Raw genomic sequence first — 358,463 nt, forward strand, 5'->3', positions numbered from 1 at the left:
CAGCCAGGAGAAAATCAGCGTGCCGATCAGACTGAACAATTTGACGCTGACGTCATGCCCTTCGCCCTCGGTGAAGCCGATCAGCGATTTGCCCCAGACGCGCAGGCCAAGTTCGATGAAGGCCAGCCACACCAGCAGATGCGCTAGGGTGTAGAAGAAGCTTTTCAGGCGTTCCGAGTAGAGCGCATGGCGTTTCGGCCCGCGCTGCGGTTTCAGTGAATGCCGGCGCACGAGGCCGTTGATCACCATGCACATGACCAGCAGCACGGTGCAGATCAGTGACTGGCGCAAGGCGGTGCTGGTGTCGCCGGCGGAGACGAAGGTGGCGAACAGCGAGATGCCGACCAGTACCAGCGCCGGCACATACCAGAAGGTGCCGAGGATTTCGATGGTGTCGCTCAGCGCCCGGCGGGTCAGGCGCCGTGACAACGGCTGGTTGCGAATCAGGTGCGCGATCGGCCGACGGAAACGCAGGATGAACAGGCCGGTGAACAGCGCCGCGAGCACATTGGTAATGGTCGCGGTGGTGTGCGCCAGGTGCACGCCGAGGCTGTCCACCAGGCGCGGGTCGTTCAGCGCTTCACCAAACGCGGCGAAGCTGCCGATCAGCCACAGCGGGCGGAAGGCCTGATGGCGCAGGATGTACAGCGCCCGGTGCCGGTGCGGGCCGTCGAGCAGCGAAAACGCGATGACGCAGATCGCCGAGAAACAGGTGCCGACCACCAGGGCATAGGCCAGCACCATCGCCAGGCTTTTGCCCAGTGACGATGGCAGCGCGTAGCTCATGTAGACGGTGATGACCAGTGCAATCAGCCACGGCCCGAGCTTGCGCAGGGCAAAGCGCAGCATGTCGAGAGCCCTGGGGTGCTGGGGCAGTTCTTCGGTCAGGCCGAAGCGCATGCGCACCCGATGGCCGAGCCAGATCAGCGCAGCGGCGAGCAAACTCCAGACCATCAGGATCACGGCGAAGGCGAAGATGATCGGCAGCCATTCACTGGCCGGCAACATCAGGTTGTCGAGTTCGTCCTTGGCCAGGTCGAACTCGTTACCCCAGCGAGTCAGTGGGCTGTCGGCACCGGTGAACTGTTTTTCGAAACTGGCCAGGGTGCCGCCGATCAGGCCCAGCACGCCTTCTTCGGGGCTGGCCTGGGCTTTTTTGGTGGCGTCGCGCAGCTTCTTCAGATCGGTCAGCAGTTGCGCGCGTTGCTTGTCGTTTTCCAGCGACTTGATGACTTCGTCGAGGGATTGGCCGAGGGGTTCCTGCGCTTCGGGCTGGGCTTTGCTGGTGTTGAGCAGACCGGGCAGGCCGACCGCATGGGCGGGCGCCAGCGGCAGCAGCGTCATCAGGCAAACGAGGAACAGGCAGGGCAAAGCAAAAAGACGAGCAAACACTAGGCGGTCAACCTCGCAAGGGGCGGATTCGCTGGAGTGTACGAGCCCGACATTATCAATGCGAGCCGGGCGCGGATTTATTCGTTGAGTTTGGCGAGGATCTTGTAGACCACGGTGGCGAGGATCGTCAGCATGCCGACCCACATGGCAAAGACGCCGGCATTCTTGTCGCGGAAGTTGAAGCCGATGGCCAGCAAGATCATCCCGGTGAGGATGGGCACCAGCATGGCGTGGAATGAAGACATCGAGATCATGGTGACTGCCTTGTCGAAAGGAATGATTCAAGTCTAGGTCGGTTTTCGCTGCACCGGGCTGATGTGTATCAGAATAGAGCCGGTTTTGCGCTGATCGTGTGGCGAGGGAGCAAGCTCCCTCGCCACACAGCAGGGGCTTACGGCAAGTCGCGGGAGGCGTAGAACGCGCTCAGGACTTTGACCAGGTGCGCCAGGTCATGGCTGCCGCACAGTTCGCGGATCGAGTGCATGGCGAAGGTCGGCAGGCCGATGTCGACCGTGCGCACGCCCAGGTGGCTGGCGGTGATCGGGCCGATGGTCGAGCCGCAGCCCATGTCGCTGCGCACGACGAAGCTCTGCACCGGGACTTCTTCGGCCATGCACAGGTGGCGGAAGAAACCGGCGGTTTCGCTGTTGGTGGCGTAGCGCTGGTTACTGTTGACCTTGATCACCGGACCGGCGTTGAGTTTCGGGCCGTGATTGGCGTCATGCTTTTCCGAGTAGTTCGGGTGCACGCCGTGGGCATTGTCCGCCGACACCAGCAGGGATTTCTGGATGGTGCGGACGAATTCGTCACCTTCCGGCAGCAGACGGCGCAGGGTCTGCTCGAGCATCGGGCCGTCGGCGCCACAGGCCGAGCAGGAACCGACTTCTTCGTGATCGTTGCACACCAGCACGCAGGTTTCTTCGGTGTCGGCGGTCAGCAGGGCCTGCAGGCCGGCGTAACAGGACAGCAGGTTATCCAGACGGGCACCGGCGATGAAGTCACCGTTCAGGCCGATCACCGCGGCACTTTGCGTGTCGTAGAAGCTCAGCTCGTAATCGAGCACCACGTCGGCGTTGAGGCCGTGTTCGCGGGCCAGTTGATCGGTCAGCACGGCGCGGAAATCCACACGCTCGTCACCGGCGAACTGCGCGAGGATCGGCGGCAGTTCGGTCTGTGCGTTGATCGCCCAGCCCTGGTTGGCTTCACGGTTGAGGTGAATGGCCAGATTGGGAATGATCGCGATCGGTGCCTTGAAGTCGATCAACTGGCTCTCGACCTTGCCGTCACGGCGGAAGGTCACACGGCCGGCCAGCGACAGGTCGCGGTCGAACCATGGTGCCAGCAGTGCGCCGCCGTAGACTTCGACGCCCAGTTGCCAGAAGCCCTGACGTTGCAGTTCCGGTTGCGGCTTGACCCGCAGGCACGGGCTGTCGGTGTGGGCGCCGACCAGACGGATACCGTCATACAGTGGCGAGTTGCGGCCCATTTTGATCGCGACGATCGAGGAATCGTTACGGGTGACGTAATAGCGGCCGTTGGCCTCGGTGTTCCACGGCTCACGCTCGTCGAGGCGCACGTAACCGGCGGCCTCCAGACGCTGAACAAGGCTGGCGGTGGCGTGGAACGGGGTAGGGGAGGCCTTGAGGAAGTCGATCAGGCCTTGGTTCAACTCTTCGCGCATAAGAAGCTCCAGACAGCAATGGGCGGGAGTTTAACGCATCGGCCAGGGAATTGAATCTGCACCGGATCCTTGTAGGAGTGAGCAGGCTCACTCCTACAAGGGGGCTGCGGTGTTGGTCAGAACGGCGCCGGGCACTCGAAGCGCAGGCGTTCGCCGGTTTGCGGATGGGTGAAGCTGAGCATGCTCGCGTGCAGGCACAGCCGTGGCCATGCCGCCAGCGCCTGCTCGTGGGCGTAGAGGCCATCACCGAGCAACGGGTGCCCGATCGACAGCATGTGCACGCGCAATTGATGCGAACGCCCTGTGATCGGCGTCAGCTCGACGCGACACCAGTCGCCGCAACGTTCCAAAACGCGCCAGAAGGTCAGCGCGTGTTTGCCGAACTCATGATCGACCACATGACGCGGCTTGGTCGGTGGGTCGTAGCGCAATGGCAGGTCGATGCTGCCGCTGTCGAGTTCCGGTTGACCCCAGGCCAGGGCGGTGTAGGCCTTTTCGGTTTCACGGTCGTGAAACTGCCGCGACAGTTCGCGATGCGTGTCGGCGTCACGCGCCAGCAGAATGATGCCGGAAGTTTCCCAGTCCAGACGATGGACGATGCGCGCTTCCGGGTAGCCGTTTTCCTGCAGGCGGGTAATCAGGCAGTCCTTGTTGTCGTCGGCGCGGCCGGGCACCGAGAGCAGCAACGTCGGTTTGTCGACCACCAGTACGGCGGCGTCCTGATGGATGATGCGGATGTTGGACAGCGGCATTAAAACAGCCTCGTAACAAATGCCAACGGCGGTTCAGGGCCATTCCCGCATGGGAATGGCCCTGAACCGCCGTCGTTCCTGCCGGATCGACTCAGCGATCAGGCAGGGTGATGTTGAGTTCCAGAATCGAGCAACTGCCCTGGCTTTCCAGTGCAACATGTACGTCGTCGTTGCCGATGTTGACGTACTTGCGGATCACGTCGACCAGTTCCTTCTGCAAGGCTGGCAAGTAATCCGGCGTGCTGCGCTGGCCGCGCTCATGCGCCACGATGATCTGTAGACGCTCTTTCGCTACCGAGGCGGTACTTGGCTTTTTGTTGGCACGAAAGAAGTCAAAAAGGTTCATTACCTACCTCCAAACAGGCGCTCGAAGAATCCCTTCTTCTCGACATCGAGGAACCGGTGTGCTTTGTCTTTGCCCAGCAGGCGGTCGACGGTATCGCTATAAGCCTGGCCAGCATCGCTCTGGTCGTCGAGGATCACCGGTACGCCCTGGTTGGATGCCTTGAGCACCGCTTGGGATTCCGGGATCACGCCGAGCAGGGTTACCGAGAGGATTTCCTTGACGTCTTCAACGCCCAGCATCTCGCCTTTTTCAACACGCTCCGGGTGGTAGCGGGTGATCAGCAGGTGTTCCTTGATCGGGTCTTCGCCACGTTCGGCGCGGCGCGATTTGCTCGCCAGCAGGCCGAGCATGCGGTCCGAGTCACGTACCGAGGACACTTCCGGGTTGGTCACGACGATCGCTTCGTCAGCGAAGTACATGGCCAGGTGTGCGCCTTTCTCGATGCCCGCCGGGGAGTCGCAGACGACGAACTCGAATTGCTCCTTGAGCTCCATCAGGACTTTTTCCACGCCTTCGACGGTCAGCGCGTCTTTGTCGCGGGTCTGGCTGGCGGCCAGCACGTAAAGATTTTCCAGACGCTTGTCTTTGATCAGCGCCTGTTGCAGGTTGGCTTCGCCGTTGACCACGTTGACGAAGTCATACACCACGCGGCGTTCGCAACCCATGATCAGGTCAAGGTTACGCAGGCCCACGTCGAAGTCGACGATCACTGTTTTGTGGCCGCGCAGAGCGAGGCCGGTACCGATAGCGGCGCTGGTGGTGGTCTTACCCACACCACCCTTGCCGGATGTAACCACGAGAATCTTGGCCAAGGTGTTTCACCCCTAAGGAAGAAGGACTTTTTAGCCCCTGAAAAACATCTCTTGAAAACTACTGCAGTCGGACAGCCTTGGCTGGAATTCGGCTTTTGGCCTTTTTCCTACTTCGTTTGAGCCGTTTTCGCTACGTTTTAGAGATGCTTGGAAAATGCGGCAGTATCCGTTAAAGCCGAATGATGTTCAACACGTCGCCCGACAGGCTGACCTGTACGCCCGAGCCCCACATCGGATCACGACGCAAATCCTCGGAAACCTTGTAATGGCCTGCGATGGAGATCAGTTCAGCGCTCAATTGCTGACAGAAAATCCGTGCCTTGGTATCGCCCTTGACGCCGGCCAGCGCACGGCCACGCATCGGGCCGTATACATGGATGTTGCCATCGGCGAGAAGTTCCGCCCCCGGACTGACCGACGACACCACCACCAGATCGCCACCCTGGGCGTATATCTGTTGGCCACCACGTACTGGCGTGGTGATGACGCGGGTCGGTTTGATCGTCGGCTCAGGCGGTTTTTCCGGCTTCTTTTTGACTTCCGCTTCCGGGGTTTCCAGCGGCCGTTCACGGGCACCGGACGGCGGCAGTACGGGGATGTCGATGGCGATGGCCGCAGCAATGTCTTCGATACGGCTGGCGCGGATCGCCAGGGTGCGCAGGCCGTGCTGACGGCAAACGCGCATCAGCCCCGGCAGATCGACCGCGCCTTCGCTCGGCGGCAGTTTGTCCAGTGCCAGAACCAGCGGCGCGTTGCTGAAGAAATTCGGCGCCTGGGCGACTTTGGCGGCCAATTGCCGATCGAGGCTTTCGAGGTCGTTACGGGCCAGTTCCAGCACAGTAATGGCCAGCATGCTGCCCTTGAGCTGGAATACGGGATCTTGGTCTAACGGTTCGGTTTGGCTCATGTCGGCATACAACGGCTTGTCACTAAAAGTGCCGAGACTTATAACGAGAACGCCCGCAGGCCGCAAGCCGGGTCGAACGATGTAGAATGCGCGGCCACTGTATTTACGGAAGCTTTAATGGATCGCCCGCGTTTTCGAAAAACATTTCTTTCTCCACGCTTCTGGCCGCTCTGGTGCGGTCTGGGGCTTTTGTGGCTGATCGTGCAGCTGCCTTATCCGGTGTTGCTGACCATCGGTCGAGTTTTGGGCGCCTTGATGTATCGCGTGGCCGGCGACCGGCGGCGCATCGCCAAGCGCAACCTTGAGCTGTGCTTCCCGGAAAAATCCGCCGCCGAGCGCAAACGCCTGCTCAAGGAAAACTTCGCGTCCACCGGCATCGCTTTTTTTGAAATGGCGATGAGCTGGTGGTGGTCGCGCGAGCGCCTGGCCAAGCTGGCCCACGTTGAAGGCCTTGAGCATTTGCAAAAGGCCCAGCGCGAAGGCAAAGGCGTGATCCTGATGGCGGCGCACTTCACCACGCTGGAGATCGGCGCGGCGCTGCTCGGCCAGCAACACACCATCGACGGCATGTACCGCGAACACAAGAATCCATTGTTCGACTTCGTTCAGCGTCGTGGTCGCGAGCGGCACAATCTCGATTCGCTGGCCGTGGAGCGCGACGATGTGCGTGGCATGCTCAAGCTGCTGCGCTCGGGACGGGCAATCTGGTACGCACCGGATCAGGACTACGGCGCCAAGCAAAGCATCTTCGTGCCGCTGTTCGGCATTCAGGCGGCGACCGTTACTGCGACGACGAAATTTGCCCGTCTGGGCAAGGCGCTGGTCGTGCCGTTCACTCAGGAACGTCTGGCCGATGGCAGCGGTTACCGCTTGGTGATTCATCCGCCGCTGGAAGACTTTCCCGGCGAGACCGAAGAAGCCGATTGCATCCGCATCAACCAGTGGGTGGAAAGTGCCCTGCGAGCCTGTCCCGAGCAATACCTGTGGGCACATCGCCGCTTCAAGAGCCGCCCGCCCGGCGAGCCGAAGCTGTACGCCAAACGCGGTTGATTGCCCCCATCCCTTCAAGCACCCCGGAGTGTTGCGATGAGCCCAGCTGAACCGGTTACAGGTTTGATTCTTTCCGGCGGCGGGGCTCGGGCGGCGTATCAGGTGGGCGTGCTGGCAGCGATTGCCGAGTTGCTGCCGTCGGGCGCGGACAATCCGTTTCCGGTGATCGTCGGCACCTCGGCCGGGGCGATCAACGCCGTCAGTCTGGCCAGCGGTGCCACTGACTTTCGCGCCGCCATCGAACGCCTCACTTTGTTCTGGCAAGGCTTTCGCAGTCATCGTGTGCTGCGCAGTGACTGGCCTGGCGTCATTCATCAGGCCAGTCGTTTTGTCAGCCACAGCCTGCTCGGCCTCGGTCGACAATTGCCGGTGGCGCTGCTCAACAGTTCGCCCTTGCGCGATTTACTCGAAGAAAAACTGCACATGCCCGGCATCGCCGAATCCATCGTGCGCAAGCAATTGCATGCGGTGGCGGTGACGGCGTTCGGCTACGAGTCGGGGCAAGCCGTGACGTTCTATCAGGGCGGCGGCAAGATCGACGCCTGGCTGCGGCATCGGCGTATTGGCGTGCCGACCCAACTGACGGTGGAGCATCTGCTTGCCAGTTCGGCGATTCCGTTGTTGTTCGCGCCGGTCAAACTCGGCGATGAATATTTTGGTGATGGCGCGGTGCGCCAGTCCGCGCCGATCAGCCCGGCACTGCATCTGGGCGCGAGCCGGGTGCTGGTGGTGGGCGTCAGTGGCAACCCGCGCGGTTTCGATCCGCAGCAGCCGCTGGAGCGCGCCTACACCGGGCAACAGCCGACGCTGGCACAGATCGGCGGGCACATGCTCAACAGCACGTTTATTGACAGTCTGGAGAGCGATATCGAACTGCTGCAGCGTCTCAACCAGTTCAGCCATTTGATGCCCGAAGGCACGCCGACCCGTACGCTGGGCGTGGCGCCGGTGGAGGTGCTGGTGATTTCGCCGAGTCAGCCGATTGATGAGATCGCGGCGCGGCATCGCCAGGAATTGCCGGCGGCGTTGCGCCTGTTCTTGCGCGGACCGGGGGCGACCAAGACCAGTGGGGCAGGGGTGTTGAGTTATCTGCTGTTCGAGGCGGGGTATTGCAGCGAGCTGATTGACTTGGGACGGCGCGATGCGCTGGCCAAGCGCGAGGAGCTGTGCCGGTTTCTGGGGATCACCGAGGCGGTGGTTCCGGCCTGAAACCTGTGCTGAAGCCATTCGCGAGCAAGCTCGCTCCCACAGGAAATGTGTCGTTCACAAAATCCCTGTGGGAGCGAGCTTGCTCGCGAAGGCGTCCTTGCGGACGCCGTTGGATCAGAAGTGGAACTTCACCAGGAAGCTCGTGGTGCTCTGATTGGTTTTGAACGCACCGGTGTCGTCGATGCCGTACTTGTCTTTCCAGTAGTCGTATTCAACACCGACATACAACTGCTTCTCGCCAAAACTCAACGCTTTGCCCAGGTCGTATTTGACCTGTGGGTTGAAGTGCAGGTTGGCGTGGTAATCGCCTTTGGAGTTGGAGTCGTTGTCGGTGACCCAGTCCATGAAGCCGTCGATCAGGATGTCCGACTTGCCGACCGGGATGGTGTAGGACCAGACCGGTGTGATCTGCCAGACGTTGTCACCGGCGCGAGCACCTTGAGTGTGACGCTGGTAGAAGTTCAACTGGAAGTAGTCGAAGCCCGGAATCGCCAGGTCAAAGCCTGGACCGATCAGGTACGACTCGGTGTCGCCTTCGCCGAACTCGTAAGTCATCGCCACCAGGACGTCTTTGATCGGGCCGAACTCGATCTTCTGGTCGAGCACTTTGCCCAGCGAGATGCGCGGGCTGAACTCACCGTAGTAGGTGTTCGGACCGTTACTGAAGTCCTTGCCACCGTTGTAGAAGATCTTGTCGAGGAAGAAGAAGTTATCCCCGTACTTCCACGCATCGGCGTGCTCGAAGGTGACGGTCTGCTGGATGCGCGGGTTGACCTGGAAGTCCTTGCCATACAGGTAGGTCAGGCTGTTGTTCTGCCACTGCAGCAGGCCGTCGGCCATGGCCTGGCCGCCGGCCAACATCGATCCCGCGAGCATCAGGCTGGTGCACATACGTTTCATTCGGTTGCTCCCAAAGTAGTTTCTACGTTTATTTTTTTTAAGATCGGCGCTCTGGTGTGGCACCTTTTTTCATTGCTGTAAAAGTCATCCGACCGGTCAGCTTTGATGCTGTTAGCAAGAGCTGAGCCAAGGCGTTCGAAAAGCAAAAAAACGCCCGATCGGCTGCTGAAAAACAGTCGATTGAGCGTGTTTTCGGGATGCCTCGGTACTGACCGGGGCCGGGATAAGTTGGCCCGCTGGTCAGGAATTAAATCCGGGCTTTTTTTTAGACCGAATTCAAGAGGCCGCGGAGAATACTGACTCCTCGGCCAGCTCTCAAGTGCCCCGCAACAGAGCACCGACGACAGGTATGGGGCACGGTTGCGGGCCATCTTAAAAGTGCACCTTCACCAGCAGGCTGGCGGTGTTCTGGTTGGTGTCGAAGTTGTGGCTGCTTTCAATGCCGTATTTATTCTTCCAATAGCTGTATTCGGTACCGACATACAGCTGCTTCTGACTCCAGCCCAAGGCCTTGCCCAGGTCGTACTTGATCTGCGGATTGATGTGCAGGTTGGCGTGGTAGGTGCCGCGCGAGTTCTCGTCGTTGTCGACCACCCAGTCCAGATAGCCGTCGATCAGCACATCGGAATTGCCCAGGGGAAAGCTGTAGGACCAGCCGGGGGTGATCTGCCAGACGCCGTCGCCGGGGCGCGGGCCTTCGGTCTGGCGGCGGAAGATGTTCAGGGTTACGTAGTTGAAGCCCGGCACCTTGAGGTCGAAACCGGGGCCGATCAGGTAGGCCTCGCTCTCGCCTTCGCCGTACTCGTAGGTCATCGCCAGCAGCACGTCCTTGATCGGGCCGAATTCGAGCTTGCGGTCGAAGATCTTGCCGAACGAGAAGCGTGGGGTGAATTCGCCGTAGAAGGTATGCGGGCCTTTGTTGCGGTCTTCCTGGCCGTTGTAGAAGATTTTGTCGACGAACAGGAAGTTGTCGCCGTACTTCCACTTGTCAGCGTGTTCGAACGTCACCGTCTGCTGGATCGACGGGTTGATCGCGAAGTTCTTGCCATACAGATAGCTCAGGCTGTTGGTCTGCCACAGCAGTAAATCGCCGGCCATGGCCTGACTCGCGGCCAGCAGGCCGCCACTCAACAGAACGTTGGTTTGCGTGCGAATCATCTGGTGCTCCCTCTTGTTTTTATTGTTTGAGGCGCAGAGCGGTTGCTTGCCCCCTGTGGGAGCGAGCTCGCTCGCGAAGAGGGCGTGTCAGTCGCCATCACTGTTGAATGACGCACCGCTTTCGCGAGCAAGCTCGCTCCCACAGGGTTATTTCGTTAGTGCTGGTGCGCGTGGCAGTCGTTGATCGCCGCGCGCTCTTTGCCGCCAAGGATGTTGAACAGCAGGTTCAGCGTCAGCGCGCTGAGCGTGGCCATGGCGATGCCGCTGTGGGTGATCGGGCTCATCCACATTGGCAGGTGGGCGAAGAACTCCGGACGCACCACCGGGATCAGGCCCATGCCGATGCTCACCGCCACCAGCAGTTGGTTGCGACGGTCGCCGATGTCGGCTTCCTGAAGGATCTTGATGCCGGTTGCGGCAACCATGCCGAACATTGCGATCGCCGCGCCGCCCAACACCGCCGGCGGAATCGACGCGACGAGGAACGCGGCTTTCGGCAGCAGGCTCAACACGATCAACAGGCCGCCGGCAACGATGGTTACCGAGCGGCAGCGCACGCCGGTCATCTGCACCAGGCCGATGTTCTGCGCGAACGAGGAGTGGGTGAAGGTGTTGAAGAAACCGGCGACGAATGAGGCGCCGGCATCGCACAGCAGGCCGCGACGCAGCATCCGTGGGCAGACTTCCTGGTCGGTGATCTTGCCCAGCGCCAGAAACATCCCGGTGGACTCGACGAAGATGATCACCACCACCAGGCACATCGACAGAATCGGCGCGAGTTCGAATTTCGGCATGCCGAAATGCAGCGGGGTGACGAACTGAACCCATGGCGCGTTGGCCATGCCGCTCAGATCGACCATGCCGAGTGCGCCGCACAGCACGTAGCCGATGCACATGCCGATCAGCACGGAAATGTTGACCCAGAAACCGCGCATGAAACGGTGGATCAGCAGAATGGTCGCCAGCACCAGTGCGGCGATGGCCAGGTAAATCGGTGAACCGAATTGCGCAGCGGCGGCACCGCCTCCGGCCCAGTTCACGGCCACGGGGAACAGCGACAAACCGATCGAGGTGATGACCGTGCCGGTCACCAGCGGCGGGAAGAAGCGCACGACCTTGGACATGAAAGGCGCAATGAGCATGCCGAAGAAACCGGCGGCGATCGTTGCACCGAAGATGCCTTGCAGGCCGATACCGGGCATGCCGGCCATGGCGACCATGCTGCCGACGGCGGCAAAACTGGCGCCCATCATCACCGGCATGCGAATGCCCATCGGGCCGATACCCAAGGACTGCACGATGGTGGCGACACCGGCGACCAGCAGGTCGGCGTTGATCAGGAAGGCAATTTCTTCACGACTCAGGCCAGCGGCCTGTCCAATGATCAGCGGCACCGCGATGGCACCACCGTACATCAGCAGAACATGTTGCAAACCGACCAGGATCAGTTGCAAAAGGGGCAAACGCTGAATGGCGGGTGCGTCGGGGATGCGCGCTTTGGACAGCTCGGACATGCAACACCTCGGATCTTTTTATTCTTGTGATTGAACAGCTGCCGGGTTGCTCACAGCTGTTTCTTTGCATCAGGTCAACCGCGTTGCGGCCAATCGCTGGCAAGCCAGCTCCCACACAGGCAGTGCAAAACCCTGTGGGAGCTGGCTTGCCAGCGATCCTTTTACTGCTTAGTTGGTCTGCGCTCCCTGGGCGATCCATGCACCAATCAGGTCACGTTCCTGCTGGGTCATCTGAGTGATGTTGCCCAGTGGCATGATCTGCGTGGTGATGGCTTGCGCCTGGATGCGTGCCGCGTTCTGGCGAATTTGCTCAGGGGTGTCGAGCATCACACCCGCCGGAGCTGCGCTGAACAACGGGCTGGTTGGTTTGGCCGAATGGCAAACCGTGCAACGCTCTTGAATCACGTTGTGCACTTTGTCGAAGCCAGGCCCTGCGTTGGAGGCTTGCGCCGGTGCTGCTGCAGGTTCGGCAGGGGCTGCCGGTGCCGCTTCAGCCGGTTTCAAACCACCGCCCAGTGCCGTTTCCGGCAGTGGTTGGTACTCGATTTTGGCAGGCGCCTTGGCCACTTCCGGCGCGGTCGACATTGGCATCGGGCCGGTGACGTACGCCAGACTGATCATGCCCACCGCTGCCACAGGCAAGGTCCAGGCAAACTTGTGGCTGTCATGACGGGTGTTGAAGTAGTGACGCACCAACACCGCCAACACCGCGATCCCGGCCAGGATCAACCAGTTGTACTGGCTGCCGTAAGTGCTCGGGAAGTGGTTGCTGATCATGATGAACAGCACCGGCAGGGTGAAGTAGTTGTTGTGACGCGAACGCAACAGGCCCTTGGCTGGCAGCGCCGGATCCGGCGTGCGGTTCTCGGCAATCGCGGCAACCAGTGCACGTTGCGCCGGCATGATGATGCGGAACACGTTACCGACCATGATGGTGCCGATGATCGCGCCGACGTGCAGGTACGCACCACGACCGCTGAACACTTTGCTGAAGCCATACGCTGCGCCGATGATCAGCACGAACAGAATGAAGCCGAGCAGAGCAGGGCGTTTGCCCAGGGCCGAGTCGCACAGGAAGGAGTAGATGAACCAGCCGAGGAACAGCGAGCCGATACCGATGGCCACGCCTTCAGGGCCGCTCAGTGTGCTGCCCGGAGCCAGCAGGTAGAGCGTCGGGTTGGAGTAGAACACCACGCACAGCAGCGCGATCCCCGACATCCAGGTGAAGTAGGCTTCCCATTTGAACCAGTGCAGGTTCTCCGGCATCGACGGTGGGGCCAGTTTGTATTTTTCCAGGTGATAGATACCGCCACCGTGGATCGCCCACAGGTCACCGGCCAGACCGGTTTTCGGGTTGACGCGGTTGAGGTTGTTCTCCAGCCAGACGAAGTAGAACGACGCGCCGATCCAGGCCACGCCAGTGATCATGTGAACCCAGCGCACGCTCAGGTTCAGCCATTCCAACAGATGTGCTTCCACAGTCTTTACCTCTCGCCTGTCACCCTTGTTGTCGGGTGATCAGACCTTCTCTTATTGGTGGGGGGCGAGGATCAAACGCTCATCCTCTTTGAAAAAATGCTCATCGCAGTTGTTGCCTGTGCCACTGCGATCAACCACCAGGAAGTCATCCCGCTTTTCGATCGTCAGCACCGGGTGGTGCCAGACGCCGCGATGGTAATTAATGCCCTGCCTGCCGTTGGTGACGAAGGCGCGGACCAAGCCTGATACAGGTTCATCGCCAACTGGCGCGACCACGATCAGAAAGGGGTTGCCGAGCAGCGGAATGAAAGCCTGGCTGCCCAGCGGATGGCGTTCCAGCATGCAAACGGTCAGCGGCATGTCCTGCGCGTCGGCGCGGAAAATGCTGATGATCGCGTTGTCCTCAGGCGTAGCGGTTTCGACCGTCGCCAGTTTATGGAAGCGCATGGTCGAACCGTTGTTGATCATGAAGTGATCGCTGCCGTCGGTTTCGATCACGTCACCGAAAGGGGCGAAGGCTTCTTTGGTCAGCGGTTCAATCGTCAGTGTGCGCATGCTGTTCTTCTTATCCGAATTCTGTGTTGTTAGAACTATCGCCATCGCGGGCAAGCCCGCTCCCACAGTGGACTGTGGCGTTCACAAAACCTGTGGGAGCTGGCTTGCCAGCGATTGGGTTCAACCTTATTTAGCGACCTTGCCGAGAACGCGCAGGCGACTCACACCACCATCCGGGAACACGTTCAGGCGGATGTGGGTGATCGGACCCAGTGCCTTGATCTGTTCGACGAAGGTGTGTTCGGCGTGCATTTCCAGCTTCTGGCTCGGCAGCAGTTCACGCCAGAACAGCGACTGGGTTTCGATCTGGCTGTCAGTACCGCCTTTCACGAACGCGCCCTGGATCGAGCAGGTGTCCGGGTAGTTGCCCTTGAAGTGCAGGGTGTCGACGATGATTTTTTCGATCTCGCCCGGGTGGCCCAGTGCGACGATCACCCAGTCATTGCCCGGGGTACGACGACGTGCGGTTTCCCAGCCGTCGCCCATGTTGATGCCACGGCCCGGGTTGAGGATGTTGCTCATGCGGCCGAAGTGTTCGTCGGAGCAGGCGAGGGCGCGGCCACCGTTCAGGGCTGCAGCCAGGTCGACTTGCTCGTTGTCGCCAACCGCCGACCAGTCGCGGAACGGAATGCCATACACGCGCAGACGGGCTACACCGCCATCCGGGTAGATATTGAAGCGCAGGTGGCTGAAGGCTTTGTCGTTGCTGATTTCGTGGTAGTGGTGGCTGTTGCCTTGCAGCTCGACGGCCGACAGCACTTCAGTCCACTGGGTGTTTTCGTCAGGCTCGCCCGACGCCAGGAAGCACGCTTCCAGAGAGGCCGATGGCGGGAAGTTGCCGGTGAAGAATGAAGTGTCGATGTCCACGCCCTTGATCGAACCCGGTACGCCCAGACGGATCACCGCGCTGTCGTAGCCTTCAAAGCGCTTGCGGCGCGATTCCCAGCCGTCCATCCACTTGCCGTTGTCGTCGAACACCCCCTCCTTCCATACGGCCGGGGTCGGCTGAAACAGACGATTGGCGTCTGCGAACCAGTCATCGGTGACCGAGATGATTTTGGTGCCCAGACGGGCATCGGCCAGGTTGACGAACTTCTCGAAAGGTACGGCGTAAGCTTTCATTCTTCTTGTCTGCCTTTAAATAAGTGGCTGGGGATGCTTGCAAGACCCTGGGTACTCTCCGCGTTTGATGTACTCGGGTCAGGCTCGCTATAGGGTCAGTAAACGGAACAGGGCAATCTTGTTGATCTCCGCCAGCGCGCATTTGAACTCGGTGTCGACCGAGTTGTGAATGCGCGTTTCGAACGCCGCGAGGATCTGATGCCGGTTGCTGCCTTTTACCGCCATGATGAAGGGAAACTTGAACTTGGCCTTGTAGGCGTCGTTCAGCTCGGTGAAGCGCTGGAACTCTTCGGCCGTGCATTGGTGAATCCCCGCGCCAGACTGTTCTTCAGTACTGGCCGCGGTAAGCTGGCCCTGGACGGCAGCTTTGCCGGCCAGGTCCGGGTGAGCGTTGATCAGCGCAAGCTGGCTGGCGTGATCGGCGCTCAACAGGATGTCGCTCATGCGCTGGTGCAGGGTTTCGATCTCGTCGATCGAAGCGTCCGCGCCCAGGTCGTAGGCCTTCTCGGCCACCCATGGCGAATGTTCGTAGATGTCGGCGAAGGCGTTGACGAAGGCGTCGCGGCTCAGGCTCGACGGTTGCAGGGTTTGAAAGCGGCTCATTTGGCGGCCCCTTGGTACGGGTGGGTTGCGTGCCAGTGGCGTGCGATGTCGACGCGACGGCTGAACCACACCTGTTCATGACTTTTGGCGTATTCGATGAAGCGCTTGAGCGACGCCAGACGCGCCGGACGGCCGATCAGGCGGCAGTGCAGACCGATCGAAAGCATCTTCGGCGCTTCGGCGCCCTCGGCGTAGAGCACGTCGAATGCGTCTTTGAGGTATTCGAAGAAATCGTCGCCCTTGTTGAAACCCTGCACCTGGGTGAAGCGCATGTCGTTGGTGTCGAGGGTGTACGGGATTACCAGGTGCGGTTTGCCGGTCGGGTTGTTCGGTTCCCAGTAAGGCAGGTCGTCGTCGTAGGTGTCGCAGTCGTAGAGGAAACCGCCTTCTTCCATCACCAGGCGACGGGTGTTCGGGCCGGTGCGGCCGGTGTACCAGCCCAGTGGACGCTCGCCGGTGAGTTCGGTGAGGATACGGATTGCTTCGAGCATGTGCTCGCGTTCCTGCGCCTCGTCCATGTACTGGTAGTCGATCCAGCGGTAGCCGTGGCTGCAGATCTCGTGACCGGCTTCGACCATCGCACGGATCACGTCCGGGTGACGCTGGGCGGCCATGGCCACGGCGAAGATGGTCAGCGGAATGTCGAATTCCTTGAACAGTTTGAGGATCCGCCAGACACCGGCGCGGCTGCCATACTCGTAAAGCGATTCCATGCTCATGTTGCGCGCGCCCTGCAGCGGCTGGGCGGCAACCATCTCGGAGAGGAACGCTTCGGATTCTTTGTCGCCGTGCAGGATGTTGCGCTCGCCGCCTTCTTCGTAATTGAGCACGAACGACAGGGCGATGCGGGCATTGCCCGGCCAGTGGGGGTGAGGAGGGTTACTGCCGTAACCGATCAGGTCGCGTGGGTAGTCAGCGCTCACTGCAGTCTTCCTTCTTGTTCGTTGACAGAGGGTGTGGCGGCCTGGCGGTGAGTAAGCAGGCTGGCGTCACAGCGATGGGCTGATTGTATACAACTTTATTCTCAATTTGTAAGCCTGAATTTTCGCATTTTTCACCGACTGTCATCTTTTGCTGTTAAGGGCGTGAGCCTGCAAGAAACCTGCCTGATCAGTCAGCTAATGGATCGCAGGTTCAATAGACAGGCGCTTAAGCAGCCAATAAGAGGTAAACGCCCGAATGGCGGGGGTGAAGTAAAAAATGTCGTTTTTATTGTGTACAATTTTTATTAAAAGTGTCTTAATCAATCGCTCGCCGCAGCGTTTCGTGCTCCGAATCGGTGCGGTCTCCTTTTCAACTGACTTCGGGAGGCGCGAAGTCTGACTGCTTCCACGCAGGCAGGCGCGCAGAATCAATGGGACGTTTGACAACACACGTTTTGGACGCTGCACACGGTTGCCCGGGCAGTTCGATCAAGGTCGAGCTGTACCGCGTTGAAGGTTCGCATCTGGAATTGGTCGCCAGTGCGATTACCAACAGCGATGGCCGGGTCGATGCGCCGCTGCTGCAAGGCGATGACTACCGCACCGGGGTCTATCAGGTGCAGTTCCACGCCGGTGATTACTACCGCGCCCGTGGCGTGCAGTTGCCGGAGCCGGCGTTTCTGGACGTGGTGGTGCTGCGTTTCGGCATTTCTGCCGAACAGGATCACTACCACGTGCCATTGCTGATTTCGCCATACAGCTATTCCACATACCGGGGCAGCTGACCCCCAAGCAGCTGCCCCCACCGGGAAGCGACTGCGCATATAGCTTCTTTGGTCTTTCGCCCGCTCACACTGCGGGCTTTTTTTCGTCTGCATGAGTGGCCTGTGCGGCTCGCCAGGCCGCTGGTTCCAGCCTGGCAGCACGGTTATTGCTGACGGAAAATAAAAAGACGCGATTGACCATGCGGCTCCCGTTCCAGGTCGCCCATCAGGAAGATAACGTTGTTTTCGGCGAGCGCCTTGTTCAGCAGTGTCTTGTCGGCGGGATCATGTTTATTCGTCAAGGCTCGGGTGCGCAGCCAGGTCCTGCTGGCGAACTCCAGGTAATGGCTCTGCATCAAGGTCGGGAACAGCATGATGAATACCTGATCGACGCCTTGACGCTGAATTATCAGCGCATCCCGTTGCGCCGGTGCCGCCCGGAATGAAGGGGAGACGTGGTAGCCCTGATGCCTCAGCACCTGCTCGAACAGCGCCCGCAGTTCGCTTATGTGATACGAGTCACCGATGGTGCGCCATTGCGGGGGAATGCGCTGGAGATCGAAGTCGATCCGCTGAAGCCCCTCGCCGGAGACGGAGGGTTTGGGGATGTAGCGCTCGCCGGTTCTGGCAAGCGCGGGCAGTAACATCAACGGATCGACCAGATCCGGGCGGCTGGCCTTTTGCTCGGACAGGTTTGTCGACCTCTGCGCCCAATGCCGGAAGGTTTCAGACAGATCGTTAAGCCCGTAACCATTGAGCGCTTCGGCGTGATTGGCTCGATTGAACATGGCATGGGCGATCCTGCTGGCCGAGTGGTCGCCGATATAGGGAAACGTATCGCTGACGTATCGGGCCAGGGTTTGTCTGAATGGCAGGCCGTCGTCGACGCGCCAGGTGTCGATCGGACCGTCTGCCCCGGGGCCTTTGTGTTTCACTGCGCTCCGAGGTTGCAGGTGTGGTGTGTTGCCCAGTGTCTGTTCGAAGGCGTTGAAATCGCTGGCGGAAAATTGCGGATGCTTGATAAACACCCGTGCGTCACTGCGGTGGCCGTTCTGGTCGACAATCGCATAGTGGCTGCCGTCGATTTCGATGGAATCGCCCAATTGCGGTTTTGTGGCATGTCCCCACGAATGCCAGTCAGCGTTGGCAAGGGGCGTAGACGCAAGGTGGATATCGTCTGTTTCACCCCGTCGCTGGCGTTTGCCCGTGCCTGACTGACGTTCATCCGGGACACTGCTGAGGCGACGGGTTGTTGTCGACGAGGGCTCTTGGCGGCCTGCAACACCTTGCGGTTTGCGTCGCCAAAGCGTCGTCCCGGGGACTGGCTCCACGAGGAATCCGGAAGGTGTCAGCTCGCTGGCGAAGGTCTGCTGGAAGTGTCCTTCACTGTTCCTGGCGACCATGACCGTTCCTTCCGCCATATCGACATAGGTTTTCTTGCGTTTGTCGTAGCGCACGCCGGCCAGTGTGTCGTGCGCACTGGTCAGCTGCGCGCTCAACTGGGGAGCGAGGAACACCGGGGGATGTGCCTGGGCGGAGTCAGGGATAGACGCGATCCAGGTTGCAGTGACGGGCTGGTGCGAGTACCAGTCCGCTTCCAGGCGCCAGCGTGGCTGCCCCTCGATCTTTCGCAACAGCGGCGCCGACACGCCCGGCGCAGAGGGCCAGGGGATCTCGACATCGCCATTGGCCTTCAATTCAGCCCGGTAATAAACGCCGTCTTCCAGGCGAGCATAGCGTTGCCCCAGCGGGTCTGAGTAGAGCCCGTCAACGGTTGCAGAAGGTCGCAACCGGTCAGCCTGCTCCGCCGGCAAGGAAATGGCTCTGAGGTTGCTTTCCAGCATGGCAGCGATCGGGTCAGGCGTTGTGCTGACAGTGACCGAAGACGAAGGCGCGATATGACTCGCCGACGCACTGGAAGAGGGCCCCGGCAGTGGATCGCGACCCGGCATCATCGCGTCGGAGCCTGCGGCGTTCAGATGACGGCTCGAGGAGGGGTCGAGCGCCGTCCGCTGCAGCGGGGGCGCATCGTGCGGGCGCACACCGGTAATGGATTTTGGTGGTTTGGCCATTCATTCTTTCTCTGATCATGTGCAGTTGTAAAAAGCGCGGTAACCCTGTGTGGCTTGCGCAATGTTGATGTTCGGCAGAAAGGCGAGGTGCCGTGCGGTATATGTGTCTTGCGCGGAATTCAAATGATGCGAGGGGTTACGCAGGTTCCGGGACCTCGCCGGCGTACCGGCGAGGTGGACGCGTTATGCCGCGGGCACATTGATGGGGGGCACGGGCCTGGCGGGCAGTTGATGGCTGCAGCGGTGGGTGATTTTTAACTGTGAGTATTCGATGGGGGCGGAGTCGAGCAACCAGCCCTGCAAGGGGAAGCTGTAGGTCAGCGTTCCGGCGCTGTTATCGAGCGGCGCGATGTTTCTGACCCTGAGTTGTTTGTCGGCTACTGCGCTTAACCCTTCGGGCAAGGGCACTGCCGAATCCGGGACTGCAAAGAATCTTGCATCGAGCCCCTCTACATACACCCTGTCGAAGGAAAGGTCGATCGTGTGAACGAGGCCATTGGCTGATATGACCCGCACCTGATCAATCAGGTCATCGCTTTCATATTCCGGCAGATGAACCGTACACGTGCCTATCCGCAGCTGATTGTCTTGCAGGGTTATCCGGGCATTTCCCAGGGCAGTTGCATCGAACTCCCAGGTGGAAGCGAAGGGGAGCCTGACAGGAGCGCTGGCCAGGGCGCCCGGGGTTTTGATTTTGAGGGTGGTATCGGCGGCAAGGTGGACAAGGTAGGTAGAACCTTGTCCCACCAGATGCTCCATGGCCGTTTGTTCAGGGTAAGAGGTGAGTTTGGCGCAAGCGTCTCTTGCGCCGAGGTGATGGGCTTCGTTGGCGGGCAATTCAAAGGTAAACCGCGCCGATCGCCACTCCAGCGGCAACGACATGGGCGTAGTCCAGTGCGTGTGGGCATGCACCTTATAGTGCGCATTGATCGGTGCCGCGTCGGTTTCCGGGGTGAGTTGGGGGTTGAGGGCGACACCGTCGTTGAAAATCAGCACGTATCTGGCCTGGTTGCGAATGGCCATGGTGCGCAGAATCTTGATGACATTCATGGGGTCCTGACCACCACGAGCATGGGAGAACCTCTTCAAGGTCAGTGTGTTCTGACCGAAGTGGTAGGTCAGGTCGCACCCGACAATCACGTCAGGAACCTCTTTTTCCGAGAGTGTTGCAAGGAAGTTCGCTTCGGCTTTGGTCAATTCGCTGCTGGAGTAGTCCAGATAGAGTTTTGTCACCGCATTGGCGCGCTCTACCGAATAGAAAGCAATGTGTTGCTGCACTCTGGGGAGGTAATAGCGTGCGTCGTTCTGGTGTTGAATGATGCATTCGGCGTCATAGAGAATAATCGGCCGCTCGGGTTGGCCCGGTTTGGTAATGACCATTTCGATTTCGACGAACGTGTCGTCGCTGGCGGTCTCCGGCAGCTCAGGGGTCAGATGGTAGCCATCTCGGGTGATGAAGATCAGTTTGTTGTTCTTCAAGCGCCACTGCTTATCGACTTTCCGGTAGACGTCGTGAATGAAGACCACGCTTTTGGCCTGATCATGAAAATCGAAGCCAGAAGTGATCACCAGCGTACTGCGTTTGATGAACCAGCTTTTGATCAGGTCCATTCGCCAGTTAAGGACGATGAAACTTTCCTCCTCCCCGTCTTCCGTGATGCACACGCGAGCCGCCTCATGGGCGATGAAATACTCATCCGTGCCAGCGCCGCCGTTTGCTGCGACCTCTTTGTGCAACAGATGGATCTGATCGTTTCCGGCACCTGCGTTGATCGAATCCTTGCCGCGGGCCTTGATGATGTTGCGTTGGTCGGAGCCGATGACGTGGCTTGCGCCGAACGGCACGGTATCCACGTTTTCGATACTGTCCAGGCGACTGTGCAAAACGCGTTTTCTGCGGCCTGGGTCAGCGGGGTCCGGGTTCATCGTGTGCAATGTCCCCGCCGATAAATGGACGCTGTAGCCGGCTTCGCCTCTGGCCCGTATCGGGTGAGCGCCGCCCAGTGACAACGTGTCTTCACCTGCACCGCCCTTCAGTATCGAAGGTGCGGTTATCGCGCTGGTGTCCTTGAGCTGATTGGCGGCGCCCTCGAAGACAAAGCGGTCATCCTTTTCACCGCCTGTGAGGTCTTTGACACCCGCCTTGTAATGGAAGGCGTTCGACTTCTTTTCGACGCCCTGTATCGAATCCCGGCCGTCACCGATGAACCACAGGACACCCTTGTGCTGTCCCGCCGTACCCAGTTCGGCGCCGGGCGTCTTGTCGGTGACGCCTGCGCGAGCGTCGAGGGTGTCGTCTCCGTCCTTGATCTGTGGAACGTTGACGGTTTCCCAGGCGTCCTGTTTGGTCCACCAGTTACGCGTCCACACCCGGGTCGGTTTCAGTTCCACGTCCCAGGCACCGTTGACGATGGCTTCGGTACTGTCCTTGAGTTCGCCATCGAGCAGTCTTCTGGCCGTGGCCTTCAGTTGCCTGGCGTGTTCGACCCGCGCTTTGGCAAGGGTGTAGCGATCCTGGACCTCTGCGTCGGGACTCATGAAGCAGAAGGTGAACCAGCCGGTACGCCAACGCTCCTCGTCGCTGAGTTCGATGTAGTCATCAATGTCATCCACCAGCCGCACCGCCCCATAAATCTGCGAGCCGACCGCCAGCATCAGGCCGGCGGCGAGGCCCACGGGACCGGCAAACGAAAAACCGGCCATCGCCGCAGCACCGAGGATCACGGTCATGGCAGCGCTGGTGATGCTCAATCCGGCTTCCACATAGTGATCCATGGCCGCTTTCCCGGTCGCGTTGCTGGCCGAATTGAACGCCCTGACCGCCATGTAGATATCGAACGGCAGGGTCAGCGCGCCGCCGATCAGACCACCGGAGCGGCTCAGCCGGAGGGCGAATCGGGTTCTGGCGAAGTCGCGGTAACCGGCTTGTCCGGCCTTCATCATTTGCGTCGCGATCTGGGTGATGGTGATGTCGGCGGCGATGGAGCCAGCCTCTGAAAGCAGACCGGCCGTGTTGATTGCGATCTCGGCGCGATCATTGAGTTTTATCGCCGAGACCAACCCGCGCAGCCCCATGAAAATGCCGAACGACTGAACGCCGACACTGGAACCCAGGGCGCCAAAGGTCTTGGCCCGCGCCACCCAGCGTGGCGTGTGCCGGGGTAAGCGGGCGTGGCTGAGGTCCAGTTTTTGTGCGCAATCCAGAAGTTTTGCGAGCTTGCGGTAATGGCCCTCCCGATCGAGACGGGTGGCGCGGCCTTCCCTGATCATGGGCGGTGCACTGAGCGGACGCTGGCTGGCGATCTCGAACAGCAGGGTCGACAGTCGGTCACTGTTCAGCGCCGTGGCGGACTTTATCTGCGCTTCGATTTTGGCTGGACTGAATTGCAACGCGTTGATGAAGGCGCGTCCGGGAATTCGAAAGAGGGTGTTTCTGCCATTCAGTGGCAGCCCGTCAATCGTCGCACCCAGGGCGTGAAGATACGCGCGCGTGACTGAGGCGGAGCCGATGTGCAGCGGACCGAATAAATCGTCGACCACATGCAATTGCCTGATGCGGTTTTTGTTCTTTGTACCTGCCTGCGACTGGGGGGCACGGTTCAGGTCGAGGGTCGAAGCTGTGCGTGCGTTGGCGTGAAAGCCCATGTCGGTGACGACCACAGCGTCAACTTGTATCGAGGCATCCTGGATAAGAGCGGCCATTGTGAACATCCTTGTTCTGGCAAATGGGTGTGAATGAAGCGAGGTTATGGTGGCGGGATTTTCGAGCTGATGTACATCGGCGGGTTGTTGCGATGTATTGCGCACGTGGCGGCGACCGGGGTGTTTCAAGTGCCCGGATGGAGGGTGGTCGCAGAAACAAAAAAGCCATCCCGTCGGTCGGGATGGCTTGTCTGGATATCAAACGGTCAGTGGCTGCTGAGCAAAGAGGCTGTGCCGGCACCGCCGAACAGTCCGGCGCTGATCCGGTTGAACCAGCTTTGTCCTTTGCCGCTGCGCAGGTAACGCGCGGCGCCATGGGCACCCAGGCCGTACGCCAGTTTGCAAAGCAGATCCAGCAGGGTCCAAGTGGCGATCATGATCAGCAACTGGGGCAGGAACGGTTGCTCGGCACTGAGGAACTGCGGCAGGAAGGCGGCGAAGAACAGGATGTCTTTCGGGTTGCTTGCGCCGAGCACGAATGCGCGCCCGAACAATGCGCGAAACCGCGGCACAGGCGCCGCTTGTGGCACTTCGGCGCCGACCGAGGGCTGGCGCGATTGCTGCCAGCTCTGCCAGGCGAGATAGAACAGGTACAGGGCGCCAACGATTTTCAGCGCACTGAACAGCTGTTCCGACGCCAGCAGCAGGGCGCCGAGGCCCAATGCCGAAGCGCTGAGCAGGCAGATCGACGCGGTGACCCCGCCGAGAAAGGCCGGGTAAGAACGGCGCAAACCGAAATTCAGACTGTTGCTGATCATCAGCAATGACAGGGGTCCCGGAATCAGGATCACCACCAGCGCAGCGCCGCTGAACAGCAGCCAGGTTTCCAGACTCATCACTTTGCTCCTTTTTTGTTGTACTCAAGAATGTGCAAAAGCCCCACCCGGTGGGGTGAGGCTGATTTGAAGCGTGAACCGCGTGACGCTTACAAGAAAATGAACTTGGCGATGAAGATCGCGCAGAGCACCCACAGGCTGACGGAAATCTCCTTGTACTTGCCGGTACCGGCCTTCAACGCCACGTAGGTGATGAAACCCAGCGCGATGCCGTCGGCGACCGAGAAGGTCAGCGGCATCATGATCGCGGTGACGATCGCCGGGATGGCATCGGTGGCTTCGTCCCACTCGATGTGGGCCATGCCACCCATCATCAGCATCGCAACGTAGATCAAGGCGCCGGCGGTGGCGTAAGCGGGAATCATGCCGGCCAGCGGTGCGAAAAACATTGCCGCTATAAATAGCACACCTACGGTGACGGCGGTAAGACCAGTCCGACCACCAGCGGCTACACCGGCGGCACTTTCCACATAGCTTGTGACCGGAGGTACGCCGACCACGGCGCCGAAGACGCTGGAGGCACTGTCGGCTTTCATGGCGCGGGAGAGGTTTTCGATACGCCCGTCAGCGTTGACCAGATTGGCGCGCTGGGCGACGCCCATCAGAGTGCCGGCGGTGTCGAACATGTGCACAAAGAGGAAGGCCAGGACCACGCTGATCATGCTGACGTTGAACACACCTGCGATGTTCATCGCCATGAAGGTCGGCGCCAGGCTCGGCGGAGCCGACATGATGCCCGAGTAGTGCACGATGCCCAGGCCCCAGCCGGCCAGGGTCACGGTGATGATGCTGATGAGGATTGCGCCGAAGACCTTGTGATAGCTGAGGATCGCGATCATCAGGAAGCAGATCGCCGCCAGCAGCGGGCCGGGTTCACGCAGGGAGCCGAGCTTGATCAGAGTGGCCGGGCTATCGACGACGATGCCTGCGGTTTTCAGGCCGATCAGCCCGAGGAACAGACCGACACCGGCACCCATCGCAAAGCGCAGGCTGACTGGAATGCTGTTGAGCAGCCACTCGCGAATGCGCGAGAAGGTCAGGATCATGAACAGCACGCCGGAGACGAACACCGCACCCAGCGCAGTTTCCCAGTTGTAGCCCATGGTGCCGACCACGGTGTAGGTGAAGAACGCATTGAGGCCCATGCCCGGGGCCAGACCCACCGGCCAGTTGGCGTACAGGCCCATCAGCAGGCAGCCCAACGCGGCGGCGATGCAGGTGGCGACGAACGAGGCACCGTGATCGATCCCGGCATCGGCCATGATGTTCGGGTTGACGAAGATGATGTAAGCCATGGTGATGAAGGTTGTCAGACCGGCAATCAGTTCGGTCTTCACCGTGGTGCCGTGCAAGCTGAGTTTGAAGATGCGCTCCAGCACGCCGGTGCGTAAGGGCGGTGAGAGTTCCAACGTCGATGCTTCGGATTTGCGGCTTTCCACAGCGAGTACTCCTCAAGAGTTTTATTGTTATTTCCAGGGCCGGACCCATGAGGGGTGGCAGCGGCCCTTTGAGGCATACGCGAATTTGTTGACCATGCGGTCAGGAACTCGCACGCTGTGGATTATGCTTTTGTGTACAAATAAAGCAAATATTGTTTTTGGTTTTGTTTACGAAAGATCAGGCGATAGGGATATATCGCCCTCAAGTGCCCCATCGCTGGCAAGCCAGCTCCCAGAGGATTTGCGGGTTTCTCCCTATCTGCGGACGCCGTTGTCTTTGTGGGAGCTGGCTTGCCAGCGATGAGGCCGGTTCAGTCAATCAAGATGTGACTGAGTGTTCCCAAGGGCCATATTCACCGCCAACCATCCATTCACCGCCGCCTCCCCAGCCTCGGCAAACACCCGCTCGAGCAGTTTCACCTGTTCACGCCGCAACGCCTGCTCGAACCTGGCGCCTTCAGCGGTCAACGCCAGCAGACGTTTCCGCTTGTCGGTCTCGGACGCCACGCTGTCCACCAAATGCATTTCCTGCAACTGACGCAACGGCATGTTCAGCGCCTGTTTACTCACTCCAAGCAATCCCAGTAATTCCTTCACACTGAGATTCGGGTAGCGCGCGATGAAAAACACGATGCGCTGATGCACCCGCGACAGGCCGCGACGCTCGAGCATTTCATCGGCCTTGGCGGTGAAGGCCTGATAGCCGAAGAAAAACGCTTCCATCGCTTGTTGCTGGCTAGCGGGATTTTTAAGGTCAAGCATATTGACGTACTCGCTCAAGCTGTCGTAGTTTCAGTCAACTAGTTTGACTCATTTTTTCTCTGCCTCGCTACCGGTGACCACCATGGCTTTTTCCGAACGTGTCTCGCGCCTTAAAAGTTCTCTGATCCGCGAAATCCTCGCCGCTGCCCAGCGTCCGGAAATGATGTCGTTCGCCGGTGGCCTCCCGGCTGAAGCCATGCTGCCGAAGGTCGAATGGGATGACATGCCGCTGTCGCTCGGCCAATACGGCATGAGCGAAGGCGAGCCGGCGTTGCGCGAGGCGTTGGCGGCAGAGGCGAGGGCGCTCGGCCTGGCGTGTGAGGCGAGTCAGGTGCTGGTGGTCAGCGGTTCCCAGCAAACCCTGGATCTGGCCGCCAAGCTCTACATCGACAAAGGCACCGAAATTTTGCTGGAAGCGCCGACTTACCTGGCGGCGTTGCAGATCTTCCAGTTGTTCGGCGCCGATTGCCTGACCGTGGCGCAAGAATCCGATGGCCCGAATCTCGTGCAGTTGCGCAGTCGCCTTGAACAGCATCAGCCCGCATTCATCTATCTGATTCCGACCTTCCAGAACCCGTCCGCCGTGCGCTACAGCGAAGCCAAACGCGCCGCCGTCGCGGCATTGCTCGATGAGTTCGGCGTGACCCTGATTGAAGACGAACCCTATCGTGAGCTGACCTTCGATGGCGGCAGCGCCAAACCGATTGCCGGACGTTTGCAAAAAGCCAGCTGGATCTACACCGGGACCGTGTCGAAAACCCTGCTGCCGGGGTTGCGCGTGGGTTACCTGATCGCCAGCCCGGACCTGTTCCCGCACCTGCTGAAACTCAAACAATCGGCGGATCTGCACACCAATCGCATCGGTCAATGGCAGGCGCTGCAGTGGATTGGCAGTGAGAAATATCAGCAGCACTTGAGTGAGTTGCGCGGCTTCTATCGGCAGCGCCGCGATGCTTTTCAGTCAGCGCTGGAAACGCATTTTTCCGACCTGGCGGACTGGAACATGCCGCAGGGCGGGTTGTTTTTCTGGCTGACGCTCAAGCAACCGCTGGATACGCGCACCTTGCTCAACGAGGCGCTGGCCAACGACGTGGCGTTCATGCCGGGCGAACCGTTCTTTCCCGATCCCGATAAAAATCTTGGGCATCTGCGGCTGAATTTCAGCCACATCGATCCGGCGCGGCTGGATGAAGGACTGAAGCGGTTGGCGGCGGTGGTGCGGCAGGCGCAGATAGACAAAGCGGCGTGAAAAACAAATAAACCGGCTTGAGGGCCGGTTTATTGTTGTCTGGACTTTATGGTGACGGGTCGGGCCTCTTCGCGAGCAGCCCCGGCACAAATCCATCAGACTGCAGCGAAACGCTTGTCCAGATAATCAATGATCACTTTGGATTCATACATCCAGGTGGTCTGCCCATTCTCTTCAATGCGCAGGCACGGCACCTTGATCTTGCCGCCTTGGTCCAGCAGCGTCTGGCGATCCTGTGCGTTGTTCTTCGCATCCTTCAGCGCCACCGGTACATTCAGGCGACGCAGGGTGCGGCGGGTCTTCACGCAGAACGGGCAGGCGTGGAACTGATACAGGGTCAGGCCTTTTGCAGCAACGTTGACCTGGGCCTGAGTTTCGGCCGGGCGCTGTTTCTTGCCTGGGCGGGTGATGAAGTCGATGAAGATGATCAGTTGGCCAAGGCCGACACGAAGCGCTTTTACGAACACGTTGAAAGCCTCACGGTGTAAATGGAGAAAGGCGCGCAGCTTACCCGATTTTTCACGGACGAAAAAAACCGGCGATCAACGCCGGTTTTTTTGTGTCGCCGATTACTTGATCAGGCTGAGGAACTCGCTGCGGGTCGCCGCGTTTTCACGGAACTCGCCGAGCATCACCGAAGTGATCATCGACGAATTCTGCTTCTCGACACCGCGCATCATCATGCACATGTGCTTGGCCTCGATCACCACGGCAACGCCCAGCGCGCCGGTGACTTGCATCACCGCATCGGCGATCTGGCGGCTGAGGTTTTCCTGGATCTGCAGGCGGCGGGCGTACATGTCGACGATTCGCGCGACCTTCGACAGGCCCAGCACTTTGCCGCTCGGGATGTACGCGACGTGGGCCTTGCCGATGAACGGCAGCAGGTGGTGTTCGCACAACGAGTACAGCTCGATGTCCTTGACCAGCACCATTTCGCTGTTGTCGGAGCTGAACAGGGCACCGTTGGTGACCTCTTCGAGCGTCTGTTCATAACCGCGGCAGAGGTACTGCATGGCTTTGGCGGCACGCTTTGGCGTGTCGAGCAGGCCCTCGCGGGACACGTCCTCGCCCAGTTGGCCGAGAATCGCGGTGTAATTCTGTTCCAGGGACATGAAACTACCTGTGGGGATTTTCGCAAAGGGCAAGGGTACGGTGGCGGACACAACCCTGCAAGTTCGGTGTGACGGGATTATTCGTCGCGGCCTTCCATCATGGTGCGTTTGAGCATCACATATACCGCGCCGGCACCGCCATGTCTGGCCTGACACGAGCAGAAACCCAGGACCTGCGCGTGCTGACGCAACCAGGTATTGACGTGGCTTTTGATCATCGGTCGCTTGCCGTCCAGCCGCACAGCCTTGCCGTGGGTGACGCGCACGCAGCGGATTTCGAATTTTGTCGCTTCTGCCAGAAACGCCCAGAGGGTTTCCCGGGCCTTTTCCACGTTCATGCCGTGCAGGTCGAGGCTGCCTTCGAACGGGATCTGGCCGATCTTGAGCTTGCGCATCTGGCTTTCCTGCACCCCGTCGCGGGCCCACATCAACTCGTCTTCAGGACCGACGTCGATCACGAACTGATCGGACAGGCCATCCACGGTAGTGGTGTCGGTGCGCACGGTGGCGGACTGGCGCAGCTTGGCGATCTGGGCGCGGTCAGCCTTGGGTTTGCCGGTGTCGGCGCGGTCGTGCTTGATCGGCTTGACGCCTTGGATCGCACTTTTGAACAGGGAAAAATCGTCGTCTTGCATGTCAGCCTCCGCGAAGGGCGGCCAGTTTACCCAAGTCGAAACAAAACGGCCCGGCAAAAAGCCAGGCCATTGATCAGTCGTGTTTTTTCATCAGGTGCGGGGACATGTTCAGTTCCCGCGATTGCCGGGCGCGACGCCGGCAACGACGCCACAGCGCCACGCCGAAATACAGGAACAACAAACCGACCGCCAGAATGATCGCCGAACCCATCGGCGTGGCATTCAAGTCGCCGAGCGCCGGTGGGCGCCCCAGCAGGCTGGCGACACCGGCCATCGCCAGCAGCACACCGAACGTCGCCAGAATGGCGGCGATCGCTGCGCCAAATCGAAAACGCCAGTTGCTTTGGCCTTTGGGCCGCAAGCGGCGTGCGTCAAATCCATCGGATAACTTCATTCCGACCTTCCTCAATGGGTATCGGCCCTTCGACCGGGAGTTGACCGGGTTGTTCCTGAGGCTAAGGCAATTGAAGCAAATGCGAGGCTTTTGTGGATGAGCGGCGCCGTGAGCCGCTCATCAGCGCAGATCAGATCAGGTCTTGAGTCAGCGCGAGGGTGGCGAAGTTATCAGCCATGATCGCCATTTCCGCTTCCTGTACCACGGCGGCGCTGAGCACGCGGCCCTTGAACGGCAGGTCACGGGTGGCGCAGGCGTCTTCGACCAGCGTGCAGCGGAAGCCCAGGTTCTTCGCCGCACGTACGGTGGTGCTGACGCTGGAGTGGCTCATGAAACCGCAGACGATCAGGTCCAGCGAGCCGAGGTTCTGCAAGCGGTCGAGCAGTTCGGTGCCGTGGAAGGCGCTCGGCAACAGTTTGCCGATGATGGTTTCGTCACCCTGTGGCTCAAGGCCGGGGATGAATTCGCCGCGCTCGCCTTGCGGGTCGAACAGGCCACCGACGGTGCCGAGATGACGCACGTGCACGATCGGCCGACCGGCTGCACGGGCCGCAGCGACCAGTTGTTTGATGTTCGCGACGGCCGCGTCCATGCCGCTCAGGGCCAGCGGGCCGCTGAGATACTCTTTCTGGGCATCAATGATGACCACGGTGGCATGGCTCAATGTGGCCGCTGCGTAACCGCGGCCGCTGAGTTGAAACATCGTTTTTGGAACGGACATTCTGGGGCTCCTTGGGGTGGGGCTTTTGCGACATTGTCCTCTGGCTGAGCGGTTCTGTGAATCGCTACCATCGTAGGCGCCGTCGTTACTGGCCTGCAGCGTTGTCAAGTTACACGTTCTGTTCAATAGCTGATGTAAAAATCAGAAAACTCCTACCGTCGCCCACCTGTGTTTCCTGCGTCGTCGTGGCGCGTTTTGGCTGCTAGAATCGCCAGTCGTTTTTTCTGGAGTTCTGCCCCGTGATCACTTCCCGACTTCGTACCCTGCGCGACCACATCCGTTGGGCCGTCAGCCGCTTCCATGGGGAGGATCTGTTTTTTGGCCATGGCACCGACAATGCCTGGGATGAAGCCCGGCAGCTTGTGCTGGGAGCTTTGCACCTGCCATGGGAAATCGCCGACAGCTACCTCGACTGCGCCCTGGAAGACGACGAACTGGTCAACCTGCAACGCCTGCTCAAGCGCCGTATCGAGGAGCGCATCCCGACGGCTTACCTGCTCGGTGAGGCGTGGTTCTGCGGCATGTCGTTCATCGTTGACGAGCGCGTGTTGATCCCGCGTTCGCCGATTGGCGAGCTGATCGAAAACCGTTTTGCGCCGTGGATCGGCAACGAACCTGCGCGGATTCTCGACTTGTGCACCGGCTCCGGCTGCATCGGCATTGCTTGCGCCTACGAGTTCCAGAACGCGGAAGTGGTACTGGCGGATCTGTCGTTCGAAGCGCTGGAAGTGGCCAATCAGAACATCGAGCGTCACGGCGTCGACGAGCGCGTGTACACCGTGCAGGGCGATGGTTTTGACGGTCTGCCGGGGCAGCGCTTCGACTTGATCGTGTCTAACCCGCCGTACGTTGACGCGGAAGATTTCGCTGACATGCCGGACGAATATCAGCACGAACCGGAGCTGGGCCTGGCCTGCGGTGACGACGGTCTGAACCTGGTGCGACGGATGCTCGCGCAGGCGGCGGATCACTTGACCGAGAAGGGCTTGCTGATCGTTGAGGTGGGCAACAGCCAGGTGCACGTTGAAGCGCTGTATCCGGAAGTCGACTTCGCCTGGCTCGAATTCGAGCGTGGCGGGCATGGCGTGTTCATGCTGACGGCGGAGCAGTGCCGCGACCATCAAGCGCTGTTCGCCTCCCGCGTTTAAGCCTTAAAAGCATCGCGGGCAAGCCCACTCCCACAGGTTTTTGTGTGTACCGCCATATTCGGGTACGACGCAAAACCTGTGGGAGCGTGGCTTGCCCGCGATGGGGACGCCTCTGTCTCGACCTGTTACCGATGTGTAGCAATCCAGATCAACAATCCCGCCTGAAACACCGCAAACGCCACCAGGCAAGTAATGGTGAAGCGCAGACCAGCGTCTTCACGCTTGAACTTGCTGACTTTCTCTTCCTGCTTCTTCAGCTTCACTTCCTGCTCGGCGAGGTTCTGCTCGGCCTGTTGCAACATCGCCGCCGCTTCAAGAATCTCGACGATCTGCAGCTTTTCGCTGTTCCAGTCACCGAGCAAATCGCCAACCTGCGCGTCCTTGATGCTGCCTTTCAAATGCTGGGCATCGGCGTACACCACATCGAAACCGTGCACGCGCAGGAAGTGATCGCGACGCAGGCGGGTGTCTTCGTTCAGCGCGTCCTTATTGTTCAGGTCCATGCCGTCAACGGTGTAGGTGGGCCAGCGTTTTTTCGCCCAATTGATGCCTTGCGCGGCCATGAAACGGCCGATGCCGCGGTTCAACGGCTCGATCTGCAAGCCGCTGTCCGGGCCGAAGCTCACGCGCTTGGTGGTGTGATTGACCCACACGTCGAGGTGGTTTTGTTCTTTGCGCACACGCTGGCTTGGCAGTTTGATTGCCATGCGCATCAGGCTGTGTTCTTTGCTGTTGCGCTCGGCGTAACCGAATTCGACAAAGCGCAACGGCCGGCCGCCGGTGTGCCGGTCAGTCTGCAGCGGGGCCAGGCGGAGCATCTTGTGGTGCTCGACGCTGACGTCCGCCCATGGCAGCTCGACCGCTGGCGGTGTGTCTTTTTCAGCGGTGGTGTCGGGTGAAGTCGGGGTATCAGTCATAACGGCGAGATCCTGTCCAAGCGCTGCTTGTCGCCAGCCAGTACGCTGGCGACAAAGGCTTATCGGCCGTTTTTAGCAGGACTAGAGGGCAAAAAGCCCTTAACGGGTGCGAAGTCCGTCAATAAATTCGATCAGTTTGCCGCCCAGCTCCGCCGCCAGTGGCAAATTCGGATCCTTGTAGGAGGCCAATTGCCGCTTCATATCCGCCGGGACGATGCGCATCACGTGGTTCATGCCGTCGATCACCGCCAGCTCGGCGTCGGGTTTGGCGACTTTCAACGCCAGGGCATCGCCCACGCCGACCTGCATGTCGTTGCTGCCCTGAACGATCAGTGCCGGCATCTTCAGTTGCGCAAAAGCCTTCGCCGGGTCCTGCCGGAACAGCGAAATCAGGTACGGCTGCACGCTTGGCCGAAAAATCGGCTGCAGCGGCGCCGGCACGTTGGCATCCGTGTGGCCGGCCTTGAGGCTGTCGAGCAGTTCATTGCTGCGCAGCATCAGCGGAGGCGGCAGGCTGCGGGCCAACTGCTCGCGGATCACCTGATTGACCGGCCGGGCGCTGCCGGACAGGGAAATCAGCGCAGCCGCGTCGGCGCGCGGGGCGGCGAGGGTGGCGATGAGGGCGCCTTCACTGTGACCGAGCAGAATCAGCGGACCGAAACGCGGATCGCTTTTCAGCTTCTGGCTCCAGGCCACGGCATCGTTGACGTAGGCCTCAACCGACAGATTGCGTTCATCCGGCGTGGCCGCCAGGCTGGCGGCCACGCCGCGCTTGTCGTAACGCACGCTGGCAATGTTGTGTTTGGCCAGCACCCACGCCAGTCGCTTGAGACTGTCATTGCGTCCGCCATCGGAGTTGTTTCCGTCACGATCCGTAGGACCCGAGCCAGAAATAATCAGGACAACCGGCACTGGCGTGTCGGACTTTGGCAGCAGCAGCGAACCGAAAAGCTCGCCTGTGCCGGTATCCAAAGTTACCGGGCGCTGTAGGACCGTCGCGTGGGCAAAGCCCGTAATCAGGGTAAGACTCAAGATCAAAACTCGCAGCATCATCACGCCATCATTCGCCAAGGTGCCGGTTGGACTCGCCAGCACCGCTAAGGTTCGAGGATGAACTACTCGGTTAGCCTGCGTATACTGGCGCGCATCACGAATTTGGGTTTGATTTCACGGAGCGTCCTGCATGTCCGGCAATACCTACGGCAAGTTGTTCACTGTCACCACCGCGGGCGAAAGCCATGGTCCGGCGTTGGTCGCCATTGTCGACGGCTGCCCGCCGGGCCTGGAGATTTCGCTGGAAGACCTGCAGCGCGACCTCGATCGTCGCAAGCCGGGCACCAGCCGCCACACCACCCAGCGTCAGGAAGCCGACGAAGTCGAAATCCTCTCCGGCGTGTTCGAAGGGCGCACCACCGGTTGCTCGATCGGCCTGCTGATCCGTAACACCGACCAGAAGTCCAAGGACTACTCGGCAATCAAGGATCTGTTCCGCCCGGCTCACGCTGACTACACCTACCACCACAAGTACGGCGAACGCGACTACCGTGGCGGCGGTCGCAGCTCGGCGCGCGAAACCGCGATGCGCGTGGCAGCGGGTGCGATTGCGAAGAAGTTTCTGGCCACCCAGGGCATCGTCATTCGCGGCTACATGAGCCAGCTCGGCCCGATCGAAATCCCGTTCAAGACCTGGGATTCGGTGGAAGAGAATGCGTTCTTCTGCCCGGATCCGGACAAGGTGCCAGAGCTGGAAGCCTACATGGACCAGTTGCGCCGTGATCAGGACTCGGTGGGGGCGAAGATCACCGTGGTCGCCGAAGGCGTGATGCCGGGCCTCGGCGAGCCGATTTTCGACCGTCTCGACGCCGAACTGGCCCACGCGCTGATGAGCATCAACGCGGTCAAGGGCGTGGAAATCGGCGCCGGTTTCGCCTGTGTCGCCCAGCGCGGCACCGAGCACCGCGATGAGCTGACCCCGGAAGGTTTCCTCAGCAATAACGCTGGCGGCATCCTCGGCGGCATCTCCTCGGGTCAGCCGATCGTCGCGCATCTGGCGTTGAAGCCGACCTCGAGCATCACCACGCCGGGCCGTTCGATCGACATCCACGGCAACCCGGTGGACGTGATCACCAAGGGCCGTCACGACCCGTGCGTCGGTATCCGCGCCACGCCGATTGCCGAAGCCATGATGGCCATCGTGCTGATGGACCACTTGCTGCGCCATCGTGGGCAGAACGCCGATGTGCGCGTGAGCACCCCGGTGCTGGGTCAGCTTTGATGGGTGATCTCAAAGCCGCTGCGGCATAACCGGCGTGGCGGCGCTCCCGTACTGGCGGCTGTCCAGTTTCTATCTGTTCTATTTCGCCTTGCTCGGTTCGACAGCGCCGTTCCTGGCGCTGTACTTCGATCATCTCGGTTTCAGCGCTGCACGTATCGGCGAACTGGTCGCCATCCCGATGCTGATGCGCTGCGTGGCGCCGAACATCTGGGGCTGGCTCGGCGATTACACCGGCAAACGCCTGGCCATCGTGCGCTTCGGCGCGGTGTGCACGCTGTTGACGTTTTCGCTGATCTTCGTCAGCAAGACCTACGCCTGGCTGGCGATGGTCATGGCGCTGCATGCGTTCTTCTGGCACGCGGTGTTGCCACAATTCGAAGTCATCACCCTCGCGCACTTGCAGGGGCAGACGTCTCGCTACAGCCAGATTCGTCTGTGGGGTTCAATCGGTTTCATCATCACCGTGGTCGCGCTGGGGCGCTTGTTCGAGTGGCTGAGCCTCGACATCTACCCGGCGGCGCTGGTGCTGATCATGGCCGGCATCGTCCTCAGCAGCCTGTGGGTGCCTAACGCGCAACCGCCGCAAGGCAATCGCCCGAGCGGGGAGGGCTTCCTCAAGCAACTGCGCAATCCTGGCGTGCTGGCGTTCTACGGCTGCGTCGCGCTGATGCAGTTGAGCCATGGGCCTTATTACACCTTTCTGACCCTGCACCTTGAACGGCTCGGTTACAGCCGTGGCGTGATCGGCATGCTCTGGGCCGTGGGCGTGGTCGCCGAAGTGCTGATGTTCATGTTCATGAGCCGGATTCTCGCGCGGTTTTCCCTGCGCCGGGTGCTGCTGGCGAGTTTTCTGCTGGCGGCGCTGCGCTGGTTGCTGCTGGGTTCGTTCGCCGAATTCCTCTGGGTGCTGTTGTTCGCGCAGGTGTTGCACGCGGCGACCTTCGGCAGCTTTCATGCGGCTGCCATCGCGTTCGTGCAACGTAGCTTCGGTGCGCGCCAGCAAGGGCAGGGCCAGGCGCTGTATGCAGCGCTGGCCGGCACCGGCGGTGCAATGGGAGCGTTGTATTCCGGCTACAGCTGGAACGTCCTCGGCGCGACATTAACCTTTAGTATCGCCAGCCTCGCGGCGCTCGCTGCTGCCGTTATCATTGCCATACGAATGCAAGAGGACAGGCCATGAGCCTTACGCGTGAACAACTCGCCCGGCAAATCGTCGATGCCGGGCGTTTTCTTTATGGTCGCGGCTGGTCGCCAGCCACCAGCAGCAATTATTCGACGCGTCTGTCGCCGAGCGAAGCCTTGCTGACCGTATCCGGCAAGCACAAGGGCCAGTTGGGTCTGGACGACGTGCTGGCCACCGATCTGTCCGGCAACAGTCTGGAACCGGGCAAACAGCCGTCCGCTGAAACCTTGCTGCACACCCAGCTCTATAGCTGGCGCGCGGAGATCGGCGCCGTATTACACACCCACTCGGTGAACGCCACCGTGCTGTCGCGCCTGACGCCGCAAGACTTCATCGAGTTCGAAGACTACGAACTGCAAAAAGCCTTGAGCGGCATTTCGACCCACGAATCCCGGGTGCGCGTGCCGATTTTCGACAACGATCAGGACATTGCGCGCCTCGCCGCCAAGGTGCAGCCTTGGCTCGACGCCCATCCCGATTGCGTCGGTTACCTGATTCGCGGCCACGGCCTCTACACCTGGGGCGCGCAGATGAGCGACGCGCTGCGGCAGATCGAGGCCTTTGAATTCCTGTTTGAATGCGAGTTGAAAACCCGCAGCGTCATGAACCGCCAAGGCTGACTTCACCAGAAGCAGCCCTTCGCCTGATGAAATGCACTGCCCGACCGGTCTGCAAGAACCGGACGGCAAGGCCGATACCGAGGAATTGCCCATGAGCAGCCTGTCCGTCTATCACGTTTCCAGCCCTGACCTTCCGAACAAGGTGCTGACCCATTTCGAAGACATCGCCTCGACGCTCGCCGAGCAGGGCGTGCGTTTCGACCGCTGGCAAGCGGCGGCGAAAATCCAGCCGGGGGCGACCGAGGAAGAAGTGATCAGCGCCTATCGGGAGCAGATCGACAAACTGATGACCGAGCGCGGTTACATCACCGTCGACGTGATCAGCCTCACCAGCGATCACCCGCAAAAAGCCGAACTGCGCGCCAGATTCCTTGAAGAACATCGCCACGGCGAAGACGAAGTGCGCTTTTTCGTCGCTGGCCGTGGACTGTTTACGTTGCACATCGACGATTACGTCTACGCCGTCCTGTGCGAAAAGAACGATCTGATCTCGGTGCCGGCGGGTACCCGACATTGGTTCGACATGGGCGAGCACCCGCATTTCGTGGCGATTCGCCTGTTCAACAACCCGGAAGGCTGGGTAGCGAATTTCACTGGTGAAGACATCGCCGGGCGCTTCCCGCGCCTGGAGGATTGAACCGATGTCGATCAAAGCCATTCTTACCGACATCGAAGGCACCACCAGTGCGGTGAGTTTTGTGTTCGACGTGCTGTTTCCGTACGCGGCCCGGCACCTGCCGGACTTTGTGCGGCAGAACGCCGGGCGTGCCGATGTCGCCGAGCAGATCGCCGCCGTGCGCCGTGACAGCAACGAGCCACAGGCCGATGTTGAACGGGTGATTGAAATTCTCTTGAGCTGGATCGCCGAAGACCGCAAGGCCACGCCACTCAAAGCGTTGCAGGGCATGGTCTGGGCGCAGGGTTATCAGGCCGGGCAGTTGAAGGGCCACGTTTACCCGGATGCCGTTGAAGCACTTCAACGATGGCACGCGGCGGGCTATCAACTGTTCGTGTATTCGTCCGGCTCGGTCCAGGCGCAGAAACTGATTTTCGGCTGCTCGGAGGCGGGCGACCTCACGCCGCTGTTCAGTGGCTACTTCGACACCACCTCGGGGCCCAAGCGCGAGGCGCAGTCCTACACGAATATTCAACAGGCGATTGGCGTTGAACCGGGGGAGATTCTGTTCCTGTCCGACATCGTCCAGGAGCTCGACGCTGCTCAAGCGGCCGGTTTGCAGACCTGCGGCCTGGCCCGCGAGGGAGGGGAGCTGGAAGGACACGTCTCAGTCGACAGCTTCACCGGCATCGAACCGGAAGCCTTCTGAGCACGCAGCGCTCCCACAGGTTTTTTGCATGGCACAAAAACAAAAACAGGCCGGCAGTGAAAGCTGCCCGGCCTGTTTTGTTTAATGCGTTTGAATGTTTACAGCGAGTGATACGTCGGCAGGGCGAAACGCTGCTGGCTCTGCAGCATGGCAATTTGCGGCAGTTCGCTGGCCTGTTCCGCCAGATCGCGGCGAATGGCACTGATGGCCCACGACAGTTGGTCGGCGTTATGCATTTGCTGATAGGTGAGTGCGCGTTTGAACACTTTGCCGTCGTTGCTGCGCAGGGTCAGCAGAATCCCGCCATCGGGACGTGGCGCGGTGGCGACTTCGAAGTTGGAGAACAGCGAGGAAAATTTTTCTTGGATCAGGCTCATGTCTTTCAGCTCCGTATGCACTTGAATGGCAAGCATGCAGAGGAGGTTGCAGTGATTGTGCCAGTATTTATAAAAATAAAATCCTTTATAAATCCGTAACTTATAAAGAATAAATTTTCCTGGCGTCGTGCAATCTGCATGAATGGCCATCGTGCATCCTGCATTTTGCGGGATCTTGCACGATCCAATGGAACCAATCGGGTGTACCAGGATCACGGCCGTCTCTTTCGCGGTTGCGGATACAAAACATTGCAAAAACCGCGTGTACAGCCCGAGAAGCGCTGACGTATTTTCAGCCTCGACCCTCGTTCGAATGCGGCGGTCAGAGCAAGCGATTGCCCGACAATAAAAACACCGGCCAGCGCCAAAGGCCGAACGGGGAGCTTCCATGCGTCACGCGCCAAGCGACACGATTACCTGGAGCATGATGCTCCGCAAACTGCCAATGATCGCCAAGGCCATCCCGCGGGTGGTCAAGGGCATGAAGGCGGCCAACGTCACGGACCCGACCCAAAGCTGTGGCCTGGGCTGGACATTCGAACAAGCGACCCTGCGCAATCCCGAAGGCCCGGCGTTAATGCAGGGCGACGTGCTGCTGACCTACACCCAGGTCAACCAGTGGGCCAACCGCATCGCCGATTATCTGAGCGGGCAGGGCATTGGCAAGGGCGACGTGGTGGCGGTGTTCATCGACAACCGCCCGGAATTGCTGGTGACCATTCTTGCCCTGGCCAAGGTCGGTGCCGTCAGCGCGTTGCTCAATACCTCGCAAACCCGTGACACGCTGATTCATAGCGTGAATCTGGTGACGCCGGTGGCGATTGTCGTCGGCGAGGAGTTGCTGCCGGCGTTCGCCGCCATACGCGCACAGGTATCAATCGCCGCGCAACGCACCTGGTTTGTCGCGGATCAGGACACCTACAGCCATCCGGGTATTGCGCCCGAAGGGTACGTCAATCTGATCAGCGCCAGTGCTGACGCCTCCAGCGTCAATCCGCCGAGCAGCCAGCAAGTGTTCTACGACGACCCGTGTTTCTATATCTACACCTCCGGCACCACCGGTTTGCCCAAGGCCGGAGTGTTCAAACACGGGCGCTGGATGCGCAGTTCGGCCAGTTTCGGCATGATCGCGCTCAACATGCAGCCCGACGACGTGGTGTATTGCACACTGCCGCTGTACCACGCCACCGGCCTCTGCGTGTGCTGGGGCTCGGCAATCAATGGCGCTTCGGGCTTCGCGATCCGGCGCAAATTCAGCGCCAGCCAGTTCTGGAACGATGTGCGCCGATATCGGGCTACCACCCTTGGCTACGTCGGCGAGTTGTGCCGTTATCTGGTCGATCAACCGCCCAGCGACGATGACAGTCGCCACGACGTGCGCAAGATGATCGGCAACGGCTTGCGCCCCGGGGCGTGGGCCGAGTTCAAGACACGTTTCGCCGTTGAGCATATCTGCGAGCTGTACGCCGCGAGCGATGGCAATATCGGCTTCACCAACATCCTCAACTTCGACAACACCATCGGCTTCTCGCTGATGGCCTGGGAGTTGGTAGCCTACGATCATGACAGCGGCGAGCCGCTGCGCAGCGACGACGGTTTCATGCGCAAGGTCGGCAAGGGCGAGCAGGGCCTGCTGTTGGCGCGCATCGACGAAAAAGCGCCACTGGATGGCTACACCGATCCGCAGAAGACCGCCAGGGTTGTGCTGCACGATGTCTTCAGCAAGGGCGATCGTTTTTTCAACACCGGCGATCTGTTGCGCAATATCGGTTTCGGTCATGCACAGTTTGTCGATCGTCTGGGCGACACCTATCGCTGGAAAGGTGAAAACGTCTCGACCACCGAAGTGGAAAACCTGCTGCTGCAACATCCGCACATTTCCGAGGCCGTGGCCTATGGCGTGGAAATCCGCAACACCAACGGACGCGCCGGCATGGCTGCGATTACCCCGGCAGAATCCCTCGCCACCCTGGATTTCGCCGAGTTGCTGACGTTTGCCCGCCAGCGCATGCCGGCCTACGCGGTACCGTTGTTCCTGCGGGTGAAGGTGAAAATGGAAACCACCGGCACGTTCAAGTACCAGAAAACCCGCCTGAAAAATGAAGGCTTCGATCCCGGCCAGACGGGCGATGATCCGGTTTTTGCCTGGCTGCCCGGCACCGATACCTATGTGCAGGTCACCGATGAAGTGTTGGCTGGAATTCATCAGGGCAAATACCGCTATTGATTCTGGCTATAGGTAATCTTGAGAAAAAGGGGGTGACAGGCTTCGTCACGCTCGGGAAACTGTCGCCTTTCTGATTGACCGAAAGTGGAGTTGCCCATGTCTGACCAAAGCCGCCAGATGACCCCAGAAGAAGCTGCCGAATTTACCGAGCAGGTTTTCAACAAGGCGCGCGAAGGTGACGCGCTGATGCTTGATCGACTGATCAGCGCGGGTTTGCCGGTGAACCTGAAAAACAGCAAGGGCGATACCTTGCTGATGCTGGCCAGTTACTACGGCCATATCGAGGCGGTGCAGGTGCTGCTGAAACACAAGGCCGATCCGGAACTGCGCAATGGCAACGGCCAGAGCCCGATTGCCGGTGCGGCGTTCAAGGGCGATCTGGCGGTGGTCAAGGCGTTGGTCGAGGCGGGTGCCGAGATTGAAGGTTCGTCCTTTGATGGCCGGACTGCGCTGATGATGGCCGCGATGTTCAACCGTGTTGAAATCGTTGATTACCTGATCGGCAAAGGCGCCGATCCGAAAGCCAAGGATGCCAATGGCATCACCGCCCTGGATGCCGCCCGGACCATGGGCGCGGTCGACACCACGGCGCAGCTGGAAAAACTGCTGGCCTGAGGACAGTCGAAACTCTGTGGCGAGGGCGCTTGCTCCCGCTCCAGTGCGCAGCGCTGGCAAACAGGGTGAGCCCATTGTTTTTTCGGCTGCTCTGCACCCCAGCGAGAGCAAGCTCCTTCGCCACAGGTGTCGGGTGCGCTAAAGAATGCGCTATCCTTCGCGCCCTCAAATTTCTCCTTCCACAGGATCCGCCCCCATGAAAGCCGCGCTCGTCGAACTCATCAGCAAAATCAGCTCCGGCTGCATGGGCGAGGACGAGATCCTTAACGTCGCCGACGAAGCCGCTCAGGCCTACGCCGATGCCGACGCTTTTCTGGCCGCCAACCCGGACATCAACTACGACGACACTTTCCCGATTCCACTAGGCGAGTGGGTAGTGGTCGGCAGCCTGCCGGAGACCGTGCTGTTCCAGGCCGACACCTATGTCGACCTGTTCGCGCAGATTGTCGCGTCGTTCGGCCCGGGCGTGGACTTCAACCTCAAGCCCAAGCAACTGGCCAAGACCGAAGCGTTGACCGCACTCAATCGCATCCAGGTGCAGATGAGCAGCCTGAACAAGGAGAACGGCGGGTACACGCTGATGAACTTCAGCCAGTTGCTCGACGACGAGCTGCAAGTGGTGCTGGTCTACGGCAACGACGTGCCTCGGGTGCTGGAGTTGTGTGCCGAGGTCGGCATTGCTGCCGCGCCGTCACTGGAAGCCTTGAAAGTCGCCATTCACGTCTGAACGCAATAAAAGGGAACCCTGCGCGCGACCGTCTATCCTAAAAGTGCATGCCACTATTCTGGAGCGACACCATGGGTTCCACGTTCAACGGTCTGATCGGCCTGATCATTCTTGCCCTCGACATCTGGGCCATCATCAACGTGCTGAAAAGCGGCGCCGAGACCGGGATGAAAATCCTCTGGGTCCTGCTGATCATCCTCCTGCCGGTGCTGGGCCTGATCATCTGGGCCATTGCCGGGCCGCGAGGCAACGTGCGGATCTAGCCACAACGTTGAAATCACCCCATAACCTGTGGGAGCTGGCTGGCCAGCGATAGCATCGCAGCGGGGTCACGCAGAGACCGTGTTGACTGCATCGCTGGCAAGCCTGCTCCCACAAGGTTATGCAGATTGCCGATCAGCCGAGGTTCGACCTGTCATCTTTGGCAACGTAAAATGCGCGCCTTTCCCGGGCAATCGTCAGCATGATGGGCGCCTGCGCATTCCTCGGAGCACCTGACCATGACCGTCACCAAGACCAGCGAGTACCTGGAAACCCTCTATGAAGGTTATGGCCAGCGTTTTCGCATGGAAAAACTCCTGCACGAAGTGCGCACCGAACATCAGCACCTGGTGATTTTCCAGAACCCGCGCATGGGCCGGGTGATGGCGCTGGACGGCGTGATCCAGACCACCGAAGCCGATGAATTCATCTACCATGAAATGCTCACCCACGTGCCGATCCTCGCCCACGGCACCGCCAGGCGCGTGCTGATCATCGGCGGCGGCGACGGCGGCATGTTGCGCGAAGTGACCCGACATGCCAGCGTCGAGCACATCACCATGGTCGAGATCGACGGCACCGTGGTCGACATGTGCAAAACGTTCCTGCCGGACCACTCCAAAGGCGCTTACGACGATCCACGGCTGAACCTGGTGATCGACGACGGTATGCGTTTCGTCGCCACCACCACGGAAAAATTCGACGTGATCATCTCGGACTCCACCGACCCGATTGGTCCGGGCGAAGTGCTGTTCTCGGAGAATTTCTACCAGGCCTGCCACCGTTGCCTGAATGAGGGCGGCATCCTGGTGACCCAGAACGGCACGCCGTTCATGCAGATCGACGAAGTGAAAACCACCGCCGGTCGCCTGCGCAGCCTGTTTCCGGACTGGCATTTCTATCAGGCCGCCGTGCCGACCTACATCGGCGGTTCAATGACCTTCGCCTGGGGTTCGACCAACCCGGCCTACCGCAAGTTGAGCCGTGAAACCCTGCAACAGCGTTTTATTGGCAGCGGCATCGTCACTCGTTACTACAACCCGGAAATCCACATCGGCGCGTTCGCCTTGCCGCAGTACGTGCTGCAGGCGATCAACAAGCCAAGCAACGACTGACTGAGTGAAGGGATTGTCTGTGGCGAGGGGATAAATCCCCTCGGCCCAAAAGTTTTCCAACCCCCAACGTGATGTTTTTTTCATGTTCGGCAGATGTATTCCTTTTGAACGATCAATCTCGCGAAAAGTCGAGATAGAAGTAAGCCCATTTACGGGTTTGATCGAGGAGGCACCGATGCAAAAGTGGAAAGTCACTTTCGTGGACGATCATGGTGAAATTGTCGATGAGGTGTTCGAGCAGGCGGAATGCCCCAGTGATGACGAGGCCGCTCGAATGGTCAAGGCGCGGTTGCTTCCTGTCGCCGCCGAACTGGATCTGAACGATCTGGAAGGGCGTACCGCCGATGCCGGTGTCAAAAGCCTGAAAAGCCAGAACAGCATCGAAATCCGTAGCATCACGCCAATCTGAAATTCTTCTTGTCACCTGAAGCACCAGGCCTTGGCAGCGGCTCTATCTTGGGGCTACTCTGCAAGCGAGATCAGCGAACGGATCGCTAAGGTCTGGTCTTGTCAGCTACATGCTTGTTTCCCGCGTGCAACCACGTTGCCGCAGTACTTTGGCCAGAGGCCCGGGGCGGGAATACGGAAAGTCTATCCATCTATCTGAGGGGGACGATTCATGAGCACAGCCTATCAAGAAGACATCAGCAGCAATGTTCTGCGCCGCATGAAAGAAGGCGGGTTCGATTTTTCCCGTTTTCATCCCATCGAGTTCTACGCCATTTTCCCGGACGAGGAGCGGGCGCGCAGGGCGGCAGGCAAGTTTCGCGGTGAATCCATCAATGCTCAGGTCAGTGCGCGCGACGATGGCGCCTGGTCGCTGGAATTGAGCAAAGTGATGTATGCAACGTATGACGACATTGGCGATTTCGAGCAGGGTTTCTCTGCCGTGGTCGAGCCGCTGGGCGGCATCATCGAAGGCTGGGGCGTCAAGCAGGAGGTGCGCAACCGCTATCGTCTGAACTGATCTCCGGTTACAGGTATCGGGCAACGGCTGACCTTCGGGTCGGCCGTTGTCGTTTCCAACGATCAAAAGATCGCAGCCTTCGGCAGCTCCTGCAACAGTCACCCGCAGGAACGGCCAAAGGCTGCGATCTTTTGCTTTTACTTTCAAAACATTTCAAGCGGGCAAAAAAAAGCCACCGCAGAGGGTGGCTGAAAGGGAAGACCGATAAGCCGGGGAAACCGGTCAGGGTTAAGGCCTGCGGGACTGCGGTCACAGTCCGGATTGGTTGGGCTGAACATTTCACCAGGGAAATTGTGCAGCGGATGCGCGGATTATCCGCAGCCGGCACCGGGCAGTGAAATCAACTCTGACTATGCTGGTGATAGGCGCTGCAATGCGTCGCAATGAAGCGGGGGCAATCAGGTTGGGGCATTTGCCGCACAGGAATGGTGCGGTGCCTGCGGCGTCATTATCCAACCGATTGAAATCAAAGCGTTTATGCCGATGGCACGGGCCTTGCGAAGGCCTGTAGGTCCGGGTGACAAGGAGTACGGCATGATCCGCACCTATTTTGATGAAATGTACGATGCCGGCGGCCTGGTTCGCCCGCATTACCGGGAGTTCGCGCGCTGGCTGGCCGACACGCCTGACGAGTTGCTGGCACAACGGCGACGCGAGGCTGACTTGCTGTTCCACCGTGCCGGGATCACCTTCACGCTCTACGGGGACGAGCAGGGCACCGAGCGCCTGATTCCTTTCGACACGATTCCGCGCAGCATTCCCGCCAGCGAATGGCGGATTGTCGAGCGCGGGTGTATCCAGCGAGTCAAGGCGCTGAACATGTTTCTCGCCGACCTTTATCATGAGCAGCGCATCATCAAGGCCGGGATCATTCCCGCCGAACAAGTGCTGGCCAACGAGCAATACCAATTGGCGATGCAAGGGCTGGATCTGCACCGCGATATCTATTCGCACATTTCCGGCGTCGATCTGGTGCGCGATGGCGACGGCACTTACTACGTGCTCGAAGACAACCTGCGGACCCCGAGCGGCGTGAGCTACATGCTCGAAGACCGCAAGATGATGATGCGTCTGTTCCCCGAGCTGTTCGCCGCCCAGCGCATCGCGCCCATCGACCACTATCCGAATCTGTTGCTCGACACCCTGAAAAGCTCCAGCCCCATCGACGACCCGAGCGTGGTGGTGCTGACGCCGGGGCGCTTCAACAGTGCGTTCTTCGAGCATGCGTTTCTGGCGCGGGAGATGGGCGTCGAGCTGGTGGAGGGCGCGGATCTGTTCGTGCGCGACGACAAAGTCTTCATGCGCACCACCGACGGGCCAAAACCGGTGGACGTGATCTACCGTCGCCTCGACGACGCGTTCCTCGATCCGCTGGCGTTCAACCCCGACTCGATGCTCGGTGTACCGGGACTGCTGTCGTCCTATCGCTCCGGCAATGTCGTGCTGGCCAACGCCATCGGTACCGGGGTGGCGGACGATAAATCGGTGTATCCGTTCGTCACTGACATGATCCGTTTTTATCTCGACGAAGAACCGATCCTGAAGAACGTGCCGACCTGGCAATGCCGCAACCCGTCCGAACTGTCCCACGTACTGGCCAATCTGCCGGAGCTGGTGGTCAAGGAAACCCAGGGCTCCGGCGGATACGGAATGCTCGTCGGGCCGGCGGCAACGACCGCGGAAATCGACGCGTTCCGCGAGCGGATCAAGGCCAAGCCGCACGCCTACATCGCACAACCGACGCTGTCGCTGTCGACCTGTCCGACCTTTGTCGAAAACGGCATTGCGCCGCGCCATATCGACCTGCGGCCATTTGTCTTGTCCGGTCGCGAAACCCGGGTTGTGCCCGGCGGTTTGACCCGTGTTGCCCTGCGCGAAGGCTCCCTGGTGGTGAATTCCTCCCAGGGCGGCGGAACCAAGGACACCTGGGTGGTCGAGGATTGAAGGAAGCTTGCCATGTTAAGTAGAACTGCCTCGGATCTGTATTGGATGTCGCGTTACCTGGAGCGGGCGGAAAACCTCGCGCGGATGCTCGACGTCAGTTACTCGTTGTCGCTGATGCCGCAGGACGGTCGCGGCGATGGTCTGCACGAATTGGCCATGCCGCTGTTGATCACCGGCACCCTCGACGATTACCTGGAGCGTCACGGCGAACTGCACGCCGAACGCCTGTTGCACTTTTTCGCCCTCGATGCGGCCAACCCGGCGAGTATCTACAGTTGCCTCGGCGCAGCGCGGGCCAGTGCCCATGCGGTGCGTGGGCGCATCACCGCCGACATGTGGGAAAACATCAACGCCACCTGGCTGGAAATTCGCGGGATCGCCGAACAAGGCCTGAGCCGCTATGGCATGAGCCGTTTCTGCGAGTGGATCAAGGAGCGTTCGCACCTGTTCCGTGGTGCGTCCTACGGCACGATCATGCGTAACGATGCGTTTCGCTTTATTCGTCTGGGCACGTTTATCGAGCGCGCCGACAACACGCTGCGTCTGCTCGATGCGCGTTATGAAATGGCCGGGGATCAGGCCGAAGCGGTCAGCGACGGCACCGCCCACGCGTATTACCAGTGGAGTGCATTGCTGCGGGCCTTGTCGTCGTTCGAGGCCTACACCGAAATCTACCGCGATGCCCCCGGCGCCCGGCATGTCGCCGAGTTGCTGCTGCTGCGCGCCGATGTGCCGCGTTCGCTGCGTGCGTGCACCGAGGAGATCGACCAGATCCTCGCGCAATTGCCCGGCGCCAATGGTCGACCGGCGCAACGGCTGGCGGCGGAAATGGACGCACGTCTGCGCTACACCGGCATCAACGAAATTCTCGAGGAAGGCCTGCACGCGTGGCTGACCGAATTCATCCCGCTGGTGCGCCAGTTGGGCAACGCCATTCACAGTTCCTACCTGGAGGCTGCATGAGACTTTCCATTAGCCACGAGACCACCTATCACTACGAAGATCAGGTGCGGGCGAGCATCCAGTACCTGCGGCTGACCCCCCACGACAGCGAGCGCCAGCATGTACTCAGTTGGCAGCTCGACCTGCCGCGTCCGGTGCGTGCGCAACTCGATCCGTTCGGCAACATCCTGCACGTGCTGACCATGGACGAGCCGCATGAAGCGATCATCATCGGCGCGCGAGGGCAGGTCGATATCGACGAATTGCGCGAGGCTGAACATGAGAGTCAGTCGGCGCTGCCGTTCCTGCGTTTTACCCGGTTGACCGAGGCGGACGAGGCGCTGCGTGCGTTTGCGGCGAAAACCTGCAAGCAGCGGCGTGATCGCACGGCGCTGATTGATCTGATGCACGGTTTGAATCAACACATGACTTACACGCCGGGCTCCACCGAAGTCGACACGCGGGCTGCGGATGCGTTTGCCGGACGTGCCGGCGTGTGTCAGGACCATACCCACGCGTTTCTGGCCTGCGCGCGCAGTCTCGGGGTGCCGTCACGTTATGTGTCGGGTTATCTGTACAGCGAGGATTGCGAGCATCTGGCCAGCCATGCCTGGGCAGAAGCCTGGCTGGATGACGCCTGGTACAGCTTTGACGTGACCAATGAACTGGCGCGCCCTGAGCGTCATCTGAAACTGGCGGTAGGCCTCGATTACCTGGACGCCTGCCCGGTACGCGGGATGCGTCGGGGCGGGGGTTGTGAACAGATGCATGCGAAGGTGTTCGTGTCGCCCACCCCGGCGCCGGTTATCTCCGTGCAACAGCAATAACTGCAATACCGCTATCGCTGGCAAGCCAGCTCTCACAGGATTACCGCGGCTTCAGAGTCGGCGGATAACCTGTGGGGCTTGCCAGCGAAGCGGTCAGTGATAACACCCCATTGCTTATGGCTTAACCTTGCGCCCGGCCATGTGTTGCAAATAGCCGATCAGCAACTGCAGATCCTTCTCCGGCAACACATCTGCCGAAAACCCCGGCATCTTCGCCTGCGGCCATTGGCGCAAACTCTGCGGATCGCGGATATACCGCTTGAGGAAATCCGCGCCGAAGTACTCCGTCGGGTTATACGGAATATTCAGATCCGGCCCGAACTGCGCATCCCCCGCACCGTTCAGGCGGTGACAGGCCAGACAGTTTTTCTGAAACAGGGCGAACCCCTGATTCACCGGGTCATCTGCTTTCAGCTTGGCATCGGGCAACAGCGCCGGAAAGCGCTCCGCCACCGGAGCCATGCGCTTGATGCTCGCCACTTCGAACGGCCACTGCTCCGGGCTGATATGACCGGCCTGCGGATCCGTCCATACCAGATAAAACGGTCCAGCACTGTGCTTGCCCGCCGACAGCGGCGGCCATGGCTGCGCCGGGTCTTCAATGGCCAGCCAGGCCCGTGCACCTTTGCTATTGAGCAACGGCGCGGCCGCCAGCTCGGCGGCAAACCCGTCCAGCGCTACCGCTTGCAGATGATCGTCAGGTTTGATGCCGGTCAGCAGCGCGGCCACGGGCACGGCGCGATAGGTCATGTCCTTTTTGTAGGACACATCGTTTTTGATCGTCAGGGTTTGCACTAGAGGATGCTTGAGCAGCTCCTCGGTCTGCCAGGTGCGGGTATGGGCGCCCAGTTGCAGATCCAACTGAGCGGCAGACAAGGGCAGGCTCAGCAGCAAGGCCCCGAACGCAATGAGATTCTTCAAATGATCGCCGTCCATGTCGTGGAAGTGCACAAAGGTTGGCACAGCCATGCTGGCCCGGGTAGCGGGCCACGCACATTTTTAATGGGCGATGACGGGCGCCGGTCGCTTGATTCAGCCAATGACCTTGGTCAGGTTCGGCAAAATCAGCAACAGCGTCGTGGCGAAAAGAATGAGCCCTGCTTGACGAACTTTTGGTTGTTTGAACATGGCTTGACCGCCTTTATTGTTATTTCCTGATGTTTGCCTGCATATCCATGACGGCAAACGCTGCACTTCCTGTTGAAGAACGTCGGCCTCGGCAAAACCCGACGACCATGACGTACATGTTCTACCTTAGGGCCCGCGTCACGCTTGGCTTAGATCCATTTCATATGAACTTGCTGCTGAATGTGCTTAAAAAGGCATGAGGCGTTTTGCCAGCTTCTTTGCCGCCCGCTGGCTAGACAACTCGCGCACCTGAACCGGTTCACCCGTTGCTCAATGACCGTCCGTCTGAGCGTGTGCGTCAACGCCATTGAGCACTGTGGTCATTGAATCCATGAGCGTCCGGGCCAAGAGTGGAGGCACGAGCAATCACTCACCGCACAGGTTCGAGGACGTCATGACCCAGGCTTTGATATTCGATGCGCTGCGCACGCCGCGTGGCAAAGGCAAACCCGATGGCGCTTTGCACAGCGTCAAACCGGTGAATCTGCTGGCCGGTCTGTTGACCGCACTGCAGCAGCGCACGTCGCTCGACACCAGCCAGGTCGATGACGTGGTCATCGGTTGCGTCACGCCGATTGGCGATCAGGGCTCGGACATCGCCAAGACGGCGGTGCAAGTGGCCGATTGGGATGTCAGCGTGGCGGGTGTGCAGATCAACCGCTTCTGCGCCTCGGGACTGGAAGCGGTGAACCTCGGCGCGATGAAAGTGCGCTCGGGGTTCGAAGACCTGGTGGTGGTCGGTGGCGTCGAGTCGATGTCGCGCGTGCCAATGGGCAGTGACGGCGGCGCCTGGGCGCTGGACCCGCAGACCAATCTGCACAGCCACTTCACCCCGCAGGGCGTCGGTGCGGACCTGATCGCCACCCTTGAAGGTTTCAGCCGTCACGATGTCGACGCCTATGCGCTGCATTCGCAACAGAAAGCCGCACGGGCCCGGGCCGATGGTTCGTTCAACAAGTCGTTGGTGCCGGTGCAGGACCAGAACGGCATCATCCTGCTCGATCACGATGAATTCATTCGTGCCGAATCGACCCTTGAAGGGCTGGGCAAACTCAAGCCCAGTTTCGAAATGATCGGCCAGATGGGCTTCGACGCGACGGCACTGCGGGTGTACAGCCATGTCGAGCGGATCAACCATGTTCATACGCCAGGCAACAGTTCCGGAATCGTCGACGGCGCGGCGCTGATGTTGCTTGGCTCCGAGGCCAAGGGCAGGGCGCTGGGCCTGCAACCGCGGGCGCGGATTGTCGCCACGGCCGTCACCAGCACCGATCCGACCATCATGCTCACCGGGCCCGCACCGGCCACGCGCAAGGCATTGGCCAAGGCTGGGCTGCGTGTTGAAGACATCGACCTGTTCGAGGTCAACGAAGCGTTTGCCTCGGTGGTGCTCAAGTTCATCAAGGACATGGCCGTCGATCCGGCCAAGGTCAACGTCAACGGCGGCTCCATCGCCATGGGGCATCCGCTGGGCGCCACCGGTTGCGCGATCCTCGGCACGTTGCTCGATGAACTGGAAGCGCGGCATCTGCGCTATGGCCTGGCGACGCTGTGCGTCGGCGGCGGCATGGGCATTGCCACCATCCTCGAACGCCTCTGAGCCCCGAATTCAAGGAACCTTGTTATGAGCGAAGCCATTCGTTACGAAAAAGCTCAGGACGGCATCGTTGTCCTGACCATCGACATGCCGGGCCAGAGCGCCAACACCATGAACGCTGTGTACCGCGAAGCCATGGCCGCGTGCGTTGCGCGACTGGTCGCGGACAAAGACCAGCTCGCTGGCGTCATCATCACGTCGGGGAAGAAAACCTTCTTTGCCGGCGGCGACCTCAATGAGCTGATCAAGGTCGGCAAGCCCGAAGCCAAAGCCTTCTACGACATGGTGCTGACCCTCAAGGGGCAGTTGCGCACACTGGAAACCCTGGGCAAACCGGTGGTTGCGGCCATCAACGGGGCGGCGCTGGGCGGCGGCTGGGAAATCTGCCTGGCCTGTCATCACCGGGTGGCACTTGACGACGCTTCGGTACAACTCGGCTTGCCGGAAGTGACCCTGGGTCTGTTGCCGGGCGGCGGCGGAGTTGTGCGCATGGTGCGCATGCTCGGTATCGAGAAGGCGCTGCCGTATCTGCTCGAGGGCAAGAAAGTGCGTCCGCAACAGGCGTTGCAGGCCGGTCTGATCGACGAACTGGCCGCCGATCACGATGAACTGCTGGCCAAGGCGCGCGCCTGGATCGTCGCCCATCCGACAGCGGTGCAACGTTGGGACGTGAAGGGGTATCAGATTCCCGGTGGCACACCGTCGAACCCGAAAGTTGCGCAGATGCTGGCCATTGCGCCGTCGATCCTGCGCACGAAAACCCAGGGCACGCTGCCGGCACCGGAGAAGATTCTGTGTGCGGCGGTGGAGGGCGCTCAGGTGGATTTCGACACCGCGCACCTGATCGAAACCCGCTATTTCACCGAGCTGACTACCGGCCAGATTTCGAAAAACCTGATCGGTACCTTCTGGTTCCAGCTCAACGAGATCAATGCCGGTGGCTCACGGCCGCAGGGTTACGCACCGTATAAGACGCAAAAAGTCGGCGTGCTGGGCGCTGGCATGATGGGCGCGGGGATCGCGTTCGTCAGCGCCTCGGCCGGCATTGAAGTGGTGCTCAAGGACATCAACCTTGCAGCGGCCGAGAAAGGCAAGGCTCACTCGGCGGCCTTACTGGACAAGAAAGTTGCCCGTGGCCAGATGACGACTGAGCAGCGCGAAGCGGTGCTGTCACGGATCAGCATCAGTGAAAGCGATGCCGATCTGGCCGGCTGCGACTTGATCATCGAAGCGGTTTTCGAGGACCGAGAACTGAAAGCCAAAGTCTCGGCAGCGGCACAGCAAGTGGTCGGTAGCGCGGCGGTGATTGCCTCCAACACTTCGACCTTGCCGATCACCGGGCTGGCGCAGGCAGTGCCGGATCAAAGCAAGTTCATCGGCCTGCATTTCTTCAGCCCGGTGGAAAAAATGCCGTTGGTGGAAATCATCAAAGGCGCACAGACCAGTGATGAAACCCTGGCACGCGGCTTCGATTTCGTCCTGCAAATCAAGAAAACCCCGATTGTGGTCAACGACAGTCGCGGCTTCTTTACCTCGCGGGTATTCGGCACTTTTACCAACGAAGGCATCGCTATGCTCGGCGAGGGCGTGAGCGCGCCGATGATCGAGACCGAGGCGCGCAAGGCCGGGATGCCGGTCGGGCCTCTGGCGATCTCTGATGAAGTTTCCCTCAGCCTGATGAGCCATATCCGCCAGCAGACGGCCAAGGACCTACAGGCAGAAGGGAAACCACTGATTGAGCACCCGGCGTTCGCCGTGATTGACTTGCTGCTCAACGAATACAAGCGTCCGGGCAAAGCCGCAGGCGGTGGTTTTTACGATTACCCGGCCGGTGCTCAGAAACATCTGTGGCCGGAATTGAAGACGCGCTTCGAGAAGGCTGATGGCCAGATTTCACCGAAGGATGTACGTGATCGTCTGCTGTTTGTGCAAGCCATCGAAACCGTGCGCTGCGTGGAGGAAGGCGTGCTGACCTCGACGGCGGATGCCAACGTCGGCTCGATCTTCGGCATTGGTTTCGCCGCGTGGACGGGGGGTGCGCTGCAGTTCATCAACCAATACGGCGTGCAGGATTTCGTCGCTCGTGCGCAGTACCTGGCCGAGCAATATGGCGAGCGTTTTGCCCCACCGGCGTTGCTGCTGGAAAAGGCTGCGAAAGGCGAGCTGTTTTAAGTGATCGGGTGAACGCCGAGGGGCTTGCCTTGCCGGGGTGTTTCAGGGCAGGCTCTGGGTGTTCATTATTCCCATCATGTGTCAGGTATTTTTTATGTCGCTACGCATCTGCATTCTGGAAACCGACATCCTGCGTCCGGAACTGGTCGATCAATATCAGGGTTACGGGCAGATGTTTCAGCGTCTGTTCTCGCAGCAACCGATAGCCGCCGAGTTCACGGTCTACAACGTGATGCAGGGCGAATACCCAAGCGACGACCTGACGTTCGATGCGTACCTGATCACCGGCAGCAAGGCCGACTCGTTCGGTACCGATCCGTGGATCCAGACCCTCAAGCAATACCTGCTGACCCGTTACGAGCGTGGCGACAAACTGCTCGGCGTGTGCTTCGGTCATCAACTGCTGGCGCTGCTGCTCGGTGGCAAGAGCGAGCGCGCTACTCAGGGCTGGGGCGTTGGCACCCACAACTACAAACTGGCGGCCAAGGCGCCGTGGATGAACCCGGTACGGGAGGAACTGACGTTGTTGATCAGCCACCAGGATCAGGTCACTGCGCTGCCGGAAAACGCCACGGTGATCGCTTCCAGCGATTTCTGCCCGTTTGCCGCCTATCACATCAATGATCAGGTGCTGTGCTTCCAGGGGCATCCGGAATTCATACACGATTACTCGCGGGCGCTGCTGGAGCTGCGTCAGGAGGCGCTGGGTTCGCAGATTTACAGCAAAGGCGTGGCCAGTCTGGAGCAGGAACACCACGGCACCACGGTTGCGGAATGGATGATGCGCTTTGTGGCGCACAAGCCAGAAGCTGCCTGAACAGCTTCGTGAGCAGGCTCGCTCCCACTTGGATCTTCGTATCGACAAGGATCAATGTGAGAGCGAGCCTGCTCGCGAATTGTCCGGACAACGCGGTCCCTGCTACAGCCACCCGGAACGTTTGAAACTCGCCCACAAACCCACACACCCCACTGCGATAAACCCCAGCACGCCGAAATAGCCGTAATGCCAGCTCAACTCCGGCATGTTCTGGAAATTCATCCCGTAAATCCCCGCCACCGCCGTCGGAAACGCCAGAATCGCCGCCCACGCGGCAAACTTGCGTTGCACCACGCTCTGTCGTGAGGCCTCCAGCAGAACGCCAATCTCGATGGTCTGACTGGCAATGTCCGCCAGTGTGGTCAGGTCTTCCATCTGCCGTGTGACATGGATCTGCACATCGCGAAAATACGGGCGCATGTTCTTGTCGATGAACGGAAAACTCAGCTTCTGCAGCTCTTCGCCGATTTCCACCATCGGCGCTGCGTAGCGGCGCAAGCGCAACACGTCACGCCGCAGGCCATGCAGTTTTTGAATGTCATGCTCGTTCAGCGCACTGCACAGAACATTGCGCTCCAGCTCATCAATCTCGGCGTGGATCGCTTCGCCCACCGGTTGATAGTTTTCGATCACGAAATCGAGCAGCGCGTACAGGACGAAATCTTCCCCGTGCTCCAGCAACAGCGGACGCGCCTCACAACGCTGACGGACATGGGCGTAGGACGCCGAGTGGCCGTTGCGTGCGGTAATGATGTAGCCCTTGCCGGCGAAGATATGCGTCTCGATGAACTGCAGGACGCCATGTTCACGGACAGGCGAGTAGGTGACGATAAACAGAGCGTCGCCAAAGGTTTCCAGCTTCGGCCGGCTGTGTTTTTCCAGGGCATCTTCGATCGCCAGTTCGTGCAGGTTGAACTGACGTTGCAGGTTGGACAGTTCCTGTGCGTTCGGCTCTTCGAGGCCGATCCAGACAAAATGGCCAGTCTTGGCGGCCCAGGCAGCGCCTTCATCGAGCGTAATATTGGAGACTTTTTTACCCGCGCTGTAGACCGCAGCAGCAACAACTCGACCCATGATGGTGGTTCACTTCTTCTTGGCAGGTGACGGGGAATACAAGGCTTCAGCTTAGCCGTGTCGTTGCTTGAGAGTCAGTGAAATCTGCACAGTTCACCGGCAAAAGAAAACCCGCACGGGGCGGGTTTCTTTTTCACGCAGCCTGGAGCTGGCGATCCATCGAGTCGATGCACTCGCGCATCTGCTCGCGACACTGGTTGATCAGCATGGGCATGTCGTCCATGGTCAATCCGGCTGTAGGAATTGCCGGCAGCGAGCGTATGAGAACTTTCCCGCTTTGCCAGCGGTTCAGGCGCATGTGCTTGATGTAACTGCTGACGCACACCGGAACAATCGGCACGCCCGCGGCAATTGCCATCTGGAACGCGCCTTTCTTGAACGGCAGCAACTCTTCGCCCAGATTGCGCGTGCCTTCCGGGAACACCCAGATCGACGTGTCTTCATTCTGCAGCGTGTGGGTGGTGGTGAGCATCGACTGGCGCGCCTTGTGGGCGTTGCCACGGTCGATCAACACATTGCCGGCCAGCCAGAACAACTGGCCGAACAGTGGTACCCATTTCAGGCTCTTCTTGCCAATGCACACCGTACGGCGTGGCACGACATTACCGAACACGAACAGGTCGTAGTTGGATTGATGGTTGGCAATGATCACGCAGCTGTCCGGCTTGTTCATCAGGGCGCTGACGTCGGATTTGACGCGCAGGCGCAAAATGCACATCGCCGGCAAAGCGTAAAGGCGCGCACACAACCGGCTGTTGTCCGGGTTGAAGGGGCGGCACAACCCGAGGATCACTCCGAGCACGCCAGCCAGAATAAAGTGCAGGCCCATCAATAACATACGAAACACGAACAGCATTTTCAGGCCCCACCGGGACAAAAGGTGGCGCAGTGTACGGATGTGCACTGTTTTCGGCAATTGTCGCTATAGAGTCCGGAGATAGCCGATGTTTAAGCGCATGTTTCCGAATGGCTTGTCAGACGCGTCCTAGAGCTACCACGGCGTTTTCAACCGCGTGCGCAAGAAAAAGCCCGACACGGCGGTCGGGCTTTGCATTGGTTGCTGCGGGCCAGGGATCAGCCCAGATGTTCCTGGTCCAGGATGATTGCGTTATCCAGCGTTTCCAGCAGCGCTTTGCGTACTTTCAGCTTGGTGTTCTTGTGCGCAGTCATGTTGATCTTCTTCAACTGACGCGCAGCGGCCAGAGCGGCACCTTGCAGCTCCTCGGCAGCGACGACTTTGTCGAGGAAACCGGCATCCACCGCGCTCTTCGGATCGAACATCTCACCGTTGATCACCGAGCGGTGGAAGGCCGAACGCCGCAGGCGATCTCGGGCCAGTTCGATACCGGCATGGTGCATGGTCATGCCGATCTGCACTTCGTTCAGGCCAATGCTGAACGGGCCGTCGACACCGATGCGGTAGTCAGCGGACAACAGAATGAACGCACCCTTGGCTACCGCGTGCCCCGGGCAAGCGACAATCACCGGGAACGGGTGAGAGAGCAGACGACGGGCCAGGGTCGAACCGGCGGTCACCAGTGACACGGCTTCTTTCGGGCCGGCGGTCATCACTTTCAAATCATAGCCGCCGGACAGAATCCCTGGCTGGCCGGTAATGATCACAATGGCACGATCAGTCACTGCCTGATCCAGCGCCGCGTTGAACGCCGCAATCACGTCCGGGGAAATGGCATTGACCTTGCCGTTGTTCAAGGTCAGGGTCGCGATACCGTCTTCGAGGTGGTAGGAAATCAACTCACTCATGACGCTATTCCTTGTAAGAAAGATGCGCAGACGTTACCCACCACCGCAGGCCAGGTAAAGCGCCGTGACTGACCCGCCAGTCACCGTTTGCAAGGGAATCCGGTATAGCGCGCCGTTCTGCTTCTATATAGAAGGGCAGCGCTTACCGAAGATTGGCCGGTTTGCCATGGCCCGTCGGCGTGGCGAACGACGTTATCTCTTAACCGCATGAAAATTCTGAAAAAAAATTTGCCATCGGCAAAGCTTTCGACTACATTAGCGCGCCTCGACAGACAGAACATGTTTGAAGAGATACGGTGAAGTGTCCGAGTGGCTTAAGGAGCACGCCTGGAAAGTGTGTATACAGGAAACTGTATCGAGAGTTCGAATCTCTCCTTCACCGCCAAATTCGATTCTCAAGAAACCCCGATCTCGAAAGAGGTCGGGGTTTTTTGTTTTCCGCACCTGAATAGCCCTGGGCTTCTGTATAAGTATCCGCGAGACCGCAGGTCGTCGCTCTACTCCCTATCGGCGCACGAATGGCTCTGCGTTACGCGCTGCATCGAAGGGGCGAGATTGACTGAGGTAGAAAGTAGTGGAACCACTATTTGCGGTCGTCGCGACGACAGGGTATTTGCTGTTGGTCGAGGTGCACTCTCGAAAGGTTATCCCGCTTGAGAATGAGCGCACTGAATACTACGGCGTTTCGTGGTTTCCCGGCAGCAAGGATTTTGTCTTGTCCCATTCAGGGCTGGATAACGTAAAACTGAAGGACATTCAGACTTACGCGACCTCTGAAGTAGGCTTCCTCTCTCACGGCTCTTTCCAGTCCGAAACGTTCCTGTCGGAACCGCACCAGGTGCTCTGTGCATCTGATGGTCGGGTGGTTTGCACCAACACCGGGCGCAACGCGATCACGGTGGTCGATCTGGCAAAACCTGGGCACTACCAGGAAAAACGTTTGAGCAACGTGCGCTGGGATCGTTTGTCGCTGGAAGAAATCACCGGCGATCATCTCAATTCCGTATTCGAAAAAGACGGGCACTTATATGTCATCGCCCACGGTCACCACAACGGTTCGCTGTTGGCAGTTCTGACCTATCCGGGGCTGGAGCTGGTCAGTCTGACGCCGATCAAACGGCGTACGGGCCTGCACAACGTGTGGGTGTCGGACGAAGGGCAGAAAATTGCCTGCCACAGCAACATTGGTGCACTGATCGACCTGGATACCAACGATGTCATCTGGGAATCCGGCAGTCCTATCTACACGCGAGGCCTGGCGGTGTCGTCCGATGTCATGCTGGTGGGGGAAAGCCAGATGACCGGACGGGATCTGCGTCGCAGTTCCATGAGCGGGTTGTGGGTTCTGGAGCGCAATACTTATAAGCCGCTGGACTACATTTGTCTCGGCCCTTACGGCGCAGTCAATGAAGTCCGGTTGTTGAACGTCAAGGACTTTGCGCACCACGGCCATACCTTTCCTTTCGTCTCGGAGTTGTACGAAAGGAGCCTGTTCAATCGCAAATCGGAAGAACGCTTAACCGCCTTCCAGCGTTCGCAGAGGATTCAACAGGAGTGGGCGGGAGTAGAACTCGTCTACGGCGTGCCGAAGTTGCTGGAGGACGGCGGTAAAGAAGCCATTCTCGGCAATCTTTGCCTGATCAAGCAAATAGATGACTCGGCACAGGAACAGCGCACTTTGGCGTTCAACTACTCGCTGGATACGCCTTCCACGGATTCCCACGTGGCGGTGGTGACCTATCAAGGCAATGGTGGCGACACCGACATGAGTGCCCTGTTGATTCAGCCGATCAATGATATCGAGGCCGGGTTGGTCCTGTGGACAAACGACGGAGCGCGCTGGATGCCGGAGCCGGACGTGGGCCTTTCGGGGCTTCCTTATAGCGGCGACATACGCGTGGTCGCGAGCGCAGCGGGTCTGGAGTTTTATCTGAACAATAAATTGCTCATCAACGTAGAGGCGAGCAGATTGCCGCATCTTGGCGGTTCGTTGGGAGTTCGCTGGATTGGCTCTACTATTACCCGGTCTGTTGAATAATCAATCGGCTTGATGGCTGGTTGATTGGCAATCCACGTGTGGCCGGTTGGTCTATGGCCACTCAGGCTGAAGTGTATGGGCTCAGACTCTACCCGAGATGAGGTGTAGGTATGGCAACAGAAAAAATCAATCCCCGGGAAAATATCGTGCTGCACCCGACTCAGGTTGCACAAGTCGACCGAGAGCGTGTTGTTGCTCAGAAACCCTTCACTATCTGGTTTACCGGGCTGAGCGGTTCCGGTAAGTCGACGCTGGCATTTTCCATTGAAAAGTTGCTGATCGAGGGTGGAAAGCCTGCATACGTTCTGGACGGTGACAATGTGCGTCACGGACTTTGCAAGGATCTGGGGTTCAGCGCAGAAGATCGTTCGGAAAATATTCGTCGAATCGCCGAAGTGGCGCGGTTAATGAATGAGGCTGGCGTCACGGTGATGGTGGCATGCATCTCTCCGATGCGTGAGTGTCGCGAGAAGGCCAGAACAATCATCGGTGATGAACGTTTTCTGGAAGTTTATTTGAGTACGCCGCTGGATGTTTGTGAGCGTCTCGATCCGAAAGGGCTTTACCGAAAGGCCAGAGCAGGGCTGATTCCTGATTTCACGGGCGTGTCTGCGCCTTATGAAGTGCCTGAGGCTCCTGCACTGGTTCTGGATGCAAGTGAGCGCTCCATTGCAGACTGCGTTGAGGCAATCGTCGCCGAAGCCAGGAATTGTGCGCAATAACGAAGTCATTTTTCAGTTGTTTGAAGTGGCGATCTGCAAGGCTGAGCACAGGCTCGCTTTTGTTGATCGCGATTTTTTTTCTACACACTCCACAGGCATTGGTCAGATGATTACCACTACAACCCATTCAATCGAGGGGCGCCAGATAACCGCCTATCTGGATATTGTCAGCGCCGAATCGGTGCAGGGCGTCAATGTGATCCGGGACATGTTTGCCGGCATGCGCGACTTTTTCGGTGGTCGCTCTCAGACATTGGAGCGGGCATTGAAGGAGGCGCGCATTCAGGCGACCGAAGAGATCAAGGAGCGAGCCCGTGCGTTGCAGGCGGATGCGGTGGTCGGGCTGGATTTCGAGATCAGTATGCCGGCCGGCAAGGGCGGCATGGTTGTGGTGTTTGCGACCGGGACGGCGGTGAAGCTGCGCTGACACTGATCTGAAGTTTGTGCCTGGTAGATTTCGTCATGGCCATTCATGTCCCGCAGCCACTGATCATCAGAGCTGAAAGCGGTAGTGCACGGGTTCTCCTGGACATGTTCGCGAATCTTTCGCAGTGAGGCGGGAGTGCCTGAATAGCTCAACTGCAACTGCGAGCGCCCCTCCATTTTTTTGAATTTTTGCGGGCCATTCGTCGGGCATCAGTCAATCTGAATCACAAGTCCGGTAATGACCGGCTAGTCTCAAAATTCTTGGAGGTCGATATTTTTTCAGGCAAAAGGGTTTTTGCCGATGTCGACACATTACGAAGGGGCGAAGGTATGACTGATCCGTATATCGAAGACGATGGCGCTGAATTCCCGTTCAACAACTGTGTGCGATGCGGCCAGACGGAATATCAGTCGGGATTCGGCGAAGACCCGGTGCAGACTGGCAAGATCAAGGCGACGGCACCTAAGGGGCTGAAGGCGAAATTTTTACCCCGGGTTGCGAACCGCGCCCGAAAATAGTCCGACCGCGAACAACCCCGTCATGAACGGGGTTTTTGCGTTTTATGTATGTCCAGGGAAACGTCCTACAGATGGTTGAAGTGTTTGAAGGCTTTTCACAAACTTTTCACGCCGCTCAAAGTAGGGTGAAGCCATCCGTTAGAAAGCAAGTCTCCAGCCCGTCTCCCCAGCGGGCTTTTTTTTGCCTGCGATAAAACCTTTTCCAGAATCGCTGTCCAATCGGCGCCAAGTGCGCGCGGCTGCCGGATTTCGTCTGGACTTTTGCGTTCATCCGGCATTAAATCCTGGCCCTTTTTTGTCATCCCGATTTGTGAGGTTTGTCATGCGTTTAACTCTGCCTGCTCTGGTTCTGGGGCTTCTGGTTGCTCAAGGTGCAGTGGCCGGCGAAGGCACTGCTGCGCTCGGCGGCGGTCTGGGTGGTGCGCTGGGTAATGTCGTCGGCCAGAAAATGGGCGGCAGCACCGGCGCAGCAATTGGTGCCGGTGTCGCAGGCGCGGCGGGCAGTGCGATGGCCGCTGGCAAGGGCAGCCGGACCAAAGCTGCCATCGGCGGCGGTGTCGGTGCGGCCGGTGGTTCGGTGATCGGCAACAGCCTGGGCGGCAGAAATGGCGCGACCATTGGTGCCGGTCTCGGTGGTGCTGCCGGCGGTGCCGTGGGCGCCAACCTGGCCAAAGGTCACAAGCGTCACTGAGAGTGAACGCTTGTCAGAAAAAGCCCGACTCAATGTCGGGCTTTTTCGTGGCTGAACGTTTTCCCGGGAAATGTCTCCAATTGACATAAGCCCTGTGGGTATACCGTCCCGGTTCGGGAACTGTGAGGTTCAAATGCGTTTGTCATTATCTGCACTGTTTTTCGGATTAGTGATCGCTCAAGGCGCAATGGCCGCCGGAGATGGCAGCGCTGCCGTCGGTGGCGGACTGGGCGGTGTGCTTGGTAACGTGGTCGGTGGCCAGCTCGGCGGCAGCACCGGTGCAGCGGTCGGCGCAGGTGTCGGTGGCGCGGCGGGCAGCGCGGTCGGAGCGAATAAACACAATCGCACCGAAGCTGCCATTGGTGGTGGCCTCGGCGCAGCGGGCGGCTCAGTGCTGGGTAACAGCCTGGGCGGCTCCACCGGTTCTGCCATCGGTGCAGGTTTGGGCGGCGCGGCCGGTGGTGCAGTGGGCAACAACATGGGTGATGACGGCGGAAAAGCCCACTCTGGTGGTGGCCACAAGCACAATAAGTACAAACATAAAAACCGACATCATTGATCGAATATCGAAAACCAACCCGGCCCGGCGCCGGGTTTTTCGTTTCTGGCGGTCGGATGCTGGAACGATTGGCTGTAGGGCTTTTCGAAGGTAATACACTCACCAGACGCAGAGGTTTGCCATGACTCCCGAAACTGAAGGCAAGGAAGAGAAGGGCCCGAGCGGGTTGCCGTTTATCAATGATCCAGGGAACGAGGATCCAGGGTCGTTGATGGACGATGCAAGGGTGCCGTTGAATGATTCCGATGATGCTTTGGATGAGGAGTATGAAGAGGAAGAGGATGAGCAGTGATTGCTTGGCCGTTGGGTCGAATGTGATTCTGAATTTGAATCTTCAGGGCCTGAGGTTCTATCAGGCCCTCTGCGAAATTTAGTTAGCTATTTAACAGCGCGGGACATCAATCCTGTCCGCGCTGATTTTACTGAAGTGCCCATTCAGGTGGGGTATTCGTAATGGATATCCTGATCGGTAAAATCGACAAACGATTGGAATAAGTCTCCATCCAAGTAGCCACAAACATCGCTAGAAAATCCACCATCCTGCATCTCGATCTGCTGGTTTTCGCATTCGGTAGCTGCCACGCACTCTTCATCAGGCAACAGCAATTCGAACTCCACTTCACAAGATTTTCCAACCTCGATTTTCGAAGGGCTGAAGCTTGAGAAGTACCTGACTCTTATGCCCTCAACAATTAGCGAAATAGCGTCCTCTAAAAATTGGTCTATTTCGACGAATAACGCGTTGTATGCCTTGCTCATGAGGACGCTAGTGATGCTAGCCACGAGCGGTAGAAATCCTTTTGCTCCTCTATATCATTTGTAAGGTCTCTGTCTTCGTAATCAAAAATCCGAACAATATCCTCATCCTCTGCAGGTTTTCCTTGTTGCATTTCATAGGCAACGAGTCCGCAAGACATTTGTGAACTCATGCTGGATGGATGAACATTGAGTTTGGAGCCTTTGCATAAAAACTGTATCTCCGGAAACTCCGCCCTCAACGCGCCAAAGCAGCCGTATAAGTCATATGAGGTGTAGCGCCTTGTCAGGCCGTTTTTTCTAGTAAAGGCCAGTGCTTTATTCTTCCGGTCGCATTCAATGATCGCGGTTTCCAATCCTTGGGCCGTTAGTATCTGGATGTTGATTGGATTCATCATTTTTTCCTGTTCGGGTTGAGCACCGAATAGCCTTTATAGCTGCCATCTTCATGGACAGGTGTAGCTCCCACGATATCTTGGCTTTTGACGCCTCCTGGGATTGCAATTTCCACCTCTCGCCGATGAGGTGACAAAGCTCCAAGCTCTTTGTTCACGTCAATTCCCTTGACGTTTTTTAGAACATAGATATACCCATCTGCAATTCCATATCCTGTCGCAAATTTCGTTGCCTGTTGTTCCGAAATTGAGGTGCTAATGTACCAACTCGGAGGGATTTTATTATCTAGCGCATGGAGAAACAGGTCTTTACTGTCGCCCCACGGCTCAAATCCAGTTTCGAAAATCTCCCAAGGCTCTCGGTCATCACCCCTAAACAGATATTGGTTTTCCTGTTTAGGTGCGGGCGTCGCGGGCTCTTTCGTATCAACACCAGGGTTGCTCAATGGGGCATCGAGATTGGAAGGAGTACGACAGTTTTTTGCTCCGGGACAATCACTCAACCCCAACGGATCCACCCACCCCGTCGGATTCGGCACGTACTGGTACTGATTCAACCCTCCGGCCAGCTTCACCGGATCGGGCGTCAGGTACCGCCCCAGCCGCGGGTCGTAATACCGGTGCCGGTTGTAATGCAGCCCGCTCTCCGCATCGAAATACTGCCCCTGAAACCGCAGCGGCTGGTCCAGGTAGTCCTCGCCGGCCAGGGTGATCGCCGCGACTTTGCCGTAGGCGTCGTATTGCGCTGACCAGACGATTTCGCCGCTGTAGTCGGTCAGTTCCTGCGGCGTGCCGAGGTGGTCGAGCTGGTAGTAAAACGGGCAGGCCTTTTTCGGGCCTTTGCCGTCGAGCAGCGCCAGCGGGCGGAAGGTGCCCGGTTCGTAGACGTAGCTACGGTGCTGGGTTTTGCTGCTTTCGGCGACGAGGTGGTCGCCTTGCCAGAAGTACTCGGTGCTGACGCCGTCAACGGTTTTGCGGATGCGTCGGCCGAAGGCGTCGTAGCGATAACTGGCGGTTTTGCCGTCGGGGCGGGTCAGGCCGATCAGGCGGTGCTGGCTGTCGTAGCGGTATTCGGTGACCAATTGCTGGTCGCGGCCACGGCGTTCGCGGATCAGGTTGCCGAAGGCGTCGTAGTCGTAATGGCGGTCGCCCTGCATCAGCAGGCGGTTGCCCCTGATTTGTATCGGGCCGGGGCGGTCCTGCATCAGCAGGTTGCCGGCCGGGTCGTGGGCGAAGGTTTCCGGCAGTTCGTCGCGCGAGTGGCGCACGCGGATCAGCCGGTCGAGGGCGTCGTAACCGTAGGTACGCTGGCCGTGGCGGCTGTCGGCAATGTGCTCGAGGTTGCCGTTGGCGCTGTAGGCATAATCGCGGCGGTACAGCGAAGCGTGCTGATGGCCTACAGCGTGGGCGAGTAAACGGCCCTGGTCGTCGTAGGCATATTCGCTGAGCAGCAGGCCTTGCTGACGTTGTTGTTCGCGACCGGACTGGTAGACGTGGCGGGTCAGCGATGCGCCGTTGAGGTCGATGGCGGTGAGCGCGCCGCCCTTGGCATAGTGATAGTCGAGCTTGCTGTTGTCCGGCAGGCGCTGGCGCTTGAGCTGACCGCAGGCGTCGTAGGCGTAACGCAGGGTGCCCCAGCCCTGATGCTCGGTGATCAGCCGATCCTGCAGGTCGTATTCAAAGGCCAGCGGATGTTTTTGCCCGTCATCGACGCCCACCAGACGCCCGAGGCGGTCGTAGCGGTATTCGACCTTGACCCCGTCGGGCAAGGTCTTGATCAGCAGGCGCCCGGCGGTATCGCGCTCGTAAGCGGTGACCAGCGTTGAGCCGTCATCGCCGAACTCGGTCTTTTCCAGCAGATGCCCGTTGAGGTCATAGGCATACGCCGTACGGCGGCCGTCGAAGCCGGTTTCCTGTCGGATCAATCCGGTGGACGTGTAGTCCAGGCGGTATGTTTCGCCGGACTCGTTCTCGATCTCGGTGAGCAACAACTGCGCATGGTCGTAGCGGTACTGCACCCGCGTGCCGTCGGGGTTGATCTTGCGCGAGACCAGGTGCAGGTCATCGTCATACTCGTAGCGGGTGATGCGCCCGAGTTCGTCACGCTCGGCGGTGACCTGACCGTAGGCGCCGTAGCTGTAGGCGCGGGTGGCACCGGTAGGCGCCGTCGTCTGAACCAGCCGGCCCAGCGCATCCCACTGCTGACGCGTAACAGCGCCATGTTCGTCGCACGTGGTGGTCCGTCGCCCCAGCGCATCGTAGGAAAAGCGCCGCACGCCACCGTCGGGCAAGGTCTCTTCAACGAGCTGGCCGAGGTCGTTCCAGACCCGTACATGGCGGCTGCTGTCCGGGTAACGGATCGACAGCAACCGCCCACGGGCGTCGTAGTGGTAATGGGTGACATGGCCGTCAGGATCGACCGCCTCGGTGACATCGCCCTGGGCATTGCGCCGCCAGGTCCACACCGCCTCGCCCCGTGCACGGCTGTGCAGGAAACCGTTACGGTATTCGTAGGACGTCGGCTCATCGTCCGGCGCAAGCAGCGCCACCAGCCGTCCGGCCTCGTCGTAGCGGTATTCGGTGATCGCGCCTAACGCATCTTGCTCGGCGACCAAGCGCCCCGAGGAGTCATAGGCCTTTAGCTGTTCGCCACCGTTGGCCTCGACCTTGCGCACCAGGCGTGCGCGGTCATCGTGGACGTAGGTTTCCTCGGTGCCATCGACGTAATGCACCGCCACGCTGCCGTCGTCGTTCCAGACATAACGCGTGTCCACCTGCGAAAACGACGCCCAGTGGCGCACGCAGCGGGCCGCCTTGCCGGACCGCTCCCACTCCCAGAAGAAACTGGCGCCACCGGTCAATTGCCGTTGCAGGATGACGTGTTGATCGTCGTAGTCGTAACGCTCGCTGTCGCCGGCGGCGTTGGTTGCCTCGATCAGTCGCTGTTGGCCGTCGTAGCGGTAACTGACCAGGGGCTGTTCGGTGTGCCAGTCACCTTCGCGAAAAATCTGGTACTCGACACCGATCAGATGCGCACGCTCATAGCGCAACAGCAGCGACCGTCCCGCGCCGTTGTCCAGTCGCTGAACCCTGTCAGACCGATCCCGTAAAACACGTAACCGGTTGTCGTACGAATCGCTGACCGCCGTCAGCCGCCCCGCCCGAAAGTGATAAAACCGCGCCGTTTCCCCCGCCAGCGCAAGAATCAGCTCCTCCGGCTCATCCCCCAGAAAAATCGCCGCCCGCGACAGGCTGTTGTGAATCGCCGGCCGTTCAACGCTGGGCAACGGAAAGCGTGTGCGGCGGTTTTCGTGATCGACCCAGACCACCACATCGCCATCAAACTCCAGCCGATGCGCCAGCGAATGACTCCAGCCAAACCCCAGGCCGAGGTCGATCTCGACTGCGCTGGTGCGATACAGACGGGTAAAAGTGAAGGGCAACAGCCCGTCGAGCGTGCCATCGGTCAGGGTCAGCAGTTCTTCGCCGGTGACCATCGACACCGGACAACCATTGGTACAGGTGCGCGACACGCAATCGGCGCTGTCGCCGTTGGGGTTTTTCGCTTGAGCGGGGGCGTCATCATGTGGTTCATGGCGTTCCATCCGGCTCATGCCACGGGACTTGTCTCGCGCAAGCGGCGCCGGATTGGGCACCGACAAGACCAGCGAATCAGCCTGGCGGATGTTCAGCGGAATCGACGCCGTCGGTTTCAACGGCACATCACGCACATTGACCACCAACGGTTTCAGCACGCCTGTATGCGAGTTCAAGTCCCTGGTGGCGGTCAGCTCAGCCAGGCGCAACGCAGAAGCCGCCAGCCATTCCCGCGTCCGCGGCGATTTGATCTTCGCCAGCACTTTGTTGCTCAAGCGCAGCGACACACCGACGCCGCCGGACACGCGCACCAACAGAAAACTGATCAGCAGTTCGACCCGCACCTCCGCCACCACCTCGGCGAGGTGCTGCGGCGGCAACATCTTCAGCCAACTGGTGAACGCGGCCAGATGGATGAACAGCAGCGGTTCGTCGCTGAGGAGCAGCAGGCCGTTGGCAATGGCTTCGCTGGAGGCTTGCAGCAGCGCGTCCAGTTCAGCATCGGTCAGGTACTCCAGCAGCTTTTGGCTATTGGCCTGCAGATCGGCGAGGAGGGCGAAGACTTGTTTGATGTCATCCCATACCCGCTGCAGAGCATTTTCGAATCCACGCCAGTCCGCCTGTTGCAACTGGCCATAACGCTCAGCGAACCCGGCGCTGGAAAACTCCGCCCACAGTGGCTGGAAGCCTGCCCATTCCGAGCGTAACCAGCCTTCCAGCTCGTCGAGAATGCCTTCATAAGAGGCATACAGTGCGCGGACATGGGCGGTAGAAACATCGGGAAAGAAGGTGATGCGATAACGCTGGCCCCGGTCGCAGTCGCTCACCTCCAGAATGCCGCTCGGGCCGATGGTATGGCGCAGCGGTTCGCCGAAGCTCAGCACCCCGTCGACTTCGGCAATCACCGGTTCGAGCATCACCGGGGTATCGCCGATCGGGACAAAGCGTGCGGCTTCGAACATATGCACCAGGGTCAGCGGGCCTGCGGCGGGGCACATGACCACGGATGAACTGATGGGCTCTCGACGGTTGATCGGTGCACTCAGACGTACATCGTTGCCGACCGTGAACACCTGCTCGATATCCAGCACCGATCCGGTCCAGAACTGCTCGGCCCAGGCCTCGTAGTGGTTGAGGCAGAGGCGAAACTCGCGAATCAGGTTTTCAAAATCCGGACGGTCCGGATTCAGGGCGGCAACCACCAGCAGGCCGATGCTGTTGTTCAGGGCCAGAAGCCGATCGGTTTGGAACATTCGCAGGCACTCGCGCACGTGAAAGAGGTGCGCGGACTTTGCGGGGGATCAGAAGGGAAAGAAGTCGGGCAAGTAGGCAATATCTGTAGGACGTTTCGTCAAATTAATGCGAGTTGTTCATCGCCGCAGAGAGCGTTGCCCGTTGCTCAATGTCGGTTGTGCTCGTTATGCTGCTGAACCCTTTAATCAGATCCGAGCAGCGGCATGCCCTTTGCCGCCCGGGATGTCTTTGATAACGGATCCGATGATGAATGCACCGCTGAAGACGTTCGGCCCGATCAAGGCCGTGATTTTCGATATGGACGGTTTGCTGCTGGACACCGAGGGCATTTACACCGAGGTCACCTCGTTGATTGCCGAACGCTACGGGCGAACCTTCGACTGGAGCGTTAAACAGAACATCATTGGTCGCGGTGCCAACGATCTGGCGAACTACGTGGTGCAGGCGCTGGATCTGCCGATCTCCGCCGAAGAGTTTCTGCTGATCCGCGAGCCACTGATGCGCGAGCGTTTTCCCAAGGCCCAGGCCATGCCGGGCGCGCAAGAGCTGATTCGTCACCTCAAGGCGCACAACATTCCGATTGCCGTGGGCACCAGTTCCTCGCGTCAGTCGTTCGGCCAGAAAACCACGCTGCACCGTGACTGGTTCGCGCTGTTCGACTTCATTGTGACAGCGGACGATCCGGAAGTCGGTGCGGCCAAACCGGCACCGGATATTTTCCTCACGGCGGCCCGTCGCCTGGGTGTCGCGCCGGAAGATTGTCTGGTGTTTGAAGATTCACCGTTCGGCGTGACCGCCGCCAAAGCGGCGGGCATGACTGCCATCGCCATTCCCGATGCCGCCATGGCCGATGAGAAATACGCCCACGCCGACGGGATTCTCCGGTCGTTGAAAGCGTTCACGCCGAGTGCCTGTGGCTTGCCGGCGCTGGATTGGGCCTGATCAGGCAGTGAACAAAAACGCCGCCCCTCTGTTGTAGGAGGGGCGGCGTTTTTTTACCGGCGACTCAGAAGGATCAGGCGCCGAAACCACCGTCGATCGTCAGGCTGGCACCGGTGATGTAGCCGGCTTCGGGCCCTGCCAGATAAGCGACGAAACTGGCGATTTCTTCGGCTTTACCGTAGCGACCGACAGCCATCAACGGAATCAGGCTTTCGGCAAAGTCACCGTGCGCCGGGTTCATGTCCGTGTCGACCGGGCCGGGCTGCACGTTGTTGACGGTGATGCCGCGAGGACCAAGATCACGTGCCAGGCCTTTGGTCAGACCGACCAGCGCCGATTTGCTCATGGCATACACACCGCCACCGGCGAAGGGCATGCGGTCAGCGTTGGTGCTGCCGATGTTGATGATGCGTGCGCCTTCACCCATATGTTTCGCGGCTTCCTGGGAGGCGATGAAGACACTGCGAATATTGATTGCCACGGTCTGGTCGAAATCTTCCAGTTTGAAATCTTCCAGGGGGGCTACGGCCAGTACGCCGGCGTTGTTGACCAGGATGTCGAGGCGACCAAACGCTTCGACAGTGGCGTTGACGGCATGCCGGATGGCGGCGGCGTCGGCGCTGTCAGCCTTGATCGCCAAGGCTTTGCCGCCAGTGGTGGTGATGCTGTTCTGCAGTTCTTCGGCTTTTGCGGTGGAGCTGACGTAGGTGAATGCGACTGCAGCGCCTTCGGCGGCCAGACGTTTGACGATGGCAGCGCCGATGCCACGGGAACCGCCTTGAATCAGAGCGACTTTGCCGCTGAGGAGTTGAGTGGTCATGTTCGATCTCCAGAAAGTTGAAGGCGGAATGCCTTGGTGTTGGAGCCGAGTATCGGCCTCGCATCGACAACCGTGTAGACCCTGATTGCTATAGTCTGTGTAAACCAGAAGTTTATAGTGGCGATCATGGAAACCTTCAGCAGTATCGAATGCTTCGTGCGCAGCGCCGAAGTCGGCAGTTTTGCCGAGGCCGCGCGGCGCTTGAGCCTTACCCCCGCAGCCGTCGGCAAGAGTGTCGCGAAGCTTGAGGGGCGGCTCGGTGTACGGCTGTTCCAGCGTAGTACACGCAGCCTGACGCTGACCGAGGCCGGTCAGCTGTTTTTGAGCCAGGTCAGTGGCAGTCTGACGACGATTCAGAATGCGGTGGCCAATCTGTCGAGTGTGGAGGGACTGCCGGCGGGGACGTTGAAAGTCAGCATGGGCACGGTATTCGGGCGCTTGTACATCGTGCCGTTGTTGCAAGAGTTTTTGCGTCGGTTTCCGGCGATCAACCCTGACTGGCATTTTGATAATCGTCAGGTCGATTTGATCGGGCAGGGGTTCGATGCGGCGATTGGCGGAGGATTTGAATTGCCCCAAGGCGTCGTCGCACGCAAATTGGCACCCGCGCATCGCGTGTTGGTGGCGTCTGCGGACTATCTGCAAAAGCACGAGGCGATCGTCGAAGCGGATGACCTGCAACGTCACGATGGGATCCTGATTCGTTCGCCGCAAACCGGCCGGGTGCGCTCCTGGCAGTTGATCAGTAGCGGCAGTCAGCTCTGCCAGCCCTTGACCCTCAAAACGCGAATGACCATGAGTGACTCCGAAGCCGCCTGCGCCACGGCAGCACAAGGGCTGGGGATCGCGCTGGTCAGCATGCCGTTTGCCGTGGGTTACCTCGAGGCGGGCACGTTGCAGCGCGTGCTGCCGGACTGGTACATCGATGACGGCAACATTTCGATCTACTACGCCGAACATAAATTGTTACCGGGCAAGACTCGGGCGTTTGTCGATTTTGTGATTGAGCAGTTTGCGGAGCGGGGGTTGGCTCGGCGGTTCAGTGCTTTCTGAGTTTGGCTTTTGATCGAGTTGCGGCCATCGCGGGCAAGCCACGCTCCCACAGGTACTTTGTCGTTCACATAATGGTGAAACAACGCGAACCCTGTGGGCGCGTGGCTTGCCTGCGATGAACGATAACGCGGTCTAGCGAGCAATCCGCCCCGGCCAGCCCACAATGTTTTTCGGCCTCGGCGTCGCGTAAGTCCGCACCTTGGACGTCGACAACCGCAGCCGCACCAGCGATTCGGCGATGGTCACCGCCGCCGTCACGCCATCGACCACCGGCACCCCGGTGCGGCGACGAATCTGCTCATCCAGCCCGGCCATCCCGCCGCAGCCCAGGCAAATCACTTCGGCCTTGTCTTGCGTCACCGCCAGCTCGGCCTGATGCACGATGGCTTCCAGTGCGCGGTGCGGCTCATGTTCCAGTTCCAGCACCGCCAGACCGCTGGCCCGCACCGATGCGCAGCGGTCCCACAGGCCGGACAACTTCAGCCGGTCTTCGATCAGCGGCACCGTGCGATCCAGGGTGGTCACCACTGAATAGGCGTGGCCGAGAAACATCGCCGTACTCGCTGCCGCATCGGTGATGTCCACCACCGGCACGTTAAGCAATTCCTGCAAGCCTTCACGGCCATGCTCGCCGTAGCCGGCCTGAATCACCGCGTCGAAGGGTTGATCGTAAGACATCACCCGATCCATCACGGCGATGGCAGCCAGGTAACTTTCGAAGTTGCCTTCCACCGAGTCGGCGCCGAAGAACGGTGTCAGGCCGATGATTTCCGTACCGGGTGACGCGACAGCCTGAGCCGAGCGGGCGATGGCCTGGGTGATCGATTCGGTGGTGTTGACGTTGACCACGAGAATGCGCATGGGAAGTCCTTATAGCGGGCAGTTCTGCGGCCCGAAAACCGGGCCGCGAGGAAGTTAATGGCTGACGTTGTCGACGGCAATGGCTTCGCCGCTGACGTCGGCGTAGTGCGGCTGACGCTGGGCGATGATCAGGTAGAGCATCGCGGCAATGCCGGCGCCCACCAGCCAGGAGAACGGCGAGATGCTGTGGAAACCCGGCACCAGCGCCAGGACGATGGCGATCAGCGCCGCAGGAATGAACGCCGCCACGGCACGGATATTCACCCCGCGGCTGTAGTAATAAGCGCCGTTGGGATCTTCGCTGTACAACTGCGGGACGTTGATCCGGCCTCTGCGGATCAGCCAGTAGTCGACCATGATCACTCCGTACAGCGGACCGAGCAGGGCGCCGAGGCCGGAGAGGAAATACACGATCACCAACGGGCTGTTGTAGAGGTTCCACGGCAGGATCAACACGGCGATGGTCGCGCTGATCAGCCCGGCGCGGCGGAAGGTCAGGTACTTTGGCGCCAGATTGCTCAGGACAAACGCCGGGGCGACGAAGTTGGCCATGATGTTCACCGCGACGGTGACAATCAGAAACGCCAGGCAGCCGAGCACCAGAAAGAATGTGTTGGGAATCGACGCAATGATTTCAGTCGGGCTCTCGATCACCCGTCCGTTGATCTGGAACTGCGCGCCACACAGCAGCACGGTGATCGCCGCGAACACCAGAATATTCACCGGCAAGCCCCAGAAATTGCCGACCTTGATGGTCTTGCGGCACGGCGAGGATCGGGCGAAATCGCAGAAGTTGAGAATCAGCGTGCCGTAGATCGCCAGCCACAACGCGCCGCCGGCAAAGATGTTGCGCCACATTTCGCCACCGGTCAGTGGTTCACGGATCGACCAGGCGATGGTTGCATTGGCCTGGGTATACATCCACGCGGCGAGGGCGGCGACGGTCAGCAGAATCACCGGCCCGGCGAAGGCTTCGTAGCGACGAACCATTTCCATGCCGTAGGCGAGGATCGCCAGTTGCACGAACCAGATCGCTACGAAACATACCCAACCCAGGGACGACAATCCGAGGATCGAGTTGTGGTCGTACTCGGCGAAGCCTGGGTGAATCGCCGTCAACAGCACGCGAAACACCACCGACGCCAGGTACGTCTGGATTCCGAACCAGGCGATGGCGATCACCGCCCGGATCAGCGCCGGAATCTGTGCGCCGTGGATGCCGAAACTGATCCGGCTGATCACCGGAAACGGCACCCCGGTTTTCTGTCCCATGTAGCCGGACAGGTTCATGAAGAAGTACACCAGCGCCGCACCGATCCCCAGCGACAGCAGAATCTGCCAGCCCCCCAGGCCCAGCGCATACAGTCCGATGGCGAACGAGTAGTTGGCGATGTTGTGCACATCGTTGGTCCACAGGGCGAAGATGCTGTATTTGCCCCAGCGCCGACCTTCGGCCCGGGTCGGTGCCAGATCGCTGTTGTGCAGGCGGGGACTCAGTTGTAACGGTTCGGTCAGGCCATCGTCGGGCAATGGCTGATCGAGTGCAGAGGCGGGCAGATTCAGCGCGATGTTGTTGGAGAGACTTGTACGCATTCCGGCAGGCTCCTGATGGACGGGGCCGCGATGACTGTGCATGAGCCCGGGGCTCGACAAATCTTCGTCGCGGCCAGCAAACATCACTGGTTACGGGGCATCTGCAGCCTGTACGGGATAGGGCGCTTCAGGCTTGCGGATCGAAAGTGTGGGGTCATGTTTTGCAGTTTTGTATACAAAACATGTATGCACTAAAGCCAGATCTGTGCCAGTTAGCGATCTATGCGTAGCAGTGCTCATTTCGAAAAGTTATCGACAAGCGCTAAGTGTTTGAAAATAAGTGGTTAAAAATTGACCGACTGAACAGGTATTTATTTTTGGCGGGGGATTTCGCCAGCGTGTGACGAGAAAGGATTTTCAGGCGGGATGTAACTTTTCAGGGCGTGGAAACAAAAAAGTGCACACATAAATGGCACCGACGGTGACATTTGTGTGTACACATTCTTGATGTTTCCGCACAGCACTGTAGGAGTGAGCCTGCTCGCGATAGCGGTGTGTCAGCCGAGAAATGCCTGGACTGACACACCGCTATCGCGAGCAGGCTCGCTCCTACAGGGGGAGATCATTTAGGCAGGAATTTAAGCCTTGCTGATGATATTCCCCGCATGCAAACCGCATTCTTTCTGCGTCGCTTCTTCCCACCACCAGCGGCCTTCGCGTTCGTGCTGGTTCGGCAGCACAGGACGGGTGCAGGGTTCGCAGCCGATGCTGATGAAGCCGCGTTCATGCAGGCTGTTATAAGGCAGCTCAAGCATGCGGATGTAGCCCCAGATCTCTTCGCTGGTCATCTGTGCCAGCGGGTTGAACTTGTACAGGGTGCGTTCTGGCGTAGAGAACGCGGTGTCGATTTCCAGCACCGCCACGGCGCTGCGGGTGCCCGGGCTCTGGTCGCGGCGCTGGCCGGTGGCCCAGGCTTTGACGCCGGACAATTTACGGCGCAGCGGCTCGATCTTGCGAATGCCGCAGCATTCGCCATGGCCGTCCTTGTAGAAACTGAACAGGCCTTTTTCCTTCACGAACGGTTCCAGTTTCGTGTAGTCCGGCGACACCAGTTCGATGTCGATCTTGTAGTGCTCGCGCACCTGATCAATGAACCGGTAGGTTTCCGGGTGCAGGCGGCCGGTGTCGAGACTGAACACCTTGACGTTCTTGTTGAGCTTCCAGGCCATGTCCACCAGCACCACATCCTCGGCGCCGCTGAAAGATATCCACAGCTCGTCGCCGAACTCGGCAAACGCGAGTTTCAGGATGTCCTGCGCGGATTTGTTGGCATAGGTCGTGGCGAGTTCCACGACGTCGAACGTTGGGCTCATCAGGGCGGCTTCCTACAGGTCGGTGGCGCTGGGCGCTCTATATGGCGGCGATGTTAACAAAAAGCGGCGGGGTACGGGGTGGTCGCTGCGTTGCGCCGTGGCGGGGGAGTCGCTAGAGTTCGGGCTCGCTCGACTCAATAATCAATACAAACGGGAGTGTCTTGTGGAAATTGCTTGCCTGGATCTTGAAGGGGTACTGGTACCGGAAATCTGGATCGCCTTTGCCGAAAAAACCGGAATCGACTCCCTCAAGGCCACCACCCGGGACATTCCCGATTACGACGTGCTGATGAAACAGCGTCTGCGCATCCTCGACGAGCACGGTCTGAAGCTTTCGGATATTCAGGAAGTGATCGCCACGCTCAAGCCGCTGGACGGCGCGGTGGAGTTCGTCGACTGGCTGCGCGAGCGCTTTCAGGTGGTGATTCTCTCGGACACCTTCTACGAATTCTCCCAGCCGCTGATGCGACAACTGGGCTTCCCGACCTTGCTTTGCCATCGTCTGATCACTGACGACAGCGGGCGGGTGACCAGCTATCAACTGCGTCAGAAAGATCCCAAGCGTCAGTCGGTGCTATCGTTCAAAAGCCTGTACTACCGGGTGATTGCGGCGGGGGATTCATATAACGATACGAGCATGCTGGGTGAGGCGGACGCCGGGATTCTGTTCCACGCGCCGGACAACGTGATCCGGGAGTTCCCGCAGTTTCCGGCGGTGCATACGTTTGCCGAGTTGAAGCAGGAATTCCTCAAAGCTTCCAACCGAGAGTTGAGTTTGTAGTCGTCTGAAAAGACGCCATCGCGAGCAGGCTCACTCCTACAAGGGAACGCATTCCAAATGCAGGAGTGAGCCTGCTCGCGATAGCTTTTAGAGGTTTTGCAGGGTTTCCAGGAGGATCTTCACTTTGGTAATCGACTCCTGATACTCCGCCTGCCAGTCCGAATCAGCCACGATCCCGCCGCCGCCCCAGCAACACACCTGCCCATCCTTGACCAGCAGACTGCGAATGGCGATGGAGCTGTCCATCTCGCCACGCACGTCCAGATACAGCAGCGACCCGCAATACAATCCACGCTGGGTCGGTTCCAGTTCGTCGATGATCTGCATTGCACGAATCTTTGGTGCGCCGGTGATCGAGCCGCCGGGAAAGCTGCCGGCGATCAGGTCCAGAGCGTCGCGATCCTGCGCCAGTTCACCGGTCACGCTGCTGACCAGGTGATGCACGTTGGGATAGCTTTCCAGGCTGAACAGCTCCGGTACCCGCACCGAGCCGATGCGGCAGGTGCGGCCGAGGTCGTTGCGTAGCAGGTCGACGATCATCAGGTTCTCGGCGCGATCCTTGGGGCTGGCCAGCAGTTCGGCGGCATTGGCCGCGTCTTCGGCGGGCGTCAGACCACGGGGGCGGGTGCCTTTGATCGGGCGGGTTTCGACCTGGCGCTGGCTGACTTTGACGAAACGCTCCGGCGACAGGCTCAGCACCGCGCCGCCGTCGGGCAGGCTCTGGAAGCCGGAAAACGGCGTCGGGCAGGCTTCACGCAAAGCGCAATAAGCCAGCCACGGATCGCCCTGACAGGTTGCGCGGAAACGCTGGGCGAAGTTGACCTGGTAGCAGTCGCCGGCCTGGATGTATTGATGAATGCGCTCCAGCGCCTGGCGATAGTCATCGGCCGACAGGTCGGCGGTCATCGGCGTGTTCAGCTTGAACGGCGTCAGCGTGGCGGCGGCCGATTGACTGAACAGGCTGATCAGGCGTTGCCGCTCACTGTCGGCCAACGACGGGTGAAAAACCAGTTGGCTGGTGGCCGTCTGGTGATCGCTGATCAGCGCCCAGTCGTACAGTCCGAAGCGTGCGTCGGGCAGTTGCAGATCATCCCGGGCCTGGTTCGGCAGCTGTTCCAGGTGCCGGCCGAAGTCGTAACTCAGATAGCCGATCAGGCCGCCAGCGAACGGCAGCTCATATTCCGCCGGCAGCTGCGCCTGGCCCAGACAAGTCAGATTGTCCCGCAGGCGTTGCAGGAAAACGCTGCCGCTTTCGTCGGGCAACACCGCCAGTTGTGCCAGTGGCCAGGCGCTGAGCAGGTCATAGCGACCACGGTCGGCACTCGGCCGGCCGCTGTCGAGCAACACGGCGCCGGGGGCATGACGGATGGCCGCGAAATAGTCGGCGGGATTGGCGCGGTAAGGCAGCGGGTGTACGGAACAGGTCAACATGGGCGGGGCAGATCGGCCATCGAGGCGGGGTAGGGATTGTAGTCCTCTCCGCTGTCAGATCAAAATCAAAAGCCTACCCCCTCACCCCAGCCCTCTCCCCCAAGGGGGCGAGGGGGAAGGGAGCAGATCTTCATGCTTTTCAAAGCCTGAGTTCGACTCAAGACTTTCAGGTCGGCGTATTTCCAGCATCCACCTCGGTCAGTCCCCTCTCCCTTTGGGCGGCGAGGGGGAAGGGAGCAGATCTTCATGCTTTTCAAAGCCTGAGTTCGACTCAAGACTTTCAGGTCGGCGTATTTCCAGCATTCACCTCGGTCAGTCCCCTCTCCCTCAGTGCGGCGAGGGGGAAGGGAGCAGATCTTCATGCTTTTCAAAGCTTGAGTTCGACTCAAGACTTTCAGGTCGGCGTATTTCCAGCATCCACTTCGGTCAGTCCCCTCTCCCTTTGGGCAGCGAGGGGGAAGGGAGCAGATCTTCGTGCTTTTCAAAGCCTGAGTTCGACTCAAGACTTTCAGGTCGGCGTATTTCCAGCATCTACTTCGGTCAGTCCCCTCTCCCTTTGGGTGGCGAGGGGGAAGGGAGCAGATCTTCATGCTTTTCAAAGCCTGAGTTCGACTCAAGACTGTCAGGTCGGCGTATTTCCAGCATCCACCTCGGTCAGTCCCCTCTCCCTTTGGGCGGCGAGGGGGAAGGGAGCAGATCTTCATGCTTTTCAAAGCCTGAGTTCGACTCACAACTTTCAGGTCGGCGTATTTCCAGCATCCACTTCGGTCAGTCCCCTCTCCCTTTGGGAGAGGGCTAGGGTGAGGGGCTTTTCAGCCTTCCACAGCAGGAATATGCCCAAACATTTCCTGGGTAAACGCCACTCGTTCCTCAACCGACTCCGTCACCCCACGCGCCTTCAGCGCTTCCAGGTGCGCCTCGACCGCGTGCGTACGCTGGGTCAGCCCGCAATCGTTGGCGATCTGGATATTCAGTCCCGGCCGCGCGTTCAGCTCCAGAATCAGCGGGCCTTTCTCCTGGTCCAGCACCATGTCCACACCGATGTAACCCAGCCCGCACAACTCGTAGCAGCCGGCGGCGAGTTTCATGAAACCGTCCCAGTAGGGCAGTTGCACGCCATCCACCGCGTTGGTGGTGTCGGGGTGTTTGTTGATGATGTTGTTCAGCCAGGTGCCGCGCAGGGTCAGGCCGGTGGCCAGATCGACACCGACGCCGATGGCGCCCTGGTGCAGGTTGGCCTTGCCGCCGGACTGGCGGGTCGGCAAGCGCAGCATGGCCATCACCGGGTAGCCCATCAGCACGATGATGCGGATGTCCGGCACGCCTTCGTAACTGATGCTTTTGAAGATCTGATCCGGGGTCACTCGGTATTCGATCAGTGCACGGTCGCGGTGACCGCCCAGCGAATACAGACCGGTGAGAATGCTCGAGATGTGGTGCTCGAGTTCTTCGTGGGCGAGGATCTTGCCCGAGACCGTGCGATAGCGGCCCTCGAAGCGGTCGGCGATGACGATGATGCCGTCACCGCCGGCACCCTGGGCCGGCTTGATCACGAAGTCGTTGTGCCCGCCGATGATCGCGTCGAGCTTGTCGATTTCCTTCTCCGTGGAAATCACGCCATACAGCTCCGGCACATGAATGCCGGCTGCGATGGCGCGCTCCTTGGTGATGATCTTGTCATCGACGATCGGGTACAGGCTGCGCTTGTTGTACTTGAGCACGTAGTCGGCGTTACGCCGATTGATGCCCATGATGCCCCGCGCCTCCAGAGCCTTCCAGGTCTTCCAGAAACCGAACATCAGTGATCAGCCTTGTTGACGAATGCCTTGAAACGCACCAGTTCGGTCAGGCGGTAGCCGCGATAGCGACCCATCGCCAGCATGAAACCGACCATGATCAGCAGGATCGCCGGGAAGGTGAACACGAAGTACACCAGCTCCGGCACGGTCATGATCAGGTGTGCCAGCGAGGCGGCAAACAACGTACCGATCGCCACTTTCATCGCATGGCTGGCGCCACGTTCTTCCCAGGTGATCGACAGGCGTTCGATGGTCATGGTCAGAATCACCATCGGGAACAACGCAACAGACAAGCCGCGCTCCAGGCCGAGCTTGTGACTGAACAGGCTGATGGCCGCGATCAACACCACGACAAAGGTCAGCACCACCGACAGGCGCGGGAGCATTTGCAGCTTCAAGTGTTCCAGATACGAACGTAACGACAGGCCCAGCGCGGTGATCACGGTAAACAGCAGAATGCCGAAGCCCAGCTGCGTTTCGCGGAAGGCCAGGGCAATCAGCACCGGGGTGAACGTGCCGAGGGTCTGCAGGCCGATCAGGTTGCGCAGGATCAGGATCACCAGCACGCCGATCGGGATCATCACCATGATCATGAACGTCTGCTGGGTCTGCAGCGGCAAGCCGTACAGCGAGTATTCGAGGAAGTTGGCGTCGGTGTTTTCGTCCGTCAGCTTGGCCAGACGAATCGCGTTCATCTCGCTGTTGTTCAGGCTGAAGGTCACGTTGGCTTTCTTGCCGCCGTCAACGGTGATCAGGTTCTCGTCACCGGTCCACCACAGCAGACGGTCGGTCGGCAGGCCTTGCTCGCCGGTTTCCGGGTTGAAGTACAGCCAGTCGTTGCCGTTGAAGCTGCGCAGCCACAGTTCCGGGGTTTGCGGTTGATCGGCAACGAGGCGGATGGTGTGGACTTTTTCCACCGGCACGTGGGCGATGGACAGCAGCAACTCGACGATCTTCGCCTTGTGTGGCGTCGACGGGTCGCCGGCCAGCAGCAGTTTGACGTTGTCGTCGTTGACGTTGTTGACCCGCTTGATCGCCTCGCCAATAAAGGTTTCGACGTCGGCCGAGTGCTGGCGGATCGGTGCGAGCAGGGCTTCGGCGGCGATTTTTTCCGGGCCTTCGATGGCGATGCTGTCGCGGAAGGTCGGGCCTTTGATCTTGGATTTTTCGGCGGTGTAACGCTTGGTCAGCACCAGACGGTAATAAAGGGTCTGGTTGCCCTTGGCCCGGCGCGCCGACCAGGTGACCTTGCGGTTGCCGTCGACGCGGTTCACGGCGACGCCATAGTTATTGGAGATGAAGCTTTCGTTGAGGCTGACGTAGTCGCGGCTCAGGGGCGGCACGAACATCTGGATCTTCACCGGATCCTTGGTGCTGGCGACGAACTCGACCTTGGCGTCGATGTTCCACAAGTCGTCGGTGGCGTCTTCGGTCACCGGAATCCCGAGCACGAAAATCTGATAGGCCGTAACCGAAACGCCCAGCAACACCAGAATGGTGATCAGGATTTTCAGGTGGAAGGTTAGAGAACGCATGGAAATTACTCGGCGGTATGAGCGGCGATGGTGCAGGCGGGTTTGCCGGCAGCGTATTTAAGACTGGGATCGACCAGCGCATCGAAGCGTTTCAGCGCCTCGGAGCCAATCAAAAGCGGATATTGGAACGCACTACGGTCGGTCAGGTTCACTTCGATGCTGCGCAAAGCCGAACCCATGCAGATGTCCAGCTCGATGACCGGGCGGGCAGTGTACTTTTTGCCTTCTTCCGGGTCGTAGTCGCCGGCGCGGCGCTTGATCTTGCTGACCCGCGCCAGCGGCCGTTCGATCGGGTGCGAATGCGCGGCGTCGATCGCCAGATAAAAGCGTACCCACGACTCGCCGTTGCGTTTGAAGCGTTTGATGTCGCGGGCGCTCAGTGATGCGGTTTTCGCACCGGTGTCGAGTTTGGCCGCGACTTCCAGATTGATGCCATCGAGCGACGCGTATTCGTTAAGGCCGTACACGGTTTTTTCCCCCGCTGCGGCGAGGCCGGGCAGGCAAAACAGAGCAAAAAAGGTGGGGAAGGGCTTGAGTCTCATAAATCCTGGTGCGCAGCGTTCCGTTCTCGGTTCAAGGGCTTGGCAGCAGGCTTTCCTGCCTGCGCCAGCACCTTCGTGTGCCTATCAGCTTTTTATGACAAGCCGTACAAATGGCCAGCAAATGCGGGCGGCATTCTAGCACGGTGGTTTTATGGCGCCAGCGCCTGCGGCGGTCTATAACCCTGGGGTTCCTGCTCCCACAGGTGATTGGCTGATCACAAGGACCATTGGCTGTGGTTATTAGACGATTGTCGACAATGTGTATTTATCCTTTGACGGATGCGGGTGAATTGGCTAGTTTTTGCCGCATTGGATTTAAAGGTGTCGACAATCATGCTGGATCAACTCGATCCCCCGGTCATCAGCGGCGACGATTCCGAGACGCTCTCGGAAAACGTCTTCCGACGCATCCAGGCGGCCATCGTCAAGGGTGAGATCGCCCCGGGCAGCAAGATCTCCGAGCCGGAGCTGGCGCGCACCTACGGCATCAGCCGCGGGCCGCTGCGTGAGGCCATTCATCGGCTCGAAGGCCAGCGCCTGCTGGTGCGGGTACCGCACGTCGGCGCACGAGTGGTGTCGCTCAGCCACGCCGAACTGCTCGAACTCTATGAAATACGCGAGTCCCTCGAAGGCATGGCCTGCCGTCTGGCGGCCGAACGCATGAGCGTCGAAGACATCGACGAACTGCGCCGGGTGCTGGAAACCCATGAGCGCGATGCGGCGTTTCAGGCCGGCGTCGGCTACTACCAGCAGGAAGGCGATTTCGACTTCCATTACCGGATCATCCAAGGCAGCGGCAATCGCACCCTGACCCAGATGCTCTGCGGCGAGTTGTACCAACTGGTGCGCATGTACCGCATCCAGTTTTCCACCACGCCGAACCGCCCGCGTCAGGCCTTTGCCGAACACCACCGGATTCTCGATGCCATCGCCGACCGTGACGGCGAGCTCGCGGAATTGTTGATGCGCCGCCACATCGGCGCCTCGAAACGCAACATCGCCCGTCATTACCAGGACGGCGCCGACAATAAGACAGCCACTGAACGAGGTGAGTCATGAGTTCCAAGCAGAACACTCCAGGCCAGCGTTTCCGCGATGCGGTCGCCAGCGAGCATCCCTTGCAAGTGGTCGGCGCGATCAACGCCAACCACGCGCTGCTGGCCAAGCGTGCCGGCTTCAAAGCGATCTACCTGTCCGGTGGCGGCGTCGCTGCAGGTTCGCTCGGTGTGCCGGACCTGGGCATCACCGGCCTGGATGACGTGCTGACCGACGTGCGTCGTATCACCGATGTCTGCGACCTGCCGCTGCTGGTGGATGTGGATACCGGTTTCGGTTCGTCGGCGTTCAACGTGGCGCGCACCGTCAAGTCGATGATCAAGTTCGGCGCGGCGGCGATTCACATCGAAGACCAGGTCGGTGCCAAGCGCTGCGGCCACCGTCCGAACAAGGAAATCGTCAGCCAGCAGGAAATGGTCGATCGCATCAAGGCCGCCGTCGATGCCCGTACCGACGACAGCTTCGTGATCATGGCACGTACCGATGCGCTCGCGGTGGAAGGCCTGGAATCGGCTCTGGATCGCGCCGCTGCGTGCATCGAGGCGGGCGCCGACATGATCTTCCCGGAAGCCATCACCGAACTGGAGATGTACAAACTGTTCGCCAGCCGCGTGAAGGCACCGATCCTCGCCAACATCACCGAGTTCGGCGCGACGCCGCTGTACACCACCGAGCAGCTTGCGGGAGCGGATGTGTCGCTGGTGCTGTACCCGCTGTCGGCGTTCCGCGCGATGAACAAGGCGGCGGAAAACGTCTACACCGCGATCCGCCGCGACGGCACGCAGCAGAATGTCATCGACACCATGCAGACTCGCATGGAGCTTTACGACCGCATCGACTACCACACCTTCGAGCAGAAGCTCGATGCGTTGTTTGCACAAAAGAAAGGCTGACCAACACCCCTGTGGGAGCGAGCCTGCTCGCGATGGGCGTTAACGATAACGCGGTGTTCCTGATGTGCCGAGGTGTTCCAGCCACCTTCGCGAGCAGGCTCGCTCCTACAAGTTTCCCTACAAATTCAAGAAGATTGGAGACAGCAATGGCCGAAGCAAAAGTACTCAGTGGCGCCGGGCTCCGTGGCCAGGTGGCCGGGCAAACCGCACTGTCCACCGTGGGCCAGGCCGGTGCCGGGCTGACCTATCGCGGCTACGACGTGCGTGAACTGGCGGCAGACGCGCAGTTCGAAGAAGTGGCTTACCTGCTGCTGTACGGAGAGCTGCCGACCCAGGCACAACTCGACGCCTACCAGCAAAAGCTGAGCAAGCTGCGCGACCTGCCGCAAGCACTGAAAGAGGTGCTCGAACGCATTCCCGCCGACGCCCACCCGATGGACGTGATGCGCACCGGTTGCTCGTTCCTCGGCAATATCGAGCCGGAGAAAGACTTCTCCGAACAGCGCGACAAGACCGACCGCCTGCTGGCCGCGTTCCCGGCGATCATGTGCTACTGGTATCGCTTCAGCCACGACGGCAAGCGCATCAACTGCGTCAGCGACGAGCCGACCATCGGCGGCCACTTCCTGCACCTGCTGCACGACAAGAAGCCAAGTGAACTCCACGTCAAAGTGATGAACGTGTCGCTGATTCTTTACGCCGAACATGAATTCAACGCCTCGACCTTTACCGCGCGCGTTTGCGCGTCGACCCTGTCTGACCTGTATTCCTGCGTCACGGCTGCCATCGGTTCGCTGCGCGGCCCGCTGCACGGCGGCGCCAACGAAGCGGCGATGGAGATGATCGAACGCTTCTCGTCGCCGGAAGAGGCGATCAAGGGCACCCTCGGCATGCTTGAGCGCAAGGACAAGATCATGGGCTTCGGCCACGCGATCTATAAGGACAGCGATCCGCGCAACGAGGTGATCAAGGGCTGGTCGAAAAAACTCGCTGACGAAGTCGGTGACAAGGTGTTGTTCCCGGTCTCCGAAGCCATCGACAAGACCATGTGGGAGCAGAAGAAACTGTTCCCCAACGCCGACTTCTACCATGCCTCGGCGTACCACTTCATGGGCATCCCGACCAAGCTGTTCACGCCGATCTTCGTCTGCTCGCGCCTGACCGGCTGGGCCGCCCACGTGTTCGAACAGCGCGCCAACAACCGCATCATCCGTCCGAGCGCCGAGTACATCGGCGTAGAACAGCGCAAGTTCGTGCCAATCGAACGTCGCTGAATGGTGAGGGCCGATCACTAATCTCGATGTTCACCGAAGACCCTGTGGGAGCTGGCTTGCCAGCGATGACCGAGTCACATCCAACATTGATGTCGACTGACCCACCGCTATCGCTGGCAAGCCAGCTCCCACAGGGTTCAGTGTGAATTTCAAGGTCAGTGTCCGGCCCCACCTCTTGAAACCACCGTGACCCGAGTCCTGACCCGATGAACACAGCATTCCGCAAGAACCTGCCCGGCAGTTCCCTGGATTACTTCGACGTCCGTGCGGCGGTCGAGGCGATTCAGCCCGGCAGCTACGACACCCTGCCGTACACCTCCCGCGTGTTGGCGGAAAACCTCGTGCGTCGCTGCGATCCGGCCACGCTCACCGATTCCCTCAAACAACTGATCGAGCGTAAACGCGACCTCGACTTCCCGTGGTTCCCGGCGCGCGTGGTGTGCCACGACATTCTTGGCCAGACCGCACTGGTCGACCTCGCCGGCCTGCGTGACGCGATCGCCTTGCAGGGCGGTGACCCGGCGCAGGTCAACCCGGTGGTGCCGACGCAACTGATCGTCGACCACTCGCTGGCAGTGGAAGCGGGCGGTTTCGACAAGCAGGCGTTCGAGAAGAACCGCGCCATCGAAGACCGGCGCAACGAAGACCGTTTCCACTTCATCAACTGGACCAAAAAGGCCTTCAAGAACGTTGATGTGATCCCGCCAGGCAACGGCATCATGCACCAGATCAACCTGGAGAAAATGTCCCCGGTGATTCAGGTGCGCGATGGCGTGGCGTTCCCTGACACCTGCGTCGGCACCGACAGCCACACCCCGCACGTCGATGCGCTGGGCGTGATCGCCATCGGCGTCGGCGGCCTCGAAGCCGAAAGCGTGATGCTCGGCCGCGCCTCGTGGATGCGCCTGCCGGAAAGCGTCGGCGTCGAACTGACCGGCAAGCTGCAACCGGGCATCACCGCCACCGACATGGTGCTGGCGCTGACCGAATACCTGCGCAAACAGAAAGTCGTCGGCGCATGGCTGGAGTTCTTCGGCGAAGGTGCGTCGGCGCTGACCCTCGGCGACCGCGCGACCATCTCCAACATGGCCCCGGAATACGGCGCCACTGCGGCGATGTTCTACATCGACCAGCAGACCATCGACTACCTGAAACTCACCGGTCGCGAAGATCAGCAAGTGCAACTGGTCGAGCAGTACGCCAAGCTCAACGGCCTGTGGGCCGACAGCCTGAAAGGCGCGCAATACGAGCGCGGCCTGACGTTCGACCTGTCGTCGGTGGTGCGCAACATGGCCGGCCCGAGCAACCCGCACGCCCGCGTCGCGGTGGCGGATCTGGCGGCCAAAGGCATCTCCGGGCAGTGGGATGACGTGCCGGGGCAAATGCCTGACGGCGCAGTGATCATCGCCGCCATCACCAGTTGCACCAACACCAGCAACCCGCGCAACGTGATTGCCGCCGGCCTGCTGGCGCGCAATGCCAACAAACTCGGCCTGACCCGCAAGCCGTGGGTCAAATCCTCGCTGGCGCCGGGCTCGAAAACCGTCGCGCTGTACCTCGATGAAGCGGGGCTGACCACGGAGCTGGAACAGCTCGGTTTCGGTGTCGTCGCGTTCGCCTGCACCACCTGCAACGGCATGTCCGGCGCACTCGATCCGGTGATTCAGCAAGAGATCATCGACCGCGATCTTTACGCGACTGCAGTGCTCTCCGGTAATCGTAACTTCGACGGCCGCATTCACCCGTACGCCAAGCAGGCGTTCCTCGCTTCGCCGCCGCTGGTGGTCGCTTACGCCATTGCCGGCACCATCCGTTTCGACATCGAGAAGGACGTGCTGGGCGTGGTCGACGGCAAGGAAATCCGCCTGAAAGACATCTGGCCGAGCGACGAAGAAATCGACGCGGTGGTGAAGTCGTCGGTGAAGCCGGAGCAGTTCCGTCAGGTCTACATTCCGATGTTCGCCGTTCACGAAGACACTGGCCCGAAAGTCACACCGCTGTACGACTGGCGCGAGATGAGCACCTACATCCGCCGTCCGCCGTACTGGGAAGGCGCGCTGGCCGGGGCCCGTCCGCTCAAGGGCATGCGCCCGCTGGCGGTGCTGCCGGACAACATCACCACCGATCACCTGTCGCCCTCCAACGCGATCATGCTCGACAGCGCCGCTGGCGAATACCTGGCGAAAATGGGCCTGCCGGAAGAGGACTTCAACTCCTACGCCACGCACCGGGGTGACCACCTGACTGCGCAACGCGCGACCTTTGCCAACCCGAAACTGTTCAATGAAATGGTCGTGGAAAACGGCAAGGTCAAACAGGGTTCCCTGGCGCGAGTGGAGCCGGAAGGCAAAGTGATGCGCATGTGGGAAGCCATCGAAACCTATATGGAGCGCAAGCAGCCGCTGATCATCATTGCCGGTGCCGATTACGGTCAGGGTTCGTCCCGCGACTGGGCGGCCAAGGGCGTGCGTCTGGCAGGCGTCGAAGCGATCGTCGCCGAAGGTTTCGAGCGCATCCACCGCACCAACCTGGTGGGCATGGGGGTGTTGCCGCTGGAGTTCAAATCCGGCACCGACCGCCACACCCTGGCCATCGACGGCAGCGAAACCTACGACGTGATCGGCGCCCGCACGCCACGCGCCGACCTGACGCTGGTGATCCATCGCAACAACGGCGAGCGTGTCGAAGTGCCGGTGACCTGTCGCCTCGATACCGCTGAAGAAGTGTCGATCTATGAGGCCGGCGGCGTGTTGCAGCGCTTCGCCCAGGACTTCCTCGAAGAGTCGGCGGCTGCCGTTTAAACCAGTTAAGCGACCAAGGGATGATTTGTCCCTTGGTTCTTTGAGGAGCAACCATGGCTCACGCACCACAGATCAAAATCCCCGCCACCTACATGCGCGGCGGTACCAGCAAAGGCGTGTTTTTCAGCCTCAAGGATCTGCCTGAAGCCGCGCAGATTCCCGGCCCGGCCCGCGACGCCTTGCTGCTGCGTGTGATCGGCAGTCCCGACCCGTACGACAAGCAGATCGACGGCATGGGCGGTGCCACCTCGAGCACCAGCAAAACCGTGATCCTGTCGAAAAGCATCAAGGCCGATCACGACGTCGATTACCTGTTCGGTCAGGTGTCCATCGACAAGCCGTTCGTGGACTGGAGCGGCAACTGCGGCAACCTCTCGGCGGCGGTCGGTTCGTTCGCCATCAGCCATGGTCTGGTCGATGCCAGCCGCATTCCGTACAACGGCGTGGCGGTGGTGCGCGTGTGGCAGGCCAACATCGGCAAGACCATCATCGCTCACGTGCCGATCACCAACGGTGAGGTGCAGGAAACCGGTGATTTCGAACTCGACGGCGTGACTTTTCCGGCGGCCGAAGTGCAGGTTGAATTCATGGACCCGGCGGCGGAAGAAGAGGGCGGCGGCGGTTCGATGTTCCCCACCGGCAACCTGGTCGATCAGCTTGAGGTGCCGGGCGTTGGCACGTTCCAGGCGACTATGATCAACGCCGGGATCCCGACGATTTTCGTCAACGCCGAAGACATCGGCTACACCGGTACCGAGCTGCAAAGCGCGATCAACAGCGATCCGAAAGCGCTGCAGATGTTCGAAACCATCCGCGCCTACGGTGCGCTGCGCATGGGCCTGATTTCCAGTCTGGATGAGGCAGCCAAGCGGCAGCACACGCCGAAAGTCGCGTTCGTCGCCAAGCCTGCGGATTACGTTGCGTCCAGTGGCAAGGCGATTGCGGCCGCTGATGTGGATTTGCTGGTGCGTGCGCTGTCGATGGGCAAGTTGCACCACGCGATGATGGGCACGGCGGCGGTGGCGATCGGCACGGCGGCGGCGATTTCCGGGACACTGGTGAATCTCGCAGCGGGTGGCGTTGAACGCAACGCCGTGCGTTTCGGTCATCCGTCCGGGACTCTGCGCGTCGGCGCCGAGGCCAGTCTGGAAAACGGTGAGTGGGTGGTGAAGAAAGCCATCATGAGCCGCAGTGCGCGGGTGCTGATGGAAGGCTACGTGCGCATCCCCGGCGACTCTTTCTGAGCCAACACCGAACCAAACTGCAGGAGTGAGCCTGCTCGCGATAGTGGACTGACATTCAACGTCAACGTTGCCTGACACACCGCCATCGCGAGCAGGCTCACTCCTGCAGTGGATTGCATTTCAACCATAAGAAAACAGTTAGCCCTGAACCGAGGTCCCATCAACGAACACTGCCAGAGTGAATCGAACATGAGCGCCAACGTCGACCTGAACAACCGCCCCGACTACGACCGTGTCCTGCAGGACATCGCCGATTACGTCCTCACCTTCAACATCGAATCTGCCGAAGCCCTCGCCACCGCCCGCAACTGCCTGATGGATACCCTGGGCTGTGGCCTGCTGGCGCTGCGTTTTCCCGAATGCACCAAACACCTTGGCCCGCTCGTCGAAGGCACCGTCGTGCCGTTCGGCGCGCGCGTGCCCGGTACGTCGTATCGCCTCGATCCGGTAAAAGCCGCGTGGGACATCGGCTGCATCGTGCGCTGGCTCGATTACAACGACACCTGGCTCGCGGCCGAATGGGGGCATCCGTCGGACAACCTCGGCGGGATTCTCGCGGTGGCCGATCATCTGTCGCAAAAGCGCATTGCCAATGGTGAGGCACCGCTGACAATGCGTGACGTGCTCGAAGCGATGATCATGGCCCATGAGATTCAAGGCGTGATCGCCCTGGAAAACGCCTTCAACCGCGTCGGACTCGACCACGTTCTGCTGGTGAAAGTCGCTTCGACCGCCGTCACCGCGAAACTGATGGGTGCCAATCGCGAGCAATTGTTGTCGGCGTTGTCCCATGCCTTCGCCGATGGCCAGGCGCTGCGCACCTATCGCCACGCGCCAAATGCCGGTTCGCGCAAATCCTGGGCGGCAGGGGATGCAACCAGTCGTGGCGTTCGTCTGGCCGACATCGCCCTGAGAGGTGAGATGGGCATTCCCGGGGTGTTGACGGCCAAACAGTGGGGCTTCTATGACGTGTCGTTCAGCCACACCAATAACGATCTGGCGCTCAAGCCTGAGAACAGGCGCGCCTTCATTTTCTCGCGACCCTACGGCAGCTATGTCATGGAAAACGTGCTGTTCAAGATCAGCTTCCCCGCCGAGTTCCACGCGCAAACGGCCTGCGAAGCGGCGGTGGCATTGCATCCGTTGGTGCGCAACCGCTTGCATGACATCGACCGCATCGTCATCACCACCCACGAGTCGGCGATTCGCATCATTTCCAAGGTCGGGCCGCTGGCCAACGCCGCCGACCGCGATCACTGCCTCCAGTACATGACCGCCGTGCCACTGGCATTCGGCAATCTGGTGGCCGAGCATTACGAGGACGACTTCCACGCCGCGCACCCGATCATCGACGTGCTGCGCGAGAAGATGGTCATCGTCGAAGACCCGCGTTTCACCCGCGAGTATCTGGAGCCCGACAAGCGCTCGATTGCCAACGCGGTACAGGTGTTTTTCAAGGACGGTTCCAGCACCGAGAACGTGGTGGTCGAATATCCGATCGGCCACCGTCGCCGTCGTGCCGAAGGCATTCCGTTACTGGAAGACAAGTTCAAGGCCAACCTGGCAACGCGCTTCACCGGTCAGCGCAGCCACCAGATCTTCGCCCTGTGCAAGGATCAGCCAATGCTCGAAGCCACCCCGGTCAATCGCTTTGTCGATCTGTTTGTGCTTTAGGTGCAGCACCAGAGGTGCCGAGGGCTAAAGGCTGCCCTCGACATCTTCCAGGCTGAACGTTTCGGTGTGGTCGTCGTAGGAGAAAATCTCCGCATAACGACCCCAGGCGATCACCACTTTCAGGGTTTTCTCGACGAAAGCTTCGGTCAGCGAATCTTTCCAGATGTTACAAGGACGTAAAGACTGTGTCGGTTTTGAGTGAAGAAATTCTCATCCAGAGGATGCCGCGTCATCGGCGGCAAAACGCAGGATCACCCGGCGGTTGTGTTGGCTTTTCTTCTCGATTTTTTCGCAATACACCCGGCCGATTTCGCGGGTATTGAGCACGTGTGTGCCGCCACACGGCTGAACGTCAATGCCCGCCACTTCAATCACCCGCAGATCGCCCTGGATCGCCGCTGGCCGGGTGGTCTTGCTGCCGATCCTTTCCAGCAGCGCAGGATATTCCGCAGCCGGCAGGCTCAGGACGTTGACCGCGCAGGCCTGTTCGATCAGCGCGTTGAGATCGTGGGTGATGCGGTCCTTGTCGAGGGTCATGTCCGGCAGGTCGAAATCCAGCCGGCCCTTGTCGGCGCTGATGCTGCAACCGGTGACCGGTGCATTGATCAGCGCGCCCAGCAGATGCAGGCAAGTGTGCATTTTCATGTGCTGGTAACGCCGCTGCCAGTCGAGGCTGGCGTTGAGCAGGGTGCCGACGCCAAGGTGCGGCGGACATTGCGCCACCTGATGCCAGATGATCGACGGCAGCGCCGGGTCGCGCAGGGTGCCCGTGACATCAATCCGGGTACCGTCCGCGAGGCTGAAGTGGCCGCTGTCTCCCGGCTGCCCGCCACCGCTGGGATAGAACAGCGTATGTTCGAGCACCACAGCCTGATCGACCACAGCGATCACCCGCGCGCTGAAATCGCGCCGATAAGGTTCTGCGTTAAACAGGCTCAGGGTTTCCAGGGTGTGGACCGACATTTGAACCTCCGATGTTCAATGATTGGGGGCGGATCAGCGTTTAAGCGGCAGCTTGGTGATCGCGAAACCGGCGAGCAGGATTGCCGAGTACAGCATCAGGTCCCGGGAGATCGGCGTGCCTTCGTACCAGGCGCCGATGAGCAGGGCGAACACCGGGAAGATGATGAACACGAACGACAGCAGCACCGGGCTCAGGCGTTTGAGCAGGATGAAATACACGATAAAGCCGCCTACCGACGCCACCATTCCGAGGTAGAGCAGGGCGCCCCAGGAGCGTGCGCTGATGTCCTTGAAGACCGGTGTTTCCAGGTTTAATCCGACAATCAATAACATCACTCCGGCGATGCCGATCGGCAGGGTGTTGTAGGTGATCACGCTGATTGCGCTGCCGTGTTGCTTGGTCATCACGTAGCACAGCGCATGCAGGATCGCCGCGCACAGAATCGCCAGCACGCCGAGCCATTCCGCTTGATCCAGATGCAGGCCCTGGCTACGAATGATCATGTACAGGCTGGCGAAACCGATGGCGATACCAAGCATTTGTGTCGGGAGGATTTTCTCGCGCAGAAACAGCGAGGAAAACACCAGGATAAACACCGGCATGCAGCTGAACAGCAGCGCGGTCAGGCCCGACGAAACATGCAACTCGCCGTAGTTGAGCAAGTAGTACGGCAGGCTGAAATACGACAGCGTGACAAACAGGAAAAACCAGCGGCTTTGCCGTGGGAACAGCAGCGGCTCCTTGCGCCACACGGCAAAGCTCAGGAACAGCGGAAAGGCAATCAGAAAACGCAGGCCAGCAGCCGTCAGCGGCGGCACACTTTCCACGGCAATCTTGATCCCCAGCCAGGTGGTACCCCAGCTCAGGCAGACGATCAGAAACAGCGTGCAGGTGAACAATCCGGCGAGCCAGGGTTTGCTCGCATTCAATGGCGTGCTGATGACAGTCGACATGCATTGTGCTCCGCAGCAGAGGAATTGACCTCGTGGGTGAAAAGGGCTATCCCTGATTGCACCTGTTTTCAGCACGCTATTCGGGGTGACAATGACTGTCAAAATAAGTATTGCCACGGTGTCAATCCTGCGTGACGGTCTCGCCAATGGCGTCGGCGTGAAGTACAAGCGGCTGGCGGATGCGGTGGAACGCGCCCTAGCCGAAGGCGTGATCGCCGCCGGCGCGAAATTGCCGCCGCACAGGCTGTTGGCAGACAGCCTGGGTGTGACCATCGGCACCATCAGTCGCGCTTATGGCGAGCTGGAGCGGGTTGGGCGGGTGGTGGCGCGTGTCGGCGATGGCACTTACGTGCGTGAGCGCGGCCTGGAGCGTTTGCGGGACAAGGGGTTTCGCAATGTCAGCGAAGAGCCGCGGGCCTGCTTCGACATGAGTCGGAATCAGCCAATTCCCGGGCAGGAAAGCGCGTTCATGAGTCTGACGCTGCAGGCGTTGGCCAACGATTCGCACAGCTTGCAGCAGTTGACCGGGTACACCGCCGAAAGCGGCTTGCCCCGACATCGGCAGGCGGGGGCTTACTGGCTGAGTCATGGGGCATTTCAGGCGGATGCCAACCAGGTGCTGTGCGTCAACGGTGGTCAGCACGGACTGCTGTGCGCTTTGATGGGCTTGCTCAAGGCCGGTGACACCGTGGTCACCGAGCATCTTTCCTACCCGGGGTTGATCAGCGTCGCACGCCAACTCGGGATCAAACTGATCGGCGTCGCCATGGATGCTGAAGGCTTGTTGCCGTCAGCGCTGGAGGACGTCTGCCGACAGCATCGGGTGTCGGCATTGTATTGCACGCCTACCATCCAGAATCCTACGGCGGCGGTGATGTCGGTGCCACGGCGCGAAGCCATTGCCGAAATCTGCCGGCAACACAATCTGCTGATTTTCGAGGACGAGGCGCATGCGCTGCTGGATCGCCAGCGACCGTTGCCCCTGAGTGCGTTTGCCGCAGAACGCTCGGTGCTGATCGGGAGCCTGAGCAAAGTAGTTTCGGCCGGGCTGCGTGTCGGTTACCTGCACGCGCCGCACGCGTTGCTCGGGCGATTGAATTCAGCCATTCGCGGGACGTGCTGGATGGCCAATCCGTTGGCAATGGAAGTGGCCTGCCGCTGGATCGAAAGCGGTATTGCCACCCAACTGCTCAACGAACAAATCAGTGAAATCGGCCGGCGCAAGGCGTTGGTCAGCCCCGCACTGACCGACCTGGTGTACCGGACTCACGTCCACAGCCCGCATTTCTGGATCGAAGTGCCAGAGGCATGGCGCGCGTCGCAGATTGCGGCGGAACTGAAGGAGAACAGTTATTTGGTGTCCACCGCCGAGGCGTTTGCGGTCGGGCATGCCGCAGTGCCGCAGTTTATTCGGGCGAGTGTGTGCAATTCGGTGGGGGATGATCGGTTGTTGCTCGGCGGGTTCGAGGCCCTGGCCAGGGCATTGACCGAGACCGTGTAATCGTTCATCGCGGGCAAGCCCGCTCCCACAGGGTTTTGGGCGCCTGCAGGTTTTGTATTCACAACAAAGCCCTGTGGGAGCGTGGCTTGCCCGCGATGGCGTCTTGTCAGACACGGCAAAACTACTTGAAGCGCCGCTCCACACCTTTCTCCACCAGAATCTTCGCCGAAATCTCTTCCACCGAAAAATGCGTGGAGTTGATGTGCGGAATGTTCTCGCGGCGGAACAGGTTTTCCACTTCGCGCACTTCGAATTCGCACTGGGCGTAGCTCGAATAGCGGCTGTTGGGCTTGCGCTCGTTGCGGATTGCGGTGAGGCGATCCGGGTCGATGGTCAGGCCGAACAGCTTGTGCTGGTGGGCGCGCAGCGCGGACGGCAGGGTCAGGCGCTCCATGTCGTCTTCGGTCAGCGGATAGTTGGCGGCGCGGATGCCGAATTGCATCGCCATGTACAGACACGTCGGCGTCTTACCACAACGCGACACGCCCACTAGTATCAGGTCGGCCTTGTCGTAATAGTGGGTACGCGCGCCGTCGTCATTGTCGAGGGCGAAGTTCACCGCCTCGATGCGCTCCATGTAATTGGAGTTGTGCCCGATCGAATGGGACTTGCCGACGGTGTAGGACGAGTGCTCGGTCAGTTCCTGTTCGAGTGGGGCGAGGAAGGTCGAGAAAATGTCGATCATGAAACCATTGGAGGTCGCGAGAATCTCACGAATGTCCTGATTGACGATGGTGTCGAAGATAATCGGCCGAAAGCCGTCGGTTTCAGCGGCTTTGTTGATTTGTTGTACCATGGCCCGCGCTTTGTCCGCGTTGTCGATATACGGCCGCGTGAGCTTGGTGAAGGTAATGTTTTCGAACTGCGCCAGAAGGCTTTGACCCAGGGTTTCGGCGGTAATGCCGGTGCCATCGGAGATAAAGAAAGCAGATCGTTTCATTTGCACCTTAGGCCTTAAGCTAGTCATCAATCTTGGATATGATAGGCGCGATTTGTCGGCCGCCATTGGCCCGCATTCTCACTTATTTTCCAGGTCCAGGCCATACAACCGGCCAACGCTCCCCCGAGCTGCCGGTTTCTGAGCTTTTCCAACACAGTTAGTGGAGAGATCACCTTGGTAGAGTACGTAGTTTCCCTCGATAAGCTCGGCAAACACGATGTTGAGCATGTGGGGGGCAAGAACGCATCCCTGGGCGAGATGATCAGCAACCTGGCGGGTGCCGGTGTGTCGGTCCCCGGCGGCTTTGCCACCACCGCGCAGGCCTATCGCGACTTTCTCGAACTGAGCGGCCTCAACGATCAGATCCACAAGGCTCTCGACGCCCTGGACGTCGACGATGTCAATGCGCTGGCCAAGACCGGCGCGCAGATCCGCCAATGGATCATGGACGCCGAATTCCCTGAAAAACTGAACACCGAGATCCGCACCGCGTTCGCCGCGCTGTCGGCCGGTAACCCTGACGTGGCCGTGGCCGTGCGTTCTTCCGCCACCGCCGAAGACTTGCCGGATGCCTCGTTTGCCGGTCAGCAGGAAACCTTCCTGAACATCCGTGGCGTGGAAAACGTTATCCGCGCTGCCAAAGAGGTGTTCGCTTCGCTGTTCAACGACCGTGCGATTTCCTACCGCGTGCACCAGGGCTTCGACCACAAACTGGTCGCCCTGTCGGCTGGCGTGCAGCGCATGGTGCGTTCGGAAACCGGCACTGCCGGCGTGATGTTCACCCTCGATACCGAATCCGGTTTCCGTGATGTGGTGTTCATCACCGGCGCCTACGGCCTGGGCGAAACCGTTGTACAAGGCGCGGTGAACCCGGACGAATTCTACGTGCACAAGGGCACGCTGGAGGCCGGTCGTCCGGCGATCCTGCGGCGCAACCTGGGCAGCAAGGCGATCAAGATGATCTACGGCGACGAGGCCAAGGCCGGTCGTTCGGTCAAGACCGTCGATGTCGACAAGGCCGAGCGCGCGCGTTTCTGCCTGACCGACGCTGAAGTCAGCGAGCTGGCCAAGCAAGCGATGATCATCGAGAAGCACTATGGCTGCCCGATGGACATCGAGTGGGCCAAGGACGGTGACGACGGCAAGCTGTACATCGTGCAGGCCCGTCCGGAAACCGTGAAGAGCCGCACCCAGGCCAACGTCATGGAACGTTACCTGTTGAAAGAAACCGGCACCGTGCTGGTCGAAGGTCGTGCCATCGGCCAGCGCATCGGCGCCGGCAAAGTGCGCATCATCAAGGACGTGTCCGAGATGGACAAAGTCCAGCCGGGCGACGTCCTCGTGTCCGACATGACCGACCCGGACTGGGAACCGGTGATGAAACGCGCCAGCGCCATCGTCACCAACCGCGGCGGTCGTACCTGCCACGCAGCGATCATCGCTCGCGAGCTGGGCATTCCGGCAGTGGTCGGTTGCGGTAACGCCACCCAACTGCTGAAGGATGGCCAGGGCGTGACCGTGTCCTGCGCCGAAGGCGACACCGGGTACATCTTCGAAGGCGAACTGGGCTTCGACATCAAGAAAAACTCGGTTGACGCCATGCCGGAGCTGCCGTTCAAGATCATGATGAACGTCGGCAACCCGGACCGCGCCTTCGACTTCGCGCAGCTGCCGAACGCCGGTGTCGGCCTGGCCCGCCTGGAATTCATCATCAACCGCATGATCGGCGTCCACCCGAAAGCGCTGTTGAACTACGACGGTCTGCCACAAGAGATCAAGGACAGCGTCGACAAACGCATCGCCGGTTACGATGATCCGGTCGGTTTCTACGTCGAGAAACTGGTAGAAGGCATCAGCACCCTCGCGGCCGCTTTTGCGCCGAAGAAAGTCATCGTGCGCCTGTCGGACTTCAAGTCCAACGAATACGCCAACCTGATCGGCGGCAAGCTCTACGAGCCGGAAGAAGAAAACCCGATGCTGGGCTTCCGTGGCGCTTCGCGTTACATCAGCGAATCGTTCCGTGACTGCTTCGAACTCGAATGCCGCGCGCTGAAGCGTGTACGCAACGAGATGGGCCTGACCAACGTCGAAATCATGGTGCCGTTCGTCCGTACCCTCGGCGAAGCGAGCCAGGTTGTCGATCTGCTGGCCGAAAACGGCTTGAAGCGCGGCGACAACGGTCTGCGCGTGATCATGATGTGCGAATTGCCCTCCAACGCGATCCTTGCTGAGGAATTCCTCGAATTCTTCGACGGTTTCTCGATCGGTTCCAACGACCTGACTCAGCTGACACTGGGCCTGGACCGCGACTCCGGTATCATCGCGCACCTGTTCGACGAGCGTAATCCGGCGGTCAAGAAGCTGTTGGCCAATGCGATTGCTGCGTGCAACAAGGCCGGCAAATACATCGGTATCTGCGGTCAGGGCCCGTCCGACCACCCTGATCTGGCCAAGTGGCTGATGGAGCAGGGCATCGAAAGCGTGTCGCTGAACCCGGACACCGTGCTGGAAACCTGGTTCTTCCTGGCGGAAGGTCAGGCGCAGGCCTGATCAGTATGTGAACGGCCCGCTCCCTTAGGGGGGCGGAGCCTTGAAATTCAAGTAGGGCGGGCTCCTGTAGATGCCGCCCTTTTTTGTGCAAGAGCATTATGCAAAGCAGCAGCAACCTATTTCCCGTCGCCCTGATCAGCGCCGAACGTCGCGGTGATCTGAGCGAAGACGTGTATCGCTTGAAACCCGGCAACAGCCCGGACTGGTCCGTGGAAATCGCCGTGACCCGCTTAGGCATGGCCGATGAACCGGCGTCCCGTGGCGTGCCGGTGATCTTGCTGCACGGCAGTTTCTCCAACCGGCGTTTCTGGTTTTCCCCCAAGGGCCTGGGATTGGGCGCGTACCTCACGCGTCTGGGCTACGACGTGTGGATCCCGGAGATGCGCGGCCACGGCCTGTCGCAGCGCAATGAGGATTACCGCCGCAATCGTGTGGCTGACTACGCCCGTTACGATCTGCCGGCGATTGCCGCGTTCGTGCGCGAGCAGAGCGGGCAGGTGCCGCACTGGATCGGCCATTCGCTTGGCGGCATCACCCTGGCGGCGGCGCTCGGCGGCGAATACCTTGGCGAGCCGGCCGTGGCCTCGGCGGCGTTTTTCGGTACCCAGGTCAGCCGCACCTACTGGCCGCTGAAGATCCCGCCAGTGGAGTGGAGCGGGCGCTTCATTCTCAAGCGTTTCGCGCAATTGTCCGGCTCGCGTCTCAAGCGTGGTCCGGAAGACGAGCCGATCGGTCTGGCGCTGGAAAGCATGCGCTGGTACGGCCTGTTCGGCCGTTTTGGCGACAAGGACAAGGATTGGTGGGCCGGTCTCGCCGAGGTTCAGGTACCGGTGCTGGCGGTGACGGCAGCGGGAGATCATCAGGACCCGGCGTGGGCCTGTCGCAAGCTGTTCGAGCAAATCGGTTCCGAGCACAAACAGTTCGTCAACCTGGGGCGTGAGCAGGGCTTTAGCGACAACTTCGGGCATGTCGAGATGCTGGTCAGCAAAGCGGCGCAGGCCGAAGTCTGGCCACTGGTTGCGCGCTGGCTGCAGGATCAGCACGCGCCACTGCTGGGCGAGAAACCGGATCTGGCCGCGGCGGTTTGAGCCGCAGGCGCTGAAAAGGCCATTTCGTTCGAATCGGCTTGCGGCTAAGATATGACGCATTGTGCAATTTTGGTCATATTTAGTGGCTGTTTAGCTATTACGTTTCAGCAATTGTTCAGGTTCGTTCAGCGACCATTGCATGAACTAAGGTAAACAGCGACCGCCGGGACTCGTTTCAACAGAGTGCGACATCCTTGATCGTCTTCCTTGTTACAGGAGTTTTTCGATGAACCATTACCTCACGCCTGACCTGTGCGACGCCTATCCGGAACTGGTGCAGGTGCTGGAACCGATGTTCAGCAATTTCGGCGGCCGTGATTCCTTCGGCGGCGAAATCGTGACCATCAAATGCTTCGAAGACAACTCGCTGGTCAAAGAACAAGCCGAACACCAGGGCAATGGCAAGGTGCTGGTGGTCGATGGCGGCGGTTCGCTGCGTTGCGCGCTGCTGGGCGACATGATTGCCGAAAAAGCTGCGAAAAACGGCTGGGAAGGGCTGGTGATCTACGGCTGCATCCGTGACGTTGACGTGATCGCGCAGACCGATCTGGGCGTTCAGGCCCTGGCCAGCCATCCAAAGAAGACTGAAAAACGCGGCATCGGCGACCTCAACGTCCCGGTGACCTTCGCGGGCGTGACGTTTCACCCCGGCCAGTACATTTATGCGGACAACAACGGCGTGATCGTCTCGCCGAGTCCGCTGAAGATGCCTGAATAAACTGCGGTACGACCAAGGGATGCGGATGTTCGAGGAAGAAAACGCGCAATGGGGGCTGGTGCATGCCCTGGTGCTGGACGGTAAAGGCGGTGCGCGTTCGATAGCCCGGACCGAGCTCGACGATTTGCAGCTGCAGGCGCATGAAAGCCTGTGGCTGCACTGGGATCGCAGCCATCCGCAAACCCAGACCTGGCTGCGTCGGTCCAGTGGACTCAACGAGTTCACCTGCGACCTGCTGCTGGAAGAGAACACCCGTCCGCGCCTGTTGCCGTTGCCCGATTCCGAGCTGCTGCTGTTTCTGCGCGGGGTCAACCTCAATCCGGGGGCTGAACCTGAAGACATGGTTTCGGTGCGGATTTTTGCTAGCGCCCAGCGAGTGATCTCCCTGCGTCTGCGTCCATTGCGTGCCACCGATGAGTTGCTGGCTCAACTGGCGGACGGCAAAGGCCCGAAAACTTCCTCCGAACTCATTCTTTATCTGGCGCAGTTCCTCACCAACAAGGTGCAGGATCTGGTCACTTGCCTCTCGGAAATCGCCGATGAGGAAGAAGAAAAAATGGATGCCGACGAACGGTATACTCCCGAACATGGCGCCATTTTGCACATCCGTCGTCGGGCGGCCGGACTAAAGCGTTTTCTTGCACCGCAGCGGGATATTTTCGGACAACTCACGCGGATAAAACTGCCGTGGTTTGTCGATGACGATGCCGATTACTGGAACGAACTCAACAACAGCCTGACCCGCTATCTCGAAGAGCTCGAATTGACCCGAGAGCGCGTGGGGCTTGTGCTGGAGGCCGAAGACCGGCGTTTGAGCGAGCGCATGAATCGCACCATGTACCGCTTCGGGATCATCACCTGCATCTTTTTGCCGATGAGTTTCATCACCGGTCTGCTGGGCATAAACGTCGGCGGTATCCCGTTCTCCAGCAGCCCTTATGGTTTCCTGATTGCCTGTCTGACGGTACTCGCCCTGGCCTGCGGTCAGTGGTGGTTATTCCGTCGTTTGCGCTGGGTATGAAGATGGCGCATGTGACCCGACCAAATCTGCCCGCGTCTTTCACAGACATCACGAGAGGTGCGTATGCACGATCCGTTTGAACAGTCTTTGCGTGACATGCTCAACGCTTCGCCGTCCAGCCGCGACGACGATGCGTGCCTGGGCCGCGTACTCAAAACCGCCAACCGCCAGGTTGGCGCCGGTGATCTGTTCAGCCTGCTGGGCCGTTGGCTGCCCGCGCTGATGATCGCCCTGAATAACGGATCGGCCCACGTCTCGCCGGTTTCCCGTCTTCGTAAACCTGCTGACCGCACTGCTGATAAGGCTGATTGAATATGGAACTTGATCTCTGGACTCAGAGCCTCGTCACTGCAATGACTGCGTTGTGGACCAAAGTCGCCAACTTCATTCCGAATCTGTTCGGCGCCCTGGTGGTGCTGCTGTTGGGTTTCGTGGTGGCGAAGCTGCTCGATACCTTGCTGTCCAAATTGCTCGCCAAACTGGGCCTTGATCGCCTGATGGGCGGCACCGGACTGACCAAGTTGATGTCGCGGGCGGGTTTGCAGGTACCGATTTCGACCTTGATCGGCAAAATCGTCTATTGGTTCGTTCTGCTGATTTTTCTGGTTTCTGCGGCAGAGTCTCTTGGGCTTGAGCGAGTTTCAGCTACGCTCGACATGCTGGCGTTGTATTTGCCGAAAGTTTTCGGCGCTGGCCTGGTGCTGCTGGTGGGTGTCTTGCTCGCTCAGCTGGCCAACGGGCTGGTGCGCGGGGCGGCAGAAGGCGTAGGGCTGGACTACGCTTCGGGTTTGGGTCGAATTGCCCAAGGGTTGGTGATCATCATCAGCATCTCGGTCGCAATCAGCCAGCTCGAGGTCAAGACCGACCTGCTGAACCATGTGATCGTCATCGTTTTGATTACCGTTGGTCTGGCGGTTGCGCTGGCAATGGGGCTAGGCAGCCGGGAAATTGCCGGTCAGATTCTTGCGGGAATCTATGTGCGTGAGTTGTATCAGGTTGGGCAACAAGTGCGTGTTGGTGAGGTCGAAGGCCAGATCGAGGAGATCGGCACGGTTAAAACCACATTGTTGACCGATGAGGGTGAGCTAGTCTCACTCTCCAATCGGATCCTGCTGGAACAGCATGTGAGTAGCCGCTAACCCGGCAAACCCTGCTAATGTATGCCGCCGCAAAATGCCCTGAGAGGGTAGCGGCGGACATTGACCTGACTGTCGGCACGACTTGTTTTGAATAAAGCCCAAACGCTATCCACGCGCTATGACCCCCGTGAGCTCTCTGATGAGGAGTTGGTCGCGCGCTCGCATACCGAGCTGTTTCACGTTACGCGCGCCTATGAAGAGCTGATGCGGCGTTACCAGCGAACATTATTTAACGTTTGTGCGAGATATCTTGGGAACGATCGCGACGCAGACGATGTCTGTCAGGAAGTCATGTTGAAGGTGCTGTACGGCCTGAAGAACTTCGAGGGGAAATCGAAGTTCAAAACGTGGCTCTACAGCATCACGTACAACGAATGTATTACGCAGTATCGGAAGGAACGGCGAAAGCGTCGCTTGATGGACGCATTGAGTCTTGACCCCCTCGAGGAAGCGTCCGAAGAAAAGGCGCCGAAACCCGAGGAGAAGGGCGGGCTTGATCGCTGGCTGGTGTATGTGAACCCGATTGACCGCGAAATTCTGGTGCTTCGATTTGTCGCAGAGCTGGAATTTCAGGAGATCGCAGACATCATGCACATGGGTTTGAGTGCGACAAAAATGCGTTACAAACGTGCTCTAGATAAATTGCGTGAGAAATTTGCAGGCATTGCTGAAACTTAGTTCAGCGCAAATATCTCTTACGTGTAGGCAAGTTCTGATAGACTTGCCGCCGAGTTGTCCCCCGGTTTGCGGGACTGCTTCACAATCACCAGATGGGGATTTAACGGATGAAACTGAAAAACACCTTGGGCTTGGCCATTGGTTCTCTGATTGCCGCCACTTCGTTCGGCGCTCTGGCACAAGGCCAAGGCGCAGTTGAAATCGAAGGCTTCGCAAAGAAAGAACAATTCGACAGCGCTCGTAACTTCAAGAACAACGGCAACCTGTTCGGCGGCTCGATCGGTTACTTCCTGACCGACGACGTTGAACTGCGTCTGGGCTACGACGAAGTGCACAACGTACGTGCCGATGATGGCAAGAACGTAAAAGGCGCTAACACCGCTCTGGACGCTCTGTACCACTTCAACAACCCAGGCGACATGCTGCGTCCATACGTCTCGGCCGGTTTCTCCGACCAGAGCATCGACCAGAACGGTTCGAACGGTCGTAACCGTTCTACCTTCGCTAACGTTGGTGGCGGTGCCAAGCTGTACTTCACTGACAACTTCTACGCTCGTGCCGGCGTTGAAGCTCAGTACAACATCGACCAGGGCGACACCGAGTGGGCTCCTAGCGTTGGTATCGGTGTGAACTTCGGTGGCGGCTCCAAGCCTGCTGCTGCTCCAGTTCCAGCACCAGCTGAAGTCTGCTCCGACAGCGACAACGATGGCGTTTGCGACAACGTTGACAAGTGCCCGGACACCCCAGCCAACGTAACTGTTGACGCTGATGGCTGCCCAGCAGTTGCTGAAGTTGTTCGTGTAGAGCTGGACGTGAAATTCGACTTCGACAAGTCCGTCGTCAAGCCAAACAGCTACGCTGACATCAAGAACCTGGCTGACTTCATGAAGCAGTACCCAGCCACTCACACCACTGTTGAAGGTCACACTGACTCCGTCGGTCCTGACGCTTACAACCAGAAACTGTCTGAGCGTCGTGCAAACGCCGTTAAGCAAGTTCTGACCAACCAGTACGGTGTTGAATCGTCCCGCGTTCAGTCGATCGGCTACGGCGAAACCCGCCCAGTTGCTGACAACAAAACTGAAGCTGGCCGTGCTGTAAACCGTCGCGTAGAAGCGCAGGTTGAAGCTCAAGCTAAGTAATTAGCTGCCGCTCCGAGAAAAGCCCGGCTCAGGCCGGGCTTTTCTTTGCCTGCGATTTGGGCTTACGAGACGCACGCGGTCCCTGTGCAGGTGCTGCCGCAGGCTGCGATCTTTTGATCTTCAACAACAGCCGCCACTGCGCCGATCACCAGAATGGCAGGGCTCTTGAGTTCAAACCTGCACGCATCGCCACTCATTGACGTCAGATTGCTCCGGCATTCGCGCTGCGCTGGCAACGACGCATTCTCGATCATCGCCACCGGCGTATCCGCCGCCATCCCGCCCGCCAACAGTTGATCGCGAATCTCGCCCAGCTTGGCCACGCCCATATAAATCACCAGCGTCGTGCCGCCCTGCGCCAGTGCCTGCCAGTTCAACTGGCTGTCGTCCTGCGTGTGTGCAGTCACCAGTGTCACCCCACGCGCCACGCCGCGTAACGTCAGCGGAATATCACATTGCGTCGCCCCGGCCAGCCCGGCGGTGATGCCATTGACCAATTCCACTTCAACACCACGCTCACGCAGCCACTGTGCCTCTTCACCACCACGTCCGAAAATGCACGGATCGCCGCCCTTGAGCCGTACCACGCACTTGCCCTGGCGGGCATAGCGCAGCATCAGTCGATGGATAAAGGCCTGCGGTGTCGATCGGCATCCACCCCGTTTGCCCACCGCAATGATGCGCGCGGCAGGGCAGTGTTCCAGCACCGCGCCGTTGACCAGATCATCGATCAGCACCACATCGGCTTCGCGCAAGGCGCGTACCGCTTTGAGGGTCAGCAGTTCCGGATCACCCGGCCCTGCACCCACCAGCCAGACTTTCGCATTCATGGTGTGTTCCTCATCAGATGACGGCTGGCTGCAGGTTGGCAGCCAGCAAGCGTTTTATTTCCGGGACACACGAGCCGCATTGCGTGCCGCAGCCCAGCTGGCTCTTCAGACCCTGCAGATCCAAGCCCCGGCGAATGCCGGCGCAGACCGCGTTGAGGCTGACGTTTTTGCAGTTGCACAGGGTTTTATCCACAGCCATTTGCGCCCCGGCACTGCCCGGCGGCGCGCTCATGGGCGCCAGCAGCCAGCGCCGCAGTTGTTCATCCGCACGGCCTTCCAGCCACAACCCTTGCAGCCAATGCTGGGCGAGGGTTTCGCCGGCGAGGCGAATCGCCGTGATCCGGCCGTTTTCAATGCGCACACGCTTGCCAATGGCACGGCGTGGATCGTCGTAGGCCAACACCGGGCCGTCGCTGAGCGAAAGGCATCGGTCGATTTCACCGAGCAATGGCGCATCCGGTGCCTCGTGGCTGGCTGCGCGTATCAGCAATGCTGATCGTTCACGTCCGACAAGGCTGAGACTGACGTAGGAAAACGCCTCGCAGAGAGGGCGTAGGGCCTCGATATGCCGTTGAACATCGCCCTCGATCAGGGCGAACAGTTGCCACGGCAAGTCCACTTTCTCCAGGCGCACGCCACTGTGTTTGAGCTCCGGTTGCTTCGACAACGGGTCGAACGCCGGTTGGGTCAGATTGTTCACACCGCCCTTGAGAAAACGATCGCCCCAATGCATGGGTAAAAACGCCTGTCCCGGACGCACGCTGTCGTCGCTGCCGACAGCAACGATCACGGCGCCCCGACGGCTTTTCAGGTTGACCAGATCGCCAGGCTGCAAGCGATGCCGACGCAATTCATCCGGATGCAGGCTTAACTGCGCCTCGCTGACATGCCCAAACAATTGAGCAGCCGTACCGGTACGGCTCATACCGTGCCACTGATCACGCAGGCGCCCGGTGATTAATGTCAACGGGAAGCGCGCATCACGCTGCTCTTTGGCAGCTCGATAAGGCTCGGCCATGAACTGAGCGCGCCCGTTGGCCGTAGGAAAAATGCCGTCTGCGTACAAGCGCGCCGTCCCTTTTCGGGCGCCGATGGGGAAGGGCCATTGCTGCGGCCCGATCTCATCAATCAAGGCGTGACTGATTCCGGACAAGTCCAGATCCCGACCGCGCGTCAGCAGTTTGTATTCATCGAATAACTGCGCGGATTGATCGAAGGCAAACAGGCTTGGCGCCTCGGGGCGCATGCGTTTCTCCAGCCGTTGTGCAAAGTCCACCGTGATCGACCAATCCGCTCGCGCTTCACCGGGTGGGAGAATGGCTTTGCGCACGTGGGAAATACGACGCTCGGAATTGGTCACCGAACCTTCCTTCTCGCCCCAACTGGCAGCGGGCAAGAGCAGGTCGGCGAACGCAGCGGTTTCGGTGGTGCGGAAGGCTTCTTGCAGTACGACAAACGGGCAGGCTTGCAGCGCTGCCCGCACCGCGCTCTGATCCGGCAGCGATTGCGCCGGGTTCGTGCAGGCAATCCACAGCGCCTTGATCTTGCCATTGCGCACCTGCTCGAACAGTTCGATGGCGCTGAGCCCGGGGGTTTCCGGAAGCCGCTCTACACCCCAGTAGTGCGCCACGTCGGCGCGGTGTTGCGGGTTGGCGACCTCTCGATGGCCGGGCAACAGGTTCGCCAGGCTGCCGGTTTCCCGCCCGCCCATGGCATTCGGCTGACCGGTAAGGGAGAACGGTCCTGCTCCCGGACGGCCAATTTGCCCGGTGGCCAGATGCAGATTGATCAATGCGCTGTTTTTCGCGCTGCCGGCCGTGGACTGGTTCAAGCCCATGCACCACAAGGACAGAAAACTCGCTGACGTGCCCACCCATTCAGCACATTGCTGCAATTGCTCGAGGCTGATCCCGCACAATTGCGCAACCATTTGCGGGGTGTAATCGCGCACCAGGTTCTTCAACTCGGCAAGGCCTTCGGTGTGCGCCTTGATGAAGTCGCGATCGATCCAGTCTTCCCACAACAGCAGATGCAAAATCCCATGAAACAAAGCGACATCGGTGCCCGGCAAAATGGCCAGATGCAGATCCGCCAAGTCGCAGGTGTCGGTGCGGCGGGGATCTATGACGATGACCTTCATCTGTGGGCGGCGGGATTTTGCCTCTTCAAGCCGACGAAAAAGTACCGGATGTGCGTAGGCCATGTTACTGCCGACGATCATCACGCAATCACTGAGTTCCAGATCCTCGTAGCTGCACGGTGGCGCGTCGGCACCGAGGCTGCGCTTGTAGCCAACCACTGCCGAAGACATGCACAGCCGTGAATTGCTGTCGATGTTGTTGGTGCCGACCAGCGCCCGGGCGAGCTTGTTGAAGGCGTAGTAGTCCTCGGTCAGCAACTGGCCGGAAATATAGAACGCCACGCTGTCCGGGCCGTGTTCGGCGATGGTCTCGGCGAATACGTTGGCGGCGTGTTCCAGTGCGGTGTCCCAATCGGTGCGGCTGCGCGCCAGACCCTTGCCCAGGCGCAGTTCCGGGTACAGCGCGCGCGCCGCGAGGTCGCCAGTCAGATGCAGGGTCGAGCCTTTGCTGCACAGTTTGCCGAAGTTGGCCGGATGCGCCGGATCGCCGCTGACGCCGAGGATACGCTCGCCGTCATGTTCGATCAGCACGCCGCAGCCGACCCCGCAATAGCAGCAGGTCGAGGCGGTCGTCTGGCGGTTCATCAGACGGCATCCCGCAGCGCCAGTTGCACCCGGCCGTTCTCGACCCGGGCCGGATGATGGTGCGCGCAGCCGATGTCCGGGGCCTGGGCTTCGCCGGTTTGCAGGTCGATCTGCCAGTTGTGCAACGGACAGGCCACGCGCTTACCGTAGATCAAACCCTGCGACAACGGGCCGCCCTTGTGTGGGCAGCGGTCATCAAGAGCGAAAACCTCATCGTCGCTTGTCCGAAAAATCGCGATGTCGCCTTTGGGGCCAGCAATGATCCGCGAACCGAGCGCATTGATTTCATCTAGGGCACAGATATCGAGCCAGTTCATGCCGGTACCTCCAGGTTTTTCACGGGAATCACGTCGAATTCTTTCTTCAGTTGCGGCTGCGCCAGACGCTCTTTCCACGGGTCCTGTTCGAACGACAGGGAGAATTGCAGGCGTTCGTTGAGGGCTTTGCGGCGCTCCGGGTCTTCAAGCACCGCTTGCTTGATGTGCTCCATGCCGACCCGTTGCAGGTAGTGCACGGTGCGTTCGAGGTAAAAGGCTTCTTCGCGATAGAGCTGCAGGAAGGCGCCGTTGTATTCACGGACTTCTTCGGCGGTCTTGAGCTTGACGAAGAACTCGGCGACTTCGGTCTTGATCCCGCCGTTGCCGCCGATGTACATCTCCCAGCCGGAGTCGACGCCGATGATGCCGACGTCCTTGATCCCCGCTTCCGAGCAGTTGCGTGGGCAACCGGAGACGGCCAGCTTCACTTTGTGCGGTGACCACATGTTGAACAGGTCGTGTTCCAGTTCGATGCCCAACTGGGTCGAATTCTGCGTGCCGAAGCGGCAGAACTCGCTGCCGACGCAGGTTTTAACGGTGCGGATGGATTTGCCGTAGGCGTGGCCGGAGGGCATGTCGAGGTCCTTCCAGACGCCGGGCAAGTCCTGCTTCTTGATCCCCAGCAGGTCGATGCGCTGGCCGCCGGTGACCTTGACCATGGGCACGTTGTACTTGTCGGCTACGTCGGCGATCCGCCGCAGTTCCGAAGGGTTGGTCACGCCGCCCCACATCCGCGGAACCACCGAGTAGGTGCCGTCCTTCTGAATGTTGGCGTGGGCGCGTTCGTTGATCAGGCGCGATTGCGGATCGTCCTTGGCTTCGCCGGGCCAGGTGGAAATCAGGTAGTAGTTCAGCGCCGGCCGGCAGGTTGCACAGCCATTGGGTGTACGCCAGTTGAGGTAACTCATGACGCCCGCGATGGTCAGCAGATGCTGCTCGCGAATGGCCTGGCGAATCTGCCCGTGATTGAGGTCGCTGCAGCCGCAGATGGCTTTTTCGCTTTTTGGTTTGACGTCCGCCGCGCCGCCGACGGTGTTGATCAGGATCTGCTCGACCAGCCCGGTGCAGGAACCACAGGAACTGGCAGCTTTGGTATGTTTTTTCACCTCGTCGACGCTGAACAGGCCGTGTTCCTGGATCGCCTTGACGATGGTGCCTTTGCACACGCCGTTGCAGCCGCAGACTTCGGCGGTGTCGGCCATGCTCATGGCTTTGTCCTGGCCTTGATGTCCTACATCGCCTAACGCATTTTCCCCAAACATCAGATGATCGCGGATCTCGCCGATGGCGTGATTCTCACGAATCTGCCGGAAATACCAACCGCCATCCGCCGTATCGCCGTACAGACAGGCGCCGACCAGTACGTCATCCTTGATCACCAGTTTTTTGTACACGCCGCCAATCGGATCGGAGAGGGTGATGGTTTCCGTGCCTTCACCGCCCATGAAGTCGCCGGCGGAGAACAGGTCGATGCCGGTGACTTTCAATTTGGTCGAGGTTACCGAGCCCTGATAACGGGCGAATCCCAATTGTGCGAGGTGGTTGGCGCAGACCTTGGCTTGTTCAAACAGCGGTGCTACCAGGCCATAGGCGATGCCGCGATGGCTGGCACACTCGCCGATGGCATAAATACGCGGGTCGTAGGTTTGCAGGGTGTCGTTGACCAGAATCCCGCGGTTGCACGGGATGCCGGCTTTTTCCGCCAGTTCGGTATTGGGGCGAATGCCGGCGGCCATTACCACCAGATCGGCCGGGATGATGTCGCCGTTCTTGAATTGCACCGAGCCGACGCGGCCGTTGCCGGCGTCATGCAGTGCCTGGGTTTGCTCGCTCAGGCGAAAGTGCAGGCCGCGTGACTCAAGGGCGCTTTGCAGGAGTTGGCCGCTGGTCTTGTCCAGTTGCCGCTCCAGCAGCCATTCACCAAGGTGCACCACGGTGACGTGCATGCCGCGCAGCATCAGGCCGTTGGCGGCTTCGAGGCCGAGCAGGCCACCGCCGATGACCACCGCGTGCTTGTGGGTTTTCGCGGTGTCGATCATTGCCTGGGTGTCGGCGATGTCGCGGTAGCCGATCACCCCGTGCAGAGTGTTACCGGGGATCGGCAGGATGAACGGCGTCGAGCCGGTGGCGATCAACAGACGATCGTATTCAGCTTCGGTGCCGTCCTCGGCGATTACCCGACGTTTGACCCGGTCGATCTCCACCACTTTGCGGTTGAGCAGCAGCTTGATGTTGTTTTCCAGGTACCAGTCCAGATCGTTGAGGACGATCTCTTCGAAAGTCTGCTCACCGGCCAGCACTGGCGAGAGCAGGATGCGGTTGTAGTTGGTGTGCGGTTCGGCGCCGAAGACGGTGATGTCATAGAGCTCGTCGCTCAGTTTGAGCAGTTCTTCCAGGGTGCGGACGCCGGCCATGCCATTGCCGATCATCACCAGTTTGAGTTTTTTCATCAGGGTCTCCGGGGAGCGGCGGCTGGCCTCTTGTGGGCAGTCAGGCCTTGCTCGAGAAATTTTGCGCAAACAAAAAAAGGCGTCCCGCTAGTTGCCTAGCGAGGACGCCTTTGTCCTGGTCCCGTTCTCTCGGGAAGCCCGGCCTTCGTCGTTGAAGGCTGGGCTTTATGTGTGTGCTGAATGGGGTAATGCAGTGGTTGTGCCAAGTGGGGACGGTGGCGGGTTTATTGGGGGTGACGGATTTTGAGGATGGTTTTTTTGCACTGATTCGAAGCGGGTTGCTCGTTCGTGGGGCATTCAGGCAGTTGAATTTGTGGTGATTGGGCGGGCGCCTTCGCGAGCAAGCTCGCTCCCACAGGGGGCTGTGGTGTTCACAAATCCCCTGTGGGAGCGAGCTTGCTCGCGAATGGCGCGATGCGGTTCAACTGTGAAACAACAAAACTAGCAGCACCAGATTCCCAAGCAAAGCCACCAATGCCATCGTCCGCCAGACCTTCAGCGGCTCCCGCTCCAATAACGGTCGAGGACGCACGCTCAAACTCCGCCGCTCGCCCTGTTCCAACACCAGCAACCACTCTTCAGCCGTTTCAAAACGCTGCTGCGGATCAGCCGCCACCCCGCGCTCCAGACTCTGCGCCAACCATTCCGGCAGATCCGGCCGATAACGACTGGCGCTTACCGGCACGCCAAAGCGCGGCCGCTGAAACGCCTCAATCTCGCCATAGGGAAAATGCCCGGTGAGCAGGAAATACAGGGTCACGCCGACCGCATACAAATCCTGCTGCACACTCGGCGGATCACCGCAAAACGCTTCCGGGGCGATGTAACTTGGGGTTCCGGGCAGCGTTGACGGCGCGTCTTCGGACAAGCCCGGGCAATACGCCAAACCAAAATCCAGCAGACGTAACTCACCGTCGTCACCCCAATGCAGGTTTTCCGGTTTGATGTCCCGGTGCACAATCTGCCGTCGATGCAAAAGCCCCACCGTGCGCAGCAGGCGCTCGGCAATATCCTGCCACTGCGCCAGCGGCAATGGGCCGTACTGCTGAAACAGCTGCGCCAGCGTCGTCCCGGAATATTCCCGCATCACGTAGTACAAATGCTGACGCTGCTGGCAGGCATGGACTTCAGGAAAGTGCCGGCCGGCCACACGTTTCAGGAACCACTCCTCGGACAGCAGCGCTTGCCCGGCGTGAGGATCATCGGCGCTGCGCGACGGCAGGGTTTTCAGCAACCACGTCTGGCCTTGTCCATCGACAACCCGATACAGCAGCGATTGCTGACTCTGAGCGACAATCCCCTGAACCTGCCAGCCTTCGAAGGATTGGCCAGGTTTCAGCGGCGGCGGCAGGGGCCATTGCTGCAGATGAATCAGCGCATCGCCGATATTCGCTTCACCCAGCGCATCGACGCGCACCAGCAATGCACTGGCATTGTCCTGGCTCCCCGCCAGATGCGCGGCATTGACCAGTGTTTGCGCGGCGCTGCGCAGATCCGGCTGATCACGCAGAATCGCTGCAATCGCGGTATCGCCCAGCGTTGACCAGACACCGTCACTGAGCAGCACAAAGCTTTCACCGTCACGCAGCTCTCCGTCGAGAAAATCCAGCACCAGATGCTGATCCAGCCCCAGCGCGCGCTTGAGCACGTGCTGCATACCCGGCTGATCCCAGACGTGATCTTCAGAGATTCGCTGCAAACTATCGCCGTGCCAGCGATACACCCGGCAATCTCCAACGTGGGCGAGGGTAAAACGCCGACCACGCATGACCACAGCACTGACGGTGGTGAGCAAGGGTTGGCCACCGCCATTGGCCTGCAGCCAACGATTTTGCGCGAGCAGCAGGCGATCCAGCGCTTGTGCCACGCTCCAGGTTTCCGGTGTGGCGTAGTAGTCGAGCGCCAGCGCCTGCAAGGTCGAACGCGCAGCCAGTCCGCCATCGGCACACTGGCTGACGCCATCAGCGATAGCGAACAGATAACCCTTGCTCGCCGCCAGCGCCGGAGCGGGCGTGACCAGACGCAAAGCGTCCTGATTCTCCGCACGCGGCCCGGTGGCGCTGGCTTCGGCAAAACTCAGTTGCAGGGCCATCGACGCCTCAGACCCGCGCCGCCGTCACGGCTGCCGAACCCCAGGTGGTTCTCCAGCGACGCTTGACCCCGTGCAGGCCAAACCACGCCAGTACGCCGAGGCTGGCGAACAACCACAGGGCCAGTTGATAGCTGCCGGTGCTCTGTTTGATCGCGCCCATGCCGGCGGCCAAGGCAAATCCGCCGATACCGCCGGCCATGCCGATCAACCCGGTCATCACGCCGATCTCCAGATGAAAACGCTGCGGCACCAGTTGGAACACTGCGCCGTTGCCTGCCCCTAAACCGAGCATGGTGCAGACGAAAAGTGCCAGCGCGGCGTAGGAACTTGGCAGGTTAAACCCGACGGCAGCGATGCAGACGGCAGCGACGGTGTACATCGCCAGCAAGGTGCGGATGCCGCCGAAGCGATCCGCCAGCGCGCCACCCAGCGGCCGCATCAAACTGCCACCGAATACGCAGGCCGCGGTGTAGTAACCCGCCGTGACCGGGCTCAGGCCGTATTGGTCGTTGAAGTAGCCGGGCAGGGCGCTGGCCAGGCCGATGAAACCGCCGAAGGTGACGCTGTAGAAAAACATGAACCACCAGCTATCGCGGTCGCCCAAGGCTTTGAAGTAGTCAGCCATGGCTTTGGCTTTCGGCCGCTCAGGGGCGTTCTTCGCCAGCCAGGCGAACAGCACCAGTGTCAGTATCAGCGGGATCAAGGCGAAACCGAACACATTGCTCCAGCCAAACGAAGCCGCCAGCACCGGTGCAATCAGCGCGGCGAACACGGTGCCAGAGTTGCCTGCACCGGCAATTCCCATGGCTTTGCCCTGATGCTGCGGCGGATACCACTGCGACGCCAATGGCAGGGCCACAGCGAACGACGCACCGGCCATGCCGAGGAACAGACCCAGCAGCAGAGCCTGTTCGTAACTGTGGATACCGAGTTTCCACGCACCGAACAGTGCGCAGATCACGATGACCTGGCCGATCAGACCGGCAGTTTTCGGTGACAGACGATCAGCCAGCATGCCCATCGCAAAGCGCAGCACCGCCCCGGCCAGAATCGGCGTCGCCACCACAAGACCGCGTTGTTGCGTGGTCAGGTGCAGGTCGGCGGCGATTTGCACCGCCAGCGGGCCGAGCAGGTACCAGACCATGAAACTCAGGTCGAAATACAGGAAGGCCGCGAACAGGGTCGGGGTATGGCCGGATTTCCAGAAGCTTGAATTCATCGCGCACCTCAGCTGAAAAGAGTCTCGATAGGAGTCACAGCAGGTGGGGCGCCACCACGGCCGCACCACCGGCCCCGGGCTGTGGGGCCAAAACGCAAAAAACGCCGCTACCTGTTTCGCCATGAGGGGCAAACGGGTGAGCGACGTCTTTGTCGTGGGTGGGGCAACCGCCGTTGGTTACCTGTGCGTTTTACTTAGCGAGATTTGTGCCAACAGGTGAAAGATCAAAAGCCCCTCACCCTAGCCCTCTCCCTCCGGGAGAGGGCTAGGGTGAGGGGCTTTTCAAGCAGCCAGAGCTTATCAGCCAAGCAACTCACTCATGGCAATGATCTGCTCCGCCACCTGAATCAGCTTCTGCTGCCGGCTCATGGCCTGGCGGCGCATCAGGGTGTAGGCCTCTTCCTCATTGCAATCCTTCATCTTCATCAGCAACCCCTTGGCCAGCTCGATGCGCTTGCGCTCGGCCAGTTGCTGGTCGCGCGCCTGCAGTTGCGCACGCAAGGCCTGATCGCTTTCGAAGCGCGCCATGGCCACATCCAGAATCGGCTGCAAGCGTTGTGCGTGAATGCCTTCGACGATGTAGGCGCTGACCCCGGACCTGATCGCCTGACGCATCACCCCCGGATCATGTTCATCGGTAAACATCACGATCGGCCTGGGCTGGTCGCGGCTGACCAGCACCACTTGTTCCATGACATCGCGGCCGGGTGACTCGGTATCGATCAGGATTACGTCCGGGCGCACCGTTTCGACGCGGGCCGGCAGGTCGATGGTCAGACCGGATTCGTCGATCACTTCGAAACCGGCTTCAGTCAGCGCGGCTTTCAGGCGCCCGACTTTTTTCGCCGTGTCGTTGATCAGCAGAATGCGCAACATGTTGGCGGTCTCCTGTCAGCGGCGGGCGAGTAGGGGAGCGTCATCGCTCAGGGCGTGCAGCTTGAAGCTGCGGGCGAAACCGGCCGGATCGCTGCCGTCCCAGACCTTGCCGTCGAGCAACTGGCTGCTGCGCATGTCGGTGCCCCACGCGGCGACGCCGACAGCGGTGGCGGCGTCGCGGTAGATATCCAGTTGCTGAACCTGGCGGGCGACGGCAAGGTAATCCGGGTCTTCGCGCAGCAGGCCCCAGCGGCGGAACTGGGTCATGAACCACATACCGTCCGACAGATACGGCAGATTCACCTCGCCGTTGCCGTGAAAACGCAGCGCGTGCGGATCCTGCCAGCGATTGCCGAGGCCATCGGCGTAATCACCGAGAAAACGCGGTTCGATGCACGAAAGCGGAGCGTCCAGATATTCCGGCGCGCTGAGCAATTGTGCGGTGCTGCGGCGGTTTTCCGGACTTTCTTCGATAAAGCGGCTGGCTTCCAGGACCGCCATCACCAGCGCCCGCGCGGTATTCGGGTACTGCTCGACAAATTCACGGGTGCAGCCAAGGACTTTTTCCGGGTGATCGGGCCAGATGCTCTGGCTGGTCGCCATCGTGAAACCGAGATCCTGCTGCACCGCGCTGGCTGCCCACGGTTCGCCGACGCAAAATCCGTCGATGCGCCCGGCCTGCAAGTGCGCAACCATTTGCGGCGGCGGCACCACCACACTGTCGACATCCTGCAACGGGTGAATGCCCTGGCTCGCCAGCCAATAGTAGAGCCACATGGCATGGGTGCCGGTGGGAAACGTCTGGGCGAAGGTCAGTTTTGCGCGGCTTTGGTGCACGTGGCGATCCAGCGCTTCAGGACTGATCACGCCGAGGTTTTGCAGACCGTGGGAAAGGTTGAGGCTCTGACCGTTCTGGTTCAGGCCCATCAACACCGCCATGTCCGTCGAAGCGACGCCGCCGATGCCCAGATGGACGGCGTAGATCAGGCCGTAAAGGCTATGGGCGGCGTCGAGTTCACCGCTGACCAGTTTGTCGCGCAGATTGGCCCACGACGTCTGGCGTTTGAGGTTGAGGATCAGGCCATAAGGCTGGGCGAAGCCCTGAGTGGCAGCGACGACGACCGAGGCGCAATCGCTCAGGGCCATGAAACCGAGGTCGATCGCGCTTTTTTCCGGGGCATCACTGCCATTGACCCAGGCCAGCGGCCCGACGGACGAATCATTCATAAAAAGCCACCTTGAAAAAAAACGCCGTCCCGGGCTTTTGCACAGGCAAAAACCGAGGACGACGCCATTGTCCTGAGCCGCACGCCGTCGTTGGCTTGCAGGCTGATACCGGGGAAAGGTGCAAGGCATATGCCACTCGTGGCGATTTGCGCGTGCGCCTCGCGCGCCGGGGTGTTGCCCGGCTATAATCGCCGCCTCTTTTCGCCGCCCGAGTCATCGCCGCCCATGTACACCCTGGCCCGTCAGCTGTTGTTCAAACTTTCCCCGGAAACCTCTCACGATCTGTCGCTGGATCTGATCGGCGCGGGTGGGCGTCTGGGGCTCAACGGCATGCTGTGCAAGAAGCCGGCGCACGTGCCGGTGACGGTCATGGGCCTGGACTTCCCGAACCCGGTGGGTCTGGCGGCCGGTCTGGACAAGAACGGCGCGGCCATCGACGGCTTTGCGCAACTGGGCTTCGGGTTTGTCGAAATCGGCACCGTGACCCCGCGTCCGCAGCCGGGCAATCCGAAACCGCGAATCTTCCGCCTGCCGGAAGCCGAGGCGATCATCAACCGTATGGGCTTCAACAACCTCGGTGTGGATAACCTGCTGGCGCGGGTCGCTGCAGCCAAATACAAGGGCGTGCTGGGGATCAACATCGGCAAGAACTTCGACACCCCGGTCGAGCGCGCGGTGGACGATTACCTGATCTGCCTGGACAAGGTGTATGCCCATGCCAGTTATGTCACGGTCAACGTCAGCTCGCCGAACACCCCGGGCCTGCGCAGCCTGCAGTTCGGTGATTCGCTCAAGCAGTTGCTGGCGGATCTGGCGACGCGTCGCGCCGAGCTGGCCCTGCGCCACGGCAAGCATGTGCCGCTGGCGATCAAGATTGCTCCGGACATGACCGATGAAGAGACCGCGCAAGTGGCTCAGGCGCTGATCGAGACCGGTATGGACGCGGTGATCGCCACCAACACCACCCTGAGCCGCGTCGGCGTCGAAGGCATGGAGCACGGTGACGAGGCGGGCGGTCTGTCTGGCGCCCCGGTGCGTGACAAGAGCACCCACACCGTGAAGGTGCTGGCGGCGGAACTGGGTGGCCGGTTGCCGATCATCGCGGCCGGCGGCATTACTGAAGGCAAGCATGCGGCCGAGAAGATTACGGCGGGTGCGAGCCTGGTGCAGATTTATTCGGGCTTCATCTATAAAGGCCCGGCGCTGATCCGCGAATCGGTCGACGCCATCGCCGCCCTGCGCTGATCCAATTGTGGGAGCGAGCTTGCTCGCTCCCACAGGTGTGTGCAGCACAAATAATGTGACAGGCATAAAAAAGGGCTCCTCGAAGGAGCCCCTGGGCCGTAGCCCGCCGTCCGGGAAGGACGTGCATGGTAAGTCGCTAGAAATTCAGATTGTCGTGTTGCAGTCAGTGCCCTGTGTCAGCCAACGGCGTGAAGTTCGTTGAGTCTGTGGATTCCCGCAGTGCCGGTCATACCGTCCCAGTTGTCGCCGCGTCCTTCTCGCCAGCCGTTGATCCAGGCTTGGCGTACCGACGGTAGAGTAAATGGGCAAAGCTCACGGGATTTGCCACCAACGCCATATTGATATCCGCGCAAAAATGCTCTTTCCAACGGATCACGCTTAAGTCTTCTCATAGGGTGTTTCCCTCACTTGTTGACTGTTTGTGTCGCGTTGACCTCAACCGAGGTCTGGCAGAAAACTCTGCCGGGGTGCGGCTCGCTGCCGGCGTGGCGAGCCAAGGTGTTGACGCCGTTGCGACGTCAACCTGTGGTCAGTTCTAACCAATGAGTCACACCGAGGGAATGATCGTTTTGTCATAAGGACGTAACGAAAATAGTGCTACAGCCATAAGTAACGACGGGTTTCATGAACGTTTTTTCAGCAAACCCCGGTATGATCGGCTCCGCGGCGGATGGTGGGGTTAATCCTTTAGTGAGAATGACCCACGTTTGCGCTAGGTTAATAAGCGACGAAGGGTCGCTTTAAGACTTTTTGTTTCATCAACTTTTTTATCTGTCCCGGCATCTAAGCTCCTTTAACCCGAGCAGCGGGGATGGAACGGCACACCATCGTGCCACGCGGGCGCTCTTTTAGAAAAGCGCCTGATTGAAAACCGGATCGGCAATGCGTTGCCGATTCACTAGCCAAAGGCTCTGGAAATACCATGTCCGACCGTTTCGAACTCTTCCTCACTTGCCCTAAAGGCCTTGAAGGCCTGCTCATCGAGGAAGCCGTCGGGCTTGGCCTTGAAGAAGCGCGCGAGCACACTTCCGCCGTGCGTGGCATGGCGAGCATGGAAACCGCTTATCGCCTGTGCCTTTGGTCGCGTCTGGCCAACCGCGTGTTGCTGGTGCTCAAGCGTTTCCCGATGAAGGACGCCGAAGACCTGTATCACGGCGTGCTCGACATCGACTGGCAGGATCACATGCTGGCCGACGGCACCCTGGCTGTCGAATTCAGCGGCCACGGCTCGGGTATCGACAACACCCACTTCGGTGCCCTCAAAGTCAAAGACGCCATCGTCGACAAACTGCGCACCCCGCAGGGCGATCGCCCGAGCATCGACAAGCTCAACCCGGACTTGCGCATTCACCTGCGTCTGGATCGCGGCGAAGCGATCCTCTCCCTCGACCTCTCCGGCCACAGCCTGCACCAGCGCGGTTACCGCTTGCAGCAGGGCGCGGCGCCGCTGAAGGAAAACCTCGCCGCGGCGATTCTGATCCGTTCCGGCTGGCCACGCATTGCGGCCGAAGGCGGCGCGCTGGCTGACCCGATGTGCGGTGTCGGTACGTTCCTGGTCGAGGCCGGCATGATCGCCGCCGACATGGCGCCGAACCTGCGCCGCGAGCAGTGGGGCTTCACCGCTTGGCTGGGTCACGTCCCGGCGCTGTGGAAAAAGCTCCATGAAGAAGCCGTCGAGCGTGCCGCTGCCGGTCTGGCCAAGCCACCGCTGTGGATTCGCGGCTACGAAGCCGACCCGCGTCTGATTCAGCCGGGCCGCAACAACGTTGAGCGCGCCGGTCTGAGCGAGTGGATCAAGATCTACCAGGGCGAAGTCGCGACCTTTGAGCCGCGTCCGGACCAGAACCAGAAAGGTCTGGTGATCTGCAACCCGCCGTACGGCGAGCGTCTGGGTGACGAAGCCAGTCTGTTGTACCTCTACCAGAACCTCGGCGAGCGCCTGCGTCAGGCCTGCCTGAACTGGGAAGCCGCGGTGTTCACCGGCGCGCCGGACCTGGGCAAGCGCATGGGCATCCGCAGCCACAAACAGTATTCGTTCTGGAACGGCGCGCTGCCGTGCAAGCTGCTGCTGATCAAGGTGCTGCCGGATCAGTTCGTCACTGGCGAGCGTCGTACCCCGGAGCAGCGTCAGGCCGAGCGCGAACAAGCGGCTTACGACCAGACCCCGGACGAGCCGCAAGAGCGCAAGTTCAACAAGAACGGCAACCCGATCAAACCGACGCCCGCTCCGGCCCCGGTGATCGAGCAGCCGCGCTTGAGTGAGGGCGGGCAGATGTTTGCCAACCGCCTGCAAAAGAATCTCAAGGCGATGAGCAAGTGGGTCAAGCGCGAAGGCATCGACTGCTACCGCGTCTATGATGCCGACATGCCGGAATACGCCATGGCCATCGACCTGTATCACGACTGGGTGCACGTGCAGGAATACGCCGCGCCGAAGTCGATCGACCCGGAAAAAGCCTCGGCGCGCATGTTCGACGCCCTGGCAGCGATCCCGCAGGCGCTGAATGTCGACAAGAGCCGCGTGGTGGTCAAACGCCGCGAGCGCCAGAGTGGCACCAAGCAGTACGAGCGTCAGGCGGCGCAGGGCAAGTTCAATGAGGTGAGCGAAGGCGGTGTGAAGTTGCTGGTCAATCTCACTGACTACCTCGACACCGGCCTGTTCCTCGACCACCGGCCGATGCGCATGCGCATTCAGAAAGAGGCCGCCGGCAAACGCTTCCTCAATCTGTTCTGCTACACCGCGACCGCCAGTGTGCATGCGGCCAAGGGCGGCGCACGCAGCACCACCAGCGTCGACCTGTCGAAAACCTACCTCGACTGGGCGCGCCGCAACCTGTCGCTGAACGGTTTCTCTGACAAGAACCGTCTGGAGCAGGGCGATGTGATGGCGTGGCTGGAAAGCAGCCGCGACGAGTACGACCTGATCTTCATTGATCCGCCGACCTTCTCCAACTCCAAGCGCATGGAAGGCATCTTCGACGTGCAGCGTGATCAGGTGCAGTTGATCGACCTGGCGATGGCGCGTCTGGCAACCGGGGGCGTGCTGTATTTCTCCAACAACTTCCGCAAGTTCCAGTTGGAGGAAAACCTGACCGAGCGCTATGCGGTCGAGGAAATCAGCGCCCAAACCATTGATCCGGATTTCGCCCGCAACACCAAGATCCACCGCGCCTGGAAAATCACGGCTCGTTGACACTTGCCAAAGTTGGATCCACAGAGCCTTGATTTTTAAAGGCTCTTGGATCCGTTCAGTGCTAGCCAAATTAATGGCTAATAGCTATAACTCAACTCATGGCCAATGGGGTTTCCCCGGAACACTGGCGTAGTGAGTTGCCTTTATGTCGTTGCACCCCGTGCGCCCAAAGATCCTGGGTTTTATCAGCGAAGACGTCTCGGCCTGGCTGGTCGCGCTGCTGGTATTGCTCGCCGGCGGGATTCTCACGGGGCTGCTCGCCTGGGCCACCCTCAACCAGTTCCATCAGCAATTGCGTCAGCGTTTTCAACTGCTGGCCAATGAACGTTACAGCCGCATCGAAGAGCGCTTTCAGGATCAGGAGCAACGCCTGGATGGCCTGCGCCGTTTCTTCGCCAACTCCGAGTCGGTGTCCCGCGCCGAATTCGACGGTTATACCCGCCCTCTGTTGCTGCGCACCCAGGCCTATTCGTTTGCCCTGCGGGTCAGCGGTGCCGAGCGCGCCGCGTTCGAGCAGCGCGTGCGTGACGAAGGCCTGAGCACGTTTACCATCCGCGAACTTAATGCCCAGGGCGAGTTGCAACTGGCTGCGATCCGCGACGAATACGTGCCGGTGCTGTACAGCCAGACCCAGAGCCGTCTCGGCTCGCCGTTGGGCTACGATTTGCTGGCCCAGCCGCTGCGCCGCGACACCTTGCAGCGCGCGGACAAGCTCGCCAGTCTGGCGGTGTCGCAACCGATGCATCTGGTCAGCATCGAGCCGTCTTACGCCCGCGGCGTGCTGCTGGTGGCGCCGGTGAGCCGCGAGGGCCAGCCGCGACCGTTCGGCTACGCGATGGCCGTGATCAGCATGCGCCAGTTGCTGGCCGACGGCTTGCCGGATGCGTCTCATGACTACCTGTCGGTGCGCATCCTCGATCTGTCAGTCACTGATCAGCATGAGGTGCTGTTCGAATCGACCAACGAGCCGGCGGCCAGCGATTTGTCGGCCACCCGTTTGCTGCGCATGGCCGATCATGATTACCAGGTGGACATCCTGCCGAGCGAAGCCTTTATGCAGGCCAACCATTCGTCGGTCGGCAGCGTGGTGATTCTCGGTGGTTTGCTCAGCCTGCTGCTCAGCGCCTTGCTGTATGTGCTGGTCAGCCAGCGCCAGCGTGCCTTGCGCATGGTCCAGTTGCGCACCCAGGAATTGCACGAGCGCGAACAGGAGTTGCGCGGCACCCACGGCCAGTTGCGCGGGGTGTTGAACGCCGCGACCCAGGTGGCAATCATCGCCACCGACCTGCGCGGGGTGATCAACACCTTCAATCCCGGCGCCGAGCAGATGCTCGGTTACAGCAGTGCCGATGTCGTCGGCCACATGACTCTGGAAAACCTGCACTTGCCGCGCGAGTTGAGTGCGCGGGCGGCGGAATTGAGCGCGCGTTATGGCAAAAGCATTCCTACCTGCCATGCGATGTTGGTCGAGGGCGGTGAAGTCGGTGGCCACGAAGCACGCGAATGGACGCTGGTGCGCAGCGATGGCAGTCATCTACCGGTGAACATGCTCGCCACCCCGGTACTGGATGAGCAGGGCTTGTGGGTCGGCCATCTGGCGATTTGCATCGACATCACCGAGCGCAAGCGTGTGCACGAAGTGCTGGCGGCGCGGGACGTGTTGCTGAAGAAACTCAGCGCCCACGTGCCCGGCGGCATTTATCAATTCAAGATGGAATTCGACGGGCGTTTCAGCGTGATCTACGCCAGCGACGGCATCCGTGAGATCTACGAGCTGGAACCCGACGTGTTGCTGTTCAATGCCGAGGCAATCTTCACGCGTATTCATCCGCAGGACGTCACCCGCGTACGCACCTCGATTCGTGCCTCGGCGGACAGCCTCAGCCCGTGGCGCGAGGAGTATCGCGTGCAATTACCCGAGCGCGGCCTGCGTTGGGTGCGCGGCGAGGCGACCCCGGAGGAACTGCCGGGCGGCGGCGTGTTGTGGCACGGCTACATCTCGGATATCTCCGACCTGAAGCGGGTGGAGGAAGAATTGCGTGCGCTGTCGGTAACCGACTCGCTGACCGGGATTCACAACCGGCGCTATTTCCAGGAGCGCCTGACCACTGAAATGGCTCGCGTCGAACGGGGCGGCGGTGAGTTGTCGGTGATCATGCTCGACATCGACCATTTCAAGCGCATCAACGATCAGTATGGCCACGCCATGGGCGACCGGGTGTTACAAGCGGTGTGCGAGCGCATTGGTCATCGCCTGCGGCGTACCGATGTGTTTTGCCGCTTGGGCGGCGAAGAGTTCATGGTGCTCTGTCCGGACATCGACGGTGAGCATGCGTACATGCTGGCGGTGGAGTTGTGGCAAGGCTTGCGCAGTGCGCCGGTGGATGTGGTCGGGGTGGTGACGGCGAGTTTCGGCATCGCCAGCTGGCGGCCGGGGGAGGGCGCGGATGCGTTGCTGCTGCGCGCGGATTCGGGGGTGTATATGGCAAAGCAGCGCGGGCGCGATCGCGTCGAGCAGATGAGTTAGGCCGCGACGCAGTTCCCCTGTGGGAGCGAGCTTGCTCGCGAAGGCGGCGTGTCAGTCGCCAAAAATACTGACTGAACTGACGCCTTCGCGAGCAAGCTCGCTCCCACAAAATCTAAAGATCGCAGCCTGCTTTGGGCGGCTTAGAGGGCCGAAGCGGTCTGCGGCAGTTTCGGTTGCTTGTACAGATCCAGCAGCACCTGATCCAGCACCGACGATGCGCCAAACGGCGCCTTGTCGTTGAGGATCGCCACCACCGCCCAGGTATTGCCATTGACGTCGCGGCTGAAGCCGGCAATTGCACGCACGGTGTTCAGGGTGCCGGTCTTGACGTGGGCTTCGCCGCGCATCGCTGTGGTTTTCAGGCGTTTGCGCATGGTGCCATCGGTGCCGGCGATCGGCATCGAGCTGATGTACTCGGCGGCATACGGGCTGTGCCACGCCGCTTGCAGCATGTTCGCCATCTCGCGGGCGCTGACGCGTTCGGCACGGGACAGGCCGGAACCGTTCTCCATCACCAGATGCGGCGCGGTAATGCCTTTCTTCGCCAGCCACTGACGTACTACGCGCTGCGCGGCTTTGGCGTCATCACCGTCGGCATCGTTGCGAAAGCGCTGACCGAGGCTCAGGAACAGTTGCTGGGCCATGGTGTTGTTACTGTACTTGTTGATGTCGCGGATGATTTCCGCCAGATCCGGCGAGTACGCACGAGCCAGCAGTTTGGCGTTGCCTGGCGTCGCGCCGAGACGATCCTTGCCTTGAATGCTGCCGCCCAGTTCTTTCCAGATCGCGCGCACGGCGCCGGCGGTGTAAGTCGCGTGGTCGAGCAGCGACAGGTAGGTCTGTGAGTTGCAGCCTTCGCCCAACTGGCCGGCCACGGTCACGTTGACGCTGCCATCGGCCTGCGTCACCGGGTTGTAGCGCACGCCGCCGGTGCATTGCTTGGAGGGCAGGGCCTTGACGGTGTTTTCGATATGGATGCTGGCAATCGGCGGTTCCACCGAAATCAGTACCCGACCACCGTCATTGCGCGCGACGAAGCGCAGGGCCTTGAGGTTGACCAGCAGCGAGTCGGGCTTGACCAGAAACGGTTTGTTCTCGTCGTTGCCGTCGTCGTTGAACTCGGGCAGTTGTGGCTGGATGAAGAAGCTGCGGTCGAGGATCAGATCGCCGGTGATCTGGGTCACGCCGTTGGCGCGCAGGTCGCGCATCAGCAGCCAGAGTTTTTCCATGTTCAGTTTCGGATCGCCGCCACCCTTGAGGTAGAGGTTGCCGTTGAGGATGCCGCCGCTGAGGTTGCCGTCGGTGTAGAACTCGGTTTTCCACTGATGGTTGGGGCCGAGCATTTCCAGCGCCGCGTAGGTGGTGACCAGTTTCATGGTCGAGGCCGGGTTGACCGACACGTCGGCGTTGTACACGGTCGGGTTGCCTGGGCCGTCGAGCGGGATCATCACCAGCGACAGCGCGCTTGGCTGCAATTTACTGGCCTTGAGGGCTTTTTCGACGTTGGGGGTGAGGGCGGTATTAAGGGTGGCGGCGGAAACAGGCAGGGCCAGCGGCAGAAGAAGGCCGGCGAGAAACAGTGGACGCAACGATTTGATCATATGAAATAAAACCCTGCAGAAGAGGGGAAAAATAACGAGGACATGGATGAAAAAGCCCTCAGTGGTCATGAAAGTGTCGGCATTATGCCCCAAGGTTCTACAGCTTGTGCCTTGTCCGGGCCGGCCAATACGTTATTTTTTTACAGGCGGTCGGCTTCAGGGGCCAGAGAGTCGGGCAATCGACGCCTTAAACTGGTAAAGTGCCGGCCGTTAATACTTAAGAGGATTGTTCCAATGGCGACTAACCGTTCCCAGCGTCTGCGCAAAAAACTGTGCGTTGATGAATTTCAAGAGCTGGGTTTCGAACTGAACCTGGACTTCAAAGAAGACTTGTCCGAAGAAGCCATTGACGCTTTCCTCGAAGCCTTCATCAAAGAAGCCATGGAAGCCAATGGTCTGGGTTACGTTGGTGGCGACGACTTCGGTCTGGTATGCCTGCAGAAGCGTGGCTCGGTGAACGAAGAGCAGCGTGCTGCTGTTGAAACCTGGTTGAAAGGCCGTAGCGAACTGACTGGTATGACTGTCAGCTCGCTGCTGGACGTCTGGTATCCGGAAAAGCCGATCAACCCGGCTAAGTGATACTGAAAAAAACGGCGACCTTCGGGTCGCCGTTTTTTTTCGTCTGGTGTTTGGGGGTTCGGCTTTGGTTTGGTGGTGAATCTACCCCTCACCCCAGCCCTCTCCCCCTGGAGAGGGAGCCGGTTTATGGGCTTTTCAACATTTGAGTTCAACTCGGTATCCCACGTCGGCGTATGTCTTCCAAGCACCTTGGTCAGTCCCCTCTCCCTCTGGGAGAGGGCTAGGCGGGCGGCGTTCCGATGAGGGGCTTTTGACCTTAAGCTTTACGCCAATTCAAAATCACCAACGTCAACACCCCCGCGACAATTCCCCAGAACGCCGAACCAATGGAAAACAGTGTCAGCCCCGACGCCGTGACCATAAAGGTAATCAACGCCGCTTCACGCTCCTTCACCTCGGTCATGGCAATGCTCAAACCGTTGATGATCGAGCCAAACAGCGCCAGCGCGGCGATCGACAGCACCAGTTCTTTCGGCAGCGCGGCAAACAGCGCCGCCAATGTGGCGCCAAACACCCCGGCAATCCCGTAGAAAATCCCGCACCACACCGCCGCGGTGTAGCGCTTGTTGCGATCCTCATGGGCGTGCGGCCCGGTGCAGATCGCGGCGCTGATCGCCGCGAGGTTGATCCCGTGGGAGCCGAATGGCGCCAGCAGCAGCGAGGCGATGCCGGTGCTGGTGATCAGTGGCGAGGCCGGCACGTTGTAGCCGTCGGCGCGCAGCACGGCGATGCCGGGCATGTTCTGCGAGGTCATCGCCACCACGAACAGCGGAATGCCAATGCTGATGGTCGCCGCCAGCGAGAAGTGCGGCGTGGTCCACACCGGTGTCGCCACCTCCAGATGAAAAGCGCTGAAGTCCAGCAGCCCCATGAACCCGGACAGCGCTGTACCGATCAGCAGGGCGGCGAGCACGGCGTAACGCGGCGACAGGCGTTTGACCAGCAGGTAAGTGAAGAACATCCCCAGCACCAGAGCGGTGCGGTGTTGCGCGGCGACGAAGATTTCGCTGCCGATCTTGAACAGAATCCCTGCCAGCAACGCCGCCGCCAGCGAAGCCGGAATCTTTTTCACCAGGCGTTCGAAGCTGCCGGTCAGCCCGCAAATCGTCACCAGCACCGCGCAGGTGATGTAGGCGCCGATGGCCTCGCCATACGTGACGCCGCCCAGGCTGGTGATCAGCAGGGCCGCGCCCGGGGTCGACCAGGCGATGGTGATCGGCGTGCGATAACGCAGCGACAGGCCGATGGAGCACACCGCCATGCCGATCGAGATCGCCCAGATCCACGACGAGATTTGCCCGCTGCTCAGGCCGGCCGCTTGCCCGGCCTGAAACATCAGCACCAGTGAACTGGTGTAACCGGTCATCATCGCGATAAAACCGGCGACGATGGCCGAGGGCGAAGTGTCGGCCAGAGGGCGCAGCCGGGTGTAGGTGGCGTCGTTCATGACGGCGGTGTTCCTTATACAGATGAAGATGTCCCCTTTGACGCAATCCCTACAGGGAATTGTGTGCTGAAGGCGGATTCTGCGATCAAGCCTAAACTCAATCGTAACGGATCGTTGCAATACAGCCGAGGTCACAAACGGCCATACAGTCGTGTTGCCACCATCCATTGTGTACAATCGCGCTGTTTTTTACGCGATACTTGCCAGCGACCTACTGTGCCGTATTACAGTCACGGTCTATTCGCCGCAGTTCTCCCGACTCGAGTGCCCATGAACGAACAGTTGCAACCCCTCAAGAAACAACCGCGAGCAGGCAAAGCCGGCCGCAGCGGAACCCAGGACGATATTGTCTACGCGCATATCTTCGAGGCCATCCTCGAACAGCGTCTGGCGCCCGGCACCAAGTTGAGTGAAGAAGCGCTGGGGGAAATCTTCGGGGTCAGCCGCACGATCATTCGCCGTGCGCTGTCGCGTCTGGCCCATGAAGGAGTGGTGCTGTTGCGGCCGAACCGTGGCGCTGTGGTCGCCAGCCCGAGCGTTGAAGAAGCGCGTCAGGTGTTCATGGCTCGCCGTCTGGTCGAACGCGCGATCACTGAACTGGCGGTGCAGCACGCCACCGCCGAGCAGATCGCCGAGTTGCGGCAGATGGTCAACGACGAGCGCGACAGCTTCTCCCGTGGTGATCGCGGCGCCGGTATCCGGCTGTCGGGCGAGTTCCACCTGAAACTGGCCGAAGCGGCGAAGAACGCACCGCTGGTCAGCTTCCAGCGCAGCCTGGTGTCGCAGACCTCGCTGATCATTGCCCAGTATGAAAGCGGCAACCGTTCGCACTGCTCCTATGACGAGCACACCCAGTTGATCGACGCCATCGAGGCGCGCAACGGTGAGCTGGCGGTGGACCTGATGATGCATCACATGGATCACATCGACAGCAAGCTCAACCTCGATGAGGAAGGCGCGTCGGATGATCTGCATGCGGTGTTCTCGCATTTGTTGCAGACCAAGAAACCGGGGCGTCCGGCGGCCAAGCTCTAAGTCGGACCGAGTTGGCCCAATCGCTGGCAAGCCAGCTCCCACAGGATGTGTGGTGTAGCGCAAATCGGGTGAACACCTCAAAAACTGTGGGAGCTGGCTTGCCAGCGAAGGCGATCTGACAAGCAATAAAAATCCCCCGGGGTGAACACCTCCGGGGGATTTTTTATGCCTTGGAAAAACTCAGCGCTGATGCACCAGCGCACCCGCCGCATAAGTTTGCTGCACGGTCCGGTCATCCCCCAGTGTCATCAACACAAACAACGTTTCGGCAATGTTGTTGGCCTGCTTCAAGCGGTAGCTCAGCAGCGGCGTGGCGTTGTAATCCAGCACCAGGAAGTCGGCGTCAGAACCCGGTTGCAGGTTGCCGATCTTGTCTTCCAGGCGCAGTGCCCGCGCACCGCCAAGCGTTGCGAGGTACAGCGACTTGAACGGACTCAGGCGCGCGCCCTGCAACTGCATGACTTTGTAGGCTTCGTTCAGCGTTTGCAGCAGCGAGAAACTGGTGCCGCCGCCGACGTCGGTACCCAGGCCGACATTCAGTTTGTGTTTCTCGGCCATCGGCAAGTTGAACAGGCCGCTGCCGAGGAACAAGTTCGAAGTCGGGCAGAACGAGATTGCCGAGCCGGTTTGCGCCAAGCGTGCGCATTCGTCATCGCACAGGTGCACGCCATGGGCGAACACCGAGCGCTCGCCGAGCAACTGGTAGTGGTCGTAGACGTCGAGGTAACCCTTGCGCTCCGGGAACAGTTCCTTGACCCACTCGATTTCCTTGAGGTTCTCGCTGATGTGGGTCTGCATGTACAGATCCGGGTATTCGGTCAGCAGTTGCCCGGCGAGGGTCAGTTGTTCCGGGGTGCTGGTCGGGGCGAAGCGCGGGGTGACGGCATAGTGCAGACGGCCCTTGCCGTGCCAGCGCTCGATCAGCGCCTTGCTCTCGACGTAGCTGGATTCGGCGGTGTCGGTCAGGTAGTCCGGGGCGTTGCGGTCCATCATCACCTTGCCGGCGATCATCCGCAGGTCGAGCTTCTCGGCGGCTTCGAAGAAAGAGTTCACCGATTGCGGGTGCACGCTGCCGAATACCAATGCGGTGGTGGTGCCGTTGCGCAGCAGTTCCTTAATGAAGATGTCCGCGACTTCATCGGCGTGGTTTTTGTCACCAAACTGGCTTTCGCAGGGGAAGGTGTAGGTGTTCAGCCAGTCGAGCAGTTGCTCGCCGTAGGCGCCGACCATGCCGGTTTGCGGTAGGTGGATGTGGGTGTCGATGAAGCCTGGGGTGATCAGCGCATCCTGATAATGCGTGATCTCGATGTCCGCTGGCAGAGTCGGCAGCAGTTCGCTGGCGTGGCCGAGGGCGCTGATCTTGCCACCATCGACCACCAGCAGGCCGTCCTCGAAATATTCGTAGGAGGCTTCGATCCCGACGTCGGCAGGGTCGGCGATGCTGTGCAGGATGGCGGCGCGGTAGGCTTTGCGAGTCAGAGGCATGAGGGTTCTCTAATCAATTTGAGGCTTTGAGTTTGGCGGCCTGACTGCGGCGCGAAACCGGTAGCAGTCTGGCAATCGGTTCGGCGCTGGCGCTGTGCTGGCCGAAACTGGCGTTATAGGTGGCGATGATTTCGCCGGCGATGGAGATGGCGATTTCCACAGGCAGTTTGCCTTTGACTTCGCCGATGCCCATCGGGCAGCGCATGCGTTGCACGACGCCGGGGTCGAAACCGCGATCACGCAAGCGATGTTCGAACTTGGCCCGTTTGGTCTTCGAGCCGATCAGGCCGAACCAGGTGAAGTCATTGCGCTTGAGGATCGCGGCGGTGAGTTCCAGATCCAGTTGATGGTTGTGGGTCATGACGATGCAATAGCTGCCGGCGGGCAGGTCGTCGATTTCATCCACAGGCTCTTCAGCGACGATTTTACGGACACCGTGGGGAATCTGTTGGGGAAATTCCTCTTCCCGCGAATCGATCCAGCGTACCCGGCAGGGCAGGCTCGCGAGCAAAGGCACGAGGGCGCGACCGACGTGGCCGGCGCCGAACACCGCGATCTGCGCCTGCACCTGGCCCATCGGTTCGAACAGCAGCACCGTGGCGCCGCCGCAGCACTGGCCGAGGCTGGCACCGAGGCTGAAGCGCTCCAGATGCGTGTCCTGCTTGCAGCTGGCGAGCATCTCGCGGGCGATCTGCATGGCTTTGTATTCCAGATGCCCGCCACCGATGGTGTCGAAGGTCTGTTTCGCGCTGACGACCATTTTCGAGCCGGCGTTGCGCGGGGTCGAGCCGAGTTCTTCGATGATCGTCACCAGAACGCAGGGTTCGCCCTGATTCTGCAGGTCGGCGAGGGCGTCGATCCAGTTGTACATGTTCACCTCGACATCTTTGTTGTCTGTTCGGGCCTCTTCGCGAGCAAACTCGCTCCCACAGGAGAATGCATTCCAAATGTGGGAGCGAGCTTGCTCGCGAAGACCGCACCTCGGTTTAGAGCGGAGCCAACTCGGTTTCAGCGTCGACCGCTTTCACGGCCTTCAACTGGCGCATCTGCTCACACCCCCACAACACCCGCTCCGGAGTCGCCGGCGCATCAATCTTCGGCTGATGCTGGTAAGCACCCAGGCTCGCCACCGCATCCTTGATCGCACACCATGCGGCGATCCCGAGCATAAATGGCGGCTCGCCGACAGCCTTGGAATGGAACACCGTGTCTTCCGGGTTCTTGCGGTTTTCCACCAGCTTCACCCGCAGGTCGAGCGGCATGTCCGCCACGGCCGGGATCTTGTAGCTGGCCGGGCCGTTGGTCATCAGCTTGCCCTTGTTGTTCCAGACCAGCTCTTCCATGGTCAGCCAGCCCATGCCCTGCACGAAGCCCCCTTCGACCTGGCCGATGTCGATGGACGGGTTCAGCGAGGCGCCGACGTCGTGGAGGATGTCGGTGCGCAGCATCTTGTACTCGCCGGTCAGGGTGTCGACGATCACCTCGCAACATGCGGCGCCAAAGGCGAAGTAGTAGAACGGCCGGCCACGGGCCTGGCTGCGGTCGTAATAGATTTTCGGGGTCTTGTAGAAGCCGGTGCTCGACAGCGACACCTGATTGAAATACGCCTGCTGGATCAGCGCTTCGAAGGTCAGGATGTGATCACGCACGCGCACATGGCCGTTATGGAATTCCACATCTTCTTCGCTGACCTTGTAGTGCCGCGCAGCGAATTCGATCAGACGTTTCTTGATGGTCTCGGCGGCGTTCTGCGCGGCCTTGCCGTTGAGGTCAGCACCGCTGGAGGCGGCCGTCGGCGAGGTGTTTGGCACCTTGTCGGTGTTGGTCGCGGTGATCTGTACACGGTCGATTTCGACCTGGAACACTTCGGCCACCACCTGTGCGACTTTGGTGTTCAGGCCCTGGCCCATTTCCGTGCCGCCGTGGTTCAGGTGGATGCTGCCGTCGGTGTAAATGTGGATCAGTGCGCCGGCCTGGTTCAAGAAGCTGGCGGTGAAGGAAATACCGAATTTCACCGGGGTCAGCGCCAGGCCTTTTTTCAGGATCGGGCTGTTGGCGTTGTAGCGCCGGATCGCTTCGCGACGCTCGTGGTACTGGCTGCTCTCTTCCAGTTCGGCGGTCATCTCCTCGAGCATGTTGTGCTCGACGGTCTGGTAGTAGTGGGTGACGTTGCGCTCGGTCTTGCCGTAGTAGTTGGCCTTGCGCACCGCCAGCGGATCGAGGTGGAGGTGACGGGCAATCGCGTCCATTACTTCCTCGATGGCGACCATGCCTTGCGGGCCACCGAAACCACGGTAAGCGGTGTTCGACGCGGTGTTGGTCTTGCAGCGGTGACCATTGATCGTCGCGTCACCGAGGTAGTACGAGTTGTCCGAGTGGAACATCGCCCGGTCGACGATCGACGCGGACAAGTCCGGCGAGCAACCGCAGTTGCCGGCCAGGTCCATGTTGATCCCGTGCAGGCGCCCGGTGCTGTCGAAGCCGACGTCGTATTCGACGTAGAACGGGTGACGCTTGCCGGTCATCAGCATGTCTTCGACCCGCGGCAGGCGCATCTTCGTTGGCTGGCCGGTGAGGTGTGCAACCACGGCGCACAGGCACGCCGGGCTGGCAGCCTGGGTTTCCTTGCCACCGAAACCACCGCCCATGCGGCGCATGTCGACGACGATTTTATTCATCGACACGTCGAGCACTTCGGCGACCAGTTTTTGTACTTCGGTCGGGTTCTGTGTCGAGCAGTAGACGATCATGCCGCCGTCTTCGGTCGGCATCACCGAGGAGATCTGCGTCTCCAGGTAGAAGTGTTCCTGACCGCCAATGTGCAGCGTGCCCTGGATGCGGTGTTCAGCGGTCGCCAGCGCAGAGACCGAATCGCCGCGCTGATGGGTGTGGCTGTCGAGCACGAAGTGGCGTTTGCGCAAGGCTTCGACCACGTCGAGCACCGGTTCCAGATCTTCGTATTCGATGATCGCTGCCATCGCGGCCTTGCGGGCGGTTTCCAGATCCTTGGCGGCGACGGCGAGCACCGGTTGGCCGACGAACTGCACGTCGTCGATGGCCAGCAACGGATCGCCCGGCAGCAGCGGGCCGATGTCTTTCAGGCCCGGCACGTCTTCATGAGTGATCGCAATGCGCACGCCTTCGAAGGCGTAGCACGGCTTGGTGTCGATGCTGATGATTTTCGCGTGGGCGCGGTCCGACAGGCGTGCGTACAGGTGCAGCTGGTTGGGGAATTCCAGACGATCATCAATGTACTGCGCTTCACCGGACACGTGCTTGGCGGCGCTGTCGTGCTTGACGCTGCGGCCGACGCCGGTGGTCAGGTCCTTGGCGAACAGGTCAGCCAATTCAGCTTGAGTCTTCTCTACGGCGTGATGGTTAGACATAAGCGGTCACCCGAGTCTCGATGTGCGGTGTTTGCAGTTCGATGAAGTATTTGCGCAGCAGGTTCTGCGCGCTGAGCAGGCGATATTCCTTGCTGGCGCGGAAGTCCGAGAGCGGTGTGAAGTCGTCGGCCAATGCCGCGCAGGCGCGTTCGATCACGGCGTTGTTGAACGGCTGGCCGAGCAACACGGCTTCGCAGTGGGCGGCGCGTTTCGGGATCGCGGCCATGCCGCCGAAGGCCATGCGGGCGTCGCTGATCACGCCGTTTTCCACGCGCAGGTTGAAGGCGGCGCAGACGGCAGAAATGTCGTCGTCCAGACGTTTGGAGACCTTGTACGCGCGGAAACGCTGCTCGGCCGTGGCACGCGGGACGATGATTTTCTCGATGAACTCGCTTTCCTGACGCGCGGTGACTTTGTAGTCGATGAAGTAATCTTCCAGGTTCAAGGTGCGGCGGGTTTCGCCTTTGCACAGCACGACCTGCGCGCCGAGGGCAATCAGCAGCGGTGGCGAGTCACCGATCGGCGAGGCGTTGCCGATGTTGCCGCCGAGGGTGCCCTGGTTGCGGATCTGCAGGGAGGCGAAGCGGTGCAGCAGTTCACCGAAGTCCGGGTATTCGGCGTTCAGCGCTTCGTAGCAGTCGGAGAGGGCGGTGGCGGCGCCGATTTCGATACGGTCAGCGAAGGTTTCGATGCGCTTCATTTGCGCGACGTTGCCAACGTAGATCATCACTGGAAGGGTGCGGTGGAACTGGGTGACTTCCAGCGCCAGGTCGGTGCCACCGGCCAGCAGTCGCGCTTGTGGATAAGCGTCGTAAAGGTCGGCCAGATCAGCGACGGTCAGCGGCACCAGGCAGCGCTTGTCGCCGCTGTTGAGTTCGCCGATATCGGTCGGGGCGATGGCTTTGAGGCGGGCGATGGTCTCGGCTTCACGGGCGTCGAACTGGTCCGGTTGCTTGCCGCAGCACGACTGCTCGGCGGCGGCCAGAATCGGCCGGTAGCCGGTGCACCGGCAGAGGTTGCCGGCCAGCGCTTCGTGAGCCTTGGCCTGATCCGGTGCATCGCTGTTCTTTTGCAGGGCAAACAGCGACATGACGAAACCGGGGGTACAGAAACCGCACTGCGAGCCGTGGCACTCGACCATGGCTTTCTGCACGCTGTGCAGTTCGCCTTTGTGCTTGAGGTCTTCGACGCTGATCAGTTGTTTGCCGTGCAGCGACGAAACGAACGTCAGGCACGAGTTGAGGCTGCGATAGCGAATGTGTTCGCGGCCGTCGTCATCCGTTTGCAACTCGCCGACCACCACGGTGCAGGCGCCGCAGTCACCGCTGGCGCAACCTTCTTTGGTGCCGGATTTGCCCACATGTTCGCGCAGGTAATTGAGCACGGTCAGATTCGGGTCCAGGGCGTGCTCGCTACGGAGTTCCTGGTTAAGTAAAAACTGGATCACGGAAGGCCTCGCAGACTCATTATTGTTGTTAACCGACGTGAACCGAATTTAGCAGGTCTGACTTTTCGGTCAATGATTTTCTGACTTAAAGGTCAGGAAAATGCATTTCGTCGATCGACAACGTGTCTATTCAGTATTGACCCTCATTGGATCCCCTGCTTTTTTGCGGGATTCGTGCCAAAAACCGCTGAGTGGGCACTCCGCCATGAGCCTGCATTTGCGCTACACTGCGCCGCTTGTGCAGATCGAAAGAGTTTGAAGGACAACCATGACGTTCAAGGCGCCGGACAGCCTCGCCGAGCAAATCGCTCACCACCTCGCCGAACGCATCATTCGTGGCGAAATGAAGCCGGGAGAGCGCATCCAGGAACAGAAGGTCACGCTGGCCCTCAATGTCAGCCGCGGCTCGGTCCGCGAAGCCTTGCTGATCCTCGAGCGTCGCCACCTGATCGCGATCCTGCCGCGACGTGGCGCCCATGTAACCGAACTCACGCCGCACAAGGTGCAGAGCCTTTGCACGCTGATGAGCGAGCTGTACATCCTGCTCGGCAACTCGGTTGCCAATGGCTGGCAAGTCCAGTCGGACATGGCGCCGTTCGTGCAGATCCAGCAGCGCCTGACCGCCAGCTACGAGCGTCAGGACATCCGCACGTTTGTCGACGACAGCTTCGCGGTGATGCGCGCCGCTTATCCGTTCGCCAACAACCCATACCTGCAAGAGACGGTCGAGAACCTGCAGCCGGCCATGAGCCGTGCCTATTTCCTCGCCCTCGAACAACGCAAGGCGGAAATGAGCGAGTTCCTCGAACTGTTCGAACGCCTGCTGGCCGCCGTGCTTGCCCGTGATTTGCCGCAGATCCGCATCGTGCTGACGGCTTACGCCCGGCGCAGCTGCGATCTGGTGGTGTCTGCCCTGACGGTCGCCTAAGCGTGCGGCTCAAGTGCATCAAACTGGCGGGATTCAAATCCTTCGTCGACCCGACCACGGTGAACTTCCCCAGTAACATGGCGGCGGTCGTCGGGCCGAACGGTTGCGGCAAGTCGAACATCATCGACGCCGTGCGTTGGGTGATGGGCGAAAGTTCGGCGAAGAACCTCCGTGGCGAGTCGATGACCGACGTCATCTTCAACGGCTCGACCAGCCGCAAACCAGTGAGCCAGGCGAGCATCGAACTGGTGTTCGACAACTCCGACGGCACACTGCTGGGCGAGTACGCGGCTTACGCGGAGATTTCCATCCGCCGTAAAGTCACCCGCGACAGCCAGACTACTTATTACCTCAACGGCACCAAATGCCGTCGTCGCGACATCACCGATATTTTCCTCGGCACCGGCCTCGGCCCGCGCAGCTATTCGATCATCGAACAAGGCATGATCTCCAAGCTGATCGAATCCAAGCCCGAAGACCTGCGCAACTTTATCGAAGAAGCGGCGGGCATCTCCAAGTACAAGGAGCGCCGCCGCGAGACCGAAAACCGTATCCGCCGCACCCACGAAAACCTCGCTCGCCTGACTGACCTGCGCGAAGAACTCGAGCGTCAGCTCGAACGCTTGCACCGTCAGGCCGAAGCGGCGAAGAAGTATCAGGAATTCAAGGCCGAGGAGCGTCAGCTCAAGGCGCAACTGTCGGCCCTGCGCTGGCAGGATCTGAACGATCAGGTCGGCCAGCGCGAGTCGATCATCGGCACCCAGGAAATCAGTTTCGAGGCGCTGGTCGCCGAGCAGCGCAATGCCGATGCCGCCATTGAACGCCTGCGCGACGGTCACCACGACCTGTCCGAGCGCTTCAATCTGGTGCAGGGGCGCTTTTATTCGGTCGGCGGCGACATTGCCCGGGTCGAGCAGAGTATCCAGCACGGTCAGCAACGCCTGCGCCAGTTGCAGGACGATCTGAAAGAAGCCGAGCGGGCGCGGCTGGAAACCGAATCGCACCTGGGGCACGACCGCACGTTGCTGCTGACTCTCGGCGAAGAGCTGGACATGCTGACCCCGGAACAGGAAGTCACCAGCGCTGCCGCCGAAGAAGCCGCTGCTGCGCTGGAGGATTCCGAGAGTGTCATGCATGGCTGGCAGGAGCAGTGGGACGCTTTCAACCTGACCGCCGCTGAACCGCGACGTCAGGCCGAAGTGCAGCAGTCGCGCATCCAGCAGCTGGAAACCAGCATGGAGCGCCTGGCCGATCGGCAGAAGCGTCTGGGTGAGGAGCGCGCGTTGCTCTCGGCCGATCCCGAAGACGCGGCGATCATGGCGCTCAACGAGCAACTCGCCGAGTCCGAAGCGACGCTTGAAGATCTGCAGACCAGCGAAGAAGCGCAGGTCGAAAAACTTGAGCAACTGCGTCAGGAGTTGCAGCAGGCACTGACCGCGCAGCAACAGGCGCAGGGCGATCTGCAACGCCTCAACGGCCGGCTGGCTTCGTTGGAAGCCTTGCAGCAAGCTGCGCTCGATCCGGGCACCGGCACCGCCGAATGGTTGAAGGAACATAATCTCGCTGAGCGCCCACGTCTGGCCGAAGGCCTGAAGGTCGAGGCGGGTTGGGAGCTGGCGGTGGAAACCGTGCTCGGCGCCGATCTGCAAGCGGTGCTGGTCGACGATTTCAGCGGTTTCGATCTGTCCGGGTTCAGCCAGGGCGATCTGCGCCTGCTCAGTCCGGGCAACGATGGCGTGCGCGTGGCGGGCAGCCTGCTGGACAAAGTCGAAGCGCAGATTGATCTGTCGCCGTGGCTGGGCCAGGTCAAACCGGTCGACAGCCTGGAGCAGGCATTGGCACTGCGCGGACAATTGAGCGCCGGCCAGAGCCTGATCAGTCGCGATGGCTATTGGGTCGGTCGGCATTTTCTGCGCGTGCGCCGGGCCAGCGAAGCGGAAAGCGGCATGCTCGCCCGTGGCCAGGAAATCGAGGCTTTGCATCTCGAGCGCGAAGAGCGCGAAGCCACGGTCGAAGCCATGGAAACCCGTTTGCAAACCCTGCGCGCGCAACAGCGTCAGCAGGAAAACGGCCGCGAACATTTGCGTCGCTTGCTGCAAGACGAAGCACGCCAGCAAGGCGAATTGAAAGCGCAGTTGTCCGCGGGTAAAGCCAAGGCCGAACAACTGACCTTGCGCCGCACCCGTCTCGATGAGGAACTGATCGAGCTCGGCGAACAACGCGAACTCGAGCACGAGCAGATCGGCGAAGCGCGCATGCAATTGCAGGAAGCGCTGGACGCCATGGCGCTGGACACTGAACAGCGCGAATTGCTGCTGGCCCAGCGCGACAGTCTGCGCGAACGCCTCGACCGCGTGCGTCAGGAAGCGCGGCAGCACAAGGATCACGCCCATCAGTTGGCCGTGCGTCTCGGCTCGTTGCGCGCGCAGCATGACTCCACGCGTCAGGCGTTGGAGCGTCTGGAAATGCAGGCCGAGCGCCTGACGGAAAAGCGCGAACAGTTGAGTCTGAACCTGGAGGAGGGCGAGGCACCGCTGGAAGAGCTGCGCCTGAAACTCGAGGAGTTGCTCGACAAGCGCATGACCGTCGACGAAGAACTCAAGACCGCGCAAATCGCCCTCGAAGACGCCGACCGCGAACTGCGCGATGCGGAAAAACGCCGGACCCAGGCCGAGCAGCAATCGCAACTGATCCGCGGCCAGCTCGAACAGCAGCGCATGGAATGGCAAGCCCTGACCGTGCGCCGCAAGGCCTTGCAAGATCAACTGCTCGAAGACGGCTACGATCTCAACGGCGTACTCGCGACATTGACGGCGCAAGCCAGTGAACGTGAAGCCGAAGAAGAACTCGAACGGATCAACGCGCGGATTCAACGCCTGGGCGCGATCAACCTCGCGGCCATCGACGAGTACACGCAACAATCCGAGCGTAAACGTTATCTGGATGCTCAGGACGCCGATCTGGTCGAGGCCCTGGAGACCCTGGAGAACGTGATTCGCAAGATCGACAAGGAAACCCGTAACCGTTTCAAAGATACCTTTGATCAGATCAATGGCGGTTTACAGGCGCTTTTCCCAAAAGTTTTCGGTGGCGGGCGCGCGTATTTGGAACTGACGGGCGAAGATCTACTCGATACAGGGGTAACGATCATGGCGCAGCCGCCAGGGAAGAAGAACAGCACCATCCATTTGCTCTCTGGCGGGGAAAAGGCCCTGACCGCACTGGCACTGGTGTTTGCCATCTTCAAATTGAATCCGGCGCCGTTCTGCATGCTCGATGAGGTTGACGCGCCACTGGATGACGCTAACGTTGGACGCTACGCACGCTTGGTCAAAGAGATGTCGCAGACCGTGCAGTTCATCTACATCACCCACAACAAGATCGCCATGGAAATGGCTGAGCAGTTGATGGGCGTGACGATGCATGAGCCGGGTTGTTCGCGACTGGTAGCCGTGGATGTCGAGGAGGCGATGGCGATGGTGGACGCCTGAGCCAGCGTGGTGTCGGAAAGGTAATTGAGGGTTGTAGGACTTTTTTACCGGGGGTCGACTTGCTGGCCAATCGACATATTCGCGCAAGCCAATGAGACAGACGGTGTAAAGTTGTCTTTGGTCGTGCTAGTTTAATGTCAATTTTTCGTATACGTGGGCAAAACGCCTGTCAGAACATAGAGTTGGCGCCACGTTTTAAAGCGGTTTGCACAATGTAAACCCCTTATTTTTCAGCATTTTTTATAGAGGCACGGGATTACATGGAAATCGGTCTGCGCGAGTGGCTGATCGTCATCGGCATCATTGTGATAGCCGGTATTCTTTTCGATGGCTGGCGCCGTATGCGCGGCGGCAAGGGAAAACTGAAATTCCGTCTTGACCGAAGTCTGTCCAACCTGCCGGACGAGGACACCAGCGCTGAGCTGTTGGGCCCGGCCCGCGTGCTGGACACACATAAAGAACCGCAACTGGACGAGCATGATCTGCCGTCGGTGAGCATGCCGGCCCGCGAACCTCGCGAGCCTCGCGAATCCGGCTCCAAGCGTGGCAAGCGCGGCAGCAACGGTCCGGCCCAGGGCGACCTGAACCTCGACCTCGATCTGGACGGTGGCCCGAGCTTCAGCAGCCGTGACGACGATTTCGTCGAAGACACCAAACCTGCGCCGGCCGTGGTCGACAAGGACCAGCCGCAAGCCGAAGAAGTCCTGGTGATCAGCGTGATCTGCCGCGACGCCGCCGGCTTCAAAGGCCCGGCGTTGTTGCAGAACATTCTGGAAAGCGGTCTGCGTTTTGGCGAGATGGATATTTTCCACCGTCACGAAAGCATGGCCGGCAACGGTGAAGTGCTGTTCTCCATGGCCAACGCGGTCAAACCGGGGATCTTCGATCTGGACGATATCGACCATTTCAGCACCCCGGCGGTGAGCTTCTTCCTCGGCCTGCCAGGCCCGCGTCATCCGAAGCAAGCCTTCGACGTGATGGTGGCGGCAGCCCGCAAGCTGTCCCAGGAACTGAACGGCGAACTGAAAGATGACCAGCGCAGTGTTCTGACCGCACAAACGATTGAGCACTACCGTCAGCGCATCGTTGAATTCGAACGTCGCGCCCTGACCCAGAAGCGTTGATTGAAAAGATTGCCTCGGCACAAGAGGCAGTCGGCAATATAGATTGAGCAGCCTCGGCTGCTCTTTTGCTTTATGAGAGAACACCCATGACCGCCGCCAAAACCCGCATTCTAGAGCTGCGCGCTGAACTCGATCAGCACAACTACCGTTACCACGTCCTCGACGAGCCGAGCATTCCGGACGCCGAGTACGACCGGTTGTTCCACGAGCTCAAGGCACTGGAAGCGGCCCACCCGGAACTGATCACCAGCGACTCGCCGACCCAGCGCGTCGGCAGCGTGGCACTGACCGCGTTCACTCAGGTGCGTCACGAAGTACCGATGCTCAGCCTCGGCAACGCCTTCGAAGAAACCGACATGCGCGAATTCGATCGCCGGGTGACCGAAGGTCTGGATCTGCCGGCGGGCGATCTGTTCGGTGGTGGCGCGGCGGTGGAGTACAGCTGCGAACCGAAGCTCGATGGTCTGGCGGTCAGCCTGCTGTATCAGGACGGCGTGCTGGTGCGCGGCGCCACACGCGGCGATGGCACCACTGGCGAAGACATCAGCGTCAACGTGCGCACCGTGCGCAACATTCCGCTGAAGCTGCACGGCGAAGGCTGGCCGGCGACCCTGGAAGTGCGCGGTGAAGTGTTCATGTCCAAGGCCGGTTTCGAGCGCCTCAACGCCTCGCAACTGGAAGTCGGTGGCAAGACCTTCGCCAACCCGCGCAACGCCGCTGCCGGCAGTCTGCGTCAGCTGGATTCGAAGATCACCGCCAACCGGCCGCTGGAATTCTGCTGCTACGGCATCGGTCAGGTCTCCCACGATATTTCCGACACCCACATCGGCAACCTCAAGCAGTTGCAGCAGTGGGGTCTGCCGATCAGCCATGAGCTGAAACTGGCCAAGGGCATTGGCGAGTGTCTGGACTATTACCGCGACATCGGCGAACGACGCAATTCACTGGCCTATGAAATCGACGGCGTGGTGTTCAAGGTCAACAGCATTGCCGATCAGCGCGAGCTGGGCTTCCGCGCCCGCGAACCGCGCTGGGCGATCGCGCATAAATTCCCGGCGATGGAAGAGCTCACCGAGCTGCTCGACGTGGAATTCCAGGTCGGCCGCACCGGCGCCGTTACGCCGGTCGCGCGCCTGAAACCGGTCAAGGTTGCAGGTGTCACCGTGGCCAACGCGACGTTGCACAACATGGATGAAGTCGCGCGCCTGGGGCTGATGATCGGCGACACGGTGATCATCCGCCGCGCCGGTGACGTGATTCCGCAAGTGGTGCAGGTGGTCACCGAGCGCCGTCCGGAAAATGCGCGGCCGGTAGCGATCCCGCAGACGTGCCCGGTGTGCGGGTCGCATGTTGAGCGTACGCAACTGATCAAGCGCAGCAAGGGCAAGGAAACGGTCAGCGAAGGCGCGGTGTATCGCTGCGTCGGTCGCCTGGCCTGCGGTGCGCAATTGAAGCAGGCGATCATTCACTTCGTCTCGCGTCGAGCGATGGATATCGAAGGCCTTGGCGACAAGAGCGTCGAGCAACTGGTCGATGAAGGTCTGGTCAGTTCACCGGCGGATCTGTATGCGCTGAAGTTCGACGACATCGTCGATCTGGAAGGCTTCGCCGAAGTGTCCAGCAACAAACTGCTGGCGGCGATTGATGACAGCAAGCAGCCGGGGCTGGCGCGGTTTATCTACGCGCTGGGCATTCCCGACGTCGGCGAAGAGACGGCCAAAGTGCTGGCGCGCTCGCTGGGTTCGCTGGAACGCGTGCAGCAGGCGTTGCCGCAAGTGCTGACCTATCTGCCGGACGTGGGGCTGGAGGTGGCGCACGAGATTCACAGCTTTTTTGAAGATGCGCATAACCAGCAGGTCATCAGCGAGTTGCTCGGTCATGGTTTGCAGATTCAGGATCAGGGTGAGCTGGGCGCCGAGTTTGCGGCCAGCACCACCCTGGGTGGTTTCCTCGACAAACTGCACATCCCTTCGGTCGGCCCCGGCGGTGCGCAGAAACTGGCGGACAAGTTTGGTTCGCTGGAAGCCGTGATGAATGCGGACTGGCTGGACATGCGTCAGGCGCTGCCGGAAAAACAGGCCAACGCGGTGCGTGAGTTCTTTGCATCGGCAGAGCATCGGCAGATCGCCGAGTCCGCCGAGAAACAGCTGCGTGATTTCGGCATGCACTGGCAGAGCGAGAAGAAAGTCGTCGAAGGTCTGCCATTGTCCGGCGAGACCTGGGTGTTGACCGGCAAGGTCGAGCTGATGAGCCGCGATGTCGCCAAGGAGCATCTGGAAAGCCTTGGCGCGAAAGTCGCCGGTTCGGTGTCGGCAAAAACTCACTGCGTGGTCGCCGGCCCGGGGGCCGGTTCCAAGCTGACCAAAGCCAATGAGCTGGGCGTGAAAGTGATGGACGAAGAAGCGTTTATCGCCTTCCTCAAAACCCACGGTATCTCCGCCTGAGTCATTGGGTGAACCCAAAACCTGTGGTATCAGCCAATAGCTGTGGAGTATTCGGAACGATGTTGTCTCGGCAATGATCTAGTCTTGGCAAGCCCCAGGGAGAGATCGCCATGTACCGCTTTTTCGAGCAGCTCAGTTCGCGCATCGTCGCGCCGTTCACGGGTGAATCCTCACGCAACAGTAAAGTCTGGCCGTGCCGCTGCGGCCAGTCGCTGTTCTTTCGCAACAGCCAGTGCCTGGCCTGCAACGCGTTGCTTGGCTATCAGCCCGAAGAAAGCCGCCTGACCTCGCTGCAGCCTGGGCTGCTGGCCGACACGTGGACCCTCGACGTCGCTCCTGAGGCCGGGCTTTTCCGCCGCTGCGCCAACCTTGACACGCCCGCCGCGTGTAACTGGCTGCTGCCGGCCAACGATCACGACCGCCTGTGCGTCGCCTGCAGCCTCAATCGCACCATCCCCGACCTGTCCGTCCCGGACAACCCTGAGCGCTGGCGCAAGGTCGAAATCGCCAAGCGTCGTCTGGTCGCGCAACTGATTACGCTCGGTTTGCAGGTCATCCCGAAAACCGTTGACGAAGAAACCGGGCTGGCCTTCGACTTCATCGGCGTCGACCTTGAAGGCAACGCGCCGATGACCGGTCACGCCAACGGCCTGATCACCCTCGACATCAAGGAAGCCGACGACGCCCACCGCGAACAGGTGCGGGCGGCGATGCATGAACCCTATCGCACGCTGCTCGGGCATTTCCGTCATGAGGTCGGGCATTACTACTGGGATCGCCTGATCGCCAATGGCCCGTGGCTCGGATCGTTTCGTGATCTGTTCGGCGACGAACGCGCCAGTTATGCCGAGGCCCTGGATCGCCATTACCAGCAAGGCGCGCCGCTGGACTGGCCGCAGCGCTACGTCAGCGCCTACGCCACCATGCACCCGTGGGAAGACTGGGCGGAAACCTGGGCGCACTACCTGCACATGATGGACGCGGTGGACACCGCGCTGGGCTTCGGCATGAGTGCGCGGGAAATGGACTTCGACTACCAGCCGTTTCCGCCCGGCACCCTGTACGACCCGGAGCACCCCGGCGGTGCGGCATTCCTGTCGTTCGTCAATGCCTGGATCGAGCTGGCAGGGATGCTCAATGAACTGTCACGGAGCATGGGGCAGCCGGATTTCTACCCGTTCGTGCTGCCGGCGCCGGCGATTGCCAAGCTGCATTTCATTCATCTGGTGATCCAGCAGGCGGGCGGTCGTGCAGACGAAGTCCTGACCCTGTAGGCGCTGGCGCCGGCTGCGATCTTTCGCTGTCACTGCATGTCCTTGAACCCGTTCATATTTTTAATCTGCAACCAACGGTTGTAACTTCGCTTCAGATAGGTACAATGGCGCGGCTCGCCGACAGGCAAGCGTCGTTATGGTGACCCCATCGGTCCCCCCGCAACGATTACCCGTGAACCTGGTCAGATCCGGAAGGAAGCAGCCACAGCGGGAACATTGTGTGCCGGGGTGTGGCTGGTGGGGTTACCACCTTAACGAACAATCGAACGCTTCAAACAGAACTGCATGGGTTTCGCCCACTGCGGTTTTTTTATGCCTGTCGATCTTCCGCTTCATTCTTTGCTGTTGCCAGGAGGCTTTTCATGTCATTTCCAAAACTCTTCCTCTGCCTGTTGGCATCCACGTTGCTCGCAGCCTGCGCCACGCCGCTGACGCCTGAGCAACAAGAGGCTCAGGATGCGGAAACCGCAGCGGCCCGCGACTACTTTTCGCGCAAGGTCGAACTCACCGATGATGGCGGCGATTCAGCGGGTTACACCACGCTGGAATTGAAGAACTCCATTGAGGGTTACGTTCTTGCCTACTACGGCGCGGATAAGATGACCCCGCTCTACACCGAAGAAGTCACCAAGTGTGTAGGCAAGATGGGCGCATTTCCTTCGCTCGATTGCGAGCTCTACAACGGTGTTCATCGTTGGGCGGGGTTTTCCTACACCGTGGCGCCTGAAGATACGGTCGTAAAGGATCCTCGACTGATTCCGATGCAAAGCCGGATCAATGTCAAAAAAGGCGATCTGATCGTGATGACGCGCCACTCGCCACAACACTGGCGATTTGCCGGGCGCTTCTTGCAACCGTAAGGATTCAGCAAAACGTGCTGTTTGGGCCCGAAAAAACCACCTGTTCAGGTGGTTTTTTATTGTGTCTTTGTTGCACGAGCTGTCGAGCAGGCCGCCAGCTATCGAACAGGCCCACGATGGCCGTGTGTGCTCAGGCCCCTGGTTCTGCACGACCGGTATACAACCGGATAATCTCATCAATCTCCCCCGACATCTTCATCCGCAGCAATGTGCGCAAGATCCGCTGCACCGGTACTTTCGGGTCATTGCGCACATAGCACCCGACCTTCTGCTCTTGTAGCACCGCCACGCCTTGCAGCTGCTGTTCAGGTATCAACCGCTGATTGAACCAGTCCAGCGTCCACTGGTTGCTCACCGCATAGCGATAACGCCCGGCCAGCAGCTTCTCCAGCACCTGTTCCTGATTGCGCGCATCTTCGCGCTGCAGTTGATCGGCATCGAACAGTGGTTGCAGGGTAGGGTAGGTGTAGCCGAGCACGGTGCCGATCGACTGGCGCGGCAGGGTGGTCGGGTCGACACGGGTCAATGGTGCCTTGCGGCTGACCAGCAGATCACGCTGAAACAGCAGCGGAATGCTCCAGATGTAATCGCCGGACTGATTCGGCAGCCACGACTGCGCGGCATAGCAGCGCACGTCGATCGCGCCTTGTTCCATGGCCGTCTGCACCCGGGCGCGGGGCAGGACATGGAATTGCGCCGGCACGCCGACCTGAGTGGCGAGGCTGAGCATGAGATCGTACAGAATGCCCTGGGTCGGGCGGCCGTGTTCCAATTGCACCATCGGCATGGCCCAGCTGTCGGGCATGGCGAAGCGCAGCGGGGGCTCCGCTGCGGACGTGCTCAGGCTGATTCCCAACAAAGCCGCCAAGGCCCAACGCATAAACGCTCCGGTAATTCCCCATCCCGAGCCGATAAAAGCCTCTGCTCATGCAGCTTAGCCATATTAGACGAGCACACCGGATGCAATTTTGCCCTTGCTCCGCTAGCATTAGCCGCTTCAGCTTCCTTCGTTGCGACGGTTTTCGATGAGTTATCAGGTTCTTGCACGTAAATGGCGTCCGCGCTCGTTCCGCGAAATGGTCGGCCAGACCCATGTGCTCAAGGCTCTGATCAATGCCTTGGACAGCCAGCGGCTGCACCACGCCTACCTGTTCACCGGGACGCGGGGGGTGGGTAAAACCACAATTGCGCGGATCATTGCCAAATGCCTGAACTGTGAGACAGGTATCACTTCCAGCCCCTGCGGTGAGTGCTCGGTGTGCCGGGAAATCGACGAGGGCCGTTTCGTCGACCTGATCGAGATCGACGCCGCGAGCCGCACCAAGGTCGAAGACACCCGCGAACTGCTCGACAACGTGCAGTACGCGCCGAGCCGCGGGCGCTTCAAGGTCTACCTGATCGACGAAGTGCACATGCTCTCCAGCCATTCCTTCAATGCGCTGCTGAAAACCCTCGAAGAGCCGCCGCCGTACGTCAAGTTCATCCTGGCGACCACGGACCCGCAGAAACTTCCGGCAACGATTTTGTCGCGATGCCTGCAGTTCTCCCTGAAAAACATGACACCGGAGCGCGTGGTCGAGCATTTGACCCACGTTCTGACCGCCGAGAACGTGCCGTTCGAAGACGATGCCCTGTGGTTGCTCGGTCGCGCTGCTGACGGTTCGATGCGGGACGCCATGAGCCTGACCGATCAGGCCATCGCTTTCGGTGAGGGCAAGGTCCTGGCCACCGACGTGCGGGCGATGCTCGGCACGCTGGACCATGGTCAGGTCTACGACGTCCTGCATTCTTTGATCGAAGGCGACGCCAAGGCGCTGCTCGAGGCCGTGCGGCACCTGGCCGAGCAAGGCCCGGACTGGAACGGCGTACTCTCGGAAATTCTCAACGTGCTGCACCGCGTCGCCATCGCCCAGGCGCTGCCGGAAGGTGTCGATAACGGTCATGGCGACCGCGATCGCGTATTGGCGCTGGCCCAGGCATTGCCTGCCGAAGACGTGCAGTTCTATTACCAGATGGGCCTGATCGGCCGCCGCGATTTGCCGCTGGCGCCGGACCCGCGTGGCGGTTTCGAGATGGTGCTGCTGCGGATGCTGGCCTTCCGGCCGGCGGACACGGCGGACGCCCCGAGGCAACCGCTAAAGCCAGTGGGGATCAGCCAGGCCACAGTTGATTCCGCAAACTCAGTGGCTGCCGCGCCCAAGCCTGCGCCGGTAGTCGCTGCGGCTGTTGCGCCGGCTCCGACGCCCGTGGTGGCCCCGGCACCGGTTCCGGAACCAGCACCGGTTGCGCCCGTCGTGGTTGCCGAGCCAGAACCTGAGCCGATCATCGCCGCAGCGGTGGTCGACCTGCCGTGGAACGACCCGGTTGAAGCCGAGCCAGAGCCCGTGCAGCACCCCGCCGTCGAACCGGTACTGGAAACCGCTGCCGAGCAGCCCGAGTTGCCGCCGATGCCGCTGCCGACTCCGGACAGCGTGGTCCCGGATGCGCCGGAATGGGCCGCTGCGCCGATTCCCGAGCCGTCGGTTGCCGACGTCGATGCCGCCACCCCGGGCATGGACCTGGACGACGAGCCGCCGCTGGACGAGGATTACATCGAGCCGGACATGGATTCGGCCTACAGTTACCTCGACGAACTGGCCAGCGAACACGCTGCTGAGCCAGCGCCGGAACCCGAGCCGGAACCTGCGGCAGCGCCGGCCACCGGTCTTGCACTGCAATGGCTGGAGCTGTTCCCGCAATTGCCGATCTCCGGCATGACCGGCAGCATCGCCGCCAACTGCACGCTGATCGCCGTCGATGGCGATCACTGGCTGATGCACCTGGACCCGGCGCACAGTGCACTGTTCAATGCCACGCAACAGCGGCGCCTGAACGATGCGTTGAACCAGTTTCACGGTCGTACGCTGAGCCTGACCATCGAGCTGATCAAGCCCGAGCAGGAAACCCCGGCCCAGGCTGCGTCGCGTCGCCGGGCCAACCGTCAGCGCGAGGCGGAGGAGTCGATCCACGGTGATCCGTTCATCCAGCAGATGGTCCAACAGTTCGGCGCGGTGGTGCGACACGATACTATTGAACCTGTCGACGCTTTGGTCCCCCAAGGCTAATAACTGAAGGCGTCCGGCCGTACAGGGCGGACGCTGTTTTGATCCAAGTACTTTTGAGGTGATTCCCATGATGAAAGGTGGCATGGCCGGCCTGATGAAGCAGGCGCAGCAGATGCAGGAAAAAATGGCCAAGATGCAGGAAGAACTGGCCAACGCCGAAGTCACCGGTAAAGCCGGTGGCGATATGGTCACCGTGGTGATGACCGGTCGTCACGACGTGAAAAGCGTGAGCATCGACCCAAGCCTGGTCGAAGGCCTGAGCGAAGACGACAAGGAGATGCTGGAAGCCGTGGTTGCTGCCGCCGTCAACGACGCCGTGCGCAAGATTGAAGCCAACAGCCAGGAAAAAATGGGCAGCATGACCGCTGGCATGAACCTGCCAGCCGGTATGAAACTGCCATTCTGATTCGCCATACGGCGGCAGATGAGCTACACAAAATGCCAGGCATTGCGCTTGGCATTTTTGTTTCTGGCGCTTCCTGGAGTGCGCGTCTTGTGATCTCCCTCGCCCCAGGTTCACAGTAGAAACATCGAACCTGCTATTGCCACAACGGTCTGCTCCCTATACCCCGGAATTCATCATTCACAGGAGACGCTGACATGTCCGACCCTCTTACCCTCAATCAACGTTTTGTCCTTGCCTCTCGTCCTGTGGGCGCGCCGACCCCGGAAAACTTCCGCCTGGAGCGCGAAGCGTTGCCCGACCTCGAAGATGGCCAGATCCTGCTGAAAACCCTGTACCTGTCGCTTGACCCCTATATGCGCGGACGCATGAGCGACGCCCCGTCCTACGCCGCTCCGGTACAAATCGGCGAAGTCATGACCGGTGGCGCTGTCAGCCGTGTCGAGGACTCGCGTCATCCGAAATTCCACAAGGGCGATCTGGTGGTCGGCGCCACAGGCTGGCAAAGCCACAGCATCAGTGACGGACGCAACATCATCCCGATCCCTGCCGGGCTGCCGAGCCCGTCGATGGCCCTCGGTGTGCTCGGCATGCCGGGCATGACCGCGTACATGGGGCTGATGGACATCGGTCAGCCGAAAGAGGGGGAAACCCTGGTGGTGGCCGCCGCCTCCGGCGCCGTGGGCTCGGTGGTCGGCCAGGTGGCGAAGATCAAAGGCCTGCGTGCGGTCGGTGTGGCCGGTGGGGCCGAGAAGTGCAAATACGTGGTCGAGGAACTGGGTTTCGACGCCTGCATCGATCACAAGGCGCCGGACTTTGCCGAACAGCTGGCGAAGGCGTGCCCGCAAGGCATCGACATCTATTACGAAAACGTCGGCGGTCATGTCTTCGATGCGGTGGTGCCGCTGCTCAATCCCAAGGCGCGCATTCCGTTGTGCGGGCTGATTGCCGGTTACAACGCTGCCGAAGCGCCGCAAGGCCCGGACCGCCTGCCGCTGCTGCAACGCACGTTGCTGACCAAGCGTGTGCGCATTCAGGGCTTTATCGTGTTCGATGACTACGGTGATCGTCAGCCGGAATTCATCAGTCACATGGTGCCGTGGGTGCGCGACGGCAAGGTGAAGTTCCGCGAGGACGTGGTCGAGGGCCTGGAGCAGGCGCCCGAGGCGTTTATCGGTCTGCTGGAAGGGCGCAACTTCGGCAAACTGGTGGTGAAGGTCGCCACAGACTGAGTATTTGACGCTGGCCAGAGGCGCGGGTATAAACCGCGTCTCGTTGTTTTGTCGGACTTTTTACCCATGAGCTTCAGCCCTTTGATTCGCCAACTGATCGACGCCCTGCGAATTTTGCCGGGTGTGGGTCAGAAAACCGCCCAGCGCATGGCGTTGCAGTTGCTCGAGCGTGATCGCAGCGGCGGTACGCGCCTGGCCCAGTCCCTGAGCCAGGCCATGGAAGGGGTCGGTCATTGCCGCCAGTGCCGCACGTTGACCGAAGACGATCTGTGCCCGCAATGCGCCGATACCCGCCGCGATGACACCTTGCTGTGTGTGGTCGAAGGGCCGATGGATGTCTACGCGGTCGAACAGACCGGGTTCCGTGGACGCTACTTCGTGCTCAAGGGGCATCTGTCGCCGCTCGATGGCCTTGGGCCTGAGGCCATCGGCATTCCGCAATTGATGACGCGAATTGAAGAGGCGGGCACGTTTACCGAGGTCATCCTCGCCACCAACCCGACGGTGGAAGGTGAGGCCACGGCGCATTACATCGCGCAGCTTCTCGCCAACAAAGGCCTGATCGCTTCGCGCATTGCTCACGGCGTGCCGTTGGGTGGTGAGCTCGAGTTGGTCGATGGCGGGACGCTGGCGCATTCGTTTGCCGGGCGTAAGCCGATTTCCCTCTGATATTTGTATGGCCTGATCTGGCCTCATCGCAGGCGGACCAGCTCCCACAGTGATTTGTGTTGATCACCAAACAGGGTGAACAACTCCGGACCTGTGGGCGCTGGCTTGCCAGCAATGACCCCCCCCCCGGTTTCCCTGGCTTGCACAATCTTGTTGAAAACCAAGCAAGCGCTCGGTTAAGTTCGGCGAACCCTCTAGTGGAGTTTGCCCATGCCTGCCTTCCACGAATACTTCGACCCCAGCCACCAAATGGTTCGCGACAGCGTCAGACGTTTTGTCGAACGCGAGATCCTGCCGGATATTGATGCGTGGGAAGAAGCCGAAAGCTTCCCTCGTGAGTTGTACCTGAAGGCCGGGGCGGCGGGGATTCTCGGCATCGGTTATCCCGAAGCGCTGGGTGGCAGCCACGAAGGCGATCTGTTCGCCAAGGTCGCCGCCAGTGAGGAGTTGATGCGCTCTGGCTCTGGCGGCCTGGTGGCGGGGCTGGGTTCGCTGGATATCGGCTTGCCGCCGATCGTCAAATGGGCGCGGCCTGAAGTCCGTGATCGCGTGGTGCCACAGGTGCTCAGCGGCGAGAAAATCAGCGCCCTGGCCATCACCGAGCCCGGCGGCGGCTCCGACGTCGCCAACCTGCAAACCCGTGCTGTGCGTGACGGCGAGTTCTACCGCGTCAGCGGCTGCAAGACGTTCATTACCAGCGGCGTGCGCGCCGATTTCTACACCGTGGCGGTGCGCACCGGCGCGCCGGGTTTCGGCGGTATCAGCCTGTTGCTGATCGAGAAGGGCACGCCCGGTTTCACCGTTGGCCGCCAACTGAAGAAAATGGGCTGGTGGGCGTCGGACACGGCTGAACTGTTTTTCGACGATTGTCGCGTGCCGCTGGCAAACCTGATCGGCGCCGAGAACATGGGCTTCGCCTGCATCATGGGCAACTTCCAGAGCGAGCGCCTGGCGTTGGCCCTGATGGCCAACATGACCTCACAGCTGGCGCTGGAAGAGGCCCTGAAGTGGGCGCGCGAGCGTGAGGCGTTTGGTAAACCGATCGGCAAGTTTCAAGTGATCAAGCATCGCCTCGCCGAAATGGCCACGGCGCTGGAGGTCTCGCGGGAGTTCACCTATCGGCAGGCGGCGAAGATGGCGGCGGGGCAGAGTGTGATCAAGGAGATTTCCATGGCGAAAAACTTTGCCACGGACACGTCGGACCGGATCACTACCGAGGCGGTGCAGATTCTTGGCGGGTTGGGTTATATGCGCGAGAGTCTCGTGGAGCGGCTGTATCGGGATAACCGCATCTTGTCGATTGGCGGCGGGACGCGGGAGGTGATGAACGAAATCATCAGCAAGCAGATGGGGCTTTGAATTGTTGGTGAAGCCGCTGGCGCCATCGCTGGCAAGCCAGCTCCCACAGGGTTTTGGGGCGTACACAATATTTGTGAACGACTGAAATCACTGTGGGCGCTGGCTTGCCAGCAATGGCGTCAGTGGGGGCGCCGCTTACTTGTCAGTCAGGGCAAACTGCGTCAGGCAGAACGTCGGGATGCCCATGTCCTCAAGTCGCTGCGACCCCCCAAGCTCCGGCAAATCAATGATCGCCGCCGCCTCATGCACCCGCGCCCCCATCCGGCGAATCAGGTTGGCCGCCGCAATCAGCGTGCCGCCGGTGGCGATCAGGTCATCGAACATCACCACCGAATCACCTTCGCACAGGCTGTCGGCATGCACTTCGAGGAACGCTTCGCCGTACTCCGTCGCATAACCTTCGGCCAACACGTCCGCCGGCAGCTTGCCTTGCTTGCGGAACAGCACCAGCGGCTTGTTCAACTGATAGGCCAGTACCGAACCGATCAGAAAACCACGGGCGTCCATCGCGCCGATGTGGGTGAAGTCGGCTTCGACATAGCGGTGGGCGAAGCTGTCCATCACCAGGCGCAGGGCCGTTGGCGACTGGAACAGCGGGGTGATGTCGCGAAAGATCACGCCCGGTTTCGGGAAGTCGATCACGGGGCGGATCAAGGATTTGATGTCGAAGGAGTCGAAGACCATCGTCGAGGTGTCCTGGCAGGGCTGCAAACGGCGCAGTATACCCGCGGCTGAAACGGTTCGCTCGGCCGCGGGTCGCGATCAGCCTTCGAGCGAGCCGCCGGCCAGGGCGCAGAGCTGGATCGGGTCGAGGATATGAATCTCTTTGCCTTCGGCAGCAATCAGTTCGTTCTGCTGGAAGCGCGTGAACACCCGCGAGACGGTTTCCACGGCCAGCCCCAGGTAGTTGCCGATTTCATTGCGCGACATGCTCAAGCGGAACTGATTGGCCGAGAAGCCGCGGGCGCGGAAGCGTGCCGACAGATTGACCAGGAACGTCGCGATGCGCTCATCGGCGGTTTTTTTCGACAGCAGCAACATCATTTGCTGATCGTCGCGGATTTCCCGGCTCATCACGCGCATCAACTGGCGGCGCAACTGCGGCAGTTGCAGGGCCAGTTCATCGAGGCGTTCGAAAGGAATTTCGCAGACGGAGGTGGTTTCCAGCGCCTGGGCGGACACCGGGTGCTTCTCGGTGTCCATGCCGGACAGGCCAACCAGCTCGCTCGGCAGGTGGAAGCCGGTCAGCTGTTCTTCGCCGGTGTCGCTCAGGCTGAAGGTCTTCAAGGCGCCGGAGCGTACTGCATAAACGGAATCGAACGTGTCGCCCTGGCGGAACAGGAACTCGCCTTTTTTCAACGGGCGACCGCGTTTAACAATTTCGTCCAGCGCATCCATGTCTTCCAGATTCAGAGAAAGTGGCAGGCAAAGAGGGGCCAGGCTGCAATCCTTGCAATGGGCCTGGTTGTGAGCGCGCAGTTTTACTGGCTCAGACATTTCTTTAATCCTTGTGGGAAAACACACATAAGCCGTAAGGGTAACTCACGGGAGGACATTCAGGCCAGTCTGAGGCGACTTTGTCCTGCGGCCATAAAGCCGCAGCACCTGCAGCCGATAATCAGGTATCAACGCGCATACAAGGAACCCGTCGATGGCCGCCATTGGCACGCTTAACCCCGGTAGCAGTGGCGTAGCGTCGTTGCTGGACACCTCGCGAGTCGCGACCGGCGACGAACAGGAGGCTGGCACCTCGCTATTGACAACCCCGACCTTGGTCGAAGGCATCAAAGTGTCGCTGTCCGGTGCCGCCATCGAAAAGTCCGCCGGCGCCGGCGGCGATAACCGCGACATCGAAGAGAGCGGCCTGCCGGAGAACATTCAGCAATTGCTGAAGATGATCCGCCAGTTGCAACAACAGATCGCCGAAAAAAATGCGCGGATCAAAGCGGTCATGGCCGACAAGACCCTGTCCACCGAAGTGAAACTCGCCAAACTCGCCGCACTCAAAGGCGCCATCGCGGCACTGAACAACGGTTTGATCACCGCCAACCTGTCCCTGTCCAAGGTCATGAACCAGTCGAACCTGACCCCGGAGCAGACCATGAAAACCGCCGCGCTGCTGATGAAAAACTAAATCACCCGCGAGAAGCGCTGACGGTTCTGGTGTTCCAGGTAGGCGTCGAAGACCATGCACACCGAGCGCACCAACAGGCGTCCGGCTGGCAGTACGTCGATCCGTTCACGTTGCAGGCTGATCAGGCCATCGTCGGCCATGCCTTGCAGTTGTGGCCACAGCGCGCCGAAATAGCCCTGGAAATCAATGTTGAATGGCTGCTCGATATCGGCGAATACCAGGCTGAAGTTGCAGATCAGCTGCTGAATCACTGCGCGGCGCAGACGGTCATCGGCGTTGCACACCAAGCCTCGGCTGGTCGCCAGTTGCGCGGCGGCGAGGGTGTTCTGGTAGTGGCTGAGATCGCTGCTGTTCTGGCAGTACAGGTCGCCAATCTGACTGATCGCGGAAACCCCTAGCCCGATCAGGTCGCAGTGACCGTGGGTGGTGTAGCCCTGGAAGTTGCGTTGCAGGGTTTCTTCTTCCTGGGCAATCGCCAGTTCATCGTCGGGCAGGGCAAAGTGATCCATGCCGATGTAGCGGTAACCGGCGGCGGTCAGTTGTTCGATGGTGCGCTGCAGCATTTCCAGTTTCTGCGCCGGGCTCGGCAGCTCGTTGCCGTTGATGCGCCGCTGCGGCATGAAGCGTTCCGGCAGGTGCGCATAGTTGAACACCGAGAGCCGGTCCGGTTGCAGGCTGATGACTTCCTCGACCGTGCGGGCGAAATTCTCCGGGGTCTGCTTCGGCAAGCCATAAATCAGGTCGATGTTGATCGAGCGAAACTGCAGGGTGCGCGCCGCGTCGATCACTGCACGGGTTTCTTCAAGGCTTTGCAGGCGATTGACCGCGCGCTGCACCGCCGGGTCGAGGTCTTGCAGGCCGATGCTGACCCGGTTGAACCCCAGTTCGCGCAGCAGGCCCATGGTCGACCAGTCGGCTTCGCGCGGGTCGATTTCGATGCCGTAATCGCCCGAGTCGTCGTCCAGCAGATTGAAGTGCTTGCGCAGGTGCGCCATCAACTGCCGCAGTTCGTCGTGGCTGAGAAAGGTCGGCGTGCCGCCACCAAAGTGCAGTTGCTCGACCTTTTGTGCCGGGTCGAGGTGGCAGGCGATCAACTGGATTTCCTGCTCCAGACGTTGAAGGTATGGCAGCGCACGGCCGCGATCCTTGGTGATGACCTTGTTGCAGGCGCAGTAGTAGCAAATGTTCGCGCAGAACGGCACGTGCACATACAGCGACAACGGGCGCAGGGCCTTGCGGCTGTCGCGCAGGGCATGGAACAGATCGAACGTGCCGACCTGACTGTGAAATTGCACGGCCGTCGGATACGAGGTGTAGCGCGGCCCCGCCAGGTCGTAGCGGCGGATCAGATCAGTGTCCCAACGAATGGCGTCGAGCATGCGGGCATTCCCCCGGATAGGCTGGCAGTGTGGCGAGTCTATCGAGGTGCGGCGAGAGGGCTCTTGATTTGCATCAACGGGTGCGAGGAGTGACCGCTTTTGTGGTGAGGGCGCTTGCTCCCTCGCCACAGGTCAGTGGCCCATGAGCCAATGCTGATGCGGCCCCGGCAAGGTCCAGATACCGAAGACAATCACCAGCAAACCGCCGGCCATGCGCACGCTGCGCTTGCGCAGCAGTGCGGTCACCCGTTCCGCCGCCAGCCCCGTGGCGAGCAACACCGGCCAGGTCCCCAGCCCGAACGCCAGCATCAACAGCGCACTGTCGAGCGCATTGCCCTGACTCGCCGACCACAGCAACGTGCTGTAAACCAGCCCGCAGGGCAGCCAGCCCCACAAGGCGCCGAGCAATAGTGCACGAGGCAGGCTCGACACCGGCAACAAGCGGTTGGCCACCGGTTGAATGTAGCGCCACAACCCACGGCCGAGGCTTTCGATACGGGTGAGGCCGCTCCACCATCCCGCCAGATACAAGCCCATCGCGATCAGCAGCAGCCCGGCCAGCACCCGCATAAACAACGCGGCAGGACTATTGGCCACGGCCCAGCCGGCCAGCCCGATAAGCAACCCGGCCGTTGCGTAACTGAGGATTCGTCCAAGGTTGTATGCCAGCAGCAAGCGAAAACGCCGGCTGCGCTGTTCCTTGGGAATCGCCAGCGTCAGCGCGCCCATCAAACCGCCGCACATCCCCAGGCAATGGCCGCCGCCGAGCAGGCCGAGGATCAGTGCCGACACCAGCAGGGGCGCCAGTTCAAGCATGAGGTGGCGCCTTGTCGTCCGGTTTGTGCGCGTTGGCTTCGTCCACCGCCGCGGTGTGGTTCGGGTCCTGATCGTCGAACAGGATGCTGTGCGCCGGACCGTCGAGGTCGTCGTACTGGCCGCTGTCCACCGCCCAGAAGAAGATGTACACGGCGATGGCCACGATCAGCAGGGCGGCCGGGATCATCACGTAAAGAGCTGGCATCGGTACTCCAGGTCCGCGCGGCTCAGGCCGGCAACGGACGGGTTTGCGCCGTGAGGCGGGTGGCCGGCGCACTCGGCAGGCGAGTCAGGCGCAGGGCATTGAGCACCACGGTCAACGAACTGATCGACATACCGACCGCCGCCCACACCGGAGTGATCCAGCCGAGGGCGGCGAACGGCAACATGAGGCCATTGTACAGCGCGGCCCACAGCAGGTTCTCGATGATGACCCGACGGGTCCGGCGCGCCAGTGTGAAGGCCTGCACCAGGGCGTCGAGACGATTGGACAGAAGCACCGCGTCGGCACTGGTTTTCGCCAGATCGGTGGCCGAGCCCATGGCCACGCTGATGTCGGCGGCGGCGAGGACCGGCACGTCATTGACGCCATCCCCCAGCATCAGCACCTTGCGCCCCTCCTTGTGCAACCGTTGCAGCACCTGCAGCTTGTCGTTCGGGCGCAGGCCACCGCGTGCCTCGTCGATGCCCAGTTCGGCGGCGACGCTGGCGACCATCGGCGAGCTGTCGCCGGACAGCAGCAGCGTGCGCCAGCCGCGGGCCTTGCATGCAGCGAGCAGGGCCGGCGCGTCATCACGCAGGCGGTCGTCGAGAACGAACCAGGCCAGTGGCCCCTGAACATCGCCGAGCAGCAGCCATTGCCCCGGTTCGCTCGGCATGGCTGGCAGCGCGGCGCCGCTGAGGGCGCAGACAAATTCAGCCTGACCGATGCGCAGACGCTGTGCGCCGACCAGGCCTTCGAGGCCGAGTCCCGGTGCGCTGTGCACCTCTTCAGCGGCCAGCGGGGCGCGGCCGAACGCGCGGGCAATCGGGTGCTCGGAACGGTTTTCCAGGGCCGCGGCGAGGCTCAGGCAGTGATCGCTGTCCAGCGCTGCCAGTGGCCGGATCGAACGCAGCACCAGGCGGCCTTCGGTCAACGTACCGGTCTTGTCGAAAATCACCGTGTCGATCTGATTGAGGCCTTCCAGCACATGCCCGCGTGTCAGCAGCAGGCCGAGTTTGTGCAGGGTGCCGGTAGCGGCGGTGAGGGCGGTTGGCGTCGCCAGCGACAGCGCGCACGGGCACGTGGCGACCAGCATGGCCAGGACAATCCAGAAGGCCCGCGATGCATCCAGTTGCCACCACAACAGACCGATGGCTGCCGCCGCAAGCAGCGACAACAGCAGGAACCATTGCGCGGCGCGGTCGGCGATTTCCGCGAGTCGTGGTTTCTCGGCCTGGGCGCGATCCAGCAGGCGGACGATGGCCGACAGCCGCGTGTCCTGACCCAGCGCCAGTACCTCGACGGTCAGTGCGCCCTCGACATTCAGGGTGCCGGCGGTGACCGCATCGCCCAAGGTGCGCGGTTGCGGCAGGTATTCGCCGGTCAGCAGCGATTCGTCGATGCTCGACTGGCCGTCGAGGATTTTGCCGTCGGCCGGCAGGATCGCACCGGGCTGCACCAGCACCCGGTCGCCCAGGCGCAACTCGCTGAGCAGAATGCGTTCGCTCTGGCCGTTATCGTCGAGGCGCAGGCACGAGGCCGGCAGCAGATTGACCAGTTGTGCCGTTGCCACCGCGGTGCGTTCGCGGGCGCGGCGTTCCAGGTAACGCCCGGCGAGCAGGAACAGTGCGAACATTCCGACCGCATCGAAATACAGTTCGCCGACCCCGGTGATCGAGGTCCAGATCCCGGCGATGTAGGCGCTGCCGATGGCCAGCGACACCGAGACATCCATGGTCAGGTGACGGGTGCGCAGATCGCGCATCGCGCCTTTGAAGAACGGCGCGCAGCTGTAGAACACGATCGGCGTGGTGAGGAACAGCGCGACCCAGCGCAGGATCGTGTGCAGCTCGGGGCTGAGGTCGATGTTGAATTCCGGCCACGTCGCCATGGTCGCCATCATCGCCTGGAACCACAGCAGGCCGGCGACCCCGAGCTGACGCAGGGCCAGACGGTTTTCGCTGGCCAGTTGTTCACTGGCGCGGTCGGCTTGATACGGGTGAGCGGCGTAACCGATGTGCCGCAGTTCGGCGAGGATCTGGCTCAGCGGCAATTGCGCGTCGGCCCAGCGTACATGCAGGCGATGGTTGGACAGATTCAGCCGTGCCTCGGCCACCGCCGACAGGGTGCGCAGGTGTTTCTCGATCAGCCAGCCGCAGGCGGCGCAACTGATGCCTTCCATCAACAGGGTGGTTTCGGCCAGCTCGCCTTCATGGCGAACGAACGGCTTTTGCACGTCGGTGCGGTCGTACAGCGCCAGTTCATCGGTCAGTTGCACCGGCAGCGCTTCGGGGTTGGCCGAGGCTTCGCTGCGGTGCTGGTAATAACTTTCGAGGCCGCCGGCAACGATGGCTTCGGCCACCGCCTGGCAGCCCGGGCAGCAGAACTCGCGGGACTCCCCGAGCACGACAGCGGTGAAGCGGCTGCCGGACGGGACGGGCAGGGCGCAGTGGTAGCAGGGGAGTGGGATGGTCATGGCATCGTCGAGGGGTCAAACCCTTGCATTGGAGTTGTCCGCTTGCCCTCACCCCAGCCCTCTCCCGGGGGGAGAGGGAGCCGATCGGTGTGAACCGGAAGAACGGATTCAGTCGCCGACATCGTTACTGGCATCCGCAAAGCGTGCAAGCGCTCGAGATCAGTCCCCTCTCCCTCGGGGAGAAGACGCCGGTCGGTGCGAGCCGGAAGAACGGATTCAGTCGCCGACATCGTTACTGGCATCCGCAAAGCGTGCAAGCGCTCGAGATCAATTCCCTCTGCCTCGGGGAGAAGGCGCCGATCGGTGTGAACCGGAAGAACGGATTCAGTCGCCGACATCGTTACTGGCATACGCAAAGCGTGCAAGCGCTCGAGATCAGTCCCCTCTCCCTCGGGGAGAGGGTTAGGGTGAGGGGCTTCTGAGGTTGATTCATTTCTTCAGGTCTTCGGCGCCTTGCAAGGGTTCGTCGCCGAGCAACAGCTCCTTGTCATGGCTGACCAGCTCTTCTTCGAACATGCGCCACACGTGATCATCCTGACTGCCGAGCAACTCGACAAACCGCCGGCCTTCAACCTTGTCACCCAACTGGCCGATGTAACGCCCGGTCTCAGTTTCACTGCGGGTCAGGACGATCTTGCGATCCTTCTCCGGCTGGGTCGGCGAAATCAGGTTCAATTCCAGCGTCTTCGGTTGACTGTCACCGCTGAGGCGCAGATCAACTTCGCCGGTGACGTCATCCAGATGCACGGCAGCACGCATCTTCAGGTTCTGCGCCAACAGTTCACGGTCCAGCGAGCGGTTGATGCCTTTGCCGGCCTCGTAATAGTTGTCGTTGACCAGGTTGTCCGGGTTGTTTACCGCGATGGTCACCATGGACAGGGTCAACGTCACCGAACAGGCCAGAATCCCGATGATGATCCATGGCCAAAGGTGCTTGTACCAGGGACTTGCGGCGTTTGCGGCGGGCATGTTCAGTTCTCTCAACGGATTTGTGGGCCGATGAATCGGCTCTTGGCTTCAACGTGGACGCTGTCGTCATCGGCGTCCTTGAGGATGAATTTCACCTCGTTGGTGCTCGATGGCAATTGTTCCGGTGCGCTCGACAGTTCGACCGGCATGCTGAAAATCTCCCCGGCCGGCACCTTGATCTCGCGTCGGCCCTGCAGGCGCAGATCCGGCAGGCCGGCGGCTTCCAGCACGTAGGTATGGTCGCGCTGATCCTTGTTCATGATCTTCAGGCTGTAGACGTTCTCGATCCGGCCTTCGGCGTTTTCGCGGTACAGCACGCGGTCTTTGCTGACGTCGAAACCGACCAGCGAACGCATGAAGAACGCAGTGACCAACAGGCTGATCATCGCCAGCAGCACCACCGCGTAGCCGATCAGGCGTGGCCGCAGTTTATGGGTTTTCTGGCCAGACAGGTTGTGTTCGGTGGTGTAGCTGATCAGCCCGCGTGGATAGTCCATCTTGTCCATGATCGCGTCGCAGGCGTCGATGCACGCGGCGCAGCCGATGCATTCGATCTGCAGGCCGTCACGGATGTCGATACCGGTCGGGCAGACTTGAACGCACATCGTGCAGTCGATGCAGTCGCCCAGGCCCTGGGCCTTGTAGTCGACGCCTTTCTTGCGCGGCCCACGGCTTTCGCCGCGACGCGGATCGTAGGACACGATCAGGGTGTCCTTGTCGAACATCACGCTCTGGAAGCGTGCATACGGGCACATGTAGATGCACACCTGTTCGCGCAGCCAGCCGGCGTTGCCGTAAGTGGCGAGGGTGAAGAAGCCGACCCAGAAGTACGACCAGCCATCGGCCTGACCGGTGAAGAACTCGAACACCAGCTCGCGGATCGGCGAGAAATAGCCGACGAAGGTCATGCCGGTGACAAAACCGATCAACAACCACAGCGCGTGTTTGGCGAATTTACGCGCGAATTTGTTGGCGCTCATCGGCGCCTTGTCGAGCTTGATGCGCTGGTTGCGGTCGCCTTCGGTGACCTTCTCGCACCACATGAAAATCCACGTCCACACGCTTTGCGGGCAGGTGTAGCCGCACCACACACGACCGGCATACACGGTGATGAAGAACAGCCCGAATGCGGCAATGATCAACAGGCCGGAAAGCAGAATGAAGTCCTGAGGCCAGAATGTGGCGCCGAAGATGAAGAACTTGCGCTCGGGCAAATTCCACCACACCGCCTGATGGCCACCCCAACTCAGCCAGACCGTGCCGAAGTACAGCAGGAACAGTGCAGCACCGCCCATCATCCGCAGATTGCGGAACAGGCCGGTGAAGGCGCGGGTGTAGATTTTTTCTCGTGAGGCGTAAAGATCGACGCTGTTGTTCGCGTTCTTGCTCGGTGGCGTGACGTCGTGTACCGGAATCTGGTTACTCATCATTGCATCCCACGGCAGTGGAAAAATGCCTCGGTCGATACGTGCCAACCAAGGTCAAAAGGGGGTAAAGCAGTGGCGCAATGATACGCCTGTCGCTCTGGCTCAAGGGTGCGACCTTTGGTCGCGTTGGGTAAAAAACCTGAATGGTGTAGCGAATGCAACAAAGCATGATGCAGGTCAATTGACTTGTTGAGTATGGTCGGTTTTGGCCCGACGGCTAATGCTATTGATGATCAACGCTGACATCACCGTTTTTGGTCATGGCGGGAAACCTCGCCTATTCAAAGAACATTGGCGAAGTTCATTGGGTTCAACTCAACAACGATCCGACATAGACCACCCGGATTGCTCATCCACTGAACCCGACGACGTTTCCAAACCTACCTGATCGCGTGTGTTACCGAGGACCGTAAGCGACTGCAGGCCTATCTGGTGAAGAACAGCCAATGGCGCAATCGAACGCTGATCGACACCATCGCGTTGAGCCTTTGCCAAACGCCCATGAAAAAGCCCCGCCAGTGATCTGGTGGGGCTTTGCATGATCAGTTTTTGGCAGCGGCCCATGGGTTGATCAGATGAACGCCGCTGGGTTGAAAATCGGCAACGTTGCGGGTGACCAGCGTTAGCCCATGTACAAGCGCGGTGGCGGCGATCAAGGCGTCGCACTCATTGCTGCGATCAGGCACATGCAACTGTGCGCATCGGGTGGCGACGGCGGTATCGACTGACAGGATTCTTCCCGAGAATGCGGGTTTGACGTGACGCTCAAGCCAGTTACGCAGCATCCCTCCTTGTGCCGGGTCGCGGCGCTCGATACGCAGGATGCCGGTTTCCAGTTCCAGCACCGTGATTGCCGATAAATACAGGCTGGCCGGGGCGACGCTGTTTGCCCATCTCACCACCTGTTTGTCGGCCTGGGGTTTTCGCAGCTCTGAAACTACGTTGGTATCGAGTAGAAACATCAAGACAGGTCCACGCTGCGAGGAGTGATGACGACGCGCTCGGATTCGAACTCGATTTCAGGCGCATTCGGCATGACCAGCAAATCGACGATGCTGGTCTGGCTGCCGGTCAGTTTCTGATACTCCTCGATGCTCAGCAGTACATGGGCAGGCCTGCCACGATCGGTAATGATGACCGGACCCTGATGCGTGGCTTTTTTGGCAGCACTGGTGTCCTGGTTGAATTCGCGGCTGGAAATAGTCGTGATGGCCATCATGTTCGGCCTCCGGTGATTCTGGTGTAGAAACGTTACTACTTTGGAGTTTGTACAGCAATCGAAAAGGTGGATTGCGCACGATCGGTTGTTCACTGTCATAACGGCACCGGCGAAAGCGCCTCTTCCAGAGGGCAGGGCGCTGGATGTTGGACGAATATTCGCTGTGTTTTGCTGCCGTTGTCAGGGCAACCTGCCACCGCCGAGACCGTCCAGGCCACGACCGTTAGCTGGCCTGCCAGCGGTGCTGGGACCGGGTGAGCGTGCGGGCGCCACAGGCGTTTTCACCGGCGTTTCTTCCTGATCAGGATGGGGCTGCAAACGTTTTGGTACTGTGCTTTCGTCATTTTTTGACATGTAGGCTTCATCCTTGAAGGTTGACCCGATGTGGCTCATCGGCATGGCAAAAACCTACAGGGCAGCGCTGCTCAGGTCTATTGAGCAAATGTCTCAAGGCATGAATGCCAGTATGAAAAAAGGCCCCGCCAATCAACTTGGCGGGGCCTTTTTTGCTTCAAGCGTTTGCCTTACTCGGCGTTCGCTTCGGGTGCTTTTTCGCCGTGGGACAGGCTGTAAACATACGCCGCCAGCAGGTGAACCTTGTCGTTGCCTTGCAGTTGTTCCTGCGCAGGCATCTGGCCCTGACGGCCGTAACGGATGGTCTGCTGCAGTTGTGCGAAGCTCGAACCGTAGATGAACGCGCCCGGATGGGTCAGGTCAGGCGCGCCCATGGCGGGGGTGCCTTTGCCGGCCGGACCGTGGCAGGCCACGCAGTTGGCGGCGAACAGTTTGCCGCCGTTGGCCGGGTCAGCCTTGGTGCCTTCCGGCAGTTTGCGGCCATCCAGGTTGGTCACGACGAATGCTGCTACGTCGGCAACACCTTGCTCACCGATGACTTCAGCCCAGGCCGGCATCACCGCGTGACGACCGCCCATGATGGTGGTTTTGATGGTTTCCGGCTCACCGCCCCAGCGCCAGTCGGCGTCGGTCAGGTTCGGGAAACCGTAAGCGCCCTTGGCGTCGGAACCGTGGCACACCGAGCAGTTGGAGGCGAACAGACGGCCACCCATCTTCAGTGCCTGTGGATCCTTGGCCACTTCTTCGATCGGCATCGCCGCGAACTTGGCGAAGATCGGACCGAACTTGGCGTCCGAGCGGGCCATTTCCTTTTCCCACTCGTGCACGCCGGTCCAGCCGGTCTGGCCGTTGGCGAACGCGGTCTGCTTGTCGTTATCGAGGTAGTTGTAGCCCGGCAGCAGGCCTTTCCAGTTGCCCAGGCCCGGGTACAACACCAGGTAACCCAGGGCAAAGACGATGGTGCCGACAAACAGCATGAACCACCATTTCGGCAGCGGGTTGTCGTACTCCTCGATCCCGTCGAAGGAGTGCCCGACGGTCTCGTCCGTCTGTTCGCTGCGCTGGCCCTTGCGGGTCGACAGCAGCAGCCAGGTCAGGGAAAAGATCGTACCGAGACTGAGGACTGTGACGTACAGACTCCAGAATGTAGTCATTCTTTGTTACTCCTAGAAGCTTGCTCGACGTGCTTGATGGCTTCGGGATCATCCGCAAAAGGCAGCAAGGTCGCGTCTTCAAACTCCGACTTGCGCTTGGGGCTGAATACCCACAAGGCCAGACCGATAAAGGCCACCATCACGACAACGGTGCCGAGGCCACGAATCATCCCGATATCCATCGAATTCACCGTTTGCTTTTGATGATGGTGCCCAGGCCTTGAAGGTAGGCCACCAGCGCGTCCATTTCGGTTTTGCCCTTCACGGCATCCTGTGCACCGGCGATGTCTTCGTCGGTGTAAGGGACGCCGAGGGTGCGCAAAACCTCCATTTTCTTGGCGGTTTCCTTGCCGTCGAGCTTGTTTTCCACGAGGAACGGGTAAGCCGGCATTTTCGACTCAGGGACGACGTTGCGCGGGTTGTACAAGTGCGCACGTTGCCAGTCATCGGAGTAACGACCGCCGACACGGGCCAGGTCCGGGCCAGTACGTTTGGAACCCCACAGGAACGGGTGATCCCACACGCTTTCACCGGCCACCGAGTAGTGGCCATAGCGTTCGGTTTCGGCGCGGAACGGCCGGATCATCTGCGAGTGGCAGCCGACACAACCGTTGGCGATGTAGACATCGCGGCCTTCCAGTTCCAGCGCCGAGCGCGGCTTCATGCCTTCGACCGGCTTGTTGGTGACGTCCTGGAAAAACAGCGGAACGATTTGGGTCAGGCCGCCAACGCTGACGGCGATGACCATGAAGAAGGCCAGCAGGCCAATATTCTTCTCGACAGCTTCATGCTTCATCAGTGAGCTCCAACGACAGCGATCTGGGCAGCGGCTTCGGCTTCAGCCGGGTTCGAGGCGCGCACGGTGCGCCAGACGTTGTAAGCCATCAGGAACATGCCGCTGGCGAAGAACGCACCGCCCAGGGCACGGACGATGTAGCCAGGGTGGCTGGCCTGCAGCGCCTCAACGAACGAGTAGGTGAGGGTGCCGTCGTCGTTGATCGCACGCCACATCAGGCCCTGAGTGATGCCGTTGACCCACATCGAAGCGATGTACAGCACGGTACCGATGGTCGCGAGCCAGAAGTGCGCGTTGATCAGACCGACACTGTGCATCTGCGCACGGCCGAACAGTTTCGGAATCATGTGGTAGATCGCGCCGATCGAGATCATCGCTACCCAACCGAGGGCGCCGGCGTGTACGTGGCCGATGGTCCAGTCGGTGTAGTGCGAGAGCGAGTTGACGGTCTTGATCGCCATCATCGGCCCTTCGAAGGTCGACATGCCGTAGAACGCCAGCGACACCACGAGGAAACGCAGGATCGGGTCGGTGCGCAGCTTATGCCAGGCGCCCGACAGGGTCATCATGCCGTTGATCATGCCGCCCCAGCTTGGCGCCAGGAGGATGATCGACATCGCCATGCCCAGCGATTGTGCCCAATCCGGCAGTGCGGTGTAGTGCAGGTGGTGCGGGCCGGCCCAGATGTACAGGGTGATCAGTGCCCAGAAGTGCACGATCGACAGACGATAGGAGTAGATCGGACGTTCGGCCTGTTTCGGCACGAAGTAGTACATCATCCCGAGGAAGCCGGTGGTCAGGAAGAAACCCACCGCGTTGTGGCCGTACCACCACTGGATCATCGCGTCGGTCGCGCCCGAATAGGCGGAGTAGGACTTGAAGAAGCTGACCGGCAAGGACGCGTGGTTGACGATGTGCAGCATCGCGGTCACGACGATGAACGCGCCGTAGAACCAGTTACCGACGTAGATGTGCTTGGTCTTGCGCTTGGTGATGGTGCCGAAGAACACCAGCCCGTAGGTGACCCAGACAATCGCCAGCAGAATGGCGAGCGGCCATTCCAGTTCCGCGTATTCCTTGGTGGTGGTGTAACCCAGCGGCAAGGTAATGATCGCGCCGACGATCACCGCTTGCCAGCCCCAGAAGGTGAAGGCCGCGAGGCTGTCGGAAATCAGTCGCGTCTGGCAGGTTCGCTGCACGACATAGTAGGAAGTGGCAAACAGTGCACAACCACCGAAGGCGAAAATCACCAGGTTTGTGTGCAACGGGCGCAGGCGTCCAAAGCTCGTCCACGGCAGACCGAAGTTCAACTCCGGCCAGACCAGTTGCGAGGCGATGAAGACACCGAGCCCCATGCCAAGGATCCCCCAGACCACCGTCATGATGGCGAACTGGCGGACTACCTTATAGTTATAAGCAGTCGGACTGATTGCTGTGCTCATTCTAAGGTTCCACGGTTTAGGTGTTTTATTAGGATTAAAATCGGCCGCAAGTATGCAGAGAGCAGGGGGTCATTGCAACGCGCCATGACCTGGGTCAATGCTTTCCAACGCTGATTCTGCGGCCTTTCCATACGCCGCGTAAGGACAAAATTGGCCTTGGACAAAATGTCGCAGCGGACGAAAAAAAGTGAGGGGTTCAGGTCAGTTGTAACGGGGTGTGTTCGAACGCAGTGATCGGGTGACGGACGGTCATCGACGCGACAGCCGGTATCTACCGGGCTTTGCGCCCTGTCAGTCAGGCGATTTGTCGAACACATCGCTCAGGGTCGACCTGGAACCGGCACGGGCCAGTCCGCATCGAGCAAGCGTAGACCCGATTCGGGGGATTCGAAAGGCGAGGGTGTTAAGGGGTGCGACAATGCGTCGCAAAGGGGCTGGATGCTGCCGCACCGAGAACGATGCGGCAGAGGTGTGCGCAATGTTTACTGTTTCTTGTCTTCAGTAATCAGTTTTTCTGTATTCAATCCGTGCGACAGGCTGTACACATAAGCAGCCAGAAGTTGCACTTTATCGTTGCCCAGCAACTCGTTCTGCGCCGGCATGTGACCCTGGCGGCCATGGCGAATGGTCTGCTCGAGTTGGGTCAGGCTGGTGCCATAGATAAACCCGGCCGGGTGCGTCAGATTCGGCGCACCCATGGCTTCAGTGCCTTGGCCGGTTGCCCCATGACAGGCTACGCAAGTGGTGCTGAACGCCTGCTGTCCGGCTTGCAGATCAGCTTTGCTGTCCGCCGGCAATGGCAGGCCGGCCAGTTCGTGGCGCACGTAAGCGGCGACGTTCTTCACCCCCGCCTCACCGAGCACTTCGCCCCAGGCCGGCATTGCCGCCATCCGCCCACCCATGATGGTGGTCTTGATGGTCTCGGCACTGCCGCCCCAGCGCCAGTCGCTGTCGGCCAGGTTAGGGAAACCGAACGCGCCCTTGGCATCGGAGCCGTGGCACACCGAGCAGTTGGAGGCGAACAAGCGGCCACCCATTTTCAGCGCCTGCGGGTCCTTCGCCACTTCTTCCACCGGCATCGCGGCAAACTTGGCGAAGATTGGCCCGAATTTGGCGTCGGCCTTGTTCATTTCCTTTTCCCACTCGTGGACGCCGGTCCAGCCGTCCTCGTAGCCGGGCAGGATGCCTTTCCAGTTGCCCAGGCCCGGATACAGGATCAGATAGCCCACGGAAAACACCAGCGTGCCGGCGAACAGCATGAACCACCACTGCGGCAGCGGGTTGTCGTACTCCTCGATGCCGTCGAAGCTGTGGCCCATGGTCTGGTCGACGCTGCCCTTGGTCTCGCCCCGGCGAGTGCCGATCAGCAGCCACGTCAGGCCGATCAGGCTGCCGATGGTCAGTACGCAGATCCACGTACTCCAGAAGGTGGTCATGGCCGGGTACTCCTTGTTTCAGATGCGGGGGTAGTGTCGGGTTGCGGCTCGTCGGCGAACGGCAGCAGACGCGCTTCGGCGAATTCCGGGGTGCGTTTGCGGTTGAACACCCACAACGTCAGGCCGACGAAGGCGACGAACACCACAACCGTACCGAGGCCGCGAATCAGGCCTGCACTCATTTCAATGACCATGGCTCACCTCTTGCTCTTGATCGCAGTGCCGAGCACTTGCAGGTAAGAAACGAGCGCGTCCATTTCGGTCTTGCCCTTGAGGCTGGCGACCGCGCCGCTGATGTCGTCGTCGGTGTACGGCACGCCGAGGGTACGCATGGTCTTGAGCTTGGTTTCGGTGTGGCTGCTGTCGACCGCCTGCGTGACCAGCCACGGATAGGCCGGCATTTTCGATTCCGGTACGACGTTGCGCGGGTTGTACAAGTGCGCGCGGTGCCAGTCATCCGAGTAGCGCGCGCCGACCCGGGCCAGATCCGGCCCGGTGCGCTTCGAACCCCACAGGAACGGGTGATCCCATACGCTTTCGCCCGCAACCGAGTAGTGCCCGTAGCGCTCGGTCTCGGCGCGGAACGGACGGATCATCTGCGAGTGGCAACCGACGCAGCCTTCGCGGATGTAGATGTCGCGGCCTTCCAGTTGCAGCGCGGTGTAGGGCTTCATGCCTTCCACCGGTTTGTTGGTGACGTCCTGGAAGAACAGCGGGACGATCTGCGTCAGGCCGCCGATGCTCACGGCAAACACCATGAGCAGCATTAACAGGCCGACGTTCTTTTCAATCGTTTCGTGTTTCATGGCGGACTCCTCAGGCCATCTGCGCGGCAGCAACGACGTCAGCAGGCTGCGAGGCCCGCACGGTGCGCCAGGTGTTGTAAGCCATCAGGAACATGCCGCTGAGGAAGATCGCGCCGCCCACCAGTCGCACGATGAAGCCTGGGTGGCTGGCCACCAGGGTTTCGACGAAGGAGTAGGTCAGCGTGCCGTCCTCGTTGACTGCGCGCCACATCAGGCCCTGGGCGATGCCGTTGACCCACATCGAGGCGATGTAGAGCACGGTGCCGATGGTCGCCAGCCAGAAGTGCGCGTTGATCAGGCCGATGCTGTGCATCTGCTCTTTGCCGAAGACTTTCGGGATCATGTGGTACAGCGCGCCGATGGAAATCATCGCCACCCAGCCGAGAGCGCCGGCGTGCACGTGGCCGATGGTCCAGTCGGTGTAGTGGGAGAGGGCGTTGACGGTCTTGATCGCCATCATCGGGCCTTCGAAGGTCGACATGCCGTAGAACGCCAGCGACACCACGAGGAAGCGCAGGATCGGGTCGCTGCGCAACTTATGCCAGGCGCCCGAGAGGGTCATCATGCCGTTGATCATGCCGCCCCAGCTCGGTGCCAGCAGAATCAGCGACATCACCATGCCCAGCGACTGCGCCCAGTCCGGCAGCGCGGTGTAGTGCAAGTGGTGCGGGCCGGCCCAGATGTACAGGGTGATCAGCGCCCAGAAGTGCACGATCGACAGGCGATACGAATACACCGGACGTTCGGCCTGTTTCGGCACGAAGTAGTACATCATCCCGAGGAAACCGGCGGTGAGGAAAAAGCCCACGGCGTTGTGGCCGTACCACCATTGCACCATCGCGTCGGTTGCACCGGCGTACACCGAGTAGGACTTGGTGAAACTCACCGGCAACTCAAGGTTGTTGACGATGTGCAGGATTGCCACGGTGATGATGAACGCGCCGAAGAACCAGTTGCCCACATAAATGTGTTTGGTCTTGCGCTGCATGATCGTGCCGAAGAACACGATGGCGTAGGCGACCCAGACGATGGTGATCAGGATGTCGATCGGCCATTCCAGCTCGGCGTATTCCTTGGAACTGGTGTAACCCAGTGGCAGGCTGATCGCGGCCAGAAGGATCACCAGTTGCCAGCCCCAGAAGCAGAATGCGGCGATTTTCGGCGCAAACAATTGGGTCTGGCAGGTGCGTTGCACCGAGTAGAACGAACTGGCGAACAGCGCACAGCCACCGAACGCGAAGATCACCGCGTTGGTGTGCAGCGGGCGCAGACGGCCGAAACTGGTCCAGGGCAAATTGAAGTTGAGTTCAGGCCAGACCAATTGGGCCGCGAGAAAAACCCCGAGGCCCATGCCGACGATGCCCCACACCACCGTCATAATGGCGAATTGGCGGACCACCTTGTAGTTGTAGGCGGTACTGATAGAAGTGTTCATGGTTCCCCATCCACGGTTCAGCCGAAGTGAGCGCGCGCGAGAACGCCGCGAATCCTTCGTCTGGAGTTATAGGCAGACTAAAAGCGAGGCAAGCATGGACAAACAGCACAAGGCCAGTATTGACGGGGATCAATGGGCGCAGTGTGTGCGTGATCATGGATGGTTGTGGGATGCCGCCACGGGTAAGGCTTCGGCGACGTTGATCCTGGCGCATGGAGCGGGGGCGCCGATGGACAGTGACTGGATGAACGATATGGCTGGGCGCCTTGCCGGGCTTGGGGTGAATGTGTTGCGGTTTGAGTTTCCGTATATGGCGCAGCGGCGGGTGGATGGGGTTAAGCGCCCGCCGAATCCTGCTGCGAAACTGCAGGAATGTTGGCGTGAGGTGTATGCCGAGGTGCGGCGTCATGTCGCTGGGGTTTTGGCCATTGGCGGGAAGTCGATGGGCGGGAGGATGGCGAGTCTGCTGGCTGATGAGTTGGGGGCTGATGGGTTGGTGTGTTTGGGCTATCCGTTTTATGCGGTGGGGAAGCCGGAGAAGCCTCGGGTTGAGCATTTGGCTTCTTTGCAGACTCGGACTTTGATTGTGCAGGGGGAGCGGGATGCGCTGGGCAATCGTGAGGCTGTCGAGGCGTATGCGTTATCGCCGAGTATCAAGGTGTTTTGGCTGGTGGCCGGGGATCATGATTTGAAGCCGTTGAAGGTTTCCGGGTTTACGCATGAGCAGCATTTGGCTAGCGCTGCGCAGCAGGTGGCCGAGTTTCTCAAGGGTTAACCGAGATTCTGAACCAGATGAAGATCGGCTCCCTTTCCCCCTCGCCCCCTTGGGGGATAGATCTTGGACGCGCCGCAGTTTTTGTTTTGGGTACATATCCATTGCTGCGGTAACGGCCACTTAGGGTTCCGCCCTTACGGCGGGTCACTTTTTCCAGACGCCGAAAAAGTAACCAAAAAGGCTTGCTCCTACGTGCGGCCCGCTCGCTGGGGCTCGGGGTTCCTTCGCTCCGGGATTGATCCGGGCGCAGCGCCTCCGGTTTGCTGCGCTGCACCTCCTCTCGCTGTGTTTGGCTTCGCCAAACGGTCGCTGCGCTCCCACGCCCGGATCAATCCCTCCACTCAGCCTTCCGACGTCGCCCGTGGGTCAAGATCAAGAGCTGCAGCCGAGCTAACGCTCATCCTGTTGAGTGGTGAAGAGCACGGGTATTCGGCTTTGGATTTGTGGTGGATTTACCCCTCACCCCAGCCCTCTCCCGAGGGAGAGGGAGCCGATTTGTGGGCTTTTCAAAATCTGTGTTCGACTCGGTATTTCACGTCGGCGTAGCTCTCCCAAACACCTCGATCAGTCCCCTCTCCATCCGGGAGAGGGTTAGGGTGAGGGGCTTTTGATCTGTTTCAGAATCTGAGTTCAACGCGGTATCGCACGTCGGCGTACCTTGCCCAAACACCTCGGTCAGTCCCCTCTCCCTCGGGGAGAGGGTTAGGGTGAGGGGCTTTTGATCTGTTTCAGAATCTGAGTTCAACGCGGTATCGCACGTCGGCGTATCTTGCCCAAACACCTCGGTCAGTCCCCTCTCCCTCAGGGAGAGGGTTAGGGTGAGGGGCTTTTGATCTGTTTCAGAATCTGAGTTCAACTCGGTATTTCACGTCGGCGTATCTTGCCCAAACACCTCGATCAGTCCCCTCTCCCTCGGGGAGAGGGTTAGGGTGAGGGGCGATTCTGCTGACACGATAAAGAACTGGAAGCGATTACTGTCCAGCATTTCCTGTGCGTAAACATGATTGCGCAAGCACGTTTAAATCACACAGCACGTTACGCCATCGAGCCTACAACACCTTGCGCCGTTACCTACGCGTACGCCAGAATCCGCCGGCTTACGCGGCTATGGGGCGGGCGGTATCGTTTCCCTGTCACTGAAAATCAGTGATCGGGTTTGGTAGCCCGCTTCGGTACCGCCGTATGGCGCCACCTTATTCAGCCTCTTTTTGCGGCTGCGTTTTTATGGTGGACATGCGTGGGGCTCATTCGTGAGCGCCGGGTTTCCGTATCGACCGGTCTACCAACCCGCGCATGGCCGCCACCCATCGTTTGGTAGCGAGGGTGATGGCTTTTATTAATTTCGATACGAGACTCCATCCATGTTCAAAATCACACCAAACCCACCACCCACAGACCCAATCCCCCACGACCCCGCGCTCAGCTCGCAAAAGGTCAAAGAAGCAACCGACCGCGCCCTCGACTACTACCTCAAACCTGAAGACCTGGCGGCCCCGCCAAGCTCGCCCAAGTTTCGCCCCGTCTATCTCGTCGATCCCACGCTGGATGACGAAACCCTGCTGGTCGAGGCGAGCGAGTCGCTTTCTTACGCCCACGCCATGGCCGGCAATATCGCCAACTCAATCGGCGGCCCGGAACGCAAGCCGCTGCTGGCGCTGCAACAGGTGATCATGCTCAATGAGCTGTTGGTCAATCGACTGCTGGATAAGCTGAAGTTGCCTCAGTAATTTCGCCGGCTGTTATGGCCTCATCGCGAGCAGGCTCACTCCCACAAGGGATTGTCGTCGGACACAAATCTGTGATCCCACTACGTTCCAAAGTGGGAGCAAGCCCTGCTCGCGAAGGTGGTCTGCCAAGCACTATCAATTCAGACACGCAATAAAAAACCGGAAGCTTTCGCTACCCGGTTTTGCAGGATCAAAGGATCGCAGCCTGCAACGGTCCTTACAGATCATCGGCATGGACGGTGCGCAGGTAGCGATCTTTCGCTTGTTGCCGGTCTCGATCAGCTCTTTGAGTCACAAATCATCCAGATCGGGAAAGATAATCCTGCCTAATGCCCAGGGTTCAACGATTTCACAATGCACGGTGCGCAAAAATGACCCCCACTCGCTTCGGTTATGGGCATCCGGGCCGGTGATTGTCAGTAGCAAGTACTCATCCCGAAAAGCGTCATAGGCATAAATCAGCCAAAAGTCATTGTCAGCATCATTAACCAATGCTGTCCGGTAATACTGGCGATTGATTTTTGCCCATCGAGCCTGCAGTGACTGTGTACTGGCAAGGTGGATGTGGTGCATGTCGCTCAGATCGAGTCGTTCATCCCGCCCGAAAATGGCAGGTAATTCATCGCAAATTTTGTAGTTGTAGAAGTGTGCAGCAAAGTTCTGCCAGTTCTTGATTCGTTCAAAAAGTGCAGAAATTTTGATGGCTGGCATCCAGGCCTACTTTGTAATAGGTAGCCTGCCAGTGATCACAAATTTATCGAACACTTTCTGCCCATCACGCGCGGCTTGCCGAACATCAAGGAATGTCAGTTCTTCACGAACTTCCTTTTTGCTGGGTTTGTCGGTTTTTCGGGTGGTGGCCATCGGAGCCTCCGAAGGATGTGTATTCATGCTGACCAGCTTATGTGAATAAGTTTTGACCGGCAAACAATAGAACCTGGCCCCAACGAGCACCAGTCGGCGCATTCTGGGCGAGTTGTAGGCAGTGTCTGCATTGCTTGAGTGAGATCTTCGCCGGCAGAGAAGGCCTCTTCGCGAGCAGGCTCGCTCCCACAGGAGATTGTCGTCGGACACAAAACTGTGGTCCCAAGCAGTTCCAATGTGGGAGCGAGCTTGCTCGCGAAAGCGGTCTGCCAAGCACCATCACTTTCAGACAAGCAACAAAAAACCCGGAAGCTCTCGCCCTCCGGGTTTTTTGTTATCGCCAGTTCAATCAGCGGTTAAACCGCTCCACCAACGAGTACTGCGTATTCGCCGTCTTCGTCAGCTCTTCACTCAGCAACGCCGAGTTATGTGCCTGCTCGGAAGTCTGATCCGCCAGTTCCGAAATATTGCTGATGTTGCGGCTGATCTCTTCAGCCACCGCACTTTGCTCTTCGGTCGCGGCAGCAATCTGCGTGGTCATGTCGGTGATGTTGGCCACCGCTTCACTGATCCCGACCAGTGCCTGATCCGCCTCCAGTACCCGCGCCACACCTTCTTCGGCCTGACGATGCCCGGCTTCCATGGTTTGCACGGCGCTTGAAGCGGTCTGCTGCAACTTGGCGATCAGGGCATGAATCTGCCCGGTCGATTCGCTGGTGCGTTGCGCCAGTTGGCGAACTTCGTCAGCCACTACCGCGAAACCACGGCCCATCTCGCCGGCACGGGCCGCTTCGATGGCAGCGTTGAGGGCGAGCAGGTTGGTCTGGTCGGCGATGCCTTTGATCACATCAACCACGCCGCCGATTTCGTCGCTGTCCTTGGCCAGTTGGGTCACGGTCAGGCCGGTTTCGCCGACGACCACCGACAAACGCTGAATGGCTTCGCGAGTCTCGCCGGCAATGTCACGACCGCGACCGGTCAGGCGATTGGCTTCCTGAGTCGCGTCAGCAGTGCGCTGCACGTGGCTCGCTACTTCCTGAGTGGTCGCGGCCATCTGGTTGACGGCGGTGGCGACCTGTTCGGTTTCCACGCGCTGGCGTTCCAGGCCGCTGGAGCTGTTGTGCGCCAGGGCGTCGGACTGTTTGGCCTGATCGGTCAGGTGTTCGGCGGTGTCCTGCAGACGGGTCAGGCAGGTTTTCAGGCGCGCTTCCTGGCTGAGGATCGACATTTCCAGACGCGCCTGGGCGCCACGGCTGTCGGTGTACATCTGTGCGATCAGCGGGTCGGAAGTGGTCTGCTCGGCCAGGCGCAGCAGGCGCTTGAGCCCGCGTTGCTGCCATTGCAGGCCCATCAGGCCCAGCGGCACCGACAAACCGGCCGCCAGGGCGAAGCCCCAGTGCGAGTTGAGGGTCGCGCCGATCACGAAGCTCAGTTGGCTGACCAGAATGAACGGCAGCCAGTCTTGCAGCACCGGCAGCCATTTATCGCTGGAAGGGATCGCCGACTTGCCCTGGTTGATGCGTTGGTAGAGCGCTTCGGCACGGCGGATCTGTTCGGCGGTGGGTTTGATCCGCACCGACTCGTAACCGATCACCTGACTGCCATCGAACACCGGTGTCACGTAGGCGTTCACCCAGTAATGGTCACCGGATTTGCAGCGATTCTTGACAATGCCCATCCATGGCAAGCCTTGTTTCAGTGTGCCCCACATGTGCGAAAACACCGCCGCCGGGACGTCGGGGTGACGGACCAGGTTGTGCGGCGCACGGATCAGTTCTTCACGCGAAAACCCGCTGATCTCGACGAAAGCGTCGTTGCAGTAGGTGATCACGCCCTTGGCGTCGGTTGTGGAGATCAACCGCTGCTGAGCCGGGAAAGTCCGTTCGCGTTGTGTAATGGGCTGGTTGTTACGCATGGTTTTTCAATCCGCAAGGCTTTGAAAGGTTGTCGGCGATGTCAGGAAATTATTGAAGTTTTTTTTCAGTAATAAGTACGGCGTCGCAAAACGGGCCTTGCTTCAACTCGCCAGCATCGGATAGGTGAATAGCGCAAAGTGCAGCAGGTTCAGCCCGAAGTGCGTGGCGATCGCCGCACCCAGCCCGCCAAAACGGTAGGCCAGACCATAGCCGACACCGGCCAGACCCGCCAGCAACACCCAGGTCCAGCCGGCACCGGCGTGCACCAGGCCGAACAGCAGCGAGGCCAGCAACAGGGCGAGGTTGTCGCCGTAGGGCAGGTGCTGGAAGCGCCGGCTGAGCCCGCCCTGTATATAGCCGCGAAACAGCGCTTCTTCGACCAGTGTCACCAGCAGCAGGTTGTTCAACACCCACAGCCACGCCGGGTCCGGCCACTTTGGCGCCCAAGTGATGACGCCAAGCAACAGTGCGCCGCCGAGGGCGAGGATGGCGCTCAGGGTCAGGGCGAGGAGGGTGGCGTATACGGTCAGGCGCAACGACCGCCGCGCGACAATCCACGGACAGACCAGCAGCAACCAGAAACCAATCAGCGGTTTGTCCAGATTCAGGTACATCGCGAACGGCACGGCGTTGTCGGTGAAGCGCTGCGGGTCGATGGCGCGACCATTGTAGAAACCCGGTAACCAGTGCAGGGCCAGCGACAGGGCGAGGACGATAAACAGACCATGACCGAGAAACCGTGCAACCGGTACCTGTTGCTGGCGCACGGCAAATCCGGCAAATAACAGAAGGCCGATGCTGATCAGCGCCAGCCAGCCGAGCTGTCCGTAGCTCAGCGCCCACCCGTAACCGAGGCTGAGAAGTGCCAGATAGAGCCATGGCAACGCCTTCATGGAAAGTCCCTGTGCAGAATGTGTGGAAGGGCTTTCTACACGGGTGGGGGCGTGGGGACAAGTGAAGGTGTGGCGGTAAAGCGGGACAGCTCCGATACCGTTGGCCCAACATAAATCCCAATGTGGGAGCGAGCTTGCTCGCGAAAGCGGTGTGACAGGCAATAGTTGTTTCGACTGATGCACCGCTTTCGCGAGCAAGCTCGCTCCCACAGGGGATTAGTATTCCAGCAAGGGATTTGTGTAGGGATTGGGATCTAGCGCAAGTTGAGTTTCGCCGCTGCACGCTCGGTGATTTCCGTGCGCAACTTCAGCGATGGCGCGGCACGCAGGCGAGCTTCATCGACAATCGCCCCCGGCGCGGTGTCCGGGCTACCGGCATTAAACGGCGGCGCCGGCGCATATTCCAGCTGCAACTGCACCAATTGCGCCGTGTCTGCATCGAACAGTTCAGCCGCCAGCACCAGGGCGAAATCAATCCCCGCCGTGATCCCGCCGCCGGTAAACAGATTGCCGTCACGCACCACCCGATCCTTCACCGCAATCGCGCCCAGTGTCGGCAGCAGATCGTGATACGCCCAATGCGTGGTCGCACGTTTGCCTTGCAGCAGGCCCGCCGCGCCGAGCACCAGCGAACCGGTGCACACCGATGTCACGTACTTCGCCTGCGCAGCCTGACGCTTGATGAAGGCCAGCGTTACCTCATCCTCCATCAGCGCCCCGACGCCACCACCGCCTGGCACGCAGATCACATCCAGATCCGGGCAATCCTCGAACGTAGTGGTCGGTTTCAGCAGCAGACCGGTGCTGGCGGTAACCGGCATCAAATCCTTCCAGATCAGATGCACGTGCACGCCCGGCAACGAGGCGAGCACGTCGTACGGCCCGGTCAGGTCAAGTTGCTGAACTTGCGGGAACAACAGAAAACCGATCTGCAACGTCATTGTTCTTGCTCCATGAAAAGGGGTGGACGGCTTCACTGTAGGCGCGTAGGTTCTGGCGTATACGCCAATAACCCCACGAATTACGCCAAATGCCCAAAGCCATTCACGTACTCGCGTTTGCCAACATGCAGATCCTCGACGTCACCGGGCCGTTGCAGGTGTTCGCCTCGGCCAACGACATTGCGCGTCAGCGCGGTTTGCCCTTGCCCTATGCGCCGTCGGTTATTGCCAGTGAGGGCGGGGCGGTGATGTCCTCGGCGGGGCTGGCGGTGCTGGCCGAACCTTTGCCGCAGCAGGCCAGCGATACCTTGATCATCGCCGGTGGCTGGGGCATTTACCCGGCGGCTGAGGACGCGTTGTTGGTGGATTGGGTGCGCGAACACGCGGCCAAATGCCGGCGCGTCGCCTCGGTGTGCACCGGCGCGTTTCTGTTGGCGGCCAGTGGCTGGCTCGACGGGCGCCGCGTCGTGACGCACTGGACCCGTTGCGAACAATTGGCGCAGCAGCACCCGAAGCTGCAGGTCGAAGCCAATCCGATCTTCATCAACGACGGCCCGGTCTGGACCTCGGCGGGCGTCACCGCCGGCATTGATCTGGCCCTGGCAATGGTCGAGGAAGATCTGGGCCGCGACATCGCCCTGGACGTGGCGCGGCACCTGGTGGTGTTCCTCAAACGCCCGGGCGGGCAATCGCAATTCAGCGTAACCCTGTCGCTGCAAAATCAGGGCAATCGCTTTGATGAACTGCACGCGTGGATCGCCGAACACCTCACCTGCGACCTCGGCATCCCGACCCTGGCCGAACAGGCCGGGATGAGCGAGCGCAGTTTCGTCCGCCACTACCGCGCCGACACCGGCCAGACCCCGGCACGGGCGATTGAATTGATTCGTGTCGAAACCGCCCGGCGCTTGCTCAGTGACACCGGTTTGCCGGTCAAACGCATCGCGGCCAACTGCGGGTTTGGCAGTGAAGAAACGTTGCGGCGCAGTTTTTTGCGGGCAATTGGCGTGACGCCGCAGGCTTATCGGGAGCGGTTTTCGGTCAGTGATTCCCGAGAACAGTCCGTCGGAAACGTCCATGAATAGCGATCAGAGTCTGAACGTCAACCGGGATCTTTTGAATCGTCCGTCTTCGCTTTCGCGTTCTGCCCAATCAGGTTTTTGAGCTCCTGCATATCTTCAACAACGGCAATGCCCCACGCCGCCGTTTCTGCCTTGACGATTTCATGGGCCGTGTCGACAAATTTTTGCAGAAACGCCTCGGCTTCTTTCAGTTGTTCCGGGGCCAGAGTGTTTTCAGGATGATTAGCGAGCCACATCGACCACTGGACCTGGAAGTTGGTCAACAGGTGTTTCAGTTCCAAACGTGCGATCACGTACCTGATATGACCCCGTGTATAACCGAAAGAGCGATCAGCCAACATAGCCGCACCTGCAACGGCCAGAGCGGGATATCCCCAACCCACCAGACCTTTGAAGTATTCATTGATTCCGCCTAATAGCGGTGCAAGCACCCCGATCGTGCCAAATCCGATCGCGATCCAGCGTGTTTTTTTTGCCCTTGAGGTATGTCTCGTGCTTAGCGTTGAGTAGAAGTCAATGTTGCTTTGCATCAGCGTGCTGACTTCTTCAACAATGCGTATGAGGGACTGTTTGTCGTGCCGGTTTGAGTTAATCGATTTCAGCGCATCGAGAAAAACTTTGAATGACTCCGGTTTCGGTGGGGTTTTAGCGAACATGGGTATTTCGGCTCCTTTGCGTCCTTGTTGAAGTGGCGCTTGGTGTTGTTCAGTGAGCATCGAGCATAGGAGGAAAATTATCCCCATAACGATTCATGTTTCTGATGGAACTGTTCCAGGCCCAGCAGGCGAATGCGCTCCAGCCATTGTTCTGCTTGCGTGCGGGACACTTCGTGTGTCAGTGCAGCCTCTCTTAGAAGCGCAAATTCAGTACGTAGTGTGGTGGGCATGATGCCGGGGTCGTCTGTATTGATGCAGAACTTGATCGGCCCACGTCGCAAACCGAACAGGTTATTTTTCGCGCCTTTGGCCAAGGTGTTTTCATCTGGCGGGTACCATCGAAAAACGGGATGCTCGCTGTGACATTTCAGGCGTGCGATGTAAACGTTGGAAGTCGGGTTGGCTTCAATGACCAGCCCCAGACGGTCATATCGGTCGAGCAGCCAGTCCTGAAGTGCGTGCATGAACAAAACTTCGTTGGACGTTTCGGTGACGGTAATCAGGTTCAAATCCCCTTCTGTCCGATAGTGACTGTCGGATTCATGATCCGACTGGCGAATTCGAACCTTGCAGAGATGCTTTTTTTCATGACTCTCAAGCGGCGATGCATAGTTGTTCAAACCGGCTCGTCGAATTGAAAGACCCCGCCAGCGTTGTAGATAGAGTTGCGCGGCGGGAGAGGGTGTTTTTTTTGTGTCTTGTCCGAAATCACGGCGGTCAGGAACGGCAATTTTGAGTTTCGCGTCCTCAAAATAGGCAATGTTGTTGTACTTAACGTAGTGATTGCAGTTGCGTCGTAACCGCCATGCGTCGAAAAGCTGTTCGATCGTCGGCAAAGTTGATTCTTGCTGTAACCAGGAAATGTTCGGAATGAGCCGGCGCAGAGTACGTTCCAGTTTGGGAACGATCTGTGCCGCCAGATCAAGGTGTGGGCTCATTTCGCAGGCGTGATGCCAGGCCCAGACCAGGTTGTCGACATGCTCATCAAGCGGTAGAACGGCTTCACCATGTCGATCCAGCCACATTTTGGGTTCTATACCAAGCGCCAGGGCATGTCCGAGCCTATCACCCGAACGCATTTCACAAAATTCGACGGTTTCATCGATGTGGCGCATCCCCGATAGTGGATGGGCATAATCTTCGCCAGCGTGAATGCTCAGATGCAGTCCCGTTGCGGGAGCCGCCAGAAAAGGTTTGGATTGCAGGCCTTGGCGCAACCATCTGATCGCGGGGGCAAATACTTCGGTCTTCACCGCATTTTCATCTCCCGCCACATCTAGACCTCGTATCCAGCGGGCTGGTTGTAGCCGTCCGGGCCACAGCGACGACGTATTGATCAGTTCTTCACGTTCCCAAGAAGCATTGCTGGCGAGTTTACTTTGCAGCTTGTTGGCTTCCTGCCAGACGTTTGAAGGGTTATCTCGACTGAGTTCATCACGAATGAGGTGAATGCAGAAGTGCCAGCGCTCAAACGCATTGCGCATTGCCAGTTGTTTTGCCAAGGGTACTTGCCGGAGTTTTGGTGCCGACTCAAGGCCAATGGCGGTGCTCAGATGGCCCAACCACTGGACGACGGCTTGAGGTGAGAACTGATGATGGACAACCTTGATCTCCGCCACGTCACCTTCACCGTGAAAGATACGCCGCGCGGCATCGGTGTACTGCTGATTCCAGCCCAGATTGCGGCGCGCCTGATTGTTGTAGACGTCTACAAAACGGGTCAGGCCCTGGCCGTCCATCAACAGTTGTCGGCGCATGTGAGTCAGCGAATTGAGTAGATAAAACAGGGCCATGCGCAGTTCGCTGGTGCAGGCAGGATCTTGATACCGCGTCCAGCACCAGATCACAAACCACAACCATGCCTTGCCGGTATCGCCTTTGATCAGGGCCCGGGCAATTTTCTGTCGTTGCCAATGCGGATGCAGAACATCGGCTGGTTCCATCTGTTTTTCAGCGAGCCATTTCCAATTGATGCTGATGGGCGGCTCGATTTTCCAGCGGCTGCCGAGACTCTTGGTGCAGATTTCACGAACCTGATTTGAATCAAGTGGCTCAGTACCAACTTCCATCAACAGTCTTTGTGTCAATCGTTGCAGGGATGGAAGTATTTTCAGTGCGGGTTCGTTCGCCAGCTCTTTCAACGGCGCGGTCAAACCCGACATCAACACCAGGCCGTCATAGTGGACTCCGCCCAAGTGCACATGGTTTTCCGCAAACGCTTTGCCTGTCTGCGCACGTGGGCTGAAAAACGGCTGTTGAGCCTCCACAATCCGCGACAGGTCATTGCATCCAAGCCTCGGCTGTTGTCGCAGACGCCTGGCAATCCGCCAACCGGCCAGCAACGCCGGATCAAGCCGCGCAGCACATCGCACATAAGCCTGCACACGGTCATCGCGATACTGAATGACGTCACCGTTTTCCAGAAACAGTTGATCGAACAGGCCGTCGAGCATGTCGAGCCTTCCTCCCTGTGACTCAAGGAAGATGTTGCGAGGCCACAGAGTCTCGAGTGCCAGATCCATGTCGTTGATACGAAACCGGCGGGGGTAATCCGCATCAAGATCGAGACGCAGATTACGCAGACAGGTTGCGTGAAACGAGTCGTGTAGGGTCGGATCACCTAGGTCTGGTGCAACCAGGAGCCGCGACCGCAAGGTCTCCGCCAAGGATGTACTGGAGAAGCACGTGGCGCTGGCGAGCTCGAAGAGTGATTGGTCGAGCATCAGGCAGGACCAGACCCGGAAGTTGCGGCTTTTAAGTGCTCCACATACTGTTCATGCATGTATCTAAGATGGCGCTGTGGCGTTCCCGGCTCTACGTGTTTGATTCCATTTATGACATTGCTGAACTCAACTTTCAATGAGTCATCACATTTATCACTTACAGAGGTTAAAAACTTTAGCATTGTGTGGGAGGGAAGGTTTTTTATCGTGCCTATTTTTAAAGCTATGCCTTGCTCCCGGGCGGTTGCGTTGATTATTTTATTAAGTTTTGTTGAGTCTGTTATGTGTTTTTTTAATTTTTCTGGTTCTGTTAATGATTCCATGGCTGTTTCAAAGAAGCCGGATAGGGGGTGTGTTTTATTTATTGAGATTTTTCGTTCGTTTTCCTTCTTGTTTGTAGAGTTGTTTTGTGTTTTATGGTTGTTTGTCAATAGTTCCCGCAATAGGGTGCGGAGAGGGTGGGATTCCAGTGCAAAAGTGTAGGATCCAGTTTTAAAGTCGTGATGCTGCGCTCTATCATTGATTTTTTGCAGAAACGGAAGAATATTTTGTCGATAATGTGGATGTTGTTCGAAGTTGGTGCTGGAGCTTGACATGTTAACGTAGGAAATTATCCTTGGTAGGCCAAATACTTCACCTTTTTCGAAGCTCCCGAATGCAGACCAAACGGAGTTAAACATTCGCATTCCCGAATCAATGATTTCGAATAGCGAGGGGTTGTTCGGCTTTTTATTTGTCGAAAATATACTTATTTGGTTGAACGATTTATTAAGAACGTTATGGATCAACCAGCTATGCGGGGCTTGGATGTTGTTATTCTGGCGCCAGTTATTTATTTCACTTGCGAGATTGGCTATGGCTTCGTTCGTTTCGTGGTCGCCTTTGAGTGAATCTTCCGTACTGACATCTTCCCTAGATTCATCCTCGTTCGCGTCGAAGGCTTCAGAGAGATTGAGTGTGTTGGTATGTGCCAGCGCCGATATCGAGTGAAAAGGCGGACGGTTTATGATCTCCGTGATTTCGGTCTCCGAAATGTCCCGTACAAGGCTAGCGATAATCAGTTCAAAAATTCGCCCGTGAAATACGAGGTTCGCCCGCTGGTTAGGCGAAAAAAAACTCCAGTGCACAAGCAGTTGCCGTGCCAGTTCTGCCTTGCCCTGAAGATCTTCGGGAACGTGGGGATTGAATGACCAACTGGAAGAAGGCTTGACATGAATTCTTTGGCCTTTTTCTGGAACCGGAAAGTACAAGATGGTCGACTTTGGGATTCGCTCTATCCAAGCTTGAGGAACAATCGGGGAAAATATTTCGGTCCAGACTTTGTTTATGCTGGAAATATTGTCAAAGTATTCATATTTTTTATTGTTTTGCTCCAGTGGCTGGAACATGTCATGTGCTAATACAGATGTTTTTTTACTGTCATTGCTTTCAGCGTGCCATTTTTCGTTGGTGAAAGCGGTGAAGTAAACGGCCCCACCTTTGCGATGATACTGAAAATAATCAGAAATGACTTTCTGCCACTGTTGAATGTAAGGGCGAAGTTCCTTTTTCAGATTCTCAGGGATGTCCGCTGTACTGGCTCCTAATGAACGATAGGCTCGCTCCTTCCCGGTGCGACCATCCCGTCGATGACGTTCGACGGTGACCGCCTTATTGAGATTTTCTTCAAAGTCCTGTACAGCCATCGCAACACCCAGTGGCATGAACAACAGGCGTTTAAGCATGGTGGGAAGAGTTTGAGGCGAGCAACTATTGAAATCTAGGTCAAGGTGATCCTTGAGCTTTGGAATCAGATGCTTGCAACCATTGATGAATTGAGTCATTTCTCTGACGGTCTGTAGCGGGGTTTCAAGGCGACTATTTTCCTCTCCGTTGACTCGTTCGTTAAGTAATGCGTCAAGCCAGTATTGGAGCATGCCGAGCGGAAAGATTTTTACGCCATTATCGGTCAGGATGATTTTTTGATTCTGCAGGTAGCTTGTTAGCGCCGGAAGTTTTACCCGTCTCGGTAGCGGAAGAACTTTACGTTGATATTCTTCCGCAAGATCCTTGGCCCTTGTTTGCGCTTCTTTTTCGATAGCCGCTTTGGGATGTGTCAGTCGTCCATGAAATTCACGCCAGATAACTTCGTCATACAGACTCAGGTCACCACTGATCAGGGGTACGACAAAAGGAGAGGTCAAGTATTTGCGAACAACCTCAATGTTTTCAAAGGCCAACTGCAGCGAAGTATCAACGTCATCAATAGGTAGAACAACCAGCTTTTTTCCAGTCAGTGACAAAGTTTTTTTCAGCAGAAGGTGAACATTTTCTGCGAGAGACTGGTTGCCCATGAACGCACGAAGTTTATCCAGACCATATTGCTCTTTCTGTTTCTGGATACCTTCCAGTGCCGCTCCCAGCTTATGCAACTGCTCATAAAACGCTTCAGCTTCCTTTTCATGGTTTTGCAGGGCGCCACGAACGGCCTTGTCTCTCATTAACGCAGCAACAATCACGTTGAGCAGGAGGTCATCACCGTTTTCCAGGAGTGTCGGATCCAAGGGTTTGAGGATCAACAGATCCTTATTACCTTCGAGGTAAGTCTTGAGATTGACTAAAACCGAGCTTTTCCCGGTGCCTCGACCACCGTCAATCAGAATCGCCTCATGGCTGCGATAGTCGTCAAGGTCGTCTGACGGACTGTCCAAAGAGGGAGTTTTGCCAAGACTGTTTTGTAAGTGCTCTACGATTTTTTTGTAGACGTCTTGCGCCAACAGGTTTTTTGGTTCCGGTTGATGTGCCTGTTCGCCTTGGTCGATTGGCAATTCGATTTCGATGCCGGGATTCTCGCCCATGTAAACCGTTCCTTGTCATGCGCATAGCGCCTGCCCGACGGGGGGGAGGCGAAGATTTGATTGAATGGATCCAAAGAGAGTAGCCATGTGCTACTGCAATTGCCAGTCAATCTCTTGCGTGGCTATGCGTTATCAAGGGGCGTTTATTTACGTTGCAACAGATCCAGCAATGCCTTGAGTGTTTCATCCGGCGCCTCTTCCGGAATGTTATGCCCAACGCCGGCCAGCACCCGCCGCTCGTAAAACCCGGTGAAGTGGTGGGCATCTTCATCCTCCGCCGGCGCCGGACCTACGCCATCATCAGCACCGCACAGTGAAATCGTCGGAACACTGATCGCCGGTCGTTTCTCCAGCGCCAGCTCCATCCCTTCCAGCGCCGGATCACCCGGCGCATACATGAAGCGATGACGATAAGAGTGAATCACCACCTCGACGAAATCCGGGTTGTCGAACGCCGGTGCACTCAACGGATAACGCTCGGCGTTCCGCGCCCAGGTCGGCGACCACAACTGCCACAGCAATTCGCACAGCGCCCGACGATTCTGCGTCAGCCCTTCAACGCCACGGGGCGTGTGGAAGTAATACTGATACCAATAGCGATGCTCGCTCTGCGGATCCAGCGGCTGGACCGAATTCGGAATGTTTTGTAGGTTGTAGCCGTCGCCAGTCACCAAACCGCGCACCCGCTCAGGAAACAGCGCCGCCACAATGCACGCCGCCCGACCACCCCAGTCATAACCGCACAACGTCGCTTGCTCGATACCCAACGCATCCATCAGATCCAGCAGATCCTGCGCCAGCGCCGCTTGCTGGCCGGAACGCAACGTGTCCGGGCTGTTGAAACGGGTCGGGCCGTAACCGCGCAGGTACTGGACGATCACCCGGTATCCCTCGGCAGCAAGGGCTGGGGCGATTTCGTCGTAGCCGCGGGGTGAATAGGGGAAGCCGTGGAGCAGGATGACCGGTGTGCCTGTGTCCGGGCCATGGTATTCGTAGGCAATGGTCAGACTTGGAGTTCTGCTGAAAAGAATCGCATCATCGGTCATCTCATGCTCCTGTTATCCGAACAGCACCTTCTGCCAGTGATCTTCGCTGATGATCGCAATCGGCACGCCGTTGTCTCTCAGTTCTACGGCTTTTTTGATCTTGGTGCCATAAGTGCTATGAAGCCACTGATCATTGCCAATACTACCGACCACCAGATAGTGAGTTTTTTTACTGACGGAGCCGCCAATCAGTCCACCACGTTCGATAATCTTCGATTCACATTCCTTTCGTGGTCCGTAGGCCATGACGCCGGTAAAGAGGAATACCCGATCAACCAGACATAATTCCGGGGCCGGGTGGTCGAGAGGAAGACTGGTAGACGCTGTATGGGTTTGTGCGATGCCGACCGGTAAACCGGTGAACTGATGGAGCATTTCCAGCAATTCCACAGATTCATCGGCGTCTAGAACACCGTCGTTGAGCATGTCGGCGAGTCGCTTGTATAGGATGTTTACGACCGGATCTTCCAAGTGCACCAAATGGGTTTCGATCCATGTCTTGAGAAACTCGGCTTCTTGCTGGTTGATCTTCCCGTCGGCGGCAAGTCCTGCGGCAATACCCACCAGTGCGTCGGCTGAACGCCGGTCGATCCTGGCCTGATGAAAGAAAGCGCTGTTTTGAAACTCCTGATGCAGATCGACCATTGCTGCTTCTCCTTAAACCTCGGCCTCTGCGAGCTGATTGAAATACTTCGCCCGATCCGGAGTAAACGTCACCCGCATCTTCGTCCGCGAGCAGGTCAGCGAACGCTCTTCACCCAGATCAATATCCAGATCCTCGCCACGTAATCCTTGCCACTGCGCGAGGTATTTGAGCGAGCCGAATTTTTCGTTTTTCTTCAGGCTGCGACTGACGCCACCTTTCCAGCCGAGCACCGGCAGTTCGCCGGCAAGGCATTTTTGCGCGAGGTCGGGGAAGCGGGTGGCGCGCTGGCGGCCGATCTCCCAGCATTTGATCAGGCCTTGGTCGGCGGCTTCCCAGAGTTGGGTGCGGGTCAGGCCGCTGCGCAGGGGCGTGCCGATGGTGCGGTGGACGTGCTGGGTCATTCTGGTTCCTTGAATTCGGGTTTTATTGGACAGCTCCGCTGTGCCCGTTGCGGTGGATGGTAGGGGTGGATGTAACAGCTGGCAACAGGGTATTTCAGGGTGTAAGTGCAGGTTACGGGGGAGGGATTTACCTGGGTGTTGTTTAGACAAAGTCGGAAAAAACTACACAAACTGTGGTGAGCGGATTTATCCCCGATCGGCTGCGCAGCAGTCGCAAAGCCATGCAATGCGGTACTGCTGAAGAAACGAGCGGGCAAAGAGCCGGGCCGCCTCGCAGCCCGTCGGGGGATAAATCCCCTCACCAGAGGGGATCTGATTCTGTTTATTTCTGTGTAGGGGTTAGCCCGGCGAAGCGCTGAAGTTCGGCATATTTCCTACAGAGACTGACGAAATTACGGCTGCCAAACACTCTTTTCCCCACTCAAACGCCGATCAAGAAAACTCGCCGCACTGATCAGTGCCAGATGCGTCAGCGCCTGAGGGGTGTTGCCCAGATGCCGGCCCTTGCTGTCGAACTCTTCGGCGTACAGCCCCAGCGGGTTTGCATAGCGCAGCAGTTGTTCGAACTCCAGATGGGCCTTTTCCACCTGGCCGGCGCGGGCTAGGCATTCGACGTACCAGAACGAACACGCGGCAAACGCGCCTTCGGTGCCGGTCAAACCGTCGATGTTGGCATCGTCGTTGCGATAGCGATAAACCATGCCGTCGCGCACCAAGGTCTTTTCGATTGCCTCAAGGGTCGACAGCCACCGCGGGTCCTTGGCGCTGACAAAGCGCACCAGCGGCATCAGCAGCATCGAACCGTCCAGCGCCGTTCCGCCCTTGTACTGGACGAAATGCCCGCGCTCCTCATTCCAGAAGTTGCCCCAGATATCGGCGTAGATCGCCTGCCGGGTCTGATCCCATTGCACAAACGGCGCCGGCAACGAGCGTTTCGAAGCCAGACGAATGGCCCGATCCAGCGCCACCCAACACATCAGCCGCGAATGCAGAAAGTGATGTTGTTCACCGCGCATTTCCCAAATGCCTACATCAGCGGTCTGCCATGTCTCACACACTTGATCGACCACTTCGCGCACGTGGTTCCAGCCTTCGTGGGAAATGGCGTCGCCATACTTGTTGACCAGATACACCGCGTCCATCAATTCGCCAAAGATATCCAGCTGAATCTGCTCATACGCACCATTGCCGATACGCACCGGTTGCGCGCCACCGTGGCCGGACAGGTGAGTGAGTTCGGTTTCGGGCAGTTCCTGACGACCGTCAATGGCATACAGAATGTTGAGTTTGGTTGGCTGGCCGCAGCAATCGCTGACCCGCCCACGCAGCCAGCCCATGTAGGCATTGGCTTCGTCGACAAAGCCCAGGCGCATAAAGGCATAAACGGTAAACGACGCGTCGCGTATCCACGTGTAGCGGTAATCCCAGTTGCGTTCGCCGCCGGGGGTTTCCGGCAGACCGAAGGTCGCCGCCGCCAGAATTGCGCCGTGCTGGCGCGATGTCAGCAGCTTCAGCGCGAGGGCTGAACGGTTGACCATCTCCCGCCAGCGGCCGCGATAGTTGGACTGGCCGATCCAGCCGCGCCAGAAGCTCAAGGTGCGCTCCATGCACAATTGCGCGGCACCTTGTTCAAAGCGCGGATCGTCGGCGCCACCGAGGAGGAACTCGGCGTGCTCGTTGTGCTTCAAGGTAAAGGAGGCCAGCGCCGCATCGTTCTCGATGTGCAGCGCTTGATCCGAGGTCAGCCGCATCGACGGTTGCCCCTCGGCGCTGAACACCACGGCTTGCCGGTCCATCTGTGCGCGGGTCTTGGCGCGGGCGTAGTCGTGGCGCACGGCACAACGCACATGGAAGGTCGCCTCGCCGCTGACCACCCGCACCCGGCGCATCAACAGCGGCAGGTCGTCCTGGTTGTCGGCCACCGGCAGCAGGTCGGTGACCTCAACCACCGCCCGTTCACTGAGCCAGCGGGTTTGCAGCACGTTGGTGTCTGGCAGGTAAATCTGTTCGCGTCGGGCGTCGGGCAAGTCCGGCGCCAACTGGAAAATCCCGGCGTCAGGGCTGTCGAGCAGCGAACAGAAAATCGACGGGCTGTCGAACTCCGGCCAGCAGAAAAAATCCACGCTGCCCTTGTCGTTGACCAGTGCTGCGGTGCGCATGTCGCCGATGATGCCGTGGGCGTCGATCGGGCTTTGTCGTTCCAGGTGATGCTCAGCCATTGCCGCGAAACTCCGGATAGAGGCTCATGCCGCCGTCGATGAACAGGGTAGTGCCGACGATGTAGTCGGAGGCGTCGCAGGCAAGGAATACCACCGCGTTGGCGACATCTTCGACATCGCCGATGCGGCCGTAGGGAATCAGTTTGAGCAACGCCTGCGCCGCGTCGCCCTCGGTGGCCTCCGCGTTGATCGCCGTGCGAATCGCCCCCGGCGCGATGCCGTTGATGCGAATGCGCTGATGGCTGACTTCCTGGGCGAGGGTCTGCATCAACTGGTCGACGCCACCCTTGGACGCCGCATAGTTGACGTGCCCGGCCCACGGAATGCGCTGGTGCACCGAACTCACGTGAATGATCTTGCCGGCGGCGCGGGACACGCCCTGGCGAATGCCCTGGCGATTGAAGATTCGCAACGCGGCACGGGCGCAGAGAAACTGGCCGGTGAGGTTGACGCCGATCACCGCGTTCCAGTCATCCAGGGTCATGTCCACGGCGGCGGCGTCTTTTTGCATACCCGAGTTGGCCACCAGAATATCCAGCGAGCCAAAGGCGTCGAGGGTCTGGGCGAACAGCCGTTCGACCTCGTCTTCCTTCGACACATCGGCGCCAATCGCGATGGCCTGGCCACCGTCGGCGACGATCTGCCGGGCGAGGGCTTCGGCGGGCTCGGCCTGGCGGTTGTAGTTGATGACCACCGCAGCCCCGGCGGCGGCCAGGGCCTTGGCGGCGGCGTGGCCGATGCCGGAACTGGCGCCGGTGACGAGGGCTACCTGACCGGCGAGAGAAATATGCATAGGGGAGGGGCCTGGGTTGAGGGCTTAATTAGCTGACCGGTGGTAAGCGACGAGAGTTCACTCGACGCAAGGTGCTGCGTCGAATGGGCTGACCTCTTCGCGAGCAGGCTCGCTCCTGCAAGGGGGCTGCCACGCACACAAATCCCCTGTGCGAGCCTGCTCGCGAAGGGCGGACTAATTCGCGCGACGCCTCATCCGTTCTCTTTTACAGATAACCCATTGAGGTAAACGCGGTGACAAAGCTGACACTGCTGTGCCTGCCCTATTCGGGCGCCAGCGCCATGGTCTACAGCCGCTGGCGGCGCCAACTGCCGTCGTGGCTGCACTTGCAACCGGTAGAACTGCCCGGGCGCGGTGCCCGTTTCGACGAACCCCTGCAAATCGACATGCGCGCCCTGGCGCGCCAGCTGGCCCGCGAGCAAAAGCCCGGTCTGCACACGCCTTATGCGCTGTTCGGGCACAGCCTCGGCGCGCTGCTGGCCTGCGAGATGGCCCACGCCTTTCGCGAACTCGGCGCACCGGAGCCGGTGGCGCTGTTCGCTTCCGGCACCGCCGCGCCGACGATGCGCAGCGACTACGACCGTGGGTTCGCCGAAGCGCGCAGCGACGAAGAGCTGATCGAGCAGTTACGCACCTTTCAGGGCACCAGCGAAGAAGTGCTGGCCAATAAAGAGCTGATGAGTCTGACGCTGCCCGTGCTGCGTGCCGATTTCATGATGTGCGGACGCTTCACGCCGGCGCAGCGGCCTTCGCTCAATTGCCCGGTGCACGTGCTGGGCGGCAAGGAAGATCGCGCGACCACCGAGCAACTGATTGGCTGGAGCAAGGAAACCCAGGGCAGTTTTTCCGTGGACATGATGACCGGCGGGCATTTCTTCATTCATGAACACGAAGCCCGGGTCATCCGCACGATCAAGACGCATCTGGAAGTCCATCACCGGCGTCATGCCCAAGCGACGGCCCCGGCGCTGTAACGCACGGCGCCCTTATCGAGTGATTACAGGAGGCCAGTCATGGCTGTTGCTGTGGAATTTTCCGTTCGGCCGCTGCTGCCGCAACGGGGACGCCTGCCATTGTTGGTGGAGGCGAGCGACGCGCAAACCGACCTGTTGGCGGTGTTCGACGAATTGAAAGCATTGGTGGATGAGCATCTGCTGCGCGATGGCGGGGTGCTGTTTCGTGGATTTCGCCTGAACGGTGCCGAACAGTTTCGCCAGTTCGCCGCCAGTTTTGGCCATCCGTTGTTGAACTACGAGTTCGGTTCGACGCCGCGCACCAACGTTACTCAAGGGGTGTACACCTCGACGGAGTACCCGGCGCACCAGAGCATCCCGTTGCACAACGAGCAGGCGTATTCCCGCGACTGGCCGATGAAGATCTGGTTCTACAGCATGATCGCGGCGAAATCCGGTGGCGAAACGCCGATTGCCGATAGCCGTGAAGTCTATCGGCGCATACCGGCGGCGATCCGTGAGCGCTTCGTCAGCAAAGGCCTGATGTATGTGCGCAATTTCGGCAATGGCCTGGATGTAGCCTGGGAAGATGTGTTCAACACCGAAGATCGCGAGGTCGTCGAGGCTTACTGCAAGGCTCACGGCATTGTTTGCGAATGGAAGGATGACGGGGAGTTGCGCACCCGTCAGACCTGTCAGGCGGTGGCGGTGCATCCGGTGACCGGCGACAACGTCTGGTTCAATCAGGCGCACCTGTTCCACATTTCCAACCTGCAAGCGGAAGTGCGCGAAAGCCTGCTGGACATCGTCGACGAAGAGGACTTGCCGCGTAACGTCTATTACGGCGACGGCTCGGCCATCGAAGACGAGGTGCTGGCGCAGATCCGCGCGGTGCTCGACGAATGCGCGATCAGTTTTCCGTGGCAGGAAGGCGATGTGCTGATGCTCGACAACATGCTCTCGGCGCATGCGCGCTCGCCCTTCGTCGGGCCGCGCAAAGTCATCGTGGCGATGGCCGAGGGGCATTCACAGGGCCCGCTCTGAGCCAATCGAGTGATTGCCGATAAAGCTGCCGAAGCCGGTCCTGGACCGGCTTCGGCATTTTTGTCTGGGCGGTGGGGCGCCGGGCAGCCGCTGCGCTAAATCATCGCGTTGGTCATTCGTTCTTGTTGATACGACCGGGCCTCCTGGTCACGCCGCCGATCAGCAAGGACCCCATGCATGAATGCCGCAGACGCACAGAAACTCGCCCGCCGCTTTATCGAACTGCCCCAGGACAAACGCCGTTTGTTTCTCGCCGGCATGGCCCGCGAAGGCATCGACTTTGCGCAGCTTCCCATGACCCACTGTGACGGCATTGCCGAGCGTGACGGCCTGTCCTACGCCCAGCAGCGGATGTGGTTTCTCTGGCAACTGGACCCGCACAGTGCCGCCTACAACCTGCCGATGGCCGTGCGCCTGACGGGCGAGTTGCAAGCGCAGGCGCTGGAGCAGGCCTTCAGTCTGTTGGCGGCGCGGCATGAATGTCTGCGCACCACGTTCGGTCAGGAAGGTGAGCGTGCTTTTCAGCGAGTCGCCGAGCCCGAGGCGCTGACACTGAGCCTTACCGATTTGACTGCGGTGCCTGCAAACCAGCGCTGGACGCTGGCGCACCAACACATGATGGCCGAAGCCACCCAGGCGTTCGATCTGGAACACGGCCCGCTGCTGAGCCTGCGCCTGCTGCGTCTGGCCGAGCAGGAACACGTGTTGCTGTTGACCTTGCATCACATCATTGCCGATGGCTGGTCGATGAACATTCTTATCGACGAGTTCATGCGCACCTACGACGCGCTGGTGGCGGGGCGCGAACCGTCGCTGCCGGCACTGACCGTGCACTACCGCGATTACGCCCTGTGGCAGCGCAGCTGGCTGGAGGCGGGTGAGCGTGAGCGGCAACTGGAGTACTGGCGCGGGCAACTGGGCGACGAACATCCGGTGCTGGAATTGCCCACTGACCGTGCTTATCCGGCGCAATCGAGTCATCAGGGGGCGCGCCTGGAAACGGTGATCGATGCCGCGCTGCGCCAGGAATTGAAAAGCCTTGCCCAGCGTCAGGGCGTGACCCTGTTCGTGGTGTTGCTGGCCGCGTTCAAGACCTTGTTGCATCGCTACAGCGGCCAGACCGACATTCGCGTCGGCGGCCTGATTGCCAACCGTACCCGCAGTGAAACCGAAGGGCTGATCGGCTTCTTCGTCAACACGCAGATCCTGCGCAGCGAAGTCACCGCGCAAACCCGTTTCGCCGAGCTGTTGCAAAGCCTGCGTGAAGCCGCCCTTGGTGCCCAGGTCCATCAGGAGTTGCCGTTCGACGCCTTGATCGAAGCCCTGCAACCGGCGCGCAGCCAAAGCCATAACCCCCTGTTCCAGGTGATGTTCAACCACCAGCCGCTGGTGACCGACTTGCAGCACGTGCAGCTGGAGTCGGGTTTGCAGGTCGGCTATCTGACTGAAGAACAACTGGCCGGCAGCGGTCGGCAACATGCCGCCACCAGCGACCTGATGCTCGACACCCGCGAGGAGGGCGAGCAGCTGTTCGCCGCCTTCACCTACGCCACCGATATTTTCGATGCCGCGACCATCGCCGCGATGGCCGGACACTGGCGCAATATTCTGCTGTCCGTCTGCCGCGACCCGCAGCAATTGATCGGCGACGTCGCGCTGCTGGCGCAGGTCGAGCGCGCACAGCTGATTCAGGCCACGGCGAGCGAACCCGCTTTCGCCAGCGTGCAGACCCTGTTCGAGGCGCAAGTGGCGCGCACGCCGCAGGCAGTGGCGGTACGCCTCGCCACGGCGCCGTCACCGTCACTCACCTACAGCGAACTCAATGCGCGCAGCAATCGCCTGGCGCATCAGTTGCGTGCGCGTGGTGTCGGGCCAGACGTGCTGGTCGGCGTAGCGTTGGGGCGTTCGCTGGAACTGGCGGTGGCCTTGCTGGCCGTGCTCAAGGCCGGCGGCGCCTATGTGCCGCTGGACCCGCAAACCCCGGCCGAACGTCTGCGCCATGTGCTGGATGACAGCGGCCTGAAACTGCTGCTGAGCGATCACGAAAACCTCGCCAGCCTGCCGGATCTGGGTGGCGTCGATTGCCTGTGCCTGGAGCAACTGGACGACAGTGACCACGCCGACAATCTGTCGGTGACCGTTGAGGCGCAGCACCTCGCCTATGTGATCTACACCTCCGGCTCCACCGGGCGACCGAAAGGTGTTGCGGTCAGTCACGGTGCGTTGAGCGAGTTCATCGCTCGCGCCATCGACTACAGCGACTTGCGCGAAGGCGACCGCGTCCTGCAATTCGCCACCAGCAGCTTCGATGGTTTCGTCGAGCAGTTCTTCCCGCCGCTGTGTCATGGCGCCGCTGTGGTGTTGCGTGATGCGCCGTTGTGGGACAGCGCGACGTTGCGTCAGGTGATTGTCGATCACGGCATCACTCTGGCCGACCTGCCGGCCGCCTACTGGTACTGGCTGGTGCAGGAATACGCGGCGCAGCCGCCGGCCGGTTTCGGCGCACTGCGGCAGATTCACGTCGGTGGCGAAGCGATGGCGGTGGACGGTTTGCGCCTGTGGCAACGGGCCGGTTTGGGCCATGTGCGCTTGCTCAATACCTACGGACCGACCGAAGCCACAGTCGTCTCGACTATTCATGACTGCACGGCGCTGACGTCGGATGCCGTGTCGTGGCGCGGCATTCCGATCGGCCACGGTCTGGAGGCCCGTCGGCTGTACGTGCTCGATGATGACTTGAACCTGTTGCCGCAAGGCGCGGTGGGTGAGTTGTACATCGGTGGCCCGGGCCTGGCCCGTGGTTATCACCGTCAGCCGATGCTCAGTGCCGAGCGCTTTATCGCAGACCCGTTTGCTGATGGCCAGCGCCTGTATCGCACCGGTGACCGCGCCCGACTGCGCGCTGACGGTGCGCTGGAGTATGTCGGCCGGGTCGACCATCAAGTGAAGATCCGTGGCTTCCGCATCGAGCTGGGCGAAATCGAATCACGCCTGCAACAGTGCGCGGGCGTTCGTGAAGCCGTGGTGCTGGCGGTGCCGCTCAGCGGCGGTCAGCAACTAGTGGCCTACGTGGTTGGCGAGCAGGCCGTGCTGGCGGGCGCCGCCAGCCAATCGGCATTCCGTCAGCAGATCCGCACCGCGCTGCAAAGCCACCTGCCGGATTACATGGTGCCGGGGCACTTGCTGCTGTTGCCGAACCTGCCACTGACGCCGAGCGGCAAGCTCGACCGCAAAGCCTTGCCGGCGCCGGATGCCAGCCAGTTGCAGGGCGACTATCGCGCGCCACAAACGGAGACCGAGCAGTGTCTGGCGCGGATCTGGGCCGAGGTCCTGCAGGTGCCGCGGGTCGGTCTGGATGATCACTTTTTTGAACTCGGTGGCCATTCGCTGCTGGCCGCGCAAGTGATTGCGCGCATCAAGACTCAATTGGGCGTGGTGTTACCGCTGCGCAGCCTGTTCGAAAAACCGTTACTGACCGATCTGGCGGCGCTGCTGGCACAACAGGCCGGCGGCGCAACGGACGACGACTGGTCCGACATGGATCAGTTCATGAATGCTTTGGAAGGAGAGGAAGTATGAGCGGCACCATGGCGGAACGCATCGCGAAAAGGTTCGTCGGTTTGCCGCTGGAACAGCGTCGACAGTTTCTGGCCAGACTGCGTGAGGAAGGCAAGGACTTCAGCCTGTTGCCGCTGCCGGTCAGCCGGCACGAGGTCACGCCGATTCCGTTGTCGTTCGCCCAGCAACGCCTGCTGTTTCTCTGGCAGCTCGAACCGCAGAGCGCCGCGTACAACATGGCCGCCGGCCTGCGTCTGAACGGGCGCCTGGACGAAGCGGCGCTGCAACGTTCCTTCGATCATCTGGTCATGCGCCATGAAGTGTTGCGCACGGTGTTCCATACCGAAGGCGATCAACCGTATCAGGTGATTCTCGATCAGCAACCCATTGCGCTGGAGCGCATCGACCTCACCGGTTTGCCGGTGTCGGAGCGCGAGGCGGCCCTGGCGCAACAGGTACAAACCGTCACGGCGCGGCCGTTCGATTTGCGCCACGGGCCGTTGCTGCGCGCCAGCCTGTTTGCAGTAGCCGATGAACAATTCGTGCTGGTGGTGAGCATGCACCACATCGTCTCCGACGGCTGGTCGATGGACGTGATGGTCAAGGAGTTCGTCCAGTGCTATCAGGCCTTCAGTCTGGCGCGCGAGCCACAATTGCCGGCCCTGCCGCTGCAATACGCCGACTATGCGATCTGGCAGCGACGCTGGCTGGAAGCCGGCGAGGGCGAGCGGCAACTCGAGTACTGGCGCCAGCAACTCGGTGAAGAACAGCCGCTGCTGGAAGTGGCGCCGGACTACGCCCGGCCCCTGACGCAAAGTTTTGCAGGGCAGACCCTGAGTTTCGATTTCGGCGCGCAGTTGTCCCTGCAACTCAACGCCTTTGCCCGCAGCCAGGGCATCAGTCTGTTCATGCTGGTGCTGGCGGGGTTCTCGCTGTTCCTCTCGCGCCACGCGGGGCAGCGCGACATCCGTGTTGGCGTGCCGAATGCCAACCGTGGCCGCGCCGAAGTCGAAGGGCTGATCGGTTTCTTCGTCAACACCCAGGTGCTGCGTTGCGAAGTGGATGAGCGCGGCAGCTTCGCCGACTTGCTGGCGCGGGTGCGCGAAGCGGCGTTCGGTGCCCAGGCGCATCAGGAGTTGCCGTTCGAGCAACTGGTGGACGAACTGGTCGCCGAGCGCACCCTCGGTCACAACCCGCTGTTCCAGGCCAAGTTCAACCAGAACGTCGGCATGCAGAAGCAACGCTCGATGACGCTACCGGGGCTGAGCGTGGCGGAATACCCGCTGGACAAGGACGGCACCCACTTCGATCTGGCGCTGGACATCACCGATGACGGCACCTTGATTCACGGGCAGATGACCTATGCCAGCGACCTCTATCGTCCAGAGACTGTCGCCGGTTTTGTGCCGGCCTTGCTCGGCCTGTTCAGTGAGTTGCTGAAAGCACCGCAAGCGCCGTTGCACAGTGTTGCCCCGTTGGCGCCAGCGGTGCTTGCTGCACCCGGCGAACCGGCGCAGTCGGTGTTGCACCTGTGGGATCGACAAGTCGCGCAGCAGCCCGAGACACTGGCTGCGCGTGACTTGCATCAGAGCATGAGTTTTCAGGCGCTGGATCAGGCGGCCAATCGTCTGGCCCATCATCTGCTGGCGCAGGGGCTGAACATCGGCGAGCCGGTGGCGGTGCTGATGGAGCGTTCGCTGGACTGGCTGACTTGCGTGCTGGCGATCTTCAAGGCCGGCGCGGTGTACATGCCGCTTGACGTCAAGGCGCCGAACGCACGGCTGCAGCAGATGCTTGGCAGTGCCGGGGCGCGGCTGCTGCTGTGCGCTGAAGGGGATGCGCGGGTGTCCGCGCTGGCGGTGGATGGATGTCAGGGGCTCGCTTATGCACCCACGCAATGGCAGGCGATGGCGGACGTCAGCCCGGCCGTGAGCCTGTTCGCGCAGTCACCGGCCTATGTGATTCACACCTCCGGTTCCACCGGGCAACCCAAGGGTGTGCTGGTCAGCCACGGGGCGCTGGGCAGTTACGTGCGTGGTGTGCTGGAACGCCTGGCACCGACGCCGGACAGCAGCATGGCGCTGGTCTCGACCATCGCCGCCGACCTGGGCTTTACCGTGCTGTTCGGCGCGTTGTGTTCCGGGCGCCTGTTGCACGTGTTGCCGGAAGAACTGGGTTTCGACCCGGACCGGTTTGCCGAGTACATGGCCACTCACCGCGTGGGCATGCTGAAAATCGTCCCGGGGCATCTGGCCGCACTGTTACAAGCTGCCCGGGCCGCCGATGTGTTGCCGCAGCACGCGTTGATCGTCGGCGGCGAAGCCTGCTCGCCAGCTCTGGTGGAACGCGTGCGTCAGCTCAAACCGGGCTGCCGCGTGATCAACCACTACGGGCCGAGTGAAACCACGGTCGGTGTGTTGACCCACGAAGTTGGCGAACTGGCGGCCGATGCGCGCTGTGTTCCGGTCGGCACTGCGCTGACGGGCGCGCAGGTTTACGTGCTCGACGATGTGCTCAACAGCGTCGCTGATCAGGTGGCCGGCGAGTTGTACATCGGTGGTGACAGCGTGGCGCTGGGCTATCTGAACCAGCCCGGATTGACCGCCGAACGCTTCCTGCCCGATCCGTTCGGCGCGCCGGGTTCGCGGGTATACCGCAGCGGCGACCGCGTGCGGCATAATCGTCAACAGGCCATGGAATTCATCGGCCGCGCCGACGATCAGGTCAAGGTGCGCGGTTATCGCGTGGAACCGGCGGAAGTCGCGCGGGTGCTGCTCGGCCTCGACGGCGTCAGTGAGGCTGCGGTGTTGGCGTTGGCTCTGGATGATGACCCGGCGCGGCTGCAACTGGTGGCGTGGTGTGTGCCGGTGGCGGGTGTGAGCCTGCAGGCGCAGGGGCTGCGCGAGCAATTGCAGGCGTGCCTGCCGGAGTACATGGTGCCGGCGCAGATTGTGCTGCTGGCGCAACTGCCGCTGACCGCCAACGGCAAACTCGACAAGCGCGCCTTGCCGGTGCCGGGGCTGGTCACGCAGCAGTTCGTCGCGCCGGTGGGTGAGGTCGAGGAGAAGCTGGCGGCGATCTGGGCCGAGGTGCTCAAGCTGGAGCGCGTGGGCAGCAGCGATAACTTCTTCGAACTGGGCGGTGATTCGATCCTCAGTCTGCAAATCATTGCCCGGGCCAAACGCCAGGGTATCAAGCTGAGCCCCAAGCAGCTGTTCGAAAAACAGACCATTGGCCAATTGGCCGCGGTGGCCAGACTGATTGAAGCGAAACCCGCTACGACTGCGGCGCCGGCAGCGCGCGGGCCATTGCCGTTGTTGCCGATTCAGGCGCGGTTCTTCGAGATGGAGATTGCCCGGCGTCAGCACTGGAACCAGTCGGTGATGTTGCAGCCGACCACGCCGCTCGACGCCACGCATCTGCGCGCAGCACTGGCGGCACTGGTCGAACAGCACGATGCGTTGGCGCTGAATTTCCAGCTGTCGGGCGATACCTGGCAGGCATTACCGCAGAGCCAGCGCGATCCTGAATTGCTGTGGGTGCGCGAGCTGGACAGTCTGGCGTCGTTGCCGACACTCGCCGATGAAGCCCAGCGCAGCCTGGATCTGCAACTGGGGCGCTTGCTGCGCGCGGTCCTGGTGAACCTGCCGAACGCTGAACAACGTCTGTTGCTGGTCATCCATCACCTGGTGGTGGATGGCGTGTCGTGGCGCATTCTGCTGGAAGATCTGCAGCACGCTTACGCCGCGTTGGCGGCGGGCACGCCGCTGGTCTTGCCGGGTAAAAGCAGCTCGCTGCACAGCTGGGCCGAGCATCTGCACCGTTACGGGCAGAGCGAGGCGTTGGCCGCTGAAGGTGCCTGGTGGCGCCAGACCCTGGAGGCGGGCGACGCAACGCTGCCGCGAGATTTCCCGCAAGAGCACCAGACGCGTGCGCAAGCGGCCCGGGCCAGCTCGCGCCTGAGTCAGGCACTGACCCACAAGCTGCTGAAAGTGGCGCCGGCGGCGTATCGCACGCAGATCAACGACCTGCTGCTGACCGCACTGGCGCGGGTATTGTGCGACTGGAGCGAGCAGCCTTCGGTATTGGTGCAGCTTGAAGGACACGGTCGCGAAGACCTGTTCGACGATGTTGATCTGAGCCGCACGGTCGGCTGGTTCAGCAGCCTGTTCCCGGTGCGCCTGACACCTGAGGCGACGCCAGGTGCGTCCCTGTGCGCAATCAAGGAACAACTGCGTGCGGTGCCGGGCAAAGGCATCGGATTTGGCGTGCTGCGTTACCTGAGCCGTTGCGCCGAGTTGCAGGCATTGCCTCAGCCGCGTGTGACCTTCAACTATCTTGGCCAGTTCGACGGCGCGTTCAACCCCGAAGAAGGCGCATTGTTCGTGCCGAGTGGTGAAAGCACCGGCGCCAATCAGGACGCGGCGGCACCGTTGGGTAACTGGCTGAGCGTTGATGGTCAGGTCTACGGCGGTGAGCTGGAATTGACCTGGACCTTCGGCACCGGCATGTATCGCGCAGAAACCATTGAGGCGCTGGCCGAGGCCTATCGTCGCGAGCTGGAACGTTTGATCGAACATTGCTGCAACAGTGGCGAGGCCGCTGTCACGCCGTCGGACTTCAGCCTGGCAACGCTGACTCAGGCACAACTGTCGGCACTGCCGATCCCCGCCCGCGACATCGTCGATCTGTATCCGTTGTCGCCGATGCAGCAGGGCATTCTGTTCCACAGCGTCAACGATCCGGACAGTCCGGCGTACACCAACCAATTGCGCGTCGATGTGCAGCATCTCGACGCCGAGCGCTTCCGTCAGGCCTGGCAGCACACCGTTGATGCCCACGAAATCCTGCGTACGGCTTTTGTCTGGCCACAGGATGCCGCCGCTGCGGTGCAAGTGGTGCGTCAAACTGCGCAGATGCCATGGAGCACACAGGACTGGCGCGGTCGTGCTGACCTTGGCACAGCGCTGGATCAACTGGCCGGCGACGACCTCGCCAGCGGGCTCGACCTGACCCGGGCGCCGCTGTTGCGGGTGACGCTGGTGCGCACGGACGAGGCCACGCATCACCTGATCTACACCTGCCATCACATCCTCATGGACGGCTGGAGCACTTCGCAGTTGTTCGGCGAAGTGTTGCAACGCTACGCCGGTATGACCCCGGCCGTGTCACAGGGACGCTATCGCGATTACATCGAATGGCTCGGCCAGCGCGATCAGCAGGCCAGTCGCGAATTCTGGACGGCAGCACTGGCCGATCTCGACGAGCCGACACGTCTGGCCAGTGCCGTGGCGGGCGGGCAAGCGCTTGCCGCAGGTTATGCCGATCACGAGCACGTCTTCAGCGAGGCGTTGACGGCGGACCTCAACCGTTTCGCCCGCGAGCAGAAAGTCACCCTCAACACCCTGGTGCAAGCGGCGTGGCTGGTGCTGTTGCAGCGTTACACCGGGCAGGACAACGTCGCCTTCGGCGCCACGGTGGCCGGACGGCCGACCGACTTGCCGGGCGTCGAACAACAGATCGGTCTGTTCATCAACACCTTGCCGGTGGTGGCGGCGCCGTCCGCAGAGATCGTCGTCAGCCAGTGGCTGCAACAGGTGCAGGGCCTCAATCTGGCGCTGCGCGAGCATGAGCACACCCCGCTTTACGACATTCAGCGTTGGGCCGGTGCGGGTAACGGGGCGCTGTTCGACAGCATCCTGGTGTTCGAAAACTACCCGATGGCCGAAGCCCTGCAACAGGGCCCGGCTACCGGTTTGACGTTCTCGGCGATCCGTCGTCAGGAACAGACCAACTACCCGTTGACGCTGGTGGCGGTCACCGGGCGTGAGCTGAGCCTGGGCATCAGTTACGACCGGGCCGGTTTCGCTGCGACGACGATCAACGCGTTGAGCGCGCAACTGGAAAGCCTGCTGACGCAGTTCCTCGCCGATGCCACCCAGCCGCTGGGTGCATTGCAACTGCTGGCAGCGCCGCAACGCGAAGCAGCGATCGAGTGGGGCAAGGCCACCGCCACGGCGCCAGATGCGCGCACGGTGCTGGAACACATTGCTGCGCAGGTGCAGCGCCAGCCACACGCGCAGGCTGTGGTGTTTGCCGAGCAACACATCGACTACCAGAGTCTCGATGCCCGGGCCAATCGACTGGCGCACAAGCTGCAAGCGTTGGGCGTGGGACCGGAAGTACGCGTGGGCGTGTGCATGCGTCGTACACCGGACATGCTCGTCGGCTTGCTGGCAATCCTCAAGGCCGGTGGCGCTTATGTACCACTCGACCCGGATTACCCGCAGGAGCGTTTGCTGCACATGCTCGACGACAGCCGTGCCGCCGTGCTGCTTACCGAGCCGGCCGCACTGGCGCTGCTGCCTGAAACCTTGAGCGCGCAGGTGCTGTTGGTGGAAGAGGGCGCACTGGATGCGCTCCCGGCTACCGCACCGCTGGCGAATGTCACCGCGCAGAATCTGGCGTACGTCATCTACACCTCCGGCTCCACCGGCAAACCGAAAGGCGTGGCCATTACCCACGGCAACCTGTCGGCGTTGATTCAGTGGTCGGCCGGGGTCTATCGCGAAGAGCAGCTGCGTGGCGTGCTGGCGTCGACGTCGATCTGCTTTGACCTGTCGGTCTGGGAAATCTTCGTCACCCTGGCCTGCGGGGGTTGCCTGGTGCTGGCGGACAACGCGCTGGCGCTGGCCGAGCTGCCGGCGCGCGAACAGGTCACTCTGATCAATACCGTGCCGTCGGCGATTGCCGCGCTGCAACGGGCCGGGCAGATTCCGCGGTCGGTGGCGACCATCAATCTGGCGGGCGAACCGCTCAAGCAAAGTCTGGTGGACAGTTTGTACGCGAGCACGTCGGTGCAACAGGTCTATGACCTCTACGGGCCTTCGGAAGACACCACCTATTCGACCTTCACCCTGCGCACGCCGCACGGGCAGGCGAACATCGGCCGGCCGCTGCAAAACACCGTGGCCTATCTGCTCGACACTCAGCTGCAAGTACTGCCGGAAGGTGTGCCGGCCGAGCTGTACCTGGGCGGTGCCGGGGTGACCCGTGGCTACCTGATGCGCGCCGCGCTGACCGCCGAACGCTTTGTGCCGAACCCGTATGCCAGCAACGGCGAACGGCTGTACCGCACCGGCGATCTGGTGCGCCAGGGCAGTGACGACAACATCGAGTACATCGGCCGCGCCGACCATCAGGTGAAAATTCGCGGCTTCCGTATCGAACTCAGCGAAATCGAAGCGCGCTTGCTGGAGCAGAACGAAGTCCGTGAAGCCGTGGTGCTCGCCCAGGACGGTGCCGCCGGTAAACACCTGCATGCCTACGTCGTCGCGGCGCAGCTGGTGGCCGGGCAACCGGCCTTGGCCGAACGCCTGCGCAGCGCACTCGCCGCGTGCTTGCCGGCGCACATGGTGCCGGGGCACTTGCACCTGATCGACGCCATCCCGCTGACCCCCAACGGCAAGCTCGATCGCAAGGCGCTGATGGCGCTGGGTGACAGCCCGACACAGCAGCACTATCAGGCGCCGCAGACCGATCTGCAGTGGGACGTGGCGGCGGTCTGGCAGGAGGTGCTGGAGGTCGAGCGCGTGGGCCTCGCGGACAACTTCTTCCAGCTCGGCGGGCACTCGTTGCTGGCCACACTGGTGGTCACCCGGATCAAGGAACGTCTGGGCGACAAGGTGCCGCTCAAGGAACTGTTCGAAACCGACACCCTCAAGGCGTTCTGTGCGCGGATCGAGGCCTTGCGCGTCGAAATGTCGCCCGTTCAGGATGAATTGGCTAAATCCCTGGAGGCCCTCAAACGTCTATCCCTCGATGATCTGGAAAAACTGATTTCTTGAGAGGGAAAAACGCGTGCAAGAGTTAATCGAGTCGGTAGGACAACTTTCGGCTAAGCAAAGAAAGGCTCTGGCGGTTCTGCTCAAGCAGAAAGGCGTCAACCTCTTTGACATTGCCCCGGTTTTCAAGCGCACGGCTGAAGAGCCGTTGCTGCTGTCCTACGCTCAGCAGCGCCAGTGGTTCCTCTGGCAGTGGGCGCCGCACAGCGCCGCCTACAACATTCCGACGGCCCTGCGTTTGCAGGGCCCGCTGGATGTCAGCGCGCTGGAGCGCAGCGTCCAGGCGCTGATCGAACGACACGAAACCTTGCGCACGGTGTTCACTCAGGAAACCGGGCAACCGTTGCAAGTGGTCCTGCCGGCAGGACCCTTTGCACTGGAGATCCATCAGCCGGGCGCTGAGCTGGCCAACGACCCGGATGCCTCGATCCAGGCGTTCGTGCAGACCCAGAGCCAGCAAACCTTCGACCTGGAGCACGGCCCGCTGTTGCGCGCAGCCTTGCTGCAAGTCACCCCGAATGAGCATGTGCTGGTACTGACCCTGCACCACATCGTCTCCGATGGCTGGTCGCTGCAAGTGATGATCGAGGAACTGGTGCAGCTCTATGCCGGTTTCAACCTCGGTCACGACGCCGGCCTGCCGGCCTTGCCGATTCAATATGCCGACTACGCCCTGTGGCAACGGCAGTGGATGGAAGCCGGTGAGCAGGCGCGGCAACTGGCCTACTGGCAAGACAAGCTCGGCGGCGAGCAACCGGTGCTGGAACTGCCGATGGATCGTCCGCGCTCGATCGAGCAAAGCTTTGCCGGCGCCAGCCACAACCTGATTCTCGACCCGGCGCTGAGCAACGCGCTCAAAGCCTTCGCCCGACAAGAGAACGTCACCCTGTTCGTGGTCTTGCTGGCTTCGTTCCAGGCCTTGTTGCACCGTTACAGCGGCCAGGCCGACATCCGGGTCGGCGTGCCGAATGCCAACCGAGGCCGGGTCGAGATCGAGCGGCTGATCGGCTTCTTCGTCAACACTCAGGTGCTCAAGGCCGACATTGACGGGCAGATGCCCTTTGTCGAATTGCTGCGTCAGGTCAAACAGACCGCGCAGGAAGCGCAGGCCCATCAGGACTTGCCGTTCGAGCAATTGGTCGAAGCGCTGGAGCCGGGCCGCAGCCTCAGTCACAGCCCGTTGTTCCAGGTGATGTTCAACCACCAGGCCGAACGCCGCGCGAGCGTCGAAACCCGCCTCAACGGCTTGAACATCGAGCCGCTGGAATGGCAGAGCCAGACCGCGCAGTTCGACCTGACCCTGAACACCACCGAACAGGCGCACGGCATCGAAGCGGTGCTCAAGTACGCCCCCGATCTGTTCGACGCGGCGACCATCGAGCTTCTGGCGCAACACTGGACAGCGCTGTTGCAGGCCATTGTCGTCGAACCGAACCAGCGCATTGGCCAGCTACCGATGCTCGATGCCGGCCAGCAGCAACAGTTGCTCGCGCAGTGGAACCCGGTGCGGGTCGAGCAAACGCCCGACCAGTGCATCCATCAAGCCATCGAAGCGCAGGCCGAGCGTCATCCTGACGCGATCGCCGTGACCTTCGCCGGGCAATGCCTGACCTACGCCGAACTCAATCGCCGTGCCAACCAGTGGGCGCATGCGTTGCTCGCCCGTGGCGTAGGCCCGGACGTGCGCGTGGGGGTCGCCGTCGAGCGTTCGCTGGACATGATCGTGGCCATCCTCGCGGTGTTGAAGGCCGGTGGCGCGTATGTGCCGCTCGACCCGGGCTATCCCGACGACCGTCTGACCTACATGATCGAAGACAGCGGCATTGAGTTGCTGCTGACCCAGGGTCACCTGCTGGCGCAATTACCGGTGCCGGCGGGCCTGGCGTGCCTCGATCTGCATCAAGCGCCAGTCCCTGGCAACGACGTCAACCCGCGGTGCCTGACCACGCCGGACAATCTGGCCTACGTGATTTACACCTCCGGCTCCACCGGCAAACCGAAGGGCGCGTTGCTGCCGCACAGCAACGTCATGCGCTTGTTCAGCGCCACCGAACAGTGGTTCGATTTTGGTCCGCAGGACAGCTGGACGCTGTTCCATTCCTACGCCTTCGACTTCTCGGTGTGGGAGATTTTCGGTGCGCTGCTTTACGGCGGCAAACTGGTGGTGGTGCCCCACGATGTCAGCCGTTCCCCGGAGGATTTCTACACCCTGCTGTGCGATGAAAACGTCACCGTGCTGAACCAGACACCGTCGGCGTTCAAGCCATTGATGCAGGTGGCCAGCGAGTCGCCGCGCAACAACGCCTTGCGCTACGTGGTGTTCGGCGGCGAGGCCCTGGAAGTGCAGAGCCTGCGCCCGTGGTTCGAACGCTTCGGCGACCGCGCGCCAACGCTGATCAACATGTACGGCATCACCGAAACCACCGTGCACGTGACCTACCGGCCGTTGTCGCTGGCCGACTTGCAGCAGAACCACAGCAGCCCCATCGGCGAGCCGATTGTCGACCTGTCGTGGTACTTGCTCGACAACGCGCTGAACCTGGTGCCGCAAGGCTGCATCGGTGAGTTGTACATCGCCGGTGCCGGTCTGGCCCGGGGTTACCTGAATCAGGCCGGCATGACCGCGACGCGATTCGTTCCCGATCCATTCAATCCGCAGGCGGGCGAGCGTCTCTATCGCACGGGCGACCTGGCGCGTCTGCGCGGTGACGGTGTGATCGAATACATCGGCCGTATCGACCATCAAGTGAAAATCCGTGGCTTCCGTATCGAACTGGGGGAAATCGAAGCGCAACTGCTCCAACACCCCGACGTGCGCGAAGCGGTGGTGCTCGCGGTCGATGGCCTCAGCGGCCAGCAACTGGCGACCTGGATCGTCGCCAACGAAGTGCTGGACGCTGAAGGCCAGGCTGCGCTGCGCGATTCGATCAAGGCGCATCTGCGTGAAGCCCTGCCGGATTACATGGTGCCGGTCAGTTGGGCGTTCCTTGAGCGCCTGCCGCTGACCGCTAACGGCAAGCTGGATCGCAAGCAACTGCCGCAGCCAGACGTTGCTCAGGTGCAGGAAGCCTACGCGGCACCACGCAACGAACTGGAACAGCGTCTGGCCGAGATCTGGCAAGACGTGTTGAAGGTCGAGCGGGTTGGTCTCAACGACAACTTCTTCGAGCTCGGTGGTGATTCGATCATTTCCATTCAGGTGGTCAGCCGCGCCCGTCAGGCGGGTATTCGCTTCACCCCCAAAGACATCTTCCAGCACCAGACCGTGCAGCGTCTGGCCACCGTCGCGCAACAGAGCGACGCGGTGCAGATGCAGCAGGGCGATGTGCTCGGTGAGGCGCTGCTGACACCGATCCAGCATTACTTTTTCAACAGTGACATCCCGGCGCGGCATCACTGGAACCAGTCGATCCTGCTGACCCCGGCCCACGCGCTGCAAGCGGCAGCGCTGGAGCAGGCGTTGCAGCATCTGCAGCGGCACCATGACGCTTTGCGTCTGCGTTATCGCCAGACAGACAATGGCTGGCAGCAAACGCATGCGCCGGCGGAACAGGCGCACGCCTTGCTGCGCACCTTTGTGCTGGACGACAGTGCGGCATTGCCGGCGCTGTGCCTGGACTTGCAACGCAGCCTCGATCTGCACGACGGCCCGCTGATGCGCGCAGCGCTGGTCGAGTTGCCGGACGCCAGTCAGCGCCTGCTGCTGGTGATCCATCACCTGGTGGTCGATGGCGTGTCGTGGCGGATCCTGCTGGAAGATCTGCAAAGTGCCTATCAACAGCTGAGCCGCGGGCAAGCCGTGAGCCTGCCGGCCAAGACCAGTGCGTTCAAGGCGTGGGGCCAGCGTCTGCAGGAGCATGCCCGCAGTGGCGAGCTGGAAAGCGAGCTGGATTACTGGCGTGGCCAGTTGCGCGACGTGTCGGTCGAACTGCCGCTGGATAATCCGCAGGGCCAGTTGAGCAACCGGTTCGAGCGCAGCGTCGATACGCGTCTGGACGCCGAACGTACCCGTCAGCTGTTGCAGCAGGCGCCGGCGGTCTATCGCACCCAGGTCAACGATCTGCTGCTCACGGCGCTGGCCCGGGTGTTGTGTCAGTGGACGAACACTGACAGCGCGCTGGTCCAGCTCGAAGGTCACGGTCGTGAAGACCTGTTCGACGACGTTGACCTCAGCCGCACGGTCGGCTGGTTCACCAGCATGTTCCCGGTACGTCTGATGCCCGGCGCCAGTCTCGAAGCGTCGATCAAAGGCATCAAGGAGCAACTGCGCGCGATCCCGAACAAAGGCCTCGGCTACGGCTTGCTGCGGCATCTGGGCAGCGCCGAGGCGCAAGCTGCACTGAGCGATCTGGCGCAACCGAAGGTGACGTTCAACTACCTCGGTCAGTTCGACAACAACTTCGACGCCGACGCCCTGTGGGTGCCGGCCACTGAAGACAAGGGCGCCGGCCAGGACGAAAACGCGCCGATGGCCAACTGGCTGACCATCGACGGCCGGGTCTATCAGGGCCAGTTGAGTCTGACCTGGACCTACAGCGGCGATGTTTTCGAAGAGGCGACCATCAATGCCTTGGCCCGCGCCTATGAAGTGGCGCTGGGCGAGTTGATCGACCATTGCCTGAGCCATCCGAGCGGTGCCTTGACGCCGTCCGATGTGCCGTTGGCCGGATTGTCCCAGGCGCACCTGGACAGCTTGCCGATCGCCGCCCAGCGCATCGAGGACATCTATCCGCTGGCGCCGATGCAGCAGGGCATTCTGTTCCACAGCCTGTACGACGCCGATGCCAGCGCCTATGTCTATCAAATGCTGCTGGACATCGACGGCCTCGACGTGGCGCGCTTCCAGCAGGCGTGGCAACGCGTGGTAGATCGTCATGAAGTGCTGCGCGCCGGGTTCATCTGGGGCCGCGATGGCCTTGATGCGCCGCTGCAAGTGATCAATCGCCAGTTGACCCTGGAAATGCCGGAAGTCGATGTGCGCGGGGTGGCGGATCTGCCCGCCGTGCTCGAAGCGCGGGCGCAGGCCGACCGCGAACGCGGCTTCGATCTGCAGAATCCGCCGCTGTTGCGCCTGTGCCTGTTGCGCACGGCGGATGATCGCCATCGGCTGATTTTTACCTGCCACCACATTCTCATGGATGGCTGGAGCAACTCGCGGATGTTCGGCGAGGTGTTGCAGGATTACGCCGGCCACCCGGTGCCGGGCGCGCAGGGCCGTTACCGCGACTTCCTGGTCTGGCTGCAAGGTCAGGACAAAGCCGCCGCCCAGGATTTCTGGCGCGGACAACTGGCCGCTTTGCACGAGCCGACGCGACTGGCTTCGGCCTGCCACGGGGCGACGGTGCCGGGCCCCGGCAAACAGATGCATCGCCTGCATTTCGATGCAGCGTTCACCCAGCGCCTGAATGCGTTCTCCCGTCAGCAACAAGTGACCCTGAACAGTCTGGTGCAAGCTGCGTGGCTGCTGGTGTTGCAGCGTTACACCGGGCAGGCCACGGTGGCCTTCGGCGCGACCGTGTCGGGGCGGCCGGTGGATTTGCCAGGCATCGAGCAGCAATTGGGGCTGTTCATCAACACCTTGCCGGTGATCGCCAGCCCGCAGGCGACGGTCAGCGTCGGCGACTGGGTGCGCAGCGTGCAGGACAAGAACCTGCTGCTGCGGGACTACGAGCAGACCCCGTTGCAAGACATTCAGCGTCTGGCCGAACTGAGCGGCGAAGCACTGTTCGACACCTTGCTGGTGTTCGAGAACTATCCGGTGTCCGAAGCACTGGAAGCCAATCCGGGCGGGCTGCGTTTCGCCGGTCTGGAACACCGCGAGCAAACCAACTACGGCCTGACCCTGATTGCCGGGGCCAGTGACGTGTTGAATCTGGACTTCAACTACCTCACCGAACACTTCGCCGAGCGCAGCGTGCTGGGCCTGGCCGCGCATCTGCAGGAAGTGCTGCGCCAGTTCCTTGAGGCGCCGCAGCGGTGCCTGGGTGAGATTGGCCTGTTGCCGCTGGCCGAGCGTCAGACCCTGGCGCAGTGGAACGACCACCACGCGGCCTATCCGGCTGAACGCCTGATTGCGCAGAGCTTCGAAGCGCGGGTCGCGGCGCATCCGCAAGCGCAGGCCCTGAGTCATGCTGGCGTCGCCCTGAGCTATGCCGAACTCAACCGACGGGCCAACCAGTTGGCCCGTCATCTGCTGGCGCTTGGGGGCGGCCCGGAAATCCGCGTGGGCGTGGCGATGCCGCGTTCGGCGGAACTGGTGATCGCGTTGATGGCGGTGCTCAAGGCTGGTGGCACCTATGTGCCGCTGGATCCGGACTACCCGGCCGACCGCGTGGCCTACATGCTCGACGACAGTCAGGCAAAAGTCTTGCTGACGCAGCAGTCGCTGCTGGCGCAATTGCCGCAGACCGATGCCGAAGTGGTGCTGGTCGAGGCGGGCGGACAGGCGTTTGCCGCGCAGCCTGCGGACAATCTGCCGGCGCAGGGCGATTCGGCGAATCTGGCCTACGTGATCTACACCTCCGGCTCCACCGGCAAACCGAAAGGCGTGGCCATTGCCCATCGCAACGTGCAGGCGCTGATTCACTGGTCCGCCGAGGTCTACAGCGAAGACGATCTGCAAGGCGTGCTGGCCTCGACGTCGGTGTGCTTCGACCTGTCGGTGTGGGAGATTTTCGTCACCCTCGCGCGCGGCGGTTCGCTCGTCATGGCGCGCAACGCCCTGGAGCTGCCGGACTTGCCGGAGCGCGATCAGGTGCGCCTGATCAACACCGTGCCGTCGGCCATCGCTGCGCTGCAACGCATCGGGCAGATTCCCCAAGGCGTGCGCATCATCAACCTCGCTGGCGAGCCGTTGAAGCAGAGCCTGGTCGATACCCTCTACCGTGAAACCTCGGTGGCTCACGTCTACGACCTGTACGGGCCATCGGAAGACACCACCTATTCGACCTGGACCCGCCGTGAACCCGGTGGTCAGGCGAATATCGGCCGGCCGCTGGTCAACACCACGGCGTATATGCTCGACGGCCAGTTGCAGGAGGCGCCGATTGGTGTGGCGGCCGAGCTGTATCTGGCCGGGGATGGCATCACCCGTGGCTACCTGTTCCGTCCGGGCCTGACCGCCGAACGCTTCGTGCCCAACCCGCTGTCGAACACCGGCGAACGCATGTACCGCACCGGCGACCTGACCCGCTTCGGCGATGACGGCCGCATCGAATACGTCGGGCGTATCGACCATCAGGTCAAGGTGCGCGGTTTCCGCATCGAGCTGGGTGAAATCGAAGCGCGTCTGCTGGCGCAGGACAGCGTGCGCGAAGGCGTGGTGCTGGCGGTGGATGGCCAGAGCGGTCAGCAACTGGTGGCGTATGTGGTGCCGAACGACAGCAGCCTGAGCCTTGAGGAGCAGGACGCGCTGAGCGCAACGCTACAGACTGCGCTGAAGACGCAACTGCCGGATTACATGGTGCCGGCGCAGTGGCTGTTTCTCGAACAGTTGCCGCTGACCCCCAACGGCAAACTCGATCGCAAGGCCCTGCCGGCACCGGATGCCAGTCAGTCGCAGCGTGACTACGTGGCGCCGTCGACGCCGCTGGAGCAACAACTGGCCGAGGTCTGGCAGGACATTCTGAAGATTGAGCGCGTCGGCGTGACCGACAACTTCTTCGCCCTGGGCGGCGACTCGATCATCTCGATTCAACTGGTCAGCCGTGCGCGTCAGCAGGGGATCCGTTTCACCCCCAAAGACCTGTTCCAGCAGCAGACCGTGCAGAAACTCGCCGCTGTGGTTACGCTCGATTCGTCGACCGACGAGGCGCCGGCGGATTATCCGCTGGCTCAACTGGATCAGGCGCAACTCGATGCGCTGCCGGTGCCGGCGGACATGATCGAAGACGTTTACCCGCTGTCGCCGATGCAGGAAGGCATGCTCTTCCACACGCTGTCGGATAACGGCAGCAGCCTTTACGTGCAACAGGTCAGCCTGCCGATCACGGGCCTGGACGTGGAGCGCTTCCGCCAGGCGTGGGAGTTCGTCATCGTCCGTCAGGCGATTCTGCGCACCAGTTTCCATTGGCAGGATGGCCTGAGCAAACCGTTGCAGGTGGTGCATCGCCATGCGCCGTTGCAGATGCAGGTGCTCGACTGGCGTGAGCGCGAAACCAGTGAAGAACTGATTGCCGAGTTTGCCAGCGCTGACCGTGCGCTCGGTTTCAATCTGGCCGACGCCCGTTTGCAACGTGTGACCCTGTTGCGCCTGAGCGACGATCAGTACCAGATGATCTGGACCAGCCACCACATTCTGATGGACGGCTGGAGCAGTTCGCGGCTGTTCGGCGAAGTCCTGCAGTATTACGCCAAGGGCGAAATCATCGGCGAGAACGGTCGTTACCGCGACTTCATCGCCTGGCTGCAGGCGCAGGATCAGGACGCTCAGGAGCTGTTCTGGAAGGCGCGTCTGGCGGAGGTCAACGAGCCGACGGCGCTTAGCCAGGCGATGCATCCGCGCCACAGCGCCGATGTCGCCGGTCACGATGCGATCTACTCCAACTGGGACAAAACGCAAACCGCGGATCTGTTGCAGTTCTGCCGCGACCTGCGCATCACCCCCAACACCTTGATTCAAGGTGCATGGTTGCTGCTGTTGCAGCGTTACACCGGACAGCAGACGGTGACCTTTGGCGCCACGGTGTCGGGCCGTCCGGAAGGTCTGGCGAATGTCGGCAACATGCTCGGTCTGTTCATCAACACCTTGCCGATCATTCAAACGCCGCGTGCCGATCAGCGCCTGGCCGACTGGCTCGGCGAAGTGCAGGCCTACAACCTCGACATTCGTGATTATTCCCAGGCGCCACTGGCCGATGTGCAGCGCTGGTCCAACCTCGGTGGGCAGGCGCTGTTCGACAGCATCGTGGTGTTCGAAAACTTCCCGATCGACGATCGCTTGCAGGAAGAAAACGACACCGACCTGACCTTCGGCAAATCCATCGGCCACGGCGTGACCAACGTGCCGATGGACCTGGCGGTGATGCTCGGTGACGAGTTGTCGATCGAATACCTGTACCTGCGCAGCCACTTCAGCGCCGAGGCGGTGGTCGGTATTCGCCAGACCATGGAAAACACCCTCGCCGCGATGCTGGCGGCGCCGTACGAACGCCTCGGCAATCTGCAGCGTCTGAGCAGCGAACAATGGCAAGCCGCGCAGGCCTGGAGCGCCGAACCGGTGCACAGTCATCAAGCGGCGCTGTTGCCGGAACTGATCAGCCGCCACGCGCAACAACAGCCACAGGCTATTGCTCTGCAATGTGCGGGGATGAGCCTGAGCTACGCCGAACTCGAACTGCGTGCCAACCGTCTGGCGCATTGCCTGATCGAACACGGCGCGGGGCCGGAGGTGGTGATCGGCGTGGCCTTGCCGCGGTCGTTGGAGATGGTCGTGAGCTTCCTCGCCGTGCTCAAGAGCGGTGCCGCCTACGTGCCGCTGGACATTGAGTATCCGCCGGAGCGTCTGGCGTACATGATCGAAGATTCGGGCATGGCGCTGTTGCTGACCCAAAGCAGCCTGCGTGCCACGTTGCCGGCGCCCCAAGGCCTGCTGCGCCTGGAAGTCGATCACCTCGACGAAAGCCGCTATGCCGACTATGCCCCTGACTGCCGCGTTCACGAGCAAAGCCTGGCGTATCTGGTCTACACCTCCGGTTCGACCGGGCGACCAAAAGGCGTCGCGGTGACGCAAGGTCCGCTGAGCATGCACTGTCAGGCGATTGCCGAGCTGTACGAAATGGACGCCCGCAGTTGCGAGCTGCACTTTATGTCGTTCGCCTTCGACGGTGCCCATGAACGCTGGCTGAGCACCCTGTACAGCGGCGGTCGTCTGGTGATTCGCGACGGTTGCCTGTGGACGCCAGAGCAGACTTATCAGGCGCTGCACGAGTACGGCATCACCATTGCCTGCTTCCCGCCGGCCTACCTCAAACAACTGGCCGAATACGCGGCGGCCAGCGGCATCGCGCCGCCACCGGTGCGCATCTATTGCTTCGGCGGTGACGCGGTGCCGGATCAGACCTTTGAACAGGTCAAGGCAGCGCTGCGTCCCGAGTACTTCACCAACGGCTATGGCCCGACCGAAACCGTGGTCACGCCAATGCTCTGGAAAGTCCCGGTCAGCCAGCACTGCGAAGCGGCCTATGCGCCGATCGGCCGAGCCGTGGGCGCGCGTTCGCTGTACGTGCTGGACGAGGATCTGAACCCGTTGCCGCCAGGCCTTGCCGGTGAGTTGTACATCGGTGGTTATGGCGTGGCCCGGGGTTACCACGGGCGTCCCGAGCTGACGGGCGAGCGTTTCGTGCCGAACCCGTTCGCGGCGGGCGAGCGCCTGTATCGCAGCGGCGATCTGGTGCGTTTGCGTGGCGACGGCGTAGTCGATTACGTCGGCCGCATCGACCACCAGGTCAAGGTGCGCGGCTTCCGTATCGAACTCGGTGAAGTCGAGGCCCGCCTGCGCCAATTGCCTGGGGTCAGCGATGCGCTGGTGATTGCTCGCGACAATGCGTCGGGCAAGCAACTGATCGGTTACGTGGTCACCGCGAGCGGCGAGGACATCGGCGATGAACTCAAGGCGGGCCTGCGCACCTCGTTGCCGGAATACATGGTGCCGGCGCAGATCGTCTGCCTCGAGGCTTTCCCGGTGACGCCGAACGGCAAACTCGATCGCAAGGCGCTGCCGGAACCCGAGTTCAAAACCGAAGAATACGTCGCCCCGCGCAACGAGCAGGAAAGCCTGCTCGCGGACATCTGGGCGCAGGTGCTGCAGGTTGAGCAGGTGGGCATCAGCGACAACTTCTTCGAACTGGGCGGCGACTCGATTCTGAGTCTGCAGGTGATCTCCCGCGTCAGAAACCACCCGACGTTGCAGATGGATCTCAAGCTGCGCGACCTGATGCGTTATCAGACCATCGCCGGCATTGTCGAGCAGGACGTGGCGAAGGAGGGCACGGCACCACCGCAGGCGGACGTCACGCACGTGGCCGCCGAGGGCTTGTTCAATCTCTTGCCGATTCAGGAGTGGTTTTTTGCCGAAGGCATGGCCGAAGCGCATCACTACAACCAGTCATTGCTGTTGAGCGCGCGCCAGTCGCTGGACCTCGATGCACTGGAGCAGGCACTGGGCTGGATCGAGCAACATCACGACTCGCTGCGCCTGCGTTTCTCTCAGGAAGGCGGGCGCTGGATGCAGCGTTACTGCGACCTCAGTGAACAGCGCGAGACGTTGCTCTGGCGCCGCGAGGCGGACAACAGCGAGCAGGTCGAAGTTTTGGCCAACCTTGCCCAGCGCAGCTTGAACCTCGACGACGGGCCGGTCTGGCGGGTGATGCACGTTGCCTTGCCGGATGGTCAGGCGCGCCTGCTGGTGGTGATTCACCACTTGGTGGTCGACACCGTGTCGTGGCGGATTCTGCTCGACGATTTGAAAGTGGCGTACGAAGCGTGTGTGCAGGGGCTGCAGCCGAAATTGCCGATTCGCACCAGCAGTTACCGATCGTTCGCCGAGGCCTTGCAGGCGCAGGCGCCAGTGATTGCCGAGCAGGAACTGGGGTATTGGCTGGAGCAACTGGATCAGCCGGGCGTCGACTTGCCGTGCGACAACCCGCGCGGCAAAAACCTCGTGCGTCAGCAGGCGCAGGCGCGGCTCAAACTGTCCCGCGAACACACCGAACAACTGCTCAAACAGGCCCCGGCGGTGTACGGCACGCAGATCAACGACTTGCTGTTGTCGGCGCTCAGCCGTGCGCTGTGCCGCTGGAGCCAGCAGCCGTCGGCACTGATTCTGCTCGAAGGGCATGGTCGCGAAGACCTGTTCGAGTCCATCGACCTGAGCCGCAGCCTCGGCTGGTTCACCAGCATGTTCCCGGTGCGCTTGCGTCCGGACAGCGACGACATCGGCCAGTCGATCGTCAATGTGCAGGCACAGTTGGCAGCGGTGCCGCAGAAGGGCATCGGCTATGGCGTGCTGCGGCATCTGGCCGGCGCCGAGGTGTCGCGGCAATTGGCCGAGCTGCCGCAAGCGCGGGTCACCTTCAACTACCTGGGCCAGTTCGACCAGAGCTTCGACGAGCAAGCCCTGCTGGTGCCGGCGCTGGAAGAAACCGGTGACAACTACAGCCTCAAGGCCAATCTGGGCAACTGGCTGGAAATTGTCGGCCAGGTCTATGACGGTCAGTTGGCCATGCGCTGCATCTACAGCAGCCAGCGTTATCGCGCCGGCACCCTGGATGCCTTGATGAGCGATTACCAGCGTGAGCTGGAGGCGTTGGTCGAGCACTGCATGGTACGTGTGGGCTGATCGTCGAACGGTGAGTCATTTCCAAGGGGCGTTGCCAGGGCGCGCCCCTATTTTGCTGATACAAGGATCCTAGCGATGTCGTTACACCCTGATCTGGAAGCCTTTCTCGACCTGGCCCAAGACAGCCAGGACGCCGGCCTGCCGGCCATGCACCAGATGACTCCGAACGAGGCCCGCGCCACCTTCGAACAGACCACGGCGCAACTGCGCTGGGCTGCGCCTGAAGATCTGTCGGTGACGCCGATCGACACGGCGGCCCGGGACGGCGCGCCTTTGGCGTTGCGCCTGTATCGGCCGAACGGCGCCGGCACGTCGATGCCGGTGCTGGTGTATTTCCACGGTGGCGGGTTTGTCGTCGGCAGCCTCGATTCCCACGACGGTGTGTGCCGCGAGTTTTGCCAGCGCACGCCGTGTGCGGTGTTGTCGGTGGGTTATCGACTGGCCCCGGAGCATCGTTTTCCGACGGCGCTGGAGGATGGCGAAGATGCTTTGTCATGGCTGGCGGAAAATGCCGTCAGCTTTGGCCTTGATACCTCGCGCGTGGCGTTTGGCGGTGATAGTGCCGGTGCGACCCTGGCCACGGTGCTGGCGATTCAGGCGGTGGTGCAACCGCATACTGTGGCTATCGCGCCGAAGGCGCAGTTGTTGTGCTATCCGGTTACTGATGCTTCGCGTACGCACGATTCGCGGTTGTTGTTCAGCGAGGGGTATCTGTTGGAGAACGATACGCTTGACTGGTTTTATCAGCATTACGCTCGCAGTCCGCAAGACTATCTGGATTGGCGCTTTTCGCCGTTGTTGGCGGAGGATCTGCGCGGGGTGGCGCCGGCGATTGTGTTGTTGGCGGGTTTTGATCCGTTGCTTGATGAGGGGCAGGCTTATGCTGATAAGTTGCGGGGGCAGGGGGTGAGTGTCGAGGTTGAGCATTGTCCGGGGCTGACGCATGATTTGCTGCGGATGGCTTCGGTGATGCCTGATGTTTTGCGGGTGCATGAACGCCTCAGCCGGGCGTTGGCGTTGATGTTGGGGTGATTGGGTATTGGTTGGTTTTTGGGTGAATATCCGTTGCTGCGGTAATGGCTGATTAGGGTTCCGCCCTTACGGCGGGTCACTTTTTCCAGACGCCGAAAAAGTAACCAAAAAGGCTTGCTCCTACGTGCGGCCCGCTCGCTGGGGCTCGGGGTTCCTTCGCTCCGGGATTGATCCGGGCGCAGCGCCTCCGGTTTGCTTCGCTGCACCTCCTCTCGCTGTGTTTGGCTGCGCCAAACGGTCGCTGCGCTCCCACGCCCGGATCAATCCCTCCACTCAGCCTTCCGATGTCGCCTTACAGATCAAAATCAAGAGCAGGCGAGCTGACACTCGGCCTATTGAGTGGTGAGGAGCGGGTGTTCGGCTTTGGTTTTGTGATGGGGCTGCCCCTCACCCCAGCCCTCTCCCGAGGGAGAGGGAGCCGATCTGTGGGCTTTTCAAAGCCTGAGTTCACCGCGGTATCGCACGTCGGCGTAACTCTTCCAAACACCACCGCCAGTCCCCTCTCCCTCTGGGAGAGGGCTAGGGTGAGGGGCTCTTGATCTGGCTTGTAATCTTGCTTTGGCTTTGGCTTTGGCTTCGGCTTTTGATCTTTTGCCCCTTCGGCAGGCCGAGCGGAGGTGTTCATCCGGGGGTTAGGCGCGCAGCGCCGTGCGGCGTAGCCGCATACATCGAGAGGAGGTGCAGCGAAGCAAACCGTAGGCGATGCCCCCGGATGGACACCGTAGCGAGGGAACACTGAGCCTCAGCGAAGTGCCGTACGCCGGGGCAAAGCCTTTTGGGTTACCTTTTCGGCGTTTGGAAAAGGTGACTCGCTGTAAGAGCGAAACCGCCAGCGGCACCACCCGCAGCGACGGATATGCCCCCAAAACCCAAAGAGCATGGTCGGCCCGAACGCCGCCAAGACCAACAGGCGAAAAAAAGCCCCACCAAAGCGGGGCTCTCTCACATCACACCCAATCAGAAATCAGCCTTGACCGACATCACGAAGTTACGCGGATCACCATAGAAGTTACCGAACCCTTCGGTACCAATGGTCGAGTAGTAACGCTTGTCAAACAGGTTGTTCCCGTTCAACGCCACCGACCAGGTATCGTCAATGCGATAACCGATGCGACCGTTCCACACCGCATAACCAGCACCGTCAATGTTGTCACCGCCCAAAGGCGAAGTGCGGTAGTTGCCCGTCTGGGCATTAACCCCGGCACCGATCGTCACACGATCCAGCGGCCCGCTCAGGCTATAGTCACCCCAGACGCGCAACAAGTGACGCGGCACGTAGGAGTTGTAGACCACGCCATCCTGCGTGGCGTCGGCATCTTCCAGCACTTTGGTCTGGGTATAGGTATAGCCAGCCAACAATTGCAGACGATCAATCACCTCACCGCTGACTTCCGCTTCGAAGCCCTGGGCGCGAACCTTGCCGGAGTTGATCGAGCACGAACTGTCTTCGCAGCGCGGGTCATCCTGAGCGGCATCTTTCTGGATGGTGCGGAACAGGTTGAAGGAGCTGTTCAGACGACCGTCGAACCACTCACCCTTGATCCCCAACTCGTAGCTCTGCCCGACCAATGGCTTGAGCGTGCTGCCATCAATGGTCTTGTACGCGCCTTGCGGGGTGAAGATGTCGGTGTAGCTGGCGTAGGCGGTCAGGTTTTCGTTGAGGTCGAACAGCACACCGGCGAACGGCGTGACTTGCCCGGTTTCGGTGGACTTGGTGTCGACCTGGGTGCCTTCGCCACGGAAGTACTGCACCGAGTCGGTGTCGGACTTGTACCAGCTGACACGGCTGCCCAGGACGAGGGTCAGCGGATCGGCCAGTTTCAGGCGGGCGATGGAGTAAGCGCCGTATTGCTTGATGTGCATGTCCACCGGGCCGCCACGGGAGGCGTTGGCCAGGTAATAGCTTTCGTCCGGTTGCGGGATGTGATGATTCGGGTCGAGCACGTTCTGCCGTTGGGGCAGGGCGGCGACGGCGTAGAAGTCATCCTTGTGCGAGCGGCTCGCGTTGGCGCCGACGGTCAATTCGTGTTGCTGGCCGAAGGCGTCGAATTTACCGTCCACGTAGGCATCGAAGCCGTAGTCGCGTTGATCGTAGTCGTAGATGCTGCCCAGCATCAGTGTGTTCGAAGCGGTGGCACCGACCGGCACTGCGCCACTCGGGAAGGCGTATTCCATGTCCTGGGTGTTGCGCGAATAGACGCCCGCGACCTTCAGCGACCAGTCGTCGTTGAACTGGTGTTTCAGGTCGGCGAAGTAGGTGGCGCGTTTGCTGCGCTGGTTGTTCCATGCGGTGTTCAGGCAGGTGGAGCGCTTGAGGTGCAGGTCGGAGCCGTCGGCATAACGCGGCAGACCGCCCCAGCATGGCGTGGCGTCAACGTCTTCCCAGGCGAAACCCACGCCCAGCGTGGTGTCGGGGCTGAGGTCGAAGTCGAGGGCGCCGTAGTAGATCTGGTCCTTGCGGCTGGCCACGTCGTAGAAGTACTGACGGGTCTGCTCGGTGACCACGGCACGGCCACGGATGGTGCCGGCGTCGTTCAGCGGACCGCCGGTATCGACCTGGCCACGGTAGTTGTCCCAGGTGCCTGCCGACAGCGACAGTTGCGTGTGGGCAGTATCGCCGCCGCGCTTGCGCACGAAGTTGACGCCACCGGCGGTGCCGCCAGCGCCTTTCATCATGCCGGCGGCGCCGCGCAGCACTTCCACGCGGTCATAGATGGCCATGTCGCTGTTGAAGCTGTCGGCCTGTACGTAGCTGCTGCCGATGTCCAGTGGTACGCCGTCGTACTGGTATTGACCGGTCATGCGAAAGCCGCGCGAGTAGAAATACTTGCCGCCCATAGGCGAGTCGTACACGGTGATGCCCGGGGTCTTTTCCATCACCTGTTCGATGGTGTTGAGGTTCTGGTCATCAAGCATTTTGCGCGTCATGACCGTGACCGACTGCGGTGTGTCTTTCAGCGAGTGCACGCCTTTGCCAATGGTCACGCCACCGGTGGTGTAGGAGTTGCTGCCTTCGGTGGTGGCGCCCATGCGTTGCGCGTTGACGTTGGTCGGAGCCAGTTCCATCGCGTCGCCGGTGGCCGGGCCGAGCACCGTCACGGTGTTGCCGTCACGCTGATAGCGAATGCCGGTGCCCTTGAGCATCGCGTTCAGCGAATCATCGCCCTGATAGCGCCCGTTGAGCGCGCTGGAGCGCAGGCCTTGCAGGCTTTCCGGGCTGTAGACGATTTGCAGACTGGTCTGTTGACCAAGCGTCTGCAGCGCCTGCGCCAGTGGCTGGGCCGGAATGTTCAGGGTCCATTCCTGCGCCTGCACATACGGCGTGACAGCGACGGACAGGGCCAGACCCAGGCCGGTGCCGGCCAGGCGGGAACGTGTGGCGCCCTGCATCAGCAGGGCTCGAGTCAGAGGGCGAAGCATGAAACGGGATGCGGACATGAGGTTAAGACCTTGGCAGGTATAGTTGTTAATGGTTCTTATTCATCTCATTAAGACGAGGAAGCCGCGGCAAACCGGAAAACTATTTTTCCGGCCTGGCTGCGGCCCCGTGTTTCAAGCAGTCTGCAGTTCGCTTTTGACCTTGCCGGCCTCCATGCGCACCAGTTGGTCGGCGACGTCGAAGTAACGGTCATCGTGGGAAATCACGATGATGGTTTTGCCCAGACGCTTAAGGTCGGGCAGCAACTCGGTGTAGAAAATCCGCCGGAAGGTCGGGTCCTGATCCGCCGCCCATTCATCGAACACCAGCACCGGACGCTCTTCGAGCCAGGCGTTGACCAGCGCCAGACGCTTGCGCTGGCCGGTGGACAAATCGGTGGTGCTGAAGGCGCCGTCGCGCACGCTGACCTTGTGCGCAATCTCCAGACGTTCGAGGTAGCGGGTGGCGTCCTGTGGGACCTGGCGGTCGCCTTGAATCAGATCATCGAACAGGTAGTAGTCGGCAAAGATCGTCGTGAAGTTCTGCCGGTAATCATCGCGATTGAGCGCGGTGATCGGCTGATCGTTGACGCGGATTTCGCCTTCGGTCGGGGCGTACAGGCCGAGCAGCAATTTGATCAGCGTGGTTTTGCCGCAACCGTTTTCGCCGACGATAAACACGATCTCGCCTTGTTCGATGCGCAGGTTGACTGGGCCCAGACGGAACGGTTCGCTGCCAGCCACCGGCGGGAAGGCGTAGCGCACATTGTTCAGTTCCAGACTGTTGACGGCCCCGGGCTTCTGGCCCTGGTCTTCCAGCAACAGGTGCGGTTCGGGCGAGGAAAATTGCTCGCTCAGCTCGGCGATCCGGCGGAAGGCGATCTGCGCGCGGCTGATGATCGGCAAGGTGCTGACCAGATGCTCCAGCGGCCCTTTCATGTACAGCAGGACCAGCACGAACCCGCTCATCACCGCTTTGTCGCCGCTGGGCCAGAAGGATTGCAGGGCCAGCGCCATGCCGATGACCACGAAGAACAACATGGAACCGAAGGATTTGGCGATGACGAACGTGTTGATGGATTTGATCTGGGTGTCGCAGATCTTCTCGGCAGTTTTCTGAATGCCGGCGACGAACATGCGCTGGCGACGCGGACGGTGAATACGCAGTTCCTTGGCGCCTTCGGCAATCGCGTTGTAGTGCTTTTGCAGTTCATCTTCGCAGTCGCGTGCGGCGTAGAAACCGCGCATGCCCCTGGCCCGGGCAATCGCTTGAATCGTGGTGCCGATCGCAATCGCCACCAGCATCATCAGGAACATCGGCCACGACAGCATCGCCAGGTAACCGAGGCAGCCGAGGGTGACGGTCATGGAGATCGCCAGTGGCGCAAAGGCGAAGGCGAAGTCGCTGATGGTGTCGACGTCATGGGTCAGCACCGGGATCAGCCGGTGGCTGCGATAGCGCTCGATCTGGTCGATCGGCGCCGACAGGACCTTTTCCCCCAGTTCTTTGCGCAATTTGGCGATGATGTGCTGGCCGACGTAGTTGGTGCCGATGTCCGACAGAATCGTCGTCAGCAGCGCCAGTGCACAGAGCCCGGCGAAGATCATCACCACGGTACGGGTCAGGCCGTCATCGGAGTGCAGGGCATTGTTGATGGTGGCCAGCAGCACGGTGACGCTCAGGCCGCCGATCATGCCGAGCACGATGGACGCAGAGACGATCAGGCGGAATGGCTTGAGCAGGGCGAACAATTCGTTGATCGCCCCACGCGTAGGCTTGGTCATGGAGGATTCCTGCTTCGGTGCGGAGGGAGTGCCGGTACTTAAGGAAAACGAATGGTCACGCAGTTTCTTTAAACGACCGCAGACGGGCTGCGGTCGTGGCGGGCAGGCTCAGAGGTCGCGCACGACCCGGAAGCCGAGCCAGTCGCCCTTGCTGGTCGGCCAGCTGCTGTTGCGGTTGCCGGAGCGCGAAAACACTGGCGCTTCGCCCCAGTCGTTGCCGCGCATGACCTGGCGTTCGCAGTTTTCCTGCGTCCAGGGACGACCGTCGTTGGGCACCCCGGCGTAGTCCTTGTGATAACAGTCGGCGGTCCATTCGTAGACGTTGCCGTGGGCGTCGTAAACGCCGAAGGCGTTGGCCGGGAAGGTGCCGGCCGGCGAGGTGAAGTTGTAGCCGTCGGCGGCGCCGTAGGTGTTGGCGTGTTTGGAAATCTGGTAGTTGTTGCCTTCATCGAACGGGAACGGGAAAGGCCCGGTGCTGCCGCCACGGGCGGCGTACTCGCGGATCGATTCGCTTTGCAGGCGATAGGCCTGGCCGGTTTTTTTCGACAGCCAGTCGATGTAGCCCTGGGCTTCGGCGACGTTCATGCACACCGCCGGGTCGCGCGCGGTCTGTTTGAATTGCGGTTTGCCGGCGGTGCAGCGGCGGCCGGGGCGGTCGTCGAAGTCGTACGGTTTGTTACCGGTTTCGCGCACGTACGCGTCCCATTCACCCACCAGCACCTGGAAGCGGCTGATGGCGAACGGTTTGCTGAAGGTCACTTCGTGGCGCGGGCCCTCGTCCGGCTCGCGCCCGACTTCGTCCTCCGGGGTGCCCATGGTGAAGGTGCCGGTCGGCAGCACGACCATTTCCGGGCAGTCCTTGCAGTCCTTGAACACTTTGCCCGGCGCCGGCGGTGTCGCCGCTTGTGCGGCCGCGGGCAACAGACCGGCGCACAGCGCGGTCAGGGCCAGGGCGGGCAGGGCCTTGAAGGGGAATGAGGCGTGAGGCTTTTTCATGAGTCGTCTCTGTGAAAGGAAAACTGGAGTCGAGGGATCAGGCGCGCAGTCTTTTACCGAGAATGGCCATGAACCGGTCCACTTCGGTTTCGTCGTTGAGCAGGCCGGGCGCGGTGCGGATCACCGGGCCGACGTCGCGGCTGACGGCATCGCAGATCACCCGGTTGTTCATCAGGTAGGCGGCGACTTCATCGCTGTCCTGCCCCTTGACCCGGAAGAAGGTAAAACCGGCAGAGAACTGTGGATCGAGCGGGGTCACCAGTTCGATGTTGGCGTGTTCGCGCAGGCGCTGCTTCAGGTAGCTGTTGAGCTGATGGATGCGCGCCTGAACATCGGCCTTGCCCAATTGCAGGTGCAACTTGAAGGCTTCGTCCACCGCCCAGCGATGTTCGAAAGCGTGGTAGCCGCCCGGGGTCATGGTGGTGCCAAACGTTGTGGCCTCGGAGAACGTCGGCACGCTGGGGCTGACGTACTTCACCTCTTCGCTGCGGCTGCACACGATGCCGGTGCCGCGCGGGCCGAACATCCATTTGTGGGTGCCGGCAATGAAAAAGTCGCAGTTCATCTGCGCGAAACTCAGGTCATCGACACCGAAGCCGTGCACGCCGTCGACCACGTAGATCAGCCGGTCCTTGTCGTCGCGTTGTCGGTTGTGTGCATCGACCAGTCGCGATATTTCGGCGATCGGCAACTTCACGCCACTGCCCGAGTGCACCCAGGTCATGCCCAGCACGCGGGTTTCGGGACGGATGTTGCGGTTGATTGTGTCGAGCACCTGATCCAGCGAAATGCTTTGCGGCGTTTCGAACAGGTTGAGTTTGCGCACCCGTGTGCCATCGCGGCGGCTGCGGAAAGCGAGAATGTTGCGGGTCGAATAGTGCTCGTGTTCGGTGGTGAGGATTTCCTGATCCGGGCGCACCTGCACGCTGCCGTAAATCATCGCCAGGCCTTCGGTGGTGCTGCCGGTGAGGGCGATCTGGCCGGGCTGGGCCTGCAGGTATTTGCCGGCCCAGACCCGCACGTTTGCTTCGCGCTTTTCGGTGACACCGAAGTCCCAGTCCATGGCCAGGCCGGGGTTCTGGTCCAGTGCTGCACGATGACGCTCGATGGCCTCGCGCACGGGCCTGGGATGGGAGGTGATCAGAAAATTGGCGAAGTGAATCGCCTGCGGGTCCTGATCAAACAACTGACGCAGCCGGGCCCATTTGTCACCCGCCGGCGCAGTGGACGCCATCGCCGGCGATGTCAGGCTTGCGCCCATTGGCAGGGCTGCTGCGATCACGCCCGCCTGTTTCAGAAAAGTGCGGCGGTCAGTCATGGTCTGGCTGCGTCCTGACGGGAGGCCAGTGCCGGTTTGGCGGCGTTCTGTACTTGCTCCCAGACGCGCATGAAATTGCCGCCCCACAGCTTGGCGATGTCCGCTTCGGAGTAGCCGCGCTGGATCAGCTCGGCGGTGACGTTGCGGATCTCGCCGACGTTTTCCCAGCCCTTGATGCCGCCGCCATCGTTGAAGTCCGAGGCGATGCCGACATGGTCGATGCCGATCTTGCGCACGGTGTAATCGATGGCGTCGCCGAGGTCCTTGAGGGTCGCTTTCGGCTCTTCTTCAAGAATCGCGTAGAGGCCGCTGGCGTACTGGCCGAGTTTCTGCTCGGACCAGGCGGTGATGATCGGGTCGCCCGGCATCAGGGCCATGGCCAGGTTGGGCAGTGGCGGCAAGTCGAAGCGTGCGCGCAGGGCGTTGAGTTTGTCCTGGGTACCCTGGGTCAGCGGTTTGAGGTATTGCGAGAACCCGACCACCTGGACCACGCCGCCGCTGTTTTTGATCAGTTGCAATTCCTTGTCGCTGAGGTTGCGCGGAATATCCACCGCGGCCCGTGGCGCCGAGTGCGAGGCCACGATCGGCGTGCGGCTCAGTTGCGCGACTTGCTCCAGCGCCTTGGTCGACATCTGCGAGACGTCAATGATCACGCCCAGATCATTCAGGCGCTGCACCGCTTGCTTGCCGATGTCGGAGAGGCCGTCGAGGGCGTCCGGGGAGTCATTGAAAAACGGCAGCGGTCGCGACGAGTCAGCCCAGCTGTTGTTGCCGATGTAGCTGAAGCCGAACATGCGCATGCCGCGCCCGGCCCACAGGTCGAGCTTGCTCAGGTCGTTGCCCAGCGGGTAGGCGTTGAGCATGCTGATGAAAATCGCAAACTTGCCTTCGCCATGCAGGCGGCGGAAATCGTCGGGGGTGTAGGCGATACCGACCTGATTGGGAAAGTCGCGGACCATCCCGGAAATGATTTTGTAGCGCACTTCCTGCTGATTGCGTGCTTCCTCGACAAAGCCTTCGGTCGGGCGATGCGGGGCATTCGGGCCGTTCCACATCTCCGGCCAGCCGAACACGGTCAGCGCCGCGCCGGACAGGCGCCCGCGATTGGCCTTGATCAGGTCGAACTGCCCGGAACCGTCCTTGTCGGCTTCGTTGCCGTGGGCGCCAAAACTCAGCGGCACGGTGATGTGGCTGTCGAACGAGAGGAGCCGATCCTGCAATTCGGTCGCCTGCTTCATCACTTTCACCGGGTAGCCGGGGTTGTCCCGAAACCAGTAATCCCAAGCCAGAAACCCTGCGCCGGCGCTGATCGCCAAGGCCAGCGGCAGGCCGATAAATAGAGCCTTTTTCGAACGCGGTTTTGTCATTGCCATCTCATTCAGGTTCGCCGTCGAGGTGCAGGCGCAGGGGCCTTCGCTATCTGGGAGGAACGAGTGGTCGGGCGGGTAATTTAGTGAGGCGCGAGAAAAGCGCTGCCGGCGCGTGGTGATCTTTTACCGAGGCCATAAATTTGTTCGGCGAGCAAACGTTCTAGCTTGGATAAAGCCTGCTTCATGGCTGACACAGGTAGGGCAATGACGATCTCTCGACGCTGGTTCATGGCGGGCATGGCACTCACGGGCGCCGCGCTGCCTGCCGCTTTTTATGCACATCGTGAGCTGACCCGTGAGGAATTTCCGGTCACCCCGGGAGAGGCCACGGTCGATCTGGCCGACACGGCGGGTCAACAACTGGCGGACAGCCTGCGCGGCGTCTGGGATATCCGCTTTACCGGGTCTGCTGCGGGGCTGGACGGCCTGCCCGACGAAGGGCTGGAATTGTTTCTCGACATTGCCCAGCGTGGCCGCGGCTTGCGTGGCTATCTCGATACCGGTGCCAACCTGCGCGCTGATGCACCGGCGCGTTATCAGGTAATCGGCGATCTGGCACCGGGCAATGGCGCCGAGATGTACTGGCGGTTGCTGCGCACCGATGCGCCGCAAGCACCACCGGTGTACGAGTTCAAAGTCAAACTGGACGAAGTCTGGGCGGCGTTCGGCAATGCTGGCAGCGGCACCTTCACCGGGCAGGTCTTGCATCTGGACCGGCCGTTGGGTTTGCCCGAACTCGACAATCATTTCATCGCGATCAAGCGACGTTTCCCCGAGGCCCGTGAACGTGCCGGATTGAACCCGACGCTATTGGCCTGGCTGGTGGCGCCGGAGCATCGTTTGTTCCACCAGCTCTGGCACGCCACGCGGGACAAGTGGCACAAACTTTCGGAGAAAAAGCGCGAAGCCTTGCGCGGCATCGGCTGGCAGCCCGGCCCGCGTGACAAGGAGCGCGACGCCCGTGGGCCACGCAAGGATCGCAACGGCTCGGGCATCGACTTTTTCTTCATGCACCGGCACATGCTCGGCAAGGCCCGTTCGATGCAGGATTTGCCGTCCTGGCCGGCGTTTCCCCTGCCGCAACCGGAACTGGAACGCGACCGCCAGGGTTTCGCCCGCTACTTCGACAACCATGACGGCAATGCCTTGCCGCCGACCTGGCTGACCGAAGGCGACGACGAATACACAAAATGGGTCAGCGACATCAAAGCCGCCGAGACCTATCACAGCAATTTCCAGGTCTGGGAGTCGCAGTATCGCGACCCGCGGTACTTGTCGAAACTCACCCTCGGCCAGTTCGGTTCGGAAGTCGAACTGGGCCTGCACGACTGGTTGCACATGCGCTGGGCGTCAGTGGCGCGTGATCCGTCCAATGACATTCCGGTGCCAATGGCACGCGATCAGGCCGATTTTGCCGCGCGCTGGTACGTCCCGGAAAACGACTTTCTCGGTGACCCGTTTTCCTCCCATGTGAACCCGGTGTTCTGGCGTTTTCACGGCTGGATCGACGATCGCATCGAAGACTGGTTCCGGGCCCACGAGCGCTTTCATCCGGGGGAAGTCAGTCGTCTCGAAGTCAACGGCGTACCGTGGTTTGCGCCCGGACGCTGGGTTGAAGTCGACGATCCCTGGCTGGGCCCGGACACCCACGGCTGCAGCACGGTGCCCGGTCTGCAAGTCGGACGCTCGGTGGAGATGGACCCGGAAACCATGAAGCTGGCGCTGCGCATCACCTTCGGCGACGAAGACCACATGGCCGACCTGTTTCGCAAAGTGCCGCAGCGGCCGTGGTATGCGCGGCATCTGAAAGTCAAAGGGCGGCAACTCTAAGCGCAAAAAAAATCGCAGCCCGGTGCTGCGATTTTTTTTGCCTGGGGATGTTGGTTCGCCTGATCCGGCGCTTTCGCGAGCGGGCTCGCTCCCACAGGGGACTTTGTAAACGACGCAGAACCAATGTGGGAGCGAGCTTGCTCGCGAAGGCGTCGGACCAGTCGCTAATTTGCGCTCAGATCACTTGCCACCCACCGCCCAACGCTTTGTACAAGGCAATACTCGCTTGCAGTCGCGACAAGCGCAGTTGCACATTCATATCCTGCGCCGCATACAAGGTGCGCTGGGTTTGCAGCACCGTCAGCAGGTCTTCGGCGCCGGCCTGATAGCGGCTCTGGGCAATGTCAAACGCGGTTTGCGCCTGGCTCAGTTCTTCGCTTTGCCATTGCCGTTGTTCATCGAGGCCGCGAATACTGCTGAGGGCTTTTTCCACATCGGCGAAGCCATTGATGATCGCCCCGCGATAGGTTTCCAGCAGCTCGTCCTGACGGGCCTTGGCCTTGTCGCGTTCGGCACTCAGGCGACCGTTGTTGAAGATCGGCGCAGTCAGCCCGGATGACAGGTTATAGAACGTCGTGCGCAGCAGGTCAGCAGCCAGATCGGCGCCGGTGCCGAGACTGGCGGTGAGGGTGATTTTCGGCAGCATGGCGGCGCGGGCCACAGTGACGTCAGCCTGAGCGGCCGCCAGTTTGGCTTCGGCGCTGGCGATGTCCGGGCGCCGGCTCAGCAGGTCGCTGGGCACGCCACTGGCGATGTTCGGCCACTGCAATTGTTCGAATGACTGTTGCGGTGCCGACAGCGCCTGCACCGGTTGGCCGAGCAGGGCGGCGAGGGTGATCAGCGCTTCGCGGGCCTGTTGCTGCACCAGCGGCAATTTGCGCTGTTGCTCGGCGACCAGGCTTTTTTGCTGGGCCAGTTCCAGCGCGGTGGCGCTGCCGGCATCAAACCGGGTTTGCACCAGGTGCAGGACGCTTTGCGCGTTGGCCAGATTGAGCGCGGCAATCCGCGCCTGTTCGCGCAACGCCAGGGCCTGGGTGTAACTGTTGGCGACGCCGCTTTGCAAGGTCAGCTCCACGGTGGCGCGGTCGAACTCACTGGCCTGCACGCCAAACACGGCACTGTCGCGCGCCGCGCGTTTACCGCCCCAGAAGTCGATTTCGTAACTGGCGCTCAACTCGGCGTCGTAGTAATCCAGCGAGCGATTGTCCGGGTTGACGTCGAGCTGGCTGTAGCCCTTGCCGTGCAACAGTTTCTGCCGGTTGGCATTCAGTCCGGCCTTGATTTCCGGGAGCAGCGGGGCGCCGGCAATCGTAGCGCTGGCCTGTGCCTGCCGGACCCGGGCAACGGCGGCGCCGAGGTCATGGCTGCCCAGGCGCGCCTGTTCGATCAGTCGATCGAGTTCGCGGCTGCCGAACTGCGTCCACCACTGGCGATTGCTCTGCACCGCGTCGGGATGGTCAGGCGATTGCCAGGCGGGCGGTGCCTGCACGCCGCTGTCGGGGCGCGGCGCAGGGCTGTTGCAGGCCGCCAGCATCAGGCTGGCGGCAAGGAGTGTCAGTGGCGCTTTCATAGAACGATCATTCACTGGTAAGGGCCGTGACCGGGTCGAGCCGGGCAGCCTTGCGGGCAGGCATGAAGCCGAAGAGGACGCCGGTGATCAGCGCGCAGGTGAAGGCACCGAGTACCGCCAGCCATTGAAACGCGATCGCCACGCCACTGAACACGAGCACGCCACCGACCAGCATCGCCAGGCTGATGCCGGCAATGCCGCCGACCACCGAGAGCATCACCGCTTCGGTGAGGAACTGGCGCAGGATGTCGCGCTGGCGGGCGCCGGTGGCCATGCGAATGCCGATTTCGCGGGTCCGTTCGCGCACGGTCATGAGCATGATGTTCATCACGCCGATACCGCCCACCAGCAAGGAGATGGCGGCAATCGCGCCGAGCATCAGCGACAGCGTGCCCTGGGTGCGCGCCTCGGCCTGGATCATCGCGGCGTTGTTGGTCAGTTCGAAGTCCTTTTTGCCGTGGTGCCGACGCAGCATCGCCTGTTCGATGGCCTGTTCGGCGTCCTTGACCTTGCGTGCGTCCTTGGCGGCGATCACCACGTATTCCGGATTGCGGCTGCCGAACAGGCGCATGCTGGCGGCGGAATAGGGCACGGCGATGCGGTTGTCGCTGTCGGAGTCGCCGGAGCTTGAGCCTTTTTCAGCCAGAACCCCGAGCACCTGAAACGGCACGTTTTCGATCAGGATGTACTGGCCGATCGGGTCGGCGACATCCTTGAGCAACTTGTCACGCACCTTGGTGCCGATCACCGCCACGGCGGCGGCGCTGTCTTCGTCGGCCTGGGTGAAGTAACTGCCCTGAACCACCGGCCAGTTGAAGATGCTTGGGAAGTTGGTGTCATTGCCGCCGACGTAGCTGCTGTGGTCGGCATTGCCGAAACGCACGCCGGCGGTCGAGCCGTTGACCGGCATGATGCGTTCGACCTGGGGCAGGGCAGCCAGCTCGGCGACGTCGTCGAGGGTGATGATGCCCGGCGGCGTGCGCGGGTTGGGGGCGGCGCCGCTGAGGTAAATGATGTTGGACCCGAAGGCGCCCATCTGCGCCATCACCTGACGCTTGCTGCCTTCGCCCACGGCCAGCATCACCACCACCGAGGCCACGCCGATGACGATGCCGAGCAGGGTCAGCGCGGTGCGAAAACGATTGATCCACATGACCCGCCACGCGGCTTGCACGGCGTCCACCAGTTCACCTTTCCAGGCGCTGGTCTGGCTGCTGCCGGTGCTCAGGCGCTGGCGCAGATCGACCGCTTGCAGGGCACCGGGATTGGCACGGCGGACGGCGGCTGACGGATGTGCGGCGGTATCGCTGATGATCAGGCCATCGCGGATTTCGATGATGCGTTGGGCCCGTTGCGCCACTTCGCGGTCGTGGGTGATCAGAATCACCACGTGACCCTGGCCGGCGAGTTCGTCGAGCAGGGCCATGACTTCGGCGCCGCTGTGGCTGTCGAGGGCGCCGGTGGGTTCGTCGGCGAGAATGATGTGGCCGCCGTTCATCAGCGCCCGGGCAATCGACACCCGTTGTTGCTGACCACCGGAAAGCTGATGCGGACGGTTGCCGGTGCGCGTGCCCAGACCGAGACGTTCCAGTAACGCACGGGCTCGCGCATGGCGTTCCGCCGCCGGAGTGCCGGCGTAGATGGCCGGCATCTCGACGTTTTCCTGAGCGGAACCGGACGGAATCAGGTGATAGCCCTGGAACACGAAACCGAACGCCTCGCGGCGCAGCCAGGCCAGTTCGTCGCTGTCCAGTTGCGCGACGTCCTCACCGGCGAAGCGATATTCGCCGCTGGTGGGGCGGTCGAGGCAGCCGAGGATGTTCATCAGCGTCGATTTGCCGGAGCCGGACGCGCCGACAATGGCGACAAACTCGCCGGCATGAATCGACAGGTCGATGCCGCGCAACACCTGCACCTGCGGACTGTCGTCGCCGCCGTAGGATTTGCGGATCTGCCGCAGGTCAATCAGGGGCGTTTGCATTCAGCCTCCGCTGCCGGTGGCTGGCGTGCTGAGGATGTGATCGCCCTCGGCCAGGCCTTCGAGCACTTGTGTGCGCAAGCGGTCGCTGATGCCGGTGCGCACGTCGCGGGACTGGATGTCGCCGTTGGCGGCGACGATCTGTACGCGTTGCCACTGCGCACGCGTGCCCGGTTGCAGGGCGGCGCTCGGCACAGTCAGGGTGTTCTGTGCCTGCTGGGCGACGAAGAACACTTGCGCGGTCATGTCGGTCATCAGGCTGTTGTCGGCGTTGTCGACGTCGAGCAGCACGGTATAGAGCACCACGCGTTCGCTGCCACTGCGCCCGCTGGTGGGGCTGCCGCCCTGGTTCTGCTCGAGCGGGCGCGGCGGCACCGGCAGAATCTGCCGTACGGTGCTGCTCCAGCGTCGGCTGCCACCGCTGAGGGTGGTGAAGTAGGCGGTCATGCCGGGTTTGACGTGGCCGATGTCCGCTTCGGAAACCTCGGCCCACACGGTCATGGGCGAGAGCCGGGCGATGCGCAGGATCAGCGGGGTTTGCTGTTGCGCATTGAGCGTCTGGCCTTCCCGGGCACCTACCGCGACCACGGTGCCGCTCATTGGCGCAAAAATGCGTGTGTAGCCGAGCTCCGCTTCGTCGCTGCGCAGGCTCGCCTGGGCCTGACGGATCTGTGCCTGGAACATGTCGATGCGCGCCTGGGTCGCGCGCACTTCGGCGCGGGCGGTCTGCACATCTTCTTCACGGGTGGCGCCGCCGGCGGCGAGTTGCTGCTGGCGCTGGTATTTCTGCCGTGCGAGGTCGTGCTGCGCACGCTGTTCCTGCAGTTGCGCCTTGAGGTTTTCAATGGAGAAGCGTCCGGCGTCGAGTTTGGCTTTTTGCGTGGACGGGTCGATCTCCACCAGCAACTGGCCTTCCTTGACCGTATCGCCTGCCTCGACATGGATCTTCTGGATTTGCCCGGACGCCTGCGCACCGACATCGACATAACGACGCGGCTGCAAGGTGCCGAGTGCGGTCACGCTGTTTTCGATGTTGCTGCGGGTCACCTGCACGGTGGCGAGAGCGTCTCGTCCGGGCGGCAGCACCTGCCACGCGGCAACGGCAATCACGGGAATCAGACAAAGGGCGGCGAACAGGGCGCGTCGGGCGGGGCGGGGACGTTTCATGCAGGGTTCCGGCCAGTGAATTCGGCCCGTCATTCAGCGCAGGCAGCGCGGTGCGCGGAGGCTGAACGCTGTCGCAAGGCGCGACAGATACGGGGAGCTGTCCTGTAAACGATGCATGCACGAGGGAATTTAAGCCCGCATACATCAAGTAACCGGTAGCTGCAGCGGACTATTTGGCCAGGATGTGGAAACAGCGCTTTAAATCTATATGAGAATTACTATAAATTACGCACCTCAAGTTGCCACCCTCTTGCTACTGCGGATCGCCCGCGGCTGGAACCGTGTGCTCAAGGACAGGAATTGCATTGATACGGTCGGGAGTCATGTTGGAAAACTACTATCGCGAGCTGGTGTGTTTCCTGAACGCCAGGCTGGGCAACCGTCAGGTTGCCGAAGATGTGGTGCATGACGCTTATGTGCGGGTGCTGGAGCGTTCCAGTGATACACCGATCGAGCAACCCCGGGCGTTTCTCTATCGCACGGCGCTGAACCTGGTCATCGACGACCATCGGCGCAATGCCCTGCGTCAGGTCGAATCGCTCGACGTACTCGACAGCGAAGAACGCTATTTCACCCCGTCGCCCCACGGCACCCTCGATCACGGCCAGCGCCTGGAAATGCTTCAGCGCGCATTGGCAGAATTGCCGCCGCTGTGCCGCGACAGCTTTTTGCTGCGCAAGATCGAAGGCCTGTCCCATCCGGAAATCGCCGCGACCCTCGGCATTTCCAAGGCACTGGTGGAGAAACATATCGTCAACGCCATGAAGCACTGCCGGTTGCGCATCAAGCAATGGGACGCCCATTGAGCCGTCCTCGTTAAATTTCTTTTCATCGTCCTCGTTCCTACTCAACAGACGACCTGCTGACCTGTTTCAGGCCGGTCAGGCCACCCAGGCTTTATCCCCGTGTTGAGGGGTTCATCCAGAGGACACTGGAAATGACACAGGCAATTGCATCGCCCATCGTTCACGACCTGATCGGCGTCGGTTTCGGCCCTTCGAACCTGGCGCTGGCCATCGCTCTGCAAGAGCGCGGCCCGACCCAGGGCGAACTGGATGTGCTGTTTCTCGACAAGCAGGCCAACTACAGCTGGCACGGCAATACCCTGTCGACCCAGAGCGAACTGCAGATTTCCTTCCTCAAGGATCTGGTGACCCTGCGCAATCCGACCAGCCCGTACTCCTTCGTCAACTACCTCAAGCAACACGGGCGTCTAGTGGACTTCATCAACCTCGGCACCTTTTATCCGTGCCGCATGGAATACAACGATTACCTGCGCTGGGTGGCCGGGCAGTTCACCGAGCAAAGCCGGTACGGCGAAGAGGTGCTGACCATCGAACCGGTTTTGCACAACCATCAGGTTGAAGCGCTGCGGGTGATTTCCCGCGACAGCCAGGGCCTGCAACATGTGCGCACCACCCGCTCGGTGGTGGTCAGCGCCGGCGGCACGCCGCGGATTCCGGAGGCGTTCAAGGCACTCAAGGGTGACAGCCGCGTGTTCCATCACTCGCAGTACCTGGCGCAAATGGCCAACCAGCCGTGCGTGAACAATCAGCCGATGAGCATCGCCATCATCGGCGGCGGGCAGAGCGCGGCGGAAGCCTTTATCGACCTGAACGATTCGTTCCCGTCGGTGCAGGTCGATATGATCCTGCGCGGCTCGGCGCTCAAACCGGCGGACGACAGCCCGTTTGTCAACGAAGTGTTCTCGCCGGAATTCACCGACCTGGTGTTCCAGCAGAGCAGCGCCGAGCGCGAGCGTCTGGTCAACGAGTACCACAACACCAACTATTCGGTGGTGGACATTGATCTGATCGAGCGCATCTACGGCATCTTCTATCGCCAGAAGGTCTCCGGGATCGCCCGTCATGCGTTCCGCACCCTGACCACCGTCGAGAGCGCCATCGCCAGCGAAAACGGTATCGAACTGGCGGTGCGCAACAACGCCACCGGCGAACTCACGGTGCGGATCTACGATGCCGTGGTGTTGGCCACCGGTTACGAACGGCAGATGCACCGCAAACTGCTGGCACCGCTGGAAGAATACCTGGGTGACTTCGAGGTCGATCGCAACTACAAACTGATCACCGACGAGCGCTGCAAGGCCGGTCTGTACATGCAGGGCTTCTGCCAGGCCAGCCATGGTCTGAGCGACACATTGCTGTCGGTGTTGCCGATTCGCGCCGACGAGATCGCCGGCTCGTTGTATGAGCATGGCAAGCACCGAGGGCATCGGTCGATGGCGGATCTGTTGTTGGCGACTGCCAGCTGACTCAGTATTTCCTGATACACCGCCATCGCTGGCAAGCCAGCTCCCACAGGATCTGTGTTGGACACAAAATTTGTGTTCACTGGAGCTCCCTGTGGGAGATCGCCGGCTCGTTGTATGAGCATGGCAAGCACCGAGGGCATCGGTCGATGGCGGATCTGTTGTTGGCGACTGCCAGCTGACTCAGTATTTCCTGATGCACCGCCATCGCTGGCAAGCCAGCTCCCACAGGATCTGTGTTGGACACAAAATTTGTGTTCACTGGAGATCCCTGTGGGAGCTGGCTTGCCAGCGATGGGGCCCTTATGGCTTAGAAAAATCTGATTTCTGAACCCTTCCTGAACATCCCCAACATTCCCCGACACACTTCCTTACACGGGTTTACTCTCCAATCATCGGGGCGTAAGCTTCGCGCGTTTTCATCAATAGCGGAGACCCACAGTGGGTACTTGTTCGAGTGACAGTTGTCGGCCGGTCTCGGTAACCGGCAGATTCTCGGCAAGATAACGCGCAGCCTTTCTCTGCCGTTGTCTCGCCGTAAAGCGAGCAGCGGCATCCCGATCATGGTCTGTTGAGACCATGTCCCGACGTCCTTCTCATCGACACTGAAAAAGTGTGCTTTCGACCTGCACGGTCGTCATCGCAACTTTATCGACACGCCTGTCTTTTCTGACCGGCGCGCCAAGCCTTGCCGTGCCGGTTTTTCCGGCGCACGAGGCGCGGTCGTACCTGCTTGACGGTTTCCCGGCTGACCATAGGGGCAACAGCCATGAAACTTACGCTCAAGGAATTTTTCGCAGGCTTCCTGCGTACACGCCACATCGCCCGGCACTTCCGTCGCCTGGCGCTGCTGGAATCAATCAAAGACACCACGGTCAGCCGTGAAGTGCCGCCCACCCTGGCCAACACGCTGGTCGATGCAGCCCATCGCGACAGCGGCGAACTGCTGACGTCGCTGGGTACCCACACCGATGGCCTGACCGATTTTGAAGTCGACGCACTGCGCGCGCAGTACGGTCTCAACGAGGTCGAACACGAGCAGCCGCTGCCGTGGTGGACGCACCTTTGGCACTGCTACAAAAACCCGTTCAACCTGCTGCTGACCCTGTTGGCGGTGATTTCCTGGCTGACCGAAGACCTCAAGGCCGCCACCGTGATTTTCTCGATGGTGGTGTTGTCGACGCTGCTGCGCTTCTGGCAGGAAAGCAAATCCAACCAGGCCGCCGATGCGCTCAAAGCGATGGTCAGCAACACCGCCACGGTGATGCGCCGTGACGCGCCGCGCAGCGAACTGCCGATCAAGCAACTGGTGCCGGGCGATCTGATCGTGCTATCGGCCGGCGACATGATTCCCGCCGACTGCCGGGTGCTGAGCGCCAAGGACTTGTTCGTCAGCCAGGCGGCGATGACCGGCGAGTCTATGCCGGTGGAGAAATTCCCGCGTCAGGCCGACCGCGACACGCGCAATCCGCTGGAGCTGGAAAACATCCTGTTCATGGGCACCAACGTGGTGTCCGGCACGGCGGTGGCGGTGATTCTCACCACCGGCAACAGCACCTATTTCGGGGCGCTGGCACAACGGGTCGGGGCGACTGACCGGGCCGTGACGTCGTTCCAGACGGGCGTCAACAAAGTCAGCTGGCTGCTGATCCGCTTCATGTTCGTCATGGCGCCGCTGGTGTTGTTCATCAACGGTTTCACCAAGGGCGACTGGACCGAAGCGCTGCTGTTCGCATTGTCGATCGCTGTGGGTCTGACCCCGGAAATGCTGCCGATGATCGTCACCTCGACGCTGGCCAAAGGTGCGGTGTTCCTGTCGCGCAAGAAAGTCATCGTCAAGCGTCTGGACGCGATCCAGAACTTCGGTGCGATGGACGTGCTGTGCACCGACAAGACCGGCACCCTGACCCAGGACAAGATCTTCCTGGCACGCAATGTCGATGTCTGGGGTGATGACTCCGACGACGTACTGGAAATGGCTTACCTCAACAGCTACTACCAGACCGGGCTGAAAAACCTGCTCGACGTGGCAGTGCTGGAACACGTGGAGGTCCACCGTGAATTGAAAGTCGGCACGGCGTTTCGCAAGGTCGACGAGATCCCGTTCGACTTCAATCGTCGGCGCATGTCGGTGGTGGTCGAAGGGCGTGGCGAGCCGCATCTGCTGATCTGCAAGGGTGCGGTGGAAGAGGTGCTGGCAGTGTGCAGCCGCGTGCGGCATGGCGAGGTCGATGAAGCCTTGAGCGATGAATTGCTGACCCGGATTCGTCAGGTCACCGCAGCATTCAACGCTGAAGGCTTGCGCGTGGTGGCAGTCGCTGCCCGGTCGCTGCCCGAGGGGCGCGACACTTATAGCCTGGCCGATGAACAGCAACTGACGCTGATCGGATACGTGGCATTCCTCGATCCACCGAAGGAAAGCACCGCGCCGGCACTCAAGGCCTTGGCCGAGCATGGTGTGGCGGTGAAAGTGCTGACCGGCGACAACGAGCTGGTCACCGCGAAGATCTGCCGCGAAGTCGGTCTGGCGCAGCAGGGCTTGCTGATGGGCAATGACATCGAGCGCATGAGCGATGCCCAACTGGCCGTGGCAGTGGAGAACACCAACGTCTTCGCCAAGCTGACGCCGACACACAAGGAGCGCATCGTGCGCATCCTCAAAGGTAACGGCCATGTGGTCGGTTTCATGGGCGACGGGATCAACGACGCGCCGGCGCTGCGCACCGCTGACATCGGTATTTCCGTGGACAGCGCGGTGGACATCGCCAAGGAAGCCGCCGACATCATCCTGCTGGAGAAGAGCCTGATGGTGCTGGAGGAGGGCGTGCTCGAAGGACGCCGCACCTTCGCCAACATGCTCAAGTACATCAAGATGACTGCCAGTTCGAACTTCGGCAACGTGTTCTCGGTGCTGGTGGCCAGTGCGTTCATTCCGTTCCTGCCGATGCTGCCGATGCATCTGCTGGTGCAGAACCTGCTCTACGACATTTCGCAGATTGCGATTCCGTTCGACAACGTCGATGAGGACATGCTGAAAAAACCGCAGCGCTGGCAGCCGGGGGATGTCGGTCGGTTCATGCTGTTCTTCGGGCCGATCAGTTCGATCTTTGACATCACCACGTTCGCCTTGATGTGGTACGTATTCGATGCCAACACCCCGGACCACCAGACCCTGTTCCAGTCCGGCTGGTTCGTGGTGGGGTTGCTGACCCAGACACTGATCGTGCACATGATCCGTACGCCGAAGATTCCGTTCCTGCAAAGCCGTGCAGCCATGCCGCTGCTGGTGATGACCGGGATCATCATGGCGGTCGGCATCTTCCTGCCGATGGGGCCGCTGGCGCACTACTTCAAACTGCAGGCGCTGCCGTCGATGTACTTCGTGTTCCTGCCGATGATCCTGCTGGCGTATATGGCGCTGACCCAGGCGGTGAAAGGCTTCTACATCCGTCGGTTCGGCTGGCAATAACCGCAGAACAACGCTGTTCCCCTGCAGGAGTGAGCCTGCGCGCGATAGCAGTCTGTCAGTCAACATTGCAGTGACTGACACACCGCTATCGCGAGCAGGCTCACTCCTGCAAAGGTTATGTGTTTCAAGGACAAGACTATGCAAGCCATCAACAACCTCAACCTCGATTCGCTGCTCGACACCCTCGTCAGCCTCAGCGCCGCCTTCATCCTCGGTGGCCTGATCGGTTTCGAGCGCCAGTACCGGCAACGCACCGCCGGCCTGCGCACCAATGTGCTGGTGGCGGTCGGTGCGGCGATTTTCGTCGACATGGCCAATCGTCTCGCCGGCGCCGAAGGCGCGGTGCGCGTGGTTGCCTACGTGGTCTCCGGCATCGGCTTTCTCGGTGCTGGGGTGATCATGCGCGAAGAGGGCAACGTGCGGGGTCTCAATACCGCCGCCACCCTGTGGACATCTGCTGCCGTCGGCGCCTGCGCCGGTGCCGACCTGCTCGCCGAAGCGGTGCTCGGCACCCTGTTCATCCTCGCCGCCAACACCTTGTTGCGGCCGATCGTCAACAACATCAACCGTCAGCCACTGGACGTGGTCTCGGCGGAAGTCACCAACATCGTCTACGTCATCGCCCGGCGGTCACAGCAGAAAGCCGTATTCGCCTTGCTCGAGGCGGAACTGGAGCGCAGCAACTATCCCGCCAGCGATGTCGATGTGCATGCCTTCGGTGCCGATGAAATAGAAATTGAAGCGACGCTGGCGACCACCTCGGTCGATGGTGATGAGCTGGATGCGCTGGTGGCGCGGATTTCCACATCGGCGCTGGTGGTGCAGGCGTTCTGGAGTCCGAGTACCACGGAATGATCGTTTTCGGTTGCTGAGAATTGTCCTACAAGGCGGCAAGAAAGAACCTACATTTTCACCCTTGGGTCTCGATCACTATTTGTTCCGGAGCAGAGATGCCCGGCGTCCTGATGACTCTATGCGTTATTACGGAAGTGCAATGAATACCTGGAAAGTTCGGCAGGGAATGGCCGGAAAGAGGGGGGGAACCATTCGTTGCTGATTCCGTGATGAAGGTTGTTCGCTACAGCGAGCAAGCCTGTTGTCGCTGATGAGTAATTGGGAGAGCCAGGCCGCTGGGCCAAATAAATAACTATCCCAAGAGATGTAAAAAATGAAAAAAATCGTCGCTGTTACCGCCGCTACCGTTGTTATGGGTCTCGCTTCCTTCGCTAACGCTGCGACGCCGGCTTCCGGCAACCCTGGCACCGTGCGTTTCATCGGTGAAATCGTTTCCGGCGCCTGCGGTATCGACGCCAGCTCCCTGGACCAGACCGTTTCCCTGGGGCAAGTGCCATCTAACCAGTTCAAAGCGATCGGTGATCGTTCGACCCCGACCAAGTTCGACATCATCCTGACCGACTGCGACACCACCACTCAGAAGAACGCACGCTTCACCTTCAGCGGTGTCCAGGATCCAGCCGTTCCAGGCTTGTTCGCCACCACCGGTCTGGCACAGAACGTCGGTATCCGTCTGCAGGCCAGTGCCGGCGAAATGCTCGACAACGGCACTGAGCAGGTCGCTCCGGTTGTGCTGCAAAACGGCAACAACACCGTGACCTTCGCCGCCATGTATGAAGCCACTGCTGCGACCGTCACCACTGGTGAAGCCGACAGCGTGGCTAACTTCACCGTGGCCTACAACTGATACCCGCGTATCGCCAGGTGTAAGAAAAAGGGGTGAAAACCCCTTTTTTCTTTTCCGTCAAAGTTCTGATAAAGGCTATTTCCCGTGTACGGCCGAAAACTTTTCGTGTCTTGCGTGTTGATCTCCTGTGCGCGTTATTCAAGTGCCGTGGAGTTTAATTCGGAGTTTCTGAATATCGATAAAAACGACGATATCAGTCTCGGACAGTTTGCTCATGCGCAATACACTGTGCCCGGTCGCTACTTGTTGGATATTACTGTCAACCAGCGTTATTTCGGTTCGCGTTCGATCGAGTTCAAGAGCGGCGCCAACCCGGATGAAAGTTACGCTTGTCTGCCCGAAGACCTGGTACTGACCTTTGGTCTCAAACCATCTTTGCTGAAAAGCCTGCCGCGTCTGGCTGACGGTCAATGCGTGGATTTACGTGGCATCGAAAATGCCTCGATCAAGTACATGAAGAATCTTGGGCGTCTGTCGATCAGCTTGCCGCAGGCGACCTTCGAGTACGACGACCCCGATTACATTCCGCCCGCCGCCTGGAGCGACGGGCTCAACGGTGCGTTGCTCGATTATCGAGTGATCGCCAACAGTCGCCAGACCCAGGGTTCGTCCGGGGATTCGCGCTCGTTGCAGAGCTACGGCACTGCCGGGATTAACCTGGATGCCTGGCGCGTGCGCGCCGATTATCAGGCGCGGCTGGAATCCGCCAGCCAAGGTGATAATCCCCACGGCGAAGCGGCTCAGTTGAACCGTTTGTATGCCTATCGTGCGTTGCCAACGATTCGTTCGAAGCTGTCGCTCGGTGAGGACTATCTGAACTCTGACGTGTTCGACACCTTTGCTTTGCGCGGTGCGACTCTGAGCAGTGATGACCGCATGCTGCCGCCGAACCTGCGCGGTTATGCGCCGCTGATCAGTGGCCTGGCGCGCACCAACGCAACGGTCACGGTGTCCCAGCAGGGGCGCGTGTTGTACTCAACCACGGTGACGCCGGGCGCGTTCAGCATTCAGGATCTCAACAGCAGCGTGCAAGGCACGCTGGACGTGACCGTGCGGGAAGAAGACGGTACCGAACAGACGTTCACCGTCGCCACTGCCGCTGTGCCGTTTCTGTCCCGTGAGGGCGAGTTGCGCTACAAGGTTTCCGCCGGCCAGCCGCGCCTGACCGGTCAGGGTGGTAGCGAGCCCGGGTTCGTGGCCACGGAAGCGGCCTACGGCCTGGCCAAGGACTGGACCGTCTATGGCGGCTGGCTTGCCGCCTCCGGGTACCAGTCGAGCGCTGTGGGCATCGGCAAGGATCTCGGCGTACTCGGTGCCGTGTCGGGGGATGTCACCACCTCCCGGGCCACGCTGCGCTGGAACGGTGAAACCGTGGTCGGCAACTCTTACCGGATCAACTATTCCAAGCGATTTGACGCCATTGGTACCGACCTGCGCTTTTTGGGTTATCGCTTTTCTGACAAGACGTTCACCAACTTCTCGCAGTTTGTCGGCGATGCGGATGCCTATTCGCTGAACTCGGGCAAACAACGTTATTCGGTGACCGTGGCCAAGCATTTTCCCTGGTTGTCGACGAGTTTCTCCTACGACCATTCGACCTACTGGGATGCTCCCGCCGCCGATCGTTTCGGGCTGACGGTGGCGCGCAGTTTTTCCCTTGGCAACGTCAAGAACATCAACGTCAACGTATCGGCGTACCAGACCCAGAATAGCCGGCGGAACGACGCGCAAATCTATCTCGGCGTGACCGTGCCACTGGGTGGCAACTCGATGATGTCGAGCAACCTGCAGCGCTCGGGCTCCGCAGGTTCGTCGGCCAGTGTCGGGTACAGCCATGATGACGGTGAAGGGGTGAATTATCAGGTGTATGGCGGCGTTGGCGACAACCGCTATGTCAACGCGTATGTCGGTCAACGGGCGTCGAGTTACCGCGCGAATGCGTCTGTCTCAACCGATGGCAGCACCTATCGCTCGCTCACCGGCGAGCTCGACAGTTCGCTGGTCGCGACCCGTTATGGCGTATCGGCCCATGGCAATGGCACCAATGGCGATACACGTCTGCTGGTGTCCACCGACGGCGTTGCGGACGTGGCATTCACCGGCCAGACCCGCACTAACCGTAACGGCTATGCGGTGATGGACGGCTTGCCTTCCTTCCAGGCCTACGAAGCGCGGGTCAACGTGGAAAAGTTGCCACTCAACACCGAAGTATCCAACCCGATCCAGCGATTGGCGCTGACTGAGGGGGCCATCGGCTACGTCAATTTCGCCACGGGGCAGGGCCGCAACGCGTTTGTCGTGTTGACCCGTCTCGGCGGTAAACCGGTGCCTTTCGGCGCATCGGTGCAAGACAAAAACACCAATAAGGAAGTGGGCATCGTCGGCGAGGCCGGCGTCACTTATCTGTTGGGCATCAAGGCCGGGGCTGAACTGGTAGCGCGTTGGGATGACGCCGGCCAATGCAGTCTGGCCGAACTCCCTGAGGAAGACGTGGTGACCAACGTCGCCAAGCCTGCCCAGTGTCTGTAATCGCGCCTGTTCATTAATCCGGAGTCACCATGTCACGTTATGTTGTGTTTTCTGTGGGTCGTTTTTTCAACCGTCTGAGCCTGGCAATCGGGCTCTGTGTTCCCGTGCTGGCCAGCGCCGCTGTGGTGCCGGATCGCACCCGTCTGGTGTTCGAGGAAAGTGCGCCGTCAGTCAGCGTCACGGTCAGCAACAAGAACCCGCAATTGCCGTTTATCGTGCAGTCGTGGATCGAGAACGAGAGTGGCCAGAAAGTCACGTCACCGTTCATGGTCCTGCCACCGTTGCAGCGCATCGAGCCGAACGAAAGCAGTGTCCTGCGCATTGTGAAGTTGCCGCAGCTGGCACTCCCTGCTGACCGGGAGTCGGTGTTCTATTTGAACATTCGCGAGATTCCGCCGAAAACCCAGGCGGTCAACTCGATGCAGATTGCCTTGCAGTCGAAGATCAAGTTGTTCTACCGGCCGGCCGCCGTAAAGCGCGAGCGGGGCGAGGACCTGGCTCTGGGCCTTGAGCTGAAAATCGACCCGGCCACCCGACAGTTGCTGGTCGATAACCCGACGCCGTTTCACATCACGGTCGTCGGTCTGCTGGCCGGCCCGGAAAAAACCAGAATGCCGATCGAAACCGTGATGATCGCGCCACGCGGCCATGCGCGGTTTGCCCTGACGAATACCGCGTTCACCACCTTGCGGGTGTCGAACATGAATGACTTCGGCGGTCAGTCCGACACACTGTTCAATTGCGTGGCGAATGTGTGCAAGGGCGTGAAACCGTGAGCCTGTTCACTGCGCTGACGCGGCTGGCCCTGGCGGCGGTGTTGATGGGGGCGTCGCAGTTCGCGTCGGCGATGGTCTGCAAGTCGCTGAACGGCGGGAGCTACCTGAGCGAGTACATCGGTCCGGTGTCGGTCCCGGACACAGTGCCGGACGGCACGATTATCTGGCGCTCGAAAACCCATGTGGTCCCGGCCGACTGCTGGAAACTGTTCGACATCCATTACAAAGAAGATGACCCGATCTATTTTTACGGCAATCCGGCCGGGCTCAATGCCACCCCGTGGGGCATTGAGTTCGGTCTGGTGTATCGCGGCGTGACGTCCTGGGACGGCGACTGGAGTTCCAACCCGACCCAGGGCGTCAACAGCGGCTTCATTTCCCGAGGTTGCCCGGATGCAACCAGCGGCGCCGACATGCTTGCCTGTTCGCGGGTGACCCCGAGCATTGCGTTTCAGGTGGTGATCCGCAAGCGCGGGCTATTGCCGTTGCAGCGCCCCTCGCAAGATACCTACGACGTGTTCCAGTTCGACGGTCTCTATGGACTCAATGGCGGGCCGAGCAACCCGGCGGGCAACTTCCGTTTTCAACTCTCCGGCTTACAGAACATTGTCGGTACTGCGTGTACGGTCGATGTCAAGGTGACGCCGGAGCCGGGTATTGTCGACTTTGGTGTGATCCAGAAAACCACCACCGGTTTTTCACCGCCCAATCCGACCCGCCCCTTCAGCCTGGCCCTGGAGAAAAAATGCAGCAGCGCAATCAACGTCGGGGCGACGTTCGTTACCAGCAACCAACAGGGTCTGTACAACATCCTGCCGGCCGCCGGCAGCCAGTTGGGCATTCAGGTGCGTGATGCACACAACAATCTGGTGCAGGTCAACGAACCTTTTCCGTTGGCGAATTTCCCGGCGCAGGTGAGCCATATCGACGTGCCGTTCAGTGCCACGATGGTGTCGTTGGGTGACCCCGAAGTCGGGCCGTTCGAGGCCATTATGGTGGTGCAGATTGTTTACTACTGATGATTGGAAGCTCTTGGGAAAATTCCTACACGATCGCGGGATAAATCCTGCGTTCAGTGCGGCTTCTGCAGACCACTATTCCCTCTCCCGGGTCTATTGAGTGATTAAAGGACGATGACCTCCCCACGTATTCTGGTGCTGGAAAATCATGAGTTTGCCTGCAACGTGCTGGTCAGGATGTTGCATCGCCTGAGCGTGCGTGACGTGCTGCAAGCAGCGGATGCCGAACAGGCCATGGTGCAGATGCACCTGCGAGGCGGGGTCGATATCGTGATCTGTGACTTGACCGATCGTGGCCTCGATTGCCTTGAATTTTTGCGGGTTGCCAGCCAGAGCGGCATGGTACGCGCGGTGTTGCTGTGCAGTGAGCTACCGCCGGAATTGAGCCGCACGCTTGGGCAAATGGCCTCGCTGGCGGGTTTGCAATTGCTCGGGGTACTGAACCGGCCGGTTCAACTGCGTTCGTTGAATCGCCTGTTGTATCGCTACAAACGCGTGCGGGTATCTCCCGTGTTGGCGCCGTTGAGCAAGGAGCTGCCGGGCGAGGATGAAGTGCGTCGCGGGCTGGCACTGGGCGAATTCCGGGCGTGGTTCCAGCCGCAATTTCAGCTGCAGGGCGGCGCGGTGATCGGTGTCGAAGCGCTGGCCCGTTGGCAGCATCCGGCGCGCGGCACCCTGTTGCCCTGTGACTTTCTCGCCGCCGTGCTGGCTTATGACCTGACCGACCAGATGTTCAAGCAACTGCTCGAACAGGGTCTGAACCTGCTGGGCATTTTGCGCCATCGCGGCGTGACCTTGCAGTTGGCGTTCAACCTGCATGCCTCACAGTTGATGGACAGTGCACTGGTCGAACACATCAAACTGGCATTGGAGCGTCATGGGTTCAAAGGGGCGGTGCTGATGCTCGAACTGGCGGAAAACGGCTTGCTCGATTGCCCGCCGGGCACGCAGGAGAACCTGCTGCGCTTGCGCCTGCTCGGTTGCGGGCTGTCGATCGACGACTTTGGCGTGGGCTTTTCGTCGCTGAAGTTGATGTGTCAGTTACCGTTCACTCAGATCAAGCTCGATGGCCGCTTTGTCCAGCACCTCGATCGTCAGCGCAATCGGGCGATGGTCTCCAGCACGCGGGCACTGGCTCGTTCACTGGGGATGGATCTGGTGATCGAAGGCGTCAGCGGTCCAAAGGTGCTCGAGCGTTTGCGCGAGCTCGAATGTGAATTGGGTCAGGGGTATTACCTGGCCCGGCCCATGACCGGGCATGACCTGCTGCAGTGGCTGGAAAAGCCTGAAGGCGGGCGCTGACCCTTGCGTGACTTTGTGCAGTTATTTTCAAGATTTTTCCTACACTCCAGTGATGCTCGTGTATTTTTCGACACGAGGATCGCCTGGTCTGCTGTCCCATCATTATTCGTGATGTTGCCGATGTTGTTGATCGACGTGTCCTACAGGGGTTTTTATGCTCAAAGCGATCATCGTGGACGATCATCCGTTCATTCGCTCTGCGGTCAAGATGCTGTTGAAACAGGAAAATTTCGACGTTGTGGCCGAAGCGGATAATGGCGCCGACGCTGTGCAACAGGCCCGCGAACACACTCCCGATCTGATCATTCTGGATATCGCCATGCCCAAGCTCGACGGCCTGGAGGTGATCTCGCGTATCAGTGCGCTGAACCTGCACTGCAAGATTCTGGTGCTGACCTCGCAATCAGCGCAGTTCTATTCCATGCGCTCCATGAAGGCAGGCGCGGCGGGCTATATCTCCAAAACCAACGATCTGGACGAATTGGTCAAAGCCATCAAAGTGGTGATGGACGGTTATACCTTTTTCCCCAATCTGGCCAGTAGCTCGGTCCGGCGCAGCGATGCCCAGGCCACGGATCTGGAACTCATCCAGAGCCTGTCAGACCGCGAGCTGACCATTCTGCAGCAGTTGGCCAAGGGGCTGAGCAACAAGGAGATCGGTGACGCGATGTTGTTGAGCAACAAAACGGTCAGTACCTACAAGACGCGTCTGATCGAGAAACTCAACGTCAAGTCGGTGGTGTATCTCGCTGATTTCGCCAAGCGCAACAACCTGCTCTAAATGATTATTTTCGTCAGAAATTGCCTTGCCGGTCTTGCGCTGTTTGGCTCCCTGTCGCTGCAGCAGGCAATGGCCGCTGCGCAGCCCGATACGTTGCAGCTGCTCGGTCGCTCGGATGTCCAGGGGTACGCCGTGCCACTGGATGAGCCGGACTGGAGCTGGTTGCGGAGCAAGGGGCGCCTGTTGCTCGGCGACAGCAGCCCCGATTACGCGCCTTTTGCGATTACCGGCAACGGCAATGACTACGAAGGTCTGACGGCCGATTACGCGCAACTGATCGAACAACTCCTGCACGTCAACGTCGAGGTCCGGCGTTACGCCTCGCGCGGCGATCTGCTGGCTGCGCTGAAAAGCGGCCAGATCGATATGATCGGCACCGCCAACGGCTTTGAAGCGGCGGATCCGCAATTGGCGATCTCCTTGCCTTACGCTGACGATAATCCGACCCTGGTGACGCGCATCGATGAGAGTCACAACCTGCCGGAAGACCTGGCAGGCAAACGTGTGGCGATGCTCTATCACTACCTGCCTCCGGAAACGGTCCAGGCGTTTTACCCCAACGCCAATGTGCAACTGTATCCCTCGACACTGACGGCGATCGGTGCCGTGGCGTTTGGTCAGGCTGACGTTTATCTGGGCGACTTGCTCAGCTCCAATTACCTGATCAAGAAGAACTACCTTAACAACGTTCAGCTCAGCGATTTTTCGCGCATGGAAACCCAGCCCTTCAGTTTTGCCGTGACCCGGGACAACACTCGGTTGTTGCAGATTCTCGATGCTGCATTGAAGGTCATTCCTGTTGATGAACGCATGAGTATCCGGCGGCGCTGGAGTGTCGGCGGAGTGGCCATTCCCGGCCAGCACCGGCTGCATTTCAGTGTCAAAGAGCAACGCTGGCTGGATCGTCATCCGCGCATCAAAGTCGCGATCAACGAGAACTTCCTGCCGCTGACCTTTGTCGACGACGCCGGCAACTTTCGCGGGATCAGTGCTGACGTGCTGGCCAAGATCAGTCTGCGCACGGGGCTGCAATTCGATATGCAGCGCGTGGATTCGGTCGATGACCTGATCGGTGAAGTGACCAGTGGCAGGGCCGACATGCTGGCGGCGTTTACGCCAAGCACCGAGCGCGAAGGCGAATTGCGTTTCACCCGTCCGTACCTGATCAATCCGTTCGTGCTGGTCATGCGCCGTGGCGGTGAGCCGAAGACCCTCGATCAGTTGGCCGGCAAGCGTCTGGCGCTGATCCGCGGCAACGTCTTGCGCGAATACCTTGTCGAGCAATATCCCTCTGTGCAACTGGTCGCCGCAGACAATGCCGCCGAAGCCATGGAGATGGTGGCCCAGGGCAAGGTCGAGGGCGCGATCAATTCGCTGGTCAGTGCCCGCTATATGATCTCGCGTCAGTACCGCGACACATTGCAGGTCAGCAGTACCGTCGGCACCCAGCCTGCACGCATTGCACTGGCGACCAATCGCGGTGCGCTGGAACTGTACTCGATTCTCGACAAGGCCCTGTTGAGCATCAGCCCGGAAGAAATGGACGAGCTGACCAACCGCTGGCGCAGCGAAGTGGTGGTGGATGACAGTTATTGGCTGCGCAATCGCGACATCATCCTCCAGGGCTTCGTGATCGCCGGCGCGTTGCTGCTCGTGGCGTTTGGCTGGATTGCTTATCTGCGTCTGTTGATGCGCAAGCGGCGCCAGGCGGAAATCGCTCTGAACGATCAAATGGAGTTCATGCGCGTGCTCATTGATGGCACGCCGCATCCGATCTACGTGCGCGATCGCGAAGGCCGCCTGGTGATCTGCAACAGCGGTTACCTGCAGGTATTCGGCACCGAGCGCGAAGCGGTGATCGGCAAGTTGGTGACGGACGGCGTGCTCAGCGATGTGCAGCAGGCACAGGTTTTTCAGGATGACTATCTACGGGTGATGGAGGAGGGCTTGCCGAGCATTCAGGACCGTAGCCTGAATCTGGCGGACGGCCGCGCGCTGACGATCTACCACTGGATGTTGCCTTACCGTGGCAGCGACGGTGCCGTCACCGGCATGATCGCGGGCTGGATCGATGTCAGCGAGCGCCAGCATCTGTTGCAGGAGCTGCAAATCGCCAAGGATGTCGCCGATGACGCCAACCGCGCCAAGACCACGTTCCTGGCGACCATGAGCCACGAAATCCGCACGCCGATGAACGCAATCATCGGCATGCTCGAACTGGCGCTGAAAAAGGCCGATCAGGGTGTACTGGACCGTTTCGCGGTCGAGGTGGCTTCGGGCGCGGCGCGTGGGTTGCTGGATCTGATTGGCGACATTCTCGACATTGCACGGATCGAATCCGGCCGCCTGTCGCTGGCGCCGGAACGCGCCAATCTGCGAGAGCTGGTTGAGTCGGTCGCGCGCATTTTCGAGGGCCTGGCGCGGCAGAAACAGTTGCGTCTGCAACTGGATCTGGACGCCCTGAGTAATGTCGATGTGTTGATCGATCCGTTACGTTTCAAACAAGTGCTGTCGAATCTGTTGAGCAATGCCATCAAGTTCACGGAGGCGGGGCAGGTGGTGTTGAGTGTGCAAGTCGAGAGCGGCAGCGATGAGCGGCTGAGTCTTTGCCTGCGCGTCAAGGACACTGGCCGCGGGATCTCGCCTGCGGATCAGACCCAATTGTTCAGTCCGTTTGCCCAGGCCGGTAATCATGGTCAGTCGGCGCAAGGCGGCTCCGGGCTTGGGCTGGTGATCAGTCGTACGCTGTGCGAAATGATGGGCGGCAGCCTCACGCTGACCAGTGAGCTGGGGCGGGGCACGCAGATCGAGGTGCTGTTGAATCTGTCGATACTTGAACCGCTGGACGCGGCGCCCGTCGACGACGTCGAGACACTGCGGGCCAGCCACAGCCTGAATATTCTGGTGATCGACGATTACCCGGCCAACCGTCTGCTGTTGTCGCAACAGTTGAGTTATCTGGGGCATCGGGTGACGGATGCAGAGGACGGCGCCCATGGCCTGCGTGCCTGGCGCAACCAGACCTTCGACGTGGTCATTACCGACTGCAATATGCCGATCATGAATGGCTACGAACTGGCCCGGGCGATCCGTGATGAGGAAACTGCACGGGAGTTGCCGCGCAGTCTGGTATTGGGGTTCACCGCCAATGCGCTGGCCGAAGAGAAGGATCGTTGCGCCGAGGCCGGCATGGACGATTGCCTGTTCAAGCCGATCAGCCTCAAGGACCTCAATCTGCGCCTGGCCGCTGTCGTCCCACGGCCGCGTTCAGCGACTGATGAATTGCCCGGTGATTGCAGGCCAGGTGACATTGATCTCGGCAGCCTCGAACAACTGACTCGTGGTGATCGTGCGTCGATCAACAGTCTGTTGAGCGATCTGGCCACGAGCAACGCGCAGGACATGGCCAAACTGATGCGCCTGTTTACCCAGCACGACATGGTCGGGCTCGCTAATCTGGCTCACCGGGTCAAGGGCGGTGCGCGCATTATCAAGGCGCACTCGCTGATTCAGGCGTGTGAAGCGCTGGAGGTCGCCAGTGAAGGGCTCGACACGCAAGTCCTGACCGCCGCGGTGGATGCCTTGCAGCAGTCGATGGAGCAGTTGGCTGCGCAGTTGGACGAGCGTCTGGCCTGACAAAATATTCCATTTTCCGTGCTGTCCTTGAGAATTTTCCTACATTCGTCACTGACCTTACGTCGCTAACGTGCGGTGTGCTCGGCGTACCGCCGAGCTCACTTCACTGGCTAACGTTTGGAGTTGTTGATGACCCTTTCCTCTATGTCTTCCCGGGCACGACTGGTCGCCTGTGGACTGGCCGTCGCTGCGGTGTTGAGTGGCTGCGCCAGTGCGCCCATTCCCGAGCAGCAGGTCTCGCTGTCACGTGACGCGGTCAATCGAGCGGTCTCGGCAGAAGCGACGCAATATGCGCCGCTGGAAATGAAAGCCGCGCAGGACAAAATGTTCCTGATGGAACGCGCCTTGGGCGAAAAAGACTATCCGCAAGCCAGGCTGCTGGCTGAACAGATCGAAGCCGATGCCAACCTCGCCGAACGCAAATCGCGTGCGGTGAAATGGCAAAAACAGCTGACCGACGCCCGCAGTGGCATTCAGGTGCTCAAGCAGGAAATGTTGCAAGACCCGGTTACCGGTTTCAATCCGCCCGCCAGTGCCCAATAAGGAGCGATACATGCCGACTTACAAATTACTGCCAGCAGTATCGCTATCTGCTTTGATACTCGCCGGTTGCGCCACCCCACCGGAAAACCCGCAATTGCTACAGGCTCGCGCACAGTTTGCCGCGTTGCAGCAAAAGCCCGAGTCCAACACCCTGGCGGCGATCGAAACCAAGGATGCGTTCAGTGCGCTGTACAAGGCTGATCAGGCTTCGATCAAGGATCGCCAGGCGGCGGACGTCGATCAGTTGGCGTACCTTGCCAGGCAGAAAATCGCACTTGCCGAGCAGACCATCGTCGGGCGTCAGGCCGAAGCCGGGCTGAAGAAAATCGATGCCGAGCGTACTCAGGTGCAGCTAGACGTGCGCACCCAGCAGCTCAAGGCGCTGCAAGCGATGAAGGCGCAGAAAACCCAGCGCGGGGAAGTCGTCACCTTCGGTGACGTGCTGTTCGACACCGGCAAGGCCGATCTCAAGCACGGCAGCCAGCGCAACTTCGAACAACTGGCGCAGTACCTGACGGCCAATCCGGAACGCAAAGTGCGCATCGAGGGTTTTACCGACGATGTGGGCAGCGAGGATTTCAACCAGCGTCTGTCAGAGCGTCGTGCGGATGCGGTGGCCTTCGCCCTCCAGCAAATGGGCATCAGCGCTGATCGTCTGATCACCAAGGGCTACGGCAAGCAATTTCCGGTGGCCGGTAACGCTGATGCGCGCTCCCGTCAGCTCAATCGCCGGGTGGAGGTGATCATCTCTTACGGATCGACCATGGTCGGCGCTCGAAACTGACGATCGACGAAGCGAGCCTGCAACGGGCTCGCTTTTTTTCGTCAAAGACCCGGATGAGACCGGCGGGCGTGCTTAGGAAATTTCCTACACGCTAAAAGAAAAGTCCTACTCAGAAAATCCCGCTGCTTCTCTAAATTGCCGGCTTCCCGAGTGCGAGCCGGCTCCATCAAAGGTTCGAACTCAACCCGATTTACGCCGTCGCCCGAAGGGGCACACGTGAGGATCAGTTGATGAAAAACCGTTTCCCTTTGTTCCAGCGCTCGCCGGTTGCCATGGCCGTGGCATTGCTGCTGCCGATGTACGCCAACGCCTATACCGCTTCGGTCGACAGCGGTGCGGTGGTCTATGACGAGAGCGTGACCAGTGGCGTGCAGTCGATTGGCACCCAAGGCACAGCGCATCGCACCACTGTCAGTGGCAGTGGTTCGCAAAGCGTGTTCAGTAATGGCGTGACCTACGACACGGTGGTCGACGGCGCGATGCAGAACGTGGCCAGTGGCATCAGCCATGGCACGGTGGTCAACAACGGCGGCACGCAATTGGTCGGCACCAGCGGCATTGCCAATGACACCGTGCTCAACGCCAGTCAGCAGACCGTCACGCGCGCCACGGTCAATCGCACCCTGATCAACGCAGGCAGCGTACAGACCCTGGATATCCTGGCCATCGCCAACGATACCCGGGTCGGTAATGGCGGTACGCAAAACCTGATCAATCGGGCGGTGGCCAATGGCAGCGTCATTGAGGCCGGAGGCGAGCAGACGATTCGCCAAGGCATGCTGGGTGGCGCAGTGGCCAATGACACGAACATTCAAGGCGGCACGCAAAGTGTGTACAACACCGGCACCGCCAATAACAGCACGGTGAGTAACGGTGGTCAGGTCAATCTGTACCGCGGCGCTCAGGCCAATGGGGTGGTGGCAGAGGCGGGCGGTACCGTCAATGTCATGGAGAATGGCGTGAAAACCGTCGATTCGCTGACACTCAACGGTGGCCGCCTGGCGTTCGTCCCGAGCACCGATGGCAGCTTCAAAACCTTCACGGTCAACGCCCTGTCCGGCAGCGGCAACATCCTGATGAACACCGACATCGCCAGCCAGCAGCATGATTTGCTGGTGGTGCAGGGCGCCGGACTGGCGAGCGGAGATCACACGTTGATCGTCGGCGATTCCGGGCATGAACCGAGCGCTTCTGACGGCCGACTGTTGTTGGTGGACACCCACGGGGGCGACGCGAAATTCGCCTTGTATGGAGACCATGTCGATGCCGGTGCATTTCGTTACACCTTGCAGCAACAGGGCGATGACTGGGGACTGGCAAGCGGGGGAGCGATTCCGGTCGACCCGGTGAAGCCAGTGGACCCGGTCAATCCGGTCGACCCGGGAAAGCCAGTAGTCCCCGTCAATCCAGTAGACCCCGTGGCGCCGGTTGATCCTGTCAAGCCGGTGTCCCCTGTAACACCACCGCCGCGCCCGGTCGACCCGGCGCCGCAAAACCTGTCCAAAGGTGCCAACGCCGCCATCGCTGCCCGCACCGCCGGAGCGGGCCTGTGGAATGCGCAGATGAACGCCTTGGTCAAACGCCTTGGCGAGTTGCGCATGGGCGAGGATGACGGTGGTCTCTGGACCCGCGCGATCGGTAAGCGATTCGACGTCAGCGAACACTCCAGTCGCGCCTACACCCAAGACGTCACGGGGCTGGAAATCGGTGCCGACAAAGCCTTCGCGGTGGACAGCGGCAAAGTCTATGTCGGTGCGATGGTCGGTACCGCTCGATCGGACCTGGATTTCGGCGAGGGCGCTTCCGGTGAAATCGACAGCCGTATGTTCGGCGTCTACGCCACGTACCTCAACGACAACGGTGTGTACGTCGACAGCGTGTTGAAGTACAGCCGTTTCGATAACGAGATCAAGACCCCGAGCAATCTGGGCGAGTCGGTCAAAGGTTCCTACAGCACCAACGGCATCGGTGCGGATATCGAGGTCGGCAAGCGCATCAATTTGAAGGATGGCTGGTTCGTGGAGCCACAACTGGAAATCACCGCGACGCGTACCCAGGGCGCCAGTTACACCGCCAGCAACGGCTTGCGTGTCAAGTCCGATGACCTCGACTCCTTGCAGAGCCGTGTGGGTTCACTGTTCGGTCGCAGCCTGGAGCTGAGCAACGGCATGAAGGCCCAACCGTATGTCAAAGCGTCGTACATCACCGAGCATGCCGGCAGCAGCAAGGTCAACGTCAATGGCCACAAGTTCGACGCCGAGCTGCCGGGTAACCGGGTCGAACTCGGGTTTGGCGGCGTGTTGCAGGTCAGTGAAAAGAGCAAGATCTCGCTGGATGCCGAATACGCCAAAGGCAATGGCATCGAGCAACCCTTCGGTGTGAGCCTGGGTTATCGCTACCTCTGGTAAGCAAACAGAAGCCACGTCGGGTTATTCCGCCGTGGCTTTTTCTCTTGCGACGACCAGAACATTCCGGTGTTTTTTTCAGACTTGTCCTACATGCCGCGCAGTTCTTTTTGATTAGCGTGTCGGCACTGGTACTACCAGCAACAATTCCTTTTCCTAACCCTGTCGAAATCAATGTCCTACAAGTGCTGGCGCATCCTTATTGTCGAAGAGCAGTGCTCACTGCATTCGCGAATCAGCAGAACGCTCAATGAACTGGGCTGTCGGGCGCTCACGCCGGTACGTTCGTTCCGCGAACTGCTGAGCGTGACTCAATACTCACACGAGCCTTTCGAGCGTTTTGACCTGATGCTGATCAACGCGAACGTGCTGGCCGCTACCGGGATTGATGCGCTGCGATTTTTCCAGAGCAACGCGCAGATTCGCCACGGTGTGATCTACGACGGACAACGCGGCCAGGCCCGGGCAGCGATGATCTACGCCAGTCAACGGCGGCAACTGAGCCTGATCCGTACGCCGGATCGACAAACCCTGGGTCCTCTGCTGGAGCAATTCGATGTTTGAGCGTTTTTGCGAACGGCCACTGCGTGTGCTGGTACTGGAAGACCATGCTTTCCAACGCTCGGTGGCGGTCAACATGCTGCGTGCGCTCGGTTGCCGCGAGGTGCTTGAAGCCAGTGACGGCGCCGAGGCGCTGGCGCTGCTGGAGTCTGTTGGCACGGTCGACGTGGCCCTGTGCGATCTGCAAATGGACGGCATGGACGGGCTGGAGTTTCTGCAGCGTGTGGGCCCGTCAGGGCAGGTCAAGTCAGTGATCATCAGTAGTTCGCTGTCGGCAGACTTGCGTCGGGCGGTGCATCAAATGGTGGCGCTGCTGGGCATGGATTTGCTCGGCGATGTCGGCAAACCCTTGCATGCGCAAGTGCTGGCGGATTTGCTCGACAAGGCGGTCAACCGTCCTGTCACGCCATTGCCAGCTGCCACAGCCGTCACGCTGGCCAGTGAAGCGGCGGTGCGCCAGGCGCTGGCCGAGCAGCAATTGCATGCCTGGTATCAGCCCAAATTCAATTTGCACACGGGTGAGGTCTGTGGTGTCGAGGTGCTGTGCCGCTGGCTGCACCCGACCCGTGGAATTATTTCGCCGGCGCTGTTCATGCCGGTGCTGGAGCGTTGTGGGTTGCTCGACGCGCTGTTGTTTACTCAGTTGGAGCAAGCGCTGCTGGTGCAGAGCAGTGCCCGCGAGCAAGGTTTTGCCTTGAACATCGCGTTCAATCTGCAAGCGACGCAGTTGGCCAGTGGTGAGCTGACGTCCACCCTGCTCAGCCTGCTGGCGCGCCACGCCACTACGGGTGCAAGCCTGACCTTCGAGCTGACCGAAAGCGGCTTGCTCGAAGCGCCGGCCACCAGCCTCGAAACCCTGGTACGCCTGCGCATGATGGGATGTCGCCTGTCGATTGATGACTTCGGCGCAGGGTTTTCCTCGTTGCAGCGCCTGTGTCAGTTGCCGTTCAACGAAATCAAGCTGGACGCTGATTTCATTCGCAACCTTGAGCATGAGCCCCGTTGCCGGGCGGCGATCAGCAGCACCCTGGCACTGGGCGAAACCCTCGGCATGAGCGTCGTGATCGAAGGCATCGAGACCGATGCGCAGCGCCGGGAACTGTTGGCGCTGGGTTGTACGCAGGGGCAGGGCTACTGGTATGCGCGCCCGATGTCCGGGGTCGACTTGCTGGGCTGGCTGCAGCAGCGCAACGAGCATCAGGCCAAGGATGAATGACCGGGTTTTTAGGAAAGTTCCTACAGATCCGGGCGGAAGGCCTACGTAGCCTTGCCCGACCCAGAAACCGACTTCACCGGGAGATTGACCATGATCAACAAAGCCCTGCGCATCCTTATCGCCGACCCGCAGCATTTTTACCGGATGAACACCGAGCGACTTTTCAATAACCTCGGTTACTACCGGGTTGCGCCGGTGCAGACCCTCGCCGAGTTGCTGACCCTGGTCGATTACGGCTGCGAACCCTTTGACGCCGTAGTGATCAACGCCGACCTGGCGACCGGAGCGCTGGACCTGCCGGGGTTTTTCCTGAACAACCCGCAGGTTCGTCATGCGTTGATCTACAACGAGGCTTCGGCGCCGTTGCAGACGGCCCTGGGTTTTGCCCAGGACAACGTGCAGATCAGTCATGCGGCGTCGCCCGGCGCCTCGGCGATCAAACAGTTGATGGCGCTGGTCGATGCCCCCGACAGGTCGCGGGATGCGCCGGTCTGGCAGCTGGAGTCGGGCGCTCGGCGTCGGGCTTATGCATAGAATGTCGCTGGCGGCAACTGTCAGACCTGACAGGTGATTCACTCGCTGATTCGTGTAACAGTCCTTGCGCAGCCACTGCGTCCGGATCCACTGACGCCGTTGGTCTTTTCGCCAGGTTTGTCATCGGGAGTGGACATGAAGTCAGCGCTGATCGTCGACGATCATCCGGTCGTACGGGCCGCCATCCGGATCGTGCTGCAAGCCGAAGGTTTCAAGGAAATTCACGAAGCGTCCAATGGCAACGAGGTGGTGGCGCTGATCCGCGAGCATCAGCCGAAACTGGTCGTGCTGGACCTGCGTTTGCCGGCACTCGACGGGCTGGAGGTGATGACGCGGATCAGGGCCAACGATCTTGATTGCCGGGTATTGGTGTTCAGTACCCACGATCCGTTGTTTTATCAGGAGCGTTGCCTGCGGGCCGGGGCGATGGCCTATGTCACCAAGACCAATCAATTGCAACAGCTGCACAAGGCCATCCAGGCCGTGATGTCCGGCTACACCTATTTTTCCGCACTGCCTGAAAGCACCAGCACATTGAATGCCGTGCAAATCACCGAAAAGCAGATGATCGATCAGCTCTCTGACCGTGAGCTGAACATTTTCGAACAATTGGGGCAGGGCAAGCCGAACAAGACGATTGCCGAGGACATGCACCTGAGCCATAAAACCGTCAGCACCTATAAAACCCGGCTGATGAAAAAGCTCGGGATCAGCTCGGCGGTGCACTTGCGTGACTTCGCCAAGCGCAATCATTTGATCTGAGCCAGACACATGAAGCTCGCAGGTGGTGTTGTCTGGCTGTGGCTGATGGTGGCGGGGGCCTGCTGGGCGAGCGAGGCGCCACCGGTACTGGACATCCTCACCCGCAGCGGTCTGGAGCATGTCCAGCTGCCCCTGGACGAACAGGACCGGCAATGGCTGCGCGAGCATCCCGTATTGCGCATGGGGATTTCCGGGCCCGACTACCCGCCGTTCGAGATCAGTCGCAATCAACATGAGCTGGAAGGGCTCACGGCTGACTACGCTGACCTGTTGGCGCAACTGCTCGGCGTGCGGATCGAAGTGCGCCGGTACGCCGACCGGGAGGCGCTGATGAGCGCGCTCAAGCGCGCAGATCTCGATCTGTTGGGCACCTCCAATTCGTTTGAAACTGCCGACCCGGACATCGTTCTGTCCCGCGCCTATGCCGAAGATCAGCCCATGCTGGTCACCCGGTTCGACGAACTGTTAACGATGGGCCTCGAAGGCAAACGCGTCGCCATGGTCGAAGACTATTTGCCGCTGGCGAATGTACAGGCGTTATACCCACGCGCACGAATACAGCGTTATGCCTCGGCGATGGATGCGCTGGGGGCCGTGGCGTTTGGCGCAGAAAACGTTTATCTGGGCGATCTGATCAGCGCCAACTACTTGATCAACACCAATTACCGCAACGACCTGCACCTGGCCGGGCCGGCGGGGCTTGACGCCAACCCCTTCGGTTTTGCCTTGTTGCGCAGCGATGTGCGCCTCAAACGCATCGTCGACAAGGCACTGGCGGCGATTCCCGGCGAGCAGCGGCAACGCATTGAGCTGCGCTGGAGCGCCGGTCCTGCCGAGATGGCGGGGCAGTCCCGGGTCCAGCTCAGTGCGACCGAGCAGCAATGGCTGGATCAGCATCCGCTGGTGCGGGTCGGCGCCATCGAAGATTTCGCGCCGCTGACTTTTTTTGATGCCGACGGCCGTTTCAGCGGGTTGGGCGCGCAACTGCTGAACCTGATCAGCCAGCGCAGCGGGTTGCAATTCGCGATCGTGCGCGGTGCTTCGCTGGATCGCCAGATCGAGCAACTGAAGGCCGGCGACCTCGATGTGTTGCCTGTAGTGACGCCCAGCAGTGAGCGCGAAAACGAGCTGCAATTCACCCGCGCCTACCTGAACAATCCGTTTGTGCTGGTCAGTGCGGTAGCGGCGCAGAGTCCGCGCACCCTCGACGATCTGGTGGGCAAACGCGTGGCGATTTATCGCGGTCACCCGTTACGCAACTATCTGCTGGAACGGGTACCGCGCATTCGTCTGGTCGACGTCAGAAGCCCTGCCGAAGGCATGGAGTGGATTGCCAAGGGCCAGGTCGATGCGACGGTGAGTTCATTGCTGGTTGCGCGCTTTCTGATTGCCCACCAGTACCGCGAGCGCCTGCGCATCATTGGCACCGTCGGCGACCAGCCGGCCCGCATTGCCCTGGCCACTGCTCCGCAGGCGCCGCTGCTGCATTCGATCCTGAACAAGGCCCTGCTGAGCATCGCCCCGCAACAGATGGACGAACTGGTCGAACGCTGGGGCAATGATGTGGTGGTGGAGGACAGTTACTGGCTGCGTCATCGCCGCACCATTGTGCTGGGTTTTGCCGGTGCGGCGGGTCTGTTGGTGCTGGCGCTGGGCTGGATCGGTTTTCAGCGCTGGCAGATTCGTCAGCGCCAGCAATGGTTGCAGCAATTGCAGGATGCCAAGGACATCGCCGACGACGCCAATCGGGCCAAGACCACGTTTCTGGCAACCATGAGCCATGAAATCCGTACACCGATGAACGCGTTGATCGGCATGCTCGAACTGGCCCTGAAGCGGGCCGAAGAGGGCGTGACCGATCGCCTGGCGATTCAGGTGGCCTCCAATGCCGGGCAGCAATTGCTGGCGCTGATCGGCGACATTCTCGACATTGCCCGCATTGAGAGCGGGCATTTGTCCATCGCCCCGGAACGGGCCAATCTGCGTGAACTGGTGGTGTCGGTCTGTCGGGTATTCGAAGGCCTGGCCCGGCAGAAACGCTTGCTGTGGCACATCGAACTCGATGCACACAGCGACGTTGAGGTGTTGATCGACCCGACGCGTTTCAAGCAAGTGCTGTCGAATCTGCTGAGTAACGCGATCAAGTTCACCGACACCGGCGAGGTGAGCTTGTGGCTGGCGGTAAGGCCCTCGACGGCCGAGCGACTGGCGGTGAACGTGGTCATTCAAGACAGCGGCATCGGCATCGCAGCACAGGATCGGCAGCGGCTGTTCAACCCGTTCGTCCAGGCGCGCAATAGTCCCCAGTCGGCGCGCAGCGGCTCCGGACTGGGCCTGGTGATCAGTCGCACGCTGTGCGAAATGATGGGCGGTACGTTGCGCCTCGATAGCGAGCCGGGCCAGGGGACGCAGGTGGAGGTCAGCCTTGAGCTGGCAGTATTGACGGCACTGGAGCAGCGCCCCGCGACGCCTGAAACACTGCGCGAGGCATCGTGCTCGCTGCAGGTGCTGGTAGTCGACGATCATCCGGTGAATCGGCTGTTGTTGTGTTGGCAACTGAGTGAACTGGGGCACCGCACGGTCGACACCGAGGATGGTCATGAAGGTCTGGAACGCTGGCGGGCGCAGTCATTCGATGTGGTGATCACCGATTGCAACATGCCGCGGCGCAATGGCTATGAACTCGCCCAGGCCATCCGTGCCGAAGAGACTACGACGGGGCGTCGGCCCTGCCTGATCCTCGGGTTTACCGCCAATGCCCAGGTCGAGGAGAAGCGTCGCTGCCTTGCGGCGGGTATGGACGAATGCCTGTTCAAACCGATTCGCTTGCACGATCTGGCACAGGCGCTCGAGGGCGCCAGTCATGACGGCGGACAGCTTGAACCCACCGAGGACATTGTTCCGGTAGACATTGATCTGAGTACGCTGGAGCAGATGGCCGGCGAGGATCACGCGCTGATTGCGCGTCTGCGCGAAGAAGTGTTGAACAGTCTGCATCACGACCTGCAACGCCTTGAACGGCTGAGGCCCGGGCGGGATCCGGAAGGGCTGCGCGAGCTGGCGCATCACATCAAGGGCGCCGCCCGCATGGTCGGCGCGGCGCGGCTGGTGGCGGCGTGCGACGAACTTGAGCAGGTCAGTCGCGGCGCCGATACCGAACCTGTAGTCAGGGCGGTCCGTGTGTTGCGCGAGGCCATGAACGCTCTCGCGCAGCGTCTTCAGGCCTGAGCGATCAATCCCAGACCGGCGCAATGCCTTTCGGGCTGGTCAGGCGATGACCGCGTTCCAGCGTGGCGATCTGCGCCATGTCCGCGTCACTCAGGGGCAGCGCAACGGCCCCCAAATTGCTCTGCAGGTTGGCGCGTCGGGTTGACGATGGAATCACCGCATACCCCGATTGCATGGCCCAGGCCAGGGTGACTTGTGCCGGTGTGGCCTGCAGGCGTTCGGCGATTTGCTGGATCAGCGGGTCTTTCAGGACTTCGCCATACGCGAGGGTCATGTACGAGGTGATGTGGATGCCCTGGCTTTTGGCAAACTCGACGACTTTGCGGTTTTGCAGGTACGGGTGCAGTTCGATCTGGAGGGTGGCAATGTTGTCGGCGCCCACGGCTTCAATCGCCTGTTGCATCAGTTCGATGGTGAAGTTGGAGACACCGATCTGCCGGGTCAGGCCCAGACGCTTGGCTTCCAGCAATGCCCCCATGAATTCGGCGACCGGCACCTGATCGTCAGGCGATGGCCAGTGGATCAGTGTCAGATCGAGGTAGTCGGTCTGCAGTTTTTGCAGGCTTTCCTTGAGGCTTTCGATCAGGCGATCCCCGGCGAAATTGGCGATCCAGATCTTGCTGGTGATGAATAACTCATCGCGCGCAATGCCGCTGGCGGCGATGGCCTCGCCGACCTCGGCCTCATTCTCGTAAATCTGTGCGGTGTCGATGGCCCGATAGCCGAGCTCAAGGGCGGTGCTCACCGAATCGATGACCACCTGACCTTGCAGGCGAAACGTACCCAGACCAAAAGCGGGAACAGACATTGATGACTCCAGGGTTGCAGTGGGAATGGGCCGGAGTATCCGCGTCGGCTTCCTTGAGAAAAACCGCCGGTGAGGCAAAGCACTGTTGAGCAGAAGTCACGAATCAACCAAAGGACTTGTGTTGTCTGGACTGGCCTCTTCGCGAGCAAGCCTGTCCCCGCACAGGAAGGTGGTCTCGTGTGGAGGGGGCTTGTTCGCGAAGGCCGCATTACCGGTTCAAGCGATATCGCTGCGCGCAAACTCCTCCCCGAGAAAATCAATCAACGTACGCACCGACGGCAATAACCCGCGCCGTGACGGAAAGATCGCATGCACGATTCCGCATTTCGGCGCCCAGCCCGGTACCAGTTCCACCACGCGTCCGGCGGCGATGTCTTCACGTACCACCACGCTCGGCAGATGCGCCACACCCACCCCGGCGATCACCGCCTGGCGCAAGGCAATCAAGTCATCGGTAACCATCCGCGGGGTATGCCGAATCACCGCCGTATTGTCATTCGGTCCGAACAGTTCCCATTGATACTCCCGTTGCGCGGCCCCCCAATGCAGGCTGGGCAAGCCGTTGAGATCAGCGGGCGAGGGCGGTGACGAGAGGCGCTCGAGGAATAGCGGACTGCCCACCACCGACTGGGTGCTGTTGCCGAGCACTTTCATCACCATGTCGGTGTTTTCCAGCGGCGGAAAACGCACGCGCAGTGCGATGTCGAAGCCTTCGTGTAACAGATCGACCCGGCGGTTGGTGCTCTCGATAAACAGCTCCACCAGCGGGTACTTGAGCATGTAGCGCGTGAGCATCGGCCCGACCCAGGAGTTGAGCAGCGCCGTCGGGCAACTCAGGCGCACCAGGCCTTGCGGCTCCGAGCGGTTGCGCTCGATCAGTTCGGCGGCGCTTTCGGCCTCGACACGCATGGCCAGGCAGCGCTGGTAATACGCCTGGCCGATTTCGGTCAGGGAACAATGCCGGCTGGTACGGTGCAGCAGGCGTACACCGAGGCGTTCTTCGAGTTCGGAAATGCGTCGGCTGAGTTTCGACTTGGGCATGTCCAGCGCCCGCCCGGCGGCGGCGAAGCCGTGATGTTCGACCACTTGGGTGAAGTAGTAGAGGGTGTTGAGGTCTTCCATCATCGTTCTCCAAATAGAACGCTAAAGCCGATTTTTGCAGTCTAGTGCATTAATGGTCACGGATTTAAGCTTAATCCATCGCGTCACTCACCCTATTGGAGACAACCATGAAAAACATCATCGGTATCTACACCAGCCCGCGCGGCCACTGGGTCGGCGATGGTTTCCCGGTTCGCACGCTGTTTTCCTACGACAACCTGGGCAAACACATCAGCCCGTTCCTGCTGCTCGACCATGCCGGTCCCGCGCATTTCACCCCGACCACCGAGCGACGTGGCGTGGGTCAGCATCCGCACCGTGGTTTTGAAACCGTGACGATCGTGTACGAGGGCGAGGTGCAGCACCGCGACTCCACCGGCAGTGGCGGCACCATCGGCCCGGGCGATGTGCAATGGATGACCGCCGCTTCCGGGATCCTGCACGAGGAGTTCCACTCGGATCGCTTCGCCAGAACCGGCGGCAACCTGGAGATGGTCCAGTTGTGGGTCAACCTGCCGGCCAAGGACAAAATGGCCGCGCCGGGTTACCAGACGATTCTCGATGGCGACATCCCGAGCATCGCCCTCAAGGACGACGCCGGCCATCTGCGCCTGATCGCTGGCGAATTCGATGGCCGCAAAGGGCCGTCGCGCACCTTCACCCCTATCGACGTCTGGGACCTGCGCCTGAATGCCGGCAAGTTGCTGACGCTGGATCTGCATGAAGGCCGTAACACCGCGCTGGTGGTGTTGAAAGGTTCGCTGCAGGTCAACGGCCTGGAGTCGGTGCGCGAAGGGCAGTTGGCGCTGTTCGAGCGTAACGGCCATCAGTTGACCCTCGAAGCCAGCGAAGACGCCGTGGTGTTGCTGCTCAGCGGCGAGCCGATCGACGAACCGATCGTCGGTCACGGCCCGTTCGTGATGAACACCGAGCAGGAAATCCACCAGGCCTTCGCCGACTTCCAGTCCGGCCGCTTCGGCCAGATGCACGCTTAACGCACAATCACTGCGCTCTACACAGGACGCGTAGGCCGTTTCGAGGGCCAGGGATGGCTGTTGCCCAAAGAAAGAGGAAACGCCCATGAGCACGATCAATGCTGCGAATTTCAATGGCCAGAAACCGACCATCGATCCCGACGACACCGCCATGTTGTTGATCGATCACCAGAGCGGCCTGTTCCAGATCGTCAAGGACATCGATGTACCGCAACTGCGCGCCAACGCGGTGGCGCTGGCCAAAGCCGCGACCTTGCTGAACATACCGGTGATCACCACGGCGTCCGTACCGCAGGGGCCGAACGGGCCGTTGATTCCGGAGATTCACGAGGCCGCGCCGCATGCGCAATACGTCGCCCGTAAGGGTGAAATCAATGCCTGGGACAACGCCGAGTTTCATGCGGCAGTCAAAGCCACCGGCAAGAAAACCCTGGTGATCGCCGGCACCCTGACCAGCGTTTGCCTGGCGTTCCCATCCATCGCCGCCGTGCATGAAGGCTACAAAGTGTTTGCCGTGGTCGACGCCTCCGGTAATCACTCCAGACTGGCCACTGATCTGACAGTTGCCCGTCTGTCCCAGGCCGGTGTGGTGCCGATCGACATCATGGCTACGCTTTCCGAGCTACAAGGCTCGTGGAACCGTCCCGATGCCGAGCAGTGGGCGGCGGTCTACGCCCAGGCCATGCCGCATTATCAGTTGCTGATCGAGAGCTACCTCAAGGCTCAGCAAGTCGCGAACGAACACGAAGTGCTGGATTCCCAGCGCTGATTGTTTCATCCACGCCGACCCGAAGTCGGCTCAGACAACACGCGAGGATTACTGCAATGACCACTCAATACAAACGTCTGGACAAAAACAACGCTGCGGTGCTGCTGGTCGATCACCAGGCCGGCCTGCTGTCGCTGGTGCGTGATATTGAACCGGACCGCTTCAAGAACAACGTACTGGCGCTGGCCGATCTGGCCAAGTACTTCAAGTTGCCGACAATCCTGACCACCAGTTTTGAAACCGGCCCGAACGGCCCGCTGGTGCCGGAACTCAAGGCACTGTTCCCAGAGGCGCCGTACATTGCCCGTCCTGGCCAGATCAACGCCTGGGACAACGAAGATTTCGTCAAGGCGATCAAGGCGACCGGCAAGAAGCAGTTGATCATCGCCGGCGTCGTGACCGAAGTCTGCGTCGCCTTCCCGGCACTGTCGGCACTGGAGGAGGGGTTCGATGTGTTTGTGGTGACCGATGCTTCCGGCACGTTCAATGAACTGACCCGCGAATCGGCGTGGAACCGCATGTCCAGTGCCGGTGCGCAGTTGATGACCTGGTTCGGCCTGGCCTGCGAGCTGCACCGCGACTGGCGCAACGATATCGAAGGGCTGGGTACGTTGTTCTCCAACCACATCCCGGACTACCGCAACCTGATGACCAGCTACAGCACCCTGACCAACGGTCAATAACTCAAGTCATGCAATAACTGCAGGAGTGAGCCTGCTCGCGATGGCGGTGGGTCAGTCAGAGAGATTTCGACTGATACCCCCCCCATCGCGAGCAGGCTCAATCCTGCATGGGTTTGTGGTGTTTTTGGGTGCGGGTTCATCCGCTGAAATCAATTGCTCCTACACTTGCCCAATCTGTGCGATCTTCTCGCGATTGGCCCCCGTCGGAGTTGTTTGATGCTGTCTCTGCTGAGCGAACATCCGTTGTTTTGCGCGTTGATCCTGATCCTCCTCGATCTGGGGCTGTGGCGCCTGATCAGCTCCCGTGGCAGCGAGTGGAAGCTGCTGGTGCGGGTGCTGATTTTCAGCCTGTTCAGCGCCGTACTGTTCAACGAAGGCCTCAACCCGATGGAGCCGGCGCCGTGGGCCGACAACGTGCCGCTGCACCTGGCGGCGACCGGTTTGCAGATCGGCTGGTGGTTGTTCGGCGCTCGCACCCTGACGGTGTTGATCGGCGCGGTAATGATGCAGCGGGTCGGGCACACCGGGCGCTTGTTGCAGGACTTGCTCGGCGCGGTGATTTTCCTGATCGCGATTATCGCAGCGCTCGCTTATGTGCTGGATCTGCCGGTCAAAGGCGTGCTGGCGACGTCCGGCGCGCTGGCGATCATCGTCGGTCTGGCCTTGCAGAGCACGCTCAGCGACGTGTTCTCCGGGATCGTCCTCAACACCACCAAGCCCTATCAGCTGGATGACTGGATCTCCATCGACGGCACCGAAGGCCGGGTCACCGACATCGACTGGCGCGCCACGCGTCTGCAAACCAGTCAGGGCAGCATGGCGGTAATCCCCAACTCACTGGCGGCCAAGGCCAAGATCATCAACTTCAGTCGACCGAGCAACATGTTCGGTGTGGCAGTCAGTGTGCAGGTCAGCCCTCATGCCCGGCCCAACTCGGTGATCGACGCACTGGAGCGGGCGATGCAGGGCTGTCGCCAGTTGCTCGACACGCCGGCGCCGAGCGTCGCGTTGAAAAGCTCCGGCAGCAGCGGCGCGGAATACGAAATCAGCGGGTTCGTCGCCTCGATGGGCGAGAAACGTGTGGTGCGCAATCAACTGTTCGATCTGGCTTATCGGCACTTGCAGGCGTCCGGGGTGAACCTGCTGTCCAGCGATGAAAGCAACGCGCCGACGAACCTTTCGCGGCCACGGGCGTTGCTCGACAGTTCACCGATTTTCTCGACCTTGCGTCAGGAAGAAAAAGACACCTTCAGCCAGAACATGACCCTGCAAACCTTCCGCGCCGGCGAGCAGATTCTGGGGGCGGGCGAGGTCAGCGATCACCTGTTCATCATCGAATCCGGAGTGGTCACCGTGACCTTGATCCGTCATGGCAAACCGTTCGAATCCGGACGCATGGGGCCGGGGGAAGTGATTGGCGAGGCCGGTATTCTTTCCGATTCATCGGTGCCGGCCACCTTCGCCGCGAAAACGTTCTGCGCCATGTACCGTATCGAAAAATCCTATTTGAAACCGTGCCTGGACGCTCGTCACGACATCAGTGAAGCGATGAAAACCCTGCTCGATTATCGCCTGCACAAAGCGCAGACCCTGACGCAGGACGAGCCCGTGGTCGTGGCGAAAAAAGGCTTTCTGCAGTGGCTGCGCCATCGCGTGTGAACGACGGGCCTCAGGCGTAAGCGGCGAGTTTCTGTTCCAGGTGCAGGCGCACCTGTGGCCACTCGTCATCAATGATGCTGAAACGCACCGAGTTGCGCTTGCGCCCGTCGGGCATGATCCGTTCATGGCGGACGATGCCTTCCTGCTGCGCACCCAGACGCAGGATCGCGTTGCGTGACTTCTGGTTGTTTTCGTCGGTGGTGAATTGCACGCGCACGCAGTCGAGCAGGTCGAATGCGTGGCACAGCATCAGGTATTTGGCTTCGGTGTTGACGAACGACTTCTGCCAGCGCGCCGCGATCCAGCTGCTGCCGATTTCCAGCTTGCGATTGAGTCGGTCGATCTTCCAGAAGCGGGTCGAGCCGATCACCTCGCCGGTGTCTTTCAATACGATGACAAATGGCATGACCGTACCGGCTTCGCGGCCATCGAGGGCCTTTTTCAGATAACTGTCGATGGTCGACGCCGAAGGCACCACGGTGACGGTGAGGTTCCACAGTTCGCCGTCAGCGGCGGCATCGAGCAGGGCGGCGGCGTCGGAATATTGCAGCGGGCGCAGAAGGATGCGCTGACCTCGCAGCGTGGTTTGCATGGATTCAGGTCTCGGCAGTGCGGGCGAAGGGCGAGCGCCTATTACGCCGCAGCGCAGTGATCCGATGCAACCTGCGCGAGGGGCACACGGTCACAATTTTTACATGCCTTGGGCAGGAGCCTCAGCCGATGAAAAACCTGCGGATCGCCACCTACAACGTCAACGGCCTGCGCGCACGGCTGCCGAACCTGCTGGACTGGCTCAAGCGCGAACAGCCGGACATCGCGTGCCTGCAGGAACTCAAATCCGTCGATAGCGCGTTTCCTGTCGCCGAGCTGGAAGCCGCCGGGTATGGCGCAATCTGGCAGGGTCAGGCGTCGTGGAACGGCGTGGCGATTCTTGCCCGCGATGCGCAGCCGCTGGAGAGCCGCCGTGGGTTGCCCGGCGACCCCGATGACAAGCACAGCCGCTATCTGGAAGCCGCAGTGCATGGAGTGCTCGTCGGGTGCCTGTACTTGCCAAACGGCAACCCGCAGCCGGGGCCGAAGTTCGACTACAAACTGGCCTGGTTCGAGCGCCTGATCCGTTACGCCAAGGACCTGCAAAGCAGCGACCACCCGGTGGTGCTGGCCGGCGACTACAACGTGGTGCCCACCGACATGGACATCTACAACACCCGTTCATGGCTCAAGGACGCGTTGCTGCAACCGCAAAGCCGTGAGTGCTATCAGCGCTTGCTCGATCAGGGCTGGACCGATTCGCTGCGGCATCTGTATCCCGAAGATCGGCTGTACACGTTCTGGGATTACTTCCGCCAACACTGGCAAACCAACTCCGGGTTGCGCATTGATCATCTCTTGCTCAACCCGGCGCTGAGTCCGTATCTGCACGAGGCTGGCGTAGACGCCTGGGTGCGCAACGAACCGCACGCCAGTGACCATGCGCCGACGTGGATTCGCATCGGTTCGCGCAAGAAACGCTAGCAGGTGATTGGCGAAATCAATTGTCGAAAACAGTGCCTGATCCCGTATACATGGCGACCATTAACGCAGTGATCTGCGGCCCATGCAAAAGGACTGAGCAATGAGCGAACCACGCCTGACGAATCTGAAGCTGTACCTGCAACGCCTGGGTTTCGATACGCCGCCTGCACCGACCCTGAACACCCTGCGTCAGCTGCAATTACGTCACACCGGCGCCTTTCCCTTCGAGAACCTGGCCACGATCACTGGCGCGCCGGTGCTGATTGATCTCGCCTCTATTGAACAGAAGGTATTCGACCATGGCCGTGGCGGGTACTGTTACGAACTCAATCACCTGTTTTTCGCCCTGTTGCTTGAACTGGGCTTCGATGCTCGCGCCATCAGCGGTCGGGTGGTGATGAATCAACCCGAAGGCAGCTGGACCGCCCGTACTCACCGCTTGAGCCTGGTGACCCTCGACGGCGTGCGTTACATCACCGACGTCGGCTTCGGCGGCATGGTGCCAACGGCACCGCTGATCCTCGACAGCGAACACGAGCAGTCCACGCCGCACGAACCCTACCGCATCGAAAAACAGACCGATGGCTACATGCTGCGCGCCAGGGTGGCGGGTGAGTGGCGGTCGATGTACCTGTTCGATCTGCAACGCCAGGAAGACATCGACTACACCATCGGCAACTGGTACGTATCGACCCATCCGCAATCACCGTTCACCCAGCGCCTGATGGTTGCGCGCACCGGTGACGGCTGGCGCAAGACGTTGAACAACGGCAGCTTCGCGCTTCATCGCGTGGGCGCCGAGAGTGAGCGCCGGGAAGTGGCGGATGTCGATGAGTTGATCGCGTTGCTGGCTGGCGAATTTGATCTGCGCCTGCCTGATCTTCCGCATGTGCGGCATGCCCTTGAACGGATGATCGTCCCGGCCTGAGGTCGCCGTGAACACTTCACACGAGTGCTCACATCCACAGTGACAGGAGGGAATGTGTTGCCGGATTTGTGGGCACTGGCAGCAGCGGGCTAGCAGGATGGGTGGCTACCTGGCCATTATGTGACCAATAAGTTGTATACAACTCTATGGACATTTGTCACGAGTATTGAATACAGTGTGCGCATAACAAAAACCAGGGAACCCCCCACCATGAAAACGCCCCATGTTTCACACCAACGGCCCGAGGACGAAAATCTCGGGGTCGGCGCGAATATGGCTTACGGCCTGCAACATGTTCTGACCATGTATGGCGGTATCGTCGCGGTGCCACTGATCATCGGTCAGGCTGCCGGGCTGTCGCCGGCGGACATTGGTTTGTTGATTGCTGCTTCATTGTTTGCGGGGGGGCTGGCGACACTGCTGCAAACCCTGGGTCTGCCGTTTTTTGGTTGTCAGTTGCCGCTGGTGCAGGGCGTGTCGTTCTCCGGCGTGGCGACCATGGTCGCGATCGTCAGCAGTGGCGGCGAGGGCGGCTTCCAGTCGGTGCTCGGCGCGGTGATTGCGGCGTCCTTGATCGGTTTGCTGATCACGCCGGTGTTCTCGCGCATCACCAAGTTCTTCCCGCCGTTGGTCACCGGCATCGTGATCACCACCATCGGCCTGACGCTGATGCCAGTGGCCGCACGCTGGGCCATGGGCGGTAACAGCCATGCCCCGGACTTCGGCAGCATGCAGAACATCGGTCTGGCGGCGGTCACACTGGTGCTGGTGTTGCTGCTGAGCAAGGTCGGCAGTTCGACCATCTCGCGTCTGTCGATCCTGTTGGCCATGGTGATCGGCACGGTGCTGGCGGTGTTCCTTGGCATGGCGGATTTCTCCAGCGTCACCACGGGGCCGATGTTCGGCTTCCCGACGCCGTTCCACTTCGGTATGCCGACTTTCCACTTCGCCGCGATCCTGTCGATGTGCATCGTGGTGATGGTGACTCTGGTAGAGACTTCGGCGGATATTCTCGCGGTCGGTGAAATCATCGGCACCAAGGTCGATTCCAAGCGCCTGGGCAATGGCTTGCGGGCAGACATGCTGTCGAGCATGTTTGCGCCGATCTTCGGTTCCTTCACTCAAAGTGCTTTCGCCCAGAACGTCGGGCTGGTGGCGGTGACCGGGATCAAGAGCCGTTACGTGGTCGCCACTGGCGGTATCTTCCTGGTGATTCTCGGTCTGCTGCCGTTCATGGGCCGGGTGATTGCCGCCGTACCGACGTCAGTATTGGGTGGCGCCGGTATCGTGCTGTTCGGTACGGTGGCGGCAAGCGGTATTCGCACGCTGTCGAAGGTGGATTACCGCAACAACGTCAACCTGATCATCGTTGCCACCTCGATCGGCTTCGGCATGATCCCGATTGCCGCGCCGAACTTCTACGATCACTTCCCGAGCTGGTTCGCGACCATTTTCCATTCGGGCATCAGCTCGTCGGCGATCATGGCGATCCTGCTCAACCTGGCGTTCAACCACTTCACTGCCGGCAACTCGGACCAGCAGTCGGTGTTTGCCGCGGCGGAAGAGCGGACCCTGCGCTATCGTGATCTGGCAGCGTTGCGTGAAGGCGATTACTTCAGCGACGGCAAGCTGCATGACTGCGATGGCAAGGAAGTGCCGGTGATCGAGCCTGATGATCACGATCATGGGCAAGGTGCGCCGAAGGTGCATGCCAAAAGCGGTGAGCATGTCTGACGGCTGCCTGTGAATAGAAAAGGGCCGATCTGTTAAGCGCAGATCGGCCCTTTTTGTTTGATCTTTTCGAGCGCCCACAAAAAAGCCCCTGAATCTTTCGATTCAGGGGCTTTGCTATTTGGCTCCACAACCTGGACTCGAACCAGGGACCCAATGATTAACAGTCATTTGCTCTACCAACTGAGCTATTGCGGAATTGGTGCGTATGTTACTGATTCAAAAAGAGAAGTCAAGCATCGGTTATAAAAAACACTGAATCTTCTGGATGGGCGGTGACTTGTCAGCGATTGGCGGTTACCAGAACTGCAGCAGAGGTCTACCATGGCCGCCCGGAAGTGGTCACACGCGCTGCCGGCCATTCGCCGAAAAAGGTCCGCGCCATGAACCATTTGTCCCGCAACAGCGAGGTGTTCGCATGAGCATCGCGCAAATCAGCCTGCCCAAGGGCGTCGGTCCCCACGCCGAAAAACTCTTCGATGCAATCACCCAGGCCAGCACCGCTGAGGAATTGAACCGCGCCGGTGGCAAGGCTGAAGGTTTTGTCCTGGGCCTTGAAAGCACCAAGGCGATCAAAAGCCAGATCGCCGAATCGCTGTACGTCGTTTATGACGACGCCGCGAGTCAGCGTGCGACCGAACTGGCTTAACTGCCGAAGGTGATGGTGCCCATCATCAGTTTGGCGTAAGCCGCAGTGGCTGCGAGTTGCACCAGCCACAGGACCAGGCCGCCGAGGAAGACGCCGGTGGCCACTTGCAGCACCAGGCTTTTTTCGCGTTTGGCCGTGGTGCGCGGGATGAAGTCATCCAGGTCGTCACGGTCGGCGCGCAGGTTGTCGTTTTTCATATCTGATCTCACAAAATTCTGGAATGTACTCATCACCTGTGGGAGCGAGCTTGCTCGCGAAGGCGTCATGTCAGTCGACAACGATGTTGAATGACAGATCGCTTTCGCGAGCAAGCTCGCTCCCACATTTGGACATGTGTGCAGTTTAGAGGGGATAGGGATTGTTTCGTGACAATAAAAAACGGGAAGCCGCAAGGCTTCCCGTTTTTCATCGCAAAGCGTAATCAGATGACCTGAACGATCGCATCCGTCACAGCCTTGATGTTGCTCTGGTTCAGCGCCGCCACGCAGATGCGGCCGGTGTCCAGGGCGTAGATGCCGAACTCGTTACGCAGGCGATGCACTTGTTCAGTGGTCAGGCCGGAGTAGGAGAACATGCCGCGCTGACGACCGACGAAGCTGAAGTCGCGGCCCGGGGCTTTTTCCGCCAGCAGGGCAACCATCTGCTCGCGCATGCCACGAATGCGCAGACGCATTTCCGCCAGTTCGGCTTCCCACTGCGCGCGCAGTTCCGGGCTGTTCAGCACAGCGGCGACGATGCTTGCACCGTGGGTCGGCGGGTTGGAGTAGTTGGTTCGGATCACGCGCTTGACCTGCGACAGCACGCGCGCGCTTTCTTCTTTCGATTCGCTGATGATCGACAGGGCGCCAACGCGTTCGCCGTACAGCGAGAACGACTTGGAGAACGAGCTCGAGACGAAGAAGGTCAGACCGGACTCGGCGAACAGGCGCACAGCGGCGGCATCTTCGTCGATGCCGTCACCAAAGCCCTGGTAAGCCATGTCGAGGAACGGCACGTGACCTTTGGCCTTGACCACGTCCAGCACGTTGTTCCAGTCGGCCGGGGTCAGGTCGACGCCGGTCGGGTTGTGGCAGCAGGCGTGCAGGACAATGATCGAGCCGTTCGGCAGGGCGTTGAGGTCGTCGAGCATGCCGGCACGGTTCACGTCGTGGGTGGCGGCGTCGTAGTAACGGTAGTTCTGCACCGGGAAACCGGCGGTTTCGAACAGCGCGCGGTGGTTTTCCCAGCTCGGGTCACTGATTGCCACAACAGCGTTCGGCAGCAGTTGCTTGAGGAAGTCAGCACCGATTTTCAGTGCGCCGGTTCCGCCGACGGCCTGAGTGGTGATGACGCGACCGGCGCTGATCAGCGGCGAGTCGTTACCGAACAGCAGCTTCTGTACGGCCTGGTCGTAGGCAGCGATGCCATCGATCGGCAGGTAACCGCGCGAAGCGTGTTGAGCAGCACGAACGGTTTCGGCTTCGATCACGGCGCGCAGAAGTGGAATTCGCCCCTCTTCGTTGCAGTAAACGCCAACGCCCAGGTTGACCTTGGTGGTCCGGGTATCGGCGTTGAAAGCTTCGTTAAGGCCCAGGATTGGATCGCGGGGTGCCATTTCGACAGCGGAGAACAGGCTCATTATTACGGCGGCTCTGAATGGAGAGTGGAGGGACGTGTAGCGCTCCAGCCGAATGCACTAGAGCGGTGCACAAACGGGGAGCTAGTATAGAGGCCATCACTGAGCAATGGCGACAGCGGAATCGGCATTTCGGGTAAGTTTTTCCGATTATTTCTTGACCGTTAGTCGATTGACCCTGTCAGAGACTTTGCTGGATGTAGGACGTTTACCTTGAAAGCCGAGGCAATCGACTCCACATTGAGCACAATCCAGGTTTTTTCTTGCGCGACATCGGTCGTTTGCGGTCGTCCCCGTGGTGTTCCGCTTTGCTCGGAACGCTGCGATCCCAGAGGTGTGTATGTCCGAATTCCAGCTAGTCACCCGCTTCGAGCCCGCCGGCGATCAGCCGCAAGCCATCCGCCAATTGGTGGAGGGCATCGAAGCCGGGCTGGCGCACCAGACGCTGCTCGGTGTGACCGGCTCGGGCAAGACGTTCAGCATCGCCAATGTCATCTCTCAGGTACAGCGTCCGACGCTGGTGCTGGCGCCGAACAAAACCCTCGCTGCGCAACTGTACGGCGAGTTCAAGGCGTTCTTTCCGAACAATGCCGTCGAATACTTCGTTTCGTACTACGACTATTACCAGCCCGAAGCCTATGTGCCGTCGTCCGACACCTTTATCGAGAAGGACGCGTCGATCAACGACCACATCGAGCAGATGCGCCTGTCTGCGACCAAAGCATTGCTGGAACGCAAGGACGCGATCATCGTCACCACGGTATCGTGCATTTACGGTCTGGGCAGTCCGGAAACCTATTTGAAGATGGTGCTGCACGTCGATCGCGGCGACAAACTCGACCAGCGCGCACTGCTGCGGCGTCTGGCCGATCTGCAATACACCCGCAATGACATGGATTTTGCCCGGGCAACCTTCCGGGTGCGCGGCGATGTGATCGACATCTACCCGGCGGAATCCGATCTGGAAGCGATCCGCATCGAGCTGTTCGATGACGAGGTCGAAAGCATTTCCGCATTCGACCCGCTGACGGGCGAAGTCATCCGCAAGATGCCGCGCTTCACTTTCTACCCGAAGAGTCACTACGTGACGCCACGGGAAACCCTGCTCGACGCGATCGAACACATCAAAGTCGAATTGCAGGAACGCCTTGAGTACCTGCGCAGCAACAACAAACTGGTCGAGGCTCAGCGTCTGGAGCAACGCACCCGTTTTGACCTGGAAATGATCCTCGAGCTGGGCTACTGCAACGGCATCGAAAACTACTCGCGCTACCTGTCCGGACGTCCGGCCGGTGCTGCACCACCAACGCTCTACGATTACCTGCCGGCCGACGCCTTGCTGGTGATCGACGAATCCCACGTCAGCGTGCCGCAGGTCGGCGCAATGTATAAGGGCGACCGCTCACGTAAAGAGACGCTGGTGGAATACGGCTTCCGCCTGCCGTCGGCGCTGGACAACCGGCCGATGCGCTTTGATGAGTGGGAAGGGGTCAGCCCGCAGACCATTTTCGTCTCGGCGACACCGGGCAACTATGAAGCCGAGCACGCCGGGCGGGTGGTTGAGCAAGTGGTGCGGCCGACCGGTCTGGTCGACCCGCAAGTCGAGGTGCGTCCGGCGCTGACTCAGGTCGATGACCTGCTCTCGGAAATCACCAAGCGCGTGGCGGTCGAGGAGCGGGTGCTGGTCACCACGCTGACCAAGCGCATGGCCGAAGACTTGACCGATTACCTCGCCGACCACGGCGTGCGCGTGCGTTATCTGCACTCGGACATCGACACCGTCGAGCGGGTCGAGATCATCCGCGATCTGCGCCTGGGCACGTTTGATGTGCTGGTGGGGATCAACTTGCTGCGCGAAGGCCTGGACATGCCGGAAGTGTCGCTGGTGGCGATCCTCGATGCGGACAAGGAAGGCTTCCTGCGTTCCGAACGCTCGCTGATCCAGACCATTGGCCGTGCGGCACGTAACCTCAACGGCAGGGCGATTCTCTACGCCGATCGCATGACCGGTTCGATGGAGCGGGCGATCGGTGAAACCGAACGTCGTCGCGACAAGCAGATCGCTTTCAACCTTGCGAACGGCATCACGCCCAAAGGCGTGTTCAAGGACGTTGCCGACATTATGGAGGGCGCCACCGTGCCGGGTTCGCGCAGCAAGAAGCGCAAGGGCATGGCCAAGGCGGCCGAAGAAAGCGCCAAGTACGAGGCCGAATTGCGCTCGCCGAGCGAGATCGCCAAACGTATTCGCGCACTGGAAGAGAAGATGTATCAGCTGGCGCGGGATCTGGAGTTTGAAGCGGCGGCGCAGATGCGTGATGAGATTGCCAAATTGCGCGAGCGGCTTTTGGCTGTTTGATTGATGTTGCCTGATAGGGCCTCATCGCTGGCAAGCCAGCTCCCACAGGTTTCTTTTGGTGCTCACACATTTCGTGTACACCATCAATCCCTATAGGAGCTGGCAAGCCAGCTCCTTGGTTTCCTTTGGTGCTCACACATTTTGTGTACACCATCAATCCCTGTGGGAGCTGGCTTGCCAGCGATAAGGCCGCTACAGGCGGCACAAAAATCAGTGGGCTTCCCCAGCCTTCAGCCCTTGCGGCAATTTCTTGGTCAACAGAATGGCCAGCATGCTGATCCCCAGCGCAATCCCGACAAAGTGAAACGCATCGTTGTAGGCCATGATCGCCGCCTGCTGATGGACGATCTCACTCAACTTGCCCAACGCCGCCGTGTCGCTGCCAAACCTGTCGGTCATTGACGCCAGGCGCTCAGCCACCTGCGGATTGGTCGGCACCACCGCCTCGCGCAAATAATCGAAGTAGGTCTTGGTCCGCGCATCCAGCAGCGTCGCGAGCAGAGCAATGCCAATCGCACCGCCAAGGTTACGCAGGATATTGAACAGGCTCGACGCCGACCCCGCGTCCTGCGGCAGGATGTACGCCGTGGCGATCAGGGAAATGGTCACCATGATCAGCGGCTGGCCGAGGGCGCGGATGATCTGGATCTGATTGAACTGCGGCCCGGCAAAGTCCGGGTTGAGCACCCCCGACGAAAAACTTGCCAGCCCGAACAGTCCGAAGCCCAGCGTGCACAGCCATTTCGGCGACACGAACTTCATCAGCTTCGGCACCAGTGGAATCAGAAACAGCTGCGGCACGCCCATCCACATGATCACTTCGCCGATCTGCAGGGCGTTGTAGTTCTGGATCTGCGCCAGATACAGCGGCAGCAGATAAATCGAACCGTATAGCCCGACGCCCATGCCGAGGCTGGAAATACTCGAAAGGCCGAAGTTGCGATTGCGCAGGATGCCGAGATTGATCAGCGGATTGGGCCTGGAAATCTGCACGATCACAAAGGTGATCAGGCTGATGAGGGCGATGCTGCCCAGAGTCACGATCAGGTTCGATTCGAGCCAGTCCTTGCGGTGGCCTTCTTCGAGAAATACCTGCAGACAACCGAGGCCGACACCAAGGGTGAGGATGCCGGTGTAGTCGGTGCTTTTCAGCAGTTCCCAGTGCGCTTCCTTCTTCTCCAGCCCGTACATCAGCCCGGCGATCATGATCAGCCCCGGCGGAATGTTGATGTAGAAGATGTACTCCCAGCCCCAGTTTTCCGTGAGCCAGCCGCCCAGTGTCGGGCCGATGGACGGGGCGAACGTCGCGGTCATGGCGAACATCGCCATGCCTTTGGCGCGGTGGTGCTCGGGGAGTTTGATCAGGGTCAGGGTGAACGCCAGCGGGATCAGCGCGCCGCCGGTGAAACCCTGCATGGCACGAAACACGATCATGCTTTCCAGGCTCCAGGCCATCGAGCACAGCAGCGACGAAACCAGAAAACCCAGCGACACCCACACTGCCAGCCGCCGCGCCGAGAGCAACTGCACCAGCCACGCGGTCAGCGGGATCATGATGATTTCCGCGACCAGGTACGAGGTGGAAATCCACGAGCCTTCTTCCAGCGTCGCCGAGAGTGCGCCCTGAATATCTTTCAGCGAGGAGTTGGTGATCTGGATGTCGAGTACCGCCATAAAGGCGCCGAGCATCACGCTCATCACCGCGATCCAGTCGCGCCGGGTCGGTTCACCGACCGGGCGGATCAGCGAATCACCGGCCATTGTCCGGGGCGTCTTTGATGTTCACGGTGGCGGTGACTGACATGCCCGGGCGGATCTTGCCGTGCAGCGGGTTGTCGGCCTTGAAGGTCAGTTTCACCGGAATTCGCTGTACGACCTTGGTGAAGTTGCCGGTGGCGTTGTCCGGTGGCAACAGGCTGAACTGCGCACCGGAGGCGGCGAACAGGCTGTCGACCCGCGCTTCGATGGGGGTGTCGCTGTAGGCGTCGAAGGTCAGCTCGGCTTTCTGTCCGGGCTGCATGTGGCCGATCTGGGTTTCCTTGAAGTTGGCCTGAACCCAGATGTCTTCATCGGGGACGATCGACAACAGATAGGCGCCGGCCTGTACGACCTGGCCGTTGCGTGCGGCGCGCTGGCCGACCAGGCCACTGATCGGCGCATGGATTTCGCTGCGGGTCAGGTTGAGTTCGGCCTGGGCGAGATCGGCGCGGGCGTTGGCGATCTGTGCGTCTAGGCGCTTGATCTCGGCGGTCAGTGCGTTGACTTGCTGGCGTTGACTCTGCGCATCGGCCTGGGCTTTGGCCACCTGCGAGCGGGCGATGTGGGCATCGGCGGAAAGGGTGGTTACCCGTTCTTCGGAAACGTAGCCGGGTTTGCGCAAGGTTTCCGCACGCGACAGATCCATCTGCGAACGGCCGAGGGTGGCTTGGGTGGTCGCCACTTGCGCGTCGCTGGCGGCGATCAGGCTCGATTGCTGGGTCAGTTTGCTCTGCGCCTGCAAGCGCTCGGCCTCGCGGGTAGCGAGAGCCGCATTGGCGCGATCGACAGCGAGGCGAAAGTCATTGGGCTCAAGGCGCACCAGTAACTGGCCTTTTTCCACGTGTTGATTGTCCTGCACCATTACTTCGTCGATGCGCGCGCTCAATTGGCTGGAGACGCGAGTGATTTCGCCCTGGACATAGGCGTTATCGGTGCTTTCATAAAAGCGCCCCTTGAAAAACCAATGGGCGAAGAAACCCCCGGCAATCAACAGAACCAGCAGCAGGAAAATAAACAGGCGACGCTTGAGTTGGGCAGGCATGGGCAAACTGTAGTCGAGGAATTGTAAGGAAAGGTATCAGTACGCGAATCTGGCACGAAGCCGATAAACGGTAAATGCCATCCGCCGATATTCAGCCATTCACCGCGCTGTATGGGCGTTCCAGCCGCAAACTTGGCTTAAATGCCCTGCCCGCTGGAGCGGGGCGGGTGTCGCCTGTTACCATTCGCCGCTTGATTGTTTTGCTTTTCATTCTTTTCGAGACATGCCATGACCACCGTCCGCACTCGCATCGCGCCATCGCCTACCGGGGACCCCCACGTAGGTACCGCTTACATCGCATTGTTCAACTACTGCTTTGCCAAGCAGCATGGCGGTGAGTTCATCCTGCGCATCGAAGACACCGACCAGTTGCGTTCGACCCGCGAGTCCGAACAGCAGATCTTCGACGCCCTGCGCTGGCTGGGTATCGACTGGAGCGAAGGCCCGGACGTTGGCGGCCCACACGGTCCGTACCGGCAGAGCGAGCGCGGCGATATCTATCAGAAGTATTGCCAGCAACTGGTCGACATGGGCCACGCGTTCCCGTGCTTCTGCACCGCTGAAGAACTGGACCAGATGCGCGCCGAGCAAATGGCGCGCGGCGAAACCCCGCGTTACGACGGCCGCGCGCTGCTGCTGTCCAAGGAAGAAGTCGCCGCCCGCCTGGCCGCTGGCGAACCCCACGTGATCCGCATGAAGGTGCCGAGCGAAGGCGTTTGCGTAGTGCCGGACATGCTCCGTGGTGATGTCGAGATCCCGTGGGATCGCATGGACATGCAAGTGCTGATGAAGACCGACGGCCTGCCGACGTACTTCCTCGCCAACGTGGTCGACGACCACCTGATGGGCATCACCCACGTGCTGCGTGGCGAAGAGTGGCTGCCGTCGGCGCCGAAACTGATTCTGCTGTACGAGTACTTCGGCTGGGAACAGCCGGAACTGTGCTACATGCCGCTGCTGCGTAACCCGGACAAGAGCAAGCTGTCCAAGCGCAAGAACCCGACCTCGGTGACGTTCTACGAGCGCATGGGCTTCATGCCGGAAGCGATGCTCAACTATCTGGGCCGCATGGGTTGGTCGATGCCGGACGAGCGTGAGAAGTTCTCGCTGCAGGAAATGGTCGACAACTTCGACCTCAAGCGCGTGTCCCTCGGCGGGCCGATCTTCGACATCGAGAAGCTGTCATGGCTCAACGGCCAGTGGCTGCGCGATCTGCCGGTGGAAGAATTCGCCGCACGCGTACAGAAATGGGCGTTCAACTCTGAGTACATGATGAAGATCGCGCCGCTGGTTCAGGGGCGTGTGGAAACCTTCAGTCAGGTTGCACCGCTGGGCGGGTTCTTCTTCGCCGGTGGCGTGAACCCTGATGCCAAGTTGTTCGAATCGAAAAAGCTTTCCGGTGATCAGGTTCGCCAGTTGATGCAGTTGATCCTGTGGAAACTCGAAAGCCTGCGTCAGTGGGAGAAGGACAACATCACCGCGACGATTCAGGCGGTGGTCGAATCCCTTGAGCTGAAACTGCGTGACGCGATGCCGCTGATGTTTGCCGCGATCACCGGGCAGGCGAGTTCGGTGTCGGTGCTCGATGCGATGGAAATCCTCGGTCCGGACCTGACCCGTTTCCGTCTGCGCCAAGCGATCGACCTGCTGGGCGGTGTGTCGAAGAAAGAAAACAAAGAGTGGGAAAAGCTGCTGGGCGCGATTGCTTAAGCACGTCTGACTCTGCAGGAACCGCCGAAGGCCGGGATCTTTTGATTCCGGCCTTCGGCGTTTTCCCCCCGGATTTTCGGGGGGAGGGCGGTAAGTGATTGTTATGCCGACAAAAAACTTTGAATTTTTTCAAAAATAAGTTTGACAGGCTTTCGATACGCCCTTAAGATTCGCCCCGTCCTCAGCGATGACATCAACGATGAGGGGCTATAGCTCAGCTGGGAGAGCGCTTGCATGGCATGCAAGAGGTCGACGGTTCGATCCCGTCTAGCTCCACCAATTTACACTTCGAAGCCTGGCCACACCGGCTTCGAAGCGATCAACACTCAGCGTTGATCAGTTGTATAGAAGGGTTTGCGTCCCCTTCGTCTAGTGGCCTAGGACACCGCCCTTTCACGGCGGTAACAGGGGTTCGAGTCCCCTAGGGGACGCCAGTTTTACAGAAGTGATGTTGCAAAACGTTGCTCCGCCGCGAGGCGAAAAATCCGGGGCTATAGCTCAGCTGGGAGAGCGCCTGCATGGCATGCAGGAGGTCAGCGGTTCGATCCCGCTTAGCTCCACCAATTTACAGTTCAAGGTCTGGCCACGCCGGCCTTGAATAGATCAGTTCTCAGCGCTGATCAGTTGTATAGAAGGTTTGTGTCCCCTTCGTCTAGTGGCCTAGGACACCGCCCTTTCACGGCGGTAACAGGGGTTCGAGTCCCCTAGGGGACGCCACGATTACCCGCTCTGCGGGATTTATAAGGGTCATTCAATTATTGAATGGCCCTTTTGTTTGTCTGGCGTTTGGCCAATTCTCCTTTTTCCTTACACTGTGCTTCAGACCAGCGGTCATAACCTTGACTTGCAGAATATTATTATGCGAATAATATTCTAGTCGTAATATTCGGAGGCAACGATGAACGATAAAAAAGCTCAAACCCGCGAACGCATCCTCAAGGCTGCCAGCGCCGCATTGATTCAGCGTGGCCCGGCAGACCCAAGCGTGGGCGAAGTGATGGGCGCGGCCGGCCTGACCGTCGGCGGCTTCTATGCGCACTTCGAAAGCAAGGACGCGATGATGCTCGAAGCGTTCAAGCAACTCCTGGGTCGCCGACGCGACCTGATTGCCGACATGGACGCCGACCTGACCGGGGAAGAGCGTCGCGCCTTGGTCGCGGCCTTCTATCTGTCGCGCAAGCATCGTGATTCCAGCGACGCGGCGTGCCCGATTCCAGCCTCCATCGGCGAACTGGGCCGTTTGCCGGAGTCGTTCCGCGTGGCACTGAACGAGCATCTGGAGTTGATGATTGCGCAGTTGGCGTCCAGCCCCGAGGACACCGACAAAGCCCTGGCCGACGTGGCCTTGATGGTGGGCGGGCTGGCGCTCGCAAGGGCCCTGGGGCCGGGAGATTTATCCGATCGATTGCTGCGCGCGGCCAAGTCGGCGGTGCGTTGACCTGAAGGCAATTCGCCTGAGGAGAGAACGATGAACACGTTGAAGTGGATTCGTGGCGTTAATGGCACCTTGGGCTGGATTGCACCGAAACGGGTAGCGAGCAAAATGCGCCTGGCGTTCATGACGCCACGCACGCTGCCTTTGCGTGATTGGGAATTGCCGCTGCTGGCCAATTCCGAACGAATCACTTTGCGCTTTGGTCTCTCAGCGTTGCGCTGGGGCCAAGGCCCGACCGTGCTGCTGATGCATGGCTGGGAAGGGCGGCCAACCCAGTTTGCCGCGCTGATCACGGCATTGGTCGAGGCCGGTTACACGGTTGTGGCCCTCGATGGTCCGGCCCACGGTCGTTCGCCGGGGCGAGAGGCCAATGTCGTGCTGTTCGCCCGTGCCATGCTCGAAGCCGCTGCCGAGCTGCCACCGTTGCAAGCGGTCATCGGCCACTCCATGGGCGGCGCCAGCGCGATGCTCGCCGTGCAATTGGGGTTGCGCACCGAAACCCTCGTCAGCATTGCCGCGCCGGCCCGAATTCTCGGCGTGTTACGCGGTTTCGCACGCTATGTCGGCTTGCCGCCCAGAGCGCGTTCCGCCTTTATCCGGCAGGTCGAGCAGGACGTCGGCATGCGCGCCGCCACTCTGGATGTCGCGCACTATCAACTGGATATGCCGGGGCTGATCGTGCATGCCGAGGACGACACCTTCGTTTCGGTCAAGGAATCGCAGCTGATTCACGAATCATGGTTCGACAGCCGTCTGCTGCGCCTGGAAAGCGGTGGCCACCAGCGCGTGCTGGCTGACCCTCGGGTGGTGGATGGCGTGTTATCACTGTTGGCCGGGCGCAGCCTTCAGGCGCGCCAATCGGCCTGAGCTCCGTTACACTGCCCCGGTTGAATCAATTGACCGGGAGTGGGGCATGGGTTGGGATCGGGCAACGCCGTTTACCATTGATCTGCAAGTCGGCGCCGAGGACATCGACGGGCTGGGCCACGCGAATAACGCGGTGTACGTGACCTGGCTGGAACGCTGTGCCTGGCGCCACTCGCAGCGTCTGGGGCTGGATCTGGTCGAGTACCGCCGGCTGGATCGGGCGATGGCCGTGGTGCGTCACGAGATCGATTATCTGGCCGCCGCTTATGAAGGCGATGAGCTGCAGTTGGCGACCTGGATCGTCGATTGGGATCAACGGCTGAAAATGACCCGGCATTTCCAGCTGAAACGCCCGAGCGATAACACCACTCTGCTGCGCGCGCAAACCACGTTCGTCTGCATCGAGCTGTCCACCGGCAAGCCCAAGCGCATGCCGGCGGAGTTTATCGAGGGCTACGGTCCCGCAATTCAGGCCTCAGAATCTGCGCAAATCTAATCTGTAGGAGTGAGTCTGCAGGGGATCTGCGGTTTTTCTCGTAATCCAGTAAACTGCCGCACGTTTTCTTCAAGTAGTGTTTCCCCATGCAAATTGCCCTGGCGCCCATGGAGGGGTTGGTCGACGACATCCTGCGCGACGTGCTGACCCGTGTTGGCGGCATCGACTGGTGCGTCACCGAATTCATTCGGATCAACGATCAGTTGCTCACACCGGCCTATTTCCACAAGTTCGGTCCGGAGTTGCTCAATGGTGCCCGTACCCGATCTGGTGTCCCGCTGCGCGTGCAGTTGCTCGGCTCTGACCCGGTATGCCTCGCGGAAAACGCGGCGCTGGCCTGCGAACTCGGTTCTGAAGTGATTGACCTCAACTTCGGCTGCCCGGCCAAGACCGTCAACAAATCCCGGGGCGGGGCGGTGCTGCTCAAGGAGCCGGAACTGCTCAATACCATTGTCGAGCACGTGCGCCGCGCCGTGCCGGCGCACATCCCGGTCACCGCCAAGATGCGTCTCGGCTTCGACAGCCCGGACGGCTCGCTGGTCTGTGCCACTGCGCTGGCCGAAGGCGGTGCCGAGCACATCGTGGTTCACGCCCGGACCAAAGTCGATGGCTACAAGCCGCCGGCACACTGGGAGTGGATTCCGCGGGTGCAGGATGTGGTCAAGGTGCCGGTGTTTGCCAACGGTGATATCTGGAGCGTCGAGGACTGGCGGCGTTGCCGCGAGATCAGTGGGGTCGAGGACATCATGCTCGGTCGAGGCCTGGTGTCGCGCCCGGATCTGGCCAGGCAAATCGCGGCTGCCCGTGCTGGCGAGGACGTGGTCGAGATGACCTGGGCCGAGCTGATGCCGCTGATCCAGGACTTCTGGCTGCAAGCCAAGGCGCAGATGACCGCGCGTCAGTCGCCGGGCCGTTTGAAGCAATGGCTGGCAATGCTGACACGCAATTATCCCGAGGCCACCGAGCTGTTTACCGTGCTCCGTCGCGAAACCGAGCCAGACCAGGTCTCGCGTTTGCTCGGCCTGCCGGTCGCCGAAGCGGCCTGAAAAAAATCTGCAAATACTCTCTTGAAATCATTTCAGCGGTCCCTATCTAAGGGGTACGCGATGCCGAATTCGGGTCGCGGAGACACAAAAACTTGCTGATTGTTTTCAGGAGATTTGAACCATGAGTACTGCATTTTCCCTCGCACCACTGTTCCGTTCCTCGGTGGGTTTCGACCGCTTCAACGACCTGTTCGAAACCGCGCTGCGCAACGAACCAGGCAGCAGCTACCCACCTTACAACGTCGAAAAGCACGGTGATGACCAATACCGCATCGTCGTGGCCGCAGCCGGTTTCCAGGAAGAAGACCTGGAGCTGCAAGTCGAGAAAGGTGTGCTGACCATCAGTGGCGGCAAGCGTGATGCCAACGAAGGCGTGACCTTCCTGCATCAGGGCATTGCCCAGCGAGCCTTCAAGCTGTCCTTCCGGCTGGCCGATCACATCGAGATCAAGGCCGCCGATCTGAGCAACGGTCTGTTGAGCATCGACCTGTTGCGGGTGATCCCGGAAGAAGCGAAGGCCAAGCGCATCCCGATCAACGGGGCGCAGAAGCCGGCTCTGCAACATTGATTCACTTGCAGACACAAAATGTCTGAGCAGGCGCTGAGCCGCTGAATGAAGGCCCCGATACGTCGGGGCCTTTTTTATGGGCGTAAGAAAAGCGTTGTGCGACTTTGCCGCCGACAACGGTTTCTCTACAATCCGCCGCAGTTTTGCCGACCCCACTCCCTGGCGGTCGGCCTGGAGCCTTTTTCATGGACGATATTCAGCAGCGTTGGCTGTGCGCCCTTTCTGCGCCGATGGCAGCGCTCAATACCGGCGCCGGGTATGCCGACCCCGCTTTCTGCGACGACCGATACATTGATCTGCGAGACAGCTGGGGGATCGATGATCGGCGGCAATTGTTCGAGATGCTCGAAGGGATGACCGATGACGGCCATGCCAGGCACCTCAGCGCGGCCTATATGGCCTGGCAGCGTTGTCTGCCGAGCGAATGGCAGGCCTTGCTTGCAGACCTGAGCCCCCGCCAACGTGTCCTGCATGAATTCGCCAGCCGTACATTCGGCAGCTGCGGTCCCGGGGGGATTTTGTCTTGGGATTATGGGCGCATGGGCTTCCTCTTGCGTTGCGCGGTGCGCAATCAGTGGATCGATCTGGTCGAGAGCAACTGGCTGCACAGTCGCCTGGCCATCAGGGCGCAATTTCACTACGGCAGCTGGATGGCATATTTCAATGGCTTTGTGGTGGGGCGGACTTTTTGGTGCTGCTTGAGCGCCAGCGATGACGAGCTCGCTGGCGCGCTGGACCGGCAAGGCAACAGCGCTCATAACCTGCGGATCAGTCGCGGTCTTGCGCAGAACATTCCGCACTTTCTGGCCGATTTGCCTTGGCACATGGACATTGATCCGCCGCCACGTCCGATATCGCTCAAGGAGTTCGACTGGTCATGAGTTGCTGGATCCGACTGGGCATCGAGCCTACGACTGACGAAACCCTGATTCGCAATGCCTACCGCGCACGCCTGCCGGCGCATCATCCGGAGACTGACCCGGAAGGCTTTCAGGCACTGCGCATGGCCTACGAAAACGCCCTGCGTCTGGCCCGTGCAGACGAGGAGGAATCCGAGCCAGAGCCCGAAGCAGCAGAGCCGACGGTCAAGGAGGTCCCGCAGACGTTCGTGGATTTCTGCGAACTGCTTGACGATCCTGCGCGACGCTTCAATTTCGCGGCGTGGCAGGCCTTTGTCCAGGCACTGGATGAACTGTCGCTGGATGCACTGGATGAACTCGGCTGGGGGCTGTACCACCGGATGGCCGACGCCGGTCCGTTGTCCTACCGTTGCGCAAACCTGTTGGCCAAGCGTATGGCCTGGGATCAACAGTTGCTGGATCTGGAGTTCAACGACGCCCAGCGGGTTGAAGCCTTTCTGCGGCGAATCGAGGGCCCCGACCCGTTCGACACGGATCTGATGAGCGCCTGGTCGGAGGCCGCGCAGACTGAATCGCTGTGGTACGCGCGGAGCCTGGACTTCATTTTCACCCAGCGCCCGCTCCATGAGTTCGCCGACTTCGCCAGTCAGCACACGTGCCTGCCGTTGCCGGATGATGCTGCGTTCATCAAACGTCTGCTGGTGCAGTTCACGCAGGCGGGCATCGGAGTGTCGACATTTTTGCAGTGCTGCGTCGAACAGCAACGTGCAGCGCCGGATGATGTGGACTGGTTGTACCTGTTGGCGTGTCAGAGCAGCTTGTTGGGGCGGGACGATCAGGCACTGCCTTGCTGGATCCGGCTCTGGAACGAACATCGTCATCCAATGGCGGAAAGTCGTCTGCTGGAATTGTGTGCCAAGCGCCAGCCGACCTTTCTGCCGCTGCTGATTCAGGCGTTCGATCGTCTGCAGGACTGTGCTGACTGGTCAGAGGATCTCGGGGATGAATGTCAGGTGTCTGGCAGCCCGTCGCAACGCCCGGAGACGCTGAATCGTTGGCTGGGTGTCGGGCGGCTGCAGCTGGAGAGTCTGGCCCAGAGTTTTGTCGACTGGCGCATGACGGGTGATGAGCTTCCATTGCTCGCACAATTGTTGGGTGAGAATGTCGACAGCCGATTGCTGCAGCTTTACCGGCACGCCTGGGCGTTGCATCGGGGCGACTCGCTGTTGCTGCAGCAGATTCTGGATGCACCGCTGCCGGTCGATGCGCTCGAAAGCCTGGTCTTGAGCGGCTTCAAATATCAGGCCGGGCAGCATCTGCGCTGGTTGAGCAGGGCACCGATTGCACAGGCGATGGACGCTTTCTGCGAGGCGGATTCGAACTCGCGGCAGTTGCCGGAGGTGCTGACACAAGGCGAGCCGCACAAGGTCTGTCGTTTGTGGCTGCGACGCTTGCGGCCTTACAGCAGCGCAGCGCTGGAGCGAATGGCCGAAGCGTTCAGACTGAGCGCTGTCAAAGATGACTGTGACTTGTCCGAACTCGATTTGCTTTTGCAGTTGAGTCGTCGCGCAATTGAGTTGCCGCCGGTCGGCCTGGGCGCAGCTGCATGGGAGTGGCATGCCCAGAGCCTGTTTTTGCTGGCGTTGCTGGAGCAGCCGGAACGCTGGTTGCAATTGATTGATGCGCGGTGCCTGGAGCGTCTGTCGTTCAACCCCGCTCATCCTCTGGCTCGGCTGCAGCCATTGTTGCAGCGTTTGCAGCGTGAGCAAGGCAGCTGCGACGGCTTACTGGGATGGCTGCAAGGCGATGACCCGGTTCACGGTTTGCTGGTGCAACAATTGTTCAGCGTACAACAGGCCCTCGACAGCGCCAGGTTGCCTGCCAATACCTTGCTTTACACTTGCGTCGAAAGCGACCGGGATGCCTGCGGCGACGATCTGCTGGGGTTGTTGATGTTCTGGGGCGTGCTCTATCACGACCCGAGCCTGAGCGCCGAGCAGCACCGGGCCTTATTGCAATCCATCGCGGCGGTCAGTTGTGAGGACGACTGGTTCGAAGGTTTTCGCGATGGATTGATCAAAGGCGAGCCGGTGTGGCCACCGCGCAAGGTATTGACGGATTTTGGCGTCGACAAACTACTGGCGTATGAGGCGCTCGATGCCCTCAAGGGCCTGATTCGTTATGGCGCTGCCGGTGTGCCGAAAACGCGAGTACTGCGCCAATTGCAGCAGGGCAAGGATGACGTGCAGAACAGCGTCGGCTTGCGGCTGGCGCTGTGTGCGTTGCTGTCCTGGTCGGAGCGTTTACTACTGGCCAACAGTGATATTCAACCGGTACCGGCAGGTGCGATCTGGCGCCTCGGGTCGCGACTGGGGCGCAAGGCTTTTATCGCTCAGGTCCTGGGGTGTTTGGTGATCGCACCGGTGGCGGGTCTGATCAGTGGCACCACGGCCGCTGGCATTCTTATCCTGTTGCTCGCTGTTCTGGTGTTGCTCGGCGCCATTCTGCGCCGCTTGCATGACATGGGTCGGGGCATTCCCACGTTGCTCATATTCATGGCGCTGTCACCGGTGCTGCCATTTTTGCCGTTGGTGCTGTTCGGCTTTCCAGGGGACAAGTTGCCCAACCGCTATGGCGTGCCGCCGGACAGCGGGGGTGGCGAAACACTGTCCGGCGGCCTGCAGGCCGCATTGCGCCGCCTCAATGGCTAGAGGCGCAGTTGGTCCAGCGCCTTGTTGAGCTCTGAGCGGTGGCTCGCGATCTCGGATGATTGCTGGCCACCGAGGACCGCGGTGAAGCTGTGCAGCCATTCGGCAATGCGTTCGCGTTGCGTTCCGAGGCTCTGCATCCATGCCCGTTCCAGACGGGCCAGCAAGGTGCGGTTGGGCAATGCGTCGCGTGGGTGGACCTTCAATGTGGACAGCCGGTTATGGCTGTCCCGGCGCGCCTGCTCATCCAGCCCTGTAGGACTGCGGTCGATACTGTGGCTGTGGCGATCACCGGTCTCGAGCAACGTGACGTCGACTTCGAGCAAACCATTGATGTCATAGCTGAAGCGTACATCCAGTTCCTGAATGTGATCGCAGGGCGTCAAGTCGACATCGAAAGCCTCAATCAGGATGTTGTCGCGTACCCACGGTCGTTCACCCTGATAGACAGCAATACGGATCTGTTCCTGACGGGGGTGGGTGGTGTGATAGCGCTCCACCCGTGACGTCGGGATGATGGTGTTGCGTTCGATAATCGGCGAAAAAGCGCCGTCGATGCCGTTGCCGCGCATGGTCGCGATGCCCAGCGTGTAAGGGCAGACATCGGTCAGAATCAGCTCTTCCACCGCGCCATCGCGCGCCTTGCACGCGGCTTGCGTGGCCGCCCCGAGCGCAACGATGGTGTCCGGGTCGAGATGCCGGTACGGCAGGCGCCCGAACAGCGTGGCGACCATTTGCTGCACCGCCGGCATCCGCGTGGCGCCACCGACCAATACCAGGCTGTCGAGATCGCGGGGTTTGAGCCGCGCATCGCGCAGGGCCTGTTCGATCGGTGCGCGCAGGCGGGCGAGTAGCGGCTCCCAGATCTTCACGGCAGCGGCTTCGTCCAGTGACCATTCGAACGTCGTGTCGCCGTGACGCCAGTTCAGCTGCTGTGTCCCTTCGCCGAGTTTGCACTTGAGTTGTTCCAGCGCATCGCCAAGGCTGGCCATGCCTTGCGCATCAACCATTGACGGGTTCAGTTGCCAGTTTTTCAGGCACGCCTGCAACAGCGCGGCGGTGAAGTCTTCGCCACCGAGGAAGTTGTCGCCGGTGGACGCATGCACTTCAATCAGCGGGAGCGCGTATTCCAGCACTGTGACGTCGAACGTACCGCCACCCAGATCGAAAATCAGTGTGCGTTCGAACTTTTGCTCGTGCAGCCCGTAGGCCATGGCGGCGGCGGTCGGTTCGTTGATCAGGCGCGTGACGGCAAGACCGGCCAGCTCGGCGGCGAACAGGGTGCGCTTGCGTTGCTCGTCGCTGAAGTACGCGGGCACGGAAATCACCGCTTCAGAGACCGGGTGGCCGAGGAAGGCCTCGGCGTCCTGCTTGAGTGAGCCGAGCACCAGCGCCGACAACTCTTCCGGACTGAAATGGCGGCTGCCGAGCTCGATCTGCCTGTCGCTGCCCATGAAGCGCTTGAAGGCAGCGGCCGTGCGGTCAGGGTGGGTGGTCAGGCGGGCGCGGGCGGCTTTGCCGACCAGAATGGTGTCATCTTCATCGAGGCTGACCACCGACGGGGTCAGCACGTCACCGAGGGCGTTGGGAATCAACCGGGCCTGACCGTCCTGCCAGACGGCGATCAGACTGTTGGTGGTGCCAAGGTCAATGCCCAGCAGGGCCGGGCGGGGGAGGGTTGCATCCTGCATGATCGTTCTCGAAACGGCGCAAAAAAACGCGACCCTACAGGTTGCCGCAAACCGTGGCAATCAGGGTTCTGTTGCAGCCTGCGCCGTTGCCTGCTTCAGGGCAGCAGCCCTTTCAGCGCCTCCAGCGCCATCGGCCGACTGTGCAGATAGCCTTGATACAAATGGCAACCCAGACCCTGCAGGAACGCCAGTTGCTCCGGAGTTTCCACGCCTTCGGCGATCACCTCCAGCTCCAGGCTGCGCGCCATGGCGACGATCGCGCGAATGATCTCGGCGTCGTTCGGGTCGGTGGTTGCATCGCGAATAAACGACTGATCGATTTTCAGCGTGTCCACCGGCAAGCGCTTGAGGTAGGTCAGCGACGAATAGCCGGTGCCGAAATCGTCCATGGCGAAGCTCACCCCGAGTTTTTTCAGGCGGCGCATCTTGCTGATGGTGTCTTCCAGATTCTGGATGACGATGCCTTCGGTGATCTCCAGTTTCAACAGCGAGCACGGCAGGCCATGACTGGACATGCTGTGTTCGATGCGTTCGACGAAATCGTTCTGGCGGAACTGTCGCGGGCTGATGTTCACGCACAGGCTGAAATTCAGCGGGTCGACCAGTTTCAGCGCGATCAGCTCTTTGAATGCGTCACAGGCTTCGTCGAGGATCCAGGTGCCGACTTCGAGAATCAGGCCGCTGTCCTCCAGCACTTTGATGAACTCGGTCGGCGATTGTGTACCCAGCTCCGGGTGGTGCCAGCGCACCAGCGCTTCAGCGCCGATGATGCGGTTGTCCCGGGCGTCGACCTGCGGCTGGAAGTGCACGTTGAATTCGCCGCGCGACAGCGCCAGGCGCAAGTCGGTCTCCATGCGCAACCGTTCGCTGGCGGCTTTCTGCATGGTGTTGTGATACATCTGCGTGGTGTTGCGCCCGGAATCCTTGGCCCGGTACAGCGCGATGTCGGCGCGTTTGAGCAAGTCGGTCGGGGTCGAACCGTGGTCGGGAATCAACGCCACGCCGATACTCGGCGTCACTTGCAGGCGCTGGCCGTCGAGGAACATCGGTTCCGACAGCAGTTCGCGGATGGTGTCGGCCAGTTCCCGCACCTGGGTGCTGACCTCGTTGCGTGTGCCCTCCAGACCACTGAGCAGCACCACGAACTCATCACCGCCCAGACGCGCGACGGTATCTTCCATGCGCACGCTGGCTTCGAGTCGCGCGGTGATGATCTTCAGCACCGTGTCGCCGACCGGGTGGCCGAGGGAATCGTTGATGTGCTTGAAGTGATCGAGGTCGAGAAAGAGCAGCGCGCCGCGCAGGTTGTGGCGTTTGAGCAGGGCAATCTGCTGGCTCAGGCGATCCATCAACAGAGCGCGGTTGGGCAGGTTGGTCAGCGGATCGTGATATGCCAGATGACGAATCTGGGCCTCGGCGTTTTTCAGCAAGCTGACGTCGCGGGCTGTCAGCAGCAGGCACGCGGTTTCATTCAGGGTGATCGGCTCGACTGAAACCTCGACGGTGAGCAACTCACCGCGCTTGTTGCGCCCGAGCATTTCCTGATGATGCACGCGGCCCTTGATCTGCAGCTCGGCGAGCAACGCCGAGCGCTGTTTCTCCTCGGCCCAGATGCCGACCTGATACACGGTCTTGCCCACCACTTCGTCCGCGCGATAGCCGGTCAGGCGGCAGAAACCGTCGTTGACCTCCAGATAACGCCCGGTGTCGCGCTCGGTGATGGTGATCGCGTCGGGGCTGGAGTGGAACGCCTTGGCGAATTTCTCTTCGCTGGCCTTGAGTGCGGCTTCCGAACGCTGTTGCTGGGTGATGTCGCGCAACGTGGTGACGATGCACGGCTGATCGCCAACGCTGATCTGCCGGCTGGAAATCACGCAGGTCAGCGACTGGCCGTCCTTGTGCTGGACGATGATCGCGACATTGCTCAGCCCCTGCTCGCGAATCACGCGCTCGATGCGCTGCAGGCTTTTCGCCGATGCGTCCCACAGGCCGATTTCTTCGGCGGTATGGCCGATCACGTCGGCGGCGCTCCAGCCGAAAGTCTGGGTAAAACTGTTATTGATTTCGATGAATTCGCCACTGTCCTGGCGGGTGACACAGATCGGGTCGGGACTGACCTGGAACAGCGTGGCGAATTTCTCTTCCGAGGCCACCAATCGCTGTTCGCGTTCGACCTGATCGGTGATGTCCAGCAACGTCCCGGCCATGCGCAGCGGCGCGCCGTTGTCGTCGCGGTAGAGGCGGGCGCGGCTTTCCAGATATCGCGAGCTGCCGTCCGGCAGTTGCACGCGATAAGTCAGTTGATAGTTGCCCGCCGGACCTTCGCGCAGGCTGCGATACGCATTGCGCATGCTGTCGCGCTCTTGGCCGGGCACGCCTTCGAAAAACTCGTCGAATGATTCATGGAACGGTTTTGGCTCCAGCCCGTGCAGCTGCGCGGCACGCGCCGAGCCGTAAAGCATGCCGCTGGGGATGTGCCAGTCCCAGGTACCCAGCTGCGCGGAATCCAGCGCCAGGTCGAGGCGTTCCTGACTGTCCTTCAGTGCCAGTTCGGCGGCTTTGCGCTCGGTGGTGTCGAGGAACGTGCTGAGCAGATAGGGCTGGCCTTCGAGTTCGACCTTTTGCGCACTGAGAATGCCGTCATGCACCTGACCGTTGCTGGCGCGAAACTGCACTTCCATGCTGATCAGTTCGCCCTTGGCCTTGGTTTTCTTCACCAGTTCGCCGCGTTGTTCAGGGTGCACCCACAGGCCCAGTTCCAGGGTGGTGCGGCCGATGGCGGTCTGCACCGGCCAGCCGAACAGGCTTTCGAAATACTGGTTGGCTTCACTGATCAGGCCGTCTTCCTGGCGCGTCAGCAACACCATGTTCGGGCACAGGTGAAAGAGTGTGGCGAAACGTTTCTCCGAGCTGCTCAAAGCCTGTTCGCGTTGACGCTGGTGGGTGATTTCGCGAATCACCCCGATCATTCGGGGGCGGCCGTGTTTGTCCGGCAGCAGGCTGCCACTGATCTCCAGCCAGTGCAGGCTGCCGTCCGGCCAGCGAATGCGGTGGTGCATCGCCTGTTCCAGTGGTGCGCCGGCAATCACCGCGTGGAAGGCGCGCACGGTTTTCGCGCGGTCTTCCGGAGGCAGCAGATCGAGGTATTCCAGATCTTCCGGCAGCGGTTGCCGCGGATCGAAGCCGAACAATGCCTGAGTGCCCCGCGACCAACTGATCTGGCCGCGCTCGATGTCCCAGTACCAGGCACCGAGCCGCGCGCCGTTGAGGGCAGCGAGCAATTGCGGCGCACTCTCCCAGCTCTGCTCGGAATGACGCGGGTCAATCGCTTGAATGCGCGGCATCGGCGGAATTCGGTCAACAGATTTCGGCATTGTTAACGGGCCTTGAGCTGATGTTGGCGTTAGGCACAGGGGCAGCGGCTCTCTCGGAGTAACATAAGTTGGCCTTAAGTCCCTGGCAGATCGACTTGAGCATCCAGCAAGGCCATAAAGGCTCTTGCTGCATTCGATAGCGTCCGTTCGGTGTGCAGGATATAGCCTAGCTGGCGACTGAGCTGTATGCCCGGCAAAGCGATGCTCGCCACCTGCTCATCGAGCATGGTGCGCGGCAAAACACTCCACGCCAGGCCGATCGAGACCATCATTTTGATGGTTTCCAGATAGTTGGTGCTCATGGCGATATTCGGCGTCAGTCCCTGGGCTTCGAACAAGCGTTGGACAATATGGTGAGTAAAGGTGTTGCCGCCGGGGAAAACCGCCGGATGACCGGCAATGTCGGCCAGGCTGACCGGGCCGTTGCCGATCAATGAATGCTCCGGTGCGACCACGAAATCCAGCGGGTCGTCCCACACCGGCGTGGCTTTGACCAGCGCGTGCGGTTCCGGCGCCAGGGTGATGACCGCTAGTTCTGCACGGCCATGGAGAATTTCTTCGTAGGCCACTTCCGAATCGAGGAACTGAATATCCAGCGCCACATGTGGGTAGCGACGAGTAAATTCCCGCAAAAGCGGCGGCAAACGGTGCAAACCGATGTGGTGACTGGTGGCCAGGGTCAGGCGCCCGCTGACTTCGCCGGTGAGGTTGGTCAGGGCGCGGCGGGTGTCGTCCAGCACGTTGAGAATCTGATAAGCCCGTGGCAGCAGGGCGCGGCCGGCCTCAGTCAGGCCTACTTCGCGGCCCAGGCGGTCGAACAGGCGCACCTTCAATTGCTGCTCCAGGCCGGCGATGCGTTTACTGATCGCCGGCTGCGTCAGATGCAGGCGTTCGCCGGCGCCAGAGAAGCTGCCCGTCTCGGCGATCGCGATAAAAGCATTGAGGTTGGCCAGATCCATGGTTCGTATTCCAGTTGGTTATCCAAAGCATAAAAAATATGAATTTGAGTTATTTAATGTAACCCCATAGGATCGGCCTCACAAGCCAAAGGGTTATTGATAAGCCCAGGGCATAGAAACAAGCTGATGAGGAACCGTCTGATGGCCGGCAAAACGCTCTACGACAAGCTCTGGGATTCGCATTTGGTCAAGCAGCGCGACGATGGCTCGGCGTTGATCTATATAGATCGTCACATCATCCACGAAGTGACTTCGCCACAAGCTTTCGAAGGCCTGCGTCTGGCCGGGCGCAAGCCTTGGCGCATTGATGCCAACATCGCGACCCCGGACCACAACGTACCGACGACCCCGGAACGCAAGGGCGGGATTGAAGCGATTGCCGACCAGGTCTCGCGTTTGCAGGTGCAGACCCTCGATGACAACTGTGATGAATACGGCATCGTCGAGTTCAAGATGAACGACGTGCGCCAAGGCATCGTCCACGTGATCAGCCCGGAGCAGGGCGCGACCTTGCCGGGCATGACCGTGGTCTGCGGCGATTCGCACACCTCGACCCACGGTGCGTTCGGCGCGCTGGCCCACGGCATCGGCACCTCCGAGGTTGAGCACGTGCTCGCCACCCAGTGCCTGGTCGCCAAGAAAATGAAGAACATGCTGGTCCGCGTCGAAGGGCAATTGCCGTTCGGCGTGACCGCCAAGGACATCGTCCTCGCGGTGATCGGCAAGATCGGCACCGCCGGCGGTAACGGCCATGCCATCGAATTTGCCGGCAGCGCGATCCGCGACCTGTCTGTCGAAGGCCGCATGACCATCTGCAACATGTCCATCGAAGCCGGCGCCCGTGTGGGCCTGGTGGCGGCGGATCAAAAGACCGTCGATTACGTGAAAGGTCGTCCCTTCGCCCCGAAAGGCGCCGAATGGGACATGGCGGTCGAAGCCTGGAAAGATCTGGTGTCCGATGCTGACGCCAAATTCGACACCGTGGTTGAGCTGGACGCCGCGCAAATCAAGCCGCAAGTCAGCTGGGGCACTTCGCCTGAGATGGTTTTGGCGGTTGACCAGAACGTGCCGGATCCTGCCAAGGAGATGGATCTGGTCAAGCGTGACTCGATCGTCCGCGCCTTGAAGTACATGGGGTTGAGCGCCAATCAGGCGATCACCGACATTCAACTGGATCGCGTATTCATCGGCTCCTGCACCAACTCGCGAATCGAAGATTTGCGCGCTGCTGCCGTGATTGCCAAGGGCCGCAAAGTGGCATCGACCATCAAGCAGGCGATCGTGGTGCCGGGCTCGGGTCTGGTGAAGGCCCAGGCTGAGGCCGAAGGTCTGGACAAGATTTTCCTCGAGGCCGGTTTCGAATGGCGCGAGCCGGGTTGCTCGATGTGCCTGGCAATGAACCCGGACCGTCTGGAATCCGGCGAGCATTGCGCCTCGACCTCCAACCGCAACTTCGAAGGCCGTCAGGGCGCCGGTGGTCGTACCCACCTCGTGAGCCCGGCCATGGCCGCTGCGGCGGCGGTGAACGGTCGTTTCATCGACGTTCGTGAATTGATCTGAAGGAGAGCGCAGCATGAAAGCTTTTACCCAGCACACTGGTCTTGTCGCGCCTCTGGATCGTGCCAACGTCGACACCGACCAGATCATCCCCAAGCAGTTTCTGAAGTCGATCAAGCGCACCGGTTTCGGGCCGAACCTGTTCGACGAGTGGCGTTACCTGGATGTCGGCCAGCCGTATCAGGACAACTCCAAGCGCCCATTGAACAAGGAGTTCGTGCTCAACGCCGAGCGTTATCAAGGCGCCAGCGTGTTGCTGGCCCGCGAGAACTTCGGTTGCGGCTCCAGCCGTGAACACGCGCCGTGGGCGCTGGAAGAATACGGTTTCCGCAGCATCATTGCGCCGAGCTACGCCGACATCTTCTTCAACAACAGTTTCAAGAACGGCTTGCTGCCGATCATCTTGAGCGACGCTGAAGTCGATGAATTGTTCAAGCAGGTGGAGGCTGAGCCGGGCTATCAATTGCAGATCGACCTGCAGGCGCAGACCGTAACCCGTCCGGACGGCAAGATTTACAACTTTGAGATCGACGCGTTTCGCAAGCATTGCCTGTTGAACGGTCTGGACGATATCGGTTTGACCTTGCAGGACGGCGATGCGATTGCGGCATTCGAAGCCAAGCATCGGGTTAGTCAGCCGTGGTTGTTCCGCGACGCATAAGCAAGTTTTGAATTGATGCAGTTCAGGCTGGCCTCTTCGCGAGCAAGCTCGCTCCCACAGGGGAATGCATTTCAAGTGTGGGAGCGAGCTTGCTCGCGAAGGCGTTAGTCCAGGCAATACAAGGCTAAAACCCAGAAGGATGTGACCATGACCAGCACCGCCCAACACTCTCAGGTCGTACAGAAGCAATTCGGTGAACAGGCCGCCGCCTACCTGAGCAGCGCCGTTCACGCGCAAGGCACCGAATTCGCGCTGCTACAGGCTGAGCTGGCGGGGCAGGGCGAGGCGCGGGTGCTGGATCTGGGGTGCGGCGCCGGTTATGTGAGTTTTCATGTGGCGCCACTGGTGAAAGAAGTGGTGGCCTACGACCTGTCGCAGCAGATGCTCGATGTGGTCGCCGCTGCGGCTGTGGATCGCGGTTTCGCCAACATTGCCACGGTCAACGGCGCCGCCGAGCGTCTGCCGTTTGCCGATGGCGAGTTCGACTTCGTGTTCAGCCGTTATTCGGCGCACCATTGGAGCGACCTCGGCGTGGCCCTGCGTGAAGTGCGTCGGGTACTGAAACCGGGCGGTGTGGCGGCATTCGTTGACGTGTTGTCACCGGGCAGCCCGTTGTTCGACACTTACCTGCAAAGCGTCGAAGTGCTGCGCGACACCAGCCATGTGCGCGATTATTCCGCCGGCGAGTGGTTGCGGCAGGTCAGCGAGGCGCGGCTGCATACCCGCAGCACCACCCGTCAGCGCCTGCGTCTGGAGTACAGCAGTTGGGTCGAGCGCATGCGCACACCCGACGTGATGCGCGCGGCGATCCGCCAGTTGCAGCAGTCGATGGGCAGTGAAGTACGCGAATATTTTGAGATTGATGCCGACGGCTCGTTCAGTACAGATGTGATTGTGCTGATCGCCGAGCGTTAAGAATTTTTCCGGGCGCGTCAGTTAGAGGCGCACCGACTGAAGACACGAGGAAAGCATGAGCAAGCAGATTCTGATTCTCCCAGGTGACGGTATTGGTCCGGAAATCATGGCCGAAGCGGTCAAGGTTCTGGAATTGGCCAACGACAAGTACAGCCTGGGCTTCGAGCTGAGCCATGACGTGATCGGTGGCGCCGCCATCGACCAGCACGGCGTGCCGCTGGCCGACGAAACCCTCGACCGTGCCCGTGCTGCCGACGCCGTGCTGCTGGGCGCGGTGGGTGGCCCGAAATGGGACACCATCGAGCGTGACATCCGCCCGGAGCGTGGTCTGCTGAAAATCCGTGCGCAACTGGGCCTGTTCGGCAACCTGCGTCCGGCGATTCTGTACCCGCAACTGGCCGACGCTTCGAGCCTGAAGCCGGAAATCGTTGCCGGTCTGGACATCCTGATCGTCCGTGAACTGACCGGCGGCATCTACTTCGGCGCGCCGCGTGGCACCCGTACCCTGGAAAACGGCGAGCGTCAGTCCTACGACACCCTGCCGTACAGCGAAAGCGAAATCCGCCGCATCGCCCGTGTCGGTTTCGACATGGCCATGGTGCGCGGCAAGAAACTGTGCTCGGTGGACAAGGCCAACGTACTGGCGTCCAGCCAACTGTGGCGCGAAGTGGTCGAGCAGGTCGCCAAGGATTACCCGGAAGTCGAACTGAGCCACATGTACGTCGACAACGCCGCCATGCAGCTGGTGCGCGCACCGAAGCAGTTCGACGTGATCGTCACCGACAACATGTTCGGCGACATCCTGTCCGACGAAGCGTCGATGCTCACCGGTTCGATCGGCATGCTGCCGTCGGCGTCGCTGGATTCGAACAACAAGGGTATGTACGAGCCTTGCCACGGTTCGGCCCCGGACATCGCCGGCAAAGGTATCGCCAACCCGCTGGCGACCATTCTGTCGGTGTCGATGATGCTGCGTTACAGCTTCAATCTGCATGACGCGGCCGATGCCATCGAGAAAGCCGTCAGCGTGGTGCTGGATCAAGGCCTGCGCACTGGCGACATCTATTCGGCCGGTTGCACCAAAGTCGGTACGCAGGAAATGGGCGACGCAGTAGTCGCCGCGCTGCGGAATCTGTAATCTCTCGGGCCCGCTGCGAAATTCAATACAAAGCAGCGGCCCACTTTTCAAGAAGGTGTAGTTGCGATGAAACGTGTAGGTCTGATCGGTTGGCGCGGGATGGTCGGTTCCGTGCTCATGCAGCGGATGCTGGAAGAGCAGGATTTCGATCTAATCGAGCCGGTGTTTTTCACCACTTCCAACGTCGGTGGCCAAGGCCCGTCCGTGGGCAAGGACATTGCTCCGCTCAAGGACGCTTACAGCATTGACGAGCTGAAGACCCTCGACGTGATCCTGACCTGCCAGGGCGGCGACTACACCAGCGAAGTGTTCCCGAAGCTGCGCGAAGCCGGCTGGCAGGGTTACTGGATCGACGCGGCCTCGAGCCTGCGCATGAACGATGACGCCGTGATCATTCTCGATCCGGTCAACCGCAAGGTCATCGACCAGCAACTGGACGCGGGCACCAAGAACTACATTGGCGGCAACTGCACCGTCAGTCTGATGCTGATGGGCCTGGGCGGTCTGTTCGAAGCCGGTCTGGTCGAGTGGATGAGCGCCATGACTTATCAGGCGGCCTCTGGGGCCGGCGCGCAGAACATGCGTGAACTGATCAAGCAGATGGGCGCAACCCACGCGGCGGTGGCCGATCAACTGGCCGATCCGGCCAGCGCGATCCTCGACATCGACCGTCGAGTGGCCGAAGCCATGCGCAGCGACGCGTACCCGACCGAAAACTTCGGCGTACCGCTGGCCGGTAGCCTGATCCCGTGGATCGACAAGGAACTGCCGAACGGCCAGAGCCGCGAAGAGTGGAAGGCCCAGGCCGAGACCAACAAGATCCTCGGCCGCTTCAAGAGCCCGATCCCGGTCGATGGCATCTGCGTGCGCATCGGCGCCATGCGTTGCCACAGCCAGGCGCTGACCATCAAGCTGAACAAAGACGTGCCGATCGCCGACATCGAAGGGCTGATCAGCCAGCACAACCCTTGGGTCAAACTGGTGCCGAACCAGCGCGAGATCAGCATGCAGGAGCTGAGCCCGACCAAGGTCACCGGCACCCTGAATGTGCCGGTGGGGCGTCTGCGCAAGCTGAACATGGGTTCGCAATTCGTCGGTGCCTTCACCGTCGGCGACCAGCTGCTGTGGGGCGCGGCCGAACCGCTGCGTCGCATGCTGCGGATCCTGCTGGAGCGTTGATCGCTTGAAGCAATGAAAGAACCCGTGCCTTGTGAGAGGTGCGGGTTTTTTTATACCTGAGGTTTCTCGGGTGTATGTTCTGTCGCCTTCGCGAGCAAGCTCGCTCCCACCTTGAAATGCATTCCCCTGTGGGAGCGAGCTTGCTCGCGAAGGGGCAGGCGCAGTCGCCACAAATCCTGCAGAAATTGCCTGTGCGCCAGTCACCCGGTAAAGTGCCGCTCCCCCCGTTTCGCCAGAGGTAGAACCATGACCCAGACCCTTGATATTGCCGTCGTCGGCGCCACCGGTACTGTCGGCGAAACCCTCGTACAGATTCTCGAAGAGCGCGACTTCCCGGTCGGCAACCTGCACTTGCTGGCCAGCAGCGAATCCGCTGGCAGCTCGGTGCTGTTCCGCAACAAGAACGTGCGCGTGCGTGAAGTCGACGAGTTCGATTTCAGCAAGGTCAAACTGGTGTTTTTCGCCGCCGGCCCGGCCATCTCCCTGAGCTACGTGGCACGCGCCCACGCGGCTGGTTGCTCGCTGATCGACCTGTCCGGCGCATTGCCGGCCGAGCAGGCGCCGCAAGTGGTGCCGGAAGCCAACGCCGAGGTGATCGCCGGCCTGAAAGCGCCGTTCCAGGTCAGCAGCCCAAGCCCGTCGGCGACGACGCTGGCCGTGGTGCTGGCGCCGCTGCTCGACCTGCTCGACCTGCAATACGTCAACGTCACCGCCAATCTGGCCGTTTCCGCGCAAGGTCGCGAAGCCGTCACCGAGCTGGCCCGGCAGACCGCTGAACTATTGAACATGCGTCCGCTGGAGCCGACTTTCTTCGACCGGCAAATGGCCTTCAACCTGCTGGCCCAGGTCGGCACGCCCGATGCTCAGGGCCATACGCTGCTGGAAAAACGTCTGGTGCGCGAGTTGCGTCAGGTGCTGGCGCAGCCTTTATTAAAGATTTCCGCAACTTGCGTTCAAGCCCCGGTGTTTTTTGGCGATAGCTATAGCGTGACCTTGCAGTCAGCGAGCGCGGTCGACCTGGAAAAGGTCAACGCGGCGCTGGAGGACGCACCGGGTATTGAGCTTGTCGAAGCCGGCGATTATCCGACCGCAGTGGGGGACGCGGTGGGGCAGGATGTTGTCTATGTCGGTCGCGTGCGTACTGGCGTCGATGACCCGGCGGAACTTAATCTGTGGCTGACGTCAGATAACGTACGCAAAGGGGCCGCCCTGAATGCTGTGCAGGTCGCTGAATTGTTGATAAAAGACCTGCTGTAAAAGATACTTGGCAACAATTTGTCGACTGATTCTAGGTGAGCGCTATGCTTGCCCGGAGCACTTGATAACGTGTCACCCTCCGGGACTTTCCGGGGCATCAAAGAAATGATCGCGCGCGGCAGTCTGTCGTCGTCGCGCGCAATGCCTTACGGCAGCGGCAATCAACATCTTCTCGCTGGCCGAGGAACGTTCAAACAAAGGATGAGGCTATGGTTCAAGTTCGCAAACTGGTGTTAGCAATAGCGGCCGCCTCGGCGCTGTCCTCCGGTATGGCGCATGCCCTCGGGCTCGGGGAGCTGACCCTGAAGTCGACCCTGAACCAGCCGCTGGTGGCCGAGATCGAGTTGCTCGACGTCAAGGATCTCACCGCTGCCGAAGTGGTGCCGAGCCTGGCGTCTCCTGAAGACTTCGCCAAGGCCGGCGTTGACCGTCAGGCCTTCCTCAATGACCTGACGTTCACTCCGGTGCTCAACGCCAGCGGCAAAAGCGTGCTGCGCGTGACCTCGAGCAAGCCGTTGTCGGAACCGATGGTGAAATTCCTCGTGCAAGTGATGTGGCCGAACGGCCGTCTGCTGCGCGATTACAGCGTACTGCTGGATCCATCGAAGTTCTCGCCGCAGACCGCTGACGCCGCCGCGCAACCGGCGCCGACGCAGACCATCACTGCGCCGACCACCGGTGCCACCCATCCGACTCAGTACACCACCACGCCGCGCGACACCCTGTGGGAAATTGCTGCAAAGGCGCGCACTGGCGGTTCAGTGCAGCAGACCATGCTGGCGATTCAGGCGCTCAACCCGAACGCGTTTATCGACGGCAACATCAACCGGCTGAAAACCGGTCAGGTGCTGCGTTTGCCGGACTCGGTGCAAAGCACCGCGCTGCCACAGTCGAAGGCGATTGCTGAAGTTGCCGCGCAGAACGAAGCCTGGCGTCAGGGCCGTCGTTATGTGGCCAAGCCAGGCACCGGTCAGCAGCAGCTCGATGCCACCAGGCGTGGTCGCGGCAATGCCGGCACCGCTCAGAATGCCCAGGACAACCTGAGCCTGGTCTCCGCCGAAAACGCCAAGGGGCGCGGCAAAGGCCCGGCAGGCGATGCCAAGGCGCTGAGCAATAAACTGGCGGTGACTCAGGAAAGCCTCGACACGACCCGTCGTGACAACGAAGAACTGAAAAGCCGCATGGCCGATCTGCAAAGTCAGCTGGACAAGCTGCAAAAGCTGATCGAGCTGAAGAACAATCAACTGGCGAAGATGCAGGCCGAAGGGCCAGGCGCTGCGCCCGCCGCGAATCCTGCAGCACCTGCCGTCCCGGCGATCACCGCCGAACTGGCCGCGACGCCGCCAGCGACGCCGGCAGAGGCGGCTTCTCCTACACCGGAATCGGCCATTGCGCCACCGGTCGAGACCCCGATTGAGCCGGTTGTCGAACCCAAGCCTGCGGTTGTCGATGATGAGAAAACCTTCAACGAGCTGCTGACTAATCCGATTCTGTTGGGTCTGGTCGGCGGTGGTGCGGTTGTTCTGTTGCTCTTGCTGTTGCTGCTGGCGCGTCGTCGCAAAGCGCAGCAGGAAGCCGAAAAGCATATGCGCATGGCGCGTGCGCTGTCTGAAGAGCAGGAATTCTCCGCCGAGCAGGATCTGCCTGAGAGCAGCTTCGAAGGCCTGGAAGTGCCGGCGGCAAGCGTCAAGCTCAACACTCCGGCTCCAGCTCCGGCGCCGGTGGTGGCGCCAGTGGTGATGGCTGAGCCGATTGCCGCGCCGCTGGTGGCCCCTGCCGCCGAGCGCTCGGATGACGTGCTGGACAAGGCGCAGTCGCACATCAATGCTGGTCGCCTGAATCAGGCAGCCGCACTGCTGGAAGAGGGTGTCAGCCTCGAACCGCAACGCAGTGACTTGCGCCTGAAGCTGATGGAAGTCTACGGTCAGCAGGGCGATCGCGATGCGTTCGTCGGGCAAGAGCGACAGCTGGTGGCCAATGGCGACAATTTTGCCAAAGTCGAAGAGCTGAAAAGCCGCTTTCCGGCTATGGCAGTGGTTGCCGCGAGCGGTCTGGCGGCAGCGGCAGTTGCCGCCGAGCTGGACGCGCAATACGTCAAAGACCTGTTGCTGGATGAGCCTGAGGCGCCGGCTCCGGCACCGCAGGAAGACGATCTGGACAGCGCGTTCGACCTGAGCCTGGACGATCTCGACAACATCACTCCGGTAGCACCAGCCCCAGTGGTTGAGCCGCAAGCGCCGGTGGAGCTGGACGAATTCCCGGCGGACGACGATCTGAGCTTTGAGTCGGTGCTGCAACAGCAGACCGAGATCAAAGACAATCTGGATGATCTGTCGGACTTCGACCTGGATCTGGACCTTGGTGCCGAGCCGGCGCCGGCGGCTCTGGCTGATGACGATTTCTTGCTGGATCTGGACGAAGGCGTGAAGGATCTTGCACCGGTCGAGCCGCCGGTCGTTGCCGACGTGCCGCAGGATGATCTGGAGTTGCCTGCCGATTTCGACCTGTCGCTGGCCGACGAAATGGACAGCAACCCGCCCGCCGAACCCGATGCGTTCGCAACCGAGCTGGACGACGTCAACGCCGAGCTGGATCGCCTGTCGCAAAGCATCGCCGAACCGACCTTCACCGAAGCCGATGCGGCGATCGGTGACGATCTGGGCGAAGATGACTTCGACTTCCTCGCCGGCACTGACGAAGCGGCCACCAAGCTCGATCTGGCTCAGGCCTACATCGACATGGGCGACAACGACGGCGCGCGCGACATCCTCAATGAAGTGTTGACCGAGGGTGACGAGAAGCAGCGTGGCGAGGCCAAGGAAATGCTCTCGAACCTGGCGTAAGTTCAGCGGTAAACAAAAAAAACGGCAGCCCAGTGAGGCTGCCGTTTTTGTTTGGGCCGGAATCTGTGTTCTCCTGGCTATTGTCATCGCTGGCAAGCCGGCTCCCACAGGTTCTGCGTACGCCAGAGAAACTGTGGGAGCCGGCTTGCCAGCGATGGAGGCCGATGAGGCGACAGAGAACCTTCTGGCATCCCTGAACCACAGCCTTATAATGCCCGCCTTTGCACAAACAGCAGGCTGTCCCACCTTGGCAAACATAGATAACCCGGTCGCCGAAATGGCCCCCGACGGCTTTTACCGCGTCGCGCTGGGCGTTGAGTACAAAGGCTCGCGCTACAGCGGCTGGCAGCGTCAGTTGACGGGTGTGGCAACGGTTCAGGAAGAACTCGAAAAAGCGCTGTCGAAAGTCGCCAATTCACCGATTTCGCTGCAATGCGCCGGGCGCACCGATGCCGGCGTGCATGCCTGCGGGCAAGTGGTGCATTTCGACACGCCGGTCGAGCGTTCACTGAAGGCCTGGGTCATGGGGGCCAACATCAATTTGCCCCATGACATCAGTGTCAGTTGGGCCAAAGTCATGCCGGCGCATTTCCATGCGCGCTTCAAGGCCATCGCCCGGCGTTACCGCTATGTGATCTACAACGATCAGATCCGCCCGGCGCATCTGAACGAAGAAATCACCTGGAACCACCGTCCGCTCGACGTCGAGCGCATGGCTGAGGCCGCGCAGTACCTGATCGGTACTCATGATTTCAGTGCGTTCCGCGCCGGCCAGTGTCAGGCCAAGTCGCCCATCAAGAAGATGCATCACCTGCGCGTCACCCGTCACGGCAAGATGATCGTGCTCGACATCCGCGCCAATGCGTTTCTCCATCACATGGTGCGCAACATTGCCGGGGTCTTGATGACCATTGGTGCCGGCGAGCGGCCGGTGGAGTGGATGAAGGAAGTGCTGGAAAGTCGCGAGCGCCGTTCCGGCGGCGTCACCGCGCATCCGTATGGCCTCTATCTGGTGCAGGTCGAGTACCACGACGAATTCCCGTTGCCCGAGCGTTTTGTCGGGCCACATTTCCTTACGGGTTTCTCCGAACTTGACGGCTGACGCCCTCGAACGCTTTTGTTACCATCCGGGACTTTCCCGGATTTTGCCTCGGAGTTTTTCTCGATATGTCAGCCGTTCGCAGCAAGATCTGCGGGATTACCCGCATAGAGGATGCGTTGGCAGCGGTCGAAGCCGGGGCTGACGCCATTGGTTTCGTGTTTTATGCCAAGAGTCCGCGAGCGGTGAACGTGCAGCAGGCGAGGGCGATCATCCGCGCCCTGCCGCCATTCGTGACCACCGTCGGCCTGTTCGTCAACGCCAGTCGCTGCGAGCTGGGGGAAATCCTCGACGCCGTACCGCTGGACCTGTTGCAGTTCCATGGCGATGAAAGCGCTGAAGCCTGCGAAGAATGGCGTCGGCCTTATATCAAGGCGTTGCGGGTCAAGGCCGGCGATGACATTGCTGCAGCCGTTGCTGCTTACCCGGGTGCCAGTGGCGTACTGCTCGACACTTATGTCGAGGGTGTGCCCGGCGGAACCGGTGAGGCCTTCGACTGGTCTCTGATTCCGCCGGATTTGAGCAAACCACTGATTCTGGCGGGTGGCCTGACGCCGGAAAACGTCGCCGACGCCGTGGCCCGGGTGAGGCCCTACGCGGTCGACGTCAGCGGTGGGGTAGAGGCGAGCAAGGGTATCAAGGATCATGCGAAGATCCGGGCGTTCATCGCCGCTGCACGCAAAGCGCCATATTGATGTGACGGCTGGCAGTCTGCCGCCGTCCATCAATGCACTTGCACAAAGCAGGCGAGGCTGAGGGTTTATGGGTTGCACGCAGGTCATGTTTCGCGCTGACCGTGGCGGTCCACCAACCATCGCCACACACATGAATTTAGCTGAAGGGCATACGCGGGGCTGCGAACCAGAGCGTTCGGGCCGCCGGTACTGGAGAAAGAAAGCATGAGCAACTGGTTAGTAGACAAACTGATCCCTTCGATCATGCGTTCCGAGGTCAAGAAGAGCTCGGTGCCGGAAGGTCTGTGGCACAAATGCCCGTCTTGCGAGGCTGTGCTGTATCGTCCGGAGCTGGAAAAGACCCTGGACGTTTGCCCGAAATGCAACCATCACATGCGCATCGGCGCACGTGCGCGCATCGACATCTTCCTCGATGCCGAAGGTCGCAACGAACTGGGCGCCGATCTGGAGCCGGTTGACCGTCTGAAATTCCGCGACGGCAAAAAGTACAAGGACCGTCTGGTCGCTGCACAGAAGCAGACCGGCGAGAAAGACGCGTTGATCTCCGTCAGCGGCACCCTGCTGGGTATGCCGGTGGTGGTTTCGGCGTTTGAATTCAGCTTCATGGGCGGCTCGATGGGTGCCATCGTCGGTGAGCGCTTCGTGCGCGCTGCCAACTACGCCCTGGAACACCGTTGCCCGATGATCTGCTTCGCCGCTTCCGGTGGTGCGCGCATGCAGGAAGCGCTGATCTCGCTGATGCAGATGGCGAAGACCTCGGCCGTGCTGGCACGTCTGCGCGAAGAAGGCATTCCGTTCATCTCGGTACTGACTGACCCGGTCTACGGTGGTGTTTCCGCCAGTCTGGCAATGCTTGGCGACGTTATCGTCGGTGAGCCGAAAGCCCTGATCGGCTTCGCCGGTCCGCGTGTGATCGAACAGACCGTGCGTGAAAAACTGCCGGAAGGCTTCCAGCGCAGCGAGTTCCTGCTGGAGCACGGCGCCATCGACCTGATCATTGATCGTCGTGAACTGCGTCCGCGTCTGGGCAATCTGCTGGCGCAACTGACCGGCCAGCCGACACCGACCTACGTCGCCGCTCCAGTCGAGCCAATCGTGGTTCCGCCGGTGCCTGCCAACGTATGACCGAGCGCACCCTTGGCGAGTGGCTCGCCTACCTTGAGCAGTTGCATCCGTCAGCCATCGACATGGGGCTGGAACGTTCGCAACAGGTAGCGTCCCGCATGGGGCTGGGCCAGCCGGCGCCTCGGGTGATTACGGTCACCGGCACCAACGGCAAGGGTTCGACCTGCGCGTTGGTAGCTTCATTGCTGCGGGCGCAGGGTCTGAGCGTTGGTGTCTACAATTCCCCGCACCTGCTGCGTTACAACGAGCGGGTGCAGCTCAATGGCGTCGAAGCCACTGACGCCCAGCTCTGCGAAGCCTTCGCGGCCGTTGAGGCGGGGCGTGGCGACACTTCCCTGACTTATTTCGAAATGGGCACCCTGGCGGCGTTCTGGCTGTTTCAGCAGGCCGGGCTGGATGCGGTGGTCCTGGAAGTAGGTCTGGGCGGGCGTCTGGACACGGTCAACGTGGTGGACGCCGACATGGCGCTGGTGACCAGTATCGGCGTCGACCACGCCGATTATCTGGGGGACACCCGCGAGTCCGTGGCCTTCGAAAAGGCCGGAATTTTCCGTCAGGGCAAACCTGCCCTGTGTGGTGACCTCAATCCTCCGCAACCGCTGCTCGACAAGGCGCGCGAACTGGCGTGCCCGTTCTTCCTGCGCGGGCGAGACTTCGATCTTGGTGTTACCGATCAGCACTGGCAGTGGCGCGGCACCGACGCGCAAGGTCGGGTCGTTGAGTTGCGCGATTTGCCCTTGCTCGATCTGCCGATGGAAAACGCAGCGTTGGCGTTGCAGGCGTATCTGCTGCTCGGGCTGCCGTGGGATGCCGGGCAGATCGTGGCTGCCTTGCAGGCGACTCGTGTGGTTGGCCGTCTGGATCGCCGCTCGTTCGAATGGAATGGCAAGCGCCTGAATGTATTGCTGGATGTGGGGCACAATCCCCATGCCGCCGAGTATCTGGCCCGTCGTCTGGCCTCCCGGCCGCCGGTCGGCAAGCGTCTGGCGGTGTTCGGGCTGCTGGCGGACAAGGATCTGGATGGTGTTGTCGGCGAATTGAGTGCTAGTGTCGAGCACTGGGCGGTTGCGCCGCTGGATTCGCCACGTGCTCGCCCGGTGGCTGAATTACACGCTGCCTTGCAGAACCTTGGCGCATCCGTCACGTCTTACGACAGTGTCGCCGCCGCCCTGGAAGGGCAATGCGCAGTGGCAACCGGCGACGACGAGATTCTGTTGTTCGGATCATTTTATTGTGTCGCCGAGGCCCTTGAATGGCTGGCCCGGCGCTCCACGGAGGAAGCGGCAAATGGCTTTGCTGGATAAAGCGTACAAGCAGCGCATGGTCGGCGCCCTGGTGCTGGTGGCGCTGGCGGTGATTTTCCTGCCGATGCTGTTTTCCCGTCAGGATGAGCAGCGCCAGGTGGTCGTCGAGGCGCCGGCCGCTCCGCAAGCATCTGCCATGCCGCAGGTGCAAATGGAGCAGGTGGCGGTGCCGGAGCCGCAGGCCTTGCCGCAAGAACCGGTGCCAACCGATGAGGAGGTTGCAGAAGAGACTGCGCCTGCTGCGCCTGCTGCTCCGATTGCCCCGGCTGCACCGGTACCGGCGGCTCCCATAGCCATCGCCAAACCGGCTGCGCCGCCAGCGGTGGCCAAGCCGATTCCGGCGCCTGCCCAGCCTATCGCTGCGCCAGCAGCCAAGCCTGACACAACGCAAAGCCGCGTCGATGCCAACGGTCTGTCGGTGAGCTGGTCGGTGCAACTGGCCAGTCTGTCGAGCCGCGCCAGCGCCGAGAGCCTGCAGAAAACCCTGCGCAGCCAAGGCTATAACGCCTACATCCGCTCTGCCGATGGCAAGAATCGGGTGTTTGTCGGGCCGCTGATCGAGCGTGCCGAAGCCGATCGTCTGCGCGATCTGTTGAGTCGTCAGCAGAACCTCAAGGGTTTTGTCGTGCGCTTCCAGCCCGAGCGCGGTTAAAAACTATCGCCTCGATTGAAATGCACTGATAATCGCAGCTTACCGAGAGGCATGCGCTCTGCTAAAATGCGCCGCCTTATCCGTCTGTAGGCTGCACTGTGCCATTTACCTGGGTTGACTGGGCGATCGTTGCAATCATCGCCATCTCCGCTTTGATCAGTTTGAGCCGCGGCTTCGTCAAGGAAGCATTATCGCTGGTGACCTGGATCATCGCAGGAGTCGTTGCCTGGATGTTCGGTGGCTCACTGTCCGAGTACCTTGCCGGATACATCGAAACCCCATCGGCTCGCGTGATCGCGGGCTGTGCCATCATGTTTGTCGCCACACTGATCGTGGGCGCAATGATCAATTATCTTATCGGCGAGTTGGTTCGCGTCACCGGGTTGTCCGGGACCGATCGATTCCTCGGCATGGCCTTCGGCGCAGCGCGTGGCGTGTTGCTGGTGGTCGTGGCAGTCGGGCTGTTGAGCCTGGGGCCGGTACAGCAGGACGGGTGGTGGAAAGAATCACAGCTCGTGCCAAAGTTTCTATTGGTCGCCGACTGGTCCAAAAACCTGATTCTCGGGTGGAGCAGTCAGTGGCTTGCCAGCGGAATCAGCGTACCCGCTGATATTCCGTTCAAGGAGCAACTCTTGCCGTCGGCCAAAACGCCACAGTGAGTGTTGTTCAGTTCAGATCCATTAAGTAGGGGTTGCGTCGCATGTGTGGCATCGTCGGTATCGTCGGTAAGTCGAACGTCAATCAGGCGCTGTATGACGCGCTAACCGTGCTCCAGCACCGCGGCCAGGACGCTGCCGGTATCGTGACCAGCCATGATGGCCGGTTGTTCCTGCGCAAGGACAATGGCCTGGTGCGTGACGTGTTTCAACAACGTCACATGCAGCGTCTGGTCGGCCATATGGGGATCGGCCACGTCCGCTACCCGACTGCGGGCAGCTCGACTTCGGCCGAAGCCCAACCGTTTTACGTCAACTCGCCTTACGGCATTACCCTGGCGCATAACGGTAACCTGACCAACGTTGAGCAGTTGGCCAAAGAGATCTACGAATCCGACCTGCGTCACGTCAACACCAGTTCCGACTCGGAAGTGCTGCTGAACGTGTTCGCCCACGAGCTGGCCCAGCGCGGCAAGCTGCAGCCGACCGAAGAAGACGTGTTTGCCGCCGTGACCGACGTGCATAACCGTTGCGTGGGTGGTTACGCCGTCGTGGCGATGGTGACCGGTTACGGCATCGTCGGTTTCCGCGATCCGCACGGCATTCGCCCGATCGTGTTCGGCCAGCGTCACACCGACGAAGGCGTCGAGTACATGATCGCGTCCGAAAGCGTTTCGCTGGACGTGCTCGGTTTCACCCTGATTCGCGACCTGGCCCCGGGCGAAGCGGTCTACATCACTGAGGACGGCAAGCTGCACACCCGTCAATGTGCGACCAACCCGTCCCTGACCCCGTGCATCTTTGAACACGTCTACCTGGCGCGCCCGGACTCGATCATCGACGGCGTGTCTGTGTACAAGGCCCGTCTGCGCATGGGCGAGAAGCTTGCCGAGAAGATCCTGCGCGAGCGTCCAGAGCACGACATCGACGTGGTCATCCCGATTCCGGACACCAGCCGTACTGCTGCGCTGGAGCTGGCCAACCACCTGGGCGTGAAATTCCGCGAAGGTTTCGTCAAGAACCGTTACATCGGTCGCACCTTCATCATGCCGGGCCAGGCGGCTCGCAAGAAGTCGGTTCGCCAGAAGCTCAACGCCATCGAGTTGGAATTCCGCGGCAAGAATGTGATGCTGGTCGACGACTCGATCGTGCGCGGCACCACCTGCAAGCAGATCATCCAGATGGCCCGTGAGGCTGGCGCGAAAAACGTCTACTTCTGCTCGGCGGCGCCGGCAGTACGCTTCCCGAACGTGTATGGCATCGACATGCCAAGCGCTCACGAGCTGATCGCCCACAACCGTTCGACCCAGGACGTGGCGGATCTGATCGGCGCTGACTGGCTGATCTATCAGGACCTGCCTGACTTGATCGAAGCGGTCGGCGGCGGCAAGATCAAGATCGAGCACTTCGATTGCGCGGTGTTCGACGGCAAGTACGTCACCGGCGACGTCGACGAGGCTTACCTGAACAAGATCGAGCAGGCGCGCAACGATGCCTCCAAGGTCAAGACCCAGGCAGTCAGTGCGATCATTGATCTGTACAACAACTGAGTTTCTACCGGCCCTGAGGGGCCGGTTTTGTATCTGACTTTCAATTTTCAAGAACAGGGCAAGGAGTGACAGCATGAGTCAGGAATGGGATGCCGGTCGGCTGGACAGCGACCTCGAAGGCGTAGCGTTCGACACCCTGGCCGTACGTGCCGGTCAGCACCGCACGCCGGAAGGCGAACACGGTGATCCGATGTTCTTCACGTCCAGCTACGTGTTCCGCACCGCCGCCGACGCGGCCGCGCGGTTCGCGGGGGAAGTGCCGGGCAACGTTTACTCGCGTTACACCAACCCGACCGTGCGCGCGTTCGAAGAGCGCATTGCCGCGCTGGAAAGCGCCGAGCAGGCCGTTGCGACCGCAACCGGCATGGCCGCGATCATGGCGGTGGTGATGAGCCTGTGCAGTGCCGGTGATCATGTGCTGGTTTCGCGCAGTGTGTTCGGTTCGACCATCAGCCTGTTCGAGAAGTACTTCAAGCGTTTCGGTGTGGAAGTCGATTACGTGCCTTTGGCTGACCTGTCGGCCTGGGATGCGGCGATCAAGTCCAACACCAGGCTGCTCTTTGTCGAGTCGCCCTCCAACCCGTTGGCCGAGTTGGTCGACATCCCCGCGCTGGCGGAAATCGCGCACGCCAAAGGCGCAATGCTGGTGGTCGACAACTGCTTCTGCACGCCTGCGCTGCAGCAGCCGCTGAAAATGGGGGCGGACATTGTCGTGCACTCGGCGACCAAGTTCATCGACGGCCAGGGCCGTTGCATGGGCGGGGTGGTGGCCGGTCGCAGCGAGCAAATGAAAGAGGTGGTTGGCTTCCTGCGCACCGCCGGGCCGACCCTGAGCCCGTTCAACGCGTGGATCTTCCTCAAAGGCCTGGAGACCCTGAATCTGCGGATGAAGGCGCACTGCGCCAACGCCCAGCAACTGGCCGAATGGCTGGAGCAACAGGAGGGTGTCGAAAAAGTCCATTACGCCGGGCTCAAGAGCCATCCGCAGCACGAACTGGCCCAGCGTCAGCAGAAGGGCTTTGGTGCGGTGGTGAGTTTCGAGGTCAAGGGTGGCAAAGAGGGTGCCTGGCGCTTTATCGACGCGACCCGATTGATTTCGATCACGGCCAACCTCGGCGACAGCAAAACCACCATTACTCATCCGAGCACGACCTCTCACGGCCGTCTGGCGCCGCAGGAGCGTGAAGCCGCGGGGATTCGTGACAGCCTGATCCGCATTGCGGTCGGTCTGGAAGATGTCGCCGACCTGCAGGCCGACCTGGCGCGCGGTCTGGCGGCGCTGTGATCGAGTTGTCCACGCCGACAGCGGGTACTCATGGTCGCGTGGCGCTGGTCACCGGTGCTGCGCGCGGGATTGGCCTGGGCATTGCGGCCTGGCTGATCAGCGAAGGCTGGCAAGTGGTGCTGACCGACCTGGACCGGGTGCGCGGTTCGAAAGTGGCGAAGGTGCTTGGCGAGAACGCCTGGTTTATCGCCATGGATGTCGCGGAGGAGAGTCAGGTCGCACTCGGCGTGGCCGAGGTGCTGGGGCAGTTTGGTCGTCTCGACGCGCTGGTGTGCAACGCGGCGGTGGCTGATCCGCACAACATCACCCTGGAAAGCCTCGATCTGGCTTACTGGAATCGGGTGCTGGCGGTGAACCTCAGTGGGCCGATGCTGCTGGCCAAGCATTGCGCGCCCTATCTGCGTGCGCATAACGGCTCGATCGTCAATCTGGCCTCGACCCGGGCGGGGCAGTCCGAGCCGGATACCGAGGCCTATGCGGCGAGCAAGGGCGGGCTATTGGCGCTGACGCATGCGCTGGCGATCAGCCTCGGGCCGGAAATTCGTGTGAACGCGGTCAGTCCGGGCTGGATTGATGCGCGTGATCCGTCGGCGCGGCGGGCCGAACCTCTGGCTGATACCGATCATGCCCAGCATCCGGCGGGCAGGGTGGGGACGGTCGAGGATGTCGCGGCGATGGTGGCGTGGCTGCTGTCGAGAAATGCCGGGTTTGTCACCGGGCAGGAATTCGTCGTCGATGGCGGCATGACGAAAAAGATGATTTACACGGACTAAGAGGCGAAGCCGCGATCCTGTAGGAGTGAGCCTGCTTGCGATAGCGGTTTCAAGGTTGATACTTTTTTCCGGGATTGACTCAATTTTGTCTTTTTCAGAAAAACTTCAATCCTGCTATTGACTTAGGTTCGCTACCTGCGTAAATTTCGCGGCCTCGGAGATGCAAACGGGTGATTAGCTCAGCTGGGAGAGCGTCTGCCTTACAAGCAGAATGTCGGCGGTTCGATCCCGTCATCACCCACCACTTCCGAGTGACTTGCGAAAGCAAGAAGGTAGGCTGAAAGTGCCTGCACCGACGCGCAGCGGTAGTTCAGTCGGTTAGAATACCGGCCTGTCACGCCGGGGGTCGCGGGTTCGAGTCCCGTCCGCTGCGCCATATTTTACGAGTCAGGCAATGTCTGGTTCGCGATTGCAAAGCACCGAAGCTTTCAATCAAAACGAGTTACTTGAGCGCAAGCTCAAAGCGATACGCAGCGGTAGTTCAGTCGGTTAGAATACCGGCCTGTCACGCCGGGGGTCGCGGGTTCGAGTCCCGTCCGCTGCGCCATATCTGTTTCAAGGACCACTGAACGCCTTGAAGCACCGAAAGCAACCTTGGGTTGATTCGGATTCGATAGCAAAGACCCTGGTCGAAAGACCGGGGTTTTTTGTGTCTGAAATTTGGCTATTCCCCTCTTTTCCTCCTGCTCCAACTCCTGAAGCCAATACAAATCCCCGTAGATACTCTGCTCGCGATAGCGTCAGTTCAGCCACGCATCTGGTGACTGATACTCCGCTATCGCGAGCAGGCTCACTCCTGCGAGTGCCTGCCCGCCTGCTGCGGTACCACGTCGCATTGATTTTCTGATTCTTTAGTCAAATTTTTGTAACTGGTTGTTTGCTGCGAGCCCGGAAACCTTTAAAGTTAACCTTTCGGTCAGCTTTGCACTGTCAACACGCCCTTTGTTTAGCCAAGAAGGGCTTCTGCAAGACTCGAGATTCCCAGTAGATAACCAGAAGGGCGGACACATAACCGCCCAGAGGATGATCCATGTCCAACCGTGATATATCCCGGCGCTCGTTCCTCCAGGGCGGGCTGGTGGCGGGTGTGAGCGTCACGCTCACGCCGCTCAGCAGTCAGGCGCTGGCTGCCTTGATGGAAAACAGCGTGACCGTGCCGTCCGAGAAGTGGCTCGGCAACAACGGCAAGGCGCGCCAGCGTAACGATGCCCTGTCCAAGGTCTGCGGCAGCAAGGTATTTGCCCGCGACATTCGCTCCAGGGACATGCCGGGCTGGCCTGAGCAACAAGGCCACGCCATGCTGCTGAAAACCATCAAGGCCGACCGTATCTACGACGGCTATGACCTGTCGTGGCTCGGCGCCGACTTGCAACCTGACCGTATCGTCACCGCTGCCGACCTGGACAAGGACGGCATCGTGTTCCCCGAAGAGCACGCGCCGGATCCCTTGCTGCCTGAAGGCAAGGTACCGATGTTCATCGGTCATCCGGTAGCGATCCTGATCTGGAACGATTTCGAACGTTTCCGCCAGGCCAAGAACAAACTCAAATTCAATGACAAGGCGATTCGTTACGGTGCGCAAGTGCCGTACTACGAAGGCGACCCCTATGGCAGCTTCCGCTACGTGCGCGTGGGCGGTCCGACCTCGGCCGATGAAGACGAGTTCGCCAGCCTCAAGGACTCGATCCTGTTCCCGATGCTGAAAAACCGTCGCCCGGTGTGGAATTCCCAGCCGAACCTGCACGGTAACCTGACCGAGCGTGGGCTGTTCTACGCCGACCGCATGAAGCAGCAGATCGACACGCCGCCGGACAACTGGCTGGTGTTCGACGAGCGCTACAAGACCCCGTCGATCGAGCCGGCCGCGATGGAGCCGGACAACGGCAACGGCTGGTACGACCCGAAAACCAAGACCCTGCACTTCGTGGTGGCCACCCAGTGCCCGCTGGAAGCTGCAACCGAGACTGCGAAAATGATCGCGCCGTCTCGTTTCGGCCTGGCCAACCTGAACATGCACCCGGGTTACACCGTGGGTTACGGTTCCAAAGACCACAATATCTTCGTCTACTACGCCGCCCTCGCTGCGCTGTACGGCGCCGGTGTGCCGATTCGTTTGGCCAACGACCGCTACGAGCAGTTCCAGAGCGGGATCAAGCGTCACCCGTTCGATATCCGCTACCAACTGGCGGTGGACAAGAACGACTACAGCTTCAAGATTTTCCGCGCCGAAATGAGCGTCGACGGCGGCGGTCGGATCAACTACAGCCCGTCGGTAGCAGCAGTGGGCGCCACGGCGGCGCAGTCGATCTACTACATGCCGCAGAACGATCTGCAGGTCACCGCTTACCACTCGCGTGGTGTTGAAGCCGGTTCGATGCGCGGCTACGGCACCCTGCAAAGCATGGCCTCGACCGAAATGATGGTCGACGAAATCGCCAATCGCCTCGGTGTCGACGCGATCGACCTGCGTCGCAAGAACGCCCTGCGGTCCGGCATGAAAAACACTCAGGGTGCGATCCCCGCCGGTGCCTTGCGCCTGCACGAGATTCTCGACAAGGCGTCGGTGCACGAAGTCTGGAAAAACCGCGACGCGATCAAGCAGCAGCGTGAAGCCGCCGACCCGGACAACTGGTATGGCGTGGGTTTTGCCATTTGCCAGAAAGACTTCGGCACCGGCTCGGAAGCGCCGATGGCCAGCATCGAATTCACCGCTGAAGGTCGCATCAGCCTGCGTCACATCGGAATCGAAATCGGCACCGGCATGTCCACTTCGCAAGCGCTGGTGGTGGCCGACTTCCTCGGCAGCCCGGCGCATGAGGTGAAGACCGGTGAGACCGAATGGAAGGAAATGCAGCTGATCACCAGCGGCAACCCTTACATCATGAGTCAGGCCGAGCAGGACAACCTGCTGCGCAACCCGCGCTGGGTCGGCAAGCTGGCCTCGGCGTCGTCGGCGACCAACTCGGCTTACTACTTCAGCCACGCCACCCGTGAAGCGGCGCGCGTGCTGTTCAACCACGGTTTGTGGCCGGCGGCGCTGGAAATCTGGCGTCAGGGCCCGTATGGCGGGCAGGCCAACCCCTATGTGGTGCGTCGCGAAGATGCGCATTGGGTCGATGGCAAACTCACAGCTAACGGCATGCAGCCGCTGAGCTTTGAAGAGCTGGCCAAGCGCGCTCACGAGCGGGGTCTGGTCACCGCTGCCACCGTCCACGGATTCAATCGCTGGAGCTGGGCCGAGGCCGAGTACAGCATCGACGGCGTGCGCGAGCGTCTGCCGCTCGATGGTCTGGCGGTGAAGTACGGCGATGGTGCGCCGCAAGCGAAGAAAGCGCAGATGAACAGCGCCGGTTTCCACCTGCTGGATCGCCAGAACATCAACTACCCGGTGGTTCAGTTGAACAACGCTGCGGTGACTTACTACAGCCCGGTGGCCACGCTGGTGGAGCTGAAGGTCAACAAGGGTTCGGCGGAAGTCGAAGTGCTCAACCACCATTCGTGGGTCGAGTGCGGTCGGGTGCTGGTCGAAGAGCTGGTCAAGGGCCAACTCGAAGGCGGCATCGCCATGGGCATCGGTCACGCGCTGATGGAAGAGATGCCGCTGTATGAAGGCGGGCCGGGGGAGGGTGACTGGAACTTCAACCGTTATCGCCTGCCGATGGCCCGCCACGTGGCGGTGTGGAAGCAGACCGCGGAGATTCTGCCGCCGCTGTCGCCAAGCGATCCGTCCAAAGGCATCGCCGAGGTGGTGATGATCCCGGTGGTGGGTGCCATCGGTAACGCCGTGGCGCACGCCATCGGTAAACGTGTTCGCGATCTGCCAATCACTGCTGCGCGCATCAAGGAGGCCCTCAATGGCTAACCGTCCGCTTCAACTGACCCTCAACGGTCAATCCGTCGGCCCGGTGGACATCCCTGATGACCTGCCGATGATCGACTACCTGCACGAATACAAGAACCTCACCGGTTCGCGCCTGGGCTGCGGCCAGGGCATCTGCCACGCCTGCGTGGTGATTGTCGATAACCCGGACGGCACCAGCGAAGAAGTACGCACCTGCATCACCGGTGCGCATCACTTCGAAGGCAAGAAAGTGCGCACCATCGAAGCTCACGCCAAGCGTGACGAGCAGGGTCAGGTCACTGAGCTGAACCCGATTCAGCAACGCTTCGTCGACGAATTTGCCTTCCAGTGCAGCTACTGCGCGCCTGGCTTCGTCAATGCTGCGACCGTGCTGGTGGAGAAGCTGCAGCGCCAACCGATTGCCAAGAGCAAGCTGGAGCAGGTCATCGAGGACAGCCTCGGCCATCACGTCTGCCGTTGCACCGGGTACGTGCGTTACTACAACGCGACCCGCAACGTGCTGACCGATCTCGGCCTGGTCAAGGAGGGTTGAGCATGAAGCATCTATTGACCCGTCTGACCCTGGCGGTCGGACTGGCTGCGCCGGTGCTGTTTGCCCACGCCGACGACCAGGTCAAGCGCGGCGAATACCTCGCTCGCGCGGCCGACTGCATGGCGTGCCACACCGCACCGGGCGGCGCGCCGTTTGCTGGCGGGCTACCGATCGTGTCGCCGTTCGGCACGATCTACGGCACCAACATTACCCCGAGCAAAGAGCACGGCATCGGCCTGTACAGCGATGACGAGTTCTTCGCGGCGCTGACCGAAGGCAAGCGCCGCGACGGGGCGAATCTGTACCCGGCGATGCCGTACACTTCGTACCACCTGATGCCGCGGGAAGATTCCGACGCGATCCACGCGTACCTGAAAACCATCGAGCCGATCGAGCGCGCCGCGCCGGTCACCAGCCTGAGCTTTCCGTTCAACGTGCGCCTGGGCCTGATGGGCTGGAATATGTTGTACGGCAAGGCCTTGAAGCTGGAGCCGGCCGAAGGCAAGAGCGAGGCCTGGAAGCGCGGCCAGTACATGGTCGAGGTGCTTGGTCACTGCGGCGAGTGCCATACCCCGCGCGGCTTGCCGGGTGCGATGCAGATGGACAAGCGTCTGACTGGCGGCGTCCTCAACGGTTATCTGGCGCCTGGCCTGCTGGCCACCGATCTGGCGGCGCGCGGCTGGAATCAGCAAGACCTGAGCACGTTCCTCAAGCACGGCATGAGCGCCCAGGGCACGATGTTCAACGAGATGTTCCCGGTGTTCCACAACAGCACCCAGGGCCTGAGCGATCAGGATCTGAAAGCGATGGCGACGTTCCTGCTCGGCGACAAGCCGCCTGCAGCCGCAGCGCTCGTTGAAGTGCCCGTGGACAAGCTCGGCCCGAGCGCGCAGCGCGGCCGTCAGGAATATTTGAACGTCTGCGCCGGTTGTCACGCTGCCGGGGGTGAGGGCAAGCCGCACATCGCCGTGGCCATGCGCGGCAATACCACGCTGCGCCTGGAAGATCCGCGCAATCTGGTGCGGGTGATCGAAGACGGCATCGGCGAGCAGAAATTTGCCGGGTTCGAGCATATGCAGCCCATGCCTGGGTTTGCCGACAAGCTCAGCGCTGCGCAACTGACCGATCTGCTGAACTACCTGCGTCAAGGCTGGGGCGGTCAATCGGCTGAACTGGCGGTCAGCGACGTGCAGAAGCTGCAAGCGCAAGTCCCGGCCGTCGAACACAAGGCGCATTGACATGCAGCATCTCGATCTACAAGTGGTACGCCGGGCGCTGGCGTGGTCGGTGGCGGGGCAGCGCATCTGGCTGTGCACCGTGTTGACCACCTATGGTTCGGCACCGCGTGCTCCGGGGTCGTTGCTGGCAGTGAACGATGACGGGCAGTGGATCGGTTCGCTGTCCGGTGGCTGTGTCGAGGAAGACTTTCTCGAGCGCGTGGCGGAAGGTGCGTTTCTCGATGCGATCAACGTGGTGCGCTACGGCGAAGGCGATGATCCGCGCTCGCGGGTCAGCCTGCCCTGTGGCGGCATTCTCGACGTACTGGTAGAGAAATTTGACGCCGACTGCGAGGTGCAGGCGCATCTGCGAGAGCTCGAATCGGCGCTGCTCGGTCAGCGCCGCTTGATTCGTGAGGTCGATCTGGCCAGCGGTGCGCGGGCGTTGTTTGCAGATTGCGAACAGGGGGCGCGCATCGAACGTGAGATTGATCGGGTGCGCATTCGAGTCGGCGCCGCGCAGCGCTTGTTGCTCGCCGGCTATTCCAGTGTTGCGCAGGCATGCGCCGAGTTTGCGGTCGGTCTCGGTTTCGAAGTGATTCTCTGTGATCCGCGTGATGAAGTGCTCGACGGCGTGATACTGGATGGCGTGGAGATTCGTCGGCAGTTGCCGTCGGTGTTCATTGCCGACGGCGGCTGTCATCGCGATACCGCGGTGGTAGCGTTGACTCACGATCCGCGTATCGACGATCTGGCGATGATGGAGGCGGTGCGTACCGAGGCGTTTTACATCGGCGTCATGGGCTCGCAGCAGACCTCACAGAAGCGCTTCGAGCGCCTGCGCAGGATTGGCGGATTGGGGGAAGTTGAATTGGCGCGGATTCATGCGCCGATCGGCTTGAACCTGGGCAGCAAGACCCCGGCGGAGATTGCCTTGGCGGTGCTGGCGGATATTTTGCGAATTCGTAGCGGGATTGCCCGAGACCAACTCTGATACGGGCTTGTTCATCGAATTGTGGCGAGGGAGCAAGCTCCCTCGCCACAGTTTTTTGCCAGTCAAGAAAACTGATCAGAAACCCAGTTTGTCGCGCAAGCCGTAATACCAGGCGCCCAATGCCGCAAACGGCGTACGCAACAACTGCCCGCCCGGGAACGGATAGTGCGGCAAGTCCGCAAACGCATCGAACCGTTCAGCTTGCCCGCGCAATGCTTCGGCCAGCACCTTGCCGGCCAGGTGTGTGTAGGTCACTCCGTGGCCGCTGCAGCCCTGCGAGTAATAGATGTTGTCGCCAAGGCGCCCGACCTGTGGCAAACGCGACAGGGTCAGCAGGAAGTTGCCCGTCCAGGCGTAGTCGATCTTCACGTCTTTGAGCTGAGGAAACGCCTTGAGCATTTTCGGGCGAATGATCGCTTCGATGTTTGCGGGGTCCCGCGCGCCATACACCACGCCACCGCCGAAGATCAGGCGCTTGTCGCCGGTCAGGCGGTAATAGTCGAGCAGGTAATTGCAGTCTTCGACGCAGTAATCCTGGGGCAGCAGGGATTTCGCCAGTTCTTCTCCCAGCGGTTCGGTGGTGATCACCTGTGTGCCGCAGGGCATGGACTTGGCTGCCAGTTCCGGTACCAGATTACCGAGGTAGGCGTTGCCGGCAACGATGATGAACTTGGCCCTGACCTTGCCCTGTGGCGTGTGCACCACCGGGTTGGCACCGCGCTCGATGCGTACGGCGGGTGATTGTTCGTAAATGGTCCCGCCGAGGGATTCCACTGCTGCGGCCTCACCCAGCGCCAGGTTCAGCGGATGGATGTGCCCACCGCTCATGTCGAGCATGCCGCCGACGTACTGATCGCACGCCACCACTTCGCGAATGCGACGTTCATCGAGTAGCTCAAGTTGGGTATGGCCGAAGCGCTCCCACAGGCGCTTCTGCGATTCCAGGTGGCCCATCTGCTTGGCGGAGAGGGCCGCAAACACGCCGCCGTCCTTCAAGTCGCACTGGATGTTGTACCTGGCGACCCGTTCGCGAATGATCCGGCCGCCTTCGAAGGCCATCTGCCCGAGCAGTTGTGCTTGTTTGGGGCCGACGCTGCGTTCGATCACGTCGATGTCGCGGCTATAGCTGTTGACGATCTGCCCGCCATTACGACCCGACGCACCGAAGCCGACCTTGGCGGCTTCCAGCACGGTCACGCGAAAACCGTTTTCCAGCAGGAACAGGGCTGAAGACAATCCGGTGTACCCGGCGCCGATCACACAGACGTCCGTCTCCACATCAGCTTGCAGAGACGGGCGGGGCGGTACGGCATTGGCCGACGCAGCGTAATAAGACTCTGGGTAAGGGGTGTTCGCCATCCTGCAGCCTCTGTTTAATATATTTTACGAGTGTGCCGATCCTACCCGAGTTGAAAAACCTCCGCCAGCCACCGGAATAATCTTCTTCACCGGCCTGAAATTAAATATTTTGCATATTCATAGGGTTAGGTGAAAAAAAGGTGTTGACACCCCTCCGGAATTCCGTAGAATGCCGCCTCACAGCAGGCACGTAGCTCAGTTGGTTAGAGCACCACCTTGACATGGTGGGGGTCGTTGGTTCGAGTCCAATCGCGCCTACCAAACAAAATCCGCTCTGCTGGGCGGTCTAGAAGGGCTCACCGAAAGGTGGGCCCTTTTTTGTTGTCTGCGATTTGCAAAACCCCCACCTCAGAACGCCAGTTCGGCGCTCACCTCAACATAGTCGATCGTCTTGTCGCCGTGTCCCTCCTGATAGTGCTTCGTCATCTTCTCGTCCGCGTGGCCCAGCAGCGCCTGGATGTATTCCTGTGGGAAGTTTTGCTGCTCGTACAGCCATGCACCTAAAGCGCGGATCTCGTGAAAAGTGGGGCGCTCACCGGCGGGCACATGGTCATAAGCGTGCGCGGCGTCGCGGGCCTTGCTGAACTCCTTGGTCAGATAATCCGGCGTTACCGAGGTCCAGTGGTCCTTCGCGTCGATCTGTTCACGGCGCCGCGCCTTCGGTTTGTAGTGGATCAGATAAGGCGACACCAACGGCGATCGCAGGCACTCGCCGACGACTTCACGCAGCGCGGCGCCCATGGTGATCTTCAGGTGAACCGGATTGTCGTAGCCCTGCGTCTTGCCCGGAGACACGGTCAGCGTGTTCTTGTCCATGTCGACCGCCGACTTCAGCCAGGTCACGATATCTTCGCGGCGCTGGAGGCTGGCCAGTGCCAGGCGGATTGCCCGCTTCAGCCAGGGCGGCGTGGTCGCCGCGCCGATGATCGTCTGTAGTCCTTCCAGCGTGTGCCGCTGGCGCTTCTTCTCGGCTTCCTTCTTGACCAGCGTCAGCTCGGCGCAATTGCGCTCGGCCAACCCCTTGGCCACGGCGAAAGCGAAGATCTGCACCCACAGCCCGCGATGCTTTGTGTAGGCGTTGTTGCTGAACTGGTCCAGGTATTCAGCCATGGCCAGCACGTCCATCTGCCCGATCAGGCGATCGCCAAGATCTTGCCGGTACCGCTCGAGCTTGAATTTGATCTCTTCCAGTGTCCGCGCCGCATAACCCTTGTCCACCAGCCATTCGTCATTGAACCGCTGCAGCAGGTTGCTCACCGTTGGCAACCGGTCGCCGGTCAGCAGGGTGAGCAGCGCCCCGTCATCGACGACCAGCGCCGCGACCTTGAGGTTTGCTGCGTGCGCGAGCTTGATTGCTTCCTCAAGTGGGCGGTTGATGCTGGTCATCAAGCCGGTAATGGGGTTCCGGTACCGAAAATATTTACCGTTCGGGTAAAGATTTGGCGGTAGCTTCCTGTTTTTGAGCGTGCGCGGCCGGGCAGCCATCAGCCTATCTCCAACATCTTGGCCAGCAGCCTACATTGATGGGCAAGGGCGGCGCCCGGTAACGGCCGAAGTTTTCGTTGCTGCCCCGATCGCTGATCCGTTGAACATGGCAGTCAAGCTTTCGCCCAACACGGCCGCCGTTCAGGCTGCTGTCCGAGCTGAAATCTCTGACCTGATCGACCGCGACTCCAAGCCCGGCAGTCCCATCCTTATTAGTCGCCTTCGGGAAGCGGTATCCGTGGCTGCCGGCGAGTCTGATAACGCTATTACATCACCGACGGCAGATGTGGCGCACGCGACTGGGCATATGGCAGTTCCAGGAACAATCACTTTCTCCAGCTTTTAAGGAGGCGTAATGCCGACAGCTGCCGATTACCTGGAGCAGCTGAAAACGCTGCTGCCTCCGGGCCAGGCGTTCCCTAGGGAAGCCGGTACCACATTACATAACTTGCTGGATGGGATGTCGATCGAGCTTGCTCGCGTTGATGGCCGGGGAGAAAACCTTCCTGCTGAGGCAAACCCGGCCAGCACGAACGAGCTATTGAGTGACTGGGAGCGGGTTGCAGGCCTGCCTGACAAATGCTCAGGCGTTTTGGAGGAGACGCTTCAGGGCCGAAAGAACGCCTTGCTCGCCAAGCTATCCAGTACCGGCGGGCAGTCTTCGGCTTATTTCATTGAACTGGCGAGCACCCTTGGCTACACCGTGACCATTGAAGAGTACCGCCCATTTCGTGCCGGCCGCTCTTATGCAGGCGACCCACTCACGAATGGCCCTTGGGTCTTCACTTGGTTGGTTCGGGCGCCTGAAAGTACTGTCATTTCATTCCGCGCCGGCGCGTCAGCTGCTGGTGAGCGCCTGCGTACATGGGGCAATGACACCCTCGAATGCAAAATAAATCAATTGAAGCCCGCGCACACGATTGCGCTCTTCGCTTACGGAGACTGACGCATGCACAGAATTGACGGGCCTGGCGCCACGGTTGATAACAAGTTCACGGATGGCGATCCGGTTAGCGGTGTTGAAGCCACCTTGGTTACTGATGATTGGCTGAATGACGTGCAAGAAAACCTGATGGCGGTCTTAGTATCGGGCGCGATCTCTCCAACCAAAGGTCGGGCTGCTGATCTGCTCGATGCTATCAAGAAGGTTGCTACTTCGCAGGGATTGATTAAAACGGTGAAGCGTCAAGTCTTCTCGGGCTCTGGCACATATACGCCGTCAGCGGGCATGGTTTTTTGTGATGTTGAAGCGGTGGCAGGGGGCGGTGGCGGTGGCGGGGCTGCAGGTGGCTCAGGGACAAGCGCTGCCGGCGGCGGCGGTGGATATGGCGGGTACTCTCGTAAGATATTCACGGCGGCCCAAATCGGAGCATCTCAAGCCGTATCGATTGGCGGGGCTGGCTCCGGTGGATCGGCCGGTAATAATGCTGGCGGGACTGGTGGCAATACGGCATTCGGTGCACTACTCGCCTGTAACGGCGGCGTCGGAGGCTCGGGTTCGCCTGCTCTCACAACGACTGGCGTACCTGCTGCTGGCGGCGCTGGCGGTACTGCTAGTGGCGGCGACATAAACATCCGCGGTAGTAATGGGTTCGCCTCCATGATCCTTGGGGGGGGGCTAGTGGCGGCCTGAGTGGTCAGGGCGGTGGTGGCATTTTCGGCGCAGGTGGTTATCCGGCAGGCGTGAATGGATCTGGCAACGCCGGGACCGGCAGCGGGTCAGGTGGGAGCGGTGGCGCCTCGAACACAGCGGGCAACGCTGCTGGAGCAGCAGGTTCGCTAGGTCAGATTGTAGTCATCGAATACTGCACTCAATAGGTAAAACACATGCGATACGCACTGATCAATATGGCTACAACCCTAGTAGAAAACGTCATTGAGCTTGATCCTGAGGGGGATCTGACACAGCCGGATGGTTACGCGGTGGTGGCGAGTGATTCGGCCAATATCGGCGATACGTACGGTAACGATGTTTTTACGCCACCTCCGCTGCCGGTGCTAACTCCCGAGCAGATCCTTGCCGCGAACACACAGATGCAAGTCAATCTAATGTACGTGTCGCCACAGGCCATCAGCGCTCTGTTCATGGCCGTCGATCTCGGCAGTGGAACTGACCCGGCGACCGTAAAGGCTCGTGCCTGGCAGGCCTACTATAACAACCTGCAAGCAGTGGACCTGACTGTGGTGTCGCCGGAATGGCCGATGTCTCCGATGGCATGATACATTCCTGAAAATTTTTCAGGTGTCGAACTGCGGTCATGGAAGTCATAAAAAAAATAGAGTTTGCCAATACACTGCGCGGTATCGCAGCAATATCAGTTCTAGTTGCTCATTATTTTGGTGTTTTTTGGACGTCGCCGCCGACTGTCTCGGCGCTCACCAATGCACCATTACTGACATTTCAGGATATGCCGATACCGTCCTATATATCAGCTATACAGCTGGTAAATTATTTTAACTTTAATTATGGGGCCTTTGGTGTAGGTCTTTTCTTTTTGGTTAGTGGGTTCGTTATTCCAATATCACTGGAGAGAAAAGGGCTGTTGGATTTTGTGGCTAATCGGTTTTTAAGAATTTTCCCGACGTACTTTGTTGGGTTTGGCGTGACGCTTTTGGCACTTTTGCTTTCATGTTATTACTTCGATGTTGAGTGGTTATATACAAGGGATGAGATTCTAATCCATTTCATTCCTGGGTTGCGCGATTTGTTTTGGTCTAAAAGCATTGACGGCATTGTGTGGACTCTCGAGGTTGAGTTGAAGTTCTACATCCTTTGCGCGATATGCATAGTGCTTTTCAAGCGAGGGTCACTTTGGGTTTTTCTTCTGCCAGCTATTGTTGCTGCGCTTGGCATCTATGCCGCAACGATACTCCCGCAGTACGGCCAGACAAATGCTTGGTTGTACATTAAGCTGTTGACGTTTATATATCCTGCAAAATTCATAGTGTTTATGTTTATAGGTGTTGCACTGTATTACTATCATTCAAATAAGATGTCCGCGTTGAAGGCATCAGCGATGATATTGATGTGTTTTGTTTTGTTTTATGTGATGTGGTTTAGTGGGCCTGAAATTAATACTGTGAATTTAGCTTATAGTTATGCTATGGCATTTGCGTTTTTTGTTTGTGCGATGTTGTGGCCTGCATTGTTCCGAGCCAACCGCATAACAGATTTTCTGGCAAACATAAGCTACCCGCTATATGTTATTCATGGTGTGGCGGGGTATGTGGTATTGCGTGTGCTAGCGGATCTTCACGTCGCTCCTTTGATCTCCTTGGTTCTCGTAGTTCTGTTGGCTTTATCAATTTCTTGGGTTATCCATGTCGGTGTTGAAAAGCCATCGCAAAGATTTGCCAAGTTCTTAATGAGTAAAGAGAAGTATCCGCTCATTTCAGAGCTGCGATAGAGACTTGAAGTGGAGGATTAATAAGCCCGCCTAGTGCGGGCTTTTTCGCCCAGACAAACACCGGCAAGCAAGCGCTTGCGGTGACATTTCCCAGCCGAGTTCCAGGCCAGGTGACCAGCGGCGGGCGAGTAACATGAGCAAGCACCGGGATGGCATACCATTTTCCGTGTCGCCGGGGTAGTATTGTCGACCTTGGATACCTTTGGTGCTGGACTCGCGCATGCATAAATTCTATGGGCAATTTGAACCGCAAGTCGATAAATTAATTTTCGAAAGATATTTCAAGGACGAAGGAATAAAAGGTGTTTTCGTTGAGTGTGGAGCATTCGACGGCTTGACCGAAAATTCCTGCAAATTCTTTGAAGAGACAATGGGTTGGAAAGGTTACAATGTTGAACCAGTTCCTTGGGTTTATGAGAATTTGTGCAAGAATCGTCCGGAGTCTAAAAATTTTAATTTTGCACTTTCAGACAAAGTCGGCACTGCAACCTTTACAGCTGTAGATCATCCCAGTTTTGGCGTTGACTGTACGAACGGTTCGCTCGCACACACCGAGAAACATTTTTCAATTCTGGAGCGGGAAGGCTGTAAATTTGTTCATGTTGAAGTGGATCTGTTGACATGGCCTGAATTTATTAAGCGTAACAACATTTCTCACGTCGATCTTCTTGTTTTAGATGTCGAAGGTCATGAGCTATCTGTTATAGATGGTATGTATGGTTGTGAAGTTCTTCCTGATATTTTTTGCATCGAGATTGGGCATTTGGACTTCGGTGAAATCCGTAACAAGCTCTCAGGTCTCGGTTATGTTTACGACGTGTCTTCACATGTGAATGCCTACTTCATAAAGAAAGAGGTGGTTTCTCTATTCGCCTTTCGAGCCTCTCGCTTCGAAGACAATCCAGTGCAGGTAGTTTCGGAAGAGGCCGGCATTCCTGACGAAGCTCAGCACCATATGGAAGCTCTACATTCGAAAACCGCTTCCCTGACTCTGGAAAACCATAAGCTCAAAGAAGAGGTTGTAGCCCTTACCAAGCACGATATGGAAGCTCTACATTCGAAAACCGCCATGACTCTGGAAAATCATAGGCTCAAGGAAGAGGTTGCAGCCCTGACCGAACACCTCAATCAAGTTACCGGTCTTTACAAGTCCGTTGTCTCTTCGAAGGGTTGGCGGTTGGTCGAGGTAATTAGAAAGATCCGCTCATAATGTGATTATGGTTATCACTACCCGATAATTACTCGCATATTAAACGCCCGCTCTGTGCGGGCTTTTTTTCGCCCGGAGAAAAGTTATGTCAGCTACCAACAAAGATTGCGACATTTTAGCTCGCACGCTGTGGGGGGAAGCGCGCGGTGAAAGTCTGGCTGGGCAGATTGCCGTGGCCTGGACCATTCGCAACCGCGTGAACGATGGTAAGGCCAAGTCGTGGTGGGGTGAAGGCTACGCCGGTGTGTGCCTGAAGCCCTACCAGTTCAGCTGCTGGAACAAAAACGATCCGAACTTTGCCTACCTCAGCGGCGCGAAGCCGATTCCGGCCGGGCAGTTCGCCCAGGCGCAGAAGGCTGCCGACCTGGTGATGTCAGGTACCGAGCCAGATCCCACTGGCGGCGCCACTCACTACTACGCGACCACCATGCCGAAGGCACCGGCCTGGGCTGTGGGAGCAAAACAGACGCTGAAGCTTGGCCGGCACATCTTCTTCAAGGATGTGCCATGAGCCCGGTTCCGTGGAAGCTGATCGGCATGCTCGCTCTGGTGCTGATCGTTGCCGCCTGCACTTGGCGGGTGCAGGACTGGCGCTACGGCAAGCAGCTCGCCGATCAGGCTGGCCTGCACAAGGACGATCTGGCCGCCATAAGCAACGTGGCCGCGCGCCGAACAGGACAAGCGCCTGGTGCTCGAGCAACGTCTGTCGGCCAGCGAACAAACCCACTACAAGGTACTGAGCGATGTTCAAACCAATCAGGATCGCCTGCGCGATCGCCTTGCCACTTCTGATCTGCGGCTGTCAGTCCTTCTCGACGCCACGGATTCAGCCGGTGGCTGTTCGGTGCCAGCCGGTACCGCAGCCGGCAGCGTGGTTCATGGAGGAGCGCGAGCCCGACTTGACCCAGCGCATGCTCAACGAATTATCGCCATCACCGACACCGGCGACCGGGGACTGATAGCGCTGGCTGCGTGCCAGGCTTATGTCACGGAACTGAATCGCTGACCGCCGATCAGTGCGCCGTTGAAAGTTACTAGGCTGATTACCGATACTGTTTTTTTATCCAGTATCGAGCAGGCAATGCATTTCCTGATTGTGCCCATGAGAGAGCGCGGTGTCGCCAGAGCGAAAAGGGATATCGCCAGTGCCGAGCCAGTAAGGGGAGATATCATTTTCGCCAGCGCACCGTCTGACATCCTCAAAAGAACGTCCAGCACTGCGTCTCTGCGGCATGGTGCCTGGCCGGGTGATGCGCCACCGCTTCGACCGCTTCTTGATGCTCGCCCTACCAGCATGGCAACGCTCGGTTTTACGTTGAGTGGCCTGGAGGAGGTCGATGGTGTGCTGTATGCGCAGTCTTGGTATTGCCGGGAAGTTTGATTGTGTTTCGGTCGGCAGGACGCCGGGGGAAAGGGGCGACTACTGTAGGAATATCCAACGCTAAGTTATTGATTTTTATAGGGCTATGTGGCTGTTTTGTACCTAAGCTAAAACCATACATTTTTCTTTTAGATCAATAGGTTGCATGTGTTTCGTGGTCACCTTGACATGGTGGGGGTCGTTGGTTCGAGTCCAATCGCGCCTACCAAACAAAATCCGCTCTGCTGGGCGGTCTAGAAGGGCTCACCGAAAGGTGGGCCCTTTTTTGTTGTCTGCGATTTGCAGGGGCACGGAAAAGGTTTGGGTCTGGTGTTCGGCTGATAGCTCACCGTCGGTCGCCGTCATCCTTGAAAATTGTGTGGATATTGAAGGGGTTACGATTTTATTTAACCAACCGGTTATCAAAAAAACGTTGTTGCCCCTCTTTGAATTCAGTAATATTCGCCCCGCGTTCACCACCACGGTTTATGCATTTTTAAATCCCAAGCTTCCATCAGCTGCTTGGGATTTTTTTTGCCTGCGATTTGGCGTCCGCTCCTCCTGTTCCTCTCTATTCAACCCGTAGCGATCTTCGACAAGCAGGTCCCTGCTTTTTCGACTACTACTGACTGGCCGATTTCCGACTCTTGTCACGGGAGTGTTTCGATGCTGATTCACTGGTTGCTTGCCGCTGTTCATCTATTGGCGTTTGCTCTGGGCTTCTGGGCGGTGCTGACGCGCGGCACGGCGTTCATGCGCCTGGGTTCGGGCGCGGGGGAGGTCAAGCGGGTTTTGCTGGCTGACAGCCTCTGGGGGATTTCTGCGCTGGTTTTGCTGATCACGGGCGGGATGCGTGCATTCGGCGGGTTCGAAAAGGGCGCTGACTATTATCTTCATCAGCCGCTGTTTCATTTGAAGATGACGCTGTTTGTGCTGATTCTGCTGATAGAGCTCGCACCAATGATCACCCTGATCAAATGGCGTATTGCCTTGGGGCGAGGCGCAGAGCTCGATACCGGCCGGGCGAAGTTGTTTGCGCGAATCAGTCACGTCGAAGCACTGCTGATGGTGCTGATGGTGATTGCGGCCACTGGCATGGCTCGCGGTGTGACATTTGCTTAGGACGGCGCAATTCCCTGCTCTCTATCGGAAACGTCCGACAGTCAGTTCTGGTAATGACAGGTAGTATCGACCGGAAAGAAAGAAGGGCGGGGAGATCGAGGCGATGCGGGGCGAAGCTGTGCTGTGTTTCAGGCGCCGTGCCCAGCGGAGTGGGAAGCGGGTGGCAATACGGCGCGTGAATCTTTAGCCAGTCATTACGCGCGGGTAAACGAACTGGCTAGGGTTTGCGATGCGGCTCAGGGCGTTTGTGGTTTGTCCGGGGCGGTCAGGCCTGCCTGAATGCGCTGATAAATCTCTTCGCGGTGTACGGCAACGTTTTTCGGGGCGTTGATGCCAATGCGAACCTGTTGGCCGCTAACACCGAGGATGGTGATCGTAATGTCATCACCAATATTTATGCTTTCACCGACTTTGCGGGTGAGTATCAGCATGGTCTTCTCCTTGATTGCTTTGTAGGGCACCTGATTCAGACAGTGCAGAGGTCGGTGGTACGTATAGATTAGTGCGAAGTCTCACGGTTTGGGTGCCTCTTTCTGACGCGCAGATGCGGCATTAATTCCCAGGGCGTAACTATACAGAGGCTGCAATCATCAATCTCGTTGTTTTGTGCCCATTTTGCGGGGCTCGCGAAGTATTTTTGAATGATAAGATCGCCGCTTTGAGAATTCCGAGGAAAGTGTTGTGCGCAAATTGGTCTGGGTCATCGCGGCACTGGCATTGGCAGGATGTGGTGAAGGCAAGAGTGTAGACGTACAGAAGCCGAAAGCGGCAGTGGCGGCGGCACCAGCGGCGGCTTCTGCACCGCAGTGGGATCTGGAGGTGCGCGGCGAAACGCCTCAGGCTGTCAGTGATCTGAGTGGCTGGTTGATCGAGCACGCATTCGTTCCGACGGTGATCAAGGACAGCAGTGGTAAAACGCGAATTCTGATCGGTCCGTTCAACTCCCAGGCCGATGCTGAAGCTCGTAAGGTGCAAGTGGACGCGGCATTGGTGAAGGCGAAAAAACAGAACATTGAATCGGTGGTGATCGAGCACCCGATCGCGCCGTAGGCGTAAATAAAAAGGCCGTGAGCGTTATGCTCACGGCCTTTTTTATTTGCGCATCCCGTCAGCCACAGGCTTTCAGATTCACCGGGCCGACGAATTCGTTGCCACGTCCCATTACGCAGGCCACGCTCTGGTTGCGTTGACGCTCCCAGTCTTGCACCGGATATGTCTTGTCCCATGCTTCATACAATTGCCGGTCCTGTTTCGACAGGCGCAAGCCGTACTGCTTGCTCATGTAGAAGTAGGTCCGGGCGATCATGCCGCGAATCGAAGGGCGGGGCATGACCTTCTTCGCCTTGAAGTCGACCTGGGTCAGGCAGGAGCCGTACTGGCCGGACTGCACTGGCAGCCAGCCGTAGCTGAAATTGCTGCGATCGCCATTGACCTCGCCGATGCTCGGCACCAGGTTGTGCAGGTCCGCTTCAGCCTTCTGATAGCCTGGGTCGTAACGCGTACAGTTCTTGCGTCCGCCTTCCTGCCAGCATTGGCGTTGATGGCCGAACTCCCAGGCCGGGACAATGTGTTCCCACTCGATACGTGAAGCGCGCTTGGCGTTTTTGCGCGGTACGTAGCCGCAAGCCTTCAGATCGACTTTGTTGCCGGTGTATTTACACCCGCAATAAAACTCGGTGGATTGCGGCGCATAGAGCTTCCAGGCGACCTTCTTGGCTTCGGTGAATGTGCGAGGGGCGCCAGCCTGCGCGCCCATGGTGATGAACAACAACAGCAAAGCAAAACAGCGGACACTCATTGAATCAATCTTCCTTCGGTACAACCCAAAAAATCTGCACGCCGCCATCATCGCGATAGGCAAGGGTGACGTTATCGTTCTCGTCGATTTCCTCGAGTAGGCGCTCCCACTCATCCGTTGGCTCATCCGGCAGGCGGAAGATCAGTGCGGCTTTGGCTTTTTGTGCAGTCGGAGAATTGATGATTTTCTGAACGCGCATACCCATGCGTTCGTAGGCGTCAGGAGCATCAGGAGAGGTGGCCACGAGGTTATCCTTATTAAGCTGTACGTGCATACAGTATTTAACTGTAGGCAATTTCGCAACTGCTTAAAATTCAAGAAAATCCTCTGACAGCCGTTTTCCGATTTTGGTGTGAGGTGTGCCGAAATATTTGTGTGAAAAATGCAGGAGGGCTGCCGCGCATGCTCCCCCTCCACCCGGTCGGTGAAGGGTGAGCAAAGTGCCCGATCGCGAACGGATCGGGCGAAGGTCAATCAGTATTCCCAGAACATCCGTTGCAGCTCTTTGCTGTCGTTGGTTTTGGTCAGGGCGACCATTGCCAGGATGCGCGCTTTCTGTGGGTTCAAGTCATGCGCAACCACCCAGTCGTACTTGTCGTCAGGCTGTTCAGCGTTACGCAGGACGAAACCGCCGGCATTGACATGGGACGAACGAATGATCTGCACGCCGTCCTTGCGCAGGGCTTGCAGGGTTGGCACGACGCGAGAGGAGACCGAGCCGTTGCCGGTGCCGGCATGGATGATGGCCTTGGCGCCGGACTGGGCGAGGGCTTTGTAGGCGGTATCGGACACGTTGCCGTAGGAGTAGGCGATTTCTACGTCAGGCAGGCTCTTGATGTTTTTGATGTCGAATTCCGAATCCATGGTGTGACGCTTGGCAGGCAGGCGGAACCAGTAGGATTTGCCTTCGACCACCATGCCCAGTGGGCCCCAGGCACTTTTGAACGCCTCGGTCTTGATGTTGATCATTTTGCTGACGTCACGACCGGACTGGATTTCATCGTTCATGGTCACCAGTACGCCTTTGCCGCGCGCTTCCTTGCTGCTGGCCACGGCCACGGCGTTATACAGGTTAAGCATGCCGTCCGCCGACATGGCGGTGCCCGGACGCATCGAGCCGACCACAATGATCGGCTTGTCGGTTTTTTCGACCAGGTTCAGGAAGTAGGCGGTTTCTTCCAGGGTGTCGGTGCCGTGGGTGATAACGATGCCGTCGACGTCTTTGCTGTCAGCCAGTTCGGAGACGCGACGACCCAGTTGCAACAGGTTTTCGTTGGTGATGCTTTCCGAAGCAATCTGCATGACTTGCTCGCCGCGCACATTGGCCAGTTTGCTCAGCTCGGGAATGCCGGCAATCAGTTGCTCGACGCCAACCTTGGCTGCCTGATAAGTGGCGCTGTTGGCTGCGCTGGCGCCAGCTCCGGCGATGGTGCCGCCGGTCGCAAGTACCACGACATTGGCAAGCTTGGCCTGGGTTTCGACTTCTTTTGCCTGAAGGGCGGTGGGCAGGAGCAGGAGGAGGGCCAATGCGCCCGGAACCAAAGTGTTGAAAGCAGATTTCATTATTTTTCTCTCTAGTAGTGAGACGGTGCTTGATGCAGGTTCATCTAGATGCGCCCGGGCCGATCTGGATACCCGGGTACAGGGGAGGGAGCAGGATTTGTACCATCCGTACTTTGCTTGAGAGAAATGTTTAACCTTATGATTTAAATCAGGAATTTATACGTTGCTGTGCCGTGGTGCTCAACGCTGCATCCGGGTTTCCGAATATTGGCGGCTTGCGCGTTCGGCTGGCCGAAAGGATCACGCTTGTTCTGCAGAGGGCAAGGCGCAGATTCGATGGCTTTGCTAAAGAAACGGCGCTCTGCGCCGATGCGTCTTCAAGGAATCTTTATTTTTTGAGGAGTTCACATGTCACTTTCGGTTGGTTTTCCAAATGCCAGCGCTGTCACCATCGGCGGCAAATCCGCAGCCACGATCAATGCTCTGAGCGACGCGACTGCCGAAGCCTCCGCCCAGTCGCTGGGCGACAAAGAGGGCGACACCACCCAGGTCAGAACCGGTGGCGCCGCACAGGAAGACAGCAAGGCCGAAAGCGGCAGCAATCAAAGTATCGCCGTGAAAATGCTGCTCAAGCGCCTGCAGGAGCTGCAAAAGCAGTTGCAGGAACAGCAACAGCAATTGGCGGCAGCGCAAGCCGCCAGTTATCCCACTCCGGAAGCCAAGCAGACCGCCGTCATGGCGATTCAGGGGCAGATAGCCGATACCAACGGCGCTCTTTCGGAAGTTTCGGGCAACCTGATCAAGGAGCTGGCCAAGGATTCCGGCGGCGGCGGTCTGATCAGTACTACTGCCTGAGATGCGGGCGAATCACGCGATTTGCCCTGCAACAAATGCTGATGTGTGATTGTTGACAAATGTCGGCAGGGTTCGCATAGTTCGGTCTACGCAAACGTTTGCGCAGCTTTCCCAGCGGGCAATCCCTCTGAGGGAAGCGACGTAGCTTACGCCAGCGCAAGCGTTGCTCACAATAATCATAAGATCGGAGTGAACCCATGAAGCTGCCATTCGCTGGACGTCTTCTTGCTGTCGCTATGCTGGCTGCCACAGCCGCCGCACTACCTGTCTCCTCGGCGTTCGCCGAATCCCCGGAAAAACCTAAAGTCGCACTGGTCATGAAGTCCCTGGCCAACGAATTCTTCCTGACCATGGAAGATGGCGCCAAGGCTTATCAGAAAGAACATTCCGCCGATTTCGACCTGATCTCCAACGGCATCAAGGACGAAACCGATACCGCCGGCCAGACGCGCATCGTCGAGCAGATGATTCTGGCGAAGGTCAATGCACTGGTGATTGCGCCTTCCGATTCCAAGGCCATGGTTCCGGTGATCAAAAAAGCCGTCGATGCCGGCATCACCGTGATCAACATCGACAATCAGCTTGATCCGGCGATCGTCAAAAGCAAAAACATCAGCGTACCCTTCGTAGGTCCGGACAACCGTAAAGGTGCACGTCTGGTCGGCGAATACCTGGCCAAGCAACTGAAGGCGGGCGACGAAGTCGGCATCATCGAAGGTGTGTCCACGACCACCAACGCCCAGCAGCGGACTGCTGGCTTCAAGGACGCGATGGACGCAGCACAGATCAAGATCGTTTCCCTGCAATCCGGTGATTGGGAAATCGACAAGGGTAACAAGGTCGCGGCTTCGATCCTCAGTGAATACCCGGAAGTCAAAGCGCTGCTGGCCGGCAACGACAGCATGGCCGTCGGTGCGGTTTCCGCTGTACGAGCTGCGGGCAAGGCCGGTCAGGTGCAGGTCGTGGGTTACGACAACATCAATGCGATCAAGCCAATGTTGAAGGACGGTCGAGTCCTCGCGACAGCCGATCAGTTCGCCGCCAAGCAAGCTGTCTTTGGCATCGAGACTGCGCTGAAAATCATCAAGGGCGAGAAGGTCGACAGCGGTGCCAACGGCGTGATTGAAACGCCGGTCGAACTGGTCACCAAGTAAGTCTTCCGGCGACACAACGGCGCTCGTCCGTCCGGGCGAGCGCATGGAGAGTTTTTATGTCAGTTTCCGCCCCGAACGCTGTCCTCTCGGTCAGCGGTATCGGTAAGACCTATGCGCAACCGGTGCTGACCGGCATCGACTTGACGCTGATGCGCGGTGAAGTACTGGCGCTGACCGGCGAGAACGGTGCCGGAAAAAGTACCCTGTCGAAGATCATTGGCGGACTGGTCACGCCGACCACCGGCCAGATGCAGTTCCACGGCAAGGAGTATCGTCCGGGCAGTCGGACCCAGGCCGAAGACCTTGGCGTGCGCATGGTCATGCAAGAACTCAATCTGTTGCCGACCCTGTCGGTGGCCGAGAACCTGTTCCTCGATAATCTGCCGAGCAACGGTGGCTGGATCAGCCGCAAGCAATTGCGCAAGGCGGCGATCGAGGCCATGGCGCAGGTCGGTCTGGACGCGATTGATCCGGACACGCTGGTGGGCGAGTTGGGCATCGGCCATCAGCAGATGGTCGAAATCGCCCGCAACCTGATTGGCGATTGCCATGTATTGATCCTCGACGAGCCGACCGCGATGCTGACCGCGCGCGAAGTCGAAATGCTCTTTGAACAGATCACCCGGTTGCAGGCGCGTGGCGTCTCGATCATCTACATTTCCCACCGCCTCGAAGAGCTGGCGCGGGTCGCGCAACGGATTGCCGTGCTGCGTGACGGCAACCTGGTCTGCGTCGAGCCGATGGCCAATTACAACAGCGAGCAACTGGTCACGTTGATGGTCGGTCGTGAGCTGGGCGAGCACATCGACATGGGGCAGCGCAACATCGGCGCGCCGGCATTGACGGTCAAGGGTCTGACTCGTTCGGACAAGGTGCGCGACGTTTCGTTTGAAGTGCGTGCCGGCGAGATTTTCGGCATTTCCGGGCTGATCGGGGCAGGGCGCACCGAGCTGCTGCGGTTGATTTTCGGTGCCGACGTCGCCGACAGCGGCACCATTGCACTTGGCTCGCCAGCCAGGGCGGTGAGTGTGCGTTCGCCTGTCGATGCTGTGCGTCATGGCATAGCGTTGATCACCGAAGACCGCAAGGGCGAAGGCTTGCTGCTCAGTCAGTCGATCAGCGCCAACATCGCATTGGGCAACATGCCGGAGATTTCCAGCGGCGGTTTCGTCAACAACGGCGACGAAATCTCGCTGGCGCAGCGGCAGATTGATGCCATGCGCATCCGCAGTTCGAGTCCGGCGCAACTGGTGTCAGAGCTGTCTGGCGGCAACCAGCAGAAAGTCGTGATCGGGCGCTGGCTGGAGAGAGACTGTTCGGTGTTGCTGTTCGATGAGCCGACCCGAGGCATCGACGTCGGTGCCAAGTTCGACATCTATGCCTTGCTCGGCGAGTTGACTCGTCAGGGCAAAGCGTTGGTGGTGGTGTCCAGCGACCTTCGTGAATTGATGCTGATCTGCGACCGGATCGGCGTGCTGTCGGCGGGCCGCCTGATCGACACATTCGAGCGCGACAGCTGGACTCAGGATGATTTGCTTGCCGCCGCGTTCGCCGGCTACCAAAAACGTGATGCGTTGCTCAACGAAGCGGCGCCTAGGGATCTTCCATGAAAACTGCATCTCCTGCCGGCAAACGTAGTGGCAATTTTTACGGTCTGGGCACTTATCTGGGCCTGGCCGGTGCCTTGCTGGCGATGATTGCGCTGTTCTCGGTGCTGAGCAGCCATTTCCTCTCCTACAACACCTTCAGTACCCTGGCCAACCAGATTCCCGATCTGATGGTGCTGGCGGTCGGCATGACGTTCGTGCTGATCATCGGCGGTATCGACCTGTCGGTCGGCTCGGTGCTGGCATTGGCGGCATCGACCGTCAGTGTGGCCATTCTCGGCTGGGGCTGGAGCGTGTTGCCGGCGGCGTTACTCGGCATGGCGGTGGCGGCACTGGCCGGCACCATCACCGGCTCGATCACCGTGGCCTGGCGGATTCCCTCGTTCATCGTCTCCCTTGGCGTGCTCGAAATGGCCCGGGGCCTGGCGTATCAGATGACGGGGTCGCGCACCGCCTACATCGGCGACGCCTTTGCCTGGTTGTCGAACCCGATTGCGTTCGGTATTTCGCCTTCATTCATCATTGCCTTGCTGGTGATTTTCATCGCGCAGGCGGTTTTGACGCGCACAGTGTTCGGCCGCTACCTGATCGGCATCGGTACCAACGAAGAAGCTGTGCGTCTGGCCGGGATCAATCCAAAGCCTTACAAGATTCTGGTGTTCAGCCTGATGGGCCTGCTCGCCGGTATCGCTGCGCTTTTCCAGATTTCCCGTCTGGAAGCCGCGGATCCCAATGCCGGTTCGGGGCTTGAGCTGCAGGTGATCGCAGCCGTGGTCATCGGCGGCACCAGTCTGATGGGCGGGCGTGGCTCAGTGATCAGCACGTTCTTTGGTGTATTGATCATTTCCGTGCTGGCGGCCGGTCTGGCGCAGATTGGTGCCACCGAACCGACCAAGCGCATCATCACCGGTGCGGTGATCGTTATCGCGGTGGTGCTCGATACTTATCGCAGTCAACGTGCAACTCGCCGGGGCTGAATCATGGCAACGATCAAGGATGTGGCGGCGCTCGCGGGGATTTCCTACACCACCGTGTCGCATGTGGTGAACAACACCCGGCCAGTCAGTCAGGAGGTGCGGCTCAAGGTCGAAGCGGCGATCAAGAGCCTCGACTACGTGCCGAGTGCCGTGGCGCGCTCGCTGAAGGCCAAGACCACCGCCACAATCGGGCTGCTGGTGCCGAACAGTCTCAACCCCTACTTTGCGGAGCTGGCGCGGGGCATCGAGGATTATTGTGAGCGTAACGGCTATTGCGTGATCCTGTGCAACTCCGATGACAACCCGGAGAAACAGCGCAGTTATTTGCGCGTGCTGCTGGAAAAACGCATTGATGGTTTGATCGTTGCCTCGGCGGGCGGTGACAGTGGTCTCGCGCAGGGGCTGGCCGGCGTGAAGACGCCGATGGTGATCGTCGACCGCGACCTCGACGGCGTGGATGCGGATCTGGTGCGTATCGACCATGAATACGGTGCCTATCTTGCAACCCGCCATTTGCTCGAGTTGGGGCATCGCGATATCGCCACGATCGGAGGTCCGGCGAGCACCAGTGTGGCGCAGATGCGCCAGGCGGGATATTGCCGAGCGCTGAAAGAGGCGGGCATCGAAGTGCGCCCTGCGCGCATGCTGGAGAGTGATTTCACCAGTACCGGTGGTTATAACGCGGCGGCCATCCTGCTTGAGAACGATCCGCCGAGCGCCATTTTTGCCGGTAACGACATGATCGGCATCGGTGTCTTGCGCGCGGCCGCCGAGCGCAACGTGCGGGTGCCGGGTGAACTGTCAGTGATCGGTTTCGACGATATCCAGATGAGTCGCTATGTGTATCCGGCATTGACCACGGTTGGCCAGTCGATCCTGCAACTGGGTGAAATGGCCGCCGAGGTCTTGCTGCGAAGGATTGCCACGCCGCAGATGGTCACCGATCAACGGATCGTGACACCGAGTATTGTCCTGCGCGAATCAACTGCGCCGCTGTCTGGCGTGTTCACTGAATACCGCTGAAAACCGAATTGACGAGTAGTGATGTATGCCAGCAAATGTAGTGGTAATAGGCAGCCTGAACATGGATCTGGTCACCCGTGCACCACGGCTGCCCCGAGGCGGTGAAACGCTGATTGGCCATTCGTTTGCCACCGTATCCGGTGGCAAGGGGGCCAATCAGGCCGTGGCCGCTGCGCGGTTGGGGGCGCAGGTGGCAATGATCGGCTGTGTGGGCAATGACGACTATGGCGTGCAATTGCGTGAAGCCTTGCTGGCCGAGCAGATTGATTGTCAGGCAGTGAGCGTGGTCGAGGGCTCCAGTGGCGTGGCGTTGATTGTGGTCGATGACCACAGTCAGAACGCGATTGTCATCGTCGCCGGCGCCAACGGCGCCATGACGCCAGCGGTGATCGATCGTTTCGATGCCGTTCTGCAAAATGCTGACGTGATTATCTGTCAGCTCGAGATCCCGGATGCCACCGTGGGGCATGCGCTCAAGCGCGCCCGCACGCTGGGCAAGACCGTGATCCTCAACCCTGCGCCGGCCAGTCGTCCTTTGCCGGCCGACTGGTTCGCGGCCATCGACTACCTGATACCCAACGAGAGCGAAGCCGCGGCCCTGAGCGGTCTGCCGGTCGAGTCGCGGGAGTCGGCAGAAAAGGCTGCCAGCCACCTGATCGCGATGGGGGCAGGTAAAGTCATCATTACCCTGGGCGCCGAAGGTTCGCTGTTTGCCAACGGCAAGGGGTTCGAACACTTCCCGGCACCGAAGGTGAAAGCCGTCGATACCACAGCGGCAGGCGACACCTTTGTCGGTGGTTTTGCCGCTGCCCTGGCCGACGGCAAGTCCGAAGCCGAGGCGATCCGTTACGGTCAGATCGCCGCTGCCCTGTCGGTCACCCGCGCCGGCGCACAACCCTCCATTCCCAGCATGTCCGACGTACAGGCATTCAAACCCGCATGAAAAAGACTCCTTTGCTTAACGTCGCGTTATCGCGACTGATTGCCTCTTTGGGTCATGGCGACATGGTCGTGATCGGTGACGCTGGACTGCCGGTGCCGCCGGGCGTCGAGCTGATTGACCTGGCGCTGACCCACGGCGTTCCGGATTTCGTCAGCACCCTGAAAATCGTGCTCAGCGAGATGCAGGTGGAAAGCCATGTGCTGGCCAAAGAGATCTTCGACAAGCAGCCGACAGCGCTGACAACGCTGGATGTGTTGAATGAAGAGGGGGCGCTGGGTCGTCGCGATCTGCTCAGTCACGAACAATTCAAGGTTCTTAGCCGACAGGCTCGGGCGATTGTTCGTACAGGCGAATGTCAGCCGTACTGCAACATCGTGCTGGTGGCCGGTGTTACGTTCTAACTTTCAATTTCAAATGCACAAGGAATGCGCCATGCAACGCTATGCTCACACACTGCATCAATTGCTTCGGAGTCTGCTGCTTTTGTCCGTCATTACTGCGACCGGCGCCCAGGCGGCGGAAAAAATCGACCTGATCATTGATACTGATCCGGGCGCTGACGACGTGGTCGCCTTGCTGTTCGCACTGGCCTCGCCGGACGAGCTGAATATTCGTGCGTTGACCACCGTGGCCGGCAATGTCCGCCTCGACAAGACCTCGCGCAACGCGCGTCTGGCTCGCGAGTGGGCGGGGCGCGAGGATGTTCCGGTTTATGCCGGTGCACCGAAACCGCTGATGCGTACGCCGATCTACGCCGAAAACATTCACGGCAAGGAAGGCCTGTCGGGTGTCACCGTGCACGAACCGAAAAAAGGCCTGGCAGAAGGCAATGCGGTCAATTATCTGATCGACACCTTGAAAAAGGCCAAGCCGCACAGCATCACGATTGCCATGCTCGGTCCGCAGACCAACCTGGCGCTGGCGCTGATCCAGGAGCCCGAGATCGTTCAGGGCATTAAGGAAGTGGTGATCATGGGTGGGGCGCACTTCAACGGCGGCAACATCACCCCGGTGGCCGAATTCAACCTGTTTGCCGACCCGCAAGCGGCTGAAGTGGTGCTCAAAAGCGGCGTCAAGCTGACCTACCTGCCGCTGGACGTGACCCACAAGATCCTCACCAGCGACGCCCGCCTGAAGCAGATTGCGGCGCTGAACAACAATGCGAGCAAAATCGTTGGCGACATCCTCAACGAGTACATCAAAGGGGACATGGAGCACTACGGTATTCCGGGTGGCCCGGTGCATGACGCCACCGTCGTGGCTTACTTGCTCAAGCCGGAACTGTTTACCGGTCGTTCAGTGAATGTGGTGGTCGATAGCCGTGAAGGGCCGACATTCGGTCAGACCATTGTCGATTGGTATGACGGACTCAAGGCGCCGAAAAATGCCTTCTGGGTCGAAAACGGCGATGCCCAGGGTTTCTTCGATCTGCTCACCGAGCGGCTCAAGCGCCTGAAGTAAAAAATCCGACCCGCAGGTGCCAGCCTGCGGGTGCTACTTCCTCTCTGCGTGCTCATGCTCGATCTGTTCGGTCGGGTAGCGCTCGAAAATCTGCTTGATGAATTGCTGGGCTGCCTCGGTTCCAAGCTCCTTGACCAATAGATCGATTCCTATCAATGCCAGCTCTTCTGTGGTGTCGGGGCTATAGGAGCTGTGCCCGTCGGCCCATTTGGCTTTGATGTCGGCGTCGATGCTTACGGTCGTCATGATAAGGCTCGGGAAGTCGGGAGAAGAATGTGTCGAGTTAACCATTTTGTCGGGCGTTTGACACTGCGACTTAGGCATGACCGGAGCGCTATGCGACACTTGGTCTTTTAAGGCTTTCCAAGGATCGCGCTGTGCAGATCGATTTGAATTCCCCCGACGGCCTCACGCTGGAGGCTGTGCGCCAGTTGCTCGCCTCGGCCAGTGATGACGAACACACTCAACTGCGTGTGACCAAGGGCGGTGTCGCCTACATTTCTTCGGGCGTGACCGGCGGCCAGGATATCGACGGCTTGCTGTTTCGCCTGGAAACCTGGGCCAAGGGCTCAGGCTACGTTGGAAATGTCGCCGCCAGCGACGAGGTGTGGGTGATGCAGATTTTCAACGCGTTGAAGGACAACTGGCCGAATCCACCGTACGACTACATTGACGTGTATTGAGCGTCGTTAATATTCAGTCACGATTGATTGATGAGGAGCGGGGCGAGGCTCAGGCACACTCGGCGTTTTTCCGGTCGTGGGGCGGTCATGCTCACTGTGGTGAAACCAAACGCCGCAATGGCGGTCGCACGATCTCAGCTCAACTTTTTGAAAACAAGGAGGCTTCATGCCTTTGAAGTTCGCGACACTGGGTGCACTGATGGCCACCGCCCTGTTGGCCGGTTGCAGTACGAGTTCCAGCGAGTCGGCAAAGGATTCAGTGGCCACCGAGTCCGGTCATAGTCGCTGTGAAGCAACGGCAGCGGAGTTCGCCATTGGCAAGAAAGCGTCGCCAGCGCTGCTGGATCAGGCTCGCGCCAAGGCCGGGGCGCAAAATGCCCGCTTCCTCAAACCAACCGACATGATCACTCTGGAGTACCGCTCCGATCGCCTGAACCTGAACACCGACGCCAATCTGGTCGTCACCCGCGTCAACTGCGGCTGATCGCTGACGACTTTTGTTGCAGGCATAAAAAACCCCGTCACATGGACGGGGTTTTTTTAGTGCGCCGGGAAATTACTCTGGGCGAACTTGTGCAGCTTGCATACCCTTTTGGCCTTTCTCAGCCACGAAAGAGACGGTCTGGCCTTCTTTCAGGCTTTTGAAACCGTCGGATTCGATAGCTTTGAAGTGTACGAACAGGTCGTCACCGCCACCTTGAGGAGTGATGAAGCCGAAGCCTTTTTCATCGTTGAACCATTTAACGGTGCCGGTTTGGCGATTAGACATGGTGTATCTCCAAGAAACATATATTTTCAGTAGTACTGTGCTGCTCAGGCCAACTGGGCACACCGGAGTATCATAGTCGAAATGTTCGCTTTGGTAGCCCCCCGGACGTGCTGTTTGCCAATCAGTCGTGTTTTCTTTGCTGTCTGTTTTCGCTGAAAGCCCCGGTTTAAAAGGCTTTGAGCAGAAAGTAAAGACAATAAAAAAACCTGTAAAACCTGCATAAATCGTCTGAAAAGACCCAAATTCAGCCTGTTTCAGGGGCGCTGAGCCGAGTCAGAAGGCTTTTTTAATCACTTTTTCGCCGGTGTATTCGCCTTGCATTTGGCGATTTGTCCGAGCGCTTTCTGCTGCAGTTCAGGGGTGGCTTTGTTGTCCATCAGGGACTGAATGTCGGCTGAAGGATAGGACTTGATGGCATCAGCACCGCAAGCGCAGTGCGATTTGGCCGCAGCGGCACCAATTTGCGGAGTCGCCGCCTGGGTGCACTGTGCCATGTACTTCTCGCGCTCGCCCTTCGGCCAGTCGGCGTGGGCGCTCAGTGGCAGCAGCATGACGATAGGGGCGACTACGGCGAACAGGGTATTCAGACGCATGCGAGGATGCTCCTTGTGGGTCAATGTCTTGTTATCTGAGGGCTGAAAGGCCAATCAAGTTCAGCACTCTGGCATAAAAACAGACGATTTGCCTTCTGATCAAACAGAGGCATAAGTGACCGCTCATCTGTGCTAGCATGCCGGGCTCAAGCGTTCTCAGGCTTCGGATGACCTTCAGTCCCGGCAGCGGTCAACGTGCGAATATTTCGATTTGAATCCCAGTCACTCTGGTTCGGTTTTCCGGTTGGCCGCAAGGCTCCTGCCGCTGTAAGGCAGGCGTTCGTCATTGAATGGCCTGGATCGGATCTTGTACTGGCTCATCCCAACCCACGTGACCTTTGGTAGGGGTCACCACTAGGAGAGGAGGCGCCATGCCAACTATTACTCTTCCCGACGGCAGTCAACGTTCATTCGATCACCCGGTTTCCGTAGCCGAGGTCGCTGCATCCATTGGTGCAGGCCTGGCCAAGGCCACCGTGGCCGGCAAGGTCAACGGCAAGCTGGTCGACGCCTGCGACCTCATCGACAGCGACGCGACGCTGCAAATCATCACACCTAAGGATGAAGAGGGGCTGGAGATCATTCGCCACTCTTGCGCTCACCTGGTTGGCCATGCGGTCAAGCAGCTGTACCCGACTGCGAAGATGGTCATCGGTCCGGTCATCGACGAAGGCTTCTATTACGACATCGCCTTCGAACGTCCTTTCACCCCGGACGACATGGCCGCCATCGAACAGCGCATGCATCAGCTGATCGACAAGGATTACGACGTCATCAAAAAGGTCACTCCGCGCGCCGAAGTGATCGAAGTGTTCAAGGCCCGCGGCGAAGACTACAAGCTGCGCCTGGTCGAAGACATGCCGAACGAGCAGGCCATGGGCCTGTACTACCACGAAGAATACGTCGACATGTGCCGCGGTCCGCACGTGCCGAACACCCGCTTCCTGAAATCCTTCAAGCTGACCAAGTTGTCCGGTGCCTACTGGCGCGGTGATGCCAAAAACGAGCAGCTGCAGCGCGTTTACGGTACCGCTTGGGCTGACAAGAAGCAGCTGGCGGCATACATCCAGCGCATCGAAGAAGCGGAAAAGCGCGATCACCGCAAGATCGGCAAGCGCCTGGGCCTGTTCCACACCCAGGAAGAAGCGCCGGGCATGGTGTTCTGGCACCCGAATGGCTGGACCTTGTACCAGGTGCTCGAGCAATACATGCGCAAGGTGCAGCGTGACAACGGCTACCTCGAGATCAAGACCCCGCAAGTGGTCGATCGCAGCCTGTGGGAGAAATCCGGGCACTGGGCCAACTACGCCGACAACATGTTCACCACCGAGTCGGAAAGCCGCGACTACGCTATCAAGCCGATGAACTGCCCTTGCCACGTGCAGGTGTTCAATCAGGGCCTGAAGAGCTACCGTGAGCTGCCGATGCGCCTGGCCGAATTCGGTGCCTGCCACCGCAACGAGCCGTCGGGCGCGCTGCACGGCATCATGCGCGTGCGTGCGTTCACTCAGGACGACGCCCACATTTTCTGCACCGAAGAGCAGATGCAGGCCGAATCCGCTGCCTTCATCAAGCTGACCATGGATGTTTATCGCGACTTCGGCTTTACCGACGTCGAGATGAAGCTGTCCACTCGTCCGGAAAAACGTGTAGGTTCCGACGAGCTGTGGGATCGCGCCGAAGCCGCACTGGCCGCAGCCCTTGATTCCGCTGGCCTGCCGTACGATCTGCAGCCGGGTGAAGGTGCGTTCTACGGTCCGAAGATCGAGTTCTCGCTGAAAGATTGCCTCGGTCGCGTGTGGCAGTGTGGTACCTTGCAGCTCGATTTCAACCTGCCTGTCCGTCTCGGTGCCGAATACGTCTCCGAAGACAACAGCCGCAAGCACCCGGTCATGTTGCACCGTGCGATCCTCGGATCCTTCGAGCGTTTCGTCGGGATTCTGATCGAGCATTACGAAGGTGCATTCCCTGCGTGGCTGGCGCCAACCCAGGCAGTGATCATGAATATCACTGATAAACAGGCAGATTTTGTCGCTGAAGTCGAAAAAACTCTCAACGAAAGCGGATTTCGTGCCAAGTCCGACTTGAGAAATGAAAAGATCGGCTTTAAAATCCGCGAGCATACTTTGCTCAAGGTTCCCTATCTTTTGGTTATCGGAGATAAGGAAGTCGAGATGCAGACTGTCGCTGTGCGTACTCGTGAAGGTGCTGACCTGGGCTCGATGCCCGTCGCCCAGTTCGCTGAGTTTCTCGCGCAAGCGGTTTCCCGGCGTGGTCGCCCAGATTCGGAGTAATTATTATTAAGCGTGAACCGAGACAAGATAAACGAGCTGCACCGAAAGCGCCGATCAATGAGAATATCTCGGCACGCGAGGTTCGGTTAATTGGCGCTGACGGCGAGCAGGTTGGCATCGTCTCTATTGATGAAGCGCTTCGTATTGCTGAAGAAGCAAAGCTTGATCTGGTAGAAATCTCAGCAGACGCAGTCCCACCGGTTTGCCGGGTGATGGACTACGGCAAGTCGATCTTCGAAAAGAAGAAGCAGATTGCAGCGGCGAAGAAGAACCAGAAGCAGATTCAGGTAAAAGAAATCAAGTTTCGTCCAGGGACGGAGGAAGGGGATTACCAGGTAAAACTGCGCAACCTGGTACGTTTCCTGAGTGATGGGGACAGGGCCAAGGTATCCTTGCGATTCCGCGGCCGTGAGATGGCCCACCAGGAGCTGGGGATGGAACTCCTCAAGCGGGTTGAAGCTGACCTGCTCGAGTACGGTTCGGTCGAACAGCATCCTAAGATGGAAGGACGCCAGCTGATCATGGTCATCGCCCCGAAAAAGAAGAAGTAATCAACAGGGCACGGCAGGCCTTCTGATTATGTTTATCAACTGAATGCGGAGTATCCGAACATGCCAAAAATGAAAACCAAAAGTGGTGCTGCTAAGCGGTTTCTGAAAACTGCTAACGGTATCAAGCACAAGCACGCTTTCAAGAGCCACATCCTGACTAAAATGTCGACCAAGCGTAAGCGTCAACTGCGCGGTAGCAGCTTGCTGCATCCGTCTGACGTGGCAAAAGTCGAGCGCATGCTGCGCCTTCGTTAATTTTAGTCAAGAATAGAGGAAGTAACTCATGGCTCGTGTAAAGCGTGGCGTCATTGCCCGTAAACGTCACAAAAAAATTCTGAAACTTGCTAAAGGCTACTACGGCGCACGCTCCCGCGTATTCCGTGTTGCCAAGCAAGCGGTAATCAAGGCAGGCCAATACGCCTACCGTGACCGTCGTCAGAAAAAACGTCAGTTCCGCGCTCTGTGGATCGCTCGTATCAACGCTGGTGCTCGTGTTAACGGTCTGTCCTACAGCCGTTTCATCGCTGGCCTGAAAAAAGCGTCCATCGAGATCGACCGTAAGGTTCTGGCTGATCTGGCAGTGAACGAAAAAGCGGCGTTTGCTGCGATTGTCGAGAAAGCTAAAGCCACCTTGGCTTAAGTACCCCCGACAGTCACCCGGCCTCATCTCTGTGAGGCCAGGTGTTAAACGTCATAAATAGGGGAAGAGCCTTCAAGCTCTTCCCCTATTTTGTATCTGGAGTCTGTACATGGAAAACCTGGATGCGCTGGTCTCTCAAGCACTAGAGGCTGTGCAAAGCGCTGAAGATATCAATGCCCTGGAGCAAATCCGGGTTCAATACCTTGGCAAAAAGGGCGAATTGACTCAGGTGATGAAGACCCTGGGGAATTTGCCGGCAGAAGAGCGTCCGCAAGTCGGCGCGCTGATCAACGTTGCCAAGGAACGTGTCACAGGCGTTCTCAATGCGCGCATGGCTCTGTTTGAGGAAGCCGAACTGGCGGCCAAACTGTCTGCCGAGTCCATTGACGTGACCTTGCCGGGCCGTGGCCAGACCTCCGGTGGCCTGCATCCGGTGACCCGGACTCTGGAGCGTGTCGAACAGTTCTTCACCCGCATCGGCTACGGCATTGCCGAAGGCCCTGAGGTCGAAGACGACTACCACAACTTCGAAGCGCTCAACATCCCAGGCCATCACCCGGCCCGGTCGATGCATGACACCTTCTATTTCAATGCAAACATGTTGCTGCGCACCCATACCTCGCCGGTACAGGTCCGCACCATGGAGTCCAAGCAACCGCCGATCCGCATCGTCTGCCCGGGCCGTGTGTACCGTAGCGACTCCGATATCACCCACTCGCCGATGTTCCACCAGGTCGAAGGCCTGCTGGTCGATCGCGACATCAATTTTGCCGATCTCAAAGGCACCATCGAAGAATTCCTGCGGGTGTTCTTCGAGAAAGAACTGGCCGTACGTTTCCGTCCTTCGTACTTCCCGTTCACCGAACCATCCGCTGAAGTCGATATGGAATGCGTGATGTGCAGCGGCAAAGGCTGCCGCGTCTGCAAGCAGACCGGCTGGCTGGAAGTGATGGGTTGCGGCATGGTTCACCCGAACGTGTTGCGTATGTCCGGCATTGACCCGGAAGAGTTCTCCGGCTTTGCCTTTGGCATGGGCGTCGAGCGTCTGGCCATGCTCCGTTACGGCGTGAACGACTTGCGTCTGTTCTTCGACAACGACTTGCGGTTCCTCGCGCAATTTCGCTAGTCGTAACGAATTCTTAGGAGAGCAGGATGAAATTCAGTGAACAATGGCTGCGTGGCTGGGTTAGCCCGCAGGTAAATCGCGACGAGCTGGTTGCCCGTCTGTCGATGGCCGGTCTTGAGGTCGATAGCGTGACTCCGGCCGCCGGTGTATTCAGCGGCGTGGTAGTGGGCGAGGTGCTGAGCACCGAGCAGCACCCTGATGCCGACAAGTTGCGGGTGTGCCAGGTCAGCAATGGCGCGGAAACCTTCCAGGTCGTGTGCGGAGCGCCAAACGTGCGCCCGGGCCTGAAGATTCCGTTCGCCATGATTGGCGCCGAGCTGCCGGGCGACTTCAAGATCAAAAAAGCCAAGCTGCGCGGCGTTGAGTCCAACGGCATGCTCTGCTCGCAAGCCGAGCTGCAAGTCGGTGAAGGCAACGACGGTCTGATGGAGCTGCCGGCCGATGCACCGGTGGGCGAAGACTTCCGTGTGTATCTGGATCTGGAAGATGCCAGCATCGAGGTCGACCTGACCCCGAACCGTGGCGACTGCCTGTCCCTGGCCGGTCTGGCCCGTGAAGTCGGCGCGCTGTACGCGACTCCGGTTACCCGTCCGGTTGTGGCCGCCATTGCGGCCGTGCACGATGAAGTGCGTTCGGTAGAAGTACTGGCCCCAGCCGCATGCCCGCGTTACCTGGGGCGCGTTATCCGTAACGTCGATCTGTCCAGGCCGACGCCGCTGTGGATGGTTGAACGCCTGCGCCGCGCCGACGTGCGCAGCATCGACGCTGCTGTCGACATCACCAACTACGTGATGCTGGAGCTGGGTCAGCCCCTGCACGCTTTCGATCTCGCCGAAATCAATGGCGGCATCCGCGTGCGCATGGCGGAAGAGGGTGAGAAGCTGGTGCTGCTCGACGGTCAGGAAGTCAGCCTGCGCAGCGATACGCTGGTAATTGCCGACCACACTCGCGCGTTGGCGATTGCCGGCGTGATGGGTGGTGAGCACAGCGGTGTCTCCGCGACCACTCGCGACGTATTCCTTGAATCAGCGTTCTTCGACCAGATCGCGGTGGCAGGCAAGGCCCGTTCCTACGGCCTGCATACCGATGCTTCGCACCGCTACGAGCGTGGCGTGGACTGGCAACTGGCCCGTGAAGCCATGGAGCGCGCTACCGGCCTGCTGCTGGAGATCACTGGCGGCGAAGCCGGTCCGATCATTGAGACCGTCAGCGAACAGCACCTGCCGTCAATCGCTCCGATCACTCTGCGTGCCCAGCGCATCACTCAGATGCTTGGCATGGAGATGGACTCGGCTCAGGTCGAGCGTCTGCTCGGCGGCCTGGGTCTTGGCATTGCAGCCGATGGTGAAGGCCAGTGGCGCGTAGAAGTGCCGAGCCATCGCTTCGATATCAGCCTGGAAGTCGATCTGATCGAAGAACTGGCCCGTCTTTATGGCTATAACCGTCTGCCGGTTCGTTACCCGCAAGCACGCCTGGCGCCACAAGCCAAGGCTGAAGCGCGTAGCGATTTGCCAGAACTGCGCCGCCTGCTGGTTGCGCGTGGTTATCAGGAAGCGATCACATACAGCTTCATCGATCCGAAACAGTTCGAACTGTTCAATCCGGGCGTCGAGCCGCTGTTGCTGGCCAATCCGATTTCCAACGACATGGCGGCGATGCGTTCGTCGCTGTGGCCGGGCCTGGTCAAAGCGTTGCAGCACAACCTGAACCGTCAGCAGGATCGCGTACGTCTGTTCGAAAGCGGTCTGCGTTTTGTCGGTCAACTGGAAGGCCTGAAGCAAGAGCCAATGCTGTCCGGTGTGGTCTGCGGCAGCCGTCTGCCGGAAGGCTGGGCGCAAGGCCGCGATACCGTCGATTTCTTCGACGTCAAAGCCGACGTGGAAGCGGTGCTGGGCTTTGCCGGTGCGCTGGATTCGTTCACGTTCGCACCGGGCAAACACCCGGCACTGCACCCGGGTCAAACCGCGCGTATCGAGCGCGAAGGGCGTGAAGTGGGCTTCATCGGCGCGATTCACCCTGAATTGTCGAAAGCCTTGGGCCTGGATCGTCCGGTCTTCGTTTTCGAGCTGGTTCTGGCTGAAGTGGCGCTCGGTAAAATGCCGAAATTCCACGAGTTGTCGCGCTTTCCTGAAGTGCGTCGTGACCTTGCACTGATTGCGCACAAAGACGTCGCATCCGCGGCCGTACTGGACGTAATCCGTGAAAATGCAGGCGAATGGCTCACAGATCTCAGGCTGTTTGACGTGTATCAGGGTAAAGGCATTGATCCTGATAGAAAAAGCCTTGCAGTTGGCTTGACCTGGCAGCATCCATCGCGCACTCTTAATGACGATGAGGTGAATTCGACGACGCAAAATATCCTCACCTCGCTCGAACAAAGGTTGAACGCCACGTTAAGGAAGTGACGTATGGGGGCTTTGACGAAAGCTGAGATGGCGGAACGTCTGTATGAAGAGCTGGGCCTGAACAAGCGGGAAGCCAAGGAATTGGTCGAACTGTTTTTCGAGGAGATCAGGCACGCTCTTGAAGACAACGAGCAGGTCAAATTGTCCGGTTTCGGCAATTTCGACCTTCGGGACAAACGCCAGCGGCCTGGCCGCAACCCGAAAACGGGGGAAGAAATCCCGATCACGGCTCGCCGTGTGGTCACCTTTCGTCCAGGGCAGAAGTTGAAGGCCCGAGTTGAGGCTTATGCTGGAACCAAGTCATAACGACGAACTACCCGTCATCCCGGGCAAACGCTACTTCACCATTGGTGAAGTCAGCGAGCTGTGTGCCGTAAAGCCACACGTGCTGCGCTATTGGGAGCAGGAGTTTCCTCAACTCAACCCCGTCAAACGCCGCGGAAACCGCCGGTATTATCAGCGCCAGGACGTGCTGATGATCCGGCAGATCCGCGCGCTCCTTTACGATCAGGGATTCACCATTGGCGGCGCACGCTTGCGTTTGTCCGGTGATGAAGCCAAAGACGACACCACCCAATACAAGCAGATGATTCGGCAGATGATTGCTGAGTTGGAAGACGTGTTGGTGGTTCTCAAGAAATAAAAAGCAGCGTTTGAATACTTCCAGTTTTCAAACGCTTGCGATATATTCTTGAGCGTTCTTCGAGAAGAGGAACGATTGCAAAACCAGTCGGGGCGTAGCGCAGTCCGGTAGCGCACTAGCATGGGGTGCTAGGGGTCGAGTGTTCGAATCACTCCGTCCCGACCATATTATTCAAGGGGTTGCGAGATTTTATCTCGCGACCCCTTTCTATTTGTCCGCGTTTTTACCCCCACAAAACGGCTGGCTCTGAGTGGATTTTTCGGATGTATTACCAATAATAGGATTTTGTCCTAGGGGCGTTTGACAGGCGGATTGCTTCGGTCTATCTAGCGGCCATTCGATGATGGGATGAGAAATCAGTATCGACCAAAGGCACATTACGGCTTTCACTAGAAGAGCTATCATCCCGCCATCAGCTCAAGAGGGGCCCTCTGGCCGGCCAATTCCGGCACTCCCTTGGGCATAACGACAAGGATGGTTGCGCATGGACGACATCGTTCAGCCCCTCACGCCCCAAGAAGAAGTCCAGCCTAAAGAAGTAAAAATCCTTGCCACTTTGGTGGCGAAGCTGAACCTTGCAGATTTCCAGAACGCCATCCCTGTGATACGCGAGCTCCGCCTCTCGAACGAGACGAGTGATCGTTTCGTCAATGCGACTCTTACCCTTAGCTCGGCGCCCGAGGTATTTAAGTCCAAGATCTGGCGGATTGACGAGATCGCTGCAGATAGCTTCCGGGTCATACCTGGGCTTGATCTTGTCCTGGATGGCCCGTTGTTGAGTCGCCTGACAGAGTCAGAGATGTCGACCTTTACGTTTGTCCTCGAAGCCGATGACAAGGAAGCGGAGAGCGGTCGCAAGGAAGTTGCTCTGTTTGAACAGGTGGTAGACCTTCTGCCTAGAAACCAGTGGGGCGGCTTGCGCCATATACCAGATATGACGGCGGCTTTTGTTCAGCCAAATGATGCGGCGGTTGAAAGGTTGCTCAAACAGGCAGCCGAGTTGCTTCGTCTTAGCGATAAGCCGTCCGCACTTGACGGATATGAGGGTGGCCCCAAAAGAGCTTGGCAGTTGGCGTCGGCAGTGTGGGGCGCGGTGGCGCGCATGAAGCTCGACTATGCGTTGCCGCCGGCCAGCTTTGAACAATCAGGACAGAAGATTCGTAGCCCCAGTCAGATTGCTGACTCCGGGTTGGCTACTTGTCTCGACCTGACTCTGCTTTTCTGCGCAGCATTGGAGCAGATTGGTCTTAACCCCGTGATCGTATTCACCCATGGTCATGCTTTTGCTGGTTTGTGGCTTAAGCCAGAAGAGTTTACGACTACCGTGGTGGATGATGTCACTGCAGTACGTAAGCGGGTGAAGCTTCAGGAGCTCGTGCTGTTTGAGACCACTCTTATTACCCACGCCTCGATACCGCCATTCTCTTATGCGGTAGAGATGGGCACGAAACAGGTAGCCGAAGACGCTGAAAGTGTTTTCGAGATGCTGCTAGATATCCGTCGCGCCCGTTTGCAACGTATCAAACCGCTCGCCAGCTCAGAGGCTCAGATTGCACGTGTCGCCGTTGCTGAGTCTGATGAAGCCCCATCGCTTCTTGTGGAGGAAGGGATTGGCATCGCCGATGACAATATTAAGGTGCAGGTTGAGGATCTGTCTAAGCTCGACCCAGCAGATCGCCTCGGCCGGTGGCAGCGAAAGCTTCTGGATCTGTCGCTTCGAAATAACTTGCTCAATTTCAAAATGGGTAAGCGAGCGCTGAAGCTTGAATCTCCTGATCCCGGTGCTCTCGAGGACATTCTTGCAAGTGGACAGTCTCTGAAGCTGCTTACCAGGCCTGACCTGATGGATGGCGCAGATCCGCGTGAGCGCACACTCTATGAACAGCGTGAGCGAGAAGATGTTCGCCGTCGTCATGCTGAAGATGCTCTCAAGCGTAGGGAAGTATTCGTTGCGCTGACGTCCGCCGAAATGGATGTCCGGTTAACTGAGTTATATCGAAGCGCTCGTACTGCTTTGCAGGAGGGTGGCTCCAACACGCTTTTCCTGGCCATCGGTTTCCTTAGTTGGACGCGTGAGGATAGAGCTGGGCAGAAGTACAAAGCGCCACTGGTCTTGGTTCCTGTCACTTTGGAGCGTAAGAGCGCACGCTCCGGATTCACCATGGTGCTGCACGATGATGAGCCTCGTTTTAACCCGACTCTGATCGAGATGCTGCGTCAAGACTTTGAGCTGGGCTTAGGTTCGCTGGAGCAGGAGCTGCCTCGGGACGACTCCGGTCTGGATATCGTAGGCATTTGGAACAAAGTTGGTCATGCGATTAAGGACATCGCTGGCTGGGAGCTGAACGAGGACGTTGTGCTCTCGATGTTCTCATTTGCCAAGTATCTCATGTGGAAGGATCTTGCCGAGAATGCAGAGCACCTTCGACAGAGTCCAGTAGTCCAGCATCTTCTGGATACGCCACGCGATTCGTTCATCTCCGATACCCCGTTTCCGGAGGCTGAGTCTCTGGACCGTGATTACGGCCCGACTGATGTGTTCTGCCCACTGCCATCTGATTCATCTCAGCTTGCGGCTGTGATGGCAGCAGCCAAGGGTAAAGACTTCGTTCTCATCGGCCCACCTGGCACGGGTAAAAGCCAAACGATTTCCAACATGATCGCCCAGTCGATCGCTCAAGGGCGCCGGGTGCTGTTCGTGTCTGAGAAAATTGCTGCCCTGGATGTCGTGTACCGGCGCTTGCGTGAAATCGGTCTGGGTGAGTTCTGCCTTGAACTTCACTCCAGCAAAGCTCGGAAAACGGATGTCCTTGCTCAGTTACAGTCGGCTTGGGAAGCGAAAGGGCAGGTAGATGCTGCCGCATGGGAGGTGGAAGCGCAGCGGCTCGCGTCCCTGCGTGACAGCCTCAATATTTATGTCGAGCGTCTGCATCGCCGGCACCGCAACGGCTACACCATCTACGATGCCATCGGGACGGTGACATCGGGTGTTGATGAGGCAGTAGCTCCACTTGGTTGGCCATCTCCGGAAACGCATGATCAGAAGGCCATGCTTGAGCTTCGAGAGCTGGGCGACCGCCTTGAAGTGAACGCACAGGCTGTGGGTTACAGTCAGCTGGCAGGCAACGCTTTGTCCGGGGTAGGCCAAGCAGAGTGGTCGCCTCATTGGCAGCAACAATTCGTGCAGGCGGCTCGTGACGTGCTTCCCGCTGTGCTTGAAGTCCAGAGAGCTGCCGATCGCTTTGTTGAGCTGTCTGGGCTTCCTGTTACGGAGTACACCCCAACAGCGCTTGAGGGGCTATCGATCCTTTCTCGAGCACTTCCTGCTGCCGCTGGGCATGATTGGCGTTTCGCACTGCGCCCCGATGCTCGCTCGATTTCTAAACGTCTGAGTGACGGCTGCACTTGGGTCGACGAACACCGGGACATTAACTCCAGACTCTCATCCCTCTGGTCCTCTCGTATTATTGCTGAAGCTAAACAAGGCATTGATTTGCTGCAGCAACGCCGCGCTACGTTCGTTGATCTAGGCTCGGCCTGGCCAGAAAATGTCACTGACGTTCTCGGGCAAGCTGTCACATTGCTGTGTCAGATAGACGACCTCAAGCACCAGCTAACGGCGTCCTACGTTGATGCGATTGAAGTACTTGATACCGAACTCTTGCTGCGCGAGTGGAAAGACGCGGAGGAGTCTTTCTGGCCTAAGTCTTGGTTCGGAAAACGCCGCATCGCTGGGCTATTGGCTCCGACGCAGACGTCAACAGGTGAAGTCGACAATGGCAAGGATCTCGCTACTTGGGTAGAGATTCGGTCGGTGCGTCGAGCAATCGATGAGCTGGAGCCAGGTCATGAGTGTGTTGCTGTTTGGCAAGGTGCCAAATCCGAAGCAACGCATCTCGCGACAGCGATCAAGCTGCAAGAGGCTATGCGGCTTCAGAAAAGTAATTCTGCCTGGATCGATGACGGCTTGCAGTTGGTTGAGCAGGGCCAGCTAGGTGATGGCCTGAAGGAGGAACTCCGCCGGCTGCGTGCGCTGACTCGTCTCGATGCTGGGTTAGATGAGCTGGTTGATCTCAGCTCAGCAACTAGCTCTCTCTGGAGCGGTTTGACCACGGATATTGACGTGCTGACTGCAGCTCTGCGCTTCCAGGCTGAACGACGTGGCATAGAAGAACGCGGTCGGCTTGTCGACGACCATCCTCATGTAGAGGAGGGGCGTTGTGGCTCGTCGTTAAAAGCTGATTTTGAGTTGCTCAAGAACAGAGCAGCAGTTGAGCGAGAGTTGGTGGATCTGGCCGATCTGCGAGAAATCGTTCCTGTCTGGAATGACTTGAAAACGAAAGTTGACGTTGTGCGTAGTGCGGCAGCGTTTCAGGGGGAGATGGCTACCGCGGTGGCGAAGCTGGCACTCAATCCTGAGCAGGTCGCGGCCTACAAAACACCGCTTCAAACTCTGTTGGGGGATGGTAACGCACTACTTGAACCGGAGGCTGCTATAGCCAATGCCGGTGTTGCTCTTCGAGAAAAGCTTGAGTTGCTACAGGCGCGAGCGGCGCACCTGACGGCTGTCGGTCATTTCACCGAAATGGGCGTCATCGAAACTGCTCACCTGGCGCTAAGTGATATCAAGACAAACTGCGAAACTGTCGTCTCGTCTGAATCGCGCCTTAAGGCATGGTGCGCTTGGCGGAAGGTTCGCGATGAAGCCTACGCTGTCGGCCTGGCGCCGATTGTTCAAGCGATGGAAGCAGGAGCTATCAGCTCTGGAAAAGTCCGGCGTGTATTGGAAGTAAATTATGCCCGCTGGTGGCTGAATACGACGGTCGACAACGAAGAGGTGATCCGGACGTTCGTCAGCGTGGAGCATGAGCAACGCATTCGCGATTTCCGCGCTTTAGACGACAAGTTCACCGAGTTGACCAAAGACTGGCTCCGAGCTCGGCTGTGTTCCGACCTACCAAGCCAAGACAGTGTAAGTCGCTCTTCAGAGTGGGGAGTCCTGCGACATGAGATGGGCAAGAAGACCAAGCACATTCCATTGCGGGAGCTGATGAGTCGTGCGCCAGAAGCGCTAACCAAGCTGACTCCATGCTTGCTCATGAGTCCTCTATCCATTGCTCAGTATCTGCCTCCTGCCTCAACGCCATTCGATCTCGTTATCTTCGATGAGGCATCTCAAATACCTGTCTGGGATGCCATCGGCGCCATGGCCCGAGGGAAGCAAGTGGTGATGGTGGGCGACCCCAAACAGCTCCCTCCAACTTCGTTCTTTAACCGCGCTGAGTCGACCGCTGAAGATGAGGATGTAGAGGCTGATCTCGAGAGTATTCTGGACGAGTGCATCAGTGCCAATCTGCCAATGCGTAATCTTAACTGGCACTACCGTAGCCGCCACGAAAGTCTGATCGCTTTCTCGAACCAGCGATACTACCAGTCGAAGCTGGTGACCTTCCCATCACCGTTTACGGCCGACAAAGCAGTACGGTTATGCCCAGTCCCGGGTGTATATGACAAGGGCGGGTCGCGAACAAACTTAATTGAAGCAAGATATTTAGTTGCTGATTTGGTTGCTCGCCTACAGTCTCCGGCCTTCCGCGAAAGCGGACGGACCGTGGGGGTCGTAACCTTTAACGGCGAGCAACAGAAGCTCATCATGGACATGCTGGATGAGGCTTGCCGGAAAGACCCATCACTCGATTCGTATTTCGCTGAGTCCGAGCTGGAGCCTGTGTTCGTCAAGAACCTTGAGAGCGTTCAAGGCGATGAGCGAGACATCATCTATTTCTCGACCACCTACGGAAAAGACGCTGCCGGTGTGCTGTCCATGAACTTCGGTCCGATGAACCGCCCTGGTGGTGAGCGTCGACTGAACGTGGCAATAACCCGTGCTCGCCAGGAGCTAGTGGTGTTTTCGACCTTGCGCCCAGAGCATATTGATCTAGCTCGTACGCAAGCGATCGGGGTTCGAGATCTTAAGCACTTCTTGGAGTTTGCAGAGCGTGGCCCACGGGCTCTCGCAGAGGCTGACTTTGGTAGCGTGGGTAGTTTCGACAGCCCATTCGAAGAGGCGGTTGCAGCGGCCTTGGCTAAAAAGGGATGGCAGATATTTACCCAGATTGGCGTTTCCTCCTTTCGAATAGACCTTGGGGTTGTTCACCCTGATGCACCTGGACGGTACCTTGCCGGGATTGAATGCGACGGTGCTACCTATCACCGCAGTGCGACCGCTCGTGATCGTGACAAGCTCCGTGAATTTGTACTGCGTGGACTTGGCTGGGAGATCGTTAGGATATGGTCGACGGACTGGTGGGTTGATGCAATTGGAACTGCCGAAAAGGTACATCAACGGCTGAACGAGATTCTAGCGGATTCCCGAGCCAAGCAGGCTGTCATCGATGCAACTCAAGAGGCAGAGCGACTGAAAATCGACGCAGCTATGGCTGAGGTCATTGAGGTAGCAAGTCAGGTTACTGTGGTCGCCACAGTGGATAGTGTGGCCGAATCCAATGACCCCTCAGGTGCGTTGCCTGATTTGAAGTACGCCAAGGCTGCATCTATCACACCAGATGAGGATGTCCTGGCTTTTGCTCGTCCCCTTGAATATTTGATTTATAAAGAAGCCGACCCTCGTCAGGCGGTAGGGTTGGTCGATCCAGATCAGTTCTTTGAGGCGAGTTACACGGAAACGTTGGAGCAGATGATTGCTCATGTCGTAGCGGAAGAGGGACCGGTTCTAGACACGGCGCTCGCAAGGCGCATTGCCCGTGCTCATGGCTGGGTACGAACCGGCTCACGGATACGTGATCGCGTTGACCAAATTGCCCGGGCACGATTCCGTTCACATGAAGAGGAGCAGACAGGAGTCTTCTTCTGGCCTACTCATATCGAGTCGGATACCAGTGTCGTCTTCCGTAAGCCCGGCGACGAAGATTCCACGAGAGGGCTATCTGAAATCTGCCTGCCAGAACTGCGTGCTTTGGTTGATGAGATGGTGCAACGGGGGCACGAAGGGGAGTCCTTGATATACGCGGTCGCGAAGGAAGCTGGTGTAAGCAAGCTTGCTCATGCAGGACGTCAGCGAATTGAGAAGGCCATACGCCAAACGGCGGAGTAGCGAGAAGAAAGGGGGGCCGTGAAGGTACCCCTTATTTGTGAATAAATGGCCCTGCCCTCCTTCTGGGTTCCCTGGTATTTTCAGTTTCCAGGTGTTCAGATGATTCAGGCAGAACCAGGAGGTATGTTAATGTGCTATCACATTAACGGTATGGAGAGTCGTGATGGGTTGGAAAGGGACTGTACGTTCGCTGCAAGCGTCTGCGCGGCGATCAGAGCGCAACGCTCATCGCCGGCAGCGTGAACTTGAAAAACGACAGAAAGAGTACGCAAAGATGGAAGCGCTGGAACAAGCAGCGTATGAAGTTGAGGTGTACGAAAATCACATAGATGTCCTCCTTTCGATGCACAAGGAGTGTGCAGAGCCTGTGAAATGGAAGCGGCTTCTCTCCAATCCTGAACCTAGACAGCCACTCAAGAGCAATACTCTTGAGCAAGAAGCTACGCATGCTGCTGCTACATATCACCCCAATTTCTGGGCTCGGCTCTTCAAGCTAGAGGCTCGTCAGCGAGTAGCCCTTGTAGGCAAGATTGGCACCGCGCAGGAGGAAGACGAGAGGCAATATCAGGCTCAGCTTGTTGAATGGAAAACTGCCCATACCGAGTGGGCAGGGGAGAGGGACATTGCGATCCGTATCCTTGATGGTGACCGTCAGGCCAAGCTAGATGCCATCGAAGCTTTCGAATCGTTTGCAGAAATATCACACCTCGGCTCAGCTATTCAGATGATTGTTCATGAAGGTGGTGTCCTAGAAGCCAAAGTCGCTATCCATGGCTCCGATGTGATTCCGACCGAAATCAAATCTCTACTCAAAAGCGGCAAGCTGTCGACCAAAGCTATGCCTGCTGGGCGGTTCAACGAACTTCATCAGGACTACGTGTGCAGTTGCGCCCTGCGAGTAGGTCGAGAGTTGTTGGCAATCCTGCCGGATGACCTGGTCATCGTCACCGCTCTGGACAATGTGCTCAACAGCTCGACAGGTCATATGGAGGAGCAGCCGATTCTGAGTGTTGCGTTCTCTAGGCCAACTGTTGACGGGCTTAACCTCGAAACCATCGATCCGTCTGATGCGATGAAGAATTTTGTCCATAACATGAGCTTCAAAAAGGGCGCTGGATTCTCGGCCGTTGCCACCCTTGATGCTCAGCGCTTCGCCGTAGTCGTATAACTGAATCATCTGAGAATCCAGAGAATGCCATGGCAAACATGAAAAAAATTGGCTTGTACACAGGCATATTGGGGGCTTTGGCATCAGTGGTGGCGCTCGTCCTGCCGACCCCGGCGGTTTCGCACAGCTCCAGCGGCAACAACAGTCCGGTCATTTCTGGCAATGGCAATAACGTCAACTATCAATCCGGCTTTCCCGATCTTGAAACGATAAGAGCCCAGCGTCCCAATATTAGTGATCAACAATACGCTGCAATTAAGCCCGGCATGACATATGAACAGGTGCTGGACATCGTCAAGATTCCCGGTAAGGAGGCCGTCAGTGGCGGCAATGTGCAGATCTATACGTGGGGGACGGAGGTGTACGTATATATGGTGGTGACCTTGGTGGACGGCAAGGTTCAATCCAAATCTCATTGATGTGATGTCCGCAGATCCGGTCTCTATTGTCGGCGGTGCTTCTTCAGGCTGGGGATTAGGAAGGTGTTTTTGGTAAGGGCTTTGCAAGAGCTTGACCTTGCTTGGTAGCACGGTCAATACAGTCGATACGTTGATAAGTGTCGACTACGTTAGTCCTCTGAGAGAAGCGATTACAGGATCTTCCATCACGGTGAGTAGAATTTGACGCATGCAGTTTAGTTACAAAACTATTGATTCCTGCAAGGAACGCACAGCATTGGAGCAGCATGGACAGAACTCTCCCTATCACCATTGACGAATCTACGTGGCCGGGCCCTGGGGTGCCTCCTCTTTTTCCTAAGTCTTTCAAAAAGGGGCGTAGTCATTACGATTTAAATATACCGTCAATGCTCCTGATGATCGGCTATCTGACGACGCCAGCGGCGACGACGGGAGTCACGCTGAGTGAGTTCTGGGCATGGGTTAGATATCTAGCAGCAATCACCCCTGGTGATACGGAGATGAAGCTAACGCATAGCTTTGCGGAGCTTGACGCTCACCAGAAGACTATCTTGAGCGATGACTTCGGCATGGGAGTATCTATGCTATGGCTCACAGATAAACTAGATCTAGATCTGATCGTCGACGGCCGTTATTTCATGCAGCAGTACGCGGCGTCATTGCTTGTAACTCAACGCCGAGTTGCGAAACGAGGGCCCAACAAGACTCCCGATTTCGTAGCCAGGGATACAAGAGGTCGATGGCATGTCATCGAATGTAAGGGGACCCAGTCGGGAGTTGACTACAGCGAGCGGCAGCTCTCAGGAGGGATAGCTCAGAAGCAATCTCTGCTTTTTCCCAAAGGACACGTCGGACAGCGTCTTGTATGCGGGCTCACTATTGGCATCGAAGGAGCAGAAGGAAGCCGTCTGAAAGTGATTGACCCCGTCCCAGATGAGCCAGTCGAGATTTTGTCACAGGATCTACCAAACGCAACTGACGCGGCTACAAGGGGTGTCATGTCCAAGCTATTACGAATGGCAGGGTTCGAGATCTCAGCAGAGGCTGTCGCTTCGCCGTCTGGGAAGGTGCTAGCTTGGGGAGGAAAAGAGACACGAGCAGCAGAAGATAAGCGTCACCAGTTGATAAAAGAGCGTGATGCGATAGCGCGAGCCGAGTTGAGTGATGCTGATAGTCACAAGAGGCTGTTTGATGAAAGGTTCATTGGTCGTGAAACGCGTATTGAGCTCCCTCGGGCAATTCGAGTGGGGGGCGACTTTGTATCCCACGTCATCGTGCGACAAGGCATCAACCGCGATGCTGTGAGTGAGCTTGCCGAGCAGCCAACAATCGTTGAGCTCATTAAGAATTCTGAATTCGATTGGCCAGAATTGATTGGCCGGAACAGAACTACATCAGACGGTTTCTCAGCCTCGCTGGACATCGGCAAGCTATTCCGTGCCGAGCTTATTCTGCGCCGCTAGAGGAGGCGGATCGAAACCAGATACTGAAATGCCCCCTGGTTTCTTAGGTGCTTCTCAATAATTGCTTTTGGCCGTTTTTGCCCGTCACAGCATTGTACTCAAAGGGTAGCCTGTCGCGAAGAGCCGCAGTCGACCCAAAGCGGTCGGTGCGACAGAGACGACAAAGCAAGCTTCCAACAACGATTGTCTGTCAATCAAATACCCGGAAAATTTTAAACTTCATGAATGCAGAGCCAGAACCTACGGAGATCGACTGTGAACTCGATCCAAATGATAAGTGCTACGTGTGCCGAAATGTCTATGACGAGAAGGAGACTCGGAGACACGAGGAGCACATCATTCAAAACGCAATTGGAGGAAAGTTAACCTCTAATCGCATTTTATGCGAAGAATGCGGGGGGAAGCTTGGCGATCTCATTGACACCCCGTTTTCTAGTGAATTGGTGCTGTTCAATATATTACATGGAACTAATCGAGACAGGGAATCCAGCAAAAGCGGTGCCAAGGTCGAAGTGCTGACTAAAGTCAAGCCTGAATTCTCGGAGTCCACGACTTACCGATTATGCGAGGATTATCGCGTTCTACCAAATCGCCCAATATTTTTCCGTGACGAAATAGAGAAAACCATAACGGTTGTTGCCTCCACTCCCAAACAAGCGACAGACTTTTCCAAGAGTAATTCAATACAGCAGCTAGCTAAGGCGGGATACACCATACGGCAAGAAGACGATGTGGGGAATTATGCAGAAAAATTCATATTTAAATTTGATTCTAATTCGTTAGCTATTATTCGTGGTGTATCAAAAATCGCATTAGAGTTCGCTCTTCATTCTGGCGTCGAAATTCGTTATCTCGAAGAGTTCATCGTTTCTTTTCTAGACGCTTCAGATACTGAAAAAATTCAACAGTTAGTGGCGCAATACTATCCAGTAACAGATGAAGAGAAAATATACGAGATCAATAAATATAAACACGAGGATTGGCATCCAAATCATCAGATTACATTGTTCTCAAATGGAAGCGATCTTTACTGCTATGTTGAGCTTTTTGGGGCTATTCAGAAATACATTCACCTCTCATGTAAGTATGGTGGTAAAAAAATTCTGGCGCGCTTCACGCAACGTGTTAAAAGCTGGGATTTTAATCCCGCCGACTGGACTGGTGGTCCGAAAGAACTTCATATGTTTGCGGGCCAATTTGGAGTTCAGTTCTATGGTCGGAGTTTGATGGACGTCGAGAGGGACGTCATTCATCAAGCTCGTATCAGATCCTATGCCTTAGATCCTGAAATCCAGATCAATAAGGTAGAGGTCATCATGCAAGCGCTCATCCATTACATAGTTTCGAACATTAAGGGGGTCCCAATTGTAGACGAGCTACTTGAAAAAAGCGTGAGTGCGGACCAAACATTCGGACTTTCGATGCTCAGCAAACTAAAAGATAATCCTATAGCCGCTTTGACAATGATCCGAAAGAGCTACTGGCATTTTAGAGCCAAGGCAAATATGGATTGCTGTCCGACCCTAGCTAAGAAAATTGCCCCGGATGTCTTGGATCAGTATGCCAGGTTCAAGCTTTACGAAAGTCTTTGCAGTGTTGCGAAAGAGCAAGAGTTTACTATCTACGAACCGCATACCGGCATAGATGGTTACGTAAAATAGCGTGTAGTCACCGGACTAGGCGAGTTGTCACTGTTGTGCAGGCGCTCGCCAAAAGCTACTTGTGGCCGATTCTGTTGAAAAAGTCGGCTGGCCCAAACTATACGCATATTGACTCATGAAAACGGTGCTTTTACGCGCTGTTACCTAAAATTCGAGCCCGGAAGCCTCTGCCGAAAATAAAAACGCCTCTTCTCTTCGGCATAGTCGTGATGTGGTTGATGGCGCATCACCCGCGAGCCTGCCAGCACATGGCTTTCGCAGCGGTCGATGACGTCTAGACTGACCTCCAAAGCTCGTATCATGGTCAAGCGAGTGTGGCGCAGTGGCGTCCTGTCGCCGTTGTGGCCGTCGGCACAGACCTCAGTGTCGTCGTGACGCCATCGTGAGAGGGCTTTGCGGTTTTTGAACCGGGTCTGGCGATCGCTGGCCTGTTTACTCACCACCGTTGTGTCCACATGCCCTTCACCTTGTTTGTTCGGAAAACACCACCTGGATGCTCCCGTCAGAGTCTTGAGTTCCTGAAAGAAATGCAGGGCGAAGGGGGAGAGGAAAACACGGTGGTCCTGTTTCTTACTCCGAGTGTCTTTGACGTTTTCGTTGGAGGAGAATAAGGTCTACCGGTCAAGATCGAAATTTTTCCATTCGGCCGGCAGCAACTCGCCAATATGGCATGGCGTGCCTAGGCTGATCCAGAGAGCGAGTTGAGTTTCTTTCTTCAGTGGTCGAATGCCGTCGTATTTTTGGCCCGCGGGGAGGGCGTTGTAATCGGCGGTCATTTGCTGGAAGCGGTTGTGCAGTTCCAACAGCTCAGCCGGGGAAAGGATGCGGCTTCTTTCCGCTTCGTAGTCGGCAGGGATCAAGGGGGAGATGTCGACCAGTTCAGTCGGATCACCTTCAACCAGTAATGCTCGCCGGTTGGCGCTTTCTCGCCCAACTGAACATTTGGGTGATGTCGGCGAAGAAGCTGATGGCTTGCCGGTGAGCACTACGGTTGAACACAGCCCGGATCAGGGTCCGAACATCGTGTTCGGACACATTATTCACCGCTGTCCTACCGAGTGCTGGCAACAGGTCCTTGTTGAAGCGTCGTTGCAATTCCGCATTGCCATCTTTTCGTGCGACGCGATCCAACAGCCAGGCCTTAGCCAGATCTTGGACGGTCAGCGTTTGCACCTTCGACGTGTTTACTTGTTCGGCCTCGACGTTGGCCGCGGTATAGGCCTGTGCCTTGGCGCTTTTCTTGTGTTCGTTGGGATTAATCTGCTGATCTATGAGCGCACGGGCCTGGTTGCGCGCCTTGCGAATGTCCGTCAGGGATTTGCGCGGCCTAGATCCACAGGAGTACTCTTTGTTCTGGTCGCCCCAGCGATACCGATAGAAAAAGCTGACCGACACACCGTCCTTACGCATTGAGATTCGACCGACCAGATTGCCATCCTCCCGCAGGATTCGACCGGCATCGTTGGCGGTCAGCGACTCGAGTTCTTTTATGGTGATTTTGGCCATAAAATCGGTTCCCCCTACTTTTCCCCCCACAAAAACGTCGGCTCTTGATGGACGTTACTGGACCTTTGTGGAGCAGAACTCCGCTGAAACTCAAGTAAATACTAGCTTTGAATATTCCAGAGTGAAATTTTGAAAGCTTTCAAGAAGTATGAAAAAGCAGATGGGGTGCTAGGGGTCGAGTGTTCGAATCACTCCGTCCTGTAGTGGTCTAATGATTCCGGACATCCATTTAGGCGAGAATGCTCGCCAGAACGAGGTGTCAGATGACCAAACAACGCCGTACCTTTTCCCCTGAATTCAAACGCGAGGCTGCCGACCTCGT

General features: G+C 59.8%; 283 protein-coding genes, 11 tRNA genes, 1 other RNA gene and 3 pseudogenes (1 of these 298 only partly in view). 175 read left to right on the forward strand and 123 right to left on the reverse strand.

Annotated features, from left to right (window positions below):
• The 7 genes from PseuLF5_RS10480 to minC all read right to left on the reverse strand — a co-directional run.
• Nucleotides 1-1,392 carry the 5' portion of a mechanosensitive ion channel family protein gene (locus PseuLF5_RS10480; RefSeq protein ID WP_123467423.1) on the reverse strand. The gene continues 762 nt to the left of window position 1, outside the view, so only the first 1,392 of its 2,154 coding nucleotides appear in the window; the start codon lies at nucleotides 1,390-1,392; its stop codon lies beyond the left edge, outside the window.
• Nucleotides 1,393-1,469: 77 nt separating this feature from the next.
• The gene (locus PseuLF5_RS10485) at nucleotides 1,470-1,646 is read right to left on the reverse strand and encodes a hypothetical protein (RefSeq protein ID WP_340133445.1); all 177 of its coding nucleotides are present in this window, start codon (nucleotides 1,644-1,646) and stop codon (nucleotides 1,470-1,472) included.
• Nucleotides 1,647-1,783: 137 nt separating this feature from the next.
• Nucleotides 1,784-3,073: a M18 family aminopeptidase gene (locus tag PseuLF5_RS10490; protein WP_123467421.1), complete on the reverse strand. Its 1,290-nt coding sequence runs from the start codon at nucleotides 3,071-3,073 to the stop codon at nucleotides 1,784-1,786.
• A 116-nt stretch (nucleotides 3,074-3,189) separates the two neighbouring features.
• A complete protein-coding gene (locus PseuLF5_RS10495; RefSeq protein WP_007960625.1) occupies nucleotides 3,190-3,825 on the reverse strand; it encodes an RluA family pseudouridine synthase in 636 nt (211 codons plus the stop codon).
• Nucleotides 3,826-3,916: 91 nt separating this feature from the next.
• Complete coding sequence (gene minE, locus PseuLF5_RS10500; RefSeq protein ID WP_003223146.1) at nucleotides 3,917-4,171, reverse strand: cell division topological specificity factor MinE; 255 nt, start codon at nucleotides 4,169-4,171, stop codon at nucleotides 3,917-3,919.
• Complete coding sequence (minD, locus tag PseuLF5_RS10505) at nucleotides 4,171-4,983, reverse strand: septum site-determining protein MinD (protein ID WP_096822931.1); 813 nt, start codon at nucleotides 4,981-4,983, stop codon at nucleotides 4,171-4,173. The genes minE and minD overlap by 1 nt, the downstream gene beginning before the upstream one ends.
• A gap of 169 nt (nucleotides 4,984-5,152) precedes the next feature.
• Nucleotides 5,153-5,890, reverse strand: coding sequence for a septum site-determining protein MinC (gene minC, locus PseuLF5_RS10510; RefSeq protein ID WP_038367080.1), 738 nt, complete (start codon nucleotides 5,888-5,890; stop codon nucleotides 5,153-5,155).
• 117 nt (nucleotides 5,891-6,007) lie between these two features.
• Between minC and PseuLF5_RS10515 the strand changes: the two genes are divergently transcribed.
• Together PseuLF5_RS10515 and PseuLF5_RS10520 are read left to right on the forward strand one after the other, a co-directional pair.
• Entirely contained in the window at nucleotides 6,008-6,940 is a 933-nt protein-coding gene (locus tag PseuLF5_RS10515) for a lipid A biosynthesis lauroyl acyltransferase (protein WP_123467419.1), read from the forward strand.
• A 36-nt stretch (nucleotides 6,941-6,976) separates the two neighbouring features.
• Nucleotides 6,977-8,149, forward strand: coding sequence for a patatin-like phospholipase family protein (locus PseuLF5_RS10520; RefSeq protein WP_340133447.1), 1,173 nt, complete (start codon nucleotides 6,977-6,979; stop codon nucleotides 8,147-8,149).
• A gap of 114 nt (nucleotides 8,150-8,263) precedes the next feature.
• On the opposite strand, the gene PseuLF5_RS10525 is transcribed toward PseuLF5_RS10520, so the two are convergent.
• From PseuLF5_RS10525 to puuE, 8 genes are all read right to left on the reverse strand, one after another.
• Nucleotides 8,264-9,049, reverse strand: a complete 786-nt coding sequence (locus PseuLF5_RS10525) for an outer membrane protein OmpK (RefSeq protein ID WP_322374015.1) — start codon at nucleotides 9,047-9,049, stop codon at nucleotides 8,264-8,266.
• A 372-nt stretch (nucleotides 9,050-9,421) separates the two neighbouring features.
• Entirely contained in the window at nucleotides 9,422-10,207 is a 786-nt protein-coding gene (locus PseuLF5_RS10530; protein WP_186747523.1) for an outer membrane protein OmpK, read from the reverse strand.
• A 155-nt stretch (nucleotides 10,208-10,362) separates the two neighbouring features.
• Complete coding sequence (locus PseuLF5_RS10535) at nucleotides 10,363-11,721, reverse strand: nucleobase:cation symporter-2 family protein (RefSeq protein ID WP_340133448.1); 1,359 nt, start codon at nucleotides 11,719-11,721, stop codon at nucleotides 10,363-10,365.
• A gap of 168 nt (nucleotides 11,722-11,889) precedes the next feature.
• Nucleotides 11,890-13,200, reverse strand: coding sequence for a urate hydroxylase PuuD (locus tag PseuLF5_RS10540; RefSeq protein ID WP_222833360.1), 1,311 nt, complete (start codon nucleotides 13,198-13,200; stop codon nucleotides 11,890-11,892).
• Between the two features lie 51 nt (nucleotides 13,201-13,251).
• Nucleotides 13,252-13,755: an ureidoglycolate lyase gene (locus PseuLF5_RS10545; protein WP_016773758.1), complete on the reverse strand. Its 504-nt coding sequence runs from the start codon at nucleotides 13,753-13,755 to the stop codon at nucleotides 13,252-13,254.
• 126 nt (nucleotides 13,756-13,881) lie between these two features.
• Entirely contained in the window at nucleotides 13,882-14,877 is a 996-nt protein-coding gene (alc, locus tag PseuLF5_RS10550) for an allantoicase (RefSeq protein WP_007960036.1), read from the reverse strand.
• A gap of 87 nt (nucleotides 14,878-14,964) precedes the next feature.
• Nucleotides 14,965-15,480 carry a 2-oxo-4-hydroxy-4-carboxy-5-ureidoimidazoline decarboxylase gene (uraD, locus tag PseuLF5_RS10555; protein WP_186747529.1) on the reverse strand — a complete coding sequence of 172 codons (516 nt, stop codon included), beginning with the start codon at nucleotides 15,478-15,480 and terminating at the stop codon, nucleotides 14,965-14,967.
• Nucleotides 15,477-16,403, reverse strand: a complete 927-nt coding sequence (puuE, locus tag PseuLF5_RS10560) for an allantoinase PuuE (protein WP_003223169.1) — start codon at nucleotides 16,401-16,403, stop codon at nucleotides 15,477-15,479. The genes uraD and puuE overlap by 4 nt, the downstream gene beginning before the upstream one ends.
• Nucleotides 16,404-16,834: 431 nt before the next feature.
• Between puuE and uraH the strand changes: the two genes are divergently transcribed.
• A complete protein-coding gene (gene uraH, locus PseuLF5_RS10565) occupies nucleotides 16,835-17,188 on the forward strand; it encodes a hydroxyisourate hydrolase (protein WP_003223171.1) in 354 nt (117 codons plus the stop codon).
• 143 nt (nucleotides 17,189-17,331) lie between these two features.
• Here uraH and PseuLF5_RS10570 read toward each other — a convergent pair whose 3' ends face one another.
• From PseuLF5_RS10570 to PseuLF5_RS10590, 5 genes are all read right to left on the reverse strand, one after another.
• Nucleotides 17,332-19,239, reverse strand: coding sequence for a hypothetical protein (locus PseuLF5_RS10570; protein ID WP_340133449.1), 1,908 nt, complete (start codon nucleotides 19,237-19,239; stop codon nucleotides 17,332-17,334).
• 183 nt (nucleotides 19,240-19,422) lie between these two features.
• Entirely contained in the window at nucleotides 19,423-22,941 is a 3,519-nt protein-coding gene (locus PseuLF5_RS10575; protein WP_340133450.1) for a calcium-binding protein, read from the reverse strand.
• Nucleotides 22,942-23,147: 206 nt separating this feature from the next.
• Nucleotides 23,148-23,777, reverse strand: a complete 630-nt coding sequence (locus tag PseuLF5_RS10580; RefSeq protein ID WP_123467396.1) for a LysE family translocator — start codon at nucleotides 23,775-23,777, stop codon at nucleotides 23,148-23,150.
• A gap of 89 nt (nucleotides 23,778-23,866) precedes the next feature.
• A complete protein-coding gene (locus PseuLF5_RS10585; protein WP_340133451.1) occupies nucleotides 23,867-25,216 on the reverse strand; it encodes an NCS2 family permease in 1,350 nt (449 codons plus the stop codon).
• 315 nt (nucleotides 25,217-25,531) lie between these two features.
• Nucleotides 25,532-25,978, reverse strand: a complete 447-nt coding sequence (locus PseuLF5_RS10590; RefSeq protein ID WP_128616531.1) for a MarR family winged helix-turn-helix transcriptional regulator — start codon at nucleotides 25,976-25,978, stop codon at nucleotides 25,532-25,534.
• A gap of 82 nt (nucleotides 25,979-26,060) precedes the next feature.
• Between PseuLF5_RS10590 and PseuLF5_RS10595 the strand changes: the two genes are divergently transcribed.
• The gene (locus PseuLF5_RS10595; RefSeq protein ID WP_186747538.1) at nucleotides 26,061-27,227 is read left to right on the forward strand and encodes an aminotransferase-like domain-containing protein; all 1,167 of its coding nucleotides are present in this window, start codon (nucleotides 26,061-26,063) and stop codon (nucleotides 27,225-27,227) included.
• Between the two features lie 95 nt (nucleotides 27,228-27,322).
• On the opposite strand, the gene PseuLF5_RS10600 is transcribed toward PseuLF5_RS10595, so the two are convergent.
• From PseuLF5_RS10600 to PseuLF5_RS10620, 5 genes are all read right to left on the reverse strand, one after another.
• A complete protein-coding gene (locus PseuLF5_RS10600) occupies nucleotides 27,323-27,694 on the reverse strand; it encodes a glutathione S-transferase N-terminal domain-containing protein (protein WP_123467388.1) in 372 nt (123 codons plus the stop codon).
• A gap of 102 nt (nucleotides 27,695-27,796) precedes the next feature.
• Nucleotides 27,797-28,342 carry a GTP cyclohydrolase I FolE gene (gene folE / locus PseuLF5_RS10605; protein ID WP_003442011.1) on the reverse strand — a complete coding sequence of 182 codons (546 nt, stop codon included), beginning with the start codon at nucleotides 28,340-28,342 and terminating at the stop codon, nucleotides 27,797-27,799.
• Between the two features lie 77 nt (nucleotides 28,343-28,419).
• On the reverse strand, nucleotides 28,420-28,977 hold the full coding sequence (locus tag PseuLF5_RS10610; RefSeq protein ID WP_123467386.1) for a Smr/MutS family protein: 558 nt from the start codon (nucleotides 28,975-28,977) through the stop codon (nucleotides 28,420-28,422).
• A gap of 73 nt (nucleotides 28,978-29,050) precedes the next feature.
• Nucleotides 29,051-29,371 (reverse strand): hypothetical protein, encoded by a 321-nt coding sequence (locus PseuLF5_RS10615; RefSeq protein ID WP_340133454.1) that lies wholly within the window; start codon nucleotides 29,369-29,371, stop codon nucleotides 29,051-29,053.
• 130 nt (nucleotides 29,372-29,501) lie between these two features.
• Nucleotides 29,502-30,092: a cysteine hydrolase family protein gene (locus PseuLF5_RS10620; protein ID WP_003223193.1), complete on the reverse strand. Its 591-nt coding sequence runs from the start codon at nucleotides 30,090-30,092 to the stop codon at nucleotides 29,502-29,504.
• 239 nt (nucleotides 30,093-30,331) lie between these two features.
• Here PseuLF5_RS10620 and prmB point away from each other — a divergent pair, with 239 nt between their 5' ends.
• Complete coding sequence (gene prmB / locus PseuLF5_RS10625; protein WP_123467384.1) at nucleotides 30,332-31,240, forward strand: 50S ribosomal protein L3 N(5)-glutamine methyltransferase; 909 nt, start codon at nucleotides 30,332-30,334, stop codon at nucleotides 31,238-31,240.
• A 125-nt stretch (nucleotides 31,241-31,365) separates the two neighbouring features.
• Here prmB and PseuLF5_RS10630 read toward each other — a convergent pair whose 3' ends face one another.
• The gene (locus tag PseuLF5_RS10630) at nucleotides 31,366-32,157 is read right to left on the reverse strand and encodes a hypothetical protein (protein WP_123467383.1); all 792 of its coding nucleotides are present in this window, start codon (nucleotides 32,155-32,157) and stop codon (nucleotides 31,366-31,368) included.
• Between the two features lie 99 nt (nucleotides 32,158-32,256).
• Nucleotides 32,257-33,210, reverse strand: a complete 954-nt coding sequence (locus tag PseuLF5_RS10635) for an alpha/beta hydrolase (RefSeq protein WP_340133456.1) — start codon at nucleotides 33,208-33,210, stop codon at nucleotides 32,257-32,259.
• 130 nt (nucleotides 33,211-33,340) lie between these two features.
• On the opposite strand from PseuLF5_RS10635, the gene aroC reads away from it, so the two are divergent.
• From aroC to mtnC, 5 genes are all read left to right on the forward strand, one after another.
• Nucleotides 33,341-34,432 (forward strand): chorismate synthase, encoded by a 1,092-nt coding sequence (gene aroC / locus PseuLF5_RS10640; protein WP_064586714.1) that lies wholly within the window; start codon nucleotides 33,341-33,343, stop codon nucleotides 34,430-34,432.
• A 34-nt stretch (nucleotides 34,433-34,466) separates the two neighbouring features.
• A complete protein-coding gene (locus tag PseuLF5_RS10645; protein WP_267804590.1) occupies nucleotides 34,467-35,612 on the forward strand; it encodes an MFS transporter in 1,146 nt (381 codons plus the stop codon).
• A complete protein-coding gene (locus PseuLF5_RS10650) occupies nucleotides 35,609-36,235 on the forward strand; it encodes a methylthioribulose 1-phosphate dehydratase (RefSeq protein ID WP_340133459.1) in 627 nt (208 codons plus the stop codon). Before PseuLF5_RS10645 ends, PseuLF5_RS10650 begins: the two co-directional genes overlap by 4 nt.
• 91 nt (nucleotides 36,236-36,326) lie before the next feature.
• On the forward strand, nucleotides 36,327-36,872 hold the full coding sequence (locus PseuLF5_RS10655) for a 1,2-dihydroxy-3-keto-5-methylthiopentene dioxygenase (protein WP_128616530.1): 546 nt from the start codon (nucleotides 36,327-36,329) through the stop codon (nucleotides 36,870-36,872).
• Between the two features lie 4 nt (nucleotides 36,873-36,876).
• Nucleotides 36,877-37,560, forward strand: a complete 684-nt coding sequence (gene mtnC / locus PseuLF5_RS10660; RefSeq protein ID WP_340133462.1) for an acireductone synthase — start codon at nucleotides 36,877-36,879, stop codon at nucleotides 37,558-37,560.
• Between the two features lie 98 nt (nucleotides 37,561-37,658).
• Here mtnC and PseuLF5_RS10665 read toward each other — a convergent pair whose 3' ends face one another.
• The gene (locus tag PseuLF5_RS10665; RefSeq protein WP_123467373.1) at nucleotides 37,659-37,937 is read right to left on the reverse strand and encodes a DUF3509 domain-containing protein; all 279 of its coding nucleotides are present in this window, start codon (nucleotides 37,935-37,937) and stop codon (nucleotides 37,659-37,661) included.
• Nucleotides 37,938-38,325: 388 nt separating this feature from the next.
• On the opposite strand from PseuLF5_RS10665, the gene PseuLF5_RS10670 reads away from it, so the two are divergent.
• From PseuLF5_RS10670 to PseuLF5_RS10715, 10 genes are all read left to right on the forward strand, one after another.
• Nucleotides 38,326-40,164 (forward strand): long-chain-acyl-CoA synthetase, encoded by a 1,839-nt coding sequence (locus tag PseuLF5_RS10670; RefSeq protein ID WP_267804593.1) that lies wholly within the window; start codon nucleotides 38,326-38,328, stop codon nucleotides 40,162-40,164.
• A 96-nt stretch (nucleotides 40,165-40,260) separates the two neighbouring features.
• Nucleotides 40,261-40,779: an ankyrin repeat domain-containing protein gene (locus PseuLF5_RS10675; protein ID WP_267804595.1), complete on the forward strand. Its 519-nt coding sequence runs from the start codon at nucleotides 40,261-40,263 to the stop codon at nucleotides 40,777-40,779.
• Nucleotides 40,780-40,975: 196 nt separating this feature from the next.
• Nucleotides 40,976-41,506 (forward strand): hypothetical protein, encoded by a 531-nt coding sequence (locus PseuLF5_RS10680; protein ID WP_123467366.1) that lies wholly within the window; start codon nucleotides 40,976-40,978, stop codon nucleotides 41,504-41,506.
• Nucleotides 41,507-41,577: 71 nt separating this feature from the next.
• On the forward strand, nucleotides 41,578-41,769 hold the full coding sequence (locus tag PseuLF5_RS10685; RefSeq protein WP_003223221.1) for a PLDc N-terminal domain-containing protein: 192 nt from the start codon (nucleotides 41,578-41,580) through the stop codon (nucleotides 41,767-41,769).
• A 237-nt stretch (nucleotides 41,770-42,006) separates the two neighbouring features.
• A complete protein-coding gene (gene speE / locus PseuLF5_RS10690) occupies nucleotides 42,007-42,882 on the forward strand; it encodes a polyamine aminopropyltransferase (RefSeq protein ID WP_340133464.1) in 876 nt (291 codons plus the stop codon).
• A 175-nt stretch (nucleotides 42,883-43,057) separates the two neighbouring features.
• Nucleotides 43,058-43,291: a hypothetical protein gene (locus tag PseuLF5_RS10695; RefSeq protein ID WP_123467361.1), complete on the forward strand. Its 234-nt coding sequence runs from the start codon at nucleotides 43,058-43,060 to the stop codon at nucleotides 43,289-43,291.
• Between the two features lie 210 nt (nucleotides 43,292-43,501).
• Nucleotides 43,502-43,849: a ribonuclease E inhibitor RraB gene (locus PseuLF5_RS10700; RefSeq protein ID WP_003223226.1), complete on the forward strand. Its 348-nt coding sequence runs from the start codon at nucleotides 43,502-43,504 to the stop codon at nucleotides 43,847-43,849.
• A 534-nt stretch (nucleotides 43,850-44,383) separates the two neighbouring features.
• Nucleotides 44,384-45,793 (forward strand): circularly permuted type 2 ATP-grasp protein, encoded by a 1,410-nt coding sequence (locus PseuLF5_RS10705; RefSeq protein WP_123467359.1) that lies wholly within the window; start codon nucleotides 44,384-44,386, stop codon nucleotides 45,791-45,793.
• A gap of 12 nt (nucleotides 45,794-45,805) precedes the next feature.
• Complete coding sequence (locus PseuLF5_RS10710) at nucleotides 45,806-46,756, forward strand: alpha-E domain-containing protein (protein ID WP_123467356.1); 951 nt, start codon at nucleotides 45,806-45,808, stop codon at nucleotides 46,754-46,756.
• Nucleotides 46,753-47,562, forward strand: a complete 810-nt coding sequence (locus tag PseuLF5_RS10715; protein ID WP_123467354.1) for a transglutaminase family protein — start codon at nucleotides 46,753-46,755, stop codon at nucleotides 47,560-47,562. Before PseuLF5_RS10710 ends, PseuLF5_RS10715 begins: the two co-directional genes overlap by 4 nt.
• A 114-nt stretch (nucleotides 47,563-47,676) precedes the next feature.
• Here PseuLF5_RS10715 and PseuLF5_RS10720 read toward each other — a convergent pair whose 3' ends face one another.
• Nucleotides 47,677-48,498, reverse strand: coding sequence for a c-type cytochrome (locus tag PseuLF5_RS10720; protein WP_186747608.1), 822 nt, complete (start codon nucleotides 48,496-48,498; stop codon nucleotides 47,677-47,679).
• Between the two features lie 586 nt (nucleotides 48,499-49,084).
• On the opposite strand from PseuLF5_RS10720, the gene PseuLF5_RS10725 reads away from it, so the two are divergent.
• The 3 genes from PseuLF5_RS10725 (at nucleotide 49,085) to PseuLF5_RS10735 (ending at nucleotide 53,276) form a co-directional block, all read left to right on the forward strand.
• Entirely contained in the window at nucleotides 49,085-50,290 is a 1,206-nt protein-coding gene (locus tag PseuLF5_RS10725; RefSeq protein ID WP_123467352.1) for an acetyl-CoA C-acetyltransferase, read from the forward strand.
• Nucleotides 50,291-50,314: 24 nt separating this feature from the next.
• Nucleotides 50,315-52,459, forward strand: a complete 2,145-nt coding sequence (locus tag PseuLF5_RS10730) for a 3-hydroxyacyl-CoA dehydrogenase NAD-binding domain-containing protein (RefSeq protein WP_340133468.1) — start codon at nucleotides 50,315-50,317, stop codon at nucleotides 52,457-52,459.
• 94 nt (nucleotides 52,460-52,553) lie between these two features.
• Nucleotides 52,554-53,276 carry an amidotransferase gene (locus PseuLF5_RS10735; RefSeq protein ID WP_123467348.1) on the forward strand — a complete coding sequence of 241 codons (723 nt, stop codon included), beginning with the start codon at nucleotides 52,554-52,556 and terminating at the stop codon, nucleotides 53,274-53,276.
• A gap of 102 nt (nucleotides 53,277-53,378) precedes the next feature.
• Here the strand turns inward: PseuLF5_RS10735 and PseuLF5_RS10740 are convergent, their stop codons facing one another.
• The 3 genes from PseuLF5_RS10740 to PseuLF5_RS10750 form a co-directional block, all read right to left on the reverse strand.
• Entirely contained in the window at nucleotides 53,379-54,350 is a 972-nt protein-coding gene (locus tag PseuLF5_RS10740) for a magnesium and cobalt transport protein CorA (RefSeq protein WP_123467346.1), read from the reverse strand.
• 133 nt (nucleotides 54,351-54,483) lie between these two features.
• On the reverse strand, nucleotides 54,484-55,206 hold the full coding sequence (locus PseuLF5_RS10745; RefSeq protein ID WP_123467344.1) for a 1-acylglycerol-3-phosphate O-acyltransferase: 723 nt from the start codon (nucleotides 55,204-55,206) through the stop codon (nucleotides 54,484-54,486).
• Nucleotides 55,207-55,424: 218 nt separating this feature from the next.
• Nucleotides 55,425-56,114: a crotonase/enoyl-CoA hydratase family protein gene (locus tag PseuLF5_RS10750; RefSeq protein WP_123467342.1), complete on the reverse strand. Its 690-nt coding sequence runs from the start codon at nucleotides 56,112-56,114 to the stop codon at nucleotides 55,425-55,427.
• 295 nt (nucleotides 56,115-56,409) lie between these two features.
• On the opposite strand from PseuLF5_RS10750, the gene PseuLF5_RS10755 reads away from it, so the two are divergent.
• From PseuLF5_RS10755 to PseuLF5_RS10790, 8 genes are all read left to right on the forward strand, one after another.
• A tRNA-Ser gene (locus tag PseuLF5_RS10755) sits at nucleotides 56,410-56,499 on the forward strand.
• Nucleotides 56,500-56,688: 189 nt separating this feature from the next.
• Nucleotides 56,689-58,152: a hypothetical protein gene (locus PseuLF5_RS10760; protein ID WP_340133471.1), complete on the forward strand. Its 1,464-nt coding sequence runs from the start codon at nucleotides 56,689-56,691 to the stop codon at nucleotides 58,150-58,152.
• A gap of 110 nt (nucleotides 58,153-58,262) precedes the next feature.
• Complete coding sequence (gene cysC, locus PseuLF5_RS10765; protein WP_340133473.1) at nucleotides 58,263-58,874, forward strand: adenylyl-sulfate kinase; 612 nt, start codon at nucleotides 58,263-58,265, stop codon at nucleotides 58,872-58,874.
• A 106-nt stretch (nucleotides 58,875-58,980) separates the two neighbouring features.
• Entirely contained in the window at nucleotides 58,981-59,301 is a 321-nt protein-coding gene (locus PseuLF5_RS10770; protein WP_123467337.1) for a YbjQ family protein, read from the forward strand.
• Nucleotides 59,302-59,630: 329 nt separating this feature from the next.
• Nucleotides 59,631-59,819 (forward strand): hypothetical protein, encoded by a 189-nt coding sequence (locus PseuLF5_RS10775; protein ID WP_123467335.1) that lies wholly within the window; start codon nucleotides 59,631-59,633, stop codon nucleotides 59,817-59,819.
• Between the two features lie 322 nt (nucleotides 59,820-60,141).
• Nucleotides 60,142-60,510 carry a bacteriocin gene (locus PseuLF5_RS10780; protein WP_123467333.1) on the forward strand — a complete coding sequence of 123 codons (369 nt, stop codon included), beginning with the start codon at nucleotides 60,142-60,144 and terminating at the stop codon, nucleotides 60,508-60,510.
• A 133-nt stretch (nucleotides 60,511-60,643) separates the two neighbouring features.
• A complete protein-coding gene (locus PseuLF5_RS10785) occupies nucleotides 60,644-61,069 on the forward strand; it encodes a YMGG-like glycine zipper-containing protein (protein WP_123467331.1) in 426 nt (141 codons plus the stop codon).
• A 121-nt stretch (nucleotides 61,070-61,190) separates the two neighbouring features.
• Nucleotides 61,191-61,361, forward strand: a complete 171-nt coding sequence (locus PseuLF5_RS10790; RefSeq protein ID WP_267804694.1) for a hypothetical protein — start codon at nucleotides 61,191-61,193, stop codon at nucleotides 61,359-61,361.
• Between the two features lie 143 nt (nucleotides 61,362-61,504).
• Here PseuLF5_RS10790 and PseuLF5_RS10795 read toward each other — a convergent pair whose 3' ends face one another.
• The 3 genes from PseuLF5_RS10795 to PseuLF5_RS10805 are packed head-to-tail and all read right to left on the reverse strand — an operon-like array spanning nucleotide 61,505 to nucleotide 67,070.
• Nucleotides 61,505-61,828: a hypothetical protein gene (locus PseuLF5_RS10795; RefSeq protein ID WP_340133478.1), complete on the reverse strand. Its 324-nt coding sequence runs from the start codon at nucleotides 61,826-61,828 to the stop codon at nucleotides 61,505-61,507.
• Complete coding sequence (locus PseuLF5_RS10800) at nucleotides 61,825-62,220, reverse strand: hypothetical protein (protein ID WP_128616395.1); 396 nt, start codon at nucleotides 62,218-62,220, stop codon at nucleotides 61,825-61,827. Before PseuLF5_RS10800 ends, PseuLF5_RS10795 begins: the two co-directional genes overlap by 4 nt.
• Nucleotides 62,220-67,070, reverse strand: coding sequence for an RHS repeat-associated core domain-containing protein (locus PseuLF5_RS10805; RefSeq protein ID WP_340133479.1), 4,851 nt, complete (start codon nucleotides 67,068-67,070; stop codon nucleotides 62,220-62,222). Before PseuLF5_RS10805 ends, PseuLF5_RS10800 begins: the two co-directional genes overlap by 1 nt.
• 247 nt (nucleotides 67,071-67,317) lie before the next feature.
• Between PseuLF5_RS10805 and PseuLF5_RS10810 the strand changes: the two genes are divergently transcribed.
• On the forward strand, nucleotides 67,318-68,013 hold the full coding sequence (locus PseuLF5_RS10810) for an HAD-IA family hydrolase (RefSeq protein ID WP_123463679.1): 696 nt from the start codon (nucleotides 67,318-67,320) through the stop codon (nucleotides 68,011-68,013).
• 73 nt (nucleotides 68,014-68,086) lie between these two features.
• On the opposite strand, the gene PseuLF5_RS10815 is transcribed toward PseuLF5_RS10810, so the two are convergent.
• Nucleotides 68,087-68,833 (reverse strand): 3-oxoacyl-ACP reductase family protein, encoded by a 747-nt coding sequence (locus PseuLF5_RS10815; RefSeq protein ID WP_128614918.1) that lies wholly within the window; start codon nucleotides 68,831-68,833, stop codon nucleotides 68,087-68,089.
• A gap of 126 nt (nucleotides 68,834-68,959) precedes the next feature.
• Between PseuLF5_RS10815 and PseuLF5_RS10820 the strand changes: the two genes are divergently transcribed.
• Nucleotides 68,960-69,886, forward strand: coding sequence for a LysR family transcriptional regulator (locus PseuLF5_RS10820; RefSeq protein WP_128614917.1), 927 nt, complete (start codon nucleotides 68,960-68,962; stop codon nucleotides 69,884-69,886).
• Nucleotides 69,887-70,018: 132 nt separating this feature from the next.
• Here the strand turns inward: PseuLF5_RS10820 and PseuLF5_RS10825 are convergent, their stop codons facing one another.
• From PseuLF5_RS10825 to PseuLF5_RS10835, 3 genes are all read right to left on the reverse strand, one after another.
• A complete protein-coding gene (locus PseuLF5_RS10825; RefSeq protein WP_340133482.1) occupies nucleotides 70,019-70,747 on the reverse strand; it encodes an aspartate/glutamate racemase family protein in 729 nt (242 codons plus the stop codon).
• A gap of 54 nt (nucleotides 70,748-70,801) precedes the next feature.
• Nucleotides 70,802-72,340, reverse strand: a complete 1,539-nt coding sequence (locus PseuLF5_RS10830; RefSeq protein WP_123463673.1) for an NCS1 family nucleobase:cation symporter-1 — start codon at nucleotides 72,338-72,340, stop codon at nucleotides 70,802-70,804.
• Between the two features lie 578 nt (nucleotides 72,341-72,918).
• Nucleotides 72,919-73,653, reverse strand: coding sequence for a phosphoadenylyl-sulfate reductase (locus PseuLF5_RS10835; protein ID WP_003223260.1), 735 nt, complete (start codon nucleotides 73,651-73,653; stop codon nucleotides 72,919-72,921).
• A 163-nt stretch (nucleotides 73,654-73,816) separates the two neighbouring features.
• Here PseuLF5_RS10835 and thrH point away from each other — a divergent pair, with 163 nt between their 5' ends.
• Nucleotides 73,817-74,434: a bifunctional phosphoserine phosphatase/homoserine phosphotransferase ThrH gene (thrH, locus tag PseuLF5_RS10840; RefSeq protein WP_123463671.1), complete on the forward strand. Its 618-nt coding sequence runs from the start codon at nucleotides 73,817-73,819 to the stop codon at nucleotides 74,432-74,434.
• A gap of 87 nt (nucleotides 74,435-74,521) precedes the next feature.
• Here thrH and pabB read toward each other — a convergent pair whose 3' ends face one another.
• The 4 genes from pabB to rloA all read right to left on the reverse strand — a co-directional run bounded on the left by pabB (nucleotide 74,522) and on the right by rloA (nucleotide 79,741).
• Entirely contained in the window at nucleotides 74,522-75,865 is a 1,344-nt protein-coding gene (pabB, locus tag PseuLF5_RS10845; RefSeq protein ID WP_340133486.1) for an aminodeoxychorismate synthase component I, read from the reverse strand.
• An 812-nt stretch (nucleotides 75,866-76,677) separates the two neighbouring features.
• Nucleotides 76,678-77,664 (reverse strand): alpha-L-glutamate ligase-like protein, encoded by a 987-nt coding sequence (locus PseuLF5_RS10850; RefSeq protein ID WP_123463668.1) that lies wholly within the window; start codon nucleotides 77,662-77,664, stop codon nucleotides 76,678-76,680.
• Entirely contained in the window at nucleotides 77,664-79,199 is a 1,536-nt protein-coding gene (gene rloB / locus PseuLF5_RS10855) for an osmotic stress tolerance membrane protein RloB (protein WP_128613972.1), read from the reverse strand. The genes PseuLF5_RS10850 and rloB overlap by 1 nt, the downstream gene beginning before the upstream one ends.
• A 5-nt stretch (nucleotides 79,200-79,204) precedes the next feature.
• A complete protein-coding gene (gene rloA, locus PseuLF5_RS10860; protein ID WP_007916436.1) occupies nucleotides 79,205-79,741 on the reverse strand; it encodes a retropepsin-like aspartic peptidase RloA in 537 nt (178 codons plus the stop codon).
• Between the two features lie 336 nt (nucleotides 79,742-80,077).
• Here rloA and PseuLF5_RS10865 point away from each other — a divergent pair, with 336 nt between their 5' ends.
• The 6 genes from PseuLF5_RS10865 (at nucleotide 80,078) to prpD (ending at nucleotide 88,683) form a co-directional block, all read left to right on the forward strand.
• On the forward strand, nucleotides 80,078-80,800 hold the full coding sequence (locus PseuLF5_RS10865; RefSeq protein WP_174377155.1) for a GntR family transcriptional regulator: 723 nt from the start codon (nucleotides 80,078-80,080) through the stop codon (nucleotides 80,798-80,800).
• Nucleotides 80,797-81,690 carry a methylisocitrate lyase gene (gene prpB / locus PseuLF5_RS10870; protein ID WP_123463664.1) on the forward strand — a complete coding sequence of 298 codons (894 nt, stop codon included), beginning with the start codon at nucleotides 80,797-80,799 and terminating at the stop codon, nucleotides 81,688-81,690. The genes PseuLF5_RS10865 and prpB overlap by 4 nt, the downstream gene beginning before the upstream one ends.
• Before the next feature lie 146 nt (nucleotides 81,691-81,836).
• Nucleotides 81,837-82,964 (forward strand): bifunctional 2-methylcitrate synthase/citrate synthase, encoded by a 1,128-nt coding sequence (gene prpC / locus PseuLF5_RS10875; protein ID WP_128615305.1) that lies wholly within the window; start codon nucleotides 81,837-81,839, stop codon nucleotides 82,962-82,964.
• Between the two features lie 206 nt (nucleotides 82,965-83,170).
• The gene (acnD, locus tag PseuLF5_RS10880) at nucleotides 83,171-85,765 is read left to right on the forward strand and encodes a Fe/S-dependent 2-methylisocitrate dehydratase AcnD (protein WP_340133488.1); all 2,595 of its coding nucleotides are present in this window, start codon (nucleotides 83,171-83,173) and stop codon (nucleotides 85,763-85,765) included.
• Nucleotides 85,766-85,818: 53 nt separating this feature from the next.
• Nucleotides 85,819-87,009: a 2-methylaconitate cis-trans isomerase PrpF gene (gene prpF / locus PseuLF5_RS10885; protein ID WP_123463657.1), complete on the forward strand. Its 1,191-nt coding sequence runs from the start codon at nucleotides 85,819-85,821 to the stop codon at nucleotides 87,007-87,009.
• Nucleotides 87,010-87,198: 189 nt separating this feature from the next.
• Nucleotides 87,199-88,683 (forward strand): 2-methylcitrate dehydratase, encoded by a 1,485-nt coding sequence (gene prpD / locus PseuLF5_RS10890; protein WP_340133489.1) that lies wholly within the window; start codon nucleotides 87,199-87,201, stop codon nucleotides 88,681-88,683.
• A gap of 24 nt (nucleotides 88,684-88,707) precedes the next feature.
• On the opposite strand, the pseudogene PseuLF5_RS10895 reads toward prpD, so the two are convergent.
• From PseuLF5_RS10895 to PseuLF5_RS10905, 3 genes and pseudogenes are all read right to left on the reverse strand, one after another.
• Nucleotides 88,708-88,842, reverse strand: a pseudogene (locus tag PseuLF5_RS10895) (AAA-associated domain-containing protein); the annotation flags it as partial.
• 51 nt (nucleotides 88,843-88,893) lie between these two features.
• Complete coding sequence (locus tag PseuLF5_RS10900; protein ID WP_340133490.1) at nucleotides 88,894-89,646, reverse strand: alanyl-tRNA editing protein; 753 nt, start codon at nucleotides 89,644-89,646, stop codon at nucleotides 88,894-88,896.
• Nucleotides 89,647-89,679: 33 nt separating this feature from the next.
• Entirely contained in the window at nucleotides 89,680-90,600 is a 921-nt protein-coding gene (locus PseuLF5_RS10905) for a DMT family transporter (protein WP_340133492.1), read from the reverse strand.
• 91 nt (nucleotides 90,601-90,691) lie between these two features.
• Here PseuLF5_RS10905 and PseuLF5_RS10910 point away from each other — a divergent pair, with 91 nt between their 5' ends.
• Nucleotides 90,692-92,101 carry an aminotransferase-like domain-containing protein gene (locus PseuLF5_RS10910; protein ID WP_340133494.1) on the forward strand — a complete coding sequence of 470 codons (1,410 nt, stop codon included), beginning with the start codon at nucleotides 90,692-90,694 and terminating at the stop codon, nucleotides 92,099-92,101.
• A 121-nt stretch (nucleotides 92,102-92,222) separates the two neighbouring features.
• Here PseuLF5_RS10910 and ppsR read toward each other — a convergent pair whose 3' ends face one another.
• Complete coding sequence (gene ppsR / locus PseuLF5_RS10915; RefSeq protein WP_123463647.1) at nucleotides 92,223-93,041, reverse strand: posphoenolpyruvate synthetase regulatory kinase/phosphorylase PpsR; 819 nt, start codon at nucleotides 93,039-93,041, stop codon at nucleotides 92,223-92,225.
• Between the two features lie 174 nt (nucleotides 93,042-93,215).
• Between ppsR and ppsA the strand changes: the two genes are divergently transcribed.
• The 8 genes from ppsA (at nucleotide 93,216) to PseuLF5_RS10955 (ending at nucleotide 101,377) form a co-directional block, all read left to right on the forward strand.
• Entirely contained in the window at nucleotides 93,216-95,591 is a 2,376-nt protein-coding gene (gene ppsA, locus PseuLF5_RS10920; protein ID WP_123463645.1) for a phosphoenolpyruvate synthase, read from the forward strand.
• 98 nt (nucleotides 95,592-95,689) lie between these two features.
• Nucleotides 95,690-96,679 (forward strand): alpha/beta fold hydrolase, encoded by a 990-nt coding sequence (locus tag PseuLF5_RS10925; protein ID WP_322374083.1) that lies wholly within the window; start codon nucleotides 95,690-95,692, stop codon nucleotides 96,677-96,679.
• Between the two features lie 226 nt (nucleotides 96,680-96,905).
• Complete coding sequence (rraA, locus tag PseuLF5_RS10930; protein ID WP_128616022.1) at nucleotides 96,906-97,397, forward strand: ribonuclease E activity regulator RraA; 492 nt, start codon at nucleotides 96,906-96,908, stop codon at nucleotides 97,395-97,397.
• Between the two features lie 25 nt (nucleotides 97,398-97,422).
• Nucleotides 97,423-98,418, forward strand: coding sequence for a zinc transporter ZntB (locus PseuLF5_RS10935; RefSeq protein ID WP_123463639.1), 996 nt, complete (start codon nucleotides 97,423-97,425; stop codon nucleotides 98,416-98,418).
• 63 nt (nucleotides 98,419-98,481) lie between these two features.
• Entirely contained in the window at nucleotides 98,482-98,730 is a 249-nt protein-coding gene (locus PseuLF5_RS10940) for a CrfX protein (protein WP_123463637.1), read from the forward strand.
• 2 nt (nucleotides 98,731-98,732) lie between these two features.
• Nucleotides 98,733-99,557, forward strand: coding sequence for a mechanosensitive ion channel family protein (locus PseuLF5_RS10945; protein WP_123463635.1), 825 nt, complete (start codon nucleotides 98,733-98,735; stop codon nucleotides 99,555-99,557).
• 87 nt (nucleotides 99,558-99,644) lie between these two features.
• Nucleotides 99,645-100,235, forward strand: a complete 591-nt coding sequence (sigX, locus tag PseuLF5_RS10950; RefSeq protein ID WP_011333251.1) for an RNA polymerase sigma factor SigX — start codon at nucleotides 99,645-99,647, stop codon at nucleotides 100,233-100,235.
• A gap of 107 nt (nucleotides 100,236-100,342) precedes the next feature.
• Complete coding sequence (locus PseuLF5_RS10955) at nucleotides 100,343-101,377, forward strand: OmpA family protein (protein WP_123463633.1); 1,035 nt, start codon at nucleotides 100,343-100,345, stop codon at nucleotides 101,375-101,377.
• A gap of 62 nt (nucleotides 101,378-101,439) precedes the next feature.
• Here the strand turns inward: PseuLF5_RS10955 and cobA are convergent, their stop codons facing one another.
• The 8 genes from cobA to PseuLF5_RS10995 form a co-directional block, all read right to left on the reverse strand.
• Complete coding sequence (gene cobA, locus PseuLF5_RS10960; RefSeq protein WP_340133501.1) at nucleotides 101,440-102,207, reverse strand: uroporphyrinogen-III C-methyltransferase; 768 nt, start codon at nucleotides 102,205-102,207, stop codon at nucleotides 101,440-101,442.
• 13 nt (nucleotides 102,208-102,220) lie between these two features.
• Complete coding sequence (locus PseuLF5_RS10965) at nucleotides 102,221-104,932, reverse strand: nitrate reductase (RefSeq protein ID WP_340133503.1); 2,712 nt, start codon at nucleotides 104,930-104,932, stop codon at nucleotides 102,221-102,223.
• Nucleotides 104,932-105,249: a nitrite reductase small subunit NirD gene (nirD, locus tag PseuLF5_RS10970; protein ID WP_123463626.1), complete on the reverse strand. Its 318-nt coding sequence runs from the start codon at nucleotides 105,247-105,249 to the stop codon at nucleotides 104,932-104,934. Before nirD ends, PseuLF5_RS10965 begins: the two co-directional genes overlap by 1 nt.
• Nucleotides 105,246-107,699 carry a nitrite reductase large subunit NirB gene (gene nirB, locus PseuLF5_RS10975; RefSeq protein WP_336347717.1) on the reverse strand — a complete coding sequence of 818 codons (2,454 nt, stop codon included), beginning with the start codon at nucleotides 107,697-107,699 and terminating at the stop codon, nucleotides 105,246-105,248. The genes nirD and nirB overlap by 4 nt, the downstream gene beginning before the upstream one ends.
• Before the next feature lie 421 nt (nucleotides 107,700-108,120).
• Nucleotides 108,121-109,791, reverse strand: coding sequence for a bifunctional protein-serine/threonine kinase/phosphatase (locus tag PseuLF5_RS10980; RefSeq protein WP_340133506.1), 1,671 nt, complete (start codon nucleotides 109,789-109,791; stop codon nucleotides 108,121-108,123).
• Between the two features lie 7 nt (nucleotides 109,792-109,798).
• Nucleotides 109,799-111,010, reverse strand: coding sequence for a nitrate/nitrite transporter (locus tag PseuLF5_RS10985; protein WP_340133508.1), 1,212 nt, complete (start codon nucleotides 111,008-111,010; stop codon nucleotides 109,799-109,801).
• A gap of 300 nt (nucleotides 111,011-111,310) precedes the next feature.
• Complete coding sequence (locus PseuLF5_RS10990; RefSeq protein ID WP_123463618.1) at nucleotides 111,311-111,886, reverse strand: ANTAR domain-containing response regulator; 576 nt, start codon at nucleotides 111,884-111,886, stop codon at nucleotides 111,311-111,313.
• 15 nt (nucleotides 111,887-111,901) lie between these two features.
• Nucleotides 111,902-113,113: a CmpA/NrtA family ABC transporter substrate-binding protein gene (locus tag PseuLF5_RS10995; protein ID WP_340133509.1), complete on the reverse strand. Its 1,212-nt coding sequence runs from the start codon at nucleotides 113,111-113,113 to the stop codon at nucleotides 111,902-111,904.
• Between the two features lie 225 nt (nucleotides 113,114-113,338).
• Here PseuLF5_RS10995 and PseuLF5_RS11000 point away from each other — a divergent pair, with 225 nt between their 5' ends.
• Nucleotides 113,339-114,358 carry a quinone-dependent dihydroorotate dehydrogenase gene (locus PseuLF5_RS11000; protein ID WP_336347721.1) on the forward strand — a complete coding sequence of 340 codons (1,020 nt, stop codon included), beginning with the start codon at nucleotides 113,339-113,341 and terminating at the stop codon, nucleotides 114,356-114,358.
• A 176-nt stretch (nucleotides 114,359-114,534) separates the two neighbouring features.
• Here PseuLF5_RS11000 and rmf read toward each other — a convergent pair whose 3' ends face one another.
• Nucleotides 114,535-114,750: a ribosome modulation factor gene (rmf, locus tag PseuLF5_RS11005; protein ID WP_003223300.1), complete on the reverse strand. Its 216-nt coding sequence runs from the start codon at nucleotides 114,748-114,750 to the stop codon at nucleotides 114,535-114,537.
• Nucleotides 114,751-115,280: 530 nt separating this feature from the next.
• Here rmf and rlmKL point away from each other — a divergent pair.
• Nucleotides 115,281-117,551, forward strand: a complete 2,271-nt coding sequence (gene rlmKL, locus PseuLF5_RS11010) for a bifunctional 23S rRNA (guanine(2069)-N(7))-methyltransferase RlmK/23S rRNA (guanine(2445)-N(2))-methyltransferase RlmL (protein ID WP_123463612.1) — start codon at nucleotides 115,281-115,283, stop codon at nucleotides 117,549-117,551.
• A 145-nt stretch (nucleotides 117,552-117,696) separates the two neighbouring features.
• The gene (locus tag PseuLF5_RS11015; protein ID WP_340133510.1) at nucleotides 117,697-120,078 is read left to right on the forward strand and encodes a sensor domain-containing diguanylate cyclase; all 2,382 of its coding nucleotides are present in this window, start codon (nucleotides 117,697-117,699) and stop codon (nucleotides 120,076-120,078) included.
• Between the two features lie 140 nt (nucleotides 120,079-120,218).
• Here PseuLF5_RS11015 and dacB read toward each other — a convergent pair whose 3' ends face one another.
• The gene (dacB, locus tag PseuLF5_RS11020) at nucleotides 120,219-121,679 is read right to left on the reverse strand and encodes a D-alanyl-D-alanine carboxypeptidase/D-alanyl-D-alanine endopeptidase (RefSeq protein WP_222833329.1); all 1,461 of its coding nucleotides are present in this window, start codon (nucleotides 121,677-121,679) and stop codon (nucleotides 120,219-120,221) included.
• Nucleotides 121,680-121,913: 234 nt separating this feature from the next.
• Between dacB and PseuLF5_RS11025 the strand changes: the two genes are divergently transcribed.
• Complete coding sequence (locus PseuLF5_RS11025; protein WP_340133512.1) at nucleotides 121,914-122,258, forward strand: YggL family protein; 345 nt, start codon at nucleotides 121,914-121,916, stop codon at nucleotides 122,256-122,258.
• Between the two features lie 256 nt (nucleotides 122,259-122,514).
• Here the strand turns inward: PseuLF5_RS11025 and PseuLF5_RS11030 are convergent, their stop codons facing one another.
• Nucleotides 122,515-123,705 (reverse strand): benzoate/H(+) symporter BenE family transporter, encoded by a 1,191-nt coding sequence (locus PseuLF5_RS11030; RefSeq protein WP_322374098.1) that lies wholly within the window; start codon nucleotides 123,703-123,705, stop codon nucleotides 122,515-122,517.
• 270 nt (nucleotides 123,706-123,975) lie between these two features.
• Here PseuLF5_RS11030 and PseuLF5_RS11035 point away from each other — a divergent pair, with 270 nt between their 5' ends.
• Complete coding sequence (locus PseuLF5_RS11035; protein WP_123463602.1) at nucleotides 123,976-124,740, forward strand: GntR family transcriptional regulator; 765 nt, start codon at nucleotides 123,976-123,978, stop codon at nucleotides 124,738-124,740.
• 180 nt (nucleotides 124,741-124,920) lie between these two features.
• On the opposite strand, the gene guaD is transcribed toward PseuLF5_RS11035, so the two are convergent.
• The 4 genes from guaD to xdhA all read right to left on the reverse strand — a co-directional run bounded on the left by guaD (nucleotide 124,921) and on the right by xdhA (nucleotide 131,058).
• Complete coding sequence (gene guaD, locus PseuLF5_RS11040; RefSeq protein ID WP_123463600.1) at nucleotides 124,921-126,225, reverse strand: guanine deaminase; 1,305 nt, start codon at nucleotides 126,223-126,225, stop codon at nucleotides 124,921-124,923.
• Between the two features lie 13 nt (nucleotides 126,226-126,238).
• Nucleotides 126,239-127,096 carry a xanthine dehydrogenase accessory protein XdhC gene (xdhC, locus tag PseuLF5_RS11045; protein WP_340133514.1) on the reverse strand — a complete coding sequence of 286 codons (858 nt, stop codon included), beginning with the start codon at nucleotides 127,094-127,096 and terminating at the stop codon, nucleotides 126,239-126,241.
• A 115-nt stretch (nucleotides 127,097-127,211) separates the two neighbouring features.
• Complete coding sequence (gene xdhB, locus PseuLF5_RS11050) at nucleotides 127,212-129,611, reverse strand: xanthine dehydrogenase molybdopterin binding subunit (protein ID WP_340133515.1); 2,400 nt, start codon at nucleotides 129,609-129,611, stop codon at nucleotides 127,212-127,214.
• Nucleotides 129,604-131,058, reverse strand: a complete 1,455-nt coding sequence (gene xdhA, locus PseuLF5_RS11055) for a xanthine dehydrogenase small subunit (protein ID WP_123463596.1) — start codon at nucleotides 131,056-131,058, stop codon at nucleotides 129,604-129,606. The genes xdhB and xdhA overlap by 8 nt, the downstream gene beginning before the upstream one ends.
• A gap of 268 nt (nucleotides 131,059-131,326) precedes the next feature.
• Between xdhA and PseuLF5_RS11060 the strand changes: the two genes are divergently transcribed.
• From PseuLF5_RS11060 to PseuLF5_RS11090, 7 genes are all read left to right on the forward strand, one after another.
• Nucleotides 131,327-131,986: a GntR family transcriptional regulator gene (locus tag PseuLF5_RS11060; RefSeq protein WP_123463594.1), complete on the forward strand. Its 660-nt coding sequence runs from the start codon at nucleotides 131,327-131,329 to the stop codon at nucleotides 131,984-131,986.
• A gap of 2 nt (nucleotides 131,987-131,988) precedes the next feature.
• The gene (gene smc, locus PseuLF5_RS11065) at nucleotides 131,989-135,477 is read left to right on the forward strand and encodes a chromosome segregation protein SMC (protein WP_123463592.1); all 3,489 of its coding nucleotides are present in this window, start codon (nucleotides 131,989-131,991) and stop codon (nucleotides 135,475-135,477) included.
• Nucleotides 135,478-135,737: 260 nt separating this feature from the next.
• Nucleotides 135,738-136,601, forward strand: a complete 864-nt coding sequence (gene zipA / locus PseuLF5_RS11070; protein ID WP_123463590.1) for a cell division protein ZipA — start codon at nucleotides 135,738-135,740, stop codon at nucleotides 136,599-136,601.
• Between the two features lie 86 nt (nucleotides 136,602-136,687).
• A complete protein-coding gene (gene ligA / locus PseuLF5_RS11075; RefSeq protein WP_340133517.1) occupies nucleotides 136,688-139,045 on the forward strand; it encodes an NAD-dependent DNA ligase LigA in 2,358 nt (785 codons plus the stop codon).
• 110 nt (nucleotides 139,046-139,155) lie between these two features.
• On the forward strand, nucleotides 139,156-140,319 hold the full coding sequence (locus PseuLF5_RS11080) for a zinc-binding metallopeptidase family protein (RefSeq protein WP_123463586.1): 1,164 nt from the start codon (nucleotides 139,156-139,158) through the stop codon (nucleotides 140,317-140,319).
• A 146-nt stretch (nucleotides 140,320-140,465) separates the two neighbouring features.
• Nucleotides 140,466-140,562: signal recognition particle sRNA small type (gene ffs / locus PseuLF5_RS11085), an RNA gene on the forward strand.
• Nucleotides 140,563-140,681: 119 nt separating this feature from the next.
• On the forward strand, nucleotides 140,682-141,179 hold the full coding sequence (locus PseuLF5_RS11090; protein WP_340133519.1) for a hypothetical protein: 498 nt from the start codon (nucleotides 140,682-140,684) through the stop codon (nucleotides 141,177-141,179).
• 130 nt (nucleotides 141,180-141,309) lie between these two features.
• Here the strand turns inward: PseuLF5_RS11090 and PseuLF5_RS11095 are convergent, their stop codons facing one another.
• A complete protein-coding gene (locus PseuLF5_RS11095) occupies nucleotides 141,310-142,059 on the reverse strand; it encodes a substrate-binding periplasmic protein (protein WP_123463582.1) in 750 nt (249 codons plus the stop codon).
• Between the two features lie 145 nt (nucleotides 142,060-142,204).
• On the opposite strand from PseuLF5_RS11095, the gene dnaX reads away from it, so the two are divergent.
• The 5 genes from dnaX (at nucleotide 142,205) to PseuLF5_RS11120 (ending at nucleotide 147,946) form a co-directional block, all read left to right on the forward strand.
• Nucleotides 142,205-144,283 carry a DNA polymerase III subunit gamma/tau gene (gene dnaX / locus PseuLF5_RS11100; RefSeq protein ID WP_340133521.1) on the forward strand — a complete coding sequence of 693 codons (2,079 nt, stop codon included), beginning with the start codon at nucleotides 142,205-142,207 and terminating at the stop codon, nucleotides 144,281-144,283.
• A gap of 67 nt (nucleotides 144,284-144,350) precedes the next feature.
• Nucleotides 144,351-144,689, forward strand: coding sequence for a YbaB/EbfC family nucleoid-associated protein (locus PseuLF5_RS11105; protein WP_003223337.1), 339 nt, complete (start codon nucleotides 144,351-144,353; stop codon nucleotides 144,687-144,689).
• Between the two features lie 194 nt (nucleotides 144,690-144,883).
• Nucleotides 144,884-145,918, forward strand: a complete 1,035-nt coding sequence (locus tag PseuLF5_RS11110; RefSeq protein ID WP_267805886.1) for an NADP-dependent oxidoreductase — start codon at nucleotides 144,884-144,886, stop codon at nucleotides 145,916-145,918.
• Between the two features lie 66 nt (nucleotides 145,919-145,984).
• A complete protein-coding gene (gene recR / locus PseuLF5_RS11115) occupies nucleotides 145,985-146,587 on the forward strand; it encodes a recombination mediator RecR (protein WP_123463576.1) in 603 nt (200 codons plus the stop codon).
• A gap of 210 nt (nucleotides 146,588-146,797) precedes the next feature.
• The gene (locus PseuLF5_RS11120; protein ID WP_340133523.1) at nucleotides 146,798-147,946 is read left to right on the forward strand and encodes an acyl-CoA dehydrogenase family protein; all 1,149 of its coding nucleotides are present in this window, start codon (nucleotides 146,798-146,800) and stop codon (nucleotides 147,944-147,946) included.
• Nucleotides 147,947-148,081: 135 nt separating this feature from the next.
• Here PseuLF5_RS11120 and PseuLF5_RS11125 read toward each other — a convergent pair whose 3' ends face one another.
• On the reverse strand, nucleotides 148,082-148,630 hold the full coding sequence (locus PseuLF5_RS11125) for an adenine phosphoribosyltransferase (protein ID WP_027921719.1): 549 nt from the start codon (nucleotides 148,628-148,630) through the stop codon (nucleotides 148,082-148,084).
• A gap of 78 nt (nucleotides 148,631-148,708) precedes the next feature.
• Nucleotides 148,709-149,443 carry a fumarate/nitrate reduction transcriptional regulator Fnr gene (gene fnr / locus PseuLF5_RS11130; protein ID WP_025110355.1) on the reverse strand — a complete coding sequence of 245 codons (735 nt, stop codon included), beginning with the start codon at nucleotides 149,441-149,443 and terminating at the stop codon, nucleotides 148,709-148,711.
• A 154-nt stretch (nucleotides 149,444-149,597) separates the two neighbouring features.
• On the opposite strand from fnr, the gene PseuLF5_RS11135 reads away from it, so the two are divergent.
• A complete protein-coding gene (locus tag PseuLF5_RS11135; protein ID WP_340133524.1) occupies nucleotides 149,598-150,080 on the forward strand; it encodes a hypothetical protein in 483 nt (160 codons plus the stop codon).
• On the opposite strand, the gene hemN is transcribed toward PseuLF5_RS11135, so the two are convergent.
• From hemN to ccoN (PseuLF5_RS11220), 16 genes are all read right to left on the reverse strand, one after another.
• Nucleotides 150,077-151,459, reverse strand: coding sequence for an oxygen-independent coproporphyrinogen III oxidase (gene hemN / locus PseuLF5_RS11140; RefSeq protein WP_128615625.1), 1,383 nt, complete (start codon nucleotides 151,457-151,459; stop codon nucleotides 150,077-150,079). The two genes, PseuLF5_RS11135 and hemN, sit on opposite strands and share 4 nt — an antisense overlap.
• Before the next feature lie 132 nt (nucleotides 151,460-151,591).
• Nucleotides 151,592-152,275: a sulfite exporter TauE/SafE family protein gene (locus PseuLF5_RS11145; protein WP_123463569.1), complete on the reverse strand. Its 684-nt coding sequence runs from the start codon at nucleotides 152,273-152,275 to the stop codon at nucleotides 151,592-151,594.
• Nucleotides 152,268-152,480: a cbb3-type cytochrome oxidase assembly protein CcoS gene (ccoS, locus tag PseuLF5_RS11150; protein WP_128615624.1), complete on the reverse strand. Its 213-nt coding sequence runs from the start codon at nucleotides 152,478-152,480 to the stop codon at nucleotides 152,268-152,270. Before ccoS ends, PseuLF5_RS11145 begins: the two co-directional genes overlap by 8 nt.
• A gap of 22 nt (nucleotides 152,481-152,502) precedes the next feature.
• Nucleotides 152,503-154,953, reverse strand: a complete 2,451-nt coding sequence (locus PseuLF5_RS11155) for a heavy metal translocating P-type ATPase (protein ID WP_340133525.1) — start codon at nucleotides 154,951-154,953, stop codon at nucleotides 152,503-152,505.
• A gap of 429 nt (nucleotides 154,954-155,382) precedes the next feature.
• On the reverse strand, nucleotides 155,383-155,922 hold the full coding sequence (locus PseuLF5_RS11160) for a FixH family protein (protein ID WP_128614875.1): 540 nt from the start codon (nucleotides 155,920-155,922) through the stop codon (nucleotides 155,383-155,385).
• An 11-nt stretch (nucleotides 155,923-155,933) separates the two neighbouring features.
• Complete coding sequence (gene ccoG, locus PseuLF5_RS11165) at nucleotides 155,934-157,349, reverse strand: cytochrome c oxidase accessory protein CcoG (protein WP_123463559.1); 1,416 nt, start codon at nucleotides 157,347-157,349, stop codon at nucleotides 155,934-155,936.
• A gap of 542 nt (nucleotides 157,350-157,891) precedes the next feature.
• The gene (locus PseuLF5_RS11175) at nucleotides 157,892-158,311 is read right to left on the reverse strand and encodes a type II toxin-antitoxin system VapC family toxin (protein ID WP_340133526.1); all 420 of its coding nucleotides are present in this window, start codon (nucleotides 158,309-158,311) and stop codon (nucleotides 157,892-157,894) included.
• Nucleotides 158,311-158,565 carry a type II toxin-antitoxin system Phd/YefM family antitoxin gene (locus tag PseuLF5_RS11180; protein ID WP_185015777.1) on the reverse strand — a complete coding sequence of 85 codons (255 nt, stop codon included), beginning with the start codon at nucleotides 158,563-158,565 and terminating at the stop codon, nucleotides 158,311-158,313. Before PseuLF5_RS11180 ends, PseuLF5_RS11175 begins: the two co-directional genes overlap by 1 nt.
• Nucleotides 158,566-159,092: 527 nt before the next feature.
• Nucleotides 159,093-160,076 carry a cytochrome-c oxidase, cbb3-type subunit III gene (gene ccoP / locus PseuLF5_RS11185; protein WP_123463553.1) on the reverse strand — a complete coding sequence of 328 codons (984 nt, stop codon included), beginning with the start codon at nucleotides 160,074-160,076 and terminating at the stop codon, nucleotides 159,093-159,095.
• Nucleotides 160,073-160,258, reverse strand: coding sequence for a CcoQ/FixQ family Cbb3-type cytochrome c oxidase assembly chaperone (locus PseuLF5_RS11190; protein ID WP_003175465.1), 186 nt, complete (start codon nucleotides 160,256-160,258; stop codon nucleotides 160,073-160,075). The genes ccoP (PseuLF5_RS11185) and PseuLF5_RS11190 overlap by 4 nt, the downstream gene beginning before the upstream one ends.
• A 5-nt stretch (nucleotides 160,259-160,263) precedes the next feature.
• A complete protein-coding gene (ccoO, locus tag PseuLF5_RS11195) occupies nucleotides 160,264-160,872 on the reverse strand; it encodes a cytochrome-c oxidase, cbb3-type subunit II (protein WP_007917161.1) in 609 nt (202 codons plus the stop codon).
• Nucleotides 160,872-162,314, reverse strand: a complete 1,443-nt coding sequence (ccoN, locus tag PseuLF5_RS11200; protein ID WP_123463551.1) for a cytochrome-c oxidase, cbb3-type subunit I — start codon at nucleotides 162,312-162,314, stop codon at nucleotides 160,872-160,874. The genes ccoO (PseuLF5_RS11195) and ccoN (PseuLF5_RS11200) overlap by 1 nt, the downstream gene beginning before the upstream one ends.
• A gap of 482 nt (nucleotides 162,315-162,796) precedes the next feature.
• Nucleotides 162,797-163,750: a cytochrome-c oxidase, cbb3-type subunit III gene (gene ccoP / locus PseuLF5_RS11205; protein ID WP_123463549.1), complete on the reverse strand. Its 954-nt coding sequence runs from the start codon at nucleotides 163,748-163,750 to the stop codon at nucleotides 162,797-162,799.
• Entirely contained in the window at nucleotides 163,747-163,944 is a 198-nt protein-coding gene (locus PseuLF5_RS11210) for a cbb3-type cytochrome oxidase subunit 3 (protein ID WP_102358145.1), read from the reverse strand. The genes ccoP (PseuLF5_RS11205) and PseuLF5_RS11210 overlap by 4 nt, the downstream gene beginning before the upstream one ends.
• A gap of 3 nt (nucleotides 163,945-163,947) precedes the next feature.
• Nucleotides 163,948-164,556: a cytochrome-c oxidase, cbb3-type subunit II gene (gene ccoO / locus PseuLF5_RS11215; RefSeq protein WP_003223389.1), complete on the reverse strand. Its 609-nt coding sequence runs from the start codon at nucleotides 164,554-164,556 to the stop codon at nucleotides 163,948-163,950.
• A 10-nt stretch (nucleotides 164,557-164,566) separates the two neighbouring features.
• Nucleotides 164,567-165,991: a cytochrome-c oxidase, cbb3-type subunit I gene (gene ccoN / locus PseuLF5_RS11220; RefSeq protein WP_041067879.1), complete on the reverse strand. Its 1,425-nt coding sequence runs from the start codon at nucleotides 165,989-165,991 to the stop codon at nucleotides 164,567-164,569.
• 94 nt (nucleotides 165,992-166,085) lie between these two features.
• On the opposite strand from ccoN (PseuLF5_RS11220), the gene PseuLF5_RS11225 reads away from it, so the two are divergent.
• Together PseuLF5_RS11225 and PseuLF5_RS11230 are read left to right on the forward strand one after the other, a co-directional pair.
• Nucleotides 166,086-166,766, forward strand: a complete 681-nt coding sequence (locus tag PseuLF5_RS11225) for an alpha/beta family hydrolase (RefSeq protein WP_340133527.1) — start codon at nucleotides 166,086-166,088, stop codon at nucleotides 166,764-166,766.
• 1,361 nt (nucleotides 166,767-168,127) lie between these two features.
• A complete protein-coding gene (locus tag PseuLF5_RS11230; protein WP_128615233.1) occupies nucleotides 168,128-168,493 on the forward strand; it encodes a DUF6124 family protein in 366 nt (121 codons plus the stop codon).
• A 291-nt stretch (nucleotides 168,494-168,784) separates the two neighbouring features.
• Here PseuLF5_RS11230 and PseuLF5_RS11235 read toward each other — a convergent pair whose 3' ends face one another.
• The 5 genes from PseuLF5_RS11235 to inhA all read right to left on the reverse strand — a co-directional run bounded on the left by PseuLF5_RS11235 (nucleotide 168,785) and on the right by inhA (nucleotide 173,107).
• Nucleotides 168,785-169,204, reverse strand: coding sequence for a type II toxin-antitoxin system YafO family toxin (locus tag PseuLF5_RS11235; protein ID WP_123463541.1), 420 nt, complete (start codon nucleotides 169,202-169,204; stop codon nucleotides 168,785-168,787).
• A gap of 6 nt (nucleotides 169,205-169,210) precedes the next feature.
• A complete protein-coding gene (locus PseuLF5_RS11240) occupies nucleotides 169,211-169,357 on the reverse strand; it encodes a hypothetical protein (RefSeq protein WP_163005103.1) in 147 nt (48 codons plus the stop codon).
• Between the two features lie 349 nt (nucleotides 169,358-169,706).
• On the reverse strand, nucleotides 169,707-171,272 hold the full coding sequence (locus tag PseuLF5_RS11245; protein WP_123463537.1) for a methyl-accepting chemotaxis protein: 1,566 nt from the start codon (nucleotides 171,270-171,272) through the stop codon (nucleotides 169,707-169,709).
• 102 nt (nucleotides 171,273-171,374) lie between these two features.
• Nucleotides 171,375-172,166 (reverse strand): CPBP family intramembrane glutamic endopeptidase, encoded by a 792-nt coding sequence (locus tag PseuLF5_RS11250; protein ID WP_340133528.1) that lies wholly within the window; start codon nucleotides 172,164-172,166, stop codon nucleotides 171,375-171,377.
• A gap of 254 nt (nucleotides 172,167-172,420) precedes the next feature.
• Nucleotides 172,421-173,107: an isonitrile hydratase gene (gene inhA, locus PseuLF5_RS11255; protein WP_340133529.1), complete on the reverse strand. Its 687-nt coding sequence runs from the start codon at nucleotides 173,105-173,107 to the stop codon at nucleotides 172,421-172,423.
• An 89-nt stretch (nucleotides 173,108-173,196) separates the two neighbouring features.
• Between inhA and PseuLF5_RS11260 the strand changes: the two genes are divergently transcribed.
• On the forward strand, nucleotides 173,197-174,192 hold the full coding sequence (locus PseuLF5_RS11260) for a GlxA family transcriptional regulator (protein WP_340133531.1): 996 nt from the start codon (nucleotides 173,197-173,199) through the stop codon (nucleotides 174,190-174,192).
• Nucleotides 174,193-174,209: 17 nt separating this feature from the next.
• Here the strand turns inward: PseuLF5_RS11260 and PseuLF5_RS11265 are convergent, their stop codons facing one another.
• The 8 genes from PseuLF5_RS11265 to PseuLF5_RS11300 form a co-directional block, all read right to left on the reverse strand.
• Nucleotides 174,210-174,845, reverse strand: coding sequence for an SLATT domain-containing protein (locus PseuLF5_RS11265; RefSeq protein WP_340133533.1), 636 nt, complete (start codon nucleotides 174,843-174,845; stop codon nucleotides 174,210-174,212).
• Between the two features lie 77 nt (nucleotides 174,846-174,922).
• Nucleotides 174,923-177,568, reverse strand: coding sequence for an antiviral RADAR system adenosine deaminase RdrB (gene rdrB / locus PseuLF5_RS11270; protein WP_340133534.1), 2,646 nt, complete (start codon nucleotides 177,566-177,568; stop codon nucleotides 174,923-174,925).
• The gene (gene rdrA, locus PseuLF5_RS11275; RefSeq protein WP_340133535.1) at nucleotides 177,568-180,405 is read right to left on the reverse strand and encodes an antiviral RADAR system adenosine triphosphatase RdrA; all 2,838 of its coding nucleotides are present in this window, start codon (nucleotides 180,403-180,405) and stop codon (nucleotides 177,568-177,570) included. Before rdrA ends, rdrB begins: the two co-directional genes overlap by 1 nt.
• Before the next feature lie 143 nt (nucleotides 180,406-180,548).
• Entirely contained in the window at nucleotides 180,549-181,451 is a 903-nt protein-coding gene (locus PseuLF5_RS11280; protein ID WP_340133537.1) for an alpha/beta fold hydrolase, read from the reverse strand.
• A 12-nt stretch (nucleotides 181,452-181,463) separates the two neighbouring features.
• Nucleotides 181,464-182,096: a BRCT domain-containing protein gene (locus PseuLF5_RS11285; protein ID WP_340133538.1), complete on the reverse strand. Its 633-nt coding sequence runs from the start codon at nucleotides 182,094-182,096 to the stop codon at nucleotides 181,464-181,466.
• Between the two features lie 12 nt (nucleotides 182,097-182,108).
• Nucleotides 182,109-182,498, reverse strand: a complete 390-nt coding sequence (locus PseuLF5_RS11290; protein WP_340133540.1) for a hypothetical protein — start codon at nucleotides 182,496-182,498, stop codon at nucleotides 182,109-182,111.
• A 392-nt stretch (nucleotides 182,499-182,890) separates the two neighbouring features.
• Nucleotides 182,891-184,717, reverse strand: a complete 1,827-nt coding sequence (locus PseuLF5_RS11295) for a glycoside hydrolase family 15 protein (RefSeq protein WP_128615316.1) — start codon at nucleotides 184,715-184,717, stop codon at nucleotides 182,891-182,893.
• The gene (locus PseuLF5_RS11300) at nucleotides 184,710-185,510 is read right to left on the reverse strand and encodes a glucose 1-dehydrogenase (protein WP_123463526.1); all 801 of its coding nucleotides are present in this window, start codon (nucleotides 185,508-185,510) and stop codon (nucleotides 184,710-184,712) included. The genes PseuLF5_RS11295 and PseuLF5_RS11300 overlap by 8 nt, the downstream gene beginning before the upstream one ends.
• 233 nt (nucleotides 185,511-185,743) lie before the next feature.
• Here PseuLF5_RS11300 and PseuLF5_RS11305 point away from each other — a divergent pair, with 233 nt between their 5' ends.
• The 6 genes from PseuLF5_RS11305 (at nucleotide 185,744) to PseuLF5_RS11330 (ending at nucleotide 212,278) form a co-directional block, all read left to right on the forward strand.
• On the forward strand, nucleotides 185,744-186,484 hold the full coding sequence (locus PseuLF5_RS11305) for a thioesterase II family protein (RefSeq protein WP_123463524.1): 741 nt from the start codon (nucleotides 185,744-185,746) through the stop codon (nucleotides 186,482-186,484).
• 39 nt (nucleotides 186,485-186,523) lie between these two features.
• Nucleotides 186,524-187,507 (forward strand): TauD/TfdA family dioxygenase, encoded by a 984-nt coding sequence (locus tag PseuLF5_RS11310; protein WP_340133541.1) that lies wholly within the window; start codon nucleotides 186,524-186,526, stop codon nucleotides 187,505-187,507.
• Between the two features lie 177 nt (nucleotides 187,508-187,684).
• Nucleotides 187,685-191,086, forward strand: a complete 3,402-nt coding sequence (locus PseuLF5_RS11315; RefSeq protein WP_340133542.1) for an amino acid adenylation domain-containing protein — start codon at nucleotides 187,685-187,687, stop codon at nucleotides 191,084-191,086.
• Nucleotides 191,083-198,912, forward strand: a complete 7,830-nt coding sequence (locus PseuLF5_RS11320) for an amino acid adenylation domain-containing protein (protein WP_340133544.1) — start codon at nucleotides 191,083-191,085, stop codon at nucleotides 198,910-198,912. Before PseuLF5_RS11315 ends, PseuLF5_RS11320 begins: the two co-directional genes overlap by 4 nt.
• Nucleotides 198,913-198,925: 13 nt before the next feature.
• Entirely contained in the window at nucleotides 198,926-211,246 is a 12,321-nt protein-coding gene (locus PseuLF5_RS11325) for a non-ribosomal peptide synthase/polyketide synthase (RefSeq protein WP_340133545.1), read from the forward strand.
• 75 nt (nucleotides 211,247-211,321) lie between these two features.
• Nucleotides 211,322-212,278 (forward strand): alpha/beta hydrolase, encoded by a 957-nt coding sequence (locus tag PseuLF5_RS11330; RefSeq protein WP_222833306.1) that lies wholly within the window; start codon nucleotides 211,322-211,324, stop codon nucleotides 212,276-212,278.
• Nucleotides 212,279-213,235: 957 nt separating this feature from the next.
• Here PseuLF5_RS11330 and PseuLF5_RS11335 read toward each other — a convergent pair.
• From PseuLF5_RS11335 to pvdM, 5 genes are all read right to left on the reverse strand, one after another.
• Nucleotides 213,236-215,716, reverse strand: a complete 2,481-nt coding sequence (locus PseuLF5_RS11335) for a TonB-dependent siderophore receptor (RefSeq protein ID WP_340133547.1) — start codon at nucleotides 215,714-215,716, stop codon at nucleotides 213,236-213,238.
• Nucleotides 215,717-215,830: 114 nt separating this feature from the next.
• Nucleotides 215,831-217,480, reverse strand: coding sequence for a cyclic peptide export ABC transporter (locus PseuLF5_RS11340; RefSeq protein ID WP_123463510.1), 1,650 nt, complete (start codon nucleotides 217,478-217,480; stop codon nucleotides 215,831-215,833).
• A 108-nt stretch (nucleotides 217,481-217,588) separates the two neighbouring features.
• Entirely contained in the window at nucleotides 217,589-218,476 is an 888-nt protein-coding gene (gene pvdO, locus PseuLF5_RS11345; protein ID WP_186744738.1) for a dihydropyoverdine dehydrogenase, read from the reverse strand.
• 37 nt (nucleotides 218,477-218,513) lie between these two features.
• Nucleotides 218,514-219,794: a pyoverdine-tailoring periplasmic protein PvdN gene (gene pvdN / locus PseuLF5_RS11350; protein WP_340133550.1), complete on the reverse strand. Its 1,281-nt coding sequence runs from the start codon at nucleotides 219,792-219,794 to the stop codon at nucleotides 218,514-218,516.
• A complete protein-coding gene (gene pvdM, locus PseuLF5_RS11355; RefSeq protein ID WP_123463504.1) occupies nucleotides 219,791-221,161 on the reverse strand; it encodes a pyoverdine-tailoring dipeptidase-like protein PvdM in 1,371 nt (456 codons plus the stop codon). Before pvdM ends, pvdN begins: the two co-directional genes overlap by 4 nt.
• Nucleotides 221,162-221,368: 207 nt before the next feature.
• On the opposite strand from pvdM, the gene pvdP reads away from it, so the two are divergent.
• Nucleotides 221,369-222,994, forward strand: coding sequence for a pyoverdine maturation tyrosinase PvdP (gene pvdP / locus PseuLF5_RS11360; protein WP_222833304.1), 1,626 nt, complete (start codon nucleotides 221,369-221,371; stop codon nucleotides 222,992-222,994).
• A gap of 175 nt (nucleotides 222,995-223,169) precedes the next feature.
• Here the strand turns inward: pvdP and PseuLF5_RS11365 are convergent, their stop codons facing one another.
• From PseuLF5_RS11365 to PseuLF5_RS11375, 3 genes are read right to left on the reverse strand one after another with little or no spacing between them, the layout of a single operon-like run.
• Nucleotides 223,170-224,564, reverse strand: a complete 1,395-nt coding sequence (locus PseuLF5_RS11365) for an efflux transporter outer membrane subunit (RefSeq protein WP_267805768.1) — start codon at nucleotides 224,562-224,564, stop codon at nucleotides 223,170-223,172.
• Nucleotides 224,565-224,571: 7 nt separating this feature from the next.
• Nucleotides 224,572-226,545, reverse strand: a complete 1,974-nt coding sequence (locus PseuLF5_RS11370) for a MacB family efflux pump subunit (RefSeq protein WP_336347748.1) — start codon at nucleotides 226,543-226,545, stop codon at nucleotides 224,572-224,574.
• On the reverse strand, nucleotides 226,546-227,709 hold the full coding sequence (locus PseuLF5_RS11375; RefSeq protein WP_123463496.1) for an efflux RND transporter periplasmic adaptor subunit: 1,164 nt from the start codon (nucleotides 227,707-227,709) through the stop codon (nucleotides 226,546-226,548).
• A gap of 323 nt (nucleotides 227,710-228,032) precedes the next feature.
• Here PseuLF5_RS11375 and PseuLF5_RS11380 point away from each other — a divergent pair, with 323 nt between their 5' ends.
• The 19 genes from PseuLF5_RS11380 (at nucleotide 228,033) to PseuLF5_RS11470 (ending at nucleotide 255,225) form a co-directional block, all read left to right on the forward strand.
• Nucleotides 228,033-228,515 carry a sigma-70 family RNA polymerase sigma factor gene (locus tag PseuLF5_RS11380; protein WP_123463494.1) on the forward strand — a complete coding sequence of 161 codons (483 nt, stop codon included), beginning with the start codon at nucleotides 228,033-228,035 and terminating at the stop codon, nucleotides 228,513-228,515.
• Nucleotides 228,516-228,646: 131 nt separating this feature from the next.
• On the forward strand, nucleotides 228,647-229,981 hold the full coding sequence (locus tag PseuLF5_RS11385; RefSeq protein WP_123463492.1) for a lysine N(6)-hydroxylase/L-ornithine N(5)-oxygenase family protein: 1,335 nt from the start codon (nucleotides 228,647-228,649) through the stop codon (nucleotides 229,979-229,981).
• Nucleotides 229,982-230,747: 766 nt separating this feature from the next.
• A complete protein-coding gene (gene mgtA / locus PseuLF5_RS11390) occupies nucleotides 230,748-233,447 on the forward strand; it encodes a magnesium-translocating P-type ATPase (protein ID WP_340133551.1) in 2,700 nt (899 codons plus the stop codon).
• A 138-nt stretch (nucleotides 233,448-233,585) separates the two neighbouring features.
• Nucleotides 233,586-234,302, forward strand: a complete 717-nt coding sequence (locus PseuLF5_RS11395; protein ID WP_008084043.1) for an MgtC/SapB family protein — start codon at nucleotides 233,586-233,588, stop codon at nucleotides 234,300-234,302.
• 313 nt (nucleotides 234,303-234,615) lie between these two features.
• Nucleotides 234,616-235,149, forward strand: a complete 534-nt coding sequence (locus tag PseuLF5_RS11400; RefSeq protein WP_095047684.1) for a fimbrial protein — start codon at nucleotides 234,616-234,618, stop codon at nucleotides 235,147-235,149.
• A gap of 147 nt (nucleotides 235,150-235,296) precedes the next feature.
• Entirely contained in the window at nucleotides 235,297-237,678 is a 2,382-nt protein-coding gene (locus PseuLF5_RS11405; RefSeq protein ID WP_340133554.1) for a fimbria/pilus outer membrane usher protein, read from the forward strand.
• Nucleotides 237,679-237,707: 29 nt separating this feature from the next.
• Nucleotides 237,708-238,454, forward strand: a complete 747-nt coding sequence (locus PseuLF5_RS11410; protein WP_186744720.1) for a fimbrial biogenesis chaperone — start codon at nucleotides 237,708-237,710, stop codon at nucleotides 238,452-238,454.
• The gene (locus tag PseuLF5_RS11415) at nucleotides 238,451-239,473 is read left to right on the forward strand and encodes a fimbrial protein (protein WP_340133555.1); all 1,023 of its coding nucleotides are present in this window, start codon (nucleotides 238,451-238,453) and stop codon (nucleotides 239,471-239,473) included. Before PseuLF5_RS11410 ends, PseuLF5_RS11415 begins: the two co-directional genes overlap by 4 nt.
• A gap of 114 nt (nucleotides 239,474-239,587) precedes the next feature.
• Nucleotides 239,588-240,775 (forward strand): EAL domain-containing response regulator, encoded by a 1,188-nt coding sequence (locus PseuLF5_RS11420; protein WP_225931067.1) that lies wholly within the window; start codon nucleotides 239,588-239,590, stop codon nucleotides 240,773-240,775.
• A 154-nt stretch (nucleotides 240,776-240,929) separates the two neighbouring features.
• Complete coding sequence (locus PseuLF5_RS11425) at nucleotides 240,930-241,556, forward strand: response regulator transcription factor (RefSeq protein ID WP_123463482.1); 627 nt, start codon at nucleotides 240,930-240,932, stop codon at nucleotides 241,554-241,556.
• Nucleotides 241,557-245,192, forward strand: a complete 3,636-nt coding sequence (locus PseuLF5_RS11430; protein WP_340133556.1) for a transporter substrate-binding domain-containing protein — start codon at nucleotides 241,557-241,559, stop codon at nucleotides 245,190-245,192. It abuts the gene before it with no gap.
• Between the two features lie 129 nt (nucleotides 245,193-245,321).
• Nucleotides 245,322-245,735, forward strand: a complete 414-nt coding sequence (locus PseuLF5_RS11435; RefSeq protein ID WP_123463479.1) for a DUF4398 domain-containing protein — start codon at nucleotides 245,322-245,324, stop codon at nucleotides 245,733-245,735.
• A gap of 10 nt (nucleotides 245,736-245,745) precedes the next feature.
• Entirely contained in the window at nucleotides 245,746-246,519 is a 774-nt protein-coding gene (locus tag PseuLF5_RS11440) for an OmpA family protein (protein ID WP_340133558.1), read from the forward strand.
• A gap of 230 nt (nucleotides 246,520-246,749) precedes the next feature.
• A complete protein-coding gene (locus PseuLF5_RS11445) occupies nucleotides 246,750-248,927 on the forward strand; it encodes an autotransporter outer membrane beta-barrel domain-containing protein (protein ID WP_340133559.1) in 2,178 nt (725 codons plus the stop codon).
• 171 nt (nucleotides 248,928-249,098) lie between these two features.
• On the forward strand, nucleotides 249,099-249,488 hold the full coding sequence (locus tag PseuLF5_RS11450; RefSeq protein WP_123463473.1) for a hypothetical protein: 390 nt from the start codon (nucleotides 249,099-249,101) through the stop codon (nucleotides 249,486-249,488).
• Nucleotides 249,481-250,701, forward strand: coding sequence for an EAL domain-containing response regulator (locus PseuLF5_RS11455; RefSeq protein ID WP_123463471.1), 1,221 nt, complete (start codon nucleotides 249,481-249,483; stop codon nucleotides 250,699-250,701). The genes PseuLF5_RS11450 and PseuLF5_RS11455 overlap by 8 nt, the downstream gene beginning before the upstream one ends.
• A gap of 90 nt (nucleotides 250,702-250,791) precedes the next feature.
• Nucleotides 250,792-251,235 carry a chemotaxis protein CheY gene (locus PseuLF5_RS11460; protein ID WP_128614570.1) on the forward strand — a complete coding sequence of 148 codons (444 nt, stop codon included), beginning with the start codon at nucleotides 250,792-250,794 and terminating at the stop codon, nucleotides 251,233-251,235.
• Between the two features lie 135 nt (nucleotides 251,236-251,370).
• Entirely contained in the window at nucleotides 251,371-251,997 is a 627-nt protein-coding gene (locus PseuLF5_RS11465; RefSeq protein ID WP_340133560.1) for a response regulator transcription factor, read from the forward strand.
• Nucleotides 251,998-252,006: 9 nt separating this feature from the next.
• On the forward strand, nucleotides 252,007-255,225 hold the full coding sequence (locus tag PseuLF5_RS11470; protein ID WP_340133561.1) for an ATP-binding protein: 3,219 nt from the start codon (nucleotides 252,007-252,009) through the stop codon (nucleotides 255,223-255,225).
• A 4-nt stretch (nucleotides 255,226-255,229) separates the two neighbouring features.
• On the opposite strand, the gene dkgB is transcribed toward PseuLF5_RS11470, so the two are convergent.
• Together dkgB and PseuLF5_RS11480 are read right to left on the reverse strand one after the other, a co-directional pair.
• Nucleotides 255,230-256,033, reverse strand: coding sequence for a 2,5-didehydrogluconate reductase DkgB (gene dkgB, locus PseuLF5_RS11475; RefSeq protein ID WP_340133562.1), 804 nt, complete (start codon nucleotides 256,031-256,033; stop codon nucleotides 255,230-255,232).
• Between the two features lie 216 nt (nucleotides 256,034-256,249).
• Complete coding sequence (locus tag PseuLF5_RS11480) at nucleotides 256,250-257,158, reverse strand: LysR substrate-binding domain-containing protein (protein WP_340133564.1); 909 nt, start codon at nucleotides 257,156-257,158, stop codon at nucleotides 256,250-256,252.
• A gap of 104 nt (nucleotides 257,159-257,262) precedes the next feature.
• On the opposite strand from PseuLF5_RS11480, the gene PseuLF5_RS11485 reads away from it, so the two are divergent.
• The 4 genes from PseuLF5_RS11485 (at nucleotide 257,263) to PseuLF5_RS11500 (ending at nucleotide 261,240) form a co-directional block, all read left to right on the forward strand.
• Nucleotides 257,263-258,129: a pirin family protein gene (locus PseuLF5_RS11485; RefSeq protein WP_340133565.1), complete on the forward strand. Its 867-nt coding sequence runs from the start codon at nucleotides 257,263-257,265 to the stop codon at nucleotides 258,127-258,129.
• Nucleotides 258,130-258,214: 85 nt separating this feature from the next.
• Complete coding sequence (locus PseuLF5_RS11490) at nucleotides 258,215-258,898, forward strand: isochorismatase family protein (RefSeq protein WP_340133566.1); 684 nt, start codon at nucleotides 258,215-258,217, stop codon at nucleotides 258,896-258,898.
• Nucleotides 258,899-258,954: 56 nt separating this feature from the next.
• Nucleotides 258,955-259,581: an isochorismate family cysteine hydrolase YcaC gene (gene ycaC, locus PseuLF5_RS11495; protein WP_340133567.1), complete on the forward strand. Its 627-nt coding sequence runs from the start codon at nucleotides 258,955-258,957 to the stop codon at nucleotides 259,579-259,581.
• Nucleotides 259,582-259,797: 216 nt separating this feature from the next.
• The gene (locus PseuLF5_RS11500) at nucleotides 259,798-261,240 is read left to right on the forward strand and encodes a mechanosensitive ion channel domain-containing protein (protein WP_186744702.1); all 1,443 of its coding nucleotides are present in this window, start codon (nucleotides 259,798-259,800) and stop codon (nucleotides 261,238-261,240) included.
• 10 nt (nucleotides 261,241-261,250) lie between these two features.
• Here PseuLF5_RS11500 and PseuLF5_RS11505 read toward each other — a convergent pair whose 3' ends face one another.
• Nucleotides 261,251-261,832 (reverse strand): GNAT family N-acetyltransferase, encoded by a 582-nt coding sequence (locus tag PseuLF5_RS11505; RefSeq protein ID WP_123463457.1) that lies wholly within the window; start codon nucleotides 261,830-261,832, stop codon nucleotides 261,251-261,253.
• A 128-nt stretch (nucleotides 261,833-261,960) separates the two neighbouring features.
• Between PseuLF5_RS11505 and xth the strand changes: the two genes are divergently transcribed.
• From xth to PseuLF5_RS11520, 3 genes are all read left to right on the forward strand, one after another.
• Nucleotides 261,961-262,755, forward strand: a complete 795-nt coding sequence (gene xth, locus PseuLF5_RS11510) for an exodeoxyribonuclease III (protein ID WP_123463455.1) — start codon at nucleotides 261,961-261,963, stop codon at nucleotides 262,753-262,755.
• Between the two features lie 100 nt (nucleotides 262,756-262,855).
• Nucleotides 262,856-263,683, forward strand: a complete 828-nt coding sequence (locus PseuLF5_RS11515) for an arylamine N-acetyltransferase family protein (protein WP_340133568.1) — start codon at nucleotides 262,856-262,858, stop codon at nucleotides 263,681-263,683.
• A 210-nt stretch (nucleotides 263,684-263,893) separates the two neighbouring features.
• Nucleotides 263,894-265,417, forward strand: coding sequence for a nucleobase:cation symporter-2 family protein (locus PseuLF5_RS11520; RefSeq protein ID WP_123463452.1), 1,524 nt, complete (start codon nucleotides 263,894-263,896; stop codon nucleotides 265,415-265,417).
• A gap of 119 nt (nucleotides 265,418-265,536) precedes the next feature.
• Here PseuLF5_RS11520 and PseuLF5_RS11525 read toward each other — a convergent pair.
• A tRNA-Asn gene (locus PseuLF5_RS11525) sits at nucleotides 265,537-265,612 on the reverse strand.
• A gap of 220 nt (nucleotides 265,613-265,832) precedes the next feature.
• On the opposite strand from PseuLF5_RS11525, the gene PseuLF5_RS11530 reads away from it, so the two are divergent.
• Nucleotides 265,833-266,063 (forward strand): hypothetical protein, encoded by a 231-nt coding sequence (locus tag PseuLF5_RS11530; protein ID WP_123463450.1) that lies wholly within the window; start codon nucleotides 265,833-265,835, stop codon nucleotides 266,061-266,063.
• Here the strand turns inward: PseuLF5_RS11530 and PseuLF5_RS11535 are convergent.
• Nucleotides 266,060-266,260, reverse strand: a complete 201-nt coding sequence (locus PseuLF5_RS11535; RefSeq protein ID WP_340133569.1) for a hypothetical protein — start codon at nucleotides 266,258-266,260, stop codon at nucleotides 266,060-266,062. The genes PseuLF5_RS11530 and PseuLF5_RS11535 overlap by 4 nt on opposite strands.
• Nucleotides 266,261-266,484: 224 nt before the next feature.
• Nucleotides 266,485-267,681, reverse strand: a complete 1,197-nt coding sequence (locus PseuLF5_RS11540) for an amino acid aminotransferase (RefSeq protein ID WP_123463448.1) — start codon at nucleotides 267,679-267,681, stop codon at nucleotides 266,485-266,487.
• Nucleotides 267,682-268,018: 337 nt separating this feature from the next.
• On the opposite strand from PseuLF5_RS11540, the gene uvrB reads away from it, so the two are divergent.
• On the forward strand, nucleotides 268,019-270,034 hold the full coding sequence (uvrB, locus tag PseuLF5_RS11545) for an excinuclease ABC subunit UvrB (protein WP_123463446.1): 2,016 nt from the start codon (nucleotides 268,019-268,021) through the stop codon (nucleotides 270,032-270,034).
• A 210-nt stretch (nucleotides 270,035-270,244) separates the two neighbouring features.
• Here uvrB and PseuLF5_RS11550 read toward each other — a convergent pair whose 3' ends face one another.
• Nucleotides 270,245-271,735 carry an MDR family MFS transporter gene (locus PseuLF5_RS11550; protein ID WP_177490498.1) on the reverse strand — a complete coding sequence of 497 codons (1,491 nt, stop codon included), beginning with the start codon at nucleotides 271,733-271,735 and terminating at the stop codon, nucleotides 270,245-270,247.
• A gap of 49 nt (nucleotides 271,736-271,784) precedes the next feature.
• A complete protein-coding gene (locus tag PseuLF5_RS11555) occupies nucleotides 271,785-272,834 on the reverse strand; it encodes an HlyD family secretion protein (protein WP_222833289.1) in 1,050 nt (349 codons plus the stop codon).
• Between the two features lie 228 nt (nucleotides 272,835-273,062).
• Between PseuLF5_RS11555 and gltX the strand changes: the two genes are divergently transcribed.
• The 12 genes from gltX (at nucleotide 273,063) to PseuLF5_RS11615 (ending at nucleotide 282,527) form a co-directional block, all read left to right on the forward strand.
• Nucleotides 273,063-274,544: a glutamate--tRNA ligase gene (gene gltX / locus PseuLF5_RS11560; protein WP_123463440.1), complete on the forward strand. Its 1,482-nt coding sequence runs from the start codon at nucleotides 273,063-273,065 to the stop codon at nucleotides 274,542-274,544.
• Nucleotides 274,545-274,747: 203 nt separating this feature from the next.
• Nucleotides 274,748-274,823, forward strand: a tRNA-Ala gene (locus PseuLF5_RS11565).
• 79 nt (nucleotides 274,824-274,902) lie between these two features.
• Nucleotides 274,903-274,978 (forward strand) — tRNA-Glu (locus PseuLF5_RS11570).
• A gap of 53 nt (nucleotides 274,979-275,031) precedes the next feature.
• Nucleotides 275,032-275,107: transfer RNA gene (locus PseuLF5_RS11575), tRNA-Ala, on the forward strand.
• Nucleotides 275,108-275,185: 78 nt separating this feature from the next.
• A tRNA-Glu gene (locus tag PseuLF5_RS11580) sits at nucleotides 275,186-275,261 on the forward strand.
• 181 nt (nucleotides 275,262-275,442) lie between these two features.
• Nucleotides 275,443-275,982 carry a TetR/AcrR family transcriptional regulator gene (locus PseuLF5_RS11585; RefSeq protein ID WP_123463439.1) on the forward strand — a complete coding sequence of 180 codons (540 nt, stop codon included), beginning with the start codon at nucleotides 275,443-275,445 and terminating at the stop codon, nucleotides 275,980-275,982.
• 30 nt (nucleotides 275,983-276,012) lie between these two features.
• Nucleotides 276,013-276,846: an alpha/beta fold hydrolase gene (locus PseuLF5_RS11590; RefSeq protein ID WP_123463437.1), complete on the forward strand. Its 834-nt coding sequence runs from the start codon at nucleotides 276,013-276,015 to the stop codon at nucleotides 276,844-276,846.
• A gap of 46 nt (nucleotides 276,847-276,892) precedes the next feature.
• Nucleotides 276,893-277,342 (forward strand): acyl-CoA thioesterase, encoded by a 450-nt coding sequence (locus PseuLF5_RS11595; protein ID WP_016985250.1) that lies wholly within the window; start codon nucleotides 276,893-276,895, stop codon nucleotides 277,340-277,342.
• Nucleotides 277,343-277,428: 86 nt separating this feature from the next.
• Nucleotides 277,429-278,388 (forward strand): tRNA dihydrouridine synthase, encoded by a 960-nt coding sequence (locus PseuLF5_RS11600; protein WP_128613521.1) that lies wholly within the window; start codon nucleotides 277,429-277,431, stop codon nucleotides 278,386-278,388.
• A gap of 121 nt (nucleotides 278,389-278,509) precedes the next feature.
• Nucleotides 278,510-278,956, forward strand: a complete 447-nt coding sequence (locus PseuLF5_RS11605) for an Hsp20 family protein (RefSeq protein ID WP_123463433.1) — start codon at nucleotides 278,510-278,512, stop codon at nucleotides 278,954-278,956.
• A 185-nt stretch (nucleotides 278,957-279,141) separates the two neighbouring features.
• Nucleotides 279,142-279,837, forward strand: a complete 696-nt coding sequence (locus PseuLF5_RS11610; RefSeq protein WP_123463431.1) for a DUF1266 domain-containing protein — start codon at nucleotides 279,142-279,144, stop codon at nucleotides 279,835-279,837.
• Complete coding sequence (locus tag PseuLF5_RS11615) at nucleotides 279,834-282,527, forward strand: DUF805 domain-containing protein (protein ID WP_340133571.1); 2,694 nt, start codon at nucleotides 279,834-279,836, stop codon at nucleotides 282,525-282,527. Before PseuLF5_RS11610 ends, PseuLF5_RS11615 begins: the two co-directional genes overlap by 4 nt.
• Here the strand turns inward: PseuLF5_RS11615 and PseuLF5_RS11620 are convergent.
• From PseuLF5_RS11620 to PseuLF5_RS11630, 3 genes are all read right to left on the reverse strand, one after another.
• Nucleotides 282,524-284,215, reverse strand: coding sequence for a molecular chaperone HscC (locus PseuLF5_RS11620; RefSeq protein ID WP_340133572.1), 1,692 nt, complete (start codon nucleotides 284,213-284,215; stop codon nucleotides 282,524-282,526). The two genes, PseuLF5_RS11615 and PseuLF5_RS11620, sit on opposite strands and share 4 nt — an antisense overlap.
• A gap of 95 nt (nucleotides 284,216-284,310) precedes the next feature.
• Nucleotides 284,311-287,589, reverse strand: coding sequence for a sensor domain-containing protein (locus PseuLF5_RS11625; RefSeq protein ID WP_123463425.1), 3,279 nt, complete (start codon nucleotides 287,587-287,589; stop codon nucleotides 284,311-284,313).
• Between the two features lie 74 nt (nucleotides 287,590-287,663).
• Entirely contained in the window at nucleotides 287,664-288,548 is an 885-nt protein-coding gene (locus PseuLF5_RS11630) for a LysR family transcriptional regulator (RefSeq protein ID WP_340133573.1), read from the reverse strand.
• Between the two features lie 141 nt (nucleotides 288,549-288,689).
• Between PseuLF5_RS11630 and leuC the strand changes: the two genes are divergently transcribed.
• From leuC to PseuLF5_RS11745, 23 genes are all read left to right on the forward strand, one after another.
• The gene (gene leuC / locus PseuLF5_RS11635; protein WP_123463421.1) at nucleotides 288,690-290,108 is read left to right on the forward strand and encodes a 3-isopropylmalate dehydratase large subunit; all 1,419 of its coding nucleotides are present in this window, start codon (nucleotides 288,690-288,692) and stop codon (nucleotides 290,106-290,108) included.
• A 13-nt stretch (nucleotides 290,109-290,121) separates the two neighbouring features.
• Nucleotides 290,122-290,766: a 3-isopropylmalate dehydratase small subunit gene (leuD, locus tag PseuLF5_RS11640; protein ID WP_340133574.1), complete on the forward strand. Its 645-nt coding sequence runs from the start codon at nucleotides 290,122-290,124 to the stop codon at nucleotides 290,764-290,766.
• Nucleotides 290,767-290,913: 147 nt separating this feature from the next.
• A complete protein-coding gene (locus tag PseuLF5_RS11645; protein ID WP_340133575.1) occupies nucleotides 290,914-291,681 on the forward strand; it encodes a class I SAM-dependent methyltransferase in 768 nt (255 codons plus the stop codon).
• Between the two features lie 55 nt (nucleotides 291,682-291,736).
• Complete coding sequence (leuB, locus tag PseuLF5_RS11650; RefSeq protein WP_123463416.1) at nucleotides 291,737-292,819, forward strand: 3-isopropylmalate dehydrogenase; 1,083 nt, start codon at nucleotides 291,737-291,739, stop codon at nucleotides 292,817-292,819.
• A gap of 66 nt (nucleotides 292,820-292,885) precedes the next feature.
• On the forward strand, nucleotides 292,886-293,998 hold the full coding sequence (gene asd / locus PseuLF5_RS11655) for an aspartate-semialdehyde dehydrogenase (protein ID WP_064363920.1): 1,113 nt from the start codon (nucleotides 292,886-292,888) through the stop codon (nucleotides 293,996-293,998).
• Nucleotides 293,999-294,244: 246 nt separating this feature from the next.
• On the forward strand, nucleotides 294,245-295,255 hold the full coding sequence (locus tag PseuLF5_RS11660; RefSeq protein ID WP_123463414.1) for an aspartate-semialdehyde dehydrogenase: 1,011 nt from the start codon (nucleotides 294,245-294,247) through the stop codon (nucleotides 295,253-295,255).
• Nucleotides 295,256-295,464: 209 nt separating this feature from the next.
• Nucleotides 295,465-298,098, forward strand: a complete 2,634-nt coding sequence (locus tag PseuLF5_RS11665) for a FimV/HubP family polar landmark protein (RefSeq protein WP_340133577.1) — start codon at nucleotides 295,465-295,467, stop codon at nucleotides 298,096-298,098.
• 277 nt (nucleotides 298,099-298,375) lie between these two features.
• Nucleotides 298,376-299,200: a tRNA pseudouridine(38-40) synthase TruA gene (gene truA / locus PseuLF5_RS11670; protein WP_177490526.1), complete on the forward strand. Its 825-nt coding sequence runs from the start codon at nucleotides 298,376-298,378 to the stop codon at nucleotides 299,198-299,200.
• 65 nt (nucleotides 299,201-299,265) lie between these two features.
• Nucleotides 299,266-299,892 carry a phosphoribosylanthranilate isomerase gene (locus PseuLF5_RS11675; RefSeq protein ID WP_128614842.1) on the forward strand — a complete coding sequence of 209 codons (627 nt, stop codon included), beginning with the start codon at nucleotides 299,266-299,268 and terminating at the stop codon, nucleotides 299,890-299,892.
• A 204-nt stretch (nucleotides 299,893-300,096) separates the two neighbouring features.
• Nucleotides 300,097-301,017, forward strand: coding sequence for an acetyl-CoA carboxylase, carboxyltransferase subunit beta (accD, locus tag PseuLF5_RS11680; RefSeq protein ID WP_123463406.1), 921 nt, complete (start codon nucleotides 300,097-300,099; stop codon nucleotides 301,015-301,017).
• Complete coding sequence (folC, locus tag PseuLF5_RS11685) at nucleotides 301,014-302,321, forward strand: bifunctional tetrahydrofolate synthase/dihydrofolate synthase (RefSeq protein ID WP_340133578.1); 1,308 nt, start codon at nucleotides 301,014-301,016, stop codon at nucleotides 302,319-302,321. Before accD ends, folC begins: the two co-directional genes overlap by 4 nt.
• On the forward strand, nucleotides 302,305-302,973 hold the full coding sequence (locus PseuLF5_RS11690) for an SPOR domain-containing protein (protein WP_340133579.1): 669 nt from the start codon (nucleotides 302,305-302,307) through the stop codon (nucleotides 302,971-302,973). The genes folC and PseuLF5_RS11690 overlap by 17 nt, the downstream gene beginning before the upstream one ends.
• A 98-nt stretch (nucleotides 302,974-303,071) precedes the next feature.
• Nucleotides 303,072-303,632, forward strand: coding sequence for a CvpA family protein (locus tag PseuLF5_RS11695; RefSeq protein ID WP_007913461.1), 561 nt, complete (start codon nucleotides 303,072-303,074; stop codon nucleotides 303,630-303,632).
• A gap of 41 nt (nucleotides 303,633-303,673) precedes the next feature.
• Nucleotides 303,674-305,179, forward strand: coding sequence for an amidophosphoribosyltransferase (gene purF / locus PseuLF5_RS11700; RefSeq protein WP_016773943.1), 1,506 nt, complete (start codon nucleotides 303,674-303,676; stop codon nucleotides 305,177-305,179).
• Nucleotides 305,180-305,252: 73 nt separating this feature from the next.
• Nucleotides 305,253-306,464 (forward strand): O-succinylhomoserine sulfhydrylase, encoded by a 1,212-nt coding sequence (locus PseuLF5_RS11705; protein WP_123463401.1) that lies wholly within the window; start codon nucleotides 305,253-305,255, stop codon nucleotides 306,462-306,464.
• Nucleotides 306,461-307,237, forward strand: coding sequence for an SDR family oxidoreductase (locus PseuLF5_RS11710; protein ID WP_123463399.1), 777 nt, complete (start codon nucleotides 306,461-306,463; stop codon nucleotides 307,235-307,237). Before PseuLF5_RS11705 ends, PseuLF5_RS11710 begins: the two co-directional genes overlap by 4 nt.
• A gap of 168 nt (nucleotides 307,238-307,405) precedes the next feature.
• Nucleotides 307,406-307,481: transfer RNA gene (locus PseuLF5_RS11715), tRNA-Val, on the forward strand.
• 55 nt (nucleotides 307,482-307,536) lie between these two features.
• Nucleotides 307,537-307,613: transfer RNA gene (locus PseuLF5_RS11720), tRNA-Asp, on the forward strand.
• A 94-nt stretch (nucleotides 307,614-307,707) separates the two neighbouring features.
• Nucleotides 307,708-307,784, forward strand: a tRNA-Asp gene (locus PseuLF5_RS11725).
• 483 nt (nucleotides 307,785-308,267) lie between these two features.
• Nucleotides 308,268-311,099 (forward strand): xanthine dehydrogenase family protein molybdopterin-binding subunit, encoded by a 2,832-nt coding sequence (locus tag PseuLF5_RS11730; protein WP_123463397.1) that lies wholly within the window; start codon nucleotides 308,268-308,270, stop codon nucleotides 311,097-311,099.
• Complete coding sequence (locus PseuLF5_RS11735) at nucleotides 311,092-311,631, forward strand: (2Fe-2S)-binding protein (protein WP_340133581.1); 540 nt, start codon at nucleotides 311,092-311,094, stop codon at nucleotides 311,629-311,631. Before PseuLF5_RS11730 ends, PseuLF5_RS11735 begins: the two co-directional genes overlap by 8 nt.
• Before the next feature lie 2 nt (nucleotides 311,632-311,633).
• A complete protein-coding gene (locus tag PseuLF5_RS11740; protein WP_336347768.1) occupies nucleotides 311,634-312,869 on the forward strand; it encodes a c-type cytochrome in 1,236 nt (411 codons plus the stop codon).
• Nucleotide 312,870: 1 nt separating this feature from the next.
• Nucleotides 312,871-313,842 (forward strand): XdhC family protein, encoded by a 972-nt coding sequence (locus PseuLF5_RS11745; RefSeq protein ID WP_336347769.1) that lies wholly within the window; start codon nucleotides 312,871-312,873, stop codon nucleotides 313,840-313,842.
• 75 nt (nucleotides 313,843-313,917) lie between these two features.
• On the opposite strand, the gene PseuLF5_RS11750 is transcribed toward PseuLF5_RS11745, so the two are convergent.
• Nucleotides 313,918-315,201 carry an NAD(P)/FAD-dependent oxidoreductase gene (locus tag PseuLF5_RS11750; RefSeq protein WP_123463391.1) on the reverse strand — a complete coding sequence of 428 codons (1,284 nt, stop codon included), beginning with the start codon at nucleotides 315,199-315,201 and terminating at the stop codon, nucleotides 313,918-313,920.
• A 184-nt stretch (nucleotides 315,202-315,385) separates the two neighbouring features.
• Here PseuLF5_RS11750 and PseuLF5_RS11755 point away from each other — a divergent pair.
• Nucleotides 315,386-315,462: transfer RNA gene (locus PseuLF5_RS11755), tRNA-Val, on the forward strand.
• A gap of 87 nt (nucleotides 315,463-315,549) precedes the next feature.
• On the opposite strand, the gene PseuLF5_RS11760 is transcribed toward PseuLF5_RS11755, so the two are convergent.
• The gene (locus PseuLF5_RS11760) at nucleotides 315,550-316,686 is read right to left on the reverse strand and encodes a tyrosine-type recombinase/integrase (RefSeq protein WP_071171664.1); all 1,137 of its coding nucleotides are present in this window, start codon (nucleotides 316,684-316,686) and stop codon (nucleotides 315,550-315,552) included.
• Between PseuLF5_RS11760 and PseuLF5_RS28170 the strand changes: the two genes are divergently transcribed.
• The 9 genes and pseudogenes from PseuLF5_RS28170 to PseuLF5_RS11800 all read left to right on the forward strand — a co-directional run bounded on the left by PseuLF5_RS28170 (nucleotide 316,667) and on the right by PseuLF5_RS11800 (nucleotide 323,785).
• Nucleotides 316,667-317,032 carry a baseplate J/gp47 family protein gene (locus tag PseuLF5_RS28170; RefSeq protein ID WP_429541744.1) on the forward strand — a complete coding sequence of 122 codons (366 nt, stop codon included), beginning with the start codon at nucleotides 316,667-316,669 and terminating at the stop codon, nucleotides 317,030-317,032. The two genes, PseuLF5_RS11760 and PseuLF5_RS28170, sit on opposite strands and share 20 nt — an antisense overlap.
• Before the next feature lie 9 nt (nucleotides 317,033-317,041).
• Nucleotides 317,042-317,632, forward strand: a complete 591-nt coding sequence (locus PseuLF5_RS11765; protein WP_340133582.1) for a YmfQ family protein — start codon at nucleotides 317,042-317,044, stop codon at nucleotides 317,630-317,632.
• 3 nt (nucleotides 317,633-317,635) lie between these two features.
• Nucleotides 317,636-318,319, forward strand: coding sequence for a glycine-rich domain-containing protein (locus tag PseuLF5_RS11770; protein ID WP_340133583.1), 684 nt, complete (start codon nucleotides 317,636-317,638; stop codon nucleotides 318,317-318,319).
• A gap of 194 nt (nucleotides 318,320-318,513) precedes the next feature.
• The gene (locus PseuLF5_RS11775; protein WP_340133585.1) at nucleotides 318,514-318,906 is read left to right on the forward strand and encodes a tail fiber assembly protein; all 393 of its coding nucleotides are present in this window, start codon (nucleotides 318,514-318,516) and stop codon (nucleotides 318,904-318,906) included.
• Between the two features lie 38 nt (nucleotides 318,907-318,944).
• Nucleotides 318,945-320,093: an acyltransferase family protein gene (locus PseuLF5_RS11780; protein WP_340133586.1), complete on the forward strand. Its 1,149-nt coding sequence runs from the start codon at nucleotides 318,945-318,947 to the stop codon at nucleotides 320,091-320,093.
• 220 nt (nucleotides 320,094-320,313) lie between these two features.
• Entirely contained in the window at nucleotides 320,314-321,303 is a 990-nt protein-coding gene (locus PseuLF5_RS11785; protein ID WP_340133588.1) for an FkbM family methyltransferase, read from the forward strand.
• An 85-nt stretch (nucleotides 321,304-321,388) separates the two neighbouring features.
• Nucleotides 321,389-321,814 (forward strand): cell wall hydrolase, encoded by a 426-nt coding sequence (locus PseuLF5_RS11790; RefSeq protein WP_340133589.1) that lies wholly within the window; start codon nucleotides 321,389-321,391, stop codon nucleotides 321,812-321,814.
• A pseudogene (locus tag PseuLF5_RS11795) lies at nucleotides 321,811-322,309 on the forward strand (lysis system i-spanin subunit Rz). Before PseuLF5_RS11790 ends, PseuLF5_RS11795 begins: the two are co-directional and overlap by 4 nt.
• Nucleotides 322,310-323,329: 1,020 nt before the next feature.
• Complete coding sequence (locus tag PseuLF5_RS11800) at nucleotides 323,330-323,785, forward strand: DUF2214 family protein (RefSeq protein WP_128615695.1); 456 nt, start codon at nucleotides 323,330-323,332, stop codon at nucleotides 323,783-323,785.
• 236 nt (nucleotides 323,786-324,021) lie between these two features.
• On the opposite strand, the gene csrA is transcribed toward PseuLF5_RS11800, so the two are convergent.
• On the reverse strand, nucleotides 324,022-324,216 hold the full coding sequence (csrA, locus tag PseuLF5_RS11805) for a carbon storage regulator CsrA (RefSeq protein WP_003179932.1): 195 nt from the start codon (nucleotides 324,214-324,216) through the stop codon (nucleotides 324,022-324,024).
• A gap of 250 nt (nucleotides 324,217-324,466) precedes the next feature.
• Here csrA and PseuLF5_RS11810 point away from each other — a divergent pair, with 250 nt between their 5' ends.
• Nucleotides 324,467-324,835, forward strand: coding sequence for an SPOR domain-containing protein (locus tag PseuLF5_RS11810; protein ID WP_123463380.1), 369 nt, complete (start codon nucleotides 324,467-324,469; stop codon nucleotides 324,833-324,835).
• Nucleotides 324,836-324,893: 58 nt separating this feature from the next.
• On the opposite strand, the gene PseuLF5_RS11815 is transcribed toward PseuLF5_RS11810, so the two are convergent.
• From PseuLF5_RS11815 to PseuLF5_RS11825, 3 genes are all read right to left on the reverse strand, one after another.
• Nucleotides 324,894-325,583, reverse strand: coding sequence for an endonuclease (locus PseuLF5_RS11815; RefSeq protein ID WP_186747752.1), 690 nt, complete (start codon nucleotides 325,581-325,583; stop codon nucleotides 324,894-324,896).
• Nucleotides 325,584-325,587: 4 nt separating this feature from the next.
• A complete protein-coding gene (locus PseuLF5_RS11820) occupies nucleotides 325,588-325,857 on the reverse strand; it encodes a DUF1654 domain-containing protein (RefSeq protein WP_123463376.1) in 270 nt (89 codons plus the stop codon).
• 200 nt (nucleotides 325,858-326,057) lie between these two features.
• On the reverse strand, nucleotides 326,058-327,146 hold the full coding sequence (locus tag PseuLF5_RS11825; protein WP_123463374.1) for an asparaginase: 1,089 nt from the start codon (nucleotides 327,144-327,146) through the stop codon (nucleotides 326,058-326,060).
• Between the two features lie 348 nt (nucleotides 327,147-327,494).
• Between PseuLF5_RS11825 and PseuLF5_RS11830 the strand changes: the two genes are divergently transcribed.
• The 8 genes from PseuLF5_RS11830 to PseuLF5_RS11865 all read left to right on the forward strand — a co-directional run bounded on the left by PseuLF5_RS11830 (nucleotide 327,495) and on the right by PseuLF5_RS11865 (nucleotide 335,106).
• Complete coding sequence (locus tag PseuLF5_RS11830) at nucleotides 327,495-327,941, forward strand: hypothetical protein (RefSeq protein WP_123463372.1); 447 nt, start codon at nucleotides 327,495-327,497, stop codon at nucleotides 327,939-327,941.
• Nucleotides 327,942-328,138: 197 nt separating this feature from the next.
• Nucleotides 328,139-329,095, forward strand: coding sequence for a sugar ABC transporter substrate-binding protein (locus tag PseuLF5_RS11835; RefSeq protein WP_123463370.1), 957 nt, complete (start codon nucleotides 328,139-328,141; stop codon nucleotides 329,093-329,095).
• Nucleotides 329,096-329,151: 56 nt separating this feature from the next.
• Nucleotides 329,152-330,705 (forward strand): sugar ABC transporter ATP-binding protein, encoded by a 1,554-nt coding sequence (locus PseuLF5_RS11840; RefSeq protein WP_123463368.1) that lies wholly within the window; start codon nucleotides 329,152-329,154, stop codon nucleotides 330,703-330,705.
• Nucleotides 330,702-331,679: an ABC transporter permease gene (locus tag PseuLF5_RS11845; RefSeq protein ID WP_123463366.1), complete on the forward strand. Its 978-nt coding sequence runs from the start codon at nucleotides 330,702-330,704 to the stop codon at nucleotides 331,677-331,679. Before PseuLF5_RS11840 ends, PseuLF5_RS11845 begins: the two co-directional genes overlap by 4 nt.
• A gap of 3 nt (nucleotides 331,680-331,682) precedes the next feature.
• Nucleotides 331,683-332,702: a LacI family DNA-binding transcriptional regulator gene (locus tag PseuLF5_RS11850; protein WP_222833271.1), complete on the forward strand. Its 1,020-nt coding sequence runs from the start codon at nucleotides 331,683-331,685 to the stop codon at nucleotides 332,700-332,702.
• 25 nt (nucleotides 332,703-332,727) lie between these two features.
• Nucleotides 332,728-333,645, forward strand: a complete 918-nt coding sequence (rbsK, locus tag PseuLF5_RS11855; protein WP_123463362.1) for a ribokinase — start codon at nucleotides 332,728-332,730, stop codon at nucleotides 333,643-333,645.
• A complete protein-coding gene (gene rbsD, locus PseuLF5_RS11860) occupies nucleotides 333,642-334,046 on the forward strand; it encodes a D-ribose pyranase (protein WP_123463360.1) in 405 nt (134 codons plus the stop codon). The genes rbsK and rbsD overlap by 4 nt, the downstream gene beginning before the upstream one ends.
• A gap of 31 nt (nucleotides 334,047-334,077) precedes the next feature.
• Entirely contained in the window at nucleotides 334,078-335,106 is a 1,029-nt protein-coding gene (locus PseuLF5_RS11865) for a nucleoside hydrolase (RefSeq protein WP_123463358.1), read from the forward strand.
• 33 nt (nucleotides 335,107-335,139) lie between these two features.
• On the opposite strand, the gene PseuLF5_RS11870 is transcribed toward PseuLF5_RS11865, so the two are convergent.
• On the reverse strand, nucleotides 335,140-335,352 hold the full coding sequence (locus tag PseuLF5_RS11870) for a hypothetical protein (protein ID WP_123463356.1): 213 nt from the start codon (nucleotides 335,350-335,352) through the stop codon (nucleotides 335,140-335,142).
• A 131-nt stretch (nucleotides 335,353-335,483) separates the two neighbouring features.
• Here PseuLF5_RS11870 and PseuLF5_RS11875 point away from each other — a divergent pair, with 131 nt between their 5' ends.
• Nucleotides 335,484-335,789 (forward strand): hypothetical protein, encoded by a 306-nt coding sequence (locus PseuLF5_RS11875; protein ID WP_123463354.1) that lies wholly within the window; start codon nucleotides 335,484-335,486, stop codon nucleotides 335,787-335,789.
• A gap of 166 nt (nucleotides 335,790-335,955) precedes the next feature.
• Nucleotides 335,956-336,273: an I78 family peptidase inhibitor gene (locus PseuLF5_RS11880; protein WP_336347778.1), complete on the forward strand. Its 318-nt coding sequence runs from the start codon at nucleotides 335,956-335,958 to the stop codon at nucleotides 336,271-336,273.
• Between the two features lie 72 nt (nucleotides 336,274-336,345).
• Here the strand turns inward: PseuLF5_RS11880 and PseuLF5_RS11885 are convergent, their stop codons facing one another.
• Both PseuLF5_RS11885 and PseuLF5_RS11890 read right to left on the reverse strand, forming a co-directional pair.
• Nucleotides 336,346-336,558, reverse strand: coding sequence for a cold-shock protein (locus PseuLF5_RS11885; protein WP_003179963.1), 213 nt, complete (start codon nucleotides 336,556-336,558; stop codon nucleotides 336,346-336,348).
• Between the two features lie 290 nt (nucleotides 336,559-336,848).
• Nucleotides 336,849-337,151: a hypothetical protein gene (locus tag PseuLF5_RS11890; RefSeq protein WP_123463350.1), complete on the reverse strand. Its 303-nt coding sequence runs from the start codon at nucleotides 337,149-337,151 to the stop codon at nucleotides 336,849-336,851.
• A gap of 371 nt (nucleotides 337,152-337,522) precedes the next feature.
• Between PseuLF5_RS11890 and thrS the strand changes: the two genes are divergently transcribed.
• The 14 genes from thrS to PseuLF5_RS11960 all read left to right on the forward strand — a co-directional run bounded on the left by thrS (nucleotide 337,523) and on the right by PseuLF5_RS11960 (nucleotide 356,635).
• On the forward strand, nucleotides 337,523-339,445 hold the full coding sequence (gene thrS / locus PseuLF5_RS11895; RefSeq protein WP_128614034.1) for a threonine--tRNA ligase: 1,923 nt from the start codon (nucleotides 337,523-337,525) through the stop codon (nucleotides 339,443-339,445).
• Nucleotides 339,445-339,996 carry a translation initiation factor IF-3 gene (gene infC, locus PseuLF5_RS11900; RefSeq protein WP_123463346.1) on the forward strand — a complete coding sequence of 184 codons (552 nt, stop codon included), beginning with the start codon at nucleotides 339,445-339,447 and terminating at the stop codon, nucleotides 339,994-339,996. The genes thrS and infC overlap by 1 nt, the downstream gene beginning before the upstream one ends.
• Nucleotides 339,997-340,056: 60 nt before the next feature.
• Complete coding sequence (rpmI, locus tag PseuLF5_RS11905) at nucleotides 340,057-340,251, forward strand: 50S ribosomal protein L35 (RefSeq protein ID WP_002553160.1); 195 nt, start codon at nucleotides 340,057-340,059, stop codon at nucleotides 340,249-340,251.
• 28 nt (nucleotides 340,252-340,279) lie between these two features.
• The gene (gene rplT, locus PseuLF5_RS11910; RefSeq protein WP_002553161.1) at nucleotides 340,280-340,636 is read left to right on the forward strand and encodes a 50S ribosomal protein L20; all 357 of its coding nucleotides are present in this window, start codon (nucleotides 340,280-340,282) and stop codon (nucleotides 340,634-340,636) included.
• Between the two features lie 109 nt (nucleotides 340,637-340,745).
• The gene (gene pheS, locus PseuLF5_RS11915) at nucleotides 340,746-341,762 is read left to right on the forward strand and encodes a phenylalanine--tRNA ligase subunit alpha (protein WP_003226365.1); all 1,017 of its coding nucleotides are present in this window, start codon (nucleotides 340,746-340,748) and stop codon (nucleotides 341,760-341,762) included.
• Nucleotides 341,763-341,788: 26 nt separating this feature from the next.
• Entirely contained in the window at nucleotides 341,789-344,167 is a 2,379-nt protein-coding gene (gene pheT / locus PseuLF5_RS11920; RefSeq protein ID WP_340133593.1) for a phenylalanine--tRNA ligase subunit beta, read from the forward strand.
• A gap of 3 nt (nucleotides 344,168-344,170) precedes the next feature.
• Nucleotides 344,171-344,473, forward strand: coding sequence for an integration host factor subunit alpha (gene ihfA / locus PseuLF5_RS11925; protein ID WP_002553164.1), 303 nt, complete (start codon nucleotides 344,171-344,173; stop codon nucleotides 344,471-344,473).
• The gene (locus PseuLF5_RS11930) at nucleotides 344,454-344,810 is read left to right on the forward strand and encodes a MerR family transcriptional regulator (protein WP_003179985.1); all 357 of its coding nucleotides are present in this window, start codon (nucleotides 344,454-344,456) and stop codon (nucleotides 344,808-344,810) included. Before ihfA ends, PseuLF5_RS11930 begins: the two co-directional genes overlap by 20 nt.
• Before the next feature lie 88 nt (nucleotides 344,811-344,898).
• Nucleotides 344,899-344,975: transfer RNA gene (locus PseuLF5_RS11935), tRNA-Pro, on the forward strand.
• A 319-nt stretch (nucleotides 344,976-345,294) separates the two neighbouring features.
• Complete coding sequence (locus PseuLF5_RS11940; protein WP_340133595.1) at nucleotides 345,295-351,924, forward strand: DUF3320 domain-containing protein; 6,630 nt, start codon at nucleotides 345,295-345,297, stop codon at nucleotides 351,922-351,924.
• Nucleotides 351,925-352,087: 163 nt separating this feature from the next.
• Nucleotides 352,088-353,092: a hypothetical protein gene (locus PseuLF5_RS11945; RefSeq protein WP_340133596.1), complete on the forward strand. Its 1,005-nt coding sequence runs from the start codon at nucleotides 352,088-352,090 to the stop codon at nucleotides 353,090-353,092.
• Nucleotides 353,093-353,121: 29 nt separating this feature from the next.
• Nucleotides 353,122-353,511 carry a hypothetical protein gene (locus tag PseuLF5_RS11950; RefSeq protein WP_041478560.1) on the forward strand — a complete coding sequence of 130 codons (390 nt, stop codon included), beginning with the start codon at nucleotides 353,122-353,124 and terminating at the stop codon, nucleotides 353,509-353,511.
• A gap of 266 nt (nucleotides 353,512-353,777) precedes the next feature.
• Nucleotides 353,778-354,974 carry a hypothetical protein gene (locus PseuLF5_RS11955; RefSeq protein WP_237143818.1) on the forward strand — a complete coding sequence of 399 codons (1,197 nt, stop codon included), beginning with the start codon at nucleotides 353,778-353,780 and terminating at the stop codon, nucleotides 354,972-354,974.
• A 221-nt stretch (nucleotides 354,975-355,195) separates the two neighbouring features.
• Nucleotides 355,196-356,635 carry an HNH endonuclease gene (locus PseuLF5_RS11960; RefSeq protein ID WP_340133598.1) on the forward strand — a complete coding sequence of 480 codons (1,440 nt, stop codon included), beginning with the start codon at nucleotides 355,196-355,198 and terminating at the stop codon, nucleotides 356,633-356,635.
• A 185-nt stretch (nucleotides 356,636-356,820) separates the two neighbouring features.
• Here the strand turns inward: PseuLF5_RS11960 and PseuLF5_RS11965 are convergent.
• Nucleotides 356,821-358,141, reverse strand: a pseudogene (locus PseuLF5_RS11965) (tyrosine-type recombinase/integrase); the annotation flags it as partial.
• Nucleotides 358,142-358,463 lie beyond the last annotated feature (322 nt).

Origin of the sequence: Pseudomonas sp. LF-5 (assembly GCF_037626295.1) — a bacterium.
Lineage (GTDB): Bacteria > Pseudomonadota > Gammaproteobacteria > Pseudomonadales > Pseudomonadaceae > Aquipseudomonas > Aquipseudomonas monsensis.

Bases quoted from the DNA above. Each gene is read 5' to 3' on its own strand.
- PseuLF5_RS10485 (WP_340133445.1), bottom strand. From the start codon at position 1,646: ATGATCTCGATGTCTTCATTCCACGCCATGCTGGTGCCCATCCTCACC.
- PseuLF5_RS10490 (WP_123467421.1), bottom strand. From the start codon at position 3,073: ATGCGCGAAGAGTTGAACCAAGGCCTGATCGACTTCCTCAAGGCCTCC.
- PseuLF5_RS10495 (WP_007960625.1), bottom strand. From the start codon at position 3,825: ATGCCGCTGTCCAACATCCGCATCATCCATCAGGACGCCGCCGTACTG.
- minE (WP_003223146.1), bottom strand. From the start codon at position 4,171: ATGAACCTTTTTGACTTCTTTCGTGCCAACAAAAAGCCAAGTACCGCC.
- minC (WP_038367080.1), bottom strand. From the start codon at position 5,890: ATGAGCCAAACCGAACCGTTAGACCAAGATCCCGTATTCCAGCTCAAG.
- PseuLF5_RS10515 (WP_123467419.1), top strand. From the start codon at position 6,008: ATGGATCGCCCGCGTTTTCGAAAAACATTTCTTTCTCCACGCTTCTGG.
- PseuLF5_RS10520 (WP_340133447.1), top strand. From the start codon at position 6,977: ATGAGCCCAGCTGAACCGGTTACAGGTTTGATTCTTTCCGGCGGCGGG.
- PseuLF5_RS10525 (WP_322374015.1), bottom strand. From the start codon at position 9,049: ATGAAACGTATGTGCACCAGCCTGATGCTCGCGGGATCGATGTTGGCC.
- PseuLF5_RS10530 (WP_186747523.1), bottom strand. From the start codon at position 10,207: ATGATTCGCACGCAAACCAACGTTCTGTTGAGTGGCGGCCTGCTGGCC.
- PseuLF5_RS10535 (WP_340133448.1), bottom strand. From the start codon at position 11,721: ATGTCCGAGCTGTCCAAAGCGCGCATCCCCGACGCACCCGCCATTCAG.
- PseuLF5_RS10545 (WP_016773758.1), bottom strand. From the start codon at position 13,755: ATGCGCACACTGACGATTGAACCGCTGACCAAAGAAGCCTTCGCCCCT.
- alc (WP_007960036.1), bottom strand. From the start codon at position 14,877: ATGAAAGCTTACGCCGTACCTTTCGAGAAGTTCGTCAACCTGGCCGAT.
- uraD (WP_186747529.1), bottom strand. From the start codon at position 15,480: ATGAGCCGCTTTCAAACCCTGCAACCGTCGAGCCTGAGCCGCGACGCC.
- uraH (WP_003223171.1), top strand. From the start codon at position 16,835: ATGGGACGTTTGACAACACACGTTTTGGACGCTGCACACGGTTGCCCG.
- PseuLF5_RS10570 (WP_340133449.1), bottom strand. From the start codon at position 19,239: ATGGCCAAACCACCAAAATCCATTACCGGTGTGCGCCCGCACGATGCG.
- PseuLF5_RS10575 (WP_340133450.1), bottom strand. From the start codon at position 22,941: ATGGCCGCTCTTATCCAGGATGCCTCGATACAAGTTGACGCTGTGGTC.
- PseuLF5_RS10580 (WP_123467396.1), bottom strand. From the start codon at position 23,777: ATGAGTCTGGAAACCTGGCTGCTGTTCAGCGGCGCTGCGCTGGTGGTG.
- PseuLF5_RS10590 (WP_128616531.1), bottom strand. From the start codon at position 25,978: ATGCTTGACCTTAAAAATCCCGCTAGCCAGCAACAAGCGATGGAAGCG.
- PseuLF5_RS10595 (WP_186747538.1), top strand. From the start codon at position 26,061: ATGGCTTTTTCCGAACGTGTCTCGCGCCTTAAAAGTTCTCTGATCCGC.
- folE (WP_003442011.1), bottom strand. From the start codon at position 28,342: ATGTCCCTGGAACAGAATTACACCGCGATTCTCGGCCAACTGGGCGAG.
- PseuLF5_RS10610 (WP_123467386.1), bottom strand. From the start codon at position 28,977: ATGCAAGACGACGATTTTTCCCTGTTCAAAAGTGCGATCCAAGGCGTC.
- PseuLF5_RS10615 (WP_340133454.1), bottom strand. From the start codon at position 29,371: ATGAAGTTATCCGATGGATTTGACGCACGCCGCTTGCGGCCCAAAGGC.
- PseuLF5_RS10620 (WP_003223193.1), bottom strand. From the start codon at position 30,092: ATGTCCGTTCCAAAAACGATGTTTCAACTCAGCGGCCGCGGTTACGCA.
- PseuLF5_RS10630 (WP_123467383.1), bottom strand. From the start codon at position 32,157: ATGACTGATACCCCGACTTCACCCGACACCACCGCTGAAAAAGACACA.
- PseuLF5_RS10635 (WP_340133456.1), bottom strand. From the start codon at position 33,210: ATGATGCTGCGAGTTTTGATCTTGAGTCTTACCCTGATTACGGGCTTT.
- aroC (WP_064586714.1), top strand. From the start codon at position 33,341: ATGTCCGGCAATACCTACGGCAAGTTGTTCACTGTCACCACCGCGGGC.
- PseuLF5_RS10650 (WP_340133459.1), top strand. From the start codon at position 35,609: ATGAGCCTTACGCGTGAACAACTCGCCCGGCAAATCGTCGATGCCGGG.
- PseuLF5_RS10655 (WP_128616530.1), top strand. From the start codon at position 36,327: ATGAGCAGCCTGTCCGTCTATCACGTTTCCAGCCCTGACCTTCCGAAC.
- mtnC (WP_340133462.1), top strand. From the start codon at position 36,877: ATGTCGATCAAAGCCATTCTTACCGACATCGAAGGCACCACCAGTGCG.
- PseuLF5_RS10665 (WP_123467373.1), bottom strand. From the start codon at position 37,937: ATGAGCCTGATCCAAGAAAAATTTTCCTCGCTGTTCTCCAACTTCGAA.
- PseuLF5_RS10670 (WP_267804593.1), top strand. From the start codon at position 38,326: ATGCGTCACGCGCCAAGCGACACGATTACCTGGAGCATGATGCTCCGC.
- PseuLF5_RS10675 (WP_267804595.1), top strand. From the start codon at position 40,261: ATGTCTGACCAAAGCCGCCAGATGACCCCAGAAGAAGCTGCCGAATTT.
- PseuLF5_RS10680 (WP_123467366.1), top strand. From the start codon at position 40,976: ATGAAAGCCGCGCTCGTCGAACTCATCAGCAAAATCAGCTCCGGCTGC.
- PseuLF5_RS10685 (WP_003223221.1), top strand. From the start codon at position 41,578: ATGGGTTCCACGTTCAACGGTCTGATCGGCCTGATCATTCTTGCCCTC.
- speE (WP_340133464.1), top strand. From the start codon at position 42,007: ATGACCGTCACCAAGACCAGCGAGTACCTGGAAACCCTCTATGAAGGT.
- PseuLF5_RS10695 (WP_123467361.1), top strand. From the start codon at position 43,058: ATGCAAAAGTGGAAAGTCACTTTCGTGGACGATCATGGTGAAATTGTC.
- PseuLF5_RS10700 (WP_003223226.1), top strand. From the start codon at position 43,502: ATGAGCACAGCCTATCAAGAAGACATCAGCAGCAATGTTCTGCGCCGC.
- PseuLF5_RS10705 (WP_123467359.1), top strand. From the start codon at position 44,384: ATGATCCGCACCTATTTTGATGAAATGTACGATGCCGGCGGCCTGGTT.
- PseuLF5_RS10710 (WP_123467356.1), top strand. From the start codon at position 45,806: ATGTTAAGTAGAACTGCCTCGGATCTGTATTGGATGTCGCGTTACCTG.
- PseuLF5_RS10715 (WP_123467354.1), top strand. From the start codon at position 46,753: ATGAGACTTTCCATTAGCCACGAGACCACCTATCACTACGAAGATCAG.
- PseuLF5_RS10720 (WP_186747608.1), bottom strand. From the start codon at position 48,498: ATGGACGGCGATCATTTGAAGAATCTCATTGCGTTCGGGGCCTTGCTG.
- PseuLF5_RS10725 (WP_123467352.1), top strand. From the start codon at position 49,085: ATGACCCAGGCTTTGATATTCGATGCGCTGCGCACGCCGCGTGGCAAA.
- PseuLF5_RS10730 (WP_340133468.1), top strand. From the start codon at position 50,315: ATGAGCGAAGCCATTCGTTACGAAAAAGCTCAGGACGGCATCGTTGTC.
- PseuLF5_RS10735 (WP_123467348.1), top strand. From the start codon at position 52,554: ATGTCGCTACGCATCTGCATTCTGGAAACCGACATCCTGCGTCCGGAA.
- PseuLF5_RS10740 (WP_123467346.1), bottom strand. From the start codon at position 54,350: ATGGGTCGAGTTGTTGCTGCTGCGGTCTACAGCGCGGGTAAAAAAGTC.
- PseuLF5_RS10745 (WP_123467344.1), bottom strand. From the start codon at position 55,206: ATGCTGTTCGTGTTTCGTATGTTATTGATGGGCCTGCACTTTATTCTG.
- PseuLF5_RS10750 (WP_123467342.1), bottom strand. From the start codon at position 56,114: ATGAGTGAGTTGATTTCCTACCACCTCGAAGACGGTATCGCGACCCTG.
- cysC (WP_340133473.1), top strand. From the start codon at position 58,263: ATGGCAACAGAAAAAATCAATCCCCGGGAAAATATCGTGCTGCACCCG.
- PseuLF5_RS10770 (WP_123467337.1), top strand. From the start codon at position 58,981: ATGATTACCACTACAACCCATTCAATCGAGGGGCGCCAGATAACCGCC.
- PseuLF5_RS10775 (WP_123467335.1), top strand. From the start codon at position 59,631: ATGACTGATCCGTATATCGAAGACGATGGCGCTGAATTCCCGTTCAAC.
- PseuLF5_RS10780 (WP_123467333.1), top strand. From the start codon at position 60,142: ATGCGTTTAACTCTGCCTGCTCTGGTTCTGGGGCTTCTGGTTGCTCAA.
- PseuLF5_RS10785 (WP_123467331.1), top strand. From the start codon at position 60,644: ATGCGTTTGTCATTATCTGCACTGTTTTTCGGATTAGTGATCGCTCAA.
- PseuLF5_RS10790 (WP_267804694.1), top strand. From the start codon at position 61,191: ATGACTCCCGAAACTGAAGGCAAGGAAGAGAAGGGCCCGAGCGGGTTG.
- PseuLF5_RS10795 (WP_340133478.1), bottom strand. From the start codon at position 61,828: ATGAGCAAGGCATACAACGCGTTATTCGTCGAAATAGACCAATTTTTA.
- PseuLF5_RS10800 (WP_128616395.1), bottom strand. From the start codon at position 62,220: ATGAATCCAATCAACATCCAGATACTAACGGCCCAAGGATTGGAAACC.
- PseuLF5_RS10805 (WP_340133479.1), bottom strand. From the start codon at position 67,070: ATGTTCCAAACCGATCGGCTTCTGGCCCTGAACAACAGCATCGGCCTG.
- PseuLF5_RS10810 (WP_123463679.1), top strand. From the start codon at position 67,318: ATGAATGCACCGCTGAAGACGTTCGGCCCGATCAAGGCCGTGATTTTC.
- PseuLF5_RS10815 (WP_128614918.1), bottom strand. From the start codon at position 68,833: ATGACCACTCAACTCCTCAGCGGCAAAGTCGCTCTGATTCAAGGCGGT.
- PseuLF5_RS10820 (WP_128614917.1), top strand. From the start codon at position 68,960: ATGGAAACCTTCAGCAGTATCGAATGCTTCGTGCGCAGCGCCGAAGTC.
- PseuLF5_RS10825 (WP_340133482.1), bottom strand. From the start codon at position 70,747: ATGCGCATTCTCGTGGTCAACGTCAACACCACCGAATCGATCACCCAG.
- PseuLF5_RS10830 (WP_123463673.1), bottom strand. From the start codon at position 72,340: ATGCGTACAAGTCTCTCCAACAACATCGCGCTGAATCTGCCCGCCTCT.
- PseuLF5_RS10835 (WP_003223260.1), bottom strand. From the start codon at position 73,653: ATGAGCCCAACGTTCGACGTCGTGGAACTCGCCACGACCTATGCCAAC.
- pabB (WP_340133486.1), bottom strand. From the start codon at position 75,865: ATGTTGACCTGTTCCGTACACCCGCTGCCTTACCGCGCCAATCCCGCC.
- PseuLF5_RS10850 (WP_123463668.1), bottom strand. From the start codon at position 77,664: ATGTTCGGTTTCTGGAAGACCTGGAAGGCTCTGGAGGCGCGGGGCATC.
- rloB (WP_128613972.1), bottom strand. From the start codon at position 79,199: ATGCGTTCTCTAACCTTCCACCTGAAAATCCTGATCACCATTCTGGTG.
- rloA (WP_007916436.1), bottom strand. From the start codon at position 79,741: ATGAGACTCAAGCCCTTCCCCACCTTTTTTGCTCTGTTTTGCCTGCCC.
- prpB (WP_123463664.1), top strand. From the start codon at position 80,797: ATGAGTTCCAAGCAGAACACTCCAGGCCAGCGTTTCCGCGATGCGGTC.
- prpC (WP_128615305.1), top strand. From the start codon at position 81,837: ATGGCCGAAGCAAAAGTACTCAGTGGCGCCGGGCTCCGTGGCCAGGTG.
- acnD (WP_340133488.1), top strand. From the start codon at position 83,171: ATGAACACAGCATTCCGCAAGAACCTGCCCGGCAGTTCCCTGGATTAC.
- prpF (WP_123463657.1), top strand. From the start codon at position 85,819: ATGGCTCACGCACCACAGATCAAAATCCCCGCCACCTACATGCGCGGC.
- prpD (WP_340133489.1), top strand. From the start codon at position 87,199: ATGAGCGCCAACGTCGACCTGAACAACCGCCCCGACTACGACCGTGTC.
- PseuLF5_RS10900 (WP_340133490.1), bottom strand. From the start codon at position 89,646: ATGTCGGTCCACACCCTGGAAACCCTGAGCCTGTTTAACGCAGAACCT.
- PseuLF5_RS10905 (WP_340133492.1), bottom strand. From the start codon at position 90,600: ATGTCGACTGTCATCAGCACGCCATTGAATGCGAGCAAACCCTGGCTC.
- PseuLF5_RS10910 (WP_340133494.1), top strand. From the start codon at position 90,692: ATGACTGTCAAAATAAGTATTGCCACGGTGTCAATCCTGCGTGACGGT.
- ppsR (WP_123463647.1), bottom strand. From the start codon at position 93,041: ATGAAACGATCTGCTTTCTTTATCTCCGATGGCACCGGCATTACCGCC.
- PseuLF5_RS10925 (WP_322374083.1), top strand. From the start codon at position 95,690: ATGCAAAGCAGCAGCAACCTATTTCCCGTCGCCCTGATCAGCGCCGAA.
- rraA (WP_128616022.1), top strand. From the start codon at position 96,906: ATGAACCATTACCTCACGCCTGACCTGTGCGACGCCTATCCGGAACTG.
- PseuLF5_RS10935 (WP_123463639.1), top strand. From the start codon at position 97,423: ATGTTCGAGGAAGAAAACGCGCAATGGGGGCTGGTGCATGCCCTGGTG.
- PseuLF5_RS10940 (WP_123463637.1), top strand. From the start codon at position 98,482: ATGCACGATCCGTTTGAACAGTCTTTGCGTGACATGCTCAACGCTTCG.
- PseuLF5_RS10945 (WP_123463635.1), top strand. From the start codon at position 98,733: ATGGAACTTGATCTCTGGACTCAGAGCCTCGTCACTGCAATGACTGCG.
- PseuLF5_RS10955 (WP_123463633.1), top strand. From the start codon at position 100,343: ATGAAACTGAAAAACACCTTGGGCTTGGCCATTGGTTCTCTGATTGCC.
- cobA (WP_340133501.1), bottom strand. From the start codon at position 102,207: ATGAATGCGAAAGTCTGGCTGGTGGGTGCAGGGCCGGGTGATCCGGAA.
- PseuLF5_RS10965 (WP_340133503.1), bottom strand. From the start codon at position 104,932: ATGAACCGCCAGACGACCGCCTCGACCTGCTGCTATTGCGGGGTCGGC.
- nirD (WP_123463626.1), bottom strand. From the start codon at position 105,249: ATGAACTGGCTCGATATCTGTGCCCTAGATGAAATCAATGCGCTCGGT.
- nirB (WP_336347717.1), bottom strand. From the start codon at position 107,699: ATGAAAAAACTCAAACTGGTGATGATCGGCAATGGCATGGCCGGCGTC.
- PseuLF5_RS10980 (WP_340133506.1), bottom strand. From the start codon at position 109,791: ATGGCCCTGCAACTGAGTTTTGCCGAAGCCAGCGCCACCGGGCCGCGT.
- PseuLF5_RS10985 (WP_340133508.1), bottom strand. From the start codon at position 111,010: ATGAATTCAAGCTTCTGGAAATCCGGCCATACCCCGACCCTGTTCGCG.
- PseuLF5_RS10990 (WP_123463618.1), bottom strand. From the start codon at position 111,886: ATGTTGCGCATTCTGCTGATCAACGACACGGCGAAAAAAGTCGGGCGC.
- PseuLF5_RS10995 (WP_340133509.1), bottom strand. From the start codon at position 113,113: ATGAATGATTCGTCCGTCGGGCCGCTGGCCTGGGTCAATGGCAGTGAT.
- PseuLF5_RS11000 (WP_336347721.1), top strand. From the start codon at position 113,339: ATGTACACCCTGGCCCGTCAGCTGTTGTTCAAACTTTCCCCGGAAACC.
- rmf (WP_003223300.1), bottom strand. From the start codon at position 114,750: ATGAGAAGACTTAAGCGTGATCCGTTGGAAAGAGCATTTTTGCGCGGA.
- rlmKL (WP_123463612.1), top strand. From the start codon at position 115,281: ATGTCCGACCGTTTCGAACTCTTCCTCACTTGCCCTAAAGGCCTTGAA.
- PseuLF5_RS11015 (WP_340133510.1), top strand. From the start codon at position 117,697: ATGTCGTTGCACCCCGTGCGCCCAAAGATCCTGGGTTTTATCAGCGAA.
- dacB (WP_222833329.1), bottom strand. From the start codon at position 121,679: ATGATCAAATCGTTGCGTCCACTGTTTCTCGCCGGCCTTCTTCTGCCG.
- PseuLF5_RS11025 (WP_340133512.1), top strand. From the start codon at position 121,914: ATGGCGACTAACCGTTCCCAGCGTCTGCGCAAAAAACTGTGCGTTGAT.
- PseuLF5_RS11030 (WP_322374098.1), bottom strand. From the start codon at position 123,705: ATGAACGACGCCACCTACACCCGGCTGCGCCCTCTGGCCGACACTTCG.
- PseuLF5_RS11035 (WP_123463602.1), top strand. From the start codon at position 123,976: ATGAACGAACAGTTGCAACCCCTCAAGAAACAACCGCGAGCAGGCAAA.
- guaD (WP_123463600.1), bottom strand. From the start codon at position 126,225: ATGCCTCTGACTCGCAAAGCCTACCGCGCCGCCATCCTGCACAGCATC.
- xdhC (WP_340133514.1), bottom strand. From the start codon at position 127,096: ATGTACAACTGGATCGACGCCCTCGCCGACCTGCAGAATCAGGGCGAA.
- xdhB (WP_340133515.1), bottom strand. From the start codon at position 129,611: ATGTCTAACCATCACGCCGTAGAGAAGACTCAAGCTGAATTGGCTGAC.
- PseuLF5_RS11060 (WP_123463594.1), top strand. From the start codon at position 131,327: ATGACGTTCAAGGCGCCGGACAGCCTCGCCGAGCAAATCGCTCACCAC.
- zipA (WP_123463590.1), top strand. From the start codon at position 135,738: ATGGAAATCGGTCTGCGCGAGTGGCTGATCGTCATCGGCATCATTGTG.
- ligA (WP_340133517.1), top strand. From the start codon at position 136,688: ATGACCGCCGCCAAAACCCGCATTCTAGAGCTGCGCGCTGAACTCGAT.
- PseuLF5_RS11080 (WP_123463586.1), top strand. From the start codon at position 139,156: ATGTACCGCTTTTTCGAGCAGCTCAGTTCGCGCATCGTCGCGCCGTTC.
- PseuLF5_RS11090 (WP_340133519.1), top strand. From the start codon at position 140,682: ATGTCATTTCCAAAACTCTTCCTCTGCCTGTTGGCATCCACGTTGCTC.
- PseuLF5_RS11095 (WP_123463582.1), bottom strand. From the start codon at position 142,059: ATGCGTTGGGCCTTGGCGGCTTTGTTGGGAATCAGCCTGAGCACGTCC.
- dnaX (WP_340133521.1), top strand. From the start codon at position 142,205: ATGAGTTATCAGGTTCTTGCACGTAAATGGCGTCCGCGCTCGTTCCGC.
- PseuLF5_RS11105 (WP_003223337.1), top strand. From the start codon at position 144,351: ATGATGAAAGGTGGCATGGCCGGCCTGATGAAGCAGGCGCAGCAGATG.
- PseuLF5_RS11110 (WP_267805886.1), top strand. From the start codon at position 144,884: ATGTCCGACCCTCTTACCCTCAATCAACGTTTTGTCCTTGCCTCTCGT.
- recR (WP_123463576.1), top strand. From the start codon at position 145,985: ATGAGCTTCAGCCCTTTGATTCGCCAACTGATCGACGCCCTGCGAATT.
- PseuLF5_RS11120 (WP_340133523.1), top strand. From the start codon at position 146,798: ATGCCTGCCTTCCACGAATACTTCGACCCCAGCCACCAAATGGTTCGC.
- PseuLF5_RS11125 (WP_027921719.1), bottom strand. From the start codon at position 148,630: ATGGTCTTCGACTCCTTCGACATCAAATCCTTGATCCGCCCCGTGATC.
- fnr (WP_025110355.1), bottom strand. From the start codon at position 149,443: ATGTCTGAGCCAGTAAAACTGCGCGCTCACAACCAGGCCCATTGCAAG.
- PseuLF5_RS11135 (WP_340133524.1), top strand. From the start codon at position 149,598: ATGGCCGCCATTGGCACGCTTAACCCCGGTAGCAGTGGCGTAGCGTCG.
- hemN (WP_128615625.1), bottom strand. From the start codon at position 151,459: ATGCTCGACGCCATTCGTTGGGACACTGATCTGATCCGCCGCTACGAC.
- PseuLF5_RS11145 (WP_123463569.1), bottom strand. From the start codon at position 152,275: ATGCTTGAACTGGCGCCCCTGCTGGTGTCGGCACTGATCCTCGGCCTG.
- ccoS (WP_128615624.1), bottom strand. From the start codon at position 152,480: ATGCCAGCTCTTTACGTGATGATCCCGGCCGCCCTGCTGATCGTGGCC.
- PseuLF5_RS11155 (WP_340133525.1), bottom strand. From the start codon at position 154,953: ATGACCATCCCACTCCCCTGCTACCACTGCGCCCTGCCCGTCCCGTCC.
- PseuLF5_RS11160 (WP_128614875.1), bottom strand. From the start codon at position 155,922: ATGCCCGCCGCAAACGCCGCAAGTCCCTGGTACAAGCACCTTTGGCCA.
- ccoG (WP_123463559.1), bottom strand. From the start codon at position 157,349: ATGAGTAACCAGATTCCGGTACACGACGTCACGCCACCGAGCAAGAAC.
- PseuLF5_RS11175 (WP_340133526.1), bottom strand. From the start codon at position 158,311: ATGTTTCTACTCGATACCAACGTAGTTTCAGAGCTGCGAAAACCCCAG.
- PseuLF5_RS11180 (WP_185015777.1), bottom strand. From the start codon at position 158,565: ATGGCCATCACGACTATTTCCAGCCGCGAATTCAACCAGGACACCAGT.
- ccoP (WP_123463553.1), bottom strand. From the start codon at position 160,076: ATGACTACATTCTGGAGTCTGTACGTCACAGTCCTCAGTCTCGGTACG.
- PseuLF5_RS11190 (WP_003175465.1), bottom strand. From the start codon at position 160,258: ATGGATATCGGGATGATTCGTGGCCTCGGCACCGTTGTCGTGATGGTG.
- ccoO (WP_007917161.1), bottom strand. From the start codon at position 160,872: ATGAAGCATGAAGCTGTCGAGAAGAATATTGGCCTGCTGGCCTTCTTC.
- ccoN (WP_123463551.1), bottom strand. From the start codon at position 162,314: ATGAGCACAGCAATCAGTCCGACTGCTTATAACTATAAGGTAGTCCGC.
- ccoP (WP_123463549.1), bottom strand. From the start codon at position 163,750: ATGACCACCTTCTGGAGTACGTGGATCTGCGTACTGACCATCGGCAGC.
- PseuLF5_RS11210 (WP_102358145.1), bottom strand. From the start codon at position 163,944: ATGGTCATTGAAATGAGTGCAGGCCTGATTCGCGGCCTCGGTACGGTT.
- ccoO (WP_003223389.1), bottom strand. From the start codon at position 164,556: ATGAAACACGAAACGATTGAAAAGAACGTCGGCCTGTTAATGCTGCTC.
- ccoN (WP_041067879.1), bottom strand. From the start codon at position 165,991: ATGAACACTTCTATCAGTACCGCCTACAACTACAAGGTGGTCCGCCAA.
- PseuLF5_RS11225 (WP_340133527.1), top strand. From the start codon at position 166,086: ATGGACAAACAGCACAAGGCCAGTATTGACGGGGATCAATGGGCGCAG.
- PseuLF5_RS11230 (WP_128615233.1), top strand. From the start codon at position 168,128: ATGTTCAAAATCACACCAAACCCACCACCCACAGACCCAATCCCCCAC.
- PseuLF5_RS11235 (WP_123463541.1), bottom strand. From the start codon at position 169,204: ATGCCAGCCATCAAAATTTCTGCACTTTTTGAACGAATCAAGAACTGG.
- PseuLF5_RS11240 (WP_163005103.1), bottom strand. From the start codon at position 169,357: ATGGCCACCACCCGAAAAACCGACAAACCCAGCAAAAAGGAAGTTCGT.
- PseuLF5_RS11245 (WP_123463537.1), bottom strand. From the start codon at position 171,272: ATGCGTAACAACCAGCCCATTACACAACGCGAACGGACTTTCCCGGCT.
- PseuLF5_RS11250 (WP_340133528.1), bottom strand. From the start codon at position 172,166: ATGAAGGCGTTGCCATGGCTCTATCTGGCACTTCTCAGCCTCGGTTAC.
- inhA (WP_340133529.1), bottom strand. From the start codon at position 173,107: ATGACGTTGCAGATCGGTTTTCTGTTGTTCCCGCAAGTTCAGCAACTT.
- PseuLF5_RS11260 (WP_340133531.1), top strand. From the start codon at position 173,197: ATGCCCAAAGCCATTCACGTACTCGCGTTTGCCAACATGCAGATCCTC.
- PseuLF5_RS11265 (WP_340133533.1), bottom strand. From the start codon at position 174,845: ATGTTCGCTAAAACCCCACCGAAACCGGAGTCATTCAAAGTTTTTCTC.
- rdrB (WP_340133534.1), bottom strand. From the start codon at position 177,568: ATGCTCGACCAATCACTCTTCGAGCTCGCCAGCGCCACGTGCTTCTCC.
- rdrA (WP_340133535.1), bottom strand. From the start codon at position 180,405: ATGGGCGAGAATCCCGGCATCGAAATCGAATTGCCAATCGACCAAGGC.
- PseuLF5_RS11280 (WP_340133537.1), bottom strand. From the start codon at position 181,451: ATGACCGATGATGCGATTCTTTTCAGCAGAACTCCAAGTCTGACCATT.
- PseuLF5_RS11285 (WP_340133538.1), bottom strand. From the start codon at position 182,096: ATGGTCGATCTGCATCAGGAGTTTCAAAACAGCGCTTTCTTTCATCAG.
- PseuLF5_RS11290 (WP_340133540.1), bottom strand. From the start codon at position 182,498: ATGACCCAGCACGTCCACCGCACCATCGGCACGCCCCTGCGCAGCGGC.
- PseuLF5_RS11295 (WP_128615316.1), bottom strand. From the start codon at position 184,717: ATGGCTGAGCATCACCTGGAACGACAAAGCCCGATCGACGCCCACGGC.
- PseuLF5_RS11300 (WP_123463526.1), bottom strand. From the start codon at position 185,510: ATGCATATTTCTCTCGCCGGTCAGGTAGCCCTCGTCACCGGCGCCAGT.
- PseuLF5_RS11310 (WP_340133541.1), top strand. From the start codon at position 186,524: ATGGCTGTTGCTGTGGAATTTTCCGTTCGGCCGCTGCTGCCGCAACGG.
- PseuLF5_RS11315 (WP_340133542.1), top strand. From the start codon at position 187,685: ATGAATGCCGCAGACGCACAGAAACTCGCCCGCCGCTTTATCGAACTG.
- PseuLF5_RS11320 (WP_340133544.1), top strand. From the start codon at position 191,083: ATGAGCGGCACCATGGCGGAACGCATCGCGAAAAGGTTCGTCGGTTTG.
- PseuLF5_RS11330 (WP_222833306.1), top strand. From the start codon at position 211,322: ATGTCGTTACACCCTGATCTGGAAGCCTTTCTCGACCTGGCCCAAGAC.
- PseuLF5_RS11335 (WP_340133547.1), bottom strand. From the start codon at position 215,716: ATGTCCGCATCCCGTTTCATGCTTCGCCCTCTGACTCGAGCCCTGCTG.
- PseuLF5_RS11340 (WP_123463510.1), bottom strand. From the start codon at position 217,480: ATGACCAAGCCTACGCGTGGGGCGATCAACGAATTGTTCGCCCTGCTC.
- pvdO (WP_186744738.1), bottom strand. From the start codon at position 218,476: ATGAAAAAGCCTCACGCCTCATTCCCCTTCAAGGCCCTGCCCGCCCTG.
- pvdN (WP_340133550.1), bottom strand. From the start codon at position 219,794: ATGACTGACCGCCGCACTTTTCTGAAACAGGCGGGCGTGATCGCAGCA.
- pvdM (WP_123463504.1), bottom strand. From the start codon at position 221,161: ATGACAAAACCGCGTTCGAAAAAGGCTCTATTTATCGGCCTGCCGCTG.
- pvdP (WP_222833304.1), top strand. From the start codon at position 221,369: ATGACGATCTCTCGACGCTGGTTCATGGCGGGCATGGCACTCACGGGC.
- PseuLF5_RS11365 (WP_267805768.1), bottom strand. From the start codon at position 224,564: ATGAAAGCGCCACTGACACTCCTTGCCGCCAGCCTGATGCTGGCGGCC.
- PseuLF5_RS11370 (WP_336347748.1), bottom strand. From the start codon at position 226,545: ATGCAAACGCCCCTGATTGACCTGCGGCAGATCCGCAAATCCTACGGC.
- PseuLF5_RS11375 (WP_123463496.1), bottom strand. From the start codon at position 227,709: ATGAAACGTCCCCGCCCCGCCCGACGCGCCCTGTTCGCCGCCCTTTGT.
- PseuLF5_RS11380 (WP_123463494.1), top strand. From the start codon at position 228,033: ATGTTGGAAAACTACTATCGCGAGCTGGTGTGTTTCCTGAACGCCAGG.
- PseuLF5_RS11385 (WP_123463492.1), top strand. From the start codon at position 228,647: ATGACACAGGCAATTGCATCGCCCATCGTTCACGACCTGATCGGCGTC.
- mgtA (WP_340133551.1), top strand. From the start codon at position 230,748: ATGAAACTTACGCTCAAGGAATTTTTCGCAGGCTTCCTGCGTACACGC.
- PseuLF5_RS11395 (WP_008084043.1), top strand. From the start codon at position 233,586: ATGCAAGCCATCAACAACCTCAACCTCGATTCGCTGCTCGACACCCTC.
- PseuLF5_RS11400 (WP_095047684.1), top strand. From the start codon at position 234,616: ATGAAAAAAATCGTCGCTGTTACCGCCGCTACCGTTGTTATGGGTCTC.
- PseuLF5_RS11410 (WP_186744720.1), top strand. From the start codon at position 237,708: ATGTCACGTTATGTTGTGTTTTCTGTGGGTCGTTTTTTCAACCGTCTG.
- PseuLF5_RS11420 (WP_225931067.1), top strand. From the start codon at position 239,588: ATGACCTCCCCACGTATTCTGGTGCTGGAAAATCATGAGTTTGCCTGC.
- PseuLF5_RS11425 (WP_123463482.1), top strand. From the start codon at position 240,930: ATGCTCAAAGCGATCATCGTGGACGATCATCCGTTCATTCGCTCTGCG.
- PseuLF5_RS11430 (WP_340133556.1), top strand. From the start codon at position 241,557: ATGATTATTTTCGTCAGAAATTGCCTTGCCGGTCTTGCGCTGTTTGGC.
- PseuLF5_RS11435 (WP_123463479.1), top strand. From the start codon at position 245,322: ATGACCCTTTCCTCTATGTCTTCCCGGGCACGACTGGTCGCCTGTGGA.
- PseuLF5_RS11440 (WP_340133558.1), top strand. From the start codon at position 245,746: ATGCCGACTTACAAATTACTGCCAGCAGTATCGCTATCTGCTTTGATA.
- PseuLF5_RS11445 (WP_340133559.1), top strand. From the start codon at position 246,750: ATGAAAAACCGTTTCCCTTTGTTCCAGCGCTCGCCGGTTGCCATGGCC.
- PseuLF5_RS11450 (WP_123463473.1), top strand. From the start codon at position 249,099: ATGTCCTACAAGTGCTGGCGCATCCTTATTGTCGAAGAGCAGTGCTCA.
- PseuLF5_RS11455 (WP_123463471.1), top strand. From the start codon at position 249,481: ATGTTTGAGCGTTTTTGCGAACGGCCACTGCGTGTGCTGGTACTGGAA.
- PseuLF5_RS11460 (WP_128614570.1), top strand. From the start codon at position 250,792: ATGATCAACAAAGCCCTGCGCATCCTTATCGCCGACCCGCAGCATTTT.
- PseuLF5_RS11465 (WP_340133560.1), top strand. From the start codon at position 251,371: ATGAAGTCAGCGCTGATCGTCGACGATCATCCGGTCGTACGGGCCGCC.
- PseuLF5_RS11470 (WP_340133561.1), top strand. From the start codon at position 252,007: ATGAAGCTCGCAGGTGGTGTTGTCTGGCTGTGGCTGATGGTGGCGGGG.
- dkgB (WP_340133562.1), bottom strand. From the start codon at position 256,033: ATGTCTGTTCCCGCTTTTGGTCTGGGTACGTTTCGCCTGCAAGGTCAG.
- PseuLF5_RS11480 (WP_340133564.1), bottom strand. From the start codon at position 257,158: ATGATGGAAGACCTCAACACCCTCTACTACTTCACCCAAGTGGTCGAA.
- PseuLF5_RS11485 (WP_340133565.1), top strand. From the start codon at position 257,263: ATGAAAAACATCATCGGTATCTACACCAGCCCGCGCGGCCACTGGGTC.
- PseuLF5_RS11490 (WP_340133566.1), top strand. From the start codon at position 258,215: ATGAGCACGATCAATGCTGCGAATTTCAATGGCCAGAAACCGACCATC.
- ycaC (WP_340133567.1), top strand. From the start codon at position 258,955: ATGACCACTCAATACAAACGTCTGGACAAAAACAACGCTGCGGTGCTG.
- PseuLF5_RS11500 (WP_186744702.1), top strand. From the start codon at position 259,798: ATGCTGTCTCTGCTGAGCGAACATCCGTTGTTTTGCGCGTTGATCCTG.
- PseuLF5_RS11505 (WP_123463457.1), bottom strand. From the start codon at position 261,832: ATGCAAACCACGCTGCGAGGTCAGCGCATCCTTCTGCGCCCGCTGCAA.
- xth (WP_123463455.1), top strand. From the start codon at position 261,961: ATGAAAAACCTGCGGATCGCCACCTACAACGTCAACGGCCTGCGCGCA.
- PseuLF5_RS11515 (WP_340133568.1), top strand. From the start codon at position 262,856: ATGAGCGAACCACGCCTGACGAATCTGAAGCTGTACCTGCAACGCCTG.
- PseuLF5_RS11520 (WP_123463452.1), top strand. From the start codon at position 263,894: ATGAAAACGCCCCATGTTTCACACCAACGGCCCGAGGACGAAAATCTC.
- PseuLF5_RS11530 (WP_123463450.1), top strand. From the start codon at position 265,833: ATGAGCATCGCGCAAATCAGCCTGCCCAAGGGCGTCGGTCCCCACGCC.
- PseuLF5_RS11535 (WP_340133569.1), bottom strand. From the start codon at position 266,260: ATGAAAAACGACAACCTGCGCGCCGACCGTGACGACCTGGATGACTTC.
- PseuLF5_RS11540 (WP_123463448.1), bottom strand. From the start codon at position 267,681: ATGAGCCTGTTCTCCGCTGTCGAAATGGCACCCCGCGATCCAATCCTG.
- uvrB (WP_123463446.1), top strand. From the start codon at position 268,019: ATGTCCGAATTCCAGCTAGTCACCCGCTTCGAGCCCGCCGGCGATCAG.
- PseuLF5_RS11555 (WP_222833289.1), bottom strand. From the start codon at position 272,834: ATGCCTGCCCAACTCAAGCGTCGCCTGTTTATTTTCCTGCTGCTGGTT.
- gltX (WP_123463440.1), top strand. From the start codon at position 273,063: ATGACCACCGTCCGCACTCGCATCGCGCCATCGCCTACCGGGGACCCC.
- PseuLF5_RS11585 (WP_123463439.1), top strand. From the start codon at position 275,443: ATGAACGATAAAAAAGCTCAAACCCGCGAACGCATCCTCAAGGCTGCC.
- PseuLF5_RS11590 (WP_123463437.1), top strand. From the start codon at position 276,013: ATGAACACGTTGAAGTGGATTCGTGGCGTTAATGGCACCTTGGGCTGG.
- PseuLF5_RS11595 (WP_016985250.1), top strand. From the start codon at position 276,893: ATGGGTTGGGATCGGGCAACGCCGTTTACCATTGATCTGCAAGTCGGC.
- PseuLF5_RS11600 (WP_128613521.1), top strand. From the start codon at position 277,429: ATGCAAATTGCCCTGGCGCCCATGGAGGGGTTGGTCGACGACATCCTG.
- PseuLF5_RS11605 (WP_123463433.1), top strand. From the start codon at position 278,510: ATGAGTACTGCATTTTCCCTCGCACCACTGTTCCGTTCCTCGGTGGGT.
- PseuLF5_RS11610 (WP_123463431.1), top strand. From the start codon at position 279,142: ATGGACGATATTCAGCAGCGTTGGCTGTGCGCCCTTTCTGCGCCGATG.
- PseuLF5_RS11615 (WP_340133571.1), top strand. From the start codon at position 279,834: ATGAGTTGCTGGATCCGACTGGGCATCGAGCCTACGACTGACGAAACC.
- PseuLF5_RS11620 (WP_340133572.1), bottom strand. From the start codon at position 284,215: ATGCAGGATGCAACCCTCCCCCGCCCGGCCCTGCTGGGCATTGACCTT.
- PseuLF5_RS11625 (WP_123463425.1), bottom strand. From the start codon at position 287,589: ATGCCGAAATCTGTTGACCGAATTCCGCCGATGCCGCGCATTCAAGCG.
- PseuLF5_RS11630 (WP_340133573.1), bottom strand. From the start codon at position 288,548: ATGGATCTGGCCAACCTCAATGCTTTTATCGCGATCGCCGAGACGGGC.
- leuC (WP_123463421.1), top strand. From the start codon at position 288,690: ATGGCCGGCAAAACGCTCTACGACAAGCTCTGGGATTCGCATTTGGTC.
- leuD (WP_340133574.1), top strand. From the start codon at position 290,122: ATGAAAGCTTTTACCCAGCACACTGGTCTTGTCGCGCCTCTGGATCGT.
- PseuLF5_RS11645 (WP_340133575.1), top strand. From the start codon at position 290,914: ATGACCAGCACCGCCCAACACTCTCAGGTCGTACAGAAGCAATTCGGT.
- leuB (WP_123463416.1), top strand. From the start codon at position 291,737: ATGAGCAAGCAGATTCTGATTCTCCCAGGTGACGGTATTGGTCCGGAA.
- asd (WP_064363920.1), top strand. From the start codon at position 292,886: ATGAAACGTGTAGGTCTGATCGGTTGGCGCGGGATGGTCGGTTCCGTG.
- PseuLF5_RS11660 (WP_123463414.1), top strand. From the start codon at position 294,245: ATGACCCAGACCCTTGATATTGCCGTCGTCGGCGCCACCGGTACTGTC.
- PseuLF5_RS11665 (WP_340133577.1), top strand. From the start codon at position 295,465: ATGGTTCAAGTTCGCAAACTGGTGTTAGCAATAGCGGCCGCCTCGGCG.
- truA (WP_177490526.1), top strand. From the start codon at position 298,376: ATGGCCCCCGACGGCTTTTACCGCGTCGCGCTGGGCGTTGAGTACAAA.
- PseuLF5_RS11675 (WP_128614842.1), top strand. From the start codon at position 299,266: ATGTCAGCCGTTCGCAGCAAGATCTGCGGGATTACCCGCATAGAGGAT.
- accD (WP_123463406.1), top strand. From the start codon at position 300,097: ATGAGCAACTGGTTAGTAGACAAACTGATCCCTTCGATCATGCGTTCC.
- folC (WP_340133578.1), top strand. From the start codon at position 301,014: ATGACCGAGCGCACCCTTGGCGAGTGGCTCGCCTACCTTGAGCAGTTG.
- PseuLF5_RS11690 (WP_340133579.1), top strand. From the start codon at position 302,305: ATGGCTTTGCTGGATAAAGCGTACAAGCAGCGCATGGTCGGCGCCCTG.
- purF (WP_016773943.1), top strand. From the start codon at position 303,674: ATGTGTGGCATCGTCGGTATCGTCGGTAAGTCGAACGTCAATCAGGCG.
- PseuLF5_RS11705 (WP_123463401.1), top strand. From the start codon at position 305,253: ATGAGTCAGGAATGGGATGCCGGTCGGCTGGACAGCGACCTCGAAGGC.
- PseuLF5_RS11730 (WP_123463397.1), top strand. From the start codon at position 308,268: ATGTCCAACCGTGATATATCCCGGCGCTCGTTCCTCCAGGGCGGGCTG.
- PseuLF5_RS11735 (WP_340133581.1), top strand. From the start codon at position 311,092: ATGGCTAACCGTCCGCTTCAACTGACCCTCAACGGTCAATCCGTCGGC.
- PseuLF5_RS11740 (WP_336347768.1), top strand. From the start codon at position 311,634: ATGAAGCATCTATTGACCCGTCTGACCCTGGCGGTCGGACTGGCTGCG.
- PseuLF5_RS11745 (WP_336347769.1), top strand. From the start codon at position 312,871: ATGCAGCATCTCGATCTACAAGTGGTACGCCGGGCGCTGGCGTGGTCG.
- PseuLF5_RS11750 (WP_123463391.1), bottom strand. From the start codon at position 315,201: ATGGCGAACACCCCTTACCCAGAGTCTTATTACGCTGCGTCGGCCAAT.
- PseuLF5_RS11760 (WP_071171664.1), bottom strand. From the start codon at position 316,686: ATGGCTGCCCGGCCGCGCACGCTCAAAAACAGGAAGCTACCGCCAAAT.
- PseuLF5_RS11765 (WP_340133582.1), top strand. From the start codon at position 317,042: ATGCCGACAGCTGCCGATTACCTGGAGCAGCTGAAAACGCTGCTGCCT.
- PseuLF5_RS11770 (WP_340133583.1), top strand. From the start codon at position 317,636: ATGCACAGAATTGACGGGCCTGGCGCCACGGTTGATAACAAGTTCACG.
- PseuLF5_RS11775 (WP_340133585.1), top strand. From the start codon at position 318,514: ATGCGATACGCACTGATCAATATGGCTACAACCCTAGTAGAAAACGTC.
- PseuLF5_RS11780 (WP_340133586.1), top strand. From the start codon at position 318,945: ATGGAAGTCATAAAAAAAATAGAGTTTGCCAATACACTGCGCGGTATC.
- PseuLF5_RS11785 (WP_340133588.1), top strand. From the start codon at position 320,314: ATGCATAAATTCTATGGGCAATTTGAACCGCAAGTCGATAAATTAATT.
- PseuLF5_RS11790 (WP_340133589.1), top strand. From the start codon at position 321,389: ATGTCAGCTACCAACAAAGATTGCGACATTTTAGCTCGCACGCTGTGG.
- PseuLF5_RS11800 (WP_128615695.1), top strand. From the start codon at position 323,330: ATGCTGATTCACTGGTTGCTTGCCGCTGTTCATCTATTGGCGTTTGCT.
- csrA (WP_003179932.1), bottom strand. From the start codon at position 324,216: ATGCTGATACTCACCCGCAAAGTCGGTGAAAGCATAAATATTGGTGAT.
- PseuLF5_RS11815 (WP_186747752.1), bottom strand. From the start codon at position 325,583: ATGAGTGTCCGCTGTTTTGCTTTGCTGTTGTTGTTCATCACCATGGGC.
- PseuLF5_RS11820 (WP_123463376.1), bottom strand. From the start codon at position 325,857: ATGCACGTACAGCTTAATAAGGATAACCTCGTGGCCACCTCTCCTGAT.
- PseuLF5_RS11825 (WP_123463374.1), bottom strand. From the start codon at position 327,146: ATGAAATCTGCTTTCAACACTTTGGTTCCGGGCGCATTGGCCCTCCTC.
- PseuLF5_RS11830 (WP_123463372.1), top strand. From the start codon at position 327,495: ATGTCACTTTCGGTTGGTTTTCCAAATGCCAGCGCTGTCACCATCGGC.
- PseuLF5_RS11835 (WP_123463370.1), top strand. From the start codon at position 328,139: ATGAAGCTGCCATTCGCTGGACGTCTTCTTGCTGTCGCTATGCTGGCT.
- PseuLF5_RS11840 (WP_123463368.1), top strand. From the start codon at position 329,152: ATGTCAGTTTCCGCCCCGAACGCTGTCCTCTCGGTCAGCGGTATCGGT.
- PseuLF5_RS11845 (WP_123463366.1), top strand. From the start codon at position 330,702: ATGAAAACTGCATCTCCTGCCGGCAAACGTAGTGGCAATTTTTACGGT.
- PseuLF5_RS11850 (WP_222833271.1), top strand. From the start codon at position 331,683: ATGGCAACGATCAAGGATGTGGCGGCGCTCGCGGGGATTTCCTACACC.
- rbsK (WP_123463362.1), top strand. From the start codon at position 332,728: ATGCCAGCAAATGTAGTGGTAATAGGCAGCCTGAACATGGATCTGGTC.
- rbsD (WP_123463360.1), top strand. From the start codon at position 333,642: ATGAAAAAGACTCCTTTGCTTAACGTCGCGTTATCGCGACTGATTGCC.
- PseuLF5_RS11865 (WP_123463358.1), top strand. From the start codon at position 334,078: ATGCAACGCTATGCTCACACACTGCATCAATTGCTTCGGAGTCTGCTG.
- PseuLF5_RS11870 (WP_123463356.1), bottom strand. From the start codon at position 335,352: ATGACGACCGTAAGCATCGACGCCGACATCAAAGCCAAATGGGCCGAC.
- PseuLF5_RS11880 (WP_336347778.1), top strand. From the start codon at position 335,956: ATGCCTTTGAAGTTCGCGACACTGGGTGCACTGATGGCCACCGCCCTG.
- PseuLF5_RS11885 (WP_003179963.1), bottom strand. From the start codon at position 336,558: ATGTCTAATCGCCAAACCGGCACCGTTAAATGGTTCAACGATGAAAAA.
- PseuLF5_RS11890 (WP_123463350.1), bottom strand. From the start codon at position 337,151: ATGCGTCTGAATACCCTGTTCGCCGTAGTCGCCCCTATCGTCATGCTG.
- thrS (WP_128614034.1), top strand. From the start codon at position 337,523: ATGCCAACTATTACTCTTCCCGACGGCAGTCAACGTTCATTCGATCAC.
- rpmI (WP_002553160.1), top strand. From the start codon at position 340,057: ATGCCAAAAATGAAAACCAAAAGTGGTGCTGCTAAGCGGTTTCTGAAA.
- rplT (WP_002553161.1), top strand. From the start codon at position 340,280: ATGGCTCGTGTAAAGCGTGGCGTCATTGCCCGTAAACGTCACAAAAAA.
- pheS (WP_003226365.1), top strand. From the start codon at position 340,746: ATGGAAAACCTGGATGCGCTGGTCTCTCAAGCACTAGAGGCTGTGCAA.
- pheT (WP_340133593.1), top strand. From the start codon at position 341,789: ATGAAATTCAGTGAACAATGGCTGCGTGGCTGGGTTAGCCCGCAGGTA.
- ihfA (WP_002553164.1), top strand. From the start codon at position 344,171: ATGGGGGCTTTGACGAAAGCTGAGATGGCGGAACGTCTGTATGAAGAG.
- PseuLF5_RS11930 (WP_003179985.1), top strand. From the start codon at position 344,454: ATGCTGGAACCAAGTCATAACGACGAACTACCCGTCATCCCGGGCAAA.
- PseuLF5_RS11940 (WP_340133595.1), top strand. From the start codon at position 345,295: ATGGACGACATCGTTCAGCCCCTCACGCCCCAAGAAGAAGTCCAGCCT.
- PseuLF5_RS11945 (WP_340133596.1), top strand. From the start codon at position 352,088: ATGGGTTGGAAAGGGACTGTACGTTCGCTGCAAGCGTCTGCGCGGCGA.
- PseuLF5_RS11950 (WP_041478560.1), top strand. From the start codon at position 353,122: ATGGCAAACATGAAAAAAATTGGCTTGTACACAGGCATATTGGGGGCT.
- PseuLF5_RS11955 (WP_237143818.1), top strand. From the start codon at position 353,778: ATGGACAGAACTCTCCCTATCACCATTGACGAATCTACGTGGCCGGGC.
- PseuLF5_RS11960 (WP_340133598.1), top strand. From the start codon at position 355,196: ATGAATGCAGAGCCAGAACCTACGGAGATCGACTGTGAACTCGATCCA.